Below are 455,937 nucleotides of genomic sequence, written 5' to 3'. Positions count from 1 at the left end.
GATCGCCCGCCGCTCCCGTTAAAGCCGATCCAACGCCTCGCCGCTGCGCTTGAACCAGTCCACCAAGTAATCGGCCAGTACCTGGGTACGCCTGGGCAGTCCGCCTTGATAAGGGTGAACCAGGTACATCGGCATGCTTCGCGTCTGGAAATCACGCAGGAGCCAGCACAATCGACCGTCAGCCAATTCCGAATGCAGTACGTAGGAAGGCAACCGGGCGATCCCGGCGCCTACCAGCGCGGCCTTCTTCAACAGGTTGTAGTGATTGGAGGCGAAGGTGCCACTCACCCGGACCCGCAACAACTCGTGCTGCTGGTGATACAACCATTCCTCGCGACCGCTGTAGTGGCTGTTGAGCAAGCAGGTATGCGCCGCAAGATCTGCCGGGGTCAGCGGTTCGCCGTGCTGCTCCAGATAGGCGGGGCTGGCGCAGGTCATCTCATGCCAGGCCAGCAAGGGCTTGGCCACCAAGCGCTCGTTTTCAATCGCCCCCGAACGCACTCCCAGGTCAAAGCCATCCCGCGCGAGCTCTCGGTAACTGTTGTTGAGTTCCAGCTCGATCTGCACCTGCGGGTACTGCTTGGAAAATTCCAGCAACAAGCCATCGAAGAAGGTTTCGCCTAACGAAACCGGAACCGTCATACGCACCGGCCCGGCCAGATCGTCCTTGAGTCGGGCCAATGCCTGACGCGCACGTTCCACCTGCACCACCAGTGCCTGGGCCTGGGGCAACAACGCCGCACCGGCGGCGGTCAGGCTGAGCTTGCGCGTGGTGCGGTGCAGCAGCACCACACAAAACTGTGCTTCCAACTGGGAAATACGCTTGGACAACTGGCCCTTGCTGCAGCCCAATTGCTCGGCCGCCAGCGTAAAACTGCCGGCTTCGATCAGTACGGCAAAGGCCGCGAGGTCATCCATTTCGCTCATCGATTGTTTCCAATTGAAAACCAAAGGTTGCCTATTAGCGCGTTTATCCGATTAAAAAGCCACTCTAGACTGAACCTTCACTCACCCTTGAAGGAACAGCACCATGAAAATCCTACTGATTGGCGCCAGCGGCACCGTCGGCTCGGCAGTCAAGGCCGAACTGGCTCAACGTCACGAGGTGATCAGCATTGGCCGCAGCAGCGGCGACTTCCACGTGGATATCAGCGACAGTGCCTCGATCCGCAGGCTGTTCGAACAGACCGGTAACTTCGACGCCCTAGTCTGCGCCGCCGGCAGCGTGAATTTCGTGGCGCTGGGTGATATGAGCGAAAGTGACTTTGAACTGGGCCTGCGTGACAAGCTCATGGGCCAGGTCAACCTGCTGCTGATTGGCCGCGAGTACGCCAACGACGGCGCTTCGTTCACCTTCACCAGTGGCATTCTCAACCGTGACCCGATCCGTACCGGCGCCTCGGCTGCGCTGGTCAATGGCGCACTGGATGGCTTTGTGAAAGCGGCGGCAATCGAACTGCCACGAGGCTTGCGTATCAACGCGGTGAGCCCGACTGTGCTGGTGGAAGCTATGGGCAGCTACGCGCCCTACTTCCGAGGTTATAAACCTGCACCGGGCGCGGATGTGGCACTGGCCTACGCAAAAAGTGTGGAAGGCTTGCAGACCGGCCAGACATTTATCGTCGGCTAAATTCCACGACTGTAAGAATTGACTGAAGCGCGGTGACAGGCTTGTGATGCAACGCCAGCCTGAGTAACGTGGCGACACTTGCCTGGAGACCCGATAATGCTTGCCGCCCGTACCTTTGCTTTATGTGCTTTGTTTCCCCTGCTAACCGCCTGCCAGGTGTTCGAAAGCGAGCCGGCCAAACCCTCTACCGCAGGGCTGACCCGCATGCAGGGTGAACTCACGGCAGTGGGTGGCAAGCTGTTGTTCCAGCCGTGCCGTGACCCGCGCACCTATGTGATCAAGGACACCGGTGGCACCAGCATCCTGCAGGAAGCCGCGTCCCTGGCAGGCCAGCAAGGTGCACTGTTTGCGGACCTGCGCGGCAAGTTCTCCGGCGTTGCCACCGGCACCCAGGGCGAGGTGGACCTGCAACAACTCTACCGCGTAGAGCGCTCGACCTCAGCCTGTGACGACCCGGACTTCAAGCGCATGATCCTGCGCGCCAACGGCCACAAGCCGGCGTGGGCGTTGAACGTCACGGCCAAGGGCATGGTGCTGCAGCGCGAGGGCCAGCCGCCACTGGCGGTACCTTATGTGGAAGAACAACTCGGCGACGGGCGTTTCAACCTGATGACCGAAGCCAATAACCAGCACATTGAGCTGTGGGTGGCCCCGCAACGGTGCGTGGACAGCGTCAGCGGCAGCCTGCAACACATGAGCGCCGAATTGCGGATCAACGGTCAAGTCCAGCGTGGCTGCGCGGCTTTCGGTGGCTCGCGGGACGATTGATTGCGGTCTGCGTTGTTTTAGCATGACGGGAAACCTCAGTTGGGGCTTATAATCGCCGGTTTGCAAAACCGCCGGCCTCACAGAACGCCGCACACCGGATCCCGTCATGTTACGAATCACCGAACTCAAGCTGCCCATTGACCATCCCGAAGAAGACCTGCGGCCTGCCATCCTGGCGCGCCTGGGCATCGCCAGTGATGACCTGCTCGATTTCACCCTGTTCAAACGCAGCTACGACGCCCGTAAAAAGTCGTCGGAGCTGTGCTTCATCTACACCATCGACCTCGACGTGAAGGGTGAAGCCGCCCTGCTGCTCAAGTTTGCCGATGACCGCAATATCAACCCGGCACCGGACGTCAGCTACAAAGTAGTGGGCCAGGCGCCTGAAGGCCTGGTAGAACGGCCGATCGTGGTGGGTTTTGGCCCGTGCGGCATCTTCGCCGGGCTGTTGCTGGCACAGATGGGCTTCAAGCCGATCATCCTGGAGCGCGGCAAGGAAGTTCGCCAACGCACCAAAGACACTTGGGGCCTGTGGCGCAAAAGCGTGCTCAACCCCGAGTCCAACGTGCAATTCGGTGAAGGCGGCGCCGGGACCTTTTCAGACGGCAAGCTCTACAGCCAGATCAAGGACCCGAAATTCCACGGCCGCAAAGTGCTGCACGAGTTCGTCAAGGCCGGCGCGCCGGAAGAAATCCTCTACGTCAGCAAGCCGCATATCGGTACGTTCCGCCTGACCGGCGTGGTGGAAAACATGCGCGAGCAGATCATCGCCCTCGGCGGTGAAGTGCGCTTCGAACAACGCGTCACCGACGTACTGATCGAAGACGGCCAACTGAACGGCGTGGTGGTGGATGGCGGCGAACAGATCCTCTCCAAGCACGTGATCCTGGCGCTGGGCCACAGCGCCCGCGACACTTTCCGCATGCTTCACGGTCGTGGCGTGTACATGGAGGCCAAGCCGTTCTCGGTGGGCTTTCGCATCGAACACCCGCAATCGCTGATCGACGCTGCGCGCCTGGGCAAATACGCCGGGCACCCGAAACTGGGCGCCGCCGACTACAAACTGGTGCACCACGCCAAGAATGGCCGCTCGGTCTACAGCTTCTGCATGTGCCCTGGCGGCACCGTGGTGGCGGCCACGTCCGAGCCGAACCGCGTCGTGACCAACGGCATGAGCCAATATTCGCGTAACGAGCGCAATGCCAACTCCGGCATCGTGGTCGGTATCACGCCGCAAGTGGATTATCCGGGCGGACCGCTGGCAGGTATCGAGTTGCAGGAACGCCTGGAGTCCCACGCCTACATCCTTGGCGGCAGCAACTACGAAGCCCCGGCGCAATTGGTGGGTGACTTCATCGCCGGCAAACCGTCCACCGCGATCGGCAGTGTGGAGCCGTCCTACAAACCCGGCGTGTCCCTCGGCGACCTGGCCCTGGCGCTGCCGGACTTTGCCATCGAAGCCATTCGCGAAGCGTTGCCGGCCTTTGAAAAACAGATCAAGGGCTACTCGCTGCACGATGCCGTGTTGACCGGTATCGAAACCCGCACCTCGTCGCCGCTGCGGATTACCCGTGACGAGTCGATGCAGAGCCTGAACGTGAAGGGCCTGTTCCCGGCCGGTGAAGGCGCAGGTTATGCCGGTGGCATCCTGTCGGCGGGCGTTGATGGGATTCGGATTGCCGAGGCGTTGGCGCGGGATATGCTCGGCATCACAGCCTGAGAACACCGCACATTGAATGTGGGAGGGGGGCTTTCCCCCTCCTCCATTTGCCTTTGCGTCGGGTCAGATATTCGCGCGCAGGACGCTGTCCGGCAACGGCTCGCCGCGCTCCACACTGGCCGCAACGGCCGCAATCAACCCTTCCAGTTGATACCCTTGCCCCGCCAGCCACGCCTGATCGTAATAGGTTGTTGCATACCGCTCGCCGCCATCACACAAGATCGCCACGATCGAACCTGACTCCCCCGCCGCCTTCATCTGCTGCGCCGCCGCCAGTGCGCCAATCAGGTTGGTCCCGCTGGACCCGCCGACCCGCCGCCCCAGCCGCTCGGCCAGGTAATGCATGGCGGCCAGTGACAGCGCATCCGGCACCTTGACCATCGCGTCGATCACCGCTGGCAAAAACGACGCCTCGACCCGTGGTCGCCCAATACCTTCGATACGCGAACCACAGTCCAGGCGCAGGCTGGAATCGCCCGTCTGGTAAAAGTCAAAAAACACCGAACGCTCAGCATCGGCGCACAGCACGCGGGTGCAGTGCTGGCGATACCTCACGTAGCGCCCCAACGTCGCGGTGGTGCCACCGGTGCCGGGGCTGGAAATCAGCCAGCTCGGCTCGGGATGCTGCTCAAAGCGCATCTGCTGGAAGATCGACTCGGCGATGTTGTTGTTCGCACGCCAGTCGGTGGCACGCTCGGCGTAGGTGAACTGGTCCATGAAGTGACCGCCGCTTTCCTGCGCCAGGCGTTCGGATTCGGCGTAGATCTGTGTCGGATCCTGTACCAGATGGCTCTTGCCGCCATAGAAGGCAATCTGCGCGATCTTTTCCTGGGAGGTGGTGGCCGGCATCACCGCGATAAACGGCAGGCCGAGCAGGCGTGCGAAGTAGGCTTCGGAAATAGCCGTGGAACCGCTGGAGGCTTCGATCACCGGCGCCCCTGGCTTGAGCCAGCCGTTGCACAGTGCGTACAGAAACAACGAACGGGCCAGTCGATGTTTCAAACTGCCGGTGGGGTGGCTGGACTCGTCCTTGAAGTACAACTCGATCCCCGGCAATCCCGGCAACGGTAGCGGGATCAGGTGAGTATCGGCGCTGCGCTGGAAGTCTGCTTCGATAATGCGAATGGCTTCGCGGGCCCAGGGACGTTGGTCGCTCATGATGGCGTTCTCTAAGAATTTCAACGTCAATCTTAGGATTTTTCCTACACTCGACACAGATACAGTAACGACTCAATTGGACACACAATTCACAGGCCCTAGCGCAACCCTGAACCCGCCCCTTGCTTATAACAAATAAGAATATAACTTTTGTTTTAACAACTAACGGTACGGGTTAGGGTACCCACCTATTGAATCCGGATTGGAGAGCATCCCTTGGCTCTGCGTAGCACATTCACCCGTTTCTTCCAGCTGGAAGCGGCCAGCGGCCTGTTGTTGATCGCCGCCGCCGCCCTGGCACTGATCATCAACAACTCACCGTTATCGCACCTGTACGGCGCATTTCTCGACGTACCGGTAGTGGCACAGATTGGCGCGTTGAAAATCGACAAGCCAGCCTTGTTGTGGATCAACGATGGCCTGATGGCCCTGTTCTTCCTGTTGATCGGCCTGGAGGTCAAGCGCGAGCTGCTTGACGGCCACCTGTCCAAACCGTCGCAAGTGGTACTGCCTGGCGCAGCGGCCATCGGCGGCATGGTGGTGCCGGCGCTGATCTACTGGGCGATCAACAAGGACTACCCTGCTGCCCTTTCCGGCTGGGCGATCCCGATGGCCACCGACATTGCCTTTGCACTGGGCGTGTTGGCGCTGCTGGGCAAACGCGTGCCGGTGTCCTTGAAACTGTTCCTGATGACCCTGGCCATCATTGATGACCTGGGTGCGATCATCGTCATCGCCGTGTTCTATTCCGCCGATCTGTCCGGTGCAGCCTTGGCTGGCGCAGGCGCCTGCCTGGTGGCCTTGATCGCGATGAACCGCCTTGGGGTGATCAAGCTCTGGGCTTACCTGATCGTCGGCCTGATCCTGTGGGTGTGTGTGCTCAAGAGCGGCGTGCACGCCACCCTGGCGGGCGTAACCCTGGCGTTCTGCATTCCGATGCGCACCAAGAATGCCGAGCCCTCGCCGCTGCTGACCCTCGAACACGCCCTGCACCCGTGGGTGGCCTACGGCATCCTGCCGCTGTTCGCCTTCGCCAACGCCGGCGTGTCACTCACCGGCGTCAGCCTGGAAAGCTTCACCCACCACGTGCCCCTGGGCATCGCCGCGGGCCTGTTGATCGGCAAGACCATCGGTGTGTTTGGCCTCACCTGGCTGGCCATCAAGACCGGCCTCGCCTCTCTGCCCAGCGGCGCCAACTGGGGCCAGGTGTTTGGTGTGGCGATCCTCTGCGGCATCGGCTTCACCATGAGCCTGTTCGTCGGCTCCCTGGCGTTTGTGCCAGGCGCCAGTGAGTTTGCCGGAGAAGATCGAATGGGCATTCTGACTGGGTCGATATTGGCGGCGTGTATTGGGTATGTGGTGACGGCGATGGCGAGTCGTAAAAAAGCCTGACCCTCCTGAAACAGCGCCCACAAAAAACCCCAACCGGTTACCCGGTTGGGGTTTTTCTTTGCGTGCGGCTTACCGCTTAACGGGTAACGCGGCTAGTACCATCCACCGTCATGATGCGCACACGGTCGCCAATGCGGAAGATTTCATTCTCCTGCACGGCCTGAACGTAGGCGCGCATGCTGCCGTCGTCTTCGCGGACGGTGATTTCCACGCCTTGGGTGCGGGTCAGGCCTTCTTCGGTGGCAGAGCCCAGCAGGCCACCGGCCACGGCACCGATCACCGCAGTCACAATGCTGCCACGGCCACCGCCGATGGCACTGCCGCCAACGCCGCCGATGACTGCGCCAGCAGCGCCGCCGATTGGGGTTTTAGTGCCTTCGATTTTCACCGGACGCAGGGATTCGATGGTCCCCATGCGCACGCTCTGTACACGACGCGCTTCATCACGGGAGTACGAATCGCCGGTCAGACTCGACGCGCAGCCACCCAGCAACAACGACAAGGTGGTAAAGCAGGCAACCAGTAAAACGGACTTACGCATAGCATCAACTCCAAAGGACAGGTGTTCATTAGACGCTGCAGCGTGGCGCCTGTCACGGCAAGCACCGCAGAAAATTGCTTTCATTCAGCCTGAGTACAGACTGCCAGCACCAGAAAACTCGACTAACGGTAGCGCAGTTCTTGTGCCAAGAGATTTCACGACGGTTTCATCATTGTAGCCGCACAGCCGCACGCGACCGACGCCTCTTCCATAGAGACGTCGGGGCTGCGAACAACATTCAGGTGAAGTGACGAAAGGTGACGCTCAGGGCGCCAGGCGCTCGCGGGTCCACTCGGCCCCTTGCAAGCGGTAGTTCAGGCGGTCATGCAGGCGGCTGGCGCGGCCTTGCCAGAACTCGATACGCTCCGGCAGCAGACGATAGCCACCCCAGTGCTCGGGGCAGTCGGGCTGGGTATCGCTGAAACGCTGTTCGGTGGCCTTGAGCAGGCCTTGCAGTTCTTCACGGTCACGAATGACCTGGCTCTGCGGGGAAGCCCAGGCGCCCAGGCGGCTGCCCAAAGGCCGGACCTGATAATACGCGTCCGACTCCTCAGGCGTGACCTTGACCACCCGCCCTTCGATGCGCACCTGGCGCTCCAGGGTCGGCCAGAAAAACGTCATGGCCGCAAACGGCTGCGCCGCGAGCTGCTGGCCCTTGGCGCTCTGATAGTTGGTGAAGAAGGTAAAGCCCTGCGCATCCAGGCCCTTGAGCAGCAGGATGCGGCAGTGCGGGCGACCGTCCTGGTCGACCGTGGCCAGCGTCATGGCATTGGCTTCCACCGGTGGTTGCTCGGTTTTCACCGCATCGGCAAACCACTGGTGGAACAACGCAAACGGCTCGCCCGGGGCCTGGGCCTCGCTCAAACCGTCCCGTGTGTAGTCACGGCGCATATCGGCCAGTGCCTGGGTCATGCAGCTTTATCCTTCTGGTCAGCAGATCAGTTTTTTGCCTGGTCGTTCGCCGGTGCAGCGGCCTTGGCCTTGGCAGGGGCGGCTTTCTTGGCAGCTGGCTTGGCCGGCGCTTTTTTAGCGGCCGGCTTGGCGGCAGCTTTCTTGGCAGCCGGGGCTTTCTTCGCCGGCGCCTTGGCGGCCGGAGCCGGTGCAGGCACGTTCTGCACGGCAACCATTTCAGCTACCGGCGGGGTCTTGCCGGAGTTGTACTTGCTCAGCAGCGCCAACATAGTTGTACGCTGAGTGAACATAATTTCCATGCGACGGTTCAGCGCACGGCCCTGGGTGCTGTCGTTCGCGGCACGTGGCATCAGGTCACCCATGCCGCGCAGCATCAGGCGGTCTTGCTTCAAGCCGCTGAGGCTGAAGATCGAAGCGATGGACTGTGCACGCTCCTTGCTCAACGCCTGGCTCGCCGGGGCGGTACCGGTGGCGTCAACGTGGCCCAGGACCAGTACGGCGGTCTTGGGATCGGCTTCAACGGCCTTGGCAACGCGAGTGAACGGGCCCAAGGTAACCGGCAGCAGCATCGCTGGACGTTTCGGGTTGTAGGAGCCATCGACCGGAGCGATCACCACGAGCACGTTGTCGCGGCGTTCCAGTTGCAGGTTGCTGTCCTTGATGGCAGCGCGCAGGCGCGGCTCATAGTCGTCCAACCAGGCCTGGGTGATTTTCGGGTCAGGCATCGGCACGTTGGTCACGTCGACCTTGGACAATGGCTTGGGTTTGCTCTCGAACGGCCACCACCAGTGGGTTTCACTGTCGGTCTTGGCGACGGCAGGTGCCGCATCAGGTGCCGGAGTAGCGGCCTTGAGGTCGGCTTTCAGGTCTGCAGCCTTGGCATCGGCGACCTTTTCATCGGCACTCTTGGAGGAGAAAGGCCACCAGCTGGAGCCGGTATCAGCCTTGGCTGCCGGAGCAGGCGCAGCAGCTACAGGTGCGGCTGGCTTGGCACCAGCGGCGGGTTTGGCGTCTGGCTTGGCATCGGCTTGGGTCACTGCGTCCTTGGTAGCGGCCTTATCAGATCCAAATGACCACCAATGCCCGCCCTCGGCATCATTCTGTGGAGTTTGTGCGCAGCCAGTAATGGTGAGGCAAAGCGCCAGTGCCAAGGACTTGTTCGATAACATGAGATATCCACAAAATGAGAAAAGAAACGGGGGTCTGGATGACCCGTTAAACAGACGCTTACAGAACTTTAAAGTTACAAAATTTCGTTCAGCGCCTTCTTATAGTTGCCTTTGTAACAAAAAAACGTGAAACAGCAAGGGGTTTACAGACAACCGGCCAATATTCCGACCAACTTCTGTGCACGGGGATCCATAAGTACATAAGGCCCCAATGTATTAGTCACGAAACCAAACGCTACATCATGCTCAGGGTCGGCAAAACCCACCGAACCGCCCGCACCGGGATGCCCGAAAGCACGCGGGCCAAGGCCGAAGGTGGCGTTGGGCAACTGTGGTTGATCCAACATGCAGCCCAGCCCAAAACGGGTTTGTGTCAATAATGTTTTATCCGGCCCGATACTGTGTTCGCGGGTCAACTCTTCAAGCATGTCGGCTTCCAACAAACTACCGTCCAACAAACCACTATAAAAACCCGCCAGACTGCGTGCATTACCGTGACCATTTGCCGCTGGCTGCTGCATACGCCGCCATTCGGGCTTATTAGTGCTGGTCAGAATAGACGGTGGATTGGCAAATGCTCGCGTGGTCATGGCGGTCGGTTCACGCATCATTACTTGCAGTAAGCGTTGCGCGGCTTCATCGCCCATATTGCCTTTGCTGCGCGCTATATGTGCAACGCGATAAAACTCTTCATCCGCCAGGCCCACATGGAAGTCCAGCCCCAACGGCCGCGCCACCCGCGCCACAATCGACTCCCCTGGCCCACGCCCATCGGCACGGCGCAGCAATTCGCCGACCAGCCAGCCGTAGGTGATCGCCTCGTAGCCGTGGCCCTGGCCTGGGGTCCACCACGGGGCTTCGGCGGCCAGGGTGTCGACCATCAATTGCCAGTCGTACAGGGCTTCGGTGGGCAGCATCTCGCGGATCGCCGGCAACCCGGCCTGGTGGCAGAGCAACTGGCGCAGGGTGATGGTTTCCTTGCCGGCAGCGGCAAATTCCGGCCAGTAGCGGGCCACTGGCACATCCAATTGCAATTTGCCTTCGGCTACCAGTTGCAGGGCCGTGACGGCGGTAAACGTCTTGGTGCAGGAAAACAGGTTGACGATGGTGTCGCTGTGCCAGGCCTCGGCGCCGTCCTTGTCGGCGGTGCCGGCCCAGAGGTCGACGACGGTTTCGCCGCCGATCTGGATGCAGAGCCCGGCGCCACGCTCCTGCGGGTCATCGAACAACGCGGCAAACGCTTCACGTACCGCTTCGAACTGAAGTTCGTAATGACCCTGGATCTGCACGTAAGCCGCCTCGAAAAACACCGTGAAAAGTGGCGGCCATTGTTCCAGCCCTTGTGGGTTTTGTGAACCCATCAACGCTCAATCAATGGCCGTTTCCGGCGTGCCCACCGGCATGCCCGGCGCCCTGCCCCGGGCCTTTGCCTTCATGCCCGGGTTTGCCGCCTTCGCGTTCATGCGCCGCGCTGACAGCCTTGGCCTTTTGCGCTTCCTTGCCCAACTGATCCACCGCCGCCAGGTTGCTTTTACGCACGCTGTCGACAAACCCCTGGAAGGGCACATCGGTGATGCCCACCAGGCCGAAGTGACCATTCTCGCCGTCCAGCAAACGCCCGGTCACGGGTTGGTCCAGGTATTGGAACCAGTGCACGCCGACAATCGACGGCTCGGCCAGGGCTTGCTTTAGGAAGTTGGCATAGGCCGCGCCACGGTCCTCTTCCCTGGCCAACTGGGTCACTCCGCCCCAGAACGGGCCACGGTCGGCCGAGCCAAAGTTGAATTCAGTGATCAACACCGGTTTATCCAACGCGCGCAATGCGGCGAAGTCGTAACCGTCCTGAGGCTTGAGGGTGTACATATTGAAGCTCAGCACATCGCAATACTGCGCGCAGGACGCCACGGCTTCCGGGGTGCTGATCGCGTAGCGTCCACCCAGCAGCAGTTGGTTGGGTGCGTGCCACTTGAGCGAGTCGGAAATGGTCTTGAAGTAAGCATCGGCAAACGTCTTCTGGAAGTATTTGAAGTCAGCTTCGATTTCCGGGTGCTCAGGGCTGGGCATCGGTGGCTCGAAACCCGGATCTTCCATCAACTCCCAACCGGCCAACTCGATGCCCCAGGCTTTCGACAGGCCCTCTTCGTTGCGGTACTTGTCTCGAAGTTGCTTGAGGAACGCACGCTTGGCAGGCACGTCGGTGGTCATGCGCAGCGTGCCGTAGGCCAAGGCGTAACGTGATTTAGGATCATCACCGGGGCCGGCCCAGGCCAGTTCGTTGTCGGCAAAGAAACCGATCAACCACGGGTCGTCGCGATGATCGCGGGCAGCAATCGCAACGGCGCGCTCGGTGGCCATCGCGAAGCGCGGGTCGAACGGGTCGGGCATGCCGCCCCACCAGTCGGTACCGGTGCTGATGCTGGCGTAATCGCCGACGATCGACAGCGGCAAGGTGTAAGGCACACGGTCGGCCGCGGCCAAGTCCTCGTCACTCCAGTTACCCACGGTGTTGAAGCCCCAGGCTTGCAGGCGATCGAGGGTGTGGGTCACCCAGCGCTTCTGGTCGAAGCCTTCGCCGCCGTAAGCACGCTGCAGGTTGGCGCCGTAGAAATCGTACCAACGCCCGGCACCGAAGCTACGACCCTCACCCGCGCCGTTGCCAGTGCGGTTATCGCCACTGCCGTAATACTTGTCAAAGGGCTCGTCGGCCTTGGGCAGGGCGGCAAACATCCATTCACGACCGGCCACGTAGGTCTGGCTGTTGTCCGGGGCAACGGTATTGACGCCCAGGGAATAGAACGGATGCCCTTGCGGCGTCACCAGATACCAGCGGCCATCACGTTTCTCGGTGTGGAAAAAACCGCTGGCCTTGAATGCAGGGCCTTTGTTCCAGCCACCAAACTTGTCCAATGCGGATTTATCCCGCTCGGCCAGCCAGCCCTGGAGCTGCTGTTGCTCCTTGGCGACGGCGGCCTTGAGCTGTTCGTCGCTGCTGACCTTCTCCGGCCAGCGCGCGCGGGTGGACTGCCCGTAAGCGTCCACCAGTTCGCTGTAGGCGGCCTTGAGCACCGGCTCACTGTCCTGCACGCCAAAGCGTTCCAGCAGAATGCTTTGCGCGGCGTTGGGCTTGAGCATCGACAGCGTCACCGAGACCACCTGGCTGCGGTCGACTTCCCCGGCACTGGCGGCCAGCAACACACGCTGGCCCTCCACGGTGATCGGCATCGGCGGGCCGGCCTTCATGCCCTGGCTCAACGGCGAGTTGGCTTGCAGCGGGATGAGCAAGGTCTGGGCCGGACCGGCCGGCAAGTCGATGCGGCTGACCAGGGTCTTGCCGTCACTGCTCTGCACCTTGACGTAGAGCGTCAGCGCCCAGTCCATAGCACTTTGGATGCGCAGGCTCATGGCGCTGGACTGCGACCAGTCCCACACGCCAGCCTGCGGGCTGAGCACCAGGCTCGGTTCAGCGGCAGGGTTGAAGGTGATGCGGCGCAGTACCTCGCCTTCAGGGGTTTGTTCGGCGTTGTATTGCGGCAGGCTCGCGTCCTGGGTCGCCACCTTGACCACATCGGCAGGCCGGACGAAGTTGAACAGGGTTTGTTGCCCGGCGGGCGCAGCCATCAAGGGCGCAGCGAACAGCAGGGCAAAAAGGGCGGGCAGCGTGCGAATCATACGAGCAAGGTTCTCCCAGACGGCCGGTGAATGGCCTGATGAAATACGTGAGATAGACCACGAAGTGGGCGAATCCGCCCACGGTGGCTTAAGAAATTTCGCGCCGGAAAGGCGGTAAAGCATTGAGGATAGCTTTACCGTAGCGCTGGGTGACCAAACGACGGTCGAGCAAGGTGATGGTGCCCCGGTCCTCTTCGGTACGCAGCAAGCGCCCGCAGGCCTGCACCAGCTTCAAGGAAGCATCCGGCACCGAGATCTCCATGAACGGGTTACCGCCCCGGGCTTCGATCCATTCGGCCAACGCGGCCTCGACCGGGTCATCCGGCACCGAGAACGGGATCTTGGCGATCACCACGTGTTCACAGTAGGCGCCCGGCAAGTCGACGCCTTCGGCAAAGCTCGCCAGGCCGAACAGCACACTGGAATCACCGCCATCGACGCGCGCCTTGTGCTTGTTCAGGGTTTCCTGCTTGGACAGGTTGCCCTGGATAAACACCTGCTTGCGCCAGTCGCGATCGAGGCCGTCGAACACGTCCTGCATCTGCTTGCGCGAAGAAAACAGCACCAGGGTGCCGCGAGAGCCTTCGACCAGGCCAGGCAAGTCGCGGATGATCGCAGCCGTGTGGGCCGGCGCGTCCCGAGGATCGGCCCTGAGGTCCGGCACCCGCAGCACGCCGGCGTCGGCGTGATGGAACGGGCTTGGCACCACAGCGGTGACGGCCTTTTTCGGCAAGCCAGCACGCATGCGGAAACGGTCGAACGTGCCCAGGGCCGTCAGCGTGGCCGAGGTTACCAGGCAGCCATACGCCACATTCCACAGGTTGCGGCGCAGCATTTCGGCGGCAAGGATCGGGCTGGCGTTGACCTCGATATCAAACAGCGCACCGCTTTCGGACAGGGTCAGCCAACGGGCCATGGGCGGGTTGTCTTCCGGGTCTTCGACGGTAAAGGCGGTCCACAACTCCCAGTTGCCCTGGGAACGTGACAGCAGGCTGCCGAACAGTGGGTACCATTCTTCGGCCTGGTTGCTGGCGATGCCGATATTGACCTCGCCATCCATGCCTTCCTTCAGCAAGTCGGTGAGGCGGGTGAACAGGTCGGTCAGGCGCGAAAAGCCCTTCTTCAGTTCGATGCCCATTTCGCGCATATGCTCGGAAATCATCCCGCCGACAAAGCGGTGGCGCGGCCGTTCACGGCCTTCCACGTCTTCGCCGGGCTTGAAGTCGGCGACCTGTTCGCAGGCGCTGAACATGAATTGCTGTTGGGTCTTGATCTCCCGCGCCAGTTCCGGCACCTGTTCGATCAGCTTGCCCAGGTCACCGGGCAGCGGGTGCTGGGCCAGCAACTTGGTGAGGTTCTTGGCGGTGGACTCCAGCCAGTCGGCGGTGGAGCGCAGGCGCGTGTAGTGGGCGAAGTGGCCGATGGCCTTGTCGGGCAGGTGGTGACCTTCGTCGAACACGTAGAGGGTGTCACGCGGGTCGGGCAGTACGGCGCCGCCGCCCAGGGCCAGGTCGGCCAGCACCATGTCGTGGTTGGTGACGATCACATCGACCTTGCCCATGCCTTCGCGTGCTTTATAGAACGCGCATTGGCCGAAGTTCGGGCAATGGCGGTTGGTGCACTGGCTATGATCGGTGGTCAGGCGTGCCCAGTCGGCATCTTCCAGGGCGGTGGGCCAGCTGTCGCGGTCACCGTCCCATTTATTGCCGGCCAGTTTCTCGATCATGCTGGTAAACAGCTTCTGGCTGACTTCATCAACCTCGATCTTGAAGCCTTCTTCTTCGAACAGCGACGCCGTGGCGGTCTGCGCATGGCCTTCCTGCAGCAACACATCGAGCTTGGACAGGCACATGTAGCGGCCACGGCCCTTGGCCAGGGCAAACGTGAAGTTCAGGCCACTGTTGCGCATCAGGTCGGGCAGGTCTTTGTAGACGATCTGCTCTTGCAGGGCGACGGTGGCGGTGGCGATCACCAGGCGCTTGCCGGCGGCCTTGGCGGTGGGGATCGCGGCCAGGCTGTAGGCCACGGTCTTGCCGGTACCGGTACCGGCCTCGACGGCCACGACGGCAGGCTCACCCTCGCGGCGGCCCTCGTCGTCGGTGTCGATATCCCCGAGGACCTTGGCGACTTCGGCGATCATCAGGCGTTGGCCATAGCGCGGTTTCAAGCTCTTGGCTTCGAGAAAACGCGAGTAGGCACCCTGGATCGTGGTTTTGAGTTCAGTGCTGATCATGGATAGTCGGGCGCAAAAAACGCTGGATAAATTTTCAGTGGTTCGGATCGGCCGCTATCATACCCCGCTAATTAATCCCGCGCAGAACGGAGTACCACAATGACCGCGTTTAGCCTCGCTTACACCCTGCATGTATTGGCCGCCCTGGTATGGGTGGGCGGCATGTTTTTCGCCTGGATGATCCTGCGCCCCGCCGCTGTGGCGGCACTTGAGGGCCCTGCCCGGCTCACGTTGTGGGCGAATGTGTTTCAACGTTTTTTCGTGTGGGTGTGGGTCGCCGTGCTGATTTTGCCGATCAGCGGTGTGGGCCTGCTGCATCTGCGCTTCAATGGTTTTGAGACCGCGCCGCGCTATGTGCAGGTGATGATGGGCTTGTATGTGGTGATGGCGGCGCTGTTTATCCGCATCCAGGCATTGAAGTTCCCGCAGTTGAAGGCAGCAGTGGCGGCCCAGGATTGGCCGGCGGGCGCCGCTGCGCTGGGGCAGATCCGAAAGTTGGTGGGGGTTAACTTGATTGTCGGGCTGCTGGTGGTGGCGATTGCTTCGGCTCGGCCGATGTTCTGAGATGAGTCCTGCATCGCCATCGGCGGCAAGCCCCCTTCCACATTCGGAATACATCTAATGTGGGAGGCTTGCCCCCGATGGCATCAGACCATTCGACTCATAGCCGCTGGATAGTCACAGTCCCCGCCGGCCCAACCGGCCCCGGTTGCCCTTCCAGCCCTGGCCGGCCTTTTTCGCCGCCATCGGCACGGTACACCAAGCAACCTTTGGACTCCCCGCCCTTGCCCGGCTTGCCCGCCACACCGGCCAGACCACCGGCGCCGCCATCCACCCAGACCTTGATCTGCTGCGCCGCAAAATCCTTCGGCAACTCGACGCGCACCTGCGCGCCCGCCGCACCCGGCAGGCCATCGCCGCCGTTATCGCCATTAAACCCGCGCCCCGCCGCGCCCCAGGTGCAACCTGGGTCCACGCCGTTGGCACCGTCGAGTCCGGCATAACCTTGGGCACCGGCGCCGCCACGGGCGTCCACCGACAGTTCCTCAGCCGTGAGCGAATTGATACGCAAGATCAGGTCACGCCCAGCCTTGGCCGGTTTTTCGTGGGTGCCGGGCGCACCGCGCGAAGTGATCTGGCTGCCATGTTCCAGTTGCGCATGGCGCACCTGCAACTGCAATGCGGTACTGCCAGGCACAATGGCGATGCGCGCATCGCGCCCCAGATGCAGTTCATCCACCGTGACCTGGCTGATCGTGGCCGGGATCAGCAAGGTGCCGTAGTCCGCCACGTCCAGGCGCTCCAGTTGCAACACGCTGGTACTGCTGGGCAGGCGCATCAACGAGTTGGTTTCAACACTGACGCTCTGGGCCAGGGCAACGGGGCTGACCAACAGGGCCAACAGAAAAACCTTACGCATCATGGGGCTCCTGAGTATTTTCAAATTTTTCTTTGGACGCACAGTAACGACTTCTACCGGCGATTTGCCAGTGAAGGATCAAAAAACTTGAGAAGGGCACGGTTTAAGCGAGGATCACCGCCCCCGGAGGATTTTTCGCAGCCTCTCGCTCTAGGCCAGCACGCTCAGCCGCGCTAGTCTCTACGGTCCTGATGTGAGGATCTCTGATGACCGCTGGTATTTCTGCCCGTACCCCCCAGCAAGCGCTGGCCGCCTTGCTCGACCTGCACCAGCCCAAACGCCTGCTGCTGCTGGGTGCCAGCCAGTTCCCGGCGCTGGATGCCTTCAAGGCAGCGCACCCCGACACCCAAGTATCCGTCGCAGCGCCTGGACCATTGCCCGCAGAACTCGCGGCGCAGCGTTTTGACCTGGCGCTGGTGGTCGACTGCCTGGAACACCTTTCCAAACCGCTAGGCCTGACGCTGCTCGGCGGTATTCGCAACCTCAACACCAGCCGGATTGCGGTGCTGGTAGACCTGGTTGCCTGCGACTGGAAGGACACCGACTTCTTCTCCCTGGCCCTGCAGGCCGGCGAGCGCTTCCAGCGCGATGAGCAAGTGCTGACGCTGTTTACCTACGATCTGCTTGACTATAAACAGGTGCCCGACTGGCTCAACGCCCGCTTCTGGGCCAACCCGGAAAACTTCGGAAAGTATTGGTGGTAACCCGATGAGTACATCCATTTGCCCCTGCGGCAGTGGCAACCTGCTGGATGCCTGCTGCGGCCATTATCACGCCGGCCACCCTGCCCCTTGCGCCAGCGCGTTGATGCGTTCGCGCTACAGCGCCTATGTGCTGGGCCTGGTGGACTATCTGGTGGCCACCACGTTGCCCGCGCAACAGACGGGCCTGGACCGCACCGCCATCAGCGCCTGGAGTGCACAAAGCACCTGGCTTGGCCTTGAGGTGGAAAGCTCCGAGGTGTTCGGCGGCCAGCCGGAACACGCCTTCGTGACCTTTACCGCACGCTGGCACGACAACACTGGCGAACATAGCCACCGCGAGCAGTCTTCTTTCGTACAGAATGACGGGCGCTGGTACTTCATCGACCCCACGGTAGAGGTCAAAGCCGGACGCAACGATGCCTGCCTCTGCGGCAGTGGGCAAAAGTTCAAGAAGTGCTGCGCAAGCTACCTCTAACCACCACAGGACCCACGCCATGCTTCGGATATACAGCTTGATGCTGGCGTTGACCTTCGGCCTGAGCGGGTGTGCTTCGTGGTTCGAAGACAATTCGCCAGCGCCCCACGTGTCACTGGTGAAGGTCGAAGTAGTACGGGCCAAATTGCTGGAGCAGAAATTCAAGCTGTACTTTCGCGTAGACAACCGCGACGACGCCGATCTGACCGTGCGGGGCCTGATCTACAAAGTCACGCTGGATGACTTTGTGCTGACTGAAGGCGAGTCCAATGAATGGCTCACCGTGCCGCCCAAGGGCCATCGGTTTTTCAAGGTCTCGGTGCGCACCAACCTCTGGCCGCAGATACGCAGCGTGGTGCAACTGCTGAAAAAACCCGACCAGCCCGTGCCGTATCGCCTGGAAGGTGAGCTCAAAACCGGATTATTCATCGGTTATGACGTGCAGGTAGCCCACAATGGCGTGATAATCCCCGGCGATTTTATTCCGGAGCGACATCGATGACTCAGCAACCCCATGTCCATGGTCCTGACTGCAACCACGATCACGATCACCATGATCACGACCACGGCCATGTCCACGGCCCGAACTGCGGCCACGCTCACCAAGAGCCTGTGCGCAATGCGTTGAAGGACGTTGGCCGCAACGACCCTTGCCCGTGCGGCAGCGAGAAGAAATTCAAGAAGTGCCACGGGGCGTAAGCCCAACACGGTAATCAGCGCCCGGCGACCGTCCGGGCGTATGACGGGTGCGCAACGCCAAGCCGCCAAAGTCCTGATGGGCAATTCCTGAAAATAAGCCTGAGCTCCTGCTTGCGTCGCTTCGCCGCGCTCACTAACGTAGCGCCTTTACTGACGCTACCCCCCGCAGGAGCTTTGCCATGGCCTCGCCAGCCCTCTCACATTTTCTTCCCCGGTTCGGCGTTGCCGCGGCAGTGGCCAGTGCATTAAGCCTGGCCGGTTGCCAGCTCCAGAGCACCCAGGACACCCTGCCTCCCGTTGCGGGCGTGCAGCCGATCAAAGGCCTGGCACAGAATGTGTCGGTGCGCCGCAATGCCCAAGGCATGCCGCTGATCGAAAGCAACACCTTCCACGACGCGCTGTTCAGCCTTGGTTATGTGCACGCCAGTGACCGCATCACCCAGATGGTCACCCTGCGCCTGCTGGCCCAGGGCCGCCTGGCGGAAATGTCCGGGCCGCAAGTGCTGGATGTCGACCGTTTCATGCGGGCGGTCAACCTGAAGAAAAGCGCCGGCGAGCTGTATAACGCCTCATCGCCGCGCCTCAAGCGCTTTTTCGAAGTGTATGCCCGTGGCGTCAACGCCTACCTGTTCCGCTACCGCGACAAGCTGCCGCCGGACCTGGCCCAGAGCGGCTACAAGCCCGAGTACTGGAAGCCGGAAGATTCGGCGCTGTTGTTCTGCCTGCTGAATTTCAGCGAGTCGGCCAACCTGCAGGAAGAGCTGGCGTCCCTCGTGCTGGCGCAAAAGGTCGGCGTCGACAAACTCGCCTGGCTCACCCCCAGCGCGCCGGATGAGCCGATCCCACTGGCTGAAGCCGAGAAACTCAAGGGCGTGAACTTCAGCCAGATCACTGGCCTGGCCGGGCTCGACACCGTGAGCCAGCAACTGAGCAGCCTCAATTCGCTGGCCGTGACCACGTCGAGCAACTGGGCGATTGGCCCGCAACGCAGCCGCAGCGGCAAAAGCCTGCTGGCCAACGACCTCGCCGCCCAGCCACAAGCCCCGTCACCGTGGAACTACGTGCAGATCCGCGCACCGAAGTACCAGGCCGTTGGCGCCTCGATCGCCGGCTTGCCGACGCTGTTGTCCGGCTTCAACGGCAAAGTCGCGTGGAGCATGAGCGCGGTCAAGGGTGACACCCAGGACCTGTTCCTGGAAAAGGTCAAACGCCAGGGCAACGCGTTGTACTACGAGAACAACGGAAAATGGTTGCCGGCCGGCGTGCGTAACGAAACCTTCTTTGTCAAAGGCCAGCGCTCGATTCGCGAAGTGGTGTACGAAACCCGTCACGGCGCCCTGCTCAACAGCAGCCAGGCGCTGACCAGCGGGCTGGGCCTGGCCCTGCAAACCGCCGACTTCAAAGACGACAAGAGCCTGGACGCGTTCTTCGACCTGTCCCGCGCGCAAAACGTCGCCAAGGCCTCGGACGCCACCCGGGAAATCCGCGCCATCGCCTTGAACATGGTGTTCGCCGACGCCACCAACATCGGCTGGCAAGTCACCGGCCGCTTCCCCAACCGCCGCGAAGGCGAAGGCTTGCTGCCGTCGCCGGGCTGGGATGCGCGCTTTGATTGGGACGGTTACGCCGACGCGATGCTGCACCCCTATGACCAGGACCCGGCCCAAGGCTGGATCGGCACCGCCAACCAGCGCACCGCGCCGCGTGGCTATGGCATGCAGTTGTCCAACTCCTGGGATGCACCGGAGCGCAGCGAGCGCTTGGCGCAACTGGCCAACGCCGGCAAGCATGACAGCCGCAGCGTGATCGCCATGCAATACGACCAGACCACCACCTTCGGAGCCAAGCTCAAGACCATGTTCCAGGCGCCGGGCATGGCCCTGCCGCTGAAACAAGCGATCGATGCCCTGCCAGCGGCCGAACAGGCCAAGGCCCGCGAAGCGCTGAAGCGCCTGATGGCCTTTGACGGCCGTCTCGTTGCGACATCCGCCGACGCGGCACTGTACGAATTGTTCCTGCAGGAAAGCACCCAGCAGATCTTCCTCGACGAACTCGGCCCGCAAAACAGCGCCAGCTGGAAAGCCTTCGTCAGCAATGCCAACCTGTCCTACGCCGCCCAGGCCGACCACTTGCTGGGCCGCGAAGACAGCCCGTTCTGGGACGACGTGCGTACACCTCAAAAAGAAGACAAACCGGCGATCCTCGCTCGCAGCCTCGCGGCCGCGATCACCGCCGGCGACAGCCTGTTGGGCGCCGATCACAAGGCCTGGCAGTGGGGCAAACTGCACACCACCACCTGGCAAAACACCAGCGGCCAAGTGATTCGTGGCCCACTGGCCTCCGGTGGCGACCACAACACCTTGAACCCGGCGCCGTACAGTTGGGGCCAGGATTTCAATACCACCCAGGTCCCGGCGCTGCGCATGATCGTCGACTTCAGCCAGATGGAACCGATGATGGGCCAGGGCGGTATCGGCCAATCCGGCAACCCGGCCAGCCCGAACTATGCCAATGGCATCGACCCGTCGCTCAAGGCGCAATACCTGAGCTTCCCGATGCAACCGCAGAACTTTGAGAAGGTGTATGGCAAGGCCCGGTTGACCCTGACGCCAGGCAAATAACCGGCTCCAAATGTGAGAGGGGGCAAGCCCCTTCCCACATTTGGCGCTCTGCATTTAGATAGAACTTCTCAAGGCTCACTCTCCTCCTACTGATAAGCCCATCGCCCCCGGCACGCCCCATGGACCTTGTCATCGCCCGCTCCGAAGGTCTCTACTGCCCCGCCGGTGATTTCTACATCGACCCCTGGCGCCCCGTAGAACGCTCGGTCATCACCCACGCCCATGGCGACCACGCCCGCAACGGCAACCAGCATTACCTGGCCGCCGCCCCCGGCGAAGGCATCCTGCGTTCGCGCCTGGGTCAGGACATCAACCTGCAAACCCTGGCCTACGGCGAAAAACTGCTGCACCACGGTGTGACCTTGAGTTTCCACCCGGCCGGGCACGTGCTCGGTTCAGCCCAGGTGCGCCTGGAATACCAGGGTGAAGTCTGGGTGGCGTCCGGCGATTACAAAGTCGAGCCGGATGGCACCTGTGCGCCCTTTGAGCCGGTGCGTTGCCACACCTTTATCACCGAATCCACCTTTGGCCTGCCGATCTACCGCTGGCAGCCCCAGGCGCAGATTTTTGCCGGAATCAACGACTGGTGGCAGGCCAATATCGCCGCCGGCAAGGCCAGCGTGTTGTACTGCTATTCCTTCGGCAAAGCCCAGCGCATCCTGCATGGCATTGACGCCAGCATCGGCCCGATCCTCAGTCACGGTGCGGTCGAACCGCTGAACCGGGTGTACCGCGAGGCCGGTATCTACATTCCCGACACGCTTTATGCCGGGGACTTCACCAAGACCGATCCACTGCTGCGCCAAGCCTTGATCATCGCCCCGCCCTCCGCCGGCGGCAGCAGTTGGATCAAGCGCTTCGGCGACTACAGCGACGCGTTCGCCAGTGGCTGGATGCGCCTGCGCGGCACGCGGCGGCGGCGCGGTGTAGACCGAGGCTTTGTGCTCTCGGACCACGCCGACTGGCCCGGTTTGCTGTGGGCCATCGAACAAACCGGCGCCGAACGGGTGATGGTGACCCACGGCTCTGTCGGCGTATTGGTGCGCCACCTGCGGGAAAAAGGCCTGGATGCCCAGGGCTTCACTACCCAATACGGTGATGATGAAGAAGAGGCCAGCCCATGAAGGCCTTCGCCGAGTTGTACGCCAACCTCGACGCCACCACTTCCAGCAATGCCAAGCTCGCGGCCCTGCAAGCCTACTTCCTGCAGGCGCCGCCTGAGGATGCGGCGTGGGCGGTGTATTTCCTGTCCGGCGGACGCCCTCGGCAATTGGTGCCGACGCGGCTGTTGCGAGACATGGCCACCGCAGCGTCCGGCATCGAACCGTGGCTGTTCGAAGAGAGCTATCAGTCGGTGGGCGACTTGGCCGAGACGATTTCCCTGCTGTTACCAGAATCGACCTACACCTCAGAAGACGGCCTGGCTGTGTGGCTCGAAGAAAAACTGCTGCCCTTGCGCGGCCTGTCGCCCCTGGACCTGGCCGAGCGCCTGCCGGCGTTATGGGCACAGCTGGATCAACCGAGCCTAATGGTGTGCATCAAGCTGATCACCGGCAGCTTTCGTGTGGGCGTGTCAAAACTGTTGGTCACCCGCGCCCTCGCGGCCATGGCCGGGCTGGACAGCAAACGCGTGGCCCAGCGCTTGGTGGGCTACACCGACCTGTCCAACCGCCCTACGCCCGAGGGCTACCTCAAGCTGATCGCCGCCGAATCGTCTGACGAACATGCGCAACGGGGCGGGCAGCCGTATCCGTTTTTTCTCGCTCACGGGTTGTCGCAGCCGGTGGAGCAATTCGACGTTCTGCTCGGCGCCCCAACTGACTGGCAGGTGGAATGGAAATGGGATGGCATTCGCGCGCAACTGGTCAAGCGCAAGGGGCGCCTGTGGGTCTGGTCCCGAGGCGAAGAATTGGTCACCGAGCGTTTCCCCGAACTCCATAGCCTGGTAAGTGGCCTGCCCGATGGTACGGTGATCGACGGCGAAATCGTGGTATGGAAAGACTCGGTGCAACCCTTCGCCCTGCTTCAACAGCGCATTGGCCGCAAGACCCTGAGCAAAAAAGTCCTTGAGGATGCGCCGGTAGCGATCCTCGCCTACGACCTGCTGGAGCATCGGGGCGACGACTGGCGCAACCACACCCAGGCCGAACGCCGCGCCCAACTGGAACAGCTGATTGTTCAGTGCAACCAGCCAGTGTTGCAGGCCTCGCCGCTGCTGACGGGCGCAACCTGGCAAGACCTTGCGCAGCAACGCGAAGCCTCCCGCAGCCTCGGCGTCGAAGGCATGATGCTCAAGAATCGCCAAGGCCTGTACGGCGTGGGTCGCACCAAGGACATGGGGCTGTGGTGGAAGTGGAAAGTCGACCCGTTCAGCGTCGATGCGGTGTTGATCTACGCCCAGCGCGGGCATGGCCGGCGCGCCAGCTTATACAGCGACTACACCTTTGCCGTGTGGGATGGACCGCCCGGCCGCGAGCGCGCCTTGGTGCCGTTTGCCAAGGCCTACTCCGGGCTGACCGACGAAGAAATGCGCAAGGTCGACGCGATTGTGCGCAAGACCACCGTGGAAAAGTTCGGCCCGGTCAGCAGCGTGACCCCAAGCATGGTGTTTGAGTTGGGATTTGAGGGCATTGCCCTGTCCAAACGCCATAAAAGCGGGATCGCGGTGCGGTTTCCAAGGATGCTCCGTTGGCGACAGGACAAGACAGTGGAGCAGGCCGACAACCTGGCCACCCTGCAGGACCTCCTGACCTGACATAAATCCTCACCTTTGAATGTCCGTATGACTCGAAATGGTGCGCTCATTTTCCCGCGCCCACTTTCGGGCATCTCCTACACTCAAGATCCCCTATTCCCACCTTTTAAAACGCTCATTCGGAACTATGGTGCAGAAATTGCTACTTGAGATCCGTCTGACACCGTTCAGTAACAGTCCTAAACGCGCCACAAGCGCTTATCTTGGTTTCCAGGGATTACATAATGAAAAAAGCATTGCTGACCCTTTCTGCACTGGCTCTGTGCATGGCCGCCGGTACCGCGCTGGCCAAGGAATACAAGGAATTGCGTTTTGGTGTCGATCCTTCCTACGCGCCGTTCGAGTCCAAAGCCGCCGACGGCAGCCTGGTAGGCTTCGATATCGACCTGGGCAATGCCATCTGTGCCGAGCTGAAGGTCAAGTGCAAGTGGGTCGAAAGTGACTTCGACGGCATGATCCCGGGCCTGAAGGCCAACAAGTTCGACGGCGTGATTTCGTCCATGACCGTGACCCCAGTGCGCGAGAAGGCCATCGACTTCTCCAGCGAACTGTTCTCCGGCCCTACCTCGCTGGTGTTCAAAAAAGGCGCCGGGTTCTCTACCCCTGAGTCACTCAAGGGTAAATCCGTGGGCTACGAGCAAGGCACTATCCAGGAAGCCTACGCCAAGGCTGTACTGGACAAGGCCGGTGTGACCACCAAGGCCTACGCCAACCAGGACCAGGTTTATGCTGACCTGACGTCCGGCCGTCTCGATGCGTCCGTGCAGGACATGCTGCAAGCCGAACTGGGCTTTCTGAAGTCGCCAGCCGGTGCCGGCTACGAAGTCAGCGCGGCCATTGACGACCCATTGCTGCCGTCGAAAACCGCGATCGGTATCAAAAAAGGTAACACTGAACTCAAGGCGCTTTTGGATAAAGGTATCAAAGCGTTACACGATGATGGCACCTACGCCACTATCCAGAAAAAACACTTTGGCGATCTGAACCTGTACAGCGGCAAGTAATGCCTGGGGCGCCCCTTCGTTGGAGGGGCGCTTTTTTATCGCCATAGGTCCTGATTTATGTTCGAAGATCTGTTGCAAACCCTCGGGCTGAGCGCGCTCAGCTTGAAGGGTTTCGGCCCGCTGTTGCTGCAAGGCACCTGGATGACCATCAAGTTGTCGGTGCTGTCCCTGGCCGTCAGCGTATTGCTGGGCCTGCTTGGCGCCAGCGCCAAACTCTCCAGCCTGCCCTTCCTGCGCATTCCCGCCCAGCTCTACACCACCTTGATTCGCGGGGTGCCTGACCTGGTGCTGATGCTGTTGATTTTCTACAGCCTGCAAACCTGGCTCACCGGCCTGACCGATTTTATGGAATGGGAATACATCGAGATCGACCCATTCAGCGCCGGGGTGATCACCCTGGGCTTTATCTACGGTGCGTATTTCACCGAGACGTTTCGCGGCGCGATCCTCGCCGTGCCCCGTGGCCAGTTGGAAGCCGCCACCGCCTATGGGCTCAAGCGCGGTCAGCGGTTTCGCTACGTGACCTTCCCGCAGATGATGCGCTTTGCGCTGCCCGGCATCGGCAACAACTGGATGGTGATGCTCAAGGCCACGGCGCTGGTGTCGATCATCGGCCTGGCGGACTTGGTCAAGGCAGCCCAGGACGCGGGCAAAAGCACTTACCAGCTGTTCTATTTCCTGGTGCTGGCTGCGCTGATCTACCTGGTGATCACCAGCGCTTCCAACTTTGTCTTGCGCCGTCTTGAACGTCGCTACTCCGCAGGCTCCCGAGAGGCAGTGCGATGATCGAACTCCTGCAGGAATACTGGCGCCCGTTCCTTTACAGCGACGGCCAGCACATCACCGGCCTGGCCATGACCATGTGGTTGCTCAGCGCCGCATTGGTGATCGGTTTTCTGGTGTCGATCCCGCTGTCCATCGCCCGCGTATCGCGCAACCGCCTGGTGCGCTGGCCGGTGCAGTTCTACACCTACCTGTTTCGCGGTACGCCGCTCTATATCCAGTTGCTGATCTGCTACACCGGCATCTACAGCATCGCCGCCGTACGCGCCCAGCCGGTGCTGGATGCGTTCTTTCGCGACGCGATGAACTGCACGATCCTGGCCTTCGCCCTCAACACCTGCGCCTACACCACGGAGATTTTCGCCGGGTCGATCCGCAGCATGGCCCATGGCGAAGTCGAGGCCGCCAAAGCCTACGGGCTCAGCGGCTGGAAGCTTTACGCCTACGTGATCATGCCGTCTGCACTGCGCCGTTCGTTGCCGTACTACAGCAACGAAGTGATCTTGATGCTGCATTCGACCACCGTGGCGTTTACCGCAACCATCCCGGACATTCTCAAGGTCGCGCGGGATGCCAACTCGGCGACCTTCATGACCTTTCAATCGTTCGGCATTGCCGCGCTGATCTACCTGGCCGTGACCTTTGCGCTGGTCGGCCTGTTTCGGCTGGCGGAGCGTCGCTGGCTGGCCTTCCTCGGGCCGAGTCATTAAGGAGCCTTCATGCGTCATCAGCGACATGAACTGATCTCGCCAGTGCCGGGCACGACGCGGCAGATCCACAGTTTCCACTTCGGCCCGCCGCAGGCGGCAGGCAAGGTCTACATCCAGGCATCGCTGCATGCCGATGAGCTGCCCGGCATGCTGGTGGCCTGGCACCTGAAGGTGCGCCTCGCCGAATTGGCCGCCGCCGGGCGGCTGTTGAGCGAGATCGTATTGGTGCCCATCGCCAACCCGGTGGGCCTGGAACAAGTGTTGATGGATATCCCCCTGGGCCGCTACGAGCTGGAAAGCGGGCAGAACTTCAATCGCCTGTTTGTCGACCTCAGTGAAGAGGTGGGCAACCAGGTCGAGGCGCTGCTCGGGGATGATCCGCAAAACAATGTCGAGCTGATTCGCGCCGCATTGAGCAGCGCCCTCGCCGGGCAAACCGCCGCAACCCAATTGCAGTCTCAACGGCTGGTGCTGCAACGCCTGGCGTGCGACGCCGAGATGGTGCTGGACCTGCATTGCGACTTCGAAGCCGTGGCGCACCTGTACACCACGCCCCAGGCCTGGCCGCAGGTGGAGCCGTTGGCGCGCTATATCGGCTCGCAAGCCAACTTGCTGGCCACCGACTCCGGCGGGCAGTCCTTCGATGAGTGCTTCACCCTGGTCTGGTGGCAGTTGCAGCAACGATTTGCCGAACGCTTCCCGATTCCCATGGGCAGCTTTTCGGTGACGCTCGAACTGCGCGGCCAGGGCGACGTCAACCACGGCCTGGCCAGCCTCGACTGCCAGGCGATCATCGACTACCTGATTCACTTCGGCGCAATTGCCGGCGAGCCGGCCCCGTTGCCCCAACTGCCCTACCCGGCCACCCCACTGGCGGGCGTTGAACCCGTGGCCACGCCGGTGGGCGGCTTGCTGGTGTTCCGCGCTCTGCCCGGTGAATACCTGGAAGCCGGGCAACTGATCGCCGAAATCATCGACCCCATTACCGACCGCGTAACGCCCGTGCACTGCCACAACGCAGGCCTGCTTTACGCTCGTTCGCTGCGCCGCATGGCCACTGCCGGGATGGTCATCGGCCACGTCGCAGGCACCGAGGCCTACCGCAGCGGCTACCTACTTTCGCCTTGAGGATGCACGCCCCATGTACAAATTGACCGTTGAAGGCCTGCACAAAAGCTATGGCGACAATGAGGTGCTCAAAGGTGTCTCGCTCAAGGCCAAGACCGGTGACGTGATCAGCCTGATCGGCGCCAGCGGCTCTGGCAAAAGCACCTTTTTGCGCTGCATCAATTTCCTGGAAACCCCCAACGACGGCGCCATGACCCTCGACGGCAAGCCGATCCGCATGGTCAGCGACCGCCACGGCATGCGCGTGGCCGACGACGCCGAATTGCAGCGCCTGCGCACGCGGCTGGCGATGGTGTTCCAGCACTTCAACCTGTGGAGCCACATGAGCGTGCTGGAGAACATCACTATGGCCCCGCGCCGGGTGTTGGGCTGCAGCAAGAAAGACGCCGAGGACCGTGCCCGACGCTATCTGGACAAGGTCGGCCTGCCAGCACGGGTGGCCGATCAGTACCCGGCATTTCTCTCCGGTGGTCAGCAGCAACGGGTGGCCATCGCCCGCGCATTGGCCATGGAACCGGAGGTCATGCTGTTCGACGAACCCACCTCGGCCCTCGACCCGGAACTGGTGGGCGAAGTGTTGAAGGTGATCCAGGGCCTGGCCGAGGAAGGCCGTACCATGATCATGGTCACCCACGAGATGAGCTTTGCGCGCAAGGTGTCGAGCCAGGTGCTGTTCCTGCACAAGGGCCTGGTGGAGGAGCAAGGCGCACCTGAGGATGTGTTGGGCAGCCCCAAGAGCGAGCGCTTGCAGCAGTTCTTGAGTGGCAACTTGAAGTAAACCTTTGCGGCGCCTGGAGGGTCTGTGGGTATAGACCCTCCGGAATGTCAGCCGCCGTATGGCAAAACCCACCGACTTCGCCAAGCAATGGTTTGCCGCCAAAGGCTGGAAGCCGTTCGCCTTTCAAAAGGCGGTGTGGACGGCGGTCAAGGCCGGCCAGTCAGGGCTGCTGCACGCCAGCACCGGCGCGGGCAAAACCTATGCCTTGTGGTTTGCCGCCCTCAACCGTTTCGCCATCAGCCGCCCGCCCGCTACGGGTAAACGCGCGCCGCCGGCCGAGCCCCTCACAGTGCTGTGGATCACGCCGATGCGTGCGCTGGCCGCCGACACGGCTCGCGCCCTTGAAGCGCCGCTGGCGAGCTTGCAGATTCCCTGGACCGTCGGGCTGCGCACGGGCGATACCAGTAACAGCGAGCGCGCCCGACAAACCCGTCGCCAACCCAGCGCACTGATCACCACCCCGGAAAGCCTGACCCTGATGCTCGCCCGCGCCAACAGCGAGGCGAGCCTGGCGCACCTGCGCATGGTGGTGGTGGACGAATGGCATGAGTTGATCGGCAACAAGCGGGGTGTGCAGTTGCAATTGGCATTGGCGCGGCTGCGACGCTGGCATCCCGGCCTGATGGTGTGGGGCATTTCGGCAACCTTGGGTAATCAGGCCCACGCGCTTGAGGTCCTGGTCCCACAAGGCAGCGCAATCAATGTACAGGGGCAGACAACCAAACAGCTGAAAGTCGACACCTTGTTGCCGCTGGTCACCGAGCGTTTCCCCTGGGCCGGGCATATCGGTTTGAAGATGTTGCCGCAGGTCGTCGCCGAGGTGGAGGCGAGCAGCAGTTGCCTGGTGTTTACCAATACGCGGGCACAATCGGAGATCTGGTATCAGGCGTTGCTGGAGGCCCGGCCCGAGTGGGCTGGGCTGATTGCCCTGCACCACGGCTCGTTGTCTCGGGAAACCCGTGACTGGGTGGAGCGGGCGTTGAAAGACGGCCAGCTCAAGGCAGTGGTGTGCACGTCCAGCCTGGACCTGGGGGTGGATTTCTTGCCGGTGGAGCGGGTGCTGCAGATCGGTTCGGCCAAGGGCGTGGCGCGCCTGATGCAACGTGCCGGACGCTCCGGCCATGCGCCGGGGCGGCCCTCGAGGGTGACGCTGGTGCCAACCCACAGCCTTGAGCTGATCGAGGCCGTGGCGGCCCAGGATGCAATTTCAGCGCGGCGCATCGAAGCCCGCGAATCGCCCCACAAGCCATTGGATGTTCTCGTACAACATATCGTGAGCATGGCCCTGGGCGGCGGCTTTACACCGGACGCGTTGCTGGCGGAAGTACGCGGTGCCTGGGCGTATCGCGACCTCACAGACGCCGACTGGGCCTGGGCGCTGGGGTTTGTGCGGCATGGCGGCCTGTCGCTCACCGCTTATCCGGATTACCGCCGTGTGGAGCCCGACGAGCAAGGCATCTGGCGGGTGCCCGACGCTCGGCTGGCGCGGCGCCATCGCATGAGTGTGGGCACGATTGTCAGCGACGCGAGTATCCAGCTGAAGTTCTGGAGCAAGGGTGGCGGCGGCAAGAACCTGGGCAGTGTCGAAGAAGGCTTTATCGCACGGCTCAAGCCCGGTGACGGCTTTTTGTTTGCAGGGCGCCTGCTGGAGCTGGTGCGAGTCGAAAACATGACAGCCTACGTGCGCCGCAGTACCGCGAAAAAAGCCGCCGTACCGCGCTGGAATGGCGGGCGCATGCCACTGTCCAATGAGCTGGCCGACGCCGTGGTGGCGCGCTTTGATGCAGCGGCGCACGGCCGTTTCGAAGGTCCCGAGATGCAGGCGGTGCAACCGTTGTTGCAGGCCCAATTACGCTGGTCCGGCCTGCCCACACGCGAACATTTATTGGCCGAAGCGCTGAAATCGCGGGAGGGCTGGCATCTGTTTCTGTACCCGTTTGCCGGACGCCAAGTGCATTTGGGGCTGGCGAGTTTGCTCGCCTGGCGAGTCAGCCAAGGGCAGGCGGTGACCTTCTCCATCGCGGTCAATGACTATGGTTTGGAGCTTCTGAGCGCTACGCCTGTGCATTGGCCGACATTGCTGAACGAGACTCTGCTGAGCCCGGCGACTTTGCTGACGGACGTCGTCGCCAGCCTGAATGCAGGGGAACTGGCCCTGCGACGCTTTCGTGAAATCGCCCGTATCGCCGGGCTGGTGTTTGCCGGCTACCCCGGTGCGCCGAAAAGTACGCGGCAGGTGCAAGCGTCCAGCGGATTGTTCTTCGAGGTGTTCAAGCAATATGACCCGCAGAACCTGCTGCTGGCCCAGGCCGGAGAAGAAGTGCTGCGTGACGAGTTGGATATTCGCCGACTGGAAGAGACCTTGCTTCGATTGTCGGCGTTGAAACTGGACATGCATGTGATCGAACGTCCTACGCCCCTGGCGTTCCCCCTGCTGGTGGAGCGGATGCGTGAAAGCTTGAGTTCGGAAAAACTCTCGGAGCGCATTGCGCGGATGGTCAAGGATCTGGAAACAGTCGCGGATAACGGGAAACGCTGATGCATTGTTCAGTGACGCTTGAGGGTGAAGAACTGTGGTTGCTGGCAGACAAGGCCATTTACTGGCCTGCGCGTCAGTGCCTGCTGATTGCCGATGCGCACTTCGGCAAGGCGGCCGCCTATCGCAGCCTGGGGCAACCGGTGCCCCAAGGGACTACCAGCGAAAATCTGCGGCGATTGGATCGACTACTGGCAGCCCAGGCGTGCCAGCAGATGATCTTTCTCGGTGATTTCCTGCACGGCCCCGGCTCACAGGCCAGTGGCACGCTGGGGGCGCTCAGAGCCTGGCGAGGGCGTTATCGCGACCTGCCCATGACCCTCATTCGCGGCAATCACGATAAACGCGCGGGCGACCCACCTGCCGACTTAAAGATCGAAGTAATCCCGGAGCCCATGCTAATGGGTCCGTTTGCCCTGCAACACGAACCCAATGCTCATGCCAGCCATCATGTACTGGCGGGCCACGTGCACCCCGTGCATCGCTTGCGCGGCAAAGGCCGTCAAAGCTTGCGCCTGCCATGCTTCCAACTGGGCAAGCGTGTCAGCCTGCTGCCGGCGTTTGGTTCGTTTACTGGAGGGTATGGGGTGGAGCAGGACGATGACCACCAAATCTATGTGATTGGCGATCATCAGGTCTGGCCGATTCAGTGAGGCAACCGCAGCCCCTGCTGCTATCAGGCAACAGGTGCCGGTGGCGGCTCGTCCGGAAGGGTCGGCTCACCGGGTTCGGTAGGCTGGGGGTAATCCGGCTCAGGCTGGCCGGGGATGCCGCCCGCATAAGCGGGATCGGCCATCAGGGACCAGGCCAGAACGCCAATCTGGTTGGGTTCAAGCCGGGCAAGTTCTGCGCTGATTCGCGGGTCGATCTTCATAAGGCACTCCTCAAGCGTGGCCCGGCGCGTTTTGCACGCGCCGAGGCAGTACACCCAATAGAGTCACTTTCTGCGGACTAATTCCCTTTACGCGCAGGACCTTTCGATCAAGCGCGTGGCAAGGTGACGCCGCGCTGGCCCTGGTACTTGCCCGCACGGTCTTTATAGGACACTTCACAGGCCTCGTCGGACTGCAGGAACAGCATCTGTGCCACGCCTTCGTTGGCGTAGATCTTGGCCGGCAGGGTCGTGGTGTTGGAGAACTCCAGCGTCACGTGGCCTTCCCACTCGGGCTCAAGCGGCGTCACGTTGACGATAATGCCGCAGCGCGCGTAGGTGCTTTTACCCAGGCAGATGGTCAGCACGTCGCGGGGAATACGGAAGAACTCCACCGTGCGCGCCAGGGCGAAGGAGTTTGGCGGGATGATGCACACGTCGCTCTTGACGTCGACGAAGCTCTTTTCGTCGAAGTTCTTCGGGTCGACAATGGCCGAGTTGATGTTGGTGAACACCTTGAATTCATCGGCGCAACGTACATCGTAGCCGTAGCTGGAAACGCCGTACGAGATCACTCGGTCATCGCCTTCACCACGGATCTGGCGCTCGACGAATGGTTCGATCATGCCGTGCTCTTGCGCCATGCGGCGAATCCACTTGTCCGATTTGATGCTCATGGCGGGTGTCCTGAATAGCGAGGTGGAAAAATTCTGTGTGGCATCTTACCGGGGCCAGCGTTGGGGTTCAAAGGGCGTGGGGCTTTTCTTGATGAATGCATCGCCCGCTATAAGGCGCAGCCAGCGGAGCCGGGGGCCGTATCGCTGCATCCGGCGTCTGTAAATACCACCGCCAGTCACGAAAATAGAGAAACCTTCGGAAATACCATTGGCACGTTCCGGAAAAAGGGTTAAGGTGGCGCCACTGTGCTGCTTGTGTCACTGAGAATCTCTACACGATATGTTGAATTTCGATCCAACCATCTCCAAGAATTTTTCCTGCTCTTTGCACTCAGTCTCGGCCAGGGCTTTTCCTGAGTCGCAGTTAACTTTGTCCAAGGAGATACACCATGTCTAATCGCCAAACTGGTACCGTTAAGTGGTTCAACGATGAAAAAGGCTTCGGCTTCATCACTCCACAATCCGGTGACGACCTGTTCGTTCACTTCAAAGCTATCCAATCCGACGGCTTCAAAAGCCTGAAAGAAGGCCAACAGGTTTCTTTCATCGCTACCCGCGGTCAGAAAGGCATGCAAGCTGAAGAAGTTCAAGTTATCTAACTTGTACTGACTTAGTCGAAAAGACCCCGCCCTTAAAAGCGGGGTTTTTTTATGTCTGGGATTTGACCCTGACGTCAATGTAATACCAGGCACAAAAAAATGTGGGAGGGGGCAAGCCCCTTCCCACATTCAAGCCACTCAAGCTACATCGTTTATTGAAACAACGACTCGCTCGACAGGCCATTCTTCTCCAGGATCTCGCGCAAGCGCTTGAGCCCTTCGACCTGGATCTGCCGAACCCGTTCACGGGTCAAGCCAATCTCCAGGCCTACGTCCTCCAGGGTGCTGCTCTCATGACCACGCAGGCCGAAGCGGCGAATCACCACCTCACGCTGCTTGTCCGTAAGCTCTGACAGCCACTGGTCGATGCTTTGGGAAAGATCATCGTCCTGCAACAGCTCGCAAGGATCTGTCGGGCGATCATCCGTCAGGGTGTCCAGCAGGGTTTTATCCGAATCCGGACCCAGCGAGACATCGACCGAAGACACACGCTCGTTAAGGCCCAGCATGCGCTTGACCTCCCCCACCGGCTTCTCCAGCAGGTTGGCGATTTCTTCGGGCGAGGGTTCATGATCGAGTTTTTGAGTGAGTTCACGCGCTGCCCGCAGGTAGACGTTGAGCTCCTTGACCACATGGATCGGCAACCGGATCGTGCGGGTCTGATTCATGATCGCCCGTTCGATGGTCTGGCGAATCCACCAAGTGGCATAGGTCGAAAAGCGGAAGCCCCGCTCGGGATCAAACTTCTCCACCGCCCGGATCAAGCCCAGGTTGCCCTCCTCGATCAGGTCCAACAAAGACAGCCCACGATTGACGTAGCGTCGGGCGATTTTCACCACCAGGCGCAGGTTGCTTTCAATCATGCGCTTGCGCCCAGCCGGATCGCCCTTTTGCGACAAGCGCGCAAAATGGACTTCTTCTTCGGGAGTCAGCAGAGGGGAAAAGCCGATTTCATTGAGGTACAACTGGGTCGCATCGAGCGCCCGGGTGTAATCAATGTATTTGTGCTGCTTTAACGCGGAGGAGTTCTTGGATTTGGTGCGAACTGAAGGTGTTGCAGGTCCCTCATTCGACATCGATTCCATAGCGATACCGGTCTCCACAAGGAGAACCTCATCGTCGATGTCAAACTCCGGCGCTTCTTTACTGAGAGCCATTGTTATAGTCCTTTGGTGAGTTCGACCTCAAGCTCAAGCGACGCCTTTATCCTTGGCAACGCTGGAGCCTGTTCCTTCTACGTGAGGGAACAGGCTGGCAACACATCAACGACGGGGTAAGAATTGCAGCGGATCTACAGGCTTCCCTTGGCGGCGAATCTCAAAGTGCAGTTTCACCCGGTCTGTGCCCGTTGAACCCATTTCGGCAATTGTCTGTCCGACTTTGACCTGCTGCCCCTCCCGAACCAACAGCCTGCGGTTATGACCGTAGGCACTGACGTAGGTATCACTGTGCTTGATGATGACCAGCTCGCCGTAGCCCCGTAAACCACTCCCGGCGTACACCACTGTCCCATCAGACGCAGCTAAAACAGGCTGTCCCAAATCCCCGGCGATATCAATGCCTTTATTCAAACTACCGTTTGAAGAGAATTTTCCAATTAACACTCCGTTTGAGGGCCATCCCCAACCGGTCGGCGCAGGCCCTGCAGGGGGCAACGGCGCGGCTGCTGGCTTGCTGGAAGGCGCCGGCGAAGCCGTACCCGCAGGCCGTGTAATGATGGTGGTTTTGCTCGAAGACGAGGGCGAAGATCCAGTGTTTGTCACAACTGTCGTAGGCGTGGATCCGGTGCGGCCGTCGAAGCGAATCGTCTGACCCGGATGTATCGTGTATGGCACAGGAATATTGTTACGAGCTGCGAGTGCCTTGTAGTCCCAACCGTAACGGAAGGCGATCGAGAACATCGTGTCGCCTTTGCGCACCACATATTGCCCAGTGGTTACGGTCGGCTTTTGCGGTGCGGCATTATTACGGTCAACGACCCGTGCGCCGCTGCTTGGCGAGCTGGAACAGCCCACCAACAAGGAACCGAAGACAAGGCCAAGCACCAGTCGCTGAAAACTTGTTTTACCCATACGCTGCGCAAGACCTGTGAGACTCACCCGCCGCTCCCTTTGTGGTGGCTGAACATGTACGCCTGTATCAGGCTTGAAATATGTCGCAAGTATAACTGGGCATTGGCGTTTTACTGGCACGCGACTGAAACGAATCATTAAGCGTGTTGATCACTGCACCCATCATGTTGAATTGCTAGACCCCGGCGTAAGACACATCCCCATCAACAGAATTCACTGCCGGCGAAAATTGATCAGGCCAACGGGCCATTGAGCAACGGAACAAAGCGTACAGCCCCCAATACATGCCGGGAAAAACCGTCGTCTTCGCGCACGATAAGCATCAATTGCTGCACTTCACCGGAACCGACCGGAATAACCAGGCGCCCCCCAGGGGCCAATTGATCCAGCAGCGCCTGCGGGACATCGGTGGCCACGGCAGTAACGATAATGCCGTTGTACGGTGCCAGCGCAGGCCAGCCTTCCCAGCCATCGCCCCAGCGAAACACCACATTGCGCAGGTTCAGTTCCACCAGGCGTTCCTTGGCGCGATCCTGCAATACCTTGATACGCTCGACCGAGAATACCCGCTCCACCAGCTGTGACAGCACAGCGGTCTGATAACCCGAACCGGTACCAATCTCCAACACTTTGTCCAAAGGCCCTGCAGCCAGCAGCAGTTCGCTCATGCGCGCGACCATATAGGGCTGGGAGATGGTCTGGTTGTGACCGATCGGCAACGCGGTATCTTCATAGGCGCGGTGGGCCAGGGCTTCATCGACAAACAAATGCCGTGGCGTGCGCCGGATCACTTCCAGCACCTGGGCGTTGGACAGGCCTTCTTCGTACAAACGCTGGATCAAACGTTCACGGGTGCGCTGGGAAGTCATCCCGATACCACGACGCAACAGGTCGTCTTGTTCACGAGCCATCAGCGCAACCCCTCCAGCCAGCCTTCGAGACCACTGAAGGCATCGCTGAAGGTGCGGTCGAATTGCAACGGGGTAATCGACACATAACCTTGCATCACCGCGTGAAAGTCCGTGCCCTCGCCACCGTCTTCAGCATCACCGGCCGCTGCGATCCAATAACCTTCCTTGCCACGCGGATCGACCACCTTCAACGGCGCCGCCGCACGGGCACGATGGCCCAAGCGTGTCAGCTGGATACCGCGAATGTGATCGAGGGGCAAGTTGGGGATATTGACGTTGAGCACTGTGCGCGGCGGCAGTTCCAGGCAAGCGTGGGCCTCCACCAGCTTGCGCGCGAAATAGGCGGCGGCGGGCAGGTTGTCCAGTTGCCGCGAGGCAAACGAAAAAGCGAACGAGGTGCGGCCCAGGAAGCGCCCTTCAAGCGCTGCCGCCACGGTGCCGGAATACAGCACATCATCGCCCAGGTTGGCGCCGAGGTTGATACCCGACACCACCAGGTCCGGCTCGTGATCCAACAGGCTGTTGATGGCCAGGTGCACGCAGTCGGTAGGGGTACCGTTCACGCTGATAAAGCCATTGGCCAGAACCTGCGGGTGCAGGGGACGGTCAAGCGTCAGCGAACTGCTGGCGCCACTCTTGTCCTGGTCAGGGGCAACCACCACGCACTCGGCGTAATCCTGCAGCGCAGCGTAGAGCGCAGCAAGGCCGGGTGCGGTGGCACCGTCATCGTTTGATATCAGAATACGCATGGGCTGTCCGTCTGCCCCACCGGCACCAGATCAACAAGCTCGCGCACCAAGACAGTGGCGAAGCATCCGGCCGGCAGGACGAATTCCAATTGCAGAATGTCAGGCCCGGGATAATGCCACGTCAACCCGCCAATGGGCAGTCGCAGAATGCGACGTTCCTGGCTCATGCCAGCATTCACCAGCCAATCGCGCAGGTCGGCTTCGCTGGCCGCAACCGTTTGCTCCAACTCATGGGTAGCGCCTGTCGCGGGCGAATCGCCCTCACCCCACTGCGGCCCGGTCGGGTGCAGGTCGAGGATTGCCAGGCGTGGGTCGCTGCATTCCGCCTCCCCCGCCGGGAAAAAGCTGCGGCTGTCGGTAAACGCCAGCAAGTCGCCGACCTGGGCGCGCTGCCAGGAACCATCGGCAACCCGCGCCGCCAGCACCTTGTTGAACAGGAAACTGCGTGCGGTAGACAGCAGCCGCGATCGCACATTGCGCTGCTCCGGCAACGCCTTGCGCGCCGCCCAACCACGCGCGTCGACGACATTGCCACCGTTATGGCCAAAGCGCTGGGCGCCGAAATAATTGGGAATGCCTGCTTGGGCAATCAGTTGCAAGCGCGCATCGATGGCCGCGGTATCACCGGCCAGTTGAGTCAGGCGCAAGGTGAAACCGTTGGCCGAGTGCGCGCCGCGTTGCAGCTTGCGCTTGTGACGGGCGGTCTTGAGGATCTTGAGGGTGTCGTTTTCAGCAGCGCTCATGTCCGGGTCTGCCTTGCCTGGCAACTGCACGCTGAACCACTGGCGGGTCAGCGCCTGGCGGTCCTTGAGCCCGGCATAGCTGACAGTGCGCAATGGCACACCGGCAGCCTTGGCGATACGGCGAGCGGCTTCCTCAGTGTTGAGGCCACGTTTTTCCACCCACAGCCACAGGTGTTCGCCCTCGCCGGTCAGCGGGATATCCAGCACTTCGTCGACCTGGAAATCTTCGGCAGTGGCCTTCAGGACCGCGCTGCCCAAGGCCTCGCCGTAGGCACGCGGGCCCAACAATTGCAGATCATTCATGCGCGCAGCAACAAGGCGACGGAGTGCACGGCAATGCCCTCTTCACGACCGGTGAACCCGAGCTTTTCGGTGGTGGTGGCTTTCACGTTCACTTGATCCAATTCAATTTGCAGGTCTGCGGCAATCAGTGCGCGCATCGATTCGATATGGGGCGCCATTTTCGGCGCCTGGGCCACGATGGTGTTGTCGACATTACCGACCTTCCAGCCCTTGGCATGGATGAGGCCCACCACATGGCGCAGCAAGACGCGGCTGTCCGCCCCCTTGAACGTAGGGTCGGTGTCCGGAAAGTGCTTGCCGATATCACCCAACGCCGCGGCGCCGAGCAAGGCATCGCTCAAGGCGTGCAACACAACGTCGCCGTCGGAATGAGCCAGCAACCCGTGGTGGTGTGCAATACGCACGCCGCCCAGGGTGATGAAGTCGCCTTCGGCGAAACGGTGCACATCGTAGCCGTGGCCAATACGCATAAAAAAACGCCCCGATTTAATTCAGGGCGTGATTCTACCTACTTTTGCTTCACATTAACCGAGCAAAGCGCGGCCGTGGTGTCGCAAATGGTCTTCGATGAAGCTAGCGATGAAGAAGTAGCTATGGTCATAGCCGGGCTGCAGCCGCAACTCGAGCGGATGCTTGGCGATCTTCGCGGCTTGCTGCAAGGCTTCGGGCTTGAGTTGCACGGCGAGAAAATCGTCGCGATCCCCCTGATCCACCAGCAAAGGCAGCTTTTCCGAGGCTTCGCTGATCAACACACAGGCATCCCATTCGCGCCATTTCGAGCGTTCTTCCCCCAGATAACGGGAGAATGCTTTCTGGCCCCACGGGCAATCCATTGGGTTGTTGATCGGCGAAAATGCAGAAACAGAGCGGTAACGCCCAGGGTTGCGCAGCGCACACACCAGTGCGCCGTGTCCGCCCATGGAGTGGCCGCTGATACCACGCTTGTCCGAAGCCGGGAAATGCGCCTCAACCAAATCCGGCAGCTCCTGCACTACGTAGTCATGCATCCGATAATGCTTGGCCCAAGGCTCCTGGGTGGCATTGAGATAGAAGCCAGCACCCAGGCCAAAGTCCCAGGCGTTGTCCGGATCACCCGGCACACCGGGACCGCGAGGGCTGGTATCCGGCGCAACGATGATCAGCCCCAGTTCGGCGGCCATGCGCTGTGCGCCGGCCTTTTGCATGAAGTTTTCATCAGTGCAGGTCAACCCGGACAGCCAATACAACACCGGCAGTTTGCCGCCCTGCTCCGCTTGTGGCGGCAGGTAAACGGCGAAAGTCATGTCGCAACCGAGCACATCGGAATGATGCTTGTAGCGTTTATGCCAGCCACCGAAGCTCTTCTGGCAGGACAGGTTTTCCAGACTCATGGCCGACCTCAGAAGTGGATGACAGTACGAATGCTCTTGCCTTCATGCATCAGGTCAAACGCTTTGTTGATGTCTTCCAGGCCCATGGTGTGGGTGATGAACGTGTCCAGCGGGATCTCGCCGGTCTGGGCCATCTCCACGTAGCTTGGCAATTCGGTACGACCGCGCACACCACCGAAGGCCGAACCGCGCCAGACGCGACCAGTCACCAACTGGAATGGACGGGTAGCGATCTCCTGGCCAGCACCGGCAACACCGATGATCACCGACTCGCCCCAACCTTTATGGCAGCACTCAAGGGCAGCACGCATCAGGTGCACGTTGCCGATGCATTCGAAGGAAAAGTCCACGCCGCCGTCGGTCAAATCAACAATCACGTCCTGGATCGGGCGATCGTAGTCTTTCGGGTTGATGCAGTCGGTCGCGCCCAATTGCTTGGCGATTTCGAACTTGGCCGGGTTGATGTCGATGGCAATGATGCGACCCGCCTTGGCTTTCACCGCACCGATGATGGCCGACAGACCAATACCGCCGAGACCGAAGATGGCCACGGTGTCGCCCGGCTTGACCTTGGCGGTGTTGATCACCGCGCCAATACCCGTAGTAACGCCGCAACCCAGCAGGCAGACTTTTTCCAGCGGGGCTTCTTTAGGAATCTTGGCCACGGAAATTTCCGGCAGCACGGTGTACTCGGAGAAGGTCGAGGTACCCATGTAGTGGAAAATCGGCTGGCCTTTGTAGGAAAAGCGCGTGGTGCCGTCTGGCATCAGGCCTTTGCCCTGGGTGGCGCGAATGGCCTGGCACAGGTTGGTCTTGCCCGACAGGCAGAATTTGCACTTGCCGCATTCCGGGGTGTACAGCGGGATCACATGGTCGCCCACGGCAACCGAAGTGACGCCCTCGCCAATGGCTTCAACCACCGCACCGCCCTCGTGGCCGAGGATCGACGGGAAGATGCCTTCCGGGTCGGCGCCAGACAGGGTGTATGCGTCGGTGTGGCATACGCCCGAAGCCACCACTCGCAACAGGACTTCGCCAGCCTTGGGCATGGCCACATCGACTTCGACGATCTCCAGTGGTTTTTTGGCTTCAAAGGCGACAGCTGCGCGTGACTTGATCATCCGGGTTTCTCCAGGGACTGAAAATTGAGAAGAACAGTGTAAAACACGGCTGGCTGATTAATAATCCAACGAAAAGCAAAACATTATTGCCACACAGGGATAATCAGAATGTTGGAAAACCGCTGGGAAGGCATCGACGAGTTCGTCGCCGTGGCGGAGTGCAGCCAGTTCACGGCCGCCGCCGAGCGCCTGGGCGTGTCGTCATCCCATATCAGCCGCCAGGTCGCACGGTTGGAGGAGCGACTGCAGACACGCCTGCTCTATCGCAGTACACGCAAAGTGACCCTGACCGAAGCCGGGCAAACGTTCCTCCAACATTGCCAGCGCCTGCAAGATGGCCGCGAAGAAGCGCTGCGCGCGGTGGGGGATCTGACCAGCGAACCCAAGGGCATGTTGCGCATGACCTGCGCCGTGGCGTACGGCGAGCGGTTTATCGTGCCGTTGGTGACACGGTTCATGAGGCTTTACCCACAGTTGCGAGTCGATATCGAACTCAGCAACCGCCAGCTCGACCTGGTGCATGAAGGCCTGGACTTGGCGATTCGCCTGGGCCGACTTTCTGACTCAAGGATGGTCGCCAGCCGCCTGGCGCCACGGCGCATGTACTTATGCGCGTCACCGTCCTACCTGGAACGGTACGGCCGCCCACACAGCTTGTCGGAATTGAGCCGGCACAACTGTTTGATCGGCAGTTCGGATATCTGGCAGCTGGCCCAGGACGGGCGGGAATTTTCCCAGCGCGTGCAGGGAAACTGGCGCTGCAACAGTGGGCAGGCAGTACTGGACGCGGCGCTACTGGGGGTCGGGCTGTGTCAGTTGCCCGATTATTACGTGCTGGAACACTTGCACAGTGGCGCGTTGGTGTCGTTGCTGGAGGCACACCAGCCGCCGAATACGGCGGTGTGGGCGCTGTATCCGCAGCAGCGGCATTTGTCGCCCAAGGTCAGGAAACTGGTGGATTTCTTGAAGGAAGGGTTGGCTGGGAGGCCGGAGTACAGTCGTTGAATGTGGGTCGTTTGGGCGGGCCCTCGCGGTGTCGCTGATTACCGCCGGTTCGCCCAGCGCAACCGCAACCACTCAAGATCCTCCGGCCGTGTCACCTTTATATTGTCCGCGCGCCCTTCGATCAGGCGCGGCGCCTGGCCGGACCATTCCATGGCCGAGGCTTCGTCGGTGATCACCGCGTCGGCCACCAGGCTGTCGGCCAATGCACGGTGCAAGGCGCCAAGGCGGAACATCTGCGGCGTATAGGCTTGCCAGATCAGGCTGCGGTCGACGGTTTCCACCACCCGACCGTGCTTGTCGACGCGCTTGAGGGTGTCGCGGGCCGGCACGGCCAGCAGGCCACCGACGGGATCATCAGCCAGTTCGCTTAACAGCTTGTCGAGATCATCGCGGCTCAAATTGGGCCGGGCGGCGTCGTGCACCAGCACCCAGTCATCATCACTGGCGCCCAGGGCGTTCAGGTGCAGCAGTGCATTGAGTACCGAGCCCGAGCGCTGCGAACCACCGTCCGCACGCTGGATACGTGGGTCAGCAGCACCGGCCAACGTGGGCCAATAGGGATCATCAGAAGCCAAGCTGACCACCAGCCCCTTGAGGCCTGGGTGATCAAGGAAACAGCCAAGGCTGTGTTCAAGAATAGTGCGCCCGCCCAGTTGCAGATATTGCTTGGGACGGTCCGCGGCCATACGGGCACCGACGCCCGCGGCAGGAATCACGGCCCAGAAGGCCGGCAAACCATTGCTCATTGGGCCAACTGGTAGAGGGTTTCGCCCTCCTTGACCATGCCCAGTTCATGACGAGCCCGCTCTTCAACGGTCTCCGTACCTTTTTTCAGCTCGAGCACTTCAGCATCCAGGACGCGGTTACGCTCCAGCAAGATCTCGTTTTCGGCGTGCTGTGCAGCAATTTGCTCGGTCAGGTCTTTTACCTGCGCAAAGCTGCCATTACCCACCCATAGGCGGTACTGCAGGCCGGCCAGCAACAAGAGCAAGACGAGGAACAACCAATTGGGACTGCGCATCGAATATCGGGTTTCCAGTGAAAAAAGACAGCCATGCAAAGCTTTTGCAGCACCTGATAGCACGAAGCCTGGAAGAACCAGGCTTGTGCTTGATAGCCATCAGATTAGCGTCGAAATGTTCACTGTCGTGATTTTTCCGACGCAATCGGTCGACTTTTTATCATGTAGCGATCAGCCGCGAAACTCGCTGCGACCGTTGTACTTGGCTTTGCCGGCCAGTTGCTCTTCGATACGCAGCAATTGGTTGTACTTGGAAACACGGTCGGAACGGCACAGGGAACCGGTCTTGATCTGGCCCGCCGAGGTGCCCACGGCCAGGTCGGCAATGGTCGAGTCTTCGGTTTCGCCGGAGCGGTGGGAGATCACGGCTGTGTAGCCCGCAGCCTTGGCCATCTGGATGGCTTCCAGGGTTTCGGTCAGGGTGCCGATCTGGTTGAACTTGATCAGGATCGAGTTGGCGATCTTTTTATCGATGCCTTCTTTCAGGATCTTGGTGTTGGTCACGAACAAGTCATCGCCCACCAGTTGGACTTTTTCGCCGATCTTGTCGGTGAGGATTTTCCAGCCATCCCAGTCGGACTCGTCCAGGCCGTCTTCGATCGAGATGATCGGGTAACGCTGGGTCAGGCCCTTCAGGTACTCGGCAAAACCTTCGGAGTTGAACACCTGGCCTTCGCCGGACAGGTTGTACTTGCCGTCCTCAAAGAACTCGCTGGCCGCGCAATCCAGGGCCAGGGTCACGTCAGTGCCCAGTGTGTAGCCAGCGTTGGCCACGGCTTCGGAGATCACTTTCAGTGCATCTTCGTTGGACGCCAGGTTCGGCGCGAAGCCACCTTCGTCACCCACGGCAGTGCTCAGGCCACGTGCCTTCAGTACAGCTTTCAGGTGATGGAAAATCTCGGTGCCCATGCGCAGGCCTTCGGAGAAGGACTTGGCGCCAACCGGCTGCACCATGAATTCCTGGATGTCGACGTTGTTATCGGCGTGCTCGCCACCGTTGATGATGTTCATCATCGGCACCGGCATCGAGTAGACACCTGGAGTGCCGTTCAGGTTGGCGATGTGCGCGTACAGCGGCAGGTCCTGGTCCTGGGCAGCGGCCTTGGCAGCGGCCAGGGACACGGCGAGGATGGCGTTGGCGCCCAGGCTACCTTTGTTTTCGGTGCCGTCGAGCTTGATCATCGCGTGGTCCAGGGCTTTCTGGTCCAGCGGGTCCTTGCCCAGCAACAGGTCACGGATCGGGCCGTTGATGTTGGCTACAGCCTTGAGTACACCCTTGCCCAGGTAACGGCTCTTGTCGCCATCACGCAGTTCCAGCGCTTCGCGCGAACCGGTGGAAGCACCGGACGGCGCGCAGGCGCTGCCGATGATGCCGTTATCGAGAAGCACGTCGGCTTCGACGGTGGGGTTGCCACGGGAGTCGAGAACTTCACGACCTTTGATGTCGACGATTTTTGCCATTGTTGTAAACACTCCAAAGTTGACGAAAACGACGCAGCTGAAGGGAAACTTTTGACCGACCGCAAGGGTGGAACAACGGGGCAGGCTTGCAGGCGACAAGGCTCAGGCCCGAGGGCCTGAACAGAAAACGTGGGAAAGTCTACCGGAGAAACGACGCTTACGCGGTCTCTACCGTCGGAAAACTCTTGACCAGCTCGTCCAACTGCTTGAGCTGGGCCAGGAATGGCTCCAGCTTGTCCAGGCGCAGGGCACATGGACCGTCGCATTTGGCGTTGTCCGGGTCCGGGTGGGCTTCCAGGAACAGGCCGGCCAGGGACTGGCTAAGGCCAGCCTTGGCCAGGTCCAACACCTGGGCACGGCGCCCACCGGCGGAATCGGCACGACCACCGGGCATTTGCAGCGCGTGGGTCACGTCGAAGAACACCGGGTATTCGAACTGTTTCATGATGCCGAAACCGAGCATGTCCACCACGAGGTTGTTGTAGCCGAAGCTCGAACCACGCTCGCAAAGGATCAACTGGTCGTTACCCGCTTCCACGCACTTGTTCAGGATGTGTTTCATCTCCTGGGGCGCGAGGAACTGGGCTTTTTTGATATTGATCACAGCGCCGGTCTTGGCCATCGCGACGACCAGGTCGGTCTGGCGCGAGAGGAAGGCCGGCAACTGGATGATGTCACACACCTCGGCGACCACGGCAGCCTGTTCCGGCTCGTGGACATCGGTGATGATCGGCACGCCGAAGGCTTGCTTGATGTCCTGGAAGATCCGCATGCCTTCTTCAAGGCCCGGGCCACGATAGGAGGTCACGGACGAGCGGTTGGCCTTGTCGAAGCTGGCCTTGAACACGTAGGGAATACCGAGTTTCTCGGTAACCTTGACGTACTCTTCACAGACCTGCATCGCCATGTCGCGGCTTTCCAGCACGTTCATGCCGCCAAACAGCACCATGGGCTTGTCGTTGGCAATCTCGATGTCGCCTACGCGAATGATCTTCTGGGCCATCAGGTTTACGCCTTCTTCTGATGTTGCGTCAGTGCGGCTTTGACGAAACCGCTGAACAACGGGTGACCGTCACGTGGAGTCGAGGTGAACTCCGGGTGGAACTGGCAAGCCACGAACCAAGGATGATCCGGTGCTTCGACCACTTCAACCAGCGCGCCATCACCGGAGCGACCGGAGATTTTCAGGCCGGCTTCCTTGATCTGCGGCAGCAGGTTGTTGTTGACCTCGTAGCGGTGACGGTGACGCTCGACGATCACGTCCTTGCCGTAGCAATCGTGAACCAGCGAACCCGGCTCCAGCAGGCAATCCTGCGCGCCAAGGCGCATGGTGCCGCCCAGGTCGGAGCTTTCGGTACGGGTTTCGACGGCGCCGGTGGCGTCTTCCCACTCGGTGATCAGGCCCACGACCGGGTGGCCGCTCTTGTTGTCGAACTCGGTGGAGTTGGCGTCTTTCCAGCCCAGCACGTTACGGGCGAACTCGATAACGGCCACTTGCATGCCCAGGCAGATACCCAGGTACGGCACCTTGTTCTCACGAGCGTACTGCACGGCGGTGATCTTGCCTTCCACGCCACGCAGGCCGAAACCGCCTGGCACGAGGATCGCGTCCACACCTTCGAGCAAAGCAGTGCCTTGGTTCTCGATGTCTTCGGAGTCGATGTAGCGCAGGTTGACCTTGGTGCGGTTGCTGATACCGGCGTGGCTCATCGCTTCGATCAGCGACTTGTACGCATCCAGCAGTTCCATGTACTTGCCGACCATCGCGATGGTGACTTCATGCTCAGGGTTGAGCTTGGCGTCGACCACGGCTTCCCACTCGGACAGGTCCGCGCCATTGCATTGCAGGCCGAAACGCTCGACCACAAAATCGTCCAGGCCTTGCGAGTGCAGGATGCCCGGGATCTTGTAGATGGTGTCGGCGTCTTCCAGCGCGATCACCGCACGTTCTTCAACGTTGGTGAATTGCGCGATCTTGCGACGCGAGGAAATGTCGATCGGGTGATCGGAGCGGCATACCAGCACGTCCGGCTGCAGGCCGATGGAACGCAGTTCCTTGACCGAGTGCTGGGTTGGCTTGGTTTTGGTTTCGCCGGCAGTAGCGATGTACGGCACCAACGTCAGGTGCATCAGCATCGCGCGCTTGGCGCCGACTTCGAAACGCAACTGGCGGATGGCTTCGAGGAACGGTTGGGATTCGATGTCACCCACGGTGCCACCGATCTCGACCATCGCCACGTCGGCATCGCCTGCACCCTTGATGATGCGGCGCTTGATTTCGTCGGTGATGTGCGGGATCACCTGGATGGTTGCACCCAGGTAGTCACCACGGCGCTCTTTGCGCAGCACGTGCTCGTAGACACGGCCAGTGGTGAAGTTGTTGTTCTGGGTCATGGTCGTGCGGATGAACCGCTCGTAGTGGCCCAGGTCCAGGTCGGTCTCGGCGCCGTCGTGTGTGACGAACACTTCACCGTGCTGGAACGGGCTCATGGTGCCCGGGTCGACGTTGATGTACGGGTCCAGCTTGAGCATGGTGACTTTAAGCCCCCGCGCCTCCAGGATGGCCGCCAATGAAGCGGAGGCAATGCCTTTCCCCAATGAAGAAACAACACCGCCCGTGACGAATATGTAGCGCGTCATGAAAAACCCTAGAAGTCTGCGTTAAAGCGGTACGAGCCGCCGGGGAAAGCGAAGAGAGGCCGAAGCCCCCGATCACCAGCATTAATCACAGTGCACCTTTCAAAAAAACCGCCGCGTTGTGACAGACCAGCAGTGAAACACCGGTACGTTGATCGCTACACATTTTTTGGAATCGCCCAGCAAAGACGGCTTGGTAATCGGCAACTGCTGCGATTCAGGCGAATCCACAGAAGTTGTATCAAGAAGGGAGCGTAGTCTACCGGAAAGGCGCTATCAGCTCAAACCTTGATCGCAGGTCTGTGGCATCCAATGTAATTGCCAGCCTTCACCCGGTGTTGCCCAGCGTCCAGCGAGGCTGGGCACACCCAGCAATTGCGAGCCCCGATACAGCAGCGGCAATCTGCCACGGACGAAGCCCGGCATGCCACTTTCATTAAGCAGGCGCTTCAGATCCCGCCGGCCTCTGCCTGGCACTTCAAGCGTTTCACCGCCCTGGCGGTAACGGACCTCCAACGGACCTTCGGGCGCCTCGCCGAGAATGTTCAGCCGGCCATTGCCGGGTAACTCTAGTGGGTTTTGCGGATCGGGCCAGCTCACCGTTGCGTCGGAAAATTCCGACCAAGTGGAAGGCAGCCACCAGATGCGTTCACCACAGCGGTGCAACTCGCCGTCAGCCAGGCGCCACAAAGGCTGTGCGTCGTTTTTGGCATCGCGCAAGGAATGCCAGCCAGCCCAGTGATCACTGTCGGGTAAACGCGCCAGCGGGGCGAGCCAGTGGCGTAAGGCATTGCGCTGACGGGCATCGGACAGTTCGCGTAGCGGACCAAGGGCCAATGACGGCAAGGCCAACCAAGGAAATACTGAAGCTTGACCGGCAGCTTGCAGGTCCATGCGAGCCAACTCGTCCAGCAACACTTGGGCTTCGCTGAGGTGTTCGGCGGTACGGGCCAGACTGGAGATCGCTTGGGGCCAACGTTCGGCCAGCGTTGGAAACACACGGTGACGCAGGTAATTGCGGGAGAAGCGCGGATCGGCGTTCGAAGGATCTTCCACCCACGTCAACTGGTACTCGGTTGCGTAGGCTTGCAGCTCGGCACGCGAGATATCCAGCAGCGGGCGCACCAGATGCCCTCCTGCCAGACTGCGATGCACAGGCATTGCCGCCAGACCTCGCACACCCGCCCCGCGCAGCAAGCGAAACAACAGGGTTTCCGCTTGATCATCGCGATGCTGCCCCGTGAGCAGCACTTCCTCTGCCTGGATCACTTCGCTGAAGGCCTGATAACGCGCATCACGGGCCGCACGCTCAAGGCTGGCGACGGGCTTCACTTGCACCGATATAACGCGCAACGGCACACCCAGGCTGTCACACACCGACTGGCAATGGCTTGGCCAGCCGTCGGCGGCAGCTTGCAAGCCATGATGGACATGGACAGCACTGAGCGGCGGGAGGTTTTCGGTGTTGGCCAGTGAGGCGAGGAGGTGCAGCAGGACGGTGGAGTCGAGGCCGCCGGAGAATGCGATATGCCAGGCTGGCGCGTTGCGCCAAAGGGCCAGGCTGTGCAGGATCTGGGCGGATAGAGTCGATTTCATCAAACGTTGCCGCCGCAATTTTGGAGTACGTTAGCCAAGCATACACAAAGCAAATGTGGGAGGGGGCTTGCCCCCGATAGCGGTAGGTCAGTCACAAGATGCATTGACTGACACTCAGCAATCGGGAGCAAGCCCCCTCCCACATTTAGACCTGCTGCGACGTTAGAGGCCGTAGCTCATCAGGCGTTCGTAACGACGGGCCAGCAGCGCTTCGTTATCCAGCTTCTTGAGCATCGCCAGTTGCGAGCCCAGTTCAGCGCGGATGGTCGCAGCGGCAGCGGCCGGGTCACGGTGAGCGCCGCCCAATGGCTCGGCGATCACTTTGTCCACGATGCCAAGGCCCTTGAGGCGATCAGCAGTGATGCCCATGGCTTCGGCAGCATCCGGTGCCTTTTCGGCGGTTTTCCACAGGATCGAAGCGCAACCTTCAGGCGAGATCACCGCGTAGGTCGAATACTGCAGCATGTTCAGTTGGTCACAGACGCCAATGGCCAGTGCGCCGCCGGAACCACCTTCACCGATCACGGTGGCGATGATCGGGGTTTTGAGGCGCGACATGACGCGCAGGTTCCAGGCGATGGCTTCGCTCTGGTTGCGCTCTTCAGCGTCGATACCTGGGTATGCGCCCGGTGTGTCGATGAAGGTCAGGATCGGCATCTTGAAACGTTCGGCCATTTCCATCAGGCGGCACGCCTTGCGGTAGCCTTCCGGACGCGGCATGCCGAAGTTGCGACGGACTTTCTCGCGTACTTCACGGCCTTTCTGGTGACCGATGACCATTACCGGCTGGTCGTCCAAGCGAGCGATACCGCCCACGATGGCCGCGTCGTCGGAGAAGTGGCGGTCGCCGTGCAGCTCGTCGAACTCGGTGAAGATGTGCTGAATGTAGTCCAGGGTGTACGGACGACGCGGATGGCGGGCCAGGCGCGCAATCTGCCAGCTGGTCAGCTTGCCGAAGATGTCTTCGGTGAGCGTGCTGCTCTTGTCTTGCAGGCGAGCGATCTCATCGCCGATATTCAGCGAATTGTCATTGCCGACCAGGCGCAGTTCTTCGATCTTGGCTTGCAGGTCAGCGATCGGCTGTTCGAAATCAAGAAAATTCGGGTTCATAAGCGTCCGTCTTGGGTCGACGGCCAGGGCGTGCCTGGCCAGCCGGTTGTCTGTTCGCGCCCTACCTTAAGGGAGAGGCGCGTCCAGGTCGAGATTAAATGTTCAGCCGAGGTCAGACGTGCTGACCGTCAGCGGTATTGGAGGAAGACGTTGTCTCGGCCGAACTGGTCACGCAAAGCTTGAATCAAGCCATCAGCAGGATCAATTCGCCAGGTCTCGCCGAACTGCAACATGGCCTTGGCATCGCTGCCGGTGTACTCCATGGTCACCGGGCAGGCACCACGGTGGCGCTTGAGCAGGTCGCCCAACCAGCGTAGCTGATCGCCTTTGAGCGCTTCAGTCCTGACCTTCAAACGCAGGCTTTCGGCCAGGTTGGTGCGCGCATCTTCCATGCTCATCACCCGCTTGATGCGCAGGCGCAGGCCGCCAGAGAAGTCATCGTTGCTGACCTCCCCTTCCACCACCACCATGGCATCGGTCTGCAGCAGCGACTGCGCCGAGTGGAACGCGTCGGCAAACAGCGACGCTTCGATGCGGCCCGAGCGGTCGTCGAGGGTGATGAAGCCCATCTTGTCGCCCTTTTTGTTCTTCATTACCCGCAGGGCGATGATCATGCCGGCGACGGTCTGGGTATCCCGAGCCGGTTTCAGGTCGATGATGCGCTGACGGGCAAAACGGCGGATCTCGCCTTCGTATTCGTCAATCGGGTGACCGGTGAGGTACAGGCCCAAGGTGTCTTTTTCACCCTTGAGCCGTTCCTTGAGGGTCAGCTCCTTGGCCTTGCGGTGATTGCCGTACACGTCCGCGTCTTCTTCGACAAACAACCCGCCAAACAGGTCGGCGTGGCCGCTGTCGTGGGTGCGGGCGGTTTGTTCGGCAGCCTTGATCGCTTCTTCCATAGCCGTCAGCAGCACGGCGCGGTTGCGGTCGATATTCGCCTGATAAGCCTTTGGTTCATCATGGAAGTACGGACCGAGACGGTCCAGCGCGCCGCTGCGGATCAAGCCATCGAGGGTGCGTTTGTTGATGCGCTTGAGGTCAACCCGAGCGCAGAAGTCGAACAGGTCCTTGAATGGCCCGTCCTGGCGCGCTTCGGTAATCGCCTCCACCGGGCCTTCGCCCACGCCTTTGATCGCGCCCAGGCCATAAATGATGCGGCCTTCGTCGTTCACCGTGAACTTGAACTCCGAGGCGTTCACGTCCGGCGCGTCGAGGCGCAGCTTCATGGTGCGCACTTCCTCGATCAAGGTCACGACCTTGTCGGTATTGTGCATATCCGCCGAAAGTACCGCCGCCATGAACGGCGCCGGGTAGTGGGCTTTCAGCCAGGCCGTCTGGTAGGACACCAGGCCGTAGGCGGCGGAGTGAGATTTGTTGAAACCATAACCGGCGAATTTTTCCACCAGGTCGAAAATGTTACCGGCCAGGTCGGCATCAATATTGTTGGTGGCACAACCTTCAATGAAACCGCCGCGCTGCTTGGCCATTTCCTCGGGCTTCTTTTTACCCATTGCTCGACGCAGCATGTCCGCGCCGCCAAGGGTGTAGCCCGCCATCACCTGGGCGATCTGCATCACCTGTTCCTGGTACAGGATGATGCCGTAGGTCGGCGCCAATACGGGCTTGAGGCCTTCGTACTGGTAGTCGGAGTGCGGGTAGGCCAACTCGGCGCGGCCGTGCTTACGGTTGATGAAGTCATCAACCATGCCCGATTGCAGTGGGCCCGGACGGAACAGGGCCACCAGTGCAATCAAGTCTTCCAGGCAATCGGGCTTGAGCTTTTTGATCAGCTCTTTCATACCGCGCGACTCAAGCTGGAACACCGCCGTCGTTTCAGCTTTTTGCAGCAGTTGGTACGTCGGCTTGTCGTCCAACGGGATGAACGCAATATCCAACGGTTCTTCGTCAACCTTGGCACGCTCGCGGTTGATGGTCTTGAGCGCCCAGTCGATGATGGTCAGGGTCCGCAGGCCGAGGAAGTCGAACTTCACCAGGCCGGCCGCCTCCACGTCATCCTTGTCGAACTGGGTCACCAGGCCGTCGCCGGCTTCATCGCAATAGATCGGCGAAAAGTCAGTGAGCTTGGTCGGCGCGATCACTACGCCACCGGCGTGTTTACCGACGTTACGCACCACGCCTTCGAGCTTGCGGGCCATGTCCCAGATTTCGGCGGCCTCTTCATCGATCTTGATGAAGTCACGCAGGATTTCTTCCTGCTCGTAGGCCTTTTCCAGGGTCATGCCCACTTCGAACGGGATCATCTTCGACAGGCGGTCGGCCAGGCCGTAGGACTTGCCCTGCACACGTGCCACGTCGCGGATTACCGCCTTGGCGGCCATCGAACCGAAGGTGATGATCTGGCTTACGGCGTTGCGGCCGTATTTCTCGGCCACGTATTCGATCACGCGGTCGCGACCGTCCATGCAGAAGTCGACGTCGAAGTCGGGCATGGAGACCCGTTCCGGGTTCAGGAACCGTTCGAACAGCAGGTCATATTCCAGCGGGTCGAGATCGGTGATCTTCTGTACATAGGCCACCAGCGAGCCGGCGCCCGACCCACGGCCTGGGCCGACCGGCACGCCGTTGCTTTTGGCCCACTGGATAAAGTCCATTACGATCAGGAAGTAACCGGGGAACCCCATCTGGATGATGATATCCAGCTCGAAATTCAGCCGGTCGACGTAGACCTGGCGCTTGGCTTCGTAATCTTCAGTGGTGTCCTTGGGCAGCAGCACCGTAAGCCGATCTTCCAGGCCATCGAACGACACCTTGCGGAAATATTCATCAATGGTCATGCCATCGGGGATCGGGAAGTTGGGCAGGAAGTGCTTGCCCAGCTTCACTTCAATGTTGCAGCGCTTGGCGATCTCGACAGAGTTTTCCAGGGCCTCGGGCAGGTCGCTGAACAACTCGGCCATCTCGTCGGCGCTTTTGAGGTATTGCTCTTCGCTGTAGTTTTTTGAGCGCCGCGGGTCATCCAGGGCCCGGCCTTCGCCGATGCACACGCGGGTTTCGTGGGCCTCGAAATCTTCCTTCTTGATAAAGCGCACGTCGTTGGTAGCGACCAGCGGCGCGCCCAGCTTATCGGCCAGGGCCACGGCGGCGTGCAGGTGCTCTTCATCGTTGGGACGGTTGGTGCGTTGCACTTCAAGGTAGAAACGGTCGGGGAAGACCTGCATCCATTCCGTCGCCAGCACTTCGGCTTCCTGGGGGTTGCCGCCCAGCAGCGCAAGGCCGATCTCACCCTCTTTAGCGGCCGACAACATGATCAGGCCTTCGCTGGCCTCGGCGACCCATTCGCGCTCAATGATGATCGAGCCGTTGCGCTGGCCATCGATAAAGCCGCGGGAGATCAGCTCAGTGAGGTTGCGATAACCCACGCCGTTCATCGCCAGCAGGCTGATACGACTCAGCGCGTTATCCGGGTCTTTGTTGGACAGCCACAGGTCGGCGCCGCAGATCGGCTTGATGCCGGCGCCCATGGCGTTCTTGTAGAACTTGACCAGGGAACACATGTTGTTCTGATCGGTAACCGCTACCGCAGGCATGTTCATGCCCACCAGGGTTTTGACCAGGGGTTTGATCCGTACCAGGCCGTCGACCAGGGAATATTCAGTGTGCAGGCGCAGGTGAACGAATGAAGCCGGCATAGTGATCCTGTCTAGAAACTTAGAAACAACAAGGCCCGGGATTGTACCGGGCCTTGGCAAAAACATCAGCCTCGCGACTAAACCTCGCTGAGTCTCTCCCGCGCCTCGTAAGCCAGGCGCACCGGGGCGAACGAGCGGCGGTGGATCGGCGTAGGACCAAGGCGGGCCAGGGCTTCCAGATGAACGGGCGTTGGATAGCCTTTATGACCACCGATGCCGTAACCGGGGTAGATCAATTCGAACGCGGCCATTTCCCGGTCACGGCTAACCTTGGCCAGGATCGAAGCGGCGGCAATGGCTGGGACCTTGCTGTCGCCCTTGACCACCGCCTCGGCCGGCATCGCCAGTTTCGGGCAGCGGTTGCCATCGATCATCGCCAGCTTGGGCGTGATGTGCAGCCCTTCAACAGCACGCTGCATGGCGAGCATGGTGGCGTGGAGGATGTTCAGCTCGTCGATTTCTTCGACCTCGGCCCGAGCGATATGCCAGCTCAGGGCTTTTTCACAAATCTCGTCGTAGAGCTTTTCGCGGCGCGCTTCAGTGAGCTTTTTCGAGTCATTGAGACCCAGGATCGGACGGCTCGGGTCGAGAATCACCGCCGCCGTGACCACCGCGCCACACAGCGGGCCGCGCCCTACTTCGTCAACACCGGCCACCAGTTCGTGGGCGTGGGCAACCAGGCTGAAATCCAGGCCCATTTGCGTACTCATAAAGCTTCCTGTTTGTGGCCGATCAAGCTCAACACGGCGTCTGCCGCCTGGTTCGAGGCATCACGGCGCAGCGTGCGATGAATTTCGTCAAAACCGCGAGTCTGCTCTTCGCCGCCATCAATCAGCGGCAGCAGGGTTTGCGCCAGGGCTTCGGGCGTTGCATCGTCCTGCAACAACTCCGGTACCAACAGGCGTTGAGCCAGCAAGTTGGGCAAGGAGATGTAGGGACTCTTGACCATACGCTTGAGAATCCAGAACGTCAGCGGCGCCAGGCGATAGGCCACAACCATCGGACGCTTGTACAGCAAAGCCTCCAGCGTGGCAGTGCCCGAGGCGATCAGCACCGCATCGCAAGCCGCCAGGGCCAGGTGCGACTGGCCATCGAGCAGGGTCAACGGCAGGTTACGGCCTTCCAGCAGCGTTTCGATCTGCGTACGACGCTGCGGGCTGGCACAGGGCAGCACGAAGCGCACGCCCGGTTTCAAGGCTTGCAGGCGCTCGGCGGCATCGAAGAACACACTGGCCAGCCGACCGACCTCACCACCTCGACTGCCCGGCATCAGTGCCACGAGCGGGCCATCGGGCAACCCTAACTGCGCACGGGCCGCTGCGCGATCAGCTTGCAACGGGATATCGTCGGCCAGGGTATGCCCGACAAACCGCACCGGCACGCCCTTTTCCTCGTAGAACCTGGCCTCGAACGGCAGCAGGGTCAACATCAGGTCACAGCCTTCACGGATCTTCAGCACACGCTTCTGTCGCCACGCCCACACGGAGGGGCTGACGTAGTGCACGGTCTTGATCCCGGCCTGACGCAACTTGAGTTCGATATTGAGGGTGAAGTCCGGCGCATCGATTCCGATGAAGACGTCGGGCTGTTCTTCGATCAGGGTCTGGATCAGCAGCTTGCGGCGCGCCAACAGCTCACGCAGACGCCCCAGCACTTCCACCAACCCCATGACCGACAGGCGCTCCATGGGGAAATAGGACCTAAGGCCTTCAGCCTGCATCAGCGGGCCGCCGACGCCGATGAACTCCACCGCCGGGTGCTGGGCCTTGAGGGCGCGCATAAGACCTGCGCCCAGAATATCGCCGGAAGCTTCTCCGGCCACCAACGCAATACGCAGATTGGCCATGATCAGCGGGTGATGCCGCGAGTCGACGCCTGGATCGAGTCACGGAACACCGCGACTTCCGGGAATAACGCTGCCGGCTCGGTCAGTTGGGTCAACGCCTGGTCTACTGTCAGCCCCTGGCGATAAACCACTTTGTAGGCACGGCGCAAGGCATGAATGGCCTCTTCGCTGAAACCACGACGGCGCATGCCTTCGAAGTTCATGCTACGGGCTTCGGCTGGGTTGCCAAATACCGTGACGAACGCCGGAACGTCCTTGCCGATGGCGGTACCCATGCCAGAAAAGCTGTGGGCGCCGATGTGACAGTACTGATGCACCAGGGTGAACCCGGACAGGATCGCCCAATCGTCAACGTGCACATGGCCAGCCAACGCGGTGTTGTTGACCAGGATGCAGTGGTTGCCAATCACGCTGTCATGACCGATATGGGCATAGGCCATGATCAGGTTGTGATCACCCAACGTGGTCTCGGCACGATCCTGCACGGTGCCACGGTGAATGGTCACGCCTTCACGGATGATGTTGTGATCACCGATTACCAGGCGCGTCTCTTCACCCTTGTACTTCATGTCAGGGGTGTCTTCGCCTACCGAGGAAAACTGGTAGATGCGATTGTGTTTGCCAATGCGGGTCGGACCTTTGAGGATCACGTGCGGCCCGATGACAGTCCCCTCGCCGATTTCCACACCTGCGCCGATGATCGACCAGGGGCCGACCTCAACGTCGGCGGCCAGAACGGCCGACGGATCGATGATTGCGCGAGGGTCAATCAAACTCATAGTTTGCGTTCCGCACAGATGATCTCGGCAGAGCACACCGGCTTGCCGTCCACCGAGGCCTGGCATTCGAACTTCCAGATCTGGCGCTTGCAGCTGATGAACTTGGCTTCCAGGATCAACTGGTCACCCGGGGTAACCGGGTTGCGGAAACGCAACTTGTCCGAGCCCACGAAGTAGTAAAGCGTGCCGTCGGCAGGCTTGAGGTCAAGCATTTTGAAACCAAGGATACCGGCAGCCTGGGCCATTGCTTCGATGATCAACACGCCCGGCATGATGGGATGCGCGGGAAAGTGACCGTTGAAGAACGGTTCGTTGATGCTGACATTCTTGTAGGCACGAATGCGCTTTTCCTCAACATTGAGGTCCACTACGCGGTCCACCAGCAGGAACGGGTAACGGTGAGGCAGGTATTCGCGAATCTCGTTGATGTCCATCATTTCGGGGGGAAGCCTGTAATAAAGATTGGGGGCGGGCGACTAAACGCACGCCCCGCTAGCAAATCAAGGAGGCAAGTCTAGCGGCTGTGCACACTTGATATGGAAATGGTATCAGCCTTCTGATGAAGCATTACCGCCAGGGGTCACGTCCCCAACACGCTTTTCCAGCTGTTTGAGACGTCGCGCCATGTCGTCGAGCTGCCTCAAACGTGCTGCACTCTTACGCCATTCAGCCGCTGGCTGCATGGCGGTACCGGACGAATAGGCCCCTGGCTCGGTAATCGAGTGGGTCACCATGGTCATGCCGGTGATGAAAACGTTGTCGCAGATATCGATATGCCCCACCAGCCCAACGCCACCGGCGAGCATGCAATGCTTGCCGATTTTGGTGCTGCCGGAAATCCCCACGCACGCTGCCATGGCGGTGTGATCGCCAATCTGAACGTTGTGCGCGATCTGGATCTGATTGTCGAGTTTCACACCGTTACCGATCACGGTATCGGCCAAAGCCCCGCGATCGACAGCTGTGTTGACACCGATTTCCACGTCGTCGCCGATCAAAACACCGCCAACCTGGGCAATCTTGTTCCAGATGCCTTTGGAATTGGCAAAGCCGAAGCCCTCCCCTCCGATCACGGCACCCGACTGGATAACGACACGTTCACCGATACGCACATCGTGGTAAAGGGTCACGCGGGGCGCCAACCAGCCATCGGCACCGATTTCGCAGCGCGCACCAATAAAGCAATGCGCACCAACGGTTACGCCTGCCGCAATCCGCGCACCACTCTCGATCACCGCGAAGGCGCCAATGCTCGCCGCAGGATCAACCTGGGCATCATCGGCGATCACCGCCGACGGGTGAATACCACCGGCTGCCTTGGGTTTGGGATCGAACAGGTGCGACACCTGTGCATAGGCCAGGTACGGGTCAGCTACCACCAGTGCATCCCCGGCAAACCCTTCGGCATCAGCGGCCTTGAGCAGTACGGCTGCGGCCTGGCTGTCGACGAGGTATTTACGGTATTGAGGATTTGCCAGGAAGCTCAACTGAGCTGGGCCAGCCTCCTGCAAGGTGGCTAGCCCAGTAATTTCCTTCTCCGGGGAGCCGCGCAAGGTGGCCCCCAGGAACTCGGCCAACTCGCCGAGCTTGATAGTCGCGGTCATGGTTTACTTCAGCTGGTTCATGCGCTCGATCACCTGACGGGTGATGTCGTATTGAGGCTTGACGTCGATGACAGCGCCACGCTCGAACACCAGGTCAAAGGCACCTTTCTTGATGACTTCTTCCACAGCGCTGTCGAGTTTCGGCTTCAGCTGCTTGAGCATTTCGCGGTCGGCAACAGCCTTGGCTTCGTTCAGCTCCTTGGATTGGAACTGATAGTCACGGGCCTTTTGCTTGAACTCAAGCTCAAGACGCTCGCGCTCGCCTTGTTGCATCTTGTCACCACCGGCTACCAGGCGGTCCTGGATGCCCTTGGCACTGCTTTCCAGAGTCTTGAGCTTGGTCAGTTGCGGACCGAATTTTTTCTCGGCATCCACGGCGTATTTCTTGGCAGCGTCGGATTCGAGCAGGGCCATCTGATAGTTCAGGACGGCGATTTTCATTTCGGCGAAGGCCGGGGTGGTTACCAGCACAGTGGCCAGCAGAACCAATTGAGTCAACTTACGCACAATGCAACTCCTACAGAATCCGTTGTCGTTATCTTGGGTCAGACGCTTAGAACGTCTGGCCGAGGGAGAATTGGAAAATCTGGGTTTCAGCGTTATCCGGTTTCTTGATCGGCATGGCCAGAGCAAAGCTCAACGGGCCAAGCGCAGTCACCCACGTCACACCCACACCGACGGAGCTTGCCAGGTTGCTGAGGCTCACGTCGTTGCACTGGGTATCGGACTTCACGCCACTTGGGTTGGTGATCTGCTCACACTTGGAGTCGAACACGTTACCCACGTCCCAGAAGACCGACGTACGCAGCGAGCGTTGATCTTTGACGAACGGCAGCGGGAACAGGATTTCCGCACCACCCTGGATCAACACGTTACCACCGAACGGCAGCGGGTCATTGTCGGAGTCGGCGACAGTGCCTACGTTACCCGTTTTAGAAAATCCACGACTCGGCGTACCGCGCGGGCCCAGGGTGCTGTCTTTGAAACCACGTACGGAGTTGAAGCCACCCGCATAGTAGTTCTCGTAGAACGGCAGGCCGTTGGTGGAACCATAACCATCGCCATAACCCAATTCAGTGTGCAGGCGCATGGTGTAGTTGTCGCTCAATGGCTGGAACAGCTGGCCACGATAGTCGAGCTTGAAGAACGACAGGTCGCTACCCGGCGTGGTGGTTTCCAGAGTCAGGCTCTGGGAATGACCACGGGTCGCCAGCACACCTTTGTTCAGGGTCGATTCGGACCAGCCGGCGGACGCCTTGAAGTTCAGGAACTTGTCACCTTCACGACGGGTGAAGTCAAAAATCTCGTCCACGGTGTAGACGCCAGTCTTGATCTCATCCTGTTGCGCAGTCAGGCCGAAGGTCAGACGCGAGGTCTCACTGATCGGGTAACCGATGTTCACGCCAGCGCCGAGGCTGTCGATCGCATAGCTTGCAACGTCGACATCAAGGTCTTTGTAGTCGGTAGTACGGTAGAAAGCGTTGTAACCCAGGCTCACGCCGTCAGCAGTCCAGTAGGGGTCGACATAACCGAAGTTATAGCGGCTCTGGTATTCGCTTCGGGTCAGGCCGATGGAAACCTTGTTACCCGTACCGAGGAAGTTGTTCTGGGTGATGGAGCCGCCGAGGATCAAACCGGCACTCTGGGCGAAGCCGACGCTGGCAGTGATCGAGCCCGACGCCTGTTCTTCCACCGCGTAGTTCACGTCAACCTGGTCATCCACACCCGGTACGGCCGGCGTCTCAACGTTCACTTCCTTGAAGAAGCCCAGACGCTCGAGACGGGTCTTGGATTGGTCGATCAGGTAAGTCGACGCCCAGCCACCTTCCATCTGGCGCATTTCACGGCGCAACACTTCGTCCGCAGACTTGGTGTTACCGCGGAAGTTGATGCGGTTCACATAGGCACGCTTGCCAGGGTCGACCACGAAGGTGATGTCCACGGTGTGGTCATCATCGTGCGGCGTCGGTACGCCGTTGACGTTGGCGAAGGTATAGCCTTCGTTACCCAGGCGACGGGTGATCAGTTCGGACGTGGTAGTCATCAGCTTGCGCGAGAACACCTGGTCTTTCTGCACCAGCAGCAACGCCTTGACCTGGTCTTCAGGCACTTTCAGGTCGCCGCTGAGTTTCACGTCACGAACCTTGTACTTTTCGCCTTCGTTGACGTTGACAGTGATGTAGACGTGCTTCTTGTCCGGAGTGATGGACACCTGGGTCGAAGCGATATCCATATTGATATAGCCACGGTCCAGGTAGTAGGAGCGCAGACGCTCCAGGTCACCGGAGAGTTTTTCGCGAGCGTATTTGTCATCGTTCTTGAAGAACGACAGCCAGTTGGTAGTCTTGAGCTCGAAAAGGTCGATCAGGTCTTCATCAGCGAACTTGGTGTTACCCACCACGTTGATGTGCTGAATGGCCGCCACTGTGCCTTCGTTGATGTTGACCTTGAGGCCGACACGGTTACGAGGCTGCGGCACCACTTCCGTTTCCACGGTTGCAGAGTAACGACCCTGGGCAACGTACTGGCGTTGCAGCTCGTTACGCACACCCTCAAGTGTGGCGCGCTGGAAGATCTCGCCCTCGGCCAGGCCCGATTGCTTGAGGCCCTTCATCAGGTCTTCAGTGGAGATCGCTTTGTTGCCCTCGATCTCGATACTGGCGACGGAAGGTCGCTCGACGACAGTGATGACGAGGACGTTACCTTCGCGACCCAGTTGGATGTCTTGAAAGAACCCGGTTTTGAACAGCGCACGAGTGGATTCCACCAGGCGACGGTCATCAGCCTGTTCCCCGACGTTCAACGGCAAGGCACCAAAGACGCTACCCGCGGAAACCCGCTGGAGGCCGTTGACGCGAATATCGGAGATGGTGAAGGACTCGGCGTGAACTTCGGCGATCATCAATACGGTGAGAACCGCAGTTAGCAGCAGACGTTTCATGAAGTCCTTTCTTATTCCAACTGGCAATAAACAAACTGCCGCAAAATGCGGCAGATTCGCAATTCAGCGAAGCGTTACAGTCGACCCAAATCGTTGACCAAGGCTAACAACATCACCCCGACCACCAAACTGATACCGATCTGTATCCCCCAACCCTGCACCCGATCCGACAAGGGGCGACCACGCACCCACTCGACCAGATAAAACAACAGATGCCCCCCATCCAATACTGGAATGGGCAGCAAATTCAGAACACCCAGGCTAATACTCAGATAAGCCAGGAAATTCAAGAAATCCGCGACACCCGACTGGGCAGAAGCGCCCGCCACTTTAGCAATGGTTATCGGTCCACTCAAGTTTTTTACCGAGAGCTCGCCGAACAACATTTTCTTGAGGGATTCGAGGGTCAGCACACTCATGGTCCAGGTACGTTTTGCACCCTCGCCAATTGCCGCCAACGGCCCGAAACTGACCTCGCGCACCATCGATGGCGGCCACTCCGGACTCTTGACGCCAGCCCCCAGGTAACCCCCGGCCGCCTTGGCCTCCCCACGAACTGCCAGAGTCACGGGGACGTCGATTTGAGCACCGTCGCGCTCAACTTTCAGCACAATTTTGGTATCAGGGCGTACGCGCACCAGATCGACCACTTGCTGCCACTCACCCAGCGCCTGGCCATCGAGTACCAACAGGCGATCCCCGGTTTTCAGGCCGGCAGCCTGGGCAGGCCCCTTCGGATCCAGCTCGGCAAGCACCGGCGGCAACGCAGGACGCCACGGACGAAGACCCAAGGACTTGATCGGATCAGGCTCATCGGCGCCCTTGAGCCAGTGATCCAGCACCAACGCGCGCGGAGTTTCAACACTGGAGTCCTGCTCACGCACCACGACGCTGACCGTACCGCTTTCGCCCAGGCGACGCACCAACTGCAAATTGACCGCGCCCCACCCCGTGGTGGGCTCGCCATCAATGGAAACAATTTCTTGCCCGGCAACCAGCCCAGCCTTGGCAGCAATGCTGTCCGCCTCGACGGCACCGATGACAGGACGAATCTGCTCGCTGCCCAGCATGGCCAATACCCAGAAGAACAGCATCGCCAACAGGAAGTTGGCGATTGGCCCAGCGGCAACGATGGCAATACGCTGACGAACGGTCTTGCGATTGAAGGATTGGTCCAACTGATCGGCCGGCACTTCGCCTTCGCGCTCATCGAGCATTTTGACGTAGCCGCCCAGCGGGATGGCTGCAATCACGAACTCGGTACCACGGCGGTCGTGCCAGCGAACCAGCGGCATGCCAAAACCTACGGAAAAACGCAGTACCTTGACGCCGCAACGACGCGCCACCCAGAAGTGGCCGAATTCGTGGAAGGTGACCAGCACACCCAGAGCAACCAGGGTGCCGACAATCATGTAAAGCGCACTCATCTAATTTCTCCGCATTCCAATCCAGTGCCTGAAGGCTCGATCGCGCCCACAGACTAACGCGCGTTGCGGCTCAACCATTGCTCGGCCAAGGTCCGCGCCTTGGTATCCGCTTCAAATACCGCCCCGAGGTCATTCACTGCCACCACAGGCTCAAGCCCCAGAACGTCCTCGATGATACTCGCGATCTGCGGAAAGCGGATGCGCCGTTCGAGAAACGCCGCCACAGCGACTTCGTTCGCCGCGTTGAGCATCGCCGGCGCGCTGTTACCAGCCTCCGCCGCCTGCCGGGCCAAACGCAGGCAAGGAAAACGCTGCTCGTCCGGCGCTTCAAAATCCAGGCGGGCAATTGCAAACAGATCCAACGGCGCCACACCGGAGTCAATTCGCTCCGGCCACGCCAGGGCATTGGCGATCGGCGTACGCATATCAGGATTGCCCAATTGGGCCAGTACCGAGCCATCCACGTAATCGACCAGGGAATGAATCACACTTTGCGGGTGAATCACCACCTCGACCTGCTCCGGTCGTGCATCGAACAACCAGCAGGCTTCGATCAACTCGAGGCCTTTGTTCATCATGCTTGCCGAGTCCACGGAGATCTTGCGCCCCATCGACCAGTTCGGGTGGGCGCATGCCTGATCCGGGGACACGTGCTCCAGTTCTTCCAAGGGAGTTTGCCGGAAAGGCCCACCGGAAGCGGTCAGCAAAATCCGGCGCACCCCAACCTGGCTCAGGCCGCGAGCATAGTCACCAGGCATGCATTGGAAGATTGCGTTGTGCTCGCTGTCGAGAGGCAGCAGTACGGCACCGCTCTTGCGCACCGCCTGCATAAAGAGCGCGCCGGACATCACCAGCGCTTCTTTATTGGCCAACAGGATTTTCTTGCCAGCATCGACAGCTGCCAAGGTCGGGCGCAGGCCAGCAGCACCGACGATAGCCGCCACCACCGTATCGACTTCGGCATCAGCCGAAACCTGGCACAACCCCTGCTCCCCGACCAGCACCTGAGTGGCCAACCCGGCAGCCCGCAGATCGTCCTGCAGCCCCCGCGCCGCCACTGCTTCGGGCACAACCGCAAAGCGCGGCGCATGACGCACGCACAACGCCAGCAACTCGCTCAAACGCGTAAACCCGGTCAAAGCGAAGACTTGATAGCGATCAGGGTGGCGAGCGATCACATCCAGCGTGCTCAACCCTACCGAGCCAGTGGCACCTAGCACAGTTACCTGTTGCAGGCGGCTCACGAAGCCGTCATCCACAGCAGCACGGCGAAGATCGGGATGGCCGCAGTCAGGCTGTCGATACGATCCAGCACACCACCATGGCCCGGCAGCAGATTGCTGCTGTCCTTGATCCCGGCCTGGCGCTTGAACATGCTTTCAGTGAGGTCGCCCACCACCGAGATAAACACAACGATGGCCGTGCCCAGCAGGGCCAGGAAGATTTCCGTTACCGACCAATCCCGTACAACACCGACCACCAACGTGATCAGCAGGGTCAATGCCAGACCGCCGTACACACCTTCCCAACTCTTGCCCGGGCTGACCGCCGGCGCCAGCTTGCGCTTACCGAATGCCCGACCGGAGAAGTAGGCGCCGATATCGGCACCCCAGACCAGCACCATCACTGCCATGATCAGCCAGTTGCCCATCGGCGAATTCTTGATCTCCACCAACCCTTGCCAGGCGGGCAGCAAAATCAACAAGCCAATGACCAACTTGCTGGCCACGCTGGACCATTGGCCACTGGTACGCGGATAGGTCAGCACCAGGTAGGTCGCGAGCGCCCACCACAATACCGCCGCCCCCAGCACCCAAGGCACGATGATGCTCGACAGGGTATGCATCAGGAACAGCAGCACCGCCACGACCGCGGCATACACCACGCGCGGCAACTGCGCACTGAAACCTGCCAGCCGCGCCCATTCCCAGGCACCCAGGGTCACCACCAGGCCGATAAACAGCGCGAAGCCGGAACCGTCCAGCAGGAAAAAACCGCATAAGGCGATCGGCAACAGGATCAGTGCCGTGATGATTCGTTGTTTAAGCATTTAAACCCGGGCTCCAGCTTCGATCTGCTCGCTCGTTTTACCGAAGCGACGCTGACGGGAAGCGAAATCAGCCAGCGCAGTGCGCATGGCATCGTGTTTGAAGTCCGGCCAGAACAGGTCGGAGAAGTACAGTTCGGTGTAGGCCAACTGCCACAAGAGGAAATTGCTGATGCGGTGCTCCCCTCCTGTACGAATGCACAAGTCTGGTAATGGCAGGTCGCCAGTTACCAGGCAGGTTTGCAACAGATCAGGCGTGATGTCATCCGGTCGTAGATGGCCGGCCTGCACTTCGCGGGCAAGCCGCTGTGCGGCCTGGGCGATGTCCCACTGGCCGCCGTAGTTGGCTGCAATCTGCAGCACAAAACGGTTGGCACCCGCAGTAATAGCCTCGGCTTCGCGCATCGCCGCCTGCAGTTCCGGGTGGAAGCGCGAGCGATCACCGATGATGCGCAGGCTGATATTGTTGTCGTTCAGACGCTTGGCCTCACGACGCAACGCCTTGAAGAACAGGTCCATCAAGGCGCTGACTTCTTCGGCGGGCCGTTGCCAGTTCTCACTGGAAAAGGCAAACAAGGTCAACACCTCGACCTTTGCCTCGGCGCACACCTCAATCACAGCCCGTACCGCATCGACACCCGCTTTATGCCCGGCAACACCCGGCATAAAGCGCTTTTTCGCCCAGCGATTATTCCCATCCATGATGATCGCGACATGGCGCGGCACCACGGAGGGTACAGCCTGCTTGGTCTTTTCCATGAAGGCGTCCTGACCCCTTATACGGCCATCAGGTCCTTTTCTTTTTCGTCGGTGGCCTTGGTGATCTGGGCCTCGGCGTCCTTGGTCAGCTTATCGATATCGGCGACGGCGCGACGCTCTTCGTCTTCGCTGATTTCCTTGTCCTTGACCAGCTTCTTCAGGTCACCCAAGGCATCGCGACGGATATTACGTACAGCAACGCGTGCATCTTCAGCCGCACTGCGTGCCTGCTTGGTGAAGCCCTTACGGGTCTCTTCAGTCAAGGCCGGCATGGAGATCAGCAGCAACTCACCCAGGTTGGTCGGGTTGAGGTTCAAGCCAGCGCTCTGGATGGCCTTGTCGACAGCACCAAGCATGTTGCGCTCGAACGCCACGACCTGCAGGGTGCGCGAGTCCTTCACGGTGATGTTGGCCACCTGGGTGATGGAGGTGTCAGTGCCGTAGTACGGAACCATCACGCTGCCCAGGATGCTTGGGTGTGCCTTGCCGGTACGAATCTGGCCAAATGCATGGGCCAGAGACTCCAGGGTTTTCTGCATACGCTCTTGAGCGTCTTTCTTGATTTCGTTGATCATTGTTGGCCTTCCTCGATCAGAGTCCCTTCTGCGCCGCCGTGTACGATATTCAGCAGGGCGCCGGGCTTGTTCATGTTAAATACGCGCAGCGGCATCTTATGGTCGCGGCACAGGCAAATAGCCGTCAGGTCCATCACACCCAGCTTGCGATCCAGCACTTCATCGTAGGTCAAATGATCGAACTTCTCGGCATGCGGGTCTTTGAATGGGTCTGCAGTGTACACACCGTCGACCTTGGTGGCCTTGAGCACCACATCGGCATCAATCTCGATGGCGCGCAGGCACGCCGCCGAATCAGTGGTAAAGAACGGGTTACCGGTACCGGCGGCAAAGATCACCACTTCTTTCGAGTTCAAATGGCGCATGGCTTTGCGACGATCATAGTGATCGGTCACGCCAACCATGGAAATAGCCGACATCACGATAGCCGAGATATTGGCACGCTCCAGGGCGTCGCGCATGGCCAGGGCATTCATCACAGTAGCCAGCATGCCCATGTGGTCGCCAGTGACCCGATCCATACCGGCAGCACTCAATGCCGCACCACGGAACAGGTTGCCGCCGCCGATCACTAGGCCGACCTGCACGCCGATGCCGACCAGTTGGCCGACTTCCAGCGCCATGCGGTCAAGCACCTTGGGATCGATCCCGAACTCTTCCGAGCCCATCAGGGCCTCGCCGCTGAGCTTGAGTAGAATGCGTTTATAGCGAGCCTGATAACCACTGCCCTGCTGAGCCATTGCGAATCTCTCCTGCGGCGTATTTTTTAAAAATTCTTGGCGAGCCGTTTACGGCTTGCGTTCACTCTAGCTGGACGCTGTCACAGCGCCATCGGAACACGGCTTTGTAAGCCAGTTCCGAGGGTAAGCCAAATAAAATTGGCCTGCCCATTTGAAAAGAGGCTGCGCGCGTGAGCGGGCAGCCTCTTTCGGGCGACAGTTGAAAACTGTCTTATTGCTTGGCGGCAGCCAGCTGGGCAGCAACTTCTTCAGCGAAGTTGTCGACCGGCTTCTCGATGCCTTCGCCTACTTTGAAGTAAGTGAAGGAAACGATTTCAGCACCGGCTTTCTTAGCCAGTTCGCCAACCTTGATTTCAGGGTTCTTGACGAACGCCTGCTCAACCAGGCTTGCTTCGGCCAGGAACTTGCTGATACGGCCTTTGACCATATTCTCAACAATGTTTTCTGGCTTGCCTTTGATTTTTTCTTCGTTCAGCTGCAGGAACACAGCTTTTTCGCGCTCGATCGCTTCGGCAGAAACTTCCGAAGGCAGCAGGAACTCAGGGTTGCTGGCCGCTACGTGCATAGCGATGTCTTTGGCCAGTTCAACGTTGCCGCCTTTGAGCACAACTGCAACACCGATCTTGTTGCCGTGCAGGTAACCACCAACAACATCACCTTCAACGCGAACCAGGCGACGGATGTTGACGTTTTCGCCAACCTTGCCGACCAGTACCAGGCGAGCAGCTTCTTGAGCTTCGATCAGCGGAGCGACGTCAGTCAGCTTGTCGGCGAACGCTTTTTCAACGCTGGCAGCAACAAATGCCTTGAAGTCGTCCTGCAGAGCCAGGAAGTCGGTCTGCGAGTTCACTTCCAGCAGAACAGCAGATTTGCCGTCTTCTTTCAGAGCGATAGCGCCTTCAGCAGCTACGTTGCCTGCTTTCTTGGCAGCCTTGATAGCGCCGGAAGCACGCATGTCATCAATGGCTTTTTCGATGTCGCCGTCAGCCTTTTCCAGGGCTTTCTTGCAATCCATCATGCCTTCGCCGGTACGCTCACGCAGTTCTTTAACCAACGCTGCAGTAATTGCTGCCATTTTCAAATTCCTCTTGGATAGGTTTTCAACCATTCCACCCGATCGAACGGGGGATCAATTCTTCCCGAACCACCCTTGTAGGCCGCTGCACGTTACAGATGATGTAGCTGCGCTGCTTACAACTGGTTTTCGAGGTGGCAAAAAGGGGGCCAAGCCCCCTTTTTGCTTACTGAGTCAACGCCAGGGCGTCAATTACTCAGCTGCGGCTACCGGAGCTTCTTCAACGAACTGCTCGGTACCACCAGCAACGTGGTTGCGACCACGGATTACAGCGTCAGCCATCGAACCCATGTACAGCTGGATAGCGCGGATTGCGTCATCGTTGCCTGGGATGATGTAGTCAACGCCTTCCGGGCTGCTGTTGGTATCGACTACGCCGATAACAGGGATGCCCAGCTTGTTGGCTTCGGTGATCGCGATGCGCTCGTGATCAACGTCGATAACGAACAGTGCGTCAGGCAGACCGCCCATGTCCTTGATACCACCCAGGGAACGATCGAGCTTTTCCAGGTCACGGGAGCGCATCAGCGCTTCTTTCTTGGTCAGCTTGGCGAAAGTACCGTCTTCGGCTTGCACTTCAAGGTCACGCAGACGCTTGATGGAAGCACGGATGGTTTTGAAGTTGGTCAGCATGCCGCCCAACCAGCGGTGATCGACGTACGGCGAACCGCAACGTGCTGCTTCTTCAGCAACGATCTTGCCAGCGGAACGCTTGGTGCCGACGAACAGAATCTTGTTTTTGCCCTGGGCCAGGCGCTCTACGAAAGTCAGAGCTTCGTTGAACATTGGCAGGGTTTTTTCAAGGTTGATGATGTGGATCTTGTTACGCGCGCCGAAAATGTATTTACCCATTTTCGGGTTCCAGTAACGGGTCTGGTGACCGAAGTGCACACCGGCCTTCAGCATATCGCGCATGTTGACTTGGGACATGATAGTTCCTTAATAAGTCGGGTTTGGCCTCCACGTATCCCAATGACCAACCAGCGGCATCAAGGCCTCCGGCACCCAGGTCATCGTGTCGACACGTGTGTGGATTTAAGCTCTCCGGAGCATCCCCGGAAAGCGGCGCATTTTATACCACAGGAAGGGCGAAAACGAAACCCGCAATCACATTTGGTGTGCGCGACCTACATGCAACCCTTTGAATAGAGCGGATATAGCCCCACCTTATAGAGAGAAGCGATCGTCAGGGGCTCATGATTTGCAGCCCGTGTCTGTTAGAATCGCGTTTTTTGGCGTTTGTGCGAATTATGTAACCTTTTGTCGCACGCCCGTGAACCGTATTGATTTCAGCGCATCGCGCTAGAGAGAGCCTGTATGACCGTTAGCTTGAAAACCGCCGAAGACATCGCTGGCATGCGCATCGCCGGCAAACTGGCTGCCGACGTGCTGGAAATGATCGCCGAACACGTCAAGCCCGGCGTCACCACTGAAACCCTCAACCAGATCTGCCACGACTATATAGTCAACGTGCAGGGCGCCATTCCTGCGCCGCTGAACTACAAGGGCTTCCCCAAATCGATCTGCACCTCGGTCAACCACGTGGTCTGCCACGGGATCCCGGGCGACAAGCCCTTGAAAGACGGCGACACCCTGAACATCGACGTCACGGTGATCAAGGACCGCTATTTCGGCGACACCAGCCGCATGTTCCACGTCGGCACCGTACCAGTCTGGGCCGAGCGCCTGTCCCAGGTCACCCAGGAGTGCATGTACAAGGCCATCGAAATCGTCAAGCCCGGCTGCCGCCTGGGCGATATCGGTGAAGTGATCCAGAAGCACGCCGAAAAGAACGGTTTTTCGGTGGTCCGCGAGTTCTGCGGCCACGGCATCGGCACCGTGTTCCATGAAGAGCCGCAGATCCTGCACTACGGCCGCGCCGGCACAGGCATGGAGCTCAAGGCAGGCATGACCTTCACCATCGAGCCGATGATCAACCAAGGCAAGGCCGACACCAAGGTGCTGGGCGACGGCTGGACCGCCATCACCAAGGACCGCAAGCTCTCGGCCCAGTGGGAACACACCCTGCTGGTCACCGAAACCGGCTACGAGATCTTCACCCTGCGCGCCGACGACACGATCCCACGCGTTTCGGCCTGAAGCTTGCCCAGGTTTTCCCACAGCGTGTTGTGACTGACTGACAGATAGAAAGGAAAGCCGATCGATGCCCCAGGTGGATCCCGAACTCTTCGACCGTGGCCAGTTCCAGGCCGAACTGGCCCTGAAGGCAAGCCCCATAGCGGCTTTCAAGAAGGCGATCCGCCAGGCCCGCGAGGTGCTCGATGAGCGCTTTCGCAGTGGCCGGGACATCCGCCGGCTGATCGAGGACCGCGCCTGGTTCGTCGACAACATCCTGCAAAAGGCCTGGGAACAGTTCAGTTGGAGCGAAAACGCCGATATCGCCTTGGTGGCGGTCGGCGGCTACGGCCGTGGCGAATTGCACCCCTACTCCGACATCGACCTGCTGATCCTGCTGGACAGCGCCGATCATGAGATTTTTCGCGATTCCATCGAGCGTTTTCTCACGCTGCTGTGGGACATCGGCCTGGAAGTCGGCCAGAGCGTGCGCTCGGTGGACGAATGCGCCGAAGAGGCCCGCGCCGACCTCACGGTCGTCACCAACCTGATGGAAAGCCGTACCATCTGCGGTCCGGAGCGCCTGCGCCAGCGCATGCTCGAAGTCACCAGCACCGCGCACATGTGGCCAAGCAAGGACTTCTTCCTGGCCAAACGCGCCGAGCAGAAGGCCCGGCACCACAAGTACAACGACACCGAATACAACCTGGAACCCAACGTCAAAGGTTCGCCCGGCGGCTTGCGTGATATCCAGACGATTTTGTGGGTCGCCCGTCGCCAGTACGGCACCCTGAACCTGCGGGCCCTGGCCGGCGAAGGTTTTTTGGTAGAGAGCGAAAACGCCCTGCTGGCCTCGTCCCAGGAATTCATCTGGAAAGTGCGCTACGCCCTGCATATGCTCGCCGGGCGCGCCGAAGACCGCCTGTTGTTCGACCACCAGCGCTCCATCGCCACTCTGCTGGGCTTTGAAGGTGAAGACGCCAAGACCAGCATCGAAAGCTTCATGCAGCAGTACTATCGCGTGGTGATGAGCATTGCCCAGCTCAGCGACCTGATCATCCAGCACTTTGAAGAAGTGATCCTGGCCCCCGAAGACGAAGCGCCGCCGCAGCCGATCAATTCGCGCTTCCAACTGCACGATGGCTACATCGAAGCGCGCAACGACAACGTGTTCAGTCGCACGCCGTTTGCCATGCTGGAAATCTTCGTGCTGATGGCCCAACAGCCGGAAATCAAAGGCGTGCGCGCCGACACCATCCGCCTGCTGCGGGAAAACCGGCACCTGATCGACGACGATTTTCGCAACGACATCCGCAACACCAGCCTGTTTATCGAGCTGTTCAAGTGCAAGATCGGTATCCACCGCAACCTGCGGCGCATGAACCGCTATGGCATCCTCGGGCGCTACCTGCCGGAGTTCGGTTTTATCGTCGGGCAGATGCAACATGACCTGTTCCACATCTATACCGTGGACGCTCACACCCTGAACCTGATCAAGCACCTGCGTAAGCTGCAGTACACCCAGGTGTCAGAGAAATTCCCGCTGGCCAGTAAGCTGATGGCCAAGCTACCCAAGCCGGAACTGATCTACCTGGCCGGCCTGTACCACGACATTGGCAAGGGCCGGCATGGCGACCACTCGGAGGTCGGCGCGGTCGACGCCGAGGCGTTCTGCCAGCGCCACCAGTTGCCGCAGTGGGACAGCCGCCTGATCGTCTGGCTGGTACAGAACCACCTGGTGATGTCGACCACGGCCCAGCGCAAGGACCTGTCCGACCCACAGGTAATCCACGATTTTGCACAGGCGGTCGGCGATGAAACACGCCTGGACTACCTGTACGTGCTGACCGTCTCGGACATCAACGCCACCAACCCAACCCTGTGGAACTCCTGGCGCGCCAGCCTGCTGCGCCAGCTGTACACCGAGACCAAGCGCGCCCTGCGCCGTGGCCTGGAAAACCCAGTGGACCGCGAAGAGCAGATCCGCCGCACCCAAAGCGCGGCGCTGGATATCCTCGTACGCGGCGGCAACGACCCGGACGACGTCGAGCAACTGTGGTCGCAACTGGGCGACGATTACTTTTTGCGCCATACCGCCGGCGATGTGGCCTGGCACACCGACGCGATCCTGCAACAGCCCGCCGATGGCGGCCCGCTGGTGCTGATCAAGGAAACCACCCAGCGCGAATTCGAGGGCGGCACGCAGATTTTCATCTACGCACCCGACCAGCACGACTTCTTCGCCGTGACCGTGGCCGCCATGGACCAGCTCAACCTGAACATCCACGATGCACGGGTGATCACCTCCAGCAGCCAGTTCACCCTCGACACCTACATCGTGCTCGACACCGAAGGCGAGTCCATCGGCGACAACCCGGCGCGGGTGAAAAAGATCCGTGAAGGCCTCACCGAAGCCCTGCGCAACCCCGACGACTACCCGACGATCATCCAGCGCAGGGTGCCGCGCCAGCTCAAGCATTTCGCCTTTGCGCCCCAGGTGACCATCTCCAACGATGCGCAGCGCCCGGTAACGGTGCTGGAACTCAGCGCGCCGGACCGCCCAGGCTTGCTGGCACGGATCGGCGGGATCTTCCTGGAGTTCGACCTGTCATTGCAGAACGCCAAGATCGCAACCCTCGGTGAGCGCGTGGAAGACGTGTTCTTCCTCACCGATGCCGACAACCAGCCGCTGTCCGACCCAGAGCTGTGCCTGCGCTTGCAGGCGGCGATCGTGCAGCAGCTGAGCGTGACCCAGGAGCCCGGCGTCGAGCTCACACGCCTGACGATTTGAACCTCATCCCAGTTTTCAACGCCTTGCACGAGATCCACCGATGAACAACGCCCTGAACCAGCTGCAGCCCTACCCGTTCGAGAAACTGCGCGCCCTGCTGGGCAGCGTCACGCCGAACCCGGACAAACGCCCGATCGCGCTGTCCATCGGCGAACCCAAGCACAAATCGCCGACCTTCGTGGCCGAGGCACTGAGCAACAACCTCGACCAGATGGCGGTGTACCCCTCCACACTGGGCATCCCGGCCCTGCGCGAGGCCATCGGCGCCTGGTGCGAACGCCGTTTCAACGTGCCCAAGGGCTGGCTCGACCCGGCGCGCAACATCCTGCCAGTCAATGGCACCCGCGAGGCGCTGTTCGCTTTTACCCAGACCGTGGTCAACCGTGGCGACGATGCCCTGGTGGTGAGCCCGAACCCGTTCTACCAGATCTACGAAGGCGCCGCGTTCCTGGCCGGCGCCAAGCCGCACTACCTGCCGTGCCTGGACGAGAACGGCTTCAACCCGGACTTCGACGCCGTGACGCCGGACATCTGGAAACGCTGCCAGATCCTGTTCCTGTGCTCCCCCGGCAACCCGACCGGCGCGTTGATCCCGGTCGACACCCTGAAAAAACTGATCGCCCTGGCCGACGAATACGACTTCGTCATCGCCGCCGATGAGTGCTACAGCGAGCTGTACTTCGACGAACAAACCCCGCCGCCGGGCCTGTTGAGTGCCTGTGTCGAACTGGGCCGCCAAGACTTCAAGCGTTGCGTGGTATTCCACAGCCTGTCCAAACGCTCGAATTTGCCGGGCCTGCGCTCCGGTTTTGTGGCCGGCGATGCGGAAATCCTCAAGGCCTTCCTGCTGTACCGCACCTACCACGGCTGCGCGATGCCGGTACAAACCCAACTGGCCAGCATCGCCGCCTGGCAGGACGAAGCCCACGTGCTGGCCAACCGCGACCTGTACCGCGAGAAGTTCGACGCCGTGCTGGCGATCCTCAAACCGGTGCTGGATGTGCAAAGCCCGGACGGCGGCTTCTACTTGTGGCCGAATGTGAACGGCGACGATGCCGCGTTCTGCCGCGATCTATTCGTGGAAGAACACGTAACCGTGGTGCCCGGCTCGTACCTGTCGCGAGAAGTCGATGGCTTTAACCCAGGGGCCGGCCGTGTGCGGCTGGCGCTGGTTGCGCCGCTGGCCGAGTGCGTGGAAGCGGCCCAGCGGATGCGCGATTTCATTCAGCGTCGTCGGTAAGCAACCGGGTCATTTCACCTGACCCAGGTTCGCCTCACTCATATCCAATTCCGCCAACACCTCCCTCAAAACGTCATCACCGATCTGGTGATGACGGCTCAGGCTGTACAACTCCAACCGTTGCGCACGCAGGGCCTTGAGCCGCAGTTTTCGCTCAAGCAAGTCCATCTGCAGCGCCAGCGCCTGGGCTTCAGCGGAATCGTTGAACACCTCCAACTGATGACGATATTCCGACATCAGCCGCGCCTTGAGCTCAGTGGCCAGTGCCGCCTGGGCGGCGTCGGCGCTTTCTGACTCAGCAGGCTCATCCGTTTCCAGCGCGTGAATCGCTGCCACGGCGGTCTTTTTCCATGCCTCGCGCACTTCCTTGTGGCGTTTTTCATCGGGGCTCTTTTCGATGCCGCGCAACAGCAGCGGCAAGGCGATACAGGCGGCCACCAGTGACAGCAGGATCACCCCGGCGGCAATAAAGATCAGCAGGTCGCGCTCGGGGAAATCCTTGCCTGGCGCCAGCAGCAAAGGCACCGACATCACACCGGCCAGGGTCACTGCACCGCGCACGCCACCGACCGTCAGCAGCCAGCAGGATCGGGCGGTCGGCACCAGCGTCAGCGCGCTTTTCCCACGCACGCGACGCAATAACCCCGACAGCCTCCAGATGCTCTGCACCCAGATAAAACGCAGCACCACCAACACCAGGAAAATCGCGACCACGTCCAGGCAGCGATAGAACAGCGTTGGCCACAACGTCACCTCATGGCTCACCACAGCCTTGATGATGTCCGGCAGTTGCAGGCCCAGCAGCAGGAAGATCAAGCCGTTGAAGGCAAACTCCAGCAACGACCACACGCTGCGATTGAGCAAGCGCGTACTGGTCTGGCGTGGCAACAGGTCTAGCCAGCTTTGCATCATCCCCGCCGCAACCGCCGACAAAATCCCTGAAGCCCCCAAGCGCTCAGCCAGCACATAGGCCGCAAACGGCAGCAGCAACATGAACACCACGTGGGTCGCCGGATCGTCCCAGCCCCTTGCGATCATCCATGCGCGCAAGCGGCCGACCAGCCAACTCAACGCCACACCGACCGCCAGGCCACCGACGGCGACCAACACAAAGGTCAGGCTGGCATCGGCCAGGGAGAACACGCCGGTCAACGCAGCAGCCAAGGCAAACTTGAAGGTCACCAGGCCCGACGCATCGTTCATCAAGGCTTCGCCCTGGAGCATATGCATCAACGGCGTAGGCAAGCGGTTCTGGGAAATGGCCGACACCGCCACGGCATCCGTCGGCGACAACACGGCCGCCAGGGCGAAGGCCACCGGCAACGGGATCGTAGGTAAAATCCAATGAATGAAGTAACCGGCACCGACCACCGTGAACAGCACAAGCCCCACGGCAAGCGTCAGGATCGGCCCACGCAGGCGCCACAATTCACGCTTGGGCATGCGCCAGCCGTCGGAGAACAGCAGCGGTGGCAGGAACAGAAACAGGAACAGCTCCGGGTCCAGTGCTACATGCAGCCCCAGCGTCGGCCAGGCCAGCAAGGCACCGGCGGCAATCTGCACCAGGGGTAATGGCAAAGGGATAACACGCCCGACCAGACGCGAAACGCTGACCAGCATCAGCAGGATAAGAACGGTGTAGGCGGTTTGCATAAAGCGGGTTTCCCGGACAATCGACTTGCAACGACACACATCAGGCAACAACTGGCCGTTGAAGTGCCATATTAACCGGCTATGTTACGCGCTGGCTTTTGCACAAAAGTCGCACAGCGCAGGACGACCGGCACCCAAACCCGCTGGTCGTGGCATAATCCCGGACCTTTCGTTTTGAGCATCCTAAAAGGGGGCAATTCCTTGACCGCTTCAAGCAAAACGTTGCACCTTTTCGGCATCAAAGCTTGCGACACCATGAAAAAGGCGCGCACCTGGCTCGATGAGCACGCGGTGAGCTATGAGTTCCACGACTACAAAACGGCCGGTATCGACCGCGAACACTTGACCCAATGGTGCGACGAGCACGGTTGGCAGGTGGTTTTGAACCGTGCGGGCACCACCTTTCGCAAACTCGAAGACGAACGCAAAGCCGATCTCGATCAGTCGAAAGCCATTGAATTGATGCTCGCGCAACCTTCGATGATCAAGCGCCCGGTGCTTGATCTCGGTGACAGAACCCTGATTGGCTTCAAGCCAGATAGTTATTCGGCGGCCCTCAAGTAGGCCAGCCCTTCCATTTTTGTAGAGGTAACAGCATGTCCAATTCCCTGTTCAGCCTGGGCTTCGGCGTCGGCACTCAGAACCGCCAAGGTGCTTGGCTGGAAGTGTTTTACGCACAACCGCTGCTCAACCCATCGGCTGAAATCGTCGCGGCCATCGCGCCGATCCTCGGGTACACCGAAGGCAACCAGGCCATCACCTTCACCGTGGGCCAAGCGCTGCAACTGGCTGACGCCCTTAAAGGTGTCGACACCGTCCAGGCTGCGCTGCTGAGCCGCCTGGCGGAAAGCCACACACCGCTGGTGGCCACCCTGCTGGCCGAAGACGCCGCGCTGACCTCCACCCCCGAGGCCTACCTCAAGCTGCACCTGCTGTCCCATCGCCTGGTCAAGCCGCACGGCCTGAGCCTGGCCGGTGTGTTCCCGCAGTTGCCGAACGTGGCCTGGACCAGCCAGGGCGCGATCGACATCAGCGAACTGGCCGAACGCCAACTGGAAGCGCGCCTGCGTGGCGACCTGCTGGAAGTGTTCTCGGTGGACAAGTTCCCGAAAATGACCGACTACGTGGTCCCGGCCGGCGTGCGTATCGCTGACGCCGCCCGCCTGCGCCTGGGCGCCTACGTGGGCGAAGGCACCACCGTCATGCACGAAGGTTTCGTCAACTTCAACGCCGGTACCGAAGGCCCGGGCATGATCGAAGGCCGCGTGTCGGCTGGTGTGTTCGTCGGCAAGGGCTCGGACCTGGGCGGCGGTTGCTCAACCATGGGCACCCTGTCGGGCGGCGGCAACATCGTGATCAAGGTCGGCGAAGGCTGCCTGATCGGCGCGAACGCCGGTATCGGTATCCCGTTGGGCGACCGCAACACCGTGGAATCGGGCCTGTACGTCACCGCCGGGACCAAAGTCGCGCTGCTGGATGAGCAGAACCAACTGGTCAAGGTGGTCAAGGCACGCGAACTGGCCGGCCAGCCGGACCTGCTGTTCCGCCGCAACTCCGAGACCGGTGCCGTGGAGTGCAAAACCCACAAATCGGCCATCGAACTGAACGAAGCGCTGCACGCTCACAACTAAGCAGCCACTCGATGCCACTAGCGGGCTGCGCCTTCCGGGGCGCGGCTCGCTTATACGAGTCTTGACCACCATGCTTGTGCCCTCCCCCTGGCGCGCCGATTTTCCGGCCATCGCCACCCTGCAACGGCAAGACCAGACTTATCTGGACAACGCCGCCACCACGCAAAAACCCCAGGCCCTGTTGGATGCCATCAGCCATTACTACGCCAATGGCGCAGCGAATGTGCACCGTGCCCAGCATTTACCGGGCGCCCATGCGACCCAAGCCTTCGAGGACAGTCGCAGCAAGGTTGCGCAGTGGTTGAATGCAGGCAACACCGGGCAAATAGTCTTTACTCATGGCGCGACCTCAGCGCTGAACCTCTTGGCGTATGGCCTTGAGCACTTATTCAATGCGGGCGATGAGATTGTCATCAGCGCCCTGGAACACCACGCCAACCTGCTGCCGTGGCAGCAACTGGCCAAACGTCGCGCGCTCACACTGCTGGTATTGCCACTCGGTGACGACGGCGTGATCGACCTGCGCGCCGCCGCCGAGTTGATCGGCCCCCGTACGCGCCTGCTGGCGGTGAGCCAGCTGTCCAACGTGCTTGGCGCCTGGCAACCGCTGCACGCCTTACTGGCTTTGGCCCAGCCACACGGCGCCCTCACCGTGATCGACGGTGCCCAGGGCATTGTCCACGGTCGCCACGACGTGCAAGCGTTGGGTTGCGATTTCTATGTTTTCTCCAGCCACAAGCTCTACGGCCCGGACGGCGTCGGCGTGCTCTACGGCCGCAACGAAGCCCTGCATCACCTGCGCCACTGGCAGTTCGGCGGTGAGATGGTGCAGCAGGCCGACTACCACAGCGCGAGCTTCCGCCCGGCACCGCTGGGCTTTGAGGCCGGCACGCCACCGATTGCCAGCGTGATTGGTCTGGGCGCCAGCCTGGACTACCTGAGCTCGCTGGATCAGCAAGCGGTCATCGCCCATGAAGCGGCCCTGCATGACTACCTGCTGCGCGGCCTGAAGGCGCGCAATGGCGTGCACGTGCTGGGCGCGCCGCAGGTGGCGCTGGTCAGCTTTGTGGTCGAGGGCGTGCATAACGCTGACCTTGCGCACCTGCTGACCGAGCAAGGCATTGCCGTACGCGCCGGCCATCATTGCGCAATGCCGCTGCTCAAGGCGATGCAGCTGTCGGGGGCGATCCGCGTGTCCCTGGCGCTGTACAACGATTCGGATGACCTGGAGCGCTTCTTTGACGCGCTGGACCAGGCATTGGATATGTTGCGATGAGCTTGCCGGTAGATGCAGCCGCCGCGCTGGAAGCGTTTCAGGCCGTAGGTAGTTGGGAGCAGCGTGCGCGGATGCTGATGCAATGGGGCGAACGACTGCCGGTTTTAGCCGATGACGAGAAGGTCGACGCCAACCTGGTCCAAGGCTGCGAAAGCCTGGTGTGGTTGGTGGGGCGTTTGCAGGACGGTCATTGGCAGTTTGCCGCGAGCAGCGATGCGCGGATGATTCGCGGGTTGGTGGCGTTGCTGCTGGCGCGGGTCAATGGGTTGTCGGCGGCGCAGTTGCAGGCGGTCGACCTGCCCGACTGGTTTAATCAACTTGGGCTTTCCCGCCAACTGTCGCCATCGCGCAGCAATGGCTTGAATGCAGTCTTGCAGCGCATGCGCCACCTGAGCCATACACAAAACTAATGGGAGAGGGTCGGTGCGACAGTAAGATCTAGGCGGGCTTGACCCGCTCCGAAGGCCTGCGCACCCCGGCCACAATCTTGTCCACCGCCTTGGTCGCCGCCACCATACCGAACGTGGCCGTCACCATAATCACCGCGCCAAACCCACCGGCGCAGTCCAACTTCACGCCATCCCCCACAAAACTCTTCTGCAAACAGATGCTACCGTCCGGCTTGGGATAACGCAGCTGCTCGGTGGAAAACACGCACGGCACGCTGTAATGGCGGGTCACGGTGCGGGAGAAGCCGTAGTCACGGCGCAGGGTGGAGCGCACCTTCGAGGCCAGCGGATCGTTGAAGGTGCGGTTCAGGTCGCACACCTGGATCAACGTCGGGTCGATCTGGCCTCCAGCGCCGCCGGTGGTGATGATCTGGATCTTGCGACGCTTGCACCAGGCAATCAGCGCCGCCTTGGCGTTCACAGCGTCGATGCAATCGATCACGCAATCGATGTTCGGCGTGATGTATTCGGCCATAGTGTCACGGGTTACGAAATCCGCCACCGCGTGCACGGTGCAATCGGGGTTGATGCTGCGCAGGCGTTCGGCCATTACCTCGACCTTGGGCTTGCCCACGGTGCTATCCAATGCGTGCAGTTGGCGGTTGCTGTTGCTGACGCAGACGTCATCCAGGTCAAACAGCGAAATCTCGCCTACCCCGCAACGGGCGATGGCTTCCGCCGCCCAGGAACCCACGCCGCCGACGCCGACGATCGCCACATGGGCCGCTTTCAAGCGTTCCAGGCCTTCTATGCCATACAAGCGGGCGACGCCTGCAAACCGCGGATCTTCTGTACTCATGACCATTACCCCAAAAACCGGCGCGCATTATGGACTACCGAGCGACAAGTTCGAAGCGACAAGCTACAAGTAAAGAACTTAGATGACCTTTCGCTGACTAACGTCCGGCTTTTCTCTGTCTGCTGTACGCTCAGGGAAAGGCCGGTGTAGGATGCGCGCCGTTCGGTGCAGGCCGACACCTCTTTTCGTTCCACACCCTTTGGAACCCGACATAACCATGGCATCGCGTAAATTTGGACTCAACCTGGTGATCGTGCTGGCAATTGCCGCGCTCTTCACCGGTTTCTGGGCGCTGATCAACCGCCCGGTCACTGCTCCCAACTGGCCTGAGCAAATCTCCGGTTTTTCCTACTCGCCGTTCCAGCAAGGCCAGTTCCCACAGAAAGACCAGTACCCCACCGACGAACAGATGCGTCAAGACCTTGCGATCATGAGCAAGCTGACGGACAACATCCGTACCTACTCGGTCGACGGCACCCTGGGGGATATCCCCAAGCTGGCGGAAGAATTCGGCCTGCGCGTCACGCTGGGGATCTGGATCAGCCCGGACCTGGAGCGTAACGAGCGAGAAATCCAGCGCGCCATCGAGATCGCCAACAGCTCGCGCAGTGTTGTGCGCGTGGTGGTCGGCAACGAAGCGCTGTTCCGCGAAGAAATCACCCCAGAGGCACTGATCGTGCTGCTGGACCGGGTGCGTGGCGCGGTAAAAGTACCGGTGACCACCTCCGAGCAATGGCACATCTGGGAAAAGAACCCGCAACTGGCCAAGCACGTCGACCTGATCGCCGCGCACATCCTGCCGTTCTGGGAATACATCCCGATGGACAAGGCTGGCCAGTACGTACTCGACCGGGCCAAGGATCTGAAAAAACTGTTCCCGAAAAAGCCGCTGCTGCTGTCGGAAGTTGGCTGGCCGAGCAACGGACGTATGCGCGGGGGTAATGAAACCTCCCCGGCGGACCAGGCGATTTACCTGCGTACATTGGTGAACAAGCTCAATCGCCAGGGCTACAACTACTTTGTGATCGAGGCTTTCGACCAGCCGTGGAAAGTCAGCGACGAAGGCTCGGCGGGCGCCTATTGGGGCGTGTTCAACGCCGCGCGCCAGCAGAAATTCAACTTTGAAGGCCCTGTGGTCGCCATCCCGCAATGGCGCGTGCTGGCCATCGGCTCGGTGGTGCTGGCACTGCTGTCCCTGACCCTGCTGATGATCGACGGCTCGGCCCTGCGCCAGCGTGGCCGGACCTTCCTGACCTTTATCGCGTTCCTGTGCGGCTCGGTACTGGTGTGGATCGGCTACGACTACAGCCAGCAATACAGCACCTGGTTCAGTGTCACCGTGGGTATCCTCTTGGCGCTTGGCGCCCTCGGCGTGTTTATCGTGTTGCTGACCGAAGCCCACGAACTGGCGGAAGCAGTCTGGACCCACAAGCGTCGCCGTGAATTCCTACCGGTTGAAGGGGATTCGCACTACCGCCCCAAAGTGTCGATCCACGTGCCGTGCTACAACGAGCCGCCTGATATGGTCAAACAGACCCTCGACGCGCTGGCTGCCCTCGATTACCCGGACTACGAAGTCCTGATCATCGACAACAACACCAAAGACCCCGCGGTATGGGAACCGGTGCGCGACTACTGCGAAACCCTCGGCCCGCGCTTCAAGTTCTTCCACGTCGCGCCCCTGGCCGGTTTCAAGGGCGGCGCGCTGAACTACCTGATCCCGCATACCGCCAAGGATGCCGAAGTGATCGCGGTGATCGACTCGGACTACTGCGTGTCGCCTAACTGGCTCAAGCACATGGTGCCGCACTTCGCCGACCCGAAAATCGCCGTGGTGCAGTCGCCCCAGGATTACCGCGACCAGAACGAAAGCACGTTCAAGAAGCTCTGCTATGCGGAATACAAAGGCTTCTTCCATATCGGCATGGTCACCCGCAACGACCGCGACGCGATCATCCAGCACGGCACCATGACCATGACCCGTCGCTCGGTGCTCGAAGAACTCGGCTGGGCCGACTGGTGCATCTGCGAAGACGCCGAACTGGGCCTGCGGGTGTTCGAGAAAGGTCTGTCAGCGGCGTATTACCACGACAGCTACGGCAAGGGCCTGATGCCCGATACGTTTATCGACTTCAAGAAGCAGCGTTTCCGCTGGGCCTACGGCGCGATCCAGATCATCAAGCGCCACACTGCCAGCCTGCTGCGCGGCAAGGACACCGAGCTGACCCGTGGCCAGCGCTACCACTTCCTCGCGGGCTGGTTGCCGTGGGTGGCGGACGGCATGAACATCTTCTTCACCGTCGGCGCGCTGTTGTGGTCGGCGGCGATGATCATCGTGCCGACGCGGGTCGACCCGCCGCTGTTGATTTTCGCGATCCCGCCGCTGGCGCTGTTCGTGTTCAAGGTGGGCAAGATCATCTTCTTGTACCGTCGTGCCGTTGGCGTAAACCTCAAGGACGCGTTCTGCGCGGCCCTGGCAGGTCTGGCGTTGTCGCACACCATCGCCAAGGCGGTGCTGTACGGTTTTTTCACCACCAGCATTCCGTTCTTTCGTACACCGAAAAACGCGGATAACCACGGCTTCTGGGTCGCGATTTCCGAAGCCCGCGAAGAGATGTTCATCATGCTGCTGTTGTGGGGCGCAGCGCTGGGAATCTTCCTGGTACAGGGCCTGCCGAGCAACGACATCCGCTTCTGGGTGGTGATGCTGCTGGTGCAGTCGCTGCCGTATGTGGCGGCGCTGATCATGGCGTTCCTGTCGTCGCTGCCCAAACCGGCAGCCGCGCCTGAGCCTGCGCCTGCGGCGTAAAAACTTGCGCAATGCACTAAACGGCGGCCTCTGGTCGCCGTTTTGCTATAAGATAACGGCCGTTTTGTTGGATCAGGCCAGCACCGATTGCCTTATGTGGGAGGGGGCTTGCCCCCGATAGCAGCGTGTCAGTCAGCTAATGAGTTGCTGATACACCGCCATCGGGGGCAAGCCCCCTCCCACATTGAATCTGCGCCGTTTCAGCACATTCGTCCTGCGCCCATTACACGCTTCCGGAGTTTTCCCATGACGGCCCATGCCGACCTTTCGCCGACCCTTCAACTTGCCATCGACCTGATCCGTCGTCCCTCGGTCACGCCGATCGACGCCGATTGCCAGAAGCTGATGATGCAGCGCCTGGGCGACGCTGGTTTTGCGCTGGAGCCGATGCGCATCTTCGAGGTGGATAACTTCTGGGCCACCCACGGCAAGCACGAGGGGCCAGTGCTGTGCTTCGCCGGCCACACTGACGTGGTGCCGACCGGCCCGGTGCAGGCCTGGCAGAACGACCCGTTCGACGCGTTGATCGACGAAAACGGCATGCTCTGCGGGCGTGGCGCAGCGGACATGAAAGGCAGCCTGGCCGCGATGCTGGTGGCGGCGGAGCGTTTTGTCGCCGACTACCCGGACCACAAGGGCTCGGTGGCCTTCCTGATCACCAGCGATGAAGAAGGCCCGGCGCACCACGGCACCAAGGCCGTGATCGAACGCCTGGCTGCGCGCAAAGAGCGCCTGGACTGGTGCATCGTCGGCGAGCCGTCAAGCACCACCCTGGTGGGCGACGTGGTCAAGAACGGCCGTCGCGGCTCCCTTGGCGCCACCCTGACCGTGCGCGGCGTACAAGGCCACGTGGCCTACCCGCACCTGGCGAAGAACCCGATCCACCTGGCCGCAGCAGCCCTGGCGGAATTGGCCGCCGAGCATTGGGATGACGGCAACACGTTCTTCCCGCCGACCAGCTTCCAGATCTCCAACCTCAATTCCGGCACCGGCGCCACCAACGTGATCCCGGGTGACCTGACGGCGGTATTCAACTTCCGTTTCTCCACCGAATCCACCGTCGAAGGCCTGCAGCAACGCGTTGCGGCCATCCTCGACAAACATGGCCTGGACTGGCATGTGGAGTGGGCGCTGTCGGGTCTGCCGTTCCTCACCGAACCGGGCGCATTGCTCGATGCGGTGTCGGCAAGCATCAAGGCGATCACCGGTCGCGAGACCAAGGCGTCCACCAGTGGCGGCACCTCGGATGGCCGTTTCATTGCCACCCTCGGCACCCAAGTGGTCGAGCTGGGCCCGGTCAACGCGACGATCCATCAGGTCAACGAGCGTATCCTCGCCAGCGACCTCGATGTACTGACCGAAATCTATTACCAGACCCTGATCAAGTTGCTCGCCTGATGCTCGCCTGCCCCATTTGCAGCGCCCCGCTCAATGCGGTGGACAACGGCGTGGCGTGCCCGGCCGGGCACCGTTTCGACCGGGCGCGCCAGGGTTACCTGAACCTGTTGCCGGTGCAGCACAAGAACAGCCGCGACCCGGGCGATAACCTGGCAATGGTCGAAGCGCGCCGTGATTTCCTCAACGCTGGGCACTACGCGCCAGTGGCCAAGCGCCTGGCTGAGCTGGCCGCAGAACGCGCGCCGCAGCGCTGGGTGGACATCGGCTGTGGCGAGGGTTACTACACCGCGCAAATCGCCGACGCCCTGCCCCACGCCGATGGCTACGCGCTGGATATTTCCAAGGAAGCGGTCAAGCGTGCGTGCAAACGCAACCCGGCGCTGACCTGGTTGATCGCCAGCATGGCCCGCGTGCCGCTGGCCGATGCCAGCTGCCAGTTTCTTGCCAGCGTGTTCAGCCCGCTCGACTGGCAAGAAGCCAAGCGCCTGCTCAGCCCCGGCGGCGGCCTGATGAAGGTAGGCCCGACCAGCGGCCACCTGATGGAGTTGCGCGAGCGCCTGTACGACGAAGTGCGCGAGTACACCGACGACAAACACCTGGCCCTGGTGCCGGACGGCATGAGCCTGGCCCACAGCGAAACCCTGGAATTCACGCTGAGCCTGGCCGAGCCCAAAGACCGCGCCAACCTGCTGGCCATGACGCCCCACGGCTGGCGTGCCAGCGCCGAGCGTCGTGCCCAAGTAGTCGAAGCCGTCGAGCCGCTGCTGGTCACCGTGTCGATGCGCTATGACTATTTCGTGCTTCAATAACCGACTTTAAGTATCCGCGAATGGATTTTCGAATCCCGCAACGAGGAACATCCATGCGCCAACCCGATATCGAGATTTACCTGAAGGACGCTGACGTCGACTACAAGGCCATCGCCGCCTGGCTGGGCGCCGCCCTGGGCCCGTGCAGCGACTGGGTCCAGCGTGGCCAGACCTACAAGTGCAAGGCCGGCAATGTGCCCGTCACCTGGCTGCCCAAAGCCGTAGGCAAGTGGAACAGCCTGTACCTGGAAAGTGACCAGACCCCGTGGGACGACGACATCGCCTGTGCGCGTGCTGCATTCGCCGCGCTGAATGTGGAAGTGCGTTGCGCGCCGGGCACGTGGGTCGAGGAAGAAGGTGAGGAAAGCGCCGACACCTGGGTCCGCATCAGCGCAGACGGTGAAGAGCAGATCACTTGGAAAACTGCCTGAGCCTGAGCGGTAAACCACAATCAACATGTGGGAGGGGGCTTGCCCCCTCCCACATGGGTTCTGCGGTGTAACAAAAACCCGTATTACAAACCGACTACATCCTCCGCCTGCAACCCCTTCTCGCCGGTCACCACGGCGTATTCCACCTGCTGGCCCTCGGCCAGGGAACGATGGCCATCACCGCGAATGGCACGGTAGTGCACAAACACATCCTTGCCATCTTCACGCTGAATGAAGCCATAGCCCTTTGCATCGTTGAACCACTTCACATTGCCGGTTTCGCGCGTTGCCATCTATTTTACTCCCACGTACGTTTTTTATTGTTGAGTCGTTCGCATTGAACTGCCGAGTATAAGACAGGCTCAAAAGCGATCAACTCAAGTTTACATCGCTGCTTTTTTGCCGATTTTCGGCGAATACGGCACACTACCCGCCCGAGCGCCTGCTCGGTTTTTTTCCACTTCAAGCAGCTCGCCTATGACCCGCTCTCCGTTCCGCCGTCTGGTGTTTGGCACCTTGCGCCGACTGTTGTACCTCTGGGTTCGCTCGGAGACGATCAATCAGTCGTCCCTAACCCTTAACCTGGACCGCAGCCGGCCGGTGTTCTACGTCCTGCAATCGCCCTCCCTCACCGAATTGGCCGTGGTCGATGCCGAGTGCACCAAGGCCGGTTTGCCGCGCCCGGTGCTGCCGGTATCCGTAGGCCCGTTGATGGAGCCAGCGGCGTTCTTCTACCTCACGCCAGAGCCGGACTGGCTCGGTCGCCAGGACAAGCGCGGCGCGCCGCCGACGCTGACCCGCCTGGTCAATACCCTGACCGATCACGCCGAAGAGAATGCACAAATCATTCCGGTCAGCGTGTTCTGGGGGCAAACCCCGGCGAGCGAGTCCAGCCCGTGGAAACTGCTGTTTGCCGACAGCTGGGCCGTCACCGGCCGTCTGCGCCGCCTGTTGAGCATCCTGATCCTGGGTCGCAAGACCCGTGTGCAATTCTCCGCGCCCATCAACCTGCGTGAATTGATCGAGCACAATAAAGGGCACGAACGCACCGTGCGCATGGCCCAGCGCATCCTGCGTGTGCACTTTCGTAACCTGAAGACCGCCGTGATCGGCCCCGACCTGTCCCACCGGCGTAACCTGGTCAAAGGCCTGGTGAATATGCCGCTGGTGCGCCAGGCCATTGCCGACGAAGCCGAACGCGAGAAAATCTCCCCGGAAAAAGCCAAGGCCCAGGCCCTGCGCTATGGCAATGAGATTGCCTCGGACTACACCTACACCGCGATCCGCTTCCTGGAAGTGGTGCTGAGCTGGTTCTGGAACAAGATCTACGACGGCATCAAGGTCAATAACATCGAAGGCGTGCAGAAGGTTGCCCAGGGGTACGAGGTGATCTACGTGCCTTGCCACCGCAGCCATATCGACTACCTGCTGCTGTCGTACCTGCTGTTCAAAAATGGTCTGACGCCGCCGCATATCGCTGCGGGTATCAACCTGAACATGCCGGTGATCGGCAGCCTGCTGCGCCGTGGCGGTGCGTTTTTCATGCGCCGCACCTTCAAGGGCAACCCGCTGTACACCTCGGTGTTCAACGAATACCTGCACACCCTGTTCACCAAGGGTTTCCCGGTGGAGTACTTCGTCGAAGGCGGTCGCTCGCGCACCGGGCGCATGCTGCAACCAAAGACCGGGATGCTGGCGATCACCCTGCGCAGCTTCCTGCGCTCCTCGCGCATGCCGATCGTGTTTGTGCCGGTGTATATCGGCTACGAGCGTGTACTCGAAGGCCGCACTTACCTCGGCGAGTTGCGCGGCGCGAGCAAGAAAAAAGAGTCGATCTTCGATATTTTCAAAGTGGTCGGCGCGCTCAAGCAGCGTTTTGGCCAAGTCGCGGTCAACTTCGGCGAACCGATCAAACTGGCGCAATTCCTCGACAGCGAACAACCCGACTGGCGCGCCCAGGAACTGGGCCCGAACTACAAGCCGGCGTGGCTCAACGAAACCACCCACCGTCTCGGCGAACGGGTGGCGCGTCACTTGAACGAAGCGGCAGCCGTGAACCCGGTGAACCTGGTGGCCCTGGCGCTGCTGTCGACCACGCGCCTGGCCCTGGATGAGCAGGCGATGGCCCGCCAACTGGACCTGTACCTCGCGTTGTTGCGTCGCGTGCCGTACTCGCCGCACACCACCCTGCCGGAAGGCGATGGCCTGGCGCTGATCAAGCACGTCAAGGACATGGACCTGCTGTCGGAACAGAGCGACGCCCTGGGCAAGATTGTGTACCTGGACGAGCAGAACGCCGTCCTGATGACCTACTACCGCAACAACGTGCTGCACATCTTCGCCCTGCCGGCGCTACTGGCGAGTTTCTTCCAGAGCAGCTCGCGGATGAGCCGCGAGCAGATCCTGCGCTACACCCACGCGCTGTACCCGTACCTGCAATCGGAGCTGTTTATCCGTTGGTCGCTGGAAGAGCTCGACACCGTGGTCGACCAGTGGCTGGAAGCGTTTGTCGAGCAAGGCCTGCTGCGCTTCGAAAACGCCGTGTACCTGCGCCCGGCGCCGAGTTCACGGCACTTTGTGCTGCTGACACTGCTGTCCAAAAGCATCGCCCAGACCTTGCAACGCTTCTACATGGCGATCTCGCTGCTGCTCAACAGCGGCCAGAACAGCATCAGCGCCGAAGAACTGGAAGACCTCTGCACCATCATGGCCCAGCGCCTGTCGATCCTGCATGGCCTCAATGCGCCGGAGTTCTTCGACAAGAGCCTTTTCCGACATTTCATCCAGACGTTGCTGGAACAAGATGTGCTGCGCCGCGACGAGGCCGGCAAATTGAGTTACCACGACCTGCTGGGCGAACTGGCCGAAGGCGCGGCCAAACGTGTGTTGCCGGCCGAGATTCGCCTGTCGATACGCCAGGTGGCCTTGCATCGTGTGGATGGCGCGGCCGAACAACCGGCTGAACCCGAAGAAACCCGCTAGATTGAACAAGGCGCCAGTGGGATGCTGGCGCCGCTGAAAAGGAGCCGCACCATGAAAAAAATCCTTCTGCTGGGCCTCACCGCCCTGCTCGGAGCCTGCCAAACCATGAGCCCCGCCCCGAAGGCCAGCCTTGATGGCGAAGTGTTCTACCTGCAACGCATCGCCCTGCCGCCGACCGCGACCTTGAGCGTCAGCCTGCAGGACGTATCGCTGATGGACGCGCCCGCCTTGACCCTGGCTGAGCAGAAAGGCCCGGTCAAAGGCCAGGTGCCGCTGCCGTTCCACCTGAGCTACGACCCGGCGCAGGTCAAACCTGGCCACAGTTATTCGGTGAGTGCTCGCATCGAACTGGAGGGCAAGCTACTGTTCATCACCACCGAACGGCACACCGTGCAGCTCAATGGCCAGGATCCACAGCCGCTGCGCCTGCGGGTTGATGCCGTCGCTCACTGATTACTTCAAGAACATAAGGAAGCGCCCATGCTCCGTAACTCTCTTCGCCTGACTGCCCTGTGTGCCGGCCTGCTGTTCGGTGCCCATGCGATGGCCCTGGACCTGAGTAGCCTGTCCCAGGGTGACGCCAGCGGCGGCCTCAAGGACGCCCTCACCCAAGGCGCACAGATCGCGGTGAAACAACTGGGGGTCCCAGGCGGTTTCAGCAACAACCCCGAAGTCAAGATCGGCCTGCCGGGCAAGCTGGGCAAAGTCGCCGACAAGCTGAAAATGTTCGGCATGGGTGATCAGGTCACCCAGTTGGAAGACAGCATGAACAAAGCGGCCGAAACCGCCGTGACCCAGGCCCAGCCGATTCTGGTGAACGCCGTGAAAAACATGAGCGTGACCGACGCCAAGGGCATCCTCAGCGGCGGCCAGGACTCGGCCACCCAATACCTGAACAAAAGCAGCCGCGAACAAATCCGCGCCAAGTTCCTGCCCATCGTCAAGGCCGCTACCGACAAAGTCGGCGTCGCCCAGCAGTACAACGCCCTGGCCGGCAAGGCAGCCGCCTTTGGCGCTGTGGATGCCAAGAGCGCCAACGTCGAAAACTACGTGACCGAACAAGCGTTGGACGGTTTGTTCAAGATGATTGCGCAGCAGGAAGAGACCATTCGCAAGAACCCGGCGGCTGCAGCGACGAGTTTGGCGAAGAAGGTGTTTGGGGCACTATAAGCAGCGCAAGGATCGCTCCCTGCAACGGGGAGCGATTCTAGTGAAAAACTGAATCCGCCAGTCGACCCATCATCAAGGTTGCGAAGCAGCCAATGGCAATCGACGTGATTCGATTGATCTTCAAGGGCGTGAGCCAACTCTTCTGCATCCCTTCAAAGCGACTCCCCAACAACACCCAAGCGGCCCCTACCGGCACGACCACCAACGCCAATAACCCCATGAACTCGGCATAATCTTGCGTGGCGGTGAACGTATTGGACGGTGCGATAAAGGAAACGATCAGCAAACCCTTGGGATTCATGACCGTCAGCAAAAAGAAATACCACCCGGTGAAGCGATCGTTGCCTGGGCTGATCTCGCTGCTTTTGCGTTGCCACAACTTGCACGACACATACAGCAGGTAGCACGCTGCTGCCAGTTGCGTCACCTTCAACGCCCATGGCGAAAACGCCGCTAGATAAAGCAGCGCCACGCCCCACGCCGAGACTTGCAGCAAGTACGCCAGGCACTCGATGAACACCAGCTTCCAAGAGGCCCGAAACCCGAACAACACACCTGCGCGAAACAGCAGGGTGTTGGTCGGGCCCGGGGCAAGCAGCAACAATACTAGGGCTGAAACAGTGGCCAACATGGTTACGCGACGTCCTTCCTCACTCTGAACCACGCAGCATACAGTGCCGGTAGGAACAATAGCGTCAACGCTGTCGCCACAATCAACCCGCCCATGATCGCCACCGCCATTGGCCCGAAGAACACACTGCGTGACAGCGGGATCATCGCCAGTACCGCCGCAAGCGCTGTCAGCACAATCGGGCGGAAGCGTCGGACGGTGGCTTCGATGATCGCTTGCCACGGCGCCAGGCCGGCCTTGATGTCTTGTTCGATCTGGTCCACCAGGATCACCGAGTTGCGCATGATCATGCCCGACAAGGCAATGGTCCCCAGCATGGCCACAAAGCCAAAGGGCTGGCGGAACACCAAAAGGAACAGCGTGACGCCGATCAAGCCCAGCGGCGCCGTGAGAAACACCATCGCTGTGCGTGAGAAGCTGCGCAGTTGCAGCATCAGCAAGGTCAGCACCACCACGATAAACAGCGGCACGCCGGCCTTCACCGAGTTCTGGCCACGGGCGGAGTCTTCGACGGTGCCGCCGACGTCCAGCAGATAGCCGTCCGGCAATTCGGCGCGCACGCCTGCGAGGGTCGGCAGAATTTGCTGAACCAGGGTCGCCGGTTGTTCCTTGCCGTAGATGTCGGCGCGAACAGTGACTGTCGGCAGACGGTTACGGTGCCAGATGATGCCCTCCTCAAACCCGTATTCGAGGGTGGCAATCTGCGACAGCGCCACGCTTTTACCGTTGTCGGTCGGCACGGCCAGGCTAGGCAGCAGCGACAGTTCGGTGCGTTCGTGGATGGTGCCGCGCAGGAGAATCTCGATCAATTCGTTGTCCTCCCGGTATTGGCTGACGCTGGAGCCGGTAAGTGAACTCTGCAGGAATTTCGACAAGTTGGCGGTGCTGACGCCAAGGGCACGGGCGCGGTCCTGGTCGATGTTCAGGTAGACGATTTTGCTCGGTTCTTCCCAATCCAGGTGCACGTTGGCCACGTGGGAATTCTCGCGAACCTTGGCCGCCACTTTCCGAGCAAGGGCGCGGACTTCTTCGATGTGCTCGCCCGTCACACGAAACTGCACCGGGTAACCCACGGGCGGGCCGTTTTCCAGGCGGGTAACGCGTGAACGCAGGTCGGGGAATTGTTCATTAAGGGTTTCGATCAACCAGGTGCGCAGGCTTTCGCGCCCCTCGATGGTCTTGGCCAGCACCACAAATTGCGCGAAGCTGGCGGCCGGCAGTTGCTGGTCCAGGGGTAAGTAGAAACGCGGCGAACCGGTACCGACGTAGGCCACGTAGTTGTCGATGCCGGCGTGGTCCTTGAGCATGGCTTCCAGGCGCTTGACCTGGTCGGCGGTGTTGCTCAGGGAGGCACCTTCGGCCAGCTTCAGGTCGACCATCAACTCCAGGCGACCGGAGGCCGGAAAGAATTGCTGCGGCACGAAGCGGAACAAGGCCACCGAGCCGATAAACAGCAGCAGGGTCAGCACGATCACAGTTTTGCGCCGGCTCACGCACCACTCCACCAAACGTCTGACACGCTGGTAAAAGGGTGTTCCGTAAGGATCCGGGCCATTGGTGCCGTGTTTGGCCGCATGAATCTTCGCCAAATCCGGCAGGAGTTTTTCCCCCAGGTAGGGCACGAACACCACGGCAGCAACCCACGAGGCCAGCAACGCGATGGTCACCACTTGGAAGATCGAACGGGTGTATTCGCCGGTGCTCGATTGCGCGGTGGCAATCGGCAGGAAGCCAGCCGCCGTGATCAGCGTGCCGGTGAGCATGGGGAAGGCGGTACTGGTCCAGGCGAAACTGGCGGCTTTGAGCCGGTCATAGCCCTGCTCCATTTTGATCGCCATCATTTCCACGGCGATGATCGCGTCATCCACCAGCAAACCGAGCGCCAGTACCAATGCGCCGAGAGAAATCTTGTGCAGCCCGATGCCGAGGTAATACATGGTGGCGAAGGTCATCGCCAACACCAACGGAATCGCCAGGGCCACCACCATGCCCGTGCGCACACCGAGGGAGAAGAAGCTCACCAGCAATACGATGGCCAATGCTTCGGCCAGCACCTGCACGAATTCACCGACACTGGTTTTCACCGCCGCCGGTTGGTCCGACACTTTGCGCAGCTCCATGCCGGCCGGAAGGTTCTTTTGCAAACGTGCGAATTCGCCTTCAAGCGCCTTGCCTAATACCAGGATGTCGCCACCGTCACGCATCGCCACGGCCAGGCCGATCGCATCCGCGCCCATGTAGCGCATGCGCGGTGCCGGTGGGTCGTTGAAGCCCCGGTGAATATCGGCTACATCGCCGATACGAAAGGTTCGGTCACCTACGCGTATGGGAAAGTCGCGAATCTCCTCCACCGTTTTGAAATTGCCCGACACGCGCAGTTGCACGCGTTCGCTCGGGGTTTCAAAGAAGCCGGCGGTGGACACTGCGTTCTGTTCCTGCAACGCCTGCTGCACGGCTGCCAATGGCAGGCCCAGGGTGGCGAGCTTGAGGTTGGACAGCTCGATCCAGATCTTCTCATCCTGCAGGCCGAGCAACTCGACCTTGCCCACGTCCGCTACCCGTTGCAGCTGAATCTGGATGCGGTCGGCGTAGTCCTTGAGCACGGCATAGTCGAAGCCGTCGCCGGTCAGGGCGTAGATATTACCGAAGGTGGTGCCGAACTCATCGTTGAAAAACGGGCCTTGGATATCCGGCGGCAAGGTCTGGCGGATGTCGCTGATCTTCTTGCGCACCTGGTACCACAGCTCCGGAATCTGGACCGAGTGCATGGAGTCACGGGCGATAAAGGTGACCGTGGACTCACCGGGGCGTGAGAACGACACGATGCGCTCGTACTCGCCGGTCTCCATCAGTTTCTTCTCGATACGCTCGGTGACCTGGCGCGAGACTTCCTGGGCGGTTGCGCCGGGCCAGTTGGTCTTGATCACCATGGCTTTGAAGGTGAAGGGCGGGTCTTCACTTTGTCCCAACTTGGTGTAGGACAAGGTGCCAACCACAGCCAGCAGGATCATCAGGAACAGCACGATCTGGCGATTACGCAACGCCCATTCGGAAAGATTGAAACCCATCGGGGACTACTCCTTGGCCGCCAGATTCACGACACGGTTGGAGCGATCCACCGGGCGCACTTGCTGGCCCTCGTGGAGCACATGCACGCCCGCTGCAACCACCCAGTCGGTGGGGGTCAAGCCTTCCAGGACGGGGACGGTTTTTTCGCCGAACGCGCCGATGCGTACCGGGGTGCGCTTGAGGGTATTGTCCGGCGCCACACGCCAGACGTAGGACGCGCCATTCTCCGCACTGAGGGCAGACAGCGGCACCGACAGCGGAACAACGCCATCGGCCTGTATGAATACGCGTGCGCTCTGGCCCAGTTCCGCCGGCACTTTGCCGCCGATGAACGCCACGCGGGCGGCAAACGTGCGCGACTTTGGATCGGCGGCGGGGGACAGTTCACGAATGCGCCCGGTAAAGCGCTGGTCCGGCTGGCTCCACAGCTCCACCGCGACCGGCTGGCCGATCTTGAAGCGGCCAAAGCCTTGTTCGGGCAGGCTGATGAGCACCTCGCGCTCGCCATCAGTGGCCAGGGTGAACACGGTTTGGCCAGCGGACACCACTTGGCCGACTTCTACGGCACGCTTGGCGACGACCCCATCCTGCGGGGCACGGAGCACCGCGTAACCGGCCTGGTTGCTGGCCACATCGAACTCGGCCTTGATTTGCTTGAGGCGCGCTTCACCGGACCGGTAGAGGTTTTCGGAATTGTCGTACTGGGAACGGCTGACCATCTGACGGTCCATCAGGGTCTTGTAACGATCACGTTCGGCGCGGACCAGGCTCAGGTTGGCCTCGGCGGCGGCGACTTGGGCGCGGGTGGCCTCCAGTTGCAAGCGCACATCCTGCGGGTCGAGTTCCGCCAACGGTTGGTTGGCCTTGACCCGCTCGCCCTCTTCCACCAGGCGCTTACTGACTTTGCCACCGATACGAAAGGCCAGGTCCGGCTCATAACGAGCCCGCACTTCACCGGGGTAGCTGTCCATCGACTGGGCCGATGGTTGCGGTTGCACCACCATCGCAGGGCGGACGGTGATCTGGGCCGGTTCTTCATGGCCGCAGGCGGCCAATAGGAAGACCAGGCTGACAGGCAACGCAAAGGGCAGGAAAGTGCTGCGCATGCTGAAGGACCTTTCGCAAATGAAGCTAGGAATAATTATACTGGCCAGTATGTTATTAATACCAAACTCACCAGTCCAGTATTAAAGGTGGAAATGTCCGACAATCCTGTAAACACCAACAGCCCCGGGCGGCCAAAGGACATGGCAAAACGCCAGGCAATTCTCGATGCAGCGAAATTCCTGTTTCTGAGCAATGGTTACGCCAGCACCAGCATGGATGCCGTGGCCCTTGAGGCAGGCGTATCGAAACTCACCGTCTACAGCCACTTCACCGACAAAGAGACCTTGTTCACCGCCGCGGTGGTGGCCAAGTGCGAAGAGCAGTTGCCGGTGATGTACTTCGAACTGCCCGAGGGCATGCCCGTCGAGACGGTGTTGCTGAATATCGCGCGGGGGTTTCATCGGCTGATCAACAGCGAGGAGTCGGTGAACCTGCACCGCCTGATGATGACCACCGGCAATCAGGACGTGAAACTCTCACAGATCTTCTTCGAAGCCGGGCCAATGCGCATGCTCCAGGGCATGGAGCGCCTGCTCAGCAAGATCGACCAGAGCGGCGCCCTAAGCATCGAAAAAACCTTTACGGCAGCCGAGCACTTTTTTTGCCTGCTCAAGGGCACGGCAAATTTCTGCCTGCTGTATGGCTGCGGCGGGCAACTGACCGAAGAAGCCGCCGAAGCCCATGTGCAGGAGGTGGTGGGGTTGTTTATGCGGGCCTACAGGCCATGAACATCAGGCTTTGAGCGCTTTCTTGGGATAGATGTCATAGCGGCTGGACTTGCCATCCAGCGCATGGCTCGGCTTGGGCCCTTCGATGCACGGCGCCTTGCGCGGGCGCTTGACCACCACGCGGTGGCTGGCCAGGGCCAGGGCGGCGGCCAGCAAGGCCGGTGCGTCCGGGTCATCACCTACCAGCGGGCGGAACAGGCGCATTTCCTTCTTCACCAAGGCGGTTTTCTCACGGTGAGGGAACATCGGGTCGAGGTAGATCACCTGTGGTGGCTCGCCTTCCCAATTGAGCATAACGTCGATGGAGTTGCCCTTGAGCAGCTTCATGCGTGCCACGATCGGCGCCACCTCAAAATCCTCTGCACCGCGCGCCAGGCCGTCTTCGAGCAAGGCGCCGATCAACGGTTGGCGTTCGATCAGGCTCATCTCGCAGCCCAGGCTGGCCAGCACAAATGCGTCCTTGCCCAGGCCTGCCGTGGCATCCAACACCCGAGGACGCACGCCTTGGGCAATGCCGACGGCTTTGGCAATCATCTGCCCGCTGCCCCCACCGTAGAGCCGACGATGGGCCGCGCCGCCTTCGACAAAGTCCACTCGCACCGGCCCCGGCGCGTCAGGGCCTAGCTGTTGCAGTTGTAGGCCATGCTCGCCAACTTGCAGGGAAAAGTCCGCGTCCGCGAGCTGTAGAGGCAAGCCAAGCTGCGCTGCCCACTGCTCGGCGCGGCCCTTGAAACCGTCGCCCAAGGCCTCGACCTGGATGCGGCTGGCCGCTGGTTGTTCGCTCATCAATCACTACGCTCAAAAATATTAAGGATCGGCAAACAGCGGCCGATAAAAATAACAGTCAGGTATTTTGCCAGAGCTGAGCGTCGACCGAGAAAAATGTCAGACATTCTCCCCCTAACCATCGGTGTACTGCCGACCCACAACCACTACGGCCTGCGCAATACTCAAGCGCTGGCCGGGGTGAGCCATGTGTGGCAGGACTTCTTCGCCCGAGCGCTGGCCGAGCAGCTCGGCGATACGCCCGCCGCGCTCGCCGCCCAGGCGCCGGCAGCGGTGGACCCAGCGGTAGAACCCCACGAAGGCGCCGACCTGTTGTCGCAGATCCTCACGCAGCGTGAGTGCGACGTGAAAGACACCGAGATCGCACCGCCTGAGCCACTGTTCCTGCCCATCGCCGAATTCGAAACCGAGTTGCTGCCACCGGCTGCGACGCCGTACCCGGACGAAGAAATCGTCGCCCAGCAGCGCCAGCAGAATTTCGAAAGCGGCTGGGTACGCCCCATCGTACTCACCGCCGGCCAACCGCTGCCCGAGCCAAGCCCGGCGCCGCAAGCTCGCCCCCTGCATTTGCCGATCGCCGAGTTCGAACTGGACTTGTTGCCGCCGCCCGCCACGCCGTACCCGACCGAAGAGCTGGTGGCCCAACAAAAAGCCCTGGACTTCGATTACTACTGGGCACGCCCACTGATCGCCAATAATCTGCGCCTGGCCGCCTGAGCCTCAGCGGCACACCCACCAACGTCCCATGTCCAGATGGAAATGGTTGCGGTGCGCGGCGTTGTAGTCCGGGCTCAACACCACGTTGAAATTATCGCAGGCGCTATCACGCACCTGACGCAGGAATCGTGCGCGGTCGCCCTCCCCCGGCCAATCCTTGAGCACGCTGATACTGCGCCCATCCGCCAACCGGAACCCGGCGATATCCAAGGCATTGGCCGACGCATGCTGACTGAGCCGCCCTTGGGCACGACCATAGATATTGCGACAAGCAAAGCTGCCCAGGTGATCGACCCGCGTGACGGCCTGGCCGAACACCGCCTGGGCCGCCGGTTGCAGGCTGTGCCGCTCGAACAGCGCGAACGCCACCGCCAACGGGCAACTGGCGAGAAAGCTGCTGCTTAGGGCCACGTCTGCAGCCTGCACGCGCAAGGTATTGCGCAAAGGACAGGCTGCATCGGCCGGCGTGTCGGCCTGATGGCTGACGCGCAGGCCGGAGGTTTTCAGCACCTGGTCGCACAACGCCGGATCCTCCTGCAAGCGCCCAAGCTTGTAGCGGGTCAACAGGTTCGGGCTGGCACGCACGTCCAGCGGCGCCCACGGGTTCCATTGAGCCGGCAGCGGCACCCAGCCTCGCCCTACACCGACCGCAACAGCGCCACCGAGCAGCAGTAACACAGCCAATATTTTGAAAAATCGCACGCCTTAGCCCTTGAAGAACTGATTGGCTGTGCTGAACGGCATCGAACGTTCGGTAAAGGTGAAAGTGCCCAGTTCATAGACTTCCTGCGCCGCCCGGTAGAACTCGCCATAGGCCGCCAACGCCAGGGCCGATCCCACGCTGATGCGCTTGACCCCCATCGCACTCAATTGCGCCACGCTGAGCTTCAAGCCGCCGGACATCAACACATTCACCGGCTTGGGCGCCACGGCCTTGACCACCGCCAACACCTCCTGCGCGCTGCGAAGGCCCGGCGCGTACAACACGTCGGCACCGGCTTCGGCGTAGGCCTGAAGGCGGCGAATGGTGTCAGGCAAATCCAGGCGACCATGCAGGAGGTTTTCCGCTCGGGCCGTCAGCGTGAAGGGGAATGGCAAGCTGCGGGCGGCGGCGACGGCAGCTTCCACACGTTCGACAGAGCGCTCAAAAGCATAGATCGGGTCGACCGCAATGCCCGTGGCATCTTCGATGGAGCCACCGACGATACCGCTGGCAGCAGCGCGCAGGATGGTCTGGGCGCAGCCTTCAGGCGTGTCGCTGAAACCGTTCTCCAGGTCAGCCGCCACCGGCAGTGCGGTGGCCTTGGCGATCATGGCGGCATTGAGCAAGGTGTCTTCGAGGGACAACGCCCCTTCCGCATCCGGGCGCCCCAGGCTGAATGCATAACCCGCACTGGTCGTGGCGAGGGCTTCAAAACCCAGGCTGGCGAGCATCACGGCAGAGCCCGCGTCCCAAGGGTTGGGCATCACGAAGGCGCGGTCGCGCTCATGCAAGGCCTTGAAGGTTTCGGCGCGTCGGGCTTGGGCATCCATGACTGACTCCTGGCGGGAAAAGGAGCCCTAGAGTAACCCCAGTTGTTCGGCTTCGGGTTGTCGATCCAATGTCGGCAGCGCGGGTAAGCCGGGCAGACGGGCCATCAGTTTGTCGTGGAAACGCAAAGCCAGTTGCGCAGCCAGGCGGTTGTCCGAGGTGTGCAAGAACACGTAAGGCGTGCGGCCCTCTTCGATCCAACCGGCGATTTTTTCTACCCACGGAATCAGGAACGGGTCGTTGGCTTCCAGCTCCGGATGGCCAATAAACCGCAATTGCGGAAACTGGGTCAGCGCGGCCGGGCGCGTTGGTACCTTGGGCTTTTTTGATTGGGCATGCAGCACCGCCGCCGAGGTGGACGTGCAACTGAACAACGCGCGCGGATCAAGGCAAATACGTTCGACGCCGCGGTCGCGAAGCAGGCGGTTGAGCATGCGCTCGGCATCGCCTTTGGCGAAGAACTCCGGGTGGCGCACTTCCACCGCCAGCGGGCGCTCCAGGCCATCAATAAAACCAGCCAGTTCAGCCAGGCGTTGTGGTGAAAAACTCGCCGACAGTTGCAGCCACAACGGTGAAACGCGCTCACCGAGCGGGCTCATCAAACCGACAAAACTTTCTGCCGCTGGCAATTGCTCACGCAAGTCGCCGCCATGACTGATATCACCGGGGAATTTTGCGGTGAAGCGAAAATCGTCCGGCATGATTTCAGCCCAGCGCTGCACCGTGGCGGCTGAAGGGCGGGCATAGAACGTGGTATTGCCTTCAACCGCGTTGAAGACCTGGGAATAGAGGGCGAGGTAATCGTTGGAACGTGCATCGGCTGGGTACAGGTACTCGCGCCAGGCGTTTTCGCTCCAGGACGGGCAACCGAGGAAGTAAGGCAGACGCATCAGATGTGGATGTCGAGGCCCAGCACTTCCATATCCCATTCGACAAAACCGGCGGTGGTCAGGTAACTGGCCAGGGCGGTGGCAACGCTTTTGCTCATGGAGCGCGGGAAGACCATGTCTTGTTGACGGGCGGGAAGGCCGCTGATGCGTGCTTGAGCGTTGGCCTGCGCGTCGGACTGGACTTCAATGAAGTCCGGCGAATCCTCGACAGACTCGTCCACCGTGACGTTTGCCTTACGCGGCTTACGCTTGATTGGGTACGACTGTGAGGAAAATCCATCTATACGCATAGGCGCGAACTCGCTATCAGTAATGGCATTTTGGCAGCACTGTCCGTTGCGCGCAAATGCTCTGGTGATAACTAGAACACATAATTTGAAAAAGGTTTAAAACCTGGGACAAATTCTGACGATTGGCGACTTTTGCCGCCAATCACCAGCCTTTTTGGCGTCAAATAATCCCGCGTTCGGCTTTGGTTTGCGCGACTTTATCGCGCAGGTAAACCGGTGCAGCCTGATCTGCAGGAATCGCCTCGCCACGCTCAAACGCGAAGCGCGCCAGGGTCAGCAGATCTTCGGCGTGAGGCAACATGGCGGCGTCCTGGCCAACCAGTTGAACGCCGATACGCTCGCCATAGCCCCAGCCAGTGCCCGCACCGAACCAGTCGCCGCTGGCATCGTCTGGCAATGCCGACGATTGCGGGGGTTGCACCGCTTCCACGCCCACCAGGCGCATTTCGCCAGCGGTTTCGCGGTAACAGCCCCAATAGACCTCATCCATCCGCGCATCAATGGCGGCGGCCACTTGCGAGGCGCCATGCTCACGCAATGCGCGCTGGGCCAGTACCGCAAGGTTGGACACCGGCAATACCGGGCGCTCCAGCGCGAACGCCAGCCCCTGGACGACGCCGATAGCGATACGCACACCGGTAAACGCGCCAGGGCCACGGCCAAAGGCGATGGCATCGACGGCAGCCAGGGTGGTGCCCGCGTCTTCCAGCAGTTGCTTGATCATCGGCAACAGCTTCTGCGCGTGCAGGCGCGGGATCACCTCGTAGTGGCTTGTTACTTTGCCATCGTGCAGCAAGGCAACGGAGCAAGCTTCAGTCGCGGTGTCCAGGGCCAGCAGGGTGCTCATCGGTGGGGGTGTCCAAGTCGAAAAAAAGTGCGCCAGTATAAACAACAACGGCCCGCAAGCGGGCCGTTGTGTCGCAAGCCGATCGAAGGATCAGCTCAGTGCTTGCAGCACCTTGGCAGTGATGGCTTCTACCGAGCCAACGCCAGGGATGTGGCTGTACTTCGGCTTGCCCTGGGCTGCGGACAGCTTCTGGTAGAAGTCCACCAGCGGCTTGGTCTGCGAGTGGTAGACCGACAAGCGATGACGCACGGTTTCTTCAGTGTCGTCTTTACGCTGCACCAGGTCTTCACCGGTGACATCGTCCTTGCCTTCAACCTTCGGCGGGTTGTAGACCACGTGGTACACACGGCCCGAACCTTCGTGAACGCGACGGCCGGCAATACGCTGGACGATTTCTTCGTCTTCAACGGCGATTTCGACCACGGCGTCCAGCTCTACGCCGGCCTTCACCAGGGCTTCAGCCTGGGGAATGGTGCGTGGGAAGCCGTCGAACAGGAAACCGTTCTTGCAGTCTTCCTGGCTGATGCGTTCCTTGACCAGGTTGATGATCAGGTCATCGGAAACCAGGCCGCCGCTGTCCATCACACTCTTGGCGATCAGGCCCAGCTCGGTGCCAGCCTTGACGGCCGCACGCAGCATGTCGCCGGTGGAGATTTGTGGAATGCCGAATTTTTCAGTGATGAACTTTGCCTGAGTACCTTTACCGGCCCCGGGAGCTCCCAGCAGAATGACGCGCATTGATGTGCTCCTCAATTTTTATATAGAGATGACGCTCGGATTCACCGCGTGGGGGCAAATCTCAAAGAAGTGTGGCTCGTAACAATAGGATTCGGGCCGCCCAAACGGCCAAAGGCTGATCAAGATACACAGCAGGCCTTAACCACACAAGCCGCCAAAAGTCGCAGGAACCGCGCCAGGCATGCGTCATAGGTAGGGTATGCCTGAGTGCAACCCGGCCCTGTAAACGCCGACCGCCCTGTTCCGGGCGGCCGTCGTGGTTTATCTGCAAACCATTGAGAACACGCAAAAAACCTCAGCCAGTGTTGCGCAAACCAGCGGCAATACCGGCCACGGACACCAGCAGCGCCTGTTCCAGAGGGCTGTCCTGCGCCGCTTCCTGCTGGCGCGAGCGTGCCAGTAACTCGGCCTGCAACAGGTGCAGGGGATCGAGGTAGGTGTTGCGCAAGCGGATGAACTCCAGGGTGTCGGGGCTATGGGCCAGCAGTTGCGACTGGCCGGTCAGGCCAAGCACCACATCACAAGCCTGCGACAATAGGTCGCGCAAGTGCGCACCCAATGGCAGCAGGTCCGGTTGCACCAAACGCTCGTCATACAGCCGCGCGATATCGGCATCAGCCTTGGCCAGCACCATTTCCAACATATCGATGCGGGTGCGGAAGAACGGCCACTGTTCACGCATCTGCCCCAGCAGTTCACCTTCACCGCGCTCCAAAGCCTTGCTCAACGCCGCTTCCCAACCCAGCCAGGCCGGTAGCATCAGACGGGTCTGGGTCCAGCCGAAGATCCAGGGGATGGCGCGCAGGCTTTCTATACCGCCGGCGCGGCGCTTGGCCGGACGACTGCCCAATGGCAAACGCCCCAACTCCTGCTCGGGGGTGGACTGGCGAAAATACTCGACGAATTGCGGATTTTCCCGCACCACAGCGCGGTAAGCGCTGACACCGTCGGCCGCCAATTCGTCCATCAAATGGCGCCAGGCCGGCTGCGGCGGCGGCGGTGGCAGCAACGTCGCTTCCAGCACCGCGGCCAGGTACAGATTGAGGTTCTGCTCGGCGATGTCCGGCAGGCCGAACTTGAAGCGGATCATCTCGCCCTGTTCGGTGGTACGGAACCGCCCCGCCACCGAACCCGGCGGCTGCGACAGGATTGCCGCGTGGGCCGGGCCGCCGCCACGCCCGACGGTGCCACCGCGACCGTGGAATAACAGCAGTTCCACCTGTTGCTCACGGCAGATATCCACCAACCGCTCCTGCGCCCGGTACTGCGCCCAGGCAGCGGCAGTGGTACCGGCGTCCTTGGCCGAGTCGGAGTAACCGATCATCACTTCCTGCGGGCCCTGCAACCGGGCGCGATAGCCCGGCAGCAGCAACAGTTGCTCTATCACCGGGCCGGCGTTATCCAGGTCGGCCAGGGTCTCGAACAGCGGCACCACGCGCATCGGTCGTTGTACGCCCGACTCTTTAAGCAGCAGTTGCACAGCGAGCACGTCCGAGGCAGCCCCGGCCATGGAGATAACGTACGAGCCCAGCGAAGCGGCCGGCGCAGCCGCGATTTCTCGACAGGTATTCAATACCTCAGCGGTATCCGCCGATGGTTTGAAATAACCCGGCAGCAGCGGCCGGCGGTTGGCCAGCTCTTTGGTCAGGAAACCGATGCGCGCGTCTTCGTCCCACTCCTCGTAACGACCCAGGCCCAGGTAATCGGTGATTTCAGTCATGGCCGCCGAGTGGCGACTGGAATCCTGACGCACGTCCAAGCGCACCAGGAACAGGCCGAACGTCACGGCTCGGCGCAGGCAGTCGAGTAGCGGACCGTCGGCAATCACGCCCATGCCGCACTCATGCAATGACTGATAGCACAGCTCCAACGGCTCCAGCAGGTCGCGGTTGTTCTGCAGCACCTCAGCCGGGGCCGGCGTGCTGCTGCTCAACGCGGTGTGCGCCCATTGGCGCGTAGCGCGCAGGCGTTCGCGCAGTTGCTTGAGCAAGGCGCGGTAAGGCTCGACGCTGTCACCGACCTTGGCCTGCAACGCCGGGCTGGCCTTTTGCATCGACAGCTCGGAGGCCAGGTGATCGATGTCGCGCAGGTACAGGTCGGCGGCCATCCAGCGCGCCAGCAGCAACACTTCGCGGGTGACCGACGCGGTGACATTTGGGTTGCCATCCCGGTCGCCGCCCATCCAGGATGCAAAACGAATCGGCGCAGCTTCCAGCGGCAAGTGCAAGCCGGTGGCGGCGTGCAAGGCATGGTCAGCCTTGCGCAAATAATTCGGGATGGCGTGCCACAGCGAATGCTCGATCACCGCAAAGCCCCATTTGGCCTCGTCCACCGGGGTGGGTCGGGTGCGGCGGATTTCTTCGGTGTGCCAGGCCTCGGCGATCAACCGTTGCAGGCGCTGGCGGATCTGCTCGCGCTCGGCGGTCGTGAGGTCGCGGTGATCTTGCAGCGCCAGTTGCGCGGCGATCGCATCGTATTTCTGGATCAGGGTACGGCGCGCCACTTCGGTGGGGTGCGCCGTGAGGACCAAGTCAATCTCCAGGCGCCCCAGTTGGCGGGCCAGGGATTCGTTGCTGTGCCCTTCGCTTTGCAGGCGGGCCAGCAACTCCGGTAGTACGCGCGATTCGAAGGGCGCCGGCTGCGACTCATCGCGCCGGTGAATCAACTGGTACTGCTCGGCAATGTTGGCCAGGTTGAGAAACTGGTTGAAAGCCCGGGCAACCGGCAACAACTCATCTTCCTGCAACTGGTTGAGGCTGGTGCTCAGTTCATCACCAGCGCCGCGACGGTCGGCCTTGGCGCCTTTGCGGATCTGCTCGATCTTGTCGAGAAAATCATCGCCGTACTGCTCTCGAATGGTGTTGCCCAGCAGTTCACCCAGCAGGTGAACATCCTCACGCAAGCGTGCATCGATATCACTCATCAGCCAATCTCCAGCCAGAAATCCGGGACGCGCAGGCCTGCCAGAGTGCCGCCAGCATCGTTTTATGACAAGACTTTAAACCTTGTCGCTTGCAGCTAGTCTCAACTGTGAGCCGCCGCGTTATCCCTGCGTGCGACTGGTCACTCATCACCGCCTGCCATCCCAGGCTTTATTGAGGTTGCCATGAAAATTCGAGAACTGGCCCAGCATTGGGAAGAGAACGCCAAAGGTCGCTTGACCAAGACCGAGTACGCCATCCATCTGGATGTAGAGGCCGCCGCACGGCTGGCGGCCATTGCCGAAATGTACCCCAAGCGCCAAACCGAAGAACTGCTCGGCGAGCTGATCGGCGCCGCCCTTGAGGAGCTGGAAGCCAGCTTTCCCTATATCAAGGGGCAACACGTCATCGCCACCGATGAAGAGGGCGACCCGCTGTATGAAGACGTCGGCCCCACGCCTCGCTTCCTGACATTGTCCCGTCGCTACCTGCACGATATGTCAGCCAGCGCCGACGAACCGAAGCACTGACAGACACCGCTTCCCCACCTCAAAACCACGTATTCCGGGCCTCGACAGAGGCTCGGCATACCGTTGCGCGCGGCCAAAGTTCCAAGTTTTTACGCTGACCGTTTAGTCAGATATTTTTTTAGGCAAATCGCCATCTTCGCTGAACTATTCAAAAAAGCCTCCGGTCACAACCAGTAAGCCATCACTTGGAACGGCCGTTTGAAAGGGCATCGCGAGCATTGCTTCCGGGCCCACTACCGGTGACCGACCGAGATGGATTTTGAAGTTTTTCAGGAGTTATCCAATGGAGTTGAAGACGATGAAGACCAGCACTGCCAAATCCTCGTTTAACCACCTGCGCGGGCTTAAATTGGCCGCGCTGGCAATCGGCACCAGCTTCGTTCTGGCGGGCTGCGCCGGCAACCCACCGACCGAACAGTACGCCGTCACGCAGTCTGCAGTGAACAGCGCGGTGAGCGCCGGCGGCACCGAGTATGCGGCCGTAGAAATGAAATCGGCCCAGGACAAGCTCAAGCAAGCCGAAATCGCGATGCACGACAAGAACTACGACGAGGCCCGTCGCCTGTCTGAACAAGCTGAATGGGACGCTCGCGTTGCAGAGCGCAAAGCCCAGGCAGCCAAGGCTGACCAGGCGGTGAAGGATTCCCAGAAGGCCGTTGACGAGCTGCGCAAGGAAGGCATGCGCCCGGCTGCTATCCAGCAGAAATAAGCCGCCGCCCCCGACTGCATCGCACCTGATATCGAATTGAAAGGACGACACGACTATGCGTAAACAATTGATGATCCCTGCCCTGCTGGCGATGAGCGTTGCCTTGGCGGCCTGCTCCACCCCGCCGAACGCGAACCTGGAAAACGCACGGACCAATTTCTCGGCCCTGCAAGCCAACCCTAACGCAACCAAAGTTGCAGCCCTGGAAACCAAGGATGCCCAGGATTGGCTGGACAAGGCCGACAAAGCCTATCGCGATAAGGAAGACCAGAAGAAAGTCGACCAACTGGCGTACCTGACCAACCAGCGCGTGGAAGTGGCCAAAGACACCATCGTGCTGCGTGAGTCCGAAGCCAAGCTGAAAAATGCCGGCGACGAACGCGCCCGCGCCCTGCTGGACGCCCGTGACGCGCAGATCAAGCAACTGCAAGACAGCTTGAATGCCAAGCAAACCGAGCGCGGCACCCTGGTGACCTTTGGTGATGTGCTGTTTGCCACCAACAAGGCCGACCTGAAATCCAGCGGTCTGGTCAACATCAACAAGCTGGCGCAGTTCCTCCAGGAAAACCCGGATCGCCAGGTAATTGTTGAAGGCTATACCGACAGCACCGGCGCAGACGCCTACAACCAGAGCCTGTCGGAGCGCCGTGCGGCTTCGGTACAGGTAGCGCTGATCAAGATGGGCGTTGACCCACGTCGCATCGTGACCACTGGCTATGGCAAGGAATACCCGGTTGCCGATAACGGCAGCGTTTCCGGTCGCGCCATGAACCGCCGCGTTGAAGTGACCATCTCCAACGACAACCAGCCGGTCAAGCCACGGTCTTCCGTTGCTAACTGATTGATTGACGCTGCACGAAAAAACCCACCGTAAGGTGGGTTTTTTTTGATCAACCGAATGTGATGGGGCAATCAGCATCGTCTGGCAGCGTGATCGTGGTGGTGTCATAGGCGTTGTCAGACAGCCTGTCCATCAATTGCTTGAGCGCGTGTTCTTGCGCGTCTCTAAGCTCCAGCGCTTCATGCCCCCTGGCCATGTCCAACATGTTGCGTATTGCTCCAATTGCTATAGCCACCTTCCTGGCTCCGCTCTGCGTAAGTTATTACACCTTATGTGGCTTCCTACGCAATACGGTTCCAGATATGTCCGCCGAAGGCTTATTGTTGCAGTTGAGGTGTCTCCTGGCCTACGCAGCGCACGGCCTGCTTCTTATTGTTCACCAGTACCCCACTGAGGCCTTTCTGCTCGGTGTCGAACATCACCAGCACGCCATCGACGCATTGCGCCACTTGGCTGGCCGGAGTCAGGGAAATCTTGTAGTCCTCGCCGGGCACGGTCTTGAGCATGGTGAAGTCGCTCAGCAGCAACGCGTCTTCGGGTTTCGCGAAGTGCAGGTAGCCGTAGTACCACAGGCAACCGACGGTACCGATGATGGTGCCGATGCCGGTGAGAATCAGCGGGATCATGTTGCGTTCTTCACTCATTGCGGGCTCTCTGATGAATCAGCTTCAGGAATGGGGTAGTTCGCAATTTCGCCCAGGCGGCGCAGGCCGTTGAAGTGCTGCGGGTCGTCCAGATAGCGCAGCATCACGGTTTGCCAGGTCTTGTCGGCAAAGGTCTGCACATGGCCGCCACGGGTCAACTGCAACACCCGTGGCGCGGGCGCAGCCTGATACAGGCGGATACCGTTGGCCAGGGGCACGATGGGGTCATCCAGGCTGTGGAACAGCAGTTTCGGCACACGGGTCAGTTGCGCCATGGCGTTGATCGCACTGTCAGCGTCGGGTACCAGCCAGGACAAGGGCACTTGCAGTGGCCATGTTAACCAAGAGGTGCTCAGCGCAAATTGTCCCACGTCACGATAACTGGCGGGCACGCCGTCCAGCACCAGGGCCTTGAGCTGGGTCTGACGCTCCGGGTGTCCTGCCAGGTAATGCACCGCCAGCGCACCGCCCAGGCTTTGACCCAGCACGATCAGCGGTCGACCCTGGGTTTCAGGGGCCTTGTCGATCCACCTGAACGCCGCATCGATATCCTGGTAAATCGCCGGCAATGACGGCGTACCCTCGGACAACCCATATCCACGGTAGTCCACTAGCAGCACTTGATAGCCCTGCTCGGGCAACCACCAACTGCCGCCCAGGTGCCAGGCCAAGTTGCCGCCGTTGCCGTGCAGGTGCAGCACCGTGCCTTTGACCGGCGCGCCAGCCTTGGCCGGCAGCCACCAGGCGTGCAGCTTCACGCCGTCAGCGGTGGTGAGAGTCACGTCGCGGTACGCCAACCGGGCCTTTTCTGGGGTAAAGGGCAGGCCGGGCTCGGGGTAGAACAGCAGCGAACTGCAGCCGTTCAAGGTAAGTAGCAGGCATAGAATGCCGAGGATTCTCATCCGTTGAAGCCTCGTGAATAAACGCATTTAAAGGATATTGGAGTAATCCGCCTCGATCCGATCCAGGCTCAAGTGGTTGAGGAAGTTGGAGAAGCACATCCACGCCGCCAGTGCGTTCATGTCGCGAAACTGCTCCGGCAGGTACTTGGGCGGCACCACCAGGCCTTCGTCGACCAGTTGGCGCAGGGTGCGCATGTCTTCCAGGGTGGTCTTGCCGCAAAACAGCAGCGGCACTTGTTCCAGCTTGCCTTTGCGCACGGCCAGCTGAATGTAGTTGTAGACCATGATAAAGCCCTTGAGGTAGGACAAATCCTTGGTAAACGGCAGGCCGTTGGGCACCGAGCCACGGAACACGCGGCTGGCGTTGCCGTAGCTTTCGGCCATTTCAAAACCTTGTTCGCGGAAGAACTCGAACACCTGCAGGAAGTCGGCGCCCTCTTCCACCATGTGGATGGCGCGGGTGCGGTTGGTCAGTTTGCGCAAGCGACTCGGGTAGGAGGCAAAGGTGATGATCTCCATCAGGATCGCCAGGCCTTCCTGGGTCACGGTGGACGACGGTGGGCCTTTGGACAGGAAGGTGCAGATCGGCTGGTTCTGGCCGTTGAGGGTGGTGCCCACATGCACCAGGCCTTCATGGACTTCCAGGGCACGCACGTCGCGGCTGTTGAACATCGCGTCGGCGCGGATCTTGATGTAATCGGCACCCGCCGCCGCGTCGGCGACGATACCGTCCGACTCGAACACGCGGATGGTCTCTTCTGCCTCGCCAAACACTTTATTGAGGCGGGTTTGCAGCAGCGCGACAGCATCCTTGGCGGTCAGGGTCTTGGCTTCGTCCTTGAGGTCGCCACGGCCGTCGATGTTGTTCAAGTAGTCGGAGAGCATCATGCCCAGGTCGGCCAGCGTCGGGTCGCCGGCGTGGAACGCATCGGAAGCGGCGCCGTACAGCTCCTGGGAGATCAGGCCGAAGTCTTCGGTGCCACGTGCCTCGAGCATGCGCACCACCATGCGGTATTCACGGCACATGCGACGCATGATCTGCCCCACCGGGCTGAACTGGCCAAGCCGGCGGGTGATGTCACGCTCGATGTTCTGGAATTCCAGCTTCACCGCGCTGGAATCGAACGACAGCGGGCGGTTCAGGTAATAGTCGCGGTCCACGGCGGGCATTGCCTTGCCCTTGGCCTTGAGGAATCCCTGGCGAATGTTTTCGTCCCACTTCACGGCGTCGAGGACGCGAATCGGTGTTTGCGCCAGCACAATGCGATCGGACAAGGTGCGTATCGTCTGCTGGTAATCGTCCACCGGGTGTTTCCTTCTTTAAACGTTATTTACCCGCACGCCGGTAGCGCACGGCTTCAACGAACACATCGGCATTGGCCGGATCATCCAGGTAGGCAAACACCTGGCTCATGGAACTGTCGACCCGTACGCCGGCGCCTTCGACGGTATCCACGCTGCTGCCCTGCAGCACCTGTTGCCCGATGGCCTGGTGAATCTGTTCGAGGTCGAGGTTATAGACCACCAATTCGTGCTTATCGTCGAACTCGAACCCCGCCAGGAAGTAATGCCCTCCGAACCGGGCCGACAACGGTGCCGACAGGTACCAGCGGTTGCCATGACGCGAAACGGTAAACAGGTACTCATCGCGCTGGGCCGGCGTGGCTTTAGGGTAGCTCACCGCCTTGTAGCGGTGCTCACCGGCACGGCTGATGCGCAGATTGAGCGGTTCGCCCCAGGCATTCCTGCTGGTCCAATGGCCCAGCAACTCATCCGGCGCCGCATCATGGGCGGGCAACGGGTCCTTGAACGTGACCAGGCAACCGCTAAGCAACAGGAACGACAAGGCGATTACCGCCACACGCCAGGTTTTCATTGGACTCCCCCGGTGTCAGACCGAGGCCAACACCAAATGCATGTAGCGCTTGAGGATCTCAAGCATCTCTTCACCGGTCAGAGGCTCTGCGCCGCCCAGCAGGCCCTGATATTCCATCCGACTGATAATCGCCGTCAACACCTTGGCGTCCTGTTGCGGCTCGCGGGAGCCCAATACCTGGAAAAACTGCCCAGTGCCCTGCAACAGGATCTGCTGATGAGAACGCACCAGTTCGGCCAGGCGCGGGTTCAGCAGTGCTTCCTGGCGGAAGGCCTGCTCGGCCATCAGGTGTTCGCGGCGGTTGGTCAGTTGGCGCAGCACGTAGTCGGCAGTCAGGCGCGCGATGTCATCGGCCAGCTGCGAGCGCGACTCAGGGCTACCATCGCCGTAGGCCACCATCTCGCGCAGCAAGCCTTCGTTGCGCACCCACAGTTTGCCCATGAACGCGGCGCTGCGTTCGACGTACTGGGCAAAGGTGTCAGTGAGCAGGTCATCGATATCCTTGAAGTAATAGGTAGTGGCCGACAACGGCACCCCTGCCTCCGCCGCCACCGCCCGATGGCGCACGGCGCGTACGCCTTCGCGCACCACGATGCGCATGGCTGCATCGAGAATGTCCTGCCTGCGTTGCTCGCTGCCCCGGCGGCTGGCCTTACGGCCCTGGTACTGGACGCTTTCAGCCACGGCAGCAGCAATGCCGGCGGCGCCTTCTTGAGCGATTACGCGGTTCACGACACACATCCTTGAATAGATCAAAACCTGGCGCTGTTTGCTTGACGCTTAAAAACGCCACATAAAAAAGCCGCCTTATAAAAGGCGGCTTCGGATTTCGCTACGCTTACACTTCTGGCCGCATATGCGGGAACAGGATCACATCGCGGATCGACGGCGAGTTGGTCAACAACATCACCAGACGATCGATACCGATACCTTCACCGGCAGTCGGCGGCATGCCGTATTCCAGGGCACGCACGAAGTCAGCATCGTAGTGCATGGCTTCGTCGTCGCCGGCGTCCTTGTCGGCCACCTGGGCCATGAAGCGCTCGGCCTGGTCTTGCGCATCGTTGAGCTCGGAGTAGGCGTTGGCGATTTCGCGGCCACCGATGAACAGCTCGAAACGGTCGGTGACGTTCGGGTTGTCATCGTTGCGACGGGCCAGCGGCGACACTTCGAACGGGTACTGGGTGATGAAGTGCGGCTGTTCCAGCTTGTGCTCGACCAGCTCTTCGAAAATCATCACCTGCAATTTGCCCAGGCCTTCAAAGCCCAGCACCTTGGCGCCGGCCTTCTTGGCGATGGCGCGGGCCTTGTCGATATCGTTGAGGTCGTCAGCGGTCAGCTCAGGGTTGTACTTGAGGATCGAGTCGAACACCGACAGACGTACGAACGGCTCGCCGAAATGGAACACCTTGTCGCCGTACGGCACGTCGGTGCTGCCCAGGACCAGCTGCGCCAGTTCGCGGAACAGCTCTTCGGTCAGGTCCATGTTGTCTTCGTAGTCGGCGTAAGCCTGGTAGAACTCCAACATGGTGAATTCTGGGTTGTGACGGGTCGAGACGCCTTCGTTACGGAAGTTGCGGTTGATCTCGAACACCTTTTCAAAACCGCCGACCACCAGGCGCTTGAGGTACAGCTCCGGCGCGATACGCAGGAACATTTCCATGTCCAGCGCGTTGTGGTGGGTTTCGAACGGCTTGGCTGCGGCACCACCAGGGATGGTTTGCAGCATCGGGGTTTCGACTTCCAGGAAGTCACGCTGCATCAGGAAGCTGCGGATATGCGCGATGATTTGCGAACGCACGCGGAAAGTCTGGCGCACGTCTTCGTTGACGATCAGGTCAACGTAGCGTTGACGGTAGCGCTGCTCGGTGTCGGTCAGGCCGTGGTGCTTGTCCGGCAGTGGGCGCAGGGACTTGGTCAGCAGGCGCACGCTGGTCATCTCGACGTACAGGTCGCCTTTGCCGGAACGGGCCAGGGTACCTTCGGCTGCTATGATGTCGCCCATGTCCCAGGTTTTCACCGAGGCCAGGGTTTCTTCCGGCAGGGTCTTGCGGTTGACGTAGACCTGGATACGCCCGGTCATGTCCTGGATCACCATGAACGAGCCACGGTTGAGCATGATACGACCTGCCACCTTGACCGGAATCGCAGCTTCTGCCAGCTCTTCCTTGGTCTTGTCCGCGTACTGTTTCTGCAAGGCATCGCAGTAGTTGTCGCGGCGGAAGTCGTTGGGGAAGGCGTTACCCTTGGCGCGCTCGGCAGCCAGCTTTTCCTTGCGCAGGGCGATCAGGGAGTTTTCTTCCTGTTGCAGGGCTTGCGGGTCGAGTTGTTGGTCGCTCATGTCTTAAAATTTTCCATCAGGTTCGTTGTCCCAGGCGTAGGCCGGGGATCGCGGGCAAGCCCGCTCCTACAGGGGGTATTACAAGCCAGATTTCAGGCTGGCTTCCAGGTATTCGTCGATATCGCCGTCGAGCACCTTGTCGCAGTCGCTGCGTTCGATGTTAGTGCGCAGATCCTTGATCCGCGACGCATCGAGCACATACGAACGGATCTGGTGACCCCAGCCGATGTCCGACTTGGTGTCTTCCAGCGCCTGGGAAGCAGCGTTGCGCTTCTGCATTTCCTGCTCGTACAACTTGGCCCGCAGCATTTTCATGGCGGTGTCCTTGTTCGCGTGCTGGGAACGCTCGTTCTGGCAGCTCACCACGGTGTTGGTCGGTACGTGGGTAATCCGTACGGCCGAGTCGGTGGTGTTTACGTGCTGGCCACCGGCACCGGAGGAGCGGTAGGTGTCGATCCGCAGGTCGGCCGGGTTGATCTCGATTTCCACCTTGTCATCGATCTCTGGGGAGACGAAAACGGCAGAGAACGAGGTGTGGCGACGGTTGCCGGAGTCGAACGGGCTCTTGCGCACCAGGCGGTGCACGCCGATTTCGGTACGCAACCAGCCAAAGGCGTATTCGCCCTTGATGTGCACGGTTGCGCCCTTGATGCCAGCCACTTCACCGGCCGACAGCTCCATGATGGTCGCGTCGAAGCCGCGTTTGTCGGCCCAGCGCAGGTACATGCGCAGCAGGATGTTGGCCCAGTCCTGGGCTTCGGTGCCGCCGGAACCGGCCTGGATGTCCAGGTAGGCGTTGTTCGGGTCCATTTCATGGCTGAACATGCGGCGGAATTCGAGCTTGGCGAGGTTTTCCTCGAGACGGGCCAGCTCGGCGACGACATCGCCCACTGCGCCTTCGTCGTTTTCTTCGACGGCCATGTCCAGCAGGTCACGGCAATCGGCCAGACCGGTGTTCAGCTCGTCGAGGGTGTCGACGATCTGCGCCAGCGCCGAGCGCTCGCGGCCCAACTCCTGGGCGTATTCGGGTTTGTTCCAGACAGCGGGATCTTCAAGCTCGCGATTGACTTCGGTCAGACGCTCATGCTTTTGATCGTAGTCAAAGATACCCCCGAATAGTTTCGGAGCGCTCGGACAGGTCCTTGATGGTGTTAAGGATCGGGTTGATTTCCATGGCGGGCAGCACTCGTTGGCGAACTTTTGAAAGCCGGCGAGTATAACGGTAAACGGGGGGGAGCGGCAGCCCGCTTGGCGAAAAGGCAGACTACGCAGGGTTAAATGTGGGAGGGGGCAAGCCCCCTCCCACATTTTGATCTGTTGCGGCCTGGAGTCACTCGATGCCGACCTGATTGCGCCCATTGTGCTTGGCCGTATACAACCCCTTGTCCGCCGCCAATATCAGCTGCCGACAATCCGTGCCCTGCTGCGGCGTCGTGGTCGACAGGCCGATACTGACCGTCAGGCTGGAGCCCTCAGCCGGCGCGATATGCGGGATTTTCAGCGCAGCAACCGCCATGCGCAGCTTCTCGGCCACCAGTCGTGCGCCGCCCGGCGAGGTGTTCGGCAGCACCAACGCAAACTCTTCACCCCCGTAACGTGCCGGCAGGTCTGAAGGACGGCTGCTGGCTTCACGAATAGTAGTGGCGACCTTGCGCAGGGCTTCATCGCCCTCCACGTGGCCGAAGCTGTCGTTGTAGGTCTTGAAGAAATCCACATCGATCATCAGCAACGACAGCTGGGTCTGGTCGCGCATGGCACGACGCCATTCCAGCTCCAGGTATTCGTCAAAGTGGCGGCGGTTGGACAGCCCGGTCAACCCATCGGAGTTCATCAGCCGTTGCAGCACCAGGTTGGTGTCCAACAGCTGTTGCTGGCTGACCCGCAGCGCACGGTAGGCTGCATCACGCTGCAACAGCGTCATGTAGGACCGCGAGTGATAGCGAATGCGCGCCACCAGTTCGATATTGTCCGGCAGCTTGACCAGGTAATCGTTGGCCCCGGCCGAGAACGCCGCACTCTTGATCAGCGGATCTTCCTTGGTGGAAAGCACGATGATCGGGATGTTCTGTGTGGCCGGATGGTTACGGTATTCGCGCACCAGGGTCAGGCCGTCAAGACCGGGCATCACCAAGTCCTGCAGGATCACCGTCGGCTTGATACGGATGGCCTGGGCAATCGCCTGGTGCGGGTCGGCGCAGAAGTGAAAGTCGATATTTTCTTCATGGGCCAAACCGCGCCGGACGGCTTCGCCGATCATGGCCTGGTCGTCGACCAGCAACACCATGGCGGCATTTTCGTCGGTCTTGATGTCGTCGATCTGTAAATCATTCATGTGCAGTCACCTGAATTACTACCTGCAAGCCAGCACCGCGCAAAGTCGTCATTTTGCAAAGACCTCCAGCAATCGGGGCGCAATTCTATCCAGTGGGCGAATTTCAACAGCAGCATCAATCGCCGCCGCCGCTTTGGGCATCCCATACACCGCCGAGCTCTGCTGATCCTGGGCGATGGTCAAATAACCTTGTTCACGCAGTAACTTGAGGCCCTGGGCCCCATCGCGCCCCATGCCCGTCAGCAATACGCCGACGGCATCGCCATTCCAGTGGCTGGCCACGCTTTCGAAGAACACGTCGATCGAAGGCCGGTAAATCTCGTTCACCGGCTCTGCGGTATAGGCTAGTGTGCCGTTCTTCAATAAACGAATGTGATGGTTGGTACCGGCCAGCAGCACCACGCCGCTTTGCGGTGGCTCACCTTCGCAGGCCAGGCGAACCGGCAGGCCGGAGGCGCTGCTCAGCCACTCGGCCATGCCGGCGGCGAACACCTGGTCCACATGCTGCACCAGCACAATGGCGGCGGGAAAGTCCCGGGGCAAGCCCTTGAGCAGGATTTCCAGGGCAGCCGGGCCACCCGCCGACGAGCCGATGGCGACCAGGCTCTGGCGTTTACCGGTGTTGCGCTCAGACGTGGTCTCAGCGCGTACACGGCTGCCGCGCTGGCCGATCAGCCAGCCTATATTGAGGATTTTGCGCAACAGCGGCGCTGCCGCATCCTTGGGATTGCCCACGCCGAGCGCCGGCGTGTCCACCACATCCAGGGCGCCGTGCCCCATTGCTTCGAAGACTCGGCTCATGTTGGCCTGACGGTCGACAGTCACCAACAGGATCGCGCACGGGGTCTGGGCCATGATCTGGCGCGTGGCCTCCACGCCGTCCATCACCGGCATGATCAGGTCCATCAGGATCAGGTCCGGGGTCAATTCGGTACAACGCTGCACCGCTTCAAGGCCATTGCTGGCCACCCACACCACCTGGTGCGTGGGCTCGAAACTCAAGGCGCGGCGCAAGGCCTCCACCGCCAGGGGCATGTCATTGACGATCGCTATCCTCATACCCGCGCGCCCCCGATCAGTTCCACCACCGCGTCCAGCAACGCGTCGTCATGGAAACTGGCCTTGGCCAGGTAATAGTCGGCGCCAGCGTCCAGCCCACGACGACGATCTTCTTCACGGTCTTTGTACGACACCACCATCACCGGCAAAGACTGCAGGCGACTATCACGGCGCAAGAGTGTGACCAATTCAATACCGTCCATGCGAGGCATATCAATGTCAGTGATCAGCAGGTCGAAGTCTTCGGAGCGCAGGGCGTTCCAACCGTCCATACCATCGACCGCGACGGCCACTTCATAACCACGATTAAGCAGCAGCTTGCGTTGCAGTTCACGCACGGTGAGCGAGTCGTCCACCACCAGCACCCGCTTGCGCGGTGCTTCGGTGGCTTGCTGGCTGCGCCGGGCGATGCGTTCCAGGCGCCCGGTGTTGAGCAACTTGTCCACCGAACGCAGCATGTCTTCCACATCGACGATCAACACCACCGAGCCGTCGTCAAGCAAGGCGCCGGCGGAAATATCCTGGACCTTGCCCAGGCGGTCATCCAGCGGCAACACCACCAAGGTGCGCTCGCCGATAAAGCGTTCCACGGCGATACCGTACACCGCATCGCGCTCGCGGATCACCACCACCTTCAAGGTCTCGTCATTACTCTGCCCCGGCGGGCGCTGCAACAGTTGGCTGGCGGCGACCAGGCCGACATGCCGGCCTTCGTGCCAGAAATGCTGGCGGCCTTCCAGTTGCACGATGTCGTCGGGAGCGAGGTCGCACATGCGCTCGATATGCGCCAGCGGGAACGCATAGGCTTCTTCGCCGACTTCCACCACCAGGCTGCGCACCACCGAGAGGGTCAGTGGCACTTCCAGGTGAAAACGGCTGCCCTGCCCCGCCGTCTGCTCCAGCACCACCGCGCCGCGCAGTTGGCGGACCATATGCTGCACCGCATCCAGCCCGACGCCGCGCCCGGACACTTCGGTGACTTTGTCACGCAGGCTGAACCCCGGCAGGAACAGGAACGTCAGCAGCTCCTCTTCGCTCAGGTTCAGCACCGTCTCCAGGGTCGACAGATGCCGGTCGACAATGGTGCCGCGCAGGCGCTCCAGGTCGACACCGTTGCCGTCGTCGCTCAGTTCCAGCACCAGCAAACCGGCCTGATGGGAGGCGCGCAGACGAATCAGCCCTTCGGCCGGCTTGCCCGCCAGCAGGCGCTGGTCGGGCATTTCGATGCCGTGGTCGACGGCATTGCGCAATAAATGGGTGAGCGGCGCTTCAAGCTTTTCCAGCACGTCGCGGTCGACCTGGGTCTTTTCGCCCTCGATCTCCAGGCGCACTTGCTTGCCCAAGCTGCGGCCGAGGTCACGCACCATGCGCACCTGCCCGGCCAGAACATCGGCAAACGGACGCATGCGGCAAGCCAGTGCGGTGTCGTAGAGCACCTGGGCGCGCTGCCCGGCCTGCCAACCGAATTCATCCAGCTCGGCGGTTTTTTCTGCCAGCAGCGCTTGGGCTTCGCTCAACAGGCGGCGGGTATCGGCCAGGGCTTCCTGGGCTTCGAGGTTCAGATCCAGGGCCTTGAGCTGGCCGTCCAAGGTGTCCAGCGCGCGCACGCTCTGGCTTTGGATACGCTTGAGGCGCTGCATGCTCGCCAGGTAAGGCTTGAGCCGCTGGGTTTCCACCAGGGATTTGCTCGACAAATCCAACAGGCTGTTCAGGCGCTCGGCGGTGACGCGCAAGACGCGTTCGCCGCCTTCGGTCATGCGTTTGTTCTGGCGTGGCGGGTCGCTGGTCACCGGCGGCGCGGGCTCGGGCTCTGGCGGCAGGTCTTCAACGACAGGGACCGGCTCGGGCACCGTGACAGGCGGCGCGACCTTGGCCGTCGGTTGCGACGGATCGAGCAAGCGCTCCATCAGCGCCACATAGGCGTCCACATCTGCCGGCCCCACGGTGTTACCCGGCGTGGCGATGCGCATCAGCAGGTCGGTGCCTTGCAGCAAGGCGTCGATATGTTCGGGTTGCAGGTACAGACGGCTTTCCTGGGCGCTGACCAGGCAATCCTCCATGACATGGGACACGCTGACCCCGGCGTCCACCCCCACAATGCGCGCCGCGCCCTTGAGCGAGTGGGCCGCGCGCATGCACGCCTCAAGCTGGTCGGCCTGGGTCGGGTTGCGTTCCAGGGCCAGCAGGCCCGCGCTCAGGACTTGGGTCTGTGCATCGGCTTCCAGGCTGAACAGTTCCAGCAGCGACGCATCGCGCATCTGATCGGGGGTCATGTGAGGCTCCGGGTCACGGCGGACAACAATTGCGCCTCGTCCAGCCAACGCAGGCTGCGGCCCTTCCACTGCAACACCCCTTGAGTGAAGCGTGCACTGGCCTGGGAACCCGACGCCGACGCCGCGTTCAAGGTGCGCTCGTCGATGGCATGGATGCCGTCCACTTCGTCCACCGGCACCACCACCGGGCCATCCTGTGCGGCGATGATCAGCATGCGCGGCATAATCCGCCCACCGCTGGCGGCATTGCCGGTGCTGTCCAGGCCGAGCAGTTCGACCAACGACAGGCACGCCACCAACGCACCCCGCACATTGGCCACGCCGAGCAAGGCACGGGACCGTTGGTGCGGCAGCGAGTGAATCGGTTGCAGCGGCGCCACTTCCACCAGGCACCGGGTGGCGATGCCCAGCCATTCTTCGCCAAGGCGGAACATCAGCAGCGAGCGGGTGACAATCTCTTCGTCGACTTCGGCGGCGGCCTCCGGGCGACGGTCGTCCTGCTGCAACGCATAGCGGTCCAGCAGGCGCGTGGCGGCCGCCGAGTACACCGCACAGTTGCGGCAGTGGATATGCTCCACCAGCAGCGGGCAGGACTTGTCGCCGTGGATGCCGATGCGGTTCCAGCAGTCGTCGATGGCCTGGGTGTCGGCCAGGGTCAGGTCCAGGCCGGCGGTGTCGAGCGCGTCGGGGCTACTCATCGTTTGGACTCACTGTCTGCTCGCTCGCTCCGGGCAGCCCGCGCCTGCAAGCGGCGCGCCCCCGCACTGTCGCCCTGGGACTCCAGCAACGCGGCCAGGTGCATCAAGGCCTGCGGATGCTGGGGTTCCAGGTACAAGGCTTTTCGATAATAGCCCTGGGCTTCCAGGGCACTGCCGGCCACATCGCTGAGCAGCCCCAGCCAGTAGAACACCTGGGCGGCCGGCGGGTGGTTGTTCAGATATTGTTCGCAGGCAGCACGGGCCTCGGCACTTTTGCCTTCGTTGGCCAGGGTGGCAATGCGGCTGAGCAAATTACCTGCGTCGCAAGGCGGCGCTGTCTTGATCGGCACCACCTGGGCACGCGCGGTGCTGAACGGTCGCGGCTTGACGGGGATGGGTGCCGCGCTGCGCTGGGGCACCGGGATAGGCACAAACACCGGCTCAGGCGGGACTGGCCCGGCATGCCGGCTGAAGGCAAACGACTGCGGCACTCCAATCGAACGCATGCCGTGGCGCCCCAGCAGGCTGCCCTCGGCCGGCCCGATAAACAGCACGCCGTCCACGTGGGTCAGGTCTTTGAGCACATCGAAGACCTGCTTCTGGGTCGGCTGGTCGAAGTAGATCAAAAGGTTGCGGCAAAACACAAAGTCGTAGCTGGCCTCGTTCGCCAGCAGCGCTGGGTCGAGCAAATTACCGACCTGCAGGCGCACCTGTTCGCGCACACGGTCGGCGATGTGAAAACCGTCGCTGTGTTCAATGAAGTGTCGGTCGCGAAACGCAATATCGCTGCCGCGAAACGAGTTCTTGCCATACACCCCACGCCGCGCACGCTCCACCGACAACGGGCTGACGTCCAGGCCCAGTACCTTGAACTGGTGCGGCGCCAGGCCCGCGTCGAGCAGGGCCATAGCAATCGAATAGGGTTCTTCACCGGTGGAACACGGCAGGCTGAGGATGCGCAGTGCACGCATCTGCTTGATCTCGGCCAGGCGTGCAGTCGCCAGCCGGGCCAAGGTCGCAAAGGATTCGGGGTAACGGAAAAACCAGGTTTCGGGGACGATCACGGCTTCGATCAGTGCTTGCTGCTCATCGTGGGAGCTTTGCAGGTGCTGCCAGTATTCGCCCGGCGTTTGCGCCTGCACGGCCTGGCTGCGCTGGCGTACGGCGCGCTCAATGATGGCCTCGCCGACCGACGCGACGTCCAGGCCGATACGTTCTTTCAAGAAGGCAAAGAAGCGCGGATCGTGGCTCATACGCTCAACTCGGCAGAAAACAACAAGGCGCGCACGTCATCGGTGAGCACGTCATTGACGCCAATCCATTGCATCAGCCCCAGCGCATCCTCGCGCACCGGCCCGAGATACCGCGCCTGGCGGTTATCCAAGCCATAGGGTTGGAATTCGGCGGGATCGCACCGCAGGGTGTCGGTGGCCTGCTCCAGGATCAGCCCGAGCCAGCGCGGCTCGACCCAAGGCTGCGGTTGGTAATTGACCAGCACCAGCCGCGTGCTGGTACGCGCCTGGGCCTGCGTACCGAAGGTCAGCGCACTCAGGTCGATCACCGGCACCAACGCCCCACGATGGGCAAAGATGCCCGCCACCCAGGTGGGCGCATGGGCGATGGGCTTGAGCGGCAGGCGCGGCAGCACCTCGGCCACTTCGGTGGCCTTGAGGGCAAAGCGTTCGCTGCCAATGTGAAACACCAGGAACAACGCTTTTTTCGCTGCCGGGACGGCGCCGCGTTTAGCCACGAGGTCGCTCATCAGACTTTGAAACGCGACACGCCGCTGCGCAGACCCACCGCAACCTGGCTCAGTTCATCAATCGCAAAGCTGGCCTGGCGCAGGGACTCCACGGTCTGGCTGCTGGCATCCCCCAGTTGCACCAGCGCGTGGTTGATCTGCTCGGCGCCGGTGGCCTGGGCCTGCATGCCTTCATTGACCATCAGCACCCGCGGCGCCAAGGCTTGGACCTGGTGGATGATCTGCGAGAGTTGCTCGCCCACTTGCTGCACTTCGAACATGCCGCGCCGCACTTCTTCGGAGAACTTGTCCATGCCCATCACCCCAGCGGACACCGCCGACTGAATCTCACGCACCATCTGCTCGATGTCGTAGGTGGCCACGGCGGTCTGGTCGGCCAGACGGCGCACTTCGGTGGCGACCACGGCAAACCCGCGCCCATACTCACCGGCCTTTTCAGCTTCGATGGCGGCGTTCAGGGACAGCAGGTTGGTCTGGTCGGCGACCTTGACGATGGTCACCACCACCTGGTTGATGTTGCCGGCCTTCTCATTGAGGATCGCCAGTTTGGCGTTCACCAGGTCGGCGGCGCCCATCACCGAGTGCATGGTCTCTTCCATACGCGCCAGGCCTTGCTGGCCAGAACCGGCGGCCACCGAAGCCTGGTCGGCGGCAGTCGACACTTCGGTCATGGTGCGCACCAGATCCTTGGAAGTGGCGGCGATTTCCCGCGAAGTGGCGCCAATCTCGGTGGTAGTCGCGGCAGTTTCAGTGGCGGTGGCCTGCTGCTGCTTGGACGTGGCCGCAATCTCGGTCACCGAGGTGGTGACCTGCACCGACGAGCGCTGGGCCTGGGAGACCAAGGCCGTGAGCTCGGTCATCATGTCGTTGAAGCCGGTTTCCACCGCACCGAATTCGTCCTTGCGCTCCAGGTTCAGGCGCTTGCTCAGATCGCCGGTGCGCATGGTGTCGAGGATTTCGACGATGCGCTGCATCGGCGCCATGATTGCGCGCATCAGCAGCAGGCCGCACAGGCCGGCGGCCAGGATGGCGATGATCAGCGACACACCCATGCTGATCTTGGCCGACAGCACGGCGTCATCAATGGCCGCGGTGGCACGGTCAGAGACGTTTTTGTTCTCGGTAATAATGTCATTGAGCTTCATGCGACCTTCGGTCCAGATCGGCGTCAGTTGCTCTTCAAGCATTTCACGCGCAGCCGGCAGGTCATTGTTCTGGACACGGTCCAGCACTTGCTCAAGGACCTTGTTGTAATTGATGTGTGCGGCCTTGAAGTTATCGAACTCCATGCGGTCAGCCTGGGTGTGCACGGTTTTTTCGTAACTGGCTATCTGCTGCTCGATGCGCGCTTCGAAGGCCTTGTAGTCGTTCTTGTCGGTATTGGTGAAGGCTTTATCCTCGCGCAGACCAATGATATCGATGGTTTGCAGGTAGCTGTCGACCCACGCGCTGCGGATCATCGAGCTGAGGTAAACCCCCGGCACCGCGTCATCGCGTACGGCAACCTCGCTGGTTTCGATCTTCAGCAACCGTGAATAGGAGACCACGACCATTAACAGCATGATGGCGATAATGACCGCAAAACTTGCCAGGATGCGTTGGCGCAAGGTCCAGTTCTTCACAGTAATTCCTCGAAGGGCCATTCAAATGGGGGGGAGTATAGCTGAGCAGAAGCCCTCATTAATCAATGGCTTTTGATGTAGCGCTCACAGAATGCAAAAACGGCTGTGGGAAGGGGCTTGCATCCCGATGGTGTTGTGTCAGTCAACCTGCCTGCTGCTGACTACCGTCATCGGGGCATAGGTATCTACCCAACTCTTAAAGGTTGATACAGAACCCTGTGGTGAGCCCTTGAGAGTTGTGTAGATACCCATGCTCATCGGGGGCAAGCCCCCTCCCCCATTTGGATACGTGTGCATGGGTGCTTATTGGTTAAGCCGTACCTGCTTTTCCAACTCCAGCTTCAATCCAGGCTCAAGTTTGAGCTGGCGAGCCAGTTCGTCCAGATACGCCTTCTCCATGAAGTTCTCTTCGTCCACCAGCATCACGCTGGCGATATACATCTCGGCCGCCATTTCCGGGGTGCTGGCCGCACGGGCGACATCGGCCGGGTCCAGGGGTTTGTTCAGTTCGGCGTGCAGCCAGCTGTGCAGTTCGCGGTCGTTGTCCAGCTTGGTGAACTCGCCTTCGATCAGTTCGCGCTCGCGTTCGTCCACATGGCCATCGGCCTTGGCCGCTGCGACCAGCGCCTTGAGAATGCCCTGGCTGTGTTGTTCGACCTGGGCCGGTGGCAGACGGTCGATGGTCTGCGGCTCACCCTTGGGCGCATTGGCTTGATTGGCCTGCCAGTTGCCGTAGGCCTTGTAGGCAATCACACCCAATGCGGCCAGACCACCATAGGTCAGGGCTTTGCCGCCGAACTTGCGCGCTTTCTTGTTGCCCAGCAACAGGCCCATCGCACCCGCTGCCAGGGCGCCACCACCGGCGCCGCCGAGCAGGCTGCCCAGCCCGCCACCGCCGAGCAGACCGCCGAGGGCGCCCTTGTCGTCCTGCTTGCGTTGACCGCCTGCCTTGTTTTGCAACATGTCCTGGCCGGACTTGAGCAACTGATCGAGCAATCCACGGGTATTCATTCGTAGCCTCCAGGCACTTGGGTTCATAGGACCAATAGGCCCCCAGCGTAAAACTAAGTGCCAAAAAGCCCCGATCTAGAGTGCTTCCAGATGTAACGCCGGTGCCGTTCGCTAAAACCGATATACACTCGGATAAATCTATAAAAACACCCCACTGGTAATTCCAGCATGATGACCTTGCGTCAAATCCGGCACTTTATCGCCGTGGCCGAGACCGGTTCGATCTCTGCCGCCGCGCAAACCGCGTTCATTTCCCAGTCGACCCTGACCCTGGCGATCCAGCAACTGGAGCAGGAAATCGGGGTGAACCTGTTCAACCGCCACACCAAGGGCATGACCCTGACGCACCAGGGCCATCAGTTCCTGCGCCAGGCGCACCTGATCCTCACCACCGTCGACAACGCCAAGCGCAGCCTGCAACAGAGCACCGACCAAGTGGCCGGGCAATTGATCATCGGCGTGACCAGCCTGGTGGCGGGCTATTACCTGGCGGATTTGCTCACCCGTTTCCAGCGCGCCTACCCCAACGTGGAAATCCGCGTGATGGAGGACGAGCGCCCGTATATCGAACACTTGCTGGTCAGCGGCGAAATTGATGTGGGCGTGCTGATCCTCTCCAACCTGGAAGACCGCCACGCCCTGCAAACCGAAGTGCTGACCCACTCGCCCCACCGCCTGTGGTTGCCGGCCCAGCACCCGCTGCTGGAACACGACAGCATCAACCTGGCCGATGTGGCGCGCGAGCCGCTGATTCAACTGAATGTCGACGAAATGGGCCACAACGCCCAGCGCCTGTGGGCGGGCGCCGGCCTACAACCACGCGTGACCCTGCGCACCGCCTCCACCGAAGCAGTGCGCAGCCTGGTGGCCGCAGGCCTGGGCGTGTCGATTCAACCGGACATGACCTACCGCCCCTGGTCCTTGGAGGGCGACATTATTGAAGCCCGGCCGATAGCCGACCTCAGCCAGACCCTCGATGTAGGCCTGGCCTGGCGCCGCGGAACGGCACGGCCCGCCTTGGTGGACCCGTTCCTGACGGTCGCCCGCGAACAACCTCATCCACGCAAGCCATCTATTTAATCGAACGCTGCATTCAGTATTTAGTATTTGTTGACCTCGCGCCTGACCTCTAGTCTCTCTCTATCCATAAGAGAAGGTCAGGCGCCTTGTAAGAGAACGCCCATGACCACACAACAAAAGAGATCGCGAAAAATGTCCGGCGCGCCCACCCCGCTGCTCACTGCGTTGCTGATCGACGGCGAACTGGTCCAGGGCCAGGGGTTCGCCGAACCGATCCTCAACCCGGCCACCGGTGAAGTGCTCACCCAGATCGCCGAAGCCAGCACCGAGCAGGTGGAATCGGCAATCCTCGCCGCTCACCGCGCGTTTGCCGGTTGGTCGCGGACCACGCCGCAGCAACGTTCGAACATTCTGCTGGGCATCGCCGATGCCATCGAAAAGCAAGCCGACTACCTCGCCCGCCTGGAATCCCTGAACTGCGGCAAGCCATTGCACCTGGCGCGCCAGGATGACTTGAGCGCGACCGTCGACGTGTTCCGCTTCTTCGCCGGGGCCGTGCGCTGCCAGACCGGGCAACTGAGCGGCGAATACCTGCCGGGCTACACGAGCATGGTGCGGCGCGATCCAATTGGCGTGGTTGCCTCCATCGCACCGTGGAACTACCCATTGATGATGGCGGCCTGGAAGATCGCCCCGGCCCTCGCTGCCGGTAATACCTTGGTGTTCAAGCCATCGGAACACACGCCGCTGTCGATCCTGGCATTGGCGCCGGTGCTGAAGGACTTGTTACCACGCGGGGTCATCAACATCCTCTGTGGCGGCGGCGAAGGTGTGGGCAGCCATCTGGTCAGCCACCCGAAAGTGCGCATGGTTTCCCTGACCGGCGATATCGTCACTGGGCAAAAAATCCTGCAAGCCGCGTCGAAAACCCTGAAACGCACGCACCTGGAGCTGGGTGGCAAGGCGCCGGTGATCGTGTGCAACGACGCCGACCTGCAAGCCGTGGTCGAAGGCGTGCGCGCCTACGGCTATTACAACGCCGGCCAGGATTGCACCGCCGCGTGCCGTATCTATGCCCAGGCCGGCATCCACGACAAATTGGTCGCCGAGCTCGGCGCGGCGGTCAGCAGCCTGCGCTTTGCCGGCAAGCGCGATGCCGACAACGAACTCGGCCCGCTGATCAGCACGCGCCAGCGCGACCGCGTGGCCAGTTTTGTCGAGCGCGCCCTCGGCCAGCCCCACATCGAACGGGTCACTGGCGCTGCGGTGCATTCGGGCGCGGGCTTCTATTACCAGCCGACCTTGCTGGCTGGCTGTAAACAGAATGACGAAATCGTCCAACGTGAAGTGTTCGGCCCGGTGGTCACCGTAACGCGCTTCGACGAGCTGGAGCAGGCGGTGGACTGGGCCAACGATTCCGAATACGGCCTGGCCTCATCGGTGTGGACCCAGAACCTGGACAAAGCCATGCAGGTGGCGGCGCGCCTGCAATACGGCTGCACCTGGATCAACAGCCATTTCATGCTGGTCAGCGAAATGCCCCACGGCGGTTTGAAGCGCTCAGGGTATGGGAAAGATCTGTCCAGCGATTCGCTACAGGACTACAGCGTGGTGCGCCACATCATGGCCCGCCACGGCCAACATCTTTAAAACAACAACTAAGCTTCTGCGTCACCCGTTGCACACAACTGCCCCGACCATAATTAAAGAAGAGGGAACCCCCATGTCCGCGCACAAGACCGCACTGCTCAGCGCCCTGACTACCGCGCTGCTGGCCAGCGCCAGCCTCCAGGCCGCCGAACCGCTCAAGGCCGTAGGCGCTGGTGAGGGCCAGCTGGATATCGTCGCCTGGCCTGGCTATATCGAACGTGGCGAAAGCGACAAGGCCTACGACTGGGTCACCGGTTTCGAGAAGGAAACCGACTGCAAGGTCAATGTGAAAACCGCCGCCACCTCTGACGAAATGGTCAGTTTGATGGCCAAGGGTGGGTATGACTTGGTCACCGCATCGGGCGACGCATCGCTGCGGTTGATCGTCGGTAAGCGTGTGCAGCCGATCAACACCTCGCTGATCCCCAACTGGAAGAACATCGACCCACGCCTTAAAGATGCGCCGTGGTACGTGGTCGGCCAGCAGACCTACGGCACCCCCTACCAGTGGGGCCCGAACGTGCTGATGTACAACACCAACGTGTTCAAGACCGCGCCCACCAGTTGGGACGTGCTGTTCAACCCCCAGAACCTGCCGGACGGCAAGCCGAACAAAGGCCGCGTGCAAGCGTATGACGGCCCGATCTACATCGCCGATGCGGCGCTGTACCTCAAGGCCACCAAGCCGGAACTGGGCATCCAGAGCCCGTACGAACTGACCGAAACCCAGTACAAAGCCGTGCTCGACCTGTTGCGCGCCCAGCAACCGTTGATCCACCGCTACTGGCACGACACCACTGTGCAAATGAGTGACTTCAAGAACGAAGGCGTGGTGGCCTCCAGCGCCTGGCCTTATCAGGTCAACGGCCTGGTCAATGAGAAGCAGCCGATCGCCTCGACCATCCCCAAAGAAGGCGCCACCGGCTGGGCCGACACCACCATGCTGCACAGTGAAGCCAAGCATCCGAACTGCGCCTACAAGTGGATGGACTGGTCGTTGCAGCCCAAGGTCCAGGGCGATGTTGCGGCGTGGTTCGGCTCGCTGCCGGCGGTGCCAGCGGCCTGCAAGGGAAGCGAACTGCTCGGCGCCGAAGGCTGCAAGACCAACGGCTTCGACCAGTTCGACAAGATCGCCTTCTGGAAAACCCCGCAGGCTGAAGGCGGCAAGTTCGTGCCGTACAGCCGCTGGACCCAGGATTACATCGCGATCATGGGCGGCAGGTAAATCTTCCTGACAACCTCGGCCCCTGTGGGAGGGGGCAAGCCCCCTCCCACACCGACCGTATACACACCTGTAGTTTTGTTCAGAAGCCCAGACCGGGCCGCTGCGACGGCCCATGCTTTTTTGGAGCACCGCACCATGACGCTTGCAGTCCAATTCACCCACGTTTCCCGTCAGTTCGGCGAAGTGAAAGCCGTTGACCGGGTTTCCATCGATATCCAGGACGGCGAGTTCTTTTCCATGCTCGGCCCTTCCGGCTCGGGCAAGACCACTTGCCTGCGCCTGATCGCGGGCTTCGAGCAGCCAAGTGCCGGCTCGATCCGGATTCATGGCGAGGAAGCCGCCGGCTTGCCGCCGTATCAGCGTGATGTAAACACCGTGTTCCAGGATTACGCGCTGTTCCCCCATATGAATGTGCGCGACAACGTAGCCTATGGCCTCAAGGTCAAAGGCGTGGGCAAGACCGAACGTTTGAACCGCGCCGAAGAAGCCTTGGGCATGGTCGCCCTCGGCGGTTATGGCGAGCGCAAGCCGGTGCAACTCTCCGGTGGGCAACGCCAGCGTGTGGCCCTGGCCCGCGCCCTGGTCAATCGCCCCCGCGTATTGCTGCTCGACGAACCCCTGGGCGCCCTTGACCTCAAGCTGCGCGAACAGATGCAGAGCGAGCTGAAAAAGCTGCAACGCCAGCTCGGCATCACCTTCATCTTCGTCACCCACGACCAGACCGAAGCACTGTCGATGTCCGACCGGGTGGCGGTGTTCAACAAAGGCCGCATCGAACAAGTCGACACACCGCGCAACCTGTACATGAAACCGGCTACCGCGTTTGTCGCCGAGTTCGTCGGCACCTCCAACGTGATTCGCGGCGAGCTGGCCCAGCGCCTCAGCGGCAGCGCGCAGCCGTTTTCGATCCGCCCGGAACACGTGCGGTTTGCCGAAGGCCCGCTGGGTGCCGGTGAAGTTGAAATCAGCGGCCTGCTGCATGACATCCAGTACCAGGGCAGCGCCACCCGCTATGAGCTGAAACTGGAAAACGGCCAGGCGCTGAATATCAGCCAGGCCAACAACCAGTGGCTGGATATCAGCAGCGGCCATCAGGTCGGCCAATCCATCACCGCGCGCTGGGCGCGGGAAGCCATGACCCCGCTGACCGACAGCGCAGGCGAGGTGTGACATGAGCCTGGCCCTTTCCCAACCGCCGATGCGCAGGTTTTCCAACCTGTTGTACCGCAAGCCCAACCTGTACCTGGCGATGTTGCTGATACCGCCGCTGATCTGGTTCGGCGCGATCTACCTCGGCTCGTTGCTGACCCTGCTGTGGCAAGGTTTCTACACCTTCGACGACTTCACCATGGCGGTCACGCCGGACCTGACCCTGGCCAACTTCGCCGCGCTGTTCCAGCCGTCGAACTTCGACATCATCCTGCGCACCTTGAGCATGGCGATTGTGGTGTCGATCGCCAGCGCCATCGTGGCCTTCCCGATTGCCTACTACATGGCGCGCTACACCACGGGCAAGACCAAGGCGTTCTTTTACATCGCGGTGATGATGCCGATGTGGGCCAGTTATATCGTCAAGGCGTATGCCTGGACCTTGCTGCTGGCCAAGGGTGGCGTGGCGCAGTGGTTCGTCCAGCACCTGGGCCTGGAGCCGGTGTTGCAGTTCGTGCTGGGCATTCCAGGCGTGGGCGGCAGCACCTTGAGCACCTCGCACTTGGGGCGGTTCATGGTGTTCGTCTATATCTGGCTGCCGTTCATGATCCTGCCGATCCAGGCGTCGCTGGAGCGTTTGCCGCCGTCGCTGCTGCAAGCGTCAGCGGACCTCGGCGCCAAGCCGCGCCAGACGTTCATGCAAGTGATTTTGCCGCTGTCGATTCCGGGGATTGCCGCCGGTTCGATCTTCACCTTTTCGCTGACCCTGGGCGATTTCATCGTGCCGCAATTGGTTGGCCCACCGGGTTACTTCGTCGGCGGCATGGTGTACGCCCAGCAAGGCGCCATTGGCAACATGCCCATGGCCGCGGCGTTCACCCTGGTGCCGATCGTGCTGATCGCGGTTTACCTGTCCATCGTCAAACGCCTGGGGGCCTTCGATGCACTCTGACAAATCCAGCTTGAGTTTGAAGATCGCCGCCTGGGGTGGATTGGTGTTTCTCCATTTCCCGATCCTGATCATCTTCCTCTACGCCTTCAACACCGAAGAAGCCGCGTTCAGCTTTCCGCCCCAGGGCTTTACGTTGAAGTGGTTCAGCGTGGCCTTCGCCCGGCCGGACGTGCTGGAGTCGATCAAGCTGTCGCTGCAGATCGCCGCCATCGCCACCCTGATCGCGATGGTACTCGGCACACTGGCCTCGGCGGCGCTGTATCGCCGGGAGTTCTTCGGCAAGCAAGGCGTGTCGCTGATGCTGATCCTGCCGATCGCGCTGCCGGGGATCATCACCGGTATTGCGCTGCTGGCGACGTTCAAGACATTGGGCATCGAGCCCGGGATGTTCACCATCATCGTCGGCCACGCGACCTTCTGCGTGGTGATCGTCTACAACAACGTCATCGCCCGTTTGCGCCGCACCTCCCACAGCCTGATCGAAGCCTCGATGGACCTGGGCGCCGACGGCTGGCAGACCTTCCGCTACATCATCATGCCCAACCTGGGCTCGGCCCTGCTGGCCGGCGGCATGCTCGCCTTTGCGTTGTCATTCGACGAAATCATCGTCACCACCTTCACGGCGGGCCACGAGCGCACGTTGCCGCTGTGGTTGCTCAACCAATTGAGCCGCCCACGGGATGTGCCGGTGACCAACGTGGTGGCGATGCTGGTGATGTTGGTAACGATGTTCCCGATTCTCGGCGCCTATTACCTGACGCGCGGCGGTGAAAGCGTGGCGGGGAGTGGCGGTAAATAACTAACAACACATAGCCACTGTTGAAACACGGTCAATGTGGGAGCTGGCTTGCCTGCGATAGCAGTATCGACTGAAGCACCGCTGTCGCAGGCAAGCCAGCTCCCACATTTGAATCGGGTTTCCTCAGGCAGCAACCGTCGTTTTGTGGAGAGCTGAACCATGCAAACCAAATTACTGATCAACGGCCAACTGGTCGAAGGCGAAGGCCCGGCCCAAGCCATCTTCAACCCGGCGTTGGGCCGGGTACTGGTGGAAATCAACGAAGCCAGCGAAGCCCAGGTCGACGCGGCCGTGCGTGCTGCCGATGCCGCTTTTGAAAGCTGGTCGCAAACCCCGCCCAAGGATCGCTCGCTGCTGCTGCTGAAACTGGCAGACGCGATCGAAGCCCATGGCGAGGAGCTGGCCAAGCTGGAGTCGGACAACTGCGGCAAACCCTACAGCGCCGCGCTGAACGATGAGATCCCGGCGATTGCCGATGTGTTCCGCTTCTTCGCCGGCGCCAGCCGCTGCATGAGCGGCTCGGCCGGCGGCGAATACCTGCCCGGCCACACCTCGATGATCCGCCGCGACCCGGTGGGCGTGATCGCCTCCATCGCGCCGTGGAACTACCCGCTGATGATGGTCGCCTGGAAAATCGCCCCAGCCCTGGCCGCCGGTAATACCGTGGTCCTCAAGCCGTCGGAACAAACCCCGCTGACCGCGCTGCGCATGGTCGAACTGGCGTCGCAGATTTTCCCGGCCGGCGTCCTCAACCTGGTGTTCGGCCGTGGGCCTACCGTCGGCAGCCCGCTGGTGAACCACCCGAAAGTGCGCATGGTGTCGCTGACCGGCTCCATCGCCACTGGCGCAAATATCATTTCCAGCACGGCCGACAGCGTAAAGCGCATGCACATGGAGTTGGGCGGCAAGGCCCCGGTGATCATCTTCAACGACGCGGATATCGACGCCGCCGTGGAAGGCATTCGCACCTTCGGTTTCTACAACGCAGGCCAGGACTGCACCGCCGCGTGCCGCATCTACGCCCAGGCGGATATCTACGATGCCTTTGTCGAGAAACTCGGCGCCGCGGTGGCGAGCATCAAGTACGGTTTACAGGATGACCCGGCCACCGAGCTGGGCCCGCTGATCACCGCGCAACACCGCGACCGCGTGGCCGGGTTTGTCGAACGGGCCGTGGCGCAACCGCATATCCGCCTGGTGACGGGTGGCAAGGCGGTGGAAGGCAACGGGTTCTTCTTTGAACCGACGGTATTAGCCGATGCGCAGCAGGACGATGAGATCGTGCGCCGCGAGGTGTTCGGGCCGGTAGTGTCGGTGACCAAGTTCACCGACGAAGCACAGGTGTTGGGCTGGGCCAATGATTCGGACTATGGCTTGGCGTCGTCCGTATGGACCGCCGATGTGGGCCGCGCCCATCGTTTGGCCGCACGGTTGCAGTATGGCTGCACGTGGGTGAACACCCACTTCATGCTCGTAAGCGAAATGCCCCACGGCGGTCAGAAACTGTCGGGGTACGGCAAGGACATGTCCATGTATGGGCTGGAGGACTACACCACGGTTCGCCATGTGATGTTCAAACACTGATCGAGCGTTTCCCCGGCACCTGCCTTGGGTGCTGGGTCCTACCACAATAAAATCTCAGGTTCCCTCATGGACATCACCCGCCGCGACTTCCTCAACGGCGTCGCCATCACCGTTGCCGCTGGCATGACCCCGCTGCAACTGCTCCAGGCCGCACCCGATGGACGTTACTACCCTCCAGCCCTCACCGGCCTGCGCGGCAGCCATGTCGGCTCGTTCGAAGTGGCGCACCAGATGGGCTGGGAAAAGAAGGTGTTCGACACCGAAAAACTGCCGATCACCGAAGAGTACGACCTGGTAGTGGTCGGCGGCGGCTTGAGTGGTTTGTCGGCGGCCTGGTTTTACCGGGAGCAGCACCCGAAGGCGAAGATCCTGATCCTGGAAAACCACGACGACTTCGGCGGCCACGCCAAGCGCAATGAATTCCAGGCCGGTGGCCGCACGATCATCGGTTACGGCGGCAGCGAGGCGTTGCAATCGCCGAACCATCTGTACAGCAAAGAAGTGAACGGGCTGTTGAAGAAGCTCGGGGTCACGATCAAGCGCTTCGAAACCGCGTTTGACCGCCAGTTCTATCCAGGCCTGGGTCTGTCACGCGGGGTGTTTTTCGACAAGGAAAACTTCGGCGAAGACAAACTGGTGACGGGCGACCCGACGCCGATGGTGGCCGACGATATCGCGCCAGACCAACTGAATGCGCGCAGCCTGGCAGACTTCATCAACGACTTCCCGTTGCCGGCAGCCGACCGCCAAGCCTTGATCGCCCTGCACACCGCACCCAGGGACTACCTGCCGGGTAAAACCGCCGAGCAAAAAGCCGACTACCTGGCGGCCACCAGCTACCGTGATTTCCTACTCAAGGACGTAGGCTTATCAGAAGGCGCGGTGAAGTATTTCCAGAGCCGCACCAATGACTTCATGGCGCTGAGCATCGATGCCGTGGCGGCAGCCGATGCCTACAGCGTGGGTTTCCCAGGTTTTTCGGGGATGAACCTGGCGCCGATCAGCGAAGAAGCCGCAGCGGAAATGGAAGAGCCCTACATCTACCACTTCCCGGATGGCAATGCCTCGGTGGCGCGGTTGCTGGTGCGCAGCCTGATCCCAGGCGTGGCGCCGGGGCACACCATGGACGATATCGTGCTGGCCGCGTTCGATTACGCCAGGCTCGACCAACCCAAGGCAGCCGTGCGACTGCGCCTGAACAGTACGGCGGTAAGCGTGCGCAATGTCGGTGATGGCGTGCATATCGGCTACAGCCGCGGGGGCCAACTCGCACAGGTGCGCGGCAACCGCTGCATCCTGGCCTGCTACAACATGATGATTCCGTACCTGCTCAAGGATCTGCCAGCGCCCCAGGCCCATGCGTTGAGCCAGAACGTGAAATACCCGTTGGTGTACACCAAGGTGGTGATCCGCAATTGGCAGTCATTCCAGACACTGGGGGTGCACGAGATTTACGCCGCGACCCAGCCCTACAGCCGCATCAAGCTGGACTACCCGGTGAGCATGGGCGGCTACGAACACCCGCGCGACCCGACGCAGCCGATTGGCTTGCACATGGTCTATGTGCCCACCAGCCCCAACAGCGGCATGAACGCCCGCGACCAGGCACGGGCCGGGCGCGGCAAGTTGTATGGGCAGACCTTTGAACAGCTTGAGGCGCAATTGCGTGACCAGTTACAACGCATGCTGGGCCCGGGTGGGTTCAATCATGAACGCGACATTCTGGCGATCACTGTCAACCGCTGGTCACATGGTTATGCGAGCTTCTCCAACAGCCTGTTCGATGACGCCGATGAAAGCGAAGCGTGGATGACCCTGGCGAAAAAACCGCTGGGGCATGTGAGCATTGCCAACTCGGATGCGGCGTGGAGTGCCTATGCGCACGCGGCGATTGATGAGGCGTTCAGGGCCGTCGGGGAAGTCGCCTGAAATACAGTCTAAATGTGGGAGCGGGCTTGCTCGCTCCCACATTTGATCTTCATGATGTTTGAGTGCTGCGCCCAGACGGATAGTCGGAAATGTCTTGTCGCACATGCAACGCCATCACACAGCCATCAATCAATTTTCCTACGTCATCGAACCGCTTAAGCTATCCGGCGTCTGTTTAATGTCCGTTGTGTTTGGCCGAAGGCATGTCCGAACCGTAATTTCTGATCCGCTACGTGCCAGGAACGGCGCGGGATTTGCTCACGACAGGTTGTCTCTATGCACCGCAGGAATTTGCTCAAAGCGTCCATGGCCATTGCGGCTTACACCGGTTTGTCGGCCAGCGGCCTGCTGGCCGCGCAAGCCTGGGCCGGGAACCGTGCCGCCGACGGCAAGGCCGTGGCGTTCGACTTCGACGCACTGAAGGCCCAGGCCAAGCAGCTCGCCGGGACCGCGTATAAAGACACCAAACAAGTGCTGCCACCGACACTGGCAACCATGACCCCGCAGAATTTCAACGCCATCGGCTACGACGGCAAGCATTCGCTATGGAAGGAATTGAACGGCCAGTTGGACGTGCAGTTTTTCCACGTCGGCATGGGTTTCAAGACGCCGGTGCGCATGCACAGTGTTGATCCGAAAACCCGTGAAGCCCGCGAAGTGCACTTCCGCCCTTCCCTGTTCAACTACGAAAAAACCAGTGTCGACACCCAGCAGTTGACCGGCGACTTGGGCTTCTCCGGCTTCAAGCTGTTCAAGGCGCCGGAACTGAACCGCCATGACGTGCTGTCGTTTCTCGGCGCCAGTTACTTCCGTGCGGTGGATTCCACCGGCCAATATGGCCTGTCGGCCCGTGGCCTGGCCATCGACACCTACGCGAAAAAACGCGAGGAGTTCCCCGACTTCACGCAGTTCTGGTTCGAAACCCCGGACAAGAACGCCACCCGTTTTGTGGTCTACGCCCTGCTCGACTCGCCGAGCGCCACCGGTGCCTACCGCTTCGACATCGACTGCCAGGCCAATCAGGTGGTGATGGCGATCGACGCCCACATCAATGCGCGTACCGCCATCGAGCAACTGGGCATCGCGCCGATGACCAGCATGTTCAGCTGCGGCACCCATGAACGGCGGATGTGCGACACCATCCACCCGCAAATCCACGACTCGGACCGCTTGGCGATGTGGCGCGGCAATGGCGAGTGGGTCTGCCGCCCGCTGAACAACCCGGCCAAGCTGCAATTCAACGCGTTCGCCGACAAAGACCCGAAAGGCTTTGGCCTGGTGCAGACCGACCATGAGTTCGCCAGCTATCAGGACACGGTGGACTGGTACAGCAAGCGCCCAAGCCTGTGGGTCGAACCAACCACGGCGTGGGGTGAAGGCTCGATCGACCTGCTGGAAATCCCTACCACCGGCGAGACCCTGGACAATATCGTGGCCTTCTGGACCCCGAAAAAGCCGGTGGCTGCGGGTGAGTCGCTCAACTATGGCTACAAGCTGTACTGGAGCGCCTTGCCGCCAGTGAGCACACCGTTGGCCCAGGTCGACGCGACCCGTTCCGGCATGGGTGGTTTTACCGAAGGCTGGGCGCCGGGCGAGCACTACCCGAACGTGTGGGCACGGCGTTTTGCCGTGGACTTCAAAGGCGGTGGCCTGGACCGCCTACCGCCAGGCACTGGGATCGAGCCGGTGGTGACGTGCTCCCACGGTGAAGTGAAAGACTTCAGCGTGCTGGTGCTCGACAACATCAAGGGCTACCGCATCCTGTTCGACTGGTACCCGACCAGCGACAGCGTGGAGCCAGTGGAACTGCGCCTGTTTATCCGCACCCAGGACCGCACACTGAGTGAAACCTGGTTGTATCAGTATTTCCCGCCGGCACCGGACCAGCGTAAGTACACCTGATAGCCAATGTGGGAGGGGCTGGCTCCCTCCCACACGAGTTCTACGTCGGCGCTAAAACCGCGATACGCTCTTCATCGCCCCAATCAGATAACGCATTGCCACCTGATCGCTCTCGTTCAGAGCGCGATACTGCGCCAGCAATTCGACCTCATCCAAACTCAACCGGCGGCCACGCGTGGACACCCTGCGGGCCAAAAAAGACGCCACCCAACCTGCTACGCCATCGGACTTGGCCATGGACTGCTTCTCCTGATATCAATCAAATACTCCCGGCGCCCACTAACCACTTCCAGGGAAGCGCAATGCCCCCGTGGACAAACAGACTGACTCCCTGGGCCAGAAACCGGTCCTAACCTAAGCGTAGAAACAATCTCGTTACGTGTGGGATTTTTTTAGAGTATTCACTTAAAAAATTACTTCGGTAACAAATACCTACAGTGCCATCCCACAGCAGCAAGCAAAAAAAACCCACCGGCCAAGGGTGGGTTTCGATAGCGCCGGTGAAGGGTCAATCCCTCAAGTCAGACTCATGAATCGGCTGGTCCCGATGGGTCGCCCGCTGGTACTGCGCCGGCCAGATCGCCTTGCGCCCGCCCAGGTCATCGTCGGCGTGCAACGGCCAGTAAGGATCGCGCAGCAGTTCACGGGCCAGGAAGATGATATCGGCCTGACAAGTGCGCAGGATGTGCTCGGCCTGGGCCGGCTCGGTGATCATGCCGACGGTGCCGGTGGCGATGCCCGACTCTTTGCGCACACGCTCGGCAAAGCGCGTCTGGTAGCCGGGGCCGGTGGGAATCTCGGCATTGGCGGCGGTGCCGCCAGAGGACACGTCAATCAGGTCCACACCCAGCTCTTTAAGGCGGCGCGCCAGCTCGACGGTTTCATCGGGGTTCCAGCCGTCTTCCACCCAGTCGGTGGCCGACACCCGTACGAACAACGGCAACTCCTGGGGCCAGGCTTCGCGCACCGCCTGAGTCACTTGCAGCACCAGGCGGATACGATTCTCGAAGGAACCGCCGTACTGGTCCTGCCGTTGGTTGCTGATGGGCGACAGGAATTGGTGCAACAGATAGCCGTGAGCCGCGTGGATTTCCACCACCTCGAACCCAGCAGTCAGCGCGCGTTTGGCGGCGGCGACAAAGTCGGCGATCACTTGCTGGATCTGCCCGTCGTCCAGTTGCCGGGGCTGAGTGTGCTGAGGGTCGAAGGCAATCGGCGATGGCCCCACCGGCACCCAACCGCCGTCTTCGGGCTTGACGCTACCATGTTTGCCGATCCACGGCCGGTGGGTACTGGCTTTGCGCCCGGCGTGGGCCAACTGGATACCGGCGACCGCGCCTTGGGCGGCGATAAAGCGGGTGATGCGCTGCAGCGGTTCGATCTGTTGGTCGTTCCACAGGCCCAGGTCCTGGGCCGTGATACGCCCATCGGCCGTCACGGCGGTGGCCTCGGTGAAAATCAACCCGGCGCCGCCGACGGCACGGCTGCCGAGGTGCACCAGGTGCCAGTCATTGGCCAAGCCATCGTCACTGGAGTATTGGCACATCGGCGAGACGGCAATGCGGTTCAGGAGGGTCAATTGGCGCAGGGTATAGGGTTCGAGCAGCTGACTCATGGCGCACCTCTTCTAAGTTCCGTGGGCACTCTTGTAGGAGCGGGCTTGCCCGCGAACAATCCAAAGGCACCGCGTTCATCCAGGATAAACAGGTGATCGTTGACGTTTTTCGCGAGCAAGCTCGCTCCTACACAACAGTGCTTAGAGCCTAGTCGACAACGCTGGATCGCACAGGGTTCAGAAGCAAAGCGGGAGCCGATTGCCGGCCCCCGTGCAGCACAGTCTTACATTTCGACCTGGGTGCCCAGCTCGATCACCCGGTTTACCGGGAGTTTGAAGAAGCGCAGGTTGCCGTTGGCGTTCTTCAACATGAACGCGAACAAGGCTTCACGCCAGCGCGCCATGCCTTCGATTTTCGAGGCAATCACCGTCTCGCGGCTGAGGAAGTAGGTGGTGCGCATCGGGCTGAAGTCCAGATCATCCAAATGGCACAACTTCAGCGCCTCGGGCACATCCGGTTCGTCGGTGAAGCCGAAGTGCAGGATCACGCGAAAGAACCCGTCGCCGTAGGAATCCACCTCAAAACGCCGTGAGGCCGGGACGCGCGGGATGTCTTCGTACACCACCGTCAGCAGCACCACTTGCTCGTGCAGCACCTGGTTATGCAGCAGGTTGTGCAACAGCGCGTGCGGTACGGCGTCGGGCCGCGCGGTCAGGAACACCGCCGTGCCCTGCACACGATGAGGCGGCTGCACACGGATGCTGCTGATAAAGATCGGCAGCGGCAGGCCGCCCTCGTCGAGACGCTCCACCAGCAATTGCTTGCCGCGCTTCCAGGTGGTCATCAACACGAACAACACGATCCCCGCGATCACCGGGAAGGCGCCGCCCTGGATAATCTTCGGCACGTTGGCCGCGAAGTACAGCCCGTCCACCAACAGGCAGCAGAGCAACACCGGCACGGCCAGCACCGGTGGCCATTTCCACAGCAGCAACATCACCGCCGAGACCAGGATGGTGGTCATCAGCATGGTGCCCGTCACCGCCACACCGTAGGCCGAGGCCAGCGCATTGGAGGACTCGAAACCCAGCACCAGCAGGATTACGCCGACCATCAGCGACCAGTTCACCGCGCCGATATAGATCTGGCCCTGTTCGGCGCTGGAGGTGTGTTGAATGTGCATGCGCGGGATGTAACCCAGCTGGATCGCCTGGCGCGTCAAGGAGAATGCGCCGGAAATTACCGCTTGTGAGGCGATCACCGTGGCCAGTGTGGACAACCCCACCAACGGAATCAGCGCCCAGCTCGGCGCCAGCAGGTAGAACGGGTTGCGTGCAGCTTCCGGATCACCCAGCAGCATCGCGCCCTGGCCGAAATAGTTGAGCACCAACGCCGGCAACACCAGGATGAACCAGGCACGGGCGATGGGTTTGCGGCCAAAGTGGCCCATGTCGGCATACAGCGCTTCAGCGCCGGTCAGTGCCAGCACCACTGCGCCCAGAATCGCCACGCCAATGCCGGGATGAGCCTCGAAGAAACGCACGGCCCACATCGGGTTCAATGCCTTGAGCACTTCAGGGTGCTGGACGATGCCGTAGATGCCTAGACCGCCCAACACCAGGAACCACGTCACCATCACCGGGCCGAACAGCTTGCCGATGCGGTCGGTGCCGTGCTTCTGGATCAGGAACAGCGCCACCAGCACCACCAGCGCAATCGGCACGACCCATTTTTCCAGGCCGTCGAACGCCAGTTCCAGGCCTTCAACCGCCGACAACACGGAAATGGCCGGGGTGATCATGCTATCGCCGTAGAACAACGCCGCACCGCACAAGCCACAGACCACCAGGAAACTGCGCAACTTCTTGCGTTCCCCTGCCGCCCGACGTGCCAACGCCGTCAACGCCATGATGCCGCCTTCGCCCTGGTTATCGGCGCGCAGCACGAACAGCATGTACTTGATCGAAACAACCCAGATCAGCGACCAGAAGATCAGCGCCAGGATCCCCAACACACCGTCATGGTTGACCTGAACCCCATAGCCCCCGGTAAACACCTCTTTGAGGGTGTAGAGCGGACTGGTCCCGATATCGCCGTAAACCACCCCGACCGCCGCCACCAGCATGCCAATCGGCTTGGTGTTTGAATGCTCGGCACCTGCTGCCTGACTACTCGCGTGACCCATCAACCACTCCTGCCCTTTGACCTGAGGTCTTTTATAAACAGCGCGCCTAAGTTGACCCTAGCATGCGCTGTTTTACTTCTCGTAACAGACGTTTTGTTGACCCAGGGGTTTTACCCGTGCGCAACGGCGCGAAGCATAGCGCAGCGCTCGTCGCATTTCCCTGCATAAAGCTGGTCAAGTGGATTGCCCGCCGCTAGAATTGCGCACTTTTTGATCAGAGGCACACCAAGTGCCCGTCCGCCGCCCTGTCGTGCCCGACTGGCGGCGTCATTCAATACCGAGGTTAGACATGTCCACCACCATCGCAAAAGCCAACCCCAAGGTTGGCTTTGTTTCCCTGGGTTGCCCGAAGGCTCTGGTCGACTCCGAGCGCATCCTTACGCAACTGCGTATGGAAGGCTATGACGTTGTGTCGACTTACCAGGACGCCGACGTGGTGGTGGTCAATACCTGCGGCTTCATCGACTCGGCCAAGGCTGAATCCCTGGAAGTGATCGGCGAAGCCATCAAGGAAAACGGCAAGGTCATCGTGACCGGCTGCATGGGCGTGGAAGAAGGCAATATCCGCAACGTGCACCCAAGCGTGCTGGCCGTGACCGGCCCGCAGCAGTACGAGCAGGTGGTCAATGCCGTGCACCAAGTGGTGCCGCCGCGCCAGGATCACAACCCGCTGATCGACCTGGTGCCGCCACAAGGCATCAAGCTGACCCCGCGCCACTACGCGTACCTGAAGATTTCCGAAGGCTGCAACCACAGCTGCAGCTTCTGCATCATCCCGTCGATGCGCGGCAAGCTGGTCAGCCGCCCGGTGGGTGACGTGCTCGACGAAGCCCAGCGCTTGGTCAAGTCCGGTGTGAAAGAGCTGTTGGTGATCTCCCAGGACACCAGCGCCTATGGCGTCGACGTGAAGTACCGCACCGGTTTCTGGAACGGCGCGCCGGTGAAAACCCGCATGACCGAACTCTGCGAAGCCCTCAGCAGCCTGGGCGTGTGGGTGCGCCTGCACTACGTTTACCCGTACCCGCACGTCGACGAGCTGATCCCGTTGATGGCCGCCGGCAAGATCCTGCCGTACCTGGACATCCCGTTCCAGCACGCCAGCCCGAAAGTGCTCAAGGCGATGAAACGCCCGGCCTTCGAAGACAAGACCCTGGCGCGTATCAAGAACTGGCGCGAGATCTGCCCGGAGCTGATCATCCGCTCCACCTTCATCGTCGGCTTCCCCGGCGAAACCGAAGAAGACTTCCAGTACCTGCTGGACTGGCTGACCGAGGCCCAACTGGACCGCGTCGGCTGCTTCCAATACTCGCCGGTGGAAGGTGCTCCGGCCAACCTGCTGGACCTGGCCGTGGTGCCGGACGACGTCAAGCAAGACCGTTGGGAGCGCTTTATGGCGCACCAGCAGGCGATCAGCTCGGCGCGCCTGCAACTGCGCATCGGCAAGGAAATCGAAGTGCTGATCGACGAAGTCGACGAGCAAGGCGCGGTGGGCCGCTGCTTCTTCGACGCGCCGGAAATCGACGGCAACGTGTTTATCGACGATGCCAGCGGTTTGAAGCCGGGCGACAAGGTGTGGTGCACCGTGACCGACGCCGACGAGTACGACCTGTGGGCCGAAAAGCGCGACTAATGCGATAAAAACTTGAAAAAGCCCTGCCTCTGGACAAGAGGCGGGGCTTTTTTACGTCTATCGTTTTGCCCATCGACATGGTTCAGCACAAGGGGCAGCGGGCATGCGTCAGCACTCGGTTATCCACACACCCAACACCAGCGACTACGCGCAGTTGGCGCAGATTTGGGAGGCTTCAGTGCGGGCCACCCATGATTTTTTGCCGGACAGTTACATCGTGTTGCTCAAAAATCTGGTGCTGACCCGCTATCTGGACGCGGTGATGTTGATCTGCACCAAGGACTCGCGCCAACGCATCAGCGGGTTTGCCGGTGTTGCGGCGGGCAAGGTGGAGATGCTGTTTATCGACCCACAGCACCGCGGCCAGGGTCTGGGCCGGCAACTGCTGTGGTATGCGGTCGAGCACATGAATGCCGAGGTGCTGGACGTCAACGAACAGAACCCTCAAGCCCTGGGGTTTTACTTGAAGCTTGGGTTCGAGGTGATCGGACGCACGGAGCATGATGGCCTGGGCCAGCCTTATCCATTGCTGCATATGCGTTTGCGCCAGGTGCACCAACAGGAGCGCCGGGGCTAAATGAAATGGGGTCGGGATTAACCGCGCCCACACAGGTACAATAGCCGCCCCCTTTTGTTACGGCCCTTGTCATGACTGACCCCATACGCCTCTCCAAACGCCTTATCGAACTGGTCGGTTGCTCCCGTCGGGAGGCTGAGCTGTTTATCGAAGGCGGCTGGGTCTCGGTGGACGGTGAAGTGATCGACGAGCCGCAGTTCAAGGTCACGACCCAGAAAGTCGAACTCGACCCCGACGCCAAGGCGACGGTGCCGGAACCAGTGACGATCCTGCTGCATGCCCCCGCCGGCATGGATGCTGAGACGGCAATGGCCTCGATCAGCGCCGACACCCTGTCCGAAGAACACCGCTTCAGCAAGCGCCCGCTCAAGGGTCACTTCCTGCGCCTGACCGCCAGCGCCGATCTGCAAGCCAAGGCCAGCGGGCTGTTGGTGTTTACCCAAGACTGGAAGATCCTGCGCAAGTTGACCGCCGATGCCGCCAAGATCGAGCAGGAATACGTGGTAGAGGTCGAGGGCGACATGGTTGCCCACGGCCTGAACCGCCTGAATCACGGTTTGACCTACAAAGGCAAAGAGCTGCCGGCGGTCAAAGCCAGCTGGCAGAACGAAAACCGCCTGCGGTTCGCGATGAAAAACCCGCAGCCAGGCGTGATCGCACTGTTTTGTGAAGCCGTTGGCCTGAAAGTCGTGGCCATCCGCCGCATCCGTATCGGCGGTGTGTCCATCGGCAAAGTGCCGGTCGGCCAATGGCGTTACCTGTCCGGCAAAGAGAAGTTCTAAGCCGCTCGCCCTTTTCTCGACACCGCCTGATGGGCGGTGTCCTCAGTTGAATACCAGGATTGCCCACCATGATTCACAACGACGTACTGCGCAGCGTGCGCTACATGCTCGACATCAGCGACAACAAGATGGTCGAGATCATCAAGCTCGGCGGCATGGACGTAACCAAGGACGACCTGCTGACCTACCTCAAGAAAGACGAGGAAGAAGGCTTCGTGTTCTGCCCGGATGAAGTCATGGCTTACTTCCTCGACGGCCTGGTGATCTTCAAGCGTGGCAAGGATGAAAGCCGCCCGCCGCAGCCGATCGAAACCCCGGTGACCAACAACATCATCCTGAAAAAGCTGCGCGTGGCCTTCGAACTGAAGGAAGACGACATGCACGCCATCCTCAAGGCTGCCGAGTTCCCGGTGTCCAAGCCAGAGCTGAGCGCGCTGTTTCGCAAGTTCGGCCACACCAACTACCGCACGTGTGGCGACCAGTTGCTGCGTAACTTCCTCAAGGGGCTGACCCTGCGGGTTCGTGCATAAGCCATGAGTTACCAAGTCTCGCCCGTCGGTTTCGTACGCTCCTGCTTCAAGGAGAAGTTCGCCATCCCACGCCAACCGCAACTGGCGCCCGCCGCCCGTGGCGTGCTGGAGTTGGTGGCACCGTTCGACCAGGGTGAGGCAGTGCAGGGTTTGGAGCAGGTCAGCCATGTGTGGTTGTTGTTTCTGTTCCACCAGGCCTTGGAAGACAAGCCGCGCCTGAAAGTGCGGCCGCCGCGCCTGGGTGGGAATACGTCCATGGGCGTGTTTGCTACCCGCGCAACTCATCGACCCAACGGTATCGGCCAGTCGGTGGTGAAGCTGGACAAGGTAGAACCGGGCCGGCTGTGGATTTCCGGGATTGATCTGCTCGATGGCACGCCGGTGTTGGATATCAAGCCGTATGTGCCCTATGCCGACATCGTTGATACCGCTACCAACGGCATCGCCAGTGCTGCGCCGCAGCTGATTCCCGTGCAGTGGCTGAAGACGGCGTTGCAGCAGGCACAAGGCCACGCACAGCGCCTGGGCGAACCGTTGGTGGCGTTGATTGATCAGTGCTTGGCGCAGGACCCACGGCCGGCGTATCAGACGCCTGGGCCTGAGCGCGAGTATGGCGCGCAGTTCTGGGACGTGGATGTGCGCTGGCACTATCCCGAACCGGGGATGATTTGTGTGCTGGAAATACTTCCCGCTGGATAAACCGGAAACAAATGTGGGAGGGGGCAAGCCCCCTCCCACATTTGCATCTACTGTGTTGCAAAGTCAGCACATGGCCTGACTGCTTTACTTCTCGACGAACGCACGCTCGATCAGATAGTCACCCGGCTCACGCATACGTGGCGAAACCTTCAGGCCGAAGCTGTTCAACACTTCGCTGGTTTCGTCCAACATGCTTGGGCTACCGCACAGCATGGCGCGGTCGTCCTCGGGGTTGATCGGTGGCAGGCCGATGTCGCTGAACAGCTTGCCGCTGCGCATCAGGTCGGTCAGGCGGCCTTCGTTTTCGAACGGCTCGCGGGTCACGGTTGGGTAGTAGATCAACTTGTCACGCAGGGCCTCGCCGAAGAACTCGTTCTGCGGCAGGTGCTCGGTGATGAATTCGCGGTAAGCGACTTCGTTGACGTAACGCACGCCGTGGCACAGGATCACTTTTTCGAAACGCTCGTAGGTTTCCGGGTCCTGGATCACGCTCATGAACGGAGCGAGGCCAGTGCCGGTGCTGAGCAGGTAGAGGTGCTTGCCGGGCTTCAAATCGTCAAGCACCAGGGTGCCTGTCGGTTTTTTGCTGATGATGATCTCGTCGCCTTCCTTCAGATGCTGCAACTGGGAAGTCAGCGGGCCATCCGGCACCTTGATGCTGAAGAACTCCAGATGCTCTTCCCAATTCGGGCTGGCAATGGAGTAAGCGCGCATGAGCGGGCGGCCGTTAGGCTGTTGCAGGCCGATCATCACGAACTGACCGTTCTCGAAGCGCAGGCCCGGATCGCGGGTGCACTTGAAGCTGAACAGAGTGTCGTTCCAGTGATGAACACTGAGGACACGCTCGTGGTTCATGTTGCTCATGTACGGGGGACTCCTGGAAATGGGTCTGCGCCAAAGATGAAGTGCGCAATTGCACAGCATTCTAATGGCGGCGACAATATCTGTTAACTGGATTATTAAGATAAGGGTTATCGGTTATATCGATATGCGATTTACTCTCCGTCAACTGCAAGTCTTCGTCGCCGTTGCCCAGCAGGAAAGCGTCTCGCGCGCTGCTGGCCTTCTGGCCTTATCTCAATCCGCCGCCAGCACTTCGATTACCGAGCTGGAGCGCCAATCGAGCTGCCAATTATTCGACCGCGCCGGTAAACGCTTGAGCCTCAACGCCCTCGGCCATCAGCTGTTGCCCCAAGCCGTAGCGCTGCTGGACCAGGCCAAGGAAATCGAGGACCTGCTCAACGGCAAGTCCGGCTTCGGCTCCCTCGCCGTCGGCGCGACCCTGACCATCGGCAATTACCTGGCCACTCTGCTGATCGGCAGTTTCATGCAGCAGCACCCCGAGAGCCAGGTAAAGCTGCATGTGCAGAACACTGCCAATATCGTGCACCAGGTTGCGCATTACGAAATTGACCTGGGTCTAATCGAAGGCGACTGCAGCCACCCGGACATCGAAGTGCAAACCTGGGTGGAAGACGAACTGGTGGTGTTTTGCGCGCCGCAGCATCACCTGGCCAAACGCGGCGTGGCGACGCTGCAAGAGCTGACCCACGAAGCGTGGATCCTGCGGGAACAAGGCTCAGGCACGCGCCTGACGTTCGACCAAGCCATGCGCCATCACCGTAGCGCGCTGAACATCCGCCTGGAGCTTGAGCACACTGAGGCAATCAAGCGCGCAGTGGAATCGGGACTGGGAATTGGTTGTATCTCGCGCCTGGCACTGCGCGACGCGTTCCGCCGCGGCAGCCTGGTGCCGGTGGAAACCCCGGACCTGGACCTGGCACGGCAGTTTTATTTCATCTGGCATAAACAGAAGTACCAGACCTCGGCGATGCGCGAGTTCCTGGAGCTGTGCCGCGCCTTCACCGCTGGGGTTCAGCGCAGCGATGAAATCGTGCTGCCGAGTATTGCCTGAGGCTTAGATCAGGATTACGGCCCACACCAGGGTGATCATGGTCAGTGCGACGAATTGCGCAGCGCTGCCCATGTCCTTGGCGTTTTTCGACAGCGGGTGGCGATCCAGCGAGATGCGGTCGATTGCCGCTTCCACGGCCGAGTTGAGCAACTCGACGATCAACGCCAACAGGCACACCGCAATCAGCAAGGCACGCTCGACCCGGCTGACGTTGAGGAAAAAGCTCAGCGGAATCAGGATGACATTGAGCAGCACCAGTTGGCGGAAGGCCGCCTCACCTGTGAACGCCGCGCGCAGGCCATCCAGGGAATAACCCCCTGCATTGAAGATACGTTTGATACCGGTTTGACCCTTGAAAGGCGACATAGACGTAGGCAACTGAACCAAAGGAGTGGGGAAGCTAGATCACGCCAAGTCAAAAAAGCGTGAATAGGTGACATCTTGTTACTGCGAAATTGACTCAAGTTGTTGCAAGAGCAGCGCGGCCTGAGTGCGCGTCCGCACGTTCAGCTTGCGGAAAATCGCCGTCACGTGCGCCTTGATAGTCGCCTCCGACACGCTCAGCTCATAGGCGATCTGCTTGTTCAACAGCCCCTCACAGACCATGGTCAACACTCGGAACTGCTGCGGCGTCAGACTGGCCAAGCCATCGCGGGCGGCCTTGGCCTCGTCCGATACGTTGATTTCTTCGAACGCCTGGGGCGGCCAGGAGACATCGCCGTCCAATACCGTGCGCACGGCCTTCTGGATATCTTCCATGGCGCTGGACTTGGGAATGAAACCGCTGGCGCCAAACTCCTTGGAGCGCACCACCACATCGGCGTCTTCCTGGGCCGAGACCATTACCACAGGGATCTGCGGGTATTGCCCGCGCAACAACACCAGCCCCGAGAAACCATAGGCACCGGGCATGTTCAGGTCGAGCAGCACCAGGTCCCAGTCGGACTTTTCGGTGAGTCGGGCTTCCAGCTCGGCAATGCTGGCGACTTCAACCAGACGGACATCGGGGCCAAGGCCCAGCGTCACGGCCTGATGCAGCGCACTGCGAAACAGCGGGTGGTCATCGGCTATCAGGATTTCGTATGTGGCCATTGATTAAATGATCCTGTTTTTTATGGCAGCCCTGATGGGTTCAGGGTTCGCCAGTACACACGGCAACGGCCAGGCAGCCATCGCCATAGGGCACGATCAACGTCAAGAGCACCTGAAACGACGTCGAAAATTCACGGTTGCGCCCCAATCGGCGCCCAGCATGCCCAGCGTAGCCTGGGGGGTCAAGCACTACGCCCGTGGGCATTTTAGCGGGTTGCGGGTTTGCAGTGCCATCATGCAAACGTCGTCTGGTTATACCGCCGGGATGTAGGGCGAGAGACGAGTATGCACGACGTCTGTCGCATCCAAAGGCATCTGGAACTTGGCCGCCAGGTAATGAGTGCTGAAAACATCGAGGTAGGCATCCAGGACCTCGCTCGCAGCGCCGTCATCAGCAAGCTCCAGGCACAGCGCCGCGACTTCGGCGGTGCAAAAATGATCATCGCGTTTGGAGCGGCGCAGTTTGTAGCGCGAGAGCTGTTCCGGGGCCAGGCTTAAAACGGGCAAGTGCTCCAGGTAAGGGCTTTTGCGGAACATCTTGCGCGCTTCGCTCCAGGTGCCATCAAGCAATATAAACAGCGGGCGCTTGCCCTCCTCCACCTTGACCTCGCTGACAACCCGTTCGGGCGCCACGAACTCACCCGGGAACACGATGTAGGGTTGCCATTGTGGGTCTGCCAGCAAGGTGAGCAAATCCGGGTCCACCTCGGTGCGCGACCAGGCGAAAGCCGTGGTGTCGTCAATGACATCGGCGATCAGCCAGCCGGTATTGCTGGGCTTCATCGGCTCGACATCATGCATCAGCAGGCACATCGCGCAGCGCGCCTCGACCTTGGGGCGCCAGGCACACAAACAATATTGCGGGATGACCCGGCAACCCGCGCAGCGTTCGGCACGCGAGCCACGATTGACAAAAGGCTTGATAGCACGCGCCAGGCGCTGGGTCCGCAGGCGGGAAACGGCGTGGCTCATCGGACACGCCATAGGAACGGGTAAATCAACACAGTGAACACTCAAAGAGGTCTTAAGGGGCCGCAGTTTACCAGCGATACGCCTGGCTGTAGTGGCCAAGGGTCACCTATAATCGCGCGCCACTGAACGCACAGCCCAGTGGCTGGTCTATGCACCAGTAACCGAATCAGGAGAGTCCCATGCTGCGTTCCATGCTGCGCCTTGCCGCCCCATCCATCGCCCTTGCGTTGGTATTGCCCGTGGGCGCTCAGGCGGCCTCGCTGCTGGAGGCCCAGATGAACAGGAAACTGCAAAGCGTCGCGGCTGAGAGCAACAAGGACTTGCCCCGGGAAATCGACGAAAAAACCCTGGAAGTGGCCTACACCGTTGAAGGCATGCAACTGATCGATCACCTTAGCGTGCTGCCAGACCGCGCCGAACAGATGCGCGCCAACCCCAAAGCGGTGTATTTCCAGCTCGGCCAGAGTGTTTGCCTGAACAAAGGCTACCGCGAGCTGATGGCCAAGGGCGCGGTAATGCGCTACGAAATCACCGAGAACAAGACCAACCGGCCTGTGGCTTCGGTGAAATTCGCGGAAGCGGATTGCCCGGCACCGGCGAAGAAGAAAAAGTAACCCTGCCTCACCCTCGCGCGCTGCTGCCCTGTGGCGCGCACTCCCCTCGCTGCAATGCCCTCCAGGCAGCTAGACTCCGTGTTGCATGACCAATAAGCGGTTGCCAGCCAAGGGTTTTTCGGCCCATGATCAAGTCATCCCAACCGCTCACCCACAGTATCTTTCATGCTGTTCTGTAACATTTTCAGGGCAAAAGAAGGTTGCCCCTGCGGCAAGCAGCGACACATGCAGTGTCGTAGCCTCCGGCGAACCTCTCGTCGGCTACCCGGCCCTGCAAGAAGGAGAAGTTGAATGCCTTACGAACCGAATGACAGCCTGCTCCAGCATTTCGAAAAGAATGGAGCCGACCTCACCCAGCAGGTCGAAGCCCAACTCCAGCTGATCGCCCCCGACAGCCCGAATATCCCTCTGTATCGCGACATGATCCTCACCGTGCTGCGCATGGCCCAGGACGACCGCAACCGCTGGAATGCCAAGATCACCCTGCAAGCCATCCGTGAACTGGACAACGCCTTTCGTGTACTCGAACAGTTCAAGGGCCGGCGCAAGGTCACGGTGTTCGGTTCGGCACGGACACCGGTGGAAAGCCCGCTGTATGCGCTGGCCCGTGACGTCGGCGCCGCACTGGCGCGCTCCGACCTGATGGTGATCACCGGCGGCGGCGGCGGCATTATGGCCGCGGCGCACGAAGGTGCCGGCTTGGAACATAGCCTGGGGTTCAATATCACTCTGCCGTTTGAACAGCATGCCAACCCGACCATTGATGGCACCGAGAACCTGCTGTCATTCCACTTCTTCTTTACCCGCAAGCTGTTCTTCGTCAAGGAAGCCGATGGACTGGTGTTGTGCCCCGGCGGTTTTGGCACGTTGGATGAAGCACTGGAAGTGCTGACACTGATCCAGACCGGCAAGAGCCCACTGGTGCCGGTGGTTTTGTTGGACGCGCCGGGTGGTGGGTTCTGGCAAGGCGCGCTGGATTTTATCCGCAGCCAGTTGGAAGCCAATCGCTACATTCTGCCGACCGACCTCAAACTGATAAGGCTGGTATACAGCGCTGAAGAGGCGGTCGAAGAGATCAACCAGTTTTATGCCAACTTCCATTCCACACGCTGGCTCAAGCGTGAGTTTGTAGTGCGCATGAATCATCCGCTCAGTGACCGCGCATTGGCCTATTTGCAGAATGAGTTTGCTAGCCTGCGCCTGAACGGGGACTTCCAGCAGCTCGCCTATACCGGCGAGGAACATGATGAAGCTCGGTTCAGCCATTTAACGCGGTTGGTGTTCAACTTTAATGGGCGGGATCAGGGTCGGTTGCGGGAGTTGGTGGATTACATCAATTTGCCGGAGAACTGGGTGCAGGCTCAGGGGAAGACGCAGCAACGGGTGACGCCGCAGACGGCTTGATTTTTTAGTGTAAAAAAAAGCCCGCTATTTTCATAGTGGGCCCTTTTTTGTGGGGTTCAGACTAAGTAACTGGGGCTACTACGCAGCCCAACGGGAGCAAGCTCCCTCGCCACAATAGCCCACCAACCCCATCACTTTGGACTCAGTCGTCCATATCTCGACCACTGAGCAAACGGCTGATCATCTCCATCGAAAACCCGCGGTAACTCAAGAAGCGGCCTTGTTTGGCGCGCTCCCTGGCATCGATGGGTAGATGGCCTGAGAACTTGCGACGCCAAGTGTCTTCCAACTGCGACTGCCAACTGATACCACACTCACGCAGGGCGAGGTCAATATCGGCGCGTTGCAGGCCACGCTGGCTCAGCTCTTCGCGAATACGCGCGGGGCCATAGCCCGAGCGCGCTCGGTAGGAGACAAAGCTTTCGAGGTAACGGGACTCCGACAGCAGCCCTTCTTCCGTTAACCGGTCAAGGGCGGTTTCGATCATCTCAGAGTCTGCACCGCGCTGACGCAGTTTACGCGTCAGCTCGACTCGACCATGCTCGCGCCGAGCGAGCAGGTCCATCGCAGTGCGCCGAACGGCGACAAGTGTATCCAGTACAACAGTCATCGTTTGCTTCAGACGTCAGTGTCAGCTTCTTCCACTTCTGCAACCGGTTCGCGGTTGGCGGCAGCTTTCACGTCAGGTGCAGCAGTCAGCAGCTTGTCGCGAATCTGCTTCTCAAGCGTGGCAGCGATATCTGGGTTGTCTGCGAGGAACTTGGCCGAGTTGGCCTTGCCCTGACCGATCTTGCTGCCGTTGTAGGCATACCAGGCACCTGACTTCTCGACGAAACCGTGCAGCACGCCCAAGTCGATCATCTCGCCGTTCAGGTAGATACCCTTGCCGTACAGGATCTGGAATTCTGCCTGACGGAATGGCGGAGCCACTTTGTTCTTCACGACTTTAACGCGGGTTTCACTGCCGACAACCTCGTCACCCTCCTTCACCGCGCCAGTACGGCGGATGTCCAGACGGACCGACGCGTAGAACTTCAGTGCGTTACCACCGGTGGTGGTTTCCGGGCTGCCGAACATCACGCCAATTTTCATACGGATCTGGTTGATGAAGATAACCAAGCAGTTGGCGTTCTTGATGTTACCGGTGATTTTACGCAGCGCCTGGGACATCAGACGGGCTTGCAGGCCCACGTGCATGTCACCCATTTCGCCTTCGATTTCAGCCTTCGGCACCAGAGCGGCCACGGAGTCGACCACGATCACGTCGATGGCGTTGGAGCGCACCAGCATGTCGGTGATTTCCAGGGCTTGCTCACCGGTGTCCGGCTGGGAAACCAGCAGGTCATCAACGTTGACACCCAGTTTACCGGCGTATTCAGGGTCCAGGGCGTGCTCGGCGTCGACGAACGCGCAGGTGGCGCCCATTTTTTGCGCCTGGGCAATCACCGACAGCGTCAGGGTGGTTTTACCGGAAGACTCAGGACCGTAGATTTCAACGATACGGCCTTTTGGCAGGCCGCCAATGCCGAGTGCGATGTCCAGACCCAGAGAGCCAGTGGAGATAGCCGGGATCGCCTGACGGTCGTGATCGCCCATACGCATTACGGCACCCTTGCCGAATTGACGCTCGATCTGACCCAGGGCCGCAGCCAAGGCTTTCTTCTTGTTGTCGTCCATTAAAGTCCTCACGTAATCAATAAGGCCGGGGCGGCCAACACCTGTATAAGTAGACAGTATTGTTCCACAAAGATCGGAGATCGCCTACCCCTGATTTTCTATTTCTGCTGCAGCTCGTCGCAACAAGCCCTCTAACGCGGCCTTTACCGTTTGTCGGCGGACCTCATCACGGTTGCCGGTGAAGTGCTGAAGCTCGGCCGTCAGTTCCTCGCCAACACCGAACGCGAGCCAAACAGTACCCACCGGCTTGTCTGGCGAACCGCCATCCGGCCCCGCCACGCCGCTCACTGCAACTGAAAATCGCGCCAGGCTTTGTTCCTGCGCACCCCTGGCCATCGCCAACACCACTTGTTCGCTGACTGCACCCACTTTGAGGAACAATGCTTGCGGCACATTCAATTGCCGGGTCTTCTGCCGGTTGGAATAGGTGACATACCCAGCCTCGAACCAGGCCGAACTTCCCGGAATCCGCGTGATGGCCTCGGCAATTCCACCGCCGGTGCAGGATTCGGCGGTGGTAACGTGGGCATTGAGCACTTGTAAACGGCGACCCAATTCAGCAGCCAGTTGAGTGATTTCCTTCACGGTCGTCTCCGGAAGTGGGTGGGGATTCGCTTACCCTACAGGACCCGATGGCACGCGCAAGCGACAGTCTGCCTGCGCTCCACGATGACATTGATGGTGTGGTTGCAATCATTACACCGGCTACTGCTGGTCCGGCCGAGAAGGCGGGGCCTCCTTGACGCCGATACGCTTGGCCGCCCAACGCTCATAAAGGCCGATCGCGACGTCAGCCCCAGCCATGGCAGTAAGGCAACCAATGGCACCCGCGGTCCAGATCGACATGCCCGCGGCGTAGCACAACATCAATGCCGAGACCCCGCAGACCATGCATGCCCCCGACCGCAGTGCGAGGCGCCGCATCAGTGACCAGCCCCGCGCGCCCTCTTTGTCGGCCCGCCACATTTCGCCGGCTACACCTCCGATCAATGCCAATACAATCACCAGCCAGACAGGCATTTCCGCCAACGCTTGCTGCTCGATTGTCATGTAACACCTCCTGGCTGAGCGATACCAGCAAACTGCCGGTGTTTGGATTCGGTTTGTAGGTAGGCATTCCAAAAAGCCCGGTTGCACAGGCTTTTCAGTAATGCGGTCCAGCGCGATCCTTCGGCGCTACTGGCGCGGTACGGATCGTTTCTCAGTGTGGTTGCGAACAGTCTTCCTGCCTGTCTGGGTAAGCCCTTGAAACTAAAGAGCGTCGGCGTCCTTGCCGGTGTTGCCTGGCATCCTTGCCATCGCTTCGATGGCGTCCTTGCCGATATTGCGTGCCGTCCTTGTCTTCCTTGGCAGCATCCTTGCCGCCTCCACCAGACCTTATTGGCTGGCTTGAGACGAAGAATATGCATGTATGCATATACAGTCAATGCGTAAATGCATTTATTTTACAAAATGATATGCGCAAATGCATTTAGAGCCTGATGGGCAAAGGGCTTGGCGATTTTCAACAGGCCAAAAAAACCCGCTCGTGGGCGGGCTTTTTCTTACGAGAGTTGGTTAACGGGCGTACATACCCCACCAGAACACATGGCCGAGGATGCTGATCTGCTCATCCTGGATATCCTGGAAGCTGTAATCTTCATCCGGGTGCTCATCACGGTTGAAACTGCGCAGGCGAATCCCGGAAGGCAGACGGTAGAGCTGTTTGACCCGCAGTTGACCATTGTGATTGATGGCATACAGGTCGCCATCAACGATATCGCCAATCCCACTCTTGCCCGCGTTGACCCCAACCGTCGCGCCGTCGCGCAATACCGGCAACATACTGTTACCACGTACCGTCACGCACTTTGCCTGGTCGAACTGCACACCGTTGTGCCGCAGGCTGCGCTTTCCAAAACGCAGGCTGGCCTTCTCGCTTTCCTCGATGACGAATCTTCCTGATCCAGCAGCCAATTCAACCTCACGCAGAAAGGGGATCGACACCTCGTCATCATTAACGGGCGTGTCGTCATCCCACAGGCTTATATCCTTGAGTTCCGAATGCATCGGGTCACGCCCCTCTTCACGCGAATTGCCCAGCGCCATGCGCCCGCGTAGCTGGTCGGTGCTGATGCAGAAGTATTGCGCGATGCGGGAGATGTGCTTGTCCGACGGATCAACGATCTTGCCGCTGAGGATCCGCGAGAGCGTGGATTGAGGCACGCCGGTGCGCCGGTAAAGCTCCGTGGGGGAGATCCGGTCGCGATCCAGCAGTTCTCTTAAGACGATAGAAACGTTGCGTTTTTGCATAACGCGGATAGTGACGAGAGTTTTTAGGGTTGGCAAATGCTGATTTGCATCAACCATGCATTTTTATGCACTTGCCATGCCCTTTAGCAGACCTGCGAAGGGTAGAGTTCGCGTGTTAACCTTGCCGCCATCGCAAAATCAGCAGGACCAAGTGCCCCATCTTTGCCCCACTCCTTTTAACGAATTTGCTAACTATCTGATGAGTAAAAACACTTCCGATCTGTCCTCCCACACGCCGATGATGCAGCAATATTGGCGCCTGAAAAACCAGCATCCTGATCAGTTGATGTTCTATCGCATGGGCGACTTCTACGAGATCTTCTACGAAGATGCAAAGAAGGCCGCCAAACTGCTGGACATCACCCTGACGGCGCGCGGGCAGTCGGCCGGACAAGCGATTCCGATGTGTGGGATTCCTTACCACTCCCTGGAAGGCTACCTGGTCAAGCTGGTGAAGCTGGGCGAGTCGGTTGTGATCTGCGAGCAGATCGGCGACCCGGCCACCAGCAAGGGGCCGGTTGAACGCCAGGTGGTGCGCATTATTACGCCGGGGACGGTCAGTGATGAGGCGTTGCTGGATGAGCGCCGCGATAACCTGATCGCCGCTGTGCTGGGCGATGAGCGTCTGTTCGGCCTGGCCGTGCTGGATATCACCAGCGGCAACTTCACGGTGCTGGAAATCAAGGGCTGGGAGAACCTGCTGGCGGAGCTGGAGCGCATCAATCCGGTGGAGTTGATGATCCCGGATGACTGGCCCAAGGACCTGCCGGCAGAAAAGCGCCGCGGAACCAAGCGTCGCGCGCCGTGGGATTTCGAGCGTGACTCGGCGCTGAAAAGCCTGTGCCAGCAATTTTCCGTGCAAGACCTTAAGGGCTTTGGTTGCGAAACCCTGACCCTGGCCATCGGCGCCGCCGGTTGCCTGCTCAGCTACGCCAAGGAAACTCAGCGCACCGCCCTGCCGCACCTGCGCAGCCTGCGCCATGAGCGCTTGGACGATACCGTGGTGCTCGATGGTGCCAGCCGTCGCAACCTAGAGCTGGACACCAACCTCGCGGGCGGACGCGACAACACCCTGCAATCTGTGGTCGACCGTTGCCAGACCGCTATGGGCAGCCGCTTGCTGACCCGCTGGCTGAACCGGCCGCTGCGGGATTTGAGCGTGCTGCAGGCACGCCAGTCTTCTATTACCTGCCTGCTGGACAGCTATCGCTTTGAAAAGCTGCAACCACAGCTGAAGGAAATCGGCGATATCGAGCGCATCCTGGCGCGTATCGGCCTGCGTAACGCTCGCCCCCGTGACTTGGCGCGCCTGCGCGATGCACTCGGTGCACTGCCGCAACTGCAGGCGGCAATGACCGAACTGGATGCGCCGCACTTGCAACAGTTGGCCGTAACCACCAGCACCTACCCGGAACTGGCAGCACTGCTGGCAAAAGCCATCATCGATAACCCCCCGGCGATCATCCGCGACGGCGGCGTGCTGAAGACCGGCTACGACAATGAGCTGGATGAACTGCAAGCCTTGAGTGAAAACGCCGGGCAGTTCCTGATCGACCTGGAGGCCAGGGAAAAAGCCCGCACCGGCCTGGCCAACCTGAAGGTCGGTTACAACCGCGTGCACGGCTACTTTATTGAGTTGCCCAGCAAGCAGGCCGAGCAGGCGCCGATTGATTATCAGCGTCGCCAGACCCTCAAAGGCGCCGAACGCTTTATCACGCCGGAGCTCAAAGAATTCGAAGACAAGGCGCTGTCGGCCAAGAGCCGTGCCCTGGCGCGGGAAAAAATGCTCTACGAGGCGCTGCTGGAAGACTTGATCGGCCAATTGGCGCCGCTGCAAGACACCGCTGCCGCCCTGTCTGAACTGGACGTGCTGAGCAACCTCGCCGAACGCGCGCTGAACCTTGACCTGAACTGCCCACGCTTTGTCAGCGAGCCGTGCATGCGCATTGTGCAGGGGCGTCACCCGGTCGTTGAGCAGGTGCTGACCACACCGTTCGTCGCCAACGACCTGTCGCTGGACGACGACACCCGCATGCTGGTGATTACCGGTCCGAACATGGGCGGTAAATCCACCTACATGCGCCAAACCGCACTGATCGTGCTGCTGGCGCATATCGGCAGCTTCGTGCCAGCAGCCAGTTGCGAGCTCTCACTGGTCGACCGCATCTTTACCCGGATCGGCTCCAGCGATGACCTCGCCGGTGGCCGTTCTACCTTTATGGTGGAAATGAGCGAAACCGCCAACATCCTGCACAACGCCACCGAGCGCAGCCTGGTGCTGATGGACGAGGTAGGTCGCGGCACCAGCACCTTCGACGGTCTGTCCCTGGCCTGGGCGGCGGCCGAGCGCTTGGCCCATCTGCGTGCCTATACACTGTTTGCCACTCACTACTTCGAGCTGACCGTGCTGCCGGAAAGCGAGCCGCTGGTAGCCAATGTGCATCTCAATGCCACCGAGCACAACGAACGCATCGTGTTCCTGCACCATGTGCTGCCAGGGCCGGCCAGCCAGAGCTACGGCCTGGCTGTGGCGCAATTGGCCGGTGTGCCGAACGATGTGATCCTGCGCGCCCGCGAACACCTCAGCCGCTTGGAAACCACGGCCCTGCCCCATGAAACCGTGGTCGCCAGCCCTGCCAAGACCGCCAGCAAACCCGCCGCGCCGCACCAGAGCGATATGTTCGCAAGCCTGCCGCACCCAGTACTGGATGAGCTCGCCAAGCTTGACCTGGACGGCTTGACGCCGCGAAAAGCGCTCGAAATGTTATATGCACTGCAGGTTCGGATATAACGCAGACGCTTGCAAGCTGGTAGACTCTCGCGCGGTTTGGGATGCTGCTGGCTTTTAGCCTGGCCTGCAGACTATCGCTCCCGAACCTCGCGAGCCCTGCCGTAAAGGGTTTCGCTGCCGCCGCCTGAGGAGAAAATTAGAAATGACCTTCGTCGTTACCGACAACTGCATCAAGTGCAAGTACACCGACTGCGTCGAAGTGTGTCCGGTGGACTGCTTCTACGAAGGCCCGAATTTCCTGGTGATCCACCCGGACGAGTGCATTGACTGCGCCCTGTGTGAACCGGAATGCCCGGCCGTCGCTATTTTCTCCGAGGACGAAGTCCCGGCGGAGATGCAGGAATTTATTCAGTTGAACGTCGAGCTGGCGGAAATCTGGCCGAACATCACTGAGAAGAAAGAGTCGCTGCCTGGTGCAGAAGAGTGGGACGGCGTCAAAGGCAAAATCAAAGACCTGGAGCGCTAACCGCGCCGCCGCCCAATAAAAAAGCCCCTTTCAGGGGCTTTTTTGCATTCTGGGTCAGGCATTTACTTTTCTACAGGCAAAAAAAGGGGCGGTATGACCCGCCCACATTTTTTCCCTAGTCCCTGTATTCCTTTTCATCATCCTGATGAATCGCATCCTGCGATATTCCCTGAACCATCGTTCCGTGATGGCTGTGTCAATCCGTGGACACAGGACTGATGTTAGAGAGTTCCAAGGGAAGTTCAACGGGATGCGTGCGCAGCGCCGACGAGCTTCACGCTTCAAAAGAAAATAAATAATTGTTATTTTTCAAATAGATAGAAAAACAGCCAAACATTTCGAGACGTACACGGCCGGTAAAAACCCCAAACACTTACGGAAAAGTAAGCCAATGCTTACACCAGCCATTGCGTAAATGGGTCACCCACGCCTCTTGACCGCCTGCCAGGCGTAAAAAAGCCCCGACACAGTCGAGGCCTCTTACCTTCAATCACTTCAATCGTCGCTGACGGTAATTGTCGGCATCGATGGCGTTGTAGCTTCCTGCAAGACGATCCGCGCGCCCACATGGCGAGCCAGTTCCTGATAGATCATCGCGATCTGACTGTCGGGCTCAGCCACCACGGTGGGCTTGCCGCCGTCGGCCTGTTCACGAATCAGCATCGACAGCGGCAGCGAAGCCAACAATTCTACGCCGTACTGAGTCGCCAACTTCTCGCCGCCGCCCTCACCGAACAGATGCTCGGCGTGGCCACAGTTGGAGCAGATGTGCACGGCCATGTTTTCCACGACGCCCAGCACCGGAATATTGACCTTGCGGAACATCTCCACGCCTTTTTTCGCGTCGAGCAGGGCCAGGTCCTGGGGAGTGGTGACGATCACCGAACCCGCCACCGGGACTTTCTGCGCCAGGGTCAGTTGGATGTCGCCAGTGCCCGGCGGCATGTCGATCACCAGGTAATCCAGATCGCCCCAAGCGGTCTGGGTGACCAATTGCAGCAAGGCGCCGGACACCATCGGCCCGCGCCATACCATCGGCGTGTTGTCATCAGTCAGAAAGGCCATGGACATGACTTCCACGCCCAATGACTCGATCGGCATGAACCACTTCTGGTCTTTGACTTTCGGCCGGGTCCCTTCGGCGATGCCGAACATCACACCCTGGCTAGGGCCATAGATATCGGCATCAAGAATGCCCACGCGCGCGCCTTCACGGGCCAGGGCCAGGGCCAGGTTGGCGGCAGTGGTGGATTTGCCCACGCCGCCTTTGCCGGATGCCACGGCCACCACGTTCTTGACGTTGGCCAGGCCCGGGATCTGCGCCTGAGCCTTATGGGGTGCGATCACGCACTGGATGTCGACCTTGGCTGACCGAACGCCGTCGAGGCCTTCAATGGCCATTTGCAGCATCTGCGCCCAACCACTCTTGAACAGGCCGGCGGCATAACCCAGTTCCAACTGCACCGACACCTGATCACCCTGGACCTCGATGGCGCGTACACAGCCGGCACTGACCGGGTCCTGGTTCAAATAGGGATCGGTGTACTGGCGAAGAACGGCTTCCACCGCTGCGCGATTCACGGCGCTCATGGGCTACTCCCGAAAAAAGACTGACTGAAACAGGCCGCTATCCTACCTGTTCCAGCTGCTGAGCGGCATGCTTTTGCCGGTGTGGAAAATGCTGAAACAGCGTCACGGGGTGAAATAAATTTCCCGGCGCTTTATAGTGGCCGACCTCCGTTTCATCAAGTAGCCGAGCCCCATGTCCGAGCCACGCAAGATCCTCGTCACCAGCGCCCTGCCCTATGCCAATGGTTCTATCCATCTTGGCCATATGCTTGAGTACATCCAGACCGATATGTGGGTGCGCTTCCAGAAGCATCGCGGCAACCAATGCATCTATGTCTGCGCGGACGACGCCCACGGTTCGGCCATCATGCTGCGCGCCGAGAAGGAAGGCATCACCCCGGAACAACTGATCGCCAATGTGCAGGCTGAACACAGCGCCGACTTTGCCGAGTTCCTGGTGGACTTCGACAACTTCCACTCCACTCACGCCGAAGAAAACCGTGAGCTGTCGAGCCAGATCTACCTCAAGCTGCGTGATGCCGGGCACATTGCCCAGCGTTCGATCACCCAGTATTTCGACCCGGAAAAGAAAATGTTCCTGGCCGACCGCTTCATCAAGGGCACCTGCCCGAAATGCGGCACCGAAGACCAGTACGGCGACAACTGCGAAAAATGCGGCGCCACTTATGCACCGACAGACTTGAAGGACCCGAAGTCGGCGATCTCCGGCGCCACCCCGGTGCTCAAGGATTCCCAGCACTTCTTCTTCAAGCTCCCGGATTTCCAGCAGATGCTGCAAACCTGGACCCGCAGCGGCACCTTGCAGGACGCTGTGGCGAACAAGATCGCCGAATGGCTGGATGCCGGCCTGCAACAGTGGGACATCTCTCGCGATGCGCCGTACTTCGGCTTTGAGATCCCGGACGAGCCAGGCAAGTATTTCTATGTGTGGCTGGACGCGCCGATCGGTTACATGGCCAGCTTCAAGAACCTGTGCGACCGCACGCCGGAGCTGGACTTCGACGCGTTTTGGGGCAAGGACTCCACCGCCGAGCTGTACCACTTCATCGGCAAGGACATCGTCAACTTCCACGCCCTGTTCTGGCCGGCGATGCTCGAAGGTTCGGGCTACCGCAAGCCGACCGGCATTAACGTGCACGGCTACCTGACGGTCAACGGCCAGAAAATGTCCAAGTCCCGTGGCACCTTTATCAAGGCGCGCACCTACCTGGACCACCTGTCGCCGGAATACCTGCGCTACTACTACGCCTCCAAGCTGGGCCGTGGCGTCGACGACCTGGACCTGAACCTGGAAGACTTCGTACAGAAGGTCAACTCGGACCTCGTGGGCAAAGTCGTCAACATTGCCAGCCGTTGCGCCGGCTTTATCCACAAGGGCAACGCCGGTGTGCTGGTGGCTGAAAATGCCGCGCCGGAACTGACCGACGCGTTCCTGGCTGCGGCACCAAGCATCGCCGATGCTTATGAAGCTCGCGACTTTGCCCGCGCCATGCGTGAAATCATGGGGCTGGCCGACCGCGCCAACGCCTGGATTGCCGACAAGGCCCCGTGGGCGCTGAACAAGCAGGAAGGCAAACAGGCAGAAGTCCAGGCGATCTGCGCCACCGGCGTCAACCTGTTCCGCCAATTGGTGATTTTCCTCAAGCCGGTTCTGCCGTTGCTGGCAGCCGACGCCGAGGCGTTCCTCAATGTTGCGCCACTGACCTGGAGCGACCATGCCACCCTGCTCAGCAACCATCAGTTGAACGAGTTCAAGCCGCTGATGACCCGTATCGACCCGGTAAAAGTCCAAGCCATGACCGACGCTTCGAAAGAAGACCTCGCCGCCAGCCAGACCGACACCGGCTCAGCTGCGCCAGCAGGTAATGGCGAACTGGCCAAGGACCCGCTTTCTCCAGAAATCGAGTTCGACGCGTTTGCCGCCGTTGACCTGCGTGTTGCGCTGATCATCAAGGCCGAGGCCGTGGAAGGCGCCGACAAGCTGCTGCGCCTGACACTGGATATCGGTGACGAGCAACGCAACGTGTTCTCCGGGATCAAGAGCGCGTATCCGGACCCGTCCAAGCTCGACGGTCGCCTGACCATGATGATCGCGAACCTCAAGCCACGGAAAATGAAGTTCGGCATCTCCGAAGGCATGGTGATGGCCGCCGGCCCTGGCGGTGAAGAGATCTACCTGCTGAGCCCAGACAGCGGCGCCAAGCCGGGTCAACGCATCAAGTAACCCCGCAAACAGCCCTGCCGTCTCGGCGACAGGGCTTTTGAGCTAGTGCCACTGTCTCGCTTGCCGGATAATCAAGCCCTGTTTGCTTAACCGACATGTCCATGACCGATATTTTCCTCACGTTTGTCAGCGCAGCCCTGATCAGCAACCTTGTGTTGCAGATGCCGTTGGCTGTCGACTCGGTATTGGCCAATGGGCAGCGCTCGCATGTGCATGCGCTGGGGCTCGCCACCGGTGTGTTGACGGTGCTGAGCAGTTCACTGGGTTACCTGCTGGACCATTATGTTCTGCAACCGCTGGCGCTGACGGCGTTACGGCTCTTCGTATTTGTGCCGCTGACCGCACTGCTGATCCGCCCCGTGCTTGGTTTGCTTGCCCGACTGCGACCGGCATTGCCTCTGGAAGGGTTATGGCTGTTGCTGATGGCCAACGCAGGTGTGTTGGGCGCCGTGCTACTGGACACGCAGAACGATAAAGGCTTTCGCTCTATGATCGCGCTGAGCCTGGGCGCCGGGCTCGGTTTCTGGCTGGTGTTGAGCCTGTTCAGCGACCTGCGCCAGCGTATCGCAGACAATGACATCCCCCTGCCCTTTCGCGGCCTGCCGGTGGAGCTGATAAGCGCCGGCCTTATGGTTTTGGCCTTCCTGGGTTTCAACGCAATGATCAAAGCATGAGCCTGATTCAACGTATCGACGCCCTGCTACCGCAGACCCAATGCGGCAAATGTGGGCACCCTGGCTGCAAGCCTTACGCCGAAGGCATCGCCCAGGGCGAAGCTATCAACAAGTGCCCGCCCGGTGGGCAGGAAACCATCGCGGGCCTCGCCCAATTGCTGAGCGTGCCGGTGCTGGCGTTGGATACCAGCCGTGGCGAGGCGCCGGCACAGGTTGCGTATATCCGTGAGGCCGAGTGTATCGGTTGCACCAAATGCATCCAGGCGTGCCCGGTGGACGCTATCGTCGGCGCCGCCAAGTTGATGCACACGGTAATTATCGACGAGTGCACGGGCTGCGACCTGTGCGTCGCGCCCTGCCCGGTGGACTGCATCGAGATGCGCCCGCCGATCACCGTGCTGCCTATCGTCGGCGACCTGGCGACCAACGACAAGGAGCACCGCGAACGCGCACTCAAGCGCGATCGAGCAAGGCGGCGCTTCGAGCAACGCAACGCACGGCTGCAACGGGAGCAAGCACACAAACTCACCGAACGCCTGGCTAGGGCCAAGCACTCGGCGCCAGTGGAGGCCGTCCCCCTTGATGCTGTGCAAGCGGCTCAGGATGCGGCGGTGAAGAAGGCCAAGATCAATGTCGCAATGAGCCGCGCGCAATTGCACAAATCCTTGAAGGCGTTTGGGCATCCGCCGACCTTTGAGCAGCAGTCGCAATTGATCGTGTTGCAGCAACAATTCGAGGCCTCAGAGCAGGCACTGGCCGCCCTGGCACCCAATAGCACTCCCGCGGCGCCGGCCCGCAATAGCGCCGACCTCAAGCGCGCCAAAATCCAGCTGGCGATGCGCCGCGCCGAATTGAAGAAAGCCCAGGATCAACACGCCGATGCGCGACAATTGGCCGACGCGCAAAACAAGCTTGATGAGGCCCAGCGCCAGGTAGAGGCCCACGGTGCCTGACCCGCAGCAGGCATTGAAACGCGTGCTGCTGGCCACGCTGCCAGGTGTGGCGGTGATGTGTGTGTTTTACGGTTGGGGGGTGCTGATCAACCTGGCGTTGGCGGGAGGATGTGCCCTGCTAATGGATGCGGGCGCACAACGCCTGCGCGGACAACCCGGCGGCGACTTGAGCAGCCTGGTCAGTGCAACACTGTTGGCGCTGGCATTGCCGCCATACTGCCCCTGGTGGTTATGTGTGGCGGCCGTGGCCAGCGCGTTGTTGTTGGGCAAGCATCTGTATGGCGGCAATCGCAACCCGTTCAATCCTGCCATGGTGGGGTTGGCGTTGATGCTGGTGGCTTTCCCTCAACCCATGACCCATTGGCCGGCCACTCATGGGCTGGACCTACTGGCCAGCCTGCAACAGGTGTTCGGGCTGCACGGCGACGCACCCGACGCCTGGGCGCAGGCCACCGCTCTGGACAGCCTGCGCCTCAACAAGAGCCTGACCGTCGACGAGTTGTTTACCAGCAACCCGGCGTTCGGCCATTTCGGCGGCAAGGGCGGCGAATGGGTCAGCCTGGCGTACCTGGCGGGCGGCCTCTGGTTGTTGCGTGAGCGTGTATTCAGCTGGCATGCACCGGCGGGCATGCTGGGCAGTCTTTTTGTGATCAGCTTGCTGTGCTGGAATGGGTCAGGCTCCGACTCCAACGGCTCGCCCCTCTTCCATCTGCTGACCGGCGCCACCCTGCTGGGCGCATTCTTTATTGTTACCGAACCCGTCTCCGGGCCCAAGAGCCCAGGGGCGCGGCTGCTGTTTGGTGCGGGCGTAGGGCTGCTGACGTATGTGATTCGTTCCTGGGGCAGTTACCCGGACGGCGTAGCCTTTGCCGTACTGCTGATGAACCTGGCCGTGCCTGCACTGGACCGCCTGACAGCCACTGGGGTGAAGCGATGAAAAACTGGATACCCGTGGCGCTCACTGCAATCCTTGGGATTGCCTTGACCCTGGGCCTTCAGCATCTGACCGTCGATTACGCAGCCCGCCAGGCCCAGGCGCAACAACGCCAAGCCTTGCTTGACCTGCTTCCCAGCGACAGCTATGACAACCAGCCATTGGACAAGCCATTGGCGACGGATGAACCACTGACCAACAGCCAATTGCGCGGTGGCTACCTCGCTACATTGGCCGGGCAGCCCAGCGCAGTCCTGCTTCAATTGAAAACCACCGGGTACGCTGGCCCGATCGAGCTGCTGATCGCCATCGGCAACGATGGAAGATTGGTGGGAGTCAAAGTGTTGCAGCAATCAGAAACGCCCAGCCTTGGCGGCCATATCGGTGAGCCCGGGAACCCGTGGATGGCCGCGTTCAAAGGGCGCACTCGTGAAGACCCGGCCCAGTTTGATCAAATGGCCGGTGCAACCGTAACCTCCCATGCGGTGATAGACGCGGTTCACGATGCCTTGCGCTACTTCGATGAGCATCGCGCCTCACTGTTGGAACCGGGCGCCTATGAATAAACCTTTCAGTTTGAGCAACTCGCTGATGCTCGCGCCGCTGATCGGAGTGACTGACACGCTGCCCAAGGCCTTGAGTTTCTTCGGGCTTTGCGCCCTGATCGGAGTGCTCTACGGTTTCGTGATGCAGGGTGTGCGCCAGCGGCCCAACACTCAGTCCCGACTGTCCGCCAGCATTGTGCTGGCCGCTACGCTGGTCAGTTGTACGCAGGTGCTGCTGCAGGCGTTTGCGCTGCCCGTCTACCAGCAGTTGGGTGTTTACCTCGCATTGATCAGCGTGCAGTGCGTAGTGCTCGAACACTCGGGGTTTTTCGACGCTGGCCAGGGCAAAGCTCGATTGCAACTGTTCGGCCTGTTCGGCGCATTGCTGATCATATTGGGCTTGTTGCGCACGATTCTGGGCACCACATTGGTACCCGCCGGGTTTATCCTGCTCGGCTTGCTACTCGCAGGCTTCCAGGCCTGGAACCTCTATTCGAAACCACGCTGACCGCAAGCAAGGAACCCACCGCCCCATGAACGCCGCAAAACGCCTGGAAATTTTCCGCAGGCTTCACGAAGACAATCCAGAACCCAAGACCGAGTTGGCCTACTCCTCGCCATTCGAGCTGCTGATTGCTGTGATTCTCTCGGCCCAATCCACCGACGTTGGCGTCAACAAGGCCACCGCCAAGCTATACCCGGTGGCAAACACCCCTGAGGCGATTCATGCCCTGGGTGTGGACGGGTTGTCGGAATACATCAAGACCATCGGGTTGTACAACAGCAAAGCCAAGAACGTCATCGAAACCTGCCGCATGCTGGTAGAACTGCATGGCAGCGAAGTGCCGCAGACCCGCGAGGCACTCGAAGCTCTGCCGGGCGTAGGCCGCAAAACCGCCAACGTGGTGCTCAACACTGCCTTTCGACAACTGACGATGGCCGTGGACACGCATATTTTCCGCGTCAGCAATCGGACCGGTATTGCTCGCGGCAAAAACGTGGTGGACGTGGAAAAGCAATTGATGAAGTTTGTGCCCAAGCCCTATCTACTCGATTCCCACCATTGGCTGATCCTGCACGGACGCTACGTGTGCCAGGCCCGCAAGCCGCGCTGCGGCAGCTGCCGCATTGAAGACTTGTGTGAATACAAGGACAAGACTTCCGACGATTGAGGGATCATTGGTTTTTTCGATCAATCGATTGAAAAAATCTTTTTTACCCATTCGTGGATTATCGTTATAAGGAGCGCCAACGGCAGTCTTAGCCTGGAGTTAACCTTATGAGCACTGGCAAAGAGCAACTGGAAGTAGAAGACGATCTCGTTGAGTCAGATGACGATGGGGCCGAAGCACCTGCTGAGGTGGCCAAAACCAATCTAAGCAAACGCCGCACCATCGACAATCTTCTGGAAGAACGACGCTTGCAAAAACAGCTGGCCGACTACGACTTCGACCTCTGACCCAGTGGTTAATGTCCGGAAGCCTCCCTGACGGAGGCTTTTTTGCCGGAAAACGGGCGCTATACCAAGCCGTTGCGCTGAGCCAACTCAATCAGGTCCACCAGCGAACGCGCATTGAGCTTGAGCAACAGGCGCGTCTTGTAGGTGCTGACTGTCTTGTTGCTGAGGAACATGCCATCGGCAATCTCCTTGTTGGTCTTGCCCCGAGCCAGTTGCTGCAACACCATCATCTCGCGGCCCGACAGGCGCTCGACCATATCGGCCTCACTGGCATTGCCCATGGTTGAGCGGACCGAGTTGAGCGCCTGGTTCGGAAAGTAGCTGTAGCCCGACAGGACGGCCTTGATCGCACTCAGCAACTCGGTGAGATCCTGTTGCTTGCACACATAGCCCGCGGCACCCGCCTGCATGCAGCGCATGGAGAAGTGACCGGGCGCCTGTGACGTCAGCACCAGCACCTTGAATGGCGTAGCTTGCTTGGTAGAGGACAGTCGGCAAATAACTTCCAGACCATCGAGTTTTGGAATTCCAATATCCAGTATGACAATGTCCGGCATATGCTCCCGCGCAAGTTGCAACGCATCGACACCGTTATCAGTCTCAGCAACGACTTCATAACCATGGCGTTCCATTAGCATACGCACAGCAAGACGAATGACGGGATGATCATCCACGATCAGCACTTTATTCATGAGAAAGTCCAATTTCGCTGTTCGAATTATTCAGAGCAAGCACAATAGCCTAGTCGTTTCCTAGTTGGCATAGCATTCCCCCTCGAGCAACAGCAAGCAGAGACCCAGCCCACATCGATAAAGGAATTGCCCTACAAAAAAACCCCAACTGAGGCGCATCTGGTTTTATGGAGCCTTTCAGACCTTTCCGCGCTCTTACATATTTTGAGTGAAATCTCCCTGGGGCTGGGGGAGTAGGGTAAACGTAACGCACATAACTTTCAGGAAATGCCCCTTCCAGTCTGACTCCGCGCATCAGGGCAGACGGAAAAAATTCGGTTATTTCAGTTCCATTTAACATATTTACTTACACCCAAATTTCCTACAAAAAAATCATCGCACTACACATCTGCCGCACTTGAATGAGTGAACTTTCTGTAAGACCAGTTCCCATGCAGGTGTAAAAAATTCATTCACTCCTACAACATTCTCGTACGACCAGCGCTAAACAATCCGAAGAAACCAGGCGAACTAGTAAAACGTTAAATACTATTAAACAAAGATAAACACCGCCTTAATATTCAAAATACCCGGGCAAAAAAAATGGCCTCTTGAGCAAGAGGCCATTCTTTACAACGCTAGGAATACTCAGAACAACGAGCGACCCTTGTTGGCGGCAATGCGCATGCGCAGTGCGTTCAACTTGATAAAGCCTGCTGCGTCCGCCTGGTTGTAAGCGCCGCCGTCTTCTTCAAAGGTGGCGATGTTGGCGTCGAACAGCGAATCATCGGACTTGCGACCAGTGACGATCACGTTGCCCTTGTACAGCTTCAGGCGCACAACGCCGTTCACGTGGGCCTGAGAGGCATCGATCATCTGTTGCAGCATCAGACGCTCTGGGCTCCACCAGTAGCCGGTGTAGATCAGGCTGGCGTACTTTGGCATCAGCTCGTCTTTGAGGTGAGCCACTTCGCGGTCCAGGGTGATGGATTCAATGGCGCGGTGAGCGCGCAGCATGATGGTGCCACCCGGGGTTTCGTAGCAGCCACGGGACTTCATGCCCACGTAACGGTTCTCGACGATGTCGAGACGGCCGATACCGTGTTCACCACCGATACGGTTCAAGGTCGCCAGCACGGTGGCCGGGGTCATTTCGACGCCGTCCAGCGCGACGATATCGCCGTTGCGGTAGGTCAGTTCCAGGTATTGCGCCTTGTCTGGAGCGTTCTCCGGGGAGACGGTCCACTTCCACATGTCTTCTTCGTGCTCGGTCCAGGTGTCTTCCAGCACGCCGCCTTCATAGGAGATGTGCAGCAAGTTGGCGTCCATCGAGTACGGGGACTTCTTCTTGCCGTGACGTTCGATCGGGATTGCGTGCTTTTCAGCGTAATCCATCAGCTTTTCACGGGACAGCAGGTCCCATTCACGCCAAGGAGCAATCACTTTCACGCCTGGCTTGAGGGCGTAGGCGCCCAGTTCGAAACGCACCTGGTCGTTGCCCTTGCCGGTGGCGCCATGGGAAATGGCGTCGGCGCCGGTTTCGTTGGCGATTTCGATCAGGCGCTTGGCGATCAGCGGACGTGCGATGGAGGTACCCAGCAGGTACTCGCCTTCGTAGACGGTGTTGGCGCGAAACATCGGAAAGACGAAATCGCGGACGAATTCTTCGCGCAGGTCGTCAATGTAGATCTCTTTCACGCCCATGGCTTGCGCCTTGGCACGTGCAGGTTCGACCTCTTCGCCCTGACCCAGGTCAGCGGTGAAGGTCACCACTTCACAGTTATAAGTATCCTGCAGCCACTTGAGGATCACCGAAGTGTCCAGGCCGCCGGAATACGCGAGAACGACCTTGTTTACGTCGGCCATGCCATCACTCCACGGGGTTGTACGGAAAGCCGTCGATTCTACCGACCAAAACCGTGAATTTACAGGGGCGCGACAGCAAATGAAGATAAAGCGACAGATTATGTCGAGGGGGCGACCGTCGGCCGCCCTTTAAGAGGTATGCGCCGGGTTGCTCGGTGCGGCCGCCTGAGGTGCCGGTTTCTCGGGGGCTGCCACCCGCTCCAGCTGAATATTGACCCGGCGGTTGCGGGCCCGGTTGGCGGCATTGGTGTTGGGCGCCAAGGGGTAGCTTTCGCCATGGAAACGCAGGGTGATCTGGGATTCCTGGATGCCATTGGCTTTGAAGTAGTCCATCACCGCCAGTGCGCGACGGCGTGAAACATCGCGATTACTCAGGCGGTTGCCGCTGTTGTCCGAGTGGCCGTTCAACTCGACATGGTTGACGGTAGGGTCCGCCTTCATGAACTCCAGAATCACCGCCAGCTTCTGCTTGGCCGCCGCGTCCAGTTCGATGCCACCTCCAGGGAAGCCAACTTCGGTCTGCTTGACCTGATCGTAATTCATCGGCAGCAGCTTGGCGGTGCACAGTTGGTAATCGCTATAGGCCTTGTTGAATTTCACCGGCAGCAGGCGAATTTCGGAATAGCCGCCCTCGCGTCCATAGTGCCGTACGGTCGGTGAACGGCCGTCGAGCAAGCCATTGAACAGGCGCCCGGCCTGGGCCTGGGAACTGTTGAACAGTACGTCGCCACTGCCAACGCGCACGGCCCCGAGGTTGATATCGCCCCGGCCCGGTTGCCAAGGGGCCGCTGCGGCCAACAAGGTCGCCGACCCGGCGCCCAAGGAGCCGTTATAGGCTTTGAGGCGAAAAGTCGCCTGTTCGCCGGCCCGGCGCACGAACTCACCCGAACCGAAATCGGCAATCGGCTGGGTCAGGCGGCACTCGAACTTGTCGCCTTCCACCTTCCACTCAATATTCTCCAGACGTGTCTGGAACGTGAGTGCCATTGCAGGCAGGCTGGCGAACACACTGAGCAGGGCTAGATAATGCTGGCGCACGGGAGGCTCCACTGGTTTCTACAACACTTCAAAGCGTCATACATCGATAAGGCATACCAAAGGCTATCGGATGCATCCTGCAAAACTTGATAGCGAGTGCCTGCAAGAGTCTTTTCCGGTAGCATTCCCACCAGATTGACCCGCCTGGAATCCCCAATGTCCGACCGCCTGACCCTGCTGCGTCCCGACGACTGGCATATTCATCTTCGCGATGGTGCTGCGTTGCCCCAAACCGTGGCCGATGTAGCGCGCACGTTTGGCCGCGCCATCATCATGCCTAACCTGGTACCACCGGTGCGTAACGCCGCTGAAGCCGATGCCTATCGCCAGCGTATCCTCGCTGCACGACCGGCCGGCAGCCGCTTCGAACCATTGATGGTGCTCTACCTCACCGACCGCACCCAGCCCGAAGAGATTCGCGAGGCCAAGGCCAGCGGTTATGTGCACGCCGCCAAGCTGTACCCGGCCGGTGCGACCACCAACTCCGACTCCGGCGTGACCAGCATCGACAAGATCCTGCCGGCCATCGAAGCCATGGCTGAAGTCGGCATGCCGCTGCTGATCCACGGCGAAGTCACCCGTGGCGATGTGGACGTGTTCGATCGCGAGAAGGTCTTCATCGACGAGCACATGCGCCGCGTGGTCGAGCTGTTCCCGACCCTCAAGGTCGTGTTCGAGCACATCACCACGGCCGACGCCGTGCAGTTCGTCACCGAGGCCTCGGCCAACGTCGGTGCGACCATCACCGCCCATCACCTGCTGTACAACCGCAACCACATGCTGGTGGGCGGGATCCGGCCGCACTTCTATTGCCTGCCGATCCTCAAGCGCAACACCCACCAAGTCGCGTTGCTGGACGCCGCAACCAGCGGCAACCCGAAGTTCTTCCTCGGCACCGACTCGGCGCCCCACGCCCAGCACGCCAAGGAAGCCGCGTGCGGCTGTGCCGGTTGCTACACCGCGTATGCCGCCATCGAGCTGTACGCCGAAGCGTTCGAACAGCGCAACGCCCTGGACAAACTCGAAGGTTTTGCCAGCCTCAACGGCCCGCGTTTCTACGGCCTGCCGGCGAATACCGACCGCATTACCCTGGTCCGTGAAGACTGGACCGCCCCTGCCAGCCTGCCTTTTGGCGAGCTGACCGTTATCCCGCTGCGCGCCGGTGAAACACTGCGCTGGCGCCTGCTGGAGGAAAGCAAGTGAGTGAAGACCATTACGATGACGACCAGGAACACGGCGGTGGCGGTGGCTCGCGCCATCCGATGGCCGAACGTTTCCGCGGCTACCTGCCGGTGGTCATCGACGTAGAAACCGGCGGTTTCAATTGCGCCACCGATGCGCTGCTGGAAATCGCCGCAACGACCATCGGCATGGACGAACAGGGCTTTGTGTATCCAGAACACACCCACTTCTTCCGTGTCGAGCCGTTTGAAGGCGCGAACATCGAAGCGGCCGCCCTGGAGTTCACCGGGATCAAGTTGGATCACCCACTGCGCATGGCTGTCAGCGAAGAAGCGGCACTGACCGACATCTTCCGTGGCGTGCGCAAGGCGTTGAAGGCCAACGGCTGCAAGCGTGCGATCCTGGTGGGGCATAACAGCAGCTTCGACCTGGGCTTCCTGAATGCCGCCGTGGCGCGCCTGGACATGAAGCGCAACCCGTTTCACCCGTTCTCCAGCTTCGACACCGCCACCCTCGCCGGCCTGGCATACGGTCAGACCGTACTAGCCAAAGCCTGCCAGGCCGCAGGCATCGACTTCGACGGTCGCGAAGCCCACTCGGCCCGCTACGACACCGAGAAGACTGCCGATCTGTTCTGCGGCATCGTCAACCGCTGGAAGCAGATGGGCGGCTGGGAAGACTTCGGCGACTGACAGGTCAAACCCCAAGCATAAAAAAAACCGGCCCTCACAGGCCGGTTTTTTTTACCTCGATTCTGGCTTACAGCTTGCCAGCGTTCTCGGTCAGGTAAGCCGCAACGCCTTCTGGCGAAGCGTTCATGCCTTTGTCGCCTTTCTTCCAGTTGGCTGGGCAGACTTCGCCGTGCTCTTCGTGGAATTGCAGAGCGTCGACCAGGCGGATCAGCTCTTCCATGTTACGGCCCAGCGGCAGGTCGTTGATGATCTGCGAGCGCACGACGCCCTTGTCATCGATCAGGAACGCGCCACGGAACGCCACGCCGCCTTCGGACTCAACGTCGTAGGCCTTGGCGATGTCGTGCTTCATGTCGGCAGCCATGGTGTATTTGACTTTGCCGATGCCGCCATCGTTGATGGCGGTGTTGCGCCAGGCGTTGTGGGTGAAATGGGAGTCGATGGAAACGGCAACCACTTCAACGTTACGGGCTTTGAAATCGTCCATGCGGTGATCCAGAGCGATCAGCTCCGAAGGGCAGACGAAGGTGAAGTCCAGCGGGTAGAAGAACACCAGGCCGTATTTGCCTTTGATGGCTTCGGACAGTTTGAAGCTGTCTACGATTTCGCCATTGCCGAGGACGGCAGGTACGTCGAAATCCGGGGCTTGTTTGCCGACGAGTACGCTCATTGGGTATCTCCTGATGTAGGGGTGACGATTGAAGTAAAAGGACCGGCCTTGAGTCTGCCGCGTTTAAGCGACAGGCCTGTGACGCAGTCACGCTTCGTGAAGACCGACCATCATACACTGAAAAAACCGTTCGTCAGTGCGCGGGCGATGCAGGGAAATACCCTACGAATCTACTTTGACAATCATTCTCGTTAACATTAAGATCCATCGCACTTAAGCCTTAAACCCGCGACGGTTCTCCCTTATGTATGTGTGCCTCTGTACTGGCGTCACCGACGGACAAATCCGCGAAGCAATCTATGAAGGTTGCTGCAGCTACAAGGAAGTGCGTGAAACCACCGGCGTTGCCAGCCAGTGCGGTAAATGCGCTTGCCTCGCCAAGCAAGTCGTACGGGAAACCCTGACGCAGCTGCAGACAGCCCAGGCCACGCTCCCCTATTCAGCAGAATTTACACACGCTTAAATAGGCGTGTTTTAAAGAACCGGACTTAGTGTCCGGTTTTTTTATGCCTGTAATTCAATTAGTTAGCGCCAAGACGCGGAACACAAACATTCTTATTCCGATTAATTTTCATTTATTATTCAATAACTTAGGTTTGACACTAGGGTTTTCGCCGCTCAAACTCCGCCTTATACACAGCTATTACAGGGCAGGACCCCAGTCATGAAAGGCGACATCTCAGTCATCCAGCAACTCAACAAAATCCTTGCCAATGAACTGGTCGCGATCAATCAGTATTTCCTGCATGCACGCATGTACGACGATTGGGGCCTGGAAAAGCTGGGCAAGCGCGAATACAAAGAATCGATCAAGGCCATGAAGGATGCCGACGCGCTGATCAAGCGCATCCTGTTCCTGGAAGGCCTGCCGAACGTGCAGGACCTGGGCAAGCTGAACATCGGCGAGCACACCCAGGAAATGATCGGCAGCGACCTTGGCTTTGAACGCAAGAGCCACAGTGACCTCAAGGCCGCCATCGCGCATTGCGAAGCACAAGGCGACTTCGGCAGCCGCGAACTGCTGGAAGACATCCTGGAAGACCAGGAAGAACACATCGACTGGCTGGAAACCCAACTGGGCCTGATCGACAAAGTCAGCCTTGAGAACTACCTGCAATCGCAGATGGGTGAATAAGCCTTATTCAGGACGGGACACGTATCCATTGAATCCTCCTGAAGATCGGTCAGAAGGTGTAAACCTTATTCAGGACGGGACAAAACCTTATTCAGGACGGGACAGACGTGACAAAAAAGCCCCGCTCTCTCACGAGAAGCGGGGCTTTTTATTGCACGCGAATCAAGCGTCGGTCTTGGCCGCCGCGTTTGCCGCTGCGTCTTTGATCAGCGCCTGCAACGAACCATCAGCTGCCATTTCGGTGATGATATCGCTACCGCCAACCAGCTCACCGGCGACCCACAGTTGTGGGAACGTCGGCCAGTTGGCGTACTTAGGCAGGTTGGCGCGGATTTCAGGGTTTTGCAGGATATCCACGTAAGCGAACTTCTCGCCACACTGCATCACAGCCTGGGAGGCCTTCGCGGAGAAACCGCACTGAGGAGCGTTCGGAGCGCCCTTCATGTAAAGCAGAATGGTGTTGTTGGCAATCTGCTCTTTGATCGTTTCGATGATATCCATGGAACACCTCTGCAGGAACTTTGCGACTCACGGGTCGGCACGGTGGCGCATTGTAACGCAAAATTCCAGCCGGATGCTCAGGTGGCTGCTACCTGAACCGGAACGCCATTGAGCGCAGCGTTCCCGGATAACTCATCCAACTGCCGCTCGTCGGTCAAGTCATTCGCACTCGCCCCTGGTTGCTCACTGGCGATGGTCATCTGCACGCCGGGGCGGCCATGGCCCCAGCCGTGGGGCAGACTGACAACACCGCGCATCATCTCCAGGCTGGCCAGCACTTGCACCTCGATCATGCCGATGCGCGAACTTACGCGCACCCGTTGGCCATCACTCAATTGCCGGCTGACAAGATCATCGGGGTGCATCAGCAATTGATGTCGGGGTTTGCCCTTCACCAGGCGATGATAGTTATGCATCCAGGAATTATTGCTGCGCACATGCCGACGGCCAATCAACAGCAGTTCGTCAGCCACGGGCAGCGGCTGCGCTGCGAAGCGCGCGAGGTCGGCCAGAATCACCGCAGGCGCGGCCTGCACCTTGCCGTCAGGCGTTTTCAAACGCGCAGCAAGATTGGGCTGCAACGGCCCCAAATCCACACCATGGGGATGATCGGCCAACATCGCCACCGACAGTTTATGACTCGACGCATCCCCATACGCCCCGGCACGCAGTCCGAAGTCGATCATCTTGGCTGGCGGCATCGTCGGCTTGAGCACCACGCCGGTCTGCGCCGCAAAGGCTGTGGCCAGACCGACGAAAATTTCCCAGTCATGCAGCGCGCCTTCCGGCTTGGGCAAGATCGCACGGTTGAAGCGCGTGACGTTACGCACCGCAAACATGTTGAAGGTGGTGTCGTAGTGATCGTTCTCCAGGGCCGAGGTGGACGGCAAAATCAGGTCGGCATACCGAGTGGTCTCGTTGATGTAGAGATCGATACTGACCATGAACTCCAACCCATCCAAAGCCTGCTCCAACTGGCGGCCATTGGGCGTGGACAACACCGGGTTACCCGCCACCGTGACCAGCGCACGGATTTGCCCTTCGCCCTCGGTGAGCATTTCTTCAGCCAGGGCCGACACAGGCAGCTCGCCGCCGTATTCCGGACGCCCAGAAACGCGGCTCTGCCAACGATTGAAATGCCCGCCGCCGGTCGACGCCACCAGGTCCACCGCCGGTGTGGTGCACATCGCGCCGCCCACACGGTCCAGGTTGCCAGTGACCAGGTTGATCAACTGCACGAGCCAATGGCACAGCGTGCCAAACGCCTGGGTCGACACGCCCATGCGCCCGTAGCACACCGCCTTGTCCGCTGCGGCAAAGTCCCGGGCCAATTGGCGGATCTGCTCGGCAGGCACCGCACATTGGCGGCTCATCGCCTCAGGGGTAAACCCGGCGATTGCGCGGCGTACATCGTCCAGCCCTTCAACCGGCAGATGGCTGTCGCGAGTCAGACGCTCGCTGAATAACGTGTTAAGCATCCCGAACAGCAACGCTGCATCACCGCCCGGACGCACAAACAGATGCTGGTCGGCAATCGCCGCCGTCTCGCTGCGCCGTGGGTCGACCACCACCACCTTGCCGCCCCTGGCCTGGATAGCCTTGAGGCGCTTCTCCACATCGGGCACGGTCATGATGCTGCCATTGGACGCCAGCGGGTTGCCGCCCAGGATCAGCATAAAGTCAGTTTGATCGATGTCCGGGATCGGCAACAACAGGCCATGACCGTACATCAGGTGACTGGTGAGGTGGTGGGGCAACTGGTCCACGGAGGTCGCGGAAAACCGATTGCGCGTCTTGAGCAGGCCAAGGAAGTAGTTGCTGTGGGTCATCAGCCCGTAGTTGTGCACGCTGGGGTTGCCCTGATACACCGCCACCGCATTCTGCCCGTGCCGCGCCTGGATGCCCGCCAGCCGCTCGGCCACCAGGGCAAAGGCCTCGTCCCAAGGAATCGGCTGCCATTCGCTGCCCACCCGCAGCATGGGCTGGTGGAGGCGATCCGGGTCGTTCTGGATGTCCTGCAACGCCACCGCCTTCGGGCAGATGTGGCCACGGCTGAACGTGTCCAGCGCATCGCCCTTGATCGAGGTGATTGCCAGGCTGCCGTCTTCGGCTTGGGTGGTTTCCAGGGTCAGACCACAAATGGCTTCACACAGATGGCATGCACGGTGGTGGAGAGTCTTGGTCATGGCCAGTCTCTTTTATAGGGGCGTTGGCCTGACTATGGGCCGTGTATCTGGTGCGTACCAGCATCGTCAGTCCTGTGAATCGGCCAGCATCAGGCCAGGCCATAGCCAAGCATGAGTAACGGTTACAGATCTGCGCAGCCGCCCCTGAAACCGACGTAGCCTGGTCCAACCCCGCCCCGGCCCGTTGCAAAAGGCTATGAGGCCAGTGTACAAATGGCCCGCTGCTGTCAGGAATTCGTCTTCAAAAGCGCTCTCGCGCCCTTCTTGAACACCCCTAAAAACGTAGCCCTATTGGTAAGACGCGACATTTAATGTCAATATCGCGCCTTCCCCTATTTCGTCGCCCCGTGCGGCTTTCGCCGCAGGTCTCGCCCGTTGTCACAATAAACAAGGCTTTGAGTATCTGCGGTCTGTTGCAAAAAGGTAGTTAATGATGAGCGCAAGGCACTTTCTCTCCCTGATGGATTGCACGCCCGAAGAGCTGGTCAGCGTGATCCGTCGAGGCATTGAGCTTAAAGACCTGCGTAACCGCGGCGTACTGTTCGAGCCTTTGAAAAACCGCGTTCTCGGGATGATTTTCGAGAAGTCGTCGACCCGCACCCGCGTGTCTTTTGAAGCCGGCATGATCCAACTGGGTGGCCAAGCCATCTTTCTGTCCTCGCGTGACACGCAGTTGGGCCGTGGCGAACCCGTCGCCGACAGCGCTCGCGTCATGTCGCGCATGCTGGACGCTGTAATGATCCGCACCTTTGCCCACAGCACCGTGACCGAGTTTTCCGAAAATTCGCGGGTTCCAGTGATCAACGGCCTGTCCGACGACCTGCATCCCTGCCAGTTGCTGGCCGACATGCAAACGTTCCTGGAACACCGTGGCTCGATCCAGGGCAAGACCGTGGCCTGGATTGGCGACGGCAACAACATGTGCAACAGCTATATAGAAGCGGCGATCCAATTCGACTTCCAGCTACGCGTGGCCTGCCCTGAGGGCTACGAGCCGGATGCGCGCTTCCTGGCACAGGCCGGTGATCGCGTCACCCTCGTGCGTGACCCACGTGACGCCGTGCTCGGCGCGCACCTGGTCAGCACCGACGTCTGGACCTCAATGGGCCAGGAAGACGAAACCGCCAAGCGCCTGGCCCTGTTCGCGCCGTTCCAGGTCAACCGCGCCCTGCTCGACCTGGCCGCGCCGGACGTGCTGTTCATGCACTGCCTGCCCGCGCACCGTGGCGAGGAAATCAGCCTCGACCTGCTCGACGATGAGCGTTCGGTCGCCTGGGACCAGGCCGAAAACCGCCTGCATGCCCAGAAGGCCTTGCTCGAATTCCTCGTGCCGCCGTCGTACCACCACGCATGAGCCAGCCACTTCTGCTGAACCTGCGCAATCTGGCATGCGGCTATCAAGATCAACGGGTGGTGCAGAACCTCAATCTGCACCTCAACGCAGGTGATATCGGCTGCCTGCTCGGCTCTTCGGGCTGCGGCAAGACCACCACCCTGCGCGCGATTGCCGGCTTTGAGCCGGTGCACGAAGGAGAAATCAGCCTGGCGGGCGAAGTGATCTCCAGTGCCGGCTTCACCCTGGCACCAGAGAAACGTCGCATCGGCATGGTGTTCCAGGACTACGCGCTGTTTCCCCACCTCAGCGTGGCCGACAACATCGCGTTCGGCATCCGTAAACATCCGCAAAAGGACCGCGTGGTCGCCGAGCTGCTGGAACTGGTCAACCTGAAGAACCTGGGCAAGCGCTTCCCCCACGAACTGTCCGGCGGCCAGCAGCAACGTGTCGCCCTCGCCCGCGCCCTGGCGCCGGAGCCACAACTGTTGCTGCTCGACGAACCCTTCTCCAACCTCGATGGCGAACTGCGACGCAAGCTCAGCCATGAAGTGCGCGACATCCTCAAGGCGCGCGGCACCAGCGCGATCCTGGTCACCCATGACCAGGAAGAAGCCTTCGCCGTCAGCGACCAAGTCGGCGTGTTCAAGGAAGGCCGGCTGGAACAATGGGACACGCCTTATAACCTCTATCACGAACCGCAAACACCTTACGTCGCCAGCTTTATCGGCCAGGGTTACTTCATCCGTGGTCAATTGAGCTCGCCCGAGTCTGTCAGCACCGAACTGGGCGACCTGCGCGGCAATCGCGCCTACACCTGGCCGACCGGAGGCGCGGTGGATGTACTGCTGCGCCCGGATGACATCGTCTATGCGCCGGACAGCACGCTCAAAGCGCGGATCGTCGGCAAGACCTTTCTCGGTGCGTCGACCCTGTACCGCCTGCAGCTGCCGACGGGCGCACAGCTGGAGTCGATTTTCCCCAGCCATGCGGATCATCAGGTCGGGGCGGATGTGGGGATTCGTGTGGCGGCTGAACATCTGGTGCTGTTCCAGGCGTCGGGCAGCACCGCCGCGCAGATCCCTCAGGTTGATTCTGGTGTACGCCGTTACAGCCCGGCCAACTGATTACCTGAAAACACAGAGAACAAATGTGGGAGGGGGCTTGCCCCCGATAGCGGTGTAGCAGCTGAACATAAGCTAACTGACACTCAGCGATCGGGAGCAATCCCCCTCCCATGCTGGAGCTCCACCGGGCCTGAGATTACTCCCTGCCAATCGGCGCGAATTTGGCTTGGGTATGCTCAGCCAGCACCGCCGCCGGCAGCTCAACTTCCAACCCCCTCCTCCCCGCACTCACATGAATCGTCGCAAACTGTTGCGCCGTTACATCAATGAATGTGCGCAAACGCTTCTTCTGCCCCAACGGGCTGATACCGCCCAAGAGGTAACCGGTGGAACGCTGGGCCGCAGCAGGGTCGGCCATTTCGACTTTTTTCACCCCCGCTGCCTGCGCCAGGGCTTTCAAGTCCAGACTTCCGACGACCGGCACCACCGCCACCAACAATTCGCCCTTTTCACTGCTGGCCAATAAGGTCTTGAACACCTGCGCCGGGTCGAGGCCCAATTTTTCTGCGGCCTCCAGGCCATAGGAGGCCGCCTTGGGGTCGTGTTCATAACTGTGGATTCGATGTTCGGCGCGAACTTTTTTCAACAGATCCAATGCGGGGGTCATGGCGTCTCCGGCGGTGGCAAACAGATGGCCGATTCTAGGCCAAGCCCACGTAAAACGCTCTAGGGCGTGCCTTTCTTCAAGCGATGTTCGGTGAGGCAAGCATGATCATTCATCAAACCCATAGTTATAAAGTGACCCACCGTTCACTTTCGACCTTTGACAGCGGTCATTCTTGTCTATATTTTTTCGTTTCCGAATACTGTAGGAATACACCTACAGCATTCCAGTATTAAGCCGTGCCTTGGATGGGGATCCTCGTCACGGTGAACATCGCGCAACCGCCCGTTGAGACGGTGCGCCAGACAAGAACAACAATTGAGGTTTTCCATGACAACTGCTCTTCAACAGCCTTCACTTTCGAGCCAATGCATGGCCGAATTCCTGGGGACTGCGCTTCTGATCTTCTTCGGTACAGGATGTGTCGCTGCGCTCAAGGTCGCGGGTGCCAGCTTTGGTTTGTGGGAAATCAGCATTATCTGGGGGATCGGCGTCAGCATGGCGATCTACCTGAGCGCCGGGATTTCCGGGGCTCACCTCAATCCGGCCGTCAGCATCGCACTGTGCCTTTTCGCCGATTTCGAAAAGCGCAAACTGCCCTTCTATATCCTCGCCCAAGTGGCCGGTGCGTTCTGTTCAGCGGCGCTGGTCTACACGCTCTACAGCAATCTTTTTTTCGATTACGAACAAACCCACCATCTGGTGCGCGGCACCCAAGCCAGCCTGGAATTGGCGTCGGTGTTCTCCACCTACCCCCACGCGCTGCTGAGCACCGCCCAGGCATTCCTGGTGGAAATGGTCATCACCGCGATTTTGATGGGCGTGATCATGGCCCTGACCGATGACAACAACGGCCTGCCACGCGGCCCGTTGGCCCCACTGCTGATCGGCCTGTTGATTGCAGTGATCGGCAGCGCAATGGGCCCACTGACCGGCTTTGCGATGAACCCGGCGCGGGATTTCGGGCCCAAGCTGATGACCTTTTTCGCGGGCTGGGGTGAAATGGCCTTTACTGGCGGTCGCGATATTCCTTACTTCCTGGTACCGATTTTCGCACCGATTGTCGGCGCATGCCTGGGTGCTGCGGCCTATCGCGGGCTGATTGCCCGTCACCTGCCGAGCGCCGCACCTGCTATAGCTGAAACACCTGACACGGCTGTCAACGGCAACACCCGTATTTCCTGATAGCGCCAGCCTGGCCCTCCTGCCCTTTGAGGCCCAGGCTGATTTCTGACTTCCTTATTTTCGTGCAAGGCAATCGACATGACCGACCTTCAGAATAAGAACTACATCATTGCCCTCGACCAGGGCACCACCAGTTCCCGGGCGATCATCTTTGATCGTGACGCCAACGTGGTGTGCACCGCACAGCGTGAATTCGCCCAGCATTACCCGCAGGCGGGCTGGGTCGAGCACGACCCGATGGAAATCTTCGCCACCCAGAGCGCGGTGATGGTCGAAGCCCTGGCCCAGGCCGGACTGCACCATGACCAGGTCGCCGCCATCGGTATCACCAACCAACGTGAAACCACCGTGGTATGGGACAAGGTCACCGGCCGCCCGATCTACAATGCAATCGTCTGGCAGTGCCGCCGCAGCACCGAGATCTGCCAGCAGCTCAAGCGCGATGGCCATGAACAGTACATCAGCGACACCACCGGCCTGGTCACCGACCCCTACTTCTCCGGCACCAAGCTCAAGTGGATCCTCGACAATGTCGAAGGCAGCCGCGAGCGTGCGCGCAACGGCGAGCTGCTGTTCGGCACCGTGGACAGCTGGCTGATCTGGAAATTTACCGGCGGCAAGACCCACGTCACCGACTACACCAACGCCTCGCGCACCATGCTCTTCAACATCCACACGCTGGAGTGGGACGCGAAGATGCTGGAGATCCTCGACATCCCGCGGGAAATGCTGCCGCAAGTGAAGTCCTCCTCGGAAATCTACGGCCGTACCAAGAGCGGCATCGCCATCGGCGGGATCGCCGGTGACCAGCAAGCGGCGCTGTTCGGCCAAATGTGCGTGGAAGCCGGCCAGGCCAAGAACACCTACGGCACCGGTTGCTTCCTGCTGATGAACACCGGCGACAAGGCCGTGAAGTCCAAGCACGGCATGCTCACCACCATCGCCTGCGGCCCGCGTGGCGAAGTGGCCTACGCCCTGGAAGGCGCGGTTTTCAACGGTGGCTCCACCGTGCAGTGGCTGCGTGACGAGTTGAAGATCATCAACGACGCCCACGACACCGAATACTTCGCCGGCAAGGTCAAGGACAGCAACGGCGTGTACCTGGTCCCAGCCTTCACCGGCCTGGGTGCTCCGTATTGGGACCCGTACGCCCGTGGCGCGCTGTTCGGCCTGACCCGTGGCGTACGCGTGGATCACATTATTCGTGCAGCCCTGGAGTCGATTGCCTACCAGACGCGTGACGTTCTCGACGCCATGCAGCAGGATTCCGGCGAACGCCTCAAAGCCCTGCGGGTAGACGGCGGCGCGGTAGCCAACAATTTCCTGATGCAATTTCAAGCCGACATCCTTGGCACCCAGGTCGAGCGCCCCCAAATGCGTGAAACCACCGCGTTGGGCGCCGCCTACCTGGCCGGTCTGGCCTGCGGTTTCTGGGGCAGCCTGGACGAGTTGCGTGGCAAGGCGGTGATCGAGCGCGAATTCGAGCCCCAGCTGGATGAAGCGGCCAAAGAGAAACTCTACGCCGGCTGGCAAAAAGCGGTCAGCCGCACCCGCGACTGGGAACCGCACGAAGGCGCTGAATAAGCCAAGCGCCGGTTGTAACTGGTCGGGAGCAGATTCCTGCGTCATCATGGGCCACTTTTGTATGGCAGCCCAAAGGACGCCCCATGAATCTGCCTCCCCGCCAACAACAAATCCTCGAACTGGTCCGCGAACGCGGCTACGTGAGTATCGAGGAAATGGCGCAGTTGTTCGTTGTCACCCCGCAAACCATCCGCCGCGATATCAACCAGCTGGCGGACGCCAATCTGCTGCGCCGCTACCACGGCGGCGCGGCCTATGACTCCAGTGTCGAAAATACCGCGTACGCCATGCGTGCCGACCAGATGCGCGACGAGAAACAGCGCATCGGCGAAGCCATCGCCGCACAAATCCCCGATCACGCCTCGCTGTTCATCAATATCGGCACCACTACCGAGTCGATCGCCCGTGCGCTGCTCAATCACAACCACCTGAAAATCATCACCAACAACCTCAACGTCGCCACCATGCTCAGCGCCAAGGATGACTTCGACGTGCTGCTGACCGGCGGCAATGTGCGGCGTGACGGCGGTGTGGTGGGCCAGGCCAGTGTCGACTTCATCAACCAGTTCAAGGTCGACTTTGCCTTGGTCGGTATCAGCGGCATTGATGAGGACGGCAGCCTGCTGGACTTCGATTATCAGGAAGTCAGGGTTTCCCAGGCGATCATCGCCAATGCACGCCAAGTGATCCTCGCGGCGGACTCCAGCAAATTCGGGCGCAATGCCATGATTCGCCTGGGGCCGATCAGCCTGGTGGACTGCCTGGTGACCGACCAGCAGCCGGTGCCGGCGTTGGTGCAGTTGCTCAATGAGCATAAGGTTCGGCTGGAAGTCGTGTAGCGCCTGTACCGCCGCCATCGGGGGCAAGCCCCCGATGACGATCCATCTGACACCCACCTTCCCAGTCTCATGTTCACAATTCTTCCTTTCCCCACCCTTCGATGAGTTTTTTCAATCGAATTCGAGTGGCTGCGCCCGCGTTTATCAGCTACCATTTTCGCAAATGAACATTAATGTTCGAATTCCAAGACGAAAAAATCGCGAGGCCAGCCGATGAACCCTTCCACCTTGCCTGCTCCACCGCTTGCCGAAGTCTATGACGTTGCCGTTATCGGCGGCGGGATCAACGGCGTCGGCATCGCAGCAGACGCAGCCGGTCGCGGTTTGTCGGTATTCCTTTGCGAAAAGGACGACCTGGCCAGCCACACGTCCTCTGCCAGCAGCAAGCTGATCCACGGCGGCCTGCGCTACCTGGAACATTACGAATTCCGCCTGGTGCGCGAAGCCCTGGCCGAACGCGAAGTGCTGCTGGCCAAGGCCCCGCACATCGTCAAGCAGATGCGCTTCGTATTGCCACATCGCCCGCACCTGCGCCCAGCGTGGATGATCCGCGCCGGCCTGTTCCTGTACGACCACCTGGGCAAGCGCGAAAAGCTCGCCGGCTCCAAAAGCCTTACGTTCGGCGCCGACAGCCCGCTGAAAAGCGAAATCACCAAGGGGTTCGAATATTCCGACTGCTGGGTCGATGACGCCCGCCTGGTGGTGCTCAACGCTATGGCCGCCCGCGAAAAAGGCGCGCACATCCACACCCAGACCCGTTGCGTCAGCGCGCACCGCAGCAATGGTATGTGGGACATGAACATGGAGCGCGCCGACGGCAGCCTGTTCTCGATCCGCGCTCGCGCATTGGTGAACGCAGCCGGCCCGTGGGTCGCCAAGTTCATCAAGGACGACCTGAAGCTGGATTCGCCCTACGGCATCCGCCTGATCCAGGGCAGCCACCTGATCGTGCCAAAACTGTATGAAGGCGCCCATGCGCACATTCTGCAGAACGAAGACCAGCGTATCGTCTTCACCATTCCGTACCTGAACCACCTGACGATCATCGGCACCACCGACCGCGAATACACCGGCGACCCGGCAAAAGTAGCGATCACCGAAGGTGAAACCGACTACATGCTCAAGGTGGTCAACGCGCACTTCAAGAAACAACTGAGCCGCGACGACATCGTCCATACCTACTCCGGCGTGCGCCCGCTGTGCAATGACGAGTCGGACAACCCATCGGCCATCACCCGCGACTACACATTGTCGCTGTCCGGCGGTACGGGCGAAGCGCCGATCCTGTCGGTGTTCGGCGGCAAACTCACCACCTATCGCAAGCTCGCCGAGTCGGCGATGGCCCAACTGGCGCCGTACTTCACCCAGATGCGCCCCAGCTGGACCGCCAAGGCCAGCCTGCCGGGCGGCGAAGACATGACCTCGCCAGAAGCCCTGGCCGAGGCCATTCGCAGCAAATTCGACTGGGTGCCGAGCGAGATCGCTCGCCGTTGGTCCACCACCTACGGCAGCCGTACCTGGCGCCTGCTCGAAGGCGTGCAATCGCTGGCCGACCTGGGTGACCACCTGGGTGGCGGCCTGTACACCCGCGAAGTCGACTACCTGTGCGCGCAAGAATGGGTAACCCAACCCCAGGACGTGTTGTGGCGTCGCACCAAGCTTGGCTTGTTCACCACTCCGCAAGAACAGGACAACCTGCAACGCTACCTGTCCAAGGTTGAGCAGGACCGCAGCAAGATCCAAGCAGCCTGATTCCCCCCGATGCAGGCGCGAGCTCGCTCGCGAAAAAACTCGACAGCGCCGCGTTTACCCAAAATAAACGCGGCGTTTTTTGTGTTTCTTCGTGAGCAAGCTCTTTCCTACAGAAGCCCTACAGCATTCGGTTTTCCGAACACGACACTGCAACCTATTCGGTTTGCCGGATCAGACGGTTATATATTTGCCGTCACACAAAGTTAATCATCATATAAATCATATAGTTAACCTTTTTAGCATGGCCTGGCACGACTCATGCTCTACACTCTTGGACGATTGTCTGGGACGCCTCAGGAGCCGTCACGGGCATTCGCTGTACAAGAGAGCCGTCTAACTGGCTTCATAAAAAAAACAAATGTCGAGGAAGTATTGATGCGCATCGTTCCCCATATCCTGGGCGCAGCTATCGCTGCTGCTCTGATCAGCACTCCAGTCTTTGCCGCCGAACTCACCGGCACACTGAAGAAAATCAACGACTCCGGCACTATCACCCTCGCTCACCGCGACAGCTCCATTCCGTTTTCCTACATCGCGGATGGTTCGGGCAAACCAGTTGGCTACTCCCACGACATCCAACTGGCTGTCGTCGAGCAACTGAAAAAAGACCTGAACAAGCCCGACCTGAAGGCCAAGTACAACCTGGTTACCTCGCAAACTCGTATTCCGCTGATCCAGAACGGCACTGCGGACCTTGAGTGCGGCTCCACCACCAACAACGCCGAGCGCGCCCAGCAAGTCGACTTCACTGTCAACATCTTCGAAATCGGCACCCGTCTGCTGGTCAAGAAAGACAAGGAAGGCAAGCCGTCCTACGCTGACTTTGCTGACCTCAAAGGCAAGAACGTCGTGACCACCGCGGGCACCACGTCCGAGCGCATCATCAAAGCGATGAACGCCGACAAGCAAATGGGCATGAACGTCATCTCCGCCAAAGACCACGGCGAATCCTTCCAGATGCTCGAAAGCGGCCGTGCCGTTGCGTTCATGATGGACGACGCCCTGCTGGCCGGCGAAGAAGCCAAGGCCAAGAAGCCGGATGATTGGGTAATCACCGGTACTCCACAGTCCTTCGAAGCCTATGCATGCATGGTTCGCAAAGGCGACCCAGACTTCAAGAAAGCCGTGGATGGCGCCATCACCGCGCTGTACAAGTCCGGCGAGATCAACAAGATCTACAGCAAATGGTTCGAAAGCCCGATTCCACCTAAAGGCCTGAACCTGAACTTCCCAATGAGCGACAAGGTTAAAGAGCTGATCGCCAACCCAAGCGATAAGCCAGCGCCTGACGTAAAAATCTGACACTGATCTAACCTTATCTCCTGAGGGAGCCAACCCTCCCTCAGGCGTCTGTGATTACCTGCTGGCTTTACTTTGGAACACTCGACCTGGCGGTTTCCGAGCCGATCGCGTGTGCCTGGCGTTCATCGTCAGGCGGGAATGGATTTTCCCCAAGCGGGTGCTTGTACATCGATCGATTTCGAGGGGAGACCCTAATGAATTACAACTGGGACTGGGGCGTGTTCTTCAAGTCCACCGGCGTGGGCAGCGAGACGTATCTCGACTGGTACATCGCCGGCTTGGGCTGGACCATTGCCATCGCTGTCGTGGCATGGATCATCGCCTTGCTGCTGGGCTCCATTCTGGGGGTCATGCGCACTGTGCCAAACCGCCTCGTATCGGGCATCGCGACCTGCTACGTGGAACTGTTTCGTAACGTGCCGCTGCTGGTGCAGCTGTTCATCTGGTATTTCCTGATACCCGACCTGCTGCCGCAAAACCTGCAGGACTGGTACAAACAAGACCTGAACCCGACCACCTCGGCCTACCTGAGCGTCGTCGTGTGCCTGGGCCTGTTCACCGCCGCCCGTGTGTGTGAGCAAGTGCGCACCGGCATCCAGGCGCTGCCACGGGGCCAGGAATCGGCCGCGCGCGCCATGGGCTTCAAGCTGCCGCAGATCTACTGGAACGTGCTGCTGCCACAGGCCTACCGCATCATCATTCCGCCGCTTACATCGGAATTCCTCAACGTGTTCAAGAACTCCTCCGTGGCGTCCTTGATCGGTTTGATGGAACTGCTGGCACAAACCAAACAGACTGCCGAGTTTTCGGCCAACCTGTTTGAAGCCTTCACCCTGGCCACGCTGATCTACTTCACCTTGAACATGAGCCTGATGCTGCTGATGCGCCTGGTCGAGAAGAAAGTCGCCGTGCCCGGCCTGATCTCCGTGGGGGGTAAATAATGGACCTCGATTTCAGCGGCATCATCCCCGCCATTCCGGGCCTGTGGAACGGCATGGTCATGACCTTGCAGTTGATGGTCATGGGCGTGGTCGGCGGTATCGCGTTGGGTACCGTACTGGCGCTGATGCGCCTGTCATCCAGCAAACTGCTGTCGCGTGTGGCCGGCGCCTACGTGAACTACTTCCGCTCGATCCCGCTGCTCCTGGTGATCACCTGGTTCTACCTGGCGGTGCCGTTCGTGTTGCGCTGGATCACCGGCGAAGACACCCCGATCGGTGCGTTCACCTCCTGCGTCGTGGCCTTCATGATGTTCGAAGCCGCGTACTTCTGTGAGATCGTGCGGGCCGGCGTGCAGTCGATCCCCAAGGGCCAGATGGGCGCAGCGCAAGCGATGGGCATGACCTATGGCCAGACCATGCGCCTGATCATCCTGCCCCAGGCGTTCCGCAAGATGACCCCGTTGCTGCTGCAACAGAGCATCATCCTGTTCCAGGACACCTCGCTGGTCTACACCGTGGGCCTGGTGGACTTCCTCAACTCCGCCCGCTCCAACGGCGACATCATCGGCCGCTCCAATGAGTTCCTGATCTTCGCCGGTGTCGTCTACTTCATCATCAGCTTTTCCGCCTCGCTGCTGGTCAAGCGTCTGCAAAAAAGGTTTGCCGTATGATCTCTATCAAGAACATCAACAAGTGGTATGGCGACTTCCAGGTGCTGACCGATTGCAGCACTGATGTCAAAAAAGGCGAAGTGATCGTGGTGTGCGGGCCTTCGGGCTCGGGCAAGTCCACCCTGATCAAGTGCGTCAACGCGCTGGAACCGTTCCAGAAGGGCGACATCGTGGTCGACGGCACCTCCATCGCCGACCCGAAGACCAACCTGCCGAAACTGCGTTCGCGCGTGGGCATGGTGTTCCAGCACTTCGAACTGTTCCCGCACCTGACCATCACCGAAAACCTGACCATCGCGCAGATCAAGGTACTGGGCCGCAGCAAGGAAGAAGCCACCAAGAAAGGCCTGCAACTGCTGGAGCGCGTGGGCCTGTCGGCGCACGCCCACAAGCACCCGGGCCAACTCTCCGGCGGCCAGCAACAGCGTGTGGCGATTGCTCGCGCCCTCGCCATGGACCCGATCGTCATGCTGTTCGACGAACCGACCTCGGCCCTTGACCCGGAAATGGTCAACGAAGTGCTGGACGTGATGGTGCAACTGGCCCAGGAAGGCATGACCATGATGTGCGTAACCCACGAAATGGGCTTCGCCCGCAAAGTGGCCGACCGCGTGATCTTCATGGACGCTGGCAAGATCATCGAAGACTGCCCGAAAGAAGAATTCTTCGGCGACATCAGCGCCCGTTCCGAACGTGCGCAGCACTTCCTTGAGAAAATCCTGCAACACTAAGCCCCGGTGGATAGGGCCTGCTGTGTGATGAGCGGGCCCGCTCACCACACCACACTAGGCCCTCTCACCACCGAGCTCATCATCAAAAAAACAGGCTCCTGCACCATTGCTGGTTGACCCAAGGCATCTGTGATGAAATGCGACCCCAACCAATTTCGCGCCGCACCGCCATCACTTGCCGTGAAACCTCGCCTGATTCGCCAACTGTTCCTGCCGCCGTTGATCATCGCCCTGATGATCGGCCTGGGTTACATCGGCTTCTGGATCAGTGAGTACTACGGCATCCGCACCCTCAGCGACACGGGCGAGCGCCAGTTGGAGCTGCATGCCCGCACCGTTGAAAGTGAACTGAGCAAATACACCTACCTGCCCAGCCTGCTGGAGCTGGAGACCAGCGTCTCGCAGTTGCTCGCCGACCCGAGCCAGGAAACCCGCAAGAGCGTCAACGATTACCTCGAAGGCCTGAACCGACGCAGTCGCAGTCGGGCCATCTATGTGATGGACACCACTGGCCGGGTGCTGGCCACCAGTAACTGGCGCGATGCCGACAGTTACCAGGGTGAAGACCTGTCCTTCCGTGCCTATTTCCAGAACGCTGTGCGAGGCCAGCCCGGACGTTTCTACGGCATCGGCAGCACCAATGGCGAACCCGGCTATTACCTGGCCCACGGGCTGGAAGAGCACGGCAAGATCATCGGCGTCGCAGTGGTCAAGGTGCGCCTCGAAGCGCTGGAAGAACGCTGGCAACGCGCGCGCCTGGAAGCCTTTGTCAGCGACGAGAATGGCATCATCATCCTCTCCAGCGACCCGGCCCGCCGCCTCAAGGCCGTGCGTCCGTTGAGCGATGAGACCAAGGATCGCCTGGCCCACAGCCTTCAATACTACTGGGCCACGCTGAACGCGCTGGAACCGCTGGCCCGCGAGCGCCTGAACGAAGGCACCGAAAAACTCACCTTCCCGGCCAACAGCGAAGTGGTCAACGACGAACACGAAGTCAGCTACCTGGCGCAAACCCGCCCGCTCAACGACACACCGTGGAACTTCACCCTGCTCACCCCGCTCAACGACCTGCGCCGCGCCGCGATCAACCAGGGCATCCTGGTGGCTGTCGCGTTTGGCCTGGTGGCATTCCTGCTGATTGCCTGGAATGAGCGGCGCAAAGTCATCGCCACCCGCCTCGCTGCGCGGGAGGCCTTGCAGGAAGCCAACAGCCAACTGGAACGTCGGATTGCCGAACGCACCGCCGACCTGCGCGCCAGCAACGAACGGCTCAAGGGCCAGATCCGCGAACGACGCCAGGCCGAAGAAACCCTGCGCCGCGCCCAGGATGAGCTGGTGCAGGCCGGCAAACTCGCCGCCATCGGCCAGATGTCCACCAGCATCGCCCATGAACTGAACCAACCGCTGGCCGCGCTGCGTACCCTGTCCGGCAACACCGTGCGTTTCCTCGAACGCGGCGCCCTGGACACCGCCAGCGCCAACCTCAAGACCATCAACGAACTGATCGACCGCATGGGCCGTATCACCGCTAGCCTGCGCTCGTTTGCCCGGCGCGGTGACGACCAGGGCGAGGCCAGCCTCACCAAGGCGGTGGACGCCGCGTTCCAGGTACTCGGCGCACGCCTGGACAACCTGCCGCTGACCGTGCACCGCGGCTTCGACCCGGCCCAAGTGCAGATCGATCAGACGCGCCTGGAGCAGATCCTGGTCAACCTGATCGGCAACGCCCTCGACGCCATGCAAGCGCAACCGGCCCCTGAGCTGTGGCTGGAAGGCAGCGTCGCCGAGGGTAAATACCGCCTGCAGGTGCGCGACAACGGCCACGGCATCGACGCCGAGGCACGCAAGCATTTGTTCGAACCGTTCTTCACCACCAAGCCCGGCGAGCAAGGCCTGGGCCTGGGCCTGACCCTGTCCGCCAGCCTCGCGGCGGCCACCGGCGGCAACCTCGCCGTGGAGCATCCGGCCAGCGGTGGTACTGCCTTTGTCCTGAGCCTGCCGTTGGTGGGCGCTCAACAAGCTGAGTCGACATGAATATTGATCCTCAAGCACTCACCGTATTGATCGTCGAAGACGACCCCCACGTACTGCTCGGCTGCCAGCAGGCCTTGGCCCTGGAAGACATCCCCAGCGTCGGCGTGGGCAGTGCCGAAGAGGCCTTGAAGTGCATCGGCGAAAACTTTGCGGGCATTGTCATCAGCGATATCCGCCTGCCGGGCATCGATGGCCTGGAGCTGCTCACCCGCCTCAAGGCCCTGGATAAAAGCCTGCCGGTGGTGCTGATCACCGGGCATGGCGACATCTCCATGGCCGTGGGCGCGATGCGCAATGGTGCGTACGACTTCATGGAAAAACCCTTCTCGCCCGAGCGCCTGGTGGACGTCGCCCGGCGCGCCTTGGAACAACGCGGGCTGGCGCGGGAAGTCTGGTCGCTGCGCCGCCAGTTGGCCGAGCGTGACTCGCTGGAAGGCCGCATCATCGGCCGCTCCCCGGCCATGCAGAACCTGCGCGAATTGATCGCCAACGTCGCCGACACGTCGGCCAACGTGCTGATCGAAGGCGAGACCGGCACCGGCAAGGAACTGGTCGCCCGTTGCCTGCATGATTTCAGCCGCCGCCATTCGCACCAGTTTGTCGCCCTCAACTGCGGCGGCCTGCCGGAAAACCTGTTCGAAAGCGAGATTTTCGGCCACGAAGCCAACGCTTTCACCGGCGCCGGCAAACGCCGCATCGGCAAGATCGAACACGCCCACGAAGGCACGCTGTTCCTCGATGAAGTGGAAAGTATGCCGATCAACCTGCAGATCAAGCTACTGCGGGTCTTGCAGGAACGCACCCTCGAACGCCTCGGTTCAAACCAGAGCGTGGCGGTGGATTGCCGGGTAATCGCCGCCACCAAGTCCGACCTCGACGAACTGAGCCGCGCCAGCCAGTTCCGCAGCGACCTGTACTACCGCCTCAACGTGGTCACCCTGGAACTGCCGCCTTTGCGCGAACGCCGCGAAGACATCCTGCAACTGTTCGAACACTTCCTGCAGCAGTCGTCCCTGCGTTTCGACCGCACGGCGCCGGAGCTGGACAACCAGACCCTGTCCAGCCTGATGACCCACGACTGGCCCGGCAACGTGCGGGAGTTGCGCAACGTCGCCGAACGTTTTGCCCTGGGCCTGCCCGCCTTCAAGAAAAGCGGCGCCAGCAGCGGCAACCAGGGCCTGGCCTTTACCGAAGCGGTGGAAGCCTTTGAGCGCAACCTGCTCAGCGACGCCCTGCAACGCAGCGGCGGCAACCTGACCCAGGCCAGCCTGGAACTGGGGATGGCCAAAACCACCCTGTTCGACAAAGTCAAAAAATACGGGTTGAGCCACTGATGGATCTATTCTTGAAGGCCGCTCTCGGGGCGGCGGTGGTGCTGATTTTGGCCGCATTGGCCAAGACCAAGAACTATTACATCGCCGGGTTGGTGCCACTGTTTCCGACCTTTGCGTTGATCGCCCATTACATCGTCGGCAAGGGCCGCTCGGTGGACGACCTGAAGACCACGATCCTGTTCGGGATGTGGTCGATCATTCCGTACTTTGTGTATCTGGCGACGTTGTATGTGCTGGTGGATCGGATGCGGTTGGAGGCGTCGCTGGCCTTGGCGGCGGTAGCGTGGTTGATGGCCGCGACGGTGCTGGTCAGCGTCTGGGTGCGCCTTCACACCTGACACCCCACACTTGGATTGAGGCGTGTCAGCGGACGATCTTGTCGACCTGGATGCCCAGCTTCTTCAAGCGATACCAGAAACTCCTCTCCGAAATCCCGATCTTCGCCGCCGCCGCTGCCTGCACCCCATGACTCTCCTGCAACGCCGCCAGTATGTAAGCCTTCTCCACCTCCGCCAGCGCCGCATCCAGGTCCTGGGGAATGCCCGGTCCGTCGCTGAGGATCGCCGTCACACCGCCCTCGCTCGGCTTCGAAGCAAACAGGTAACCCGGCAAGTCGATATCCTCGATGACGGGTGAGGCCGCCACGATCGTCGCGCGCTCCACGCAGTTTTGCAGCTCGCGGATATTGCCCGGCCAGTGATACGCGGCCATAGCCTGCAACGCCTCGGGGCTGAAGCCGGTGATGCGTTTGCCCGCAGTGGCGCTGAGGGTGTGGGCGAAGTGCCGGGCCAGGGGTGCGATGTCCTCCACACGTTCGCGCAGGGCCGGCAGCGGGATCGGGAACACGTTGAGGCGGTAATACAAGTCTTCGCGAAATTCCTTGTTGGCCACCGCCTCCAGCAGGTTCTTGTTGGTGGCGGCGATCACCCGCACATCCACCTTGCGTTCGCGAGGGTCGCCCACCGGTTCGATCACCCGCTCCTGCAACGCACGCAGGATCTTGGCCTGCAACGCCAGGGGCATGTCGCCCACTTCGTCGAGAAACAGCGTGCCCTTGTCGGCCTGCATAAAGCGCCCTACCCGGTCGGCCACGGCGCCGGTAAATGCGCCTTTGCGATGGCCGAACATCTCGCTTTCCAGCAGCCCCTCCGGGATCGCCGCACAGTTGACCGCGACAAAGGGTTGGTCAGCACGGCTACCGTGCTTGTGGATGGCACGGGCGACCATTTCCTTGCCGGTGCCGCTTTCGCCGGTCAGCAGAATGGTCGCGCTGCTGTCGCGCACGGAATCGACCGCTTGCAGCACCGTGCGAAACGCCGGGCTGTCGCCGACCAGGCTATCGAACTGCGCATGCTCGTTCAGCTCGGCGCGCAGGCGCGCGTTGTCGCGCAGGATGTCGCGAAACTGCAGGGCCTTGGCCACGGTGATGTCCAGCTCGTCGATATCGAACGGCTTGGCAATGTAGTCATAGGCGCCATTGCGCATCGACTGCACGGCGTTTTTCACCGTGCTGTAGGCGGTCATCACGATCACCGGCACATGGGGGTAGCGCACCTTGATCTCAGCCAGCAGCGCCGGCCCATCCATGCCAGGCATGCGCCAGTCGCTGATCACCAGGTCGATGTCTTCCTGTTCCAGCACCTTGAGCGCGTGCAGGCCGTTGCCGGCGATAAACACCTGGATGCCGTTCTGGCCCAGGGCCGATGCCAGCAGATCGCAGAGCTTGGGTTCGTCGTCGACCACCAGAATGTTATGCGTCATGACTGTCCTCGTCGTCTTCGCCCATCGCTGGAATGTACAGACTGAAGGTGGCGCCGGCATCTTTCTCGCTGGCGCATTCGATGCTGCCATCGTGACTTTCCATGATCGAATAGACCTTGGCCAGGCCCAAGCCGGTGCCCGAGGCCTTGGTGGTCACGAAAGGCGTAAAGATGCGCTCGACCATCTCTGCCGCAATGCCCTGGCCGGTGTCGGCAATGCTGATCACGGTGTTGGCGCCGAGCGTGCGAATACCCAGGGTCAGGCGCCCGCCGTCGGGCATCGCGTCGATGGCGTTGAGGATCAGGTTGAGGCACGCCTGCTTGAGTTGCTTGGCATCCGCGTAGATCATCGCGCCCGGCGCCTGGTCGTCGATCTGCGCATCGATGGTATTGGTCGCCAGTTCGGGCGCGCAAAAGCCGAGGATTTCCTCCACCAGCGGGCGAGCCGGCTGCAACACGCGCAGCGGCGGATTCGGCTTGGCAAAATCGAGAAACTCGGTGATCAACTCGTTGATGCGGCTGACCTCACTGATCACGTATTCCAAGTGGCGCTTGTCGGTATCCGGCAGGTCAGCGCGGCGGTGCAGCAACTGGGTGGCGGTCTTGATGATGCCCAGCGGGTTGCGGATCTCGTGGGCCAGGCCCATAGCGACTTCGCCCAGGGCATGCAGGCGATCGCGCCGGCGCAACTGGGCTTCGAGGTGATGCAACTCGCCCAGGCGCTCGGTCATATGGTTGAAGGTGCTACTCAGCTGCGCCAACTCGTCGCCGCCGCTGACCGCTACACGGTGCGTGTAGTTGCCCGAAATCACCGCGCCCACGCCTTGGGACAAGTCCCGCAACGGCCGGGTCAGGCGTCGCGACACCAACACCCCCGCCGCCAACGACAGCGCCGAGCTGACCAGGAATATCAAGACGAACAGGTTGCTCTGGTTAACCAGCCCCACCAGGCTGCTATGGCGCAGCAGGCCGCTGAAAATCACGCCTTGCAGGTCGCCGGCGTCGTTGAAGATCGGCCAGTACAAACCGCTGTAGTTATTGGTGAACTGCTCGCTGGGCTGCTTGGTGCTGCGCATCGCGGTTTCGACGTTCTTGGGAATGCGCGCGGGGTGGTCCTCGAAGCGTTGGGTCGAGAAGATTTCCGAGAAGCCGTCCGGGTTGGCCAGGTACAGGCGCAGGTCGAGGGAATGCACGTCGGCCACGCTGGTGAGGAAGCTGCTGTCGAGATAGGTCGCCACCAGCAATTGGTAATCGACGCCGTCTTGGTTGGTGTCAAAGGTGGAGACCACAATGCCGGTGCTCACCCCCGCCACCTGCACAGTCTGCAACACCGCGTTGCTGGTCAGGCTGATCTGCTTGACGATGTCATCGGCGGCGGTGCTGAACACGGTTTTGTGGTCGCTGACGCGGATCAGCGCCACCACGTCGATGTCCGTGGCATCGGCGATGTCGGACGTCAGCCGGTCGTGCCGCGCCGCTTGTTTGCTCTCGGGCGGGCTGGTGTAGCGCAGGAACAGTTTGGCCATGCGCGCGTTGTCGTGAAGGATGTCGCCGATCTCGTCCTTGACGATTTTGGTCGACTCTTGCAGCCAGATCCGCACGTTGCTGTCGAAAATCTGCGACAGCGTGGTGGCGGCCAGCTCCGCGGCGATCATGGTGGGCACCACGCTGACCAACCAGAACGCCAGCACCAGCTTGCGCTGGACGCTCCAGCGCGAAATGGCAAAGGGACGGGCTTTCTGGCGGGTCTTGGTGATCATCGTGTTTCGCTTATCGCAGCAGCCATGGCAGGGTCGGAACGGTCCGGTCGAATAAACAGTTTTACTAACGTGAGCAGGCCGTTGACCAGCCGGTTGCGGTGGCGAAAAAACACGCTGTTGCCCTGGAACTCGCAGCCCAGGCGCAGCTTACTGGCATACCCGGCCTGGCCGCACTCGTACAGCGCGATCTTGTGTTCAATACAGTAGTCGACGTTGGTCAGCCAACTGCGAAAATACAGGTTGTAGTCACGGGTAAACGCCACGTCATGCCCAAAGAACTTGTCCACCAGCCGGTGCTCGTCCACCAGCATCAGGTTGAATGCCACCAGTTGCTCGTCCACCCAGTAAAGCGCACACACTGCGCGTGATTCAAGGCGTTCGAGCACGCCGGTGAAGTAGCCTGCCGGCAGGCGTTCAAATTGCAACTCGGCCCGCGTGAGCGTGGCTTCGTACAGGCGCATGACCTCGGGCAGCACGTCATCGATATTGCGCCGCCACTCCACCCGTGGTCCGGGAGCGCGCAGCTTGCGGCGCAAGTCTTTGCGAGTGGATTTGCCCAGGGAGCCGAGGTAGGCGTCCACCGAGCCGTAGGGCAGCGGCAATACACCGCTGGGCAGGCTCGGCATCGTTTGGAAACCGCCAGCGCGGCAACTTTCGGCCCAGTGCGGATCGTTGCTGGGTGCGTCCTTGACGGCCAGCAGGCTGATACCGGCGTCGTCCGCGTCCTGGCGGGCAACGTTCAGCAGGTGCTTGAGCAACAGCGGGCGGCGCGATTCGGGGACATGGCTGGCAAACCCGACGTCACAGCGCTCGGCCACTGGCGAGCCGATGGCATACAGGCCCAATTGCAACACGCCCGGCCACAGGCGTTCCAAGCGTTCGGCGAAACGTTTGCCGGCGCCTGACACCGTGGTGTCGAGGCGGTAATGGGTGATGAACGCGGGCGCCACGGCCACCAACGTTCCATCTTCGTAAACGGCCAGGTAGCGCCACTGGAAATCTGCGATGGCGGCGGTTTCCACGGCGACGTAATAATCCCAGTCCTCCAGGGCACCGGGGAAGCAGTCGTTCCACGCACTGCGCTGGAGGGCCCGGATGGTGGGGAAGGCTTGGGTGGTGATCACATCATTTCCGTAGTTATGGCCTGGGGTGAGCGGGCTTTTTGTGGTGAATGGGGCTTTTTGTGGTGAACATGCTTTTTGTGGTGAACATGCTTTTTGTGGTGAACAGGCTTTTTGTGGTGAGCGGGCTTGCCCCGCGCTGGGCTGCGCAGCAGCCCCAATCCAGGCAATGAGTTTCTTTAGCTAGACCGCAATGGCAGGTTTTGGGGCGGCTTCGCCACCCAGCGCGGGGCAAGCCCGCTCACCACAGCAAGCCCGCTCACTACAACAAGCCTGCTGGCCAAGGGAAACCTGCCGCTGGATAAAGTCAGCACTCAACTCAATCACCCGCCGGTATTGCAGGTCGACGGTGATCATGTGGTAGCAGTTATCCAACAGAATCTTGGTCACTGGCCCGCCCAGGTGGCGCTCGACGTAGTCGGCATTCCAGCGGCTGGTAATGTCGTCCTCGATGGAATGCAACACCAGCGCCGGCACGTTGATCCGGGGCATGCGTTTCTTGACCACCGCGTTCATCCAGTGCAATTCGCGCACGGTGACGCCTTCCATGGTCAACAACCCCGCTTCGCTGCTCTCGCCCTCTTTCATCTGGCGTTCAACAATCGCTCGCAGGCGCTCGTTCTTGATGCCGTAGGGCGGTTTCTCGGTGAAGCGGAACAAGCGCACACCGAAAGGAATGCGGATCAGCAACGGTGTGATGAACGCCATTTTGTTGATGCTCCAGCCGTCGTACTTCAAGGTGGTCGAGTACATCAGCAACCCGGCGACCTGGCCCGGATGCTCCGACGCCACATACATCGACATCACCGCGCCCATAGACAAACCACCGACAAACACCTGCGCATGCCGCTGCTTGACCTGCACAAAGGTCTTGCGCACGCCTTCGTACCAGTCCCGCCAGCCGGTGGCCTGCAGGTCGCTGTTGTCACCGCAGTGCCCGGCCAGGGTGGGCACGTACACCGTGCAGTTGCCCGCCTTGGCCAGGCCCTTGGCGACCTGGCGCAGTTCGGTCGGGGTGCCGGTCAGGCCGTGGATCAACAGGATCCCGACCGGCCCCTCACCGAGAACGAAACCGGCATCACCTTCACCGAGGTCGATCTCTGCCCGTTTCACCGTGTGGTCGCTCGCACCAGCAACTGCTCGAGCAGCTTCAGGCCCAGGTCGATTTCCGGGTAGCTGATTTCCAGGGACGGCGCCAGGGTGATCACGTTCTTGTAGTAACCGCCCACGTCGAGGATCAGGCCGAGTTTCTGGCCATCCACCACCATGTCGCCTTTCATGCCTTCTTCGACCATGTAGTCCAGGGTCGCCTTGTCCGGCGTGAAGCCGTCCGGGCCGCAGATTTCGCAGCGCAGCGCCAGGCCCAGGCCGTCGACGTCGCCGATGATCGGGAAGCGTTTTTGCAGGTCCTGCAGGCCTTCGAGGAAGTATTTGCCCTTGGCCATGACCATCGCGCCGTAGTCGACTTCGTTGGTCATCTTGAACATTTCCAGGCCCACCGCGGTGCCCAACGGGTTGGAGGCGAACGTGGAATGGGTCGAACCTGGCGGGAAGATCTTCGGGTTGATCAACTCTTCACGGGCCCAGATACCGCCCAGTGGGTTGAGGCCGTTGGTCAGCGCCTTGCCGAACACGATCACATCCGGCTGCACGTCGAAGTGTTCGATCGACCACAACTTGCCGGTGCGGTAGAAGCCCATCTGGATTTCGTCGGACACCATCAGGATGCCGTGCTGGTCCAGCACATGCTTGAGTTCACGGTAGAAGTTCATCGGCGGGATCACGTAGCCGCCGGTGCCCTGGATCGGCTCGACGTAGAACGCGGCGTATTCGCTCTGGCCGACTTTCGGGTCCCACACGCCGTTGTATTCGGTCTCGAACAAGCGGGCGAATTGCTGCACGCAGTGGCTGCCGTACTCTTCCTTGGTCATGCCTTTGGGGCCACGGAAGTGGTACGGAAACGGGATGAACTGCGCACGTTCGCCGAAGTGGCCGTAGCGACGACGGTAGCGGTAGCTGGAGGTGATCGACGACGCGCCGAGGGTGCGCCCGTGGTAACCGCCTTCGAAGGCGAACATCAGGCTCTTGCCGTTGGTGGCGTTGCGTACCACTTTCAGCGAGTCCTCGATGGACTGCGAACCGCCGACGTTAAAGTGCACGCGACCGTCGAGGCCGAACTTGTTCTTGGCGTCCACCGCGATCATTTCCGACAGCTCGATCTTGCCCTTGTGCAGGTACTGGCTGGCGATTTGCGGCAGGGTGTCGATCTGCTGTTTCAGCGCATTGTTCAGGCGCGGGTTGGCGTAGCCGAAGTTGACCGCCGAGTACCACATTTGCAGGTCGAGGTAGGCCTGGTCTTCGGTGTCCCACACGTAGGAGCCTTCACAGCGGCTGAAAATACGCGGCGGCTCGATGTAGTGAACGGTGTCGCCGTAGGAGCAGTATTTGGCTTCTTTATCCAGAAGGATCTGGTCGTCGGCGGTAGCGATGCGGATATCAGACATGGTGGAAAATTTCCTGGGTGTCGGCAGTGAAGGAAGTCGCGTTGGCGGCAATGCCTTGCGGCAGTTGCGCCAGCAACGCAGGCACTTGGGCAAAGGTGTCGAAGCGCGCATGGGGAATCTGGTGGGCGACGCAATACTCGGCGAGGCTGCCCTTGGCGAACACAAAGTCGGCGGTGGCGGCCACGCACATATCGGACTTGCCGTCGCCGATCACCAGCACGCGCTTGTTGCGCGGCGTGGATTTGCACTTGCAGTTGCCGGACGCGGCGCGGCAGGCATCGCTTGAGTGGGGGAAGTCGATGCGCCAGCTGTTCTGGTCGACCTGGCGCAGGCGGTTAGCGAGGATCGGCAGCAAGGTCACGTAATTGCGCGACAGGATCCGCGCGATGCCTTGTTCGATGCCGTCGCTGACCACTTCGAGGGACGCGCCCAGGCCGATCACGTGATCGACGAAATCCGGAAAGTCCGGGTCGATTTCAACGCTGTCGAAATACGCCAGCAACTCGCTGGGCGTGGCCTTGATCAACGCCAGTTGGCGGCTCAGGCATTCGCGTGAACCGATATGCCCGTCCAGCCATTGCTGCTCGATGGTTTCCCACTCGGGGCCGGCGAAGCGTTGGAGGACGTTGTCGATGACATCGGTGGGGGTGATGGTCCCGTCGAAGTCGCACACGATATGCCAGTCAATCATTGTGGTTACCTTGATGGAGTGCGCTGTCTGCGCTTTCACCAGGGGTAGAGCAGGGAGTGTGCCAATTGGTCAAAGCCCAACAGGGCTGGGGGTTATCTGGGTGTGGCCAGGGATTTTGTGTCGTGGGAGCTACAATTTTTGTAGCTTGCTACAAACAAGATGAGTGCTTGCGTAGGCGCGGCGGTTTGCGCGTTCATGCGCGTGTATTCACTTAGGAACTGTGACCATGTTGAGGATCACATGCGCTGCGCTGGCCGGTTTACTGAGCCTCACCGCCCAGGCCGAAGGCATCACCGGTGACGTCGGCGCAGGCGTCAGCTACCAACCCCACGACCCGACGGGCAGCCGTTACGAAACCCGGCCCGTGCCCTACCTCGACCTGGACTGGGGCACGGTCAGCCTGGGCACCGACGACGGCCTGACCTGGAGCGCGCTGAACACCCAGGGTTTGACGGCCGGCCCGTATATCAATTACGTGCAGGGCCGCACCTCCAACGGCTCGCTGCAGGGGCTGCGCAATGTGTCGGACATGGCCGAAGTCGGGGGCTTTATCCAGTACGCGCCGGCTGACTTCTGGCGGGTCTACGCACAGTTGGGCCAGGCCGTCGGCGGTGGCCATTCGCAAAGCGGCGCGCTGGGCAAGGTGGGCGGTGAACTGGGTTACCCGCTGGGCGGTGGCGTCATCGGCAGCAGCGGCCTGGTCGCGCACTTTGCCGACGCGCGCCAGACCCAGACGTTTTTCGGCGTGGATGACAACGAGGCGGCCGCCACGGGCTTCAAGGCCTACAACGCCAGCGGCGGTTTCCAGAACATCACCCTGAGCCAGAGTTTCCAGTTCCCCCTGGCGCCCAACTGGTCGCTGCTGACCAGCGCCAGCTGGGTGCACCTGGTGGGCTCGGCGGCGGACAGCAGCATCGTCAGGCAGACCGGGGATGTGAACCAGGGCCAGGTGCAGACAGCGATCAGCTACACCTTCGACTGATTCACTTGATGTATGAAGATATAAAGGTGGGAGGGGGCAAGCCCCCTCCCACATTGGCCTGCATTTCATGGCCTGTATCAGTTCTCTTCGCCTTCGGCCAGCAGCGCTATCCCACCGATAATCACCGCCATCCCGACCCAGTGCAGCGGGCTGATATGTTCACCCAGCCCCAGCCACGAGCCCAGCAGCACCACCACAAACACCAGCGAGCTGAGCGGGAACGCCAGGGACAAACTGCTGCGTCGCAGGATCAGCATCCACACGAAAAACGCGCCGATATAACAGGCAATCGCCGCCAGGATCCCAGGGTTGCGCGCCACGTTGGCCAGCCACTGCCAATCGAAATCCATCTGCCCCAACTGGTCGCCGGCCACCTTGGTGAACAACTGCCCGGCGCTCTCGGTGCAGATCAGCAAGGCCCAGAGCACCACGGTGCCGAAACGCCCCTGCAACCACGCGTGCGAATTCATGCCTGACTCCCGGCAATCGCCACCAGCATCACGCCCAGGGTAATCACCAACGTGCCCAGCCAACGGCGGCGGCTGACGGTTTCGCCCAGCACCACTTTGCCCGCCAGCACCACCCCGCAATAGGCCAGCGCGGCGGCCGGAAACAACAGGCTCAACGGCGCGCGGGACAAGGCTTCGAGCCAGATGAAAAACTCGATGACGTAGGCGCCGATTCCCGCCCACAACAACGGCGCGTTAAACACCTGGCCCCAGAACGCGTTCAGGCGAAAGCCGCCTTCCAGCTCCGGCAAACGGTCCAGGCCGAGCTTGAAACACAACTGGCCGATCACATCGAGCACGATGGAAAACGCCACCAGCAACACCACGGTCAACGTCACGGGAACAACTCCTCAAACAGCCCGATCAGGGCCTCATTGGTGGCGGCGTTACGCTGCAAATCCTCGGCGCTCCAACGCTCCGGCGGCGGCTGGTCGGACTTGGCTTCCCAACGCTTGAACGCATTACTGAACGCCGGCGTGGCGAACTCGCCGCACACGTCGATACCGATGATGCGTTTGCGTGCCGCCAAAGCGCGCAGGGCTTGCAGCAAGTGGCTCAGGCGCATGCCGCCCTGGTCCCAGTTGGTGGCCGCGTCTTCGCTGGCGAGCACATCTTTATCGATGGTGATCCAGATCGCCTCGGTGGGCAGGCTGCTGATCATCTGCGCAAGGAACGCCGCCCAATCCAGCTCTGCCAGGTTGCGCCAGTGCAGGTGGTTTTCCTGCTGCTGGTGACCGGCGCCATCGCCGACCCGGCCCCAAACTTTCGACGGCGGGTGCTGCCAGGGAAACAGCTGCAAATGCCCGCGCTTGAGGGCACCGAGATTGCCGCCACGCAGTTGCGGGTTATGCAGGTCGTCGCTGCACGGGCCCAAGGTGACGATGCGTTTGATCGCCGGCATCTTCAGCGCGCGGTTGACCCACGAACCGCAGTGGCGCTTGGGCGCAAAGCGCACCCAGTCAGGGTGGTTGTCGAAGTGGATCAGGCTGATGGGTTCTTTGAGATCGGCGAGAAATGCCGGCGTCAGGTGGTGATAATCGCCGGAGCCGACAAACAGGATGTCCGGCCGCGCATCCGTGGGCCGTGGCCGTTGGGCCAGGCGTTCGGTGAAGCGCTTCCAGGTGGTTTCGGTGGACCACAAGCGCAGCTTTGGGCCCAGGTCCAGCAGGTCTATGCGCGTGGCACGGCCACTGGCCAGGCGCCGGGCAATAGGTGCCTGGGCCGTGAGGCTGTGGTCGAGGTCGAGAATGTTCAAGGTCATGTGTCCCCTATGGCTTTAGGGGGTCAATGCAAGGGGCGGGCCAGCGAGATATTCAGATTCACACAGAACTCATGTGGAAGGGGGCTTGCTCCCTCCCACATGGGAACACGGTCAGGCTCGGGCTTCATTGATGATCTGGCGAATCGCGCCCACAAACGCCTCAGCCGGCTGGCCGCCGCTGACCGCGTACTGATCGTTGAACACGATGGTCGGCACCGACGTCACGCCACGGGATGTCCACAGCTGCTCTTGCTCACGCACATCGGCGGCGTATTCGTCGCTGGCGAGAATCTCGGCCGCACGCTTGATATCCAGGCCGACGCTCTCGGCAATGATCGCCAGGGTAGCGTGGTCGGACGGGTCCTGGCCATCGGTGAAGTAGGCCTTGAACAACGCCTCCTTGAGGTTGTACTGCAAGCCTTCAAGGCCGGCCCAATGCAGCAGGCGGTGGGCATCGAAGGTGTTGTAGATACGGCTCTGGCCATCGGTACGAAAGGCAAAACCCAACTCGGCGCCCATGTCGCGGATGCGCGCACGGTTGGCCTGGGATTCTTCGGCCGTCGAGCCGTATTTTTCGGTGATGTGTTCGACGATGTTTTGCCCTTCAGCGGGCATGTTCGGGTTCAGTTCGAACGGTTGGAAATGAATCTCAGCCTGCACCTCGGCGCCCAACTGGTCGAGGGCTTCGGTCAGGCCACGCAGGCCGATGATGCACCAGGGGCAGGACACGTCGCTGACGAAATCGATTTTCAGGGGGGTACTCATGGTAGGCAACCTCGTTGGCAGTCATACGCCGCAAAGGTTGCACGATACACCACCTCACAGCAGCTTCGCAGGCGCCACCTGATCAACCTGCGCCCAATGGGCGGCATCTTCACGATGGGCTTGCAGGTACGGCAACACGGCCGTCAGCAGCGGCGCCTTGAACGCTTCCTGGAAACGATGGGCCATGCCGGGAATCAGCTTCAATTGGCTGCCCTGGATATGCGCGGCCAAATGTACGCCGTGCATCACCGGCAACAACGGGTCGGCGGTGCCGTGGACCACCAGGGTCGGCACGCGCAACTGGTTGAGCAGCGGCACGCGGCTGGGCTCGGCGAGGATCGCCATGATCTGGCGCTTCACGCCCTCCGGGTTGAAGGCACGGTCGTAAGAGAGCGCAGCCTGGTGCAGCAACGCCTGGCGATCATCCTGGATAGTCGGGCTGCCCAGTGCGGCGAGCAGATCGGCCTGTTGTTCCAGGGCGACTTCGCGATTGGGCGCGCCGCGCCGCGACAGCAGTTGCACCAACGCCGCGCTGGGTGCCGGCAGGCCTTCGGCGCCAGAGCTGGTCATGATCAGGGTCAGGCTCTCGACCCGCTGTGGCGCCATGGCCGCCAAATGCTGGGCGATCATGCCGCCCATGCTCGCGCCGAGCACGTGGAATTGCTGGACCTGCAACGCGTCCATCAAGCCCAGGGCGTCATCGGCCATATCGGTCAGGGTGTACGGCGCCGCTACCGGCAGACCGAGCTTGTAGCGCAGCACTTCGAAGGTGAGGTTGGCATTGGCCGGGGTCTCGCGCCAGGTGGACAGGCCGACGTCGCGGTTGTCATAGCGGATCACCCGAAAGCCTTGTTGGCAGAGGGCGACCACCACTTCATCCGGCCAGTGGATCAACTGCCCGCCCAGGCCCATCACCAGCAGCAGGGCCGGGTCGGACGCACGGCCGATGCTCTGGTAGGCGATGCTCACCTGAGCCAGGTCGACCGTTTGGGTCGGGACATTGACATCACATCGAGACGCCGCAAAAGACGGCAGGCCGAACAAGAAAGCGGCCAGTAAAAGCAACACGCGCATGAAAAACACCGAAACGCAGAACCCCAGTAGAGCGCGAGTCTGATGAAGATTGTTCAAGCGCGCTGCCACAGTTCCATGACAGTTTGATGAAGAGTGCCCAGCGGTCGAGGTCGACACGCCTCGCAACATGAGACAAACTCACGCCATTCAGATTCTTCACAAATTGTACTCATGGAGAGCCCGTGCTCGAGATCCGTCACCTCAAGACCCTGCACGCCCTGCGCGAAGCCGACAGCCTGGTGGAAGCCGCTGAGCGCCTGCACTTGACGCAATCGGCACTGTCCCACCAGTTCAAGGAGCTGGAAGAACGTCTGGGCATGCCACTGTTCGTGCGCAAGACCAAGCCGCTGCGCTTCACCAGCGCCGGCCTGCGCCTGCTGCAGTTGGCCGACGCCACCCTGCCCTTGCTGCGCGGTGCCGAGCGCGACATCGCACGGTTGGCTGGCGGCACTGCCGGGCGCTTGCACATGGCGATCGAATGCCACAGTTGCTTCCAGTGGTTGATGCCAACCATCGACCAGTTCCGCGATGCCTGGCCGGAAGTCGAGCTGGACCTGGCCTCAGGTTTTGCCTTCGCACCGCTGCCGGCCCTGGCCCGAGGTGATCTGGATCTGGTCGTCACGTCCGACCCGCTGGAACTGCCGGGCATCACATACGTGCCACTGTTCACTTACGAAGCCATGCTGGCGGTCGCCAACCAACATGCGTTGGCGAACAAGTCGTACATCGTGCCCGAAGACCTGCTCCCCGAAACCCTGATCACCTACCCGGTGGAGCGCGACCGCCTGGACATCTTCACCCGTTTCCTGGAACCGGCCGACATCGAGCCGGCCCAAGTGCGCACCTCGGAGCTGACGGTGATGATGATGCAACTGGTCGCCAGCGGCCGGGGTGTGTGCGGCATGCCCCATTGGGCGCTGCACGAATACAGCTCGCGTGGCTATGTAAAAGCCAAGCGGCTGGGTGAGAAAGGGTTGTTTGCGACGCTGTATGCAGGGATTCGTGCGGACATGCTGGATGCGCCGTATATGCGCGACTTTTTGCTCACGGCCAAGGACACGTCGTTTTCGACCTTGGACGGCGTGAGCGCGGTGCGCTGAAACACCCGCCCTCCCACACTGGACCTCAGCCCGCCGTGAGTTCGCGCCACATGTGGATTTTGTCGAAGTAATCCACGCCCACCCGCACCGCCAGCGGCTCCAGGCCGTACTGGATAAAGCCGCAGCGTTGGTACAACGCAAAGGCGGCATCATTGCCGGCGGTGACGGTCAGTTGGATCACCTTGAGGCGCGGGTGCTGGCGCGCTTCGTCCAGTGCCGCTTGCACCAACCGTCGGCCCAAGCCCTTGTGTTGATAAACCGCGGTCACGTACATCCCAAACAAGGTCACTTTGTGCCGCGCCTTCTCCCGAGGCTCGAATGCCAGGCCGACAATGCCCGCCAGTTCATCCCCATCAAAACCGCCCAGCAGCCGATCCAGTGGGTTGTCGAGGCGCTTTTCCCACCAGCTCAGGGGCATTGCTGCGCGCTCGGCGACGCTGGAGGTAAACGCCTGTGGATAAACCCCGTAGGCCTCCAGCATCAATGCCCGATACGCCTCGGCGTCGCCGGCCGTGAGCTCGCGAATATTCATGCGCTGCGCCGCTGCTCTAGCATCAGCCGTACCGCCAGGCCCGCGAGGACAAACCCCATGAAATAGCGTTGCACCGACAGCCACGTGGGGTTGTGCATGAACCACGCAGCAATCGAGGCGGCGAACAACGAGATCAGCATGTTCACCACGAAGCTCACGCTGATCTGGGTGAAGCCGAGCATCAGGCTCTGGGTAAACACCGACCCGTGCTCCGGGGTGATGAACTGCGGGAACACCGAGAGGTAGAACACCGCGATCTTGGGGTTCAGCGCGCTGGTGAGAAACCCCATGGTGATCAGTTTTCGCGTGGAATCGGGCGGCAATTGTTGGGCTTCGAACGGCGAGCGTGCCCCCGGCTTGACCGCTTGCCAGGCCAGCCACAGCAGGTACAGGGCACCGGCCCATTTCAGCACTTCATAGGCCATCGGCACGGCGAGGAACACGGCGGTCAAACCCACGGCCGCCGCGAACAGATGCACAAAAAACCCCGCCACCACGCCAAGCAACGAAACCATGCCCGCCTTGCGCCCCTGGCAGATCGAACGGGAGATCAGGTAGATCATGTTCGGGCCGGGTGTGAGCACCATCAGCAGGCAGGCAGCGGCGAAAATCAGCAAGTCGTTGAGCGGGATCACGGGGCAGTCCTTGAGCCTGGAAATCAGGCGGTGGCAGTCAGCGATGAGCGATAGAACGGCAGGATCAGGTCACGTGTCAACGGCGCCAGGACCAGGCCGCCATCACCGGCGGGGTCGATCCAGCGCACTTCTTCGATTTCGGCAGCGGGGGTGACGGCTGTGTCGATCTGCACCAGGAACAATTGGGCGTCCACGGTGAAACCCGGTTCGTTGGCAGCGGGGGCCGAAAAATGGCCGAGGTAGACGGCGTCGCTGGGGTTGATCCGCAGGTTCAACTCCTCGAACAGTTCACGCGCAAGAGCCTCGGCGGGCTGCTCGCCAGCGTCGATCTTGCCGCCCGGCTGCATAAAGGCCTGGGTGCCGCGCTTGCGTACCAACAGGGTTTGGCCGTCACTGCCGATCAGGAGGGCGGCGGCGATGCGGAGGGTCATGGACATGGGAATGAAAACCTTGAAGTCAAAAAAGTGAGCGTAATGGGACGCGACTCATGCCTCGTCCGGTTCCTTGATAAACACGCTGTACTTGGCACCTTCCATCGCTTCGAAGGCGATCAGCTTGTCCACCAATGGCAAGTTCAGCACCTTGCCGGCGTTGAGCAGCAGCATGCCGTTGTCGGCATTGAGGTTGCGCGCCAGGACCATGCCAGCGGCCAACTCACGGGTGCTTAGCACCTTGACGGTCGGGTCGCCCAAGGTCACATCACTGACAAACGCGGCGCAAGCCTGGACAAAATCGTCGATCAACGCCGGATCGTAGAGGCGCCCGGCGTATTTGCGGATATATAACAGCGCTTCATCACTGTTCAGATGCCGCTCGAGGATCAGCCCTTTCTGCAACTCGATGAAGTCCACTGCCAGTTTCAGCAGGCGCGAGCCGAACGGGATCGCTTCGCCCTTGAGGTGGTCCGGAAAACCGCTGCCATCCCAGCGCTCCTGGTGATGGCGGATCATCCGCGCCGCATCCTTCATCGGCTCCAGGGTCATCAACAACGATTCGCTCTGGGTCGGGTAGCCACGATAGCGTTCGCGGTCGGTGCTATGCAGCTTGTCGGCCGGCTCGACCAACATGCTGTCGCTCCAGCTCAACTTGCCGATGTTGTACAGCGCGGCGGCCATCGCCAGGTCGCGGGTGCTGGCCTCATCGATGGACTGGGCGGCGCAGTACACACGCACCAACTCGATCAGCGGGCGGTTGGTCTGTTTGTCTTTGGGCAGGCGCAGGTTGGCCAGCAGCGAAAACACTTCGGTGCCGGTTACGTAGCTGTGTTTGAGCTCGTCATAGGCCAGGTCGAGCATATCGGCAGTCTGTTGCAGCTCGGAGGTGCGCGCGGCCACGCGTTTTTCCAGGGTGGCGTTCAACAGCTTGAGCTGATCGTTCTGCTCGTGGGTCAGGCGTTCCAGGCGCTGGTGCTCCAGGGCCTGTTGCAGGATCAGCTTGAGTTCCTCGTCATTCCAGGGTTTGCCGATGTAGCGGTGGATCTGCCCTTCATTGATCGCCTTGATGATCGTGGGCAGGTCCGCGTAGCCGGTCAGCAGGATACGACTGGTGGCGGGATACAGGCGGTGGATTTCGGCCAACAACTGCGCGCCGTCCATGCCGGGCATGCGCGCATCGCTCATCACCAGGTCGATGGGCTGGGCGGCCATGATCTCCAGCGCCTGGGCACCGCTGCCGGCGAGCACCACGTCGAAAGGCTGACCTCGCAACAGGCGACGCAGGCTGTTGAGGATCGACTCTTCATCGTCGACCAGCAAAATAGTGGGTTTAGTCGCGAGTTGTTCATCCATGTTGGCTGCGCCTTCACATTAAACCGAGTTGAGCTAAATTGAACCCTTGTGCCAAGCCGTCTTCCCTCGCTTATGGCGCGGGGTTGATTTGACGCCAACTGGCCGCCGATTTCAAGGTAACCCGACTATGCTCTCACAGCGGGTCCACGCCCGCTCAATAGTGCAACCAGGGAAGGAACGTTATGCCGTCGAACCTTTTGCAGGTGAGGAGCGCGTCATGAACCCGCACTCAGGACGGGCCAACCGTCGCATCCTGATCGTCGATGACACCGCCTCGATCCATGAGGACTTTCGCAAGATCCTCTGCCCAGAAGCACGCGACGAGCAGTCACTGGACAGCCTTGAAGCAACCCTGTTCGGCACCACTGCCGCCGCGCCGCGCCAACTGTTTGTACTCGATTCCGCCTACCAGGGGCAGGAAGCGCTTGCGCTGGTGAACCAGGCCCTGGCCACCAACGCGCCCTACGCCCTGGTGTTCATCGACATGCGCATGCCGCCCGGATGGGATGGCCTGCACACCATCGAGCAGCTGTGGAACGTCGACCCCAACCTGCAGATCGCCCTGTGCACGGCCTATTCGGACTATTCCTTCGAAGCCATCGAAGCGCGATTGAAATACAACGACCAACTGCTGATCCTGAAGAAACCCTTCGACCCTCTGGAAATCCGCCAGATGGCCAGCGCCCTGACGTGGAAATGGCAACTCGCCCAGGACGTCGCGCTGAAGGTGATCGGCCTGGAGCGCACGATCGAAGAACGGGTGCAGGAATTGCTCAAAGTCTCGCACCTATTGCAATACGACGCGCTCACGCAGTTGCCCAACAGCACGCTGCTGGGTGATCGCCTGACCCAGGCCATCGCCCTCGGCCGTCGGCATGACACGCAATTGGCGGTGATGTTTATCGGACTCGACCGCTTCAAACGCATCAACAACGCCCTGGGTTATCCGGTGGGCGACGAAGTGCTGCAGCAGGTCAGCCAGGGGCTGGTGGCGTCGGTACGGGAGTCGGACTCGGTGTTTCGCTATGGCTCCGACGAGTTTGTGATCCTGCTCAACGATGTCCAGCATCCCCAGCAAACCCAACACATTGCCCAGAAGCTACTCAACGCCATCAGCGCCACCCGCCACGTAGCGGGGCACGACCTGAGCATCACCGCCTGCCTGGGCATCAGCATTTACCCGAATGACAGCGGCAATGCCGTAGAACTGATCAAACACGCCGAAACCGCCATGCACACCAGCAAAGAACGCGGCCCGGATACTTTCAGCTTCTATACCGAAGACATGAACCTGCGCGCCCAGCACCAGCAAAACCTCGAAAGCGCAATCCGCCAGGCGCTGGAGCGCGATGAGTTTGTGTTGCACTACCAGCCCAAACTCGACCTGGCGTCCGGGAAAATTGTCGGGGCGGAGGCGCTGATACGCTGGTTTCAGCCACGTTCGGGGTGGGTAAACCCGGCTGATTTCATACCCGTGGCTGAAGACAGCGGGCTGATCGTACCCTTGACCCAATGGGTATTGCGCCAATCCTGCGAGCAAGCACAGATCTGGCGTGTGATGGGCCTGCCCTCCTTGCGTGTTTCGGTGAATGTCTCGGCGATCGACTTTCGCCAGCGCAGTTTTGTCGACAACCTGGCAGCCATCCTCAAGGACACCGGCCTGCCACCGGCCCAACTGGAGCTGGAAATCACCGAAAGTGTGTTGATGCAGAACGTCGATGAAACGGTCGATATCCTGCAACGGATCAAAGCCATCGGCGTTCGCCTGGCCCTGGATGATTTCGGCACGGGTTACTCCAGCCTCAGCTACCTGCGCCGCTTTCCGATTGATGTACTGAAAATCGACCAATCCTTTGTGCGCGGCTTGAACGCCAACAGCCAGGACGCACAATTGATCACTGCGATCATCGGCATGGGCAAGAGCCTGGAACTCAACATCATCGCCGAAGGGGTGGAGACCGCCGAACAACTGGACTTTCTGAAAACCCAGGAGTGCGAAGAAGGCCAGGGTTTTCTGTTCAGCAAAGCGGTGCCTGCGAAAGATTTCGCCCGTTTGCTGCAGGTCGGCTGTGCGATGCCGATAACCCATTCATAACTTCCACGCTTGCAAGGAGTGCGCGCTTGAGCCGAGTCTCAACCTTTGGTTTCGGTCTGGCCGTCATGGTGGGGTGCGGCGCGCCACTGATGGCCGCGCCGCTGAACGAGGCGCTCAAGCCTTTGCCGACCGTACCGGTTCTGGACGCGGCCAAAGTGGAACTGGGCCGCCAGCTGTTCAATGAGCCACGCCTGTCGGTGAATAACACGCTCTCCTGCGCCAGTTGCCATCACTTGGAAGCCGGGGGGGCTGACAACAGGCCTTTCTCCGTGGGCTTCGACGGTAAACCGGTAGAGATCAACACCCCCTCGGTCTTCAACGCCAGCCTGAATTTCAAGCAGTTCTGGAATGGGCGCGTGGACACACTGGAGGCGCAGGTCGAGCAAGTGGTCATCAGCCCGGTGGAAATGGGCAGCGACTGGAAAACCGTGGTGCAGAACCTGGCCGCCCTGCCCGCCTACCAGCATGCGTTCAAGCAGGCGTACCCGGACGGCGTCACCGCCGCCAATGTGCAGAACGCCCTGGCCACCTATGAACGCACCCTGCTGACCCCCAATTCGCGTTTTGACCAATACCTGCTGGGCAATACCGACATCCTCACGACCCAGGAAAAATACGGCTACCAGCGCTTCAAGGATTACGGCTGCATCGCCTGTCACCAGGGCGTGAACATCGGCGGCAATATGTTCCAGAAGTTCGGTGTGATGGGCGACTACTTCAAGGCGCGCGGCAATCCGGTCGAATCGGACCTGGGCCGCTACCTACTGACCAAGGACGAAGAAGACCGCTATGTGTTCAAGGTGCCCAGCCTGCGCAATGTGGCGGTCACCGCGCCGTACTTCCACGATGCCTCGGCCACGACCCTGACCGAAGCGGTGGATGTGATGTTCAAGTACCAACTGGGGCGCAACCCGTCCCAGGAGGACAAAGACTTGATCATTCAGTTTCTCAAGACCCTGACCGGCGAATGGGCAGGCAAGCCTCTATGAGCGTACCGTCATGACCCTCACCCGCCGCCGCACCAGCCAGATCCTGCTTGGGCTGATCACCCTGCTGCTGGCCTCGACGCTGGTGTTTCTGTACCTCAAGGCTTCTCGCGACCAGACGGCCAGCTACACCCAGTCGCGGGACTTGATCCGCCAACTCAAGCAACTCAACGCCCAATGGGACAGCGAAGTGCTCAAGGCGCGGATCGCGATCACCCACAACTATGATCCGCTGGTCACGCCACTCGCGCAGATGACCCGACTATGGGCCGAACTGAGCGACAGCGAGACGTCCCACAACGCCGACGACCTGCCGGGTTGGCAAGCCAGCACGCAAGCCTATCAGGCGGCTATCCAGGAAAAAGCCCGCTTGGTCGACCAGTTCAAATCCCACAATGCCGTGCTGCGTAACTCACTGGCTTTTTTGCCAACCGCCGAAGATGACATCCAGGCCCAGTTCAATCGCATTGACGATGCGGGCCGCCTGCAACTGCAAGACGTGGCCACCGACACCTACGACCTGCTGCTCAGCAGCCTGGAATTCGCCCAGGTGACCAGCGACGAACGCGCCGCCGACATCCTCGTGGGCCTGGGCAAACTGGCGATCAACAAAGAGAGCCTGCCCAGCGAGTTCCAGGCCCCGGTAGAGATCCTCAGCAACCACATCTCTCTGATCCTGCGCGAACAGCCGGTGGTCAACAGCCTGCTTGAGCGCATTGCGGCGGTCCCGGTGGCCGACCGCCTGGACGACCTGACCAACCACCTCAATCAGGATCAGCAAGCGGCTGACCTGATCGACCATCAATACCATCGTTACCTGCTGGTCTTTTCGACGTTACTGGTAATGTTGCTGCTCTATCTGACGGTACGCCTGCTACGCAGCTTCGCCGAGATCAACCGGGTCAACCGCGCCTTGCAGGCGGCGAATGACACCCTGGAACAACGGGTGGAACGGCGCACCCAGCAGCTCAAGGATGCCCAGAGCGAACTGCTCGACAGCGCCCGCCAGGCCGGCATGGCAGAGATCGCCACCAACGTGCTGCACAACGTCGGCAACGTGCTCAACAGCGTGAATATCTCGGCCGACCTGGTCACCCGCAAACTGCGCAGCAGCAAGGCGCTGGGCCTGGGCAAGGCCATGCAGTTGATCAACGAACACAAGGGCGACTTGGGCACCTTTCTCACCGAGGATGAGAAGGGCAAACTGCTGCCCGGCTACCTCAACCAGTTGGTGCACGCCATTGCCGTCGAGCAGCAAGGCATGGCCGATGAGCTGGCGCAGTTGAGCAAAAGCGTCGACCACATCAAGGACATCGTCTCTACCCAGCAGTCCTATGCCGGCGCCTCCACGCTGATGGAACCGGTGCACATCAGCGCCTTGATGGAAGACGCCCTGCGCATGAACGCCGGCGCGCTGAGCCGCCATCACGTCACGGTGGTCAAGGAGTATGGGCAGGTGCCGGAAATCATGGCGGACAAACACCGGTTGCTGCTGATCATGGTCAACCTGATCAGCAACGCTAAATACGCCATGTCCAACCTCACGGACCGGCCACGGCAAATGACCCTGGCGGTGCACCCCTTGGAAGACAACACCCTGCAGATCAGCGTAAAGGACGAGGGCGAAGGCATACCCGCCGAGAACATGACCCGGATCTTCACCCACGGCTTCACCACCCGCAAGGAAGGCCACGGCTTCGGCCTGCACAGCTGCGCCCTGGCCGCCGTGGAAATGCACGGTCAGCTCAGCGTCCACAGTGACGGGCCTGGCCTGGGCGCGGTGTTCACCTTGACGATTCCTCTCACCCTTGCCGGAAGCCCCCCATGAACCAACCTCCCAACCGGCGCATTTTGCTGATCGACGACACGCCGTCGATTCACGATGACTTTCGCAAGATCCTCATGCCCACCGGTGAATCCAACCAGGCGCTGGATGATATGGAGTCGGCACTGTTTGGCCACACCAGCACGCCCACGGTCCAACCCTTCGAGTTGCACTCGGCCTATGGCGGGGAAGAAGGCTTGCTGTTGCTCACCACGGCAATGACCGAGAAACGCCCCTACGCCCTGGCGTTTGTCGACATGCGCATGCCTCAGGGTTGGGACGGCGCCAAGACCATCGAAGCGTTGTGGACAGTCGACCCCGGCCTGCAAGTGGTGGTGTGCACAGCGTATTCGGATTACGCCTGGGATGAGCTGCTGCACCGCCTGCACGGCCACGATCGGTTGTTGATCCTGAAAAAGCCGTTCGACAACATCGAAGTCCAACAGATGGCCAATACCCTGGCCAATAAATGGGACATGGCCCGCCGCGCCTCGTTGCAAACCAGTCATCTCGAACAACTGGTGGAACAACGCACCCAGGCGCTGCAAGTGGAAATCGACGAACGCAAGCACCTCGAAAGCCAACTGGTGCAGTCGGAAAAACTGGCATCCCTGGGGCAACTGGCAGCGGGCGTGGCCCATGAGATCAACAACCCAGTGGGGTTTATCTCCTCCAACCTCAGCACCCTCGACGGCTACTTCAACCAACTGCAACAGATGCTGGACGCTTATCGACAGGCCGAGGAAAGCCTCGCGCCGGGTGCGCAACGCGATCAGCTCAACACCTTGCGTAAGGCGCTGGAGCTGGACTTTCTCAAGGAAGACATTCCGATCCTGATCCGCGAATCCAAGGACGGCATCGGGCGTGTGGTGCAGATCGTCAAGGACCTGAAAAACTTCTCCCGCGTGGACAACGACCAGACGTGGCAATTTGCGAACGTGCAGCAGGGTATCGATTCGACGCTGAACATCGTCGCCAGCGAGCTCAAGTACAAGGCCGATGTCGTCAAACACTACGCGCCCCTGCCGGACATCGAATGCCTGGCTTCGCAGCTCAATCAAGTGGTGATGAACCTGGTGATCAACGCCGCGCAAGCCATGGGCCCGGAGCGCGGCACCATCACCATCAGCAATGGCGTGGAAGGCGAAAACATCTGGCTGGAAGTGGCAGACAATGGCTGCGGGATAGGCCCGGACACTGTGCAAAAAATCTTCGATCCGTTCTTCACCACCAAGCCGGTGGGCGAAGGGACGGGGTTGGGGTTGTCATTGTCCTACGGCATCGTCAAGAAACACCGTGGCGATATTTCCGTGAGCAGCGAGCTGGGCAAAGGTACGAAGTTTCGCGTGGTGTTGCCGATTCGGCAGACGGCGGCGTAGGGCACGCCGCCGCAATCAAGCTTATGCCTCGGCTTTTTTCGGGCTCGACCCAAACGCAGCAAAGCGCTTGTTGAACCCGGCAATCCGGCCTTCGACCTGGGTCTTGCGCTGCTGACCGGTGTAGATCGGGTGCGACGCGCTGGACACGTCCAGCGGGATGTAGGGGTAGGTGTTGCCGTCGCTGTGCGTGTGGGTGCGATCGCTGTCAGCGGTGGAGCCGATCAGGAAGAACACGTCGGCGGCGGTGTCGTGGAACAGCACGGTGCGGTAGTCGGGATGGATACCAGCTTTCATAGGGCCTCCGGGGCGCTTGGGTGCATATGATACGTTATACAATAACACAACAATCCAGCCAAACGAGAATCTTTTGCAACAAGGGCTGAGGACGCGCTACCGCATGCGTGTCGCACTCATCAGCCCCGCAGACCTGTTATTTCTGACAGTAGACAGTCACCCGCCCCCTCCTCGAAACTCCTGGCAAGAACACGGTTGCAGGCCGTTGGCGTGTTGATCGTGAAGATGGAGCCTCTTTGTCCAAGGAGTGGTGATCATGTCCACACGTCGCGAGTTCCTGACCTACGCCTCGATGATCGCCCTGCTCACGTCCCTGGACAAGGGTGCCCTGGCTGCCGATAGCGGCGACCAGGCCCGCGCTTTTTCCTTCGACGAATTGATCGAGCAGGCACAAGCCGATGCCTTGAAACCCTATCTCTATCCCAACACGAACTCGGACGCGCTATTAGCGAAACTCGACTATGCCGCCCACGGGCAGATCCGCTTCAAACCCGAGTTGGCTCTATTTGCCAAGGGGCCGGGGCAATTTCCCGTGACCTTCTTTCATCTGGGATCATTCTTTCGCACGCCGGTGAGGGTGTATGCACTGGACAAGGGCGTCGCCCGCGAGATCGTTTACGACCCGACGAACTTCGACATGCCTGGCGACAGCCCGGCCCACGCCTTACCCCGTAACAGTGGATTCGCAGGTTTTCGCATCCAGGAAAGCCGTCTGGGCAACCAGGCCAAACTCCCGTGGCAACAGAACGACTGGGTGGCCTTTCTTGGCGCGTCGTACTTTCGCGCTATCGGCGAGTTGTACCAATACGGTCTGTCGGCACGGGCGATTGCCCTGGACGTGGCTCAAGCCGGCAAGGCCGAGGAATTTCCCGCCTTCACCCACCTCTGGTTCGAACCGCCGAAGAACCCGCGCGCCACGTCCATGACGCTCTACGCACGGCTCGACGGCCCCAGTATCTGCGGGGCCTACCGTTTCGTAATCAACCGCACGCTGGGCGTGGTCATGGACGTGGACTGCACGTTCTTCCTGCGCAAGAGCGTCGGTCGGCTGGGCATTGCACCGCTGACGTCGATGTTCTGGTTCAGTGAAACCGCCAAGCGAACCGCTGCCGACTGGCGCCCCGAAGTCCACGACAGCGACGGTCTGGCGCTCTGGACCGGTAACGGCGAGCGCATCTGGCGCCCCCTGAACAACCCGCCGCGCACTGTAGTTTCGGCGTTCAGCGACCATCAACCGAAGGGCTTCGGCCTGCTACAACGTGACCGCAATTTTGACCACTACCTCGACGGCGTGAATTATCAGCGCCGCCCCAGCCTATGGGTCGAGCCATTGGGCGACTGGGGCGAAGGCAGCGTACAACTGATGGAAAATGGCACCGATGACGAGATCCACGACAACATCGTCGCCATGTGGGTACCTTCGGCCCCCGCCGAAGCGGGCAATCGCTATACGCTGCGTTATCGCCTGCACTGGCTGGCCCAGGAGCCTTACGCTGCGCCATTGGCAATGTGCGTAGCCACGCGCTTGGGCAAAGGCGGCCAGCCAGGCCAGCCGCGTCCCGTGGGGGTGCGTAAATTTGTCGTCGAATTTCAAGGCGCGCCCTTGGAGAAACTCGCACCGGGCGTCAAGCCCGAGGCCGTGATCAGTTGTTCCAGAGGCGCGCTTGGTCTGGTCTTCACTGAAGCCGTGCCGGACGGCGTCGCCGGTCATTGGCGAGCACAGTTCGACTTGACCGTCGACGGTAAGGACCCGGTGGAGTTACGGCTGTTCCTGCAACTGGACGGTCAGCCGCTGTCGGAAACCTGGCTGTATCAATACCACCCCTTCCACTCGGACTCGACGGCAATCGGTGTCACTTCAATGGCTGACAACAGCAATCAGCCATGAAGCTTTTTCAGCGATTGTCGCTGCTTTGCATGATGCTCAGTGTCAACACTGCGGCCCCGCAGGCCAATGACCAGCAGCGGGTAGAAACCTTGCTGCAACAGATGACGCTCGAAGAAAAAGTCGGCCAACTCAACATGCTCGGTATCCAGGACACACCGACCGGCCCTGTCATTGATCAAGGCACCCTGGCGCATCTGCCCGAGAGCACAGTCGGCTCGATCCTTGGCGCCTACGGTTTCGAGCAGACTCGGGCGCTGCAGCAACACGTCACCACCCGATCGCGCCTGCAGATACCGCTGTTATTTGCATTCGATGTGGTTCATGGCTTTCGAACCGTGTTTCCCGTGCCGCTGGCGCAAGCCTCGGCCTGGGACCCCGATCTGGCGCAGCGCACCGCTCGCGCAGCGGCCATTGAAGCGACGGCCAACGGCGTGCACTGGACCTTCGCGCCCATGGTCGACATCGCCCGCGACCCGCGCTGGGGCCGTGTGGTGGAGAGTACCGGCGAAGATCCGTTTCTGGGCGCGGCGCTGGCCAGTGCCAAGGTACGGGGGTTCCACGGTGCAGGGCCGCACGACAGCTCGTTCATGCTGACGACCGCGAAACACTTTGTCAGCTACGGCGCGGCCGAAGGTGGGCGCGACTATAACGTCGCCGACGTGTCGGAACGCACCTTGCAGGAAGTGCACTTACCGCCTTTCCGAGCGGCCGTCGCTGCGGGCGTCGATGCAGTCATGCCCTCTTTCAACGAAATAGCCGGGACGCCCCTGCACAGCAACACAGCGTTGTTGACCGGCGTGCTGCGCAATCAATGGCGATTCGACGGTCTGATTGTCAGTGACTTCAACGCGATCTGGGAGTTGAGTCAGCACGGCGTCGCGCAGACTCCCCACGACACGGCGCGGCTGGCACTCAACGCCGGTGTGGACGTCGACATGGCAAGCCAGATGTACCGCCGATACCTGCCGACGCTGGTGCGCAATGGCCAGATTCCCATGGCAGCCCTGGACGCGGCGGTGCGCCGCGTCCTCCAGGCCAAAGAGCGCCTGGGCCTGTTTGATGACCCTTTGCGCTACAGCAACGAGGCACGGCAGCGGGCCAATACACTGACGCCGCAGCACCGCGCCCTGGCCCGGGAAGCTGCGCAAAAATCCATTGTGCTGCTGAAAAACAACGACGCGCTGCTACCCCTGCCCAAGCACCTGCGCAATGTGCTGGTGGTCGGCAGCCTGGCCACGGATGCACAAGCCACGATCGGCCCCTGGGCCTCGGCGGCTCATCCTGAAGATTCGGTCACCGTCCTGCAGGGCATACGCCATGCCGTCTCCCCCGGCACGGAGGTGGTTTACCTGGCCGGCGCCTCGCCCACCAGCAACACGCTTGATGACCTCGCAGCCGTCCAGCAGGCCGCCCACCAAGCCGAGGTGGTAATCGCGGTGCTCGGTGAGCACGCAGATCAGAGCGGTGAAGCACGCAGCCGCACGGACCTGGGCCTGCCGGGTGCCCAGGATAGGTTGCTGCGTGCCCTACTGGACACCGGCAAGCCCGTGGTCATCGTGCTGATGAATGGCCGCCCGCTCGTGTTCTCGCAGACCGTGCGCCAGGCGCCGGCGCTCCTGGAAACCTGGTTCCTGGGCAGTGAAATGGGCAACGCCGTGGCCGATGTCCTGTTCGGTGACATCAACCCCAGCGGCAAACTGCCGGTCACCTTCCCCCGTAACGTGGGGCAGATCCCGCTCTACTACGCACACAAAAACACCGGCCGCCCGCCCACCGGTGCAGGCGGTTATGAGTCCGGCTATATCGATGAGCTGTGGACGCCGCTGTATCCCTTCGGCTTCGGCCTGAGCTATACCTCGTTCAGCTACGGCACGCCTCGGATCATGGCCGAGCGGCTGGCGTCCACCGAGTCCGTGACCGTGCAAGTGAGCGTCACCAATACCGGCCAGCGCGCCGGCGATGAAATCGTCCAGCTGTACTTGCGCGACGATGTCGCCAGCGTGACCCGTCCAGTCCGTCAACTACGTGGTTTCCGCAAAATCCACTTGGCGCCCGCAGAGACGCGCAACGTGAGTTTCAACCTTGGCCCACAGGATTTCGCACTGCTCAATCAACAGTTTTCGCGGGTAATAGAGGCCGGTACCTTTACCGTCTTCGTCGGCGGCGACTCGACAACCACTCTTCAGGCTCAGTTCGAGGTCTTGGACAGTCGCGAACTCTCTACCTCGGACCAATCCGAGCCCCCCACACGCGATCGCTGAATACAACCATGGGTTGTCCGGGCATTCTTTAGCAGCGCAGAATGCCCCATCGACCTAAGAGTCCGAACCCAAGGAAACCGTATGAGCCTGTCTTTGCTAAGCCGCTACGCCTTCTTTGCCGTGTGCGTCATGTTCACCCTCGCCAGCCTGCCGTTTCTCCACCACGAATGGTTGTGGCCCATCACCCTGGTCACCGGCATCCTCAGCCTGATCGGCCTGTTCGACCTGCTGCAAAGCCCCCACGCGGTGCGCCGCAATTACCCGATCCTGGGCAATATCCGTTATCTGGTGGAAGCCATCCGTCCGGAAATCCGCCAGTACCTGCTTGAATCCGACAGCGACGCCCTGCCCTTTTCCCGCTCGCAACGCTCGCTGGTGTATTCACGCGCCAAGAACGAAACCGCCGACAAACCCTTCGGCACCCTGATCGATGTGTACCAGTCGGGTTTCGAGTTTATCGGCCACTCCATGCGCCCCGCGCCCCTGAGCGACCCCAGCGCGTTTCGCGTAATGGTCGGCGGCCCGCAGTGCACGCAGCCGTATTCGGCGTCGGTGTTCAATATCTCGGCGATGAGTTTTGGCTCGCTGAGTGCCAACGCGATCCGCGCCCTCAACCAGGGCGCCAAGCTGGGCAACTTCGCCCACGACACCGGCGAAGGCAGCATCAGCCCGTATCACCGCGAAAACGGCGGCGACCTGACCTGGGAACTGGGCAGCGGCTACTTCGGCTGCCGCACCAGTGATGGCCGTTTCGACCCGGAACGCTTCGCCGTGCAAGCGCAAAACCCGCAAGTGCGCATGATCGAAATCAAAATGAGCCAGGGCGCCAAGCCCGGTCACGGCGGGATCCTGCCCAAACACAAAGTCACCAAGGAGATCGCCGAAACCCGCGGCATCCTGATGGGCGAAGACTGCGTTTCGCCTTCGCGTCACAGCGCGTTCTCCACGCCCATCGAGTTGATGCAGTTCATTGCCCAGTTGCGCGAACTGTCCGGCGGCAAACCCGTGGGCTTCAAGTTCTGCCTAGGCCATCCGTGGGAGTTCATGGGCATCGCCAAGGCCATGCTCGAAACCGGGATCCTGCCGGACTTTATCGTGGTCGACGGCAAGGAAGGCGGCACCGGCGCCGCACCAGTGGAGTTCACCGACCACATCGGCGTGCCGCTGCGCGAAGGCCTATTGTTCGTGCACAACACCCTGGTAGGCCTGAACCTGCGCGACAAGATCAAGCTGGGGGCCAGCGGCAAGATCGTCAGCGCCTTCGACATCGCCAGCGTGTTGGCCATTGGCGCCGACTGGGCCAACTCGGCGCGGGGGTTTATGTTTGCCATTGGCTGCATTCAATCGCAGTCGTGCCACACCAACAAATGCCCCACCGGCGTCGCCACCCAAGACCCATTGCGCCAACGTGCACTGGTGGTGCCGGACAAGGCCCAGCGGGTGTTCAACTTCCACCGCAACACGCTCAAGGCCCTGGCCGAAATGCTCGCAGCGGCGGGCCTGGATCATCCATCGCAACTGTCGGCCAAGCACCTGGTGCGACGCATGTCGGCCACGGAGATCAAACTGTTTTCCCAACTGCATGTGTTCCTCAAACCGGGTGAATTGCTCACCGGTGAAGTGAACGGCGAGTTCTATTCGCGGATGTGGCAGATGGCGCGGGCGGACAGTTTTGAGCCCGACGAAATCATCGCGGCTTAATTTGGAATTCCCTCTCGGGATTTTCGCCGGGCTGTTTTTTCATGACGATGTACCCGTCCCCACCCTCCACGTAAATGGCGTAGAACAGACTATCGACGACGGGGCGGGCATCGCGCCCCAGTCGTTCGCGGGCCGAGTGTTCATGGCTGGCTTGCACCACGTTCGTGATCCCGACCCTGGCCAATGCTTGCGGTAAGAACAGAAAGTTGGCCGCCAACAGATAAGGCATGCTCGGCATGATCGAAACGGTGCCGGAAGAGGCGGGCAACCAGTAATCCTGGGCACTGGCGTTAAAGTAAAAAACCCCTACCGACGCCAACACCGGGGAAGAACTGATGGAGTAGGCCAGCTGCGTCATCACACTGGTTTCCAGCGTTTTCTTTAAACTTAGAACCCGCCCGTAACTATAGGAAATAGACACCAGCGCAACGATGGGCAACACCAACAGTATGGTCAGATGTCGATGCAGCGCCTTGAGCAACTCATGTATCACCAGCAACATAAAAACCAAAAGAGGCCCGGCTCCCAACATTGCTCTTGAATCACTGTTTTCATAGAAAAAAACCAGCATGATGCCCGGAACGCAAATGACCAGCAGCGGTACGATCGACACATAAGCCAGGCTCATCATGACCTTGCTGGAAGCCTTCGACCGGTCACGCAGTGCCAGCCACCCCGCCCATATAAACCCTAGTACAAACAATATCGCCATCCCCGCGAACAGCCATGCACTGCCGCCTGTGTAGAGCGGGCGAATTCTCTCTTCAGCATTCTCCAGACGCTGAAAGACGATGGATACCCAATGGTCACCCCACCCCAGAAGCCCCTGGCGTTCCTTGCCCATGAAAGGAATCACCCCCCATAGATACAACAGCGTCGCAGCGGCGGCTTGAGTCAACTTTCCACCTACCAATGCCGCCAAGTCGCGGGTTGTTTTTTTATGGTTAATCGCGCAGTACAACTCGATACAGCACAACCCGACAAACACGTTGAGCAGAGGCTGATAAATACACAGCGCACAGCAGAGCAGTAGCATGCCACCGCCCCACTCGATGGCTTTTCTTTCACACTTGAGCGTGATCGCAAACATGATCAGCGCCACCCCGACAGTAATCACCGGTCCGTCGTACTTATAAGCAAGGTCGCTCAGGAACAAAGGGCTGAAGAACATCGGCAACACGACCGATGAGGAACACAGATTCACGCTGGAAAAATAATGAAAGGCCAGTTCTCTCAAGGCAAATGCCATGACCACACACGCCATCAGCAACCCCAGCGGGAACGTATCTGGCGCGCCATTTGACATAGACAGGGCATGATAAAAACCATCAATTAGAAAACGCCCTTCAGCACGCCACGACGCATACCCATACACTGCTCGAAAACTGTCCTCCACGTAAAAGTAGTCGGCCAGGATCAACGGAAACACATAGACCAGCACGGCCCCTAAAAAAAATACCAGACTCTCTTTACTCGACCATGGAGCCGTCATCACTCTGCTCTCCTGCGTTGCTGCGCATCCAACTTTCCTCTTCTTCGGGCACATGCCCCTGGCGACTGACAATCTCTTTAATCACATACCTCGGCCTGTGCTTGGCCTCCATGTAAATGCGCCCCACGTACTCCCCCAAGATCCCGATCCCGATCAGTTGCACTCCGCCCAAAAACAGAATCGCCGTCATCAACGACGGATACCCCGGCACGTCATTGCCAAACAGCACTTTGTCGAGTACCAGGAACCCCGCGTACACCAATGCGAACAGCGAAATACACCCGCCGATATAGCTCCACAACCGCAGCGGCAATGTGCTGAACGACGTGACGCCGTCCAGCGCCAGGTTCCACAGTTCCCAGGCATTGAACTTGCTCTGGCCGACGGCACGGGGGACGCGGTCGTATTCGACGATCGCCACGCTGAACCCGGCCCAGGACAACACGCCTTTCATGAACAACTGTTGCTCAGGCAGGGCCTTGATCACGTCCACCACCTTGCGGTCCATCAGCCGGAAGTCGCCGACGTTTTCTTCGATGTGGGTGTAGGCGATGCGATTGAGCAGGTGATAGAACAACGAGGCACTGTGGCGCTTGAGGTAGCCGTCGCTGGAGCGGTCGCGGCGTTTGGCCAGAACCACGTCTGCGCCTTTCAGCCATTCGACGAGCAGTTGCGGGACGACGTCGACCGGGTCTTGCAAGTCCACATCCATAGGGATCACGGCACCACCACCGGCGTATTCCAGCCCGGCGAACAGCGCCGCTTCCTTGCCGAAGTTGCGCGAGAAATTGATCAACACCACGTCGCTGTCGGCCAAGGCCAGCGCCTGGGCCTGTTCGGCAGTGCGGTCGGTGCTGCCGTCGTTGATAAACACGATTTCAACGCTATGCGCGCACAACAAGGGTTGCTGCCGCACGGCCCGGTAAAACACGCCTACCGCCTGCTCTTCATTGAACACTGGCACCACCAGCGAGACCCTCATTGCCCACGCTCGCCAAACACCACCCAGCGCGACAGCAAAAAACCGCACAGCAGACTGGCCAACGAAAACACCACCAAGGTGACAATCCCCGGCAGGTGCCAGCGGTCCGCCAGACTCCCTACGCCCAGGCTAAGGCCGCCCATGCACAGCATGAACAGTGCGTAGCGCACCAAAGAAGCCGGCATGGCAAAGGTGTAGAGCGCGTTCAGATAAAAAGACAAGGTGGCCGCCATGCAAAAAGCCAGGAGGTTGCTGACGGCCTGGCTCAGCTCAAACGCCACCCTGAATACGAAAAACAGTTGCCAATGGATCAGCGTATTGGCGATGCCAATTACCGTGTAGCGTGTAAAGCCCTTCCACAATCTGGCCATACCGTCGTCCTGTTGCGGCAGCGCTCAGCAAGCCACGGCCGTGACAGTGCGTCTACTGTCAGAATTAACAGGTACCCACGACTGGATATTGAGACATTCAGTAATACCCAACCTTTGCAATTGCTTACAAATACCGCCAACCTGCGCCCGCCCGACACACGGCGTAAGACATCACCGCCGCTTGCCTGTCATTACTAAACCTATTTGTTCAAGAGCCCGCTGCCATGCTGAACGGACGCGACCCGCGCATCGATTTTTTTCGGGGCCTGGCGTTGATCTTCATTTTTTGGGATCACGTCCCCCACAACCCCCTCGGCCAGATCACCCTGCGCAACTTCGGCTTCAGCGATGCTGCGGAAGTCTTTGTGTTTCTGGCCGGCTACGCCTCGGTACTGGCCTACAGCAAGGTCTTGCAACGTGAAGGCTATTGGATGGCCTGCCTGAAGATCCTGCGCCGCGCCTGGGTGCTGTACGTGGTGCATATCTTTTTGCTGGCGATGCTGATGGGCATCGTGTTCTTCGCCAACAGCAAGGTGGAAACCCGCGACCTCGTCCAGGAAATGGGCCTGACGCACTTCATCACCAACCCGCAACAAGCCTTGACCGACGAGTTGCTGCTGCGCTTCAAGCCCAACCTGATGGACCCGCTGCCGTTGTATATCGTGCTGCTGCTAGGCTTGCCGCTGGCCCTGCCGGTGCTGGTGCGCAAGCCCCTGGCCGTGGTGGCCGTGTCGCTGACCGTGTACTTGCTGGCCCCTCGCCTGGGCTGGAACCTGGCGGCGATTGCTGACGGGGTGTGGTATTTCAACCCGGTGACCTGGCAGTTCCTGTTCGTACTCGGCGGGGCAGCGGCCATTCACGCCAGCCAGCCACGGGTGCCCGACACTCGGCCCCTGCGCCGCCAACCGCTGTTTCTTGGCGCGGCCACCTATGCGTTGCTGGCGGGCATCATCACCCTCTCCTGGCGCTGGCCCGAGGTGCACGATGCCGTCATGCCTGCGGCCCTGAGCAATCTGTTGTACCCCATCAGCAAGACCGACCTGTCACCGGTACGCTTGCTGCATTTCCTGGCCCTGGCCTACGTCACCGCCAAACTGCTGCCGGACCGCGCATGGACGCAAAACTGGCTGGCCCAGCAAAGCTGCCGCATGGGCCGCTTCTCCCTGGAAGTATTCTGCCTCGGCGTGTTGCTGGCGCCGCTGGCGGACATGCTCAACGCCCAAGTCAACGACGCCTGGCCGATGCAGATAGCCAGCGCACTGTTGGGGCTGGTGTTGATGGCCGGGCTGGCGGCATGGCTGGAATTGAACAAACGCTTGAACCAGCCCCAGGCCCAGCGAACCACCACTGTTAAATAGTTAGCCCCAGAGCCTGCATGCGCGGTGCTTCCATCTGCCCTCCACTTATCGTGAAAGGTAGAGCGCATGCCGACTCAACAATTACTCAACGGCCTGTCCGGCAATCTGCAATCGAGTACCTCCTGGACCCAGCAACAGGCACTGGAGCTGATCCAGCGCAACGTGATCCAAGCCTTGGATGGCCTGGACGACGAGGAAAAGCAACGTTTCGTAAACCTGCAACGCCAGGCCCTCGCGGCCTTGACGGCAGTCGAGACCGAGAAAGAACGGGTCGTAAGTGCCTTCAAGACCAAGGGCCTGGCGCAATTGCGCGACAGGATCGGCGGGCGCGACCCGGAACAGTACCGCTTCGAAACCACCTACCTGGAAAAAGTGGAACAACCCTTGCCATGGGAGCGGCGAACCGGCAGCCACATCCGAGTGCCGCGTCGTTCGGATATGGACCTGCGCCATATCGAACACGTCAAGAGCCTGTCGCTGTGGGAGGCAGCTTGCGTGAACTTCGGCTTCACCGCGTACGCTCGCACGGATTCCGGCTATACCCTGATTGATGCCAGCCGCGTGGTCGGTCCCGACGGCGACCGAAGCCTGAGTGCCCGCGAGTTCATCGGCATCGCCCGCGAGCTGGACCTGGGTCACCAACTGCACGTTACGATCCGAGCCACGCTGGGCGAGCACGGCACGCTGCGTCAATTGATGAATGACGCCGCGCAGGCCCTGCTGCAGTTCGATGTATTAGACGCCTGGCGCAACCGCGCCCACAACGGTTTGACCCGCACGATGTATGAGCGCCTCAGGGCATCGATCGACGGCAGCGGGACGCAGCTGTCGATCGAGAGCCTGAGCCTGACCTCAGGCGTCACGCCCATTGTCTCCGTGCCGTTCGTGGCGTGGGAGAGTTACATTCCCGTGCCCTTGATGCTGATCAAGATTGCCAGCCTCGGGGTGCTGTCCTATTTTCCTTTCCGCCCTGGCGGCGCGTTTCGCTACCACGACGATGCCCGCTCGGCAGAAGCCGACTTTCGTCAGCAACTGCTGGACAGTCACCAGCAAGGCGACCTCGGCTGGTTTTCCCGGCAGTTGCCCTTGGTGGGCTTGTCGGCCTTCCAGTCATTGCTGACCCAGGAAAAACGCCCCGAGGGCATGAACTGGCTGGCGGGCACACTGTACGACGGGTTTCACAACGCCTTCCCGGAACGCACACTCAACGATATCCGCTTCGCCACCGACCCGCATGCCGGCCCCGCCGAGACATTGCGCCAAGCCCTGGCATATCGTCAGTTGCAGCGTTGCCAGGCCGACATGGACACCCTCGCCAGCAGCCGCTCCGAAGCCGATTGGCAAGCGGTCAAGGATGCCGCCGCCGCCATTGCATCCGAAGTCCTGCAACTGCTGCTGACCCCCCTGCCCGGTGGCGTCACGGGCATGAACCGAATCATGCAACTGGCGGTGCTGGGCAGCATGACCTACAGCGTCAGCGTCGGCCTGAATGAAGCCGCCAAGGGCGACGCCAGCGGCTTTGCCTCGACCCTGACCGACGTCGCCGACCTGGCAATCAGCGGACGCCTGATCAATGTCGCGGGTAAAGCCCATCGCCAACGCATGCTCGAACACCTGCAACGGCTGGGCAACCCCCGCAAGGTCACGCGCCCCGACGGCGTGGATGAACTGTGGAAGGCCGACCCAGGCCCTTACGCCCATGATCGGCAATACCTACTGGATGGCAAAAACGCCGATGCCCTGGGCGTGTTCACCGTACACGGCAAGCAATACGTCAAGCTGCATCATGAAGGCCAGACCCTGGTAGCCGAAGTGAGCCACGAGGTGCCAAGCCTGCGCTACGTGCTCAAGAATGGTCGCAGCAGCTACAAGCCGCCCATTGTGTTCGAGCCCGCGCTGCAGGCCTGGACCTTCGACCTGCACAACGCTCATACCCTCTCGGACATCCAGTTGCTGCAACGGATGCTGCCCAACGGTTCGTCAATCATCCATCAGCTCGACCTGGAACGCATGCTGCGCAGCACCGCGACCACCCGCACCACCCTGGATCGGGTCTGGCGTGGCGAGCCGGCACCGTTGAACCTGATCGAGGGCGTACGGCGCCTGCAGGCTGACCAGGTGATCCAGCAGATTATCGAACGTTTTCCCGAGGCCGGTTACCTGCCGCCCTACGGTGACAGCCTGGTGCTGTGCCTGCTGACCCAACTGCCGGACTGGCCCGCCAGCCTGCTGCTGAGCATCAGCGACCCGCAACGCAGCGTGATCGAAACCTTCGGCAACCTCGAGCACGCGGTGGCCGAGTCAAAGACCCTGACCCTCATCCGCAGTGAAGACAGTGGCTACCAGGTCGAAGGGGATCGTGGCCAGCCGCCCTATCGGGCCGAGCCGCTGTTGAGCCTGATCATCAGCCTGCAACCGGCCCACTCACGGCTGGGCCTGGCGGATCAGGCCAACGCCTCGCCCGAACAGCGAATCATGAGCGTTCGCCGGGACGTGGCCGCGCTGGCGAGCCGTGAGCGGATGGCGTTGTTCGCGGCAATCTTCAGCTATGCCGGGTATGAAAAAAGTGAATCACTCCCGCCCATCAATGCCCGACGCTTCTTGCCCATCCAGGCATCGGCCCCGCTGGTAGCGGTCACGCCGCTGCTCAAGAAACTGCGCGACCTCAATCGCCCCTTGTCCCCAGCCCTGCTGGAACGCCTGCTGCAGCAGCACCCTCTGACACCGCGCCAACAGCAGGCCTACTTGCAGGAGGGGGCGCTGCCCAGCCACTTTCATGAAGAACTGGAAAACCACCGCATCGCCCTGCGTATCGACGCGGCAATCGACGGGCTTTATCACCCAAGGCCCTACAACACTGACGCCGACCAATGGGCCAGGGAGTTCGCATCGGCGCTGGTACGCCATCGGCTCAAGCGCGACTTCGTGATCACAGAAGTGCATGCCGGAGCCATCGCCACCCCCTATCGCTCCAGCGGCCCAGACGACCGAACCGTAGAGCTGCGGCACTCAGGCGACGGCGCCTATGAGGCCTACGACATGCGCAATGCCGGCACGATTGCCGTGTCCCCGGTCGTCGACAGTTTCTACCTGGCCATCGGCTCGGTACTGCAACCCCACGAGCACCAGGCGCTGGGCATGCACAGTGCGACCGATGCGCTGGGCCTGCGCCACACCCTGGGCGACTACATGAGCAGCCAACGCACCCCCGAAGGTTTTGTGAGCCTGGTCAACGGGTCACTGGCGCAGTACGAACACACATTGCCCTTGCCGCACGCCCTGCAACCGGATGCCCAAGGTATTTACCCCCTGGAAGGCCGCCACTACCTGCCGTTGTTCGGTTCTCTGTACCGCATCATCTATGACAAGCGCAGCTTTAAATGGCGGCTCAAGCACCCGCAGAAGGTCGGCGTCGACACCCCGACCCTGGAGCACAACGGTCAGGGTGCCTGGCGCCTGTCCAGCGAGAACCCGATGAGCTGGGACGACCACAGCCTGCTCTATCGCCTGGGGGGCGATCACCACAGCTTCACCCAGGACATGTCCAAAAATATCCTCGCCCTGACCGACACCCCAGCCCACCTATTGCGCCAGGTTCACCGCTGCGGCCGTGCAGCGCCGCCATTGCTGGTCGACACCTGCAAACGCTTTCGGATCGACCAGGAAATCGACCAGTTCATCGACGCGATGTACGAAACCCCCATCGCCTCCAACGCCCGACCGGACTTGCAATTACTGGTGCTCTCCAGCCTGCCGGAATGGCCCGACAGCCACGTGTTGCAAATTGTCGATGACAACTACCAGGTCACCCATCAATACCCGCAACGCAGCCGCCCGGACGACCTGACGGTGAAGATCACCGAATCCGACATCAAAAACGCCAGGCTGCTGGAAAACATTATCACCCACGATGACGTGACCCTGGCCCTGCTCGGTGAATTGCCGACGACTCACGAGCAGCGCTTGTTCCAGTTGATCACCCGGATCGTCGAGTACACCGACCGGGAAAAGGCGCAGATCCTGCACTCGCTGTACCAACGCAGCGAGTCCGGGGGCAGCGAGTCGGTGCGACGGTTCAAGGCCAAGCATCCCGATCTGCCCACCAGCTCCGTCACGGCGATTCTTGGCCACGCCTCGCCACGCGAACTCAAGCAACTGCATGAAAACAACCAATTGAGCCTGCGACTCGCGGAACAGGCGCGCTTGAGTAGCCACGACCTGCGACTGAACCGCGCCTATGAGGGCTTGCATGTGTCTGCCTGCGCCAATGCCGACAGCGACCGGATTACCCTGCATCTGCTCAAGCTCCTGCCCACCTGGCCGAGGCATGTGCGCATCGATATTCGCGAACGCGACGAACAGGGGCGCCTGCTCAAAACGGCCGGTCATTTGGTAGGCACCTCGCGCAAGACCGTGGCCAAGACCCATCGTGGCTATCAGGCGTATGACGCCAACAGCGTGCCCCTTGGCCAACCTTCGAACGACTTGCTGAGGGTGATCCTCAGCACCTTGTCGGCGAGCGAGCAAACGGTCCTGGGCGTTACCGATGAAACCGGCATCACCGAACTGCGCCAGCAACTCGCAGATATCGCCCTGTCACGCCGCGTAGAGATCAAGGGCCTGCTGGATATCCCGCACCTGCAACCCTGGATGCAACCGGCGATGGGCCTGGAGCGTTCGTTCCTGGTGTACCCGCTCTGGTCACGTTTCTGGCCGTTCAACGGCCCCAGGCCGCCGGACCTGGTGGCCAAGGTCCAAGAGATTTATCCGCGTTTCACCCGTGACGACGCGCGACAATTGATCCAGTCGCTGAACCTCAGTGAGCCGGCGGTGCTGATTGAGCTCGAACGTCGCAAGGCCGAGTACCAGGCAATGGACCTGGAGTTGCTGCGCTGGAGCGAAACCGTGCTGGATCAAGACAACGTGATCGACGACCCCGCCGGGCAGCGCCAGGCGCGGCGCCGCTACATTGCCGACCAATTGCGCCAGGCATGGCGGCGGGACAACAGGGCGGTCTACATCGCCGGGCTGTTCCACGTGTACTCCCTGGAGTTGCAACTGGACGATGGTGGCCTGCCACCCGCCTCGTTCATCACAGGTACCAGCGGTTTCAGCCATATTGAACACCTGCGGATTTCCGGCAATGCCTTCCCGTCTTCGGCGGTTGAATTCCTCGCTAAATTCAACCAGCTCAAGGCATTGCACCTCGATTGCCGGATGACCGAACTGCCCAGTGCAATCACGGACATGACCTCGCTCACCTACCTGGACCTGAACGACAACGACATCCGCTTGACCGAAGAGGCGGTACAACGCCTGGCAACGATGGTCAACTTGCGCAACGTGGACTTCAGCGACAACCCGGACCTGGCACTCGCCCCGGATGTCAGTCAAATGACCCAACTGCGCATCCTGCACCTGGGTAACACCGGCATCACGCAATGGCCCCGTGGCGCCAGTGCGCTGCCGTACCTGATGGAGTTGCACCTGCAGGAAAACCAGATCTCCACCATTCCAGAAGAAGTCTTCACCAACCACTGGCTGCAAGCCGCCAATCGCAACACGCTCCTGCATGAAAACCCGCTGTCGGCACCGACCCTGGCGAGTATCGAAGCGTACCGGCTGGATACCGGCATTCGCCTGGGTGGCCAACTGCGTACGCCTCGGCATACGGCTGTGGCCGTCGACGACCTCAGCCAATGGCTGATGGGCGTGCCGCTCCAGGATGTACCGGCACGCAGAGCGCTGTGGGAGGGTTTGAAAACCAATGAGACGGCGAGTGCCGATGATGTGTTCCGGGTCTTGCAGGACCTGACGCGGACCTACGCCTACATCCACGGCGACACCCCAAGGAGAGCATTGACCCACAGAGTCTGGACCTTACTGAGCGCCATGGGCGAGTCGAGGCAACTGCGCGACACGGTATGCCTCAACACCTACGGCTCAGGCGACTGCGGCGACAGTGTGCTGCTGGCGTTCACCAACATGGAGTTGCATCACCGTATCCACCAGGCCAAGCAGCAACCCCGCAGTTACATGGCCGACAGGGCCTTGCTGGCGCTGGCCAAGAGTTGCTTCTACCTCAATCAGCTGGATCACTTTGCCGATCAGTTCATTCTTGAGCGTGAACGGGCCAACCTGGCGGTCGATCCCGCCGAGGTAACGGTGTACCTGCGCGAAAAACTGGCCCGTGAGTTCGACCTGCCGTTTTATCCGCTGGAACTGCTGTACACCGTGAATGACTACGTCACGGACGAGGTGGTCAACACTGCGCGCAACACCCTGCTCCGGCTTGGCGAGTCGCCCGCCTTGCAGGAGTGGATCTTGATGAGCGAATTCTGGATCGAATATTTGGCAAGTAGCGAGCCGGAGCCGTTTCTGACCATCAAGGACACCATGAGCTACAAAGTCAGCGTGCTCGAGCAGCAACTGCCGGACAAGCGTTCGGATGCGTACCTGGAGCGTCGCCAGTCACTGGCCGAGGAAGAACGAAGTGAACATAACCGCCTGGTGCGGCAACTGACAGAAGGCACCCAACTGACCCTGCAACACGTCTGACCTGTGGCCTGCCTGTCGCAAGGGGCAGGCAGGCCACAGGTCAGGGGGTCATGCCGAACGCGGTGAACCCTGGCCAGCCTGGGCCGGCTGCAGCTTGAACACATAGAACAACACGGTCAGCAGCACCAGGAACGCCGGGCCGATGTACAGCGCGATCCGGGTGTCCGGGAAGTAGGCCATCAAGCCGACCACCAGCACCAGGAACGCCAGCGCCAGGTAGGAACTGACCGGGTACAGCCACATGCGGTACTTGAGCCCGGCGCGCTCATCCGGGCTCAGGCCGCGACGGAACTTGAGCTGCGCCAGCAGGATCATCACCCAGGTCCATATCGCGCCGAAGGTGGCGATGGACGTCACCCACACAAAGACTTTCTCCGGCACCAGGTAGTTGAGCAACACGCCCAACAGCAACGCGCCTATCGACAACAACAGGGCGCGACGCGGCACGCCATTGCTGGAAGTGGTGGCGAACGTCGCCGGAGCCTGGCCGTTCTGTGCCAGGCTGTAGAGCATGCGACCGGTGCTGAAGATGCCGCCGTTGCACGACGACAGCGCAGCGGTGATCACCACGAAGTTGATAATGCCGGCGGCGGTCTTGATGCCCAACCGCTCGAACGTCATCACGAAGGGGCTGCCCTGGGTGCCGATTTCATTCCACGGGTAAATCGACAGGATCACGAACAACGCGCCGACATAGAACAGCAGAATCCGCCAGAACACCGAGCCGATGGCATTGGGGATGGTCTTCTGCGGGTTCTTCGCCTCACCGGCGGTCAGGCCGATCATCTCCACGCCCAAATAGGCGAACATCACCATCTGCAGCGACATCAACACACCCTGCACGCCGTTGGGCAGGAAGCCGCCGTGGGCCCACAGGTTGGAAATACCCAGGGCAACACCGTCATTGCCGAAACCGAAGGCAATGATGCCGACACCGCCGATGACCATCGCGATGATGGTGACGATCTTGATCAGGGCAAACCAGAACTCGAACTCACCGAAGGCCTTGACCGCGATCAGGTTGATGGTGCCCATGCTCACCAGGGCCGCCAGGGCCCAGATCCAGCGCGGTACATCGGGGAACCACACGCCCATGTACACCGCCACGGCGGTGATCTCGGCGACGCAGGTCACCAGCCACAGGAACCAGTAGTTCCAGCCGGTCAGGAAGCCCGCCAACGGACCAAGGTAGTCTTGGGCATAACGGCTGAACGAACCGGCGACCGGGTTGTGCACGGCCATCTCACCGAGGGCGCGCATGATCACCAGGATCGCCAGGCCGCCAAGGATGTAGGAGAGCATGATCGCCGGGCCGGCCATCTCGATGGCCTTGGCCGAACCGAGGAACAGGCCGACACCGATACAGGCGCCGAGGGCCATCAGGCGGATATGCCGCTCACCGAGTTCGCGTTTGAGCGGGCCGCCAGAAGCGGTCTCGCCATGGGGCAGGTGGTTGCCAGCTGGCATGGGGATACAACCTCATTTTGTTATTGGATTGAACCACCGAGTGTTCAGCGCCACAGCGGGTCGCCGTGACGCTGTCCTAGCGGGCTCACCTCGTGGGTAAATCCGTCCGGCCGACACACCGGCCAGCTCAGGGGGCGTGCAGTATAGAAAGCCGCAAGCAGGGCTTTTCACTCAATAAGCAACAAAATTCAGCGAGATTCCTCGGCAAATGCCGCTTCTGCGGAGGGGCATCACCTGGGAACTGTAGGAATAGTCTGTCGCAAACGGCGGCGAGTATTGCACAGCATCGGTGCACCGTCATGCCCCTGCCCTGGTCGTATTTACCGGAGCTGGAGCGCTCTAGCCCGAGGGTCCGTATCGATCACCAGTCGCCGGTCCACTGCGGCGCATCGAAAAACAACCTGCGCGCCATCCTGAGGTTGATTTCGCCCCGATGGATCTCCAGGGTTTGCGTCACACGCCCGCTTTGCCCCGCCTGCATGCTGGCGAATGCCTGGGCCTGGGACTGTTTACCCATTCGATGTTGCGCGGGTGTCTTGAGGTGCGCAGCGGTGAAATGGTCGTCCGGCCCGGTCGGCCGTTCGTAGTGAAAATGCCCGTAGCACAGGGCCTGACGCGTTTGCGCGTCCATCACCACGTACGCTTGCAACCAGTCATTGGACCGTCCGGCGAGTTCGACCCGCGCCCCCTGGCGAAAGATGCGCGCTTCGTGATGACTGACCAGCACCTGCACCCCGGCCTGGGTCGGCAGGCGCGCCTTGATTGCAGCCAGGCGTGCCTGCAAACCTTGCTCGGACAAGCGGCTGGCGGCCGCGCGCAACTCATCGGCCTCGGTTGTGGCCCGGGCACGCTGCGTCGCGGCCAGGCGCTCCGGCACGCTGTGCAGCAACCGCTGCTGGATCGCCTCGGCGCACTGGCGCAACTTGTCGGCGCGCTGCTCCAGCAGGTCCTGCAACGACTGAGGCTCATTGGCCCGACTGGCCATTTTGAGTACCTCGGCGATGGCCTTTTCCACCGGTGCGCGTAACGCCTGCCCCTGTTCGACCAGCCGGCCCAGGTTGGGCAGCGGCCCAGGAAGCGCCGGGGCGGGTGCCTTGACCGGCTCCCAAATGCCATCGTCGGCCTGGGTAAACGTGGCGATCACCGTGTCCTGGGCATCCGTGACTTCGGCCACTTCCTGGGGATGCTCGCCGGTTGTCACTTTGACCTGGGCGACGTACATGTCCTGGTTGCGCACGCGAATGATTTTTTTCTGCCGAACCCGCGCACGTCCCACAGCAGGCGTCGCGGCGGCTGTCGGAACCAGCACCGCTGCCAGCTCACGCTGAACCTCCTTGTGCAATTGCGCGAGCAACTGTTGCAGCTTCTCCAGGTACTTGAGATCGAAGCGCTCCGGGGCCATAGCGCGCCAGAACTCAATCCGATCATCGCTCAAGGCGTAGACACGGTCGAAACTCTCCAGCAACTCGGTACGCAGCTCCGCACTTTGCGGCGCCAGCTCGTCCAAGTGGGCCTGCGAGCCACTGGCCCAACGGGCGCGGTGAATGGTGTCGTCCAGGCTTTGAAAAAAACCTTCCTCCAGCGTCGGCCCTTCGGTATTGATCGCCACGGCCCACAAGGCGGTGACCTGCAGCGATTGCAGCTCGAGCACCGTCGGCGCGGACAACTCGCTCTCGCGCAAGGCTTGGGCCTTGTCCCGCCCATACTTGGGCACCTGACTCAGTTCATCCAGCAAACCCAGTTGCAGGCCGCGCCAGTCAATGGCTTGCTCATTACTGTCGGCCAACTGCCGCAGCCCCTCCATGATCTGCCGGTGGGGCTGCTGATAGATATCCAGAAGTGCCTCCTGCGCGCTCAGCGATTGCACCAGCTCCAGCAGCGGCACCAACCTGCGGTGGATCGCGACGGTCTGTTGGCGGGCGTGCTGGAGCAATAGCTGCAACGTGAGCGCCGTCCCTTCCAGCAACGTGGACAACTCTCTCGCATAACCGGGTCGGCGCCTGATGACCTGCAGCGTCCTGAGGTACTCCAGCTCAAGCAATGAGGCCTCGAGTTTGTTCTGAAGCTCCTGCACATAGCGAGCGCCCGCCGTGGCGCGATGCTGTTCGGTGACGCGCGTATCCTCGCTGTCTCTAAGCATGCGGGCCGTGGTCAGCGCACGGTCTGCGGTTTCCCGGCGCTCGGTGGATTGGCGGTAATCCTGCTCCAGTTGCTGACGGCGTGACTCACTGTCAACCAGGCCGGTCGGGGTATCCGATTGCCCGCCGCGCAGGCGCAAGCCCAAGTCCACATCCCATGCACCGCCCCCCAGCGACTTGAGCCACGGCCCGTTCGCGCTACCGTCGGCGCTGACCACTCGCACGCGGTCACGGGCCACTTGCACGCGGTACACATGACCGCGCACCAACGCCTGCCAGTGGACCGGGGTCGACGCCGTATCCAGTAGCAAGCCTTCGTGTATCCCCGAAGCCTGTGCGCCTGGCAGCCGTGATGGCCAAGGTTGGGGCAAGGCCTTAAGACTCATACCCTCCAGCCGGGCGCGCAAGGACGGTGTGAGCGTATCGCGCGAATTACTCCAACTGAAGGGAGGCTGCAACTGCACGGTGGCAGGGCCAGGTATCACTGCGGGAGGACGCTGCATCGACGCTGGCGAAGCAAACGTTGAGGCTTGCTGGTCCAGCATCGCCGGCCACTCATGAGGCGAGGCCCGATGGGCAAGGATCATCACCAGATTGGTCAACAGGTCTATCACACCCTGGGTCTGCATGACCGAGTCGTTACTGGCCAATGCCGCCACATCCCGTTGGACACTGTCCATCACCTGCACCATCCAGCCCGCCAGCAGTGCCGGCCCCCGGACAAACGGCAGCAGTGTATTGAGCAGCAACCAACCGCCGGCCTTTAACGTCCGCCAGCGTTGCTGAGCATTGGACACCGACTGGGCCTGGGCCAAGCTGACCAACGCCTGGGCAGTCGAGACAAACAGGCCAGGCAACGGGTCGCCTTCCTCCAGCCGTTTACTGAGCTGTGCCGGCGCTGGCCGATCCGGCACACTGAACTCATCACCGGCCAGAAAGTGCGCGACATGCGGTTCCTGGAAACCACCGTTGGCATACACCGGCTGGCGGGCAGGGGCCATCCAGGCGAGGACACTGTCGTGCAATTCCCCTGGCGTCTTGATGGCCTCCAACAACGCCTGCTGCGACTCGAACTCACGCAGGCTTGGGGTCGACAACGGCCGGTACAACAGATGCGGCCCGTGCTCGGTGTCACGTGGGCCGATCACGTAAAAACCGACCACCTCGTCCGCCGTCGCAGCTGGCGTGGCCTTGAATGCCAGCGCCCACATACCCGCCGCGCGTCCATCCGCACTGGCCTGGACGGCCGCCTCCACCAACCGGTAACCGGCCTGGCTCAAGCCGCCCTCGCGTTTGAGCTTCAGCTCCAGCGCCAGCAGCGGCAGTTGCGCCCGCAGTTGCCGACTGAACAGCTTCTCGCGGCGGGCCGATTCAATCGGGTCGTCGATCAGTTTTTTGCGCAACAGGTCGGGGTACGCCTGGCCGACGTCCGTCTCGGTCACGCAGCCGGTCAACAAAGAGGCGCTCAACCAAGCGGGCGCCACATCGCCGTTGAGTTTTACCTGGGACGGCGCATGGGGGAAACCGCCGAGGTTTTCCAGGGCCAACTCCGTCAGCGTGAGTGTCACCCGGTGGGCATCACCACTGGTAAAACCGCCTGGCAACATCACCGCCGTGACAAGGCTGTAGGTCAGTTCAATGTGATCCGGGCTGATCGCCTTGGCGCGGGGCTCCTTCTCCAGGCAGTGCGTCAGGGCCTGGGCGGTGAACGTGCGAATCGGCGCGATACCGTCGAGAAAGGTGTGCCCCGCCGCCGCTGTTTGCGCAGCGACCAGCCCCTGTAGCAGGCGAGCATAGGCCAGGCTGTCGTCCGGCGAAGCATGAATGAGCCAGAGCGGTAATCGATCTTGCAAGCGTTGCTGTTCAAGTGTGAGGGCCGACTCGAACCAACGATGGGGGTCAGTCACGTAGTCCAGCATTGCCTGGCACTGCTCGGGCGTACGTGATACTGAGCGGTCGATTGCCATGACTTCGGCGCTCTGCTGTTGGGCGAAGCAGGCCGCCAACGCATCGAACGGGTCGCCGGGTAGTTCCTCGACAAACCACTCCACGGCCCCGTGTGCCAGCGAGGCGCTCACGAACCCGGGGATCAGGGGTTCGATATCCTCCAACTGTTGCAACGGATGAATCCCCGTGGCGGGACTGAACACGAGCAGCGTGCGCAGTTCGGCCCCCAGCAGCCGGTGATCAAGGATCAATACCGGCACCATGTCAGGGGGTTGCGTGCTCTGGCCACGGCGCACCGACAGCGTACGTACCGTCAACGTCTCACCCTGCGAACGCCACGTACGATCAGGTCGGCTGGGGTGCAGCGCCTGACGTGGAAACAGCCGTGAAAAGTGCTCTGCACTCATGCCTGCGGGCATCTGGCATTCATACAGCAACCCCAGTAATTCATCGGACAACTCAGCCCAGCGGCTCGTCCCCGCCCCTCGCGGCGCCCCCCACCAATCCCGCAAACGTGCGAGCCAGGCATCCAACAACTCGCCTCCCGCGTGGTTGACCAGCCGTTCCAGATCGACCAGCCCCGGCCCGCCCTGCACGTAGACCTCCCGTTGATGCTGCATCACCTGGTGAAAGTCTTCGACATACCGAACCGGTCGCGCACGGGCCAGGCGCGCCAGCACTTCGTCGGCCAGCGCACTGTAGCGATAACCCTGACCTACCGGTATGCCAATGGCGAGGTGTGCGGCGGCATAGTGCAAGGAAGGGTACTGCCGATCCAGTGCCGCCTGGATCTGGGCCTGCGCTACCGTACGCAAGCTCGGCACAGAGGAAAACGTATTGACGATCCGCTCAATGCGCGCACGCCGCAACGTGGGCACAGGGGGGGTTTGAGACATGAGGGAGCTCCTGGTAACGGACACCGGTAATCGGTCCGATTGACCTCGCAGGCTATGGCTTGCCTTCCACGCACCTGCGGTAGCCCGCTAGGGGTTTGCGACAAATCCCTTGTCTGCCTCAATCAACGTCTACGCTTGAATCAAGTCCGATCAATCTGCGTGAATGGATCAATCGACTATGGGCGCTTTATGGCAAACCGATTCACCCAAGGCTGCTGGCCCCGCCGACAGCCTGGATGAACAGCCATTGCCGCAAAGCCCCCGCAAGCGGCGGTATGTGTGGCGAATGGTCTGGTTACTGCTGTTGATCGGCCTGATCGCGCTGGGGTTTGCCGCCCATCGGGAAATGCGCACGGCCCACTGGCAAGCCCGAGAGTCAAGCCGTCTCGCCCACGCGTTGAGCTATACGGTACAACCCGGTGCCAGTGACGCCATTGTCTATCCCGGCGACGGTCCGTTCGACCGGCGCCTGGGCTACAGCGCACTGGGTGAGTTCCTGCCGCGCCTGCTCAAACGCAACTACCTGATCGAACGTCAGGCACGCTTCTCCACGGCGCTGATCGACTACAGCGATCACGGCCTGTTCATTCCCTACCGCGAGAAAATCCAGGCTGGTCTGACGATTACCGATTGCCGGGCCGCCCCGGTGTACCGCTTCAATTACCCGCAACAGGCGTACCCGCGTTTCAGCGCCATCCCGCCCGTGATCGTCAGTAGCCTGCTGTTTATCGAGAACCGCGACCTGCTCGACCCCGACCAACCCCAAGCCAACCCCGCCGTGGATTGGCCACGTTTTGCCAAGGCCGCGTGGTCGCAGGTCGCACGCTTGCTGCACCTGCCGGGCCAAAGTGCCGGTGGCAGTACCCTGGCCACGCAATTGGAAAAATACCGCCACTCACCCGATGGGCTGACCCTGAGCGGTGGTGAGAAAATCCGCCAGATGATTTCCGCCAGTGTACGGGCGTATCAGGGCGGGCCGGACAGCCTGCAAGCACGTCAGGATGTAGTGCGCGACTACCTCAACAGCGTGCCGCTGTCGGCGGTGCCCGGCCACGGCGAGGTGCATGGCCTGGCAGAAGGACTGCGGGTCTGGTACGGCGCCGACTTCAACCAGACCAACGCCCTGCTCGCCAGTGACGACCCGCAAACGCTCAAGCAAAAAGGCCTGGCCCTGCGCGAAGTGTTGTCCCTGATGATTGCCCAGCGCCGCCCGTCTTACTACCTCGCCAAGGGCCGTGCCGACCTGGAGCAACTGACCGACAGTCATCTGCGTCTGCTGGCGCAGAACGGGGTAATTGAGCCGGGGCTGTCCGAAGCCGCACTCGCCAGCCGGGTCACTTACCGGGACTGGCAGCAGCAGCCCACGGTCCAGCCAATCGAAAGCAACAAAGGCATCAACGTTGCCCGCAGCCGCCTGGGTTCCCTGCTCAACCGGCCGCTGTATGACCTGGACCGCCTCGACCTGTCCGCCACCAGCACCCTGCACAGCGACCTGCAAACCCAGGCCACCGACTACCTCAAACGCCTGGCAGACCCGGCCTTCGCCGGCCAACTGGGGCTACTCGGCCCGCGCCTGCTGACGCCCAGCAGCACCGCCCAAGTGCGCTACAGCTTCACCCTGTATGAGATGACGCCCGACGGTGCCCGCGTACGGGTGCAGACCGACAACACCGACCAACCGTTCGACATCAACGAAAGCAGCAAGCTGGAACTGGGCTCCACCGCCAAGCTGCGGGTACTGACCACCTACCTGCAAATCATCAGCGAGTTGCATGATCGGTACGCCGGCCAGCCGCCCGCTGCGCTGAAAAAAATCGAGATCGATGACCAGGATCGCCTGTCCCGCTGGGCCCTGGATTACCTGGCGCAGAACAGCGACCAGAGCCTGCCGAAGATGCTCGACGCAGCCCTTGATCGGCAATATTCGGCCAGCCCCGGCGAAAGCTTTTTCACCGGTGGCGGCCTGCATCACTTCCACAACTTTCGCAACGAAGACAACGGCCGCAGCCCGACCCTGCGTGACGCCCTGCGCGAGTCGATCAACCTGCCCTTCATCCGCCTGATGCGCGACCTGGTGCGCTACAGCACCTACCAGGCCCCGGGCAACAGCGCGCAATTACTCAAGGACGACAGCGACCCACGGCGCCAGGAATACCTGGCCCAGTTCGCCGACCGCGAGGGCACGACGTTTTTGCTGCGCTTCTGGAAAAAATACCGCAACAAGGACACCCAGGCCCGGCTCAACACCTTCCTCGACGGCCTGCACCCCACCGCCATCCGTCTGGCGGCCGTGCATCGCTACCTGCTGCCCCAGGCCAGCCAAGAGAGTTTCGACCGTTTCGTCCGCTCCCACCTGAGCGGCAGCAAGACCAGCGAAAAACTCAGCGACGAGCGCCTGCAAAAACTCTACCTGAGCTACGGCCCCGGCGCCTACGACCTGCCGGACCAAGGCTATATCGCCAAGGTTCACCCACTGGACCTATGGCTGCTCGGTTACCTGCTCAACCATCCCGACGCGACCTTTACCCAGGCGGTCGCGGCCAGCGAGCATGAGCGCCAGGAAGTCTATGGCTGGCTGTTCAAGAGCCGGCACAAAAGCGCCCGCGACAGCCGCATCCGCACCATGCTGGAGATCGAAGCGTTCCTGGATATTCATCAGCGCTGGAAAGCCGTCGGCTACCCCTTCGATCACTTGGTGCCGTCCCTGGCCACAGCCATCGGCAGTTCTGGCGACAAGCCTGCGGCCCTCGCCGAACTGGTGGGCACGATCCTCAATGACGGTGTGCGCCAACCGACCCTGCGCATCGACAGCCTGCACTTTGCCGCCGGCACACCTTATGAAACCCGCCTGATCAATGACCCGAATCGCGGCAAACGGGTGATGCCCAGCGAAGTCGCCACTGCCTTGCGTGGGGCCTTGTCGCAAGTGGTGGACGCAGGCACCGCCAAACGTGTCTCCGGCAGTTTCAAGTTGGCCGATGGCAGCCCCTTGGCGATGGGCGGCAAGACCGGCACCGGGGATAACCGCATTGAGGCGATTGGCGCGGGTGGGCGGGTCCTGAGTTCCAAGGCGATCAACCGCACCGCGACCTTTGTGTTTTACATCGGTGAACACCACTTCGGTACCCTGACTGCCTTTGTTCCCGGCAGCGGCGCGCAGAATTTCACCTTTACCTCAGCGCTGCCGGTGCAGGTGCTCAAGGGCATGGCGCCGGTGCTGATGCCCTATCTGCAACCGGGCAGCCATACCTTGTGCACCGCTGCTAGCCACTGATTTCGACGATTCTTTGGGTAGTGCCCTCTACCACATAGAACCGATAAGTACGCCCGGCCTGTTTTTCAAAGCTGAACACCCGCCCCGGAAAAATATGATTCTTGGTGGTGGGGGCGCACGACGTTCGGTCATTGGCCGCGCAATCTTTGAACTCATCCACCACAACCACCGTATTCCCCGCATTGCGCAAGGTGTAACGCTGCCCGCCATTTTCGACCCGCGTATCGAAGCGGCTGTCCTTGGGCCGCACGAAGAACACGGTGCCGTAGCCAGCCATCACCTGCACACCGCCCACCAAGGTCTCTTCATAGGCTTTGCGCTCCTCATCGGTGACACCAAAGCCGTCGTCTTTCTCGGGCGCCACTGGCAGGTAACGTACCCGGAAATAGCGCTCGCTATCGCGCTCACCGATGAATACAAAACGTGTGCTCTGCATGCCATCGGCCGGCACGATCAGCCGCGCCGGGCTGGCGACCAGACCATTGCGCACGCTGCCGTCGGCTTCGAGCTTGAGCGGCACTTCGTCATAGCTGCCGTCGGGTTTGTAGAGCATTTCGGTGACGTTGACCTTGACGAAGGCGGTCTTGGTGCCGCCGTTGAAGACACGCTTGAGGTAGGTGCTTTTATCGCCACGCAAATAGTCGTAAAAGTCGCCAATGTTGATGTTCGGCCCGGCCTGGGCACTCAACGAACACACCATCAAGCCCAGCATTGCCGCTACACGTTTCATAACCCCTCCTTTAAAAATCGTCATGGGCGTACCGCGTCGAACAGCAGCTCGACGCTGCCGTAATACTCGCCGGGGGTAAACCCATCCGCCGGCTCGACCGCCGAGATGTCCAGCAGCACACGTTTGCCCTGGCGCGCTTCGTCCTGGGGCACCACCAGGGTGTCGTCGAGGCTCAGCGCCTGGCCATTGAACGTGACACTCAAGTCGATATAGGTACGCCCGCCGTTGAACAACATGGGCACCGCGCCCAGCCGCGCATTGATCCCGCCCGCCGAACTCTTCACGTCAAAGTGTTCGCGCAGCGGACGCAGGCGACCCGGCACCAGGTCCCAGACCATCTGTTGCTCACGCTCCAGGAACCCTGGGGTGATCGGCAGTACGTAAAAGTCCGAGGTCGGGATGGTCACCGACACATCGAACACCCGCGCTTCGCGAACCGCCAGCGCCGATGAACTGAACAGCACGGCGACCAACAACACCGCCCCCGCGAGGCCTTTGTACAGCGTCTCCGACAGGCGCCAGCGCCAGCCGACGTGGGTTGTTTCACTGCTCATCATCCTTTGACCTCATAAGGTTTTTTGTCACCGCCTTCGATCAGAGTGAAGCGGTAAGTCCGCCCGGCCTGCTTGTCAAAGTCAAACGCGCGGCCTGGCAAAATGTGGTGCTTGGTGGTGGGCTGGCAGTCCTGGGGCGCGGCGGTGGAACAGTCCTTGAACTCATCGATCACCACCACGCTATTGCCGTCGTTACGCAGACGGTAGCTCCCGGCACTGTCATCGGTGCCCGTCGCAAAGCGCGTCACCTTGGGCCTCACGAAAAACACCGTGCCGAACCCTGCCAATACCGTGACCCCGGCTGACAAGGACGTTTTGTAGGCTTCGCGTTCCTCATCCGAAACCGCAAACTCGTCGTCCTTTTCTGGCATCACCGGCACGAAGCGCACGCGGAAATAACGCTCTTTTTCGCGCTCGCCGAGGTACAACAGGCGCGTGCCCTGCATGCCTTCGGCCGGCACGATCAAGCGCGTCGGGCTGGCCATCAGGCCGTCACGAATGCTGGGGTCGGCGGCCGGCTTGAGCGCCACCTCTTCGGAGGTTCCGTCATTGTTGTAGAGGATTTCCTGCACCTGGATCCGTACAAAGGCGGTGCTGTCGCCAGCATTGAAGACCCGCTTGAGGTAGGTACTCTTATCGCCTTCCAGGTAGTCGTAGAACGCCCCGACGTTGAGGCTCGGGCCGGCGTGTGCCCACAGCGGCAAGCCGCCGAGCACCCACAGGGCCAACACATACTTGATCCACATAACGCTCTCCCTTTACAGGTCCGAATCCCAGATCACCGTGACCTGCCCCGAATAGGTGCTGCCGCCCTGGCTGAGCATGGCGTCGACATGTTCCTTGGCGACCTCGAAATGCAAGGTTCCAGGGCGGCGGTTCACATAGAACCCCGGCTGGAATTGCTCGGTGCCGGCACCGCTCAACAGCAAGGGTTGGCGAACCACGGCCGAGCCATCGGCGCGGTTCAGGCCGTGGGGCAAGCTCACGCTCACGGTGAGTGGCACTTGATGGTCATTACCGTTGCGAATACTGCAGGTGTCGCCCATCACTCGCTCGCACTCCAGTTGCATCTTGAAGCGCGACGACGCAGAGATATTGAAGGTCTGATCGCGAAACAGCCGCACCGGTTTACGCCCCTGGTTCAGCCAGGCCTGCCAACCGCCCTGGGGGATCAATTCCACGCGATCGCCACCGGGCGGCACTTCCAACTGGAGGGTGTGCTGCACGTCCAGGGTAAAATTCAGGTTCAGTTGATCATCACCCGGGATCACCACATCACCGAAGTCGAAGTCCTGGCGCGGGCCCATGCTGTAAGTGATATTGCCGGTGTACTGCCCCGACGACATGCCCAACGGGTTGGGTGTTCGCAGCGCATAGGCAAACTCGAAGGTGCTGTACCAGAAGCGGTCAATTGTGGTGCCGGGGTAGCGGCTACACACGCCTGCATTTTCGGGAACAAGCCAGAAGAACAGCGCAAGTGAGTTGCTTCCCGTGAGAAATCCGGTGCTCTGGCAAGGGGCTGGCGCATTGACCCATTGCGAAGTCCAGGACACGCCCGGCCGCGCCCAGACACTCGTGTTCGGCCGAGCATCCCATCGGTGGCCGATACCGGCGATTCGCACCTGCACGATTGCGGTTTCTCCAGTCCGCGTGTGGGTCACCTGTACATCCCGCCACTCGGACGGCACCTTCCACATGGCGCCCTGGCGCGGGTCCTCATGAAACGCCTGGATAGGTGCATTCGCGTTGGCAACAAAACTGTCCGTGCGTATCGTGAAAATCTTCATCCGCTCGCACGCGGCAGGCATATGCCAGGCGCATACCCCCGTCACCGGCGTGGTGTTGCGAAACTCATTTCGCATTGGGTTCGCCGGGTCAGGCGTGAACACTGCGGTGATGTCCTGAGACATCGCCTGCGCGGCCCCGCTGAACCCACCGCCCAGCAGGCTTGTCAGTACGACAAATGCCAGTGGTAATACACTTTTCATAGATCAAAATCCCATTTCACGGTGGCCAGTCACAGGTACGTTATCCAGCGATTTGTTCGGTGACTGTGGACTCCGCCAACGTATCCGGCGTGCAGCGCAAGTCCCCGATCATCAGCACGCTGTTTTCAAGTCGCGCTTTGGAAGGATCAAGCCTGAACTGGCAGAGCAGTTGGTTGTTGCGGCGCACTTCCAGGGTTGGCGAGCTGGCATTCATTTCCAGGGAGAAGAACCCGTCGACCTCACTCACCCCACGCGTGGCGTGGTTGATCACATGCAGGCCCTTGAGCGGTTTGCCCTGGGGGTCCACCAGGCGCCCGAGCACGGTGACGGTTTGCATCACGCTGACCTTGCGGTACTCCACGCCGCCCTTGTTCAGGTGGTAGCGCGTGCGCGGCGGTTGAATCGAGGCCGAGGGGGCGTGGTTGCCTTCGAAGTCGAAGCTCACCGAGCTGCCTTTGTAGGCGGTGATCGGGATGAAGTTGCGACCAGGGCGCAGGGCCGTGCTACCGCCGCTCAAGTCATCGGCGCGCAGGGCGATGTCGTCGACGTCGGTTTCGACATCCACGATCAACCCGGAGCCGGTGCCGTGGTATTGGCTGGTGAGCACCATTTTTTGTTGGCCCAGGGCAAAGGTGCTGTCCAGGTTCAGGCCGCCCGCCAGGTCATTGTTGAATGAGGAACGCTGGACGTAGCCGTCACCACTGACAAACTCGTTCTCGAAACTGGCCATGCCGGACAAACCGATGCCGTAGGTGTCAGTGGTCGCCGTGGCGGAGACGCTTTGCAGCATGTGGTCTTGCAGGTCCTTGCGGTAGGTCAGCGAGGCATTGTTGTCGCGGGTGCCCTCGCGGGAGGTACGCGTGCCGATGCTGGCGGACCACTGCTCGCCGGGGGCGCCGAGGGCCAGGCTGATGCTCAGGTCGACCCCACGGTTGCGCCGCTCGCCCGTGCTGGCGGTGGCTGGCCGGTCAAATACCGACACGCGCCAGTTGGCGTCGTTGCCAAACAGATGGGTGCGCTCGGTCCAGCCAAGGTCCAGGCCGACGCCTTCACTGTTGCCTTCGCTGTAGAACAGGCGAGCGTTGATCGAGCGCAGGTTGCTCAAGCGGTGGTTGACTGAAATCGATGAGTTACTGGTCTGGCCCACAAACACGTCGCGCTGGCGAATGCGCGTGCCATCCGGCAGGGTTTCATAGGTGTTACGGGTGTCTAGCCAGCTGCGCGTGTGGTTGAACACGACGCTTCCCAGGCCGTAGTTGTACAGGCCGTTGAGGTCGAGGCCGGTGCCGTATTTTTCCGTCCAGTAGACGTTGGCATACAGGCTGGCCTGGTCGGCGAGGGTCCAGTCGACCGAGGTGCCGTATTGCATGTTGTCCTTGACCTGGCGACCGGACGCCCCCAACACCACACGGGGGTGAGCCAGGTAGTTCACCGAGATGCCTGCGGTCGGGCTGCCGCTGCTCTGCTCATCAAAGTTGCTCAGCAGTTTGCTTTCCCGGCCAGCAAACAGGTTGTAGCGCCAGCGCTCATCGTGGTTGCGCCAGTTGTTGGGCTTGTACACCAACTCCTGGGTGGTGCTGGTGATCTGGCCGTCCTCCACCAGGCGTACTTCCACTTCATAAATGCCACCGGGCAGCGGCCGCGTGTCCAGGCTTTGCAAGCCGCTGCTGACCGACTGGGTGTTGATCAGCAGGCCATTGCGATAAATCTCCACCGCTGCCTGGCGGCTGGCGGTGACATAGATCGGGTAAACGGCAGGCTTGGAATTATTGATCATCAGGCTGTCGGAACTGCCATACATCACGCCCACGGCGGTGTCCGGGCTGGCACCGAAGGTTCGCAGCTGGCGGGTCAGGCCTTCGGCATTGGGTGTGAAGTAGCCCAGGCGCAGGAAATTGCCTTGCAGTTCACGCTGGGTATAGAGCGCATACACGGCGTGGTTGAGGTCATCGTCGTCCGGCCCGCCGAGGCGCGAGAACTGCATGTTCAGGGTCTGGCTCCACAGGCCCAGGCTGCTGCTGGCATCGATGCCGAAGCGTCCGCCCAGGTCCTGCCCTTCGCCACCGCTGAGGTTCATCTGGTTGCGCACGATCAGGCCAGTGCTGCCGCCGGTGGGCAGAAAGTAGTAGCGCTGCTCCTCGGCGTCGCGCTCGGCATTTTCGGTCAGCAGGGAAACCGTGGAGTTTTCCAGGTTGTAATGCACGGCCATGAGCCCGTCGGGGCAATTGGTTTCGCAAGCCCCCAGGGGCACGCCTTGTTTCAGGTACTCGGCCCAGCGGTCACGCTCGTCATCCTTGATCACGCTGCCGTCATGGTCGGTAAAGTCGAGTAAGGTCAGCCCGTCATCACGGGTCAATACGATCATCGCCTCGGACACAAACTCTTGGTCCAGATCCACCTTGACTGCCAGGGGCACGTCGAAGAAATGCTCTTCAAAGTCCGCCGGTAGTCCCTTGGCCTGGGAAAGCAGACTACGAGGTGTAGTGCCGTCGGCAGTACCTGCCGCCAGCGCGTTCGCACAAAACAACAAGGCAAGCGCTGCCGCGATGGGAGTCATCGGGAACATGAACGGAATACTCTGATTTCGAATTTCAATACGAGAAAACCGGCCGACCGACAGACAGAGACTGACTGCCGACCGGTTTGACTACCGAGCCACAGGCCGGTGCTTACCGCTCAACGAGCCTGGCTTCACGGCGTGACGCGCGGCTCGTGGTCGAACACGATGGTGTAGTTGGTGGTGAAGAGCCCGGAAACGCCATCCGCAGGTTTGGCAGCAGCCACGACCAGGTCCGCCTGGGTACCTGGAGTGGAGCTGGCATCATCGACCACTTCCAGCGGCGAGCCGGTCAGTACGACACCGTTGAAGGTATTGGTCAGTGCGATCGAGTCGCTACCGTTGGTCAACGACGCAGGGCCGCCTTCGATGTAAGCCTTGATCGAGCCGTCCGTGTTTTTCACATCGTAGGTGGCGCGCAACTGGCCCAACTCGCCGGTGACGGTGTTGTAGTTCATGGTTTCGTCACGACCGAAGTTGGGGTCACGTGGCTGCGCGTGGAACTGCTTGGTCGGAATCGTTGCCTTGATGTTGATGACACTGCTGGCTTCACCTGCGGCGAACACGCTGGACGTGCTGAAAGCCAGTGCGAGAAACGGCAGTACGAAAGCGGTCTTCTTAAGCATTTTAAGTACCTGTTGTGGCATTAGATGTTGGTTGGGAAACCGATTTTCCCAATGCGACAAAACACGAATAAACCGGGTCTTGCGACGCAGGTAAATAGTGCTTGGAAATCACACTTGACGATGCCAGCAACTTCGCTTTAGCGCGTAATAAATCTCGACCCGAACAGAAAGAAAAAAACCTTAATATTCAATAATATGAACATTAACTGTCATCCACTAATTACATCCAAAAATCACCGATACTACTTATATAAGTCATAAGGTTGTAGGAGATCGGCCACGCGACTAGAGCGGGCTTGAATCTGCATACTTCTAGAGCAAATACTCCAACCAACAACTGTATTTAATATTCATAAAAATGCCATGTTTTCGCCCACTTAAAGGCGAGCAGTGCCACGCTCCGTTCACCCCTACCGACCACCCGCCAAGCGCAGATTTGCTTGCGCTACCGTTCGTCAGGCGATTTTGCGCTTCTCGTAAGATATATCTTAAGTTGTATCTTAATTAGACAAGAGAGAACGATCATGAGAGACCCTCATCACCACCGAGACCACGGTGACGACCGCGACGGCTTCGAAAAACGCCCCGTCCGCGAACGCGGCGGCCGTGGCCCGCGCGTCTTTGCGCCGGGCGACCTGAAGCTGCTGCTGCCCGCCCTGATCGCTGAACAGCCCTGCCACGGCTACGACCTGATCCGCCAGATCGAAGGCCTGTTTGACGGCGCCTACACCCCAAGCCCTGGGGTGATCTACCCGACGCTGACCTTTCTGGAAGAAAGCGAATTGATCAGCGGCGACGCCGAAGGCGGAAAAAAACGCTACACAATCACCGACGCCGGACGTCTCTTCTTAAGCGAACAGGCGGTTGCGCTGGACGGTGTGCGCATGCGCATCCAATTGAGCAAACGCTCGCTGCGCGGTCACGACCGCCCGCCGCAAATCCACGAGGCGGTGCATAACCTGCGCCACGCCTTGCATTCGCACCACGGGCGCTGGAGCCCGGAAGAAATCCAGCGTGTTGCCACATTGCTCAACAGCACCGCCCAAGCCATTGCCGACGGGAAAACCCAATGAATACGCAAGTCATCCATCGCGTTAGCCACGACATCAAATTCCGCCGCCTCGACGTCCTGCGCGTGGTCGACATCACCCCGCGCATGCGCCGCATCACGGTGGGCGGGCCGGAGCTGGCAGGCTTTATCAGCCTGGGCAGTGACGATCACATCAAGCTGCTGTTCCCGCAGAACGCTGGCGAACGAGAGGCCCTGGAAAGCCCAACGTTCAGCCTCAAGGGCGACGGCCCGCAACCGCCGATGCGCGACTACACGCCGCGCCGCTATGACCTCGACATCGGCGAGTTGGACATCGACTTCGTGCTGCACGGCGATGGCCCTGCATCGACCTGGGCCGCGCAGGCTGCGGTCGGTCAGCGCCTGTACATCGGCGGGCCACGCGGCTCGATGATCGTGCCGGATATCTTCGACAGCTACCTGCTGATCGGCGACGAAACCGCGCTGCCGGCGATCGGTCGTCGCCTGGAGGAACTGCCGGCCGGACGTAAAGTGCTGGCGGTGATCGAGATCGAGAGCGCCGCAGAAAAACAGGCGCTGGAGAGCCAGGCTGATGTCGAGGTGATCTGGGTGATTCGCGGCCAGGACGACCTGCTTGCAGCGGTGCAGAACCTGACGCCGCCGAGGGGTTCGCTGTGCAGCTTTATCGCCACCGAAAGCAAGCTGTCGCGCCAGTTGCGGCGCGTGCTGCTGGACACCCACAAGGTCAATGAAGAGTTCCTCAAGGCCGTGGGTTACTGGCGCGCCGAGGGCGGTCAAGAAGAGTGAATCAGGGGCGGGGTTTGATGACTCTGTCCAGCCCCACCACTGCCAGCGCAATCAGCACAAACCCCGCCAGAATCCCCCCGGCATTCACGAACACCTGTGGATAACCGAGGGTGCCCACGTCGATGAACGGGTACTGATACTGCCCTAGTAAATCCCCGCGCAGCAGCGCATAAGCGAAATACACCAGCGGGTACAGCACCCAGGCGCCGATGTGCTTGAAGCGCAACGTACCCTTGGGCACGCACCGCCACCAGTAGATAAAAAACAGCACCGGCATCACGTCGTGCAGCAGTTCGTCGGCGATGAACTGAAAGCCTTCGGGCTGCCACAAATGGCGCAGCAACAGGCTGTACGCCAGCCCCACTACCAGGATGCTCACGGCGATCCCACTGCTGACCTTGGGTGCAAGGAAGAACCGCTTCGCCGCGCAGTCGCGATTCACCACGGCATAGCTCAACACCACCACCGCCAGGGTGTTGGTGAGCACGGTGAAGAAACTGAAAAAATTGATCAGCCCGCCCAGCAGGCTGGCGCCGGTGGACCAGCGCGAATAGAAAATCAGGTATTGCTGAATTGCCAGGCCGACCCAACCGGCCAGCGCCGCTGCCGCTACATACCGCTTCATGGGTCAATCCAGCGGGCGTTTGGTGCGCATCAGCTTGACGTACAAGCCTTCGACTTTCTCCCGTGCCCAGGGCGTTTTACGCAGGAACGTCAGGCTCGACTTGATGCTCGGGTCGCTCTTGAAGCAGCGGACATCAATGCGCTCGGCCAGGCCTTCCCATTCGTAGTGTTCCACCAGGGTGGTCAGGACGTGTTGCAGAGTCACGCCGTGGAGGGGGTCGTTGCTTGTCGCGGTCATGCCAGGCCTATGAAAAAGTGCTCACGAAGGCGCACACCTTATCACCCCGCCTGAGCAGTTAAAAAAAGTTCCCGTTTTCGGCCAGAAAGAAATGTTATATTGTAACTATACATATCAAGTCTTTTCGCCGCCTTGCCAAGGAATGTCCGATGTCCCTCTCTTCTGTGTGGCGCTTGACCCCGCTTGCCGCCGCCCTGTTGATCTGCTCCGAAGCCCACGCCCTTGAGCTGCAACCCCAAGTCATCACCGGCAACCCGCTGGGCAGCGAGCAGCTCGCCTCACCGACCACCGTGCTGGAAGGCGACGACCTGACCCTGCAACAAAAAGGCAGCCTTGGCGAAACCCTGAACAAGCAGCCGGGCGTGTCCTCCTCGTACTTTGGCCCAGGCGCCAGCCGGCCAATCATTCGTGGCCAGGACGGCGACCGTATACGCATTTTGCGCAACGGCGTGGGCGCGCTGGATGCGTCGTCGCTGTCCTATGACCACGCGGTGCCGCTGGACCCGGTCAACGTCGAGCGCATTGAAATCGTGCGCGGCCCGGCCGCCCTGCTGTACGGCGGCAGCGCCATCGGCGGCGTGGTCAATACCTTCGACAACCGCATCCCCACCGAGGCCATCGAAGGCATCCACGGTGCCGGTGAATTGCGCTACGGCGGCGCCGACACCACCCGCAGCAGCGCGGGCAAGCTGGAAGCCGGCAACGGCACCTTCGCCTTGCACCTGGACGCCAATGCGCGGGAATTCAATGACCTGAAAATCCCTGGCCAGGCCCGCAGCCGCCACGCAGCGGACAGCGAAGACGGCCCCGGCAAAAACGCTCGCCTGGGCAACAGCGACGGGCGCCAGGACGGCGGCGCGGTAGGCGGCTCCTACACCTGGGACGACGGTTATGCCGGGCTGTCCTACAGCAGCTACGACAGCAACTACGGCTCGCCGGCCGAGCAGGAAGTGCGCATCCGCATGAAGCAGGATCACTACGCCTTTGCGTCCGAGATCCGCAACCTGCAAGGCCCGTTCACCTCGGTCAAACTCGACGCGGGCTACACCGACTACGAGCACCGCGAAATCGAAGGCGGCGAAACCGGCACGATCTTCAAGAACAAAGGCTATGAAGCCCGCGTCGAAGCGCGTCACCAGCCCGTTGGCCCGTTCGATGGCGTGGTGGGCGCCCAAGTAACCCGCAACGAGTTCTCGGCCCTCGGTGAAGAAGCCTTCGTGCCGCAGACCGACACCAACGCCGGGGCGCTGTTTATCCTCGAAGAAATGCAGGCCACCGAGCGCCTCAAGCTCAGCCTCGGCGGGCGCCTGGAGCACACCAGCGTCGACCCGGACGCCAAGGGCAACGCGCGTTTTGCCGGTGCCGACAAGACCAACGACTTCACCGCCGCCAGCCTGTCGTCCGGCGCGGTGTATACGCTGACGCCCATCTGGTCGCTGGCCGCGACCCTGGGCTACACCGAGCGCGCGCCGACCTTCTACGAGCTGTATGCCAACGGCGCCCACGTCGCCACCGGCACCTATGAGCTGGGCGATGCCAACCTGAAAAAAGAAAAGGCCGTGTCCAGCGACCTGGCCCTGCGCTTTGACAATGGCACGCACAAGGGCAGCTTCGGCGTGTTCTACAGCCGCTTCTCCAATTACATCGGCCTGCTGGGCACGGGTCGTACGCTGAACGATGAAGGCGAAGAAGACGCGGATGGCATTCCTGAGTACGAATATTCCGGCGTGCGGGCACGTTTCGCCGGCTTCGAAGCCCAGGATCACATCAAGCTCGGCGAAGGCGCCTACGGCAAATTCGCGCTGGAGCTGTCAGGCGACTACACCCGCGCCACCAACCTCGACACCGGCGAAGCCTTGCCGCGCATCGCCCCGTTGCGCTTGAACAGCGGCTTGCTGTGGGAACTGGACCGCTGGCAGGCGCGCATCGACGTCGAACACGCCGCTGGCCAGGGCCGTGTGCCGGATAACGAAAACGGCACCGATGGCTACACCACATTGGGCGCGAGCGCCGGTTACCACTTCAATGTCGGCGGCAGCCAGTGGCTGGCGTTTGTGAACGGTGAAAACCTGACCAACCAGACTGTGCGCTATGCCAGCTCGATCCTGCGCGATATCGCGCCGGCACCGGGCAGGAGCGTGCAAGTGGGCCTGCGCACTACCTTCTAAAAAACACTGAAAATCCCCTGTGGGAGGGGGCTTACGCCCGATAGCGGTTGGTCAGTCAACCTATTTTTAACTGACGCACCGCCATCGGGGGCAAGCCCCTCCCACATTCATTTTTGCAGCGACACTTCGTCACTGTTACCAAATCTGAAATGATGCATCTTGCGATTTAGGCTTTCTCTAAACGCCTCCGCGCTTTATCCTTCGCAACAACCTGAAACGTTTCACTCCCCGGTCGACCCCATCTTGCTGATAACTCCCACGCCAAAAGACAGCGCTGTCTTACACCGACCCGCGCCTGGGGATAAATCGCCCGCCTGTGGATAACCGTCGTTATCCCCAGAAAAACCGAATTAACGCTGAACCAAGCCCGTGCCGAATCGTCATCTACAGTGAATGAAGCACGGGGTTACACAATTATTCCAACGTCACGGAGAAACACACTATGAGCACTGATGGTGCTTCAAGCCCAAGCCGCCTGCTGCCCAGGCTGCTAGGCGTCTTGCTGCTGATCATGGGCCTGGCCTTGCTGGCCGGCGGTATCAAGCTGACGATGCTCGGCGGGTCGCTGTATTACCTGCTGGCCGGTATCGGCATCGCCCTCACCGGCGTCTTGCTGCTGGCTACCCGCCGCGCAGCGCTGGGCCTGTACGCGCTGGTGCTGTTCGCCAGTACCGTGTGGGCCTTGTGGGAAGTCGGCCTGGACTGGTGGCAGTTGGTGCCGCGCCTGGCGCTGCTGTTCGCCCTGGGCATCGTCATGCTGCTGCCGTGGTTTCGCCGTCCGTTGCTGCGTGGCCAACCTGCCCCGCTGGGCACTGGCGCACTGAGCGTGGCCGTGGTGCTGGCCGGTGCTGCCGCCCTCGCCAGCCAGTTCACCAACCCTGGTGAGATCAAAGGCCAACTGGACCGCGACGCGGTACCGGGCATGGCCAACGCCGCGCCGTCCCAGGCCGATGGCGACTGGAACTCCTACGGTCGTTCGGCTTTCGGTGATCGTTACTCGCCGCTGGCGCAGATCACCCCGGAAAACGCCCACACGCTGGTACCGGCGTGGACCTTCCGCACCGGCGACATTCCTGGCGCCGGCGACCCAGGCGAGACCACCGCGGAAAACACTCCGCTGAAAGTCAACGGCATGCTCTACGTGTGTACCCCGCACAGCCAAGTGATTGCCCTGGACCCGGACACCGGCAAGGAAATCTGGCGTTTTGACCCGAAGATCAGCACCCAGGGTGCCGAGAACTTCAAGGGTTGGGCGCACATGACCTGCCGTGGCGTGTCGTATCACGATGACGCCGCCTACGCTTCCGAGCAGAGCCCGACCGGCAGCGCCAGCCCGGCAACGCCTAACGCCTGCCCCAAGCGCATCTTCGTGCCGACCGCCGACACCCGCCTGATCGCCCTGAACGCCGACACCGGCAAGATGTGCGAAGACTTCGGCGACAAAGGCCAGGTCGACTTGCGTGCCAACATCGGCAGCTTCGCCCCAGGTGGTTACTACTCCACCTCGCCACCGGCCGTGACCAAGAACCTGGTCGTGATCGGCGGCCACGTGACCGACAACGTCTCCGTTGACGAGCCAAGCGGCGTGATCCGTGCGTTCGACGTGCACACCGGCAAGCTGGTGTGGAATTGGGACAGCGGCAACCCGGACGACACCACCCCGTTGGCCGAGGGCAAGACCTACACCCGCAACTCGCCGAACATGTGGTCCATGTTCGCCGTGGATGAAAAACTCGGCATGCTTTACCTGCCGATGGGCAACCAGATGCCCGACCAGTATGGCGGCGACCGTACCGACGATTCCGAGAAGTACGCCGCTGGCCTGACCGCGCTGGACATCGACACGGGCCACGTGAAGTGGACCTTCCAGTTCACTCACCATGACCTGTGGGACATGGACGTGGGCGGCCAGCCGTCGCTGATCGACATCAAGACCGACGCCGGCGTGAAGCAGGCCGTCATGGCATCCACCAAGCAAGGCAGCATCTATGTGCTGGACCGCGCCACTGGCCAGCCAGTCGTGCCGATCCACGAAGTGGCCGTGCCGCAGGGCGCAGTGGCGGGCGACCGCACCTCCCCGACCCAGCCGAAGTCCGAGCTGAACTTCATGCCGCCGCCGCTCAAAGAGCGCGACATGTGGGGCGTGACGCCGTTCGACCAACTGCTGTGCCGCATCGATTTCAAATCCATGCGTTATGACGGCCCGTTCACCCCGCCGTCGCTGCAAGGTTCGATCGTTTACCCAGGTAACTTCGGCGTGTTCGACTGGGGTGGCATTTCCGTCGACCCGGTACGCCAGGTCGCCTTCGTGAACCCTAGCTACATGGCGTTCAAGTCCAAGCTGATCCCGGCCGCCGACATCGCCAAGCAAGGCCCGCGCGTCAGCGAAACCGAAGGCGTGCAGCCGAACAAAGGCGCGCCGTACGGCGTGATCCTTGAAGCCATGCTGTCGCCAATGGGCCTGCCGTGCCAGGCACCGGCGTGGGGTTATGTGGCCGCGGTCGACCTGACCACCCACAAAACCATCTGGATGCACAAGAACGGTACCGTGCGTGACAGCTCGCCAGTGCCGATCCCACTGAGCATGGGCGTGCCTAGCCTGGGCGGTACGTTCACCACTGCCGGTGGCGTGTCCTTCCTCAGCGGCACCCTGGACCAGTACCTGCGTGCCTATGACGTGAAAAACGGCAAGCAACTGTGGGAAGGCCGCCTGCCAGCCGGCGCGCAAACCACACCGATGACCTACACCGGCAAGGACGGCAAGCAATACGTGCTGGTCGTGGCGGGTGGTCATGGTTCCCTGGGGACCAAGCAGGGTGACTATGTGATGGCGTTTAAACTGCCGGATTAAGCAAGACTAGCGGTAAAACAAAGGCGGCTACCCTCAACAGGTAGCCGCCTTTTTCATGTGTGATGCAGGACTGAATGTGGTGTTCAGCAGACTAGTGCTCGATCACTTCTCCACGCATCGCAGCCAGCCGGGCAATCAATCGATTTTGCACCGCTACCGCAATGCCCTCGCGGTCCATCGCCTTGATCAAATCCTCCACCAACGCATTAAAGTCACTGCGGCTCACGTTCTGGCCCTTGTGACTCTCGGCCATGCTGTCACCGGTGTAGGTGCACGGCCCGCCTGCCTCGACGCAGAACTGTTCGATCAACTTGTTGCGCAAGCGCTGGATATCGATGCGCCGGAAGCGTTCGACAATGCGCTCATCGCGGGCAATGTTGAGCAGCATGCCTTCGACAATCCGCGTGATGCCGGGCATGGCGCCGAGGTCGCGGTACAGGCTGTCGTCCTTGGGCGGTTGCTGGGCGCAGGCGCTGAGCAGCAGCACCAGGGCGATGGGTAGAAAGCGCATCAGAAACTCCCCTGCACCGACAGGTAGGTGCCGTTCTGGTTATCCAAGGTCGCGATTTCGCCGAGGCGGGCGTAGGCCAGCACAAACGACAGGTGTTTATTGGGAAAGTAGCCGACAAACACATCGGCCCAGTCGCTTTCGCCGGCGAACGACAGGTTGTCGGGTTTCTCGCGGTACTCCACGCCCACCGCCCAGCGCGGGTTTAACAGCAGCGCCAGCGAGCCTTCCTTGAGCAGGCTGCGGCTGTCGCGACGGTCGCCGCCAAAGCCGAGCAGGCCGGTTTCGTTGGCGCGGCTGTAGCGCAGGCTGGCGTTGACCAGCACGTTGTAGCCAAACGCGGCGCCCATGAACAAGCGGCTGGCGGCGAGGTAGCCCTCCACATCGCTGTCGCGCTTGGCGCCGACCAGGCTGGGGATATCGAAATTGGTCTGGTGCTTATATTCCAGGCCGAGGGACACCTGCGGCAAGCGGTCGTAAATCACGTCACCGAACAGGCGAACCTTCACGCCCAGTACATCCTGGCCGAGGTTGTCTTCGGGCAGGTTGAGCTTATGCACCAGGCTGCCGAGGTCAAAGCGCTGGCGGGCGAAAGACACTTCGACCCGGTTGTCATAGGCCAGCGCCAACCCGGCCACGTCCAGCCGATAATCCGGCAGGTTGACCGTGGTGGCGAACGCCGTGGCACCCCACTCGTGCTGTTCGCCGTAGCCGGTCAACACCGCCCACGGCGTAATCCCACCGCCGGCCGTGCCCTCGATGCTGCTGGCACCGCCGGTGGCGATCAGGCGACCGTTATCGGCCAGGGTGGTTTGCACCGTCAGGGCGGCCAGGCAGCCGATCACTAGAGAAAGACGCACGTCAGCCACTCAATGAACCAGGGAAGTTTGCGCACTGAGGGGCAAGGCCACCCAGGCTTCGAAAGCATCGGCGCTCAAGGGCCGGCTGATCAGATAACCCTGGGCCGTATCGCACTGCCAGCGTTCCAGAAGACGCAGGCTGTGGGCGTATTCAACGCCCTCGGCGACCACTTTGAGGCCCAGGTTGTGGCTCATCTCGATGGTGGAACGCACGATCACTGCGTCTTCACTGGTTTCATCGAGGTTGCGCACAAAGGATTGGTCGATCTTCAACTCTTGCACCGGCAAGCGCTTGAGGTGCGCGAGGGACGAGTAGCCGGTGCCGAAGTCATCCACCGACAGGCTGATGCCGCAATCGCGCAGCAGGTGCAGGACTTTGAGGGCTTTTTCCGGCTCGCGCATCACCGCGCTCTCGGTGATTTCAAACACCAACTGCTCCGCCGGCAAGTTATAGCGCCGCAACAACGCCGAGACGCGGTGAGCCAGCTCATCGCCGAGCAAGTCGTCTGCCGAGATGTTCAACGACAGCTGCAGGTACAGGCCACGGCGGTTCCATTCACACAACTGACGAATGCCTTCCTCGATCACCCAATGGGTCAACAACTGGATGCTGCCCGAGCGTTCGGCCAGGGGGATGAACTCCGCCGGCGAGACCATGCCGAACTGCGGGTGCTGCCAGCGCAGCAAGGCTTCGGCCTGGCGCACATGGCCTTGGCGAATGTCCAGCTTGGGCTGGTAATGCAGCAGCAGTTGGCCCTGGTTGGGCGCGTGGCGCAGGTCGCGGATCAGGGTGATCTGGCGGCGGTGCGCGAGGTCGCGGCCCTGCTCGTAGATTTGCAGGCGGCCGGGCATTTGCGCGGCGTCTTTCATGGCGATGGCTGCGCGCTCGAGCAAGGTGTGCGGGCTTTCGCCATCGGCCGGGAATGCCGCGATGCCCAGGCGGCAGTCCAGCGCCAGGTCATGGCCGTTGATGCGCTGGGGGCGCAGCAACAGTTGCTGGAGCTTGTCGGCCATGCCCACCGCCTCGTCGCTGCCGGCACCTTCGAGCAGGAGCAGGAACTCGTCGGCAATCAAGTGCGCCAGGGTATCGCCGGGACGCAACACCGCCTCCAGGCGACGACTGACGGCCAGCAGCAATTGGTCCACCGCATCCGGCCCGGCAGTTTCGCTGGCGGCGCGCAAGTTGTCGATGCCCAGGTAAATCAGCGCGACCGGCCGATTCAACGCAATGGCGCTGCCCAGGCGCTCCATGGCCAGTGCGCGGTTCGGCAGGCCGGTGAGCCGATCATGCAGGGCGTTGTGGGCAAGCTGCTGTTCGCGCTCGGCGATCCCGCTTTGCATGGAGTTGACCGCATGGGCCAGCAAGCCCAGTTCGTCGCTGCGGGCCAGGGCCACCGGCGTCTGATAATCGCCCTGGCCAATGCGTTCGGCCGCCAGGGCCAGCGCCTGCACCGGGCGCGACACGGTGCGCGCCAGTAACAAGGCACCGATCAACGAGGCCAGCAATGCGATCAATGCGATACCGAGGATCTTTTCATCCAACGGCACAAAGGCCTGCATCGCCGCATCCAGCGGGCTTTGCAGCAAGGCCAGGACCTTGCCGTTTTCATCACTGGCCAAGACCAGCGACTGGCTGAGGAAGCTCTGTTCCAGATGATCGGTGGTGGACACGCCACGGCGCGTCGAATCGCCCTGCATCAGGCTCAGGATACTCCCGCGCAGCGCCTGGGGCTGGGTGGTGACCAACTCGCCGGGCTGGTCTTTATCAATCGCCAGGAACGACACTTCGAGGTTGCTCAACGAACGCAACTCATCGGCGAACGCACCGTCCATGCTGAAGCCCATCACCACCCGCGCAATCGGCAACGGCGCCAGCACCGAGGCCTCCACCAGCAGGTGCGGCTTGCCTTGCAGCGGCACGATCAGCATGGCCTGGCGATTGCGCCGGGCTTCGCGCAGCGATTGGTCATAATGGAAGGTCGAACCTTCGGGCACTTCGCTCAGGGTGCTGGCCAGGACTTTGCCGTCCATGCCCAGCAGGATCATGTCGCTGGCGTTGATGCGCTTGCCGTGGTTGAGCAGCACCGAGCGCATCGTCGCCGAATCGCCACTGGCCACCGCATCACGAAAACCGAAGTCGGCCGCCAGCAATTGCACGCCGTCGGCGAGGCGCCGGCCGCGTGCGTCCAGCAAGCGCTCGAACACCCGCGCGCCCACGTCCAACTGGGCCAGCGCCTGGCTGCGCACCGCCGAGCTGGTGGCGGCCTTGACGCTGAAGTACAGCGCACCGATCACCACCAGCAGCAGCAGGATCAGAACGCTGGCGACCCGCGCCTGGAAACTACTGCGCAGGTTCACGGGCAGCTCGGTTGAAGGCATCGCCAAAGGCACTTGGCGTCGGTGTGGGTGGAAGATCTTCGGACGCGGGCTCAAGGGCCAGCACCACGCGGTGGCTCAGGCCGGCGGCGGGAACATGCAGGGTGCCGCCATCCAAGGGCTGCATATTCGCCACTTGCGGATGCCACAGGGTGGCGTGGTAATCGCCGGGAGGCAGTTGCTCCAGGCGCACCAGGCCCTGGGCATCGCTGACGCCAAAGTGCGGATCGTCGGTGACGTAGATATAGCCGAGCATCCAGTCATGGATATTGCAGCCCAAGACCACCACGCCGGGCTTGTCGAACAGCAGCGGCTCGCTGGGCGTGCCTTCATACAGGCGCAGTTCGAAGCGTTTGGCCGCGGAGAAGGAATACACCTGGTGCCGGATGTTATCGCTGTTGGGGAAACGCACCTGGGTGCCGGTATGGACCGCCAGCACATGTGGGGCAAAACGCTGGCCACGTTGGTCCATATTGGCCTTGAGCACACCGGCAGGCGCGCCTGCCGGGCCCTGGAGGGTCACGACTCCATCGGCAACCGGGCTGCCATCGGCCTGGCGCATCGAGACCTCAAGCGTGGCCGCCGACGCGGGGCATGCCACTGCCAGCACCAGCGCTACACGGGATAAGAAGTCAGTCATTCGAGCCATGGGATATCCGCAAAAAATGGAAAAAGAGCGGCCAGCCCTGGCACAACGAAGCACAGCCATGATGCCGCAAACAAGGCAAAATGCCATCACTGATTATGAGATGGGGCTTGACCGTTGGTCGGTAAAAACCTATGCAATCGGTCAAGCTCTGTAGAGGATATCGACCATTCAAGAGAAAGCTGTAGCCGAGCGCCCGTTTTTTCCTGCCGTCACGGCTACCTCAATCTACTGCCCTGGCCATGCTGGTTTGCGAACCGATCTCTACCGCAAACTTGCTGTTGAAGGGCAAGTAATAGTTGTAAGCCTCGGCAAAGGCTGTGGCGTCTGAAGAAGACAGCTTGATACCCGCGAGCGACGGATCCGTTGCCGCCCAACTCAAGTCATAGGCGCTGCCCATGGTTTTCTTCAGCACGTCGTTGAACAAGGTCGGCCCCGTGACTTCAAAAATCCTGGTCTGGTACTCATTGAACGTCTTTATCTGCTCGGCGGTAGGGGTTCCCTTCAAGTAAGGGCGATTACCTTCGAGCCATTGCTGATTGCCTTTGAAACGACGGTACAGCTCATCGCTGATATCGCGCAGCACAGGATTATTGGGATGACTTGCAAACACACTGGTGTTGTAGCCAATAAAATCGGTGTCTGCATAGGAAACATGCGAGTTCAATAACACCTGATTACCCGTCGCCTTGAGCTCCACCTCACCGATATTGGCCGTGACCACGTCATCACTGTCCAGGTAAATACCGCCCCGGTGGTTGATCAGCGGGTAACGTAATGCATCACTGGCCGCCGCGTAGTTTTGCCCCGCGCCTTGGCGGAAGAACTGATAAACCTCGCCGGAATCCGATGCCTTGAAGGCTTTGAAAAAGGCATCATCGTTCAAGTTACGCACGTCCAGGTTGCGGCCTTTGCCCTGAAGTTGCGCTTTTATCTGCTCAAACACCTGCGGAGTGTCCGCATCGATATGCACAATGGTTTTATAAGCAGAGGTCTTTTCTGCGTTACTCAGAACAGTGGCGAGCCGATCATCCGGCATGCTGCCGCCCGCCCAGATGTAATTGATCTCCTTGGGGATGGCGGTGGCCGCCTGGGGAATAGGCAGCGCTGCAACGCGCACGGTTCTGATACTGCTGGGCGAAGGCAATGTGTCTTTGACTTTCAAGTATTCCTGTAACGGCCCGGCGCGCCAGTCGTAAGGCCCGGCTCGCCAGAAAACATCACCCAGCGCATCGCCCCGGCCAATTTTACGCCAAGCGCCCAGTTCGGCATCAAACCTGACTTCAGTCGTAAAGTTAGCGAGAAAGGTTATTTGCCCATCCCTCCTCACCACTTGCTCAACCTCGTCCATCGGCAGTTCAACCAGCTTGTAGTCCTGTGACGCAATGCTGTCTCCGCCCCGTAACCCCAAGCGACGCCACTGTTCGTTGCCACCGTTGCCGAACAGGAACTCGGTTGGCCGGTTGGTCTTCGGGTTAATCAGCCGCGCCTGCACACTCCCCGGGCTGCCGGCCTGCGACACCTCGCGAACTTTATAAACCGAGGTTTTCCCCGAGCCGTCCGCGTTGCGAATGTACTGTGCGCCGTCCTCCCCTCGGTAGATACCCTGGCTGTCAGGCGTCAACCCCGCCAACTTCGCTTTACTGACCGCATACTTGTCGAAGTGCACATTATCAACGGCACCCGGCGCAACTGCGGGTGGGCTGACAGGGCGAAAATCCTTGAGCGCCGGGCCATAGGCCGTGCGAGTAGTGACATCGTAGGCATGCCACTTGCCCCGATGACGCTTGGCAATAACCTTCAATCCCTGCGTCGATGCACTCGCCAAACCCATCTCACCTTCGACAACACCCGACATTTTTGCGTAGGCGTTGAGATTGAAACCCTGCCCCTGCAGCCATTTCAGTTCCCTGTGACCGGCCTGCCAGAGCGTTTTGATGCCTTGGGTGGCCCGCAGCCCCAAGCCCCCTAGACCTTCCACCGGGTTCAGACCGCTGAGGGTGGCCCGGAACAGGATGTCAGACGCCTTGAACGCTCGCGTTCCAAGCCGCTCAGTCAATTTGCCAGCCACCTTCGCCGCCGAACCCAGCCCCTTGCCGACTGGCACGACGAAACCAAAGATATCCAGCGCAAAATCGCGCACAGCAGCACCGACGTTTCCGTTGGCGGCATTCTCGATCGCGTTTTTGAGCGGAATCAAACCCGTGACAAAATCATGTCCGGCCTTGATCTGCGCCTCCTCATCTTCCACCGCCGTCGACCCGCGTGCGGCCGCTTTCATCGCTGCTGGGTCATACAGCAGGTGATTGGCCATGACCTCAGCAATCTGGCCGAAGCGAGGATGGTCGGCAGTCGGAACCGCGTCGTCCATCGCCTTTCGGTCCTCGGGCAAGTGCGGCGCATTGAGTTTTTCGGTCAATAAATCATGGGAGTACGTGCTCGGTCGCGGGGCAGTGCCTGAACGGTAAGCCTCGTAGTCCAGCCATTCGCCGATCCCTTTGGCTTGACGGGCTGCATACCCCTCAGGATCCGCCGCTCGGGGCGCTGGATTCGGCGGATTCCTGGGCAGGTCCTCGCGCTTTCGAATGAGCCCCTGCAACGGGAACAACTCATAGGACGCATGCTTGAAGTCGGCATAGGCCCGGCCAGTGTCACGCTTGTCCCTTGGGGTCAGGACCCGCATCCACAAACCGTAGCGCGCCACGGCGGCCTGCGCTTCGGCTTCGGACTCCAGCCCCTCGGCCTGGGCCTCACTGGCCTTGCGCAAGGAAAAAAACTCTACCTGGCCGGACGCGATGGTTTGCCTGTCGCTCAGCGGCAATTGCGAGAGTTGATGCGCAACCAATGTCGTGAGACTCGCCTTCAGGCCACTCACGTATGCATCGAATTGCTCATCGAAGATTTTTCCAACGTCAGGCAGCGGCGTGACCCTGTAATGCCGATTACCCAGGGAAAAATCGTGACGCACCCCTCGCGGGATACGGTCCATTTTGCCGGCCATGTAAATGTCCAGCAGTGAGTGCAGCTCACTCTCGCTGGCATCAATGTGGGTGATGCTGATGTTTGGGACTTCAAAAGAAACATCGTCTCCATAGGCTTTTTTCAGTTCGGCAAGCGCGATGTCTCTTCGGGTGGGCATCGTCGCGGCCAACTGACTTTGCGCCTTTTGCAGCCCGGCCATGGTTTCATTGAAGGCTGTCCGTAACCCATCCAGCTGTTCGGGCGTATACACCCTCTGCGGATTGGCCGGGACTCTGCCCTGGGCAATGCCCCAATCGACCAGCGCCTGCTCCTGGGCGTGACGCTCGACGATTGCCTGAGTCAGCGAGACCGGACCATGGCTCTCACGCGTCATCCACTCGCCAAAAGGAATGCACGCGGCAACACCCGGTATCGCGTGTTCGCTGGCCTCAACCACTGCCGTGAGCCTCATCCAGGCGGGTGACCCCACCACCAGATTGGCGGGCATATCAGGCACAAGAAAGGTCGGTGCCGCGCCCGCGAGCAGCAGCCAGGCCGCCGCAGGAGCCAAGGCGGAGGTGACTTTGCCCTGCGCCACCAAGTGCTGGCTCAATCGCTCCACTACCACGGCCGGGCTTACCCCCCAGTTGGCCGGCGCCAGCAAGTCATACCCGGCCACCTGCCCGCGTTGGCTGCCTGCGTGCGGGTCAAGCTCCAGCACCATCGCTGCCATCGCCCATTGAGCGGCGCTGGAAGGTGTAGCTACGCCGTCGAAAGCCGCCTCGAGTTTTTTCCCCAACGCTTGGACTTCGGGACTTTCAATCATCTGCTCAATCCGCTGCACGACGCCTGCGGGTCGACTTGAATCAACGTGTTTCTCCTGGAAGAGCGCGAACAAACCCTTGCCAGGCGAAACCTCGGCCAGGGTCTGCGAGACCATCGCCTGCAGCCGACGCGTTTGCTCTGCGTCCAGCGCAAGCGGCATGGACAAAAGGCCCCAGTAGTTGCCCCGTTCAGGCGGCTCGGGCAGAGGGTTTGAACTCGCGTAGAGCAGGTCTGCCAGTTGTTCCGGGGTGTGTGGAACATTCAAGCCGGACTCCCTTAGAAACCAGGCCACCGGCACTTGCGAAGCAGGCTCAAGCCGATTTTCGCGTCCAAACGTTGAAAGGGCATCGGCAGGCATCATCTGACGGTCCAACAAGGTTGCAACCTTCAGGCTCGGGTTTTCCAGCGCGGCCTTTTGCACCGCCCCCAAGGCCGTTATCAGGCTCTGCGTGTTGCGGGTATTGCCAAGCCGTTCTCTCGCTTCATCCAGGCTCTGTTCAGAGCTAGACAGTGACCTTTGCAGCGAGCGCCCAGGGTTTACCTGCACGGCTGCGGGTGGCGAGCTTGAATCATGGATTTGGATGGGTTCGCGCTGATGCCCTTCCCGAGGCAGGGGCGACTGAAGTTCAGGGCGAGATTGGCCAGGGAGGACGGTTGTAGGAATGGTGCGCATGAATTGCCCCTCACAGGCCCGTCGAGAGCGGGCCAAGGTTAGGAAAGGCCGGAGAGAGTTCCGGAATAACCTGAGTGCAATTTGGGGAAAAATCGGCGAGACGAAAATTTTAGAAGCTGTTTCACCCAGCCAAAACGGCATGGAATAGGTCAGTCACGGCGCCACCCGCTCACGCCGCATCCACCGCTCGAACGCCAGGGCATTCAACGGTCGGCTGATGAGATAGCCCTGGGCCGTGTCGCAGTTCCACTGTTTGAGCAACTTGAGACTAGGCTCGAACTCCACCCCTTCGGCCACCACCTTGAGCCCTAGGTTGTGGCTCATTTCGATGGTGGAGCGCACGATCACGCCGTCGCCCGTGGCGCTGTCGAGGTTGCGCACGAACGACTGGTCGATCTTCAACTCCTGCACCGGCAGGCGCTGCAATTGCGCGAGTGAGGAGTAGCCGGTGCCGAAGTCATCCACCGACAGGCTGATGCCACACCCGCGCAATTGCTCCAGCACGCTGAGGGCCTGCTGCGGGTTGTGCATGATCGCGCTTTCGGTGATCTCGAAAATCAGCTGCTGGGCGGGCACCTGGTAGTGCGCCAGCAAGGTGGTGACGCGGGTCGCCAGGTCATCATCGGCCAAGTCGTCCACCGAAATATTCACCGACAACTGAATCGACAGGCCGCGCTGCGCCCATTCGCCGATCTGGCGGATCGCTTCTTCGATCACCCACAAGGTCAGGCCACCCATGCTGCCGGTGCGTTCGGCCAGGGGGATGAACTCGGCGGGCGACACCAGCCCCAGCGTCGGATGCTGCCAGCGCAGCAAGGCTTCGGCCTGGCATACATGGCCGTGCTGCAGGTCGAGTTTGGGCTGGTAACACAGGTACAACTCGCGTTCGACGACCGCACGGCGCAGGTCGCGGATCAGGCTGATCTGGCGTTGGTGGGCAAGATCACGGTCCTGTTGGTAGATCTGCAGATAGCCCGGCAGCGTCGTGGCATCGTGACGCGCAATCGCGGCGCGACTGATCAACTCTTCCACCTGCTGGCCGTCGGCGGGGTACGCGGCGATGCCGATGCTGACCTCGTGGCGCACCTCGTCATTGCCGATGCGCTGGGGTTCGGTGAGCAGCGCGTAGAGGCGGTCGGCGCGGGTCACGGCGCGGTCGACTTCGGTGTTTTCCAGCAACAACAGAAATTCGCTGCCGGTGATGCGCGCCGCGGTATCGCTGGCCAGCAGGCTCATGGACAAACACCGGCTGGCTTCACGCATCATCTCCTCCACGCCCTCGGGGCCGAAGCCTTCGTTGATCACCCGGTAGTTCTCGATGCCCAAGTACAGCAACACCACCGGCCGCCGCGCACTGATCGCGCTGCCCAGGCGCTCCATCGCCAGCGCTCGGTTGGGTAGACCGGTGAGTGGGTCGTGCAGGGCGTTGTGGGCCAGTTGCCGCTCGCGCACGGCGATGCCGCTTTGCATGGCATTGAAGGCACGGGCCAGCAGGCCGAATTCATCATGGCTGCGCACTCGCACCGGCGTACGGTAATCCCCGGCACCAATGCGCCCGGCCGCCTCCACCAATGCATTGAGCGGGCGCGACACCCGACGCGCCAGGAACAACGCGCCGGCCAACGACACCACCAGCACCGCCAGGGCAATCCCGAGGAATTGCCGGTCGAGCGGCGCAAACGATTCCAGCGCGTGGTCCAGCGGGCTTTGCAGCAATACGCGCACCTCGTCGCCGTCGCGGGTGTTGGCCAGCGGCAACACTTGGCTGAGCACGCGCTGACCGTAAAACAGGTGGATCTGCGGTTCCGGGTTCAGTGGCGCCCCGTGCAGCAGACTCAGGGTGGCGGCCTGATAAGCGTCAGGCTGGGTGCTAAACAGTGGACCCGGCTTGCCATCCTGCACGCTGAGGAACGACACCTCCAGATTGCTCATGGAGCGCAGTTCATGGGCGAACAGTTGGTCCATGGGAAAGCCCATGACAATCCGCGCGATGGGCATCGGGTCGAAGACCTCATCCTGCACCAGCAAGTAAGGCCGCCCGTCCAGGGCGACGATCAGCATTTGCAGGCCACTGCGCCGCGCACGGCGCAAGGCATCGTCATACGGGAAAGACTGGCCACGCGTGAGAGCAGGCAAGGTACTGACCATGACCCGACCCTCCAGGCCCAGCACAAACACCTCACTGGAACGGATGCCCGTTCCATGTCGACGCAACGCCGCCAGAATCGGCACGGTCTTGCCCTCGGCCACCGCTTGCTTGAACGGGCCATCGACGGTGAGCCAGTCGAGACCGTATTGCAGGCGACGCCCGCGCAGGTCCAGCAAGCGCTCGAACACCTGGGTCCCGGTTTTCAATTGGACTTGCGCCTGATTCTCCACCGCACGGGCGGTGGCGGCCTTCACGGCGAAGTAAGTGGCGGCGACGACCACCAGCAGCAACAGCGCCAGCACCCCGGCAATCCGGGTTTGGAACGTATGGCGCCAGGCCATTGCAGTGCCCTCTGGCAGCGTTCGCCTCTTTCTGCCACTACGTCCTTTTGTCATGTGCATTCCTTGCGACAGCTGACCCGGCGTCAAAAAAATATCCATTTGGATGGAATATTTGGTTTAAGCAGATTAGCTGGGACAAGGCATAAGTGCACCCAATAAAACCTGGGATTTTACTGTCACTTTATTGGCGGCAGTGGCTTGGCTTGGTCAAACACAGCGCGCCCGCATGAAATCCCCCCACCTGCGTACCAGGTAGTTGTGTTCATCCATCACCGAGTTCCACACCGCGATATGCCCCATGCGCTGTTCATAAGAACCACCATCGCGCACCTCACCAACATCAATCAGCGGCAACCCATCGCTGCCCAGCAACTCCTCCCGTGCAGGCTTGCCGGCGTACCAGTAATCCCACTCCGCAGCGCTCAGGTGATCACGGCTGCGCGCCGGGTTGCCGATGTAGTAACCCTGGCGGGCCATGACCGCGCCGGGCCAGCCGGACAGCCACCAATTGAGGTAGGCATAGGCTGCATCCAGCACCGGGCCTTTGGCATGACGCGACAGTGACAACCCACCAAACCAGGCACGATAGCCCTCGCGGGGCACCGCCAGGCGGTATTTCACGCCGGCGCGGTGCAGGCGCATCAGGGTTGGCGACCACAGGCTCTGGATATCGACGTTCGGGCTGAGCATCAACTGCGCCGCCTCTTCATCGTCCGACCAGAACGCGGCAAAGTGCCCTTCCTTTTGCTTGCGTACCAGGATGTCGGCCAGCACATCGATCTCTTCGATGCTCATGTTGCCGATGTCGTTGAAGTGCGCCAGCCCCGCGCCCTGCACCGCCAACGCCGCATCCAGCGCACCGATGGCGGCGTCGCTTTGCAGTGCCGTGCGGGCACGCCAGGCCGGGTCCAGCAGCCACCCCCAGCTTTCGTTGCCGTGGCAAAAACCCTCGGGCAGGCGCTCGGGGCGGTAGGCAAAACTGTCCGCGTTGTGGGTCAGGGGCAGCATGCTGATGCGTTCGGTGACGGTGCTGCCCAGGCTGCCATCGTGCTGCACGAACAACCGCTCACTGGGCACACTGCCGCTGCCCAGCCGGTCGTTGGGTGACAGGCGACCGCGCTTGGGCAAGTCGTTGATCTCGTGCCACAGCGCGATGCGCCGAGTGTCGATGGGCTGGATCGCCCGGGCCGGCCACACGAAGTCGACGTTGTGAAACCACTGGTCGTAGAGGTCGTAGCTGTCGGGCTGCATCACCGCAATGCGCTGGGCTTGTTCGACATCATGCACCTGATACACCAAGCGAATGCCCAGCTCCTGCTCGGCGCGTACGCGCAGGGTTTCAAGCAAGGTGACCGAGGTACCGAGGACACGCAGTGTGATCATTGGGCGAACCGTCGCGAGAACACATCAAAGGAGCGGCGCAACAGGGCCGGGTCCAGGCCCCGCAGGATAAACACCAGGCGCGATTGCCGGTCGGTGCCCGGCCACGCAGGCAAGTGCACCGGAGCATGCAGGCAGTGCTGCACGCCATGAATGACGATGGGGGCGTTGCTGGCGTTCACGTTGAGCAGTCCTTTGACGCGAAGGATTCGTTCGCCGTGGCATCTTAACAGCATCGACAGCCACACCCCGAAGCCCACCCAGTCCAGCGGCTGGTCGAACGTCAGGCTGCACACTTGCGCCGCACCGTGGGTGGCGGTGGCGGTTTGATGCAGTTGCCAACGGCTGACTTCCACCGCAGGCTCGGCGCTGCGCAGGCCTTCGCCGAGCAGCAACTGGTCGCCGCTGTGAATGTCATGGGTATCGAGGATCGGCGTGCCGGCGTTGAGGGCCTGCAAGTGCGCACGCAGTGGCTCGCAGTCGCCCGCCAGGTCGGTCTTGCTCAGCAGCAAACGGTCGGCCGCCGCCACCTGGGCCAGCCATTCCGGGTGCAGGCGCTCTTGCAGGGCCGCGTGGCTGGCGTCGACCAAGGTGATCACCAGGCCGACATGAAAACGCCCACGCAATTGCACATCGTTGTTCAGGGTGGCGAGGATCGGCGCCGGATCGGCCAGGCCGGTGGTTTCCAGGATCACCCGTTTGAACGCGGGTATTTCGCCTCGCTCGCGGCGTTGCAACAGGCCGAGCAACGCGTCCTTGAGCTCGCCACGGATCGAGCAACAGATACAGCCGCTGGGCAGCAGCACGGTGTCCGGGGCGACTTCTTCCACCAGCAGATGGTCGATGCCGACGTCACCGAATTCGTTGATCAACAACGCCGTGTCGCCGAGGCTTTCACCTTGCAGCAGGCGCTTGAGCAAGGTGGTCTTGCCGCTGCCGAGGAAGCCGGTGATGACATTTAGAGCAATGCTCATATTTACCTCCGCCCCCTGTAGGAGCGAGCTTGCTCGCGCCTACAGGGGGGTGTTTTCCAGGTGGTCAAGTAGACGCGGGTCGAGGGGATCCAATGGGCGGCCGAGCATGGTTTCGGCTGCCTGCCAGAGTTGATCCAAGCCGCTCGCCAACGCCTGTTTACCGGTGGCACCCAACAGCAAGTACGAGGCGCCTTGGAAGTCCTCGACCTTGAGCCGGAACACCGCCAGCACCTGGTTGATCGCGGCGATACGGCGCAGGCGCTCGCGGCGGCGGGGCAATTCGTCGCCCAAGGGGTCGCTCCAGTGCAGGTCTTCGCCGAGCAATCCGCAGAGTCCGCACATGGCTACACCTCACTCATGGCATGACATCGCCGGAGTTCGGGCCCAGGGTCTGGCCGACGAACAGGTTACCGCCCGGTTCGCTGGCGAGCAGCACCGCGGTGGGTGCGACTTCGTCGGCCAGGCCGAAGCGGCCCAACGGCAGTTCGGCGGCCTTGGCGCGCTTCCAGTCGTCGCTGATGCCGCCGACCAACGGGGTTTCAATCGGGCCTGGGGCAATGGCGTTGACCAGCACGTTGTCCTTGGCCACTTCCAGCGCCAGGGACTTGGTAAACCCGATCACCCCAGCCTTGGCCGCCGCGTAGTGAGTCAGTTCGGCGCCGCCCTTGATGCCCAGTTGCGAGGCCACATTGATGATCCGCCCCCAGCGCTGTGCAACCATGTGGGGCAATGCGCGCTGGCTGGCGACGAACACACTGGTGAGGTCGACGCGCAGCATGTCGTTCCACATCTCGATGGACAGATCAACGCAGCGCGCCTGGGTGAGCATGCCGGCGTTGTTGACCAAAATGTCGATGCCACCGAAGTGTTCGACGCAACGGTCGACACTGGCTTGAGCGCCTTCGACCGTGCCGACATCGGCCAGGCATTCAAAGACCTCGGCACCGAGGTTGCGGCAGGTGATTGCAGTTTCGGCGAGGCTGGCGGCATTGCGATCGGCCAATAACAAACGCGCGCCTTCAACAGCGTAGGCGCGAGCGATGGCGGCACCGATGCCGCTGCCGGCGCCGGTGATGACGGCCCGGCGGTTAGTCAGTTGGTTCATGCAAAAACTCCTGGAAAAATCCACTTGCAATGTGGGAGGGGGCTTGCTCCCTCCCACATTTTGATCGAGTACACCTGTTAGTCAGGCCAGCGCACGGTCAGGCCGCCGTCGATAACGATGCTCTGCCCGGTGAGGTAGCTCGACGCCTCACTGGTCAAGAACTGCACCAGCGACGCCACTTCATCCGCGCGCCCTACCCGCCCCAACGGAATCGCCCGCGCCGCTTTCGCCAAGCCTTCGGGCCCCAGCGAGTTCTTCGCATCCAGCGACTGCGGCGTCTCGATCAAGCCTGGGATCACCGCATTGCAGCGAATGCCCAGGCCCGCCAATTCCACTGCCAGCGACCGGCACAAACCCGGCACACCGGCCTTGGCGGCGGCGTAGTGCGAGTGCTCCTGCCAGCCATACACGCCACCGGCAATCGAGGAAATCGCCACCAGCGCGCCGCCCTCCTTCATATGCCGCGTGGCCGCACGGAAGGTGCGCATCACCCCGGTGAGGTCGACGTTGAGCATCTCGTCCCACAGTACATCGGTCATCTCCAGCAGCGGTGCGCGGCGCAGCAAACCGGCGTTGGCGACCGCATAGTCCAGCCGGCCGAAATGCTGCACGGCCTGGGCGGCCAGGGCGTCCACCGAAGCGCTATCACCAACGTCCAGCGGCAACATCAGGCACTCGCCGCCGGCCTGTTCCACCAGGGCAACGGTGGTCTGTGGATCATGGGGGTCGGCCGGGTAATACCCGCCGACCACCGCCACGCCAACCCGTGCATAGGCCACGGCGAGGGCTTGGCCGATGCCGCTGGCGGCGCCGGTAATCAAGGCAACTTTACGGCTCATCAAACACTCCTTACTGAACGGTTTCCGGACGCACGTGGCGTGCGGCAAACATCAACATGCCGGACAGGAAGCACGGCACTGCGCCAAACCACAGCGCGGCGGTCTGCCAGTCGCTGCCGGCGGACAACACTTGGGTGGCACCAAAGCCTGCGACCACTGCGCCAATCGGGCCCATCGCATGGATGATCGCGCCACCGGTGGCACGGATGCTGGTGGGGAAACTTTCGCTGATGAAGAACAACGCCGCCGAGTACGGCCCGATCAGGAAGAACAGGCCCAGGCTGTACAGCCCGACCACCATCGCCATGTTGCTCGGGCCAAACAGCATGCCGGCGAACGCCAGGCCGCCGAGCATCCAGCCCAGGCCGATCACATTGCGGCGACCGATTTTGTCGCCCATCCAGCCGTGGCTGAGGTAACCGCAGTAACCCACCAGGTTCGACAGCACCAGGATGATCAGCGAGTTCTCGAACGAGATGTGGTGCACGCTGACGATCACCGAAGTACCCAACACGCTGAACACCTGGATCGCCGCCCAGTTGAGCAGCAGCGCGGCGCCGATCACCAGCGTGGCGCGGCGGGCCGGGCCACGGAACGCCGCTTTAAGGCCGGCCTTGCTGTGTTCGTCGTAATCCACGCCGTAGGTCACGGCGACGTTCTGCGCGTCCTTTACCGCGCCGCTTTTACGCAGCTCGCTGATGCGCTGGTGGATCTGGAACTGCGGGCTCTCCTTGAGCTTGCGCGCCATGATTGCGATCACCACCGCCGGGATTGCGGCGAAGATGAAGCAGCCCTGCCAGCCAATGATCGGCAGCAGCAACGCGGTCAACCCGGCGGCGATCAACGCACCGACCGGCCAGCCGCCCTGCACCAGGCTGTAGATGAACCCGCGACGCTTGGTCAGGCGCGGGTCTTGCGATGCGCCATACAGTTCGGTCAGATAGGTGGCGTTGACCGTTTCCTCGGCATACCCCAGGCCACCCAGCGAACGGATCAGAATCAGCGGCGACTTGCCCCACGCGCCGCCGATCGCCGTCAGCGCCGAGCACAGCGCAGAACCGGCCACGGTGAAAATAATCCCTTTGCGGCGCCCCAATTTATCGACGATAGGGCCGATGGCCAGGGCGACCACGGCGGTACCCACCGCCACCCACGTCGCGATTTCAGCTTGCTCCACTTCACCCCAGCCAAAGTGTCGGCCGATCTCCGGCAACAGCGTGCCGAACAGGATGAAGTCGTACACCGCAAACACCCAGGCGAAAAACGCGATCCAGGTGGCGAAGCGCACTTCCTGGGACGTCAGTTGCCGGGGTTTCCAGCCAGTCAGGTCAAGCTTGTTGTAGATGGACATAAATCGCGCCTCAAGGGTGGGGGCTGAAGGTCAGGTACGCGGTTGGCGGCGGATAAAGTCATCGGCGATTTCGTCGAAGGTGACGAAGCGCACGCCGGCATGGCTCTGGATGTGTTCGATCAAACGCTCAAGCATCAACAGCACTTGCGGGCGGCCGGACACGTCGGGGTGGATGGTCATGGTGAACACCGCGTGTTCGTGTTCGCGGTAGACCCAATCGAACTGGTCGCGCCACATTTCTTCGAGGTGGCGCGGGTTGACGAAGCCGTGGCTGTTGGGGGCTTTCTTGATGAACATCATCGGCGGCAGATCGTCCAGGTACCAGTTGGCCGGGATCTCTACCAAGTCGGTTTCTTCGCCGCGCACCAGGGGTTTCATCCAGGTGTCGGGGTGCTGGCTGTAGTCGATCTTGGTCCAGGTGTCGCCCTTGCGCACGTAGTACGGATGGAAGTCGTTGTGCATCAGGCTGTGGTCGTACTTGATGCCTTTTTTGAGCAGCAGTTCGTTGGTGACCTTGCTGAATTCCCACCATGGGGCGACATAGCCAGTGGGGCGTTTGCCAGTGACCTGGGTGATCAGCTCGATGGATTTATCGAGGACGATTTCTTCCTGCTCGGCGGTCATCGCAATCGGGTTTTCGTGGCTGTAGCCATGCACGCCGATTTCGTGACCCGCGTCGGCCACGGCCTTCATTTGCTCGGGAAAGGTTTCCATCGAGTGGCCGGGGATAAACCAGGTGGTGCGCAGGCCGTAGCGTTCGAACAATTTGAGCAGGCGCGGCGCGCCGATTTCACCGGCGAACAGGCCGCGGGAAATGTCGTCGGGCGAGTCTTCACCGCCGTAGGAGCCGAGCCAGCCGGCGACGGCGTCAACGTCGACGCCAAATGCACAGAGAATGTCTTTAGCCATGATGTGTCTCCTTAAACGTTAAGTACGGATTCGACGGACAAGGCCGCACGCAGCAAGCGTGCGTCCTCCCCCGTCGGGGCGCTGAGCAGCAGCCCGGTGGGCAGGCCCTGGGCATCGCGGCCGCTGGGCAGGCTGACGCCTGGCATATCCAGCAGACTGCCGGGCATGGTCAGGCGCAGGGTGGCGAGGTTGGTGCTGATGAACAGGTCGTCGTCGACTTCCAGCGGTGCCAGTGGCGGCGCGACGTGGGCCACGGTAGGCGTGATCAGGACCGCGCCGTCGAGGTCGTCGAGCAGTTGCTGTTGCAGGCGGCTGCGCGCAGAGGTCAAGTGGATAAGTTGGCTGGCCGGCAGCGCGCGGGCGGCTTCGAGGCGACGGCGCACGCGGGGGTCGAGTTGCTCGGCATCGGCGCTGTCGAGCAAGGCTTGGTGCTGGGCGAAGGCTTCGAAGGAACCGAGCCAGCCATGCTGTTTGATCAGGTCCAGGGTGGCCTGGAAGGTCGGGCATTCACGTTCTTCGATCAGCGCACCTTGGGCCTTGAGTTGCTCCACGGCGCGCAGCAGGTTGTCGCGCACAGCGGGCTCAACGTCCTGTTGCGCCAACACAAAGCGCTGGCCCTTGAGGCTGCGGGCGCTGTGGGTGTGGCTGCGACCGTGGAGCAGGTCGTCGATGGCCAGCGCATCGCGCACGCTGCGGGTCAGCGGGCCCAGGCTGTCGAGGGTGTGCGCCAGAGGGAATACGCCATCGCGGCTGTAGCGTCGGCTGCTGCTGCGATACCCCACCAGGCCATTGAGCGCCGCAGGGATGCGGATGGAGCCAGCGGTGTCGGTGCCCATGGCGATCGGCACGATGCCGGCGGCCACGGCCACGGCCGAACCCGAGGACGAGCCGCCAGGAATACGCGCTTTGTCCGTGCCATGAGGATTGTGCGGCGTGCCGAAATGCGGGTTCAAGCCCAGGCCGGAATAGGCCAGTTCGCTGAGGTTGGTCTTGCCGACGCTGACCATCCCGGCGCGGCACAGCAGGCCCACGCTCGGTGCGTCGAGCAAGGCGCCAGGCGCATGGCGGCGGTAAGCGGCGCCAGCGGTGGTGATGCTGCCGGCCACGTCGAACAGGTCTTTCCAGGCCAGGGGCACGCCATCGAACAGGCTCAACGGTTGCCCGGCACGCCAGCGGGCGGCAGATGCTTCGGCTTCTCGACGCGCGCGCTCAGTGGTCAGCGAGATGAATACACTGGCCGACCGGCTTGCTTGGTCGAGTGCCTGTTCGAGGGCTTGCACTGGATCGCTGTGACCGCTGGCGAAATCCTCGGCCATTGACGTGGCGTCTGACATCGAAGGAAACCTCATAAAACGTACATATTAATAAAATGTACGTTTTACAAAGGCAGCTTTCGTGCCAGTCTTTGCGCAACGGGTTGGCGGTGATAAAGGTTTTATCCCAAGACCTGCGGGATAGATGACTTTTTAGTAAGCAAATAAATCTTGCGCAGTCGGGCCGATGAGCCCCAAATGAAATAATGTATCTTTTATTAATAAGTACATTTTGGTGCAGAAAAGTAACATTCTCCTGAATGGGGCCCCATAAAAGTGCCGCTGACGTAGCGCGGAGTGACAGGCGCATCTATGAGAGAATCCCCGGCCACCGTCCTACGTGTCCCAGAACGCTTTAACTCAGAGAACGCGATGAAAGCAGTGTCCGCCTCGGCTTCCCGTTACGCGATGATTCACCAGGTGTTGCGTGACGCGATCGTCAACGGTACCGCCCGCCACGGGCTCGTCCTGCTGGAGGCGCCGCTGGCCGAACTGTTTGGCACCAGCCGCGTGCCGGTGCGCAAGGCGCTGGACTTGCTGCATGCCGAAGGCTTGATCTGCCGCTTCAACGGCCGGGGTTACCTGATCAACCCCGAAGGCCTGGCCTTGGAGCCGCTGCGCCTGCCCCTGAGCCATGCGCACCTGGGCCTGAACGGTGAGGCGGAACTGGTGGACACGCGGCCATTGGGCGAGCGCATCGTCGATGAGATCGGCGCGGCGCTGTCCACCTGCATCGCCTTCGGCCATTACCGCCTGGACGAACAGGCCGCCGCCGAGCACTACGGCGTCAGCCGCGCAGTGGTACGTGAAGCGCTGATGCGCCTGCGCGACCGTGGCCTGGTGGAAAAAGAGCCCTACTCCCAATGGCTGGCCGGGCCGTTGACCGCCCGGGAAGTCACCGAAGACTACGAACTGCGCGCCTGCCTGGAACCCGAAGCCTTGCGCCAAAGCGCTCCGGGCCTCGACCGCGAGATGCTCGAAGCCATGTTGCAACGGGTGCTGGTTGCGCAGGACGGCCCCGAATGCAGCCTCGAAGCCATCGAGCAAATCGAAGAGGACTTGCACCAGCGTTGCCTGGCCGGCCTGCAGAATCGCAAGATCGCGGCGCTGATTCGCCAGGGCCAGAGCCCGATGATCATCAGCCGGATTTTCTACCGTTTGCTAGGGATCGGCGCGGACCCGGCGATGCTCGCTGAACACCGCTTGATTCTGGAACTGCTGCTGCATGGCGCATTTGACGCCGCAGCGCTGAATTTGCGCGAGCACCTGCAACGGGCACGTCAGCGGATGCTGCAACGTTTGAAAGTGCTCTCGGTGCTGCCCGAGCAGCCGCTGCCTTCCTACCTGCACAAAATCAGCTGATTCAACATGGACCACATGCGGGAGGGGATTGCCCTCCCACATGTGGATGTGCGGTGTATCGAAGAAATCGTGCAATTTGTTGCTAACTAAGCCCCCCCATTGAAACCACCGCTGCCCCGCCCCATCTAACCTGCATACTTCCTTATGCAGGTGCCCCATGAGCGACCAGCAAGAATTCCCCGATTACGACCTCAACGACTACGCCGACCCCGAAAACGCTGAATCCACCTCATCCAATACCGGCCTGGCCCTGCCTGGGCAAAACCTGCCGGACAAGGTGTATATCATCCCGATCCACAACCGGCCCTTCTTCCCGGCGCAAGTGCTGCCGGTGATCGTCAACGAAGAACCGTGGGCCGAGACCCTGGAGCTGGTGAGCAAATCCGACCACCACTCCCTCGCCCTGTTCTTCATGGACACGCCGCCGGAAGATCCGCGCCACTTCGACACCTCCGCGCTGCCGCTGTACGGCACGCTGGTGAAGGTGCACCACGCCAGCCGCGAGAACGGCAAGCTGCAATTCGTCGCCCAGGGCCTGACCCGCGTGCGCATCAAGACCTGGCTCAAGCACCACCGCCCGCCATACCTGGTGGAAGTCGAATACCCGCACCAGCCCACCGAGCCGACCGACGAGGTCAAGGCCTACGGCATGGCGCTGATCAATGCGATCAAGGAACTGCTGCCGCTCAACCCGCTGTACAGCGAAGAGTTGAAGAACTACCTCAACCGCTTCAGCCCCAACGACCCGTCGCCGCTCACCGATTTCGCCGCCGCGCTGACCTCCGCCACCGGTAACGAACTGCAGGAAGTGCTGGACTGCGTGCCCATGCTCAAGCGCATGGAAAAAGTCTTGCCGATGCTGCGCAAGGAAGTCGAAGTCGCGCGCCTGCAAAAAGAGCTCTCCGCCGAGGTGAACCGCAAGATCGGCGAACACCAGCGCGAGTTCTTCCTCAAGGAACAGCTCAAGGTGATCCAGCAGGAGCTGGGCCTGACCAAGGACGACCGCAGCGCAGACGTCGAACAGTTCGAGCAACGGCTGGAAGGCAAGGTATTGCCGGCCCAGGCGCAGAAACGTATCGATGAAGAACTGAACAAGCTGTCGATCCTGGAAACCGGCTCGCCGGAATACGCGGTCACACGCAACTACCTCGACTGGGCCACCTCGGTGCCGTGGGGCGTGTACGGCGAGGACAAACTCGACCTGAAACACGCGCGCAAGGTGCTGGATAAACACCATGCCGGCCTGGATGACATCAAGAGCCGCATCCTCGAGTTCCTCGCGGTGGGCGCCTATAAAGGCGAAGTCGCCGGCTCCATCGTACTGCTCGTCGGCCCGCCGGGCGTGGGCAAGACCAGCGTGGGCAAATCCATCGCTGAATCCCTGGGCCGGCCGTTCTACCGTTTCAGCGTCGGCGGCATGCGCGACGAGGCCGAGATCAAGGGCCATCGCCGCACGTACATCGGCGCCCTGCCCGGCAAGCTGGTGCAGGCGCTCAAGGATGTCGAGGTGATGAACCCGGTGATCATGCTCGACGAGATCGACAAGATGGGCCAAAGCTTCCAGGGCGACCCGGCCTCGGCGCTGCTGGAAACCCTGGACCCGGAGCAGAACGTCGAATTCCTCGACCATTACCTCGACCTGCGCCTGGACCTGTCCAAAGTGCTGTTCGTGTGCACCGCCAACACCTTGGACTCGATCCCAGGCCCGCTGCTGGACCGCATGGAAGTGATTCGCCTGTCGGGCTACATCACCGAAGAAAAAGTCGCCATCGCCAAACGCCACCTGTGGCCAAAACAGCTGGAAAAAGCCGGCGTGTCGAAAAACACCCTGACCATCAGCGACGGTGCCTTGCGGGCACTGATCGACGGCTACGCCCGCGAAGCCGGCGTGCGTCAGTTGGAGAAACAACTGGGCAAACTGGTACGCAAGGCGGTGGTCAAGTTGCTGGATGCACCGGACTCGGTGATCAAGATCGGCAACAAGGACCTGGAAAGCTCCCTCGGCATGCCGGTGTTCCGTAACGAGCAAGTGCTGTCCGGCACTGGCGTGATCACCGGCCTGGCGTGGACCAGCATGGGCGGCGCGACGTTGCCGATCGAAGCCACACGCATCCACACACTTAACCGCGGTTTCAAGCTCACCGGGCAGTTGGGTGAAGTGATGAAGGAGTCTGCCGAAATTGCCTACAGTTACATCAGCTCCAACCTGAAGTCGTTTGGCGGTGATCCGAAGTTCTTCGATGAAGCCTTCGTGCACTTGCACGTTCCCGAGGGTGCTACGCCGAAGGATGGCCCAAGTGCGGGCGTGACCATGGCCAGTGCGCTGCTGTCGCTGGCGCGTAACCAGGCGCCGAAAAAGGGCGTGGCCATGACTGGCGAGCTGACGTTGACCGGGCATGTGCTGCCGATTGGCGGCGTGCGCGAGAAGGTGATTGCGGCGCGGCGTCAGAAGATTCACGAGCTGATTCTGCCGGAGCCCAATCGCGGTAGCTTTGAAGAGTTGCCGGAGTATCTGAAGGAAGGTATGACGGTGCATTTTGCCAAGCGCTTTGCAGATGTGGCGAAGGTGCTGTTCTGACAAACTTCTAGCGTCTGTGAAGGCCTCTGTGGTGAGCGGGCTTGCCCCGCGCTGGGTGGCGAAGCCGCCCCTGAAAAACGCTGCGCGCTGTCAGACAAAACGTGGCGTTTGGTTTTGGGCCCGCTACGCAGCCCAGCGCGGGGCAAGCCCGCTCACCACAACAAGCAAGCTCACACTCACTTCTGTCATTTCCCACCTGTCACACCTTGGCTCATCTTCGGTTATGCTCGGCCTTCGTCGCCAAACAACGGAGCCCTCATGACCGCTGCCCGCCTGCTTCTCCCCTTGAGCCTTGCCCTGCTGGCCGCCTGCGCCAGTGCACCGAAGCAAAACATCACCGTGGACAACCAGAGCGCCTGCCCGCTCCAGCTTAAAAGCGGACAAAACCTGATCCTCAGCCTGCCGAGCAACCCCACCACCGGTTATCGCTGGGCCATCCAGGATTCCGCCGGCGGCGTGTTGCGGGCGCTGAGCCCTGAGGTGTACAGCAGCTCGGAGTCCGGTGTGATCGGCGGTGGCGGCCAATCCACCTGGCGCTTCCAGGCGTTTACCGCCGGCCAGGGGCGTCTGCGCCTGACCTCCCAGCAGCCTTGGGAGCCGGAAGCCGAACCGGCCGAGACGTTCGACTGCGCCATTACGGTGAACTGATATGCCGTGGCTGATTCTTGCGTTGATGGGCGCCGCCACGTTTATCTATGGTTTGAGCACCCACGCGATGTTGCTGTGCCTGCTGGTCAAGCCGCTGCCGGTGCTGGCGCTGCTGGGCTGGCTGCATGATGCACCGCCCAGCGACTATCGACGCTGGATCAGCCTGGGGCTGATTTTCTCGCTGGTGGGCGATGTGTTGCTCGCCTGGCCGGGCGACCTGTTTATCTTCGGTCTTGGTGCGTTTCTGTTTGCGCACCTGGCGTACCTCAAGGCCTACCTCAGCGACTGCCGTCGCTTGGCGCTGTTGCCGTTGGTACTCGCACTGGGCGTGGGCGCGATTCTGCTGAGCATCCTGATTGCCCACGGGCTCGGCGACTTGCTGATACCGGTGGTGGTTTACGCCTTGGTGATCAGCGCCATGCTCTGGCGGGCGCTGGCACGCTTGGGCAGCGACGTGCCGAAACGCTCGGCACTGTTGGCGGCGGCGGGCGCGTTGTCGTTTGTGTTTTCCGACACACTGATTGGTATCAATCGCTTCGTGGTGGCCTTCGAGGCGGCGCCGTATTTGTTGATCGCTACCTACTGGCTTGGCCAGTGGGGGATCACCGCATCAGCATTCACCCAGAAACAGCAGTGGTCTTGATAGCCTGGGGCGGCTGCGCAGCCCAGCGCGGGGCAAGCCCGCTCACTACAAATCAGACAACCCGCGCATCCGACGGCCAACTTGGCTAAAATGCTGGCCTTTCCCCTGTCGTCGCCGGAACAACCGTGAGCAAAGAACCCGATCGCCTATTCGCCCAGCCCCTGCCCCAGGTGCCGGACTTCGCCTTTAACGAGGACGTGGTGCGGGTGTTCCCGGACATGATCAAGCGCTCGGTGCCGGGTTACCCGACCATCGTCGAAAACCTCGGCGTACTCGCGGCGCAGTTTGCCCAACCCAACAGCGTGCTGTACGACCTGGGTTCATCCCTGGGCGCAGTGACTCAAGCCCTGCGCCGCCATGTGCGCACCGATGGCTGTCGCGTGATCGCTGTGGATAACTCGGCGGCCATGGTCGAGCGCTGCCGCGAATACCTCAATGGCCAGGACTCGATGTTCCAGGAGTTGCTGCCGGTCGAGGTGATCGACGGCGACATCCTTGCGTTGCAGTTCCAACCGGCCTCGGTGGTGGCGTTGAACTTCACCCTGCAATTTATCGCGCCCGACGAGCGGCTGGCCTTGCTGTCGCGTATTCGTCAGGCGCTGCTGCCGGGCGGTGCATTGATACTCTCGGAGAAGCTGCGCTTCAACGATGTTGAGGAACACGCGCTGCTTACCGAGCTGCACGTCGCATTCAAACGCGCCAACGGCTACAGCGAACTGGAAATCGCCCAGAAGCGCAGCGCCATCGAAAACGTCATGAAGCCCGACAGCCTCGAAGAACACCGCGAACGCCTGCTGGCGGCCGGGTTCTCGAAAGTCGTGCCGTGGTTCCAGTGTCTTAACTTTGCCTCGTTGATTGCCTTGCCATGATTGATTTGTCCCCCCTCGCCCGCCACTTGGTCGGCACTCCCCTGGCCGTGTGGGCCCAGGGCCTGCAAGCGCAGCTCGACAGCAAGATGGAGAAAGGTCACGGCGACCTGGAGCGCTGGCAAAGTGCGTTGGACGCGCTGCCGCAGATCCAGCCCAGCGACGTCGACTTGCTCAATGACCTGGTGCTGGACACCGACTGCGACGACGAAACCCGCACGCAGATGCGCACGGCGTTGATGGGCCTGAGCCCGTGGCGCAAAGGCCCGTTCCACCTGTTCGGCGTGCACGTGGACACCGAATGGCGCTCGGACTGGAAGTGGTCGCGCGTGGCGCCGCACCTGGACCTGAAAGGCAAACGCATTCTCGATGTCGGTTGCGGCAACGGTTACTACATGTGGCGCATGCTCGGCGCCGGTGCCGACAGCGTGATTGGCGTGGACCCGAACTGGTTGTTCTTCTGCCAGTTCCAGGCCGTGCAACGCTACCTGTGCGAACCCAAGGCCTGGCACCTGCCGTTCCCGTTTGAGGACTTGCCGGCGAACCTGGAAGGTTTCGACACGGTGTTTTCCATGGGCGTGTTCTACCACCGCCGCTCGCCCATTGAGCACCTGTTGGCATTGAAGGACACACTGGTAAAAGGCGGCGAACTGGTCCTGGAAACCCTGGTGGTGGAAGGCGATGAGCAGCAAGTGCTGATGCCGCAAGACCGCTACGCACAGATGCGCAACGTATGGTTCCTGCCGTCGGTGCCGGCGTTGATGCTGTGGCTGCGCCGCGCCGGGTTCAGCGATGTGCGCTGCGTGGATGTCAGCGTGACTACGGTGGAGGAACAGCGCGGGACGGAGTGGATGAAGTATCAGTCCCTCAGCGACTTCCTCGACCCCGAGGACCACAGCAAGACGATCGAAGGGCTGCCGGCGCCGATGCGGGCAGTGATCATCGCTAAAAAGTAACCGCTAATCTCCCTGAAAAAATGGAGATTAAAAATGTGGGAGGGGGCTTGCTCCTCCCACATTTGCTCATCAGTGTTCTTTAGAGCGGGGGCTTAGCCCGGCGGGCCTTGAAGAATTCGCTCAACACCGTGCCGCACTCTTCGGCCAGCACCCCACCTTCAAACAACACCCGATGGTTGAGAAACCCCTGGGTAAAAAACTGCCCCTGGCTCTGCACAATCCCCGCCTTGGGCTCCAGTGCGCCATACACCACCCGCGCCACCCGCGAATGCACGATCAAACCGGCGCACATGCTGCACGGCTCCAGCGTCACATACAGCGTGCTGCCCACCAGCCGATAGTTGCTGATCGCCTGGGCGGCGGCGCGGATGGCGACCATCTCGGCATGGGCACTGGGGTCGTTGCCGCTGATCGGGCAGTTGAAGCCTCGGCCGATAATTTCACCGTCTTGCACCAACACCGCGCCCACCGGCACTTCGCCCAGGGCGGCGCCTTGGGCGGCGAGGGCCAGGGCTTCGCGCATGAAGTCCTGGTCGCGGCTACGGTCGATGATCGCCACAGGGCGAATCTGGCGCATCACGCCACCTCGATGGCGGCCATCAGGCCGGTTTCCATATGGTCGATCACGTGGCAGTGGAACATCCACACCCCCGGGTTATCCGCCACCAACGCGACGCGGGCGCGCTCGTTCTTGCCCAGCAGGTAGGTGTCGGTGAAATACGGGATCACCTTGTGGCGGTTCGAGCCGATCACCTTGAAACTCATGCCGTGCAGGTGGATCGGGTGTTGGTACTGGGTCATGTTCTTCAATTCGAAAATGTAGCTCTTGCCCAGTTCCAGCTTGGCGATCGGGCGGTCGGCGCAGGTCTTGTCGGTGATGTCCCAGGCCTGGCCGTTGATCTGCCAAAGGCTCGGCGGCTTGCCGTTCTCGACATTGACCGACACCGAGCCGACCCACTCGAAATTGAAGTTGAGTTTTTCTGCATTGGCCAGGTCCGGCTCGGCGACTGGGTTTGCCGGCAGCGCGGGCGGCCATTCGGTGGGCGCATCGGTAGTGGCCACTGAGCGGAAAGTGCCCAGGCGCACCGGGCCGTTACGGATCGACAGTTCTTCGCCCGCCGGCGGTGCCTTGATCGCCAGGCAGATGCGCATGCCCGGGCCCAACCAGTATTCCTTGCCCAACGGGCGCGGCTCGATGGGGTTGCCGTCCAGTGCATAGATCTGCGCTTCGACGCCGGGAATGTTGATGCGATAGGTCAGGGTGTTGTCGAGGTTGAGCAGGCGCACGCGGGTGATCTGCCCGGCAGGCAGGTCGATGACCGCCTGGGGCACACCGTTGATGGTCGACAGACGCCCCGCCGTGCCGCCACGGGCCGCTTCGCGGGGAATGCTGAATTCGACAAAGCCACCCTCTTCGTCGATGTGCCAGTTCTTCAAGCTCAGGGTGCGTTCGTATTTGAATCCGGTGGGTTCGCGCTCTTCCACGATCAGCGGTCCGACCAGGCCACGGCCCAACTCTTCGCTACTGCTCACATGGGGGTGATACCAGTAGCTGCCGGCGTCGGGCACGCGGAATTTGTAATCGAAGTACTCGCCGGGCAGCACCGGCAACTGCGAGACGTAGGGCACGCCGTCCATTTCCAGCGGCAGGCGGATGCCGTGCCAGTGGATGGTGGTGGCGACCGGCAGATGATTGATAAAACGCACCCGCAGCCATTCACCCTGGCGCACACGCAACTCGGTGCCCGGCGCCGAGGGGCCGAACGCCCAGGCCTGGGTCTTGTGGCCCGGTACCAGTTCCACGTCCAAGGGCGCGGCGATCAGTTCGTAATCGTGCCCCGCTTCGGACTCGGCGACTTTCCCCAGCCAGTAGCGGTAGGCGCCACCGGCACCGACGCCCACTACGGCCAGGCCTGCAAGACCACCCAGGATTTGTCGACGGGAAAAGGATCGGGACACAACAACCTCACGTATCTGCCGCAGGCACACGGCCTGCAAAGGGCAGATACGATACACCTGCATCGGCTAAACAGTAAGGCTTCGCATGTGGGAGGGGGCTTGCCCCCGATAGCAGTGTGTCAGCCACCACCTTTATGGCTGATACACCGCTATCGGGGGCTAGCCCCCTCCCACATTGGATTTTCAGTGTTTTTTAGGGCTTGGCGGCGGCCAGGATCAGGGCCTTCATCTCGGCCACTGCGCCTTTGAAACCGACGAACAGCGCGTGAGCCACCAGCGCATGGCCGATGTTCAGCTCGTTGATGCCTTTGATCGCGGCCACGGCTTCGACGTTGTGGTAGTGCAGGCCATGACCGGCGTTGACGATCAGGCCTTCATTAAGCCCGCAGTTCACGCCGTCGATGATGCGTTGCAGTTCATCGGCCACTTCGGTCGGCGTGGTGGCATCGGCGTAACGGCCGGTGTGCAGTTCGATGGCCGGTGCGCCGACACGGCGCGAGGCTTCGATCTGGCGCTCGTCGGCGTCGATGAACAACGACACTTCGCTGCCGATCTTCGACAGGCGCTCCACCGCAGCCTTGATCCGCGCTTCCTGGCCAGCCACGTCGAGGCCGCCTTCGGTGGTCAATTCCTGACGGGTTTCCGGCACCAGGCAGATATGCGCCGGGCGGATACGCTCGGCAAACAGCATCATTTCTTCGGTGACGCCCATTTCGAAGTTCATGCGGGTTTGCAGCACATCCTTGAGCAACAGCACGTCGCGTTCCTGGATGTGACGGCGGTCTTCGCGCAGGTGCACGGTGATGCCGTCGGCGCCTGCTTCTTCGGCGTCCAGCGCGGCCTTGACCGGGTCAGGGTAACGGGTGCCCCGGGCCTGGCGCAGGGTGGCGACGTGGTCGATGTTGACGCCGAGAAGAATGCGATTGCTGGTGGTCACGGAAGCGCTCCTGAAAAGGGGAAAGAAACGCTGCACAGCATACACGGGGATGTCAGGGCTTTCGAAACAACTCGCGACTGACCAGTGGCCGTCCGCCCAAGTGCACAGCCAGTGCCTGGCGCATCAGGCGCTTGGCAGCGGACAAGGCGCCCGGCGCCGTCCAATCCGCTTCACTCATGGCCAACAGCTCGGTGCCCTGGAACAGGCCCGGCTGCAGCAGGTAGACACGCTCAAGGCCGGCGTCCACTTGCAGGCGGTACATGCCGTCGGCGGCGATGGGCTCGCCGTGCAGGTCGTTGCTCAATTCGAAGCCGTAGCCCAGGTCGTCCAGCAGGCGCCATTCGAACGCTCGCAACAGTGGCTCCAAGGGGCGCCCTTCGGCCAGGGCCAACAGCGTGGCGGCGTAATGATCGAAGACCGCCGGGTGCGGGTCTTCGGCGGGCAACAGGCGGATCAGCAGCTCATTTAGGTAGAGGCCGCTGAACAGTGCATCGCCATTGAGCCAGGCTGAAGTGCCGACGCTTTCCAGGCGGCCGACGTTCTTCAGCTCGCCCTTGCCACGAAACTCCACGTCCAACGCCACGAAGGGCCGCGCCAACGTACCCGCCTTGCCCCGTGCGCTACGCAACACCGCGCGCAGGCGACCTTGAGGCGTGAGGAAGTCCACCAGGGCGCTCGTCTCGCGGTAGGCGCGGCTGTGCAGGACGTAGGCGAGTTGGCTGGGGGGTTGGGATTGGGACATGGGGTCTCTATCTTGAAAACAACACAAACCTAATGTGGGAGGGGGCTTGCCCCCGATGGCGGTGGTTCAGTCACTTAGTTATTAACTGACCCACCGCCATCGGGGGCACGCCCCCTCCCACATTTTTGTCCTGCGGTGTCCTTACAGGTCGCCGTAGCCCAGGGAGCGCAGTGCACGCTCATCATCGGACCAGCCGCCCTTAACCTTCACCCACAGGTTGAGCATGATCTTGGAGTCGAACAGCAATTCCATGTCCTTGCGCGCCTCGGTGCCGATGCGCTTGATGCGCTCGCCCTTGTCGCCAATGATGATTTTCTTCTGGCCGTCACGTTCGACGAGGATCAGCGCATGGATGTGCAGGGTCTTGCCCTGCTGCTTGAACTCTTCGATTTCGACGGTGATCTGGTACGGCAGCTCGGCGCCCATCTGGCGCATGATTTTCTCGCGGACCAGTTCGGCGGCGAGGAAGCGGCTGCTGCGGTCGGTGATCTGGTCTTCCGGGAAGAAGTGCTCGTTCTCCGGCAGGTAGCCAGCGATCACGCGCTCCAGGGCTTCGAGGTTGTGACCGTGCTGGGCCGAGATCGGCATGATCTGGGCGTTCGGCAGTTGTTCCTGCAACCAGGTCAGGTGCGGCATCAACTCGGCTTTGTCCTCGATGCGGTCGGTCTTGTTCAGCGCGACGATCAACGGGCCGGTGACGTATTGCACACGCTCAAGCACCATCTGGTCTTCGTCGGTCCACTTGGTGCGGTCGACGACGAAGATCACCACGTCGACATCTTTCAACGCCGCCGAAGCGGTCTTGTTCATGTAGCGGTTCAGGGCTTTCTCGCCGCCCTTGTGCATGCCTGGGGTGTCGACGTAGACCGCTTGCACGCTGCCTTCGGTCTTGATGCCCAGCATGTTGTGGCGAGTGGTCTGCGGCTTGCGCGAGGTGATCGCGAGCTTCTGGCCGAGGATGTGGTTCAGCAACGTGGACTTGCCCACGTTCGGGCGGCCAACGATGGCAACATAGCCACAGCGTGTTGCGGTTGAATCAGTCATGGCCATTCTCCACGCCCAGGGCAATCAGTGCTGCTGCGGCCGCTACCTGTTCGGCAATGCGACGGCTCACACCCTGACCTCGGCTTTTTTCGTTCAGTAAGGTGATTTCACATTCCACGAAGAATACGCGGCAATGGGGCTCACCCTGGATATCCACCACTTCATAGCGTGGCAGTTCGCAACCACGGGACTGCAGGTATTCCTGCAGGCGGGTCTTGGGATCTTTGTTGGTGTCGACCAGCGTGAGGCTTTCGATCTCCGAAGCCAGCCAGGCGACCACGCGCTCCTTGGCCGTTTCCATCCCGGCATCGAGGTAGATCGCACCGATCAAGGCCTCGAGGGCATCGGCCAGGATCGATTCGCGACGAAAGCCACCGCTTTTCAATTCACCGGAACCCAGGCGCAGGTACTCGCCCAAGCCGAAACCACGGGCCAGCACGGCCAGGGTCTCGCCTTTTACCAGGCGGGCGCGCAAGCGCGACAGCTGGCCTTCACGCGCTTGCGGGAAGCGCTCGAACAGCGCCTCACCGGCGGCGAAATTGAGGATGGCATCACCGAGGAATTCCAGGCGCTCGTTATTGCGCCCTGCAAAGCTGCGATGTGTGAGGGCAAGGACCATCAATTCCTGGTCCTTGAAGGTGTAGCCGAGCTGGCGCTCTAAACGACTTAGCGAAACGGTCACGGTTTATCCATACCTAGTTGCTGCATATCTAGTGGGTGGCACCGGCGGCCATCGACGATTGACGCAGTGTTCAAATTCAAATCCTGATGGTTACAGCCTGGCGCCGGAATTGTCCTAGCCCCAGAAAAGCAGTCGGCGCTGTGTTCACAGCGCCGCTTGTATTACTTGATCAGCCCGACCCGCGAGAAGTTCGGCAGGTGGCTGAGCTTGGGTTCCGGCCAGCTCATCCAGACCGCGAAGGCCTTGCCGACGATATTCTGGTCGGGAACCATGCCCAGCAACTCCTTGGGAATGTTGGGATCATCCCAGTAGCGGCTGTCATTGGAGTTGTCACGGTTGTCGCCCATCATGAAATAGTGCCCGGCCGGCACTTTCCACTCGCCATCAGGCATCGCGCGGTAGCGGCTCATTTCCTTGCGGATTTCGTGCTCTACCGCACCGAGTTTCTCTTGGTACAGCTCGGCGCTGCCCAGGCTGTTCGGCTCGGAGCCAAGCAGTTTCTCGGCCACCGATTCGCCGTTGATGAACAGGCGCTTGTCGCTGGTGTAGCGAATCACATCGCCCGGCAGGCCGACCACACGCTTGATGTAGTTGACGTTCGGGTCGCTTGGGTAGCGGAACACCATCACATCGCCGCGCTGCGGATCACCGACTTCGATGACCTTCTTGTCGATCACCGGCAGGCGAATCCCGTAGGAAAACTTGTTCACCAGGATGAAGTCGCCGACGTCCAGGGTAGGTTTCATCGAGCCCGAAGGGATCTGAAACGGCTCCACCAGGAACGAACGCAGCACCAGCACGATGAACAACACCGGGAAGAACGACTTGCCGTATTCAACCAGCAACGGCTCTTTGTTCAGCTTCTCGATCACCACGCCATCGGGCTGGCTGACGCTGCCCTGATAGGACGCGATAGCCGCCCGCCGACGCGGGGCGAAGAACACCAGATCGAGCAACGCCAGGAGACCGCAAACGGCAACGGCGATGACCAGCAACAGCGGGAAATTTAGCGACATAGGACCTAACTATCCAACCTGAGCACCGCAAGGAAGGCTTCTTGTGGAATTTCCACGTTGCCCACTTGCTTCATGCGTTTTTTACCGGCCTTTTGCTTCTCAAGCAGCTTGCGCTTACGGCTTACGTCACCGCCGTAGCATTTGGCCAGTACGTTCTTTCTGAGAGCCTTGACGGAGGTCCGTGCAATGATCTGCCCGCCAATGGCGGCCTGGATCGCGACGTCGAACATCTGGCGCGGAATCAGTTCTTTCATCTTCTCGGTCAACTGGCGACCTTTGTAGTGCGCATTGTCCTTGTGCACGATGAGTGCCAGGGCATCGACCTTGTCGCCGTTGATCAACACATCCAGTTTCACCAGATTAGCCGATTGGTAACGGTCGAAATGGTAATCCAGCGAAGCATAGCCGCGACTGGTGGATTTGAGACGGTCGAAGAAGTCCAGGACCACTTCGTTCATCGGCAAATCGTAGGTCACTTGCACCTGGGTACCGAGGAACAGCATGTCGTGCTGTACGCCACGCTTTTCGATACACAGGGTAATGACGTTGCCCAGGTGTTCCTGCGGCACCAGGATATTGGCGCGCACGATCGGCTCGCGCATGTCTTCGATGGAAGACAGGTCTGGGAGCTTGGACGGGTTGTCGACGTAAATCGTTTCACCGGTTTTGAGCAGCAGCTCAAAAATAACCGTTGGCGCGGTGGTGATCAGGTCCAGGTCGTATTCGCGCTCAAGGCGCTCCTGGATGATCTCCATGTGCAGCATGCCGAGGAACCCGCAGCGGAAGCCGAAGCCCAGGGCGTCGGAGCTTTCCGGGGTGTACTGCAACGACGAGTCGTTGAGGGTGAGCTTCTGCAGGGCTTCGCGGAAGTCTTCGAAGTCGTCGGAGCTGACCGGGAACAGGCCGGCGTAAACCTGCGGCTGGATGCGTTTGAAGCCCGGCAGCACGTCGACGTCGGGGGTGGAGCTCAAGGTCAGGGTGTCACCGACCGGCGCACCGTGAATGTCCTTGATACCGGCGATGATGAAACCTACTTCACCGGCTTTCAGATCAGTGGTCGCGGTGTGCTTGGGGTTGAAGACACCGACGCTGTCCACCAGGTGGATCTTGCCGGTGGACTTGACCAGGATCTTGTCGCCCTTCTTCACACGGCCGTGGCGCACGCGTACCAGGGAGACAACGCCCAGGTAGTTGTCGAACCAGGAGTCGATGATCAACGCTTGCAGCGGATCTTCGTAGTTGCCGGTCGGCGCGGGAATGGTCTTGACCAGGCGTTCGAGCACTTCGTCGACGCCCAGGCCGGTCTTGGCGCTGCACTCGACGGCGTCGGTGGCGTCAATGCCGATGATTTTTTCGATTTCTTCTTTTACGCGGTCCGGATCGGCCTGTGGCAGGTCGATCTTGTTCAGCACCGGCATGACTTCCAGGCCTTGCTCGATGGCGGTGTAGCAGTTGGCCACGGACTGGGCTTCAACGCCCTGACCCGCGTCCACCACCAGCAGCGCGCCTTCGCAGGCCGCCAGGGAACGGCTGACTTCGTAGGTGAAATCGACGTGGCCCGGGGTGTCAATGAAGTTCAGCTGGTACTTGATACCGTCTTTGGCGGTGTAGTACAGGGTAACGCTGTGGGCCTTGATGGTGATCCCGCGCTCGCGTTCGAGGTCCATGGAGTCCAGTACCTGGGCTTCCATTTCACGCTCGGCAAGGCCGCCGCACATCTGGATGAATCGATCGGCCAGCGTCGACTTACCATGGTCAATGTGGGCGATGATGGAGAAATTGCGGATATGACTCAAATCACTCACGGATCAACACTCAAAAAGGCTGCAGGCAGATTGCCCGCTGAAAAATAGCCGGGAATTGTACCTGAAGCTTCGGCCAGACGTCATCTTTGCTGACCAGAACAAAAATGCCCCGCTCATTCGAGCGGGGCATTTTTTGTGCATAAGCCCGGTATCAGCCGGCTCGACGCAACAGCCATAACCCGGCCACGGCGCAGATAGTGGTCGGCACCAGCACGGCAAACAACGGCGAGAAACCGAACACCAGGCTGGAAGGGCCAAGCAGGTCCTGGGCAATACGGAAGGTGAAGCCCACCAGCACACCGGTAAATACCCGCTGGCCCAGGGTCACGGAGCGCAACGGACCGAAGATGAACGAAATGGCCATCAGCACCAGCGCAGCCGTCACCACCGGTTGCAGCACCTTGACCCAGAACGCCAACCAGTAGCGTCCGTTGTTCAGGCCCTGATCCTTGAGGTAGTGGATATAGCCCCACAACCCGGAGATCGGCAGGCTTTCGGGGATCATCACCACGGTATTGAGCAATTGCGGCTTGAGGGCGATGTCCCACTCTTCACTCGGCACATTGATCACTTCGGTACTGGCCTTGGTGCCTTGGCCGACATTGCGAAAGTGCGTGGTAGTGATATCAGTCAGTTGCCACTTTTCGCCGCTGTACTGCGCACGTTTGGCGAAGCTGGACGACAGCATGTGACGTTCTTTATCGAAGGTGTAGCGCGTCACACCGATCAACAGGCCGCCCGGTTGCACGGCGTTGATGTGGATGAATTCATCGCCCTGGCGGTGCCACAGGCCATGCTTGGAGCTTTGCGCGTCGCCCGACCCCTGGGCCAGGGCACGATTGGCCTGGGCCGTGGTTTCGGCCGGCGGCGCGACATATTCACCGATCAGCACGCTGCACAGCATCAGCAGCAGCATTGGCTTCATCACCGCCCAGACGATACGACCGATGGACACGCCCGCGGCACGCATGATGGTCAGTTCGCTGTTGCTGGCCAGGCTACCCAGGCCGATCAGGCAGCCGATCAGCGCAGCCATCGGCATCATGTCGTAGAGACGGCGCGGGGCCGTGAGCGCCACGTAGCTCATGACGTCCCACACGGTGTAGGTGTCGCTGACGTTGCCCACTTCATCGATGAAGGCGAACAGCGAAGCCAAACCAAGGATGATGCCCAGGACCGCCAGGATGGCGATCAGGACGCTGCTACCAATGTAGCGATCGAGCTTAGCCACGAGCCAACTCCTTCTGGCCACGACGGCTCATCATTTTCAAACGGATAGGTTCCCAGTAGAGCAGGCCCAGGCCGATCACCAGGAAGATCCCGTGTACCCACCACAGGCCCAGGGTCGGCGACAGCTTGCCTTTCTCCAGGGAACCGCGGGCGGAAATCAGGATGGTGAGGTAGGCCATGTACAGCAGGATCGCCGGCAGCAGCTTGAGAAAGCGCCCCTGGCGCGGGTTGACGCGCGACAACGGCACAGCCATCAGCGTCACGATAAACACCAAGAGCGGCAGGGAAATACGCCATTGCAGCTCGGCGATGGAGCGTAGCTCCTTGCTGCCGAACAGCTCTTGCGTGGGGATCGCATCGCGGTCGGTGACTTCGCCGCTGACGTCCGGGCGGGCGAGCAACACGCCATAGGTGTCGTACTTGATGGCACGGTAATCGGCCTGGCCAGGGCTGCCGTCATAGCGGTAGCCATTTTCCAGGATCAAGTAGCGGCTGCCGTCCGGACGCACTTCCTGGCGCCCGGAATCGGCAACCAGCACGGAAATGCCACGGTCTTTCTTGTCTTGGCCCAGACGCTTCTCGGAGATGAACACCCCGCCCAGGTTGGCACGGTCCTCGGTGAGGGTTTCGGTGTAGGTCACCCGGGTACCGTCATTGAGTGCCTGGAAACGGCCGGGTTCGAGAGTGTCGAACTCGGTCATCGCGTCCTGCTTGTTCAGTACCAACTGAAACTGCATGGCGCCCTGGGGCGCCAGGCTCAAGCTCAGCCAGGCAACGATCAGCGCAACGCCAGCCGCCGGGATCATCGTCATGCCCAACAGGCGCTGCTGGCTCATGCCGGTGGCCGAGAGCACGGTCATTTCGCTTTCAAGGTACAAGCGGCCATAGGCCAGCAGGATCCCGAGGAACAGGCCCAGCGGCAGGATCAATTGCAGGAAACCCGGCAGGCGAAAGCCCATGATCAGGAACAACGAACCCGGGTCCAGGGCGCCGGAGGCAGCCTGGGCCAGGTATTTGACGAAACGACCACTCATGATGATGACCAGCAATACCGCACTCACGGCACTCAGGGTCAACAGGACTTCGCGGGACAAATAACGGAAGACGATCAAACCAGACACTCCAGGGTTGTCAGGCTAAGGCGGCCAAACAAGCAAGCATACCGAGTCAGCCCGTTTACAAGGGCCGGCTAAAAAGATTGCGCATTATCCTGTGATTGACCGCGCCTGTCACTGCGCAACCTCATGCGCTTGTACAAAGCATGCACCAAGGGTTGTCAGGCTCCGCCGGCGGGGTTCAAACTGCGGCCTTTGTCGCTGGCGGTTTATGCAGCTGCCACGCTTTAAAGCCTGGGTACAAACGTCAGGCTCTCAGACCTTTATAAGGGACCCGAACATGGAATTGGTTGTAAAAAGCGTTAGCCCCGAAACGTTGAAAACCGCCACCCTCGTGGTCGCCATCGGCGAAGGCCGCAAGCTCGGCGTGGCCGCCAAGCAACTCGACGAACTCAGCGGCGGCGCCATCAGCGCGGTGCTCAAGCGTGGCGACCTGGCCGGCAAAGTCGGCCAGAGCCTGCTGCTGCAAAGCCTGCCCAACCTCAAGGCCGACCGCGTATTGCTGGTCGGCGTGGGCAAAGACGCCGAACTGGGCGACCGCCCGTTCCGCAAGATCATCAGCGGCATCCTCAGCACCCTCAAGGGCCTGGGCGGTGGCGATGCAACACTGGCCCTCGACGAAATCGTCGTCAAAGGCCGTGACAGCTACGGCAAGACCCGCCTGCTGGCCGAGACCCTGGTGGACGGCGGCTATATCTTCGACCAGTTCAAGAGCCAGAAAGCCGAACCCCGTGCCCTGAAGAAAATCACCCTGCTGACCATCAAGGCCGCGCAGGCTGAAGTGCAGCGCGCCGCAACCCACGCCACCGCGATTGCCAACGGCATGTCGTTTACCCGCGACCTGGGCAACCTGCCGCCGAACATTTGCCATCCGACCTTCCTGGGCGAGCAAGCCAAGGCACTGGGCAAAGAGTTCAAGGGCCTGAAAGTCGAAGTGCTGGACGAGAAAAAGATCAAGGAACTGGGCATGGGCTCGTTCTATGCCGTGGGCCAGGGCAGCGACCAGCCGCCACGCCTGATCGTGATGCAATACAACGGCGGCAAGAAGTCCGAGAAGCCTTACGCCCTGGTCGGCAAAGGCATCACCTTCGACACCGGCGGCATCAGCCTCAAGCCGGGCGCCGGCATGGACGAGATGAAGTACGACATGGGCGGCGCCGCCAGCGTGTTCGGCACCCTGCGTGCCGTGCTGGAGCTCAAGCTGCCGATCAACCTGGTGTGCATCCTGGCCTGCGCCGAGAACATGCCGAGCGGCGGCGCTGCCCGCCCAGGCGACATCGTCACCACCATGAGCGGCCAGACCGTCGAAATTCTCAACACCGACGCCGAAGGCCGCCTGGTGCTGTGCGATGCCCTGACCTACGCCGAGCGCTTCAAGCCGCAAGCCGTGATCGACATCGCGACCCTGACCGGTGCGTGCATCGTTGCACTGGGCTCCCATACGTCGGGCCTGCTGGGCAACAGCGACGAACTGATCGAGCAACTGCTCAGCGCCGGCAAGGCTGCCGACGACCGCGCCTGGCAACTGCCGCTGTTCGATGAGTACCAGGAACAGCTCGACAGCCCGTTCGCCGACATTGCCAACATCGGCGGCCCGAAAGCCGGCACCATCACGGCTGCCTGCTTCCTGTCGCGCTTTGCCAAGAACTTCAACTGGGCGCACCTGGACATCGCCGGCACCGCCTGGACCAGCGGTGGCAAGGACAAGGGCGCCACTGGCCGTCCGGTACCACTGCTGACCCAATACCTGCTGGACCGCGCCAAGGCCTGAAACTGAAGATGCCGGGGCGGCCCTCACGCCGCCCCGGCCTCAGGAACCGCAATGACCCAAGTCGACTTCTATATATTGCCCAGCGCCGACCCCCTCGCGCGCCTGGACTTTGCCTGCAAACTCACCGAAAAAGCCTGGCGCATGGGCCACCGCATCTACCTGCATTGCAGCGATGGCGCCCAACGCGACGAACTCGACGCCCGCCTGTGGCGCTTCAAAGGCGAAAGCTTCGTGCCTCACGGCCCTGCCGAATCAGAGCCCGAAGGCCTGGTGGTACTGGGAGTGGGCGACACCTGCGGCGATCACCATGACCTGCTGGTCAACCTGGACCTGAAAGTCCCTCCCTTTGCCAAGGCCTTCGCCCGTGTAGCCGAAGTCGTGGTGGAGGATCCGGCTATTCGTCAGGCCGCGCGGGAGAGTTTCCGTTTCTACCGCGAACAGGGCTATCCTTTGCAAGATCACCGGCTACAACGACTCTGAGCACACGATGGACACTTCCAACCCCGTAAAAAAAGATGATCACCTGCTGGACGACCTCGAGTCGATCCGCCAGTTGCTGGGTGATGACGACTTGCAACCGCCGCTGCTGAGCGAGTCGGTCAATGGCGAGGTACAGATTCCGCTGCTGTTCGACATGGTCGGCGCAAAGCCCGCCCCCGCACCGGCCGAGCGGCCTGCCGTAGAAGCGCCCCCCGTTGCAGCCGTCGCCGAAAAAACCCAGGACGCCCTGCTGCTGCACCTGGATAACGAACTGCGCGCCGCCGCGCAATTGATCATGCAAGACGTGATCGACGACTTTGCCCCGCACATCGAAACCGAGATCAAGCGCCGGATGGACGCGCGCATGGAGCGGTTGCTCAGCCAATACCAATCTTGAATCCTGCTTAGATCCCTGTGGGAGGGGGCTTGCTCCCGATAGCGGTGCATCAGCCATAGAGGCGGTGGCTGACACTCTGCCATCGGGAGCAAGCCCCCCCTCCCACATTGACCAGCGCACGCCTTTAGCCTGTCTTCGCCTCGCCCTGCGCCCTATCCCCCGTTATACTTGTCGGCTTTCCTGAATTAATGCCAACTAGGGTCCCGCCGCGCATGGATAAGACCTACCAGCCGCACGCTATTGAAACTTCCTGGTACAACACCTGGGAGTCCGAGAACTATTTCGCTCCGCAAGGTGCGGGCGAGTCCTACACCATCATGATTCCGCCACCGAACGTCACTGGCAGCCTGCACATGGGCCATGGCTTCAACAACGCGATCATGGATGCGCTGATTCGCTTCCGCCGCATGCAGGGCCGCAACACCCTGTGGCAACCGGGTACGGACCACGCCGGTATCGCCACCCAGATGCTGGTGGAGCGCCAACTCGAAGCCACCGGTCAGAGCCGTCACGACCTGGGTCGCGAGAAATTCCTGGAAAAGATCTGGGAATGGAAAGACCAGTCCGGCGGCAACATCAGCCGTCAGATCCGTCGCCTGGGCTCGTCCGTCGACTGGAGCCGCGAGCGCTTCACCATGGACGACGGCCTGTCCGAATCCGTGAAAGAAGCCTTCGTGCGGCTGCATGAAGACGGCCTGATCTACCGCGGCAAGCGCCTGGTCAACTGGGACACCAAGTTGCACACGGCGATTTCCGACCTCGAAGTGGAAAACCACGACGAGAAAGGTTTCCTGTGGAACCTCAAGTACCCGCTGGCCGACGGCGCCAAGACCGCTGAAGGCAACGACTTCCTGATCGTCGCCACCACCCGTCCGGAAACCATGCTCGGCGACGCCGCTGTCGCGGTTAACCCGAACGACGAGCGCTACCAGGCACTGATCGGCAAGTTCGTTGACCTGCCATTGGTTGGCCGTCGCATCCCGATCATCGCGGACGACTACTGCGACCCTGAATTCGGCACCGGCTGCGTGAAAATCACCCCGGCCCACGATTTCAACGACTACGAAGTCGGCAAGCGCCACAACCTGCCGCTGCTGAACATCTTCGACAAAAACGCCGCTGTACTGCCGGCCTGCCAGGTATTCAACCTCGACGGCACGCTGAACGACCGCATCGACGGCAAGATCCCAGCCGAATACGCCGGCCTTGACCGTTTTGAAGCGCGCAAGCAGATCGTGGCCGCCTTCGACGCCGCCGGCCTGCTGGTGAGCGTTGACGACCACGGCCTCAAAGTGCCGAAGGGCGACCGCTCCGGCACCGTGATCGAGCCGTGGCTGACCGACCAGTGGTACGTCTCCACCAAGCCGCTGGCAGGACCTGCCATCGCCGCCGTGGAAGATGGCCGTATCCAGTTCGTGCCCAAACAGTACGAAAACATGTACTTCTCGTGGATGCGTGACATCCAGGATTGGTGCATCAGCCGTCAACTGTGGTGGGGCCACCGCATTCCGGCCTGGTACGACGAGTCGGGCAAGGTCTATGTAGGCCGCGACGAAGCCGAAGTGCGTGCCAAGCACAACCTCGGCCCTGACGTAGCGCTGCAACAGGACAACGACGTCCTGGACACCTGGTTCAGTTCGGGCCTGTGGACGTTCTCCACCCTGGGCTGGCCGCAGCAGACCGAATTCCTCAAGAAATTCCACTCCACCGACGTGCTGGTCACCGGCTTCGACATCATTTTCTTCTGGGTTGCCCGGATGATCATGCTGACCATGCACTTGGTGAAGAACGAGGACGGCACGCCGCAGGTTCCGTTCAAGACGGTGTACGTGCACGGCCTGGTGCGTGATGGCCAGGGCCAGAAGATGTCCAAGTCCAAGGGCAACGTCCTGGACCCGCTGGATATCATCGACGGCATCGACCTGGAAACCCTGGTGCACAAACGCACCTCGGGCCTGATGCAGCCGAAACTGGCGAAGAAAATCGAGAAGCAGACCCGCGACGAGTTCGCCGACGGTATCGCCAGCTACGGCACCGACGCCCTGCGCTTCACGTTCTGCTCGCTGGCGTCCACCGGCCGCGACATCAAGTTCGACATGGGCCGCGTCGAAGGCTATCGCAACTTCTGCAACAAGATCTGGAACGCGGCGCGCTACGTGCTGGATAAAGGCGAAGACTGCGGCCAGAACGGTGAAGCCTACGAGCTGAGCCTGGCTGATCGCTGGATCATCTCGCAGTTGCAACGCACCGAAGCCGAAGTGACCCGCCAGCTCGACCAGTTCCGTTTCGACCTGGCCGCACAAGCCTTGTACGAGTTCATCTGGAACCAGTATTGCGACTGGTACCTGGAACTGTCCAAGCCTGTGCTGTGGGACGAAAACGCGCCGGTCGAACGCCAGCGCGGCACTCGCCGTACCTTGGTACGCGTGTTGGAAGTGGCGCTGCGCCTGGCGCATCCGTTCATGCCGTTCATCACCGAAGAAATCTGGCAGCGCCTCGCGCCGCTGGCCGGTATCGAAGGCAAGACCATCATGTTGCAGCCTTGGCCGGTGGCCAATGAAGCACGCATCGATGAAGCCGCCGAAAGCGATATCGAATGGCTCAAGACCCTGATGCTCGGCACGCGCAACATCCGCGCCGAGATGAACATCGGGCCGGGCAAGCCATTGGCAGTGTTCGTGAAGAACGCCAGTGCCGAAGACCAGCGTCGTCTCAGCGAGAACGATGCATTGCTCAAGAAGCTGGCGAAGCTGGAGTCGATCACTGTATTGGCCGACGGCGCCGAAGCACCGCTGTCCGCCACCGCACTGGTCGGCGAGATGGAAGTGCTGGTACCGATGGCCGGCTTGATCGACAAAGGTGCCGAACTGGCCCGCCTCGACAAGGAAATTGCGCGCCTGCAAGGCGAAGTGCAGCGAGTGGGCGGCAAGCTGTCCAACGCAGCGTTCGTCGACAAGGCGCCGGCTGAAGTGATCGACAAAGAACGCGCCAAACTGGCTGAAGCGGAACAGGCTTTGGGCAAGCTGGCCGAGCAACATGCGCGGATCTCCAGCCTCTAAGGCTTGAGCCGTGTGAAAAAAGAGACCTTCGGGTCTCTTTTTTTGTTTGCGAACCGGCTCAATGTGGGAGGGGGCTTGCCCCCGATAGCAGTGGGTCTGCTACCGATAAACTGGCTGATCGACCGCTATCGGGGGCAAGCCTCCTCCCACAGTTGAGCGAGTTAGGCTCAGGATGTGTGACAATGCCCACCACTTTGAGCCAACACCAGAATCATCATGACCGCCCCCACTACACCGAAACCTGCGCGCAAGAAGCCTAAAACCGCCGCCACGGCCAAACCCGTGGTACCGCGCAAAGAGGCCACTCTGCACCCGCGTAACCGCCACACAGGCCGTTACGACTTCCCGGCGCTGATCAAGACCACGCCGGAACTGGCGAAATTCGTGATCCTCAACCCCTACGGCAAGGAAAGCATCGACTTTGCCAGCCCGGATGCGGTGCGGGTGTTCAACCGGGCGCTGCTCAAGTCGTTCTATGGCATCCAGCATTGGGATATCCCGCAGGACTACCTGTGCCCGCCAGTGCCTGGACGTGCGGACTACGTGCACTTCCTCGCCGACCTGCTGGCCAGCGTCAACGACGGCAAGATCCCCCGCGGGTCGATCGTCAAGGTGCTGGACATCGGCATGGGCGCCAACTGCGTCTACCCGCTGATTGGCTACATGGAATACCGCTGGAACTTCCTCGGCTCCGAGGTTGACCCTATCGCCGTAGCCGCCGCCAAGGCCATCGTGCAGTCCAACGACCTGAGCAAGGTCATCCAGTTGCGCCAGCAAGCAAACCCCAAGCACATCCTGCTGGGCCTGCTGGAGCCGGGCGAGCGCTTTGACCTGACCATGTGCAACCCACCGTTCCATGCGTCCATGGACGAAGCCACCAAGGGCAGCGAACGCAAGTGGCGCGCCCTGGGCAAGGCGGATCCCAAGCGTAAATTGCCGGTGCTGAACTTCGGTGGCCAATCGGCCGAGTTGTGGTGTGAAGGTGGTGAAGCGCGCTTTGTGACGCAGTTGATCGCCGAAAGCGCGAATTTTGCCCACAAGGTGCTGTGGTTCAGCACCCTGGTGTCAAAAGCGTCGAACTTGCCCGCGATTGAGACAGCCCTGAAAAAAGCCGGCGTGCTGGAAAGCCAGGTAGTGGAAATGTCCCAGGGCCAAAAGCAGAGCCGTTTCGTGGCCTGGACCTTCCAGACCAAGAACGAGCAGCAGATCTGGCGCCAGCGCTGGGTGCGCGACTAACCCTGTGGAGAGGGAGCTTGCTCCCTCTCCACAGTAAATCGCAGGCAACAAAAAACCGCGCCCGGATCACTCCGGGGCGCGGTTTTTTTGCTGCGTCTTACTTGTTAACAGCGTCGGTCAGGCCTTTGGCCACAACCAGCTTGATAACTTTCTTGGCAGCGATTTCGATGGCAACGCCAGTCGAAGGGTTACGGCCAGTACGGGCTGGACGCTCGGTCACTTTCAGTTTGCCAACGCCTGGCAGAGTGATTTCGCCGCCGTTTTCCAGCTGATCAGCAACAACTTGGCTCAGTTGGTCCAGCAGAGCACGCACGGTAGTTTTCGGTGCGTCTACTGCTTCAGCCAGGTCAGCGATCAGTTGGTCTTTAGTAATAGCCATTGTGGTGTTCCTTCCCTATCAAATTCATATGGATTGCAGAGTGCAGTGTCAGCCGTCGAGCCCGACCGTCTAGGCCTGGCACCCCAGGCTTATAACCTCGGAGAACGGGGTTATAGATGCTTGAAACGGGGATTGGTTCGACCTGACAGATGCTGAATGCACGCTTAACGCCGAGACTTGGCGTAAGACGGGGCAAAACTAGCACAGAGACGGGGAAATATCCGCCTCTACCTACCCATTTGGTCAGCTTTATCGCTCTAAACCGTGAAAAAAAGGCATATACACCGTCGGACGCCGTCCAAAACCCCCTTCAAAGCACGTCTTGCCCAATGGGTGCGGTACACTGGGCGACTTTTCGGGGAGGCCAACCGCTCCCCTTCAACCAGCCGAGAAGCCCATGCCGATCCGTCATTGCATCGTCCACCTGATCGACAAAAAACCCGACGGCACGCCCGCAGTTCTCCACGCCCGCGACTCGGAACTGTCCGAATCGGCCGCCATCGAGAACATGCTTGCCGACCTCAACGAGAGCTACAACGCCAAACAAGGCAAGGCCTGGGGCTTCTTCCATGCCGAGTCCGGCGCGCACCCGTTCAGCGGCTGGTTGAAGGAGTATTTCGAGGGTGGCCAGGATTTCACCGCCTTTAGCCGCACCGCCGTCGAGCACCTGCAAAAACTGATGGAAGAATCGAACCTCTCCACCGGTGGCCACGTGCTGTTTGCCCACTACCAGCAAGGCATGACCGACTACCTGGCCATCGCCCTGCTGCACCACAGCGAAGGCGTGGCGGTGACCGACGAGCTGGATGTGACCCCGTCGCGTCACTTGGACCTGGGCCAATTGCACCTGGCGGCGCGGATCAACGTCTCCGAGTGGCAGAACAACAAGCAGTCCAAGCAGTACATCTCGTTTATCAAGGGCAAGAATGGCAAGAAGGTCTCGGAGTACTTTCGCGACTTCATCGGCTGCCAGGAAGGCGTCGACGGCCCGGGCGAGACCCGCACCCTGCTCAAGGCCTTCAGTGACTTCGTCGAAAGCGAGGACCTGCCGGACGAGTCCGCCCGCGAAAAAACCAAGACCCTGGTGGACTATGCCAGCAGCCAGGCCAAGCTCGGCGAACCGATGGGCCTGGAAGAGCTGTCGGGCTTGATCGATGAAGATCGGCCAAAAGCGTTCTACGACCATATCCGCAACAAGGACTACGGCCTGTCGCCGGAAATCCCGGCCGATAAACGCACCCTCAACCAGTTCCGTCGCTTCACCGGCCGCGCCGAGGGCCTGTCGATCAGCTTTGAAGCCCACCTGCTGGGCGACAAGATCGAATACGACGAGGCCGCTGGCACCTTGATCATCAAAGGCCTGCCGACTCAACTGACCGACCAGCTCAAGCGCCGTAACTGATGCTCGGCGGGGTCCTTAAAAAAGTCCTGCTGGTGTTGCTGGTGGTGGTGGTGATCCAGAACTGGGGCAAGATCGAGCGGCTGTTCAACCCGTCCCAAGTGGTCTCAGAGCAGGTCCGCACCTCGGCGCGGGTGGTGCTCTATTCCACGCAGTGGTGCGGTTACTGCAAACAGACCCGGCGCTTCCTGGACCAGAAAGGCATCCCGTACCAGGCGTTCGACATCGAGAAGGATGCCCAGGCGCGCAAGGCGTATGAGGCGCTGGGGGGCGGCGGGATTCCGTTTGTGCAGGTGAACGGCACGTTGATTCGGGATTTCAACCCCGAAGCAATCATGGCGGCGCTGAAGTAATCAGCGCACCACGATCAGCCGCCCCAACAGGTTGTGCTGCTCGAACCCAAGCACCGCCTGCAACGCATTCAGCACCGCCTGCGGGTCTTTGCTCGGGAAGCTGCCGCTGACGCGCTTGGCGCCCAGTTCTTCGTTAAGCAACAGGATGCGGCCGGGATAGTACCGACCCAGGTCCTTCACCACGTCGGCCAGCGGTGCCTTGTAGTAGTTGAGCCAGCCGTCGCGCCAGGCTAGGCGTGATTCGCTGTCCACCCCATGCAGCGGCTCGGCAATGCCGTCGGCGTAGGCCACTTGCTGGCCTGCCGTCAAAATCTGCTGCTGGCCCTGTTTCGCCGGGGTCACGCCAACCCGCCCCGACAACACCGTCACTTGCGCCCCTGCCGGTTGCAGGCGCACTTCGAATTGCGTGCCGAGCACCCGCGCTTCACCGCTGCCCGCCTGCACCACAAAGGATTCGCCGGTGTGGGTCACGCTGAAAAAACCGGCGCCACGCCGCAACTGGATATGCCGCTCGCCACGGCTGAAATCCACGGCAATCGCGCTGTCGGCGTCGAGGGTGACTTGGGATTGGTCGGCCAGGGTAACGGTCTTCACCTCCCCCGCCGCCGTCACGTAGTCGGCGCCGAAGTCATCGACCCAGCGTGATGGCTGCCAACCGGCGCCCATGGACACCATCAACAGCAGGCAGGCGGCAATGGCCAGGGCACTGGACCTGCGCACCACACGCGAACGTTTCGAGGTGTTCATCGCGTTGAGGTAGCCCTGCAACGCCAGGGCGTCTTCGTCGGCAAGTTTGCGCGCGGGCACTTCGCTCAACTCCCACAGCACCTGGGCCTGGGCGTAGGCCTCGACGTGTGCCGGGTCGGCGCGCAGCCAATGGCTGAACGTTGCCTGGTCGCCGCTACTGGGTTGGTCGTGCAACAGGCTCAGCCAGGCCAGCGCGGCATGTTGCTGGTCGGGCGTGGGGGTAACGTTCACGGTGCTTTCCCTGGCGTGCGTGGGGGCAATGGTTCGCGAAGGCTGGCCTTGCAGGCTTCGAGGGCACGCATCATATGTTTTTCCACGGCACTTTGGGACAGCCCCATCGCCTTGGCGATTTCCGCGTATTTGCGGCCGTGGATGCGATTGAGCAGGAAAATCTGCCGAGTGCGCTCGGGCAGGCTGCGCAAGGCGGCTTCCACATGGCGCAAATCATTGCCCGCCTCTAGTGCGGCCTGGGGTTCGCAGCCTTGGTTATCCTGCTGCTCGGGCAACCAGCCTGCGCTGCTGCGCACCCGTGCGCCTTCACTGCGCAAGTGGTCGATGGCGATATTGCCGGCGCAGCGCAGCAGGTAGGTGCTGAGCTCTTCGACTTGTACCAGCGGCCGCCGCCAGAAGCGCAGGAACAGGTCCTGCACCAGGTCGGCCGCTGTGGCGCGGCAGCCCACACGCCGATTCACCAAGGCTTCCATCTGCGAGCGTTGGGACAGAAACACCTGCAAAAAATGCGCACGCCCACCCGCCGCATCGGCCTGCGGGCTGTCCTGGGATTCGGGCGGGGTGCTGATCATTATGGCAAGGGCTCAGAGGGTGGCGAGGGCCGCAACGGGGCTTGCCAGCAGGCCGGCGCCCGCCAGGATCAAGGCCAGCCTTGGCCGATACGGCAACAGCAGCACCAGCAACAGTGCGCTAAGCATCAATACCGCGCACCACTCCACCAGACCCTGGCCCCAACCGGCCACGCTGACGGCGGGCCAGATCGCGACGCCAAGCAGCGACCAGCCCGCCACACGCAACCCCAGGCGTCGCCGGGGCGAGGGCTTGCTGTGCAGCAGTTCGCCATGATGTCGGTCGGTGGCCAGGCACAGTGCGGTAAACCCGGCGTAGCACATCAGCAGTGCGAGGAGCATTCAGTGCGCCTCCTGCTTGAGATGGAGCGGGCGTGCCCGTTCGGCCTTGGGCTGCGGCGCCGTGCGGTGTTGCATCTTCCAGGCCGCCCAGGCGAGGAACACGCCGCTGCCCAGGCAGGTCAGGTCAAAGCCGGCCATGGCCCAGTCACCACGGGCCAGGGACACGCCCAAATGCTGATCGGTAGTGAGTGCGTTGAGCAGTGGCACGGCGACAAACAACAATGCGCCGACGCTCAACTGCTCGACCCAACCCTGGCGGCCGCGCCGCAACATGGCATGCAACAGGCTCAGGCCCCAGGCGATAAAGAAGGTCTGCACCTCCCAATCGGAGCGGTCGGCGAAACTCACCGGCAGCAGGCGATTGGCCCAGAAGAACGCCGCGATCGCGATCAGCAAGCCAGACATGCTGGCGATGTTCAGCACTTCCACCAGGCGCAGCTCAAACGGCATCACACCGCTCTTGGCATGCTTGAGTTGACGCTTGCCGAGCCAGATCACCAGCCCGGTGCCGATCATCGCCGTGCCCGCCAAGCCGCAGATAAAGTACAACCAGCGCAGCACCGGGCCGGCGAAATGGCCCATGTGCAGGCCATAGAAACTGCCGCCGACAATGGCGGCCAACGATTGCCCGCCGCTGGTGCGCAACAGTTCGCCGGTGTGCCCGTTGAATGACACGATGCTGTCGAACTCATGCACCACGCTGTCGGAGCCGGCACGGAAGACATTGACCGACGCATTGGCATCACCTGGGTTGTTCACCCCGATCCGCCCCACGTGGCCACCGTCCCACTGCGCCCGCGCTTGCTCGTACATCGGCAGCAGCGGCGCCAGTTTGCCCGGCTGGCCCGACGCCGGCGCGTTGTTGGTCGCGGGGAATATTTCGTTGAAGAACGCACGGGTGTCATTGCCATAGGAGGCCATGATCGGCGCCGGCATCACCATGCTCATAAAGATCACCAGGCTGCTGTAGGTGATCATCAGGTGAAACGGCAGCACCAGCACACCGACTGCGTTATGCCCATCGAGCCAGGAGCGCTGGCCTTTGCGGGGGCGGAAGGTGAAGAAGTCCTTGAAGATTTTCTTGTGGGTGATGATGCCGGTGATCAGCGCCACGAACATCACCATTGCAGCGATGGTGGACAGCCAGCGCCCCCAGGGGTGCGGCATTTGCAGCTGGAAGTGGAACCGGTAGAAAAAATCCCCGCCCATGCTTTCGCGGGCCTCTACGGCTTGGCCGCTGACGGGATCGAGGGTTTTGCGCATGAAATTGCCGCGCCGGCCAGGGTCGACCTTGTCTTGCCACATGACCGACAGGCCAGGGTCGCGGCTGTCCGGCAGGGCGATAAACCAGCGTGCGGCAGTGGGTGCCACGTGCTGCAGATAGTTTTGCGCGACGCTGAGGCTGCGCGCATTGTCCAGGGGATGAGCCTGCACCTCCGGCTGCATCCAGTGGCTGATTTCATCCTTGAAGTAGGAAAGTGTGCCCGTCAGGAAAATCGCAAACAACAGCCAGCCGAAGATCAATCCGGCCCAGGTGTGCAGCCAAGCCATAGCCTGGCGGAATCCCTCTTTCATGTGCGCACCATCCACAAGCCCACACCCGCCAGGGTGGCGAACGCCGCGCTCGGCAGCATCACGCCAAACCAGGCGCGCCACGCCGTACGGCAGGCGAAGCACCAGAGTACGGCCAGCAGATAGAACACAAATGAACTCATCATCCCGGTGATCACGGCATCGGCGCGGGATGTTGGCACCCACAATGCCAGGCAGATCGCGGCGAGCGAAGCCATGAGATAACCACCGACCACGGCCGCCAGCACGCGGGAGGTGACAGCCAGACGGTAGAGCGCGGGAGGTGAGGTTTTGCTTTTCATGCAGGAGGCGCCAGGTTCATCAGCGCGCAATATTAATGATAAATATTCTCATAAGCAAAACAGAACGGATGAATCACCTGCCCAGGCGGATTGCCGAACGCTGTCGCTGGTCATACAATGCGAACAATTCTTGTTCTCTAAAGCATGCCGATGCTTGTGGAGTGTTTGCGTTGAGCCCGTCCAACACCGTCGAAGTGCTGTACAACGACCATCACCACTGGCTCACCGGCTGGTTGCGACGCAAGCTCGGCTGCCCGGAAAACGCCGCGGACCTGGCACAAGATACGTTTATCCGTGTACTCAGCGCACGGGAAACACCCACGCTGGTAGAACCCCGCGCCTTCCTCACTACCGTGGCCAAGCGCGTGCTGTTCAACTTCTACCGCCGCCAGGACCTTGAACACGCCTACCTCGACGCCCTGGCGCAGATGCCCGAACACGTGGCGCCGTCCGAAGAAGAACGCGCAATCATCCTGCAAACCCTGGTGGAACTGGACCAACTGCTTGACGGCTTGCCCACCCTGGTCAAGCGCGCTTTCCTGCTGGCCCAACTCGATGGCCTGACCTACGCGCAAATTGGCGCTGAACTGGGCATCTCCATCGCCACCGTCAAACGCCACCTGAATAAAGCTGCCCTGCGCTGCTACTTTGCCCTATGAACTTTTCGACCCAGGTTGCCGAACAGGCTGTGCACTGGCTGATGGAAATGCAGCAAGGCACGCTCAACCCACGCCAGCAGGCCGCCTGGCAACGTTGGCTGAATGCCCATAGCGAACACCAGCGCGCCTGGGACCATATCCAACACGTCAACCAGCGCCTGCGCGGCATGCCTTCGCCCCTGGCCCATGCGGCGTTGAACGCGCCGACCTCCACCAGCCGCCGCCACGCGCTGAAGTTGCTGCTGATCCTGGGTGCCGGCTCGGCCGCCGCCTGGAGCCTGCGCCAGCAACATATCCTGCCGCCGTTGACCGCCGACTACCGCAGCCCCGTGGGCCAGCGACGCAAAGTGCAATTGGCCGACGGCAGCCAGTTGCAGCTCAATACGGGCAGTGCGGTGGATGTGCATTTCGATGGCCAGCAGCGACTGATCCGCCTGCTCGAAGGCGAGATCATGCTGAGCAGCATCGCCGGCACGACGCCGCTACGCGTCCTCACCGGCCAGGGCCTGCTCAGCAGCCAGGCGGCGCAGTTGAACGTGCGCCAGTTCAACGACCACACCCAACTGGCAGTGCTCGACGGCCAGGTGGAGGTGATGCCCAACACCTACAGCGGCCTGCCGTTGACCGTCGAGGCCGCGCATCAAGTCAACTTCACCCGCAAAGGCTGGGACACGCCGCGCCCCACCGACGCCAACAGCGGTGCCTGGGCCGACGGCATGTTGGTGGCCGCCCATATGCGTCTGGAGGATTTCCTCGGCGAACTGGGCCGCTATCGTCGCGGCCAGGTCAATTGCGACCCGCAGGTCGCCAACCTGCTGATCTCCGGCAGCTACCCGCTGGACGACAGCGAGCGCATTCTCGACCTGCTGGAAGTCAGTTTGCCGGTGAAAGTGCGACGCTTTACCCGCTACTGGGTGACGGTACAGGCGCGCGCCTGAAATTATTTTCTACACCTGTGAGCCGTTTTCCACCCCTCGCGTGACAGAGAAGGAAAGCCACCTTGATCCTTCCTTCTCAGGACCGCTCTTCATGCCCCAGCAGCCGACACTAATCGCCCGCACCCTGCGCCACTTATTACTGGGCGCCAGCCTCAGTTTTGCGGTATTGCCCTCTGTGATGGCGGCCGACGCCAAGCCTTATCACATTGCCCCGACGTCGCTGGAAGCGGCCCTGAACCAGTTTGGTCGCGAAGCCGGCGTGTTGATTTCCTTCGGCTCCGAAGTCACGGCAGGCATGCAAAGCCGTGGGCTGTCCGGCAGCTACAGCGCAGCCGAAGGCCTGCAAAAACTGCTCGAAGGCACCGGCCTGCAAGCCCGGCCTGAGGGTGACAATGCCTTCAGCCTGCAACCGGCCAAAGCACCGGCGGCAGTAGAGCTGGCCACTTCCAGCGTGGTCGGCGACTGGCTCGGCGACGCGGCGCAAACCAACGTGTTCGAACACCCCGGCGCCCGTGACGTGATCCGCCGCGAGGAGTTCGAGCGCCAGGGCGCTACCCAGGCCAAGGACGTGCTCAACCGCATCCCCGGCGTCAACGCTCCGGACAACAACGGCACCGGCAGCCACGATATGGCGCTGAACTTCGGCATTCGAGGCCTCAACCCGCGCCTGGCGTCGCGCTCCACCGTGCTGATGGACGGCATCCCGGTGCCCTTCGCGCCGTATGGCCAGCCGCAACTGTCCTTCGCCCCGATCAGCATGGGCAACATGGACGCGGTGGACGTGGTGCGCGGCGGCGGCGCCGTGCGTTACGGCCCGCAGAACGTCGGCGGCGTGGTCAACTTCGTGACCCGCGCGATCCCGGATGCGCCGACCGTCAAAGGCGGCTTGCAGACGGAAACCAGCCCGTCCTCCAGCCACGACGGCTTCAAGACCACCGGCAACCTGCTCGCCGGCGGCACCGCCGAAAACGGCCTGGGCGGCGCGATTCTGTACTCCGGCACACGGGGCGGCGACTGGCGCGAAAACAGCACCACGCGTATTGACGACCTGATCCTCAAGGGCAAATACCAGCTCGACGACGCCAACAGCTTCAACGCTATGGCACAGTACTACGAAGGCCAGGCCGATATGCCCGGTGGCTTGAGCGTCAAGGACTACAAGGCGGACCCGTATCAGTCCACCCGCCCCTACGACAAGTTCTGGGGCCGCCGTACGATGTTCAACGTCGGCTACCGCTACGAGCAGGACCGCCGTGAATTCACCGTCAACAGCTTCTTCACCAAGACCCTGCGCAGCGGCTACCTGGACCAAGGCACGTTCCTTTCGCTGTCGCCCCGCGAGTATTGGGTACGCGGCCTGGAAACCCGCTTCGCCCAAGGTTTTGACCTAGGCCCGACCAGCCATGAAGTGGGCGTCGGCTACCGCTATATCAACGAAGCCGGCCATGAGTTGCGCTATCGCACGCCGATTTCAGCCAACAACCAGCAAATCCCCAGCACTGACAGCCGCAACGACCGCGACACCCGTGGTGGCACCGAAGCCAATGCATTTTTCATCGACGACCGTATTGATATCGGCCAGTGGACCATCACCCCGGGCGTGCGCTATGAGATGGTCAAGTCCCAGCAGACCGACCACGTCAACAACCTCAACTACAAAGGCGACTACAACACCGCGCTGCCCGCGTTGAATGTGCTCTACCACCTCACCGACAGTTGGAACCTCTACGCCAACACCGAAGGCTCGTTCGGCAGCGTGCAGTACAGCCAGATGGCCAAGCGCGTGCCCAAGGGCGAAGTGCAACCGGAAAAAGCCCGCACCTGGGAACTGGGCACCCGCTACGACGACGGCACCTTGCGTGCGGAGATCGGCGCGTTCCTGATCAACTTCGACAACCAATACGAAAGCAACCAGACCGATGACTCGGTGATCGCCCGTGGCGAGACCCGCCACCAGGGCATCGAGACCAGCGTCAACTATGCCCTCGACGGTTTGAGCCCGGCGCTGGCCGGCTTTGATGTGTACGCCACCTACGCCTACGTCGACGCCACCATCCGCGAAGATGGCCCGAACAAAGGCAACCGCGTGCCGTTCTCGTCCAAGCACAAAGGCACCCTCGGCGTGGGTTACACCGAAGGCCGCTGGAAACTCAACCTGGACAGCAGCTACCAGAGCAGCCAGTTCGCCGACAACGCCAACACCCAGGCCGAAAGCGCCAACGGGGCCAACGGCCGCATCCCCGGCTACATGCTGTTCAGCAGCCGTGCGGGCTACGATTTCGGCCCGCAACTGTCGGATTTGAATGTGGCGGTGGGCGTGAAGAACATCTTCAACACCCAATACTTCACCCGTTCATTCGACGACAACAACAAGGGCAAGTACGTGGGTGAGCCGCGCACGGTGTACGTGCAAACGTCCATCGCGTTCTGATCAACTGCCTGCCAGGCACGACGGCGTGCCGGCCACCAACGCGTCGATGGCGCAGCGCGTCTTGGCCGGCATATGGGCCGCCGTGGGCCAGATCACATGGATCGGTGAGGGTTGTTCACGGTAGCCCGGCAGGACCGCTTCCAATTGCCCGCGCAACACATAGTGGGCCACCAGCCAACTCGGCAACCAGGCCAGACCGACGCCCGCGATAGCGGCATCGGCCACGGCCTGGAGGTCGTCCATCAGCAGCGGCGAGGCCACGCGGGAACGGTGTGGGGTATTGCAGCGGTAGGCGATGCCGCGATGGCCGGCAAGGTCGTCGATGGACTCAATCGGACCGGCACGCTGCACGTACGCCGGTGCCGCCGCCAGGCACACGGACTGTTCGCCCAGGCGCCGCGCACTGAGGCGATCAGTATCGGGCAGCGGGCCGATGCGCACGGCCACGTCGAAGCCTTCCTGGGCCAAATCCACCAGCCGGTCGGCGAAGCAGATATCAATCTCCAACTCTGGGTAGCAATCCATCAATCCCCATAGTGCAGGCGCCGCATAGTGGTGCCCGAACGCCAGCGGCAAACTCACCCTCAAGCGCCCGCGTGGTTGTTGGCGGCCGCTTTCCAACACGGATTCGGCGGCCTCCAGTTCTGCCAGTGCGCGCAGGCAATGTTCGTAGTAGGCCTGACCGTCTTCGGTGAGCCGTTGGCGACGGGTCGAACGCTGCAACAAGCACGTGCCAAGCCGTGCCTCCAGCCGCGCCAAGCCCTTGCCCACCGCTGAGCGTGTGAGATTGAGCCGTTCGGCGGCCTCGGTCAGGTTGCCGCTTTCGACAATCTGCAAAAAGAGTTCAACGCCATCAAAACGTGGTGTGGCCATAGCGCAATTGTCGCCCCTGAGTCCCCTATCAAAAGAAAACTTATCACGAATAAAGAACAAGATTCCCGTGAGAATAACGTCAATCGTTTATCCACAGGAGAATCCCATGCCGCCCGCCGCCACGTTATCGGCCGCCAGCCCGTCCAGTACCGCCAGAAACAACCTGGCCCTCACCGCCGTATGCCTGGTGGCGCTGATGTTCGGCCTGGAAATATCCAGCGTGCCGATCATCCTGCCTACGCTGGAACAGCAACTGGGCACCGGTTTCCAGGACGCCCAATGGATCATGAATGCCTACACCCTGGCCTGCACCAGCGTGTTGATGGCGGCAGGCACATTGGCCGATCGCTTTGGCCGTCGCCGCATGCTGGTCTTGTGCCTGTGGGTATTTGCCCTGGCCTCGCTGGCGTGTGGGCTGGCGGACAGCGCCTCCACGCTGATTGCGGCGCGGTTTGCCCAGGGCATTGGCGGTGGCGCGATGATGATTTGCCAGTTCGCCATCCTGTCGCACCTGTTCCGCGAACCGGCGGCGCGGGCGCGGGCGTTTGCCATATGGGGCGTTATTGCTGGTGTGGGCCTGGGCTTCGGACCGATGGTCGGCGCGTTGATCCTGGCCGTGGCGGATTGGCGCTGGGTATTCCTGGTGCATGTGCCGCTGACGTTGTTCACCTGGGTACTGCTGCGCGTCAGCGTGGAAGAATCCCGCGACCCGGCCGCCCATCGCCTCGATATCGCCGGCATGCTGACGTTGACGCTGTCGGTGTTTGCGCTGGTCTACTTCATCACCCAAGGCAGCGAAAATGGCTTTGAACTGGGCTGGGCCGTTTTGGCAGTGGTTGGGTTGCTGTTGTTTATCGTGATCGAGCGCCGCAGCGCGCACCCGATGTTCGACTTCGCGGTATTTCGCATCCGGCGTTTCAACGGTGCGTTGATGGGCTCGATCGGCATGAACTTCAGCTTCTGGCCGTTCATGATCTACCTGCCGTTGTACTTCCAGGCCGGGCTGGGTTACGACACCCTGACCACCGGCGCGGCCCTACTCGCCTACACCTTGCCGACCTTGCTGGTGCCGCCGCTGGCCGAGCGCCTGGCCCTGCGCTACGGCGCCGAACGCGTTATTCCGCTGGGGCTGGGCGTGATGGGCGCAGGCTTTCTGGTCATGGCCGCCGCCAACATCGCCGAACACCCGAGTATCTGGCTGATACTGGCCAGTTGTGTGACGGCGGGCGTGGGTCTGGCGCTGACCAACTCGCCGACCACCAACACCACCACCGGCTCGGTGTCCGCCGACCGTGCGGGCATGGCGTCGGGGATCGACCTCAGCGCACGACTGATTACCCTGGCAATCAATATCGCGCTGATGGGCTTGGTGGTGTTGCTGGGTATCAGCCACCAACTGGCTGAGGTGATGCCGGCGAGCACGGCATTGCAGTGGCCGGCCATCAGCCAGAGCATTGCAGCCGGTCAGTTGGCATCTGTGGGGCTGGCATTCAATGATGCCCAGGCGGCACTGCGCAACGGCGCCGGTTGGGCGATGCTGTTCGCGGGGCTGGGTGCGGGCGGGCTGGCGCTGCTGAGCCGGTATTTTTTCCGACGCAGTTAAACGAAAACGGGCCTGCAAATGCAGGCCCGTTTGTAGGGGGTGAAAAACCGGTCAGCCGTTGATCACAGCGTTTTCGTTTTCCAGGAATTCCTGTTCCAGCGCGTCTTCATTCACTTTGTTGATTGGCTGGTTTTTCGCGGCAGCGCGGGGCTTGCCTTGCAGTTTGCCAAACAAATGTTCCAACGCGTGCTCCAGCTTGGTGGCTGCAGCGTCGATGGCCTGTTCCAGGGTATCGCCCTTGGCAGATACCGACAGCGGTTGATGGCCTTTTGGCCGCGCTTCCAGGCGGCAACTTAAATCGTGGGGACCGGGCTTATCACCGTTCTCATCCCGCAGGTAGACCTCAACGCGGGTCAGGTCTTCTTCATAACGTTCGAGCGTGCTCTCAATGGTAGTACGTACCCACTCCTCCAGTCGGATGCTGCTTTCAATATGGTTATCGCTATTGACTTGGATTTGCATAGTTCTTCCCTTATTTCAGCTTGCTCGCGAGAGGTCACAACTGCGACACCGGGGTGGTGAAACCATGACCTCTTGATTACACAATTGAGCAGCCAGAGAAACAATTCAACCCCTTTGCAAAGATAAATTCCACATTGCAAATTAACCCTGACGACAAGCAAAAACGCTGTTAGGGTGGGGAGTTAGTTATGTCTTCTTACGCCCCTTTGACCTCACAATTGCCCCTCTCCCAATGGGTGCAATCCGCGAAAAACCCCCGCCTCTTCCACCAGCCAGTCATGCACCGCGCGCACGCCCGGATGGCTCAGCGCACCCGGCGCATACAGCAATACATAGCGTTTGTGGTTGGGCACGGCCAGGCCGAACGGCACGATCAGGGTGCCGCGCTCCAGTTCATCGTTGAGCAGGGTGCGCCGCGCAATGGCCACGCCCATGCCTGCGATGGCGGCTTCGATGGTCAGGTGGTTGCGGTTGAAGGTGTGGCCACGGCGTACATCGGCGTCGTGGTAGCCGATCGCGTTGAGGTAAAACTCCCACTCGGCGTACTCATAACTCCCACGCCAGGCAGTGATGTCATGCAGCAGCGGGAAATGCACCAGGTCGGCCGGCCCATGCAACGGCGGGCGACCGCGCAACAGGCTGGGCGCGCACACCGGGAATATCTGCTCATCCAGCAGGGCTGTGGATAACAGGCCGGGGTAGCTGCCGTCGTTCAAGTCAATGGCCAGGTCGAAGTCGCCCTCGTGCAGGGCAATGCTGCTGTCTTCGGCAACCATACGCAGTTGGATGTCCGGGAAGCGTTGCTGCAAGCGCGGCAAACGCGGGGTGAGCCATTTACCGAGAAACGACGGAATCGAGCGCAGGCGCAAGGTACCGCTGATCATCCCCGCATCCAGCCGCTGCAATTCGGCATCGATGCTGCCGTAAGCCTCCCCCACCGTGGCCGCCAGCCGCTGCCCTTCGGCACTCAGCTCAACGCCTCGCGCCCGCCGATGGAACAGCCGAAAGCCCAAGCGCTCCTCCAACTGCCGGATTTGCTGGCTCACCGCCCCCGGCGTGATGTGCAGTTCTTCGGCGCAGCGGGTGAACGACAGATGCCGCGCAGCGCAGGAAAACACGTGCAGCCAGACGTACGTCTGACCATGGAGAGGGCGGGCCATAGGGTTTAGTCCTGCTAAAGGGTGTCTTAGGATAATTCGTTGGTCAGTGCCGATCTAGAGGCTCAGTATCGCGCCAATTGCGCTCGTCCTACAAAACATGGCAGCGATTCCTACTCCATTGCTTGTAAGGGTTTAGCATGGCTATCAGTATTTTTGATCTATTCAAAGTGGGCATCGGCCCGTCCAGTTCCCATACCGTCGGCCCCATGCGGGCGGCTGCAACCTTTGCCAAGGCTCTGAGCGACCAGCAATTACTCACCGAAACCCGACGAGTGGAAGTGCGTTTGTACGGCTCGTTGTCCGCCACCGGCGTCGGCCATGCCACCGACCGCGCTTGCGTGATGGGCCTGATGGGCGAATGGCCGGACCGTATCGATCCCACCTCGATCAACACACGTATCCAGCACCTGCGCGAGTCCGGCCGCTTATTGCTGGCCGGCACCCAGGACATTGCCTTCAACTGGCGCAGCGATCTCCTGCTACTCGACGAAAGCCTGCCCTACCACCCCAACGCCATGTCCCTGCACGCCTATGGCGACAGCGGCCTGCTCAGCGAGCAAACGTACTACTCGGTGGGCGGCGGTTTCATCATCGAAGCGGCTGAGGCCGAGTCAGGCATCGCGCCGACCAGCGATGTGCAGTTGCCCTACGACTTCTCCAGCGCCGTCGAGCTGCTGGCCCTGTGCAACAAGCACGGCCTGCGCGTTTCGGAACTGATGATGGCCAACGAACGCGCGTGGCGCAGCGACGAAGAGATCCGCAGCGGCCTGCTGCATATCTGGTCGGTGATGCGCGAATGCGTGGAGCAAGGCCTGCGCGATGAAGGCATCTTGCCCGGCGGCCTGGATGTGCCACGGCGCGCCGCGAAACTGCACCGCAGCCTGTTGGAAATCGGCAAGCCCAATGTGATCACCTCGACCTTGTCGGCCATGGAATGGGTCAACCTGTTCGCCCTCGCCGTCAACGAAGAAAACGCCGCCGGCGGGCGCATGGTGACGGCGCCGACCAATGGCGCGGCGGGGATCATCCCGGCGGTGCTGCATTACTACATGAAGTTCAACGCCGACGCGTCCGACGACGACGTGGTCAATTTCTTCCTGGCCGCCGCCGCCGTCGGCATCCTGTGTAAGAAAAACGCCTCGATCTCCGGCGCCGAAGTCGGCTGCCAGGGCGAAGTCGGCTCGGCCTGCGCGATGGCCGCTGCCGGCCTTGCCGACATCCTCGGCGCCACGCCCGAGCAACTGGAAAACGCCGCCGAAATCGGCCTGGAACACAACCTCGGCTTGACCTGCGACCCGGTCGGCGGCCTGGTGCAAGTGCCGTGCATCGAGCGCAACGCCATCGCGGCGGTCAAGGCGATCAACGCCACGCAAATGGCCCTGCGCGGCGACGGCAAGCACTTCATTTCCCTCGACCGTGTCATCCGCACCATGCGCGATACCGGCGCCGATATGCATGACAAATACAAAGAAACTTCACGGGGCGGCCTGGCCGTGAGCTGGGTGGAGTGCTGAGGAGCATTCCCTGACCGCCCCAACGTGAGCCCGCGCAAAAATAATAACGAGGCAATAACGATGACCGATGTACGTACACCTGCTGCCGAAAATCCTGTTGATGTAGCTAACACCGCAACCACCGGCTGGACCAAACACGACACCACCTGGATGCTTGGCCTCTACGGCACTGCCATCGGTGCCGGCACCCTGTTCTTGCCGATCAACGCCGGCGTCGGCGGCTTCTGGCCGCTGATCGTGCTGGCGCTGCTGGCATTCCCCATGACTTTCTTCGCCCACCGTGGGCTGACGCGCTTTGTGCTGTCAGGCAAATCCGGCGACATCACCGAAGTGGTCGAAGAACACTTCGGCGTCGGCGCGGGCAAGCTGATCACCTTGCTGTACTTCTTTGCGATCTTCCCGATTCTGCTGGTGTACAGCGTGGCGCTGACCAACACCCTGGGCAGTTTCATGGAACACCAACTGCACATGACGCCGCCGCCACGGGCGATCCTGTCGCTGCTGCTGATCCTTGGTTTGATGGCGATTGTGCGTTGCGGCCAGGGCGTGATCGTCAAGGCCATGAGCGTGCTGGTGTACCCGTTCGTCGCCGCCCTGCTGTTGCTGGCGTTGAGCTTGATCCCCAACTGGAACGGCGCGTTCTTCGCCTCCGCCAGCGAAGGCATGCCGCTGCCGATCTTCTTCAAGACCCTGTGGCTGGCGATCCCGGTGATGGTGTTCTCGTTCAACCATTCGCCGATCATCTCCGCCTTCGCCGTCGACCAGAAACGCGTGTACGGCCCGCTGGCCGAGCGCAAAAGCAGCGGCATCCTCGCCACCGCCCACGGCATGATGGTGCTGACGGTGATGTTCTTCTGCTTCAGTTGCGTACTGGCGCTGTCGCCGGCAGACCTGGCGGCGGCCAAGGCGCAGAACATCTCGATCCTGTCGTACCTGGCCAACCACTTTCAGACGCCCGTGATTGCCTACGCCGCGCCGTTGATCGCGCTGGTGGCCATCACCAAATCCTTCCTCGGCCACTACATCGGCGCCAGCGAAGGCTTCCAGGGCTTGATCGTCAAATCCCTGCGCGGGCGTAACCGCTCAATGTCGGCCAAATGGCTGGAACGCAGCACCGCACTGTTCATGGTGCTGACCTGCTGGGCCGCGGCCACCTTCAACCCAAGCATCCTGGGCATGATCGAAACCCTGGGCGGGCCGATCATCGCGTGCCTGCTGTTCCTGATGCCGATGTACGCGATCCGCCGCGTGCCATCTCTGCGCCAGTATTCGGGCCAGGTATCGAATGTGTTTGTGGTGGTAATCGGGTTGATTGCGCTGTCTGCGATCGTTTTCTCCGTGCTGCCCTGAAATAGCCCACGGATCTAAAAACAACCCAAATCAAATGTGGGAGGGGCTTGCCCCCGATTGCGGTCTTTAAGCCAAGCATTCATTGGCTGACACACCGCTATCGGGGGCAAGCCCCCTCCCACATTCAGATAAAGGTGTCTGGTAGAACCCTGCGCGGCACGCCCCTTGCTGTACAGCCTCTGAGGGAAACGGACTTTGGCCGGTGGTCAGGAGACGCGAACTAATCCAGATACCGGTCGTCAATGACTGCATGTTCTTATCAGGCGGTAACGCACCATGGACAATCCTTTTCAGATCATCACCGACACCTTTACCCCGAAATACCGGGTCAATCTGAGTATTCAACGGCTGGATGGCAGCATCATGCTCACCCTCTCCGATGAGGCTGGCGTGGTGGCCAAGCGCATGATCAGCGCCGAACAACGCAACGACCCGCAACGGCTCAAACGCCTGGTGCAGAGCGTCCAGTTCGGCATCGCCATCGAGCAGGGCCACAGCGCCATGGAAATCCTCGCGGTGATGACGGATGGCGATCACAAACTCCTGCAGCGACCGCCCACCCGCACCCTGCCCTTCAGCGTCGGGCTTTAAAGCTCGCCCTTCTCGGTCTCCAGGCTCGCCTCGCCCTTGCGACGCGGGCCTTCAACCTTCACCGACGGAAACGCCGACGAAGCGTAGCGCACCACCAGAATCGCGAACGCCAACAGCAAAATCCCACCGCACAGGTAGATGATGCCTACGTCCGGCGGGTTGTGGTGGGAGACGTTGGAGATCAACAGGCGAGTCAGCGCGGTGATCGCCACGTAGATCAGGAAGCGCACGGGCATGTGGTTGGTCTTGAAATAAATCCCGACCATAGCGCCCAATTCCAGGTAGATGAACAGCAGCAAGATGTCATCGATCTTGATGTGTCCGTTCTCCAGCATCCCCAGAAATTCCATCACCGCCGCCCAGGCGGTCACCGCACCAATGGCGAACAGCGCCAGGTAGTGAAACGACTCCACGAACAGATTGCCCAGCGACTCAGCCAGCCCATGGACTTGCTGGCGCAGCTTTTCGGCCCAATTGATTTTCACGAGGGTACTTCCTTAGGTCGGCTCGACCGGATAATGCGGGTTGGACGTGACGGTTGTTCTGCATGCAGAAAAAAGGCCAGCGGCAGGGATAAGATGATGGCGGGGTGACATGAGACACGCCAAACCTGTATTTACGGGCTACATTAAAAAACTGCTACCCAAACCCCACGGTTTGGCTTACCCTTTTAGCTGTATATAAATACAGTAGTCGCAAAAGACAACTATCGTGAAGGCATGTGAGGTGGTGAATGGCCGTCGAAGTGGTATACCGCAGCAGCCGAGATCTGGAGCGTTTGTTCATGGATAAAGCCGAAGCTGACCGTCATGACAAAATGCTTGAACTCGCTGAGTTGCTGGCAGAAGTGTTGCAAAAAGCCGTGCCGTCCCTGAGCGAGCAGCAGGTGGAAGAAGCCGGGATCTACATGGCGAAGAATCGCGATGTGTTTGCCAAGGCGTTCAAGAGCCAGCCGGACGCGTTGTCCGAGTTGCTCAACGCCGCGGCGGAGTAAAGCCCGAATTGAACAGGCCCTGAATCATTGGTTCAGGGCCTTTTTAATACCTGCTCATTGGTAGAGCAGGCGTTCGGCCAGTTCGTCCGCCACCCGCGCAGGTGAGCGTTTTTCGGCCTGGGCGTGGGCGTAGATTTCGGTCAGGCGCTTACCGATGTTGGACAGGTGCGCGGTGATGGTCGGCAATTCGGCGCCGCTGTGCTTGAGGGCGACGTAGATCAGGCCACCGGAGTTGATCACGTAGTCGGGGGCGTAGAGGATGCCGCGCCCTTCCAGTTGGTCGGCCACTTGCAGGTTGGTCAGTTGTGCGCTGGCGGAACCAGCCACGGCGGCGCAGCGCAGTTGGCCGACGCTGGTGCGGTTGAATACCGCGCCCAGGCCGCAGGGCGCAAGGATGTCGCAGGGGGTGCTGAGCAAGGCGTCGTTGGCGATGGGGTGCGCGCCCAACTGTTCCATGGCCAGTTGCACCTTGCCGTGGTCGATGTCGCTGACCAGTAATTCAGCGCCAGCGGCGTGCAGTTGTTCGGCCAGGGCATAACCCACGTTGCCCAGGCCCTGGATTGCTACGCGCAGGCCTTCGAGGTTGTCGCTGCCCAGGCGGGCCATGGCGGTGGTGCGGATGCCGGCGAACACGCCCATGGCCGCATGGGGCGACGGGTCGCCGGCGGTGGTGGTGCTGGTGACGAAGCGCGTGTGCTGGGCGATGCAATCCATGTCGGCCACCGAGGTGCCGCTGTCGATGGCGGTGATGTAGCGGCCGGCGAGTTGTTCGACACAGCGCCCAAACGCTTCAAACAGCGCCGCACGGCTTTCCACATGGGCGGGCCGCAGGATCACAGCGGTGCCGCCGCCCACGGGTAGCCCGGCCAGCGCCGCCTTGTAGCTCATGCCCTGGGCCAGGCGCGCAGCATCCGCCACGGCGCTTTCATCGTCGGGGTAGGCGATATAGCGACAGCCGCCCAGGGCAGGCCCCAGGCGGCTGTTGTGGATGGCGATGACCGCCTTGAGCCCGGTGGCCGGGTCGACGCTCAGGTGCAGCGATTCAAGGCGGGTGCTGTGCATGAGAGCAAACATCGTCGAGCTCCCGAATCACTTCTTGTGTCGCCAAGTATAGGCCGGCGGCAGAAAACTGCCGAAGTGCACTGGAATAAGCCGCCCGGTTTTGCAGGACTTGCGACATAAGCGCGTGGGATATTTCTTAAGCCACTGGACGAAATTTCCCAGCAAGGCTAAAACGAGGGCATACGTCGGAGAACGCAATGAAGCCCCGCCAAGCCTTTTTCGCCTGCCTGCAACGTTCGCCCCCGGCGCTGTTCGAAGCGGCGCTATGGATCGCCGCCGAGCACGACCCTGCGGTACAACCGCTATTGATCCTGCACGACATGGCCTTGCTGCAACAGCAGGTCAGCCTGGGCATGCCCATGCTGCCGACGGATGAACTCGGTCAACCGCTGCTGCGGCGCCTGAATGACCTGGGGTTTGCCCAGGATGATTTCACCCCGCTGCGCCCCGCCGCCGCCCTGCTGGACAAGGTATTGCAGCGCAAACGCGGGCAGCCATTGGCCATGGGCTTGATTGCGATGGAGTTGGCGCGACGCCTGGGTATACCGATGGTCGGGGTGAATTTTCCGGGGCATTTCCTGCTGCGGGTGCCCGGCGCCGATCACCTGCTGGACCCTTGCGGCGGCAGACGCCTGTACCCCAACGATTGCCGCGAGCTGCTGCAACGCCAGTACGGCCCCAATCTCAAGTTGCAGGCCGAACACCTGCATACGGCCGACCCGCGTTCGATCCTGCAACGGCTGTCACGCAACCTGCGCCAACTGCACCTGGCCAATGACAACCCTTTGGCCGCACTGATCGACGCCGAGCGCGTGCTGGAACTGGGCAATGGCAACGCTGCCGATTACCTGGCCCGAGCCAGCCTCTACCAACGCCTGGACTGCCCCAACGCCGAACGCTTTGACCTGGAACACGCGCTGCTGCTCAGCGAAGACCCGATCCAGCGCCTGCGCCTGACCGAACGGCTGGGGCATTTGCCGCCCAACACCGTCGTGCACTAAGCCTGTGGCGCCTTGAGGATATCGCCCGGCAACGAGCGGCTCGGCGCCTCAATCACAGGCGAACGCACCTGAATAATCAATAACGCCGCCATCACCGCCGGAATCGCGCAGAAGAAGAAAATCTGCTGCACCGGGATATGCATCGCCAGCAGCATGCTGCCAAACAACGGCCCCAGGATCGAGCCAAAGCGCCCTACACCGAGCGCCCAGCCGGTACCGGTGGCACGCACATGCGCCGGGTAAAAGTTGCTGGCGAAGGCATTGAGGGTCAGTTGCCCACCGATGATGCAGAACCCGGCCGCAAACACACAGGCCACCAGATAGCGCGGATTGTCGTGGTTCAGCCCCAGCAAAACGGTACACACCGCAGCCGCCGCCAACACGCCGGACAGCAGGCGCACCTTGCGCTTGAGCCGGTCGGCAAACCAGGCCATGCCGATGGCGCCCAAGGTGCCGGCGAACAGGAACATCGAGGTCACCAGGTTGGCTTCATTGAGCGCCAAACCACTTTCCAGCAACAGCGACGGCAGCCAGCTGATCATGAAATACAGCAGGATCAGGCTGACAAAGAAGGTCGCCCAGATCAGCAGCGTCGGGCGCGCATAGCCGTGACGGAACAACTCGACCACCGTCAACTTGCTGCCCTGCGCTTGCAGGTGTTCTGCCTCACGCGCCAGCGGCGGTTGCCAGTCGGGCAGCATGCGCGAGGTCACGTTGCGCAAGCGCCGATACGGCGGTGCATCGCGCAACAGGCGCGGCAACGATTCAGGCAGCAGCCACACCAGGAACGGGAACAACAGCAACGGCGTCACGCCACCGGCCAGGAACACCGCCTGCCAGCCGAAGCTATCGATAAACCCCGCCGCCACAAAGCCACCTGCCGCGCCGCCGAACGAGAACCCACACGCCGCCAGTGTCACCATCAAGGTACGCAGGCGCGGTGGGGAATAGTCCGACATCAAGGCCATGGCGCTGGGCATCGCGCCGCCCATGCCGATCCCACAGATAAACCGCGCAGCCATCAGTGTGGTCAGGGAGTTGGCGAACACCATCAGTACGGTGAGGCTGGCGTAGATCAACACGCAGCCCAGCAGGATGCGCCGCACGCCAAACCGGTCGGCCAGGGGCGTTACCAGCAGTGAGCCCAATGTGAGGCCTAGCAGGTTGGCGCTGAACACCGGGCCGAACGCGGCTTTTTCCAGCCCCCAATCCGACGCCAAGGCGGGTACCACGTAGCCCAGCACTTGGGCATCATAGCCATCGGTGACCAGCAGCAGCGCCAGCAACAGGAGGATCAACCATTGGTAGCGCGACACCGGACGGGCGTCGAGTGCCGCGCGAAAGCTGGCAATCTGATTATGCATCGCAAGGGACCTGTTTATTTTTATTGGTAGGTGACGCAAATCCAATGTGGGAGGGGGCTTGCCACCTCCCACAGGTTGGTCTGTGCAAGCCTTGAGCGTTATGGGGTGTCAGGTTGGTTGGCGGGATGGGCCTGAATGAACGCCGGATGCTGCGCCGCCAATGCCGCCACTCGCCCAATGCGTGGATACGCCGCCAATGGCACCTTGAAACGCTCCGCCGCATACAACTGGGGAATCAAAAACGCATCCGCCAGCCCCGGTTGCCCGCCGAAGCAAAACCCCGTGTCGCCAATCAACTGCTCCACTGCGCCCAGCCCCTGGCTGATCCAATGCCCGATCCATTCCAGCAGTTGCGCCTCGTCGTGCCCCCACTGTCGCAGCAGGTTCTGGGTGCTGGAGTTGTGCAGCGGGTGGATGTCGCAGCCGATGATCGACGCCACTGCACGCTCATGGGCACGGGTCGCCAGGTCGTTGGAGAGCAGCGGCGCCTGTGGATAACGTTCGTCGAGGTATTCGATGATCGCCGGCGACTGAATCAACAGCTCGCCGTCCTCCGTGCGCAAGGCCGGCACGCGGCCTTGGGGGTTGATCGCCAAATAGGGCGGCTGGCGATTGGCCCCGCCGGCCGGCACCAGCAAATTGACCGGCACGGCAGTGAAGTCCAGCCCCTTGAGCGCCAGGGCGATACGCACCCGGTACGACGACGTGGAGCGGTAGTAGGTATAGAGTTCCATCACCCTGCCCTCTTAACGTGCGGCGACCACAGTGCCTCGGCATTCGCCGAAGCCAATGGAGGCGAAACCATCGCGGTTGCAGCGGGCGCGCAGGATGATTTCGTCGCCATCTTCCAGGAACCTGCGCACTTCGCCCGAAGGCAGCTCGATCACCTTCTTACCGCCTTCGGTCATCTCCAGCAGGCTGCCGAACTGCCCCTGTTCGGGCCCGGACAAGGTGCCGGAACCGAACAGATCACCGGCCTGCAACTGGCAGCCGTTGACGCTGTGATGCGCCACCAACTGCGCGACGGTCCAGTACATATGCAGACTGTTGCTCAGGGCCAGGCGATGGGCCGGCAGGCTCTGTTCGCGCATTGAGGCGGTGCTCAGCAGCACTTCGAGTTCGATGTCCAGCGCGCCAGCGGCCTGGTCACGTTTGTCCAGCAGGTACGGCAGCGGTTGCGGGTCGCCCTCGGGACGCGCCGGTTGGGCTTTGCGGAAGGGTTCCAGCGCTTCGGCCGTCACCACCCAAGGCGAGATGCTGGTGATAAAGCTTTTCGACAGGAACGGCCCCAGCGGTTGGTATTCCCAGGCCTGGATATCCCGCGCCGACCAGTCGTTGAGCAGGCAAAAACCGGCGATATGCTCGGCCGCGTCGCCAATGGCAATCGAGTCGCCCATGGCATTGCCCTGGCCGATCCAGATGCCCAGCTCCAGCTCGTAGTCCAGCCGTGCGCAAGGGCCGAAAGTCGGCTCGGTCTGGCCCGCTGGCAAGGTCTGGCCTTTAGGGCGGCGCACGTCGGTGCCCGAGGGGCGAATAGTCGACGCTCGGCCGTGGTAGCCGATCGGCACGTACTTGTAGTTGGGCAGCAGCGGGTTGTCGGGGCGAAACAGTTTGCCGACGTTCTGCGCGTGTTCGATGCCGACGTAGAAATCGGTGTAGTCGTTGATCCGGGCCGGCAGCTGCATCTGGCAATCGGCGGCGCGATGCAGTACCTGCGCCTCACGTGCTTGCAGCGGGCTGCCCTCGGCGAGCAGTTCGAGCAGGCGCTCGCGCAGGGCCACACGCGGGCCCCGGCCCAGTTCGAAAAATGCGTTCAACTGGCCGCCCGCAGTGGCTTCAACGGCACGACGGGCCTGCCCCTCAAACGCGTCCAACGCAGCGTGCAGGTCGAGGACGTAATCACCAATCGCCACGCCACTGCGCGGCGCCGAACCGTCGAGGCTGAACACGCCCAGTGGCAGGTTTTGCAGGGGGAAATCGCGGTGACCGTTGGCGCAGGCCACCCAGCTGCGGGTAGAAGTGGGCTGAGTCATGGGTTATCTCCGGTTCGGGTTGAAGGTGGCGGGCAGCGAGGCCCAGCACGCGTCGTAAGCGGGTTGCAGTTGCGGGCAGTCCAGGGCGAACTGAGTGGGGCGCAGCACTTGGCTGGTCTCGAACATGAAGGCCATAGTGTTGTCGATCTTGTGCGGCGCGAGCTCGGCGTTGATCGCCTTGGTGCAGGTCTCTCCGTCCGGGCCGTGGGCGCTCATGCAGCTGTGCAGCGACGCGCCGCCGGGCAGGAAGCCTTCGGCCTTGGCGTCGTAGGCGCCCTGGATCATGCCCATGTATTCGTTCATCAGGTTGCGGTGGAACCACGGCGGACGGAAGGTGTTCTCGGCCACCATCCAGCGCGGCGGGAAGATCACGAAGTCGAGGTTGGCCAAGCCATGCACGCTGGTGGGCGAGGTCAATACGGTGAAGATCGACGGGTCCGGGTGGTCGAAACTCACGGTGCCGATGGTGTTGAAGCGACGCAGGTCGTATTTGTACGGCACGTTGTTGCCGTGCCAGGCGACCACGTTCAGCGGTGAATGGTCGAGGTCACAGGCCCACAGCTCACCGAGAAATTTCTGCACCAGCGTCGTAGGCTGTTTCAGGTCTTCGTAGTGGGCAACCGGCGTAAGGAAGTCGCGTGGGTTGGCCAGGCCGTTGCTGCCAATCGGCCCCAGGTCCGGCAGGCGCAGCGGCGCGCCGTGGTTTTCCGCGACATACCCGCGAGCTTGCGCATCCAGCAGTTCGACGCGAAATTTTAGCCCGCGTGGCAGCACGGCGATTTCCAGCGGCTGCACGTCCAGCACACCCAGCTCGGTGGCAATGCGCAGGCGGCCCTGCTCGGGGACGATCAACAGTTCGCCGTCGGCATTGAAGAACACGCGGTCCATCGACCGGTTGGCGCGGTAGTGGTAGATGCTGATGCCTGAGGGTTTTTCCGACCCGGAGTTGGCCACCATGCCGACGAGCCCATCGATAAAGTCCGTCGACTCACTCGCAATATCCAACGGGTTCCAGCGCAGGCGATTGGGCGTCACCGCGCCCAAAGGGCCACCCGCCAGTTGCCGCTCCAGCTTGACAAACGCAGGGTGATTGGCCGATGGCTGGATGCGGTACAGCCAGGTGCGACGGGCTTCGCTGCGCACCATCGTGAAGGCGGTGCCGGAAAACAGTTCGGTATACAGCCCGTAGGGCGCTTTTTGCGGGGCGTTCTGGCCGACCGGCAAGGCGCCGGGCAGGGCTTCGCTGGCGAATTCATTGCCGAAGCCCGAGAGGTATTCGAGGTTCATGGATCATCCTCTGTACGGAAGTTGTTTTTATCGTAATCCAGTTACGCATAACGTAATTTGATCACTGTCGACCGTCAAGCTATAAAGACGCCCATTCATCTCTCGGATTCTCGCCCCTCCATGGAAAAGCCCCGCGACACCGGTAAACAGAAAGTCCGCTCGGCCGAAGTGGGCACCGACATCCTCAAGGCCCTGGCCGAACTGTCGCCGGCCACGTCGCTGTCGCGCCTGGCCGAGCACGTGCAGATGCCGGCAAGCAAGGTGCACCGCTACCTCCAGGCGTTGATCGCGTCGGGGTTTGCCGAACAGAACACCGCCACCAACCATTACGGCCTGGGCCGCGAAGCGTTGCGCGTGGGCCTGGCCGCACTGGGTAGCATGGACGTGCTGAAAGTCGGCGCCCTGCCCCTGGCCGAGCTGCGCGACGAGTTGAACGAAACCTGCTTCCTGGCGGTGTGGGGCAACCAGGGCGCGACCGTGGTGCAGATCGAGCCGGCGGTGCGGGCGGTCACGGTGGTGACGCAGTTGGGTTCGGTGTTGCCGTTGCTCAGCTCGTCCACCGGGCTGGTGTTCAGTGCCTTCCTGGCGTCGCGCGAAACCGTGGAGTTGCGCGACCGCGAGATCCAGGCCGGCATCGCCCATGCCCTGGCAGACGACCAAGCCTACGCCAGCACCTGCGAACAGATCCGCAACCGTGGCCTGCATTTTGTGCATGGCTTGCTGATGCCGGGGGTGGACGCATTATCGGCACCGGTGTTTAACGCGGTCGGGCAGGTGGCGGCGGTGATGACCGTGGTCGGTCCCACCTCGTTGTTCCACGCCGACGAAGATGGCCCGGCGGCGCAGCGCTTGCTGGCAGCGACCCGGGCTGTGAGTTGGCGGATGGGCTATCAGCCCTGAATCAGTCGTGCCAGTGCGCCAGGGCCACGGCCAGGCGGTTTTCCAGGGCGCGGATCGGTGCCGCATCGCTCAGGTAGTTGTTGCTGATCATTGAAAACACCAGCCGCCGCCCGTCGGCATCGGTGATATAGCCACTCAACGAGGACACCCCGGCCATCGAGCCGGTCTTGGCATGCAGGTTGTTTTCGGCCGCCGTCCCGCGCAGGCGATAGCGCAGGCTGCCACCCGTCATGCGGTCGGCATTACCGGCAATCGGCAAGGCCGTGTACCAAGCGTCGAACCAGGGCTGCCTGGCCGTCGCAAGCAACAGGTCCGCAAGGTTCTGCGACGACACCAGATTGCGCCGCGACAAGCCCGAGCCATCCACCTGGCTCAGCGTCGCGGGGTCCATGCCTTGACGCTTCATAAACGCCGCCACGGCGGCAACCCCCGCCTGCGCCGTGCCCGCATTGGCGGTCTTGCGCCCCATGGCTTTGAGCAACGCCTCGGACATGTTGTTGTTCGACAGCTTTAGCAGCGGCGTAATCAATGTCTGCAACGGTGCCGACTGATGTTCTGCCAACGGCGTGGCCGTGACCGGACTCGCACCGCCGATCACCCGTCGGCCCACGACCTTGATGCCCTGTTGCGCCAGCGCCTGCTCGAACAGATTGGCCACCAGTTGCGTCGGCTCCCACACACTCACCCACTGTCGGCTTTGCTTGCCCGGTGCCAGCGCACCCGTGAGTTGCAGCAGGTTGGTGCCATGCTGGCGGGTGATGCCGTAGCTGTTGCCGGGGCCGCTGACGGCGCGGTTGCTCAGTTGTACGTAATCGGTGGGCGGGCTGATGGAAACAGCCACCGGCTGGCCGGAAATCAGCGGCGCCCTGGCCGTGACGATCAAGGTGCCTGCGTCAAAATCCGTGTTGGGCGACACGGTCAGCGCCGAAATCTGTGCGCCGTAGTAGGTGCTTTCGTCGTCCTGGGCCCAGTCGACGCCCAGGCGTTCGGCGTCGAAAAAAGTGTCGTCGAACACCAGATCGCCCTGCACCTGACGCACGCCCAGGCTCGCCAGTTGCGCGGCCAGGGCCTGGTAATCGGCGAACTGCGTGGTCGGGTCGCCCAGGCCGCGCACGTACAGGTTGCCGCTAAGGCGCTCACCTTGTTGCACGCCGTCGCTCAACAGTTGCGTGGAAAACCGGTACTGCGGCCCCAGCACATCCATCGCGGCGGCGGTGGTCAGCAATTTGAGGTTGGAGGCGGGAACCAGCCGTGTACGGGGGTTGTGCTGGTAGAGGGTGCTGCCAGTGCGGGCGTCACGGACCATCAGGGAGACAGTGGCGCCGTTCAGTGCCGGATCAGCCATGAGGCGGTCGAGGGTGACGGATGTGGAAGGCTGCGAAACACTGGCGCAGCCACCCAGTAAAAAGCTAAAGCCAACCAGGAACGTGCTGGTGTTTATCCATTTGCCAAATCGCATCGGTACATTGTTTCCGCAAAAAACGTGCGGTAACGCTACCACTGTAGGAGCGAGCTTGCTCGCTCCTACAGAGAGAGGCCTTAGAACGTTAGCGTACTGGACACCGACACCTGCCGCGCATCACCAATGGAGACAAAAAACCGGCTCGCCGCCGAGGTGTAGTAGGTGCGGTCGAACAGGTTCTTCACGTTGAGCTGGAACTTGACCTTCTGCCCTTCGATCTTGGTGTCGTAGGTGGCAAACGCGTCGGCCACGGTGTAGCCCGGCAGGTCGAAATCGTTGGCGGCGTCGCCGGCGCGTTCGCCGACGTAGCGTGCACCGGTGCCCACGCGCAATTGGTCGCCACCGAAGATGCTACCGAAGTCGTAGGCCACCGACAGCGAGCCGGTGTGCTTGGCCACGTTTTGCAGGCGGTTGCCTTGCAGCGTCGGGTCCTTGTCCTTGATGTCTTCGGCGTCCGTGTAGGCGTAGCTGCCGATCACGCTCCACTGATCGGTCAACTGGCCACTGGCGTCCAGCTCCAGGCCACGGGAGCGCACCTGGCCGGCGATGCTGTAGACGGTGTTCGCGAGGGACCCCACCGACACCAGCACGTTGCGCTTGTCGATGTTGAACAACGCTGCACTGGCAGTGATGCGCCCAGGTATGTCGAGCTTGGCGCCCAGTTCCCACGACTTCGATTCTTCTGGCGTGAGGTCGCCGGTCAAGGTGCTGCCATCGGCCAGGGCGGCGATGGTGGAGTTGGGTTTGAACGACTCGGTGTAGCTGCCATAGAACGACAGTTCATCGGTGTAGCGATACACCAGGCCCGCACGCGGCACCCAGGCCTGGCCGTTGCCGTTGGTGTTGGCCTTGAACGGCACGCCCTTGCCGGCGTATTGGTCATACATCTGGTAACGCGCACCGGCGACGAAAATCCACTGGTCGCTCAGGTGGATCGCGTCCTGGAAGAACAGCGAGTCGCTGCGCAGCAGGTCGGTCTGGGCGCTGTCGGCGGCGCTGACCGTGGTGCCCGCAACTTCGTTGCCGTACACCGGATTGTTGTAGTTGAAGGTCGTGCGCGAGGCTTGGCGAATCAGGTCGGCGCGGTAGACCTTGCGGTACTCATCGTCCATGCCGAACACCAGATCATTCTGCAGGCCAAACACGTTGACCTTGCCTTCCAGGCTGGCAGTGGTGAAGCGGTCGGTGGTGATCGCGCCTTGGGTGCCATCCATCCTGCGGGTCAGGGCGCCGTTAGTGCTCACCGCGCTGACGCGCACCTGGCTGGCGTCGTAGGTTTCGCGGTTCCAGCTGTAGCCGAAGTGGGCTTTCCAGTCGTCGTTCAAATCGTGGTCGGCTTCGAAGCGGTACAGGTCAGAGCGGCCTTCCATGTCGTTGAACGGCTCGTCCAAGCGCCGGGTGGAGGGGATGTCCAGCGGGTGGTTGGACTTGTCGATGGCGGTGCCACGGTCGAACGGCGAGAGAAACTCGCGGTGTTCGTAGGCGAACAAGAGCTTGGTGCTGTCGCCGTACCAGGCCAGGGACGGCGCCAGCAGAGTTTCGCGGTGGGTGCCAAAGTTGCGCCAGTAGTCTTCGTCTTCATGGTCGACGATCAGGCGATAGGCCAGGCCCGAGTCACCGATCGGCCCGGTGGTGTCGAGGCTGCCACCGCTGCCGTTCTTGCCGTTGCCGAAGGTGGAGCCGCGCACGGTCAGGGCTGTGGATTGGGTCAGCTCGGGCTTTTTGCTGACGATATTCACCACGCCGCCCGGGTCCTGGATGCCATACAGCAACGAGGACGGGCCCTTGAGCACTTCGACACGCTCCGCCGTGGCGTTCAACGCACGGCCCTGCACCACCGGCATGCCGTCGCGCATGATCGAGCCGTTACGGTTGTCGCCAAAGCCGCGCAGCATCACCGCGTCCTGGGTGCTGGCCAGGGTGTTGGCCTGGGTGATGCCGCTGATGTTGCCCAGGGCGTCATCCAGATTGCGTGGGGTCTGGTCGCGCAGCACTTGGGCCGACACCACGTTGACGGTCTGCGGGGTTTCCAGCAGCAAGGCACGGGAGCGCATCACCGAGCTGGTGGGCGGCGGCTGGTAGCTGGTGCTGTCCTGGGGTTGGCCGATGCCACTGATGGTGGTAGCGCCGAGGTTGACCGCGCCGTCGGTCGGCAGCGGCTCAAGCGCCAGGGTGCGGGCGTCGATCTGGCGGAAGGTGAACCCGGAGTTGCCCAGCAGGCGTTGCAAGGCCTGCGTCGCGCTCATCTGCCCGCTGACCGCCGGGGCGCTGAGGCCGTAGGGCGCTTCATCGGTGTAGATCACGCTGATCCCGGTGACCCGGCTGAAATCACTCAGGGCCTGGGGCAGCGGTTTGGCAGCCAGGGCAAACTTGAACTGGGCGCTTTGCTGCTCCTGCGCCTGTGCCACACACAGGGGCAGCAAGGCCAGCCCCGATACCGCCAGTACCGAGGCTCCCAGCCACTGTTTAACCAAACCGCCCGCCGTCGACTTCATGCTGTGAGAACCCGTGTAGAAAACGCTGTTAATGCGAATAGATCGCAGTTTCAAGTACTACACGGATGGGCCGCCGGTTTACCTCACGTTTATTTGCAAATATTTTCAGTTAGTGCGCCTGAAGGCGAAAACCAAAGCGCGGGAAGTGCACGTGCACGGTGCCGGCGCGTGGGTCGGTACGGCGCAGGATCAGTTCTTCGCGCCCGGCAAACAGCAATTCGCCGGCGACCGGGTCGACGCCGTAGTCGATGGCGCTGATGCTCACCTGCTGGCCGGCCTTAAAGCCATTCAAGTCCTCGAACACTTCGTCCGGCAACGCTGCCGGTGTGGCGTCGCGCGCAACCTCCAAGGCCTGCTCGGCCGTCATCTGGCTGGACGTGCCGTGGCCGAAACCGAGCACGCGGCCCAGCCATGCAGACACAGCCGGATAAGCATCCACCAACGGCGCAGTCACCGGCGTGGCCTTGAGGAACCACAACGGGTGGGCCAGGGCAAAGTCGGCAATCGACGGCTCGCCAAACAGGAAGTCCCCGGCCTCGCGCTGCAATTGCTGCTCCAGGCGCGCCATGATCGCTGGCCATTGGTGCTTGGCCAGTTCGGCTGGCAACTTGCTCGCGGTGCCGCCGCTGAACAGCGCGGCGCGGTCGGCGAGAAACGCCTTGATCGCTTCCGGCGGCAGTTTGCCGAAGCGCACCGCCACCGATTCCGGCTGAAACACCAGGCTCACCGCGTGGGCAAACACCACGCTGTCGGCCCAGGTAGCAAAGGTTTGGGTGATCATTTCCTGGCCGAGCGGGAACAGCGCGGGCGCGGTTTTTTCCTGCTCCAGGCGGCGGGCGATCAAGGCGGTGTCGCAGTAGATATCGGCGCCCACTTGCAGCACTGGGGTTTTACGGTAGCCGCCGGTGAGGGCTGTCAGGTCTGGCTTGGGCATCACCGGCGAGATATGCACCGAATGCCAGGACAAACCTTTGAAGCCCAGCAGCAGCCGAGCTTTTTCCGCGAAAGGAGACGTTGGGTAGTGGTGCAGGATTAGCTCAGGCATGCTGGGGTCCACGGGGTAAATGAACCCGCAGCTTAGCGTGCAACCGGCTCTGGTGGCGTGATGGGAGCCTATCAGTCAGATCAATGAGCCCTGCGCCGCCAGACATTCCTTGGCGCTCTTCTTCAGTTTCTTGATCAACCGCTCCTGGCGCAGCGCCTCGCCCTTGCTCGCGCATTGCTCCGTATACACCAGCGCCACCGCCGGGCTGCTCAGGAAAAACCGCGCGCCTTTGCCGCTCTGGTGCGAGGCGAACCGGCGCAGCGGGTCATTGCTGATGCCGCAATACAGCGCGCCGTTGGCGGCGCGCACCAGGTAGACGTACCAGGGTTTGGGTTCAGCGGGATCAGTCACGGCAAGCTTCAACACACCAGAGGAGCGCCAAGCTTATCAACGACTGGCCTGGAATGCCTTCAAGCCTTTGTTCGCCTGGGCGCGCACGGCGTTTTTCACCAGCGGCGTCCAGCCCAGCAGCAGGCCCTTGGTGCCCAATGCCTGGCGCGACCAACGCCACAGGTCGAAGTGATCGTGGTGCTCGCAGATCTTGCCGTCACGAAACACAAAACGCGCTTGGATATCGTTGACCACGACATTGCCGGTCTGGCTGAACAGGTAAGTTGCCACCCAATGGGCACTGCCCGTGGTGTCATCGCTGCGAACCTGGTCGAACGTCAGCGAAAAATCCTTGGCCCGCGTGGTCAGCATGCGCCACATGTCGCCGGCATCGCGCCCGCGCAACTCGCCGAAAGCCGGGTCGCTGAACAGTACATCCTCGGTGTAGCAGGCACTCATGGCCTCGGCATCCAGCCGTTGAAACGCACTGTAGAACGTGGTGATCAGCACGGTGTGGGCGTCACTCATGGGCAGCTTCCATCCATCAGGTTCAGGGCTCGGTACGATAAGCCCTGGCGCGGTTGAACACTATCGGCATTTATCCGGCGAATGCCGATGCACCTACGGCACCATGCCGCAACTGCGGGCATAGGCGAACAAGTCGACATCGGTAGAGATGCACAGACGCTGCATCGCCGTACTTTTCTGCTTGCTGATGGTCGAGATGCTGCGATTGACCCGAGCGGCGATCTGGCTGACCGTCAGCCCACTGGCCAGCATGCGCACCACTTCCCGTTCCTTGCCCGACAACTGTGGCTGTTGCGATTGGTCGCCGGTTCCCGCCTCTATCAATTGCACCCGCAAGCACTCGCTGACAAAGGTCTGGCCTGCGCTGACCGAATTGATCGCCAGCGGCAACTCTTTGGCCGAGGCACTTTTGGCCACAATCGCCTGGGCCCCATGGGCAAAGGAGGCGCGCAACGTGGCGACGTTGGCGAACATCGTGACCAGAATCACCGGCAACTTCGGGTACTGGCGGTGCAACAGGCTCAACAAGCCATACCCGTCGGCCTGCTGGCCACCCGGCATGGCGAAATCGGTCACCAGCACGTCACAGGGGGTCGTTTCCAGCAAACGCAGCAGTTGGTCAGGCCCATCGGCCTCGCCGACCACTTTGCACCTGCCATTGGCCTCGACCACCACTCGCTGCCCGATACGCACGATGGGATGGTCGTCAGCAATAATCACGCGAAGCATAAACACCCACAGATGATGGCAACTTGATTCAGCGCAAAATACCCTCGCCCGCGGCCCTCAACAACCGTCTAAATCCAGGCGTTTGCGTTGCGATCAACGTTTCGTAGCTGCTCTATGCAGGCCTACAAAATAAAAAGAAAAACCCTACATCCATAGACTGCAATTCAGGCTTTATTTTTCCTACAAACAGCAATGGCTTCACAGGGAACCCAAGTACGTGAGGTAGTCACGCAGCTCCCGCTCAAAGGCTTCCAACGCAGGCGTGCTCGGCCTGATGCCCTGAGCATGGACTTGATCGATCAAGCTCATGCCTCGCCCCTCCAATTCAGCCACGCCGAGAAACGCCAGGCTTCCCACCAGGCGATGCAGGCGTTCGACAGTCGAAGGGACATCCAAGGCCAGTCGAGCTTGAAACAGGGCAGCGCTGTCCTCCTGGGCTTCACAGAGCAGGCTGGCCAGCATCTGGCTCACCACTTGGGCATCTCCAAAGGTATCAATCAGCCCGGCACGGGTTGGCCAACGCGCTGACAGCCGATAAACCGGTGCAGCAACAGGCGGGCCGGGAAGCCACAGTGCCAGCACCTCACGCAGTTGATCGAAGGTCAATGGTTTGAGCAGCCAGGCGTCCATGCCTGCTTCGCGGCAACGTTGCGGATCGTCGTCTACCAAGTTGCCGGTCAAGGCAATGATCGGTACGCGTGCCGACGCATTCGCGCATTCGCGCCGTCGAATCGCCCGGCTCATGCTGTAGCCGTCCATGACGGGCATCTGGCAGTCGCTGATCACCAGATCGTAGGGGTATTCGGCGAGCGCCGCGAGGCCGTCCAGCCCATCGACGGCCAGTTGATGGCCAAGCCCCAGTTTATGCAGAAACCACCCCATCAAGGCGCGGTAGGCGGAGTGGTCTTCCACCACCAGCACCTTCAAATGCTGCCAGTGTGGTGGCAGCGCGGTCGAGGGAGTCAATTCACGGGAAAGCACTGCGCTCAACGATACGCCAGTCTCCATGGTCACCTCAGTGTTGCGATCGGTTCGCCAGCGCCCGGTTGGCGCTGGCGCAAGAGTCAGAGATGCGCCTAAGCACACTCATATGACCGTTATCGCCAGACTAAAATATCTTCATGACCACTTCTAAGACGATGCAACAACTACGAAAAACCAATTTTCCTACATGATCTCGCATCTATTCCGACATGGACCCGATTGACTTTCAGGCCCCCTCGGCATTGTCGTAAAAGTTGTATTTCTCGCGGCCCTTCCCCTCGCTACATTGCGCCCCACCCCGATCAGAGGGAACGGGCTCGCCGCACTGCGGCAGCCTCGACACAGCGCGCCAAGCCGCCTTGCAACCTGCCCCTCAAAGGGACTGGCACGGAGCTATGCGCGCATCAACCGCCGACCTTGCACTGGATCAACCTGAACATGAACACGTCCCTCACCCTGGTGTGTACCGCCCTGCTACTCGCCAACACTGCCTCCGCCTTTGCCGCCAGCTCCGTGGACCTGACGGTAAAAGGTGTGATCACGCCCAACGCCTGCACACCCACCTTCTCCGGTGGCGGTGTGGTCGACCATGGAAAGATCGCGTCCAAGGACCTGGTACAGAACAACCCAACCAGCTTGCCCAAGGTCATGTTGAAACTGTCGATCAATTGCGAAGGCCCCACCGCCATGGCCCTGCGGCCCATCGATAACCGCGCCGGTTCCTCCACCGGCAGCAGTGACTTTGGACTGGGCCTGATCAACACAAACAAGAAACTCGGCCGGTTTTACCTGACGCCCCTGAACATGGTCGCTGATGCGGTGCCGGTTCAACCCATCGCATCCGGCGATGGCGGCCGCACCTGGTATGCGGAGTGGGCTTGGGAACTGCAAACCTTGTGGGGCGCGGGTGCCTTGGACGATGCCACGACCCTGCTTCCGGTCAAGGATCTGGTCATGGACCTCGAAGTCAGCACCCAAATCGCACGTGCGGATCAGTTCGACTTCAGCGAAGAGCAGCCCATCGACGGCTCCGGAACGCTTGAGGTGATGTACCTGTAATACCCAACCAGAACGCCAGGAGGGCACACATGCCGCACTTTCTCAACGCCATCCCCTTGATTGTCTGCTTAGTCGGCGCTTCATCCATCGCGATGGCCGACAGCAACACCGACCTCACGGTCAAAGGCACCATCACCCCGAGCGCCTGTGCGCCACTGATCTCCGGCGGCGGCACAATCGACTTCGGAAAAATGGCAGTCAAGGACCTCAACGCCGGGCAATACACCTCATTGCCCAACCAATCCATGCAATTGAGCGTGCGTTGTGAAGCACCGACGTTCTTCACCCTGACCACCGTCGACAACCGCGCCGGCTCCTCTGCCAACCACCAGTACTGGCATGGGCTGGGCCTGACCCTGGAAGGCGAAAAGCTCGGCGGCACGGTTTTCCATCTCTATGGTCCCGTGGCTGATGGTATCGCGGTACGCACCATCACCTCACAAGACGGCGGCGTGACGTGGCTACCAACCAGCCTGCTGACGCACACCCTGCTGACCGCCGTCGCGGTGGGCAACCAACTGGTGCCGATCGCGGTGAAGGATTTCGACGCTGAAATCCGCCTGTTCACCCACATCGCCCCCGCCGATAGCCTGACGCTGACGGATGAAGTGCCCGTCGACGGGCACGCCACGGTCCAGGTCAGCTACTTGTAAGTGCCACACACAGACTCACTCGAAAGGAACTCGCCCCTATGAAAGCCCTGTTAACCACCCTCACCACCAGCCTGCTGCTGCTCGGCTCCGCCAGCACCTACGCCGCGTCTACCGTCGACCTGACCGTCAAGGGCCTGATCGTGCCTAGCGCCTGCACGCCAAACATGAGCAGTGGCGGGATCATCGACCACGGCAAGATTTCCGCAAAAGACCTGCGTCCGGACAACCCCACATTGATCGGCAGCCACGTTATGACCCTGGTGGTGGTGTGCGATGCGCCCATTCAGTTTGCCCTGCACTCCATCGATAACCGTGCAGGTTCATCCATTTCCTCTTCCGACTACGGCTTGGGCCTGATCAACGGCACCCAGAAGCTGGGCTGGTACAAGCTGATGCTGCGTAACGCCGTTGCCGACGGCGCACAGATGCAACCGATTGCCTCCTCGGATGGCGGCAACACCTGGTACAGCGAGGATTTATGGGACGCCGGCTTGTACATGGCGCTGGCCACCCTGGACGACGCCACCCAACCGGCCTCCATCAAGGAACTGGTGACGGAGTTGGTAGTAGACACCTCCATCGCCCGCACCGATGGCCTGGACCTGAGCAACGAGGTGACGCTCGACGGCTCGGCCACCCTGGAAGTGAAGTACCTGTAAGCCTTGGGCGCCCATGCCTGGCGGGAACAGGCAGGCATGGGCATTTCTTCCGTTTCGGCCGTTTGCACGTCGGCCAGTGGCGCAAACCGATGACTACCTACCCTCGCCTCTTGGCGACAGTCCTTTTACTGACGAACGCCACGGCGGCCTTTGCCGCGTCGTTTGTCGACATCACGGTGACCGGTCGGCTGACGCCGGACGCTTGCCACGTGACGCTGTCTGACGAGGGCACGGTCGATCACGGCAAAATCCCGGCTCACACCCTCAGTTCCAGCGAGTTCACCCTACTGCCCAGCCGGGCATTGGCGCTGAATGTGCAGTGCGCCAGGCCCATGCTGTTTGCCCTGGTTGGGATCGACAACCGCGCCGAGTCCGCCTTGGCCCCCGGGCTTTACAGCCTGGGCAGAAACATCCACGCGCCCGCCGAACGCCTGGGGTCGGTGGCGCTGTCTTATCGCAACCCGTTGGGCGATGCGCAACCCATGCAAGCGCTGGCTTCCAGCGACAACGGCGAAACCTGGGCACCGCACCCCAATGCCTCCCCCAGGACCTACGTCGGTTTTGCCCCCATCGGTGATCGCCAGCCCGACTTCATCGGCCAGTTGAGCGCCCAACTGCAAATCGACACCGCCATCAACCTGGCCCAGTACCTGACCCTGAACCAGGAAGTGCCGCTCGATGGCTCCATCGTCCTGGATTTGCGCTACCTCTGACTTCTTTATGCTGCCCCTATGGGAAACCCCGTCATGACGACGACATTGTTGAAAACCGCGGCCTGCCTGGCTGCCCTGACGTTGCTGCCGGCCACTTATGCACAGGCTGATGGCATGGTCCCAGACACCTCCGTGGTGATCATTTACGAAACCGATGGCGAAGCCGCCGTATCAGTGACCAACACCGACAGCCAACTCGCCTTGCTGCACGTCACCCTGGAAGATGTTCCCGAGGACACCGAGTCGTTACTGGTGGTCACGCCGCCACTGTCGCGGGTCGAACCGTCCAAATCGCAACTGGTGCGTTTCATCCTGCAAAGCCAGCAACCGTTGCTCACCCAGCGACTCAAGCGGGCAATCTTTGAAGGCATGCCCCAGGGCCGGCCGGCCACTGAAGCCGGGCATGCACGGGTAGGCGTGACGGTGCGCCAGAACTTGCCGGTGATCATTCATCCCAAAGGCCTGGCGCGCAATCGCACACCGTGGACTCTACTGAGCTGGTCGCAGCACGGCGCCACCTTGCAGGTGCGCAACGACAGCCCGTATGTGGTGCGCCTGGCCCAGGAACTGCGCCTGCTGCCCGGCGATGGCAAGGCGATGCTGCCGCGCACCTACGTGTTGCCGGGAGAAACCCTGAGCATGCCGGCCACCGGCGGCCCGGCCAGCACCGTACGGCTGCAACCGGCCACGGTGTATGGCTTTGCGGTAGCCGCCTACGAAGCCCCTCTGACCTGACGGCATACACCAGGCGCCCGGCGCCTGCATAACGAAGTGACGGCTCGAAGACCGTCACCAGGGCGCACAGACGCCCATCACTTGAGTGCCTTTCGTGAAAACAGTATTTAGCGACCGTGACGGCGAAGCCGTGCCCGACACACCTGCCCGCATCACTCGCCCGGCCATGCTGTTGGCGTGTGTGCTCTGGCCCGCAGTACCCTGGGCCGAAGCACGACCGGGGTTTGATGCCACGACCCTGCACCAGCGGGGCATTGACCCACAATTGGCCAGCCTGTTGCTCGACGCACCGCGCTTTGCCGCTGGCCGGCATGCTGTCAGCCTGCGGGTCAACGGCCAGCGCCGGGGGCGCCTGGAGGTGGGGTTTGATCAACAGGGCGCGCTGTGTTTTGACCGCGCCCTGCTGGACGCCGCCAACCTGATCGTCCCCGCAGATGACGGCCCCTGCCATGACTTTCTGGAACGCTACCCACAAAGCCTGGTGGAGCCCGACCCGGCCAGCCTGACGGTGTCGCTGGTGGTGCCGACCGAGGCGTTGCGGCCTGCGCAACAAGACGTCTCGGGCTATGAAACCGGTGGGGTTGCCGGTTTGCTCAATTACGACCTCACCGGGTTCTACAACCGCTTCGGTGACGGTGACAGCCGTTTCGGCTCGGCCAATACCGAAGTCGGCTTCAACGCCGGCGACTGGATCGTGCGCAGCCGCCAGGTACAGACCTGGCAGGACGGTCTGTCGCGCAGCACGCACCTGGAGGCCTACGCCCAGCGCACGTTCGCCAGCCACCAGGCCGTACTGCAACTCGGGCAGATCAACCTCTACAACCCAGTGCTGTCCGGCGCGCAGATCACCGGGGTGCAGGTCCTCACCGAACAGGCCCTTCAAGAGCAAGGCCAGGGTGCGACCATCGAGGGGATCGCCAACAGCCCGGCGCAGGTCGAGGTGCGGCAGAACGGCGCGTTGATTCACTCCACAGTGGTCCCCGCCGGGCCGTTTTCCCTGACGGATGTGCGCCGTTTGAACTCGCGCTCCGACGTCGACGTCACCGTCCGCGAAAGCAGCGGTGGCGAGCGGCGTTTCACCGTCCCGGCGGCCATGCTCGGCCTTGGTTTGCCAGCACCGGGCTATTCGGTCGCAGCAGGGCGCGTGCGCAACATCGGCAATGCCCAGGGCGATGACCCTTGGGTGGTCAGCGCAGGCTGGACCGGCGCCGTGCACCCGCAACTGTCCCTGGGCAGCGGCGTGCTGGCGTCCAGCGAATACCGCGCGGGCGGGTTGAGCCTGGGCTGGCTGCCGTGGCTGGACAGTCACATCCAGCTGTCCAGCCAACTCGCCGATACCCAGGCACGGGACAAGGTTCGCGGGCTGCAGACCGACCTTTCATGGGCCCAGCGCCTGAATGATCAGTGGTCGTTCAGCGTGGCCAATTCCTGGCGCACGGCGGGCTATCGGGAGCTGGAAGAAGCCACCTACGAACCCGAGACCACTCAGCAACGGCGCTCGCGTTATCGCGATCAACAAAGCGCGACGTTGGGATGGTCCCACCCGTGGTTGGGCGCGTTCAGTGCCGGGGCTTCACGCTCCAGCAGCTTTGATGGCGACAGCAGCAGCCGGGGCCTGGTCTCCTGGGGCACCAGCGTGCGCGGGGTGTCGCTGTCGGCCAGCGGCGAATGGCAGATGGGCGGCCGCCAGCAACAAGACAATGCGGTGTACCTGAACATCAGCGTGCCCTTGGGCGAGAGCCGCCGGGCCCGCGGCTGGGTGCGCAACTCCGGTGGCGAACACCGCACCGGGCTGGGTTTGAGTGAGCAGATCGACGATCAACTGAGCTACCGCGTCAGTGCCGAACACGACACCCGCGATCGACAGGTGGAAACCACGCTGGGCCTCTCCGCCCTGCCGCGCTATAGCCAACTGGACTTCAGCTACAGCCGCTCCGACGCCGAGCGTTCAAGCTACCAAGGCAGTGCCCGAGGCGGTGTGGTGGTGCATGGCGGCGGCGTCACATTATCGCCCTACCCAGTGCGCGACACCTTCGCCGTGGCATCGGTGGGCGACATCAGCGGCATCAAACTGAGCACCCCCAGCGGCCCGGTGTGGACCGACTGGCAAGGCCAGGCCGTGGTGCCGCAGGTCAGCGCTTACGGCCGCAGCCCGGTGGAAGTCCAGACCCGCTCGCTGCCACGCAATGCGGATATCAACAACGGCCTGGCAATGATCGCCGCCGGGCGCGGGGCCGTGGATCGGGTCGAATTTGGCGTGACCCGCACACGTCGGGTATTGCTGCACGCGCGCAGCGAACAGGGCACACCGCTGCCGCGCGGGGCGTCCGTCAGTACCGCTGGCGGGGAGTTCGTGACCCTGGTCCAGGATGGCGGCCAGGTGTTCCTGCCCAATGTGCTGGAGCAACCGCAATTGTGGGTCAGCGCCCCTGGCATGGCGCGTTGCGCCCTGCGCTTCGAGTTGCCGGAAAAGAGCGACCCCCAGGTGTATTTCGAAACCGCGTCCGCACGCTGCGATAAATCATGAGGACCCTCACCATGAATACCGCTTCTACCCTGTCCCGCCTGGCCATGAGCGTGATGCTGCTGATAGTCGCCAGCAACGCCCTTGCCGAGGACGAGTGCCAACTGAACCTCAGTGAATCACTGCTGGATTTCGGCCTGATGAGCCGGGTCGCACAACAGGACAGCCCCCTTGAGCGCCCGTTGGGTGAGCGCCGCGTCAGCCTGAATGTGAGCTGCGCGCAGCCGACCGACATGAGCCTGTTTTATCAGGCGCTGGCGGCCACTTCGCAGCGGCTGCGGTTCACCGAGCATGGCAGCTACGCGATCCAGGCCAGCGACGCGGTGCTGGACGGCACCGCCGTGGAGCTGGGATTGATTTCCGCACTCGGCCAGCCGCCGGTGGCCCGTGGCGCGCTGCTGAACTGGCGCACAGGCCACGGCATCGCACCGGTCAACGGCGAGACGCTACTCAACGGCCAGCATTTTTCCGTGCAATTGACCTTCAGCGCCTTCGCCGATATCGCCGCCACACGGGTCACGGACGCCACCACCTGGGAAGCCTCCGGGACGTTCCATGGCCGTCATAGCGCGCGCGAAGTGAATCTGCGCGCCCACTTCGCCCCCGCCGCGTGCAAACCTCAACTGTCCAACGGTGGCCTGGTGGATTACGGCACGTTGCTGGCGAAAGATCTGAGCCCCACCCACGAAAACCCACTGCCCACCCGCACCTTGCAGTTTTCTGTCAATTGCGACGCGCCCACCCCCTTCGCCCTGCTGATGCATGACAACCGCTCCGGCACCGCCACCGGCGGCACCGATGAAACCGCCTATGGCCTGGACCTGGACAACAGCGGGAACAAGATCGGCCGCTACTACCTGAACATCGACCCGGCAGACTTCACCGCCGACGCCTACCGCACGCTCTATCGCACCGACTCCACCAGCAGCGGCAAGGCCTGGAGCGTCTCCAGTGCGCGGCAGATTCCCATCGCCGCCCACAGCCTCATGGGTTTTACCGACAGCGCCGGCAACACTCGCGGCCCCATTGCCCTGCAGAACCTGGCCGGCACCGTGCGTATCAAGGCGTACCTGGCGCCCACCCAGTCCATGGACCTGCGCACGGTGGTGCACATCAATGGTTCCGGCACCCTTGAAATCATCTACCTCTAATCACTGGAATCCGCTGAATGAACAAGTACTGCCTGGTTTTTTCTTCACTGCTATTGCTGCCCTTGACCGCGCCGGCACTGGCGGCGTCGACCGTGGAGCTGATCGTCAAGGGCAGGATCACGCCCGTCGCCTGCACGCCGCTGCTGTCCGCTGGCGGCTTGATCGACTACGGCAAGATTTCCCAGCAGGACCTGAACCTCGACAGAGGCACACGACTGCCGATCAAACATCTGCACGTCAGCATTGGCTGCAACGCGCCGAGCCGCTTTGCCTTGCGCATGCGTGACAATCGCGATGGCACGGCCACGGTCAATAGCGAGATTTACTACGGGTTGGGGCTGGACCACAGTGGCAATCGCATCGGTCTCTATTCCATGAGCTTCGACCCGCGTAGCACCCAGGCAGACAGCGCCGCCCCCCTGTACGGCACCGAGTCCACCACCGGTGGCCTGGCCTGGCGCACCGCCAACCTCAACCCTATCGATATCGGGGCCAACAGCTACCTGGGGTTCACCACCACCGAAGGCAGCACCGCCGGGCCCTCGGCGATCCAGGAGTTGATCAGCACGGTCAAGGTCGAAGCCGTGATCAATGCCCGGCAGAACCTTGACCTGAGCCGCGATACCCCACTCGATGGCTCGGCGACGCTGGAAGTGGTGTACCTCTAAAGCCTCTCACTGCTGACCTGCACATACCGTGCACGCCCGGCGCCCAGGCCGGCGGTGATCGCGCCCACGCCCAGCAGCGCAAAAATCCAGCCGGTGGCGGCCCAGCCGCCGGTCCAATCGTGCAATAGCCCCACCGCCAAAGGGCCGAGGGAGGCCAAGGTGTAACCAATCCCCTGGGCCATGCTCGACAGGTTGGCCGCCACATGGGCATCACGCGAGCGCAGCACAATCAGGGTCAGCGCCAGGCTGAACGTGCCGCCCTGCCCCAGGCCCAGCACAATTGCCCAGCCCCACAGACCGTCCAGCGGTGCATACAGGCAACCGAACAGGCCGCCTAGGGTCAACAGCATCACCACGACGATGGCCATACGTTGGTCCTTGCCGCGTGTCGCCAGCCAGGGTGCGGCCAGGGAGCTCAACAACTGCACAATGATGGAGCCCGACAGTGCCAACCCGGCTTCGGTGGCGCTCAGGCCACGGCCGATCAGGATCGATGGCAGCCAGCCGAACACGATGTACGCCAATGAAGATTGCAGGCCCATGTACAAGGTGACTTGCCAGGCCAACGGGTCGCGTAGCAGGCCTTTGACCCGGTAAGACGCCTGGTGGGCGCCCTGTCGCTGGCCGATCTGCGGCAACCAGAACAGCGCCGCCGCCAACGCCGGCAGCATCCAGAACCCCAGGCCCAGGGGCCAACTGTCGCCGAAGGCGTGACTCAGCGGCACCGTGGAACCGGCTGCCAGCGCAGCCCCCAGGCACAGGGCCATGGTGTAGACACCGGTCATGGTGCCGGCTTGCCTGGCAAAATCACGCTTGACGATACCCGGCAACAACACCCCGATAATCCCGATGCTGGCACCCGCGATCAGGCTGCCAGCGAACAACCCGACCTCGCCGAACGAACTGCGCAGGATGATGCCAGCGGCCAGGGTCAGCAAAATCCCCAACACCACCCGCTCGGCACCGAAGCGCCGCGCCAGGATCGGTGCCGTGGGCGCAAACAGGCCCAGGCACAACACCGGCAAGGTGGTCAGCAAACCGGCCTTGGCCGCCGACAAACCCAGGCTGTCGGACACCTCACCCAGCAGCGGCGCCATGCTCGACAGCGCCGGACGCAGGTTCAGCGCCACCAGCACCAGGCCCAGCAACAACAGCCACGGACGGCGCACGGGCGGATGCGGCTGTTGCACCGCATCATCGTCGGCCTCAGCATCGATCAGCAGTTCTTCAAGTTCAGTGGGGCGCTTGGCTTCAGGGTTCATTGATCAACTGCCGGCAGAGGGATTTGGCACGCTCCGGGTCTTGCTGTTCTACAGCGTCGAGCAGGGCGATATGCAGGTCGAACACCGCCTGGCGACGCGGCGAAATGCTCAGGGTCTGACGCAACTGGGCGCCGACGATGGCCGAAAAATACTGATACAGCTCACTGAGCGCCGGGTTGTGGGCAGCGTCCACCACGCGCGTGTGGAACACCAGGTCGGCACGGATGTAGGCCTCAAGGTCGCCGTGGTACAACTCGGCGCTGCGCTTGAGTGCGTCATGCAGCGCACGCAGGTCATCCTCGGTACGGCGCAACGCGGCAAGGCCGATGGCCTCCACTTCGAGGATCTGCCGGGTTTCCTGCGCCTGCTCCAAAGTGCAATGGGACAGCGCCCGCATTGCCCCCAACGGGTCAGTCATTGAACGCAGGTAACTGCCGTCACCCTGGCGAATTTCGATCAACCCGGAAAACGCCAACACACGCATGGCCTCGCGCACGGTATTGCGGCTGATGCCGAGCTCAGCAGACAGCTCTGGTTCGGTCGGCAGGCGCTCGCCGACGGCCCACACGCCTTGGGAAATGCGCAGGCGCAGTTGCTCAAGGGCCTGGTCGACCAAGGAGCGTTTGATCAGGGGGGCGATGTCTGTCATGGGTTTTGTATTTTCGTCCAATCATAGGATGAATTTTCCCACAGGCTATTCGGAGTTGCCTACAAGGGCAAGGCACTAGGGTTTTAGGGCTGGAAAAGGAGCAGTATTTTCGATTGGAAAAATTACCCTCAGAGGGTAATTATTGAACTCAGGTGTCTTATGGAAAAGTACACACCTCATTACGATCTGGCGGGGATAAAGGCGGATGTCAGGCGGCTTGGCAGCAAAGCGTTCACAAGGGCCGCAAAAGAATCCGGTGAGGATCTCGGCTTCAGTGTCAAGGATATGCAGATCGTCATTTACGCACTACAAAACAGGATGCTGTACAAATCGATGACCACTTTTGGGGATCATCGAACCTGGCAGGATGTGTATTGCACGCACGCAAAAAACAGGGAGATTTACGTCAAGGTCACTTACCGCCCAAACGGTAGACCGCCGGTAATCTCCTTCAAGGAGAGACAATCATGAAAAAAACCGAGCTTTGCTACATATGCGGCGCTCCAGATGCATTGAGTTACTTCAAAGGTCGCAGTGAAACTATCCGCATCAAAGGGCTGCAGCGCAGGGTCGACAATCTTTCAGGGTGGGAATGCAACGTATGCGGCGACGGTTTCTGGGACCCAGACGACGACAGCACCGATCGCTACGACGCCGCAAAAGCTGAACTGACCCTCGCCGCGCGGAAAGTGATCGGTGCCGAGATCAAACGCACGCGCAAAAAACTGCACCTTACGCAAAAAGAGGCCGTGGATTTGCTGTCCGGCGCGGGGCATAACGCTTTCTCTCGTTACGAGCGTGGCGAACTAGTTGCCCCAAGGCCCCTGGTGATCCTGATGCGGCTATTGGATCGCCACCCGCATTTACTGGCGGATGCAAAAAAACTGGCAGACGGTGCTGATTTGCGCGCAGCGTTCACCTATACCGTCCACACCGAGACTGAAACGCTGAAGGCCTCTTAAACCACAAAAAACAAACCCGGCGCCAAGGCCGGGTTTATTTTCAAGCATCATCCATCGATCAATGCAAAATCTGGCTCAAGAACAACTTGGTCCGGTCATTCTGCGGGTTGTCGAAGAAGTCGTTCGGCGCCGCCTGTTCAACGATCTCGCCCTTGTCCATGAAGATCACGCGGTTGGCCACGGTGCGGGCAAAGCCCATCTCGTGGGTTACGCACAACATGGTCATGCCGTCTTCGGCCAGGCCGATCATGGTGTCGAGCACTTCCTTGACCATTTCCGGGTCGAGGGCCGAGGTCGGCTCGTCGAACAGCATGATTTTCGGCTTCATGCACAGCGCACGGGCAATCGCCACACGCTGTTGCTGGCCGCCGGACAGTTGCCCCGGAAACTTGTGGGCCTGCTCCGGAATGCGCACGCGCTCCAGGTAGTGCATGGCAATTTCTTCGGCCTTGCGCTTGGGCATCTTGCGTACCCACATCGGCGCCAGCGTGCAGTTCTGCAGGATGGTCAGGTGCGGGAACAGGTTGAAGTGCTGGAACACCATACCGACTTCACGGCGGATCGCCTCGATCTGCTTGAGGTCGTTGGTCAACTCCACGCCATCGACCACGATGCGGCCCTGCTGGTGCTCTTCCAGGCGGTTGAGGCAGCGGATGGTGGTGGACTTGCCCGAACCCGACGGCCCGCACAACACGATACGCTCGCCCTGCTTGACGTTCAGGTTGATGTCTTTCAACACGTGGAACTGGCCGTACCACTTGTTGACGCCCTGCATCTGGATAATGCCTTCAGGGCTCACAGGCTGTTTGATTGCTTCGCTCATAAAAAGAACTCCTAACGCTTGTGGCCTGTGTCGAGCTTGCGTTCCAGATGCATGGAATAGCGCGACATACCAAAACAGAAAATCCAGAACACCAGGGCGGCGAACACATAGCCTTCAGTGGCCATGCCCAGCCATTTCGGGTCGGCGGCGGCTTGCTTGACGCTGTTGAGCAGGTCGAACAGGCCAATGATGATCACCAGGCTCGTATCCTTGAACAGTGCGATGAAGGTGTTGACGATGCCCGGGATCACCAGCTTCAGGGCTTGCGGCAGAATCACCAGGCCCATGCTGCGCCAGTAACCCAGGCCCATCGCAGCAGCGGCTTCGTACTGGCCCTTGGGAATGGCCTGCAACCCGCCGCGCACCACTTCAGCCACGTAGGCCGACTGGAACAGGATCACGCCGATCAGCGCTCGCAGCAACTTGTCGAAGTTCATGCCTTCGGGCAGGAACAGCGGCAGCATCACCGAGGACATGAACAGCACCGTGATCAACGGCACGCCGCGCCAGAATTCGATGAAGGTCACACAGACCACACGAATCGCCGGCATGTTCGAACGCCGCCCCAGCGCCAGCACGATACCCAGTGGCAACGCACCGGCGATACCGACGGTAGCGATCACCAGGGTCAGCATCAGGCCGCCCCATTGGCTGGTCGCCACATTGGCCAGGCCGAAGACGCCACCGTGCAGCAGGAAGTACGCAACGATCGGGTACAGCACCAGGAAGCTCAGGCCGTAGATCGCCTTGTGCTGGAAGCGCGAGATGAACAACGGCGCTACGCCGACAATGGCCAGCCACACGGTAAGGTCTACGCGCCAGCGCAGGTCACCGGGGTAATAGCCGTACATGAACTGCCCGAAGCGCTGTTGGATAAACACCCAGCAGGCGCCCTCTTTGGTGCAGTCGGCGCGGGTGGTCCCGACCCAGTTGGCGTCGAGGATGGCCCAATGCAGGATCGGCGGCACTACCAGGTACACCAGGTAGATCGACAACAAGGTCAGCAGGGTGTTGAGCCAACTGGAAAACAGGTTGGCGCGCATCCATGCCACCGGGCCGAAGACTTTGCTCGGCGGCGGCATATCTGGTTTGAAAATATGAGAACTCATGCTGGTTTCCTCACCGCTCGATCAGCGCAATGCGCTTGTTGTACCAGTTCATCAGCAGGGAAATGCTGATGCTGATCGCCAGGTACACGCTCATGGTGATGGCAATGACTTCGATGGCCTGGCCAGTCTGGTTGAGCACCGTGCCGGCAAACAGCGAAACCATTTCCGGGTAACCGATACCGGCGGCCAGCGAGGAGTTTTTCGCCAGGTTCAGGTATTGGCTGGTCAGCGGCGGAATGATCACCCGCAAGGCTTGCGGGATGATGACCTTGCGCAGCGTCGGGCCGTTTCGCAGGCCGAGGGAACGGGCGGCTTCAGTCTGGCCGTGGCTGACGGACTTGATGCCCGAACGCACGATTTCAGCGATAAACGCAGCCGTGTAGACGGTAAGCGCCAGGGTCAGTGCGAGCAGTTCGGGGATCAACACCCAACCGCCGACAAAGTTGAAACCTGACAGCTTGGGCATTTCCCAGTGCAGTGGCGCGCCGAAGATCAGTGCGCACAACGCAGGGATCAGTACAAGCAAGGCCAGCCCCGTCCAGAACTTGTGGAAAGGGACACCTGTGGCCTCGAAGCGTTTATTCGCCCAGCGGGTCATCAGCACCACGGCGATAATCGCCACGACGACGCTGGCCACGAACGGCCAGAAACCATCCGCAGCCAGTGCCGCCGGCATGTTCAGGCCACGACTGCTGACAAAGAAGGTGTCGCCGAAGTTATGACTGTTGCGCGGCCCCGGCATCGTGAGGAACACCGCGAAGTACCAGAACAGGATCTGCAGCAGCGGCGGGATGTTGCGGAACACTTCCACGTACACCGTCGCCAGCTTGTTGATCATCCAGTTGGGCGACAGGCGCGCCACGCCGACAATAAAGCCGAGCAGCGTTGCCAGGATCACGCCGATGAAGGTCACCAGCAAGGTGTTGAGCAAGCCGATCACAAACACCCGGGCATAGCTGTCCGATTCGGTGTAGTCGATCAAATGCTGCGCGATGCCGAAGCCGGCACTGCGCTCAAGAAAGTCGAAACCCGAGGTAATGCCCCGGTGTTGAAGGTTGGTCTGGGTGTTATTGAAGAGGTACCAGCCCAGCGAGACCACCGCCACAATCGTGATGATCTGGAAGAGCCACGCACGCACTTTGGGATCGCTGAAGCTGAGCTTCTGCTTTGGTGCGCCGATTTGATTTTGCATGAAGTGCCCCGGAGAGAATGGAACAGAACATCACCCGGCGGTTGGCCCACCGGGTGACAGAACCATCAGCGATCAGCGCACAGGTGGTGCGTATTGAATGCCGCCGTTGTTCCACAGCGCGTTCAGGCCACGGTCGATTTCCAACGGGGTGCTCTTGCCGAGGTTGCGCTCGAACACTTCGCCGTAGTTACCGACTTGCTTGACGATCTGTACAACCCAGTCTTTCTTCACTTTCAGGTCTTTGCCGTATTCGCCGTCAGCACCGAGCAGACGTGCAACGTCCGGGTTCTTGGTGGACTTGGCTTCAGCTTCGACGTTTTTCGAGGTGATGCCGGCTTCTTCAGCGTTGAGCATGGCGTAGCCAACCCAGCGCACGATGGCCAGCCACTCGTCGTCGCCATTACGTACGACTGGGCCCAATGGCTCCTTGGAAATGGTTTCCGGCAGAACCACGTAGTCCTTCGGCGCGGCCAGCTTGCTGCGCTGGGCGAACAGTTGGGACTTGTCGGAGGTCAGCACGTCGCAACGACCGGATTCCAGCGACTTGGCGCTTTCATCGGAGGTGTCGAAAGTGATCGGGGTGTATTTGAGGTTGTTGCCACGGAAGTAGTCGGAAACGTTCAGTTCGGTGGTGGTACCGGCCTGGATGCAGATGGTTGCACCGTCCAGTTCCTTGGCACTTTTCACGCCCAGCTTGTTGTTTACCAGGAAGCCAATGCCGTCGTAGTAAGTGATGAAGCCTGGGAATTTCAGGCCCATGCCCGCATCGCGGGAGCTGGTCATGGTGGTGTTACGGGACAGAATGTCGACTTCGCCAGACTGAAGCGCGGTGAAACGCTCCTTGGCGTTCAACTGGCTGAACTTGACCTTGGTCGCGTCGCCGAATACAGCGGCAGCCACAGCGCGGCAAACGTCAGCGTCGATCCCAAGGATCTTGCCGCTGGCATCCGGTACCGAAAAGCCCGGCAAGCCGTCACTCACGCCACATTGCACAAAGCCTTTCTTCTGCACGGCGTCCAGAGTGGCGCCAGCTTGGGCAAAACCACTGACACCCAGTACGGCCGCCGCGCAAACGATGGCCAGGGTGGATTTCAATACCTTCATTCAAACCTCCAGTTGCTCTTGTTGTGTCGGAGCTCGAACCTCAGCGCACCCTTATGAGGCGATATCGACCCGTGTTGGCTTTTTTTAGGGTCAAGCGGCATGAAGTTGTCGCGGTAATTCCAGTTGCTATCCCACAAGCGGCAGTCACTGATAGTGTTACCGTCCTGGGAAAGTCCTGACATCGACCAACACATAGCAAGCCCCGTACCAGAGTGCTGGCTGAGTCGTTTCAGCCCATGGTCAATAGCAAAAGATTCAACCTTGCGACATTCTCTTAACAGATCAACCTATGGCGCACCGTTCCGTCGCACTTAATCGGAGCGCACGCACATTTATGGAGCAGACATGACCGAACCCTTGATTCTTCAGCCCGCCAAGCCCGCAGACGCCTGCGTAATCTGGCTGCATGGCCTGGGTGCCGATCGCTACGACTTCCTGCCGGTGGCCGAAGCGTTGCAAGAAACCCTGCTGAGCACCCGCTTCGTGTTGCCCCAGGCGCCGACGCGTGCGGTGACTATTAATGGTGGCTATGAGATGCCGAGCTGGTACGACATCAAGGCCATGAGCCCGGCGCGTTCCATCAGCCTGGAAGAGTTGGAAACGTCGGCCGAAATGGTCACCGACTTGATCGAAGCTCAGAAGAGAACCGGAATAGACGCTTCGCGAATTTTCCTCGCTGGGTTTTCCCAAGGGGGTGCCGTGGTTTTTCACACTGCATTCCTTAAGTGGCAAGGACCGCTGGGTGGCGTGATCGCCCTCTCCACCTACGCGCCAACGTTCGGCGACGAGCTGCAATTGTCCGCCAGCCAACAACGTATTCTCGCCCTGTGCCTGCATGGCCAATACGACGAAGTGGTGCAGAACGTCATGGGCCGCAGTGCCTACGAGCATTTGAAGACCCGCGGTGTCACCGTCACATGGCAGGAATACCCAATGGGCCATGAAGTGTTACCCGAGGAGATCCGCGATATCGGCACGTGGTTGAGCGAGCGCCTAGGCTGAAAACCGGCGTTTATGTAGCCGTATGACAGACGCACTACGCCGCGCCCGATTCTTGCATTACACTGGCCGGCGTACATTCCTTAACCAATTAATGAGATCACCGTGCTCGAAGCACTCAAGAAGATGTTCGGCAAAAGCGAGGCCGAGCCGCTCGCGCCTGTTCCCAGTGCTCCTGTCCCGACTGCCGGCAGCCGCAATGACGGTAAACAGCCCGAGCGGACTGCACCTGTCGCCCAGCCGACGCCGCCTGCGGTGATCGCGACTGAACCGGCAAAAGACGTCGCCCCGGCCCCCAAGCCGCGCCGCGAACGTACGCCCAAGCCGCCCGTGATTCCATGGAAACTCGAAGACTTCGTCGTCGAGCCCCAGGAAGGCAAGACCCGCTTCCACGATTTCAAGCTGGCCCCGGAACTGATGCACGCCATCCAGGACTTGGGCTTCCCGTACTGCACGCCGATCCAGGCGCAGGTATTGGGCTTCACCCTGGCCGGCAAAGACGCCATCGGTCGGGCCCAGACCGGTACCGGCAAGACCGCCGCGTTCCTGATCTCGATCATCACCCAACTGCTGCAAACGCCGCCGCCTAAAGAGCGCTACATGGGTGAACCGCGCGCGCTGATCATCGCCCCGACCCGGGAACTGGTGGTGCAGATCGCCAAGGACGCCGCCGACCTGACCAAGTACACCGGCCTCAACGTGATGACCTTCGTCGGTGGCATGGACTTCGACAAGCAACTCAAGCACCTTGAAGCCCGCCACTGCGACATCCTGGTCGCCACCCCTGGCCGCCTGCTGGACTTCAACCAGCGCGGCGACGTGCACCTGGACATGGTCGAAGTGATGGTGCTGGACGAAGCCGACCGCATGCTCGACATGGGCTTTATCCCGCAAGTACGCCAGATCATTCGCCAGACCCCGCCGAAAAGCGAACGTCAGACCCTGCTGTTCTCCGCGACCTTCACCGAAGACGTGATGAACCTCGCCAAGCAGTGGACCACCGACCCGTCCATCGTCGAGATCGAAGCGCTGAACGTCGCCAGCGAAAATGTCGAACAGCACATCTACGCCGTGGCCGGTGCCGACAAGTACAAGCTGCTCTACAACCTGATCAACGACAACGGTTGGGAGCGGGTGATGGTGTTTGCCAACCGCAAGGACGAAGTGCGCCGCATCGAAGAGCGCCTGGTGCGTGATGGCGTCAACGCCGCGCAACTGTCCGGCGACGTGCCGCAGCACAAGCGCATCAAGACGTTGGAAGGTTTCCGCGAAGGCAAGATCCGCGTACTGGTGGCCACTGACGTGGCTGGGCGTGGGATTCACATCGACGGCATCAGCCACGTGATCAACTTCACCCTGCCGGAAGTGCCGGACGACTACGTACACCGCATTGGCCGTACCGGCCGTGCGGGCGCGGCGGGTGTGTCGATCAGCTTTGCGGGGGAAGATGACTCGTATCAGCTGCCGTCGATCGAAACGCTGCTGGGCCGCAAGATCAGCTGCGAGACGCCGCCGACGCACTTGCTACGAGCCGTCGAGCGCAAGCGCCCTTAAAGACTGAAACGCGGTAAAACGTGTGGGAGGGGGCTTGCTGCCGATAGCGGTGTATCAGTCACAACATCATTGACTGACACCCTGCCATCGGGGCATGGGTATCTACACAACTTCCAGTGAATACGGAATCTATGGCAATCAGGCTTCTGTGGTGAGCGGGCTTGCCCCGCGCTGGGCTGCGAAGCGGCCCCTAAAACGTTCACCTCGATTGATTCTGGCACTCTGCGGTGACCTTATTGGGGCTGCTGCGCAGCCCAGCGCGGGGCAAGCCCGCTCACCACAGAGTTATGTGTCAGCCTTTAAGAGTTGTATAGATACCTATGGCCATCGGGGGCAAGCCCCCTCCCACATTTTGATCTCTGCTGGTTTTGAGATCGGTGCCTGGCTGGCTATTTCCAGCGATCCGCCGCGGCGTGATCACTGCTGCGCCCTTCTACCCAGCGCGCGCCCTCAGGGGTGTTCTCTTTCTTCCAGAACGGCGCCCGGGTCTTCAAGTAATCCATCACAAACGCACAGGCATCAAACGCCGCCTGGCGATGGGCACTGGCGGCCGCCACGAACACAATCGGCTCGCCCGGTTCCAGCGCGCCGACACGGTGCAACACTTCGAGCTTGAGCAACGGCCAGCGCTGCTCGGCTTCCACGGCGATCTTGGCCAGGGCCTTTTCGGTCATGCCGGGATAATGCTCCAGGAACATCCCCGACACCTCGCGACCGTCATTGAAGTCGCGCACGTACCCGACAAAACTCACCACCGCGCCCACGCCCACATTGGCCGCGTGCATGGCGTTGACTTCGACGCCGGGGTCAAACGCCCCGACCTGCACACGGATGGCCATGTTCAGCCTCCGGTCACAGGTGGGAAGAACGCGACTTCATCGCCTGCTTGCACCGGTTCGTCGAGGTTGCACAATTGCTCGTTGCGGGCGCACATCAGGCTCGTCTCGTTGAGGACCGCAAACTCCGGGTCACTCGCCAGCGCCAACCGCACGGCATCAACGGTGGCAAACTCACCTTCCATCTCCAGCGAATCGAAGCCCACCGCCTCGGCGTAGCGCGCAAAAAACAGTACGTTGATGCTCATTGTTCATCCGCCTTGAAATGCCCGCTTTTACCGCCGAGCTTTTCCAGCAGGCGAATACTTTCGATCGTCATGCCGCGATCCACGGCCTTGCACATGTCGTAGATCGTCAACGCCGCGACACTGGCGGCCGTCAGCGCTTCCATCTCTACGCCGGTCTGCCCGGACAATTTGCAGCGCGCCACGATATGCACCGCGTCTGCACCCTCGGCGCTCAGTTCGACCTTGACGCCGGTAAGCATCAACGGATGACACAGCGGGATCAGGTCACTGGTTTTCTTGGCGGCCTGGATCCCGGCGATGCGGGCCACGGCAAACACGTCGCCCTTGGGGTGGGCGCCGTCGACAATCATTTGCAGGGTGCTTGGCAACATGCGCACCCGCGCTTCAGCCACCGCCTCACGGAACGTCACGGACTTGTCGGTGACGTCGACCATATGGGCGCGACCTTGGGAATCGAGATGAGTCAGCACGGGGCCTCCTTGAGGCAGAAAAAAAGCTACAAGCTACAAGCCACGAGCTGCAAGTGAAAAAGCTCACTCGATCCACTTGCAGCTTGCGGCTTGCAGCTTAAAGCTTCCCCCTCAGAGATGCGACTCTGCGTATTCGGCCAGGATTGAGCGTGGTACCCCTTGCAGCGCAATGTGCACGCCGTTGGGGAAGTCCTTGAAGCGTTCCGTCAGGTAGGTCAGCCCGGAGCTGGTCGCGGACAGGTAAGGGGTGTCGATCTGCGCCAGGTTGCCCAGGCACACCACTTTGGAACCGGCGCCGGCACGGGTGATGATGGTTTTCATCTGGTGCGGCGTGAGGTTCTGGCATTCATCGATCAAAATCAGGCTCTGCTGGAAGCTGCGACCTCGGATGTAGTTGAGGGATTTGAACTGCAACGGCACTTTGCTGAGGATGTAATCGACGCTGCCATGGGTGTTTTCGTCATCCATGTGCAAGGCTTCGAGGTTATCGGTGATCGCGCCCAACCAGGGTTCCATTTTTTCCGCTTCGGTGCCGGGCAGGAAGCCGATTTCCTGGTCCAGCCCCTGCACACTGCGGGTGGCGATGATGCGGCGATAGCGCTTGGTCACCATGGTCTGCTCGATGGCGGCAGCCAGGGCAAGGATGGTTTTACCGGAACCCGCAGCGCCGGTCAGGTTGACCAGGTGGATGTCCGGATCGAGCAACGCGTACAGCGCCAGGCTCTGATAGATGTCACGCGGTTTCAGGCCCCAGGCTTCCTGGTGCAACAGGGGTTCCTGATGCAGGTCGAGGATCAGCAGCTTGTCGACCTGGATCTCTTTGATCCAGCCCACGAAACCCTGTTCGTCGATGATGAACTCATTGATATGCACGGCCGGCAAATTGTCGATCAATTGAACCTGATGCCAGGTGCGGCCGTGGTCCTGACGGGTTTCGACCTTGCTGACGAGGTCCCAGAACGAGCCCGTCACCGTGTGATAACCACGGGACAGCATCGACACGTCGTCGACCAGTTGGTCGGTACTGTAGTCCTCGGCCGCGATCCCACACGCTCGGGCCTTGAGGCGCATATTGATGTCTTTGGTCACCAGCACCAGGCGCAAGTCCTTGTCGCGCGCGTGCAGGTCGATCAATTGGTTGATGATTTTGTTGTCATTGAGGTTTTCCGGCAGCAGGCTGTTGGGCTCGCTGCGCTTGCTCATCAGGATCGACAGCAAGCCCTTGGGCCCACTTTTGCCACGCTGGATCGGCACGCCGACTTCAACGTCCTCCGGCGAGGCTTCACCCAGGGTCTTGTCGATCAGGCGGATAGCCTGGCGGCATTCGGCAGCCACGCTGTGATGCCCGCTTTTGAGCTTGTCGAGTTCCTCCAGCACGATCATCGGGATAGCGACGTGGTGTTCTTCGAAATTGAGCAGTGCGTTTGGATCGTGGATCAATACGTTGGTATCAAGCACATAAAGGATTGGCTGGTCGGAAGAAGGGGTGCGTCCATGATCATCCATACTCGGTCACCTTTGTGGGAGCCAGTCGACGCAATACCACGACAGTGCTGCGCCTCGATTCGACCACCGACTGCACCTGAGTGACGTCAAGTGCAGTGCCCACCTGAGGAGTCTTGGAAGACGCCACCTGTGTTGCAGGTTTCGGCGATCTGACTTCTTGATACCGCAAAACACATGACAGGAAAAAGCACTTTGACGCTTTTTTGAAGTTTATTTTTCAGGATGACGAATAGCACTAGCCGAGTGCCATGCGCCCCGTTAAAGTCGGAAGTCCGCCTGCATCGAAATGTCGAAAAAAAATAGCCATTTTTGCCTTAAACCCAACAGAACCGGGCACTTCATCTTTTTAACGAAATGCTTCCCGGCAGTCCTGCCACCCCAAGCCACTCTGCGCCGTTGCCTGTAACAACAAAGGCAATGCCACCCGCGCCTTGTCCTGAGTGTCGTGAAACACAATCACCCCTTTGCGCCACAGCAACATCAGCGTGAGCACACGCTGCATCGACTCATCGGCCTTGAGTTTGCCCGGCTCATCCTGGGAGTCGATGTCCCACAACGCCACCTGCAACCCCTGGGATTGAAAGAATCCCTGGCTGTCCGCACGGCGCTGCCCGTACGGTGGGCGGAACAGTGGCACGTAGTTTTCCGGCATCAGGTTCTGCACCAGCGACGCACTGCGAGTGATGGAGCTTTGCCAGTCCACCCAATGGCTGTGGGAACGGTACTGCCACCCCTGGGTGCCAACGCACTGGCCCTGGTACAACGCCTCCACCTCGGCGGCGGAACTGCGCTCCACACGGGTTTGCAGGCTGCTGCCGAGGACGAAGAATGTGACGCTCATCTTCTGTTTGCGCAGGTACTCGGCGAGCCAGTCGGTATTGCCGCTGACCGGTGCCGGGCCACCGTCGAAGGTGAGCAGGAACAGGCGGTCGTTGAATTCGTCGCCATTGCGCTCATGGTCGCCAAAGCGTGCGACTTCGCTGCTGATCTGCGGGAACAATGCAGCCTTGCGCAGCAGTTCGTCCAGGTAGCGTTCGTGGAAGGTATGGCTGGGGGCGGCCCAGCCTATATAGAAGGAATCTTCGCTGACCTCCAGCTTGCCGGCCTGCTCGCGCAGGTCGTCCATGTTTTCCACCAGGTAGCAGAACGAGGCATCCACCTCGCAACTCTGCTGGGCGAAGGTATAGTTCTCCAGCAGGCGCTGCCAGAGCTGGCGGCGCAGGTCGTCGATGGCGGCCAGGTTGATGATCTTCAAGCCCAGGCGCTGTTTGAGCGCGGCGTCATCCAAGGACTCGCTGGCCTGCAGGCTGCGGGCGAACATCAGGATTTCCGCGCGCGAAGCCACATCGAACAGCGCAGGGCTGCTGAGTTTTTCGGGCCAGGTGCCACGGTCCAGGCTGGCTACGTCCACCGGCGCGGCCTGGGCATTCAGGCACAGCAGGCAAGCCGACAACAAAAGCGCTATTCGCACGCAGGGTCTCCCTCTCCAGAGTCGTCGGGCACTATAGCCGATCACGCCTATCGCCATCATAGGTGGAGTCAAACCGCCCCAGCCCCTAGAATCCCCCCACGATTACAGGAGACGACTTCATGCTGACGGTGATTTCCCCCGCCAAGACCCTCGATTTCGAGTCAAAACCGGCCACCCCACGCTTCACCCAGCCGCAATACCTCGACCACTCCCAGGAACTGATCGAGCAATTGCGCGAGCTGAGCCCGGCGCAAATCAGTGAGTTGATGCACGTTTCCGACAAAATCGGCGGCCTCAACGCCGCACGCTTCGGCAGTTGGACCCCGGCCTTCACCCCCGAGAATGCCAAGCAAGCCCTGCTCGCATTCAAGGGCGACGTGTACACCGGCCTCAACGCCGACACCCTCAGCGATGCCGACTTCAGCTACGCCCAGGACCACTTGCGCATGCTCTCGGGCCTGTACGGCCTGCTGCGCCCCCTGGACCTGATGATGCCGTACCGCCTGGAGATGGGCACCAAGCTGGCCAACGCCCGTGGCAAGGACCTGTACGCCTTCTGGGGCACGCGCATCAGCGAATGGCTCAACGAAGCCCTGGCCGAGCAAGGTGATGACGTGCTGCTCAACCTGGCGTCCAACGAGTACTTCTCGGCGGTCAAGCGCACAGCCCTGAACGCGCGGATCATCAATACCGAGTTCAGGGACTTCAAGAACGGCCAGTACAAAATCATCAGCTTCTACGCGAAAAAAGCCCGGGGCATGATGAGCCGCTTCGTGATTGAAGAGCGCATCAACGATCCGGCCAAGCTCAAGCAGTTCGATGTGCAGGGTTATCGCTTCAACGCGGAGCAGTCCAAACCGGACAACCTGGTGTTTTTGCGCGATCACGCACCGGAATAAGGCTCTCGAAGGCAGAAATTTTCAAATGTGGGAGGGGGCTTGCCCCCGATGGTGGTGGTTCAGCCATAGAAGTTGAGGCTGACACATCGCTATCGGGGCAAGCCCCCTCCCACATTTTTGTCTGGATTTCACATCACGGATCGTCAACTTATTGGCGTCAAAAAATATCCTGAAGCATCTCTAACAATTCTTTCACTCGACATTCGTCGTTTTTTTTCGTAGTGGCACCACTTTTTTTAAACACTAGTGGCACAAAACTATCTCTTCGCGCCAACTCCCTACAACTACTGGCCCAAATAGCAAGTGCTATCAATATAGTACCAGTGCCATCTCGGCTAATATTTCAAGAAATTTCCACGCTCAAGATAAGCGGTCTGGAACTTCATCCAAAAGCACGGCTCATACCACCGGTAACGAAATTCTGCGTTTCTGTAGGAGATGACTTACACGGCGATCAACGGAAGTAGCGAAGTTGTCACATTAAACTTTGACTCATTGGTCATATTGCCAACCGATTAATTAAGAGCGGCGACAAGGATGATTTGCTTCTCCCTATAAGGCCAAGGCTAAGCTTCCCCTAATGGTCAGTGAGACAACCCAAGGCATTGATATTTAAAGGCTTACTGCCTCTATCAAATCCCTGAGGCACTGGCGCCAGGCCCTTCTCCCAGGAAGGCCGGCTGCATTTGAGGGCAGGCTCCAACAATAAGGCCCCGCTGCGCACAACTTGAGTGCAATCGTTAGTCACTCATTATTCAACATGCCTGTACGCGGTAAGTCGGCGTCTATTCGCCCAACTTTCGTGGCATTTGTGACGCTTGCAAACATGAACTCCGGCCATTAATTGGCATGTTTAACACAGTCTTGAATGACAAAGAGGTAAATGCGATGCGCATCAGCATATTTGGTCTTGGTTACGTTGGCGCGGTGTGTGCCGGTTGCCTGTCTGCCCGTGGCCACGAAGTGGTCGGTGTAGACATCTCCAAGGATAAGATCGACCTGATCAACGCAGGCAAATCGCCAATCGTTGAGCCGGGTCTGGGCGAGCTGTTGAGCCAGGGTATCGAAACCGGTCGACTGCGCGGCACCACCAACTTCGCCGAGGCCATCCGCGATACCGACCTGTCGATGATCTGCGTCGGCACGCCGAGCAAGAAAAACGGCGACCTGGAACTGGACTACATCGAAGCCGTGTGCCGCGAGATCGGTTTTGTCCTGCGTGACAAAGCCACCCGTCACACCGTCGTCGTGCGCAGCACCGTGCTGCCAGGCACCGTGGCCAACGTGGTGATCCCGATCCTCGAAGACTGCTCCGGCAAGAAAGCCGGCGTCGACTTCGGTGTCGCGGTCAACCCGGAATTCCTGCGTGAATCCACCGCCATCGCCGACTACGACCTGCCACCGATGACCGTTATCGGCGAGTTCGACAAAGCCTCCGGCGATGTCCTGCAGTCGCTGTACGAAGAACTCGACGCACCGATCATCCGCAAGGACATCGCCGTTGCCGAGATGATCAAGTACACCTGCAACGTGTGGCACGCCACCAAGGTGACCTTCGCCAACGAGATCGGCAACATCGCCAAGGCCGTCGGCGTCGATGGTCGTGAAGTGATGGAAGTGGTCTGCCAGGACAAGACCCTCAACCTGTCCCAGTACTACATGCGCCCAGGCTTCGCCTTCGGCGGCTCGTGCCTGCCCAAAGACGTGCGCGCCCTTACCTACCGCGCCAGCACCCTGGACGTGGAAGCACCGCTGCTCAACTCGCTGATGCGCAGCAACGAGTCCCAGGTGCAGAACGCCTTCGACATCGTTTCCAGCCACGACAAGCGCAAAGTCGCCCTGCTGGGCCTGAGCTTCAAGGCCGGCACCGACGACCTGCGCGAAAGCCCGCTGGTAGAACTGGCCGAAATGCTGATCGGCAAGGGCTTCGACCTGAGCATCTACGACAGCAACGTCGAGTACGCCCGTGTCCACGGTGCGAACAAGGACTACATCGAAGGCAAGATCCCGCACGTGTCGTCCCTGCTCAACTCGGACTTCGACGACGTGATCAACAACTCCGACGTGATCATCCTCGGCAACCGTGACGAGAAATTCCGCGCCCTGGCGCAGAACGCACCGCACGGCAAGCAAGTGATCGACCTGGTGGGCTTCATGTCCAAGGCGACCTGCACGACCGGTCGCACCGAAGGCATTTGCTGGTAACAGCAACGGCAAGTTTCGCGCTGCACCTGTGCTGATCCCCAGCAGGTGCAGCCGGAGCCTTCTTCACCTTCGGATGACGCTTATGTCCAAGTTAAAACACGTACTGCTCCAATCCGCCGGCTGGCTGTTCTTTCTGAGCCTGCTGATGGGTCTCGCCCTGCTGTTGCCGGCGAGTACGTTCGACTCCGAGTCGAAGAATTTTATTTTCCTGATTGGCGCCGTCGGCATCTGGCGCTACTCGATGGGTGCTACGCATTTCTTTCGCGGCATGCTGTTTTTGTACGTGGTCTACCCGCACCTGCGCCGTAAAGTGCGCAAGCTGGGCAAGGCCGCCGACCCATCCCATGTGTTCCTGATGGTTACCAGTTTCCGGATCGATGCGCTGACCACCGCGCAGGTCTACAGCTCGGTGATTCGCGAAGCCATCGAATGCGGCTTCCCCACCACCGTGGTCTGCTCGCTGGTGGAAATGTCCGATGAGCTGCTGGTCAAGAGCCTCTGGGAAAAAATGAACCCGCCGGAGCACGTCAAGCTCGACTTCGTGCGCATCGCCGGTACCGGCAAGCGTGACGGCCTGGCCTTCGGTTTCCGCGCCATCTCCCGCCACCTGCCGGACGACCGCGCCGTCGTGGCGGTGATCGATGGCGACACCGTGCTCGCCGAAGGCGTGGTACGCAAGACCGTCCCCTGGTTCCAGCTATTCGGCAACGTCGGTGGCCTGACCACCAACGAATTTTGCGAAGTGCGTGGCGGCTACATCATGAGCGAGTGGCACAAACTGCGCTTCGCCCAGCGCCACATCAACATGTGTTCCATGGCCCTGTCCAAGCGCGTGCTGACCATGACCGGTCGCATGTCGGTGTTCCGCGCCAGCGTCGTCACCGACCCGGGCTTTATCGCCGATGTGGAAAGCGACTCGCTGCAACACTGGCGCCTGGGCCGCTTCAAGTTTCTCACCGGCGACGACAAGTCGAGCTGGTTCAGCCTGATGCGCCTGGGCTACGACACCTTCTACGTGCCCGACGCCGCGATCAACACCGTGGAACACCCGCCGGAAAAGAGCTTCATCAAGGCCAGCCGCAAGCTGATGTTCCGCTGGTACGGCAACAACCTGCGCCAGAACTCCCGCGCCCTGGGCCTGGGCGTACGCCGCCTCGGCCTGTTCACCAGCGTGGTGCTGTTCGACCAGCGCGTATCGATGTGGACCTCACTGCTCGGCCTGACCGTGGCGATCATTGCCACCTTCAAATACGGCGGTGCGTTCATCCTCGCGTACCTGCTGTGGATCGGCATCACCCGCCTGATCCTTACGCTGCTGCTGTCGTGCTCCGGCCACAAGATCGGCCCGGCTTACCCGGCGATTCTCTATTACAACCAGATCATGGGCGCGCTGGTGAAGATCTACGTGTTCTTCCGCCTTGATCAACAGTCCTGGACCCGCCAGGACACCAAACTGACCCGCGATTTGGCCAGCTTTCAACGTTGGTTCAACACCTGGTCGTCTCGGACCATGACCTTCTCCGCCGGCAGCATCTTCGTCGCCGTTTTGCTGATGATGGTCTGAACCTGCCAAGCCTGAATTAACTTAGGAATACACCTGATGAATAGCCAAGCAAACGTCAACGTTGTCCACGAATCCGAAGCCCAGCGCCAACACGCACGGGTCAAAATCCCGGCCAAGCTGCGCTTTTTCGGCAATGACGGCAAACCCACCGAAGCGCGGGTGATCGACCTTTCCGCCGGCGGCCTGGCATTCACTGCGACCCAACCGCTGAACGTTGGCGAAGTGCACAAGGGCCGCCTGCAGTTCGTGATCGATAACCTCGGCCTGGCGATGGACGTCGAGTTGCAGATTCGCTCCTACGACCGCCAGAGCGGGCGCACCGGTTGCCAGTTCCAGAACCTGGAGCCACAGGATATCTCGACCCTGCGCCACCTGATCACGTCGCACTTGTCCGGCGACATCGTGTCCATGGGCGACGTGCTGGCCACCCTGCAACGCGACAACTTCACCAAGGCACGCAAGGTCAAGGACGGCGGCAGCGGCATGACCGCGTTCGGTCGCCTGCGCGCCGTGGTGTTCAGTGCCGGTATCTTCATCGTTGGTCTGGCGGCGTTCGGGTTTGTCTTCAAGTCGGTGTACGGCATGTACTTCGTCAGCCATGCCCAGGCCGGCCTGGTGAGTGTGCCCGGCATGAACGTGACGATGCCGCGCGACGGCACCGTGCAAAGCCTGCTCAAAGGTGACGCGATTGCCGCCAAAGGCGCGCCGCTGGCGACCTTCAGCACCAGCATGCTCGATGTGCTCAAAGGCCACCTGGACGAAGACCAACTGCAACCGGCCAAGGTTGAAGAACTGTTCGGCAAGCAAATGACCGGCACCCTGACCTCGCCGTGCGATTGCGTGGTCGCCCAGCAAATGGTCGCCGACGGTCAGTACGCCAGCAAAGGCGATGTGATCTTCCAACTGGTGCCACGTGGCGCCGCGGCCAATGTGGAAGCGCGCTTCACCTATCGCCAGTTCGGCGACGTGCGCCCAGGTACGCCTGTGAGCTTTCAGGTCGCCGACGAAGAACAAGTGCGCACCGGCACCATTGTCAGCAGCACCAGCCTGAACAGCGCCGACCTGTCCTCCGACATCCGCGTACAGATCAAGCCGGATGCACCGCTGGACAGCGCTTTCGCCGGCCGCCCGGTGGAAGTCACCAGCGACCGTGGCCCATCGCTGAACTGGCTGATCGACAAAGCCATGGCTCACGGTCTGTAAGCGAGGACATGCCTGTGAACCCTATATCAATAACAACACCGACCCATGTGGGAGCCGGGCTTGCCCGCGATGCAGGCGACTCGGTACATCCGTTACACCGCGCCGATGCCATCGCAGGCAAGCCAGCTCACACACAAAGCAGATCGCACTTCGCCTCGGCCTATTGCGCGCTGGCCCTTGCGGTCAGCCTGGCCGGTTGCGCCGGCCTGCCCGACCAACGCCTGGCCAATGAAGCGCTCAAGCGTGGCGACACTGTCACCGCGCAGCACAACTACCAGCAACTGGCAGACCTGGGTTACAGCGAGGCCCAGGTGGGCCTGGCCGATATCCAGGTAGGCACCCGCGACCCGGCGCAGATCAAACAGGCCGAAGCCACTTACCGTGCAGCGGCGGACACCTCGCCGCGTGCCCAGGCTCGCCTCGGTCGCCTGCTGGTGGCCAAGCCTGGCTCCACCGAAGCCGAACACCATGAAGCCGAAGGCCTGCTGAAAAAAGCCTTTGCCAATGGCGAAGGCAACACCCTGATCCCGCTGGCGATGCTGTACCTGCAATACCCGCACAGCTTCCCGAATGTGAACGCCCAGCAGCAGATCAGTAAGTGGCAGGCCGCCGGTTATCCGGAAGCCGGCCTGGCCCAGGTGCTGCTGTATCGCACCCAGGACACCTACGACCAGCACTTGGATGATGTGGAGCGCATCTGCAAAGCCGCGCTGAACACCACCGATATCTGCTACGTCGAACTGGCCACGGTCTACCAGAAGCAAGCCGCGCCGGAAAAACAGGCCGAATTGCTCAAGCAGATGGAAGCTGGCTATAGCCGTGGCACCGTCACCGCCCAACGCGTCGACAGCGTCGCTCGCGTGCTCGGCGACGCCACCCTTGGCACCCCAGACGAAAAAACCGCCCAGGCCCTGCTGGAAAAAATCGCCCCTGGCTACCCGGCGTCCTGGGTCAGCCTGGCACAACTGCTCTACGACTTCCCGGAGCTGGGTGACGTCGACCAGATGATGAAGTACCTCGACAACGGCCGCGCCGCCGACCAGCCCCGCGCCGAATTGCTCTTGGGCAAGCTCTACTACGAAGGCAAGTGGGTCCCGGCAGATGCCAAGGCCGCCGAAGCGCATTTCGAAAAAGCCGTGGGCAAGGAAGTCGCTGCCGATTACTACCTCGGCCAGATCTATCGCCGTGGCTACCTCGGCAAGGTCTATCCGCAAAGAGCCCTGGACCACTTGCTGACCGCTGCGCGCAACGGCCAGAACAGCGCCGACTTCGCCATCGCCCAACTGTTTTCCCAAGGCAAGGGCACCAAGCCCGACCCATTGAACGCCTACGTCTTCAGCCAATTGGCCAAAGCCCAGGACACCCCGGAAGCCGTTGAGCTGGCCACCCAGCTCGAAGCGCCTCTGACGCCTGAACAACGCGCCCAGGGCCAACGCCTGGTGCAACAGGAACTGGCCACCCGCGGCACCCTGGCCCAGAGCACGTTGCAACTGCACGCCCTGGATGAAGAAGACGACGGCGAGGAATCCCTATGAAGCTCAACCCATTCGTCAAGGCCGGCATTGGCCTGACCTTCGCCCTGCTGTGGTCGTGCCCGACCCTGGCCGCGCTGACCGAAGCCAAGAACTTCGGCCTGGAAGTGAAAATCACCGGCCAGTCCGAAGATGACCGCGACCTGGGCACGCAAAAAGGCGGCGACGTCAACGGCGTCGGTATCGACCTGCGCCCGTGGATCTACGGTGAAAGCGGCAACTGGAGCGCTTATGCGATGGGCCAGGCGGTTGCCTCCAGCGACATCATCGAAACCGACACCCTGCAACAATCGGCCGATGACGAAAACCAGCAAACCACCAACAACGATCGCAAGACCAAGAAAAACTACTTGGCGATGCGCGAGTTCTGGGTCGGCTACAGCGGCTTCACGCCCTACCCTGGTGAGATCCTCAAGCTCGGTCGCCAACGCCTGCGCAATGACGACGGCCAATGGCGCGACACCAACATCGAAGCGCTGAACTGGACCTTCGACACCACGCTGCTCAAGGCCAATGTGGGCGTCGCCGAACGCTTCAGCGAATACCGCACCGACCTCAAGGAGTTGTCGCCCGTCGACAAGGACCGCCAGCACCTCTACGCCGACGCCGCCTACCAGTGGACGCCGGGGCAGTGGATCGGCCTGCGCGGTCATCACACCCATGACAACGGCAAGCTCGACTATCCGGAACCGGGCGTGGCCACCGATTCGTTGGACAAGCGCGAAAACGGCGACCTGACCTGGCTCGGCATCGAAGCCAACAGCGACGCCTACAACTGGCGCAACACCAACACCGTCAACTACTGGGCCAGCGTCACCGGCATGCGCGGCGATCGCGACAAGGTCAACGCGTTGAAGTCCGACGGTTCGAGCCCCGACCAAGCCAAGCGCAGCGATGACGTGAGTGGCTGGGCCACTGACCTGGGTATCCGCCTGCGTCTGGACCCGCAGTGGCAAGTCGGTGCGGCCTATTCGCGCGCCAGCGCCGAGTACGAGCAGAACGGCCTGCAAAGCAACCGTTCGAACTGGACCGGCACCCAGTCGCGCGTGCACCGCTTCGGCGAAGCGTTTCGCGGCGAAATGAACAACATGCAGTCCATGAGCCTGTTCGGTTCCTGGCAGCTGCGCGAGGACTACGACGCCAGCCTGGTGTACCACAAGTTCTGGCGCGTCGACGGCAACAAGGCCGTGGGCAGCAATGGTATCGATGCGGTGCAGAACAACACCGATGACGTGACCGGCGCAATCGTGTCCAGCACCTCGCTGCCGCTGGAAGATGGCAAGAAAGACCTGGGTCAGGAGATGGACCTGGTCGTCACCAAGTACTTCAAGAAAGGCCTGCTGCCGGCCGCGCTCAGCCAGTCGGTTGACGAACCCTCGGCCCTGGTGCGTTTGCGTGCCGGCGTGTTCAAGCCGGGCGACGCGTATGGCAGCAAAGTCGACTCCTACATGCACCGCGCCTTTGTCGACGTGGTCTGGAAATTCTGATGGGAGCCTGCGCCATGAATCCTCAAAGCCTGCTCGTCGCGGCCATGCTGCTGGCCAGCGCCTCGGCCCTGGCCGACACGCCGGCCAAGGCGCCGACCATCGCCAAGGAACTGCAACAGGCCAAGACCTACACCATTTCCAGCCCGCCCACCGCGCCGCTGGAAATGGCCAAGCCGACCCTGCCGGACCTGTCGGGCTACACCGCCGCCGCGATGGAAAAGAAGATCGTGCGCAGCAAGCCCGGCAAAATCAGCATCCGGCGCATGATGCAGGAAGACGCCCTCAAGGACTTTATCGGCGGCGACAACAAGATGGCCGAATGGGTGGTGCGCCAGCACGGCATTCCCCAGGCCATCTTCGTCGACGACGGCTACATGAACCTCAAGGACCTCTTGGGCAAGGTGCCCAAGCAGTACTTCAGCGAAACCTCGCCGGGCGTATTCCTGGCCAAGTTGCCCATCGTGGTCGGGCGCAAGGGCATCTTGGACATCGATAAAAAGACCCAGGAACTGCGCCTGTCCCAGCAGGCCGGTTCGTTCCTGATCAACGACGGCCAGCTATTTGTGCGTGACACCAAAATCACCGGTTGGGACGAAAAGGCCAATGGCCCGGCGCTGTTCAAGTCGCCCAAGGAGTTCCGCCCGTTCCTGCTGGCCTGGGGCGGCACCGAGACATACATCTCCAAGACCAAGATGGCCAGTTTCGGCTACGCCAACAGTAAGTCGTACGGGGTGAGTATTTCCCAGTACACGCCGAACATGGCCAAGGTGCTCAAGCGCGCGGAACCGACCGGCTGGATCATCGACTCCGAGTTCTCGGACATGTGGTACGGCTTCTACTGCTACGAGACCACGGGCTTTGTGATCAAGGGCAATACCTACAAGGACAACATCGTCTACGGCATTGACCCCCACGACCGTTCCCACGGCCTGATCATCGCGGACAACACCGTCTACGGCACCAAGAAGAAGCACGGCATCATCATTTCCCGGGAAGTGAACGACAGCTTCATCTTCAATAACCGCAGCTACGACAACAAGCTCTCGGGCCTGGTGCTCGACCGTAACAGTGTCAACAACGTGGTGGCCGACAACGAGTTCTACCGCAACCACACCGACGGCATCACCCTCTATGAGAGCGGCGACAACCTGCTGTGGGGCAACAAGGTGATCAGCAACCGTCGCCACGGCATTCGGGTGCGTAACAGCGTGAACATCAAGCTCTACGAAAACACCTCGATGGCCAACGGCCTGACCGGCGTGTATGGCCACATCAAGGATCTAACCGACACCGACCGCGACATCGCCCTCGACCCGTTCGACGCCAAGGTCTCGCTGATCGTGGTCGGCGGTGAACTGGCCGGTAACGGCAGCGGGCCGCTGTCCATCGACTCGCCACTGAGTATCGAGCTGTACCGCGTGTCGATGCTGGCGCCGACCAAATCCAGTGGCATCAGCTTCTCCGGCGTCCTTGGCGAACGCCAGGAAGAAATTCTCGACCTGCTGGTGCGCCAGCAGAAAGCCGTGCTGATCGACCCTGTCGAACGCCAGACCGAAATGCAGGACTGAGGATGACCCTTATGCACCCACACATGATCAAACTGCTTAGCCTCTCGGGTCTGACCCTCGGCCTGCTCGCGGCCAGCCAGGGCGTACGCGCCGACGACCTGAAGGCACCGACCTTCACCGCCGAACCGTGCTGCAGCCTGTGCCCGGCCGCCCATGACGCGAAGAACTACACCACGCGCTACCAGCAGAACTTCACCACCCTGGTACAAGCCCAGGGCGACTGGCTGTTCCGCACCCAGGAAGACCTGCGCACCGAATTCGACACCAGCCCTTCAGGCTACAAACGCATGCAGCAGTTGCACGATGCGTTCAAGGCCAAGGGCGTGGAGCTGGTGGTGGTCTACCAGCCGACCCGTGGCCTGGTGAACCGCAACAAGCTCAACCCCGAAGAGAAAGCCAAGTTCGATTTCGACAAGGCCCTGGGCAACTACAAAACCATGCTCGGCCGTTTCGCCAAGATGGGCTACGTCGTGCCGGACCTGTCGCCGCTGACCAATGAGCAACTGCCGGAAGAACTGCCGGCCCACGATTTCTACTTCCGCGGCGACCAGCACTGGACCCCATACGGCGCCCAGCGCACCGCAAAAATCGTCGGTGCCAAAGTGCGTGCCATGCCCGAGTTTGCCGATATTCCCAAGCGTGAATTCGAGACCAAGCGCTCGGGCCGCATGGGCAAGACCGGGACCCTGCACAACATGGCCGGGCAGCTGTGCGGCACCAGCTACGCGATCCAGTACATGGACCAGTTCACCACCGAGCCCAAGGGCGAAGCGGGCGACGGCGACCTGTTCGGCGATTCGGGCAACCCGCAGATCACCCTCGTGGGCACCAGCCACAGCGGCAAGAACTACAACTTCGCCGGCTTCCTGGAACAGGAAATCGGTGCCGACATCCTCAATGTCGCCTTCCCCGGCGGTGGCCTGGAAGGCTCGATGATCCAGTACCTGGGCAGCGATGAATTCCAGAAGAGCCCGCCGAAGATCCTCATCTGGGAGTTCTCGCCGCTGTACCGCCTGGACCAGGAAACCATCTACCGCCAGATGATGTCGCTGCTGGACAACGGCTGCGAAGGCAAGACCGCCCAGATGACCGCCAGCACAACGTTGAAACCCGGCAAGAACGAATTGATGGTTAACAGTTCGAACAAAGACCTGCGCAACGCCAACCATCAGGTTGATATCCGCTTCGCCGATCCGTCGGTGAAAACCTTGCAAGCCACCCTCTGGTACATGAACGGGCGCCACGAGGACATCAAGATCGAGAAACCCGAAACATCCGATACAGACGGGCGTTTCGCCTTTGAACTGCGCACCGATGAAGACTGGGCCTCGCAGAACTTGCTGGCCGTGGAAGTGCAGGGCCCCGAAGCGGGCGCTGCCGCGCAGAAGGTCGAAGCGAAAATTTGCACACGCAACGTATTCCCCGCGGGTGGTCAACAGACTGCATCAACGCCGTGAAATAAGCGTGCAATGAGGTTACTTATGCAAAAGTTATTGATTCCATCGTTGCTCGGCCTGGCGATCTTTGCCGGCTCCGTCAACGCCGCCGCTCCGCTGCGTCCGCCCCAGGGCTACTTCGCACCGATCGAAGCGTTCAAGACCGGCGACTTCAAGGAAAACTGCGACACCATGCCGACGCCGTACACCGGCCCGCTGCAATTTCGCAGCAAGTACGAAGGCTCCGACAAGGCCCGTTCGACGCTGAACGTGCAGTCCGAGAAAGCCTTTCGTGACAGCACCGCCGACATCACCAAGCTGGAAAAAGACACCAGCAAACGCGTGATGCAGTTCATGCGCGACGGCCGCCCGGAGCAGCTCGAATGCACGCTGAACTGGCTGGTGTCGTGGGCCAAGGCCGATGCGCTGATGTCCAAGGACTTCAACCACACCGGCAAGTCCATGCGCAAATGGGCGCTGGGCAGCATGGCCTCGGCCTATGTGCGCCTGAAGTTCTCCGACTCGCACCCGCTGGCCAACCACCCGCAGGAAGCCCAACTGATCGAAGCCTGGTTCAACAAACTGGCCGACCAGGTGGTGAGCGATTGGGACAACCTGCCCCTGGAAAAAACCAACAACCACTCCTACTGGGCCGCCTGGTCGGTGATGGCGACGTCCATCGCCACCAACCGTCGCGACCTGTTTGACTGGGCGGTGAAGGAATACAAAGTCGGCGTGAACCAAGTCGACGACCAGGGCTTCCTGCCCAACGAATTGAAGCGCCAGCAGCGGGCCTTGTCGTACCACAACTACGCCCTGCCGCCGCTGTCGATGATCGCCAGTTTTGCCCTGGTCAACGGTGTTGACCTGCGCCAGGAAAACAACAGCGCGCTCAAGCGCCTGGGCGACAAGGTGCTGGCCGGGGTCAAAGACCCGGAGATCTTCGAGCAGAAGAACGGCAAAGAACAGGACATGAAGGACTTGAAGCAGGACATGAAATTCGCCTGGCTCGAACCCTTCTGCACCCTCTACACCTGCGCCCCGGATGTGGTGGAGCGCAAGCACGGGATGCAGCCGTTCAAGACGTTCCGCCTGGGGGGTGACCTGACCAAGGTGTACGACCCGGCGCATGAAAAAGGCAACAAAGGTAGCTAAGGCTGAATGGATTACCTGTAGTGAGCGGGCTTGCCCCGCGCTGGGCTGCGAAGCAGTCCTAATCGATCCGCCGCCGTGTGCCAGGCATACCGCGGTGTAGGGTTTTGGGGCGGCTTCGCCACCCAGCGCGGGGCAAGCCCGCTCACTACAAAAGCTGCATCGCCGCCCATGAAGTTGTGGGGGGTTTGGGGGGGCTGCGGCCCTTGACTGTTGGTTAAACATGGAGAGATCGGGATGGTTTTCTCGTCCAATGTGTTCCTGTTTCTGTTCTTGCCGATCTTTCTCGGCTTGTACTACTTGAGCGGGCAACGCTATCGCAACCTGCTGCTGCTGATTGCCAGCTATGTGTTCTACGCCTGGTGGCGAGTGGACTTCCTGGCGCTGTTCGCCGCCGTGACGCTGTGGAACTACTGGATCGGCCTCAAGGTCGGTGCCGCCGGCGTGCGCACCAAGCCGGCCCAGCGCTGGCTGCTGCTCGGCGTGGCCGTCGACCTGTGCATCCTCGGCTACTTCAAGTACGCCAACTTCGGCGTCGACAGCATCAACGTCATGATGAAGTCCGCGGGCCTGGAGCCGTTCATCCTCACCCACGTGCTGTTGCCGATCGGGATCTCGTTCTACATTTTCGAGTCCATCAGCTACATCATCGACGTGTACCGTGGCGATACCCCGGCGACCCGCAACCTGATCGACTTTGCGGCGTTCGTGGCGATTTTCCCGCACTTGATCGCCGGCCCGGTGTTGCGTTTTCGCGACCTGGCCGACCAGTTCAACAACCGCACCCACACCCTCGACAAGTTCTCCGAGGGCTGCACGCGGTTCATGCAGGGTTTCATCAAGAAAGTGTTTATCGCCGACACCCTCGCGGTGGTGGCCGACCATTGCTTTGCCCTGCAAAACCCGACCACCGGCGATGCCTGGCTCGGCGCGCTGGCCTACACCGCGCAGCTGTACTTCGACTTCTCCGGCTACAGCGACATGGCCATCGGCCTGGGCTTGATGATGGGTTTTCGCTTCATGGAAAACTTCAAGCAGCCATACATCAGCCAGTCGATCACCGAGTTCTGGCGCCGCTGGCACATCAGCCTGTCCACCTGGCTGCGTGACTACCTGTACATCACCCTGGGCGGCAACCGCAAAGGCACGCTGACCACCTACCGCAACCTGTTCCTGACCATGCTGCTGGGCGGTCTGTGGCACGGTGCAAACATCACCTACATCGTGTGGGGCGCCTGGCACGGCATGTGGCTGGCGATTGAAAAAGCCATCGGACTGAACACTGCGCCGCGCAGCTTCAACGTGTTGCGCTGGGCCTTCACCTTCCTGCTGGTGGTGATGGGCTGGGTGATCTTCCGCTCCGAAAACCTGCATGTCGCCGGCCGTATGTACGGTGCGATGTTCAGCTTTGGCGAGTGGTCGCTGTCGGAACTCAACCGCGCCAACCTCACGGGCCTGCAAGTGGCAACCCTGGTGGTGGCGTACGCAACCTTGGCGTTCTTCGGCCTGCGCGATTTCTACACCAACCGCCCTGCCGAAAAAACCAAGCCGGTCGACCCAAGCCTGATCAAGGCCGTACCGGGCGACAACCCCGGCAGCATCCACCAGCCAGGTTTCACCGTTGGCCAGGACGCTGCCGTGCAACCGGCCTACTGGACCGCTGACTGGCCACGCTACGCCATGCGCGCTGCGGTGCTGCTGCTGTTCGTGGCGTCGATTCTCAAACTGTCGGCGCAGAGTTTCTCGCCGTTCCTTTACTTCCAATTCTGAGGGAGCCGACCATGACCCGTTCATTACGCGTCCTCTATATCAGCCTGTTCATGGTGCTGCTGCTGGCCCTGGGCGCCTGGTCGCTGCGTAGCTTCCTGGGCTTTAGCACCAACGCCGACGCCACGGTGCTCAACGGCCGCTGGACCAAGGCCGTCGAGACGCACTACGACGACGAGTTCCCGATCAAGCGCATCGGCACCAACCTGTGGGCGGCGCTGGATTACAAGCTGTTCAATGAAGGCCGCCCCGGCGTGGTACTGGGCCGTGATCACTGGCTGTACAGCGACGAGGAGTTCAACCCCGCCGTCAACGAAGACCAGAACCTGCAAGGCAACTACGCGCTGGTCGAAGGCGTGCGCCAGAAGCTCAAGGCCCAGGGCATCCAACTGGTGATGGCGATCGTGCCGGCCAAGGTGCGCCTGTACCCGGAACACCTGGGTGAAGTGAAACCGGCGAGCATCCACGCCACTCTGTACCAGGACTTCCATGCCCGTGTCGCTGCCGACAACATCCCGGCGCCCGACCTGCTCGGCCCGTTGCAACAGGCCAAGCTGGGCGGCAAGCAAGTGTTCCTGCGCACCGATACCCACTGGACGCCAGATGGCGCCGAAGTGGCGGCCAAGCAATTGGCCAAGGCAATTGCCGACAAGACCCCACTGAGTGGCGAGCCGCAGCGCTTTGTCACCGAGGCCGAAAAGACCGAGCCGCACAAAGGCGACCTGCGTCTGTTCCTGCCCCTGGACCCGCTGTTTGAAAACCTGATGCCGCCAAAAGAGCCGCTGGAAAAACGCGTCACCCACCTGGCCGAAACCAAAGGCGACGACGCGCTGTTTGCCGACAGCGAAACCCCGGTGGCATTGGTCGGCACCAGCTACAGCGCCAACCCCAACTGGAACTTCGTCGGCGCCCTCAAGCAAGCCCTGGGCAGCGACGTGGTCAGCTACGCCGAAGACGGCCACGGCCCGATCCTGCCGATGCTCAGCTACCTCAAGAGTGACGACTTCAAGAACAGCCCGCCCCAGGTGCTGATCTGGGAGTTTCCTGAACGCTATCTGCCTGTGAACAACGAAATCGGTGATGCCGACCCTGCGTGGGTTGCGCAACTTAAACAAGCCGGTTCGCGCCAACAAAACATGGCTTTGAACACCCTTAAAAAATCCGAGACGCCCGACCGGGCGCAAAACTGAAAGAGAGGTAACTCACATGACTTTCACTACTACTCCGCGTCGTCTCGCTAAGACTCTGGCCCTGGCTGCCGGTATGAGCTTGGTATCCCTGTCCGCCTTCGCCGGTGACGCTGCCTTGTACGGCCCAGTCGCACCGAAAGGCTCAAGCTTCGTGCGTGTCTACAACGCCTCCAACCAGGAAGTCAGCGCGACTGTCGGCAGCACCAACCTCAGCGAAGTGGCCCCGCTGGCGAGCAGCGACTTCAGCTTCATGCCCGGCGGCGACTACAGCGCCAAGATCGGCAGCCAGACCGTGCCGGTCAAACTCGCCGCCGACCACTACTACACCCTGGTCAACAGCGGCAGCGGCCAGCCTCAGTTGATCGAGGAACCGCCGTTCAAGAACAAGCAGAAGTCCCTGGTGCGCGTGCAGAACCTCAGCGACAAGGCCCTGACCCTGAAGACCGCCGATGGCAAGACGGATGTGGTCAAGTCGGTGGCGGCCAAGGGCCGTGGCGAACGTGAAATCAACCCGGTGAAGGTGAGCCTGGCGTTGTATGACGGTGACAAGAAAGTCGGTGATGTGAAGCCGGTTGCGTTGGAACGTGGTGAAGCGGCGGTGCTGTATGTCACAGGTTCGGGTTCGAGCCTGTCGCCAGTCTGGGTGAAACGCCCGGTATCGACCCGCTGATCGCGTGAGTAATGAGCGACAAGCTTCAAGCTGCAAGTGAAGAGCTGTTACTTGCAGCTTGTGGCTTGCAGCTCCCAACTATCTTTTAGGAGAAACACCCATGATCCCAGTAATCCTTTCCGGTGGTAGCGGCTCACGTCTTTGGCCGCTTTCGCGCAAACAGTTCCCCAAGCAATTCCTGGCCCTGACCGGTGAGCACACGCTGTTCCAGCAAACCCTGGAACGCCTGGTATTCGAAGGTATGGACTCCCCGATCGTGGTCTGCAACAAGGACCATCGCTTCATCGTCAACGAGCAACTGGCCAACCGTAAACTGGAGTGCCAACGCATCCTGATGGAACCGTTCGGTCGCAACACCGCGCCGGCTGTGGCCCTGACGGCGATGATGCTGGTCAACGAAGGCCGTGACGAGCTGATGCTGGTGCTGCCCGCCGACCACGTGATCGATGACCAGAAAGCCCTGCAACGCGCCCTGGCCCTGGCCACCGTGGCGGCCGAGCGTGGTGAGATGGTGCTGTTCGGCGTGCCGGCGACCCGCCCGGAAACCGGTTATGGCTACATCAAGTCCACCAACGACTCGCTGCTGCCCGAAGGCGTGAGCCGCGTCGAGCAGTTCGTGGAAAAACCCAATGAAAAACGCGCCATCGAGTTCGTCAAAAGCGGCGGTTATTTCTGGAACAGCGGCATGTTCCTGTTCCGCGCCAGTCGTTTCCTCGAAGAACTGAAAAAGCACGATCCGGACATCTACGACACCTGCGTGCTGACCTTGGAACGCAGCCAGCAAGACGCCGACACCGTGACCTTCGACGAAGCCACCTTTGCCTGCTGCCCGGACAACTCCATCGACTACGCCGTGATGGAAAAAACCCAACGCGCCTGCGTCGTACCGCTGAGCGCCGGTTGGAGCGACGTGGGCTGCTGGGCCTCGCTGTGGGCGGTCAACGATAAAGACGCCAACGGCAACGTCACCAAGGGCGACGTGGTGATCCAGGACAGCAAGAACTGCATGATCCACGGCAACGGCAAGCTGGTGTCGGTGATCGGCCTGGAAAACATCGTGGTGGTGGAAACCAAGGACGCGATGATGATTGCCCACAAGGACAAGGTCCAGGGCGTCAAGCAGATGGTCAACACCCTCAACGAACAGGGCCGCAGCGAGACCCAGAACCACTGCGAAGTCTACCGCCCGTGGGGCTCCTACGACTCGGTGGACATGGGCGGTCGCTTCCAGGTCAAGCACATCTCGGTCAAGCCGGGCGCGTGCCTGTCGCTGCAAATGCACCACCACCGCGCCGAACACTGGATCGTGGTCAGCGGCACCGCCGAAGTCACCTGTGACGAGAACGTGTTCCTGCTTTGCGAGAACCAGTCCACCTATATCCCGATCGCCTCGGTGCACCGCCTGCGCAACCCCGGCAAGATCCCGTTGGAGATCATCGAAGTGCAATCGGGCAGCTACCTGGGCGAAGACGATATCGAGCGTTTTGAAGATATCTACGGTCGCTCGACGCCGGTTGAACGTGGCGTGTCGGTGAAAACTATCGCGCAGTAAAACAGTCGTACAAGAAGCCCCCGTCCAGCCGACTGCGTCCCCTATCCGCAGCCGGTTGGGCGGGGGCTTTTTGTTGGGGATTTGCGCTGGCTGTCAGGGCCTCATCGGGGCATGGGTATCTACACAACTTCCAGTGAATACGGAATCTATGGCAATCAGGCTTCTGTGGTGAGCGGGCAAGCCCGCTCACCACAGAGTTATGTGTCAGCCTTTAAGAGTTGTGTAGATACCTATGCTCATCGGGGGCAAGCCCACCACAGCACTCAAGCTACCCAATCCCACCTACGCTTAAGTTAGGATGCTCGTTCCCTATTCGAGGTGGTCTCCATGTTCTTCGGTGTTCTCCTGATCATCACTTGGCTGATCCTGCTGCTACGCTACCCCGCCAAAGCCCTGCCGGTATCGCTGGCCGCCGCCGTCGGCCTGGGTTTCGTGGCCGTCTGGGTAGTCTGGCTGGACAACCGCGAAGCCTCGCAACTGGCGCGCCTGGAGCTGCGCATTACCTACGCACCGCAGGAATGCCCCGCCGACCGCCCGCTGAAACTGACCCTGAACAATGGCAACGACGTACCGCTGACCGAACTGCGCTGGCGCGTCGCGGCCTATGCGCCGGGGGACACGGTCAACCTGGCCGATAACGTCTACGCCGCCCCGCGCTATCGCGGCCCCGGCGAGTTGCAGGCCGGCGCCACCTGGGACGATTGCCTGCCCACCCCGCCGCTGCGCCCCGGCTACCGCCCGCAAACCCTGGAATTTCGTGCCGAGCACCTGCAAGGCAGTTTCTCGGACTGACAAAGGATTGACCCATGCCCAATGTACTCATCACCGGTTGCTCCAGTGGCATCGGCCGCGCGTTGGCCGATGCCTTCAAGGTCGCCGGCTACGACGTATTGACCAGCGCCCGCCGCGAAGACGATGTGATCGCCCTCAACAACGCGGGTTTTCATGCCGTGCTACTGGACGTGAATGACGCTTCTGCGCTGCAGACCCTGGCCACGAACCTGGACGAACTCGATGTGCTGATCAACAACGCCGGCTACGGCGCCATGGGCCCGCTGCTTGATGGCGGCACCGAGGCGATGCAGCGTCAGTTCGAGACCAATGTGTTTTCCATCGTCGGCGTCACCCAGGCACTGTTCCCGGCCCTGCGCAAGCGCAAAGGCCTGGTGGTGAATATCGGCAGCGTTTCCGGGGTGCTGGTCACGCCATTTGCTGGTGCTTACTGCGCCTCCAAAGCGGCGGTGCATGCCTTGAGCGATGCACTGCGCATGGAACTGGCGCCGTTTGGCGTGCGGGTGATGGAAGTACAGCCCGGCGCCATCGATACCAGCTTTGCAAAAAACGCCGGCGCCCAGGCCGAGTTATTGATCAACGAACAATCGCCGTGGTGGCCATTGCGCGAAGGCATTCGCGCACGTAGCCAAGCGTCCCAGGACAAACCGACGCCAGCCACGGTGTTTGCAGCGGATGTGCTCAACGCCGTGCAACAGGCAAAGCCGCCACGCCTGTTACGCTCGGGCAATGGCAGCCGGGCGTTGCCGTTGATGGCGGCGTTGTTGCCCAAAGCATTATTGGAAAGCGTGTTGAAAAAACGCTTTGGTTTGAAGGGGAGTTTGTAAATGATCGACTACAGCGACTTCTTCGAAGAAGTCATCCAGACCCACGTCGAGATCGAGCAATGGTTTGCCGGGGTTGCGCCTGACGGCACCTTGCAAAACCTGCTTGCGCGCTTCTCGCCGGAGTTCAGCATGATCGCCCCCGCCACCGGCACACGCGTCAATGCAGCCGGGGTCAACGCGCTGTTCACGCGCCTGGGCGGAATGCGTCCGGGGCTGAAAATCACCTTGAGTGAAATGGCTGGGATTGACCGGCATGCACGCGGTGCGACGGTGACTTATCGTGAGCATCAGGTGGACAACAGCGGCACCCAAACGGATCGGCGGGCCACCGTGGTGTTTGAGAAGCAGGCGAGTGGCGCGCTGTTGTGGCGCCATTTGCATGAAACCTATGTAGCTCAATGAACTAACTGCCCAGCCGGATCCTACAAAAAACAGCGAATGGGCTGACAGCATTACAAGGAAACTATCCCCAGGCTCTTTCACCTCTGTCTACTCACAGGTGAAAGGATGCCAAGGGATTTTATGCGAAGCGGTGTGCCGGATGCGCACACCACGACTCGCCAGCGGCTGACCAGCCTGCTGGACCTGCCCAAACTTTATCGGACCATTGACGCCGACCCGGCCATCGTCGGGGCAGGTGTGGTGCATATCGGCAGTGATTATCAGGTGACGGTGCTGCGTGAGTTTGTGCCGTTGTGCAGTATCAGGCCCAAGCGGGTGATTCTGCGGGAAGTGGCAGGTCCGATGATGACTGCCGAGGAGTATGCAGAGCTTGCAGCAAGCTCGCCTCGTGAATCACAGCTGTGGCGCGAAGCGTCGGGAATAGCTGCCTCCTGTGGAGGGGCCGTAATTGGATATATCGTTGCGAAATCAGGAATCGCGGCAGTGCCTTTCAGCGCGGGTGCCAGCCTTGCGTTGAGCTACGTTGCCTACAGCGCTGCGACTGCCAGTACTCTCCAGTGCGTAAACAGTTTATGGAGAGTCTCCAACGAATTGACCAATCCCGCCAAAAATGACTATTACGACAGCCTGAGCTGGTATCAGACAATGACAGTCGCTCTGGATGGCATTTCATTGGTCGGGGCCGGTACCACCACCTTCGCTACCGTAAAATCAGTAATGGCTATCAAACGTGCGACTGGGCGTAATTCGACAGACATCTTGAGGCTCATGAGTCGCCAGGAACGTGCAAAGTTAACAACCGAAGTACTGCGACTGCAGAACCCTCGCCATCCCCGAGAGATGATTCGTCTGAAGCAACTAGCGGGGCAGCTACCCAAACGCTACAGCAACCTCCAACTTCGGTTGGGCATTCTCACTCAAATAAAAGATCAGATTGGAGCGACCTTGGCCGTTGGAGGCAGCATCTATTCCGGAAATATCAATCACATCGTCATAGGTCTGTATGAGGAGTTTTCCGAGTATGATTTATAGCGTCGACCCCTTCCGTGAATATCGAATTTGGCGCCGTTACGCCTATCGATTCTTACCGTCATGGGCCAGTGCTCTTCTGCTTATGCTAAACAATATTGCTATCAACATGACACTTAGCTTGTCGTATTACGCGAAGGCCAATCATCTACCGACTGAATTTTCTTTCGGAACCGGTATGGCACTTTGTCTGATTTTTTGCGCAGGCCAGATAATGTTATTTGAAGGCTTCCATCACGCACGGCGAATACTCGTACCTATCGCCATCGTTAATACCTTTCTCGCAATTGGTTACCTGGCCAGTCAGCCGGTGACACTGTTCAACTTATTCCCTCTGTTCACATCGCTGCTCTACATCCTGATCCTTAATTCAAAAAACCATCGCCGATACACGAGCATGTTGAGGGTAAAGCGTCGACGAAAAATCAGGGCTAGCAAGCCATTCGCTTAGGCCTGCCATTCAGTTTGGCGCCGAGTTCACAATCACCGTGCACGTAATCCCCGCCGCCAACAACACCCCCTGCGGCACTTCATCAATATGAATCCGCACCGGCACGCGCTGGGCCAGCCTCACCCAGTTGAAGGTCGGGTTCACATCGGCAATCAGCTCGCGGCTCTCGGGGTTGTCGCGGTCGTAGATGCCGCGCGAGATGCTTTCTACGTGCCCTTTCAGCGTCTCGCCGCTCATCAACTGCATATCGGCTGTGTCACCGACTTTCACATGGGGCAATTTGGTTTCTTCGAAGAAGCCATAAACCCAGAACGAGTTCATATCCACCACGGCCATCTTGGCTTCGCCGATGCGTGCGTAGTCGCCGCGGTGCACGTTGAGGTTGGTGACGTAGCCGTCCACCGCCGCCACGACCTGGGTGCGTTTCAGGTTGAGTTCGGCGGCTTCCAGTTGCGCCAGCGCGTGTTGGTAGTCGGCCTGGGCCGAGTCGGCGATGTTGCTGGCGTCGTCGCGGTTTTCCCTGGAGATCACCAGGGCGTCGAGGTCGGCGCGGCGGTGGGCGTTGACCTTGCGCATTTCCCAGGTGGCTTTGCGCGAAGCCACCAGCGATTGCGCCTGCTTGACCGCGATGCGGTAGTGCTCGGGGTCGATCTGCATCAGCAGGTCGCCCTTTTTCACCAGTTGGTTGTCGCGCACCGGTACGTCGACCACTTCGCCGGTGACGTCTGCGGCGACGTTGATGATGTCGGCCCGCACCCGGCCATCACGGGTCCACGGTGTTTCCATGTAGTGCACCCACAGCGTGCGGCCAATCCAGATCGCCAAGGCCAATACCAGCAAGGTGGCGAGCAGGCTGAAGAACTTTTTCATCGGGGCATTCTCAACGGTAGACGGTCAGCGCCAGGGCGCCGAACAGGCAAACGAACAGGCTCAGGCGCAGCAACGCCGGGTGCCAGAAAAAACGGTACAGGTCGAAGCCGGCCAGGAAGCGGTCCAGGGCCCACGCCAGTCCTGCCGCGATCAGGAACATCAGGGTCATGGTGGGCATGTAGAGGCCGTGGAACGCTATTTCACGGGGCATGGGGGGATCCTTTGAGGGCCGCCAGCGGCGATTGCGGGTCGAGCAACGAGGTGCGGATAAAGTGCAGGTAGCTTTTCACCCGGCGCAGGGCCGAAGTGTCGAAGTGCGGGGCGAAGGGTTCGTCGGTGGCCTGCACGCGGCTGATCGCATGGTCGACGGCAATGAGGCCGCGCTCCAGGTTGCTCGCGCTGGGTTGCAGGAACAGGCGCACCAGCGAGCGCCCCATCACGCGGATCGCCTGGCGCCACGGCTGGGATTCGGCGTATGCAGGATGCACCGGCAGGATCGCCTGTTCCTTGCGCAGCTCGATGATCGCGTGGCCGACTTCCAGCACCACGAACATCCAGCGCAGCAGGTCACGTTGTACCTGCGGCTGGCCGACGGCGAGACCGTAGGCCTGGTGCAACAGGTCACGGGTACGGCTTTCAAAACTCGACGCCAAGCCCTTGAGCTTTCCGCTGATCGCATACACCACTTGCTCGCGCAGGTCCTGCTCCAGGCGGCGCCACAGCCAGCGGCTGTTGGGCGGCAGGATGATCGCACCGGCGGCCGCACACACCAGCATGCCGAGGATCATGGCGATGTAGTCGTTGATAAAGGTGTAGGGGTTGTAGACCGTGAGGTTGTCCGGCACCGAGCCGGTGCTGAAGAAGATCAACAGGCCTACGCCCACGCCTGCGTACTGCGGGCGGGAGGCGAGGAAAGCACCGAGGATGATCACCGGCGCGAGCATCACGCACAGCAGTGGGAAGCCGTCGATCCACGCAAACACGAAGAACATTTCGACAAAGCCCACCAACGCCCCGATCAAGGTGCCGCAGGCCATCTGGAACGCCATGCGCTTGGGGTTGGGTGTGGCGGCGGACAGGCCGACGGTGGCCGCCGCGATCAGGGTCATGGTGGCGCCGCTGGGCCAGGCGGTGGCCACCCAGTAACTGCCCAGCACAATCAGGATAAACGACGCGCGAATCCCCGAAGCGGCGCAGGCCAACCAGTTGGTTTTCGGTGTGTAGGCTTGGTCCCAATCTTCCCGCGCGTGGGTGTGATCGGCCAGGGACGCGTGGGTTTGCGCGTAGTTGTGCAGGTCGTCGACGAAGCGGTAAAGCAGCTCGTAGGCGGTGTGGAAATCCAGTTGCTCGGCCTCCGACGGGTCGCTTTCCTGGAAGGCCGTGCGCAGGCTGCGGACCGTGGCGGGCAAACTGTCTTTATAGGCGCTGAGTTGGTTGACCAAGCGTGCGGCATCGGGGCTGGTCAGGGCACGCCCGGAAAAACCGTCGAGCACTTCGGCCAGGTCTTGCAGGCCGGGTTTGATTGCCGCCGCCACATGATCCGCAGCATCCGTGCGCAGGCGCGCCAACAACTGATGCAAGGCATTGAAGCGCGTGGTGATGCTCATGAATTCGCTGTTCAGGCGACTGAGCCGACCGTTGCGTCGACGCATGTGCGGGTCTTCAAACACGGTGACGCTGCGCAGCCCTTCCAGGCCCACGGCTTCGGCGATGAAGCGCACGTTGCTGGCCTCGAAACCGTCACGCTGGCTGCGCCCACGCAGGCCATCGGTGACGAACAGCGCGAACACACCGAAGCGCTGATACAAGGCATTGCGCATCGCGGCGCTGGAGGTCTGCGGCAGGATCGCAGCACTGACCAGGGTGGCGCAGATAATTCCCAGGGAGATTTCCAGCACTCGCCACACGGCCGCCATAAAGGCGCCATCCGGATGGGCCAGCGCCGGCAAGCCGACCATCGCCGCCGTATAACCGGCCAGTACAAAACCATAGGCGCGAAAGTTGCGGTTGCGCGTCGCACCGGCGGTGCAGATGCCGACCCAGATCGCCAAGGCGCCGAGGAACAGTTCGGTGTTCTGCGCAAACAATGCGATCAGCAACACCATCACCGCCGAGCCCGCCAGAGTGCCGAGGAAGCGGTAAAAACTCTTGGCGAACACCTGGCCGCTCTGCGGTTGCATCACGATAAACACCGTGATCATTGCGGTGCGCGGTTGCGGCAGTTCCAGGCGCATAGCCAGCCACAGGGTAAGGAACGCGGCGATCAGGACCTTGAAGATGTAAACCCAGGTCACGCCGTCGCTGCGTGCCCAGTCAAAAAAGCCACGGCGCCATTCAAGGGAATGCAGCCAGCGCAGCGGTGCAGGCAAGGGCGTCATCACAACCTACTCAGTGATCGAAGACGGCAAGGGCCGCCGGGGTTTTGCTCGGGAGGGTGTTGGCGTCTTGCGGCGCGTCCTTGCCTGCTTGAAGGCCACCGCCCAAGGCGGTCACAAGTTGCGCGTGGGCGCTCAGGCGCGCGGCCTGGACCTGCTGCTCGATCTGTTGCTGGCGAAACAGCAGGGTCTGGGCGTTGAGCACATTGAGGTAGTCGGTGAGGCCGCGCTGGTAGGCGATGGTCGCGATGTCATAGGTTTTTTGCGCCGAGGCCACCGACTGGGCGGCGAATGACGATTGCTTGTCCAGGGATTCGCGGCGGATCAACTGGTCGCTGATGCCCTTGAGCGCATTGACCAGGGTCTGGTTGTAGCGCGCCACGGCGACGTCGTAACCGGCGCTGGCTTCACCCAACTCGGCACGCAGGCGACCGCCGTCGAAGATCGGCAAGGTGATCGCCGGGCCGACGTTGTAGTTGAATTTCTTGCCCGCCAGAAACGCCAGCATGCCGCCGCCGGTGGCCATGTAGCCGAGGCTGCCGACCAGATCGACGTTGGGGTAGAAACCGGCGTGAGCCACATCGATGCCCCGCGCCTGGGCTGCCACTTGCCAGCGGCTGGCAACCACATCCGGACGCTGGCCGAGCAATTGCGCGGGCAAGGTGGACGGCAGTTTCAGCGGTGCGGCAAGGGACAGGCTCGGCCGTTGCAACTGCGCGCCCTCCCCCGGGCCTTTGCCCGCCAAGGCCGCCAGTTGGTTACGGCTCAGGGCGATCTCTTCGTCGAGGGCGTCCAGTTGGCGATGGGCTTCCGGCAGCGGGGTTTCGGCCTGGCTCACATCCAAATGAGTGCCGATGCCGGCATTCAGGCGTTTGTTGGCCAGGTCAAGAATCTGCTCTTGCTGGGCCAACGTGGCGGCGACGATATCGCGGTTGGCGTAATGCAACGACAGCTGGATATAGGCGCGCACCACGTTGTTCTGCAGTTCAAGTTGGGCCTGGCGTGCTTCGGCGGCGCTCATGTGGGCCAGGTCGACGGCGCGCTCAGTGGCATTGCTTTCACGGCCCCACAGGTCGATTGCGTAGCTCAGGCCAAGGGACGCATTGTTGTCCCAGGTGTTGGCACCGCTCAATTCGCCGGGGCCGTAGAACTGATCCTTGGGCCAATTGTGGCGTTTGAGCGTGCTATTACCGTTGGCCTGCAACGACTCGGCCGACTCGGCAATCCCAGCCATAGCTCGCGCTTCACGCACCCGTGCGGCCGCCATGGCCATGCTTGGGCTGTCGTGCGTCGCAAGTTCGACCCATTGGCTGAGTTGCGGGTCGCCATAGGCTTGCCACCACTGGACGGAGGGCCAACGGGCCTCCTGGGCGGCGCTCTGGATAGCTTCGTCGGTGGCCAGGGTATTGGCGTTCAAGGCCTGGCCTTGGGGGGCGATTCCTCCGGTTCCGATGCAGCCGCTGATTGCTAACGATAAAGCCCAAACACTGAGAGTCTTAAGCTCTCTGCTGATGCGACGCGGCACGGCAAGCGAATTCCTGAGGTGGTGTTGCGGGAGAGGTGGCGCAATTCTAGGCGGCGGGGGGAATGGCGATAAGCTGGCATTCCTGTGAATCTTTGTTACCGTTCAAGCGATAATCCGTTGGTAGGGATCACTGGACGGCGTAACTTTCTGTCACAATTTGGCATCTCCCCTGAGAACTCTCCATGGACACTTTGCAAAACATGCGCGCCTTCAGTTGCGTGGCCGAAGCCGGCAGCTTCACCGCCGCCGCCGTGCAATTGGATACCACCACCGCCAACGTCTCGCGCGCGGTCTCCAACCTGGAGGCCCATCTGCAAACCCGCTTGCTCAACCGCACCACTCGGCGCATTGCCCTTACCGAAGCGGGTAAACGCTACCTGCTGCGCTGCGAACAAATCCTGGCCTATGTCGAGGAAGCAGAGGCCGAAGCCAGCGACGCCCATGCGCGCCCCGCCGGGCAGTTGAAAGTGCACACCATGACCGGTATCGGCCAGCACTTCGTGATCGACGCCATCGCACGCTACCGCCGCACCCACCCGGATGTGACCTTCGACCTGACCCTGGCCAACCGCGTGCCCGACCTGCTCGACGAGGGTTACGACGTGTCCATCGTGCTCGCCAGCGAGCTGCCGGACTCGGGGTTCGTGTCCCAGCGCCTGGGCATCACTTACAGCATCGCCTGCGCCTCGCCGGATTACGTCAAGGCCAAAGGTTGTGCCCATCGCCCCCAAGACCTGCTCAACCACGCCTGCCTGCGCCTGGTCAGCCCGGTGATCCAGCTGGACAAGTGGACCTTCAACGGCCCCGAAGGCCAGGAAAGCGTGGCGATCAACACCTCGCCGTTCCTGGTGAACTCGGCCGACGCGATGAAAACCGCAATCACCAGCGGCATGGGCGTCGGCCTGCTGCCGGTGTATGCGGCCATTGAAGGCCTGCGCAACGGCACGTTGGTGCGGGTGATGCCCACTTACCGCTCCCAGGAGCTGAACCTGTACGCCATCTACCCCTCGCGCCAATACCTGGATGCGAAGATCAAGACCTGGGTGGAATACCTGCGCGGTTCGTTGCCGGAGATCCTGGCGGCGCACCAGGCGGAGCTGGTGGCGTATGAGTTGAGCGGCAGCCTCAGCGGTGCACGGCTGGCGAACTGATTTCTACCAGGCGATACAAGTCTTTAAATGTGGGAGGGGCGGTGTCCTGACAATTGCCGGCAGGAATGTTAGCGTGCTTAGCATTCTTCCGTAGTCGATGAGCCCGCCTGCAATGAAAAAGACCGTCCTCGCCTTCAGCCGTGTCACCCCGCAAATGATCGAACGCCTGCAACAGGATTTCGAGGTGATCGCGCCCAACCCCAAGCTCGGTGACATCAATGCGCAATTCAATGAAGCGCTGCCCCACGCCCACGGGTTGATCGGCGTGGGCCGCAAGCTGGGCCGTGTGCAACTTGAAGGCGCGAGCAAGCTGGAAGTGGTATCCAGCGTGTCGGTGGGCTACGACAACTACGACGTGCCGTACTTCAACGAGCGCGGCATCATGCTCACCAACACCCCAGACGTCCTCACCGAAAGCACCGCCGACCTGGCCTTCGCCCTGCTGATGAGCAGCGCACGCCGGGTGGCTGAGCTGGATGCCTGGACCAAGGCCGGCCAGTGGAAAGCCAGCGTCGGCGCGCCACTGTTTGGCTGCGACGTGCACGGCAAGACCCTCGGCATCGTCGGCCTGGGCAATATCGGCGCCGCCGTGGCCCGTCGTGGGCGCCTGGGCTTCAATATGCCGATCCTGTACAGCGGCAACAGCCGCAAGGCCGAGTTGGAGCAGGAACTCGGCGCGCAGTTGCGCAGCCTGGACCAATTGCTGGCCGAGGCGGATTTCGTCTGCCTGGTGGTGCCGTTAAGCGAGAAGACCCGCCACCTGATCAGCACCCGCGAGTTGGGGCTGATGAAGTCCAGCGCGATTCTGATCAATATTTCCCGCGGCCCGGTAGTAGACGAACCCGCCCTGATCCAAGCCCTGCAAACCCAGCAGATTCGTGGCGCCGGGCTGGATGTGTATGAGCAGGAGCCGTTGGCTGAATCGCCACTGTTCCAGTTGAGCAATGCGGTGACCCTGCCGCATATCGGCTCGGCGACAAACGAGACCCGTGAAGCCATGGCCAACCGCGCCCTGGACAACCTGCGCAGCGCCCTGCTGGGCCAGCGCCCGCAGGACCTGGTGAACCCGCAGGTGTGGAAGGGCTGAAACGGGCCCAGCCCGACACAAAATCGGGTTAAAGCCTGGCTCTCCCGAGTCGATAACCTTCAATAGAAGTTCGTCATCCCTGATCCACAGAAGGTTTTTATGTCCACCACCAAAGCCCGCGCAGACTCTCTCTCGCTTCTGCTCTTTACCTTGCGCAGCGGCAAGCTGATGGCCATCAACCTGCTGAAAGTCAGCGAAATCATTCCTTGCCCGCCGCTGACCAAGCTGCCGGAGTCACACCCGCACGTCAAAGGCATCGCCACCCTGCGGGGCAACTCGCTGGCGGTGATCGACCTGAGCCGCGCCTTGGGGGAAATGCCTCTGGAAGATCCGGACGGAGGCTGCCTGATCGTCACGGATGTGAGCCGTTCCAAGCAGGGCCTGCACGTGCAGGCTGTGAGCAAGATCGTGCATTGCCTGACCACCGACATCCGCCCGCCGCCCTACGGCTCCGGCGGCAACCGTGCGTTCATCACCGGGGTCACTCAGGTCGAAGGCGGCCTGGTGCAGGTACTGGATATCGAAAAAGTCATCCACGGCATCGCGCCGGCACCGGTTGAAGCGGCGCCGACCGACCTGACCATGGAAGAAGCGGAAGTGCTCGGCAATGCGCGGATCCTGGTGGTGGATGACAGCCAGGTCGCCTTGCAGCAGTCGGTGCACACCCTGCGCAACCTCGGCCTGACCTGCCACACCGCCCGCAGCGCCAAGGAAGCCATCGACGTGCTGCTGGAACTGCAAGGCACGGCGGCGCAGATCAATGTGGTGGTGTCGGACATCGAGATGTCCGAGATGGACGGTTACGCCCTCACCCGCACGCTGCGCGAAACTCCGGATTTCCAGGATCTTTACGTGTTGCTGCATACCTCGCTGGACAGCGCGATGAACAGTGAAAAGGCGCGCCTGGCCGGTGCCAACGCGGTGCTGACCAAGTTCTCTTCACCGGAACTGACCAAGTGCCTGGTGGTAGCTGCCCAGACCGTGGCGCAACAGGGGCTGTAACCCGTGGCGGAGTATTTCCAACTACTGCGCCGCGATCTCACCGGCAGCCTGCCCGCGCCGCAATGGCCGGCCCATACGCAGTTGGATCATTACCGCGACGACCTGGCCCCGGCGATCCATGCGGTGCTGCGCATGACCCAGGAGCAAGGTGGTGGCCGCGTTCCCAATCTGCAAGCCTGGCAGCATCAGTTCATCACCGATGCCGAATTCGACCCCACGCTATGCCTGGTAGCCAGCAACGGCGATGGCATCCTCGCCGTGGCCCAATGCTGGACCAGCGCGTTTATCAAGAACCTGTCCGTGCATCCTCGCGCTCAAGGCCAAGGCTTGGGCCGGGCGTTGTTGCTGCACTGTTTCCAGGTGTTCAAGCAGCGCGGTGAGCCCTACGTGGACCTCAAGGTGCTGGAGAGCAATCTGCGTGCCCGGCAGTTGTACGAAAGTGCAGGCATGGTGTTTGTACTGCGGGATGTGGTCACAGAGGGCTGACAGGTACTGGCGCATAACTTGCTTCCAGAGCAGCACAACGGTGCAAAGAGGTAAAAACCCGTCACCGTTCCTGCGTGCCCTCTGACCTAGCCTGGTGACAGATCCGCCATGAACACCCACTTTTCCTGCGTTGGTTGCGGCAAATGCTGCACCGACCACCATGTCCCCCTGACGCTCGATGAAGCCCGTATGTGGGCGGCAGACGGCGGTAACGTCATCGTGCTGGTGGAGGGTTTCCTCGGCAACGGTCTGGGCCTGCCCTTGCAACAGCGCGAGCATGCCGAACGGCGCTCGGTGGTGGTGCCCAGCGGCAACACCGAGGCATTTGTGGCCATCACCTTTGCCGCCTACAACGCCGGACGCTGCCGGAATCTTGACGCAGACAACCTGTGCCGTATCTATGAACGCCGCCCATTGGTCTGCCGCATCTACCCGATGGAAATCAACCCGCATATCCCGCTGAACCCCGCCGCCAAGGATTGCCCGCCGCAATCCTGGGAACAAGGGCCGGCACTGATCGTCGGGGGCGAGTTGGTGGACCTGGAGTTGGCCGAGCTGATCCGCCGCTCGCGCCAGGCTGACCGCGATGACGTGCAGGCCAAAGAGGCGGTGTGCGCCTTGCTGGGCATCCGCACGACGGCGCTCAAGGGCGACGGGTTTACCGCCTACCTGCCGGACATGAACGCGTTTGCCCAGGCGATCGAGCTGGCGGTTGAGCAGCCATCCCAGGCCAATGAGTGGGTGTTCCATGTGTCCGGGCTGGATCTTGCCGAACAGGTGCTGGAGGCGGGTGCGCAGATTGCCACTGAGGTGCCGGCCAATTATGCGTTCATCCCGTTGCGCGCGGCCTGACGCCACGCCGATAGGCCTGGAGACGCGGCCGACACACTGTTGCGATTTGGGCAACAGTCATTATCTTGTTACACTCTGTATCGTACCGCTCGCCTGCGTTAATTTGACGCATCGATGAGCGCGACGGCAAAGGCAGCTGACCCGCTTACCCGAATTCCCCTCGACTTTTTCCAGGGCTCTACACTGGGAATCTGTCTTAAAGCCGCTGATCTTCAGCGGCTTTTTTTTGCCGTAAAAAAAGGCCAGGCACACCCCCACGACATTGGCCGTTTTCGATAGACCAAAGGAGCTTTACCGGTGAAGAACTCGCTGACGTTCACCCCGTTATTCCTCGCGATTGCAGCAACGATCGCTCCCCTTGCCCACGCGGCAGACACTACGCCCACCGACGGATTCGTCGAGGGCTCGCACCTCACCCTCAACACCCGCAACTACTACATGAACCGCGACCGGCGCGACATTCACACCGATGACAGCAAGGAATGGGGCCAGGGTTTTATCGGCACCTTCGAATCCGGCTACACCCCAGGCACCGTCGGCTTCGGCCTGGACGCCCACGCCATGCTCGGCCTCAAGCTCGACGGCGGTGGCGGCACCGACGGCTCCAGCATTCTTCCCTACGGCAGCACCGATGGCAGCGGCAAAGCGCCAGGAGCGTTCTCCACTGCCGGCGGCGCCTTGAAGATGCGTGCCTTCGATACCGAGCTGAAGGCCGGTGACCTGTTCCTCAACAACCCGGTGATTGCGGGCGGCATGACACGCATGCTGCCGCAAACCTTCCGTGGCGTGAGCCTGAGCAACCACAGCTTCGACGGCTGGCTGTTCGAAGGCGGCCAGGCCAGCTTCACCAAGCTCTACAACCAGAGCGGCCACCGCCGCATCGGCACCAGCTACGGCGCCTTGCCGACCAACACCGACAGCCAGCACATGAACTGGGCCGGCGTGGCGTTCAGCGGCATTCCCGGACTGACCAGCAACCTGTACGCCTCCGAACTCAAAGACGTGTGGCACCAGTACTACTACGACCTTGACTACACCTACGCGCTCAATGATCTGATCAGCCTCAACCCGGGCCTGCACTACTACCACACCGAGGACACCGGCCAGTCGTTGCTGGGGGGTATCGACAACAACACCTACAGCCTGCATTTCACCGTGGGCGTGGGCTACCACAGCGTCACCGCCGCGTACCAGCGGGTCAACGGCAACACGCCGTTCGACTACATCGCCCAGGGCGACAGCGTGTACCTGGACAACTCCCAGCAATACTCGGACTTCAACGGGCCCAACGAACGCTCGTGGAAGCTCAAGTACGCCTATGACTTCAGCGGCCTCGGCCTGCCCGGCCTGACCTCGGCCGTGTCCTACATCAGCGGCAAGACCGACCTGACCAAGGTCGACCCGCAAAGCCGTGGCTACAGCGCCTGGTACAGCGCCGATGGCAAAGACGCCAAGCACTGGGAACGGGACATCGACGTGAAATACGTGGTGCAGGGCGGCAAGGCCAAGGACCTGGCCGTACGCTTGCAGTGGGCGACCAACCGCGGCAGCAATGGATATTCCGCGGTGGACCGGGATGTAGATGAGTACCGGGTGATCGTCGACTACCCGATCAACGTTTTCTAACCTGCTGATCTTTCTTTACAACTCAGCATTTAATTTTCATCGGGTAGAACTAAACTGCCAGCATTCACACCGCTGAAGTCTGCCCGATGAGTCAACGCCGTGTTCGTACCGTACCTGTAAACCCCGAGCTGCTGCTGATTCTCGGCAGCGGCTTCACCGTTATACTGATTGTGGTCATCGTCGCGGCGTTGCTGACCCGCGAACACGCCAGCACCCTGCAAGCGGCGACGCGATCAACCACCAATATTGCCCAACTGATCAATGCCGACGTGCTGCGTAACGTCGGGTTGTACGACTTGGCCCTCAAAGGGCTGATCACGGCCCAAAAACGCGACGACCTGTCCCTGGTTGGCCCTGACATCCGGCACCTGGTGCAGTTTGACCTGGCCGCCGCAGCGCCTTTCAAGGGTGAAGTACTGTTACTGGACGCCAATGGCGCGGTGATTGCGGACTCTTCGACCCTACTTCCCACGCCGCGCAACTTCGCCGACCGCGACTATTTCCAGGTGCATGCCAACAACGCGCTGGCCGGGTTGTTTATCAGTCGGCCGTTCAAGATCCGTTGCGATTGTGACCAGGTATGGCGCATGGCCTTCAGCCGCCGCGTGTCGGGGCCCAACGGTGAGTTCGCTGGCGTCGCCGTGGCGACCATGCGCCTGGCATATTTCGACCAGCTCTTCAGCACGCTGACAATCGGTAACGGCAGCAGCGTCAACCTGCTCAACAACACAGGCATCCTGCTGGCCCAGCAACCGCTGCTCGAAAGCGACATGATCAACAAGGACCTCAGCCAGCGGCCCAACTTCAAACGCATGCTGCGCGAAGGCGATGGCAGCTTCCAGGCCATCTCGGCCATGAGCGGCAAGGAGCGCTTGTACACCTTCACCAATGTCGGCGACCTGCCGCTGATCGTGGTAGTGGCCCTGTCCAGCGAGGACGTGTTCGCCCCCTGGAAACGAGCCGCATTGCTGACCAGTTGCGCCACCGGCATCCTGTGTATTGGTCTGTTATGGCTCACGTGGATGCTGCGCCGCGAGCTGCGACGCCGCTATCGCGCCGAGCGAGTGCTGTCAGAACTGGCAGCCACGGACGCCCTGACCGGGCTCGCGAACCGGCGCATCCTTGACGAGCGCCTGCGCCTGGAATGGGACCGCGCCCAACGCTCAACGGAGCCTCTGACGCTGCTGATGATCGACGTGGACCACTTCAAGGCGTTCAACGATCGCCACGGCCATCAAGGCGGTGATGAAGCCTTGCGCACGGTGGCCCAGGTCATCGGCAACAACATCCGCCGCCCTGCCGACCTCGCCGCGCGTTATGGCGGCGAGGAGTTTGCGGTGGTGCTGCCGCATACCGATGCCAAAGGTGCCTGGGTAATCGCCGAGCATATCCGCAGCAGCGTCGAACACTTGCCACGGGTGGCGGGGGCTGAGCAGTCGATTACGGTTAGTATCGGCATGAGCACTTGGGACAAGCGCAGCCGTATGTCACTCGAAGACTTGCTGCTCAGCGCAGACCAGGCGCTGTATGAAGCCAAGCACCGTGGGCGCAACCGCATAGAGGATGTCAAACAACCTTAGGCGAGGTGGGATGGTTGTTGCACGCATAAAAAAAGGCCACCCGAAGGCAGCCTTTAAAAACTAAAGAAAGAGAGTTGTTACTTACACCGCCGCAACGGGACGCATGTAAGAGATCGGTGCGGTGCTGGCATCTTCGAAGGTCACGACTTCCCAAGCATCTGTCTGCTCAATCAACTTGCGCAGCAGCTGGTTGTTAAGGGCGTGGCCCGACTTGAAGCCTTTGAACTCGCCTATCAGGCTATTGCCCAGCAGGTAGAGGTCACCGATTGCATCGAGGATCTTGTGCTTCACGAATTCGTCTTCGTAGCGAAGGCCGTCTTCGTTCAGTACACCATCCGCGTCGACCACGATGGCGTTTTCAACGCTGCCGCCGAGTGCGAGGTTGTGCTTGCGCAGGTACTCGATGTCACTCATGAAACCAAAGGTACGGGCGCGGCTGACTTCTTTTACGAACGAAGTGCTGGAAAAATCCACGCTTGCACTTTGGGTGCGGTCACGGAATACCGGGTGATCGAAATCGATCTCAAAGCTCACTTTAAAGCCTTCGAACGGGACGAAGGTGGCGCGCTTGTCGCCGTCTTCTACTGTCACTTCCCGCAGAATGCGTATGAACTTCTTGGCTGCGTCCTGTTCTTCCAGGCCGGCAGATTGAATCAAGAATACGAAGGGTCCAGCGCTGCCATCCATGATAGGGACTTCGGACGCGGAGAGCTCGACGTAGGCGTTATCGATGCCCAGGCCAGCCATGGCCGAGAGCAAGTGCTCCACCGTGTCCACTTTGACGTCACCGTTGACCAATGTGGTCGACATGGTGGTTTCGCCAACGTTTTCCGCGCGAGCAGGAATCTGCACCACAGGGTCCAGGTCGGCACGAACAAACACGATGCCGGTGTCGACAGGTGCGGGTTTGAGGGTCAGGTATACCTTCTCCCCGGAGTGCAGACCTACACCTGTGGCACGGATAATATTCTTCAGGGTGCGTTGTTTAATCATGGCTTGGACCGCTTGAGCGCAAATTGCGAACTGGTATCAACAAAGGCTGGCGATGATAGCAGACCAGACCTTTGCTGAACACCAATCACCTTCATAGCCCTGATACATTCCATCAATCGGCCTGACGACGCAGGAATGCCGGGATGTCCAGGTAGTCCAGGTCATCTTGCGGATTCGGGCTACGGGACGCCGCAGCACCGGCCTGAGCCTGGTTGCGCATCACGGTCGGACGGTCCAGGTCACGGTAGTTCACCGACGGCATTTCCGGGCGCGCAGGCGCTGGAGCTGCAGCCGACTGGCTGGTGTGGCTGGCGTGGCTGGTATGAACGGTGTTGTCGATAACCTTCACAGGCTTCTCGATTTTCGCGCCCAGGCCAGTAGCAACTACGGTCACGTGCAGTTCGTCGCGCATGTCCGGGTCGATAACGGTACCGACTTTGACCATCGCATGCTCGGAAGCGAAGGCTTCGATGATGCTACCCACGTCGGAGTACTCACCCAGGGACAGGTCAGGACCGGCGGTGATGTTCACCAGGATGCCGCGTGCGCCTTGCAGGTTCACGTCTTCGAGCAACGGGTTGCGGATGGCCGCTTCGGTGGCTTCACGCGCACGGTTCGGACCGCTGGCGCAGCCAGTGCCCATCATCGCCATGCCCATTTCGCTCATCACGGTACGTACGTCGGCAAAGTCGACGTTGATCATGCCTGGGCGCTTGATGATGTCGGAAATACCGCGAACGGCACCCGCCAGTACATCGTCAGCCTTGGCGAACGCGGACAGCAGGCTTGCGTCCTTGCCCAGGATGGTCAGCAGCTTCTCGTTGGGAATGGTGATCAACGAGTCGACGCTTTCAGACAGCAGACGGATACCTTCGTCGGCGATCTGCATGCGCTTGCGGCCTTCGAACGGGAACGGACGGGTCACGACAGCGACCGTCAGAATCCCCATTTCCTTGGCCACTTCGGCAATGATCGGGGCTGCACCGGTACCGGTACCGCCACCCATGCCGGTAGTGATGAACACCATGTTGGTGCCTTGCAGCACTTCGGCAATACGCTCGCGGTCTTCCAGGGCGGCTTGACGGCCGACTTCCGGATTGGCGCCAGCGCCGAGGCCCTTGGTCACGGCTGTGCCCAATTGCAGGATGGTCCGCGCGCCGATGCTTTTCAGCGCCTGGGCATCAGTGTTGGCGCAGATGAATTCAACGCCTTCAATGTTGCTCTTGACCATATGGTTGACAGCGTTGCCGCCGCCACCACCGACACCGATCACTTTGATGACCGGGCTGGCGGGGATGTTGTCTACGAGTTCGAACATGTTCCCTCTCCTTTCGTTATCTCTAGTTTTTTCGCCTACTACTTGAAACGGTGTTGCGGTAAATCTTTAGAAATTGCCTTTAACCCAAGCCTGCAACCGCTCGAACAACGGCGCTTTGGCCTCGTCGTCGCTGCGGTAGCTGTCACGGTTGCTCGGGCCCGACAGGGAAATGCCGTCGGTCTGCTTTTGCAGCCCGTACAACAGCAAGCCCACACCGGTGGAATAAATCGGGTTGCGTACCACGTCGCCCAGGCCTTTGACGCCATGGGGCACGCCCAGGCGCACTGGCATGTGGAAGATTTCCTCGGCCAGTTCGACCGCACCTTCCATCTTCGAGGTGCCACCGGTCAGCACAATGCCGGCCGGGATCAGATCTTCGTAGCCGCTGCGGCGCAGTTCGGCCTGGATCAGGGTGAACAACTCGTCATAGCGCGGCTCGACCACTTCGGCCAGGGCCTGGCGCGACAGTTCGCGCGGTGGACGGTCGCCCACGCTCGGCACCTTGATGGTCTCGCCGGCACCGGCCAGTTTGGCCAGGGCGCAGGCGTAACGGATCTTGATTTCTTCGGCGTACTGGGTCGGTGTACGCAGCGCCATGGCGATGTCGTTGGTGACCTGGTCGCCCGCAATCGGGATCACGGCGGTGTGACGGATCGCACCCTCGGTGAAGATCGCGATGTCGGTGGTGCCGCCGCCGATATCCACCAGGCACACGCCCAGTTCTTTTTCGTCGTCGGTCAGTACCGAATACGCGGACGCAAGCTGCTCGAGAATGATGTCGTCGATTTCCAGGCCGCAACGGCGCACGCATTTTTCAATGTTCTGGGCGGCGTTGACGGCGCAGGTCACCACGTGGACCTTGGCTTCCAGGCGTACGCCCGACATGCCCAGGGGCTCGCGTACGCCTTCCTGGTTATCGATCACGTAGTCCTGCGGCAAGGTGTGCAGCACGCGCTGGTCAGCCGGGATCGCCACGGCCTGGGCGGCGTCGAGCACGCGCTCGAGGTCGGCGGCGCTGACTTCGCGGTCGCGGATCGCCACGATGCCGTGGGAGTTCAAGCTGCGGATATGGTTGCCGGCCACGCCGACGAATGCCGAGTGGATCCGGCAACCGGCCATCAGCTGCGCTTCTTCGATAGCGCGCTGGATCGATTGCACGGTGGACTCGATATTCACCACCACGCCCTTCTTCAGGCCCCGGGACGGATGCGTGCCAATACCGACGATCTCAATCACGCCGTCTTCCCCGACCTCGCCCACCAGCGCCACCACCTTGGAGGTGCCGATATCGAGACCGACGATCATTTTGCCGCTTTGCACGTTTGCCATGGGTCCTGCCTCTTCTTAATTCTTCGCGACAGCGGGTTGCGCTGCCGTGGGCGCCGCCGGTTCACGCCAGCCGACGGCAAGGCCGTTGGCGTAACGCAGGTCGACGCTCGCAATGTTCGTAATCTGTTCTTTCAAGGTCTTGTCGTAGATGGCAATGAAGCGGCGCATCTTTTCCACCAAGCGGTCGCGTCCCAGCAACAACTGGATGCCCGGGCCGGAACTGCCTGCCCCGGTCGTCAAAAACCAGCTGCCCCGTTCACGCAGTTCCAGGCGTGCAATGGAGAAGCCCAGTGGCCGCAGCATCTGGCTCAAGGCCTGGTACTGCTGCATCACTTGTTGCTGCGCCCGCTGCGGCCCGAACAACTGCGGCAGGTGCTCGTAGTTGGCCAGCTCACGCGGGGTGAACGCCTGGCCCTGGTTGTTCAACAGCGCTTCATCACCCCAACGGGCCACGGGCAGTTGTTCTTCCAGGCGGATCGTCACCTGGTCCGGCCAGACGCGACGGACTTCGGCGTGGGCGATCCACGGCATCTGTTCCAGCTCCCCGCGCATACCGGCCAGGTCGATGGTGAAGAAGCTCGCGGCCAGGTACGGGCCGATACGCTGCTGCACCGCTTGCTGGCTGATGTAGCTCAAGTCGCCCTGCACGCTGATCTTGGTGATCGGCCGGTCGGCATACGGCAACAGACGCTGCGCGCCCTCATAAGTGCCGAAGCCCAGCGCCACCAGCAACACCGGCCAGAACAGCGCCTTGAGGAAACCAAAGTTGGCTTTCGGCAGGCGCGCCGACATCGGCTCCTTAGCAACCATTCGACTGGCACCCCGTGGCACCGGCTTGCGGCCGGGTGCTGGAGGTTGCTGATGACGAAGCGATGCGCCGTTCATGTGGTTAGCCTCGAACCTCAATGCTTGCTGCCAAAATCGCCAGCACCAACTGCTGGAAATCCAGACCGGCAGCACGCGCCGCCATCGGGACCAGGCTGTGGTCGGTCATGCCCGGCGCAGTGTTGACTTCCAGGAACCAGAAATTCCCCTGGTCATCCTGCATCACGTCTGCCCGCGCCCAACCGGCGATACCCAGCGCCTCACAGGCCTTCGCCGTGAGGTCCATCAATTGCTGTTCCTTGGCTGCGTCAAGGCCACATGGGATCCGGTACTGGGTATCGGAGGCCACATACTTGGCGTCGTAGTCGTAAAAAGTGTGGGGCGTGCCCAATGCGATAGGCGGCAATACCTGGCCACGCAGGATGGCGATGGTGTACTCGGGACCCTGGATCCACTGTTCCACCAACACTTGCGAATCGTAGGTACTTGCCGCTTTCCATGCGTCGATCAATTCGGCGGCCGAGTTCACTTTGGCCATGCCGATACTGGAGCCTTCATGGGCAGGTTTGACGATCAAAGGCAGGCCCAGTTCCTTGGCTGCAGAAATACAATCGTCTTCACTGCACAGCACACTGTGACGCGGAGTTGGAATACCCAGGCTGTGCCACACCTGTTTGGTGCGCAGCTTGTCCATTGCCAGTGCCGACGCAAGAATGCCGCTGCCGGTGTAAGGGATGCCCGCGCACTCCAGCAGGCCTTGCATGCTGCCGTCTTCACCGCCGCGGCCATGAAGAATGATGAAGGCGCGGTCGATCTTCTCGGCCTGCAGGCGGGCGAGGAAGTCATCACCCACGTCGATACCGAACGCATTCACGCCGGCGCTTTGCAGGGCTTCGAGCACGGCGTTGCCGGACTTGAGCGACACGTCGCGCTCGGCGCTCTTGCCGCCGAACAGCACGGCCACACGGCCGAAGTCAGCAGCCGCGATGGTGGAGAACAGGGCGTCGTAGTTCGTGTTCATTTCGACTTCCCCTGTGCTGCAGCAAACAGCGGGCTCGCGAGCAACTTAGGCGCAAGCCCGCCGATATCACCGGCCCCTTGGCACAGTAGGATGTCGCCGGCGCGCAGCAGCGGTTTGACGATCGGCGCCAGGTCCACACCGCGCTCGATGTAGATCGGGTCCAACTGCCCACGCTGACGGATGCTGTTGCACAGCTTGCGGCTGTCGGCGCCCGGGATCGGCTCTTCACCGGCCGGGTAAACCTCCATCAGCAGCAGCACGTTGGCATCGGCCAATACATTGACGAAGTCGTCGTACAGGTCACGGGTACGGCTGTAGCGGTGCGGCTGGTACACCATCACCAGGCGGCGCTCCGGCCAGCCACCGCGTACGGCCTTGATTACTGCGGCGACTTCGGTCGGGTGGTGACCGTAATCGTCCACCAGCATCACGTCGCCGCCTTCTACCGGCAGTTGGCCGTAGACCTGGAAGCGGCGGCCCACGCCAGCAAAGCGCGACAGGCCCTCGACGATGGCTTCATCGCTGACGCCTTCGTCGGAGGCGATGCAGATGGTCGCCAGGGAGTTCAGTACGTTGTGATTGCCCGGCATGTTCACCGACACATCCAACGGCTCACGGTCAGGCCGCAACACGGTGAAGAAGGTTTGCATGCCTTCCTGGCGCACATTGATGGCGCGCACGTCGGCGTCTTCGCTGAAGCCGTAGGTCACGGTCGGACGCTTGACCAGCGGCAGGATTTCGCGCACTACCGGGTCGTCCAGGCACACCACCGCCAAACCGTAGAACGGCAGGTTGTGCAGAAACTCAACGAAGGTTTTCTTCAACTTGTTGAAGTCACCGTCGTAGGTCGCCATGTGGTCTTCGTCGATGTTGGTCACGACGGCCACCAGCGGTTGCAGGTGCAGGAAGCTGGCGTCGCTTTCATCGGCTTCAGCGATCAGGTAACGGCTGGTGCCGAGCTGGGCATTGGTACCGGCTGCATTCAGGCGGCCACCGATGACGAAGGTCGGGTCCAGGCCGCCGGCGGCAAACACCGAGGCGATCAGGCTGGTGGTGGTGGTCTTGCCGTGGGTACCGGCGACGGCGATGCCGTGGCGGTAGCGCATCAGCTCGGCCAGCATCTCGGCACGCGGGACTACGGGAATGCGGCGCTCCAAGGCGGTGGCCACTTCCGGGTTGGAGGTGTTCACAGCGCTGGACACCACCAGCACGTCAGCCTCTGCGGCGTTTTCGGAGCGGTGACCGATAAAAATCTGCGCACCAAAGGACTTCAGGCGCTCGGTGACCGGCGACTCTTTCAAGTCTGAGCCGGACACTTGGTAGCCCAGGTTCAGCAGCACTTCGGCGATGCCGCACATGCCCACGCCGCCGATCCCGACGAAGTGGATACGACGGATGCGGCGCATCTCGGGTTGCGGCATGGCTTTCTGATTCTCAACCATGGGCCACCTCCAGGCAGATATCGACCACGGTGCGGGTTGCATCAGGTTTGGCCAGGCGGCTTGCGGTGCTCGCCATGTTGTTGAGTCGTTCCGGTTGCATCAAAACCTCGGTCAGGCGTGCGGCCAAATCGGCGGCGCCAGTCGTTCTTTGCGGCAGCAGGAAGGCAGCGCCCTCCCCGGCCAAATATTCGGCGTTGCGGGTCTGGTGATCGTCGATCGCATGGGGCAGAGGCACCAGCAACGACGGCAGACCGGCGGCGGCCAGTTCACTGACGGTCAACGCACCAGCGCGACAAACCACCAGGTCGGCCCAGCCATAGGCATGGGCCATGTCTTTGATGAAGGGCTGTACGTTCGCCTCCACACCGGCTTCGCGATAACGCGTGGCGGTGATTTCATCGTGATTCTTGCCGGCTTGATGGAAGATCTCCGGGCGCAGTTCCACAGGGAGTTGCGCCACCGCTTCCGGCAGCAATTTGTTCAACGGCTCGGCGCCCAGGCTTCCGCCCAGGATCAGCAGGTGCGCCTTGCGCCCCGCCAGCGCCTCACGGGCAATCGCCATGAACAGCTCAGTGCGTACCGGGTTGCCGGTAGTACGCAATTTGTCCGACGCGCCAAAGGTCTTTGGAAACGCCTCGCACACTCGCGCAGCCAGCGGCACCAGCAGGCGGTTGGCCGTACCGGCCACGGCGTTTTGCTCGTGGACGATCACCGGCACACCAGCGAGCCTGGCGGCGACACCACCCGGGCCGGTCACATAACCGCCAAACCCAAGCACACACACCGGCTGCAATTCACGGATGACCTTGCGCGCCTGCCACACCGCCTTGAGCAACACGAACGGCGCCTTGAGCAGGGACAACTTGCCCTTGCCACGCAGGCCGGTGACGTTGATCAAATGCAGCGGCAAGCCGGCGCCCGGTACCAATTCGTTTTCGATGCCACGCGGCGTACCCAGCCAATGCACGGTGTAGCCACGGCTCTGGAACTCTCGCGCACAGGCCAGGGCCGGGAATACATGGCCCCCGGTGCCGCCCGCCATGATCAGCACATTAGCGCCCATGGGTCGGCTCCTCGGCAAAGTCGCTTTCGCTGAACTCCATCTCTTCGCTGCCCAAGTGGGTTCGACTCTCCCACTCGATGCGCAGCAACAAGCCCAGGCAGGCGCAGCAAATCACCAACGAACTGCCGCCGTAACTGAGGAACGGCAAGGTCAGGCCCTTGGTCGGCAGCAGGCCGACATTCACGCCGATGTTGATCAGGAACTGGCCGATCCACAGGAACGACAGGCCGTACGCCACATAGGCGGCGAAATACTGTTTGGCCTTCTCGGCCCACAGGCCGATGTACATGCCGCGCACGCACACGAATACGAACAGTGCGACGGTGCACAGCGAACCGACCACGCCCAGCTCTTCGGCAAGTACCGAGAACACGAAGTCGGTGTGGGCTTCCGGCAGGTAGAACTGCTTCTGCACGCTGTTGCCCAGGCCAACGCCCAGCCACTCGCCGCGACCAAAGGCAATCAATGCCTGGGTCAACTGGTAGCCGGAGCCGAACTGGTCGGACCATGGGTCGGTAAAGGTGATCAGACGTGCCATCCGGTAGGGTTGCGCCTGCACCAGGATGGTCACGGCCGCCACGGCCAGCACCACCATCAAACTGAAGCGGAACAGGCCCACGCCACCGAGGAACAGCATCGCCGCGGCCGCGCCCATCATCACGACGGTGGCGCCGAAGTCGGGCTCCATCAGCAACAGGCCGGCCATCGGCAGCAGCACGATGAACGGCTTGAAGAAGCCCATCCAGCTTTCGCGCACTTCCTTCTGGCGACGCACCAGGTAACCGGCCAGGTAGATCACCACGAACACCTTGGCGATTTCCGACGGTTGCACGTTGAACGCGCCGAAGCCGATCCAGCGCATCGAGCCGTTCACCTCGCGACCGATACCCGGCACGATCACCATGATCAGCAAGCCAAACGCACCAATCAACATCAGCCAGCCCAGGCGTTGCCAGGTGGCGATAGGAATCATCATGGTCACAATGCACGCGCCCAGACCGATGATCAGATACACCAGGTGGCGGATCATCATGTAGAGGGTGTTGCCCGACTGCACAGCGGCCACTTCCGAAGACGCCGAGGTGATCATCACCAGGCCCAGGCCCAGCAGCGCGAGGCAGCCGGCGAGCATTGGGAAATCGAGGTCGATGCCGCGCCCGGTGATAATCGGCGACGGATACGGCTTGATGATGTTTCTGAAGTCAATACTCATGCCAAGCCCTCCACGGCACGGGCGAACAACTGGCCGCGCTCTTCGTAGTTCTTGAACATGTCGAAACTGGCGCACGCCGGCGACAGCAGCACCGCATCACCCGGCTGGGCCAGGGCCTTGCACTGGGCGATGGCATCGTCCAGGGAAGTGGCGCGCACTTGCGGCACGGCGTCGCCGAGGGCACTGGCGATTTTGTCGGCGTCGCGGCCGATCAGCACCACGGCGCGGCAATGTGCGGCGACGGGGGCTTTGAGATCCTTGAACTCGGCACCCTTGCCGTCGCCACCGACGATCAGCACCAGCTTGCCGTCGATATCAGCGCCAAGCCCTTCGATGGCAGCCAATGCGGCGCCGACGTTAGTGGCCTTGGAGTCGTTGTAATAGCTCACGCCATCAAGCTCACGCACCCACTGGCAGCGGTGCTCAAGACCGGCGAAGGTGCGCAGGCTCGACAGCATGGCGTCGAATGGCAGGCCAACGGCATGGCCGAGCGCCAATGCCGCCAGAGCATTGGACTGGTTATGGGCGCCACGGATTTTCAGCTCGCGCACCGGCATCAGGTTCTGGAATTCGAAGGCCAGGTATTTCTCGCCGTTCTCTTCGCGAATACCAAAGGCCTTGAAGTCGGGTTTGCCCAGGCCGAAGGTCCAGCACGGCATGCCCTCGCCCATCAGCGGACGGCTCAGGGCGTCCTGGCGGTTGACCACGAATTGCTTGGCGCCGCGGAAGATCCGGTGCTTGGCCAGGTGGTAGGCGGGCAAGCCGCTGTAGCGGTCCATGTGGTCTTCGCTGACGTTGAGCACGGTGGCCACTTCGGCGCCGAGGTCATGGGTGGTTTCCAGTTGGAAACTCGACAGTTCCATCACGTACAGCTCAACGTCGTCGCTGAGCAGATCCAGCGCTGGCGTGCCGAGGTTGCCGCCCACGGCCACGCGTTTGCCGGCCGCAACCGCCATCTCGCCGACCAGGGTGGTCACGGTGCTTTTCGCGTTGGAACCGCTGATGGCCACGATCGGCGCCTTCGCGTTACGCGCGAACAGGTCGATATCGCCGGACAGCTTCACGCCACGCGCCGCAGCCGCTTGCAGGGCCGGGGTTGCCAGCGCCAGACCGGGGCTCACGTAGAGCTCGTCAGCGCGGCACAGAAACTCGACATCCAGCTCGCCACAACGCACTTCCACGTGCGGATAGTCACGGCGCAGCGTGACCAGCTCCGGTGGATTTTCCCGCGTATCGGCCACGGCAAACGACGTGCCCCGGTTCGCCAGGAAGCGAACCAGGGACATGCCGCTCTTGCCGAGGCCGACAACGATGCGGAAGTGGTCTGAAGCGATCAAGGACACTCGTTTCTACCTCAGTTTCAGGGTGGCAAGGCCGACCAGTACCAGAATCACGGTGATGATCCAGAAGCGGACAATCACGCGTGGCTCGGGCCAGCCCTTGAGTTCAAAGTGGTGGTGGATCGGCGCCATGCGGAACACGCGGCGCCCGGTCAATTTGAAGGAGGCCACCTGGATGACCACCGACAGGGTTTCCATCACGAACACGCCGCCCATGATGAACAACACGATTTCCTGGCGAACGATTACCGCAATGGTGCCCAGGGCCGCGCCCAGCGCCAGTGCGCCGACGTCGCCCATGAAGACTTGTGCCGGGTAGGTGTTGAACCACAGGAAACCCAGGCCGGCGCCGATCAGCGCGCCGCAGAACACAATCAACTCGCCCGCGCCCGGTACATAAGGGATCAGCAGGTACTCAGCGAATTTCACGTTACCCGACAGGTAGCAGAAGATGCCGAGCGCGCCGCCTACCATCACCGTCGGCATGATCGCCAGGCCGTCGAGGCCGTCAGTCAGGTTCACCGCGTTGCTGGAGCCGACGATCACGAAGTAGGTCAACACCACGAAGCCGATGCCCAGTGGGATGCTGGCGTCCTTGAGCATCGGGATGATCAGGGTGGTTTCCACCGCGCTTGGCGCTGTGGTGTACAGGAAGATCGCTGCGCCCAACCCAAACACCGACTGCCAGAAATACTTCCAGCGGCTTGGCAGGCCTTTCGAGTTTTTCTCGATCACTTTGCGATAGTCATCGACCCAGCCGATGGCGCCGAACAACAGGGTCACCAACAGCACAGTCCATACATAGCGGTTGTGCAGGTCGGCCCAGAGCAAGGTGCTGATGCCGATGGACGACAGGATCAGCGCGCCGCCCATGGTCGGGGTACCGGACTTGGACAGGTGCGACTGCGGGCCGTCATTGCGAACCGATTGACCAATTTGCAGGTTCTGCAGGGTGCGGATCATCCACGGCCCCAGAAACAGCGACAGAGACAGCGCGGTCAGTACACCCAGGATCCCGCGCAGGGTCAGGTACTGAAAGACCGCGAAGCCTTTGTGGAACTGTTGCAGATACTCAGCCAGCAGCAGCAGCATTAATGTTTCTCCATACTTGAGCCACACAAGGCCGCGACGACGTTTTCCATCACCGCGCTGCGCGATCCCTTGATCAAAATGGTTGTGTGTTTGTCTTGTTCTGCCGTGCCCAATGAATGGATCAGCTCGGCCTGGGTCGCGAAATGCTGCGCACCAGGGCCGAAGGCATCGACGGCATGAGCCATGTTCGGGCCGACCGCGTAAAGCGCATCGACTTTTCCAGCAGCATAAGCACCGACTTCGCGATGGGACTGCTCGGCCCATTCGCCCAATTCGGCGATATCACCCAGCACCAGTACCTTGCGACCGTCGAAACCTTTGAGCAGATCAATGGCGGCGCAGACCGAAGACTGGTTGGCGTTGTAGGTGTCGTCGATCACGCGCATGCCGTTGGTGGACAACTGCGCCACGGTGCGACCTTTGACCGGCTGCACCGCGCCCAGGCCCGTGGCGATGCCGAACAGCGACACGCCCAGCGCATGGGCGGCAGCGGCGGCGGCCAGGGAGTTGGCGACGTTGTGGTTGCCCAACAGATTCAATTGCACGTGCTCGTCACCTTGCGGGGTGTGCAAGGTGAAGGATGGGCAGCCACGGGCATCCACTGCGATGTTGGAAGCATGGAAATCTGCGGCTGCATTCAATACGGCAAACGTCAGCACCTTGCGCCCGGCGGCGCGTACACGCCAGGTCTCGAAAGCCTTGTCGTCGAGGTTCAATACGGCAGTGCCCGACGCATCGAGACCTTCAAGGATTTCACCCTTGGCTTCGACGATTTTCTCCGGGCCACCGAACTCGCCCACATGGGCCGTACCGGCGTTGTTGATGATCGCGACGTGGGGCTTGGTCAGCGCCACGGTATAAGCAATCTCGCCGACGCGCGAAGCGCCCAGTTCGATCACCGCCGCCGTGTGTTCAGGGGCCAGTTCGAGCAGGGTCAGCGGGGCGCCGAAATCATTGTTCAGGTTGCCACGGGTCGCGAGCACCGGGCCGCGCGTGCGCAGTACACCGGCGAGCAGTTCCTTGACCGTGGTCTTGCCACTGGAACCGGTAATGGCTGCAACGGGTTTATCGAAGGCAGCACGGTTAAGCGCACCCAGTTGGCCGAGGGCCAGGCGGGTGTCGGCAACCAGCAGTTGTGGCAAGGTGCAATCAGCCACTTCGCGCTGCACCAAGGCACCCACGGCACCTTTGGCGGCGACGTCGCTCAGGTAATCATGACCATCAAAACGCGGGCCGGCCAAGGCGACAAACAGTTGCCCTGGCTTGATCGCGCGGCTGTCGATACTCACGCCATCGAAGCAGCAATCGGCCGACAGCACGCGGGCCGACAGGGCCTGAGTCAGTTCGCTGAATGTCATCGCCTTAAGCATGGGCAACCTCCCACGCGGTCAAAGCGTGATCGGCCTCGACCAGATCGGAGAAGGCATGGCGCTCGCCGTTGATTTCCTGATAGTCCTCGTGACCTTTACCGGCCAGCACCACCACGTCGTCAGCACTGGCGCTGGCGATCAATTGGGCGATGGCTGCACCGCGACCAGCAACGAACGTGGCCTTGGACGCATCTTTGAAGCCTACGCGGATATCGTCGAAAATCTGGCTCGGGTCTTCACTGCGCGGGTTGTCATCGGTAACCAGCACGCCGTCAGCCAGACGCTCGACAATCTCGGCCATCAGCGGACGCTTGCCACGATCACGATCACCACCGCAACCGAACAAGCACAGCAACTTGCCCTTGGCATGAGGGCGCAGGGCTTCGAGGACTTTTTCCAAGGCGTCCGGCGTGTGGGCGTAATCAACCACCACCAGCGGCTGCGTGCCGCCACCCAGGCGCTGCATGCGACCGGCCGGGCCTTCCAGTTTCGGCAGCACCTTGAGGATTTCGTCCAAGGCGTAATCCAGGCCGAGCAACGCGCCGATAGCGGCGAGGACGTTGCTCAGGTTGAAACGACCGAGCAAGGTGCTGCGCAAGTGATGCTCGCCCTGGGGCGTTACCAACGTGGCGCGCACGCCTTCGTCATTGAACTGGGCTTCGCGGCAATACAGGTACGCGCTGGAGTCCAGCAAACTGTAAGTGATCAAACGCGATTCGCTGTCCTGGACAGCCAACTGGCGACCGAATTCGTCATCCAGGTTCACAACCCGGCACTTGAGGTCATTGCAGGCAAACAGTTTGGCCTTGGCGGCGGCGTAGGCCTCCATAGTGCCGTGATAGTCCAGGTGGTCGCGGGACAGGTTGGTCATCACCGCCACGTCAAAGGCCAGGGCGGTCACGCGGCCCTGATCCAAACCGTGGGACGAGACTTCCATCGCAACCGCCTTGGCACCGGCCTTCTTCAGGTCGGCCAGGGTCGCTTGCACGGCAATCGGGTTAGGCGTGGTGTGCAGGCCGCTTTGCAGCGCGCCATAAAAACCGCTGCCCAGCGTGCCAACGATGCCGCAGTGCTGCCCCAACAGATCAAGGGCCTGGGCGACCAATTGGGTCACGCTGGTCTTGCCGTTGGTGCCGGTCACGCCCACCAGGTTGAGGTGGCGGCTAGGATCGCCGTAAAAACGCCCGGCGATGTCGGACAGTTGCTTGGCCAAGCCCTTGACTGGAATCAGCGGCACATCCGTGATCGGCAGAACGGTGGCACCTTCAACTTCATAGGCCACGGCCGCCGCACCGCGCTGCAAGGCATCGGCAATATGTGCACGACCATCGAACTTGCCGCCCGGCACTGCCAGGAACAGGTCACCGGCACGCACATTACGGCTGTCCAGGGTCAGCTCACGAATCAGCAGATCGCGTCCGGCGTGGGCAAAAATCTTGTTCAGGCTAAGCGACATCAGCCGCGCCCTCCATTGGCTTTGACTACAGCGGCCGGTGGTCCGGCGTTCGCTTGTTGGGTCGGCGGCAGGTTGTCCGGCGTGATGTTCATCAGGCGCAGGGTCCCGGACATCACTTTGCTGAACACCGGCGCCGAGACCAGGCCACCGAAGTAACCGGCTTTGCTCGGTTCATCGATCACCACAACAATGGCGTAACGGGGGTCGCTCATCGGGCCGAAGCCGGCGAACAGCGAGCGGTAGGAGTTTTCGGCGTAGCCCTTGGTGCCCACCGACGTCTTACGCGCAGTACCGGACTTGCCGGCCACGTGATACGCCGGCACCTGGGCGCGGAATACGCCGCGCGGTGCTTCGATCACTTGTTGCAGCATGCCTTGCATGGTCTTGGCGACGTTTTCCGGGATCACCTGCGTGGCTTTCGGTGCCTCGTCGACGTGGATCAGGCTCAGCGGCACCATGCGACCGTTGTTGGCCAGCACGGAGAAGGCGTGAGCCAATTGGATCGCAGTCACCGACAGGCCGTAACCGTAGGAGAGCGTTGCGGTCTCGGCTTTTTTCCAGTCGCGATAGTTGGGCAGGTTGCCGACGCGCTCACCGGGAAAGTCCAGGCCAGTGGGTTGGCCCAGGCCGATTTTTTGCGCCAGGTGATAAATGGTTTCGCCGCCGATATCGAAGGCCACCTTACTCATGCCCACGTTACTGGAGTTGATCAGGATACCTGTCAAATCCAACACCGGACCTTCGGTGCGCGATACGTCACGAATGGTGTATTTGCCCAACTGCAATGTGCCAGGGTACACCTCGACCTTGTCGCTGGGTTTCCAGCGTCCGGTTTCCAGGGCGGCACTCATGGAGATGGCTTTCATGGTCGAACCCGGTTCGAACACGTCGATCATGGCGCGGTTGCGCATCATCGCCGGTTGCAGGTTGCGACGGTTGTTCGGGTTGTAGGTTGGCTGGTTGACCATGGCCAGGATCTCGCCGGTCTTCACGTCCATGATCACCAGGCTGCCGGCCTTGGCGCCGTTCTCGATGATCGCGTTACGCAGCTCGCGGTTGGCCAGGTATTGCAGGCGCAGGTCAATCGACAACGCCAAGGGCTTACCGGCCTTGGCGTTTTTGGTGACTTGGACATCCTTGATCAGTCTGCCGCGCCGATCCTTGATGACTTGTCGTTTGCCGGGAACCCCGGCCAGCCATTCATCGTAGGCCAACTCCACACCTTCGCGGCCATGGTCATCGATGTCGGTAAACCCGACCATATGGGCGGTGGTTTCACCGGCTGGGTAGAAACGCCGGAACTCCTCGATGCCGTAGACACCAGGGACTTTAAGGTCGAGCACCTGCTGACCCTGTTCGGGGGTCAGGCCGCGAACCAGGTAGATAAATTCTTTACTGGCCTGGGCCTCCAGGCGTTCGGACAACACTTTCGGGTCTTGGCCGAGGGCGGCGGCAAGCGCTGGCCAACGGTCCTTGGCCACTTGCAATTCCTTGGCGTTGGCCCACAGGGTGGTCACCGGTGTACTGACGGCCAAGGGCTCGCCGTTGCGGTCGGTGATCAGGCCACGATGTGCAGGAATCGGGATATGCCGCAGGCTCCGGGCATCGCCCTGGCCGATCAGGAAGTCGCGGTCGACCACCTGCAGATCGACGATCCGCCAGGCGATAGCGCCCACCATTAATGCCAGCAAGCCCAGCATCAGACGGAAGCGCCATGGGTAGAGTGCGCCTTCAAGCTTCATCATGGCGTCACCATGCGAACTTCGGCCGCGCCCGGAATGTGCATCTTCAATTGTTCGGTGGCCAGCACCTCAATGCGGCTATGGGCCGTCCAGGTGCTTTGCTCGAGGATCAACCGCCCCCACTCTGCCTGCGCTTTATCACGCACGCTCAGCTCCCCAAACAGGGTGTTGAGCAATTGGCGGTTGTAGTGCGCGCTATAGGACACCGCAATTGCGGACACCAGCACGCCGACAAACAGCAGCAACATAAAGAAGCTGCCGCCCGGCAGGGGCTTGGCAAAAAGCTTGCTCACCGCAGCTTCTCTGCAACGCGCATAACGGCGCTGCGGGAACGTGGGTTGGCCTTGAGTTCGGCTTCGGAAGCGAACTGCGCTTTGCCATGGATTTTGATTTTCGGCACAAAGGCTTCGAAACGTACCGGCAGGTTGCGCGGCAGGTTGTCGGACTCGCCCTTGACCAGACGACGCATGAACAGTTTGACGATGCGGTCTTCCAGGGAGTGGAAGCTGATCACTACCAGGCGACCGCCCACTTCCAGCGCCTCAAGGGCAGCCTCAAGGCCCGCCTCAAGGTCGCCCAATTCATTATTGACGTGAATACGCAGGCCCTGGAACGCACGGGTCGCTGGGTTCTTGCCCTTTTCCCACGCCGGGTTGGCGACCTTGAGCACTTCGGCCAGGTCGGCGGTGCGCTCGAACGGTTGGATTTCGCGGCGCTCGACCACGGCGCGAGCCATGCGACCGGCAAAGCGTTCCTCACCGTATTCCTTGAACACGCGAGCGATTTCTTCCACCGGGGCCGTGGCGATGAACTGCGCGGCGCTGACGCCACGCGTAGGGTCCATGCGCATATCGAGCGGGCCGTCATTCATGAAACTGAAGCCGCGCTCAGGGTCATCGAGCTGGGGCGAAGACACGCCCAGGTCGAGCAAAACCCCGGCCACGCTGCCCGCCATACCGCGCTCGGCGACTTCGGCACCCAGCTCGGCGAAGCTGCGCTGCACAACGACAAAGCGGCCGTCTTCGGCCGCTAGCGCTTGCCCGGTGGCAATCGCTTGGGGGTCTTTGTCGAATCCGAGGAGTTTACCGTCGGAGCCGAGCTGGCTGAGTATCAACCGGCTGTGCCCGCCCCTGCCGAAGGTGCCATCCAAATAGCAGCCATCCGCGCGTACGGCGAGAGCCTCGACAGCTTCGTCAAGCAGTACGGTGATGTGGTTAAAGCCGCTATCAATAGTCACAGGATCAAATCACGCAGTTCATCAGGCATAGCGCCCGGTTGTTGAATAGCAGCCAGGTCTGCTGCAGAAACAGCATCCCAGGCATCTTCGTCCCACAATTGGAACTTGTTCAGTTGGCCGACCAGCATTGCGCGCTTGTCCAGCTTGGCGTACTCGCGCAGACGCGGAGGCACCAGGAAACGACCGCTGCCATCGAGTTCAAGGTCGACGGCGTTACCGATCAGCAAACGCTGCAAACGGCGGTTTTCTTCACGCAATGAAGGCAAGGCACGCAGCTTGGTTTCAATCAACTCCCACTCATCGAGGGGGTAAACACATAAACAAGGGTCAACGGCATCGATCGTGATGATCAACTGTCCGGAACTTCGCGAAATCAGCTCGTCACGATACCGGCTCGGCATGGCGAGACGGCCTTTTGCATCGAGACTGATAGCGTTAGCTCCGCGAAACACAGATGCGTTTCTCCAATTTTTAGCGTTTTACGTTCAAAAAACCCACTTTGTGCCACTTTCCGCCACTTGCGCACACTATAGGAATGCGCCCACCACACCGTCAAGGCGCGGATTCAAGGAAAAGCCTTACAGAACGGAGATTTAGGAGCGTAAAAGCAGGAGAAACCAGAGTTCGACGGTGTTTTTGACCCAATAAGGGCAAATAGCTCAAAGAGCTAGGACTTAAAGTTAAAGTAATTTATTAAGAGTAAGATTTTTTTGGTATTACGAAGATGCATCTGCCAATGATTTGGCAGGGAGGGATTCTTGCGTTACTACCGGTTTTCTGCCCGAGATTCGCACAGAAGGAAATAAGGTGGAGAGTCGATCTGTAAGCCGGGTTCTGTCTTGAACAGTCATTCGTCTACGATGGCCATCACTGGACACCTTTAGCAACCTACCCGGTCCCAGCGCGGGCCACGCCTTGGGACCCTATTTGGTCTTGCTCCAAGTGGGGTTTACCTAGCCACGAACTGTTGCCAGTCGTGCGGTGCGCTCTTACCGCACCTTTTCACCCTTACCGGCACCGAAGTGCTTAGGCGGTTATTTTCTGTGGCACTTTCCGTAGGCTCACGCCTCCCAGGCATTACCTGGCACTTCGCCCTATGGAGCCCGGACTTTCCTCCCCCCCCTAATTTTCATAGAGGGCAGCGACTGTCCAATCGACTCTCCGCCGCGCAGGTTAACGGCACGGCGGCTTCAGGACAAGTATTAAAAGTGCAGCATCGCCATCACGCTCAGACGAAATACAGCTTTAGCCCTGGAACTATTCAGCTTTCTGTTTATCCAGCGCGACTTGATACAGCACGTTCTTGCGTACACCGGTAATTTCCGACGCCAGGGCCGCGGCGCGCTTGAGGGGCATTTCCTTGAGCAGCAGGTCCAGGATACGCATGGCCTCGTTGCCGACCGCATCCTCGGCCTCCGGCGCGGTCCAGCCAGCCACCAGTACGACGCACTCGCCCCGCTGCTGATTACTGTCGCCTTCTACAAATGCACGCAACTCCTCCAGCGGCAGGCCCTTGAGGGTTTCAAAGGTCTTGGTCAGCTCACGCGCCAGCAATGCCAAGCGCTCGCCACCGAAGACCAGTTCCATATCCTGCAGGCATTCCAGAATACGGTGCGGGGCTTCGTAGAAGATCAACGTCCGCGGTTCTTCCTTTACCGCCTGTAGACGCGCACGGCGCCCAACGGTCTTGGCTGGCAGGAAGCCTTCGAAAATAAAGCGGTCGGACGGCAACCCAGCAGCCGACAATGCAGCAATCAGCGCGCACGCGCCCGGAACAGGCACTACATTGATACCAGCGGCCCGCGCCTGGCGAACCAGGTGGTAGCCCGGGTCGGAGATCAGCGGCGTGCCCGCGTCGGAGATCAGTGCCACATCGTCACCGGCCAGCAGGCGGACGATAAAGCGACTGCCTTCTTCGCGTTCGTTGTGCTCGTGACAGGCCGCTAATGGCGTGCTGATACCAAAATGCTGCATCAACCGCTGGGAGTGCCGCGTATCTTCCGCCGCGATCAATTTAACCTCGCGCAACACTTTCAGCGCCCGGGCACTGATGTCGTCCAGGTTGCCAATGGGCGTCGCCACGACAAAAAGCGAGCCTGCAGTGGAATTCAAAGGACCTGGAGCAGTCAAAACGCACACCTCGATAGTTGGAAAAAGCCGCATTGTAGCGCGTAGGGGCCTCGAAAATATGCCATCACAGGCGATGCCTTTTCAGCCACTCAGCACTCATTACAACATTTGCACGACCTAAATCGACGGTTTCACGCCAGTAACATCGCGCCTGGGCCAGTGCTTGGGTACAATTCCACGCTAATTTGATCGGTATCAGGAACACTTACATGATCGCTTGCCTGCGGCTGCTCTCCGCCCTCTGCCTCGCTGCCTTACTGGCCGCTTGCGCCAGCTCGCCCTCGTCCAGCCTTGGCGACCTTCCACGGACCCCGGATGCCAGTATCGAGCAACTGCTCGAACAGGCTACTACCGCCAAGACGCCAGAAAAGGCGGCCTTGCTGCGCCTGAGCGCGGCTGACATGGCCTACCGCCAGAACAACCCTGGCCGCTCGTCGCAGATTCTTGCCCAAGTGCCCCTGGATGCCCTCAAGCCCGCCGCCCAAGTATTTGCCAGCACCCTGGCAGCTGAACTGGCGATGGCGCGCAACCAACCCAAGGCCGCGTTGACCGCCCTGAACCATCCGAGCCTGCAAAGCCTCAAGGACCTGCCCGCAGACCAGCAGATCCGCACCGACACCGTACACGCACGCGCTTATGAGGCCGATGGCCAGACCCTGGCCGCGGCGCGCGAACGTGTCGCCATGGCTCCGTTGCTGACCGGCGATGCCGCCAGCAGCAATCACGAAGCCATCTGGACCTTGATCGCAGCCCTGCCCGCCGAGCAACTGCAAGCAAGCGGCAATCCGACCCTGGACGGCTGGATCACCCTGGCGCAGTCGGTCAAAGGCGCTGGTACGCTGGAGCAACAACAGGCAGCTATCGACACCTGGCGCGCACGGAACCCGGACCACCCGGCCGCCCTGCAACTGCCAACGCCGCTGACCAAGCTCAAGGAGCTCGCCAGCCAACCCTTGACCAAAATCGCCCTGTTGTTGCCCCAGGACGGCCCCTTGGCCTCCGTGGGCAAAGCCCTGCGCGAAGGCTTCATGGCGGCCCACTACCAGGCTGAACAAGCCGGGCAGAAACCTCCGGTCATCGAGTTCTATGACAGTTCGCGCCTGACCTCTATCGACGACTTCTACGCCAAGGCCCAGGCCACCGGCGTTCAACTGGTGGTCGGCCCGCTGGAAAAGCCATTGGTCAAACAACTCAGCGCCCGCCCGCAACTGCCGATCACCACCCTGGCGCTGAACTACAGCGAGACCGATCAAGGCCCGGCACAGTTGTTCCAGTTCGGCTTGGCCGCTGAAGACGAAGCCCGCGAAGTCTCGCGTCGCGCCCGCGCCGACGGCCTGCACCGCGCTGCAGCAATGGTGCCGCGTGGCGAATGGGGCGAGCGTGTCTACAAGGCTTTCCGTCAGGATTGGGAAGCCAATGGCGGCACGGTTGTCGGTGTCGAGTATGTCGACCAGCCGGTCGCCCTCGCCCAGCAAATCGCCGACCTGTTCCAACTGCGTAAAAGCGAAGGTCGCGCCAAGAGCCTGCAAAGCGCCGTCGGCGCCGACGTAGCAGCACAACCGTCGCGTCGCCAGGACATCGAGTTCATCTTCCTGGCCGTTACCCCGCAACTGGCCCAGCAGATCAAGCCGACGCTGAACTTCCAGTACGCAGGCGATGTGCCGGTGTATGCGACATCCCACGTCTTCAGCGCCAGTGGCGACAAGAATCAGTACCTGGACATGACCAACGTGATGTTCTGCGAAACCCCTTGGCTGCTCAACACCACCGACCCGCTGCGCAACCAGGTGGCTGCGCAGTGGCCACAAGCCAATGGCAGCCTCGGCCGCCTGTATGCGATGGGCGTGGATGCCTACCGCCTGGCGCCACGCCTGGGCCAGCTCAAGGCACTGCCGGACACACGGGTTGATGGCCTCTCGGGCAACTTGGGCATCAGTGCCAACCAGCGCGTTGACCGCCAGATGCCATGGGCGAAGTTCGTCGGCGGTGAGATTCAACGCCTGCCGGACACCCCGCGCTGATGCAGCAGCGGTCCAGCGCACAGAGTGGCAAGGATGCCGAACTTCACGCGCTGAACCACTTGCAACAACAAGGTCTGCGCCTTCTGGCGCAGAACTGGTTATGTAAACGCGGCGAGCTTGATCTGGTCATGCTTGACGGCGATACAGTAGTATTCGTCGAAGTCCGCTACAGAAAACACGCACAATGGGGTGGCGCGCTCGCCAGTATCGACGGGCGCAAGCGTCAGAAGCTGATACTCGCCGCGCAGTTTTTCCTGCAAAAAGAGCATCGCTGGGCCGACTCCCCCTGCCGTTTCGACGTGGTTGCCATAGAAAGCACACCGTCTGGCAAAGCTGACCTGAACTGGCTAAAAGATGCCTTCGACAGCTGATTCGCCGGACATCTTCACCACACACTTTTGCTCTTTGCTTTGCGGGCTGCACATTCCTGTGCCAAACAGCCGCGCTACTTAAGGTCACACAGATGGACATGCAATCCCGAATTCGCCAGCTTTTCCAGGCCAGCATCGACACCAAGCAACAGGCGATGGACGTACTTGCACCGCACATCGAGCAAGCCAGTCAGGTCATGGTCAATGCCTTGCTCAACGAGGGCAAAATGCTTTCGTGCGGCAACGGCGGTTCGGCCGGTGATGCCCAGCATTTCTCGTCCGAACTGCTCAACCGCTTCGAGCGTGAGCGGCCGAGCCTGCCGGCCATCGCCTTGACCACCGATTCGTCGACGATCACCTCGATCGCCAACGACTACAGCTACAACGAAATCTTCTCCAAGCAGATCCGCGCCCTGGGCCAACCGGGTGATGTGCTGCTGGCGATTTCCACCAGCGGCAACTCGGCGAATATTATTCAAGCGATCCAGGCCGCACATGATCGCGAAATGATTGTCGTAGCATTGACCGGACGCGATGGTGGCGGCATGGCTTCGCTGCTGCTGCCCGAAGATGTGGAGATTCGCGTCCCGGCCAATGTCACCGCACGTATTCAGGAAGTCCACCTGCTGGCGATCCACTGCCTGTGCGATCTGATCGACAGCCAACTGTTTGGGAGTGAAGAATGACCGTTAACCGCCTCGGCCTCTTGGCCATTACGCTGTGCCTCGGCATCAGCGGCTGCAGCACGGCAATCACTGCAACGCGTGACACCCCTATTCAGGATGACAAGGGCACCCGCACCTTCGGTAGCAAGATTGACGATTCGTTGATCGAAACCAAGGTTGAAGTCAACGTCGCCAAAGCCGCCACGGATCTGGGCAACGGCGCGTCGCGCATCGTTGTGACCAGCTTCAACGGCGTGGTACTGCTCGCCGGCCAAACGCCGCGTGCCGACCTGAAGGCCCAGGCTGAACAGGCTGCCGCCTCGGTCCAGCGAGTCAAGAAGGTCCACAACGAACTGCAGGTCATGGACCCGATCACCCTGCTGGCCATCAGCAACGATGCGCTGCTGACCACCAAGATCAAGGCGCAGATGCTGACTGACAACGCCATCCCAGGCTCGCGCATCAAAGTCGTCACCGACAACGGGATTGTCTACCTGATGGGCCTGCTGACCCAGGCAGAAGCCACCCGTGCAGCCAACCTGGTACAGGGTGTGTCCGGCGTGCAGAAGATCGTGAAAGTGTTCGAATACATCGACTGATGTAACCGACAACCACAAAAAAGGGCGCCGTGCATTGACTGCACGGCGCCCTTTTTTCTGGCCAGCGTTTACTGGTACTGCTGGTACGGGTTGCCCTGGAACTGGTTGTTTTGTTGAGGCGCCTGCTGCTGACCGCCGTATTGCTGACCTGGGATTGGCCCAAGGTTGACCTCTACGCGACGGTTCTGGGCGCGACCGTTAACGTCGGCATTGCTGGCAATCGGGTTATCAGGGCCGGCACCACGTGCGCTCAGGTTGGCGCCGTTGACACCTTGCGACGTCAGGTAGTTGGCCACGCTCTGCGCACGACGCTGGGACAAGTCCATGTTCAGTTGGCGGCTACCGGTACTGTCGGTGTAGCCTACGATCTGGATGGTGTTCTGGTTGAACTGCTTGAGAGAGTTGGCCAGATTGTTCAGTGGCTGATAGAAGCTGCTGGAAATCGCGTCCGAGTTGGTGGCGAAGGTGATGTTGCCCGGCATGATCAGTTTGATCTGGTCGCCCTGGCGCTGAACTTCAACCCCGGTGTTGGCCATGCTCTCGCGCAGTTTCTTTTCCTGCTGGTCGGCATAGTAGCCATAACCGGCTGCGCCAGCACCCGCAACCACCGCACCGATCAGCGCGCCCTTGCCACGGTTGTTATGGTCGATGGCGGCACCGGCCAATGCACCGGCCAGGGCACCGAGGCCGCCGTACTTGGCGGTTTTGCTCATACCGCTGGATTCATTATTCGCCTGTCCCTGGCTGCTGCCGTCATAAGGATTAGGTGAAGCGCAGCCGGACAACAGGGCTACGGCGGTAGCGACAACAAGCAGACGACGCGGAGTGAACATGAAGGGAGCTCCTACTTTTGCATTCTGTGGTGCACAGGACATTGGCAATGGACCTGGGCCCAGTTTAGAACGCGACAAACGGCAAAAATTCCATCGTCGCCCGCGCAGCTGTAACAAAAGGTGGCCAGCATTACCGCTATAGAAACCGTAGCAGACACCGGCTGAACGCGACCTGCGTTTTTCTACAACGGGCTGACAACGCCTGCTTTAAGCCCGCACAAACGGGTTCTCGCGCATCTCATCCCCCAACCGCGTGTCAGGCCCGTGACCCGCCACCACCGTCGCGCCCTCGTCGAGCGTATACAGCCGCTGCTTGATCGAACGTACGATCGTGGCCTGGTCGCCGCCCCACAAATCGGTACGCCCCACACCACGCCGGAACAATGTGTCCCCGGCAATCAGCAACCTGGCATCGGCAAACCAGAAGCTCATCGATCCCGGCGTGTGACCCGGCGTATGCAACGCCACGCCGCAGCCGCACGCCAATTCTTCGTCATCTTCCAGCCAGCGGTCCGGCGAAGGTACTGGCGTATAGGGCACGCGAAACATCTGGCACTGCATTTCCAGGTTATCCCAGAGGAACTGGTCTTCCTTGTGCAGGTGCAAGGTCGCGCCAGTCTTCTCTTTCAACTGGCCTGATGCCAGGAAGTGATCGAGATGGGCATGGGTATGGATGATGCTCACCACCTTCAAGCCCAACGCTTCAAGGCGTGCCAGGATCAGTTCATGGTTGCCGCCCGGGTCGACTACGATGGCTTTTTTGGTGAGAGGGTCGCCGATGATGGTGCAGTTGCATTGCAGGGGGCCGACGGGGAAGGTTTCGCGGATGAGCGCAGGTGTTGTAGGTTCCAAGGGCTGTCCTCTGATGCAAATCAAATAGCGCTGAAGTCAATGCACCATTAAAACAGAAGGGGGGCGCTTCGCGCTCCAGCGCGGGCAAACTCGCTCGCCACAACAAGCTCGCCGACCGCACATCGTCAATCGCTAACCGATCAACCTTAACTCCTGCGCCCTCGCTACAGCCTGGGTACGCCGCTCCACGCCGAGCTTGCTGTTGATATGGCTGGCATGGGTCTTGACCGTATGCAGGGAGATAAACAACCGGTTGCTGATTTCCTGGTTGGAGCAACCTTGGGCGATCAGTTGCAGGACCGCCAGCTCGCGCACGCTCAGGGTTTCGTGGGTAGACGAGATTTCGACTGCCGCAACCGCCGGCAGCTGCGTCAGCAAATTTTGATTCAACAGGCCGTGGGGGTCTTTGCCCAGTTGCTCGCGCATCCAGTCCGGGTAGCCTTCCAGCAAGCGCTGGAACGGTTGCAACGCCCCTCCGGCACCCGCCTCAAGGGCGCGGGCCAATACCACTCGCGCCTTGGCATCCTGGCCACTGTCCAGCAGCAACTGCGCCTGCTGGGTAAGCGCCATCAGGGCAATCATCTGGCGCCCACTGTCATGGGCATGCTGCACCAGCCCTTCGAGTCGTTGCAATGCCGCATCGGGCTGATGACGGATGGCATCGAGGGCCGCCTGTTGCAGCCCGATATGTTGCGGCAGGTGGGGGTGGAATTCCGGTGCGGCCGCAGCATGCTCGCCGTTATAGGTCTGGCCCAACCGGGTCAGCCAGGCATCGGCCAGGTCGGTGCGGCCCTGGGCCAGCCACAGCTCGCATTTGATCAGGGTGATCATCGCCAGGTAGTAGATCGGCGGCACGTCCCAGATATGCATCAAGCGTTCGGCCTCGGCGAGTTCGGCGAACGCCCGGGGGAAGTCATTGCGCCGCCCTTCAAAGTTGGCGATCACGCAATGGCCTATCAGCACGCTGATGTCGCGGCAGGCACGGGCTTCGGCCAGGCCTGCACGCAGGAGGGCCATTCCGCTTTCAGCCTGGTTACGCACGATCAGCAAATAGCCCTCGTAGAGCGACAACCGCGCACGTACCGCGTACAAGCGCTGCGGCGCCAGGCCGTGCAAACGTTGCAGGCCCTGGCGCACTTCATCGAGGGCGCGCAGGATTTCACCGCGCGCCTGCAAGACCCGCGCTCGATCGTAATGGGCCAGGGCCTCGAACAGCGGGTTGCCGACACGCTGCGCCAGCTCCAGGGATTCGCGGTTCAGGCCACGGGCGCGCCACAGATCGCCATCGGCAATGGCCAGGTTGGACAGGGTCGACAGGCACACCAGCCGCTGGCCGTAGCGCCGTTGCGGCAGGCTTTCCAACGCCTCGCTGCAATAGCGCTGGGTCAACTCTCGATCGCCCCGGCCCCGGGCGATAATCCCGCTCAGCGCCAGCCATTGGGCCAGCATCGACTTTTGCGCCGTGGCCGACGGGGCGGGTAGAAAGCGACTGAGGTAGCCGGATAATTCTTCTGCGGCATCCAACTGGCAGGCCAGCCCCAATGCCCAGCTGTACAGCACGATCAGACGCGGCGTGCTGATCAGCAGGCTGTCGGGCAAGTCCATTTTCCAACGCAGCAGCATGCCGACATTCTGCTCGGCCAGCAGTTGCTCCTCGGACAGGTTCTGCACCAGGTTGGCCGCCACGTCGAGATGGCCGGCACGTAACGCCTGCTCCACCGCCTCATCAATCAAGCCTTGGGCATTGAACCAACGGCACGCGCGCAGGTGCAGACTGGCGGCCGGCAATACGTTGCTGCTCGCACGTCGGGTACGCAGCAGATCGGAGAACAAGTGATGATAGCGGTACCAATGCCCCTGCTCGTCGAGGGGCACCAGGAACACTTGATGCGATTGCAGGTAACGCAGGATCTCGGCGCTGTCATGGGCTTCGCGCACGGCGTCGCATAACGCGCTGCAAAAACGCTCCTGGGGCGCAGTATCGAACAGGAATGCCTGCACTTCAGGTGGCAGGCAGTCGATCACTTCTTCCAGCAGATAGTCGCGGATCAACCCTTCCCCGCCATGCAGGCTTTGGGGCAAGGCGCCTTCGTTGCCGGCTTCGGAGGCGGCCAGCAACCAGAATCGCAGCCCGGCGACCCAACCTTCGCTACGCCGGATCAGGTTATCGAGGGCCTCGCCCTTCAACGAACTGCTGTGGCGGTCCAGCACCGCCAGGGATTCGGCATGAGTCAGGCGCAGGTCTTGCTCGTGCAGTTCCAGCAAATGCCGCGACAGGCGCAAGCGCGCCAGGTGCCAGTCCGGGCGCTGGCGACTGGTCACCAGCACCAGCAAGCCATCGGGCAAATGGTTGAGGAAAAACTGCAGGCAGCGGTCCAGTACCGGGCCTTGGGCCAGGTGGTAGTCATCCAGCACCAGCAACAGCGGCGCACGGGTGGACAAGTGAACCGTCAGTTCGTCGAGCAGGCCGTCGAGCCATTCTTCAAAAGCAAACGGCTGGTGGCGCTGGCGCATTTTCAGCAGGCCCAGGGACTGTGCGCCGAGTTGCGGGAAGTAGTGCTGCAAGCCTTCGAGCAGGCGCTCCAGAAAACGGCCCGGGTCGTTGTCTCGCGGGCTCAGGCCCAGCCACAGGCTTTGCCAGTGGGCCGGCAGGCTCTGGCAGAATTCCACCGCCAACGAACTCTTGCCGAACCCCGCCGGTGCGCTGACCAGCAGCAACCGCCCCTCGAGGCCGGCGCTCAGCCGTTCACACAGGCGGGGGCGCAGCACGTAGCCGTCAGGCAGCGGTGGCCTGTAGAAGCGACCTTCCAGGGTCGGAATGACCGCACTGGCAGGCCCTTGGATTCGGGACAGATCAGTCATCGCCGGGCTCTTGTAGAAGGCTGTTGTCGGCATTGCAGATGCCCGCAGACTAGCGGTAAAAGCAGCAGGTTTGTAGATCTTTGCAACATTTGCCTGAAAAAGAACTGCGACAAGAAATATCGCGGCAAACAAAAAGTGGGAGGGGGCTTGCTCCCGATGGCGGTGGATCAGTCAATGCCTAGGCTGACTGTCACATCGCTATCGGGGGCAAGCCCCCTCCCACATTTGGGTACGGCTGCAGGTTAGCGAACACCATCCTGGCGCAGGGCTGCTGGGGTGAAGTCGCTGGTGGTGGCGGTGAAGCCGAAGTCATACGCCTGCTTCTCTTCGTTCTTCATGCCCAGGGCCAGGTAGCGGCCGGACTGCAGGTCGTAGAGGGTTTCCAGGGCGTACCACGGCACTTGCTTGTCGTAGTAGTTCTCGGCATGGGCTTCGGCGACGCGCCACAGCTGGCCACGACCGTCGTAGTGATCGATCACCGCGGCTTGCCAGGTGTCTTCGTCGATGAAGAAGTCACGCTTGGCGTAGATGTGACGCTGGCCTTCCTTCAAGGTGGCGACCACGTGCCAGACGCGACGCAGCTCGTAGCGCGTCAGGTCTTGGTTGATGTGGCCGGCCTTGATGATGTCGGCGTACTTGAGCTTCGGATCGTCGATCTTGTAGCTGTTGGAGGCGATGTAGATTTCCTTCTTGCCTTCCAGTTTCCAGTCGTAGCGATCCGGCGCACCGTTGTACATGTCGAGGTTGTCGGAGGTACGCAGGCCGTCGGCGGCAGTACCCGGCCCGTCATAGGACACTTGCGGCGCCCGGCGCACACGGCGCTGACCGGCGTTGTAGACCCATGCCGAACGCGGTTCCTTCACTTGGTCCAGGGTTTCGTGCACCAGCAGTACACCACCGGCCAGACGTGCCGGCGCGGTCACTTGCTGCTTGAAGTAGAACAGCACGTTGCCTGGGTTTTTCGGGTCGAAGTCCTTCATCTTGTCGCGGAACACGAACTGGTCGCGGAAGTACACCAGGCTGTAGGAACCGTTGGTTTGCGGCGTGGCCTGGGTCACCAGGCGAGTCACGCTGCCACCCCGGTAACGGGTGATGTGGTTCCAGATGACTTCCACACCGGTTTTCGGGATCGGGAACGGCACGGCCGTTTCAAAGTTCTCCAGGCCGTTGCCGCCGGACACCAGGTTGGTAGTGGTGGCGTTTTTCTTGATGGAGGCAAACACCTCGGCCGGCACGGTAGCGCCGCGATGGGTCGGGTAGACCGGCATCTTGAAGGTTTCCGGGTAACGCTTGAACATCGCGTACTGCCCCGGCGCCAGCTTGTCTTTGTACTGCTCGACGTTTTGCGCGGTGATCGTGAATTGCGGCTGCTCGCTGGCGTACGGGTTGGCGAGGAAACCTTTGGCATCCACTGCACCGGCATTGGTCGGCATCGGTGACCATTTCGGGATGGTGCCCGCGGCGTTACCGGCCATTTCAGCGCCCATCGGGGTCAGGGAGGTGCCCAGCTTGGCGGCTTCATCCGCCGACACTGCCGCCATGACGTTGCTCGCCAGGATCGACAGCCCAAGCACACCTACGTGCAACAGACTTTTGGTTATTTTCATGTTCTGGTTCTTCCTGAAATACATGCAACCTGGAAAAAGTGTGCTTAGAAGTTGGCGCCGAAACTCAACGCGACGAAGTCGCGGTCATTCACGGTGCTGTAGTCGCCCCCGAAGAAGTTGGTGTAGGCCAGGCTGGCGGTGTAAGTATTCTGGTACTCCGCGTCGAGCCCCAGACTGATAGCTTTGCGACCTTCCTCGAAGTTAGCGCCAGGACCTGGCGAGTACCCTTTGACGTCGTGGGACCAGGCCACGTTGGGTTTGAGGTTTACACCAGCGAACACATCCGGGTATTCCCAAATTGCGCGACCGCGATAGCCCCAGGAGTTGGCTGTGGTGAAGCCGTCGTTGTTGCAGTTGGAGGTCAGGTTGCTGGCATCGGTGCCCGCCCCTGCGCCGCCGATAGTGCCGGCGTTGAGAACCTGGCAGGTGCTCTGTCCACCAGGGGTGGCCGGCAAGGCGCCAGGGCCGAACACCGGGTCACGACCGTAACGCAAATCCGACTTGCTCTCCAGGCCGCCCACATGGGTAATCCCGACTTCCCCTACAAGCGTCAGGCGACTGGCGCCCATGACTTGATCGAAGAAATGCGTGAAGGTGGTCTGGAACTGAGTGATTTCCTTGCGACGATAGCCATGCATGTCCTGTCCAGGTACCCCATTGAGCAGGGATGCATCGGTAAAATTGCCGCCCAAGCGCCGCACACCGGAATAGAGGATATCGGTACTGTTCAACTGAACCGGCGCATTCGGCCGATAGCTCAGCTCACCACTCCACGCGGTCCCCGTCGGTAAGGTGGTAGAGAAGCTCAAGCCATACAGACGGATGTCTTCCGGATACTCTACGAAATATTTCGAGTTACCAGCGATCCACACCGGTGCCAACGTACCAAAGCCTGGGGCGATGTCGTAGGCCGACTGAGGTGCCGCAGTGGCGCTGAAGATCGGCGCACGACTGTGGTAGTTCATGAAGTAGGCGCCGAACTCGGTGTCCAGCGGCTCGAAGTTGTAATGGAAGGCCGCACCGAACTGGCCGCTGTCGCGGGCGTCACGGTCGCCACTGCGGCGCACCAGCGCACCCTCTTCGTTGACATCGACGCCACGTGCCTGCATCGCGGCTAGAGCCCCGCGCCCCGGAGCAGTCGCAGAAATGGTCGAACGTTTGGCCAGCAGGCGCAGGTTGTCGTTACAGCCATCAGAGATGTTGTCCGGCTGCGAGAAGAAGGTCCCGCAGTTATCGGTAACGGTCTGGTCCCATTCCAACTGATAGAAGGCTTCTGCCGACAGGTTTTCGGTCAAGTTCTGAGAGATATAGAACATGTTGACCGGGATCAGCCCTTCCTTGACCTCGGCACCGGGACGGCGGAACGCTGCCACATCGATCGGGTTGATCGAGTTGATACCGCCACCGATAAAGGTACTTTCACCCCAGCTCACCACCTGTTTACCGAAACGAACAGAGCCCGGCTCATCGGCAATGGAGTAGTTGTGGTAGATAAACGCGTCGAGAATCTGCCCGCCAGAGGACTTGGCGCCCTCTTTGCGGTTGTTATCGCTGATGTCTTTAAACGGACGGCTTTCGTCTTTGAGCTCAAAGTCATACCAATACTTGCCGCGCACAAACACACCGGTATCGCCGTACTTCAATTCAAGGTCATGAATACCCTTGAAGATCTTCGAGAAGGTCTCTCCTCGTTTGAAGTTCAAGTGACCGTCGTCGGTGGTCTGGGACAAGCCCTTACCGCCGTTGTTGACACCGATCAGGTCACGGTTGGCCTTGGAAGTACTCCAACTCGCCCCCACCGAAAGCGACGAGTCAAAACTCCCTTCGATTTCACCGATATTGAAACTGACGCCGAATGCGGGCCCGGCGAGCGTAGAGGCGAGGCTGACGGCCAACGGCAGTCTTGCCCGGCGCCAGAACTGGTTTACTGAGGTCATCGACGCTACTCCATGTGCATTATTGTTATGGCAGTGAGTTCTTTTGTGATGCTTGTAACGGCCGGAACACAACGATTCCAATGCCGCCTGGCAACTGAACCTCCATGGCCCGAAGCGACGCATCCTTGAAAAACTCATGGTGGGACTATAGCCAGCAGGGGGTACCGCTTGATCCCTCTAAAGTGTGATTTGCATCACCGACCCGTCTGCCACAGCCCTTTCGCCATGTCGGCGAAGGCCGACGCGGTGAGGATGGCTGAAAATCGGCAAATCACAAGTAAAGCCGCAAGATAGAGCATTGCCGTGCCCGAGGGGGCACGGCGAGAGGCGTCAGAGGGTCGACAGGAAGGAGCTGTTGTTGGCCTGCCATTCGATGATGTCGATGCGGATACGTTTTTTGTCGAGCTTGCCGACGCTGGTCTTGGGAATTTCCGTAACAATGGCGATCTGGCTCGGAATCGCCCATTTGCTCAAATGGCCCAGTTCGACAAAAGGCTTGAGGTGTTCCTTGAGCTCGCGAGCCCCTATCACATGGCCATCATGCACCACCAACAGCGCAAACGGGCGCTCGCCCCACTGCGGATCGGCGATGCCCACCACCGCTACTTCGCGTACCGCCGGGTGACGGCTGACCAGGTCTTCGAGGGCCAGGGAGGAGATCCACTCGCCACCGGTCTTGATCACATCCTTAATGCGGTCGCGGATATCGATCACGCCAAACGCGTCGAGGGTGGCCACGTCGCCAGTGTGCATCCAGCCACCGGCCCACAACTCCGCGCCCTTCTGCGGCTCGTTGAAATAACCTTCGCTGAGCCATGGCGCACGCAGTACCAACTCGCCCTGGGACTCGCCATCGGCGGGCAGGAAGTTACCCTCAGTGTCCATGATCGCCGCTTCCACCAACGGTCCGGGCACGCCGGCTTTGATGCGGTAGGTGATGCGCTCGTCTTCGCTACCGGCCAACAGCTCTTCGTTGAGGTGAGCGCAGGACACCAACGGGCCAGTCTCGGACATGCCGTACGCGGCGGTCAGTTGAATCCCACGCGCCTTCGCCGCCTCATACAACGTGCGATTGAGCGCGCTGCCGCCGATGACGATTTTCCAACCGCCAAAATCCACGCCCTGAGCGGCCTTGGCGTTGAGCACCATTTGCAGGATGGTCGGCACGCAGTGGGAGAAAGTGACCTTCTCCCTGCGCCACAACTCCACCAGGTATTCCGGGTCGTAGCGACCAGGGTAGACCTGCTTGAGGCCGAGCATGGTCGCCACATACGGCAAGCCCCAGGCATGCACGTGGAACATTGGAGTGATCGGCATGTACACGTCGTTGGTGCCCAGCAAGCGCACGCTGTCGATGCTGCCCATGATGGTTGCCACGCCGATGGTGTGCAGCACCAATTGGCGATGGGTGAAATACACGCCTTTAGGGTTACCGGTGGTGCCGGTGGTGTAGAACGTGGTGGCGACGGAGTGCTCGTCGAAATCCTGGAAGTCGTACTTGGGGCTGGCAGCGGCGAGCAGGGTTTCGTACTCGCCCACCAGGCTGGGGAGCTCAGCCGTTTTTGATTCGCCGTCAGTGAGCAGCAGCGTCTTGTCGACGGTGGTGAGCTGCCCGGCGATGGCCTGGTAAAGGCCCACGAACTCACTGTTGACCAGCACAAAGCGGTCTTCGGCGTGATTCATGGTGTAGAGAATTTGCTCCGGCGACAGGCGCACGTTGATGGTGTGGATCACCGCGCCGATCATCGGGATGGCGAACATGCATTCCAGGTAACGATGGCTGTCCCAATCCATCACTGCCACGGTGTCACCGGCCTTGACCCCGGCTTCGGTCAGCACATTGGCCAAGCGCGCGACCCGTTCGATCAAGGTCGGGTAGGTGTAGCGCAGCTTGTCGCGATAGACGATTTCCCGGGTCTTTTCGTAGCGAGCACCGGACATCAGCAGGCGCTTGATCAACAGTGGATATTGGTACGCACCTTCGGCGGGGGGAATAACACGGGTCTGCAACATACGAATCCCTTTTATGACTGCACGGTCTTGGCTGAACGATCTGCACTGTAGAGCGCTTATGTTTCAGCCAAATCAGCCAAAGGAATGATTTGCAGAGGCCGAGGAATGCTAGCTTTGCGCCACTACCTTGGGCTCATGAAGATCAAATATGGGAGGGGCGATTATTTCATACTGGTAAACGCCAACTTCACCCCAATCGCAATCAACACCGCTCCCATGGTCCGATCAAACCAATGCCCCATCCGCGCAAACCCGGCGCGCACGCGCTGTTGGCTGAACAGCATGGCCACCATGCAGAACCACAACGCCGTCGCCACCGCCAGGTACACACCGTAACCCGCCTGCACGGCCAGCGGCGTGTGCGGGTTGATCACCACGGTGAACAGCGACAGGAAGAACAACGTGGCCTTCGGGTTCAAACCATTGGTCACAAAGCCTGCGGTAAACGCGCCGCGTGGCGTGCGCTCGCCCGCTTCACGGTGCAACTCGCCCTCGGCGGCGGGCTTGGCTGGCTGCGCGCGCAGGGCCTTGAAGCCGATGTACAGCAGGTATGCCGCCGCTGCCCATTTGAGTGCGTTGAACAGCACGATGGACTGGGACACGATCAAGCCAATGCCGAGCAACGAGTAACCCACATGCAGGAAAATTGCCGAGCCCACGCCCAGTGCGGTCCAGGTGCCAGCGCGACGGCCATGGGTCACGCTTTCGCGGACCACCACGGCGAAATCCGGGCCGGGGCTGGCCACCGCCAACAGGTGGATCAAGGCTACGGTCAAAAACTCGGCGGCGTACATACTCACTCCATTAAGTAACGGATTATTTCATCTGATAGGCTCGGCAGATTACGCCTTCGAACCCTGTCGCAAAAGGTACAGTTGATGACGAACAATCGCCGCGCCGCCTTCCTTGATCACCCGTCCCTGGACCTTGGGGACCTCAACCTCAGCGGTCTACGAGAGTGCTTCAGCGACCTGCAGCTGTACTCCGACACCACGCCACAGAATGTGATCGAGCGCCTGCAAGGTGTGCAGGTGGTCATCAGTAACAAGATCGCCCTCAGTGCCGAAACCCTGGCGGCCTGCCCGGAACTCAAGCTGATCCTGGTATCGGCCACCGGCACCAACAACGTCGACCTTGAGGCTGCCCGCGCCCAGGGCATCACCGTGAGCAATTGCCAAGGCTACGGTACGCCATCGGTGGCGCAGCATACGATCATGCTGCTGCTGAATCTGGCGACTCGTCTGAAGGACTATCAACGGGATGTGGCCGCCGGCAAATGGCAACAGGCCAAGCAGTTCTGCCTGCTGGACCACCCTATCGTTGAGCTGGAAGGCAAGACGCTGGGTCTGCTGGGCCACGGCGAACTGGGCGGCGCAGTCGCGCGGCTGGCCGAGGCGTTTGGCATGCGCGTACTGCTTGGCGCGATTGCGGGTCGCCCTGCCCGTGCAGACCGTGTACCTCTGGATGAGCTGCTCACGCAGGTCGACGCCCTTACCTTGCACTGCCCGCTCAACGAGCATACCCGCGACTTTATCGGCGCCCGCGAGCTGGCACTGCTCAAACCAGGGGCGTTTGTGGTCAATACTGCACGCGGTGGTTTGATCAACGAACAGGCCCTGGCGGATGCCTTGCGCAGCGGTCATTTGGGCGGCGCGGCCACCGATGTGTTGAGCGTGGAGCCTCCGGTCAATGGCAACCCGTTGCTGGCCGGTGACATTCCGCGGTTGATCGTCACACCGCACAATGCCTGGGGCAGTCGCGAGGCGCGCCAGCGCATCGTCGGCCAACTGACGGAAAACGCCCAGGGCTTTTTCAGCGGCGCCCCGCTGCGCGTCGTCAGTTGATAAACTGCGCCCCTTTTCAAGGAGCAGACTATGGATCCGCGCAGTGAAGTACTGCTTCGTCAGGCCGAACTTTTTCAAGGTAACCTGTTGTTGGTGGGCTTGCCCGCCGACGACCTACTGGGGCGCCTGCCCAACGCTCACGCCTGGTGCTGGCATGCTGGCGATCAGGCGGCGCTCGATGCGCGGTTCCCCGAGCGCAGCCAATTTGGCGTGAATGTGCCGCAGCGTAAGTTCGACGCAGCGGTGATCTTCCTGCCCAAGTCCAAGGACCTCACCGACTACCTGCTCAACGCCGTGGCCGCACGTCTGCCCGGTGCCGAACTGTTTCTGGTCGGCGAGAAAAAAAGCGGCATCGAAAGCGCCGCCAAGCAAATGATCCCCTTTGGCAAACCGCGCAAGCTGGATAACGCACGGCATTGCCAACTGTGGCAAATCACCGTGGCCAACGCGCCGCAAGCGGTGGACCTGGAAAGCCTGGCGCAAGTCTTCGACGTGCCGCTGGCCGAAGGCCCGCTAAAGGTAGTGAGCCTACCCGGCGTGTTCAGCCATGGCCGCCTGGACCGTGGCACCGAGTTGCTGCTGGAGCATTTGGACAAACTGCCCAGCGGTCATCTGCTGGACTTCGGTTGCGGCGCCGGCGTGCTCGGGGCTGCGGTAAAACGTCGCTACCCGCACAACAGCGTGACGATGCTGGATGTAGACGCCTTCGCCGCCGCCAGCAGCCGCCTGACCCTGGCCGCCAATGGCTTGGAGGCCGAGGTGCTGACCGGGGATGGCATCGACGCCGCGCCGATGGGCTTGAATGCGATTCTGAGCAACCCACCGTTCCATGTCGGGGTGCACACCGACTATTTCGCCACCGAAAACCTGCTGCGAAAAGCGGCGAAACACCTGGCAAAAGGCGGCGAACTTCGCCTTGTCGCCAATAGCTTCCTGAAGTATCAGCCACTGATCGAAGAGCATCTGGGCGTATGTGCGGTCAAGGCCGAGGGCAGCGGTTTTCGCATCTACCGTGCCAAGCGCGGCTGACGAGCGTTTGAAAAAGAAGGCTTGCCGAATGGGTTTTGCCTAGGCAGAATCCGCTCCGTCCTAGGGGAGTAGTCTCCCACGAGCGCCATGCTCGTCCGGCATACGTCAACATACTTGGTCAACAGACCATGGCGTATGCGACCCAGGAGTCCGCACAGACGGACCGGGGTTTGACAAGACCTATGACACGAACACCTTACCCGGGGCGGGAAGGCTGTACGTGTCATAGCCGTGTCGACCCGCCCTTGGAAACTTACCTGATGCTGGATTCACTACTCGTTCCTACCGCAATCGTTGCCTTGGCCGAAATCGGCGACAAGACGCAACTGCTCGCGCTCATTCTCGCTGCTCGCTTTCGCAAGCCCTGGCCCATCATCGCCGGCATCGTCGCCGCGACCCTGGCCAACCATGCGGCCGCTGGTGCCGTGGGCGCCTGGTTTGGCAGCTTCTTCTCGGATGCGGTGTTGCATTGGATCCTCGCGGCAAGCTTCTGCGCCACGGCACTGTGGACCCTGGTGCCGGACAAGCTCGATGACGACGAAGCCAGCACCACCCGCAAGTTCGGGCCATTCCTGACGACGTTGATTGCCTTCTTCCTGGCGGAAATCGGTGACAAAACCCAGATCGCCACGGTGATGCTGGCGGCGCAATATCCGGAGTTGTGGCTGGTGATTATCGGCACCACCCTGGGCATGTTGATTGCCAACGTACCGGTGGTTCTGGCGGGGAATTTTGCGGCGGAGAAACTGCCGTTGACCATGATTCGTCGACTGGCGGCTACGGCGTTCTTTGTGCTGGCGGTTGTCGCGGTGTACAAGGCCATGCAAAGCAGCGGCTGGATCTGAAAGGTGGGAGGGGGTTTGCTCCCGATGGCGGTGGGCCAGTCAACTGATGTATTGACTGGAACGCTGCTATCGGGAGCAAGCCCCCTCCTACATTTGGATCTTAATCAGGCCTTAGGACTTCTTGGCCTGCTGGTAAAGCGGCATGACCTTCGGAATCGCCGCCTGCAACGAAGCGATCCGGCTGTCGGACGCGGGGTGAGTGCTCATGAATTCCGGCGGCGAACCTTCCGATGCCTTGGCCATCTTGTTCCACAGCGTGATGGCTGCGTTCGGGTTGTAGCCGGCGCGGGCAGACAGCTCCAGGCCGATCAGGTCCGCTTCGTTTTCATTGCTGCGGCTGTTAGGCAAGGTCATGCCGTAGTTGGCCACCGTATCGGCCAGTGCCAGGCTGTCCTGGCCCAAGCCGAACAACGCACCGGCGCCCTGCTTGGCGATCTCGATACCGTACGCCTTGGACATCGCCTCACGGCCGTGCTCACGCAAGGCATGGGCGATTTCATGGCCCATCACGGCAGCCAGTTCGTCATCGGTCAGCTTGAGATTGTCGATCAACGCGCTGTACACGAAGATCTTGCCGCCAGGCCCGCAGTTGGCGTTCATCTCATCGCTTTTGATCAAATTCACTTCCCACTTCCACTGCGCCGCATCCGGGCGGAAGGTGGGCGCCTGGGCGATCAAGCGCTTGGCGATGGCCTGCACACGCTTGGCGTTGGCGCTGGTCTTGTCCAACTGGCCTTTGGTACTGGCTTCACCCAACGTCTGCTGGTAGGACTGGGCATACATCTGGTCGACTTCCTGACTCGACAGCATGCTGAACATGTATTGCTTGCGCTCAACCCCAACGGCACCGCCGCTGGTGGTGTTGACCGACTGACAACCCGCCAGCAACATCGCCGCAGCCAACACACTTACCGCCAATGTTCTCTTCATCAACACTCTCTCCCTGAAAAACGCCCATAAAACATCGCGCGTATCGTAGGCGCTCATTTGTATCGGCGCCAGATACACCAGACGTGTAACCGCTGATTTTCGGATACATCCCACAGCGATATTGAGGCTCAAGCCGGGGTCAGGCACTCTGGCCCGTTGAGCTTGGGGTCGTTGACCATGTTGGCCAGGACCCGCTCGCGCAAGGCGATGGGTTCACTGGCCAACAGGCCTTGCAACACATGCAATGGCGTTTCGGGATCGAGCCAGGCGGCCTGCCCCGCCGCGTCCAGAATCAACGGCCGGCGCTGACTCTGCGCAGCCTGGGTGACGACCGCCGTGCTCAGCCACACCTGCTCCTGCACCGGGTAGGCTTCCCAGATCGCCGCAAAAAACAACGTAGACCCCTCCCCCGGCGTCAACCAGTACGGGCGTTTGCGCTGGGTGCCGCGCCACTCGTAGAAACCGTTGGCCGGCAGCAGGCAGCGACGCTGGCGAAAGGGTTCGCGGAACATCGGTTGCTCGGCCAGGGTTTCGGCGCGGGCATGGGCGGGGGTGCGGGACAGATCGGTGAGCCACGGCGGGGTCAGGCCCCAACGGGCGCGGGCCAAGGTGTGCTGTCCTTCGTTCAGGCGCTGGATCAGCACCGAATCATTCGGGGAGATGTTCCACTGGGCCTGCTGGTCAGCCGGAAAGCCCGGCAAGGCAGCAAAGGAAGGGTTCCAGCGAAACAGGGCATAACGTCCACACATGGGGCAACACGACTCTTGGGTAAACCAGCCTACAGCCTAACAGACCAGCACGTCGGGGAAGCTGTCGGGCTCATCGCCGGGCAGGGGCTGCGCGCCGATATACGCGGTAATCAGTTCGCGGGCGTCAGCGGCCCGGTCGTTGTCCACTTCCAGGCCCAGCAGGCCAAAGATCGGCAATTCACCGGTGCCGCCGAGCAAATGGCGCCCCACCAGGTGCGCCTCGATGCCTTCGCTGGCGAGCATCTGTTGCAGCAGCTCGCCCTCCATCAGGTTTTCCGGTTCATAGATTCGCTGCATGGCTGTACCCGTTATTCGTTTTCGCTGCGAGTCTCAAGCATCCATTCGTCACCATGCACCTGCAGATCAAAAGTAATCGGCCTGCAACACACCTGACAGTCTTCTATGTAAACCTGATCACCGCCGGACAAGTCCACCGTTGTCTCGACCTCTTCACCACAATAAGGACAATCGTAGGTCGCAGTTTCCAGCATCGCAGTCTCCCAAGTGACTTGTGCGTATAATCGCCGGTCTATTTACAGGGTTATAGATCGGCTGAGCCCATTACTCAGACCGCACCCTGGTATTTCCTCTACTTACCCTAGCCGTTTCTAACAAGAGAGCATGATGGGCGAATTCGATACCATCCGACCTTACAACGACAGCGAAGTCCCGGCAGTGCTGGACAGGCTGTTCAGTGACAAGGCCTTTCTGGACATCCTGACCCACTTCCGCTTCCCGCGCTTTGCCGGCGCCCTGGGCTGGCTGCTCAAGCCGATGATTGCCCGCAAGCTGCGCCGTGAATTCGCCGGTGTCACCACCGTGGCCACGCTGCAGGACAAAGTCGAGTATTACGTCGACCACACCATCGACCGGGCGACCGACGGCGTGACCTACACCGGCGTCGAGCAGCTCAAGTCCGGCAGCGCCTACCTGTTTTTGGCCAACCATCGCGACATCGTGATGGACCCGGCCTTCGTCAACTACGCCGTTTACCACGCCGGCCTGCCGACGCCGCGCATCGCCATTGGCGACAACCTGCTGCAAAAGCCGTTTGTCAGCGACCTGATGCGCCTGAACAAGAGCTTCATCGTGCACCGCTCGATCACCGGGCGAAAGGAAAAGATGGCAGCGTTCAACCTGCTGTCGGCCTACATCAACCATTCGATCCGCAACGACTGCCAGTCGATCTGGATCGCCCAGGCCGAAGGCCGCGCCAAGGATGGGGATGACCGCACCGAGTCGGCGATCCTCAAGATGTTCCACGTCAGCCGCAAGGACGAGCCGTTTGCCGAGGTCATCCAGTCGCTGAACCTGACGCCGGTGTCCATCAGCTACGAGTACGACCCGTGCGATACCGCCAAGGCCCGCGAGCTGTATATCCGCGCCACCACCGGCACCTACGTCAAAGCGCAGGGTGAAGATGACGTGAGCATCGCGTTGGGCATCACCGGCTATAAAGGCCGCGTGCACATCAACTTCGCGCCGCCTATTACCGAGCGGTTCGAAGACACCAAGGTGCTGGCCGTGGAAATGGACCGGCAGATTCTCGGCGGTTATCGACTGTTTCCGGTGCACTACCTGGCGTACGCCCAATGGAGCGACGCCGACCCGCAATTGCAGGTGCCAAAGGCGGCCGAGGTGTTCCCGGCGGATGAGCTGGCCAGGGCGAAGGCGGAGTGGGAACGGCGCTTGAACGAATGCCCGGCGGAGCACCGACCGTTTCTGGTGGTGCAATATGCAACGCCGGTGCGTAATCAGTATCGGGTCAAGGCCGGAATCGCGCTGTAACCACCGATCAAAAAAATGTGGGAGGGCGCTTGCCCACTCCCACATTTGTTTTGCGGTGTTTTTAGAAGTGGGTGCTGAACCAGGAAATCGCCAGCCCCAACCCCAGGCAGGCGAAGCCGATTCGGTAAGCCATGCGATGCGCCCGTTCGGTGCGCACATCCAGGAACAACATGGGCTGATCGATGGCCCGGTCTTCGCTTTGTGCAGTCAACTCGGCCATGGCGCGCTGCTCGCACAAGCGGGTAACAAACAGCAGCGCCGCACCGGGGCAGGCCACCAATAAAGCCACAGCATTGATCAATAGTGCGGGCAGCGCCATCGCAAACCTCAGGAAAACAGTGTCTGGGTATCGGTTCAGATACACACCTGAACGGACAGTGGCCTGCAGCGCCTAAAACGCTCCATCCCCCATGGACGGTCAATGTATCCAGTAATTTACAGCGTCACCTGAACGTCACCTTAACAAGCCACTCTGTTGCCCTTCGAACATTCGGGAGCTTGTCATGTTGCACGCGCACAACCAGGATCGGCTGTATCTGATGGCCCAGAGCGATGAGCAGGAGGCGCTGGTCGGCGGCCTGGCGTTCAACGTGCAGGACCGCCATTGGCTGGTGTATTGCGCCCTTGGCGGGCACCAGCATGCGGACTCGCCGGAGGCCGATCTGTTGACCGGTGTGAGCATGCTGGACTTCTGTATCGACATTGCCGCGTGAAACTGAAGGCGAAAAAAAACCGGGCTCAACAATGAGCCCGGTCTTTATCTGGACAGTTACTGCGCGCTGAGCAATGAACCGATGCTTGGATCCTTGAACAGGCGGGTCAAGGCGTCACTCAGAACGTCGCTGACCAGCTTGGTGTTGGTTTCCTGGTTCGGCGACATACCGAAACGCTGGTTCAGCGATGCGCCGTAGCGGCCGCTGTAGCGACGGGTACCCGCAGTGACGTCGGACTTGAACGTTGCGCCGATGGCGGCTTCAGTCACGTACAGGCCTTCCTTGGGCGACTGGTACTTCAGCTCTGCCAAGGTGATGGTCAACTGAGGAGCGCCCGGCGCGTTGGCGCTCGGGGTGAAGCCCAGCAGGCGCACGGCCGCTTCGGCCTGGGCTTGCAGCTTGGGCAGCACGTCCTGACCGGTCACCGAGATAAGCGCGGTCTCCGGGTACAGGCCACCGCGAGAGCCCAATGTAGGCGACGCACGACCATCCACCACACGTACCGACACCGGCTGGCCGTGCCCCACCGGCGCCAGCTGCGTGGTGAGCTTGGGTTGCGGGCTCAGTTGTTGCGGGCTGTTGGCGCAGCCAGCCAGGGCCAAACTGGTCACAGTGATCAAACCGAACAACAGGCGTTGCAACATGTGCTTCTCTCCAGAAATCAGGTACCGACAGGCCGGCAGTATAACGGGGCGCCCCCGCGGGGAACTAGCATCAGTTACAACCTATGACTCATCGCCTCGGCAGCGGTTCGCTGTCACCGATATGTAATAGCGGTTACATCGGCTCGTCATCCTCGCCAGGCATGCTTGACCCTAACTTCAGGAGGTCTGTCGCCATGCAATTTCTCTGGTCACTGTTTATCCGCAAGCCCGCCCTTCGCCAGTTCGCCCGGCTTGATGCGCAAGGCCGCTGCCAAGCCTTCAAGGAATGCAGCCAGCCGCCGGTGGGTGATGGTTGGGTGGAAATCGCAGAAATCCGCCTGAGCTGGATGCACCACCCGCTGCCCACCCGCGCCCGTGTCAGCCCACGCCCAGTGCGGTCGCCGCGTCATCAGCCGTTGGCCGCCTGACCGAAGACCTAATAAAAGTCATAAAACACGCCCATTTCCCTGACGTTCTTCGCTACAATCTCCCCCCGATTATAAGGACGTCTCCTGATCGGGCCTCGCAGCATCGTTAATGCCTCGGTATTAACCCCAAGAATCGCCCACAGAGAGCCGCCCACACAGATCGAGTGAAGCTGGCGCGCTTGCTGTTTCCTTTGCAAACCACCCGCCTTTACCGAATCTGCCAGAGCTGCCATTGCGCTCGGCCACTTGAGTTGTTTGCCCGTTTTGCCGCCTGTCGGCAAAGATACTGCGGGCCAGGTGCCAGGTCGGGGCAGCCCTTTTTTGAGGTTCACGTCTTCAAAAGAGCGTGAAAAAACGGGTTTTCACAACTTCACAAGAGTGTGGCGAGCAAATGAATAGTTTGGCGTTTGTACAAGCACCATCAGCGTCTGGAACAGCCCAACCACACAGGACCGAGTGCTCCTCGACAACCGGAGCTTGAGCCTGTCCGCTACGGATTGATTGCACGAATCGCACGCTTTGACCATAAGTCGAATTGCCACAGGCGCCCATGAATGCGTTCATAGGCAGATGAGGCTGGCAGGAAGCGTGTGCTGAAGTTGCAAAGAATTGCGAAACGGACATGGCGATCCTGGCCATGGGTAACCTGGGGCAACACGTGAACCGCCCCGTCACTCCTGGCAGCCATGCCGTCAATTTGGTGCTGCAGATTTTGGAGACGCGTTAAATGGCGCATAACGAAGCAGTCGACGTAGTACTGGTAGGGGCCGGCATCATGAGTGCCACCCTGGCCGTACTGCTCAAAGAGCTCGACCCCGGCCTCACGCTGGAAGTCGTTGAGCTGATGGATTCGGGTGCAGCGGAGAGTTCCAACCCGTGGAACAACGCCGGTACCGGTCACGCCGGGCTGTGCGAGCTGAACTACACGCCGCAGGCCGCCGATGGTTCCATCGACATCAAGAAAGCCGTGCACATCAACACCCAGTTCGAGGTGTCCAAGCAGTTCTGGGCGTACCTGACCCAAAAGGGCACCTTTGGCTCGTCCAAGTCCTTTATCAGCCCGGTGCCGCACCTGAGCTTCGTGCAGGGTGAAAACGGCGTGGCTTTCCTCAAGAAGCGCTTTGAGTCCCTCAGCCAGCACCATGCGTTCTCGGACATGCACTACACCGAAGACCGCAACGAGATGGCCGAGTGGATGCCACTGATGATGCCGGGCCGCCCGCTCGACGAAAAAATCGCTGCCACCCGCGTGATGAATGGCACCGACGTCAACTTCGGCGCCCTGACCAATCAACTGCTCGGCCACCTGACCAGCTCCCCGGATGCCCAGGTCAAGTACAGCAAGCGCGTCACCGGCCTCAAGCGCAACGGCGCCGGCTGGACCGTGAGCATCAAAGACGTCAACAGCGGCACCAGCCGTGAAGTGGACGCCAAGTTCGTCTTCCTCGGCGCTGGTGGCGCGGCACTGCCGCTGCTGCAAGCCTCGGGCATCGAAGAAAGCAAAGGCTTCGGCGGCTTCCCGGTCAGTGGCCAGTGGCTGCGTTGCGACAACCCCGAAGTGGTCAAGCACCACCAGGCCAAGGTCTACAGCCAGGCCGCAGTGGGTTCGCCACCGATGTCGGTGCCGCACCTGGACACCCGCGTGGTGGATGGCAAGAAATCCCTGCTGTTCGGGCCATACGCCGGTTTCACCACCAAGTTCCTCAAGCACGGCTCGTTCCTTGACCTGCCGATGTCGATCCGTGCCGGCAACATCGGCCCGATGCTGGCCGTGGCTCGCGACAACATGGACCTGACCAAGTACCTGGTCAGCGAAGTGCGCCAATCCATGGAGCAGCGCCTGGAATCCCTGCGTCGCTTCTACCCTGAGGCGAAAGCCGAAGACTGGCGCCTGGAAGTGGCCGGCCAGCGGGTTCAGATCATCAAGAAAGACCCGAAGAAAGGCGGCGTGCTGCAATTCGGCACAGAACTGGTCGCGGCCAAAGACGGCTCCCTGGCGGCGCTGCTGGGCGCATCTCCGGGCGCCTCGGTGACGGTGTCGATCATGCTGGAACTGATCGAACGCTGCTTCCCGGCCAAGACTGCCGGTGAATGGGCGGCCAAGCTGCAGGAAATCTTCCCAGCCCGGGAAAAGGTCCTGGAGACGGACGCCGAGCTGTATCGCAAGATCAATGCGCAGAACAACATCAGCCTTGAACTGGTTGAACCTGTAGAAGCGAGCTCGATCGCGAAAAACGTCAACGATAACGCAGCGCATATGGAATAACGCGGCGCTCTCAGGCTGTTAGCGAGCAAGCTCGCTCCTACAGTGAAAACACAAACGCCCCGCTCTCGGCATGAGATCGGGGCGTTTTTTTTGGCTCTGGAAAATCAGCCGCGGGCGTTTTCGATCAGTTCGATGTACTCAGGCGCGTTGCGCTGATCCTTGATCAACTCGACGAACGTCTGGCCATGCTCGTCCTTGCCATCCAGATCCAGGCCAGCTTCCTTGAAAAAGCCCAGGAAGCGCTCGAAGTCGTCGATACGCAGGCCACGGTAAGCCTTGATCAGTTTGTGCAGGGACGGTGAGGTTGCGTCGACCGGCTCGAAGTCCAGGAACAACTTGATTTGATCGTCGCCAATCTCGTCACCAATCACCTGTTTCTTATCTTTACGCATTACCGACTCCAGCCTGCAGACATTTACACGGGGTTTGAAGTCTACCTGTGCGACGCAAGCTCCGAAAGCAGTGGAGACCCAATGTGGGAGGGGGCTTGCTCCCGATTGCAGTGTGTCTGGCTCACTATCTTTAACTTCACACCGCTATCGGGGGCAAGCCCCCTCCCACATTTTGATCTTCATCGCTCTGGCTACTTGATACGGACTGCACCGGTGTGCACATCCGCCCAGATATGGCCGTTGGCATAGCTGAGAAATTGCACATAGAGGGTGTCATTGCGCAGCAAGTCGACAATCACCCGGTATTGGGCCACCGGATAAGAAAGCGTCAAGGTCTTGGTCTTGTCGTCAAACACCGGCTTCTTCAGGCTTTTACTTTCGGCATCGAAGTTGAGCACCACCTGGCTGATCGTTGCGCCTTTGTTCAGGGACTTGCCCTTGAGACGGATCATCAGCGGCGAAGTCACCGGGATCGGTTGCTGGTTGGACTGGCGTTGATTACCCACCACCACCGCGTACTCGGTGACTTGCAGCAGTTGCTGCTGCTCAGGGGTTTCAGTGCGCAGCGTGAGGTCATCCGGCGGCAGGAATTGACCATGCATCGGCGCCGGAGCGGCGGCCAGTGGCAAACTCAGGGTCAGCGCCAGGGCGGCGCAAGTGCGAATCAACAGGCTCATGAACAGCTCCAGACGCAGGGGCCAAGCACGATAGCATGACAACCCTGCGCCAGGCCTGGATCACATGCCTTTGACGGCGTAGATCCCATTGGCGTTGCGCCAGTAGCCTTTGTAGTCCATGCCATAACCGAAGATGTAGCGGTCGATGCATGGCAGGCCGACGTAATCGGCCTTCAGGTCCGGCCGCGCCTTGCGGTCGTGGTCTTTGTCGATCAGCACGGCGGTGTGCACCTTGCGTGCGCCGGCGTGTTTGCAGAAGTCGATGATCGCGCCCAGGGTGTGACCTTCATCGAGAATGTCGTCGATGATCAGCACGTCGCGGTCAATGAACGAAACTTCCGGCTTGGCTTTCCAGAACAGGTCGCCGCCAGTGGTTTCGTTGCGATAGCGGGTGGCGTGCAGGTAAGACGCTTCCAGCGGGAATTGCAGATGGGTGAGCAATTTGCCGGCGAAGATCAGGCCGCCGTTCATCACGCAGAAGACCACCGGGTTGGTGTCGGCCATTTCGCGGGTGATGTGGGCGCCGACCTTGGCGATTGCCTCTTCGACTTGCGCTTCGGTGTACAGGCAATCAGCCTCACGCATGATTTGACGGATATGCTCAAGATCAGCGGACATGGCGCTCTCCAAGGGGTGCTGTGGCAAGAAAAGCGGGCGAAGGTACGCTGCTCGTGCGCTCCGGGCAAGCCTTAATGGACTAACGTACTAGATGTCTATAGGACAACACCCTCGGATAGATTAATCTAGGCCGGTTTTTTTGCCCGCCGCCGGAGCCTTTCCCATGCCCACTCGCGAGATCCGCCACCCGCTGATCCAGCACAAGCTCGGCCTTATGCGCCGCGCCGACATTAGCACGAAGAACTTCCGTGAGCTTGCTCAGGAAGTCGGAGCGTTGCTCACTTACGAAGCCACCAAGGATTTGCCCCTGGAAACCTACGAGATCCCCGGCTGGGCCGGTCCCGTCCAGGTGGAAAAAATCGCCGGTAAGAAAATCACGGTCGTGCCGATCCTGCGCGCCGGTATCGGCATGCTCGAGGGCGTCCTCAGCCTGATCCCCGGCGCCAAGGTCAGCGCCGTAGGCGTGGCCCGCAACGAAGAAACCTTGCAGGCCCACACCTACCTGGAAAAACTCGTCCCGGAAATCAACGAGCGCCTGGCCATGATCATCGACCCGATGCTCGCCACCGGCAGTTCAATGGTTGCCACCATCGACCTGCTGAAAAAAGCCGGTTGCCGGGACATCCGCGCAATGGTGCTGGTAGCCGCTCCCGAAGGCATCGCCGCCGTCGAGAAAGCGCACCCGGACGTGCAGATCTACACCGCCTCCATCGACGAGCGCCTGAATGAACACGGCTACATCATCCCGGGCCTTGGCGATGCCGGTGACAAGATCTTCGGCACCAAGCAGAAGGACGCGTGAACATGCAGGATGAATTCAACGACCCGCTTTGGCGCCAGATCCTGTCTGGCGCACAAATGCTCTTCGTAGCATTTGGCGCGCTGGTGTTGATGCCGCTGATCACAGGTCTTGATCCAAACGTCGCGCTGTTCACCGCCGGCCTGGGCACATTGCTGTTCCAGGTGGTGACAGGGCGGCAGGTGCCAGTGTTCCTGGCGTCGAGCTTTGCGTTTATCACACCGATCATTCTCGCCAAGGGCCAGTTCGGCCTCGCGGCGACCATGGGCGGGGTGATGGCGGCCGGTTTCGTTTATACGTTCCTGGGCCTGGCCGTGAAGATCAAGGGCACCGGTTTTATCGACCGGCTGCTGCCACCTGTCGTCATCGGGCCGGTGATCATCTCCATCGGCCTGGCCATGGCGCCCATTGCCGCCAATATGGCGATGGGCAAGTCCGGCGATGGCGCCGAGCTGATTCATTACCAGACCGCGATGATGATCTCTATGCCCGCGCTGCTCACCACGCTGATCGTGGCAGTGTTCGGCAAAGGCATCTTCCGCCTGGTGCCGATCATCTCCGGCGTATTGGTGGGCTTTGCGATGGCGTTCTACTTTGGCGTGGTCGACACGGCCAAGATCGCCGCCGCGCCTTGGTTCGCCCTCCCCCACTTCACCGCGCCGGAATTCAACTGGCAGGCGATCCTGTTTATCGTCCCGGTGGCCCTGGCCCCAGCGATCGAACATATCGGTGGTGTGATTGCGGTGGGCAGCGTGACGGGTCGCGACTACCTGAAAAAACCGGGTTTGCACCGCACCCTGCTGGGTGATGGTATTGCCACCACGGCCGCCGGTATGTTCGGCGGCCCACCGAACACCACCTACGCCGAAGTGACCGGCGCCGTGATGCTGACCAAGAACTACAACCCGAAAATCATGACCTGGGCGGCGGTATTTGCCATCAGCCTGGCGTTTATCGGTAAGTTCGGTGCATTGCTGCAGAGCATTCCAGTGCCGGTGATGGGCGGGATTCTGTGCCTGTTGTTTGGCTCGATTGCTGCGGTGGGGATGAACACGCTGATCCGCCACAAGATCGACCTGGGCGAGGCGCGCAACCTGGTGATTGTGTCGGTGACCTTGGTGTTTGGAATTGGCGGTGTGCTGGTGGGTACTGGCACCGGCCCGGATGACTTCGGCCTCAAGGGCATCGCCCTGTGTGCGGTCGTAGCGATTGGCTTGAACCTGCTGCTACCGGGCAATGATGGCTGGAAGAACAAGAAGCCTGACGAGCCACTGCTTTAACTGCCAACGCAAAACCCAATGTGGGAGGGGGCTTGCCCCCGATGGCGATATATCAGTCAGACATGAATTGACTGAAACTCCGCTATCGGGGGCAAGCCCCCTCCCACATTTTTACATCTTCAGTGTGGCTTAGAGCTCACCCAAACCGTCGATCAACGCCTGGTTCTGCTCCGGCGTACCAATGCTGATCCGCAGGAACTGGGCAATCCGCTCCTGCTTGAAGTGCCGCACGATTACCCCTTGCTCACGCAACTTGGCTGCCAGGCCGGCCGCGTCGTGCCGTGGGTGCCGGGCAAAGATGAAGTTGGCCGCGGAAGGCAACACTTCAAAGCCCTTCCCCTCCAACTGCGCGACCACCTTGTTGCGGCTGTCGATGACTAACTGGCAGGTCTTCTCGAAGTACTCACGGTCCTCAAACGCGGCCGCCGCGCCGACAATCGCCAGGCGATCCAGCGGGTAGGAGTTGAAGCTGTTCTTGACGCGCTCCAGCGCTTCGATCAAGTCCGGATGGCCCACCGCCAGGCCCACACGCAAACCGGCCAGTGAGCGCGATTTGGACAGGGTCTGGGTCACCAGCAGATTCGGGTAACGGTCCACCAGACTGATGGCGGTTTCGCCGCCAAAGTCGATATAGGCTTCATCAACCACCACCACCGAATCCGGGCTGGCCTTGAGGATCTGCTCCACCGCGTCCAACGCCAACACGCAGCCGGTCGGCGCGTTCGGGTTAGGGAAGATGATCCCGCCGTTGGGCCTGGCGTAGTCGGCCACACGGATCTGGAACTGCTCGTCCAACGCCACCGGGTCGGACTGGATGCCATAGAGGCCGCAGTAAACCGGGTAGAAGCTGTAGCTGATGTCCGGGAACAGCAGTGGCAGGTCGTGCTGGAACAGGCCGTGGAAGATGTGGGCCAGCACTTCATCGGAACCATTGCCGAGGAAGACCTTGCCGGCATCGATCCCGTAATACTTGGCCACGGCCTGCTTGAGCAGGTCGCTGTTGGGGTCCGGATACAGGCGCAAGTTGTCGTTCAACTCCGCCTGCATCGCGGCCAGCGCCTTGGGCGACGGGCCGTAGGGGTTTTCATTGGTGTTGAGCTTGACCAGCTTGGTCAGCTTCGGCTGCTCGCCGGGCACGTAAGGCACGAGGTCCTTGACGAAGGGGCTCCAGAACTTGCTCATGTCTCAGTTACCTTTCTTGTCGTCAAGGATGCGGTATTCCGCGCTGCGGGCGTGGGCGCTCAGGGATTCGCCACGGGCCAGCACCGAAGCCGTCTTGCCCAGCTCGGAAGCGCCTTGTGGCGAGCAGAAGATGATCGACGAACGCTTCTGGAAGTCATACACCCCCAGCGGCGACGAGAAACGCGCAGTGCCGGAAGTCGGCAACACGTGGTTCGGGCCCGCGCAGTAGTCACCCAGGGCTTCGCTGGTGTGGCGGCCCATGAAGATCGCACCGGCGTGGCGAATCGACGGCAGCCAGGCCTGTGGATCGGCCACCGACAACTCCAGGTGCTCCGGGGCGATGCGGTTGGCCACTTCGATGGCCTGTTCCATGTCGCGCACCAGAATCAACGCACCACGGCCATTGATCGACTTCTCGATGATCTCAGCGCGCTCCATGGTCGGCAGCAGCTTATCGACGCTGGCGGCGACCTTGTCGAGAAACTCGGCGTCCGGGCTAACCAGAATCGCCTGGGCGTCTTCGTCGTGCTCGGCCTGGGAGAACAGGTCCATAGCAATCCAGTCCGGGTCGGTCTGGCCGTCGCAGACCACGAGGATTTCCGAAGGCCCGGCGATCATGTCGATGCCCACCTGGCCAAACACGTGACGCTTGGCAGTGGCGACGTAGATGTTGCCGGGGCCGACCACTTTGTCCACCTTCGGCACGCTTTCGGTGCCATAGGCCAGGGCGGCGACGGCTTGAGCGCCGCCGATGGTGAACACGCGGTCGACGCCGGCGATGCAGGCCGCTGCCAGTACCAGCTCGTTGATTTCGCCACGAGGCGTCGGCACCACCATGACCACTTCGGTCACGCCGGCCACTTTGGCGGGAATGGCGTTCATCAATACGGAAGACGGATATGACGCCTTGCCGCCCGGCACGTACAGGCCGGCGCGGTCCAGCGGCGTGACCTTTTGGCCCAGCACCGTGCCGTCGGCTTCGGTGTAGCTCCAGGAATCCTGCTTCTGCTTCTCGTGGTAACTGCGCACCCGCGCCGCCGCCACTTCCAGCGCTTCGCGCTGAGGCGCGGTGATGCGCGTCAGTGCCAGTTCCAGGCGTTCGCGGGGCAGGATCAGGTCGGCCATCGACGCGACATCCAAGCCATCAAACTGACGGGTGAAATCCACCAACGCCGCGTCGCCGCGCTCGCGCACGGCCTTGATGATGTCGAGCACTCGCTGGTTGACCGAGTCGTCGGACACGCTTTCCCAGCTCAGCAGATGATCCAGATGATGGGCGAAATCCGGGTCGGCAGCGTTGAGTCGGGCAATTGCAGTGGACGTGGTCATAGCGAGGGCCTCAATAGAAATGGCAAAAACTCAGGCGCCCTAAACTAGCAGTCGTTTCCGCTTGGGCACCTGAGAATTCTGGCTATGAGGCGGATAGACGGGCGCAGCCTTTGGGCTACGCGGGTAGGTCAACCGCGGTGTCGAGACTCCACTGCGGTGCGCAGGGTATCGATCAACGCCTGGATACGGGCGTGCTGCATCTTCATCGATGCCTTGTTGACGATCAGGCGGGAGCTGATGTCGGCGATAAAGTCCTGGGGTTCGAGACCGTTGGCACGCAGGGTGTTGCCGGTGTCGACCACGTCGATGATCTTGTCGGCCAGGCCGATCAGGGGCGCCAGCTCCATCGAGCCGTAGAGCTTGATGATGTCGACCTGACGACCTTGCTCGGCATAGTAGCGCTTGGCGACGTTGACGAACTTGGTGGCCACCCGCAGGCGCCCCTTGGGCTCGACATCACCGACACGGCCGGCGGTCATCAGCTTGCACAAGGCAATACGCAGGTCCAACGGCTCGTACAGGCCCTGGCCACCGTATTCCATCAGCACGTCTTTACCGGCGACGCCCAGGTCGGCCGCGCCATGCTCAACGTAGGTCGGCACGTCAGTAGCCCGCACGATCAGCAGGCGAACGTCGTCCTGGGTCGTGGGGATGATCAGCTTGCGGCTCTTGTCCGGATTCTCGGTCGGCACGATGCCCGCTTCAGCCAGAAGCGGCAAAGTGTCGTCAAGGATGCGGCCCTTGGACAGTGCGATGGTCAACATGGGAAACGTCAGTCCTTCATCAGGCTATTGCTGTCCGGTCGCAAACGGCGCCAGACGCAGATCGAGGCCATGACAGCCTCGATTTGAAACGAATTCACAGCAAGCTTTGTAGTGAGCGGGCTTGCCCGCGCTGGAGTGCGAAGCGCTCCCAAGATTTTCAGGGCCGCTTCGCAGCCCAGCGCGGGGCAAGCCCGCTCACTACAAAACGGGGACTAGCCCGGTACGCGGCGGATTTTAGCGCCGAGCATCTGCAGCTTTTCTTCAATGCACTCGTAACCACGGTCAATGTGGTAGATGCGGTCGATCAACGTGTCGCCTTCGGCAATCAGCGCCGAAATCACCAGACTGGCCGATGCACGCAGGTCGGTGGCCATGACTGGCGCGCCCTTGAGCTTCTCGGTGCCGGTCACGATGGCCGTATTGCCTTCAACCTGGATCTTCGCGCCCATGCGGTGCAGTTCGTACACGTGCATGAAGCGGTTTTCGAAGATGGTCTCGATCACGGCACCAGTGCCTTCGGCAATCGCGTTCAAGGAGATGAACTGCGCCTGCATGTCAGTCGGGAATGCCGGGTACGGAGCGGTCCGCACGTTGACGGCTTTTGGCCGCTTGCCGTGCATGTTCAGCTCGATCCAGTCCTCACCGGTGGTGATTTCGGCACCGGCTTCGCGCAGTTTTTCCAGCACGGCTTCCAGGATGGTCGGATCGGTGTCCTTGACCTTGACGCGACCACCGGTAACGGCGGCGGCAACCAGGTAGGTACCGGTCTCGATGCGGTCAGGCATGACCTTGTAGGTAGCGGTGTGCAGACGCTCTACACCATCGATGGTGATGGTGTCGGTGCCAGCACCGGACACCTTGGCACCCATGGCGTTCAGGAAGTTGGCCAAGTCGACCACTTCAGGCTCGCGCGCGGCGTTTTGCAGCACACTGCGGCCTTTGGCCAAGGCAGCGGCCATCATGATGTTCTCGGTACCGGTCACGCTGACGGTATCGAAGAAGAAGTTCGCGCCACGCAGGCCGCCTTCCGGCGCCTTGGCCTTGATGTAGCCGCCTTCGACATCAATGACTGCACCCATGGCTTCCAGGCCACGGATGTGCAGGTCCACCGGACGCGAGCCAATGGCGCAACCGCCAGGCAGGGCGACTTCGGCTTCGCCGAAACGGGCAACCATCGGGCCCAGTACCAGGATCGACGCACGCATGGTTTTCACCAGTTCGTACGGGGCGATCAGGGTCTTGATGGTGCGTGGGTCGATTTCGACGGACAGTTTCTCGTCGATGACCGGCTCAATGCCCATGCGACCGAACAGCTCGATCATGGTGGTGATGTCGTGCAGGTGCGGCAGGTTGGCCACAGTCACCGGGCCATCGCACAGCAGGGTCGCTGCCAGGATCGGCAAGGCAGAGTTTTTCGCACCGGAAATGCGAATCTCGCCATCAAGGCGGGCACCGCCGGTAATAATCAATTTATCCATAAGAATCTCGACGCCTTGGGGGCTCAGGTGCGCTCGGCCCAGGCCGCGCGGCTGAAAAATTTCATAGTGACCGCATGGATGCTGCCATCGGTGATCCATGGGTTCAAATGGGCATAGATCTGCTGTTGACGCTTGACCGGGCTCAATGCCGCCAGTTCATCGCTAATCACGTTCAGCTGGAAATTGCAGCCTTCGCCTTCAACTTCTACGGTCGTTTCCGGCAGCTTTCCTTCAAGGAAGCTCTTAACTTCTAGGGCCTGCATGCTCAACCTCTATCGGCGCCCAGTGCGCACGGGTCGCACATCATACAAAAAAGCCCCGCGCCTGCGAACCCCGCATAGCAGGACTCTGACGGGGGGCCTCTCTAATAATGTGTATTAAGGATGCGCCAACAGCTCGGTCAAACCGGAAACCTCGGCGATTTCGCGCATGTCCTCGGGCAAAGCCCGGATGCTGACCGGCTTTTTGGCCGCTGCGGCATCGCGCATGAAGCACAGCAGCAACGACAAACCGACGCTGCTGGACTTGGTTACCGCCGAGCAATCAAGCACCAGCGCAGGAGCACTGCTGGTCTTGATCAATGCCTGGCCTTGCTTGCGCAGGTCGGGGCCGGTGCGGTAATCCAGCACGCCGCTGAGGAACAACTCGCCAGCGTCGCCGAGACGAACGGCCGACTCGGTCATTGCGCAGGCTTCCCGGCAGCCTTATCGGTTTCTTCCTTGGCCTTGGCGACTTCACCGGCCCAACCATTGATGGTTTTGTCCAGGTCGTTGCCATTGCGCTGCATCGCGTCGGCGAACTGGTCACGGAACAGCTTGCCGATGTTGATGCCGTTGATGATCACGTTGCGCAGTTTCCACTCGCCGCTGATCTTCTCCAGGGTGTATTGCACCGGGTACACGGCGCCATTGTTGCCCTTGACGCTCATGTTGACGCTGGTGCGATCGCCGGATTCATCACCGGCTGGGGCGACGGTAATGCCTTGGTTGTTGTACTCAAGCAACGCATTGCCATAGAACTGGAACAGGCCGCGCTTGAAGTTTTCCTGGAACGTTTGCATTTGCGCTGGCGTGGCCTTGCGCGAATATTTGACCGTCATGATGCTGCGCGAAATGCCCTCAGCGTCGACGACCGGGCCGACGATGGTGTTCAGCGCTTCGTAGAACTTGGTCGGGTCTTGCTTGTACTGTTCTTTGTTGGCCGTCAGGTCAGCCAACATCTTGCTGGTCGTGTCCTGCACCAGTTCGTGTGCAGAACCTGCCGCGTTGGCCATCAATGGCAGTGCTGCAAGCAGTACCAGCAGGCCACGTCGCAAGGTAGAGATCATGAACAGATTCCTCATTTGGCGTCTTTATTGACCGTATTGAGCAAAAATTTTCCGATCAGGTCTTCGAGCACCAGCGACGACTGCGTGTCGTGGATGGTCGAACCATCCTTGAGCAGTGCTGTTTCACCGCCCACGCTGACACCGATGTACTTCTCGCCCAGCAGCCCCGCAGTGAGGATAGATGCAGTGGAGTCAGTCGGCAGATTATCGACCTTCTTGTCCAATTGCATCGTCACTCGCCCGGTGAAACTGTCGCGATCCAGATCGATTGCCGTGACCTTGCCGATGGTTACACCGGCCATGGTCACTTTAGCTCTGACAGTCAAACCGGCGATATTGTCGAAGTACGCGTAAAGTTTATAGGTATCGGCGGTAGGGCTGGCCGAAAGGCCGCTGACTCGCAGGGCCAGCAACAGTAAAGCCAGGATGCCAGCCAGCAAGAAAAGGCCGACACCGATTTCCACAGTGCGGTTTTGCATCAGAAATCTCCAAACATCAAGGCGGTCAAAATGAAGTCAAGGCCCAGTACCGCCAACGAGGCGTACACAACGGTCTTGGTGGTGGCACGACTGATCCCTTCTGAAGTGGGCTCACAGTCGTAGCCTTGGAATACGGCGATCCAAGTCACTACAAAAGCGAAAACGATGCTTTTTATGATGCCGTTGAGTACGTCACCGCTGAAAGTCACGCTGTTTTGCATGTTGGCCCAGTAGGAGCCGTCGTAGACACCCAGCCAGTCAACCGCTACCCACGAACCACCCCAGATACCGACCACGCTGAAGATCATCGCCAGCAGTGGAAGAGAGATGAAGCCGGCCCACAGGCGCGGGGCAACAATGTATTTGAGCGGGTCCACGCCGATCATTTCCAGGCTAGACAGCTGTTCGGTGGACTTCATGTTGCCGATTTCGGCAGTCAGCGCGGAACCCGCGCGCCCGGCGAACAACAGCGCAGTCACCACCGGCCCCAGTTCCCGCAACAGCGTCAGCGCGACCATCTGCCCCACCGCCTGCTCCGAACCGTAGCTGGACAAGATATTGAAACCTTGCAACGCCAGCACCATGCCGATGAACACCCCGGAGACCACAATGATCACCAGGGACATCACGCCCACCGAATGCAGTTGCTTGAGCAGCAGGCCGAAGCCACCACCAATACCACCGCGGCCGAGCAGGGCATGGAACAGAAAAATGGTCGAACGACCCAGCACTTCGACGATGTCGATGCCGGAGCGACCGAAAAGGCGAACCTTCTCGATAAGAGATGTCTTGCGCATCAGCGCTTCCCCAGAAGATCTGAGCGGTAATCCGCTGCCGGAAAGTGAAAAGGCACAGGGCCATCGGGGTCGCCAGTCATGAATTGGCGAATACGCGGGTTATCGGCGTTCATCAGTTCTTCAGGCGTGCCCTGCCCCAGCACCTGGCCATCGCCCACTACATAGAGGTAGTCGGCAATGCTCGCGGTTTCTGCAAGGTCGTGGGAGACCACGATGCTGGTGATGCCCAATGCATCGTTGAGCAGGCGGATCAGGCGCACCAGAACGCCCATGGCGATTGGATCCTGACCGACGAACGGCTCGTCGTACATGAGAATCTGCGGGTCGAGGGCAATGGCGCGCGCCAGGGCCACGCGGCGCTTCATGCCGCCGGACAGCTCATCGGGCATGAGGTCGATCGCACCACGCAGGCCTACGGCCTGCAATTTCAGCAACACAATGTCACGAATCATTTCATCGGACAGCTGGGTGTGCACCCGCAGCGGGAACGCCACGTTCTCGAACACATCAAGGTCAGTGAACAGCGCTCCGCTCTGGAACAGCACGCCCATGTGCTTGCGCGCATCGAACAGATCGCTGCGCGACAGCGTCGGCAGGTTCTGGCCGTTGACCCACACCTCGCCTGCGCTGGGGCGCAATTGCATGCCCATCAGGCGCAACAGGGTGGTTTTACCGCAACCGGACGGCCCCATGATGCCCGTGACCTTGCCGCGGGGAATGCGAATATCGACGTTATTGAAGATGCTGCGCGTCCCGCGCTTGAAGGTCAGTCCCTTCAGCTCGACCGCGTAGGCGTTATCGGCACTCATCTAAACTCCTTGGGATGCAGCCTCTCACTCAGACACCACGCATGCGACAAACGTTTGCAACGGTTACGCAATAGATAGCCACATGGGCTGGGCGGACCGAACTGGCGGCGAACTATATCACTGCTGACACAGGGCGCCCAAGGCCGGAACAGTGCTAGTTCAGATTCAGGACAGGTAAAAAACGTTGCCGGCTATGTTACTGATCATGAATCTTAAGCAACTGCGGAATAAAGCCTGACGAACTTGCGTGAGGGAATTGATCATTACCGCTATAATCGCCGACTTTTCGTCAGGCTATACGATTTCAGACATGAGCCAATCCAGCGACCTTATTCAATCCGCACAACGCACTATCCGCCTCGAGCTTGAAGCCGTAGAGGGCTTGCTGGCCCATATCGACGCGGATTTCGTACGCGCCTGCGAGATGATTCTGGCCAGCAAGGGCCGCGTTGTCGTGGTCGGCATGGGCAAATCGGGCCACGTCGGCAACAAGATCGCCGCCACACTGGCGAGCACTGGGACCACGGCGTTTTTCGTGCATCCAGCCGAAGCCAGCCACGGCGACATGGGCATGATCACCAAGGATGACATCATCCTGGCGCTGTCCAACTCTGGCACCACCAACGAAATCGTGACCCTGCTGCCGCTGATCAAGCGCCTGGGGATCAAGATGATCAGCATCACCGGCAACCCGGAATCGACGCTGGCCAAGGCCGCCGAAGTGAACCTGAACGTTCACGTGGCCCACGAGGCCTGCCCACTGAACCTGGCGCCGACCTCCTCCACCACTGCAGCCCTGGTCATGGGCGACGCATTGGCCGTGGCATTGCTCGAAGCCCGTGGGTTTACCGCTGAAGACTTCGCGTTTTCCCACCCCGGCGGCGCCTTGGGCCGCCGCCTGCTGCTGAAAGTGGAAAATGTCATGCACTCGGGCGATGAACTGCCTCACGTGCAGCGCGGTACGTTGCTGAAGGACGCGCTGATGGAAATGACACGCAAGGGCCTGGGCATGACCGTGATCCTGGAGACCGATGGCCGCCTGGCCGGCGTGTTTACCGACGGTGATCTGCGTCGCACACTGGACCGCACCATCGATATCCACACGGCCACCATTGACGCGGTAATGACCCCTCACGGCAAGACCGCACGCCCTGAAATGCTCGCAGCCGAAGCATTGAAGATCATGGAAGACCACAAGATCGGCGCGCTGGTGGTGGTCGATAGCGACGACCACCCGGTTGGCGCCCTGAACATGCACGACTTGCTGCGTGCGGGAGTGATGTAAATGACCAGCGACCTGCTGCAACGCGGCAAACACATCAAGCTGGCGATTTTCGACGTCGACGGCGTGCTGACCGATGGCCGCCTGTACTTCCTCGAAGATGGCAGCGAATTCAAGACATTCAACACCCTCGACGGCCAGGGCATCAAGATGCTGATGGCCGCGGGCGTACAAACCGCCATTATTAGCGGTCGAAAAACCCCGGTTGTGGAACGCCGCGCACAAAACCTGGGGATTCCTCACCTGTATCAAGGCCGCGAGGATAAACTGGTGGTCTTGGACGAGCTTCTTGGCCAACTCAACCTAAGCTATGAGCAGGTCGCCTACTTGGGCGATGACCTGCCAGACTTGCCGGTCATTCGCCGAGTGGGCCTGGGCATGGCCGTTGCCAATGCAGCCGCGTTTGTCCGCGAACACGCCCATGGCATCACCACTGCCCGTGGCGGCGAAGGTGCTGCCCGTGAGTTCTGCGAGCTGATCCTGCGCGCCCAGGGCCGCCTTGAAGCGGCCCACGCCGCCTACTTATAGAGCGTTTTATGCTGAGCAAAAAGATTCGCAACTTCCTGCTATTCGGGGTCATCGCCGCGCTGTTCCTGGCGGTGGGCTACTGGAATATCAGCCCGGAGCGCTTCCTCGACCAGCCTGCTGCGCAGGTAGATGAAGGCGCTATCGACTATTACGCCACCAACGCCTACAGCGTGCAGTTCCTGCCCGACGGCAAGGTGCAGTACGAAATGACGTCGGACAAGGTCGAGCATGTGAAGGCCTCCGAAATCACCTTGCTGACCAACCCGGACCTTAACCTGTACCGCGGCACCGAATTTCCGTGGCACGTCACCAGCAAGCGTGGCGAGGTCAACCCGGACGGTACCGAGGTGGAACTGATCGACTCGGTGCGCGTTGCGCGCACCGACGCAAAGAACCGTGACACGGTGATTACTACCAGTCGCATGACCGTATTCCCGCAGAAGCAATATGCGCAGACCGAGCAAGACGTTAGAATCGACGGCGCTGGCGGTGTATCGACTGGCAAGGGAATGAAAGCGTATTTGAAAGAAAGCAGGATACACCTGCTATCGAACGTAAGAGGACAGTATGAGGCTCGTTAAAACTCTCCCTATTTTGCTCGGCTTGGGCGCAGCACTGGGAAGCGTGAGCGCCTGGGCTCTGCCGAACGATAGCCAGCAGCCGATCCACATTTCTGCTGATGATGCGCAGTTGGATGACAAGCAAGGTGTTGCCACCTATACCGGCGGCGTCATCATCACCCAAGGGTCGATGAAGATCACCGGTAATACCGTGACACTGACGCGCACCCAAGCCGGTGACATCGACGTCGTGACCTCGGTGGGCAACCTGGCTTACTTCGAACAGAAGCAGTCCGCCACCGACACCGGCCCGATGAAGGGCTACGGCAAGACCATCCAGTATCATGCCCAGCAGAATCGTATCGTGCTGATCGACCAGGCCAAGGTGCTCAGTCCAGATGGCAACTCCACGGAAGGTGAAAAAATCACTTATGACACCGTGAAGCAGGTTGCCAACGCCGGCCGCGCCAATGGCACCAAGGTAACTGCGCCACGCCCACGCATCGACATGGTTATCCAGCCGAAGAAGAAGGCCGAGTAATGGCAACCCTGAAAGCCCAGCATCTGGCCAAGGCCTATAAAAGCCGTCAGGTCGTGCGCGACGTCAGCCTGTCGATCGACAGCGGCCAGATCGTCGGCCTGCTCGGCCCCAACGGCGCCGGCAAGACCACCTGCTTCTATATGATCGTCGGCCTGGTCCAGGCGGACCAGGGTCGCGTACTGATCGACGACCTGGATGTCAGCCACCAGCCGATGCACGGCCGCGCCCGTGCCGGTATCGGCTATCTTCCACAAGAAGCGTCGATCTTCCGCAAACTGTCGGTTGCCGACAACATCATGGCGATCCTCGAGACCCGCAAGGAGCTCGACCGCGATGGCCGCCGCAAGGAACTGGAAAGCCTGCTGCAGGAATTCCACATCAACCACATTCGCGACAACCTTGGCATGAGCCTGTCCGGTGGCGAACGTCGTCGCGTGGAAATCGCCCGCGCCCTGGCCACCGCCCCCAAGTTCATCCTGCTGGACGAACCGTTTGCAGGCGTCGACCCGATCTCGGTCGGCGACATCAAGCAGATCATCCATCACCTCAAGGCGAAGGGAATCGGTGTATTGATCACCGACCACAACGTGCGTGAAACCCTCGATATCTGCGAAACCGCTTATATCGTCAACGATGGTCAACTGATCGCCGAAGGTGATTCCGCGACCATCCTGGCCAACGAACTGGTCAAGGAAGTGTACCTGGGTCACGAGTTCCGCCTGTAAAGCCACGCGCAAGAACACGGCGGCGGCAGGTCGTTTGCCCACTGCGCGGGAACCAATGAAGACCTCCGGATTTTTATTGTTACCGCGCTCTAGGCAAAGCCCTCGATATCAGGCATATAATTTGCTTATGTTTGGCGCTCACGCGCCCTGTCGTGGATGGCGCATTGCGCCGGCGAATAAGGTGTTAAGCCCCTGCCATGAAACCATCGCTAGTCCTGAGAATGGGCCAGCAGCTGACGATGACACCGCAGCTGCAACAGGCCATCCGCCTGCTCCAATTGTCGACCCTGGACCTGCAACAGGAAATCCAGGAGGCCCTGGAGTCCAATCCGATGCTCGAACGCCAGGAAGAAGGCGACGACTTCGACAATGCAGACCCATTGGCTGACAACATCGAGCAAAAACCCAATGCCGACGTGCAGGAACCGTCCTATCAGGAAACCGCCCCTACGGTGGACAACCTTGAGGAAGGTGACTGGAACGAACGCATTCCCAACGAGCTCCCGGTAGACACCGCCTGGGAGGACGTCTATCAGACCAGCGCCAGCAGCCTGCCCAGCAACGACGACGACGAGTGGGACTTCACCACCCGCACCTCCGCCGGCGAAAGCCTGCAGAGCCATCTGTTGTGGCAACTGAACCTTGCACCGATGTCGGATACCGACCGCCTGATCGCCGTGACCCTGATCGATTGCATCAATAACCAGGGTTATCTGGACGAGACACTCGAAGAAATTCTTGAGGCGTTTGACCCGGAACTCGACATCGAGCTGGACGAAATCGAAGCCGTCCTTCACCGCATCCAACAATTCGAGCCTGCCGGCATCGGCGCCCGCACCCTTGGCGAATGCCTGCTGCTGCAACTGCGACAGCTGCCCGCTAAAACCCAATGGCTCACTGAAGCACAGCGCCTGGTCACCGACTATATCGACCTGCTGGGCAGCCGCGACTACAGCCAGTTGATGCGCCGCATGAAGCTCAAGGAAGACGACCTGCGCCAAGTGATCGAACTGGTGCAGAGCCTCAACCCGCGCCCTGGCTCACAGATCGAGTCCAGCGAAGCCGAATACGTAGTCCCTGACGTGATCGTGCGCAAGGATAACGAGCGGTGGCTGGTGGAGCTGAACCAAGAGTCGGTGCCACGCCTGCGGGTCAACCCGCAATATGCAGGTTTTGTTCGCCGGGCCGACACCAGCGCCGACAATACCTTCATGCGCAACCAGTTGCAGGAAGCGCGCTGGTTCATCAAGAGCCTGCAAAGCCGCAACGAAACCTTGATGAAAGTTGCTACCCAGATCGTCGAGCATCAGCGCGGCTTTCTGGAGTACGGTGACGAAGCAATGAAGCCGCTGGTTCTGCATGACATCGCCGAAGCGGTAGGCATGCACGAATCAACGATTTCCCGAGTGACCACGCAAAAATTCATGCATACCCCACGTGGCATATATGAGCTGAAATACTTTTTCTCCAGCCATGTAAGCACCTCCGAGGGCGGTGAATGCTCGTCCACGGCAATCCGCGCGATCATCAAAAAACTGGTTGCTGCGGAAAATCAGAAAAAGCCGTTGAGTGACAGCAAGATCGCTGGTTTACTGGAAGCACAAGGCATTCAGGTCGCCCGTCGAACCGTCGCCAAGTACCGCGAATCCCTTGGGATCGCGCCTTCCAGCGAGCGTAAGCGTTTGATGTGACGGGCGGGCCACAGCGTTCCAGTGGCAGGCACTTTTGCCTGTCGCTTTATGCACTGGCAACGAAGGAGAAGCTGTATGCAAGTCAACATCAGTGGACACCAGCTGGAAGTCACCAAACCCCTGCGTGAATACACCGAGAGCAAGCTGAACAAGCTGGCGGGGCATTTTGACAAGATCACCAACGTGCAGGTCATCATGGAGGTCGATAAGCTGAAGCAGAAAATCGAGGCCACCCTGCACGTACCGAATGCCAAGCTCGTCGCCAATGCGGAACATGAAGACATGTACGCGGCGATTGACTCGCTCTACGACAAGCTGGACCGCCAACTCATAAAGCATAAGGAAAAGAATCTGCACCTGATGCAAGGTACAGGTCGTTAACTCCCCCCAATGATCCGACTTGAAACCATCCTGACCCCCGGCCGTTCCCTCGTGAACGTGCCGGGCGGCAGTAAAAAGAAAGCACTCGAACAAATTGCCAACCTGATCGCACGTGAAGTGCCGAGCCTGGAGATGCAAGACGTCTTCGATGCGCTGATCGCCCGTGAAAAACTCGGCTCCACGGGTTTTGGCAACGGCATCGCCATTCCTCACTGCCGCCTCAAGGGCTGCGAAACGCCCGTCAGCGCCCTGCTGCACCTTGAAGCCCCCATTGACTTCGATGCCATCGACGGCGCCCCGGTTGACCTGCTGTTCGTTCTGCTGGTTCCGGAAGCAGCCACCGATGCGCACCTGGAACTGCTCCGGCAGATCGCCAGCATGCTCGACCGCAAGGAAGTGCGCGACAAACTGCGCAGCGCCAGCAGCAACGAGGCGCTGTATCAAGTTGTCCTGGATGAACAGAACGGGCAGTAATCATGCGTTTGATCATCGTCAGCGGCCGCTCTGGCTCGGGTAAAAGTACCGCCCTCAACGTTCTTGAGGACAACGGTTTCTATTGCATAGACAACCTTCCAGCTGGCCTGCTGCCGGAACTGGCGGAACGCGCGCTGATCCATACCGAACTGGCGCAACCCCTGGTCGCCGTCTCGATTGACGCCCGCAACCTGCCTAGCCACCTTGAGCGATTCCCACAATTGCTTGAAGAGGTACGCGCCAAGCACATTCATTGTGATGTGCTGTACCTGGATGCCGACGAAGAGACGCTGCTCAAACGCTTCTCTGAAACCCGTCGCCGCCATCCACTCAGCAGCCCTCACCGTTCTCTGGCCGAAGCCATCGAGGACGAAACCAAGTTGCTGGGTCCGATAATTGACCTCGCCGACCTCAAGATCAACACCACCAGCCTCAACCTGTACCAGTTGCGCGATGCCATCAAGTTGCGCCTGCTGAACCAGCCAGAGCCTGGCACGGCATTTCTCGTCGAGTCGTTCGGCTTCAAGCGTGGCATGCCAGTGGATGCGGACCTGGTGTTCGACGTGCGCTGCTTGCCCAACCCCTACTGGAAACCCGAATTACGCGACCAGTCCGGGCTGGACCAACCTGTGGCGGAGTACCTGGCCGCGCAGCCGGATGTGGAGGAGATGTTCCAGGACATTTCCAGCTACCTGCTTAAATGGCTACCACGCTTTGCCGCGAGCAATCGGGCCTATGTCACCATTGCCATTGGCTGCACTGGCGGCCATCACCGCTCGGTGTACCTGACCGAGCGCCTGGGCCAAGTGCTGCAACAAACCCTCAAGAACGTCCAGGTTCGCCACCGCGACCTTAGCTGAAAGGAACACCTGCGCGATGCCCGCTCTGGAAATTGAAATCATCAACAAATTGGGCCTGCATGCCCGCGCCTCGGCCAAGTTTGTCGGCGTCGCCGGGCAGTTCCCTTGCCAGATCAGGGCCGGGCGCACACCGCAGAGCATGGTCGACGGCAAAAGCATAATGGCGATGATGATGCTGGCGGCCGGCAAGGGCACCAAGATTCATTTGAAGACCGAAGGCGAGCAAGAACAGGAAGCGATGGACGCACTGGTGGCGCTGATCAACAACTTCTTTGATGAGGGTGAGTAAGCTCACCCTTTGAGACAGGCGTGAAGCGGTAACGGCTTCAGCCCAATGCAGTATCCATCGCCATCATCAAGCAAAACCCAACGCACAACCCCAGGCTGGCGAGCTTTTCGTGGCCATTGCGGCGTGATTCCGGGATCACCTCATGCGTCACCACCAACAGCATTGCACCGGCGGCCAGCGCCAGGCCCAAAGGCAACAACACCTCGGCCAGGCTCACCAGCCAAGCGCAGAGCACGGCAAACACCGGCTCCACCAAGCCTGACGCAGCGCCAATCAGGAATGCCTTGGCCCGCGACATCCCTGCCCCAGCCAACACCAACGCAATCACAAGCCCCTCGGGCACGTCCTGCAAGGCAATGCCCATAGCCAGGCTATCGGCGTCCGGCATGCCGCCGCCGGCCGAGACGCCAACCGCCATGCCTTCCGGGATGTTGTGGGCAATGATGGCGAACACAAACAACCAGATGCGCGGCGCAATCACCGGTTTTTCCGGCGTGCCCACCAGCATTTCCGGACTGGTACCGGAGACCTTGCGGTCAACCAGATACAGCCCGAACGCTCCCAACATGATTCCAAAGCTGATCAACCCGCTCGCTCCCCAGGGCGTAAGCCCGAGGCTTTCAGCAGCGGCGATACCCGGCACCACCAGCGAAAAAGCGGTGGCCGCAAGCATTACGCCAGCCCCAAAGCCCAGCAGGGTATCGCTCACGGCCACCGGCATCCGCCGAATCACCAATACAGGAACCGCGCCCAGCGCCGTGCCGAGCGCGCAGATCGCCCCGCCCTGCAATGCGCGCAAGATACGCGGTTCCAGGTCCAGCCAGGCCAGCCCGTGGGCCACCAGCAATGCAGTACCTGCCAGCAGCAGCAGCGAGCCAAGTGCATAACGAAACATTCGCACACTGCCGATCGCCAGTGTTTCAGTGCCCATAGTCGGCCTTAGATCTTGTTATGAAGGTAATTGTCAGGCCAAAGCAGCCTGATAGCGTGCGGCAACTTCTGGCCAGTTGATAACACTGTAGAAGGCATTGATGTATTCCGGGCGGCGGTTCTGATAGCGCAGATAGTAAGCGTGCTCCCAGACGTCCAGGCCGAGGATCGGCGTATTGCCGTTCATCAGCGGGCTGTCTTGGTTGCCACTGCTTTCTACGACCAGAGTCTTTTGCGCAGTCACGCTCAGCCAGGCCCAGCCACTACCGAAGCGGGTCAACGCAGCTTTGGTGAAGGCTTCCTTGAAGCTATCAAAGCCGCCTACCTGCTCATCAATTGCCTTACCCAACGCGCCATCGGGCTTACCGCCACCCTGAGGTGACATGACCGCCCAAAACAGCGAGTGGTTAGCGTGGCCACCACCTTGGTTGATCACCGCAGCGCGTAGCTTTTCCGGCAGTTGCTGCACGCTGGAGACCAGTTTCTCTACCGGCCAGCCGGCGAACTCGGTGCCCTCGACTGCGGCATTGAGGTTATTGATGTAGGTCTGGTGATGCTTGGTGTAGTGAATCTCCATGGTCTGCGCATCGATATGCGGCTCCAGGGCATCGTAGGCGTAAGGCAGGGCAGGCAAGGTGTAAGTCATATCAATGTGCTCCGTATTGAGGAGTGGTCGGGTGCGCCGCAGTACCACTGAGCAGGCGATGGGTGCGCGGGTACTCGCCGTGATCGCTGATAAAATTCAACAGTTCGACGTAGGTCTTGCTGCTCTGGCGCAGTGCCGCCTCCCGCAGTTGCGGGCTCAGGCGCTCATCCTGCATGGTCTGCAGCAAGCGCTGATGAATGGCGCAGAGGTATTCGGCGCTTTCCTCAGGCTGATTCAAGCGCAAGTGCAGATCCGCCAGGTTGTGATGGGAGATGACGCAAGCCGCCACTGCTTCGTCGGCATCCGCCCAGCGTTCGAACAACACTTGGGCCAACGCCAGGGCTTGCAAATAGGCCTCGCGAGCGTCAACCAACTCGCCCTGCATAAAGCAGCGATTGGCCCGTTCGATCGTGCGTTTCCAGTGCTCCATGGTGAGCCTCCAAAGCAGGGTCGGTGATTACACGCCGCCAGCCGTGAGCTTTTCCGGATCCAGCAGGATTTCCAGTTGGCTGCGGGGCAGGTCAGTGTGCTCAAGAGCGACATCAATCACTGGACGACCTTGCTGATAGGCCTTCTTGGCGATTTCGGCCGCCTTTTGGTAACCAATGATCGGGTTGAGTGCCGTGACCAGGATCGGGTTACGCGACAGCGCTTCCTTGAGCTTGGCTTCGTTGACCTTGAAGCTGGCGATAGCTTTGTCTGCCAGCAGCCGGCTCGAGTTGGCCAGCAGTTCAAGACTGCTGAGCAAGTTCTGCGCGATGATCGGCAGCATCACGTTCAGCTCGAAGTTGCCGGATTGGCCCGCAACGGTGATCACCGTGTCATTACCGATGACTTGAGCGGCGACCATCGCGGTTGCCTCGGGGATAACCGGGTTGACCTTGCCCGGCATGATCGAGGAGCCGGGCTGCAAGCCTTCGAGCTCGATCTCACCCAGGCCGGCCAGCGGGCCGGAGTTCATCCAGCGCAGGTCGTTGGCGATTTTCATCAGCGACACGGCGGTGGCTTTCAGTTGGCCGGAGACGGCGACGGCGGTGTCCTGGGAGCCAATCAGCGCAAACAGGTTTTTGCCCGGTGTGAATTTCACGCCGGTCAGGCTGCTGAGTTGCTGACTGAAACGCGCCGCGAATTCCGGATGCGCATTGATCCCCGTGCCCACCGCCGTACCGCCCTGGGCCAGCGCCTGCAGGCTCGGCAGCAAGTCTTGCAGATGACCGATATTGGCTTTGAGTTGCTGCGCCCAGCCGTTGAGTACCTGGCTCATGCGTACCGGCATAGCGTCCATCAGGTGGGTGCGGCCGGTCTTGATGAAAGGGTGGACTTCTTCAGCTTTCTGCTCAATCACCTGCACCAGGTGCAGCAGCGCCGGCAGCGTTTGCTCGTGCAATACCAGCGCGGCGCTGACGTGGATAGTGGTCGGAATGATGTCGTTGCTGCTTTGGCCACAGTTGACATGGTCGTTCGGGTTGACCGCCTCGCCGAGCAAACGGCTGGCCAGGGTTGCAATCACTTCGTTGGCGTTCATGTTGGAGCTGGTGCCGGAGCCGGTCTGGAAGATATCCACCGGAAAGTGCTGCATGAAATCGCCTTGCAGCAAACCCTGGGCGGCGTCGACGATGGCTTTGCCCTGCGCTTCACTGACCTGCTTGAGGTCGACGTTGACCTTGGCAGCTGCGGCCTTGGCGAGGATCAGCGCGCGAATGAATTGCGCCGGCATGCGTTGATGGCTGATCGGAAAATTGTTCACCGCGCGCTGGGTTTGAGCGCCATACAAGGCCTCGGCAGGCACTTGCAGTTCGCCCATGCTGTCGCGTTCGATACGGGTGTTACTCATCGGAGGATCCTTGCACCAGGTCAGAAACAGAAAGGGAAGGCAGCAATTCGCACGTTGCCAATTGCCAGGCAAAGGTCTGCCAGCGCTTGAGGCGGCAGGCGCAGTGGGACAGTTTTTCCAGGTCGCGCAGCGGGCGCCAAGCCTGATCCAGGCAGGTGGAACGCCAATGCCAGGGCAGCGCGATATCACTGGCGGTGTCGATCAACAGGCGAAATGACGTTTCAGCGATCGTCCACGGATGGGTCGCAGTGCAGCACGCCAGGTATCGACCCTCATTGAGGTAATGTTCGATCAGGCGAGGTTCATTGGGATCAAGGCCGCAGCGAATCTGACGACTCATCCAGCGCCAGCTTTCCAGGTACGGATCCTCATGCAGGACAGAACTCATGATCCACACTCACTCGATAATGATATTTATTATTAAATGATATTGAGAATCAAAACAAGAGTGGCCGGTTAATAGCCCTACGCACCGCGCATAAAAAAAGACGCGCCATCTGTAGGATGGCGCGCCTTTTCGGACAACGGTTGCCGCGTTAGCTGCCCGCGACGGTCATCCGCTCGATCAATACCGAGCCCGTGCGAATGTTGCTGCGCAGCTCCAGATCGTTACCCACCGCAATGATCTGCTTGAACATATCGCGCATATTGCCGGCGATGGTCACTTCCTGGACCGCGAATTGAATCTCGCCGTTTTCCACCCAGAAACCCGCTGCGCCACGGGAGTAATCCCCAGTGACCATGTTGAGGCCATGCCCCATCAACTCGGTCACCAACAGGCCACGCCCCATACGCCGCAGCAGCGCTGCCTGGTCTTCATCGCCATGGGTCACGAACAGGTTATGCACACCACCGGAGTTGGCGGTGCTTGGCAGGCCGAGTTTACGGCCGGAGTAAGTGCCCAGTACGTAGGACACCAACTCACCTTTCTCGACGAAAGGCTTGGCATAGGTGGCGAGGCCATCACCGTCGAATGCCGAGCTGCCCATGGCGCGCATCAAGTGCGGGCGCTCATCGATGGTCAGCCACTCGGGAAATAGCTGCTGGCCGATAGCGCCTTCGAGGAACGAAGATTTGCGATACAGGTTGCCACCGGAAATCGCCCCCAAGAAACTGCCGAACAGGCCACCGGCCAGCTCCGCCGAAAACAGCACAGGCACTTCACAGGTCGGCACGGGGCGCGCGCCCAAGCGGCTCGCGGCACGCTCTGCCGCACGTTGGCCAATACTGACGGGGTCGGCCAGCAATTCACCTTGGCGGCTCACGTCGTACCAGTAATCGCGCTGCATCTGGCCATTGGCCTCGGCGATCATCACGCAGCTCAGGCTATGGCGAGTGGACGCATAACCGCCGATGAATCCATGGCTGTTACCGTATACACGGCAACCCTGGTGAGTGCTCAACGTGGTGCCATCGGCGTTCTTTATGCGGGCATCAGCGTCGAATGCCGCCGCCTCGCAAGTCAGCGCCAGTTCAATGGCCCGCTCAGGTGTGATGTCCCAGGCATGGAACAGATCGAAATCCTTCAAGTCCTTGGCCATCAGCGCCTTGTCGGCTAGGCCCGAACTTTCATCTTCGGAGGTGTGCTTGGCAATCGCCAACGCAGCGGCAACCGTCTCGCGGATCGCGTCCGGCCCACTGGCGGAGGTACTGGCCGAGCCTTTGCGCTGCCCCGAGTACAAGGTGATGCCAAATCCCTGGTCGCGGTTGAATTCGACGGTTTCCACTTCCCGCTGACGCACCGACGTCGACAGCCCCTGTTCCAACGAAACCGCCACCTCACAGGCGCTGGCCCCCTGGCGCTTGGCTTCGGCAAGAATCTGCTCGACTTGTTCCTGAAGTGCCGGTAACGCTTGTGGACCGACGCTTTGGGCTGCACTCATGGTTTTCTCCACTCAAATTCTGCTTTCGGTTAAGGCCATCGAGCGACCGGGCCGGACAAGCGGCCCCCGACTGGTTATCATGGCGGCGTTTCTTTGCGGACTGCCACCATGGTTGATTCTTACGACGACTCCCTCGATGGGGAGAAAAGCAAAACCCAAGTCAAACGCGAGCTGCATGCTCTGGTTGATCTTGGCGAGCGCCTTACAACGCTCAAGAAAGATTTGATTGCAAAACTGCCACTGACCGACGAAATGCGCCGGGCGCTGGCGGACGCACCCAAACACACCGCGAATATCGCGCGCAAACGGCACATCATGTTTATCGGCAAGTTGATGCGCGATCAGGACACTGACGCCATTCTGGCCTTGCTCGATCAAACCGATGCCTCCACTCGCCAGTACAACGAACGCTTCCACAACCTGGAACGTTGGCGTGACCGCCTGATTTCGGGCGATGACGCGGTGCTGGAGAAATTCGTACTGGACTACCCGAACGCGGACCGCCAACAACTGCGCTCCCTGATCCGTCAGGCCCAGCACGAGCAGGCGCATAACAAGGCGCCCGCCACCAGCCGTAAAATCTTCAAGTACATCCGTGAGCTGGACGAGACTCAACGCGGCCTGCGTTGATGCCCTTCCCCGGGTGGCGGTCTTCGCCACCCGAAGCTCCACCCCTTACGACCCCGTGCCACCCACGGTGATCGCATCGATTTTCAGCGTTGGCTGGCCGACACCCACCGGCACCGACTGTCCATCTTTCCCACATGTGCCCACGCCGCTGTCCAGCGACAGGTCGTTACCGACCATCGACACCTTGCTCATGGCTTCCGGTCCGTTACCGATCAACGTCGCGCCTTTGACCGGCGCGGTAATCTTGCCGTCTTCGATCAAGTAGGCCTCGCTGGTGGAGAACACGAACTTGCCACTGGTGATATCCACCTGGCCGCCGCCGAGGTTGGCGCAGTAGATCCCGCGCTTTACCGAGGCAATGATCTCCGCCGGGTCGCTTTCGCCACCGAGCATGTAGGTATTCGTCATGCGCGGCATCGGCAGGTGCGCATAGGACTCGCGACGGCCGTTACCGGTACGCGCCACGCCCATCAGGCGGGCATTGAGCTTGTCTTGCATGTAGCCCTTGAGCACACCGTTTTCAATCAGGGTGGTGCATTCGGTGGGGGTGCCTTC

The 455,937-nt window shown here is 60.9% G+C and carries 416 protein-coding genes, 1 other RNA gene and 1 riboswitch (2 of these 418 cut by a window edge); of the genes, 184 read left to right on the top strand and 233 right to left on the bottom strand.

Annotated features, from left to right (window positions below; genetic code table 11):
* Positions 1 to 22 carry the final stretch of a DoxX family protein gene (locus PspS35_RS07170; protein WP_159933334.1) on the top strand. The gene continues 464 nt to the left of window position 1, outside the view, so only the last 22 of its 486 coding nucleotides appear in the window; its start codon lies beyond the left edge, outside the window; its stop codon occupies positions 20 to 22.
* Here PspS35_RS07170 and PspS35_RS07165 read toward each other — a convergent pair.
* Positions 19 to 927: a LysR family transcriptional regulator gene (locus PspS35_RS07165; RefSeq protein WP_159933333.1), complete on the bottom strand. Its 909-nt coding sequence runs from the start codon at positions 925 to 927 to the stop codon at positions 19 to 21. The genes PspS35_RS07170 and PspS35_RS07165 overlap by 4 nt on opposite strands.
* A gap of 103 nt (positions 928 to 1,030) precedes the next feature.
* On the opposite strand from PspS35_RS07165, the gene PspS35_RS07160 reads away from it, so the two are divergent.
* The 3 genes from PspS35_RS07160 (at position 1,031) to PspS35_RS07150 (ending at position 4,118) form a co-directional block, all read left to right on the top strand.
* The gene (locus PspS35_RS07160; protein WP_159933332.1) at positions 1,031 to 1,630 is read left to right on the top strand and encodes a short chain dehydrogenase; all 600 of its coding nucleotides are present in this window, start codon (positions 1,031 to 1,033) and stop codon (positions 1,628 to 1,630) included.
* A gap of 96 nt (positions 1,631 to 1,726) precedes the next feature.
* A complete protein-coding gene (locus PspS35_RS07155; protein WP_159933331.1) occupies positions 1,727 to 2,398 on the top strand; it encodes a hypothetical protein in 672 nt (223 codons plus the stop codon).
* Positions 2,399 to 2,504: 106 nt separating this feature from the next.
* Positions 2,505 to 4,118 carry an NAD(P)/FAD-dependent oxidoreductase gene (locus tag PspS35_RS07150; protein WP_159933330.1) on the top strand — a complete coding sequence of 538 codons (1,614 nt, stop codon included), beginning with the start codon at positions 2,505 to 2,507 and terminating at the stop codon, positions 4,116 to 4,118.
* A gap of 63 nt (positions 4,119 to 4,181) precedes the next feature.
* Here the strand turns inward: PspS35_RS07150 and PspS35_RS07145 are convergent, their stop codons facing one another.
* On the bottom strand, positions 4,182 to 5,276 hold the full coding sequence (locus PspS35_RS07145; protein WP_159933329.1) for a PLP-dependent cysteine synthase family protein: 1,095 nt from the start codon (positions 5,274 to 5,276) through the stop codon (positions 4,182 to 4,184).
* Between the two features lie 216 nt (positions 5,277 to 5,492).
* Between PspS35_RS07145 and nhaA the strand changes: the two genes are divergently transcribed.
* Complete coding sequence (nhaA, locus tag PspS35_RS07140) at positions 5,493 to 6,668, top strand: Na+/H+ antiporter NhaA (RefSeq protein ID WP_159933328.1); 1,176 nt, start codon at positions 5,493 to 5,495, stop codon at positions 6,666 to 6,668.
* Positions 6,669 to 6,744: 76 nt separating this feature from the next.
* Here nhaA and PspS35_RS07135 read toward each other — a convergent pair whose 3' ends face one another.
* From PspS35_RS07135 to dinG, 6 genes are all read right to left on the bottom strand, one after another.
* Positions 6,745 to 7,209: a glycine zipper 2TM domain-containing protein gene (locus tag PspS35_RS07135; RefSeq protein WP_026136695.1), complete on the bottom strand. Its 465-nt coding sequence runs from the start codon at positions 7,207 to 7,209 to the stop codon at positions 6,745 to 6,747.
* Positions 7,210 to 7,473: 264 nt separating this feature from the next.
* Positions 7,474 to 8,121 (bottom strand): pyridoxamine 5'-phosphate oxidase, encoded by a 648-nt coding sequence (gene pdxH / locus PspS35_RS07130; RefSeq protein WP_159933327.1) that lies wholly within the window; start codon positions 8,119 to 8,121, stop codon positions 7,474 to 7,476.
* A 26-nt stretch (positions 8,122 to 8,147) separates the two neighbouring features.
* Complete coding sequence (locus PspS35_RS07125; protein WP_159933326.1) at positions 8,148 to 9,290, bottom strand: OmpA family protein; 1,143 nt, start codon at positions 9,288 to 9,290, stop codon at positions 8,148 to 8,150.
* 143 nt (positions 9,291 to 9,433) lie between these two features.
* Complete coding sequence (locus PspS35_RS07120; protein ID WP_159937996.1) at positions 9,434 to 10,579, bottom strand: serine hydrolase domain-containing protein; 1,146 nt, start codon at positions 10,577 to 10,579, stop codon at positions 9,434 to 9,436.
* Positions 10,580 to 10,661: 82 nt separating this feature from the next.
* The gene (locus tag PspS35_RS07115) at positions 10,662 to 12,959 is read right to left on the bottom strand and encodes a beta-galactosidase (RefSeq protein ID WP_159933325.1); all 2,298 of its coding nucleotides are present in this window, start codon (positions 12,957 to 12,959) and stop codon (positions 10,662 to 10,664) included.
* 88 nt (positions 12,960 to 13,047) lie between these two features.
* On the bottom strand, positions 13,048 to 15,192 hold the full coding sequence (dinG, locus tag PspS35_RS07110; protein WP_159933324.1) for an ATP-dependent DNA helicase DinG: 2,145 nt from the start codon (positions 15,190 to 15,192) through the stop codon (positions 13,048 to 13,050).
* A gap of 99 nt (positions 15,193 to 15,291) precedes the next feature.
* Between dinG and PspS35_RS07105 the strand changes: the two genes are divergently transcribed.
* Complete coding sequence (locus tag PspS35_RS07105) at positions 15,292 to 15,756, top strand: CopD family protein (RefSeq protein WP_159933323.1); 465 nt, start codon at positions 15,292 to 15,294, stop codon at positions 15,754 to 15,756.
* Between the two features lie 97 nt (positions 15,757 to 15,853).
* Here the strand turns inward: PspS35_RS07105 and PspS35_RS07100 are convergent, their stop codons facing one another.
* Positions 15,854 to 16,612, bottom strand: a complete 759-nt coding sequence (locus PspS35_RS07100; RefSeq protein WP_159933322.1) for a collagen-like protein — start codon at positions 16,610 to 16,612, stop codon at positions 15,854 to 15,856.
* A 206-nt stretch (positions 16,613 to 16,818) separates the two neighbouring features.
* Between PspS35_RS07100 and PspS35_RS07095 the strand changes: the two genes are divergently transcribed.
* From PspS35_RS07095 to pdeM, 14 genes are all read left to right on the top strand, one after another.
* The gene (locus PspS35_RS07095) at positions 16,819 to 17,316 is read left to right on the top strand and encodes a DUF6231 family protein (protein ID WP_159933321.1); all 498 of its coding nucleotides are present in this window, start codon (positions 16,819 to 16,821) and stop codon (positions 17,314 to 17,316) included.
* Between the two features lie 4 nt (positions 17,317 to 17,320).
* Entirely contained in the window at positions 17,321 to 17,791 is a 471-nt protein-coding gene (locus PspS35_RS07090) for a YchJ family protein (RefSeq protein ID WP_159933320.1), read from the top strand.
* Positions 17,792 to 17,810: 19 nt separating this feature from the next.
* Positions 17,811 to 18,293 (top strand): LEA type 2 family protein, encoded by a 483-nt coding sequence (locus tag PspS35_RS07085; RefSeq protein WP_159933319.1) that lies wholly within the window; start codon positions 17,811 to 17,813, stop codon positions 18,291 to 18,293.
* On the top strand, positions 18,290 to 18,490 hold the full coding sequence (locus tag PspS35_RS07080; RefSeq protein WP_003189235.1) for an SEC-C metal-binding domain-containing protein: 201 nt from the start codon (positions 18,290 to 18,292) through the stop codon (positions 18,488 to 18,490). Before PspS35_RS07085 ends, PspS35_RS07080 begins: the two co-directional genes overlap by 4 nt.
* Before the next feature lie 179 nt (positions 18,491 to 18,669).
* The gene (locus tag PspS35_RS07075) at positions 18,670 to 21,111 is read left to right on the top strand and encodes a penicillin acylase family protein (protein WP_159933318.1); all 2,442 of its coding nucleotides are present in this window, start codon (positions 18,670 to 18,672) and stop codon (positions 21,109 to 21,111) included.
* 119 nt (positions 21,112 to 21,230) lie between these two features.
* Positions 21,231 to 22,235, top strand: a complete 1,005-nt coding sequence (locus tag PspS35_RS07070; protein ID WP_159933317.1) for a ligase-associated DNA damage response exonuclease — start codon at positions 21,231 to 21,233, stop codon at positions 22,233 to 22,235.
* Positions 22,232 to 23,866, top strand: coding sequence for an ATP-dependent DNA ligase (locus tag PspS35_RS07065; RefSeq protein ID WP_159933316.1), 1,635 nt, complete (start codon positions 22,232 to 22,234; stop codon positions 23,864 to 23,866). Before PspS35_RS07070 ends, PspS35_RS07065 begins: the two co-directional genes overlap by 4 nt.
* A gap of 224 nt (positions 23,867 to 24,090) precedes the next feature.
* Positions 24,091 to 24,870, top strand: coding sequence for a transporter substrate-binding domain-containing protein (locus PspS35_RS07060; protein WP_159933315.1), 780 nt, complete (start codon positions 24,091 to 24,093; stop codon positions 24,868 to 24,870).
* Between the two features lie 57 nt (positions 24,871 to 24,927).
* The gene (locus PspS35_RS07055; RefSeq protein ID WP_159933314.1) at positions 24,928 to 25,656 is read left to right on the top strand and encodes an ABC transporter permease; all 729 of its coding nucleotides are present in this window, start codon (positions 24,928 to 24,930) and stop codon (positions 25,654 to 25,656) included.
* Positions 25,653 to 26,363 (top strand): ABC transporter permease, encoded by a 711-nt coding sequence (locus tag PspS35_RS07050; RefSeq protein WP_159933313.1) that lies wholly within the window; start codon positions 25,653 to 25,655, stop codon positions 26,361 to 26,363. Before PspS35_RS07055 ends, PspS35_RS07050 begins: the two co-directional genes overlap by 4 nt.
* A gap of 9 nt (positions 26,364 to 26,372) precedes the next feature.
* Complete coding sequence (locus PspS35_RS07045) at positions 26,373 to 27,491, top strand: succinylglutamate desuccinylase/aspartoacylase family protein (protein WP_159933312.1); 1,119 nt, start codon at positions 26,373 to 26,375, stop codon at positions 27,489 to 27,491.
* 13 nt (positions 27,492 to 27,504) lie between these two features.
* Complete coding sequence (locus PspS35_RS07040) at positions 27,505 to 28,269, top strand: ATP-binding cassette domain-containing protein (protein WP_159933311.1); 765 nt, start codon at positions 27,505 to 27,507, stop codon at positions 28,267 to 28,269.
* A 58-nt stretch (positions 28,270 to 28,327) separates the two neighbouring features.
* Positions 28,328 to 30,808 carry a ligase-associated DNA damage response DEXH box helicase gene (locus PspS35_RS07035; RefSeq protein ID WP_159933310.1) on the top strand — a complete coding sequence of 827 codons (2,481 nt, stop codon included), beginning with the start codon at positions 28,328 to 28,330 and terminating at the stop codon, positions 30,806 to 30,808.
* Positions 30,808 to 31,458 carry a ligase-associated DNA damage response endonuclease PdeM gene (gene pdeM / locus PspS35_RS07030; protein ID WP_159933309.1) on the top strand — a complete coding sequence of 217 codons (651 nt, stop codon included), beginning with the start codon at positions 30,808 to 30,810 and terminating at the stop codon, positions 31,456 to 31,458. The genes PspS35_RS07035 and pdeM overlap by 1 nt, the downstream gene beginning before the upstream one ends.
* 23 nt (positions 31,459 to 31,481) lie before the next feature.
* Here the strand turns inward: pdeM and PspS35_RS07025 are convergent, their stop codons facing one another.
* Positions 31,482 to 31,679, bottom strand: coding sequence for a hypothetical protein (locus PspS35_RS07025; RefSeq protein WP_010212420.1), 198 nt, complete (start codon positions 31,677 to 31,679; stop codon positions 31,482 to 31,484).
* Positions 31,680 to 31,786: 107 nt separating this feature from the next.
* Positions 31,787 to 32,353: a dCTP deaminase gene (dcd, locus tag PspS35_RS07020; protein WP_003172320.1), complete on the bottom strand. Its 567-nt coding sequence runs from the start codon at positions 32,351 to 32,353 to the stop codon at positions 31,787 to 31,789.
* A 389-nt stretch (positions 32,354 to 32,742) separates the two neighbouring features.
* Here dcd and PspS35_RS07015 point away from each other — a divergent pair, with 389 nt between their 5' ends.
* On the top strand, positions 32,743 to 32,952 hold the full coding sequence (locus tag PspS35_RS07015; protein WP_002554837.1) for a cold-shock protein: 210 nt from the start codon (positions 32,743 to 32,745) through the stop codon (positions 32,950 to 32,952).
* A gap of 152 nt (positions 32,953 to 33,104) precedes the next feature.
* Here the strand turns inward: PspS35_RS07015 and rpoS are convergent, their stop codons facing one another.
* The 8 genes from rpoS to PspS35_RS06975 form a co-directional block, all read right to left on the bottom strand.
* Positions 33,105 to 34,109 (bottom strand): RNA polymerase sigma factor RpoS, encoded by a 1,005-nt coding sequence (gene rpoS / locus PspS35_RS07010; protein ID WP_159933308.1) that lies wholly within the window; start codon positions 34,107 to 34,109, stop codon positions 33,105 to 33,107.
* Positions 34,110 to 34,214: 105 nt separating this feature from the next.
* Complete coding sequence (locus PspS35_RS07005) at positions 34,215 to 35,051, bottom strand: peptidoglycan DD-metalloendopeptidase family protein (protein ID WP_159933307.1); 837 nt, start codon at positions 35,049 to 35,051, stop codon at positions 34,215 to 34,217.
* 206 nt (positions 35,052 to 35,257) lie between these two features.
* Complete coding sequence (locus tag PspS35_RS07000) at positions 35,258 to 35,893, bottom strand: protein-L-isoaspartate(D-aspartate) O-methyltransferase (RefSeq protein ID WP_169899534.1); 636 nt, start codon at positions 35,891 to 35,893, stop codon at positions 35,258 to 35,260.
* Positions 35,894 to 35,934: 41 nt separating this feature from the next.
* A complete protein-coding gene (gene surE / locus PspS35_RS06995) occupies positions 35,935 to 36,684 on the bottom strand; it encodes a 5'/3'-nucleotidase SurE (RefSeq protein WP_159933306.1) in 750 nt (249 codons plus the stop codon).
* Positions 36,672 to 37,730: a tRNA pseudouridine(13) synthase TruD gene (truD, locus tag PspS35_RS06990; RefSeq protein WP_159933305.1), complete on the bottom strand. Its 1,059-nt coding sequence runs from the start codon at positions 37,728 to 37,730 to the stop codon at positions 36,672 to 36,674. The genes surE and truD overlap by 13 nt, the downstream gene beginning before the upstream one ends.
* A complete protein-coding gene (gene ispF, locus PspS35_RS06985; protein WP_012722614.1) occupies positions 37,727 to 38,200 on the bottom strand; it encodes a 2-C-methyl-D-erythritol 2,4-cyclodiphosphate synthase in 474 nt (157 codons plus the stop codon). Before ispF ends, truD begins: the two co-directional genes overlap by 4 nt.
* A gap of 54 nt (positions 38,201 to 38,254) precedes the next feature.
* A complete protein-coding gene (fghA, locus tag PspS35_RS06980) occupies positions 38,255 to 39,100 on the bottom strand; it encodes an S-formylglutathione hydrolase (protein ID WP_159933304.1) in 846 nt (281 codons plus the stop codon).
* Between the two features lie 8 nt (positions 39,101 to 39,108).
* A complete protein-coding gene (locus tag PspS35_RS06975) occupies positions 39,109 to 40,221 on the bottom strand; it encodes an S-(hydroxymethyl)glutathione dehydrogenase/class III alcohol dehydrogenase (RefSeq protein ID WP_159933303.1) in 1,113 nt (370 codons plus the stop codon).
* A 108-nt stretch (positions 40,222 to 40,329) separates the two neighbouring features.
* On the opposite strand from PspS35_RS06975, the gene PspS35_RS06970 reads away from it, so the two are divergent.
* Positions 40,330 to 41,226, top strand: a complete 897-nt coding sequence (locus PspS35_RS06970) for a LysR substrate-binding domain-containing protein (protein WP_159933302.1) — start codon at positions 40,330 to 40,332, stop codon at positions 41,224 to 41,226.
* 38 nt (positions 41,227 to 41,264) lie between these two features.
* Here PspS35_RS06970 and ispD read toward each other — a convergent pair whose 3' ends face one another.
* The 23 genes from ispD to rpsB all read right to left on the bottom strand — a co-directional run bounded on the left by ispD (position 41,265) and on the right by rpsB (position 67,424).
* Complete coding sequence (ispD, locus tag PspS35_RS06965) at positions 41,265 to 41,972, bottom strand: 2-C-methyl-D-erythritol 4-phosphate cytidylyltransferase (protein ID WP_159933301.1); 708 nt, start codon at positions 41,970 to 41,972, stop codon at positions 41,265 to 41,267.
* Positions 41,969 to 42,247, bottom strand: a complete 279-nt coding sequence (gene ftsB, locus PspS35_RS06960; protein ID WP_003231201.1) for a cell division protein FtsB — start codon at positions 42,245 to 42,247, stop codon at positions 41,969 to 41,971. The genes ispD and ftsB overlap by 4 nt, the downstream gene beginning before the upstream one ends.
* Positions 42,248 to 42,418: 171 nt before the next feature.
* The gene (gene eno / locus PspS35_RS06955) at positions 42,419 to 43,708 is read right to left on the bottom strand and encodes a phosphopyruvate hydratase (protein ID WP_159933300.1); all 1,290 of its coding nucleotides are present in this window, start codon (positions 43,706 to 43,708) and stop codon (positions 42,419 to 42,421) included.
* Positions 43,709 to 43,865: 157 nt separating this feature from the next.
* Positions 43,866 to 44,711, bottom strand: a complete 846-nt coding sequence (kdsA, locus tag PspS35_RS06950) for a 3-deoxy-8-phosphooctulonate synthase (RefSeq protein WP_065877156.1) — start codon at positions 44,709 to 44,711, stop codon at positions 43,866 to 43,868.
* A 5-nt stretch (positions 44,712 to 44,716) separates the two neighbouring features.
* Entirely contained in the window at positions 44,717 to 46,348 is a 1,632-nt protein-coding gene (locus PspS35_RS06945) for a CTP synthase (RefSeq protein ID WP_159933299.1), read from the bottom strand.
* Positions 46,349 to 46,621: 273 nt separating this feature from the next.
* A complete protein-coding gene (gene tilS, locus PspS35_RS06940) occupies positions 46,622 to 47,941 on the bottom strand; it encodes a tRNA lysidine(34) synthetase TilS (RefSeq protein WP_159933298.1) in 1,320 nt (439 codons plus the stop codon).
* A gap of 162 nt (positions 47,942 to 48,103) precedes the next feature.
* Positions 48,104 to 49,051 carry an acetyl-CoA carboxylase carboxyltransferase subunit alpha gene (locus PspS35_RS06935; protein WP_003172288.1) on the bottom strand — a complete coding sequence of 316 codons (948 nt, stop codon included), beginning with the start codon at positions 49,049 to 49,051 and terminating at the stop codon, positions 48,104 to 48,106.
* Between the two features lie 128 nt (positions 49,052 to 49,179).
* Entirely contained in the window at positions 49,180 to 52,701 is a 3,522-nt protein-coding gene (dnaE, locus tag PspS35_RS06930; RefSeq protein WP_159933297.1) for a DNA polymerase III subunit alpha, read from the bottom strand.
* Between the two features lie 77 nt (positions 52,702 to 52,778).
* Positions 52,779 to 53,411, bottom strand: coding sequence for a ribonuclease HII (gene rnhB, locus PspS35_RS06925; protein ID WP_159933296.1), 633 nt, complete (start codon positions 53,409 to 53,411; stop codon positions 52,779 to 52,781).
* Positions 53,408 to 54,547: a lipid-A-disaccharide synthase gene (gene lpxB / locus PspS35_RS06920; protein WP_159933295.1), complete on the bottom strand. Its 1,140-nt coding sequence runs from the start codon at positions 54,545 to 54,547 to the stop codon at positions 53,408 to 53,410. The genes rnhB and lpxB overlap by 4 nt, the downstream gene beginning before the upstream one ends.
* Positions 54,548 to 54,549: 2 nt before the next feature.
* Entirely contained in the window at positions 54,550 to 55,326 is a 777-nt protein-coding gene (gene lpxA, locus PspS35_RS06915) for an acyl-ACP--UDP-N-acetylglucosamine O-acyltransferase (RefSeq protein ID WP_159933294.1), read from the bottom strand.
* Positions 55,323 to 55,763: a 3-hydroxyacyl-ACP dehydratase FabZ gene (gene fabZ / locus PspS35_RS06910; RefSeq protein WP_003172281.1), complete on the bottom strand. Its 441-nt coding sequence runs from the start codon at positions 55,761 to 55,763 to the stop codon at positions 55,323 to 55,325. The genes lpxA and fabZ overlap by 4 nt, the downstream gene beginning before the upstream one ends.
* A gap of 111 nt (positions 55,764 to 55,874) precedes the next feature.
* On the bottom strand, positions 55,875 to 56,930 hold the full coding sequence (gene lpxD, locus PspS35_RS06905; protein ID WP_159933293.1) for a UDP-3-O-(3-hydroxymyristoyl)glucosamine N-acyltransferase: 1,056 nt from the start codon (positions 56,928 to 56,930) through the stop codon (positions 55,875 to 55,877).
* Positions 56,931 to 56,933: 3 nt separating this feature from the next.
* Entirely contained in the window at positions 56,934 to 57,437 is a 504-nt protein-coding gene (locus tag PspS35_RS06900) for an OmpH family outer membrane protein (RefSeq protein ID WP_003172279.1), read from the bottom strand.
* A 46-nt stretch (positions 57,438 to 57,483) separates the two neighbouring features.
* A complete protein-coding gene (gene bamA, locus PspS35_RS06895; protein ID WP_159933292.1) occupies positions 57,484 to 59,871 on the bottom strand; it encodes an outer membrane protein assembly factor BamA in 2,388 nt (795 codons plus the stop codon).
* 74 nt (positions 59,872 to 59,945) lie between these two features.
* Complete coding sequence (gene rseP / locus PspS35_RS06890) at positions 59,946 to 61,298, bottom strand: sigma E protease regulator RseP (RefSeq protein WP_159933291.1); 1,353 nt, start codon at positions 61,296 to 61,298, stop codon at positions 59,946 to 59,948.
* Positions 61,299 to 61,351: 53 nt separating this feature from the next.
* Positions 61,352 to 62,542 carry a 1-deoxy-D-xylulose-5-phosphate reductoisomerase gene (ispC, locus tag PspS35_RS06885; protein WP_159933290.1) on the bottom strand — a complete coding sequence of 397 codons (1,191 nt, stop codon included), beginning with the start codon at positions 62,540 to 62,542 and terminating at the stop codon, positions 61,352 to 61,354.
* Entirely contained in the window at positions 62,539 to 63,348 is an 810-nt protein-coding gene (locus PspS35_RS06880) for a phosphatidate cytidylyltransferase (protein WP_159933289.1), read from the bottom strand. The genes ispC and PspS35_RS06880 overlap by 4 nt, the downstream gene beginning before the upstream one ends.
* A complete protein-coding gene (gene uppS, locus PspS35_RS06875) occupies positions 63,349 to 64,104 on the bottom strand; it encodes a polyprenyl diphosphate synthase (protein WP_159933288.1) in 756 nt (251 codons plus the stop codon). It abuts the gene before it with no gap.
* Between the two features lie 17 nt (positions 64,105 to 64,121).
* Complete coding sequence (gene frr / locus PspS35_RS06870) at positions 64,122 to 64,679, bottom strand: ribosome recycling factor (RefSeq protein WP_159933287.1); 558 nt, start codon at positions 64,677 to 64,679, stop codon at positions 64,122 to 64,124.
* Entirely contained in the window at positions 64,676 to 65,419 is a 744-nt protein-coding gene (gene pyrH, locus PspS35_RS06865; RefSeq protein WP_003189161.1) for a UMP kinase, read from the bottom strand. The genes frr and pyrH overlap by 4 nt, the downstream gene beginning before the upstream one ends.
* A 211-nt stretch (positions 65,420 to 65,630) precedes the next feature.
* Positions 65,631 to 66,494, bottom strand: a complete 864-nt coding sequence (tsf, locus tag PspS35_RS06860) for a translation elongation factor Ts (protein ID WP_099583358.1) — start codon at positions 66,492 to 66,494, stop codon at positions 65,631 to 65,633.
* A 192-nt stretch (positions 66,495 to 66,686) separates the two neighbouring features.
* Positions 66,687 to 67,424: a 30S ribosomal protein S2 gene (rpsB, locus tag PspS35_RS06855; RefSeq protein WP_003189158.1), complete on the bottom strand. Its 738-nt coding sequence runs from the start codon at positions 67,422 to 67,424 to the stop codon at positions 66,687 to 66,689.
* 387 nt (positions 67,425 to 67,811) lie between these two features.
* Here rpsB and map point away from each other — a divergent pair, with 387 nt between their 5' ends.
* The 3 genes from map (at position 67,812) to dapC (ending at position 72,601) form a co-directional block, all read left to right on the top strand.
* Positions 67,812 to 68,594: a type I methionyl aminopeptidase gene (gene map / locus PspS35_RS06850; protein ID WP_012722594.1), complete on the top strand. Its 783-nt coding sequence runs from the start codon at positions 67,812 to 67,814 to the stop codon at positions 68,592 to 68,594.
* A 64-nt stretch (positions 68,595 to 68,658) separates the two neighbouring features.
* Entirely contained in the window at positions 68,659 to 71,361 is a 2,703-nt protein-coding gene (locus tag PspS35_RS06845) for a [protein-PII] uridylyltransferase (RefSeq protein WP_159933286.1), read from the top strand.
* Positions 71,362 to 71,401: 40 nt separating this feature from the next.
* Positions 71,402 to 72,601, top strand: coding sequence for a succinyldiaminopimelate transaminase (gene dapC, locus PspS35_RS06840; protein ID WP_159933285.1), 1,200 nt, complete (start codon positions 71,402 to 71,404; stop codon positions 72,599 to 72,601).
* Between the two features lie 9 nt (positions 72,602 to 72,610).
* Here dapC and PspS35_RS06835 read toward each other — a convergent pair whose 3' ends face one another.
* Complete coding sequence (locus PspS35_RS06835; protein ID WP_159933284.1) at positions 72,611 to 74,254, bottom strand: Na+/H+ antiporter; 1,644 nt, start codon at positions 74,252 to 74,254, stop codon at positions 72,611 to 72,613.
* A 201-nt stretch (positions 74,255 to 74,455) separates the two neighbouring features.
* Here PspS35_RS06835 and PspS35_RS06830 point away from each other — a divergent pair, with 201 nt between their 5' ends.
* The 4 genes from PspS35_RS06830 (at position 74,456) to PspS35_RS06815 (ending at position 77,571) form a co-directional block, all read left to right on the top strand.
* Complete coding sequence (locus PspS35_RS06830; RefSeq protein WP_099583364.1) at positions 74,456 to 74,818, top strand: ArsC family reductase; 363 nt, start codon at positions 74,456 to 74,458, stop codon at positions 74,816 to 74,818.
* A gap of 32 nt (positions 74,819 to 74,850) precedes the next feature.
* Positions 74,851 to 75,885 carry a 2,3,4,5-tetrahydropyridine-2,6-dicarboxylate N-succinyltransferase gene (gene dapD / locus PspS35_RS06825; RefSeq protein ID WP_159933283.1) on the top strand — a complete coding sequence of 345 codons (1,035 nt, stop codon included), beginning with the start codon at positions 74,851 to 74,853 and terminating at the stop codon, positions 75,883 to 75,885.
* 70 nt (positions 75,886 to 75,955) lie between these two features.
* Positions 75,956 to 77,161, top strand: coding sequence for a cysteine desulfurase (locus PspS35_RS06820; protein WP_159933282.1), 1,206 nt, complete (start codon positions 75,956 to 75,958; stop codon positions 77,159 to 77,161).
* Positions 77,158 to 77,571 carry a SufE family protein gene (locus PspS35_RS06815; protein ID WP_159933281.1) on the top strand — a complete coding sequence of 138 codons (414 nt, stop codon included), beginning with the start codon at positions 77,158 to 77,160 and terminating at the stop codon, positions 77,569 to 77,571. The genes PspS35_RS06820 and PspS35_RS06815 overlap by 4 nt, the downstream gene beginning before the upstream one ends.
* 28 nt (positions 77,572 to 77,599) lie before the next feature.
* Here the strand turns inward: PspS35_RS06815 and tcdA are convergent, their stop codons facing one another.
* Positions 77,600 to 78,415, bottom strand: a complete 816-nt coding sequence (gene tcdA / locus PspS35_RS06810) for a tRNA cyclic N6-threonylcarbamoyladenosine(37) synthase TcdA (protein ID WP_159933280.1) — start codon at positions 78,413 to 78,415, stop codon at positions 77,600 to 77,602.
* A gap of 211 nt (positions 78,416 to 78,626) precedes the next feature.
* Here tcdA and PspS35_RS06805 point away from each other — a divergent pair, with 211 nt between their 5' ends.
* From PspS35_RS06805 to PspS35_RS06790, 4 genes are all read left to right on the top strand, one after another.
* Entirely contained in the window at positions 78,627 to 81,218 is a 2,592-nt protein-coding gene (locus PspS35_RS06805) for a glycosyltransferase (protein ID WP_159933279.1), read from the top strand.
* 246 nt (positions 81,219 to 81,464) lie between these two features.
* Positions 81,465 to 82,616 (top strand): succinyl-diaminopimelate desuccinylase, encoded by a 1,152-nt coding sequence (dapE, locus tag PspS35_RS06800; protein ID WP_159933278.1) that lies wholly within the window; start codon positions 81,465 to 81,467, stop codon positions 82,614 to 82,616.
* Positions 82,616 to 83,425 (top strand): putative RNA methyltransferase, encoded by an 810-nt coding sequence (locus PspS35_RS06795; RefSeq protein ID WP_159933277.1) that lies wholly within the window; start codon positions 82,616 to 82,618, stop codon positions 83,423 to 83,425. The genes dapE and PspS35_RS06795 overlap by 1 nt, the downstream gene beginning before the upstream one ends.
* A 53-nt stretch (positions 83,426 to 83,478) precedes the next feature.
* A complete protein-coding gene (locus tag PspS35_RS06790) occupies positions 83,479 to 83,856 on the top strand; it encodes a hypothetical protein (protein WP_159933276.1) in 378 nt (125 codons plus the stop codon).
* 83 nt (positions 83,857 to 83,939) lie between these two features.
* Here the strand turns inward: PspS35_RS06790 and PspS35_RS06785 are convergent, their stop codons facing one another.
* Positions 83,940 to 84,149, bottom strand: coding sequence for a cold-shock protein (locus PspS35_RS06785; RefSeq protein ID WP_032891681.1), 210 nt, complete (start codon positions 84,147 to 84,149; stop codon positions 83,940 to 83,942).
* 184 nt (positions 84,150 to 84,333) lie between these two features.
* Here PspS35_RS06785 and plsB point away from each other — a divergent pair, with 184 nt between their 5' ends.
* From plsB to PspS35_RS06770, 3 genes are read left to right on the top strand one after another with little or no spacing between them, the layout of a single operon-like run.
* On the top strand, positions 84,334 to 86,838 hold the full coding sequence (plsB, locus tag PspS35_RS06780) for a glycerol-3-phosphate 1-O-acyltransferase PlsB (RefSeq protein ID WP_159933275.1): 2,505 nt from the start codon (positions 84,334 to 84,336) through the stop codon (positions 86,836 to 86,838).
* 51 nt (positions 86,839 to 86,889) lie between these two features.
* Positions 86,890 to 87,291, top strand: a complete 402-nt coding sequence (locus PspS35_RS06775; RefSeq protein WP_159933274.1) for a YbaY family lipoprotein — start codon at positions 86,890 to 86,892, stop codon at positions 87,289 to 87,291.
* 27 nt (positions 87,292 to 87,318) lie between these two features.
* Positions 87,319 to 88,008: a DUF4197 domain-containing protein gene (locus tag PspS35_RS06770; RefSeq protein WP_159933273.1), complete on the top strand. Its 690-nt coding sequence runs from the start codon at positions 87,319 to 87,321 to the stop codon at positions 88,006 to 88,008.
* A 37-nt stretch (positions 88,009 to 88,045) separates the two neighbouring features.
* Here PspS35_RS06770 and PspS35_RS06765 read toward each other — a convergent pair whose 3' ends face one another.
* Genes PspS35_RS06765 through PspS35_RS06755 form a run of 3 tightly spaced genes read right to left on the bottom strand, consistent with a single transcriptional unit; the run spans position 88,046 to position 92,814 of the window.
* Positions 88,046 to 88,639, bottom strand: coding sequence for a LysE family transporter (locus tag PspS35_RS06765; RefSeq protein ID WP_159933272.1), 594 nt, complete (start codon positions 88,637 to 88,639; stop codon positions 88,046 to 88,048).
* A gap of 2 nt (positions 88,640 to 88,641) precedes the next feature.
* Positions 88,642 to 91,707 carry an efflux RND transporter permease subunit gene (locus PspS35_RS06760; RefSeq protein WP_159933271.1) on the bottom strand — a complete coding sequence of 1,022 codons (3,066 nt, stop codon included), beginning with the start codon at positions 91,705 to 91,707 and terminating at the stop codon, positions 88,642 to 88,644.
* Positions 91,708 to 91,713: 6 nt separating this feature from the next.
* Positions 91,714 to 92,814 carry an efflux RND transporter periplasmic adaptor subunit gene (locus PspS35_RS06755; protein WP_159933270.1) on the bottom strand — a complete coding sequence of 367 codons (1,101 nt, stop codon included), beginning with the start codon at positions 92,812 to 92,814 and terminating at the stop codon, positions 91,714 to 91,716.
* 93 nt (positions 92,815 to 92,907) lie between these two features.
* On the opposite strand from PspS35_RS06755, the gene PspS35_RS06750 reads away from it, so the two are divergent.
* Positions 92,908 to 93,543 (top strand): TetR/AcrR family transcriptional regulator, encoded by a 636-nt coding sequence (locus PspS35_RS06750; protein ID WP_159933269.1) that lies wholly within the window; start codon positions 92,908 to 92,910, stop codon positions 93,541 to 93,543.
* Between the two features lie 3 nt (positions 93,544 to 93,546).
* On the opposite strand, the gene PspS35_RS06745 is transcribed toward PspS35_RS06750, so the two are convergent.
* Entirely contained in the window at positions 93,547 to 94,329 is a 783-nt protein-coding gene (locus PspS35_RS06745; RefSeq protein WP_159933268.1) for a class I SAM-dependent methyltransferase, read from the bottom strand.
* A 96-nt stretch (positions 94,330 to 94,425) separates the two neighbouring features.
* On the opposite strand from PspS35_RS06745, the gene PspS35_RS06740 reads away from it, so the two are divergent.
* Positions 94,426 to 95,046 carry an energy transducer TonB gene (locus PspS35_RS06740; protein WP_159933267.1) on the top strand — a complete coding sequence of 207 codons (621 nt, stop codon included), beginning with the start codon at positions 94,426 to 94,428 and terminating at the stop codon, positions 95,044 to 95,046.
* A 3-nt stretch (positions 95,047 to 95,049) separates the two neighbouring features.
* Here the strand turns inward: PspS35_RS06740 and PspS35_RS06735 are convergent, their stop codons facing one another.
* The 7 genes from PspS35_RS06735 to ppc form a co-directional block, all read right to left on the bottom strand.
* The gene (locus PspS35_RS06735; protein ID WP_159933266.1) at positions 95,050 to 95,748 is read right to left on the bottom strand and encodes an extensin family protein; all 699 of its coding nucleotides are present in this window, start codon (positions 95,746 to 95,748) and stop codon (positions 95,050 to 95,052) included.
* Positions 95,749 to 95,751: 3 nt separating this feature from the next.
* Positions 95,752 to 96,579 carry an isocitrate lyase/phosphoenolpyruvate mutase family protein gene (locus tag PspS35_RS06730; protein WP_159933265.1) on the bottom strand — a complete coding sequence of 276 codons (828 nt, stop codon included), beginning with the start codon at positions 96,577 to 96,579 and terminating at the stop codon, positions 95,752 to 95,754.
* Positions 96,580 to 96,606: 27 nt separating this feature from the next.
* Positions 96,607 to 97,467: a DUF72 domain-containing protein gene (locus PspS35_RS06725; RefSeq protein WP_159933264.1), complete on the bottom strand. Its 861-nt coding sequence runs from the start codon at positions 97,465 to 97,467 to the stop codon at positions 96,607 to 96,609.
* Positions 97,467 to 97,757 (bottom strand): hypothetical protein, encoded by a 291-nt coding sequence (locus PspS35_RS06720; protein ID WP_016979856.1) that lies wholly within the window; start codon positions 97,755 to 97,757, stop codon positions 97,467 to 97,469. Before PspS35_RS06720 ends, PspS35_RS06725 begins: the two co-directional genes overlap by 1 nt.
* Before the next feature lie 160 nt (positions 97,758 to 97,917).
* Entirely contained in the window at positions 97,918 to 98,604 is a 687-nt protein-coding gene (tsaB, locus tag PspS35_RS06715; protein WP_159933263.1) for a tRNA (adenosine(37)-N6)-threonylcarbamoyltransferase complex dimerization subunit type 1 TsaB, read from the bottom strand.
* 90 nt (positions 98,605 to 98,694) lie between these two features.
* Entirely contained in the window at positions 98,695 to 99,342 is a 648-nt protein-coding gene (gene adk, locus PspS35_RS06710) for an adenylate kinase (protein ID WP_003172225.1), read from the bottom strand.
* A 295-nt stretch (positions 99,343 to 99,637) separates the two neighbouring features.
* Entirely contained in the window at positions 99,638 to 102,265 is a 2,628-nt protein-coding gene (ppc, locus tag PspS35_RS06705) for a phosphoenolpyruvate carboxylase (protein WP_159933262.1), read from the bottom strand.
* 183 nt (positions 102,266 to 102,448) lie between these two features.
* On the opposite strand from ppc, the gene PspS35_RS06700 reads away from it, so the two are divergent.
* The 3 genes from PspS35_RS06700 (at position 102,449) to PspS35_RS06690 (ending at position 104,343) form a co-directional block, all read left to right on the top strand.
* On the top strand, positions 102,449 to 102,793 hold the full coding sequence (locus PspS35_RS06700) for a pilin assembly protein (protein ID WP_159933261.1): 345 nt from the start codon (positions 102,449 to 102,451) through the stop codon (positions 102,791 to 102,793).
* 283 nt (positions 102,794 to 103,076) lie between these two features.
* On the top strand, positions 103,077 to 103,502 hold the full coding sequence (locus tag PspS35_RS06695) for a DUF4398 domain-containing protein (protein WP_099583389.1): 426 nt from the start codon (positions 103,077 to 103,079) through the stop codon (positions 103,500 to 103,502).
* 55 nt (positions 103,503 to 103,557) lie between these two features.
* Entirely contained in the window at positions 103,558 to 104,343 is a 786-nt protein-coding gene (locus PspS35_RS06690; RefSeq protein WP_159933260.1) for an OmpA family protein, read from the top strand.
* Positions 104,344 to 104,392: 49 nt separating this feature from the next.
* Here the strand turns inward: PspS35_RS06690 and PspS35_RS06685 are convergent, their stop codons facing one another.
* The 16 genes from PspS35_RS06685 to PspS35_RS06610 form a co-directional block, all read right to left on the bottom strand.
* Positions 104,393 to 104,548, bottom strand: coding sequence for a type III secretion protein (locus PspS35_RS06685; protein WP_159933259.1), 156 nt, complete (start codon positions 104,546 to 104,548; stop codon positions 104,393 to 104,395).
* 112 nt (positions 104,549 to 104,660) lie between these two features.
* On the bottom strand, positions 104,661 to 104,987 hold the full coding sequence (locus tag PspS35_RS06680; RefSeq protein ID WP_159933258.1) for a hypothetical protein: 327 nt from the start codon (positions 104,985 to 104,987) through the stop codon (positions 104,661 to 104,663).
* A complete protein-coding gene (locus PspS35_RS06675) occupies positions 104,984 to 105,889 on the bottom strand; it encodes an alpha/beta hydrolase (RefSeq protein WP_159933257.1) in 906 nt (301 codons plus the stop codon). Before PspS35_RS06675 ends, PspS35_RS06680 begins: the two co-directional genes overlap by 4 nt.
* Positions 105,890 to 105,916: 27 nt before the next feature.
* Positions 105,917 to 107,194, bottom strand: a complete 1,278-nt coding sequence (locus PspS35_RS06670; RefSeq protein ID WP_159933256.1) for a flavohemoglobin expression-modulating QEGLA motif protein — start codon at positions 107,192 to 107,194, stop codon at positions 105,917 to 105,919.
* Positions 107,195 to 107,216: 22 nt separating this feature from the next.
* Positions 107,217 to 107,765 (bottom strand): hypothetical protein, encoded by a 549-nt coding sequence (locus tag PspS35_RS06665; RefSeq protein ID WP_159933255.1) that lies wholly within the window; start codon positions 107,763 to 107,765, stop codon positions 107,217 to 107,219.
* Between the two features lie 15 nt (positions 107,766 to 107,780).
* Positions 107,781 to 108,497 carry a TetR family transcriptional regulator gene (locus tag PspS35_RS06660; protein WP_032891717.1) on the bottom strand — a complete coding sequence of 239 codons (717 nt, stop codon included), beginning with the start codon at positions 108,495 to 108,497 and terminating at the stop codon, positions 107,781 to 107,783.
* Between the two features lie 106 nt (positions 108,498 to 108,603).
* Positions 108,604 to 110,106, bottom strand: a complete 1,503-nt coding sequence (gene lysS, locus PspS35_RS06655; protein ID WP_159933254.1) for a lysine--tRNA ligase — start codon at positions 110,104 to 110,106, stop codon at positions 108,604 to 108,606.
* Positions 110,107 to 110,184: 78 nt separating this feature from the next.
* A protein-coding gene (gene prfB / locus PspS35_RS06650) for a peptide chain release factor 2 (RefSeq protein ID WP_101267159.1) occupies positions 110,185 to 111,280 on the bottom strand; the annotation gives its coding sequence in 2 pieces (ribosomal slippage) (positions 110,185 to 111,207 and positions 111,209 to 111,280; 1,095 coding nt in all).
* A gap of 156 nt (positions 111,281 to 111,436) precedes the next feature.
* Positions 111,437 to 112,438 carry a PleD family two-component system response regulator gene (locus tag PspS35_RS06645; protein WP_159933253.1) on the bottom strand — a complete coding sequence of 334 codons (1,002 nt, stop codon included), beginning with the start codon at positions 112,436 to 112,438 and terminating at the stop codon, positions 111,437 to 111,439.
* Between the two features lie 48 nt (positions 112,439 to 112,486).
* On the bottom strand, positions 112,487 to 113,497 hold the full coding sequence (locus PspS35_RS06640) for a chemotaxis response regulator protein-glutamate methylesterase (protein ID WP_159933252.1): 1,011 nt from the start codon (positions 113,495 to 113,497) through the stop codon (positions 112,487 to 112,489).
* Entirely contained in the window at positions 113,494 to 115,770 is a 2,277-nt protein-coding gene (locus PspS35_RS06635; RefSeq protein ID WP_159933251.1) for a hybrid sensor histidine kinase/response regulator, read from the bottom strand. The genes PspS35_RS06640 and PspS35_RS06635 overlap by 4 nt, the downstream gene beginning before the upstream one ends.
* Positions 115,767 to 116,468 (bottom strand): chemotaxis protein CheW, encoded by a 702-nt coding sequence (locus PspS35_RS06630; protein ID WP_159933250.1) that lies wholly within the window; start codon positions 116,466 to 116,468, stop codon positions 115,767 to 115,769. The genes PspS35_RS06635 and PspS35_RS06630 overlap by 4 nt, the downstream gene beginning before the upstream one ends.
* Positions 116,465 to 117,721 (bottom strand): protein-glutamate O-methyltransferase CheR, encoded by a 1,257-nt coding sequence (locus PspS35_RS06625; RefSeq protein ID WP_159933249.1) that lies wholly within the window; start codon positions 117,719 to 117,721, stop codon positions 116,465 to 116,467. The genes PspS35_RS06630 and PspS35_RS06625 overlap by 4 nt, the downstream gene beginning before the upstream one ends.
* Positions 117,718 to 118,230 carry a chemotaxis protein CheW gene (locus tag PspS35_RS06620; protein ID WP_159933248.1) on the bottom strand — a complete coding sequence of 171 codons (513 nt, stop codon included), beginning with the start codon at positions 118,228 to 118,230 and terminating at the stop codon, positions 117,718 to 117,720. Before PspS35_RS06620 ends, PspS35_RS06625 begins: the two co-directional genes overlap by 4 nt.
* Positions 118,230 to 119,852, bottom strand: a complete 1,623-nt coding sequence (locus tag PspS35_RS06615; RefSeq protein ID WP_159933247.1) for a methyl-accepting chemotaxis protein — start codon at positions 119,850 to 119,852, stop codon at positions 118,230 to 118,232. The genes PspS35_RS06620 and PspS35_RS06615 overlap by 1 nt, the downstream gene beginning before the upstream one ends.
* 303 nt (positions 119,853 to 120,155) lie before the next feature.
* Positions 120,156 to 120,863 (bottom strand): tellurite resistance TerB family protein, encoded by a 708-nt coding sequence (locus PspS35_RS06610; protein ID WP_159933246.1) that lies wholly within the window; start codon positions 120,861 to 120,863, stop codon positions 120,156 to 120,158.
* A gap of 168 nt (positions 120,864 to 121,031) precedes the next feature.
* Here PspS35_RS06610 and PspS35_RS06605 point away from each other — a divergent pair, with 168 nt between their 5' ends.
* The 9 genes from PspS35_RS06605 to PspS35_RS06565 all read left to right on the top strand — a co-directional run bounded on the left by PspS35_RS06605 (position 121,032) and on the right by PspS35_RS06565 (position 133,073).
* Positions 121,032 to 121,943 carry a LysR family transcriptional regulator gene (locus PspS35_RS06605; protein WP_159933245.1) on the top strand — a complete coding sequence of 304 codons (912 nt, stop codon included), beginning with the start codon at positions 121,032 to 121,034 and terminating at the stop codon, positions 121,941 to 121,943.
* Between the two features lie 132 nt (positions 121,944 to 122,075).
* Positions 122,076 to 123,533: a gamma-aminobutyraldehyde dehydrogenase gene (locus tag PspS35_RS06600; RefSeq protein WP_174244863.1), complete on the top strand. Its 1,458-nt coding sequence runs from the start codon at positions 122,076 to 122,078 to the stop codon at positions 123,531 to 123,533.
* A gap of 73 nt (positions 123,534 to 123,606) precedes the next feature.
* Positions 123,607 to 124,758 carry a putative ABC transporter substrate-binding protein YdcS gene (gene ydcS / locus PspS35_RS06595; RefSeq protein ID WP_159933243.1) on the top strand — a complete coding sequence of 384 codons (1,152 nt, stop codon included), beginning with the start codon at positions 123,607 to 123,609 and terminating at the stop codon, positions 124,756 to 124,758.
* Between the two features lie 135 nt (positions 124,759 to 124,893).
* Positions 124,894 to 125,928 (top strand): ABC transporter ATP-binding protein, encoded by a 1,035-nt coding sequence (locus PspS35_RS06590; RefSeq protein WP_159933242.1) that lies wholly within the window; start codon positions 124,894 to 124,896, stop codon positions 125,926 to 125,928.
* A 1-nt stretch (position 125,929) separates the two neighbouring features.
* A complete protein-coding gene (locus PspS35_RS06585; protein WP_032891733.1) occupies positions 125,930 to 126,859 on the top strand; it encodes an ABC transporter permease in 930 nt (309 codons plus the stop codon).
* Positions 126,849 to 127,658 carry an ABC transporter permease gene (locus PspS35_RS06580; protein ID WP_159933241.1) on the top strand — a complete coding sequence of 270 codons (810 nt, stop codon included), beginning with the start codon at positions 126,849 to 126,851 and terminating at the stop codon, positions 127,656 to 127,658. Before PspS35_RS06585 ends, PspS35_RS06580 begins: the two co-directional genes overlap by 11 nt.
* A gap of 159 nt (positions 127,659 to 127,817) precedes the next feature.
* The gene (locus PspS35_RS06575) at positions 127,818 to 129,242 is read left to right on the top strand and encodes a gamma-aminobutyraldehyde dehydrogenase (protein ID WP_159933240.1); all 1,425 of its coding nucleotides are present in this window, start codon (positions 127,818 to 127,820) and stop codon (positions 129,240 to 129,242) included.
* 66 nt (positions 129,243 to 129,308) lie between these two features.
* Positions 129,309 to 131,171: an FAD/NAD(P)-binding protein gene (locus PspS35_RS06570; protein ID WP_159933239.1), complete on the top strand. Its 1,863-nt coding sequence runs from the start codon at positions 129,309 to 129,311 to the stop codon at positions 131,169 to 131,171.
* Between the two features lie 276 nt (positions 131,172 to 131,447).
* Complete coding sequence (locus tag PspS35_RS06565) at positions 131,448 to 133,073, top strand: glucan biosynthesis protein D (RefSeq protein ID WP_159933238.1); 1,626 nt, start codon at positions 131,448 to 131,450, stop codon at positions 133,071 to 133,073.
* Positions 133,074 to 133,124: 51 nt separating this feature from the next.
* On the opposite strand, the gene PspS35_RS06560 is transcribed toward PspS35_RS06565, so the two are convergent.
* From PspS35_RS06560 to PspS35_RS06550, 3 genes are all read right to left on the bottom strand, one after another.
* Positions 133,125 to 133,310 (bottom strand): hypothetical protein, encoded by a 186-nt coding sequence (locus PspS35_RS06560; RefSeq protein ID WP_159933237.1) that lies wholly within the window; start codon positions 133,308 to 133,310, stop codon positions 133,125 to 133,127.
* Positions 133,311 to 133,581: 271 nt separating this feature from the next.
* The gene (locus PspS35_RS06555) at positions 133,582 to 134,688 is read right to left on the bottom strand and encodes an NADH:flavin oxidoreductase/NADH oxidase (protein ID WP_159933236.1); all 1,107 of its coding nucleotides are present in this window, start codon (positions 134,686 to 134,688) and stop codon (positions 133,582 to 133,584) included.
* Positions 134,689 to 134,912: 224 nt separating this feature from the next.
* Complete coding sequence (locus PspS35_RS06550) at positions 134,913 to 136,814, bottom strand: potassium transporter Kup (RefSeq protein ID WP_159933235.1); 1,902 nt, start codon at positions 136,812 to 136,814, stop codon at positions 134,913 to 134,915.
* A 301-nt stretch (positions 136,815 to 137,115) separates the two neighbouring features.
* Here PspS35_RS06550 and rimO point away from each other — a divergent pair, with 301 nt between their 5' ends.
* The 5 genes from rimO (at position 137,116) to tsaA (ending at position 141,032) form a co-directional block, all read left to right on the top strand.
* Positions 137,116 to 138,444, top strand: coding sequence for a 30S ribosomal protein S12 methylthiotransferase RimO (gene rimO / locus PspS35_RS06545; protein WP_169850727.1), 1,329 nt, complete (start codon positions 137,116 to 137,118; stop codon positions 138,442 to 138,444).
* 103 nt (positions 138,445 to 138,547) lie between these two features.
* Complete coding sequence (locus tag PspS35_RS06540) at positions 138,548 to 139,021, top strand: GNAT family N-acetyltransferase (RefSeq protein WP_159933234.1); 474 nt, start codon at positions 138,548 to 138,550, stop codon at positions 139,019 to 139,021.
* A 71-nt stretch (positions 139,022 to 139,092) separates the two neighbouring features.
* Positions 139,093 to 139,803, top strand: a complete 711-nt coding sequence (locus tag PspS35_RS06535) for an rRNA pseudouridine synthase (RefSeq protein ID WP_159933233.1) — start codon at positions 139,093 to 139,095, stop codon at positions 139,801 to 139,803.
* Between the two features lie 68 nt (positions 139,804 to 139,871).
* A complete protein-coding gene (locus PspS35_RS06530) occupies positions 139,872 to 140,333 on the top strand; it encodes a DUF1456 family protein (protein WP_099583453.1) in 462 nt (153 codons plus the stop codon).
* 3 nt (positions 140,334 to 140,336) lie between these two features.
* Complete coding sequence (gene tsaA, locus PspS35_RS06525; protein WP_159933232.1) at positions 140,337 to 141,032, top strand: tRNA (N6-threonylcarbamoyladenosine(37)-N6)-methyltransferase TrmO; 696 nt, start codon at positions 140,337 to 140,339, stop codon at positions 141,030 to 141,032.
* 84 nt (positions 141,033 to 141,116) lie between these two features.
* Here the strand turns inward: tsaA and fpr are convergent, their stop codons facing one another.
* The gene (gene fpr, locus PspS35_RS06520) at positions 141,117 to 141,896 is read right to left on the bottom strand and encodes a ferredoxin-NADP reductase (protein WP_003189055.1); all 780 of its coding nucleotides are present in this window, start codon (positions 141,894 to 141,896) and stop codon (positions 141,117 to 141,119) included.
* A gap of 124 nt (positions 141,897 to 142,020) precedes the next feature.
* Between fpr and PspS35_RS06515 the strand changes: the two genes are divergently transcribed.
* Entirely contained in the window at positions 142,021 to 142,947 is a 927-nt protein-coding gene (locus PspS35_RS06515; protein ID WP_174244789.1) for a LysR family transcriptional regulator, read from the top strand.
* Between the two features lie 3 nt (positions 142,948 to 142,950).
* Here the strand turns inward: PspS35_RS06515 and PspS35_RS06510 are convergent, their stop codons facing one another.
* The 3 genes from PspS35_RS06510 to PspS35_RS06500 form a co-directional block, all read right to left on the bottom strand.
* Positions 142,951 to 143,313 (bottom strand): diacylglycerol kinase, encoded by a 363-nt coding sequence (locus PspS35_RS06510; RefSeq protein ID WP_003172176.1) that lies wholly within the window; start codon positions 143,311 to 143,313, stop codon positions 142,951 to 142,953.
* Positions 143,314 to 143,391: 78 nt separating this feature from the next.
* A complete protein-coding gene (gene erdR / locus PspS35_RS06505) occupies positions 143,392 to 144,039 on the bottom strand; it encodes a response regulator transcription factor ErdR (RefSeq protein ID WP_159933230.1) in 648 nt (215 codons plus the stop codon).
* Positions 144,040 to 144,291: 252 nt separating this feature from the next.
* Positions 144,292 to 145,011 (bottom strand): tRNA-uridine aminocarboxypropyltransferase, encoded by a 720-nt coding sequence (locus tag PspS35_RS06500; protein ID WP_159933229.1) that lies wholly within the window; start codon positions 145,009 to 145,011, stop codon positions 144,292 to 144,294.
* Between the two features lie 179 nt (positions 145,012 to 145,190).
* On the opposite strand from PspS35_RS06500, the gene PspS35_RS06495 reads away from it, so the two are divergent.
* Together PspS35_RS06495 and PspS35_RS06490 are read left to right on the top strand one after the other, a co-directional pair.
* Complete coding sequence (locus PspS35_RS06495) at positions 145,191 to 145,625, top strand: PA3611 family quorum-sensing-regulated virulence factor (RefSeq protein ID WP_124526088.1); 435 nt, start codon at positions 145,191 to 145,193, stop codon at positions 145,623 to 145,625.
* 291 nt (positions 145,626 to 145,916) lie between these two features.
* Positions 145,917 to 147,029, top strand: a complete 1,113-nt coding sequence (locus PspS35_RS06490) for a TIGR00730 family Rossman fold protein (protein WP_159933228.1) — start codon at positions 145,917 to 145,919, stop codon at positions 147,027 to 147,029.
* A gap of 142 nt (positions 147,030 to 147,171) precedes the next feature.
* On the opposite strand, the gene recX is transcribed toward PspS35_RS06490, so the two are convergent.
* The 5 genes from recX to PspS35_RS06465 form a co-directional block, all read right to left on the bottom strand.
* Positions 147,172 to 147,639 carry a recombination regulator RecX gene (recX, locus tag PspS35_RS06485; protein WP_159933227.1) on the bottom strand — a complete coding sequence of 156 codons (468 nt, stop codon included), beginning with the start codon at positions 147,637 to 147,639 and terminating at the stop codon, positions 147,172 to 147,174.
* Positions 147,640 to 147,647: 8 nt separating this feature from the next.
* Positions 147,648 to 148,706, bottom strand: a complete 1,059-nt coding sequence (gene recA, locus PspS35_RS06480) for a recombinase RecA (protein WP_032891767.1) — start codon at positions 148,704 to 148,706, stop codon at positions 147,648 to 147,650.
* Between the two features lie 84 nt (positions 148,707 to 148,790).
* The gene (locus PspS35_RS06475; protein ID WP_159933226.1) at positions 148,791 to 149,291 is read right to left on the bottom strand and encodes a CinA family protein; all 501 of its coding nucleotides are present in this window, start codon (positions 149,289 to 149,291) and stop codon (positions 148,791 to 148,793) included.
* Positions 149,292 to 149,411: 120 nt separating this feature from the next.
* The gene (locus PspS35_RS06470; RefSeq protein WP_159933225.1) at positions 149,412 to 149,756 is read right to left on the bottom strand and encodes a phage holin family protein; all 345 of its coding nucleotides are present in this window, start codon (positions 149,754 to 149,756) and stop codon (positions 149,412 to 149,414) included.
* Between the two features lie 507 nt (positions 149,757 to 150,263).
* Positions 150,264 to 150,998 (bottom strand): XRE family transcriptional regulator, encoded by a 735-nt coding sequence (locus PspS35_RS06465; protein ID WP_159937995.1) that lies wholly within the window; start codon positions 150,996 to 150,998, stop codon positions 150,264 to 150,266.
* Between the two features lie 199 nt (positions 150,999 to 151,197).
* Between PspS35_RS06465 and mutS the strand changes: the two genes are divergently transcribed.
* Positions 151,198 to 153,789, top strand: a complete 2,592-nt coding sequence (gene mutS, locus PspS35_RS06460) for a DNA mismatch repair protein MutS (RefSeq protein WP_159933224.1) — start codon at positions 151,198 to 151,200, stop codon at positions 153,787 to 153,789.
* A 142-nt stretch (positions 153,790 to 153,931) separates the two neighbouring features.
* Entirely contained in the window at positions 153,932 to 154,255 is a 324-nt protein-coding gene (fdxA, locus tag PspS35_RS06455; protein ID WP_159933223.1) for a ferredoxin FdxA, read from the top strand.
* A 495-nt stretch (positions 154,256 to 154,750) separates the two neighbouring features.
* Here the strand turns inward: fdxA and apbC are convergent, their stop codons facing one another.
* Positions 154,751 to 155,845, bottom strand: coding sequence for an iron-sulfur cluster carrier protein ApbC (apbC, locus tag PspS35_RS06450; protein WP_159933222.1), 1,095 nt, complete (start codon positions 155,843 to 155,845; stop codon positions 154,751 to 154,753).
* Positions 155,846 to 156,017: 172 nt separating this feature from the next.
* Between apbC and metG the strand changes: the two genes are divergently transcribed.
* The 8 genes from metG (at position 156,018) to PspS35_RS06410 (ending at position 162,634) form a co-directional block, all read left to right on the top strand.
* Positions 156,018 to 158,069 (top strand): methionine--tRNA ligase, encoded by a 2,052-nt coding sequence (gene metG / locus PspS35_RS06445; protein WP_159933221.1) that lies wholly within the window; start codon positions 156,018 to 156,020, stop codon positions 158,067 to 158,069.
* A gap of 101 nt (positions 158,070 to 158,170) precedes the next feature.
* Positions 158,171 to 158,743: an Rnf-Nqr domain containing protein gene (locus PspS35_RS06440; protein ID WP_159933220.1), complete on the top strand. Its 573-nt coding sequence runs from the start codon at positions 158,171 to 158,173 to the stop codon at positions 158,741 to 158,743.
* The gene (rsxB, locus tag PspS35_RS06435; RefSeq protein ID WP_159933219.1) at positions 158,740 to 159,696 is read left to right on the top strand and encodes an electron transport complex subunit RsxB; all 957 of its coding nucleotides are present in this window, start codon (positions 158,740 to 158,742) and stop codon (positions 159,694 to 159,696) included. Before PspS35_RS06440 ends, rsxB begins: the two co-directional genes overlap by 4 nt.
* Positions 159,689 to 160,633, top strand: coding sequence for an RnfABCDGE type electron transport complex subunit D (locus PspS35_RS06430; protein ID WP_159933218.1), 945 nt, complete (start codon positions 159,689 to 159,691; stop codon positions 160,631 to 160,633). The genes rsxB and PspS35_RS06430 overlap by 8 nt, the downstream gene beginning before the upstream one ends.
* Complete coding sequence (locus PspS35_RS06425) at positions 160,630 to 161,196, top strand: RnfABCDGE type electron transport complex subunit G (protein WP_159933217.1); 567 nt, start codon at positions 160,630 to 160,632, stop codon at positions 161,194 to 161,196. The genes PspS35_RS06430 and PspS35_RS06425 overlap by 4 nt, the downstream gene beginning before the upstream one ends.
* Positions 161,189 to 161,683: an Rnf-Nqr domain containing protein gene (locus PspS35_RS06420; RefSeq protein ID WP_159933216.1), complete on the top strand. Its 495-nt coding sequence runs from the start codon at positions 161,189 to 161,191 to the stop codon at positions 161,681 to 161,683. Before PspS35_RS06425 ends, PspS35_RS06420 begins: the two co-directional genes overlap by 8 nt.
* 25 nt (positions 161,684 to 161,708) lie before the next feature.
* Positions 161,709 to 162,347, top strand: coding sequence for an endonuclease III (nth, locus tag PspS35_RS06415; RefSeq protein WP_159933215.1), 639 nt, complete (start codon positions 161,709 to 161,711; stop codon positions 162,345 to 162,347).
* 107 nt (positions 162,348 to 162,454) lie between these two features.
* The gene (locus PspS35_RS06410; protein WP_159933214.1) at positions 162,455 to 162,634 is read left to right on the top strand and encodes a hypothetical protein; all 180 of its coding nucleotides are present in this window, start codon (positions 162,455 to 162,457) and stop codon (positions 162,632 to 162,634) included.
* Positions 162,635 to 162,693: 59 nt separating this feature from the next.
* Here the strand turns inward: PspS35_RS06410 and PspS35_RS06405 are convergent, their stop codons facing one another.
* The 3 genes from PspS35_RS06405 to PspS35_RS06395 form a co-directional block, all read right to left on the bottom strand.
* Positions 162,694 to 163,326, bottom strand: a complete 633-nt coding sequence (locus PspS35_RS06405; protein WP_017844627.1) for a response regulator transcription factor — start codon at positions 163,324 to 163,326, stop codon at positions 162,694 to 162,696.
* Between the two features lie 627 nt (positions 163,327 to 163,953).
* Positions 163,954 to 165,171 carry an argininosuccinate synthase gene (locus PspS35_RS06400; RefSeq protein WP_049709749.1) on the bottom strand — a complete coding sequence of 406 codons (1,218 nt, stop codon included), beginning with the start codon at positions 165,169 to 165,171 and terminating at the stop codon, positions 163,954 to 163,956.
* Between the two features lie 129 nt (positions 165,172 to 165,300).
* A complete protein-coding gene (locus tag PspS35_RS06395; protein ID WP_159933213.1) occupies positions 165,301 to 166,209 on the bottom strand; it encodes an OmpA family protein in 909 nt (302 codons plus the stop codon).
* Between the two features lie 156 nt (positions 166,210 to 166,365).
* On the opposite strand from PspS35_RS06395, the gene pyrC reads away from it, so the two are divergent.
* Positions 166,366 to 167,412, top strand: coding sequence for a dihydroorotase (pyrC, locus tag PspS35_RS06390; protein WP_099583487.1), 1,047 nt, complete (start codon positions 166,366 to 166,368; stop codon positions 167,410 to 167,412).
* Positions 167,409 to 168,083: a ribonuclease T gene (rnt, locus tag PspS35_RS06385; protein WP_122309848.1), complete on the top strand. Its 675-nt coding sequence runs from the start codon at positions 167,409 to 167,411 to the stop codon at positions 168,081 to 168,083. Before pyrC ends, rnt begins: the two co-directional genes overlap by 4 nt.
* A 67-nt stretch (positions 168,084 to 168,150) precedes the next feature.
* Here the strand turns inward: rnt and PspS35_RS06380 are convergent, their stop codons facing one another.
* Positions 168,151 to 168,753 carry a peroxiredoxin gene (locus PspS35_RS06380; RefSeq protein ID WP_003172097.1) on the bottom strand — a complete coding sequence of 201 codons (603 nt, stop codon included), beginning with the start codon at positions 168,751 to 168,753 and terminating at the stop codon, positions 168,151 to 168,153.
* Positions 168,754 to 168,997: 244 nt separating this feature from the next.
* On the opposite strand from PspS35_RS06380, the gene PspS35_RS06375 reads away from it, so the two are divergent.
* Both PspS35_RS06375 and bfr read left to right on the top strand, forming a co-directional pair.
* Positions 168,998 to 169,216, top strand: coding sequence for a bacterioferritin-associated ferredoxin (locus PspS35_RS06375; RefSeq protein ID WP_159933212.1), 219 nt, complete (start codon positions 168,998 to 169,000; stop codon positions 169,214 to 169,216).
* Between the two features lie 201 nt (positions 169,217 to 169,417).
* Complete coding sequence (gene bfr, locus PspS35_RS06370; protein ID WP_003172093.1) at positions 169,418 to 169,888, top strand: bacterioferritin; 471 nt, start codon at positions 169,418 to 169,420, stop codon at positions 169,886 to 169,888.
* A gap of 162 nt (positions 169,889 to 170,050) precedes the next feature.
* Here bfr and grxD read toward each other — a convergent pair whose 3' ends face one another.
* Together grxD and PspS35_RS06360 are read right to left on the bottom strand one after the other, a co-directional pair.
* Positions 170,051 to 170,389, bottom strand: coding sequence for a Grx4 family monothiol glutaredoxin (gene grxD / locus PspS35_RS06365; protein WP_027604591.1), 339 nt, complete (start codon positions 170,387 to 170,389; stop codon positions 170,051 to 170,053).
* Positions 170,390 to 170,466: 77 nt separating this feature from the next.
* Positions 170,467 to 172,575, bottom strand: coding sequence for a molybdopterin oxidoreductase family protein (locus tag PspS35_RS06360; protein ID WP_159933211.1), 2,109 nt, complete (start codon positions 172,573 to 172,575; stop codon positions 170,467 to 170,469).
* Between the two features lie 433 nt (positions 172,576 to 173,008).
* Here PspS35_RS06360 and argF point away from each other — a divergent pair, with 433 nt between their 5' ends.
* Positions 173,009 to 173,929 (top strand): ornithine carbamoyltransferase, encoded by a 921-nt coding sequence (gene argF / locus PspS35_RS06355; protein WP_159933210.1) that lies wholly within the window; start codon positions 173,009 to 173,011, stop codon positions 173,927 to 173,929.
* A complete protein-coding gene (locus tag PspS35_RS06350) occupies positions 173,926 to 175,035 on the top strand; it encodes an ABC transporter ATP-binding protein (RefSeq protein WP_159933209.1) in 1,110 nt (369 codons plus the stop codon). Before argF ends, PspS35_RS06350 begins: the two co-directional genes overlap by 4 nt.
* A gap of 136 nt (positions 175,036 to 175,171) precedes the next feature.
* Here PspS35_RS06350 and ybaK read toward each other — a convergent pair whose 3' ends face one another.
* A complete protein-coding gene (gene ybaK, locus PspS35_RS06345; protein ID WP_159933208.1) occupies positions 175,172 to 175,642 on the bottom strand; it encodes a Cys-tRNA(Pro) deacylase in 471 nt (156 codons plus the stop codon).
* Between the two features lie 327 nt (positions 175,643 to 175,969).
* On the opposite strand from ybaK, the gene PspS35_RS06340 reads away from it, so the two are divergent.
* The 11 genes from PspS35_RS06340 to PspS35_RS06290 all read left to right on the top strand — a co-directional run bounded on the left by PspS35_RS06340 (position 175,970) and on the right by PspS35_RS06290 (position 188,350).
* Positions 175,970 to 176,824, top strand: coding sequence for an MIP/aquaporin family protein (locus PspS35_RS06340; protein ID WP_159933207.1), 855 nt, complete (start codon positions 175,970 to 175,972; stop codon positions 176,822 to 176,824).
* A 78-nt stretch (positions 176,825 to 176,902) separates the two neighbouring features.
* Complete coding sequence (gene glpK, locus PspS35_RS06335; RefSeq protein ID WP_159933206.1) at positions 176,903 to 178,408, top strand: glycerol kinase GlpK; 1,506 nt, start codon at positions 176,903 to 176,905, stop codon at positions 178,406 to 178,408.
* A gap of 83 nt (positions 178,409 to 178,491) precedes the next feature.
* Entirely contained in the window at positions 178,492 to 179,247 is a 756-nt protein-coding gene (locus tag PspS35_RS06330; RefSeq protein WP_017526345.1) for a DeoR/GlpR family transcriptional regulator, read from the top strand.
* A gap of 213 nt (positions 179,248 to 179,460) precedes the next feature.
* Entirely contained in the window at positions 179,461 to 180,999 is a 1,539-nt protein-coding gene (glpD, locus tag PspS35_RS06325) for a glycerol-3-phosphate dehydrogenase (protein WP_159933205.1), read from the top strand.
* A 375-nt stretch (positions 181,000 to 181,374) separates the two neighbouring features.
* On the top strand, positions 181,375 to 182,301 hold the full coding sequence (locus tag PspS35_RS06320; protein ID WP_159933204.1) for a glutamate/aspartate ABC transporter substrate-binding protein: 927 nt from the start codon (positions 181,375 to 181,377) through the stop codon (positions 182,299 to 182,301).
* A 194-nt stretch (positions 182,302 to 182,495) separates the two neighbouring features.
* Positions 182,496 to 183,242, top strand: coding sequence for an amino acid ABC transporter permease (locus tag PspS35_RS06315; protein ID WP_017738299.1), 747 nt, complete (start codon positions 182,496 to 182,498; stop codon positions 183,240 to 183,242).
* On the top strand, positions 183,242 to 183,913 hold the full coding sequence (locus tag PspS35_RS06310) for an ABC transporter permease subunit (RefSeq protein WP_159933203.1): 672 nt from the start codon (positions 183,242 to 183,244) through the stop codon (positions 183,911 to 183,913). The genes PspS35_RS06315 and PspS35_RS06310 overlap by 1 nt, the downstream gene beginning before the upstream one ends.
* Positions 183,910 to 184,644, top strand: a complete 735-nt coding sequence (locus PspS35_RS06305) for an amino acid ABC transporter ATP-binding protein (RefSeq protein ID WP_017526340.1) — start codon at positions 183,910 to 183,912, stop codon at positions 184,642 to 184,644. The genes PspS35_RS06310 and PspS35_RS06305 overlap by 4 nt, the downstream gene beginning before the upstream one ends.
* A gap of 132 nt (positions 184,645 to 184,776) precedes the next feature.
* Complete coding sequence (locus tag PspS35_RS06300) at positions 184,777 to 186,678, top strand: sensor histidine kinase (protein WP_159933202.1); 1,902 nt, start codon at positions 184,777 to 184,779, stop codon at positions 186,676 to 186,678.
* Positions 186,675 to 188,012 carry a sigma-54 dependent transcriptional regulator gene (locus PspS35_RS06295; RefSeq protein WP_159933201.1) on the top strand — a complete coding sequence of 446 codons (1,338 nt, stop codon included), beginning with the start codon at positions 186,675 to 186,677 and terminating at the stop codon, positions 188,010 to 188,012. The genes PspS35_RS06300 and PspS35_RS06295 overlap by 4 nt, the downstream gene beginning before the upstream one ends.
* Positions 188,012 to 188,350 carry a GlpM family protein gene (locus tag PspS35_RS06290; protein ID WP_122309818.1) on the top strand — a complete coding sequence of 113 codons (339 nt, stop codon included), beginning with the start codon at positions 188,012 to 188,014 and terminating at the stop codon, positions 188,348 to 188,350. The genes PspS35_RS06295 and PspS35_RS06290 overlap by 1 nt, the downstream gene beginning before the upstream one ends.
* Before the next feature lie 25 nt (positions 188,351 to 188,375).
* Here the strand turns inward: PspS35_RS06290 and PspS35_RS06285 are convergent, their stop codons facing one another.
* From PspS35_RS06285 to PspS35_RS06260, 6 genes are all read right to left on the bottom strand, one after another.
* On the bottom strand, positions 188,376 to 189,773 hold the full coding sequence (locus PspS35_RS06285) for a sigma-54 dependent transcriptional regulator (protein WP_159933200.1): 1,398 nt from the start codon (positions 189,771 to 189,773) through the stop codon (positions 188,376 to 188,378).
* Positions 189,763 to 191,532 carry a HAMP domain-containing sensor histidine kinase gene (locus PspS35_RS06280; RefSeq protein WP_159933199.1) on the bottom strand — a complete coding sequence of 590 codons (1,770 nt, stop codon included), beginning with the start codon at positions 191,530 to 191,532 and terminating at the stop codon, positions 189,763 to 189,765. The genes PspS35_RS06285 and PspS35_RS06280 overlap by 11 nt, the downstream gene beginning before the upstream one ends.
* A complete protein-coding gene (locus PspS35_RS06275; protein WP_159933198.1) occupies positions 191,529 to 192,656 on the bottom strand; it encodes a GNAT family N-acetyltransferase in 1,128 nt (375 codons plus the stop codon). The genes PspS35_RS06280 and PspS35_RS06275 overlap by 4 nt, the downstream gene beginning before the upstream one ends.
* Before the next feature lie 180 nt (positions 192,657 to 192,836).
* Entirely contained in the window at positions 192,837 to 193,766 is a 930-nt protein-coding gene (locus tag PspS35_RS06270) for an alpha/beta fold hydrolase (protein ID WP_159933197.1), read from the bottom strand.
* Entirely contained in the window at positions 193,763 to 195,157 is a 1,395-nt protein-coding gene (locus PspS35_RS06265; protein WP_159933196.1) for an aminotransferase class III-fold pyridoxal phosphate-dependent enzyme, read from the bottom strand. The genes PspS35_RS06270 and PspS35_RS06265 overlap by 4 nt, the downstream gene beginning before the upstream one ends.
* Positions 195,150 to 195,848: an MtnX-like HAD-IB family phosphatase gene (locus PspS35_RS06260; protein WP_159933195.1), complete on the bottom strand. Its 699-nt coding sequence runs from the start codon at positions 195,846 to 195,848 to the stop codon at positions 195,150 to 195,152. Before PspS35_RS06260 ends, PspS35_RS06265 begins: the two co-directional genes overlap by 8 nt.
* 226 nt (positions 195,849 to 196,074) lie before the next feature.
* Here PspS35_RS06260 and PspS35_RS06255 point away from each other — a divergent pair, with 226 nt between their 5' ends.
* Positions 196,075 to 196,830 (top strand): MipA/OmpV family protein, encoded by a 756-nt coding sequence (locus PspS35_RS06255; RefSeq protein WP_159933194.1) that lies wholly within the window; start codon positions 196,075 to 196,077, stop codon positions 196,828 to 196,830.
* Positions 196,831 to 196,907: 77 nt separating this feature from the next.
* On the opposite strand, the gene PspS35_RS06250 is transcribed toward PspS35_RS06255, so the two are convergent.
* The 5 genes from PspS35_RS06250 to PspS35_RS06230 form a co-directional block, all read right to left on the bottom strand.
* On the bottom strand, positions 196,908 to 197,300 hold the full coding sequence (locus tag PspS35_RS06250) for an EamA family transporter (protein ID WP_159933193.1): 393 nt from the start codon (positions 197,298 to 197,300) through the stop codon (positions 196,908 to 196,910).
* Positions 197,297 to 197,677 carry a transporter gene (locus PspS35_RS06245; RefSeq protein ID WP_032891828.1) on the bottom strand — a complete coding sequence of 127 codons (381 nt, stop codon included), beginning with the start codon at positions 197,675 to 197,677 and terminating at the stop codon, positions 197,297 to 197,299. The genes PspS35_RS06250 and PspS35_RS06245 overlap by 4 nt, the downstream gene beginning before the upstream one ends.
* On the bottom strand, positions 197,674 to 198,594 hold the full coding sequence (locus PspS35_RS06240; protein ID WP_159937994.1) for an arginase: 921 nt from the start codon (positions 198,592 to 198,594) through the stop codon (positions 197,674 to 197,676). Before PspS35_RS06240 ends, PspS35_RS06245 begins: the two co-directional genes overlap by 4 nt.
* Before the next feature lie 117 nt (positions 198,595 to 198,711).
* Positions 198,712 to 199,365: a DsbA family oxidoreductase gene (locus PspS35_RS06235; RefSeq protein ID WP_159933192.1), complete on the bottom strand. Its 654-nt coding sequence runs from the start codon at positions 199,363 to 199,365 to the stop codon at positions 198,712 to 198,714.
* Positions 199,366 to 199,419: 54 nt separating this feature from the next.
* A complete protein-coding gene (locus tag PspS35_RS06230) occupies positions 199,420 to 200,439 on the bottom strand; it encodes an alpha/beta hydrolase (RefSeq protein WP_159933191.1) in 1,020 nt (339 codons plus the stop codon).
* Between the two features lie 182 nt (positions 200,440 to 200,621).
* On the opposite strand from PspS35_RS06230, the gene metR reads away from it, so the two are divergent.
* On the top strand, positions 200,622 to 201,539 hold the full coding sequence (gene metR / locus PspS35_RS06225; protein ID WP_159933190.1) for a transcriptional regulator MetR: 918 nt from the start codon (positions 200,622 to 200,624) through the stop codon (positions 201,537 to 201,539).
* 25 nt (positions 201,540 to 201,564) lie between these two features.
* Here the strand turns inward: metR and PspS35_RS06220 are convergent, their stop codons facing one another.
* Genes PspS35_RS06220 through PspS35_RS06205 form a run of 4 tightly spaced genes read right to left on the bottom strand, consistent with a single transcriptional unit; the run spans position 201,565 to position 204,493 of the window.
* Positions 201,565 to 202,071 carry a GNAT family N-acetyltransferase gene (locus PspS35_RS06220; protein WP_159933189.1) on the bottom strand — a complete coding sequence of 169 codons (507 nt, stop codon included), beginning with the start codon at positions 202,069 to 202,071 and terminating at the stop codon, positions 201,565 to 201,567.
* A complete protein-coding gene (locus tag PspS35_RS06215; RefSeq protein ID WP_159933188.1) occupies positions 202,068 to 202,706 on the bottom strand; it encodes a LysE family translocator in 639 nt (212 codons plus the stop codon). The genes PspS35_RS06220 and PspS35_RS06215 overlap by 4 nt, the downstream gene beginning before the upstream one ends.
* A 23-nt stretch (positions 202,707 to 202,729) precedes the next feature.
* Positions 202,730 to 203,143 carry an NUDIX domain-containing protein gene (locus PspS35_RS06210; RefSeq protein ID WP_159933187.1) on the bottom strand — a complete coding sequence of 138 codons (414 nt, stop codon included), beginning with the start codon at positions 203,141 to 203,143 and terminating at the stop codon, positions 202,730 to 202,732.
* 48 nt (positions 203,144 to 203,191) lie between these two features.
* Positions 203,192 to 204,493, bottom strand: coding sequence for an HD domain-containing phosphohydrolase (locus PspS35_RS06205; RefSeq protein ID WP_159933186.1), 1,302 nt, complete (start codon positions 204,491 to 204,493; stop codon positions 203,192 to 203,194).
* 217 nt (positions 204,494 to 204,710) lie between these two features.
* Here PspS35_RS06205 and PspS35_RS06200 point away from each other — a divergent pair, with 217 nt between their 5' ends.
* The 4 genes from PspS35_RS06200 (at position 204,711) to PspS35_RS06185 (ending at position 210,778) form a co-directional block, all read left to right on the top strand.
* Positions 204,711 to 206,588: an EAL domain-containing protein gene (locus PspS35_RS06200; protein ID WP_159933185.1), complete on the top strand. Its 1,878-nt coding sequence runs from the start codon at positions 204,711 to 204,713 to the stop codon at positions 206,586 to 206,588.
* Between the two features lie 65 nt (positions 206,589 to 206,653).
* On the top strand, positions 206,654 to 207,577 hold the full coding sequence (locus PspS35_RS06195) for a cytochrome c peroxidase (RefSeq protein WP_159937993.1): 924 nt from the start codon (positions 206,654 to 206,656) through the stop codon (positions 207,575 to 207,577).
* A 10-nt stretch (positions 207,578 to 207,587) separates the two neighbouring features.
* Positions 207,588 to 209,402: a DAHL domain-containing protein gene (locus PspS35_RS06190; RefSeq protein WP_159933184.1), complete on the top strand. Its 1,815-nt coding sequence runs from the start codon at positions 207,588 to 207,590 to the stop codon at positions 209,400 to 209,402.
* On the top strand, positions 209,399 to 210,778 hold the full coding sequence (locus PspS35_RS06185) for an ATP-binding protein (protein ID WP_159933183.1): 1,380 nt from the start codon (positions 209,399 to 209,401) through the stop codon (positions 210,776 to 210,778). The genes PspS35_RS06190 and PspS35_RS06185 overlap by 4 nt, the downstream gene beginning before the upstream one ends.
* A 21-nt stretch (positions 210,779 to 210,799) precedes the next feature.
* Here the strand turns inward: PspS35_RS06185 and PspS35_RS06180 are convergent, their stop codons facing one another.
* Positions 210,800 to 211,072, bottom strand: coding sequence for a type B 50S ribosomal protein L31 (locus tag PspS35_RS06180; protein ID WP_159933182.1), 273 nt, complete (start codon positions 211,070 to 211,072; stop codon positions 210,800 to 210,802).
* Positions 211,073 to 211,364: 292 nt separating this feature from the next.
* Between PspS35_RS06180 and PspS35_RS06175 the strand changes: the two genes are divergently transcribed.
* The 3 genes from PspS35_RS06175 to PspS35_RS06165 all read left to right on the top strand — a co-directional run bounded on the left by PspS35_RS06175 (position 211,365) and on the right by PspS35_RS06165 (position 216,922).
* On the top strand, positions 211,365 to 212,960 hold the full coding sequence (locus PspS35_RS06175; protein WP_238786059.1) for a glucan biosynthesis protein D: 1,596 nt from the start codon (positions 211,365 to 211,367) through the stop codon (positions 212,958 to 212,960).
* Positions 212,957 to 215,221: a beta-glucosidase BglX gene (gene bglX / locus PspS35_RS06170; protein WP_238785993.1), complete on the top strand. Its 2,265-nt coding sequence runs from the start codon at positions 212,957 to 212,959 to the stop codon at positions 215,219 to 215,221. The genes PspS35_RS06175 and bglX overlap by 4 nt, the downstream gene beginning before the upstream one ends.
* Positions 215,222 to 215,302: 81 nt before the next feature.
* Positions 215,303 to 216,922: an FMN-binding glutamate synthase family protein gene (locus PspS35_RS06165; protein ID WP_159933180.1), complete on the top strand. Its 1,620-nt coding sequence runs from the start codon at positions 215,303 to 215,305 to the stop codon at positions 216,920 to 216,922.
* Here PspS35_RS06165 and PspS35_RS06160 read toward each other — a convergent pair.
* From PspS35_RS06160 to PspS35_RS06150, 3 genes are read right to left on the bottom strand one after another with little or no spacing between them, the layout of a single operon-like run.
* Positions 216,909 to 218,414, bottom strand: coding sequence for a glucosyltransferase domain-containing protein (locus PspS35_RS06160; RefSeq protein ID WP_159933179.1), 1,506 nt, complete (start codon positions 218,412 to 218,414; stop codon positions 216,909 to 216,911). The two genes, PspS35_RS06165 and PspS35_RS06160, sit on opposite strands and share 14 nt — an antisense overlap.
* A complete protein-coding gene (locus PspS35_RS06155; RefSeq protein ID WP_159933178.1) occupies positions 218,392 to 219,396 on the bottom strand; it encodes a glycosyltransferase family 2 protein in 1,005 nt (334 codons plus the stop codon). Before PspS35_RS06155 ends, PspS35_RS06160 begins: the two co-directional genes overlap by 23 nt.
* Positions 219,393 to 219,767 carry a GtrA family protein gene (locus tag PspS35_RS06150; RefSeq protein WP_159933177.1) on the bottom strand — a complete coding sequence of 125 codons (375 nt, stop codon included), beginning with the start codon at positions 219,765 to 219,767 and terminating at the stop codon, positions 219,393 to 219,395. Before PspS35_RS06150 ends, PspS35_RS06155 begins: the two co-directional genes overlap by 4 nt.
* A 224-nt stretch (positions 219,768 to 219,991) precedes the next feature.
* On the opposite strand from PspS35_RS06150, the gene PspS35_RS06145 reads away from it, so the two are divergent.
* Together PspS35_RS06145 and PspS35_RS06140 are read left to right on the top strand one after the other, a co-directional pair.
* The gene (locus tag PspS35_RS06145; RefSeq protein ID WP_159933176.1) at positions 219,992 to 221,125 is read left to right on the top strand and encodes an OpgC domain-containing protein; all 1,134 of its coding nucleotides are present in this window, start codon (positions 219,992 to 219,994) and stop codon (positions 221,123 to 221,125) included.
* Between the two features lie 66 nt (positions 221,126 to 221,191).
* The gene (locus PspS35_RS06140; RefSeq protein ID WP_159933175.1) at positions 221,192 to 227,683 is read left to right on the top strand and encodes an NEL-type E3 ubiquitin ligase domain-containing protein; all 6,492 of its coding nucleotides are present in this window, start codon (positions 221,192 to 221,194) and stop codon (positions 227,681 to 227,683) included.
* A 48-nt stretch (positions 227,684 to 227,731) separates the two neighbouring features.
* Here the strand turns inward: PspS35_RS06140 and PspS35_RS06135 are convergent, their stop codons facing one another.
* Both PspS35_RS06135 and PspS35_RS30205 read right to left on the bottom strand, forming a co-directional pair.
* A complete protein-coding gene (locus tag PspS35_RS06135; protein ID WP_159933174.1) occupies positions 227,732 to 229,150 on the bottom strand; it encodes an amino acid permease in 1,419 nt (472 codons plus the stop codon).
* Positions 229,151 to 229,511: 361 nt separating this feature from the next.
* Positions 229,512 to 234,131, bottom strand: coding sequence for a hypothetical protein (locus PspS35_RS30205; RefSeq protein WP_238785991.1), 4,620 nt, complete (start codon positions 234,129 to 234,131; stop codon positions 229,512 to 229,514).
* Between the two features lie 178 nt (positions 234,132 to 234,309).
* Between PspS35_RS30205 and PspS35_RS06125 the strand changes: the two genes are divergently transcribed.
* On the top strand, positions 234,310 to 237,405 hold the full coding sequence (locus tag PspS35_RS06125) for a transglycosylase domain-containing protein (RefSeq protein ID WP_159933173.1): 3,096 nt from the start codon (positions 234,310 to 234,312) through the stop codon (positions 237,403 to 237,405).
* Here PspS35_RS06125 and PspS35_RS06120 read toward each other — a convergent pair.
* From PspS35_RS06120 to PspS35_RS06095, 6 genes are all read right to left on the bottom strand, one after another.
* On the bottom strand, positions 237,395 to 238,135 hold the full coding sequence (locus tag PspS35_RS06120; protein WP_159933172.1) for a molecular chaperone: 741 nt from the start codon (positions 238,133 to 238,135) through the stop codon (positions 237,395 to 237,397). The two genes, PspS35_RS06125 and PspS35_RS06120, sit on opposite strands and share 11 nt — an antisense overlap.
* A 20-nt stretch (positions 238,136 to 238,155) precedes the next feature.
* A complete protein-coding gene (locus PspS35_RS06115; protein ID WP_141690846.1) occupies positions 238,156 to 238,689 on the bottom strand; it encodes a CS1 type fimbrial major subunit in 534 nt (177 codons plus the stop codon).
* Positions 238,689 to 239,435 (bottom strand): molecular chaperone, encoded by a 747-nt coding sequence (locus tag PspS35_RS06110; RefSeq protein WP_159933171.1) that lies wholly within the window; start codon positions 239,433 to 239,435, stop codon positions 238,689 to 238,691. Before PspS35_RS06110 ends, PspS35_RS06115 begins: the two co-directional genes overlap by 1 nt.
* Positions 239,436 to 239,447: 12 nt before the next feature.
* Positions 239,448 to 240,677: a hypothetical protein gene (locus PspS35_RS06105; protein ID WP_238785989.1), complete on the bottom strand. Its 1,230-nt coding sequence runs from the start codon at positions 240,675 to 240,677 to the stop codon at positions 239,448 to 239,450.
* A gap of 40 nt (positions 240,678 to 240,717) precedes the next feature.
* Positions 240,718 to 243,243 (bottom strand): CS1-pili formation C-terminal domain-containing protein, encoded by a 2,526-nt coding sequence (locus tag PspS35_RS06100; protein ID WP_159933170.1) that lies wholly within the window; start codon positions 243,241 to 243,243, stop codon positions 240,718 to 240,720.
* A 125-nt stretch (positions 243,244 to 243,368) separates the two neighbouring features.
* Positions 243,369 to 243,860, bottom strand: coding sequence for a CS1 type fimbrial major subunit (locus PspS35_RS06095; RefSeq protein WP_159933169.1), 492 nt, complete (start codon positions 243,858 to 243,860; stop codon positions 243,369 to 243,371).
* A gap of 524 nt (positions 243,861 to 244,384) precedes the next feature.
* On the opposite strand from PspS35_RS06095, the gene PspS35_RS06090 reads away from it, so the two are divergent.
* Complete coding sequence (locus tag PspS35_RS06090) at positions 244,385 to 244,933, top strand: PadR family transcriptional regulator (protein ID WP_159933168.1); 549 nt, start codon at positions 244,385 to 244,387, stop codon at positions 244,931 to 244,933.
* Positions 244,930 to 245,697: a siderophore-interacting protein gene (locus PspS35_RS06085; RefSeq protein WP_159933167.1), complete on the top strand. Its 768-nt coding sequence runs from the start codon at positions 244,930 to 244,932 to the stop codon at positions 245,695 to 245,697. The genes PspS35_RS06090 and PspS35_RS06085 overlap by 4 nt, the downstream gene beginning before the upstream one ends.
* Before the next feature lies 1 nt (position 245,698).
* On the opposite strand, the gene PspS35_RS06080 is transcribed toward PspS35_RS06085, so the two are convergent.
* Positions 245,699 to 246,322 (bottom strand): Pr6Pr family membrane protein, encoded by a 624-nt coding sequence (locus PspS35_RS06080; protein WP_159933166.1) that lies wholly within the window; start codon positions 246,320 to 246,322, stop codon positions 245,699 to 245,701.
* A gap of 3 nt (positions 246,323 to 246,325) precedes the next feature.
* Complete coding sequence (locus PspS35_RS06075; protein WP_016977534.1) at positions 246,326 to 246,559, bottom strand: VF530 family protein; 234 nt, start codon at positions 246,557 to 246,559, stop codon at positions 246,326 to 246,328.
* Between the two features lie 149 nt (positions 246,560 to 246,708).
* Here PspS35_RS06075 and PspS35_RS06070 point away from each other — a divergent pair, with 149 nt between their 5' ends.
* Both PspS35_RS06070 and PspS35_RS06065 read left to right on the top strand, forming a co-directional pair.
* Complete coding sequence (locus tag PspS35_RS06070; RefSeq protein ID WP_159933165.1) at positions 246,709 to 248,727, top strand: TonB-dependent receptor; 2,019 nt, start codon at positions 246,709 to 246,711, stop codon at positions 248,725 to 248,727.
* 442 nt (positions 248,728 to 249,169) lie between these two features.
* Positions 249,170 to 251,578, top strand: coding sequence for a glucose/quinate/shikimate family membrane-bound PQQ-dependent dehydrogenase (locus PspS35_RS06065; RefSeq protein WP_159933164.1), 2,409 nt, complete (start codon positions 249,170 to 249,172; stop codon positions 251,576 to 251,578).
* Between the two features lie 91 nt (positions 251,579 to 251,669).
* Here PspS35_RS06065 and PspS35_RS06060 read toward each other — a convergent pair whose 3' ends face one another.
* From PspS35_RS06060 to PspS35_RS05995, 14 genes are all read right to left on the bottom strand, one after another.
* A complete protein-coding gene (locus PspS35_RS06060) occupies positions 251,670 to 252,089 on the bottom strand; it encodes a group 1 truncated hemoglobin (protein WP_065926577.1) in 420 nt (139 codons plus the stop codon).
* Positions 252,089 to 252,946, bottom strand: coding sequence for a DUF3034 family protein (locus PspS35_RS06055; RefSeq protein WP_159933163.1), 858 nt, complete (start codon positions 252,944 to 252,946; stop codon positions 252,089 to 252,091). Before PspS35_RS06055 ends, PspS35_RS06060 begins: the two co-directional genes overlap by 1 nt.
* A 9-nt stretch (positions 252,947 to 252,955) precedes the next feature.
* Entirely contained in the window at positions 252,956 to 255,304 is a 2,349-nt protein-coding gene (locus PspS35_RS06050; protein WP_159933162.1) for an EAL domain-containing protein, read from the bottom strand.
* On the bottom strand, positions 255,288 to 255,884 hold the full coding sequence (locus tag PspS35_RS06045) for a methylamine utilization protein (RefSeq protein WP_238786057.1): 597 nt from the start codon (positions 255,882 to 255,884) through the stop codon (positions 255,288 to 255,290). The genes PspS35_RS06050 and PspS35_RS06045 overlap by 17 nt, the downstream gene beginning before the upstream one ends.
* 307 nt (positions 255,885 to 256,191) lie before the next feature.
* A complete protein-coding gene (locus tag PspS35_RS06040; RefSeq protein WP_159933160.1) occupies positions 256,192 to 260,427 on the bottom strand; it encodes a glycosyltransferase in 4,236 nt (1,411 codons plus the stop codon).
* Positions 260,428 to 260,580: 153 nt separating this feature from the next.
* The gene (locus PspS35_RS06035; protein ID WP_159937989.1) at positions 260,581 to 262,917 is read right to left on the bottom strand and encodes a bifunctional diguanylate cyclase/phosphodiesterase; all 2,337 of its coding nucleotides are present in this window, start codon (positions 262,915 to 262,917) and stop codon (positions 260,581 to 260,583) included.
* A 207-nt stretch (positions 262,918 to 263,124) separates the two neighbouring features.
* Complete coding sequence (locus tag PspS35_RS06030) at positions 263,125 to 264,300, bottom strand: extracellular solute-binding protein (RefSeq protein ID WP_159933159.1); 1,176 nt, start codon at positions 264,298 to 264,300, stop codon at positions 263,125 to 263,127.
* Positions 264,297 to 265,271 (bottom strand): GTP-binding protein, encoded by a 975-nt coding sequence (locus PspS35_RS06025; protein WP_159933158.1) that lies wholly within the window; start codon positions 265,269 to 265,271, stop codon positions 264,297 to 264,299. The genes PspS35_RS06030 and PspS35_RS06025 overlap by 4 nt, the downstream gene beginning before the upstream one ends.
* Before the next feature lie 39 nt (positions 265,272 to 265,310).
* Entirely contained in the window at positions 265,311 to 265,613 is a 303-nt protein-coding gene (locus tag PspS35_RS06020) for a hypothetical protein (RefSeq protein ID WP_065938646.1), read from the bottom strand.
* 13 nt (positions 265,614 to 265,626) lie between these two features.
* Positions 265,627 to 266,376: an SDR family NAD(P)-dependent oxidoreductase gene (locus tag PspS35_RS06015; RefSeq protein WP_158878094.1), complete on the bottom strand. Its 750-nt coding sequence runs from the start codon at positions 266,374 to 266,376 to the stop codon at positions 265,627 to 265,629.
* Between the two features lie 77 nt (positions 266,377 to 266,453).
* Positions 266,454 to 267,215 (bottom strand): SDR family NAD(P)-dependent oxidoreductase, encoded by a 762-nt coding sequence (locus PspS35_RS06010; RefSeq protein ID WP_159933157.1) that lies wholly within the window; start codon positions 267,213 to 267,215, stop codon positions 266,454 to 266,456.
* Between the two features lie 10 nt (positions 267,216 to 267,225).
* Positions 267,226 to 268,566, bottom strand: coding sequence for an MFS transporter (locus tag PspS35_RS06005; protein ID WP_159933156.1), 1,341 nt, complete (start codon positions 268,564 to 268,566; stop codon positions 267,226 to 267,228).
* A 30-nt stretch (positions 268,567 to 268,596) separates the two neighbouring features.
* Positions 268,597 to 269,475, bottom strand: a complete 879-nt coding sequence (locus PspS35_RS06000; protein ID WP_003210406.1) for a polysaccharide deacetylase — start codon at positions 269,473 to 269,475, stop codon at positions 268,597 to 268,599.
* Positions 269,476 to 269,486: 11 nt separating this feature from the next.
* Positions 269,487 to 270,809, bottom strand: coding sequence for an amidase (locus PspS35_RS05995; protein ID WP_159933155.1), 1,323 nt, complete (start codon positions 270,807 to 270,809; stop codon positions 269,487 to 269,489).
* A gap of 351 nt (positions 270,810 to 271,160) precedes the next feature.
* Between PspS35_RS05995 and PspS35_RS05990 the strand changes: the two genes are divergently transcribed.
* From PspS35_RS05990 to cmoB, 6 genes are all read left to right on the top strand, one after another.
* Positions 271,161 to 272,150, top strand: coding sequence for a GntR family transcriptional regulator (locus PspS35_RS05990; RefSeq protein WP_159933154.1), 990 nt, complete (start codon positions 271,161 to 271,163; stop codon positions 272,148 to 272,150).
* A 157-nt stretch (positions 272,151 to 272,307) separates the two neighbouring features.
* Positions 272,308 to 274,728: an endopeptidase La gene (gene lon / locus PspS35_RS05985; protein WP_159933153.1), complete on the top strand. Its 2,421-nt coding sequence runs from the start codon at positions 272,308 to 272,310 to the stop codon at positions 274,726 to 274,728.
* A 258-nt stretch (positions 274,729 to 274,986) separates the two neighbouring features.
* Positions 274,987 to 275,376 carry a protease inhibitor I42 family protein gene (locus PspS35_RS05980; RefSeq protein WP_159933152.1) on the top strand — a complete coding sequence of 130 codons (390 nt, stop codon included), beginning with the start codon at positions 274,987 to 274,989 and terminating at the stop codon, positions 275,374 to 275,376.
* A 1-nt stretch (position 275,377) separates the two neighbouring features.
* Positions 275,378 to 276,019 (top strand): lysoplasmalogenase, encoded by a 642-nt coding sequence (locus PspS35_RS05975; RefSeq protein WP_159933151.1) that lies wholly within the window; start codon positions 275,378 to 275,380, stop codon positions 276,017 to 276,019.
* Between the two features lie 125 nt (positions 276,020 to 276,144).
* Positions 276,145 to 276,888 (top strand): carboxy-S-adenosyl-L-methionine synthase CmoA, encoded by a 744-nt coding sequence (gene cmoA, locus PspS35_RS05970; protein WP_159933150.1) that lies wholly within the window; start codon positions 276,145 to 276,147, stop codon positions 276,886 to 276,888.
* Positions 276,885 to 277,841 (top strand): tRNA 5-methoxyuridine(34)/uridine 5-oxyacetic acid(34) synthase CmoB, encoded by a 957-nt coding sequence (gene cmoB / locus PspS35_RS05965; RefSeq protein WP_159933149.1) that lies wholly within the window; start codon positions 276,885 to 276,887, stop codon positions 277,839 to 277,841. The genes cmoA and cmoB overlap by 4 nt, the downstream gene beginning before the upstream one ends.
* Before the next feature lie 79 nt (positions 277,842 to 277,920).
* Here cmoB and tadA read toward each other — a convergent pair whose 3' ends face one another.
* The 10 genes from tadA to lptF form a co-directional block, all read right to left on the bottom strand.
* Positions 277,921 to 278,418: a tRNA adenosine(34) deaminase TadA gene (tadA, locus tag PspS35_RS05960; RefSeq protein WP_159933148.1), complete on the bottom strand. Its 498-nt coding sequence runs from the start codon at positions 278,416 to 278,418 to the stop codon at positions 277,921 to 277,923.
* Positions 278,418 to 279,800: a multicopper oxidase family protein gene (locus tag PspS35_RS05955; protein WP_159933147.1), complete on the bottom strand. Its 1,383-nt coding sequence runs from the start codon at positions 279,798 to 279,800 to the stop codon at positions 278,418 to 278,420. Before PspS35_RS05955 ends, tadA begins: the two co-directional genes overlap by 1 nt.
* Before the next feature lie 193 nt (positions 279,801 to 279,993).
* Complete coding sequence (gene pdxJ / locus PspS35_RS05950) at positions 279,994 to 280,737, bottom strand: pyridoxine 5'-phosphate synthase (RefSeq protein ID WP_122755642.1); 744 nt, start codon at positions 280,735 to 280,737, stop codon at positions 279,994 to 279,996.
* A gap of 52 nt (positions 280,738 to 280,789) precedes the next feature.
* Complete coding sequence (recO, locus tag PspS35_RS05945) at positions 280,790 to 281,479, bottom strand: DNA repair protein RecO (RefSeq protein WP_159933146.1); 690 nt, start codon at positions 281,477 to 281,479, stop codon at positions 280,790 to 280,792.
* Between the two features lie 141 nt (positions 281,480 to 281,620).
* The gene (era, locus tag PspS35_RS05940) at positions 281,621 to 282,523 is read right to left on the bottom strand and encodes a GTPase Era (RefSeq protein ID WP_003234112.1); all 903 of its coding nucleotides are present in this window, start codon (positions 282,521 to 282,523) and stop codon (positions 281,621 to 281,623) included.
* Positions 282,516 to 283,205, bottom strand: a complete 690-nt coding sequence (gene rnc, locus PspS35_RS05935) for a ribonuclease III (RefSeq protein ID WP_003188856.1) — start codon at positions 283,203 to 283,205, stop codon at positions 282,516 to 282,518. The genes era and rnc overlap by 8 nt, the downstream gene beginning before the upstream one ends.
* A gap of 161 nt (positions 283,206 to 283,366) precedes the next feature.
* Positions 283,367 to 284,221 (bottom strand): signal peptidase I, encoded by an 855-nt coding sequence (gene lepB, locus PspS35_RS05930; RefSeq protein ID WP_159933145.1) that lies wholly within the window; start codon positions 284,219 to 284,221, stop codon positions 283,367 to 283,369.
* 5 nt (positions 284,222 to 284,226) lie between these two features.
* Entirely contained in the window at positions 284,227 to 286,026 is a 1,800-nt protein-coding gene (lepA, locus tag PspS35_RS05925; protein ID WP_032859966.1) for a translation elongation factor 4, read from the bottom strand.
* Positions 286,027 to 286,177: 151 nt separating this feature from the next.
* The gene (gene lptG / locus PspS35_RS05920) at positions 286,178 to 287,257 is read right to left on the bottom strand and encodes an LPS export ABC transporter permease LptG (protein WP_159933144.1); all 1,080 of its coding nucleotides are present in this window, start codon (positions 287,255 to 287,257) and stop codon (positions 286,178 to 286,180) included.
* Positions 287,250 to 288,368: an LPS export ABC transporter permease LptF gene (gene lptF, locus PspS35_RS05915; RefSeq protein WP_159933143.1), complete on the bottom strand. Its 1,119-nt coding sequence runs from the start codon at positions 288,366 to 288,368 to the stop codon at positions 287,250 to 287,252. Before lptF ends, lptG begins: the two co-directional genes overlap by 8 nt.
* Positions 288,369 to 288,651: 283 nt before the next feature.
* Between lptF and PspS35_RS05910 the strand changes: the two genes are divergently transcribed.
* From PspS35_RS05910 to rlmF, 5 genes are all read left to right on the top strand, one after another.
* Complete coding sequence (locus tag PspS35_RS05910) at positions 288,652 to 290,142, top strand: leucyl aminopeptidase (RefSeq protein WP_159933142.1); 1,491 nt, start codon at positions 288,652 to 288,654, stop codon at positions 290,140 to 290,142.
* 51 nt (positions 290,143 to 290,193) lie between these two features.
* Positions 290,194 to 290,622 (top strand): DNA polymerase III subunit chi, encoded by a 429-nt coding sequence (locus PspS35_RS05905; protein ID WP_159933141.1) that lies wholly within the window; start codon positions 290,194 to 290,196, stop codon positions 290,620 to 290,622.
* 7 nt (positions 290,623 to 290,629) lie between these two features.
* Positions 290,630 to 291,019, top strand: a complete 390-nt coding sequence (locus tag PspS35_RS05900) for a DNA polymerase III subunit chi (RefSeq protein WP_159933140.1) — start codon at positions 290,630 to 290,632, stop codon at positions 291,017 to 291,019.
* A 212-nt stretch (positions 291,020 to 291,231) separates the two neighbouring features.
* A complete protein-coding gene (locus tag PspS35_RS05895) occupies positions 291,232 to 294,078 on the top strand; it encodes a valine--tRNA ligase (RefSeq protein ID WP_159933139.1) in 2,847 nt (948 codons plus the stop codon).
* Positions 294,079 to 294,294: 216 nt separating this feature from the next.
* A complete protein-coding gene (gene rlmF / locus PspS35_RS05890) occupies positions 294,295 to 295,314 on the top strand; it encodes a 23S rRNA (adenine(1618)-N(6))-methyltransferase RlmF (RefSeq protein WP_159933138.1) in 1,020 nt (339 codons plus the stop codon).
* A gap of 97 nt (positions 295,315 to 295,411) precedes the next feature.
* Here the strand turns inward: rlmF and PspS35_RS05885 are convergent, their stop codons facing one another.
* On the bottom strand, positions 295,412 to 295,693 hold the full coding sequence (locus tag PspS35_RS05885) for an HU family DNA-binding protein (protein WP_159933137.1): 282 nt from the start codon (positions 295,691 to 295,693) through the stop codon (positions 295,412 to 295,414).
* 397 nt (positions 295,694 to 296,090) lie between these two features.
* On the opposite strand from PspS35_RS05885, the gene yejK reads away from it, so the two are divergent.
* Positions 296,091 to 297,095 (top strand): nucleoid-associated protein YejK, encoded by a 1,005-nt coding sequence (yejK, locus tag PspS35_RS05880; protein ID WP_159933136.1) that lies wholly within the window; start codon positions 296,091 to 296,093, stop codon positions 297,093 to 297,095.
* Complete coding sequence (locus PspS35_RS05875) at positions 297,095 to 297,445, top strand: glutaredoxin family protein (RefSeq protein WP_159933135.1); 351 nt, start codon at positions 297,095 to 297,097, stop codon at positions 297,443 to 297,445. Before yejK ends, PspS35_RS05875 begins: the two co-directional genes overlap by 1 nt.
* Here the strand turns inward: PspS35_RS05875 and PspS35_RS05870 are convergent, their stop codons facing one another.
* Genes PspS35_RS05870 through PspS35_RS05850 form a run of 5 tightly spaced genes read right to left on the bottom strand, consistent with a single transcriptional unit; the run spans position 297,446 to position 301,208 of the window.
* On the bottom strand, positions 297,446 to 298,423 hold the full coding sequence (locus PspS35_RS05870) for a FecR family protein (protein WP_159933134.1): 978 nt from the start codon (positions 298,421 to 298,423) through the stop codon (positions 297,446 to 297,448).
* Positions 298,420 to 298,998 (bottom strand): RNA polymerase sigma factor, encoded by a 579-nt coding sequence (locus tag PspS35_RS05865; RefSeq protein ID WP_174244860.1) that lies wholly within the window; start codon positions 298,996 to 298,998, stop codon positions 298,420 to 298,422. The genes PspS35_RS05870 and PspS35_RS05865 overlap by 4 nt, the downstream gene beginning before the upstream one ends.
* Before the next feature lie 9 nt (positions 298,999 to 299,007).
* Positions 299,008 to 299,334, bottom strand: coding sequence for a DUF3325 domain-containing protein (locus tag PspS35_RS05860; RefSeq protein WP_159933132.1), 327 nt, complete (start codon positions 299,332 to 299,334; stop codon positions 299,008 to 299,010).
* Positions 299,335 to 300,909 (bottom strand): PepSY-associated TM helix domain-containing protein, encoded by a 1,575-nt coding sequence (locus PspS35_RS05855; RefSeq protein ID WP_159933131.1) that lies wholly within the window; start codon positions 300,907 to 300,909, stop codon positions 299,335 to 299,337.
* Positions 300,906 to 301,208, bottom strand: a complete 303-nt coding sequence (locus PspS35_RS05850) for a DUF3649 domain-containing protein (protein ID WP_159933130.1) — start codon at positions 301,206 to 301,208, stop codon at positions 300,906 to 300,908. Before PspS35_RS05850 ends, PspS35_RS05855 begins: the two co-directional genes overlap by 4 nt.
* A 170-nt stretch (positions 301,209 to 301,378) precedes the next feature.
* On the opposite strand from PspS35_RS05850, the gene PspS35_RS05845 reads away from it, so the two are divergent.
* From PspS35_RS05845 to fecA, 3 genes are all read left to right on the top strand, one after another.
* A complete protein-coding gene (locus PspS35_RS05845) occupies positions 301,379 to 301,867 on the top strand; it encodes a sigma-70 family RNA polymerase sigma factor (protein WP_159933129.1) in 489 nt (162 codons plus the stop codon).
* Positions 301,864 to 302,805 carry a FecR domain-containing protein gene (locus PspS35_RS05840; protein ID WP_159933128.1) on the top strand — a complete coding sequence of 314 codons (942 nt, stop codon included), beginning with the start codon at positions 301,864 to 301,866 and terminating at the stop codon, positions 302,803 to 302,805. Before PspS35_RS05845 ends, PspS35_RS05840 begins: the two co-directional genes overlap by 4 nt.
* Positions 302,806 to 302,896: 91 nt before the next feature.
* Complete coding sequence (fecA, locus tag PspS35_RS05835) at positions 302,897 to 305,236, top strand: TonB-dependent Fe(3+) dicitrate receptor FecA (RefSeq protein WP_159933127.1); 2,340 nt, start codon at positions 302,897 to 302,899, stop codon at positions 305,234 to 305,236.
* Here the strand turns inward: fecA and PspS35_RS05830 are convergent, their stop codons facing one another.
* Positions 305,237 to 306,109 (bottom strand): LysR family transcriptional regulator, encoded by an 873-nt coding sequence (locus PspS35_RS05830; protein ID WP_159933126.1) that lies wholly within the window; start codon positions 306,107 to 306,109, stop codon positions 305,237 to 305,239.
* Positions 306,110 to 306,215: 106 nt separating this feature from the next.
* Here PspS35_RS05830 and PspS35_RS05825 point away from each other — a divergent pair, with 106 nt between their 5' ends.
* The gene (locus PspS35_RS05825; protein ID WP_159933125.1) at positions 306,216 to 307,712 is read left to right on the top strand and encodes an MFS transporter; all 1,497 of its coding nucleotides are present in this window, start codon (positions 306,216 to 306,218) and stop codon (positions 307,710 to 307,712) included.
* Positions 307,713 to 307,763: 51 nt separating this feature from the next.
* Here PspS35_RS05825 and PspS35_RS05820 read toward each other — a convergent pair whose 3' ends face one another.
* Together PspS35_RS05820 and PspS35_RS05815 are read right to left on the bottom strand one after the other, a co-directional pair.
* Entirely contained in the window at positions 307,764 to 308,174 is a 411-nt protein-coding gene (locus PspS35_RS05820; protein WP_159933124.1) for an HPF/RaiA family ribosome-associated protein, read from the bottom strand.
* 212 nt (positions 308,175 to 308,386) lie between these two features.
* Positions 308,387 to 309,334, bottom strand: coding sequence for a LysR substrate-binding domain-containing protein (locus PspS35_RS05815; protein WP_159933123.1), 948 nt, complete (start codon positions 309,332 to 309,334; stop codon positions 308,387 to 308,389).
* A 137-nt stretch (positions 309,335 to 309,471) separates the two neighbouring features.
* Here PspS35_RS05815 and PspS35_RS05810 point away from each other — a divergent pair, with 137 nt between their 5' ends.
* The 3 genes from PspS35_RS05810 (at position 309,472) to PspS35_RS05800 (ending at position 312,789) form a co-directional block, all read left to right on the top strand.
* Entirely contained in the window at positions 309,472 to 310,848 is a 1,377-nt protein-coding gene (locus tag PspS35_RS05810; RefSeq protein WP_159933122.1) for an L-serine ammonia-lyase, read from the top strand.
* Positions 310,849 to 310,908: 60 nt separating this feature from the next.
* Positions 310,909 to 312,198 (top strand): serine/threonine transporter, encoded by a 1,290-nt coding sequence (locus tag PspS35_RS05805; protein WP_159933121.1) that lies wholly within the window; start codon positions 310,909 to 310,911, stop codon positions 312,196 to 312,198.
* A 276-nt stretch (positions 312,199 to 312,474) separates the two neighbouring features.
* Positions 312,475 to 312,789 carry a DUF3509 domain-containing protein gene (locus tag PspS35_RS05800; RefSeq protein ID WP_159933120.1) on the top strand — a complete coding sequence of 105 codons (315 nt, stop codon included), beginning with the start codon at positions 312,475 to 312,477 and terminating at the stop codon, positions 312,787 to 312,789.
* Here PspS35_RS05800 and PspS35_RS05795 read toward each other — a convergent pair.
* The gene (locus PspS35_RS05795) at positions 312,786 to 313,274 is read right to left on the bottom strand and encodes a phosphate-starvation-inducible PsiE family protein (RefSeq protein ID WP_057724703.1); all 489 of its coding nucleotides are present in this window, start codon (positions 313,272 to 313,274) and stop codon (positions 312,786 to 312,788) included. The two genes, PspS35_RS05800 and PspS35_RS05795, sit on opposite strands and share 4 nt — an antisense overlap.
* Before the next feature lie 248 nt (positions 313,275 to 313,522).
* Here PspS35_RS05795 and PspS35_RS05790 point away from each other — a divergent pair, with 248 nt between their 5' ends.
* Positions 313,523 to 313,783 (top strand): YebG family protein, encoded by a 261-nt coding sequence (locus tag PspS35_RS05790; protein WP_003171979.1) that lies wholly within the window; start codon positions 313,523 to 313,525, stop codon positions 313,781 to 313,783.
* 54 nt (positions 313,784 to 313,837) lie between these two features.
* Here PspS35_RS05790 and PspS35_RS05785 read toward each other — a convergent pair whose 3' ends face one another.
* The gene (locus PspS35_RS05785) at positions 313,838 to 314,857 is read right to left on the bottom strand and encodes a Glu/Leu/Phe/Val dehydrogenase dimerization domain-containing protein (protein ID WP_159933119.1); all 1,020 of its coding nucleotides are present in this window, start codon (positions 314,855 to 314,857) and stop codon (positions 313,838 to 313,840) included.
* Positions 314,858 to 315,042: 185 nt separating this feature from the next.
* Between PspS35_RS05785 and PspS35_RS05780 the strand changes: the two genes are divergently transcribed.
* The gene (locus PspS35_RS05780; RefSeq protein ID WP_159933118.1) at positions 315,043 to 315,846 is read left to right on the top strand and encodes a tetratricopeptide repeat protein; all 804 of its coding nucleotides are present in this window, start codon (positions 315,043 to 315,045) and stop codon (positions 315,844 to 315,846) included.
* Here the strand turns inward: PspS35_RS05780 and PspS35_RS05775 are convergent.
* The 4 genes from PspS35_RS05775 to hmgA all read right to left on the bottom strand — a co-directional run bounded on the left by PspS35_RS05775 (position 315,843) and on the right by hmgA (position 320,530).
* Positions 315,843 to 317,210 (bottom strand): aromatic acid/H+ symport family MFS transporter, encoded by a 1,368-nt coding sequence (locus tag PspS35_RS05775; RefSeq protein WP_159933117.1) that lies wholly within the window; start codon positions 317,208 to 317,210, stop codon positions 315,843 to 315,845. The genes PspS35_RS05780 and PspS35_RS05775 overlap by 4 nt on opposite strands.
* A gap of 98 nt (positions 317,211 to 317,308) precedes the next feature.
* Positions 317,309 to 317,944: a maleylacetoacetate isomerase gene (gene maiA / locus PspS35_RS05770; protein ID WP_159933116.1), complete on the bottom strand. Its 636-nt coding sequence runs from the start codon at positions 317,942 to 317,944 to the stop codon at positions 317,309 to 317,311.
* A gap of 12 nt (positions 317,945 to 317,956) precedes the next feature.
* Entirely contained in the window at positions 317,957 to 319,243 is a 1,287-nt protein-coding gene (gene fahA, locus PspS35_RS05765) for a fumarylacetoacetase (protein WP_159933115.1), read from the bottom strand.
* A gap of 3 nt (positions 319,244 to 319,246) precedes the next feature.
* Positions 319,247 to 320,530 (bottom strand): homogentisate 1,2-dioxygenase, encoded by a 1,284-nt coding sequence (hmgA, locus tag PspS35_RS05760; protein ID WP_159933114.1) that lies wholly within the window; start codon positions 320,528 to 320,530, stop codon positions 319,247 to 319,249.
* Between the two features lie 120 nt (positions 320,531 to 320,650).
* On the opposite strand from hmgA, the gene PspS35_RS05755 reads away from it, so the two are divergent.
* Complete coding sequence (locus tag PspS35_RS05755) at positions 320,651 to 321,430, top strand: IclR family transcriptional regulator (protein ID WP_159933113.1); 780 nt, start codon at positions 320,651 to 320,653, stop codon at positions 321,428 to 321,430.
* A 1-nt stretch (position 321,431) separates the two neighbouring features.
* Here the strand turns inward: PspS35_RS05755 and dacB are convergent, their stop codons facing one another.
* The 7 genes from dacB to PspS35_RS05720 form a co-directional block, all read right to left on the bottom strand.
* The gene (gene dacB / locus PspS35_RS05750; protein ID WP_159933112.1) at positions 321,432 to 322,889 is read right to left on the bottom strand and encodes a D-alanyl-D-alanine carboxypeptidase/D-alanyl-D-alanine-endopeptidase; all 1,458 of its coding nucleotides are present in this window, start codon (positions 322,887 to 322,889) and stop codon (positions 321,432 to 321,434) included.
* Between the two features lie 80 nt (positions 322,890 to 322,969).
* Positions 322,970 to 325,387 carry a TonB-dependent receptor gene (locus PspS35_RS05745; protein WP_159933111.1) on the bottom strand — a complete coding sequence of 806 codons (2,418 nt, stop codon included), beginning with the start codon at positions 325,385 to 325,387 and terminating at the stop codon, positions 322,970 to 322,972.
* A gap of 109 nt (positions 325,388 to 325,496) precedes the next feature.
* Positions 325,497 to 326,432, bottom strand: coding sequence for a glutathione S-transferase family protein (locus PspS35_RS05740; protein WP_137211530.1), 936 nt, complete (start codon positions 326,430 to 326,432; stop codon positions 325,497 to 325,499).
* 75 nt (positions 326,433 to 326,507) lie between these two features.
* The gene (locus tag PspS35_RS05735) at positions 326,508 to 326,783 is read right to left on the bottom strand and encodes a GIY-YIG nuclease family protein (protein ID WP_065924326.1); all 276 of its coding nucleotides are present in this window, start codon (positions 326,781 to 326,783) and stop codon (positions 326,508 to 326,510) included.
* Positions 326,784 to 326,819: 36 nt separating this feature from the next.
* Complete coding sequence (locus tag PspS35_RS05730; protein WP_159933110.1) at positions 326,820 to 327,290, bottom strand: nuclear transport factor 2 family protein; 471 nt, start codon at positions 327,288 to 327,290, stop codon at positions 326,820 to 326,822.
* Positions 327,291 to 327,383: 93 nt separating this feature from the next.
* The gene (locus PspS35_RS05725; protein ID WP_159933109.1) at positions 327,384 to 328,019 is read right to left on the bottom strand and encodes a response regulator transcription factor; all 636 of its coding nucleotides are present in this window, start codon (positions 328,017 to 328,019) and stop codon (positions 327,384 to 327,386) included.
* A 198-nt stretch (positions 328,020 to 328,217) separates the two neighbouring features.
* Positions 328,218 to 329,027 carry a response regulator gene (locus PspS35_RS05720; RefSeq protein WP_159933108.1) on the bottom strand — a complete coding sequence of 270 codons (810 nt, stop codon included), beginning with the start codon at positions 329,025 to 329,027 and terminating at the stop codon, positions 328,218 to 328,220.
* Positions 329,028 to 329,441: 414 nt separating this feature from the next.
* Between PspS35_RS05720 and PspS35_RS05715 the strand changes: the two genes are divergently transcribed.
* The 8 genes from PspS35_RS05715 to PspS35_RS05680 all read left to right on the top strand — a co-directional run bounded on the left by PspS35_RS05715 (position 329,442) and on the right by PspS35_RS05680 (position 337,165).
* Positions 329,442 to 330,062: a DUF1120 domain-containing protein gene (locus tag PspS35_RS05715; RefSeq protein ID WP_159933107.1), complete on the top strand. Its 621-nt coding sequence runs from the start codon at positions 329,442 to 329,444 to the stop codon at positions 330,060 to 330,062.
* Positions 330,063 to 330,091: 29 nt separating this feature from the next.
* Positions 330,092 to 330,715, top strand: coding sequence for a DUF1120 domain-containing protein (locus PspS35_RS05710; RefSeq protein WP_159933106.1), 624 nt, complete (start codon positions 330,092 to 330,094; stop codon positions 330,713 to 330,715).
* 38 nt (positions 330,716 to 330,753) lie between these two features.
* A complete protein-coding gene (locus PspS35_RS05705; RefSeq protein ID WP_159933105.1) occupies positions 330,754 to 331,374 on the top strand; it encodes a DUF1120 domain-containing protein in 621 nt (206 codons plus the stop codon).
* A gap of 89 nt (positions 331,375 to 331,463) precedes the next feature.
* Positions 331,464 to 332,087: a DUF1120 domain-containing protein gene (locus PspS35_RS05700; RefSeq protein WP_159933104.1), complete on the top strand. Its 624-nt coding sequence runs from the start codon at positions 331,464 to 331,466 to the stop codon at positions 332,085 to 332,087.
* A gap of 33 nt (positions 332,088 to 332,120) precedes the next feature.
* Positions 332,121 to 332,822: a fimbria/pilus chaperone family protein gene (locus tag PspS35_RS05695; RefSeq protein WP_065924218.1), complete on the top strand. Its 702-nt coding sequence runs from the start codon at positions 332,121 to 332,123 to the stop codon at positions 332,820 to 332,822.
* Between the two features lie 94 nt (positions 332,823 to 332,916).
* Entirely contained in the window at positions 332,917 to 335,349 is a 2,433-nt protein-coding gene (locus PspS35_RS05690) for a fimbria/pilus outer membrane usher protein (protein ID WP_174244788.1), read from the top strand.
* A gap of 11 nt (positions 335,350 to 335,360) precedes the next feature.
* The gene (locus tag PspS35_RS05685) at positions 335,361 to 336,497 is read left to right on the top strand and encodes a DUF1120 domain-containing protein (RefSeq protein ID WP_159933103.1); all 1,137 of its coding nucleotides are present in this window, start codon (positions 335,361 to 335,363) and stop codon (positions 336,495 to 336,497) included.
* 17 nt (positions 336,498 to 336,514) lie between these two features.
* Entirely contained in the window at positions 336,515 to 337,165 is a 651-nt protein-coding gene (locus PspS35_RS05680) for a DUF1120 domain-containing protein (RefSeq protein ID WP_159933102.1), read from the top strand.
* Here the strand turns inward: PspS35_RS05680 and PspS35_RS05675 are convergent.
* Positions 337,162 to 338,427, bottom strand: a complete 1,266-nt coding sequence (locus PspS35_RS05675) for a CynX/NimT family MFS transporter (RefSeq protein WP_159933101.1) — start codon at positions 338,425 to 338,427, stop codon at positions 337,162 to 337,164. The genes PspS35_RS05680 and PspS35_RS05675 overlap by 4 nt on opposite strands.
* The gene (locus PspS35_RS05670; RefSeq protein ID WP_159933100.1) at positions 338,417 to 339,076 is read right to left on the bottom strand and encodes a FadR/GntR family transcriptional regulator; all 660 of its coding nucleotides are present in this window, start codon (positions 339,074 to 339,076) and stop codon (positions 338,417 to 338,419) included. Before PspS35_RS05670 ends, PspS35_RS05675 begins: the two co-directional genes overlap by 11 nt.
* 159 nt (positions 339,077 to 339,235) lie before the next feature.
* Between PspS35_RS05670 and PspS35_RS05665 the strand changes: the two genes are divergently transcribed.
* A complete protein-coding gene (locus PspS35_RS05665; RefSeq protein ID WP_159933099.1) occupies positions 339,236 to 339,547 on the top strand; it encodes a type II toxin-antitoxin system MqsR family toxin in 312 nt (103 codons plus the stop codon).
* Positions 339,544 to 340,038 carry a type II toxin-antitoxin system MqsA family antitoxin gene (locus PspS35_RS05660; protein WP_159933098.1) on the top strand — a complete coding sequence of 165 codons (495 nt, stop codon included), beginning with the start codon at positions 339,544 to 339,546 and terminating at the stop codon, positions 340,036 to 340,038. Before PspS35_RS05665 ends, PspS35_RS05660 begins: the two co-directional genes overlap by 4 nt.
* Positions 340,039 to 340,096: 58 nt before the next feature.
* Here PspS35_RS05660 and PspS35_RS05655 read toward each other — a convergent pair whose 3' ends face one another.
* The 4 genes from PspS35_RS05655 to PspS35_RS05640 form a co-directional block, all read right to left on the bottom strand.
* Entirely contained in the window at positions 340,097 to 340,861 is a 765-nt protein-coding gene (locus PspS35_RS05655) for an amino acid ABC transporter ATP-binding protein (RefSeq protein WP_003171943.1), read from the bottom strand.
* A gap of 11 nt (positions 340,862 to 340,872) precedes the next feature.
* On the bottom strand, positions 340,873 to 341,970 hold the full coding sequence (locus PspS35_RS05650; RefSeq protein WP_159933097.1) for an amino acid ABC transporter permease: 1,098 nt from the start codon (positions 341,968 to 341,970) through the stop codon (positions 340,873 to 340,875).
* Between the two features lie 10 nt (positions 341,971 to 341,980).
* A complete protein-coding gene (locus tag PspS35_RS05645) occupies positions 341,981 to 343,162 on the bottom strand; it encodes an amino acid ABC transporter permease (RefSeq protein ID WP_159933096.1) in 1,182 nt (393 codons plus the stop codon).
* 72 nt (positions 343,163 to 343,234) lie between these two features.
* Positions 343,235 to 344,266: an amino acid ABC transporter substrate-binding protein gene (locus PspS35_RS05640; RefSeq protein WP_053131322.1), complete on the bottom strand. Its 1,032-nt coding sequence runs from the start codon at positions 344,264 to 344,266 to the stop codon at positions 343,235 to 343,237.
* Positions 344,267 to 344,611: 345 nt separating this feature from the next.
* On the opposite strand from PspS35_RS05640, the gene PspS35_RS05635 reads away from it, so the two are divergent.
* Together PspS35_RS05635 and rhlB are read left to right on the top strand one after the other, a co-directional pair.
* Complete coding sequence (locus PspS35_RS05635) at positions 344,612 to 345,268, top strand: alpha/beta hydrolase (protein ID WP_159933095.1); 657 nt, start codon at positions 344,612 to 344,614, stop codon at positions 345,266 to 345,268.
* A gap of 102 nt (positions 345,269 to 345,370) precedes the next feature.
* Positions 345,371 to 346,819: an ATP-dependent RNA helicase RhlB gene (rhlB, locus tag PspS35_RS05630; RefSeq protein ID WP_174244787.1), complete on the top strand. Its 1,449-nt coding sequence runs from the start codon at positions 345,371 to 345,373 to the stop codon at positions 346,817 to 346,819.
* Positions 346,820 to 347,208: 389 nt separating this feature from the next.
* Here the strand turns inward: rhlB and moaE are convergent, their stop codons facing one another.
* From moaE to PspS35_RS05605, 5 genes are all read right to left on the bottom strand, one after another.
* Positions 347,209 to 347,658 (bottom strand): molybdopterin synthase catalytic subunit MoaE, encoded by a 450-nt coding sequence (moaE, locus tag PspS35_RS05625; RefSeq protein WP_159933094.1) that lies wholly within the window; start codon positions 347,656 to 347,658, stop codon positions 347,209 to 347,211.
* 2 nt (positions 347,659 to 347,660) lie between these two features.
* Positions 347,661 to 347,903 carry a molybdopterin converting factor subunit 1 gene (gene moaD / locus PspS35_RS05620; protein WP_159933093.1) on the bottom strand — a complete coding sequence of 81 codons (243 nt, stop codon included), beginning with the start codon at positions 347,901 to 347,903 and terminating at the stop codon, positions 347,661 to 347,663.
* Positions 347,900 to 348,373, bottom strand: coding sequence for a cyclic pyranopterin monophosphate synthase MoaC (moaC, locus tag PspS35_RS05615; RefSeq protein WP_159933092.1), 474 nt, complete (start codon positions 348,371 to 348,373; stop codon positions 347,900 to 347,902). Before moaC ends, moaD begins: the two co-directional genes overlap by 4 nt.
* A gap of 111 nt (positions 348,374 to 348,484) precedes the next feature.
* Positions 348,485 to 349,879 (bottom strand): PhoH family protein, encoded by a 1,395-nt coding sequence (locus tag PspS35_RS05610; protein ID WP_032886372.1) that lies wholly within the window; start codon positions 349,877 to 349,879, stop codon positions 348,485 to 348,487.
* Between the two features lie 346 nt (positions 349,880 to 350,225).
* Entirely contained in the window at positions 350,226 to 351,350 is a 1,125-nt protein-coding gene (locus PspS35_RS05605; RefSeq protein WP_159933091.1) for a polysaccharide deacetylase family protein, read from the bottom strand.
* 119 nt (positions 351,351 to 351,469) lie between these two features.
* On the opposite strand from PspS35_RS05605, the gene yaaA reads away from it, so the two are divergent.
* The 17 genes from yaaA (at position 351,470) to PspS35_RS05520 (ending at position 372,628) form a co-directional block, all read left to right on the top strand.
* Positions 351,470 to 352,249 carry a peroxide stress protein YaaA gene (gene yaaA, locus PspS35_RS05600; protein WP_159933090.1) on the top strand — a complete coding sequence of 260 codons (780 nt, stop codon included), beginning with the start codon at positions 351,470 to 351,472 and terminating at the stop codon, positions 352,247 to 352,249.
* An 888-nt stretch (positions 352,250 to 353,137) separates the two neighbouring features.
* Positions 353,138 to 354,454 (top strand): nucleotide sugar dehydrogenase, encoded by a 1,317-nt coding sequence (locus PspS35_RS05595; RefSeq protein WP_159933089.1) that lies wholly within the window; start codon positions 353,138 to 353,140, stop codon positions 354,452 to 354,454.
* Between the two features lie 82 nt (positions 354,455 to 354,536).
* A complete protein-coding gene (alg8, locus tag PspS35_RS05590) occupies positions 354,537 to 356,018 on the top strand; it encodes a mannuronan synthase (protein ID WP_122755618.1) in 1,482 nt (493 codons plus the stop codon).
* 36 nt (positions 356,019 to 356,054) lie between these two features.
* The gene (locus PspS35_RS05585; RefSeq protein WP_159933088.1) at positions 356,055 to 357,221 is read left to right on the top strand and encodes an alginate biosynthesis protein Alg44; all 1,167 of its coding nucleotides are present in this window, start codon (positions 356,055 to 356,057) and stop codon (positions 357,219 to 357,221) included.
* 110 nt (positions 357,222 to 357,331) lie between these two features.
* Positions 357,332 to 358,756: an alginate biosynthesis TPR repeat lipoprotein AlgK gene (gene algK / locus PspS35_RS05580; RefSeq protein WP_159937986.1), complete on the top strand. Its 1,425-nt coding sequence runs from the start codon at positions 357,332 to 357,334 to the stop codon at positions 358,754 to 358,756.
* On the top strand, positions 358,753 to 360,240 hold the full coding sequence (locus PspS35_RS05575) for an alginate export family protein (protein WP_159933087.1): 1,488 nt from the start codon (positions 358,753 to 358,755) through the stop codon (positions 360,238 to 360,240). Before algK ends, PspS35_RS05575 begins: the two co-directional genes overlap by 4 nt.
* Entirely contained in the window at positions 360,240 to 361,808 is a 1,569-nt protein-coding gene (gene algG, locus PspS35_RS05570) for a mannuronan 5-epimerase AlgG (protein WP_159933086.1), read from the top strand. The genes PspS35_RS05575 and algG overlap by 1 nt, the downstream gene beginning before the upstream one ends.
* Positions 361,809 to 361,819: 11 nt before the next feature.
* Positions 361,820 to 363,265, top strand: a complete 1,446-nt coding sequence (locus PspS35_RS05565; protein WP_159937985.1) for an alginate O-acetyltransferase — start codon at positions 361,820 to 361,822, stop codon at positions 363,263 to 363,265.
* A 24-nt stretch (positions 363,266 to 363,289) separates the two neighbouring features.
* Entirely contained in the window at positions 363,290 to 364,399 is a 1,110-nt protein-coding gene (locus PspS35_RS05560; RefSeq protein ID WP_159933085.1) for a mannuronate-specific alginate lyase, read from the top strand.
* Between the two features lie 234 nt (positions 364,400 to 364,633).
* The gene (locus PspS35_RS05555; RefSeq protein ID WP_150760461.1) at positions 364,634 to 366,166 is read left to right on the top strand and encodes an MBOAT family protein; all 1,533 of its coding nucleotides are present in this window, start codon (positions 364,634 to 364,636) and stop codon (positions 366,164 to 366,166) included.
* A gap of 11 nt (positions 366,167 to 366,177) precedes the next feature.
* Positions 366,178 to 367,353 (top strand): alginate O-acetyltransferase, encoded by a 1,176-nt coding sequence (locus PspS35_RS05550; protein ID WP_159933084.1) that lies wholly within the window; start codon positions 366,178 to 366,180, stop codon positions 367,351 to 367,353.
* A gap of 16 nt (positions 367,354 to 367,369) precedes the next feature.
* Positions 367,370 to 368,023, top strand: a complete 654-nt coding sequence (locus PspS35_RS05545; RefSeq protein ID WP_159933083.1) for an alginate O-acetyltransferase AlgF — start codon at positions 367,370 to 367,372, stop codon at positions 368,021 to 368,023.
* A 100-nt stretch (positions 368,024 to 368,123) separates the two neighbouring features.
* Positions 368,124 to 369,575 carry a mannose-1-phosphate guanylyltransferase/mannose-6-phosphate isomerase gene (locus PspS35_RS05540; RefSeq protein ID WP_159933082.1) on the top strand — a complete coding sequence of 484 codons (1,452 nt, stop codon included), beginning with the start codon at positions 368,124 to 368,126 and terminating at the stop codon, positions 369,573 to 369,575.
* A 327-nt stretch (positions 369,576 to 369,902) separates the two neighbouring features.
* Positions 369,903 to 370,367, top strand: a complete 465-nt coding sequence (locus PspS35_RS05535) for a multidrug transporter (protein ID WP_072434202.1) — start codon at positions 369,903 to 369,905, stop codon at positions 370,365 to 370,367.
* 14 nt (positions 370,368 to 370,381) lie between these two features.
* Positions 370,382 to 371,194, top strand: coding sequence for an SDR family oxidoreductase (locus PspS35_RS05530; RefSeq protein ID WP_159933081.1), 813 nt, complete (start codon positions 370,382 to 370,384; stop codon positions 371,192 to 371,194).
* The gene (locus tag PspS35_RS05525; protein ID WP_074843947.1) at positions 371,195 to 371,596 is read left to right on the top strand and encodes a DUF4440 domain-containing protein; all 402 of its coding nucleotides are present in this window, start codon (positions 371,195 to 371,197) and stop codon (positions 371,594 to 371,596) included.
* 105 nt (positions 371,597 to 371,701) lie between these two features.
* Positions 371,702 to 372,628, top strand: a complete 927-nt coding sequence (locus PspS35_RS05520) for an NAD synthetase (protein WP_159933080.1) — start codon at positions 371,702 to 371,704, stop codon at positions 372,626 to 372,628.
* Between the two features lie 457 nt (positions 372,629 to 373,085).
* Here PspS35_RS05520 and PspS35_RS05515 read toward each other — a convergent pair whose 3' ends face one another.
* From PspS35_RS05515 to PspS35_RS05500, 4 genes are read right to left on the bottom strand one after another with little or no spacing between them, the layout of a single operon-like run.
* The gene (locus PspS35_RS05515; protein ID WP_159933079.1) at positions 373,086 to 373,946 is read right to left on the bottom strand and encodes an HlyD family secretion protein; all 861 of its coding nucleotides are present in this window, start codon (positions 373,944 to 373,946) and stop codon (positions 373,086 to 373,088) included.
* Between the two features lie 10 nt (positions 373,947 to 373,956).
* Positions 373,957 to 374,157, bottom strand: coding sequence for a DUF1656 domain-containing protein (locus PspS35_RS05510; RefSeq protein WP_032886341.1), 201 nt, complete (start codon positions 374,155 to 374,157; stop codon positions 373,957 to 373,959).
* The gene (locus tag PspS35_RS05505; protein ID WP_159933078.1) at positions 374,147 to 376,324 is read right to left on the bottom strand and encodes an FUSC family protein; all 2,178 of its coding nucleotides are present in this window, start codon (positions 376,322 to 376,324) and stop codon (positions 374,147 to 374,149) included. Before PspS35_RS05505 ends, PspS35_RS05510 begins: the two co-directional genes overlap by 11 nt.
* 10 nt (positions 376,325 to 376,334) lie before the next feature.
* Positions 376,335 to 377,846: an efflux transporter outer membrane subunit gene (locus PspS35_RS05500; RefSeq protein WP_159933077.1), complete on the bottom strand. Its 1,512-nt coding sequence runs from the start codon at positions 377,844 to 377,846 to the stop codon at positions 376,335 to 376,337.
* 182 nt (positions 377,847 to 378,028) lie between these two features.
* Here PspS35_RS05500 and PspS35_RS05495 point away from each other — a divergent pair, with 182 nt between their 5' ends.
* From PspS35_RS05495 to PspS35_RS05465, 7 genes are all read left to right on the top strand, one after another.
* Positions 378,029 to 378,997, top strand: a complete 969-nt coding sequence (locus tag PspS35_RS05495) for a LysR family transcriptional regulator (protein ID WP_159933076.1) — start codon at positions 378,029 to 378,031, stop codon at positions 378,995 to 378,997.
* Between the two features lie 112 nt (positions 378,998 to 379,109).
* Positions 379,110 to 380,084: a D-glycerate dehydrogenase gene (locus PspS35_RS05490; RefSeq protein WP_159933075.1), complete on the top strand. Its 975-nt coding sequence runs from the start codon at positions 379,110 to 379,112 to the stop codon at positions 380,082 to 380,084.
* Positions 380,085 to 380,183: 99 nt separating this feature from the next.
* Positions 380,184 to 381,086 (top strand): chemotaxis protein, encoded by a 903-nt coding sequence (locus PspS35_RS05485; protein ID WP_159933074.1) that lies wholly within the window; start codon positions 380,184 to 380,186, stop codon positions 381,084 to 381,086.
* 3 nt (positions 381,087 to 381,089) lie between these two features.
* Positions 381,090 to 381,572, top strand: coding sequence for a GNAT family N-acetyltransferase (locus PspS35_RS05480; RefSeq protein WP_159933073.1), 483 nt, complete (start codon positions 381,090 to 381,092; stop codon positions 381,570 to 381,572).
* A 108-nt stretch (positions 381,573 to 381,680) separates the two neighbouring features.
* The gene (locus PspS35_RS05475; protein WP_159933072.1) at positions 381,681 to 382,424 is read left to right on the top strand and encodes a YkgJ family cysteine cluster protein; all 744 of its coding nucleotides are present in this window, start codon (positions 381,681 to 381,683) and stop codon (positions 382,422 to 382,424) included.
* Between the two features lie 297 nt (positions 382,425 to 382,721).
* Complete coding sequence (locus tag PspS35_RS05470) at positions 382,722 to 384,050, top strand: OprD family porin (protein ID WP_159933071.1); 1,329 nt, start codon at positions 382,722 to 382,724, stop codon at positions 384,048 to 384,050.
* A gap of 86 nt (positions 384,051 to 384,136) precedes the next feature.
* On the top strand, positions 384,137 to 385,630 hold the full coding sequence (locus tag PspS35_RS05465; protein ID WP_159933070.1) for a sensor domain-containing diguanylate cyclase: 1,494 nt from the start codon (positions 384,137 to 384,139) through the stop codon (positions 385,628 to 385,630).
* Between the two features lie 81 nt (positions 385,631 to 385,711).
* On the opposite strand, the gene lpxC is transcribed toward PspS35_RS05465, so the two are convergent.
* The 18 genes from lpxC to rsmI all read right to left on the bottom strand — a co-directional run bounded on the left by lpxC (position 385,712) and on the right by rsmI (position 405,234).
* Positions 385,712 to 386,623 carry a UDP-3-O-acyl-N-acetylglucosamine deacetylase gene (gene lpxC, locus PspS35_RS05460; protein ID WP_003171886.1) on the bottom strand — a complete coding sequence of 304 codons (912 nt, stop codon included), beginning with the start codon at positions 386,621 to 386,623 and terminating at the stop codon, positions 385,712 to 385,714.
* A gap of 112 nt (positions 386,624 to 386,735) precedes the next feature.
* Entirely contained in the window at positions 386,736 to 387,941 is a 1,206-nt protein-coding gene (gene ftsZ, locus PspS35_RS05455; RefSeq protein WP_159933069.1) for a cell division protein FtsZ, read from the bottom strand.
* 66 nt (positions 387,942 to 388,007) lie between these two features.
* Entirely contained in the window at positions 388,008 to 389,270 is a 1,263-nt protein-coding gene (gene ftsA / locus PspS35_RS05450) for a cell division protein FtsA (RefSeq protein ID WP_159933068.1), read from the bottom strand.
* A gap of 15 nt (positions 389,271 to 389,285) precedes the next feature.
* Positions 389,286 to 390,155: a cell division protein FtsQ/DivIB gene (locus tag PspS35_RS05445; RefSeq protein ID WP_159933067.1), complete on the bottom strand. Its 870-nt coding sequence runs from the start codon at positions 390,153 to 390,155 to the stop codon at positions 389,286 to 389,288.
* A 4-nt stretch (positions 390,156 to 390,159) separates the two neighbouring features.
* Entirely contained in the window at positions 390,160 to 391,116 is a 957-nt protein-coding gene (locus PspS35_RS05440; RefSeq protein ID WP_159933066.1) for a D-alanine--D-alanine ligase, read from the bottom strand.
* Positions 391,113 to 392,558: a UDP-N-acetylmuramate--L-alanine ligase gene (murC, locus tag PspS35_RS05435; RefSeq protein ID WP_159933065.1), complete on the bottom strand. Its 1,446-nt coding sequence runs from the start codon at positions 392,556 to 392,558 to the stop codon at positions 391,113 to 391,115. Before murC ends, PspS35_RS05440 begins: the two co-directional genes overlap by 4 nt.
* Positions 392,551 to 393,621, bottom strand: coding sequence for an undecaprenyldiphospho-muramoylpentapeptide beta-N-acetylglucosaminyltransferase (gene murG / locus PspS35_RS05430; RefSeq protein WP_159933064.1), 1,071 nt, complete (start codon positions 393,619 to 393,621; stop codon positions 392,551 to 392,553). The genes murC and murG overlap by 8 nt, the downstream gene beginning before the upstream one ends.
* Positions 393,611 to 394,834, bottom strand: a complete 1,224-nt coding sequence (gene ftsW, locus PspS35_RS05425) for a putative lipid II flippase FtsW (protein WP_159933063.1) — start codon at positions 394,832 to 394,834, stop codon at positions 393,611 to 393,613. The genes murG and ftsW overlap by 11 nt, the downstream gene beginning before the upstream one ends.
* Positions 394,831 to 396,177 carry a UDP-N-acetylmuramoyl-L-alanine--D-glutamate ligase gene (murD, locus tag PspS35_RS05420; protein WP_159933062.1) on the bottom strand — a complete coding sequence of 449 codons (1,347 nt, stop codon included), beginning with the start codon at positions 396,175 to 396,177 and terminating at the stop codon, positions 394,831 to 394,833. Before murD ends, ftsW begins: the two co-directional genes overlap by 4 nt.
* A 6-nt stretch (positions 396,178 to 396,183) precedes the next feature.
* Positions 396,184 to 397,266 carry a phospho-N-acetylmuramoyl-pentapeptide-transferase gene (gene mraY / locus PspS35_RS05415; protein ID WP_078740796.1) on the bottom strand — a complete coding sequence of 361 codons (1,083 nt, stop codon included), beginning with the start codon at positions 397,264 to 397,266 and terminating at the stop codon, positions 396,184 to 396,186.
* On the bottom strand, positions 397,266 to 398,636 hold the full coding sequence (gene murF / locus PspS35_RS05410) for a UDP-N-acetylmuramoyl-tripeptide--D-alanyl-D-alanine ligase (protein WP_159933061.1): 1,371 nt from the start codon (positions 398,634 to 398,636) through the stop codon (positions 397,266 to 397,268). The genes mraY and murF overlap by 1 nt, the downstream gene beginning before the upstream one ends.
* A complete protein-coding gene (locus PspS35_RS05405) occupies positions 398,629 to 400,092 on the bottom strand; it encodes a UDP-N-acetylmuramoyl-L-alanyl-D-glutamate--2,6-diaminopimelate ligase (RefSeq protein WP_159933060.1) in 1,464 nt (487 codons plus the stop codon). Before PspS35_RS05405 ends, murF begins: the two co-directional genes overlap by 8 nt.
* Positions 400,092 to 401,834, bottom strand: a complete 1,743-nt coding sequence (locus PspS35_RS05400) for a penicillin-binding protein 2 (protein WP_174244859.1) — start codon at positions 401,832 to 401,834, stop codon at positions 400,092 to 400,094. The genes PspS35_RS05405 and PspS35_RS05400 overlap by 1 nt, the downstream gene beginning before the upstream one ends.
* A complete protein-coding gene (ftsL, locus tag PspS35_RS05395; protein WP_159933058.1) occupies positions 401,834 to 402,127 on the bottom strand; it encodes a cell division protein FtsL in 294 nt (97 codons plus the stop codon). The genes PspS35_RS05400 and ftsL overlap by 1 nt, the downstream gene beginning before the upstream one ends.
* A complete protein-coding gene (gene rsmH, locus PspS35_RS05390; RefSeq protein ID WP_159937984.1) occupies positions 402,124 to 403,065 on the bottom strand; it encodes a 16S rRNA (cytosine(1402)-N(4))-methyltransferase RsmH in 942 nt (313 codons plus the stop codon). Before rsmH ends, ftsL begins: the two co-directional genes overlap by 4 nt.
* A 2-nt stretch (positions 403,066 to 403,067) precedes the next feature.
* Positions 403,068 to 403,523, bottom strand: coding sequence for a division/cell wall cluster transcriptional repressor MraZ (gene mraZ / locus PspS35_RS05385; protein WP_003171868.1), 456 nt, complete (start codon positions 403,521 to 403,523; stop codon positions 403,068 to 403,070).
* Positions 403,524 to 403,878: 355 nt separating this feature from the next.
* Positions 403,879 to 404,232, bottom strand: an RNA gene (rnpB, locus tag PspS35_RS05380) — RNase P RNA component class A.
* Between the two features lie 96 nt (positions 404,233 to 404,328).
* The gene (gene rsmI / locus PspS35_RS05375; RefSeq protein ID WP_174244786.1) at positions 404,329 to 405,234 is read right to left on the bottom strand and encodes a 16S rRNA (cytidine(1402)-2'-O)-methyltransferase; all 906 of its coding nucleotides are present in this window, start codon (positions 405,232 to 405,234) and stop codon (positions 404,329 to 404,331) included.
* A gap of 176 nt (positions 405,235 to 405,410) precedes the next feature.
* Here rsmI and PspS35_RS05370 point away from each other — a divergent pair, with 176 nt between their 5' ends.
* The 4 genes from PspS35_RS05370 (at position 405,411) to PspS35_RS05355 (ending at position 408,857) form a co-directional block, all read left to right on the top strand.
* Positions 405,411 to 407,222, top strand: coding sequence for a penicillin-binding protein activator (locus tag PspS35_RS05370; protein ID WP_159933056.1), 1,812 nt, complete (start codon positions 405,411 to 405,413; stop codon positions 407,220 to 407,222).
* Complete coding sequence (locus PspS35_RS05365; protein WP_159933055.1) at positions 407,222 to 407,593, top strand: YraN family protein; 372 nt, start codon at positions 407,222 to 407,224, stop codon at positions 407,591 to 407,593. The genes PspS35_RS05370 and PspS35_RS05365 overlap by 1 nt, the downstream gene beginning before the upstream one ends.
* Positions 407,594 to 407,685: 92 nt before the next feature.
* Positions 407,686 to 408,279 carry a phosphoheptose isomerase gene (locus tag PspS35_RS05360; RefSeq protein ID WP_007904374.1) on the top strand — a complete coding sequence of 198 codons (594 nt, stop codon included), beginning with the start codon at positions 407,686 to 407,688 and terminating at the stop codon, positions 408,277 to 408,279.
* The gene (locus tag PspS35_RS05355; protein WP_159933054.1) at positions 408,276 to 408,857 is read left to right on the top strand and encodes a BON domain-containing protein; all 582 of its coding nucleotides are present in this window, start codon (positions 408,276 to 408,278) and stop codon (positions 408,855 to 408,857) included. Before PspS35_RS05360 ends, PspS35_RS05355 begins: the two co-directional genes overlap by 4 nt.
* Before the next feature lie 68 nt (positions 408,858 to 408,925).
* Here the strand turns inward: PspS35_RS05355 and PspS35_RS05350 are convergent, their stop codons facing one another.
* From PspS35_RS05350 to PspS35_RS05320, 7 genes are all read right to left on the bottom strand, one after another.
* Complete coding sequence (locus PspS35_RS05350; RefSeq protein WP_099584907.1) at positions 408,926 to 409,690, bottom strand: OmpA family protein; 765 nt, start codon at positions 409,688 to 409,690, stop codon at positions 408,926 to 408,928.
* Positions 409,691 to 409,897: 207 nt separating this feature from the next.
* Positions 409,898 to 410,542 carry an MBL fold metallo-hydrolase gene (locus PspS35_RS05345; protein WP_159933053.1) on the bottom strand — a complete coding sequence of 215 codons (645 nt, stop codon included), beginning with the start codon at positions 410,540 to 410,542 and terminating at the stop codon, positions 409,898 to 409,900.
* 132 nt (positions 410,543 to 410,674) lie between these two features.
* Positions 410,675 to 413,404, bottom strand: coding sequence for a LuxR C-terminal-related transcriptional regulator (locus PspS35_RS05340; protein ID WP_159933052.1), 2,730 nt, complete (start codon positions 413,402 to 413,404; stop codon positions 410,675 to 410,677).
* A gap of 242 nt (positions 413,405 to 413,646) precedes the next feature.
* On the bottom strand, positions 413,647 to 415,011 hold the full coding sequence (locus tag PspS35_RS05335) for a DUF1329 domain-containing protein (protein ID WP_122307400.1): 1,365 nt from the start codon (positions 415,009 to 415,011) through the stop codon (positions 413,647 to 413,649).
* A gap of 44 nt (positions 415,012 to 415,055) precedes the next feature.
* The gene (locus PspS35_RS05330; protein WP_159933051.1) at positions 415,056 to 416,948 is read right to left on the bottom strand and encodes a DUF1302 domain-containing protein; all 1,893 of its coding nucleotides are present in this window, start codon (positions 416,946 to 416,948) and stop codon (positions 415,056 to 415,058) included.
* Between the two features lie 330 nt (positions 416,949 to 417,278).
* The gene (locus PspS35_RS05325) at positions 417,279 to 418,961 is read right to left on the bottom strand and encodes a fatty acid--CoA ligase (RefSeq protein WP_159933050.1); all 1,683 of its coding nucleotides are present in this window, start codon (positions 418,959 to 418,961) and stop codon (positions 417,279 to 417,281) included.
* Between the two features lie 161 nt (positions 418,962 to 419,122).
* On the bottom strand, positions 419,123 to 419,755 hold the full coding sequence (locus tag PspS35_RS05320) for a LysE family transporter (protein ID WP_159933049.1): 633 nt from the start codon (positions 419,753 to 419,755) through the stop codon (positions 419,123 to 419,125).
* An 84-nt stretch (positions 419,756 to 419,839) separates the two neighbouring features.
* Between PspS35_RS05320 and PspS35_RS05315 the strand changes: the two genes are divergently transcribed.
* The 3 genes from PspS35_RS05315 (at position 419,840) to PspS35_RS05305 (ending at position 422,679) form a co-directional block, all read left to right on the top strand.
* Complete coding sequence (locus PspS35_RS05315; RefSeq protein WP_159933048.1) at positions 419,840 to 420,805, top strand: 2-hydroxyacid dehydrogenase; 966 nt, start codon at positions 419,840 to 419,842, stop codon at positions 420,803 to 420,805.
* A gap of 30 nt (positions 420,806 to 420,835) precedes the next feature.
* A complete protein-coding gene (locus tag PspS35_RS05310; RefSeq protein WP_159933047.1) occupies positions 420,836 to 421,834 on the top strand; it encodes a class I SAM-dependent methyltransferase in 999 nt (332 codons plus the stop codon).
* A gap of 51 nt (positions 421,835 to 421,885) precedes the next feature.
* A riboswitch (yybP-ykoY riboswitch) is annotated at positions 421,886 to 422,005 on the top strand.
* A gap of 89 nt (positions 422,006 to 422,094) precedes the next feature.
* Positions 422,095 to 422,679 (top strand): TMEM165/GDT1 family protein, encoded by a 585-nt coding sequence (locus PspS35_RS05305; protein WP_159933046.1) that lies wholly within the window; start codon positions 422,095 to 422,097, stop codon positions 422,677 to 422,679.
* A 111-nt stretch (positions 422,680 to 422,790) separates the two neighbouring features.
* Here PspS35_RS05305 and PspS35_RS05300 read toward each other — a convergent pair whose 3' ends face one another.
* The 4 genes from PspS35_RS05300 to PspS35_RS05285 all read right to left on the bottom strand — a co-directional run bounded on the left by PspS35_RS05300 (position 422,791) and on the right by PspS35_RS05285 (position 424,849).
* Positions 422,791 to 423,609, bottom strand: coding sequence for a M48 family metallopeptidase (locus PspS35_RS05300; RefSeq protein WP_032886302.1), 819 nt, complete (start codon positions 423,607 to 423,609; stop codon positions 422,791 to 422,793).
* Between the two features lie 128 nt (positions 423,610 to 423,737).
* Positions 423,738 to 424,358 (bottom strand): SOS response-associated peptidase, encoded by a 621-nt coding sequence (locus PspS35_RS05295; protein ID WP_159933045.1) that lies wholly within the window; start codon positions 424,356 to 424,358, stop codon positions 423,738 to 423,740.
* A 36-nt stretch (positions 424,359 to 424,394) separates the two neighbouring features.
* Positions 424,395 to 424,655: a DUF2007 domain-containing protein gene (locus PspS35_RS05290; protein ID WP_095183856.1), complete on the bottom strand. Its 261-nt coding sequence runs from the start codon at positions 424,653 to 424,655 to the stop codon at positions 424,395 to 424,397.
* An 11-nt stretch (positions 424,656 to 424,666) separates the two neighbouring features.
* Positions 424,667 to 424,849: a CPXCG motif-containing cysteine-rich protein gene (locus tag PspS35_RS05285; RefSeq protein ID WP_159933044.1), complete on the bottom strand. Its 183-nt coding sequence runs from the start codon at positions 424,847 to 424,849 to the stop codon at positions 424,667 to 424,669.
* Positions 424,850 to 424,982: 133 nt separating this feature from the next.
* Between PspS35_RS05285 and PspS35_RS05280 the strand changes: the two genes are divergently transcribed.
* On the top strand, positions 424,983 to 426,146 hold the full coding sequence (locus PspS35_RS05280; protein WP_174244785.1) for a 1-acyl-sn-glycerol-3-phosphate acyltransferase: 1,164 nt from the start codon (positions 424,983 to 424,985) through the stop codon (positions 426,144 to 426,146).
* Between the two features lie 61 nt (positions 426,147 to 426,207).
* Here the strand turns inward: PspS35_RS05280 and PspS35_RS05275 are convergent, their stop codons facing one another.
* Positions 426,208 to 426,465: a hypothetical protein gene (locus PspS35_RS05275; protein WP_159933042.1), complete on the bottom strand. Its 258-nt coding sequence runs from the start codon at positions 426,463 to 426,465 to the stop codon at positions 426,208 to 426,210.
* 184 nt (positions 426,466 to 426,649) lie between these two features.
* Here PspS35_RS05275 and PspS35_RS05270 point away from each other — a divergent pair, with 184 nt between their 5' ends.
* The gene (locus PspS35_RS05270; protein WP_159933041.1) at positions 426,650 to 426,859 is read left to right on the top strand and encodes a hypothetical protein; all 210 of its coding nucleotides are present in this window, start codon (positions 426,650 to 426,652) and stop codon (positions 426,857 to 426,859) included.
* 56 nt (positions 426,860 to 426,915) lie between these two features.
* Here the strand turns inward: PspS35_RS05270 and PspS35_RS05265 are convergent, their stop codons facing one another.
* Positions 426,916 to 427,503, bottom strand: a complete 588-nt coding sequence (locus PspS35_RS05265) for a YajG family lipoprotein (RefSeq protein ID WP_159933040.1) — start codon at positions 427,501 to 427,503, stop codon at positions 426,916 to 426,918.
* A gap of 194 nt (positions 427,504 to 427,697) precedes the next feature.
* On the opposite strand from PspS35_RS05265, the gene PspS35_RS05260 reads away from it, so the two are divergent.
* Positions 427,698 to 427,931: a hypothetical protein gene (locus PspS35_RS05260; protein ID WP_159933039.1), complete on the top strand. Its 234-nt coding sequence runs from the start codon at positions 427,698 to 427,700 to the stop codon at positions 427,929 to 427,931.
* A 727-nt stretch (positions 427,932 to 428,658) separates the two neighbouring features.
* Positions 428,659 to 430,197 carry a malate dehydrogenase (quinone) gene (mqo, locus tag PspS35_RS05255; RefSeq protein WP_159933038.1) on the top strand — a complete coding sequence of 513 codons (1,539 nt, stop codon included), beginning with the start codon at positions 428,659 to 428,661 and terminating at the stop codon, positions 430,195 to 430,197.
* Between the two features lie 104 nt (positions 430,198 to 430,301).
* Here the strand turns inward: mqo and PspS35_RS05250 are convergent, their stop codons facing one another.
* The 3 genes from PspS35_RS05250 to PspS35_RS05240 all read right to left on the bottom strand — a co-directional run bounded on the left by PspS35_RS05250 (position 430,302) and on the right by PspS35_RS05240 (position 431,884).
* Positions 430,302 to 430,589 (bottom strand): PA4642 family protein, encoded by a 288-nt coding sequence (locus tag PspS35_RS05250; RefSeq protein WP_065930292.1) that lies wholly within the window; start codon positions 430,587 to 430,589, stop codon positions 430,302 to 430,304.
* Between the two features lie 191 nt (positions 430,590 to 430,780).
* Positions 430,781 to 431,266 carry a hypothetical protein gene (locus PspS35_RS05245; RefSeq protein WP_159933037.1) on the bottom strand — a complete coding sequence of 162 codons (486 nt, stop codon included), beginning with the start codon at positions 431,264 to 431,266 and terminating at the stop codon, positions 430,781 to 430,783.
* 60 nt (positions 431,267 to 431,326) lie between these two features.
* Positions 431,327 to 431,884: a hypoxanthine-guanine phosphoribosyltransferase gene (locus PspS35_RS05240; protein ID WP_159933036.1), complete on the bottom strand. Its 558-nt coding sequence runs from the start codon at positions 431,882 to 431,884 to the stop codon at positions 431,327 to 431,329.
* Between the two features lie 163 nt (positions 431,885 to 432,047).
* Here PspS35_RS05240 and upp point away from each other — a divergent pair, with 163 nt between their 5' ends.
* Both upp and PspS35_RS05230 read left to right on the top strand, forming a co-directional pair.
* Positions 432,048 to 432,686: a uracil phosphoribosyltransferase gene (gene upp / locus PspS35_RS05235; protein ID WP_099587134.1), complete on the top strand. Its 639-nt coding sequence runs from the start codon at positions 432,048 to 432,050 to the stop codon at positions 432,684 to 432,686.
* Between the two features lie 2 nt (positions 432,687 to 432,688).
* The gene (locus PspS35_RS05230) at positions 432,689 to 433,963 is read left to right on the top strand and encodes a uracil-xanthine permease family protein (protein ID WP_159933035.1); all 1,275 of its coding nucleotides are present in this window, start codon (positions 432,689 to 432,691) and stop codon (positions 433,961 to 433,963) included.
* Between the two features lie 129 nt (positions 433,964 to 434,092).
* Here PspS35_RS05230 and hisC read toward each other — a convergent pair whose 3' ends face one another.
* The 10 genes from hisC to PspS35_RS05180 all read right to left on the bottom strand — a co-directional run bounded on the left by hisC (position 434,093) and on the right by PspS35_RS05180 (position 442,128).
* Entirely contained in the window at positions 434,093 to 435,145 is a 1,053-nt protein-coding gene (hisC, locus tag PspS35_RS05225) for a histidinol-phosphate transaminase (RefSeq protein ID WP_159933034.1), read from the bottom strand.
* 3 nt (positions 435,146 to 435,148) lie between these two features.
* Positions 435,149 to 436,474, bottom strand: a complete 1,326-nt coding sequence (gene hisD / locus PspS35_RS05220; RefSeq protein WP_159933033.1) for a histidinol dehydrogenase — start codon at positions 436,472 to 436,474, stop codon at positions 435,149 to 435,151.
* A 128-nt stretch (positions 436,475 to 436,602) separates the two neighbouring features.
* The gene (hisG, locus tag PspS35_RS05215; RefSeq protein WP_003171824.1) at positions 436,603 to 437,238 is read right to left on the bottom strand and encodes an ATP phosphoribosyltransferase; all 636 of its coding nucleotides are present in this window, start codon (positions 437,236 to 437,238) and stop codon (positions 436,603 to 436,605) included.
* Between the two features lie 212 nt (positions 437,239 to 437,450).
* Positions 437,451 to 438,716, bottom strand: coding sequence for a UDP-N-acetylglucosamine 1-carboxyvinyltransferase (murA, locus tag PspS35_RS05210; RefSeq protein ID WP_071494136.1), 1,266 nt, complete (start codon positions 438,714 to 438,716; stop codon positions 437,451 to 437,453).
* Between the two features lie 23 nt (positions 438,717 to 438,739).
* Positions 438,740 to 438,979: a BolA family protein gene (locus PspS35_RS05205; protein ID WP_003188597.1), complete on the bottom strand. Its 240-nt coding sequence runs from the start codon at positions 438,977 to 438,979 to the stop codon at positions 438,740 to 438,742.
* 114 nt (positions 438,980 to 439,093) lie between these two features.
* Entirely contained in the window at positions 439,094 to 439,399 is a 306-nt protein-coding gene (locus PspS35_RS05200) for an STAS domain-containing protein (protein ID WP_159933032.1), read from the bottom strand.
* On the bottom strand, positions 439,396 to 440,043 hold the full coding sequence (locus PspS35_RS05195) for an ABC transporter substrate-binding protein (protein WP_159933031.1): 648 nt from the start codon (positions 440,041 to 440,043) through the stop codon (positions 439,396 to 439,398). The genes PspS35_RS05200 and PspS35_RS05195 overlap by 4 nt, the downstream gene beginning before the upstream one ends.
* A gap of 11 nt (positions 440,044 to 440,054) precedes the next feature.
* Entirely contained in the window at positions 440,055 to 440,522 is a 468-nt protein-coding gene (gene mlaD, locus PspS35_RS05190; RefSeq protein ID WP_003171814.1) for an outer membrane lipid asymmetry maintenance protein MlaD, read from the bottom strand.
* On the bottom strand, positions 440,522 to 441,319 hold the full coding sequence (mlaE, locus tag PspS35_RS05185) for a lipid asymmetry maintenance ABC transporter permease subunit MlaE (protein WP_159933030.1): 798 nt from the start codon (positions 441,317 to 441,319) through the stop codon (positions 440,522 to 440,524). Before mlaE ends, mlaD begins: the two co-directional genes overlap by 1 nt.
* A complete protein-coding gene (locus PspS35_RS05180; protein WP_003171811.1) occupies positions 441,319 to 442,128 on the bottom strand; it encodes an ATP-binding cassette domain-containing protein in 810 nt (269 codons plus the stop codon). Before PspS35_RS05180 ends, mlaE begins: the two co-directional genes overlap by 1 nt.
* Positions 442,129 to 442,438: 310 nt before the next feature.
* Between PspS35_RS05180 and PspS35_RS05175 the strand changes: the two genes are divergently transcribed.
* The 10 genes from PspS35_RS05175 (at position 442,439) to PspS35_RS05130 (ending at position 449,459) form a co-directional block, all read left to right on the top strand.
* On the top strand, positions 442,439 to 443,413 hold the full coding sequence (locus tag PspS35_RS05175) for a KpsF/GutQ family sugar-phosphate isomerase (RefSeq protein ID WP_159933029.1): 975 nt from the start codon (positions 442,439 to 442,441) through the stop codon (positions 443,411 to 443,413).
* Positions 443,414 to 443,938: an HAD family hydrolase gene (locus PspS35_RS05170; RefSeq protein WP_159933028.1), complete on the top strand. Its 525-nt coding sequence runs from the start codon at positions 443,414 to 443,416 to the stop codon at positions 443,936 to 443,938.
* 8 nt (positions 443,939 to 443,946) lie between these two features.
* Positions 443,947 to 444,519: an LPS export ABC transporter periplasmic protein LptC gene (gene lptC / locus PspS35_RS05165; protein ID WP_159933027.1), complete on the top strand. Its 573-nt coding sequence runs from the start codon at positions 443,947 to 443,949 to the stop codon at positions 444,517 to 444,519.
* Positions 444,506 to 445,039 (top strand): lipopolysaccharide transport periplasmic protein LptA, encoded by a 534-nt coding sequence (gene lptA, locus PspS35_RS05160; RefSeq protein WP_159933026.1) that lies wholly within the window; start codon positions 444,506 to 444,508, stop codon positions 445,037 to 445,039. Before lptC ends, lptA begins: the two co-directional genes overlap by 14 nt.
* On the top strand, positions 445,039 to 445,764 hold the full coding sequence (gene lptB, locus PspS35_RS05155) for an LPS export ABC transporter ATP-binding protein (RefSeq protein WP_003171806.1): 726 nt from the start codon (positions 445,039 to 445,041) through the stop codon (positions 445,762 to 445,764). The genes lptA and lptB overlap by 1 nt, the downstream gene beginning before the upstream one ends.
* A 197-nt stretch (positions 445,765 to 445,961) precedes the next feature.
* Positions 445,962 to 447,455, top strand: coding sequence for an RNA polymerase factor sigma-54 (locus PspS35_RS05150; protein WP_159933025.1), 1,494 nt, complete (start codon positions 445,962 to 445,964; stop codon positions 447,453 to 447,455).
* Between the two features lie 75 nt (positions 447,456 to 447,530).
* A complete protein-coding gene (gene raiA, locus PspS35_RS05145) occupies positions 447,531 to 447,836 on the top strand; it encodes a ribosome-associated translation inhibitor RaiA (protein ID WP_003171804.1) in 306 nt (101 codons plus the stop codon).
* Positions 447,837 to 447,845: 9 nt separating this feature from the next.
* Positions 447,846 to 448,310 carry a PTS IIA-like nitrogen regulatory protein PtsN gene (ptsN, locus tag PspS35_RS05140; protein WP_159933024.1) on the top strand — a complete coding sequence of 155 codons (465 nt, stop codon included), beginning with the start codon at positions 447,846 to 447,848 and terminating at the stop codon, positions 448,308 to 448,310.
* Between the two features lie 2 nt (positions 448,311 to 448,312).
* Positions 448,313 to 449,170, top strand: coding sequence for an RNase adapter RapZ (gene rapZ, locus PspS35_RS05135; RefSeq protein ID WP_159933023.1), 858 nt, complete (start codon positions 448,313 to 448,315; stop codon positions 449,168 to 449,170).
* Between the two features lie 16 nt (positions 449,171 to 449,186).
* On the top strand, positions 449,187 to 449,459 hold the full coding sequence (locus PspS35_RS05130) for an HPr family phosphocarrier protein (RefSeq protein WP_159933022.1): 273 nt from the start codon (positions 449,187 to 449,189) through the stop codon (positions 449,457 to 449,459).
* A 37-nt stretch (positions 449,460 to 449,496) separates the two neighbouring features.
* On the opposite strand, the gene PspS35_RS05125 is transcribed toward PspS35_RS05130, so the two are convergent.
* The 6 genes from PspS35_RS05125 to pmbA all read right to left on the bottom strand — a co-directional run bounded on the left by PspS35_RS05125 (position 449,497) and on the right by pmbA (position 454,752).
* Positions 449,497 to 450,390, bottom strand: a complete 894-nt coding sequence (locus PspS35_RS05125) for a ZIP family metal transporter (protein WP_159933021.1) — start codon at positions 450,388 to 450,390, stop codon at positions 449,497 to 449,499.
* 33 nt (positions 450,391 to 450,423) lie between these two features.
* Positions 450,424 to 451,035, bottom strand: a complete 612-nt coding sequence (locus tag PspS35_RS05120) for a superoxide dismutase (RefSeq protein ID WP_159933020.1) — start codon at positions 451,033 to 451,035, stop codon at positions 450,424 to 450,426.
* A 1-nt stretch (position 451,036) separates the two neighbouring features.
* Positions 451,037 to 451,465 carry a hypothetical protein gene (locus tag PspS35_RS05115; RefSeq protein WP_159933019.1) on the bottom strand — a complete coding sequence of 143 codons (429 nt, stop codon included), beginning with the start codon at positions 451,463 to 451,465 and terminating at the stop codon, positions 451,037 to 451,039.
* A 27-nt stretch (positions 451,466 to 451,492) separates the two neighbouring features.
* Positions 451,493 to 452,869: a class II fumarate hydratase gene (locus tag PspS35_RS05110; RefSeq protein ID WP_159933018.1), complete on the bottom strand. Its 1,377-nt coding sequence runs from the start codon at positions 452,867 to 452,869 to the stop codon at positions 451,493 to 451,495.
* On the bottom strand, positions 452,862 to 453,257 hold the full coding sequence (locus tag PspS35_RS05105; RefSeq protein WP_159933017.1) for a FagA protein: 396 nt from the start codon (positions 453,255 to 453,257) through the stop codon (positions 452,862 to 452,864). Before PspS35_RS05105 ends, PspS35_RS05110 begins: the two co-directional genes overlap by 8 nt.
* A 148-nt stretch (positions 453,258 to 453,405) precedes the next feature.
* Positions 453,406 to 454,752 carry a metalloprotease PmbA gene (pmbA, locus tag PspS35_RS05100; protein WP_159933016.1) on the bottom strand — a complete coding sequence of 449 codons (1,347 nt, stop codon included), beginning with the start codon at positions 454,750 to 454,752 and terminating at the stop codon, positions 453,406 to 453,408.
* A gap of 108 nt (positions 454,753 to 454,860) precedes the next feature.
* Here pmbA and yjgA point away from each other — a divergent pair, with 108 nt between their 5' ends.
* Positions 454,861 to 455,382, top strand: coding sequence for a ribosome biogenesis factor YjgA (gene yjgA, locus PspS35_RS05095; protein WP_159933015.1), 522 nt, complete (start codon positions 454,861 to 454,863; stop codon positions 455,380 to 455,382).
* A 45-nt stretch (positions 455,383 to 455,427) separates the two neighbouring features.
* On the opposite strand, the gene tldD is transcribed toward yjgA, so the two are convergent.
* Positions 455,428 to 455,937 carry the 3' portion of a metalloprotease TldD gene (gene tldD, locus PspS35_RS05090; protein ID WP_159933014.1) on the bottom strand. It continues 933 nt past the right edge of the window, so 510 of the gene's 1,443 nt are visible here — the last part of the coding sequence; the start codon falls outside the window, past its right edge; it ends in the stop codon at positions 455,428 to 455,430.

The sequence above is a fragment of the Pseudomonas sp. S35 genome (assembly GCF_009866765.1).
GTDB lineage: Bacteria > Pseudomonadota > Gammaproteobacteria > Pseudomonadales > Pseudomonadaceae > Aquipseudomonas.
The sequence above is the reverse complement of the archived record's forward strand: the minus strand, read 5'-3'. Positions and strand labels throughout refer to the sequence as shown.

What these genes read in the sequence shown, in the direction of transcription:
- glpD (WP_159933205.1), top strand. Translation starts at nt 179,461, where the DNA reads ATGAACCCTTCCACCTTGCCTGCTCCACCGCTTGCCGAAGTCTATGAC.
- PspS35_RS06070 (WP_159933165.1), top strand. Translation starts at nt 246,709, where the DNA reads ATGTCCCTCTCTTCTGTGTGGCGCTTGACCCCGCTTGCCGCCGCCCTG.
- PspS35_RS06375 (WP_159933212.1), top strand. Translation starts at nt 168,998, where the DNA reads ATGTATGTGTGCCTCTGTACTGGCGTCACCGACGGACAAATCCGCGAA.
- PspS35_RS05785 (WP_159933119.1), bottom strand. Translation starts at nt 314,857, where the DNA reads ATGTTTGCTCTCATGCACAGCACCCGCCTTGAATCGCTGCACCTGAGC.
- PspS35_RS05900 (WP_159933140.1), top strand. Translation starts at nt 290,630, where the DNA reads ATGGACACTTCCAACCCCGTAAAAAAAGATGATCACCTGCTGGACGAC.
- PspS35_RS06580 (WP_159933241.1), top strand. Translation starts at nt 126,849, where the DNA reads ATGCACTCTGACAAATCCAGCTTGAGTTTGAAGATCGCCGCCTGGGGT.
- PspS35_RS05260 (WP_159933039.1), top strand. Translation starts at nt 427,698, where the DNA reads ATGCAATTTCTCTGGTCACTGTTTATCCGCAAGCCCGCCCTTCGCCAG.
- PspS35_RS06030 (WP_159933159.1), bottom strand. Translation starts at nt 264,300, where the DNA reads ATGATCACACTGCGTGTCCTCGGTACCTCGGTCACCTTGCTTGAAACC.
- PspS35_RS07100 (WP_159933322.1), bottom strand. Translation starts at nt 16,612, where the DNA reads ATGCGTAAGGTTTTTCTGTTGGCCCTGTTGGTCAGCCCCGTTGCCCTG.
- PspS35_RS07145 (WP_159933329.1), bottom strand. Translation starts at nt 5,276, where the DNA reads ATGAGCGACCAACGTCCCTGGGCCCGCGAAGCCATTCGCATTATCGAA.
- dcd (WP_003172320.1), bottom strand. Translation starts at nt 32,353, where the DNA reads ATGAGCATCAAATCGGACAAGTGGATTCGCCGCATGGCGCAAGAGCAC.
- rpsB (WP_003189158.1), bottom strand. Translation starts at nt 67,424, where the DNA reads ATGTCCCAAGTCAACATGCGCGATATGCTGAAGGCCGGTGTGCACTTC.
- PspS35_RS06640 (WP_159933252.1), bottom strand. Translation starts at nt 113,497, where the DNA reads ATGAGGATAGCGATCGTCAATGACATGCCCCTGGCGGTGGAGGCCTTG.
- yjgA (WP_159933015.1), top strand. Translation starts at nt 454,861, where the DNA reads ATGGTTGATTCTTACGACGACTCCCTCGATGGGGAGAAAAGCAAAACC.
- PspS35_RS06290 (WP_122309818.1), top strand. Translation starts at nt 188,012, where the DNA reads ATGGATCTATTCTTGAAGGCCGCTCTCGGGGCGGCGGTGGTGCTGATT.
- dnaE (WP_159933297.1), bottom strand. Translation starts at nt 52,701, where the DNA reads ATGCCGGCTTCATTCGTTCACCTGCGCCTGCACACTGAATATTCCCTG.
- PspS35_RS06535 (WP_159933233.1), top strand. Translation starts at nt 139,093, where the DNA reads ATGACTGACCCCATACGCCTCTCCAAACGCCTTATCGAACTGGTCGGT.
- mqo (WP_159933038.1), top strand. Translation starts at nt 428,659, where the DNA reads ATGGCGCATAACGAAGCAGTCGACGTAGTACTGGTAGGGGCCGGCATC.
- PspS35_RS05815 (WP_159933123.1), bottom strand. Translation starts at nt 309,334, where the DNA reads ATGGCCCGCCCTCTCCATGGTCAGACGTACGTCTGGCTGCACGTGTTT.
- PspS35_RS05535 (WP_072434202.1), top strand. Translation starts at nt 369,903, where the DNA reads ATGTTCTTCGGTGTTCTCCTGATCATCACTTGGCTGATCCTGCTGCTA.
- PspS35_RS07135 (WP_026136695.1), bottom strand. Translation starts at nt 7,209, where the DNA reads ATGCGTAAGTCCGTTTTACTGGTTGCCTGCTTTACCACCTTGTCGTTG.
- PspS35_RS06125 (WP_159933173.1), top strand. Translation starts at nt 234,310, where the DNA reads ATGGGCGCTTTATGGCAAACCGATTCACCCAAGGCTGCTGGCCCCGCC.
- PspS35_RS06700 (WP_159933261.1), top strand. Translation starts at nt 102,449, where the DNA reads ATGAAAATTCGAGAACTGGCCCAGCATTGGGAAGAGAACGCCAAAGGT.
- PspS35_RS07040 (WP_159933311.1), top strand. Translation starts at nt 27,505, where the DNA reads ATGTACAAATTGACCGTTGAAGGCCTGCACAAAAGCTATGGCGACAAT.
- plsB (WP_159933275.1), top strand. Translation starts at nt 84,334, where the DNA reads ATGACCCGCTCTCCGTTCCGCCGTCTGGTGTTTGGCACCTTGCGCCGA.
- PspS35_RS06330 (WP_017526345.1), top strand. Translation starts at nt 178,492, where the DNA reads ATGAATCTGCCTCCCCGCCAACAACAAATCCTCGAACTGGTCCGCGAA.
- PspS35_RS06720 (WP_016979856.1), bottom strand. Translation starts at nt 97,757, where the DNA reads ATGCGTATAGATGGATTTTCCTCACAGTCGTACCCAATCAAGCGTAAG.
- PspS35_RS30205 (WP_238785991.1), bottom strand. Translation starts at nt 234,131, where the DNA reads ATGTCTCAAACCCCCCCTGTGCCCACGTTGCGGCGTGCGCGCATTGAG.
- PspS35_RS07155 (WP_159933331.1), top strand. Translation starts at nt 1,727, where the DNA reads ATGCTTGCCGCCCGTACCTTTGCTTTATGTGCTTTGTTTCCCCTGCTA.
- PspS35_RS06665 (WP_159933255.1), bottom strand. Translation starts at nt 107,765, where the DNA reads ATGAAAACCTGGCGTGTGGCGGTAATCGCCTTGTCGTTCCTGTTGCTT.
- PspS35_RS05700 (WP_159933104.1), top strand. Translation starts at nt 331,464, where the DNA reads ATGACTACCTACCCTCGCCTCTTGGCGACAGTCCTTTTACTGACGAAC.
- PspS35_RS06530 (WP_099583453.1), top strand. Translation starts at nt 139,872, where the DNA reads ATGATTCACAACGACGTACTGCGCAGCGTGCGCTACATGCTCGACATC.
- PspS35_RS05825 (WP_159933125.1), top strand. Translation starts at nt 306,216, where the DNA reads ATGCCGCCCGCCGCCACGTTATCGGCCGCCAGCCCGTCCAGTACCGCC.
- PspS35_RS05360 (WP_007904374.1), top strand. Translation starts at nt 407,686, where the DNA reads ATGGACATGCAATCCCGAATTCGCCAGCTTTTCCAGGCCAGCATCGAC.
- PspS35_RS06555 (WP_159933236.1), bottom strand. Translation starts at nt 134,688, where the DNA reads ATGAGTCAGCTGCTCGAACCCTATACCCTGCGCCAATTGACCCTCCTG.
- PspS35_RS06440 (WP_159933220.1), top strand. Translation starts at nt 158,171, where the DNA reads ATGACCGATATTTTCCTCACGTTTGTCAGCGCAGCCCTGATCAGCAAC.
- PspS35_RS07115 (WP_159933325.1), bottom strand. Translation starts at nt 12,959, where the DNA reads ATGATTCGCACGCTGCCCGCCCTTTTTGCCCTGCTGTTCGCTGCGCCC.
- PspS35_RS06935 (WP_003172288.1), bottom strand. Translation starts at nt 49,051, where the DNA reads ATGAACCCGAATTTTCTTGATTTCGAACAGCCGATCGCTGACCTGCAA.
- ftsA (WP_159933068.1), bottom strand. Translation starts at nt 389,270, where the DNA reads ATGGCAAACGTGCAAAGCGGCAAAATGATCGTCGGTCTCGATATCGGC.
- PspS35_RS07105 (WP_159933323.1), top strand. Translation starts at nt 15,292, where the DNA reads ATGACCGCGTTTAGCCTCGCTTACACCCTGCATGTATTGGCCGCCCTG.
- PspS35_RS05790 (WP_003171979.1), top strand. Translation starts at nt 313,523, where the DNA reads ATGGCCGTCGAAGTGGTATACCGCAGCAGCCGAGATCTGGAGCGTTTG.
- PspS35_RS06100 (WP_159933170.1), bottom strand. Translation starts at nt 243,243, where the DNA reads ATGTTCCCGATGACTCCCATCGCGGCAGCGCTTGCCTTGTTGTTTTGT.
- PspS35_RS06750 (WP_159933269.1), top strand. Translation starts at nt 92,908, where the DNA reads ATGTCCGACAATCCTGTAAACACCAACAGCCCCGGGCGGCCAAAGGAC.
- PspS35_RS05610 (WP_032886372.1), bottom strand. Translation starts at nt 349,879, where the DNA reads ATGGATGATCATGGACGCACCCCTTCTTCCGACCAGCCAATCCTTTAT.
- PspS35_RS06695 (WP_099583389.1), top strand. Translation starts at nt 103,077, where the DNA reads ATGGAGTTGAAGACGATGAAGACCAGCACTGCCAAATCCTCGTTTAAC.
- PspS35_RS06155 (WP_159933178.1), bottom strand. Translation starts at nt 219,396, where the DNA reads ATGAGGGTCTCGCTGGTGGTGCCAGTGTTCAATGAAGAGCAGGCGGTA.
- tsf (WP_099583358.1), bottom strand. Translation starts at nt 66,494, where the DNA reads ATGGCAGCAATTACTGCAGCGTTGGTTAAAGAACTGCGTGAGCGTACC.
- PspS35_RS05120 (WP_159933020.1), bottom strand. Translation starts at nt 451,035, where the DNA reads ATGACTTACACCTTGCCTGCCCTGCCTTACGCCTACGATGCCCTGGAG.
- lpxB (WP_159933295.1), bottom strand. Translation starts at nt 54,547, where the DNA reads ATGGCCAATCTGCGTATTGCGTTGGTGGCCGGAGAAGCTTCCGGCGAT.
- PspS35_RS05280 (WP_174244785.1), top strand. Translation starts at nt 424,983, where the DNA reads ATGGGCGAATTCGATACCATCCGACCTTACAACGACAGCGAAGTCCCG.
- PspS35_RS05725 (WP_159933109.1), bottom strand. Translation starts at nt 328,019, where the DNA reads ATGCTTCGCGTGATTATTGCTGACGACCATCCCATCGTGCGTATCGGG.
- fahA (WP_159933115.1), bottom strand. Translation starts at nt 319,243, where the DNA reads ATGACTCAGCCCACTTCTACCCGCAGCTGGGTGGCCTGCGCCAACGGT.
- PspS35_RS05730 (WP_159933110.1), bottom strand. Translation starts at nt 327,290, where the DNA reads ATGAGTGACGCCCACACCGTGCTGATCACCACGTTCTACAGTGCGTTT.
- PspS35_RS06110 (WP_159933171.1), bottom strand. Translation starts at nt 239,435, where the DNA reads ATGTGGATCAAGTATGTGTTGGCCCTGTGGGTGCTCGGCGGCTTGCCG.
- PspS35_RS05170 (WP_159933028.1), top strand. Translation starts at nt 443,414, where the DNA reads ATGACCAGCGACCTGCTGCAACGCGGCAAACACATCAAGCTGGCGATT.
- PspS35_RS06260 (WP_159933195.1), bottom strand. Translation starts at nt 195,848, where the DNA reads ATGATTGACTGGCATATCGTGTGCGACTTCGACGGGACCATCACCCCC.
- PspS35_RS05305 (WP_159933046.1), top strand. Translation starts at nt 422,095, where the DNA reads ATGCTGGATTCACTACTCGTTCCTACCGCAATCGTTGCCTTGGCCGAA.
- PspS35_RS05290 (WP_095183856.1), bottom strand. Translation starts at nt 424,655, where the DNA reads ATGCAGCGAATCTATGAACCGGAAAACCTGATGGAGGGCGAGCTGCTG.
- dapC (WP_159933285.1), top strand. Translation starts at nt 71,402, where the DNA reads ATGAACAACGCCCTGAACCAGCTGCAGCCCTACCCGTTCGAGAAACTG.
- PspS35_RS05755 (WP_159933113.1), top strand. Translation starts at nt 320,651, where the DNA reads ATGGAAAAGCCCCGCGACACCGGTAAACAGAAAGTCCGCTCGGCCGAA.
- rpoS (WP_159933308.1), bottom strand. Translation starts at nt 34,109, where the DNA reads ATGGCTCTCAGTAAAGAAGCGCCGGAGTTTGACATCGACGATGAGGTT.
- PspS35_RS05550 (WP_159933084.1), top strand. Translation starts at nt 366,178, where the DNA reads ATGACCCGTTCATTACGCGTCCTCTATATCAGCCTGTTCATGGTGCTG.
- ftsB (WP_003231201.1), bottom strand. Translation starts at nt 42,247, where the DNA reads ATGCGCAGTCCCAATTGGTTGTTCCTCGTCTTGCTCTTGTTGCTGGCC.
- PspS35_RS05850 (WP_159933130.1), bottom strand. Translation starts at nt 301,208, where the DNA reads ATGAAAAGCAAAACCTCACCTCCCGCGCTCTACCGTCTGGCTGTCACC.
- PspS35_RS06220 (WP_159933189.1), bottom strand. Translation starts at nt 202,071, where the DNA reads ATGAATATTCGCGAGCTCACGGCCGGCGACGCCGAGGCGTATCGGGCA.
- PspS35_RS05565 (WP_159937985.1), top strand. Translation starts at nt 361,820, where the DNA reads ATGCACCCACACATGATCAAACTGCTTAGCCTCTCGGGTCTGACCCTC.
- murF (WP_159933061.1), bottom strand. Translation starts at nt 398,636, where the DNA reads ATGCTTAAGGCGATGACATTCAGCGAACTGACTCAGGCCCTGTCGGCC.
- PspS35_RS06210 (WP_159933187.1), bottom strand. Translation starts at nt 203,143, where the DNA reads ATGTCCATGACCCTCCGCATCGCCGCCGCCCTCCTGATCGGCAGTGAC.
- PspS35_RS06765 (WP_159933272.1), bottom strand. Translation starts at nt 88,639, where the DNA reads ATGTTGGCCACTGTTTCAGCCCTAGTATTGTTGCTGCTTGCCCCGGGC.
- fabZ (WP_003172281.1), bottom strand. Translation starts at nt 55,763, where the DNA reads ATGATGGACATCAACGAGATTCGCGAATACCTGCCTCACCGTTACCCG.
- PspS35_RS05180 (WP_003171811.1), bottom strand. Translation starts at nt 442,128, where the DNA reads ATGAGTGCCGATAACGCCTACGCGGTCGAGCTGAAGGGACTGACCTTC.
- PspS35_RS05520 (WP_159933080.1), top strand. Translation starts at nt 371,702, where the DNA reads ATGCCAAGGGATTTTATGCGAAGCGGTGTGCCGGATGCGCACACCACG.
- PspS35_RS05910 (WP_159933142.1), top strand. Translation starts at nt 288,652, where the DNA reads ATGGAATTGGTTGTAAAAAGCGTTAGCCCCGAAACGTTGAAAACCGCC.
- PspS35_RS05995 (WP_159933155.1), bottom strand. Translation starts at nt 270,809, where the DNA reads ATGTCAGACGCCACGTCAATGGCCGAGGATTTCGCCAGCGGTCACAGC.
- PspS35_RS05830 (WP_159933126.1), bottom strand. Translation starts at nt 306,109, where the DNA reads ATGGCCACACCACGTTTTGATGGCGTTGAACTCTTTTTGCAGATTGTC.
- PspS35_RS06205 (WP_159933186.1), bottom strand. Translation starts at nt 204,493, where the DNA reads ATGGATGAACAACTCGCGACTAAACCCACTATTTTGCTGGTCGACGAT.
- glpK (WP_159933206.1), top strand. Translation starts at nt 176,903, where the DNA reads ATGACCGACCTTCAGAATAAGAACTACATCATTGCCCTCGACCAGGGC.
- pdeM (WP_159933309.1), top strand. Translation starts at nt 30,808, where the DNA reads ATGCATTGTTCAGTGACGCTTGAGGGTGAAGAACTGTGGTTGCTGGCA.
- PspS35_RS07070 (WP_159933317.1), top strand. Translation starts at nt 21,231, where the DNA reads ATGGACCTTGTCATCGCCCGCTCCGAAGGTCTCTACTGCCCCGCCGGT.
- PspS35_RS06265 (WP_159933196.1), bottom strand. Translation starts at nt 195,157, where the DNA reads ATGTCTGATATCCGCATCGCTACCGCCGACGACCAGATCCTTCTGGAT.
- PspS35_RS05330 (WP_159933051.1), bottom strand. Translation starts at nt 416,948, where the DNA reads ATGACCTCAGTAAACCAGTTCTGGCGCCGGGCAAGACTGCCGTTGGCC.
- mutS (WP_159933224.1), top strand. Translation starts at nt 151,198, where the DNA reads ATGAGTAAAAACACTTCCGATCTGTCCTCCCACACGCCGATGATGCAG.
- PspS35_RS05545 (WP_159933083.1), top strand. Translation starts at nt 367,370, where the DNA reads ATGACTTTCACTACTACTCCGCGTCGTCTCGCTAAGACTCTGGCCCTG.
- PspS35_RS05490 (WP_159933075.1), top strand. Translation starts at nt 379,110, where the DNA reads ATGAAAAAGACCGTCCTCGCCTTCAGCCGTGTCACCCCGCAAATGATC.
- PspS35_RS06235 (WP_159933192.1), bottom strand. Translation starts at nt 199,365, where the DNA reads ATGAGTACCCCCCTGAAAATCGATTTCGTCAGCGACGTGTCCTGCCCC.
- PspS35_RS05400 (WP_174244859.1), bottom strand. Translation starts at nt 401,834, where the DNA reads ATGAAGCTTGAAGGCGCACTCTACCCATGGCGCTTCCGTCTGATGCTG.
- PspS35_RS05445 (WP_159933067.1), bottom strand. Translation starts at nt 390,155, where the DNA reads ATGAACGGCGCATCGCTTCGTCATCAGCAACCTCCAGCACCCGGCCGC.
- pdxH (WP_159933327.1), bottom strand. Translation starts at nt 8,121, where the DNA reads ATGACCCAGGCACTGGCCGATATGCGCCGTGACTACACACGGGACGGT.
- PspS35_RS06190 (WP_159933184.1), top strand. Translation starts at nt 207,588, where the DNA reads ATGACCCTCACCCGCCGCCGCACCAGCCAGATCCTGCTTGGGCTGATC.
- PspS35_RS06970 (WP_159933302.1), top strand. Translation starts at nt 40,330, where the DNA reads ATGTTGGAAAACCGCTGGGAAGGCATCGACGAGTTCGTCGCCGTGGCG.
- PspS35_RS06400 (WP_049709749.1), bottom strand. Translation starts at nt 165,171, where the DNA reads ATGGCCGACGTAAACAAGGTCGTTCTCGCGTATTCCGGCGGCCTGGAC.
- murG (WP_159933064.1), bottom strand. Translation starts at nt 393,621, where the DNA reads ATGGGCGCTAATGTGCTGATCATGGCGGGCGGCACCGGGGGCCATGTA.
- lpxC (WP_003171886.1), bottom strand. Translation starts at nt 386,623, where the DNA reads ATGATTAAACAACGCACCCTGAAGAATATTATCCGTGCCACAGGTGTA.
- PspS35_RS06490 (WP_159933228.1), top strand. Translation starts at nt 145,917, where the DNA reads ATGCCTTACGAACCGAATGACAGCCTGCTCCAGCATTTCGAAAAGAAT.
- PspS35_RS06945 (WP_159933299.1), bottom strand. Translation starts at nt 46,348, where the DNA reads ATGACGCGCTACATATTCGTCACGGGCGGTGTTGTTTCTTCATTGGGG.
- PspS35_RS06015 (WP_158878094.1), bottom strand. Translation starts at nt 266,376, where the DNA reads ATGAACCAACTGACTAACCGCCGGGCCGTCATCACCGGCGCCGGCAGC.
- PspS35_RS05595 (WP_159933089.1), top strand. Translation starts at nt 353,138, where the DNA reads ATGCGCATCAGCATATTTGGTCTTGGTTACGTTGGCGCGGTGTGTGCC.
- PspS35_RS06255 (WP_159933194.1), top strand. Translation starts at nt 196,075, where the DNA reads ATGTTGAGGATCACATGCGCTGCGCTGGCCGGTTTACTGAGCCTCACC.
- PspS35_RS07060 (WP_159933315.1), top strand. Translation starts at nt 24,091, where the DNA reads ATGAAAAAAGCATTGCTGACCCTTTCTGCACTGGCTCTGTGCATGGCC.
- lpxA (WP_159933294.1), bottom strand. Translation starts at nt 55,326, where the DNA reads ATGAGTTTGATTGACCCTCGCGCAATCATCGATCCGTCGGCCGTTCTG.
- PspS35_RS06090 (WP_159933168.1), top strand. Translation starts at nt 244,385, where the DNA reads ATGAGAGACCCTCATCACCACCGAGACCACGGTGACGACCGCGACGGC.
- PspS35_RS05990 (WP_159933154.1), top strand. Translation starts at nt 271,161, where the DNA reads ATGAAAGCAGTGTCCGCCTCGGCTTCCCGTTACGCGATGATTCACCAG.
- PspS35_RS06760 (WP_159933271.1), bottom strand. Translation starts at nt 91,707, where the DNA reads ATGGGTTTCAATCTTTCCGAATGGGCGTTGCGTAATCGCCAGATCGTG.
- PspS35_RS06320 (WP_159933204.1), top strand. Translation starts at nt 181,375, where the DNA reads ATGCGCATCGTTCCCCATATCCTGGGCGCAGCTATCGCTGCTGCTCTG.
- rsxB (WP_159933219.1), top strand. Translation starts at nt 158,740, where the DNA reads ATGAGCCTGATTCAACGTATCGACGCCCTGCTACCGCAGACCCAATGC.
- PspS35_RS06515 (WP_174244789.1), top strand. Translation starts at nt 142,021, where the DNA reads ATGCGATTTACTCTCCGTCAACTGCAAGTCTTCGTCGCCGTTGCCCAG.
- PspS35_RS06570 (WP_159933239.1), top strand. Translation starts at nt 129,309, where the DNA reads ATGGACATCACCCGCCGCGACTTCCTCAACGGCGTCGCCATCACCGTT.
- PspS35_RS05510 (WP_032886341.1), bottom strand. Translation starts at nt 374,157, where the DNA reads ATGCCCCGTGAAATAGCGTTCCACGGCCTCTACATGCCCACCATGACC.
- PspS35_RS06755 (WP_159933270.1), bottom strand. Translation starts at nt 92,814, where the DNA reads ATGCGCAGCACTTTCCTGCCCTTTGCGTTGCCTGTCAGCCTGGTCTTC.
- PspS35_RS06340 (WP_159933207.1), top strand. Translation starts at nt 175,970, where the DNA reads ATGACAACTGCTCTTCAACAGCCTTCACTTTCGAGCCAATGCATGGCC.
- mlaD (WP_003171814.1), bottom strand. Translation starts at nt 440,522, where the DNA reads ATGCAAAACCGCACTGTGGAAATCGGTGTCGGCCTTTTCTTGCTGGCT.
- PspS35_RS05335 (WP_122307400.1), bottom strand. Translation starts at nt 415,011, where the DNA reads ATGAAAATAACCAAAAGTCTGTTGCACGTAGGTGTGCTTGGGCTGTCG.
- ydcS (WP_159933243.1), top strand. Translation starts at nt 123,607, where the DNA reads ATGTCCGCGCACAAGACCGCACTGCTCAGCGCCCTGACTACCGCGCTG.
- PspS35_RS06200 (WP_159933185.1), top strand. Translation starts at nt 204,711, where the DNA reads ATGAACCCGCACTCAGGACGGGCCAACCGTCGCATCCTGATCGTCGAT.
- PspS35_RS05560 (WP_159933085.1), top strand. Translation starts at nt 363,290, where the DNA reads ATGCAAAAGTTATTGATTCCATCGTTGCTCGGCCTGGCGATCTTTGCC.
- PspS35_RS05820 (WP_159933124.1), bottom strand. Translation starts at nt 308,174, where the DNA reads ATGCAAATCCAAGTCAATAGCGATAACCATATTGAAAGCAGCATCCGA.
- PspS35_RS06175 (WP_238786059.1), top strand. Translation starts at nt 211,365, where the DNA reads ATGATCGCCCTGCTCACGTCCCTGGACAAGGGTGCCCTGGCTGCCGAT.
- PspS35_RS06675 (WP_159933257.1), bottom strand. Translation starts at nt 105,889, where the DNA reads ATGAGAATCCTCGGCATTCTATGCCTGCTACTTACCTTGAACGGCTGC.
- lepB (WP_159933145.1), bottom strand. Translation starts at nt 284,221, where the DNA reads ATGTCGCTAAATTTCCCGCTGTTGCTGGTCATCGCCGTTGCCGTTTGC.
- PspS35_RS05885 (WP_159933137.1), bottom strand. Translation starts at nt 295,693, where the DNA reads ATGGCTATTACTAAAGACCAACTGATCGCTGACCTGGCTGAAGCAGTA.
- PspS35_RS05485 (WP_159933074.1), top strand. Translation starts at nt 380,184, where the DNA reads ATGTCCACCACCAAAGCCCGCGCAGACTCTCTCTCGCTTCTGCTCTTT.
- PspS35_RS05980 (WP_159933152.1), top strand. Translation starts at nt 274,987, where the DNA reads ATGACCGCTGCCCGCCTGCTTCTCCCCTTGAGCCTTGCCCTGCTGGCC.
- ispD (WP_159933301.1), bottom strand. Translation starts at nt 41,972, where the DNA reads ATGAGCAATGGTTTGCCGGCCTTCTGGGCCGTGATTCCTGCCGCGGGC.
- rnhB (WP_159933296.1), bottom strand. Translation starts at nt 53,411, where the DNA reads ATGAGTACGCAAATGGGCCTGGATTTCAGCCTGGTTGCCCACGCCCAC.
- PspS35_RS05115 (WP_159933019.1), bottom strand. Translation starts at nt 451,465, where the DNA reads ATGGAGCACTGGAAACGCACGATCGAACGGGCCAATCGCTGCTTTATG.
- PspS35_RS05975 (WP_159933151.1), top strand. Translation starts at nt 275,378, where the DNA reads ATGCCGTGGCTGATTCTTGCGTTGATGGGCGCCGCCACGTTTATCTAT.
- PspS35_RS06600 (WP_174244863.1), top strand. Translation starts at nt 122,076, where the DNA reads ATGTCCGGCGCGCCCACCCCGCTGCTCACTGCGTTGCTGATCGACGGC.
- PspS35_RS06785 (WP_032891681.1), bottom strand. Translation starts at nt 84,149, where the DNA reads ATGGCAACGCGCGAAACCGGCAATGTGAAGTGGTTCAACGATGCAAAG.
- PspS35_RS05650 (WP_159933097.1), bottom strand. Translation starts at nt 341,970, where the DNA reads ATGAGTTCTCATATTTTCAAACCAGATATGCCGCCGCCGAGCAAAGTC.
- PspS35_RS06095 (WP_159933169.1), bottom strand. Translation starts at nt 243,860, where the DNA reads ATGCTTAAGAAGACCGCTTTCGTACTGCCGTTTCTCGCACTGGCTTTC.
- PspS35_RS06350 (WP_159933209.1), top strand. Translation starts at nt 173,926, where the DNA reads ATGAGCCAGCCACTTCTGCTGAACCTGCGCAATCTGGCATGCGGCTAT.
- ftsZ (WP_159933069.1), bottom strand. Translation starts at nt 387,941, where the DNA reads ATGTTCGAACTCGTAGACAACATCCCCGCCAGCCCGGTCATCAAAGTG.
- PspS35_RS06420 (WP_159933216.1), top strand. Translation starts at nt 161,189, where the DNA reads ATGAATAAACCTTTCAGTTTGAGCAACTCGCTGATGCTCGCGCCGCTG.
- PspS35_RS06010 (WP_159933157.1), bottom strand. Translation starts at nt 267,215, where the DNA reads ATGAGCCGTAAAGTTGCCTTGATTACCGGCGCCGCCAGCGGCATCGGC.
- PspS35_RS05230 (WP_159933035.1), top strand. Translation starts at nt 432,689, where the DNA reads ATGCAGGATGAATTCAACGACCCGCTTTGGCGCCAGATCCTGTCTGGC.
- PspS35_RS05635 (WP_159933095.1), top strand. Translation starts at nt 344,612, where the DNA reads ATGACCGAACCCTTGATTCTTCAGCCCGCCAAGCCCGCAGACGCCTGC.
- hisG (WP_003171824.1), bottom strand. Translation starts at nt 437,238, where the DNA reads ATGTTGACCATCGCACTGTCCAAGGGCCGCATCCTTGACGACACTTTG.
- adk (WP_003172225.1), bottom strand. Translation starts at nt 99,342, where the DNA reads ATGCGCGTCATTCTGCTGGGAGCTCCCGGGGCCGGTAAAGGTACTCAG.
- grxD (WP_027604591.1), bottom strand. Translation starts at nt 170,389, where the DNA reads ATGGATATCATCGAAACGATCAAAGAGCAGATTGCCAACAACACCATT.
- PspS35_RS06075 (WP_016977534.1), bottom strand. Translation starts at nt 246,559, where the DNA reads ATGACCGCGACAAGCAACGACCCCCTCCACGGCGTGACTCTGCAACAC.
- PspS35_RS07090 (WP_159933320.1), top strand. Translation starts at nt 17,321, where the DNA reads ATGAGTACATCCATTTGCCCCTGCGGCAGTGGCAACCTGCTGGATGCC.
- rlmF (WP_159933138.1), top strand. Translation starts at nt 294,295, where the DNA reads ATGACCGCCCCCACTACACCGAAACCTGCGCGCAAGAAGCCTAAAACC.
- kdsA (WP_065877156.1), bottom strand. Translation starts at nt 44,711, where the DNA reads ATGGCCCAGAAGATCATTCGCGTAGGCGACATCGAGATTGCCAACGAC.
- PspS35_RS06745 (WP_159933268.1), bottom strand. Translation starts at nt 94,329, where the DNA reads ATGAGCGAACAACCAGCGGCCAGCCGCATCCAGGTCGAGGCCTTGGGC.
- murC (WP_159933065.1), bottom strand. Translation starts at nt 392,558, where the DNA reads ATGGTTGAGAATCAGAAAGCCATGCCGCAACCCGAGATGCGCCGCATC.
- rsmI (WP_174244786.1), bottom strand. Translation starts at nt 405,234, where the DNA reads ATGCGGCTTTTTCCAACTATCGAGGTGTGCGTTTTGACTGCTCCAGGT.
- PspS35_RS06730 (WP_159933265.1), bottom strand. Translation starts at nt 96,579, where the DNA reads ATGGATGCCCAAGCCCGACGCGCCGAAACCTTCAAGGCCTTGCATGAG.
- tsaA (WP_159933232.1), top strand. Translation starts at nt 140,337, where the DNA reads ATGAGTTACCAAGTCTCGCCCGTCGGTTTCGTACGCTCCTGCTTCAAG.
- PspS35_RS05275 (WP_159933042.1), bottom strand. Translation starts at nt 426,465, where the DNA reads ATGGCGCTGCCCGCACTATTGATCAATGCTGTGGCTTTATTGGTGGCC.
- PspS35_RS06280 (WP_159933199.1), bottom strand. Translation starts at nt 191,532, where the DNA reads ATGATCACCAAGACCCGCCAGAAAGCCCGTCCCTTTGCCATTTCGCGC.
- PspS35_RS06115 (WP_141690846.1), bottom strand. Translation starts at nt 238,689, where the DNA reads ATGAGCAGTGAAACAACCCACGTCGGCTGGCGCTGGCGCCTGTCGGAG.
- PspS35_RS06880 (WP_159933289.1), bottom strand. Translation starts at nt 63,348, where the DNA reads ATGCTTAAACAACGAATCATCACGGCACTGATCCTGTTGCCGATCGCC.
- PspS35_RS05110 (WP_159933018.1), bottom strand. Translation starts at nt 452,869, where the DNA reads ATGAGTAACACCCGTATCGAACGCGACAGCATGGGCGAACTGCAAGTG.
- fghA (WP_159933304.1), bottom strand. Translation starts at nt 39,100, where the DNA reads ATGAGTCTGGAAAACCTGTCCTGCCAGAAGAGCTTCGGTGGCTGGCAT.
- dapD (WP_159933283.1), top strand. Translation starts at nt 74,851, where the DNA reads ATGTCCAATTCCCTGTTCAGCCTGGGCTTCGGCGTCGGCACTCAGAAC.
- PspS35_RS06790 (WP_159933276.1), top strand. Translation starts at nt 83,479, where the DNA reads ATGCGCCAACCCGATATCGAGATTTACCTGAAGGACGCTGACGTCGAC.
- dapE (WP_159933278.1), top strand. Translation starts at nt 81,465, where the DNA reads ATGACGGCCCATGCCGACCTTTCGCCGACCCTTCAACTTGCCATCGAC.
- map (WP_012722594.1), top strand. Translation starts at nt 67,812, where the DNA reads ATGACCGTTAGCTTGAAAACCGCCGAAGACATCGCTGGCATGCGCATC.
- pyrH (WP_003189161.1), bottom strand. Translation starts at nt 65,419, where the DNA reads ATGGCTCAGCAGGGCAGTGGTTATCAGGCTCGCTATAAACGCATTCTA.
- PspS35_RS05465 (WP_159933070.1), top strand. Translation starts at nt 384,137, where the DNA reads ATGAGTCAACGCCGTGTTCGTACCGTACCTGTAAACCCCGAGCTGCTG.
- PspS35_RS05720 (WP_159933108.1), bottom strand. Translation starts at nt 329,027, where the DNA reads ATGGAGACTGGCGTATCGTTGAGCGCAGTGCTTTCCCGTGAATTGACT.
- PspS35_RS07095 (WP_159933321.1), top strand. Translation starts at nt 16,819, where the DNA reads ATGACCGCTGGTATTTCTGCCCGTACCCCCCAGCAAGCGCTGGCCGCC.
- murA (WP_071494136.1), bottom strand. Translation starts at nt 438,716, where the DNA reads ATGGATAAATTGATTATTACCGGCGGTGCCCGCCTTGATGGCGAGATT.
- PspS35_RS05285 (WP_159933044.1), bottom strand. Translation starts at nt 424,849, where the DNA reads ATGCTGGAAACTGCGACCTACGATTGTCCTTATTGTGGTGAAGAGGTC.
- lptA (WP_159933026.1), top strand. Translation starts at nt 444,506, where the DNA reads ATGAGGCTCGTTAAAACTCTCCCTATTTTGCTCGGCTTGGGCGCAGCA.
- PspS35_RS06230 (WP_159933191.1), bottom strand. Translation starts at nt 200,439, where the DNA reads ATGCGCGTGTTGCTTTTACTGGCCGCTTTCTTGTTCGGCCTGCCGTCT.
- PspS35_RS05495 (WP_159933076.1), top strand. Translation starts at nt 378,029, where the DNA reads ATGGACACTTTGCAAAACATGCGCGCCTTCAGTTGCGTGGCCGAAGCC.
- PspS35_RS06590 (WP_159933242.1), top strand. Translation starts at nt 124,894, where the DNA reads ATGACGCTTGCAGTCCAATTCACCCACGTTTCCCGTCAGTTCGGCGAA.
- PspS35_RS06630 (WP_159933250.1), bottom strand. Translation starts at nt 116,468, where the DNA reads ATGAGTAGCCCCGACGCGCTCGACACCGCCGGCCTGGACCTGACCCTG.
- argF (WP_159933210.1), top strand. Translation starts at nt 173,009, where the DNA reads ATGAGCGCAAGGCACTTTCTCTCCCTGATGGATTGCACGCCCGAAGAG.
- PspS35_RS07015 (WP_002554837.1), top strand. Translation starts at nt 32,743, where the DNA reads ATGTCTAATCGCCAAACTGGTACCGTTAAGTGGTTCAACGATGAAAAA.
- PspS35_RS05800 (WP_159933120.1), top strand. Translation starts at nt 312,475, where the DNA reads ATGGACAATCCTTTTCAGATCATCACCGACACCTTTACCCCGAAATAC.
- PspS35_RS06040 (WP_159933160.1), bottom strand. Translation starts at nt 260,427, where the DNA reads ATGCGCACCATTCCTACAACCGTCCTCCCTGGCCAATCTCGCCCTGAA.
- PspS35_RS07035 (WP_159933310.1), top strand. Translation starts at nt 28,328, where the DNA reads ATGGCAAAACCCACCGACTTCGCCAAGCAATGGTTTGCCGCCAAAGGC.
- bamA (WP_159933292.1), bottom strand. Translation starts at nt 59,871, where the DNA reads ATGAAACGTCTGCTGCTAACTGCGGTTCTCACCGTATTGATGATCGCC.
- pyrC (WP_099583487.1), top strand. Translation starts at nt 166,366, where the DNA reads ATGTCCGACCGCCTGACCCTGCTGCGTCCCGACGACTGGCATATTCAT.
- PspS35_RS06140 (WP_159933175.1), top strand. Translation starts at nt 221,192, where the DNA reads ATGCCGACTCAACAATTACTCAACGGCCTGTCCGGCAATCTGCAATCG.
- apbC (WP_159933222.1), bottom strand. Translation starts at nt 155,845, where the DNA reads ATGAGCGCCGTGAATCGCGCAGCGGTGGAAGCCGTTCTTCGCCAGTAC.
- PspS35_RS05195 (WP_159933031.1), bottom strand. Translation starts at nt 440,043, where the DNA reads ATGATCTCTACCTTGCGACGTGGCCTGCTGGTACTGCTTGCAGCACTG.
- PspS35_RS05340 (WP_159933052.1), bottom strand. Translation starts at nt 413,404, where the DNA reads ATGACTGATCTGTCCCGAATCCAAGGGCCTGCCAGTGCGGTCATTCCG.
- PspS35_RS06025 (WP_159933158.1), bottom strand. Translation starts at nt 265,271, where the DNA reads ATGAGCATTGCTCTAAATGTCATCACCGGCTTCCTCGGCAGCGGCAAG.
- fecA (WP_159933127.1), top strand. Translation starts at nt 302,897, where the DNA reads ATGCCCCAGCAGCCGACACTAATCGCCCGCACCCTGCGCCACTTATTA.
- PspS35_RS05695 (WP_065924218.1), top strand. Translation starts at nt 332,121, where the DNA reads ATGACGACGACATTGTTGAAAACCGCGGCCTGCCTGGCTGCCCTGACG.
- ispF (WP_012722614.1), bottom strand. Translation starts at nt 38,200, where the DNA reads ATGCGTATTGGCCACGGCTACGATGTGCACCGTTTCGCCGAAGGCGAC.
- PspS35_RS05640 (WP_053131322.1), bottom strand. Translation starts at nt 344,266, where the DNA reads ATGAAGGTATTGAAATCCACCCTGGCCATCGTTTGCGCGGCGGCCGTA.
- lysS (WP_159933254.1), bottom strand. Translation starts at nt 110,106, where the DNA reads ATGAGCGACCAACAACTCGACCCGCAAGCCCTGCAACAGGAAGAAAAC.
- tilS (WP_159933298.1), bottom strand. Translation starts at nt 47,941, where the DNA reads ATGAAATCGACTCTATCCGCCCAGATCCTGCACAGCCTGGCCCTTTGG.
- PspS35_RS07025 (WP_010212420.1), bottom strand. Translation starts at nt 31,679, where the DNA reads ATGAAGATCGACCCGCGAATCAGCGCAGAACTTGCCCGGCTTGAACCC.
- PspS35_RS06550 (WP_159933235.1), bottom strand. Translation starts at nt 136,814, where the DNA reads ATGGGTCACGCGAGTAGTCAGGCAGCAGGTGCCGAGCATTCAAACACC.
- PspS35_RS05805 (WP_159933121.1), top strand. Translation starts at nt 310,909, where the DNA reads ATGACCGATGTACGTACACCTGCTGCCGAAAATCCTGTTGATGTAGCT.
- tsaB (WP_159933263.1), bottom strand. Translation starts at nt 98,604, where the DNA reads ATGAGCACCCTGCTGGCCCTGGACACCGCGACTGAAGCTTGCTCCGTT.
- PspS35_RS05505 (WP_159933078.1), bottom strand. Translation starts at nt 376,324, where the DNA reads ATGACGCCCTTGCCTGCACCGCTGCGCTGGCTGCATTCCCTTGAATGG.
- PspS35_RS06645 (WP_159933253.1), bottom strand. Translation starts at nt 112,438, where the DNA reads ATGAATGATTTACAGATCGACGACATCAAGACCGACGAAAATGCCGCC.
- PspS35_RS06145 (WP_159933176.1), top strand. Translation starts at nt 219,992, where the DNA reads ATGCTGAACGGACGCGACCCGCGCATCGATTTTTTTCGGGGCCTGGCG.
- erdR (WP_159933230.1), bottom strand. Translation starts at nt 144,039, where the DNA reads ATGGCCACATACGAAATCCTGATAGCCGATGACCACCCGCTGTTTCGC.
- PspS35_RS06380 (WP_003172097.1), bottom strand. Translation starts at nt 168,753, where the DNA reads ATGAGCGTACTCGTCGGCAAACAAGCCCCGGATTTCGACGTACCTGCC.
- PspS35_RS05675 (WP_159933101.1), bottom strand. Translation starts at nt 338,427, where the DNA reads ATGAACCCTGAAGCCAAGCGCCCCACTGAACTTGAAGAACTGCTGATC.
- PspS35_RS05125 (WP_159933021.1), bottom strand. Translation starts at nt 450,390, where the DNA reads ATGGGCACTGAAACACTGGCGATCGGCAGTGTGCGAATGTTTCGTTAT.
- PspS35_RS07150 (WP_159933330.1), top strand. Translation starts at nt 2,505, where the DNA reads ATGTTACGAATCACCGAACTCAAGCTGCCCATTGACCATCCCGAAGAA.
- PspS35_RS06195 (WP_159937993.1), top strand. Translation starts at nt 206,654, where the DNA reads ATGGTGGGGTGCGGCGCGCCACTGATGGCCGCGCCGCTGAACGAGGCG.
- PspS35_RS06020 (WP_065938646.1), bottom strand. Translation starts at nt 265,613, where the DNA reads ATGTGCGGACTCTGCGGATTGCTCGGCGAAGACCTGCACTGGAGCGAC.
- PspS35_RS05270 (WP_159933041.1), top strand. Translation starts at nt 426,650, where the DNA reads ATGTTGCACGCGCACAACCAGGATCGGCTGTATCTGATGGCCCAGAGC.
- PspS35_RS06690 (WP_159933260.1), top strand. Translation starts at nt 103,558, where the DNA reads ATGCGTAAACAATTGATGATCCCTGCCCTGCTGGCGATGAGCGTTGCC.
- PspS35_RS05265 (WP_159933040.1), bottom strand. Translation starts at nt 427,503, where the DNA reads ATGTTGCAACGCCTGTTGTTCGGTTTGATCACTGTGACCAGTTTGGCC.
- PspS35_RS05810 (WP_159933122.1), top strand. Translation starts at nt 309,472, where the DNA reads ATGGCTATCAGTATTTTTGATCTATTCAAAGTGGGCATCGGCCCGTCC.
- PspS35_RS06510 (WP_003172176.1), bottom strand. Translation starts at nt 143,313, where the DNA reads ATGTCGCCTTTCAAGGGTCAAACCGGTATCAAACGTATCTTCAATGCA.
- PspS35_RS06775 (WP_159933274.1), top strand. Translation starts at nt 86,890, where the DNA reads ATGAAAAAAATCCTTCTGCTGGGCCTCACCGCCCTGCTCGGAGCCTGC.
- ybaK (WP_159933208.1), bottom strand. Translation starts at nt 175,642, where the DNA reads ATGACCCCCGCATTGGATCTGTTGAAAAAAGTTCGCGCCGAACATCGA.
- PspS35_RS06315 (WP_017738299.1), top strand. Translation starts at nt 182,496, where the DNA reads ATGAATTACAACTGGGACTGGGGCGTGTTCTTCAAGTCCACCGGCGTG.
- PspS35_RS05475 (WP_159933072.1), top strand. Translation starts at nt 381,681, where the DNA reads ATGAACACCCACTTTTCCTGCGTTGGTTGCGGCAAATGCTGCACCGAC.
- PspS35_RS07080 (WP_003189235.1), top strand. Translation starts at nt 18,290, where the DNA reads ATGACTCAGCAACCCCATGTCCATGGTCCTGACTGCAACCACGATCAC.
- upp (WP_099587134.1), top strand. Translation starts at nt 432,048, where the DNA reads ATGCCCACTCGCGAGATCCGCCACCCGCTGATCCAGCACAAGCTCGGC.
- PspS35_RS06820 (WP_159933282.1), top strand. Translation starts at nt 75,956, where the DNA reads ATGCTTGTGCCCTCCCCCTGGCGCGCCGATTTTCCGGCCATCGCCACC.
- PspS35_RS05655 (WP_003171943.1), bottom strand. Translation starts at nt 340,861, where the DNA reads ATGAGCGAAGCAATCAAACAGCCTGTGAGCCCTGAAGGCATTATCCAG.
- hisC (WP_159933034.1), bottom strand. Translation starts at nt 435,145, where the DNA reads ATGAGCAAGTTCTGGAGCCCCTTCGTCAAGGACCTCGTGCCTTACGTG.
- recO (WP_159933146.1), bottom strand. Translation starts at nt 281,479, where the DNA reads ATGTCCCAATCCCAACCCCCCAGCCAACTCGCCTACGTCCTGCACAGC.
- PspS35_RS05350 (WP_099584907.1), bottom strand. Translation starts at nt 409,690, where the DNA reads ATGTTCACTCCGCGTCGTCTGCTTGTTGTCGCTACCGCCGTAGCCCTG.
- mraY (WP_078740796.1), bottom strand. Translation starts at nt 397,266, where the DNA reads ATGCTGCTGCTGCTGGCTGAGTATCTGCAACAGTTCCACAAAGGCTTC.
- recA (WP_032891767.1), bottom strand. Translation starts at nt 148,706, where the DNA reads ATGGACGACAACAAGAAGAAAGCCTTGGCTGCGGCCCTGGGTCAGATC.
- PspS35_RS05295 (WP_159933045.1), bottom strand. Translation starts at nt 424,358, where the DNA reads ATGTGTGGACGTTATGCCCTGTTTCGCTGGAACCCTTCCTTTGCTGCC.
- frr (WP_159933287.1), bottom strand. Translation starts at nt 64,679, where the DNA reads ATGATCAACGAAATCAAGAAAGACGCTCAAGAGCGTATGCAGAAAACC.
- mlaE (WP_159933030.1), bottom strand. Translation starts at nt 441,319, where the DNA reads ATGCGCAAGACATCTCTTATCGAGAAGGTTCGCCTTTTCGGTCGCTCC.
- PspS35_RS05780 (WP_159933118.1), top strand. Translation starts at nt 315,043, where the DNA reads ATGAAGCCCCGCCAAGCCTTTTTCGCCTGCCTGCAACGTTCGCCCCCG.
- tcdA (WP_159933280.1), bottom strand. Translation starts at nt 78,415, where the DNA reads ATGGTCATGAGTACAGAAGATCCGCGGTTTGCAGGCGTCGCCCGCTTG.
- PspS35_RS06410 (WP_159933214.1), top strand. Translation starts at nt 162,455, where the DNA reads ATGAGCACTGGCAAAGAGCAACTGGAAGTAGAAGACGATCTCGTTGAG.
- PspS35_RS06845 (WP_159933286.1), top strand. Translation starts at nt 68,659, where the DNA reads ATGCCCCAGGTGGATCCCGAACTCTTCGACCGTGGCCAGTTCCAGGCC.
- PspS35_RS05405 (WP_159933060.1), bottom strand. Translation starts at nt 400,092, where the DNA reads ATGTCGCTTAGCCTGAACAAGATTTTTGCCCACGCCGGACGCGATCTG.
- PspS35_RS07075 (WP_159933318.1), top strand. Translation starts at nt 18,670, where the DNA reads ATGGCCTCGCCAGCCCTCTCACATTTTCTTCCCCGGTTCGGCGTTGCC.
- algG (WP_159933086.1), top strand. Translation starts at nt 360,240, where the DNA reads ATGGGAGCCTGCGCCATGAATCCTCAAAGCCTGCTCGTCGCGGCCATG.
- PspS35_RS05875 (WP_159933135.1), top strand. Translation starts at nt 297,095, where the DNA reads ATGCTCGGCGGGGTCCTTAAAAAAGTCCTGCTGGTGTTGCTGGTGGTG.
- alg8 (WP_122755618.1), top strand. Translation starts at nt 354,537, where the DNA reads ATGTCCAAGTTAAAACACGTACTGCTCCAATCCGCCGGCTGGCTGTTC.
- PspS35_RS05840 (WP_159933128.1), top strand. Translation starts at nt 301,864, where the DNA reads ATGAACTTTTCGACCCAGGTTGCCGAACAGGCTGTGCACTGGCTGATG.
- PspS35_RS06150 (WP_159933177.1), bottom strand. Translation starts at nt 219,767, where the DNA reads ATGGCCAGATTGTGGAAGGGCTTTACACGCTACACGGTAATTGGCATC.
- PspS35_RS06135 (WP_159933174.1), bottom strand. Translation starts at nt 229,150, where the DNA reads ATGCCAGCTGGCAACCACCTGCCCCATGGCGAGACCGCTTCTGGCGGC.
- PspS35_RS06560 (WP_159933237.1), bottom strand. Translation starts at nt 133,310, where the DNA reads ATGGCCAAGTCCGATGGCGTAGCAGGTTGGGTGGCGTCTTTTTTGGCC.
- PspS35_RS06975 (WP_159933303.1), bottom strand. Translation starts at nt 40,221, where the DNA reads ATGATCAAGTCACGCGCAGCTGTCGCCTTTGAAGCCAAAAAACCACTG.
- PspS35_RS06500 (WP_159933229.1), bottom strand. Translation starts at nt 145,011, where the DNA reads ATGAGCCACGCCGTTTCCCGCCTGCGGACCCAGCGCCTGGCGCGTGCT.
- PspS35_RS05440 (WP_159933066.1), bottom strand. Translation starts at nt 391,116, where the DNA reads ATGAACACGAACTACGACGCCCTGTTCTCCACCATCGCGGCTGCTGAC.
- yaaA (WP_159933090.1), top strand. Translation starts at nt 351,470, where the DNA reads ATGCTGACGGTGATTTCCCCCGCCAAGACCCTCGATTTCGAGTCAAAA.
- PspS35_RS06635 (WP_159933251.1), bottom strand. Translation starts at nt 115,770, where the DNA reads ATGACCCCCGATCAGATGCGCGATGCGTCGCTGCTGGAACTGTTCAGC.
- PspS35_RS06250 (WP_159933193.1), bottom strand. Translation starts at nt 197,300, where the DNA reads ATGAATTCGCACGCGTGGTTGCAGGGGCGTTTCGGCACCGTGGTGCTC.
- eno (WP_159933300.1), bottom strand. Translation starts at nt 43,708, where the DNA reads ATGGCAAAAATCGTCGACATCAAAGGTCGTGAAGTTCTCGACTCCCGT.
- PspS35_RS05575 (WP_159933087.1), top strand. Translation starts at nt 358,753, where the DNA reads ATGAAGCTCAACCCATTCGTCAAGGCCGGCATTGGCCTGACCTTCGCC.
- PspS35_RS05105 (WP_159933017.1), bottom strand. Translation starts at nt 453,257, where the DNA reads ATGAGTTCTGTCCTGCATGAGGATCCGTACCTGGAAAGCTGGCGCTGG.
- PspS35_RS06120 (WP_159933172.1), bottom strand. Translation starts at nt 238,135, where the DNA reads ATGAAACGTGTAGCGGCAATGCTGGGCTTGATGGTGTGTTCGTTGAGT.
- PspS35_RS06295 (WP_159933201.1), top strand. Translation starts at nt 186,675, where the DNA reads ATGAATATTGATCCTCAAGCACTCACCGTATTGATCGTCGAAGACGAC.
- PspS35_RS06065 (WP_159933164.1), top strand. Translation starts at nt 249,170, where the DNA reads ATGAGCACTGATGGTGCTTCAAGCCCAAGCCGCCTGCTGCCCAGGCTG.
- PspS35_RS07085 (WP_159933319.1), top strand. Translation starts at nt 17,811, where the DNA reads ATGCTTCGGATATACAGCTTGATGCTGGCGTTGACCTTCGGCCTGAGC.
- PspS35_RS06045 (WP_238786057.1), bottom strand. Translation starts at nt 255,884, where the DNA reads ATGCGCCAGGCCGATGGCAGCCCGGTTGCCGATGGAGTCGTGACCCTC.
- PspS35_RS06165 (WP_159933180.1), top strand. Translation starts at nt 215,303, where the DNA reads ATGAGCCTGTCTTTGCTAAGCCGCTACGCCTTCTTTGCCGTGTGCGTC.
- PspS35_RS06575 (WP_159933240.1), top strand. Translation starts at nt 127,818, where the DNA reads ATGCAAACCAAATTACTGATCAACGGCCAACTGGTCGAAGGCGAAGGC.
- bglX (WP_238785993.1), top strand. Translation starts at nt 212,957, where the DNA reads ATGAAGCTTTTTCAGCGATTGTCGCTGCTTTGCATGATGCTCAGTGTC.
- surE (WP_159933306.1), bottom strand. Translation starts at nt 36,684, where the DNA reads ATGCGTATTCTGATATCAAACGATGACGGTGCCACCGCACCCGGCCTT.
- PspS35_RS06425 (WP_159933217.1), top strand. Translation starts at nt 160,630, where the DNA reads ATGAAAAACTGGATACCCGTGGCGCTCACTGCAATCCTTGGGATTGCC.
- tadA (WP_159933148.1), bottom strand. Translation starts at nt 278,418, where the DNA reads ATGCGCCAGATTCGCCCTGTGGCGATCATCGACCGTAGCCGCGACCAG.
- PspS35_RS05905 (WP_159933141.1), top strand. Translation starts at nt 290,194, where the DNA reads ATGACCCAAGTCGACTTCTATATATTGCCCAGCGCCGACCCCCTCGCG.
- PspS35_RS05240 (WP_159933036.1), bottom strand. Translation starts at nt 431,884, where the DNA reads ATGTCCGCTGATCTTGAGCATATCCGTCAAATCATGCGTGAGGCTGAT.
- PspS35_RS05660 (WP_159933098.1), top strand. Translation starts at nt 339,544, where the DNA reads ATGAAAAAAACCGAGCTTTGCTACATATGCGGCGCTCCAGATGCATTG.
- PspS35_RS06465 (WP_159937995.1), bottom strand. Translation starts at nt 150,998, where the DNA reads ATGCAAAAACGCAACGTTTCTATCGTCTTAAGAGAACTGCTGGATCGC.
- PspS35_RS06680 (WP_159933258.1), bottom strand. Translation starts at nt 104,987, where the DNA reads ATGAGTGAAGAACGCAACATGATCCCGCTGATTCTCACCGGCATCGGC.
- PspS35_RS06300 (WP_159933202.1), top strand. Translation starts at nt 184,777, where the DNA reads ATGAAATGCGACCCCAACCAATTTCGCGCCGCACCGCCATCACTTGCC.
- fdxA (WP_159933223.1), top strand. Translation starts at nt 153,932, where the DNA reads ATGACCTTCGTCGTTACCGACAACTGCATCAAGTGCAAGTACACCGAC.
- uppS (WP_159933288.1), bottom strand. Translation starts at nt 64,104, where the DNA reads ATGGAAAAGACCAAGCAGGCTGTACCCTCCGTGGTGCCGCGCCATGTC.
- PspS35_RS05515 (WP_159933079.1), bottom strand. Translation starts at nt 373,946, where the DNA reads ATGAAAAAGTTCTTCAGCCTGCTCGCCACCTTGCTGGTATTGGCCTTG.
- PspS35_RS05320 (WP_159933049.1), bottom strand. Translation starts at nt 419,755, where the DNA reads ATGTACGCCGCCGAGTTTTTGACCGTAGCCTTGATCCACCTGTTGGCG.
- PspS35_RS06795 (WP_159933277.1), top strand. Translation starts at nt 82,616, where the DNA reads ATGCTCGCCTGCCCCATTTGCAGCGCCCCGCTCAATGCGGTGGACAAC.
- PspS35_RS06495 (WP_124526088.1), top strand. Translation starts at nt 145,191, where the DNA reads ATGCTGCGTTCCATGCTGCGCCTTGCCGCCCCATCCATCGCCCTTGCG.
- PspS35_RS06085 (WP_159933167.1), top strand. Translation starts at nt 244,930, where the DNA reads ATGAATACGCAAGTCATCCATCGCGTTAGCCACGACATCAAATTCCGC.
- PspS35_RS05175 (WP_159933029.1), top strand. Translation starts at nt 442,439, where the DNA reads ATGAGCCAATCCAGCGACCTTATTCAATCCGCACAACGCACTATCCGC.
- PspS35_RS06005 (WP_159933156.1), bottom strand. Translation starts at nt 268,566, where the DNA reads ATGTCCATCTACAACAAGCTTGACCTGACTGGCTGGAAACCCCGGCAA.
- PspS35_RS05645 (WP_159933096.1), bottom strand. Translation starts at nt 343,162, where the DNA reads ATGCAAAATCAAATCGGCGCACCAAAGCAGAAGCTCAGCTTCAGCGAT.
- fpr (WP_003189055.1), bottom strand. Translation starts at nt 141,896, where the DNA reads ATGAGCAACATGAACCACGAGCGTGTCCTCAGTGTTCATCACTGGAAC.
- PspS35_RS06405 (WP_017844627.1), bottom strand. Translation starts at nt 163,326, where the DNA reads ATGAATAAAGTGCTGATCGTGGATGATCATCCCGTCATTCGTCTTGCT.
- PspS35_RS06625 (WP_159933249.1), bottom strand. Translation starts at nt 117,721, where the DNA reads ATGAGCCACGATCCGCGCTTCTTTGCCTTCTTGAAAGAACGTATCGGC.
- PspS35_RS05895 (WP_159933139.1), top strand. Translation starts at nt 291,232, where the DNA reads ATGGATAAGACCTACCAGCCGCACGCTATTGAAACTTCCTGGTACAAC.
- PspS35_RS05150 (WP_159933025.1), top strand. Translation starts at nt 445,962, where the DNA reads ATGAAACCATCGCTAGTCCTGAGAATGGGCCAGCAGCTGACGATGACA.
- PspS35_RS06035 (WP_159937989.1), bottom strand. Translation starts at nt 262,917, where the DNA reads ATGGCCTGGCGCCATACGTTCCAAACCCGGATTGCCGGGGTGCTGGCG.
- PspS35_RS06540 (WP_159933234.1), top strand. Translation starts at nt 138,548, where the DNA reads ATGCGTCAGCACTCGGTTATCCACACACCCAACACCAGCGACTACGCG.
- PspS35_RS05355 (WP_159933054.1), top strand. Translation starts at nt 408,276, where the DNA reads ATGACCGTTAACCGCCTCGGCCTCTTGGCCATTACGCTGTGCCTCGGC.
- PspS35_RS05745 (WP_159933111.1), bottom strand. Translation starts at nt 325,387, where the DNA reads ATGAAGTCGACGGCGGGCGGTTTGGTTAAACAGTGGCTGGGAGCCTCG.
- PspS35_RS06685 (WP_159933259.1), bottom strand. Translation starts at nt 104,548, where the DNA reads ATGTTGGACATGGCCAGGGGGCATGAAGCGCTGGAGCTTAGAGACGCG.
- cmoB (WP_159933149.1), top strand. Translation starts at nt 276,885, where the DNA reads ATGATTGATTTGTCCCCCCTCGCCCGCCACTTGGTCGGCACTCCCCTG.
- PspS35_RS05715 (WP_159933107.1), top strand. Translation starts at nt 329,442, where the DNA reads ATGAACACGTCCCTCACCCTGGTGTGTACCGCCCTGCTACTCGCCAAC.
- PspS35_RS06610 (WP_159933246.1), bottom strand. Translation starts at nt 120,863, where the DNA reads ATGAATACCCGTGGATTGCTCGATCAGTTGCTCAAGTCCGGCCAGGAC.
- PspS35_RS06470 (WP_159933225.1), bottom strand. Translation starts at nt 149,756, where the DNA reads ATGACAATCGAGCAGCAAGCGTTGGCGGAAATGCCTGTCTGGCTGGTG.
- raiA (WP_003171804.1), top strand. Translation starts at nt 447,531, where the DNA reads ATGCAAGTCAACATCAGTGGACACCAGCTGGAAGTCACCAAACCCCTG.
- pmbA (WP_159933016.1), bottom strand. Translation starts at nt 454,752, where the DNA reads ATGAGTGCAGCCCAAAGCGTCGGTCCACAAGCGTTACCGGCACTTCAG.
- recX (WP_159933227.1), bottom strand. Translation starts at nt 147,639, where the DNA reads ATGACTGTTGTACTGGATACACTTGTCGCCGTTCGGCGCACTGCGATG.
- PspS35_RS07065 (WP_159933316.1), top strand. Translation starts at nt 22,232, where the DNA reads ATGAAGGCCTTCGCCGAGTTGTACGCCAACCTCGACGCCACCACTTCC.
- PspS35_RS05540 (WP_159933082.1), top strand. Translation starts at nt 368,124, where the DNA reads ATGATCCCAGTAATCCTTTCCGGTGGTAGCGGCTCACGTCTTTGGCCG.
- PspS35_RS05705 (WP_159933105.1), top strand. Translation starts at nt 330,754, where the DNA reads ATGAAAGCCCTGTTAACCACCCTCACCACCAGCCTGCTGCTGCTCGGC.
- PspS35_RS06000 (WP_003210406.1), bottom strand. Translation starts at nt 269,475, where the DNA reads ATGGCTAAAGACATTCTCTGTGCATTTGGCGTCGACGTTGACGCCGTC.
- PspS35_RS05245 (WP_159933037.1), bottom strand. Translation starts at nt 431,266, where the DNA reads ATGAGCCTGTTGATTCGCACTTGCGCCGCCCTGGCGCTGACCCTGAGT.
- PspS35_RS06060 (WP_065926577.1), bottom strand. Translation starts at nt 252,089, where the DNA reads ATGCGCTTTCTACCCATCGCCCTGGTGCTGCTGCTCAGCGCCTGCGCC.
- PspS35_RS06815 (WP_159933281.1), top strand. Translation starts at nt 77,158, where the DNA reads ATGAGCTTGCCGGTAGATGCAGCCGCCGCGCTGGAAGCGTTTCAGGCC.
- PspS35_RS06285 (WP_159933200.1), bottom strand. Translation starts at nt 189,773, where the DNA reads ATGACGCATAACATTCTGGTGGTCGACGACGAACCCAAGCTCTGCGAT.
- rapZ (WP_159933023.1), top strand. Translation starts at nt 448,313, where the DNA reads ATGCGTTTGATCATCGTCAGCGGCCGCTCTGGCTCGGGTAAAAGTACC.
- truD (WP_159933305.1), bottom strand. Translation starts at nt 37,730, where the DNA reads ATGAATGATCTGCAATTGTTGGGCCCGCGTGCCTACGGCGAGGCCTTG.
- PspS35_RS05860 (WP_159933132.1), bottom strand. Translation starts at nt 299,334, where the DNA reads ATGCTCCTCGCACTGCTGATGTGCTACGCCGGGTTTACCGCACTGTGC.
- PspS35_RS05325 (WP_159933050.1), bottom strand. Translation starts at nt 418,961, where the DNA reads ATGTTGCAGACCCGTGTTATTCCCCCCGCCGAAGGTGCGTACCAATAT.
- PspS35_RS07125 (WP_159933326.1), bottom strand. Translation starts at nt 9,290, where the DNA reads ATGTTATCGAACAAGTCCTTGGCACTGGCGCTTTGCCTCACCATTACT.
- metG (WP_159933221.1), top strand. Translation starts at nt 156,018, where the DNA reads ATGTCCGAGCCACGCAAGATCCTCGTCACCAGCGCCCTGCCCTATGCC.
- maiA (WP_159933116.1), bottom strand. Translation starts at nt 317,944, where the DNA reads ATGGAACTCTATACCTACTACCGCTCCACGTCGTCGTACCGGGTGCGT.
- PspS35_RS06585 (WP_032891733.1), top strand. Translation starts at nt 125,930, where the DNA reads ATGAGCCTGGCCCTTTCCCAACCGCCGATGCGCAGGTTTTCCAACCTG.
- lptC (WP_159933027.1), top strand. Translation starts at nt 443,947, where the DNA reads ATGCTGAGCAAAAAGATTCGCAACTTCCTGCTATTCGGGGTCATCGCC.
- PspS35_RS07050 (WP_159933313.1), top strand. Translation starts at nt 25,653, where the DNA reads ATGATCGAACTCCTGCAGGAATACTGGCGCCCGTTCCTTTACAGCGAC.
- PspS35_RS06835 (WP_159933284.1), bottom strand. Translation starts at nt 74,254, where the DNA reads ATGCAAACCGCCTACACCGTTCTTATCCTGCTGATGCTGGTCAGCGTT.
- PspS35_RS06770 (WP_159933273.1), top strand. Translation starts at nt 87,319, where the DNA reads ATGCTCCGTAACTCTCTTCGCCTGACTGCCCTGTGTGCCGGCCTGCTG.
- PspS35_RS05365 (WP_159933055.1), top strand. Translation starts at nt 407,222, where the DNA reads ATGCAGCAGCGGTCCAGCGCACAGAGTGGCAAGGATGCCGAACTTCAC.
- PspS35_RS06360 (WP_159933211.1), bottom strand. Translation starts at nt 172,575, where the DNA reads ATGACCAAGACTCTCCACCACCGTGCATGCCATCTGTGTGAAGCCATT.
- ftsW (WP_159933063.1), bottom strand. Translation starts at nt 394,834, where the DNA reads ATGAGTATTGACTTCAGAAACATCATCAAGCCGTATCCGTCGCCGATT.
- PspS35_RS07160 (WP_159933332.1), top strand. Translation starts at nt 1,031, where the DNA reads ATGAAAATCCTACTGATTGGCGCCAGCGGCACCGTCGGCTCGGCAGTC.
- PspS35_RS05300 (WP_032886302.1), bottom strand. Translation starts at nt 423,609, where the DNA reads ATGAAGAGAACATTGGCGGTAAGTGTGTTGGCTGCGGCGATGTTGCTG.
- moaE (WP_159933094.1), bottom strand. Translation starts at nt 347,658, where the DNA reads ATGGCCATCCGTGTGCAGGTCGGGGCGTTTGACCCCGGCGTCGAAGTC.
- yejK (WP_159933136.1), top strand. Translation starts at nt 296,091, where the DNA reads ATGCCGATCCGTCATTGCATCGTCCACCTGATCGACAAAAAACCCGAC.
- hisD (WP_159933033.1), bottom strand. Translation starts at nt 436,474, where the DNA reads ATGACCACGTCCACTGCAATTGCCCGACTCAACGCTGCCGACCCGGAT.
- ptsN (WP_159933024.1), top strand. Translation starts at nt 447,846, where the DNA reads ATGATCCGACTTGAAACCATCCTGACCCCCGGCCGTTCCCTCGTGAAC.
- PspS35_RS05530 (WP_159933081.1), top strand. Translation starts at nt 370,382, where the DNA reads ATGCCCAATGTACTCATCACCGGTTGCTCCAGTGGCATCGGCCGCGCG.
- PspS35_RS06620 (WP_159933248.1), bottom strand. Translation starts at nt 118,230, where the DNA reads ATGAGCGACCTCGTGGCTAAACGCGGCGCCGTCCCGGCAGCGAAAAAA.
- PspS35_RS05855 (WP_159933131.1), bottom strand. Translation starts at nt 300,909, where the DNA reads ATGAAAGAGGGATTCCGCCAGGCTATGGCTTGGCTGCACACCTGGGCC.
- dacB (WP_159933112.1), bottom strand. Translation starts at nt 322,889, where the DNA reads ATGCGATTTGGCAAATGGATAAACACCAGCACGTTCCTGGTTGGCTTT.
- bfr (WP_003172093.1), top strand. Translation starts at nt 169,418, where the DNA reads ATGAAAGGCGACATCTCAGTCATCCAGCAACTCAACAAAATCCTTGCC.
- PspS35_RS05130 (WP_159933022.1), top strand. Translation starts at nt 449,187, where the DNA reads ATGCCCGCTCTGGAAATTGAAATCATCAACAAATTGGGCCTGCATGCC.
- PspS35_RS06080 (WP_159933166.1), bottom strand. Translation starts at nt 246,322, where the DNA reads ATGAAGCGGTATGTAGCGGCAGCGGCGCTGGCCGGTTGGGTCGGCCTG.
- moaD (WP_159933093.1), bottom strand. Translation starts at nt 347,903, where the DNA reads ATGAGCATCAACGTACTGTTTTTTGCGCGCTACGCCGAGGCGGTGGGC.
- lon (WP_159933153.1), top strand. Translation starts at nt 272,308, where the DNA reads ATGAGCGACCAGCAAGAATTCCCCGATTACGACCTCAACGACTACGCC.
- PspS35_RS05585 (WP_159933088.1), top strand. Translation starts at nt 356,055, where the DNA reads ATGAATAGCCAAGCAAACGTCAACGTTGTCCACGAATCCGAAGCCCAG.
- PspS35_RS07055 (WP_159933314.1), top strand. Translation starts at nt 24,928, where the DNA reads ATGTTCGAAGATCTGTTGCAAACCCTCGGGCTGAGCGCGCTCAGCTTG.
- PspS35_RS05250 (WP_065930292.1), bottom strand. Translation starts at nt 430,589, where the DNA reads ATGCGTAAAGATAAGAAACAGGTGATTGGTGACGAGATTGGCGACGAT.
- PspS35_RS06740 (WP_159933267.1), top strand. Translation starts at nt 94,426, where the DNA reads ATGTCAGACATTCTCCCCCTAACCATCGGTGTACTGCCGACCCACAAC.
- PspS35_RS06565 (WP_159933238.1), top strand. Translation starts at nt 131,448, where the DNA reads ATGCACCGCAGGAATTTGCTCAAAGCGTCCATGGCCATTGCGGCTTAC.
- PspS35_RS06805 (WP_159933279.1), top strand. Translation starts at nt 78,627, where the DNA reads ATGGCATCGCGTAAATTTGGACTCAACCTGGTGATCGTGCTGGCAATT.
- PspS35_RS05315 (WP_159933048.1), top strand. Translation starts at nt 419,840, where the DNA reads ATGACGAACAATCGCCGCGCCGCCTTCCTTGATCACCCGTCCCTGGAC.
- lptB (WP_003171806.1), top strand. Translation starts at nt 445,039, where the DNA reads ATGGCAACCCTGAAAGCCCAGCATCTGGCCAAGGCCTATAAAAGCCGT.
- PspS35_RS05205 (WP_003188597.1), bottom strand. Translation starts at nt 438,979, where the DNA reads ATGCAGGCCCTAGAAGTTAAGAGCTTCCTTGAAGGAAAGCTGCCGGAA.
- PspS35_RS05525 (WP_074843947.1), top strand. Translation starts at nt 371,195, where the DNA reads ATGATCGACTACAGCGACTTCTTCGAAGAAGTCATCCAGACCCACGTC.
- lpxD (WP_159933293.1), bottom strand. Translation starts at nt 56,930, where the DNA reads ATGACCGCGACTATCAAGCTCGGCGAGTTGGCCGAGTTCCTGGGGGCC.
- PspS35_RS05670 (WP_159933100.1), bottom strand. Translation starts at nt 339,076, where the DNA reads ATGACAGACATCGCCCCCCTGATCAAACGCTCCTTGGTCGACCAGGCC.
- PspS35_RS06305 (WP_017526340.1), top strand. Translation starts at nt 183,910, where the DNA reads ATGATCTCTATCAAGAACATCAACAAGTGGTATGGCGACTTCCAGGTG.
- PspS35_RS05555 (WP_150760461.1), top strand. Translation starts at nt 364,634, where the DNA reads ATGGTTTTCTCGTCCAATGTGTTCCTGTTTCTGTTCTTGCCGATCTTT.
- PspS35_RS06180 (WP_159933182.1), bottom strand. Translation starts at nt 211,072, where the DNA reads ATGAAAGCTGGTATCCATCCCGACTACCGCACCGTGCTGTTCCACGAC.
- hmgA (WP_159933114.1), bottom strand. Translation starts at nt 320,530, where the DNA reads ATGAACCTCGAATACCTCTCGGGCTTCGGCAATGAATTCGCCAGCGAA.
- ppc (WP_159933262.1), bottom strand. Translation starts at nt 102,265, where the DNA reads ATGAGTGATATCGATGCACGCTTGCGTGAGGATGTTCACCTGCTGGGT.
- rseP (WP_159933291.1), bottom strand. Translation starts at nt 61,298, where the DNA reads ATGAGTGCGCTTTACATGATTGTCGGCACCCTGGTTGCTCTGGGTGTG.
- PspS35_RS07045 (WP_159933312.1), top strand. Translation starts at nt 26,373, where the DNA reads ATGCGTCATCAGCGACATGAACTGATCTCGCCAGTGCCGGGCACGACG.
- PspS35_RS05775 (WP_159933117.1), bottom strand. Translation starts at nt 317,210, where the DNA reads ATGCATAATCAGATTGCCAGCTTTCGCGCGGCACTCGACGCCCGTCCG.
- PspS35_RS06605 (WP_159933245.1), top strand. Translation starts at nt 121,032, where the DNA reads ATGATGACCTTGCGTCAAATCCGGCACTTTATCGCCGTGGCCGAGACC.
- nth (WP_159933215.1), top strand. Translation starts at nt 161,709, where the DNA reads ATGAACGCCGCAAAACGCCTGGAAATTTTCCGCAGGCTTCACGAAGAC.
- PspS35_RS05370 (WP_159933056.1), top strand. Translation starts at nt 405,411, where the DNA reads ATGATCGCTTGCCTGCGGCTGCTCTCCGCCCTCTGCCTCGCTGCCTTA.
- PspS35_RS06725 (WP_159933264.1), bottom strand. Translation starts at nt 97,467, where the DNA reads ATGCGTCTGCCTTACTTCCTCGGTTGCCCGTCCTGGAGCGAAAACGCC.
- PspS35_RS05685 (WP_159933103.1), top strand. Translation starts at nt 335,361, where the DNA reads ATGAATACCGCTTCTACCCTGTCCCGCCTGGCCATGAGCGTGATGCTG.
- PspS35_RS05680 (WP_159933102.1), top strand. Translation starts at nt 336,515, where the DNA reads ATGAACAAGTACTGCCTGGTTTTTTCTTCACTGCTATTGCTGCCCTTG.
- PspS35_RS06105 (WP_238785989.1), bottom strand. Translation starts at nt 240,677, where the DNA reads ATGAAAAGTGTATTACCACTGGCATTTGTCGTACTGACAAGCCTGCTG.
- PspS35_RS06310 (WP_159933203.1), top strand. Translation starts at nt 183,242, where the DNA reads ATGGACCTCGATTTCAGCGGCATCATCCCCGCCATTCCGGGCCTGTGG.
- PspS35_RS06160 (WP_159933179.1), bottom strand. Translation starts at nt 218,414, where the DNA reads ATGACGGCTCCATGGTCGAGTAAAGAGAGTCTGGTATTTTTTTTAGGG.
- PspS35_RS05310 (WP_159933047.1), top strand. Translation starts at nt 420,836, where the DNA reads ATGGATCCGCGCAGTGAAGTACTGCTTCGTCAGGCCGAACTTTTTCAA.
- era (WP_003234112.1), bottom strand. Translation starts at nt 282,523, where the DNA reads ATGACTGATTCAACCGCAACACGCTGTGGCTATGTTGCCATCGTTGGC.
- PspS35_RS07000 (WP_169899534.1), bottom strand. Translation starts at nt 35,893, where the DNA reads ATGACTTCCCAGCGCACCCGTGAACGTTTGATCCAGCGTTTGTACGAA.
- PspS35_RS05710 (WP_159933106.1), top strand. Translation starts at nt 330,092, where the DNA reads ATGCCGCACTTTCTCAACGCCATCCCCTTGATTGTCTGCTTAGTCGGC.
- dinG (WP_159933324.1), bottom strand. Translation starts at nt 15,192, where the DNA reads ATGATCAGCACTGAACTCAAAACCACGATCCAGGGTGCCTACTCGCGT.
- PspS35_RS05665 (WP_159933099.1), top strand. Translation starts at nt 339,236, where the DNA reads ATGGAAAAGTACACACCTCATTACGATCTGGCGGGGATAAAGGCGGAT.
- PspS35_RS07165 (WP_159933333.1), bottom strand. Translation starts at nt 927, where the DNA reads ATGAGCGAAATGGATGACCTCGCGGCCTTTGCCGTACTGATCGAAGCC.
- PspS35_RS05200 (WP_159933032.1), bottom strand. Translation starts at nt 439,399, where the DNA reads ATGACCGAGTCGGCCGTTCGTCTCGGCGACGCTGGCGAGTTGTTCCTC.
- PspS35_RS06185 (WP_159933183.1), top strand. Translation starts at nt 209,399, where the DNA reads ATGAACCAACCTCCCAACCGGCGCATTTTGCTGATCGACGACACGCCG.
- PspS35_RS05740 (WP_137211530.1), bottom strand. Translation starts at nt 326,432, where the DNA reads ATGCCTGAGCTAATCCTGCACCACTACCCAACGTCTCCTTTCGCGGAA.